Origin of the sequence: Micromonospora zamorensis (genome assembly GCF_900090275.1) — a bacterium.
In the GTDB taxonomy this organism is placed as follows: domain Bacteria; phylum Actinomycetota; class Actinomycetes; order Mycobacteriales; family Micromonosporaceae; genus Micromonospora; species Micromonospora zamorensis.
Genome location: NZ_LT607755.1, coordinates 2,233,194 through 2,688,353, shown reverse-complemented (window position 1 = coordinate 2,688,353; position 455,160 = coordinate 2,233,194). Strand labels below are relative to the sequence as shown.

The 455,160-nt window shown below is 71.3% G+C and carries 403 protein-coding genes, 6 pseudogenes and 3 riboswitches (2 of these 412 running past the window's edge); of the genes and pseudogenes, 186 read left to right on the top strand and 223 right to left on the bottom strand.

The window, feature by feature from the left end:
- The 10 genes from GA0070619_RS11560 to GA0070619_RS11515 form a co-directional block, all read right to left on the bottom strand.
- Positions 1-719, bottom strand: the 5' portion of a protein-coding gene (locus tag GA0070619_RS11560; protein WP_088948063.1) for an urease accessory protein UreD. It extends 199 nt beyond the left edge of the window; 719 of the gene's 918 nt are visible here — the first part of the coding sequence; it begins with the start codon at positions 717-719; the stop codon falls past the left edge of the window.
- Positions 716-1,345: an urease accessory protein UreG gene (ureG, locus tag GA0070619_RS11555; RefSeq protein WP_088948062.1), complete on the bottom strand. Its 630-nt coding sequence runs from the start codon at positions 1,343-1,345 to the stop codon at positions 716-718. Before ureG ends, GA0070619_RS11560 begins: the two co-directional genes overlap by 4 nt.
- A 66-nt stretch (positions 1,346-1,411) precedes the next feature.
- The gene (locus tag GA0070619_RS11550) at positions 1,412-2,089 is read right to left on the bottom strand and encodes an urease accessory protein UreF (protein WP_231927378.1); all 678 of its coding nucleotides are present in this window, start codon (positions 2,087-2,089) and stop codon (positions 1,412-1,414) included.
- Positions 2,090-2,111: 22 nt separating this feature from the next.
- Positions 2,112-2,675 carry an urease accessory protein UreE gene (locus tag GA0070619_RS11545; RefSeq protein ID WP_088948060.1) on the bottom strand — a complete coding sequence of 188 codons (564 nt, stop codon included), beginning with the start codon at positions 2,673-2,675 and terminating at the stop codon, positions 2,112-2,114.
- 61 nt (positions 2,676-2,736) lie between these two features.
- Positions 2,737-4,455: an urease subunit alpha gene (locus GA0070619_RS11540; RefSeq protein ID WP_088948059.1), complete on the bottom strand. Its 1,719-nt coding sequence runs from the start codon at positions 4,453-4,455 to the stop codon at positions 2,737-2,739.
- A 48-nt stretch (positions 4,456-4,503) separates the two neighbouring features.
- Positions 4,504-4,965 carry an urease subunit beta gene (locus tag GA0070619_RS11535; RefSeq protein WP_088948058.1) on the bottom strand — a complete coding sequence of 154 codons (462 nt, stop codon included), beginning with the start codon at positions 4,963-4,965 and terminating at the stop codon, positions 4,504-4,506.
- 44 nt (positions 4,966-5,009) lie between these two features.
- On the bottom strand, positions 5,010-5,312 hold the full coding sequence (locus GA0070619_RS11530) for an urease subunit gamma (protein ID WP_088948057.1): 303 nt from the start codon (positions 5,310-5,312) through the stop codon (positions 5,010-5,012).
- A 173-nt stretch (positions 5,313-5,485) separates the two neighbouring features.
- Positions 5,486-6,943 carry a sugar porter family MFS transporter gene (locus GA0070619_RS11525; protein ID WP_088948056.1) on the bottom strand — a complete coding sequence of 486 codons (1,458 nt, stop codon included), beginning with the start codon at positions 6,941-6,943 and terminating at the stop codon, positions 5,486-5,488.
- A 171-nt stretch (positions 6,944-7,114) separates the two neighbouring features.
- Positions 7,115-7,951 (bottom strand): undecaprenyl-diphosphate phosphatase, encoded by an 837-nt coding sequence (locus tag GA0070619_RS11520; RefSeq protein ID WP_088948055.1) that lies wholly within the window; start codon positions 7,949-7,951, stop codon positions 7,115-7,117.
- The gene (locus GA0070619_RS11515) at positions 7,948-9,000 is read right to left on the bottom strand and encodes an LLM class F420-dependent oxidoreductase (RefSeq protein ID WP_030332780.1); all 1,053 of its coding nucleotides are present in this window, start codon (positions 8,998-9,000) and stop codon (positions 7,948-7,950) included. Before GA0070619_RS11515 ends, GA0070619_RS11520 begins: the two co-directional genes overlap by 4 nt.
- A gap of 186 nt (positions 9,001-9,186) precedes the next feature.
- Here GA0070619_RS11515 and GA0070619_RS11510 point away from each other — a divergent pair, with 186 nt between their 5' ends.
- Entirely contained in the window at positions 9,187-10,158 is a 972-nt protein-coding gene (locus GA0070619_RS11510; protein ID WP_088948054.1) for an aldo/keto reductase, read from the top strand.
- Positions 10,159-10,219: 61 nt separating this feature from the next.
- On the opposite strand, the gene GA0070619_RS33795 is transcribed toward GA0070619_RS11510, so the two are convergent.
- From GA0070619_RS33795 to GA0070619_RS11495, 3 genes are read right to left on the bottom strand one after another with little or no spacing between them, the layout of a single operon-like run.
- Positions 10,220-11,125 carry a hypothetical protein gene (locus tag GA0070619_RS33795; protein ID WP_088948053.1) on the bottom strand — a complete coding sequence of 302 codons (906 nt, stop codon included), beginning with the start codon at positions 11,123-11,125 and terminating at the stop codon, positions 10,220-10,222.
- 14 nt (positions 11,126-11,139) lie between these two features.
- The gene (locus GA0070619_RS11500; protein WP_088948052.1) at positions 11,140-12,201 is read right to left on the bottom strand and encodes a WXG100 family type VII secretion target; all 1,062 of its coding nucleotides are present in this window, start codon (positions 12,199-12,201) and stop codon (positions 11,140-11,142) included.
- Positions 12,198-12,530, bottom strand: coding sequence for a hypothetical protein (locus tag GA0070619_RS11495; RefSeq protein ID WP_088948051.1), 333 nt, complete (start codon positions 12,528-12,530; stop codon positions 12,198-12,200). The genes GA0070619_RS11500 and GA0070619_RS11495 overlap by 4 nt, the downstream gene beginning before the upstream one ends.
- A 93-nt stretch (positions 12,531-12,623) precedes the next feature.
- Here GA0070619_RS11495 and GA0070619_RS11490 point away from each other — a divergent pair, with 93 nt between their 5' ends.
- The 3 genes from GA0070619_RS11490 to GA0070619_RS11480 all read left to right on the top strand — a co-directional run bounded on the left by GA0070619_RS11490 (position 12,624) and on the right by GA0070619_RS11480 (position 14,178).
- Positions 12,624-13,043, top strand: coding sequence for a YbaB/EbfC family nucleoid-associated protein (locus GA0070619_RS11490; protein ID WP_088948050.1), 420 nt, complete (start codon positions 12,624-12,626; stop codon positions 13,041-13,043).
- Positions 13,040-13,786, top strand: a complete 747-nt coding sequence (locus GA0070619_RS11485; RefSeq protein ID WP_088948049.1) for an SseB family protein — start codon at positions 13,040-13,042, stop codon at positions 13,784-13,786. The genes GA0070619_RS11490 and GA0070619_RS11485 overlap by 4 nt, the downstream gene beginning before the upstream one ends.
- A gap of 200 nt (positions 13,787-13,986) precedes the next feature.
- Positions 13,987-14,178, top strand: coding sequence for a DUF5703 family protein (locus GA0070619_RS11480; protein WP_013734349.1), 192 nt, complete (start codon positions 13,987-13,989; stop codon positions 14,176-14,178).
- Between the two features lie 54 nt (positions 14,179-14,232).
- On the opposite strand, the gene GA0070619_RS11475 is transcribed toward GA0070619_RS11480, so the two are convergent.
- A complete protein-coding gene (locus tag GA0070619_RS11475) occupies positions 14,233-14,895 on the bottom strand; it encodes a hypothetical protein (protein ID WP_088948048.1) in 663 nt (220 codons plus the stop codon).
- 58 nt (positions 14,896-14,953) lie between these two features.
- Positions 14,954-16,282 (bottom strand): M20/M25/M40 family metallo-hydrolase, encoded by a 1,329-nt coding sequence (locus GA0070619_RS11470; RefSeq protein ID WP_088948047.1) that lies wholly within the window; start codon positions 16,280-16,282, stop codon positions 14,954-14,956.
- A gap of 204 nt (positions 16,283-16,486) precedes the next feature.
- Here GA0070619_RS11470 and GA0070619_RS11465 point away from each other — a divergent pair, with 204 nt between their 5' ends.
- From GA0070619_RS11465 to GA0070619_RS11455, 3 genes are all read left to right on the top strand, one after another.
- Entirely contained in the window at positions 16,487-17,089 is a 603-nt protein-coding gene (locus tag GA0070619_RS11465) for a hemerythrin domain-containing protein (RefSeq protein WP_088948046.1), read from the top strand.
- Positions 17,090-17,175: 86 nt separating this feature from the next.
- Positions 17,176-18,156 (top strand): LysR family transcriptional regulator, encoded by a 981-nt coding sequence (locus tag GA0070619_RS11460; protein WP_088948045.1) that lies wholly within the window; start codon positions 17,176-17,178, stop codon positions 18,154-18,156.
- Between the two features lie 57 nt (positions 18,157-18,213).
- On the top strand, positions 18,214-18,459 hold the full coding sequence (locus GA0070619_RS11455) for a hypothetical protein (protein WP_088948044.1): 246 nt from the start codon (positions 18,214-18,216) through the stop codon (positions 18,457-18,459).
- Positions 18,460-18,516: 57 nt separating this feature from the next.
- On the opposite strand, the gene GA0070619_RS11450 is transcribed toward GA0070619_RS11455, so the two are convergent.
- From GA0070619_RS11450 to GA0070619_RS11440, 3 genes are read right to left on the bottom strand one after another with little or no spacing between them, the layout of a single operon-like run.
- Complete coding sequence (locus GA0070619_RS11450) at positions 18,517-18,867, bottom strand: DUF3140 domain-containing protein (RefSeq protein WP_088948043.1); 351 nt, start codon at positions 18,865-18,867, stop codon at positions 18,517-18,519.
- Positions 18,867-19,070, bottom strand: coding sequence for a hypothetical protein (locus GA0070619_RS11445; RefSeq protein ID WP_088948042.1), 204 nt, complete (start codon positions 19,068-19,070; stop codon positions 18,867-18,869). Before GA0070619_RS11445 ends, GA0070619_RS11450 begins: the two co-directional genes overlap by 1 nt.
- Positions 19,067-21,622, bottom strand: a complete 2,556-nt coding sequence (locus tag GA0070619_RS11440; protein ID WP_088948041.1) for an ATP-dependent Clp protease ATP-binding subunit — start codon at positions 21,620-21,622, stop codon at positions 19,067-19,069. Before GA0070619_RS11440 ends, GA0070619_RS11445 begins: the two co-directional genes overlap by 4 nt.
- Before the next feature lie 141 nt (positions 21,623-21,763).
- On the opposite strand from GA0070619_RS11440, the gene GA0070619_RS11435 reads away from it, so the two are divergent.
- From GA0070619_RS11435 to GA0070619_RS11415, 5 genes are all read left to right on the top strand, one after another.
- Complete coding sequence (locus GA0070619_RS11435) at positions 21,764-22,156, top strand: PIN domain-containing protein (RefSeq protein WP_088948040.1); 393 nt, start codon at positions 21,764-21,766, stop codon at positions 22,154-22,156.
- A 152-nt stretch (positions 22,157-22,308) separates the two neighbouring features.
- Positions 22,309-22,569, top strand: coding sequence for a hypothetical protein (locus tag GA0070619_RS11430; protein WP_088948039.1), 261 nt, complete (start codon positions 22,309-22,311; stop codon positions 22,567-22,569).
- Positions 22,570-22,575: 6 nt separating this feature from the next.
- A complete protein-coding gene (locus tag GA0070619_RS11425; RefSeq protein ID WP_088948038.1) occupies positions 22,576-23,724 on the top strand; it encodes a hypothetical protein in 1,149 nt (382 codons plus the stop codon).
- Positions 23,717-26,392 (top strand): FtsK/SpoIIIE domain-containing protein, encoded by a 2,676-nt coding sequence (locus tag GA0070619_RS11420; protein ID WP_088948037.1) that lies wholly within the window; start codon positions 23,717-23,719, stop codon positions 26,390-26,392. Before GA0070619_RS11425 ends, GA0070619_RS11420 begins: the two co-directional genes overlap by 8 nt.
- Positions 26,389-27,051, top strand: coding sequence for a hypothetical protein (locus GA0070619_RS11415; protein ID WP_088948036.1), 663 nt, complete (start codon positions 26,389-26,391; stop codon positions 27,049-27,051). Before GA0070619_RS11420 ends, GA0070619_RS11415 begins: the two co-directional genes overlap by 4 nt.
- An 82-nt stretch (positions 27,052-27,133) precedes the next feature.
- On the opposite strand, the gene GA0070619_RS11410 is transcribed toward GA0070619_RS11415, so the two are convergent.
- Complete coding sequence (locus GA0070619_RS11410; protein ID WP_088948035.1) at positions 27,134-28,408, bottom strand: cupin domain-containing protein; 1,275 nt, start codon at positions 28,406-28,408, stop codon at positions 27,134-27,136.
- A gap of 9 nt (positions 28,409-28,417) precedes the next feature.
- On the bottom strand, positions 28,418-28,723 hold the full coding sequence (locus tag GA0070619_RS11405; protein WP_088948034.1) for a hypothetical protein: 306 nt from the start codon (positions 28,721-28,723) through the stop codon (positions 28,418-28,420).
- A gap of 157 nt (positions 28,724-28,880) precedes the next feature.
- On the opposite strand from GA0070619_RS11405, the gene GA0070619_RS11400 reads away from it, so the two are divergent.
- Positions 28,881-29,660, top strand: coding sequence for a DUF72 domain-containing protein (locus tag GA0070619_RS11400; RefSeq protein ID WP_197699637.1), 780 nt, complete (start codon positions 28,881-28,883; stop codon positions 29,658-29,660).
- Between the two features lie 45 nt (positions 29,661-29,705).
- On the opposite strand, the gene GA0070619_RS11395 is transcribed toward GA0070619_RS11400, so the two are convergent.
- The 9 genes from GA0070619_RS11395 to GA0070619_RS11350 all read right to left on the bottom strand — a co-directional run bounded on the left by GA0070619_RS11395 (position 29,706) and on the right by GA0070619_RS11350 (position 35,531).
- Positions 29,706-30,134, bottom strand: coding sequence for a DUF2267 domain-containing protein (locus tag GA0070619_RS11395; protein WP_088948032.1), 429 nt, complete (start codon positions 30,132-30,134; stop codon positions 29,706-29,708).
- 289 nt (positions 30,135-30,423) lie between these two features.
- Entirely contained in the window at positions 30,424-31,296 is an 873-nt protein-coding gene (locus tag GA0070619_RS11385; protein ID WP_088948031.1) for a DUF72 domain-containing protein, read from the bottom strand.
- A 48-nt stretch (positions 31,297-31,344) separates the two neighbouring features.
- On the bottom strand, positions 31,345-31,743 hold the full coding sequence (locus GA0070619_RS11380; protein ID WP_088948030.1) for a TraR/DksA family transcriptional regulator: 399 nt from the start codon (positions 31,741-31,743) through the stop codon (positions 31,345-31,347).
- A 164-nt stretch (positions 31,744-31,907) separates the two neighbouring features.
- Positions 31,908-32,561, bottom strand: a complete 654-nt coding sequence (locus tag GA0070619_RS11375; protein ID WP_088948029.1) for a nucleoside/nucleotide kinase family protein — start codon at positions 32,559-32,561, stop codon at positions 31,908-31,910.
- 41 nt (positions 32,562-32,602) lie between these two features.
- Positions 32,603-33,208 carry a winged helix-turn-helix domain-containing protein gene (locus tag GA0070619_RS11370; RefSeq protein WP_088948028.1) on the bottom strand — a complete coding sequence of 202 codons (606 nt, stop codon included), beginning with the start codon at positions 33,206-33,208 and terminating at the stop codon, positions 32,603-32,605.
- 247 nt (positions 33,209-33,455) lie between these two features.
- Entirely contained in the window at positions 33,456-34,004 is a 549-nt protein-coding gene (locus tag GA0070619_RS11365; protein WP_088951725.1) for a winged helix-turn-helix domain-containing protein, read from the bottom strand.
- 50 nt (positions 34,005-34,054) lie between these two features.
- Entirely contained in the window at positions 34,055-34,540 is a 486-nt protein-coding gene (locus GA0070619_RS11360) for a rhodanese-like domain-containing protein (protein WP_088948027.1), read from the bottom strand.
- Between the two features lie 46 nt (positions 34,541-34,586).
- Positions 34,587-35,042 carry a cysteine dioxygenase gene (locus GA0070619_RS11355; RefSeq protein WP_088948026.1) on the bottom strand — a complete coding sequence of 152 codons (456 nt, stop codon included), beginning with the start codon at positions 35,040-35,042 and terminating at the stop codon, positions 34,587-34,589.
- Positions 35,043-35,153: 111 nt separating this feature from the next.
- Positions 35,154-35,531 carry a signal peptidase I gene (locus GA0070619_RS11350; RefSeq protein WP_088948025.1) on the bottom strand — a complete coding sequence of 126 codons (378 nt, stop codon included), beginning with the start codon at positions 35,529-35,531 and terminating at the stop codon, positions 35,154-35,156.
- Between the two features lie 64 nt (positions 35,532-35,595).
- Here GA0070619_RS11350 and GA0070619_RS11345 point away from each other — a divergent pair, with 64 nt between their 5' ends.
- Entirely contained in the window at positions 35,596-35,988 is a 393-nt protein-coding gene (locus tag GA0070619_RS11345) for an ankyrin repeat domain-containing protein (protein ID WP_088948024.1), read from the top strand.
- 32 nt (positions 35,989-36,020) lie between these two features.
- Positions 36,021-36,968 (top strand): DUF3500 domain-containing protein, encoded by a 948-nt coding sequence (locus GA0070619_RS11340; protein ID WP_172862029.1) that lies wholly within the window; start codon positions 36,021-36,023, stop codon positions 36,966-36,968.
- Positions 36,969-37,086: 118 nt separating this feature from the next.
- Here the strand turns inward: GA0070619_RS11340 and GA0070619_RS11335 are convergent, their stop codons facing one another.
- The 7 genes from GA0070619_RS11335 to GA0070619_RS11305 form a co-directional block, all read right to left on the bottom strand.
- On the bottom strand, positions 37,087-37,845 hold the full coding sequence (locus GA0070619_RS11335; protein ID WP_088951723.1) for a class I SAM-dependent methyltransferase: 759 nt from the start codon (positions 37,843-37,845) through the stop codon (positions 37,087-37,089).
- Between the two features lie 228 nt (positions 37,846-38,073).
- Positions 38,074-38,565, bottom strand: a complete 492-nt coding sequence (locus tag GA0070619_RS11330; RefSeq protein ID WP_088948023.1) for a DUF2231 domain-containing protein — start codon at positions 38,563-38,565, stop codon at positions 38,074-38,076.
- Positions 38,566-38,897: 332 nt separating this feature from the next.
- Positions 38,898-39,638: a GAF and ANTAR domain-containing protein gene (locus GA0070619_RS11325; protein WP_088948022.1), complete on the bottom strand. Its 741-nt coding sequence runs from the start codon at positions 39,636-39,638 to the stop codon at positions 38,898-38,900.
- Between the two features lie 179 nt (positions 39,639-39,817).
- Positions 39,818-42,109, bottom strand: a complete 2,292-nt coding sequence (gene secA2 / locus GA0070619_RS11320; protein ID WP_088948021.1) for an accessory Sec system translocase SecA2 — start codon at positions 42,107-42,109, stop codon at positions 39,818-39,820.
- Positions 42,110-42,232: 123 nt separating this feature from the next.
- Positions 42,233-44,038, bottom strand: coding sequence for an ABC transporter ATP-binding protein (locus GA0070619_RS11315; RefSeq protein ID WP_231927377.1), 1,806 nt, complete (start codon positions 44,036-44,038; stop codon positions 42,233-42,235).
- A gap of 73 nt (positions 44,039-44,111) precedes the next feature.
- The gene (locus GA0070619_RS11310; RefSeq protein ID WP_088948020.1) at positions 44,112-45,200 is read right to left on the bottom strand and encodes a zinc-binding dehydrogenase; all 1,089 of its coding nucleotides are present in this window, start codon (positions 45,198-45,200) and stop codon (positions 44,112-44,114) included.
- Positions 45,193-46,203: a Gfo/Idh/MocA family protein gene (locus GA0070619_RS11305; protein ID WP_088948019.1), complete on the bottom strand. Its 1,011-nt coding sequence runs from the start codon at positions 46,201-46,203 to the stop codon at positions 45,193-45,195. The genes GA0070619_RS11310 and GA0070619_RS11305 overlap by 8 nt, the downstream gene beginning before the upstream one ends.
- A 223-nt stretch (positions 46,204-46,426) precedes the next feature.
- Between GA0070619_RS11305 and GA0070619_RS11300 the strand changes: the two genes are divergently transcribed.
- The 5 genes from GA0070619_RS11300 to ctaD all read left to right on the top strand — a co-directional run bounded on the left by GA0070619_RS11300 (position 46,427) and on the right by ctaD (position 52,076).
- Positions 46,427-47,410, top strand: coding sequence for a glucosyl-3-phosphoglycerate synthase (locus tag GA0070619_RS11300; RefSeq protein ID WP_231927464.1), 984 nt, complete (start codon positions 46,427-46,429; stop codon positions 47,408-47,410).
- 22 nt (positions 47,411-47,432) lie between these two features.
- Positions 47,433-48,590, top strand: a complete 1,158-nt coding sequence (locus tag GA0070619_RS11295; protein ID WP_088948017.1) for a glycosyltransferase — start codon at positions 47,433-47,435, stop codon at positions 48,588-48,590.
- 93 nt (positions 48,591-48,683) lie between these two features.
- Positions 48,684-49,142: a DUF4383 domain-containing protein gene (locus GA0070619_RS11290; RefSeq protein ID WP_088948016.1), complete on the top strand. Its 459-nt coding sequence runs from the start codon at positions 48,684-48,686 to the stop codon at positions 49,140-49,142.
- An 89-nt stretch (positions 49,143-49,231) separates the two neighbouring features.
- Positions 49,232-49,960, top strand: coding sequence for an STAS domain-containing protein (locus tag GA0070619_RS11285; protein WP_088948015.1), 729 nt, complete (start codon positions 49,232-49,234; stop codon positions 49,958-49,960).
- 124 nt (positions 49,961-50,084) lie between these two features.
- Positions 50,085-52,076, top strand: coding sequence for an aa3-type cytochrome oxidase subunit I (gene ctaD, locus GA0070619_RS11280; protein WP_088948014.1), 1,992 nt, complete (start codon positions 50,085-50,087; stop codon positions 52,074-52,076).
- Between the two features lie 66 nt (positions 52,077-52,142).
- Here the strand turns inward: ctaD and GA0070619_RS11275 are convergent, their stop codons facing one another.
- A complete protein-coding gene (locus GA0070619_RS11275; protein WP_088948013.1) occupies positions 52,143-53,285 on the bottom strand; it encodes a SigB/SigF/SigG family RNA polymerase sigma factor in 1,143 nt (380 codons plus the stop codon).
- Positions 53,286-53,508: 223 nt separating this feature from the next.
- Positions 53,509-54,879 (bottom strand): hypothetical protein, encoded by a 1,371-nt coding sequence (locus GA0070619_RS11270; protein WP_088951721.1) that lies wholly within the window; start codon positions 54,877-54,879, stop codon positions 53,509-53,511.
- 275 nt (positions 54,880-55,154) lie between these two features.
- Between GA0070619_RS11270 and GA0070619_RS11265 the strand changes: the two genes are divergently transcribed.
- Positions 55,155-55,385 (top strand): CDGSH iron-sulfur domain-containing protein, encoded by a 231-nt coding sequence (locus tag GA0070619_RS11265; RefSeq protein ID WP_088948012.1) that lies wholly within the window; start codon positions 55,155-55,157, stop codon positions 55,383-55,385.
- Between the two features lie 231 nt (positions 55,386-55,616).
- Here the strand turns inward: GA0070619_RS11265 and GA0070619_RS11260 are convergent, their stop codons facing one another.
- Genes GA0070619_RS11260 through GA0070619_RS11250 form a run of 3 tightly spaced genes read right to left on the bottom strand, consistent with a single transcriptional unit; the run spans position 55,617 to position 59,641 of the window.
- Positions 55,617-56,720: an iron-containing redox enzyme family protein gene (locus GA0070619_RS11260; RefSeq protein ID WP_088948011.1), complete on the bottom strand. Its 1,104-nt coding sequence runs from the start codon at positions 56,718-56,720 to the stop codon at positions 55,617-55,619.
- 49 nt (positions 56,721-56,769) lie between these two features.
- Complete coding sequence (locus tag GA0070619_RS11255) at positions 56,770-58,524, bottom strand: thiamine pyrophosphate-binding protein (protein WP_088948010.1); 1,755 nt, start codon at positions 58,522-58,524, stop codon at positions 56,770-56,772.
- Complete coding sequence (locus GA0070619_RS11250; protein ID WP_088948009.1) at positions 58,517-59,641, bottom strand: baeRF2 domain-containing protein; 1,125 nt, start codon at positions 59,639-59,641, stop codon at positions 58,517-58,519. Before GA0070619_RS11250 ends, GA0070619_RS11255 begins: the two co-directional genes overlap by 8 nt.
- Positions 59,642-59,783: 142 nt before the next feature.
- Here GA0070619_RS11250 and GA0070619_RS11245 point away from each other — a divergent pair, with 142 nt between their 5' ends.
- Complete coding sequence (locus GA0070619_RS11245; protein WP_172862027.1) at positions 59,784-60,332, top strand: hypothetical protein; 549 nt, start codon at positions 59,784-59,786, stop codon at positions 60,330-60,332.
- 50 nt (positions 60,333-60,382) lie between these two features.
- Here the strand turns inward: GA0070619_RS11245 and GA0070619_RS11240 are convergent, their stop codons facing one another.
- Positions 60,383-60,721 (bottom strand): DUF3817 domain-containing protein, encoded by a 339-nt coding sequence (locus tag GA0070619_RS11240; protein ID WP_088948007.1) that lies wholly within the window; start codon positions 60,719-60,721, stop codon positions 60,383-60,385.
- A gap of 155 nt (positions 60,722-60,876) precedes the next feature.
- Between GA0070619_RS11240 and GA0070619_RS11235 the strand changes: the two genes are divergently transcribed.
- Positions 60,877-62,355 (top strand): glutamate--cysteine ligase family protein, encoded by a 1,479-nt coding sequence (locus GA0070619_RS11235; RefSeq protein WP_088948006.1) that lies wholly within the window; start codon positions 60,877-60,879, stop codon positions 62,353-62,355.
- A 30-nt stretch (positions 62,356-62,385) separates the two neighbouring features.
- On the opposite strand, the gene GA0070619_RS11230 is transcribed toward GA0070619_RS11235, so the two are convergent.
- From GA0070619_RS11230 to GA0070619_RS11215, 4 genes are all read right to left on the bottom strand, one after another.
- Entirely contained in the window at positions 62,386-62,772 is a 387-nt protein-coding gene (locus GA0070619_RS11230; protein ID WP_157743977.1) for a DUF2267 domain-containing protein, read from the bottom strand.
- Positions 62,773-63,041: 269 nt separating this feature from the next.
- On the bottom strand, positions 63,042-64,214 hold the full coding sequence (locus GA0070619_RS11225) for a zinc-dependent alcohol dehydrogenase (RefSeq protein WP_088948004.1): 1,173 nt from the start codon (positions 64,212-64,214) through the stop codon (positions 63,042-63,044).
- Between the two features lie 28 nt (positions 64,215-64,242).
- The gene (locus tag GA0070619_RS11220; protein ID WP_088948003.1) at positions 64,243-65,193 is read right to left on the bottom strand and encodes an SRPBCC family protein; all 951 of its coding nucleotides are present in this window, start codon (positions 65,191-65,193) and stop codon (positions 64,243-64,245) included.
- 165 nt (positions 65,194-65,358) lie between these two features.
- A complete protein-coding gene (locus tag GA0070619_RS11215; RefSeq protein WP_088948002.1) occupies positions 65,359-65,865 on the bottom strand; it encodes a DUF6584 family protein in 507 nt (168 codons plus the stop codon).
- 126 nt (positions 65,866-65,991) lie between these two features.
- Here GA0070619_RS11215 and GA0070619_RS11210 point away from each other — a divergent pair, with 126 nt between their 5' ends.
- The 4 genes from GA0070619_RS11210 to GA0070619_RS11195 all read left to right on the top strand — a co-directional run bounded on the left by GA0070619_RS11210 (position 65,992) and on the right by GA0070619_RS11195 (position 70,239).
- Complete coding sequence (locus GA0070619_RS11210) at positions 65,992-66,546, top strand: sigma-70 family RNA polymerase sigma factor (RefSeq protein ID WP_088951720.1); 555 nt, start codon at positions 65,992-65,994, stop codon at positions 66,544-66,546.
- Complete coding sequence (locus GA0070619_RS11205; protein WP_088948001.1) at positions 66,533-67,741, top strand: WD40/YVTN/BNR-like repeat-containing protein; 1,209 nt, start codon at positions 66,533-66,535, stop codon at positions 67,739-67,741. The genes GA0070619_RS11210 and GA0070619_RS11205 overlap by 14 nt, the downstream gene beginning before the upstream one ends.
- 80 nt (positions 67,742-67,821) lie before the next feature.
- Entirely contained in the window at positions 67,822-68,184 is a 363-nt protein-coding gene (locus tag GA0070619_RS11200) for an SCP2 sterol-binding domain-containing protein (RefSeq protein ID WP_088948000.1), read from the top strand.
- Positions 68,185-68,187: 3 nt separating this feature from the next.
- Positions 68,188-70,239 carry an amylo-alpha-1,6-glucosidase gene (locus tag GA0070619_RS11195; RefSeq protein WP_088947999.1) on the top strand — a complete coding sequence of 684 codons (2,052 nt, stop codon included), beginning with the start codon at positions 68,188-68,190 and terminating at the stop codon, positions 70,237-70,239.
- A gap of 36 nt (positions 70,240-70,275) precedes the next feature.
- Here the strand turns inward: GA0070619_RS11195 and GA0070619_RS11190 are convergent, their stop codons facing one another.
- On the bottom strand, positions 70,276-71,214 hold the full coding sequence (locus tag GA0070619_RS11190) for a helix-turn-helix domain-containing protein (protein ID WP_088947998.1): 939 nt from the start codon (positions 71,212-71,214) through the stop codon (positions 70,276-70,278).
- 94 nt (positions 71,215-71,308) lie between these two features.
- Between GA0070619_RS11190 and GA0070619_RS11185 the strand changes: the two genes are divergently transcribed.
- Both GA0070619_RS11185 and GA0070619_RS11180 read left to right on the top strand, forming a co-directional pair.
- Positions 71,309-72,355, top strand: a complete 1,047-nt coding sequence (locus GA0070619_RS11185) for a saccharopine dehydrogenase family protein (RefSeq protein WP_088947997.1) — start codon at positions 71,309-71,311, stop codon at positions 72,353-72,355.
- Between the two features lie 208 nt (positions 72,356-72,563).
- Positions 72,564-74,072, top strand: a complete 1,509-nt coding sequence (locus GA0070619_RS11180; RefSeq protein WP_088947996.1) for a DUF1996 domain-containing protein — start codon at positions 72,564-72,566, stop codon at positions 74,070-74,072.
- A 39-nt stretch (positions 74,073-74,111) separates the two neighbouring features.
- Here the strand turns inward: GA0070619_RS11180 and GA0070619_RS11175 are convergent, their stop codons facing one another.
- From GA0070619_RS11175 to GA0070619_RS11165, 3 genes are all read right to left on the bottom strand, one after another.
- Positions 74,112-75,191 (bottom strand): HEAT repeat domain-containing protein, encoded by a 1,080-nt coding sequence (locus GA0070619_RS11175; protein ID WP_088947995.1) that lies wholly within the window; start codon positions 75,189-75,191, stop codon positions 74,112-74,114.
- 7 nt (positions 75,192-75,198) lie between these two features.
- Positions 75,199-75,867, bottom strand: coding sequence for a HEAT repeat domain-containing protein (locus GA0070619_RS11170; RefSeq protein ID WP_088951719.1), 669 nt, complete (start codon positions 75,865-75,867; stop codon positions 75,199-75,201).
- Positions 75,868-76,038: 171 nt separating this feature from the next.
- Positions 76,039-76,482 (bottom strand): DUF5990 family protein, encoded by a 444-nt coding sequence (locus tag GA0070619_RS11165; protein ID WP_088947994.1) that lies wholly within the window; start codon positions 76,480-76,482, stop codon positions 76,039-76,041.
- Positions 76,483-76,701: 219 nt separating this feature from the next.
- On the opposite strand from GA0070619_RS11165, the gene rph reads away from it, so the two are divergent.
- Together rph and bla are read left to right on the top strand one after the other, a co-directional pair.
- Positions 76,702-79,347, top strand: coding sequence for a rifamycin-inactivating phosphotransferase (gene rph / locus GA0070619_RS11160; protein WP_088947993.1), 2,646 nt, complete (start codon positions 76,702-76,704; stop codon positions 79,345-79,347).
- Entirely contained in the window at positions 79,344-80,276 is a 933-nt protein-coding gene (gene bla / locus GA0070619_RS11155) for a class A beta-lactamase (RefSeq protein ID WP_088947992.1), read from the top strand. Before rph ends, bla begins: the two co-directional genes overlap by 4 nt.
- 19 nt (positions 80,277-80,295) lie before the next feature.
- On the opposite strand, the gene GA0070619_RS11150 is transcribed toward bla, so the two are convergent.
- The gene (locus GA0070619_RS11150) at positions 80,296-80,652 is read right to left on the bottom strand and encodes a DUF4267 domain-containing protein (protein ID WP_231927376.1); all 357 of its coding nucleotides are present in this window, start codon (positions 80,650-80,652) and stop codon (positions 80,296-80,298) included.
- 134 nt (positions 80,653-80,786) lie between these two features.
- On the opposite strand from GA0070619_RS11150, the gene GA0070619_RS11145 reads away from it, so the two are divergent.
- On the top strand, positions 80,787-81,386 hold the full coding sequence (locus GA0070619_RS11145) for a TetR/AcrR family transcriptional regulator (protein WP_088947990.1): 600 nt from the start codon (positions 80,787-80,789) through the stop codon (positions 81,384-81,386).
- Positions 81,387-81,454: 68 nt separating this feature from the next.
- Positions 81,455-81,835, top strand: coding sequence for a hypothetical protein (locus GA0070619_RS11140; protein WP_088947989.1), 381 nt, complete (start codon positions 81,455-81,457; stop codon positions 81,833-81,835).
- Positions 81,836-81,928: 93 nt separating this feature from the next.
- Here GA0070619_RS11140 and GA0070619_RS11135 read toward each other — a convergent pair whose 3' ends face one another.
- Positions 81,929-82,360 carry a winged helix-turn-helix transcriptional regulator gene (locus tag GA0070619_RS11135; RefSeq protein ID WP_088947988.1) on the bottom strand — a complete coding sequence of 144 codons (432 nt, stop codon included), beginning with the start codon at positions 82,358-82,360 and terminating at the stop codon, positions 81,929-81,931.
- Positions 82,361-82,476: 116 nt separating this feature from the next.
- Here GA0070619_RS11135 and GA0070619_RS11130 point away from each other — a divergent pair, with 116 nt between their 5' ends.
- Positions 82,477-83,196, top strand: coding sequence for a DsbA family oxidoreductase (locus GA0070619_RS11130; RefSeq protein WP_088947987.1), 720 nt, complete (start codon positions 82,477-82,479; stop codon positions 83,194-83,196).
- Between the two features lie 298 nt (positions 83,197-83,494).
- Here GA0070619_RS11130 and GA0070619_RS11125 read toward each other — a convergent pair whose 3' ends face one another.
- Positions 83,495-83,827 (bottom strand): hypothetical protein, encoded by a 333-nt coding sequence (locus GA0070619_RS11125; protein ID WP_088947986.1) that lies wholly within the window; start codon positions 83,825-83,827, stop codon positions 83,495-83,497.
- 202 nt (positions 83,828-84,029) lie between these two features.
- On the opposite strand from GA0070619_RS11125, the gene GA0070619_RS11120 reads away from it, so the two are divergent.
- Both GA0070619_RS11120 and GA0070619_RS11115 read left to right on the top strand, forming a co-directional pair.
- Positions 84,030-85,103, top strand: coding sequence for a glycoside hydrolase family 43 protein (locus tag GA0070619_RS11120; protein WP_197699636.1), 1,074 nt, complete (start codon positions 84,030-84,032; stop codon positions 85,101-85,103).
- A 114-nt stretch (positions 85,104-85,217) separates the two neighbouring features.
- Positions 85,218-86,231, top strand: a complete 1,014-nt coding sequence (locus GA0070619_RS11115) for a hypothetical protein (protein WP_157743976.1) — start codon at positions 85,218-85,220, stop codon at positions 86,229-86,231.
- A gap of 94 nt (positions 86,232-86,325) precedes the next feature.
- Here the strand turns inward: GA0070619_RS11115 and GA0070619_RS11110 are convergent, their stop codons facing one another.
- Together GA0070619_RS11110 and GA0070619_RS11105 are read right to left on the bottom strand one after the other, a co-directional pair.
- Positions 86,326-86,949: a DUF6518 family protein gene (locus GA0070619_RS11110; protein ID WP_088947983.1), complete on the bottom strand. Its 624-nt coding sequence runs from the start codon at positions 86,947-86,949 to the stop codon at positions 86,326-86,328.
- Positions 86,950-87,018: 69 nt separating this feature from the next.
- A complete protein-coding gene (locus GA0070619_RS11105; protein WP_231927375.1) occupies positions 87,019-87,498 on the bottom strand; it encodes a hypothetical protein in 480 nt (159 codons plus the stop codon).
- 118 nt (positions 87,499-87,616) lie between these two features.
- Between GA0070619_RS11105 and GA0070619_RS11100 the strand changes: the two genes are divergently transcribed.
- The 3 genes from GA0070619_RS11100 to GA0070619_RS11090 are packed head-to-tail and all read left to right on the top strand — an operon-like array spanning position 87,617 to position 88,685.
- A complete protein-coding gene (locus GA0070619_RS11100) occupies positions 87,617-87,994 on the top strand; it encodes a DUF2089 domain-containing protein (RefSeq protein ID WP_197699635.1) in 378 nt (125 codons plus the stop codon).
- Positions 87,995-88,011: 17 nt separating this feature from the next.
- Positions 88,012-88,251, top strand: a complete 240-nt coding sequence (locus GA0070619_RS11095) for a hypothetical protein (protein WP_231927374.1) — start codon at positions 88,012-88,014, stop codon at positions 88,249-88,251.
- An 11-nt stretch (positions 88,252-88,262) separates the two neighbouring features.
- Positions 88,263-88,685 (top strand): SHOCT-like domain-containing protein, encoded by a 423-nt coding sequence (locus tag GA0070619_RS11090; RefSeq protein WP_088947981.1) that lies wholly within the window; start codon positions 88,263-88,265, stop codon positions 88,683-88,685.
- A gap of 232 nt (positions 88,686-88,917) precedes the next feature.
- Here the strand turns inward: GA0070619_RS11090 and GA0070619_RS11085 are convergent, their stop codons facing one another.
- On the bottom strand, positions 88,918-89,259 hold the full coding sequence (locus GA0070619_RS11085; protein WP_196922788.1) for a GlsB/YeaQ/YmgE family stress response membrane protein: 342 nt from the start codon (positions 89,257-89,259) through the stop codon (positions 88,918-88,920).
- 208 nt (positions 89,260-89,467) lie between these two features.
- On the opposite strand from GA0070619_RS11085, the gene GA0070619_RS11080 reads away from it, so the two are divergent.
- A complete protein-coding gene (locus GA0070619_RS11080; protein WP_088947980.1) occupies positions 89,468-90,121 on the top strand; it encodes a hypothetical protein in 654 nt (217 codons plus the stop codon).
- Between the two features lie 62 nt (positions 90,122-90,183).
- Here the strand turns inward: GA0070619_RS11080 and GA0070619_RS11075 are convergent, their stop codons facing one another.
- Positions 90,184-90,693, bottom strand: coding sequence for a 2-thiouracil desulfurase family protein (locus tag GA0070619_RS11075; protein ID WP_088947979.1), 510 nt, complete (start codon positions 90,691-90,693; stop codon positions 90,184-90,186).
- A 156-nt stretch (positions 90,694-90,849) separates the two neighbouring features.
- Between GA0070619_RS11075 and GA0070619_RS32350 the strand changes: the two are divergent.
- Positions 90,850-90,990, top strand: a pseudogene (locus GA0070619_RS32350) (VOC family protein); the annotation flags it as partial.
- Positions 90,991-91,005: 15 nt separating this feature from the next.
- Here the strand turns inward: GA0070619_RS32350 and GA0070619_RS11070 are convergent.
- Positions 91,006-92,226 (bottom strand): helix-turn-helix domain-containing protein, encoded by a 1,221-nt coding sequence (locus GA0070619_RS11070; protein WP_088947978.1) that lies wholly within the window; start codon positions 92,224-92,226, stop codon positions 91,006-91,008.
- 364 nt (positions 92,227-92,590) lie between these two features.
- Here GA0070619_RS11070 and GA0070619_RS33410 point away from each other — a divergent pair, with 364 nt between their 5' ends.
- From GA0070619_RS33410 to GA0070619_RS32340, 4 genes are all read left to right on the top strand, one after another.
- Complete coding sequence (locus GA0070619_RS33410; protein WP_231927373.1) at positions 92,591-93,949, top strand: hypothetical protein; 1,359 nt, start codon at positions 92,591-92,593, stop codon at positions 93,947-93,949.
- Between the two features lie 40 nt (positions 93,950-93,989).
- A complete protein-coding gene (locus GA0070619_RS11065) occupies positions 93,990-94,526 on the top strand; it encodes an NUDIX domain-containing protein (RefSeq protein WP_231927372.1) in 537 nt (178 codons plus the stop codon).
- A gap of 339 nt (positions 94,527-94,865) precedes the next feature.
- The gene (locus GA0070619_RS32345; protein WP_157743974.1) at positions 94,866-95,882 is read left to right on the top strand and encodes a hypothetical protein; all 1,017 of its coding nucleotides are present in this window, start codon (positions 94,866-94,868) and stop codon (positions 95,880-95,882) included.
- Positions 95,883-96,662: 780 nt separating this feature from the next.
- Positions 96,663-98,594, top strand: coding sequence for a DNA recombination protein RecN (locus tag GA0070619_RS32340; RefSeq protein ID WP_157743973.1), 1,932 nt, complete (start codon positions 96,663-96,665; stop codon positions 98,592-98,594).
- Between the two features lie 163 nt (positions 98,595-98,757).
- On the opposite strand, the gene treZ is transcribed toward GA0070619_RS32340, so the two are convergent.
- The 3 genes from treZ to glgX are packed head-to-tail and all read right to left on the bottom strand — an operon-like array spanning position 98,758 to position 104,904.
- Positions 98,758-100,482, bottom strand: coding sequence for a malto-oligosyltrehalose trehalohydrolase (gene treZ / locus GA0070619_RS11050; protein WP_088947974.1), 1,725 nt, complete (start codon positions 100,480-100,482; stop codon positions 98,758-98,760).
- Positions 100,479-102,785, bottom strand: a complete 2,307-nt coding sequence (gene treY, locus GA0070619_RS11045) for a malto-oligosyltrehalose synthase (RefSeq protein ID WP_088947973.1) — start codon at positions 102,783-102,785, stop codon at positions 100,479-100,481. The genes treZ and treY overlap by 4 nt, the downstream gene beginning before the upstream one ends.
- Before the next feature lies 1 nt (position 102,786).
- Complete coding sequence (gene glgX / locus GA0070619_RS11040) at positions 102,787-104,904, bottom strand: glycogen debranching protein GlgX (RefSeq protein ID WP_088947972.1); 2,118 nt, start codon at positions 104,902-104,904, stop codon at positions 102,787-102,789.
- Positions 104,905-105,220: 316 nt separating this feature from the next.
- On the opposite strand from glgX, the gene GA0070619_RS11035 reads away from it, so the two are divergent.
- A complete protein-coding gene (locus GA0070619_RS11035) occupies positions 105,221-106,666 on the top strand; it encodes a glycosyltransferase family 4 protein (RefSeq protein ID WP_088947971.1) in 1,446 nt (481 codons plus the stop codon).
- Positions 106,667-106,757: 91 nt separating this feature from the next.
- Here GA0070619_RS11035 and GA0070619_RS11030 read toward each other — a convergent pair whose 3' ends face one another.
- The 4 genes from GA0070619_RS11030 to GA0070619_RS32790 form a co-directional block, all read right to left on the bottom strand.
- On the bottom strand, positions 106,758-108,041 hold the full coding sequence (locus GA0070619_RS11030; protein WP_088947970.1) for a citrate synthase: 1,284 nt from the start codon (positions 108,039-108,041) through the stop codon (positions 106,758-106,760).
- A gap of 218 nt (positions 108,042-108,259) precedes the next feature.
- The gene (locus tag GA0070619_RS11025; protein ID WP_088947969.1) at positions 108,260-110,293 is read right to left on the bottom strand and encodes a sulfatase-like hydrolase/transferase; all 2,034 of its coding nucleotides are present in this window, start codon (positions 110,291-110,293) and stop codon (positions 108,260-108,262) included.
- Positions 110,286-111,716: a class I SAM-dependent methyltransferase gene (locus GA0070619_RS11020; protein ID WP_088951717.1), complete on the bottom strand. Its 1,431-nt coding sequence runs from the start codon at positions 111,714-111,716 to the stop codon at positions 110,286-110,288. The genes GA0070619_RS11025 and GA0070619_RS11020 overlap by 8 nt, the downstream gene beginning before the upstream one ends.
- Positions 111,717-111,733: 17 nt before the next feature.
- Complete coding sequence (locus GA0070619_RS32790) at positions 111,734-111,883, bottom strand: hypothetical protein (RefSeq protein WP_172862026.1); 150 nt, start codon at positions 111,881-111,883, stop codon at positions 111,734-111,736.
- A gap of 191 nt (positions 111,884-112,074) precedes the next feature.
- Between GA0070619_RS32790 and GA0070619_RS11015 the strand changes: the two genes are divergently transcribed.
- The 4 genes from GA0070619_RS11015 (at position 112,075) to GA0070619_RS11000 (ending at position 115,856) form a co-directional block, all read left to right on the top strand.
- Positions 112,075-112,941 carry an arginase family protein gene (locus GA0070619_RS11015; RefSeq protein ID WP_157743972.1) on the top strand — a complete coding sequence of 289 codons (867 nt, stop codon included), beginning with the start codon at positions 112,075-112,077 and terminating at the stop codon, positions 112,939-112,941.
- Between the two features lie 143 nt (positions 112,942-113,084).
- Entirely contained in the window at positions 113,085-114,299 is a 1,215-nt protein-coding gene (locus tag GA0070619_RS11010; protein WP_088947967.1) for a D-arabinono-1,4-lactone oxidase, read from the top strand.
- Positions 114,299-114,673 (top strand): sensory rhodopsin transducer, encoded by a 375-nt coding sequence (locus GA0070619_RS11005; protein ID WP_172862025.1) that lies wholly within the window; start codon positions 114,299-114,301, stop codon positions 114,671-114,673. The genes GA0070619_RS11010 and GA0070619_RS11005 overlap by 1 nt, the downstream gene beginning before the upstream one ends.
- Before the next feature lie 46 nt (positions 114,674-114,719).
- Positions 114,720-115,856 (top strand): FUSC family protein, encoded by a 1,137-nt coding sequence (locus tag GA0070619_RS11000; RefSeq protein ID WP_088947965.1) that lies wholly within the window; start codon positions 114,720-114,722, stop codon positions 115,854-115,856.
- 49 nt (positions 115,857-115,905) lie between these two features.
- Here the strand turns inward: GA0070619_RS11000 and GA0070619_RS10995 are convergent, their stop codons facing one another.
- The 5 genes from GA0070619_RS10995 to GA0070619_RS10975 all read right to left on the bottom strand — a co-directional run bounded on the left by GA0070619_RS10995 (position 115,906) and on the right by GA0070619_RS10975 (position 121,918).
- Positions 115,906-117,156, bottom strand: coding sequence for a bifunctional glycosyltransferase family 2/GtrA family protein (locus GA0070619_RS10995; RefSeq protein WP_088947964.1), 1,251 nt, complete (start codon positions 117,154-117,156; stop codon positions 115,906-115,908).
- A complete protein-coding gene (locus GA0070619_RS10990) occupies positions 117,153-119,300 on the bottom strand; it encodes a glycosyltransferase family 39 protein (RefSeq protein ID WP_088947963.1) in 2,148 nt (715 codons plus the stop codon). The genes GA0070619_RS10995 and GA0070619_RS10990 overlap by 4 nt, the downstream gene beginning before the upstream one ends.
- Positions 119,301-119,344: 44 nt before the next feature.
- Positions 119,345-120,850 carry a sensor histidine kinase gene (locus GA0070619_RS10985; protein ID WP_088947962.1) on the bottom strand — a complete coding sequence of 502 codons (1,506 nt, stop codon included), beginning with the start codon at positions 120,848-120,850 and terminating at the stop codon, positions 119,345-119,347.
- Positions 120,828-121,568 carry a response regulator transcription factor gene (locus GA0070619_RS10980; RefSeq protein ID WP_370453086.1) on the bottom strand — a complete coding sequence of 247 codons (741 nt, stop codon included), beginning with the start codon at positions 121,566-121,568 and terminating at the stop codon, positions 120,828-120,830. The genes GA0070619_RS10985 and GA0070619_RS10980 overlap by 23 nt, the downstream gene beginning before the upstream one ends.
- Before the next feature lie 119 nt (positions 121,569-121,687).
- Positions 121,688-121,918: a hypothetical protein gene (locus tag GA0070619_RS10975; protein WP_088947960.1), complete on the bottom strand. Its 231-nt coding sequence runs from the start codon at positions 121,916-121,918 to the stop codon at positions 121,688-121,690.
- A 199-nt stretch (positions 121,919-122,117) separates the two neighbouring features.
- Here GA0070619_RS10975 and GA0070619_RS10970 point away from each other — a divergent pair, with 199 nt between their 5' ends.
- From GA0070619_RS10970 to GA0070619_RS10960, 3 genes are all read left to right on the top strand, one after another.
- Positions 122,118-123,065 (top strand): serine/threonine-protein kinase, encoded by a 948-nt coding sequence (locus tag GA0070619_RS10970; protein ID WP_088947959.1) that lies wholly within the window; start codon positions 122,118-122,120, stop codon positions 123,063-123,065.
- Positions 123,066-123,138: 73 nt separating this feature from the next.
- Complete coding sequence (locus tag GA0070619_RS10965) at positions 123,139-123,564, top strand: OsmC family protein (RefSeq protein ID WP_088947958.1); 426 nt, start codon at positions 123,139-123,141, stop codon at positions 123,562-123,564.
- Between the two features lie 295 nt (positions 123,565-123,859).
- Positions 123,860-124,711: a hypothetical protein gene (locus GA0070619_RS10960; protein ID WP_172862024.1), complete on the top strand. Its 852-nt coding sequence runs from the start codon at positions 123,860-123,862 to the stop codon at positions 124,709-124,711.
- 30 nt (positions 124,712-124,741) lie between these two features.
- On the opposite strand, the gene GA0070619_RS10955 is transcribed toward GA0070619_RS10960, so the two are convergent.
- From GA0070619_RS10955 to GA0070619_RS10935, 5 genes are all read right to left on the bottom strand, one after another.
- Complete coding sequence (locus tag GA0070619_RS10955) at positions 124,742-125,263, bottom strand: ATPase (RefSeq protein WP_088947957.1); 522 nt, start codon at positions 125,261-125,263, stop codon at positions 124,742-124,744.
- A 115-nt stretch (positions 125,264-125,378) separates the two neighbouring features.
- Complete coding sequence (locus tag GA0070619_RS10950) at positions 125,379-125,825, bottom strand: response regulator (RefSeq protein WP_088951715.1); 447 nt, start codon at positions 125,823-125,825, stop codon at positions 125,379-125,381.
- A 67-nt stretch (positions 125,826-125,892) separates the two neighbouring features.
- The gene (locus GA0070619_RS10945) at positions 125,893-126,240 is read right to left on the bottom strand and encodes an STAS domain-containing protein (protein ID WP_088947956.1); all 348 of its coding nucleotides are present in this window, start codon (positions 126,238-126,240) and stop codon (positions 125,893-125,895) included.
- A 105-nt stretch (positions 126,241-126,345) separates the two neighbouring features.
- Positions 126,346-127,383, bottom strand: coding sequence for a cobalamin B12-binding domain-containing protein (locus tag GA0070619_RS10940; RefSeq protein ID WP_088947955.1), 1,038 nt, complete (start codon positions 127,381-127,383; stop codon positions 126,346-126,348).
- Positions 127,380-129,146, bottom strand: coding sequence for a PP2C family protein-serine/threonine phosphatase (locus GA0070619_RS10935; RefSeq protein WP_088947954.1), 1,767 nt, complete (start codon positions 129,144-129,146; stop codon positions 127,380-127,382). The genes GA0070619_RS10940 and GA0070619_RS10935 overlap by 4 nt, the downstream gene beginning before the upstream one ends.
- Positions 129,147-129,367: 221 nt before the next feature.
- On the opposite strand from GA0070619_RS10935, the gene GA0070619_RS10930 reads away from it, so the two are divergent.
- Positions 129,368-129,697, top strand: a complete 330-nt coding sequence (locus GA0070619_RS10930) for an STAS domain-containing protein (RefSeq protein WP_088947953.1) — start codon at positions 129,368-129,370, stop codon at positions 129,695-129,697.
- Positions 129,698-129,764: 67 nt separating this feature from the next.
- Here the strand turns inward: GA0070619_RS10930 and GA0070619_RS10925 are convergent, their stop codons facing one another.
- Positions 129,765-130,079 (bottom strand): hypothetical protein, encoded by a 315-nt coding sequence (locus tag GA0070619_RS10925; protein ID WP_088947952.1) that lies wholly within the window; start codon positions 130,077-130,079, stop codon positions 129,765-129,767.
- A 200-nt stretch (positions 130,080-130,279) separates the two neighbouring features.
- On the opposite strand from GA0070619_RS10925, the gene GA0070619_RS10920 reads away from it, so the two are divergent.
- The 3 genes from GA0070619_RS10920 (at position 130,280) to GA0070619_RS10910 (ending at position 133,351) form a co-directional block, all read left to right on the top strand.
- Entirely contained in the window at positions 130,280-131,257 is a 978-nt protein-coding gene (locus GA0070619_RS10920; RefSeq protein ID WP_088947951.1) for a DUF2267 domain-containing protein, read from the top strand.
- 115 nt (positions 131,258-131,372) lie between these two features.
- Positions 131,373-132,155: a spermidine synthase gene (locus GA0070619_RS10915; protein WP_088947950.1), complete on the top strand. Its 783-nt coding sequence runs from the start codon at positions 131,373-131,375 to the stop codon at positions 132,153-132,155.
- A 95-nt stretch (positions 132,156-132,250) separates the two neighbouring features.
- Complete coding sequence (locus GA0070619_RS10910) at positions 132,251-133,351, top strand: AI-2E family transporter (protein WP_088947949.1); 1,101 nt, start codon at positions 132,251-132,253, stop codon at positions 133,349-133,351.
- A 20-nt stretch (positions 133,352-133,371) separates the two neighbouring features.
- Here the strand turns inward: GA0070619_RS10910 and GA0070619_RS10905 are convergent, their stop codons facing one another.
- The 3 genes from GA0070619_RS10905 to GA0070619_RS10895 form a co-directional block, all read right to left on the bottom strand.
- A complete protein-coding gene (locus tag GA0070619_RS10905; RefSeq protein ID WP_088947948.1) occupies positions 133,372-134,673 on the bottom strand; it encodes an NAD(P)/FAD-dependent oxidoreductase in 1,302 nt (433 codons plus the stop codon).
- A 191-nt stretch (positions 134,674-134,864) separates the two neighbouring features.
- A complete protein-coding gene (locus GA0070619_RS10900) occupies positions 134,865-135,392 on the bottom strand; it encodes a GNAT family N-acetyltransferase (protein WP_231927371.1) in 528 nt (175 codons plus the stop codon).
- A 43-nt stretch (positions 135,393-135,435) separates the two neighbouring features.
- Positions 135,436-135,843 carry a nuclear transport factor 2 family protein gene (locus tag GA0070619_RS10895; protein WP_088947947.1) on the bottom strand — a complete coding sequence of 136 codons (408 nt, stop codon included), beginning with the start codon at positions 135,841-135,843 and terminating at the stop codon, positions 135,436-135,438.
- A gap of 68 nt (positions 135,844-135,911) precedes the next feature.
- Here GA0070619_RS10895 and GA0070619_RS10890 point away from each other — a divergent pair, with 68 nt between their 5' ends.
- The gene (locus tag GA0070619_RS10890; protein WP_197699634.1) at positions 135,912-136,691 is read left to right on the top strand and encodes a helix-turn-helix domain-containing protein; all 780 of its coding nucleotides are present in this window, start codon (positions 135,912-135,914) and stop codon (positions 136,689-136,691) included.
- Here the strand turns inward: GA0070619_RS10890 and GA0070619_RS10885 are convergent.
- Positions 136,681-137,421 (bottom strand): VOC family protein, encoded by a 741-nt coding sequence (locus GA0070619_RS10885; protein ID WP_088947946.1) that lies wholly within the window; start codon positions 137,419-137,421, stop codon positions 136,681-136,683. The two genes, GA0070619_RS10890 and GA0070619_RS10885, sit on opposite strands and share 11 nt — an antisense overlap.
- Before the next feature lie 125 nt (positions 137,422-137,546).
- Between GA0070619_RS10885 and GA0070619_RS10880 the strand changes: the two genes are divergently transcribed.
- Complete coding sequence (locus tag GA0070619_RS10880) at positions 137,547-137,954, top strand: pyridoxamine 5'-phosphate oxidase family protein (protein ID WP_088947945.1); 408 nt, start codon at positions 137,547-137,549, stop codon at positions 137,952-137,954.
- A 251-nt stretch (positions 137,955-138,205) separates the two neighbouring features.
- Here GA0070619_RS10880 and GA0070619_RS10875 read toward each other — a convergent pair whose 3' ends face one another.
- The 5 genes from GA0070619_RS10875 to GA0070619_RS10855 all read right to left on the bottom strand — a co-directional run bounded on the left by GA0070619_RS10875 (position 138,206) and on the right by GA0070619_RS10855 (position 141,642).
- Positions 138,206-138,499 (bottom strand): DUF6510 family protein, encoded by a 294-nt coding sequence (locus tag GA0070619_RS10875; RefSeq protein WP_088947944.1) that lies wholly within the window; start codon positions 138,497-138,499, stop codon positions 138,206-138,208.
- Between the two features lie 30 nt (positions 138,500-138,529).
- Complete coding sequence (locus tag GA0070619_RS10870) at positions 138,530-139,291, bottom strand: ferredoxin reductase (RefSeq protein WP_088951712.1); 762 nt, start codon at positions 139,289-139,291, stop codon at positions 138,530-138,532.
- A 7-nt stretch (positions 139,292-139,298) separates the two neighbouring features.
- The gene (locus GA0070619_RS10865; protein WP_088947943.1) at positions 139,299-139,898 is read right to left on the bottom strand and encodes a sulfite oxidase-like oxidoreductase; all 600 of its coding nucleotides are present in this window, start codon (positions 139,896-139,898) and stop codon (positions 139,299-139,301) included.
- 76 nt (positions 139,899-139,974) lie between these two features.
- Entirely contained in the window at positions 139,975-141,000 is a 1,026-nt protein-coding gene (locus GA0070619_RS10860; protein WP_088947942.1) for a TerC/Alx family metal homeostasis membrane protein, read from the bottom strand.
- Between the two features lie 231 nt (positions 141,001-141,231).
- Positions 141,232-141,642 (bottom strand): DUF2267 domain-containing protein, encoded by a 411-nt coding sequence (locus GA0070619_RS10855; protein ID WP_088947941.1) that lies wholly within the window; start codon positions 141,640-141,642, stop codon positions 141,232-141,234.
- A 154-nt stretch (positions 141,643-141,796) separates the two neighbouring features.
- Between GA0070619_RS10855 and GA0070619_RS10850 the strand changes: the two genes are divergently transcribed.
- A complete protein-coding gene (locus tag GA0070619_RS10850) occupies positions 141,797-142,069 on the top strand; it encodes a DUF2795 domain-containing protein (RefSeq protein ID WP_088947940.1) in 273 nt (90 codons plus the stop codon).
- 42 nt (positions 142,070-142,111) lie between these two features.
- Entirely contained in the window at positions 142,112-142,780 is a 669-nt protein-coding gene (locus tag GA0070619_RS10845; protein WP_088947939.1) for a DUF1345 domain-containing protein, read from the top strand.
- A 291-nt stretch (positions 142,781-143,071) separates the two neighbouring features.
- Here GA0070619_RS10845 and GA0070619_RS10840 read toward each other — a convergent pair whose 3' ends face one another.
- From GA0070619_RS10840 to GA0070619_RS10820, 5 genes are all read right to left on the bottom strand, one after another.
- On the bottom strand, positions 143,072-143,740 hold the full coding sequence (locus tag GA0070619_RS10840; protein WP_088947938.1) for a hypothetical protein: 669 nt from the start codon (positions 143,738-143,740) through the stop codon (positions 143,072-143,074).
- A 104-nt stretch (positions 143,741-143,844) separates the two neighbouring features.
- Positions 143,845-144,819: a pirin family protein gene (locus tag GA0070619_RS10835; RefSeq protein ID WP_088947937.1), complete on the bottom strand. Its 975-nt coding sequence runs from the start codon at positions 144,817-144,819 to the stop codon at positions 143,845-143,847.
- A gap of 152 nt (positions 144,820-144,971) precedes the next feature.
- Positions 144,972-145,868, bottom strand: a complete 897-nt coding sequence (locus tag GA0070619_RS10830) for a hypothetical protein (protein WP_231927370.1) — start codon at positions 145,866-145,868, stop codon at positions 144,972-144,974.
- 354 nt (positions 145,869-146,222) lie between these two features.
- Positions 146,223-146,783, bottom strand: a complete 561-nt coding sequence (locus GA0070619_RS10825; protein ID WP_088947936.1) for a hypothetical protein — start codon at positions 146,781-146,783, stop codon at positions 146,223-146,225.
- 791 nt (positions 146,784-147,574) lie between these two features.
- Positions 147,575-147,886, bottom strand: coding sequence for a MazG-like family protein (locus tag GA0070619_RS10820; protein ID WP_088947935.1), 312 nt, complete (start codon positions 147,884-147,886; stop codon positions 147,575-147,577).
- Between the two features lie 342 nt (positions 147,887-148,228).
- Here GA0070619_RS10820 and GA0070619_RS10815 point away from each other — a divergent pair, with 342 nt between their 5' ends.
- Positions 148,229-149,599 (top strand): alpha/beta hydrolase, encoded by a 1,371-nt coding sequence (locus tag GA0070619_RS10815; protein ID WP_088947934.1) that lies wholly within the window; start codon positions 148,229-148,231, stop codon positions 149,597-149,599.
- Between the two features lie 118 nt (positions 149,600-149,717).
- On the opposite strand, the gene GA0070619_RS10810 is transcribed toward GA0070619_RS10815, so the two are convergent.
- From GA0070619_RS10810 to GA0070619_RS10800, 3 genes are all read right to left on the bottom strand, one after another.
- A complete protein-coding gene (locus GA0070619_RS10810; RefSeq protein ID WP_088947933.1) occupies positions 149,718-150,431 on the bottom strand; it encodes a hypothetical protein in 714 nt (237 codons plus the stop codon).
- A gap of 244 nt (positions 150,432-150,675) precedes the next feature.
- Positions 150,676-151,800 carry a DUF3626 domain-containing protein gene (locus GA0070619_RS10805; protein WP_231927369.1) on the bottom strand — a complete coding sequence of 375 codons (1,125 nt, stop codon included), beginning with the start codon at positions 151,798-151,800 and terminating at the stop codon, positions 150,676-150,678.
- Positions 151,772-152,227 carry a VOC family protein gene (locus tag GA0070619_RS10800; protein ID WP_088947931.1) on the bottom strand — a complete coding sequence of 152 codons (456 nt, stop codon included), beginning with the start codon at positions 152,225-152,227 and terminating at the stop codon, positions 151,772-151,774. Before GA0070619_RS10800 ends, GA0070619_RS10805 begins: the two co-directional genes overlap by 29 nt.
- Positions 152,228-152,285: 58 nt before the next feature.
- On the opposite strand from GA0070619_RS10800, the gene tsaA reads away from it, so the two are divergent.
- Complete coding sequence (gene tsaA, locus GA0070619_RS10795) at positions 152,286-152,714, top strand: tRNA (N6-threonylcarbamoyladenosine(37)-N6)-methyltransferase TrmO (RefSeq protein WP_088947930.1); 429 nt, start codon at positions 152,286-152,288, stop codon at positions 152,712-152,714.
- A 37-nt stretch (positions 152,715-152,751) separates the two neighbouring features.
- On the opposite strand, the gene GA0070619_RS10790 is transcribed toward tsaA, so the two are convergent.
- On the bottom strand, positions 152,752-153,381 hold the full coding sequence (locus GA0070619_RS10790) for an MBL fold metallo-hydrolase (protein WP_088947929.1): 630 nt from the start codon (positions 153,379-153,381) through the stop codon (positions 152,752-152,754).
- A complete protein-coding gene (locus tag GA0070619_RS10785) occupies positions 153,378-154,466 on the bottom strand; it encodes an S-(hydroxymethyl)mycothiol dehydrogenase (protein WP_088947928.1) in 1,089 nt (362 codons plus the stop codon). Before GA0070619_RS10785 ends, GA0070619_RS10790 begins: the two co-directional genes overlap by 4 nt.
- A 183-nt stretch (positions 154,467-154,649) precedes the next feature.
- Here GA0070619_RS10785 and GA0070619_RS10780 point away from each other — a divergent pair, with 183 nt between their 5' ends.
- From GA0070619_RS10780 to GA0070619_RS33790, 3 genes are all read left to right on the top strand, one after another.
- Positions 154,650-155,072 carry a hypothetical protein gene (locus GA0070619_RS10780; RefSeq protein ID WP_088947927.1) on the top strand — a complete coding sequence of 141 codons (423 nt, stop codon included), beginning with the start codon at positions 154,650-154,652 and terminating at the stop codon, positions 155,070-155,072.
- A 20-nt stretch (positions 155,073-155,092) separates the two neighbouring features.
- Positions 155,093-156,274: a low temperature requirement protein A gene (locus GA0070619_RS10775; protein WP_197699633.1), complete on the top strand. Its 1,182-nt coding sequence runs from the start codon at positions 155,093-155,095 to the stop codon at positions 156,272-156,274.
- 81 nt (positions 156,275-156,355) lie between these two features.
- On the top strand, positions 156,356-157,816 hold the full coding sequence (locus GA0070619_RS33790; RefSeq protein WP_088947926.1) for a cryptochrome/photolyase family protein: 1,461 nt from the start codon (positions 156,356-156,358) through the stop codon (positions 157,814-157,816).
- 12 nt (positions 157,817-157,828) lie between these two features.
- Here the strand turns inward: GA0070619_RS33790 and GA0070619_RS10765 are convergent, their stop codons facing one another.
- The 4 genes from GA0070619_RS10765 to GA0070619_RS10750 form a co-directional block, all read right to left on the bottom strand.
- Positions 157,829-158,740 (bottom strand): SDR family NAD(P)-dependent oxidoreductase, encoded by a 912-nt coding sequence (locus GA0070619_RS10765; protein WP_088947925.1) that lies wholly within the window; start codon positions 158,738-158,740, stop codon positions 157,829-157,831.
- A gap of 22 nt (positions 158,741-158,762) precedes the next feature.
- The gene (locus GA0070619_RS10760; RefSeq protein WP_088947924.1) at positions 158,763-160,280 is read right to left on the bottom strand and encodes a flavin-containing monooxygenase; all 1,518 of its coding nucleotides are present in this window, start codon (positions 160,278-160,280) and stop codon (positions 158,763-158,765) included.
- A 68-nt stretch (positions 160,281-160,348) separates the two neighbouring features.
- Positions 160,349-160,807, bottom strand: coding sequence for a hypothetical protein (locus GA0070619_RS10755; protein ID WP_088947923.1), 459 nt, complete (start codon positions 160,805-160,807; stop codon positions 160,349-160,351).
- Complete coding sequence (locus tag GA0070619_RS10750; protein WP_088947922.1) at positions 160,807-161,286, bottom strand: hypothetical protein; 480 nt, start codon at positions 161,284-161,286, stop codon at positions 160,807-160,809. Before GA0070619_RS10750 ends, GA0070619_RS10755 begins: the two co-directional genes overlap by 1 nt.
- Before the next feature lie 44 nt (positions 161,287-161,330).
- On the opposite strand from GA0070619_RS10750, the gene GA0070619_RS10745 reads away from it, so the two are divergent.
- From GA0070619_RS10745 to GA0070619_RS10715, 7 genes are all read left to right on the top strand, one after another.
- Positions 161,331-162,308 carry a helix-turn-helix transcriptional regulator gene (locus tag GA0070619_RS10745; protein WP_088947921.1) on the top strand — a complete coding sequence of 326 codons (978 nt, stop codon included), beginning with the start codon at positions 161,331-161,333 and terminating at the stop codon, positions 162,306-162,308.
- Between the two features lie 93 nt (positions 162,309-162,401).
- Positions 162,402-163,034 carry an ATP-binding cassette domain-containing protein gene (locus tag GA0070619_RS10740; protein ID WP_157743971.1) on the top strand — a complete coding sequence of 211 codons (633 nt, stop codon included), beginning with the start codon at positions 162,402-162,404 and terminating at the stop codon, positions 163,032-163,034.
- Positions 163,031-164,308 (top strand): extracellular solute-binding protein, encoded by a 1,278-nt coding sequence (locus GA0070619_RS10735; RefSeq protein WP_088947919.1) that lies wholly within the window; start codon positions 163,031-163,033, stop codon positions 164,306-164,308. Before GA0070619_RS10740 ends, GA0070619_RS10735 begins: the two co-directional genes overlap by 4 nt.
- Positions 164,305-166,071: an ABC transporter permease gene (locus GA0070619_RS10730; RefSeq protein ID WP_088947918.1), complete on the top strand. Its 1,767-nt coding sequence runs from the start codon at positions 164,305-164,307 to the stop codon at positions 166,069-166,071. Before GA0070619_RS10735 ends, GA0070619_RS10730 begins: the two co-directional genes overlap by 4 nt.
- 59 nt (positions 166,072-166,130) lie before the next feature.
- Positions 166,131-168,452: a tetratricopeptide repeat protein gene (locus GA0070619_RS10725; protein ID WP_088947917.1), complete on the top strand. Its 2,322-nt coding sequence runs from the start codon at positions 166,131-166,133 to the stop codon at positions 168,450-168,452.
- Positions 168,453-168,492: 40 nt separating this feature from the next.
- Entirely contained in the window at positions 168,493-169,116 is a 624-nt protein-coding gene (locus GA0070619_RS10720; protein WP_088947916.1) for an ABC transporter ATP-binding protein, read from the top strand.
- A complete protein-coding gene (locus GA0070619_RS10715; RefSeq protein WP_088947915.1) occupies positions 169,113-170,534 on the top strand; it encodes a DUF6297 family protein in 1,422 nt (473 codons plus the stop codon). The genes GA0070619_RS10720 and GA0070619_RS10715 overlap by 4 nt, the downstream gene beginning before the upstream one ends.
- Positions 170,535-170,594: 60 nt before the next feature.
- Here the strand turns inward: GA0070619_RS10715 and GA0070619_RS10710 are convergent, their stop codons facing one another.
- Positions 170,595-171,197 carry an MBL fold metallo-hydrolase gene (locus GA0070619_RS10710; protein WP_088947914.1) on the bottom strand — a complete coding sequence of 201 codons (603 nt, stop codon included), beginning with the start codon at positions 171,195-171,197 and terminating at the stop codon, positions 170,595-170,597.
- Positions 171,198-171,274: 77 nt separating this feature from the next.
- On the opposite strand from GA0070619_RS10710, the gene GA0070619_RS10705 reads away from it, so the two are divergent.
- A complete protein-coding gene (locus tag GA0070619_RS10705) occupies positions 171,275-172,081 on the top strand; it encodes an SDR family oxidoreductase (RefSeq protein ID WP_088947913.1) in 807 nt (268 codons plus the stop codon).
- Positions 172,082-172,088: 7 nt separating this feature from the next.
- Here GA0070619_RS10705 and GA0070619_RS10700 read toward each other — a convergent pair whose 3' ends face one another.
- Positions 172,089-172,697, bottom strand: coding sequence for a hypothetical protein (locus GA0070619_RS10700; RefSeq protein WP_088947912.1), 609 nt, complete (start codon positions 172,695-172,697; stop codon positions 172,089-172,091).
- Between the two features lie 181 nt (positions 172,698-172,878).
- Between GA0070619_RS10700 and GA0070619_RS10695 the strand changes: the two genes are divergently transcribed.
- The 3 genes from GA0070619_RS10695 to GA0070619_RS10685 all read left to right on the top strand — a co-directional run bounded on the left by GA0070619_RS10695 (position 172,879) and on the right by GA0070619_RS10685 (position 175,456).
- The gene (locus GA0070619_RS10695) at positions 172,879-173,976 is read left to right on the top strand and encodes a DUF5919 domain-containing protein (protein WP_088947911.1); all 1,098 of its coding nucleotides are present in this window, start codon (positions 172,879-172,881) and stop codon (positions 173,974-173,976) included.
- Between the two features lie 73 nt (positions 173,977-174,049).
- Positions 174,050-174,931, top strand: coding sequence for a pentapeptide repeat-containing protein (locus GA0070619_RS10690; RefSeq protein WP_088947910.1), 882 nt, complete (start codon positions 174,050-174,052; stop codon positions 174,929-174,931).
- 288 nt (positions 174,932-175,219) lie between these two features.
- The gene (locus GA0070619_RS10685; protein ID WP_088947909.1) at positions 175,220-175,456 is read left to right on the top strand and encodes a preprotein translocase YidC; all 237 of its coding nucleotides are present in this window, start codon (positions 175,220-175,222) and stop codon (positions 175,454-175,456) included.
- A gap of 6 nt (positions 175,457-175,462) precedes the next feature.
- Here the strand turns inward: GA0070619_RS10685 and rnhA are convergent, their stop codons facing one another.
- The 3 genes from rnhA to GA0070619_RS10670 form a co-directional block, all read right to left on the bottom strand.
- Entirely contained in the window at positions 175,463-175,936 is a 474-nt protein-coding gene (gene rnhA, locus GA0070619_RS10680; protein WP_088947908.1) for a ribonuclease HI, read from the bottom strand.
- Between the two features lie 179 nt (positions 175,937-176,115).
- Entirely contained in the window at positions 176,116-177,402 is a 1,287-nt protein-coding gene (locus tag GA0070619_RS10675; RefSeq protein ID WP_412769106.1) for a lycopene cyclase family protein, read from the bottom strand.
- 38 nt (positions 177,403-177,440) lie between these two features.
- On the bottom strand, positions 177,441-178,715 hold the full coding sequence (locus GA0070619_RS10670) for an MFS transporter (protein WP_231927368.1): 1,275 nt from the start codon (positions 178,713-178,715) through the stop codon (positions 177,441-177,443).
- Positions 178,716-178,852: 137 nt separating this feature from the next.
- Here GA0070619_RS10670 and GA0070619_RS10665 point away from each other — a divergent pair, with 137 nt between their 5' ends.
- The 7 genes from GA0070619_RS10665 (at position 178,853) to GA0070619_RS10635 (ending at position 184,151) form a co-directional block, all read left to right on the top strand.
- Positions 178,853-179,665 carry an ArsR/SmtB family transcription factor gene (locus GA0070619_RS10665; protein WP_088947906.1) on the top strand — a complete coding sequence of 271 codons (813 nt, stop codon included), beginning with the start codon at positions 178,853-178,855 and terminating at the stop codon, positions 179,663-179,665.
- Positions 179,666-179,973: 308 nt separating this feature from the next.
- Positions 179,974-180,459 (top strand): hypothetical protein, encoded by a 486-nt coding sequence (locus GA0070619_RS10660; RefSeq protein WP_088947905.1) that lies wholly within the window; start codon positions 179,974-179,976, stop codon positions 180,457-180,459.
- An 87-nt stretch (positions 180,460-180,546) separates the two neighbouring features.
- Positions 180,547-181,158, top strand: coding sequence for a class F sortase (locus GA0070619_RS10655; RefSeq protein ID WP_088947904.1), 612 nt, complete (start codon positions 180,547-180,549; stop codon positions 181,156-181,158).
- Between the two features lie 111 nt (positions 181,159-181,269).
- Positions 181,270-182,370: a magnesium and cobalt transport protein CorA gene (locus tag GA0070619_RS10650; RefSeq protein WP_088951708.1), complete on the top strand. Its 1,101-nt coding sequence runs from the start codon at positions 181,270-181,272 to the stop codon at positions 182,368-182,370.
- 79 nt (positions 182,371-182,449) lie between these two features.
- Entirely contained in the window at positions 182,450-182,869 is a 420-nt protein-coding gene (locus tag GA0070619_RS10645) for a YchJ family protein (RefSeq protein ID WP_088951707.1), read from the top strand.
- Positions 182,870-183,057: 188 nt separating this feature from the next.
- Positions 183,058-183,768: a hypothetical protein gene (locus tag GA0070619_RS10640; protein ID WP_172862023.1), complete on the top strand. Its 711-nt coding sequence runs from the start codon at positions 183,058-183,060 to the stop codon at positions 183,766-183,768.
- Entirely contained in the window at positions 183,765-184,151 is a 387-nt protein-coding gene (locus tag GA0070619_RS10635; protein ID WP_088947903.1) for a VOC family protein, read from the top strand. The genes GA0070619_RS10640 and GA0070619_RS10635 overlap by 4 nt, the downstream gene beginning before the upstream one ends.
- A 44-nt stretch (positions 184,152-184,195) precedes the next feature.
- On the opposite strand, the gene GA0070619_RS10630 is transcribed toward GA0070619_RS10635, so the two are convergent.
- Entirely contained in the window at positions 184,196-185,452 is a 1,257-nt protein-coding gene (locus tag GA0070619_RS10630; protein ID WP_088947902.1) for an MFS transporter, read from the bottom strand.
- 209 nt (positions 185,453-185,661) lie between these two features.
- Positions 185,662-186,732, bottom strand: coding sequence for a mechanosensitive ion channel family protein (locus GA0070619_RS10625; RefSeq protein ID WP_088947901.1), 1,071 nt, complete (start codon positions 186,730-186,732; stop codon positions 185,662-185,664).
- A 193-nt stretch (positions 186,733-186,925) separates the two neighbouring features.
- Between GA0070619_RS10625 and GA0070619_RS10620 the strand changes: the two genes are divergently transcribed.
- From GA0070619_RS10620 to GA0070619_RS10605, 4 genes are all read left to right on the top strand, one after another.
- Positions 186,926-188,059: a peptidoglycan recognition protein family protein gene (locus GA0070619_RS10620; protein ID WP_088947900.1), complete on the top strand. Its 1,134-nt coding sequence runs from the start codon at positions 186,926-186,928 to the stop codon at positions 188,057-188,059.
- A 129-nt stretch (positions 188,060-188,188) separates the two neighbouring features.
- Entirely contained in the window at positions 188,189-189,763 is a 1,575-nt protein-coding gene (locus GA0070619_RS10615; RefSeq protein ID WP_088947899.1) for an FMN-binding glutamate synthase family protein, read from the top strand.
- Between the two features lie 195 nt (positions 189,764-189,958).
- Complete coding sequence (locus tag GA0070619_RS10610; RefSeq protein WP_088951705.1) at positions 189,959-190,480, top strand: GNAT family N-acetyltransferase; 522 nt, start codon at positions 189,959-189,961, stop codon at positions 190,478-190,480.
- The gene (locus tag GA0070619_RS10605) at positions 190,477-191,073 is read left to right on the top strand and encodes a GNAT family N-acetyltransferase (RefSeq protein WP_088947898.1); all 597 of its coding nucleotides are present in this window, start codon (positions 190,477-190,479) and stop codon (positions 191,071-191,073) included. The genes GA0070619_RS10610 and GA0070619_RS10605 overlap by 4 nt, the downstream gene beginning before the upstream one ends.
- Here GA0070619_RS10605 and GA0070619_RS10600 read toward each other — a convergent pair.
- Positions 190,968-191,942, bottom strand: a complete 975-nt coding sequence (locus GA0070619_RS10600) for a helix-turn-helix transcriptional regulator (protein WP_088947897.1) — start codon at positions 191,940-191,942, stop codon at positions 190,968-190,970. The genes GA0070619_RS10605 and GA0070619_RS10600 overlap by 106 nt on opposite strands.
- Positions 191,943-192,036: 94 nt before the next feature.
- Between GA0070619_RS10600 and GA0070619_RS10595 the strand changes: the two genes are divergently transcribed.
- The 3 genes from GA0070619_RS10595 (at position 192,037) to GA0070619_RS10585 (ending at position 194,214) form a co-directional block, all read left to right on the top strand.
- Positions 192,037-192,474, top strand: coding sequence for a VOC family protein (locus GA0070619_RS10595; RefSeq protein ID WP_088951704.1), 438 nt, complete (start codon positions 192,037-192,039; stop codon positions 192,472-192,474).
- A gap of 57 nt (positions 192,475-192,531) precedes the next feature.
- Complete coding sequence (gene dinB, locus GA0070619_RS10590) at positions 192,532-193,719, top strand: DNA polymerase IV (protein ID WP_088947896.1); 1,188 nt, start codon at positions 192,532-192,534, stop codon at positions 193,717-193,719.
- 123 nt (positions 193,720-193,842) lie between these two features.
- Positions 193,843-194,214, top strand: coding sequence for a hypothetical protein (locus tag GA0070619_RS10585; RefSeq protein ID WP_088947895.1), 372 nt, complete (start codon positions 193,843-193,845; stop codon positions 194,212-194,214).
- Between the two features lie 126 nt (positions 194,215-194,340).
- Here the strand turns inward: GA0070619_RS10585 and GA0070619_RS10580 are convergent, their stop codons facing one another.
- Both GA0070619_RS10580 and GA0070619_RS10575 read right to left on the bottom strand, forming a co-directional pair.
- Positions 194,341-195,036, bottom strand: a complete 696-nt coding sequence (locus GA0070619_RS10580) for a LysM peptidoglycan-binding domain-containing protein (protein WP_088947894.1) — start codon at positions 195,034-195,036, stop codon at positions 194,341-194,343.
- A riboswitch (cyclic di-AMP (ydaO/yuaA leader) is annotated at positions 195,037-195,209 on the bottom strand. It lies immediately after the preceding gene.
- 154 nt (positions 195,210-195,363) lie between these two features.
- A complete protein-coding gene (locus GA0070619_RS10575; RefSeq protein WP_088947893.1) occupies positions 195,364-196,026 on the bottom strand; it encodes a ThuA domain-containing protein in 663 nt (220 codons plus the stop codon).
- Between the two features lie 65 nt (positions 196,027-196,091).
- Here GA0070619_RS10575 and GA0070619_RS10570 point away from each other — a divergent pair, with 65 nt between their 5' ends.
- Positions 196,092-196,427: an ArsR/SmtB family transcription factor gene (locus GA0070619_RS10570; RefSeq protein WP_088951703.1), complete on the top strand. Its 336-nt coding sequence runs from the start codon at positions 196,092-196,094 to the stop codon at positions 196,425-196,427.
- Positions 196,424-197,116 carry a nitroreductase family protein gene (locus GA0070619_RS10565; protein WP_088947892.1) on the top strand — a complete coding sequence of 231 codons (693 nt, stop codon included), beginning with the start codon at positions 196,424-196,426 and terminating at the stop codon, positions 197,114-197,116. Before GA0070619_RS10570 ends, GA0070619_RS10565 begins: the two co-directional genes overlap by 4 nt.
- A 66-nt stretch (positions 197,117-197,182) precedes the next feature.
- On the opposite strand, the gene htpG is transcribed toward GA0070619_RS10565, so the two are convergent.
- Positions 197,183-199,111 (bottom strand): molecular chaperone HtpG, encoded by a 1,929-nt coding sequence (gene htpG / locus GA0070619_RS10560; protein ID WP_088947891.1) that lies wholly within the window; start codon positions 199,109-199,111, stop codon positions 197,183-197,185.
- Between the two features lie 150 nt (positions 199,112-199,261).
- Between htpG and GA0070619_RS10555 the strand changes: the two genes are divergently transcribed.
- Entirely contained in the window at positions 199,262-199,960 is a 699-nt protein-coding gene (locus GA0070619_RS10555; protein ID WP_088947890.1) for an SDR family oxidoreductase, read from the top strand.
- A 63-nt stretch (positions 199,961-200,023) separates the two neighbouring features.
- Here the strand turns inward: GA0070619_RS10555 and GA0070619_RS10550 are convergent, their stop codons facing one another.
- Positions 200,024-201,781 carry a M28 family peptidase gene (locus GA0070619_RS10550; protein ID WP_088947889.1) on the bottom strand — a complete coding sequence of 586 codons (1,758 nt, stop codon included), beginning with the start codon at positions 201,779-201,781 and terminating at the stop codon, positions 200,024-200,026.
- Between the two features lie 204 nt (positions 201,782-201,985).
- Between GA0070619_RS10550 and GA0070619_RS10545 the strand changes: the two genes are divergently transcribed.
- Complete coding sequence (locus GA0070619_RS10545) at positions 201,986-204,757, top strand: ATP-binding protein (RefSeq protein ID WP_088947888.1); 2,772 nt, start codon at positions 201,986-201,988, stop codon at positions 204,755-204,757.
- 188 nt (positions 204,758-204,945) lie between these two features.
- Here the strand turns inward: GA0070619_RS10545 and GA0070619_RS32785 are convergent, their stop codons facing one another.
- The 4 genes and pseudogenes from GA0070619_RS32785 to GA0070619_RS10530 all read right to left on the bottom strand — a co-directional run bounded on the left by GA0070619_RS32785 (position 204,946) and on the right by GA0070619_RS10530 (position 208,033).
- Positions 204,946-205,593, bottom strand: coding sequence for a hypothetical protein (locus tag GA0070619_RS32785; protein ID WP_088947887.1), 648 nt, complete (start codon positions 205,591-205,593; stop codon positions 204,946-204,948).
- Between the two features lie 125 nt (positions 205,594-205,718).
- A complete protein-coding gene (locus GA0070619_RS34080; RefSeq protein ID WP_414855637.1) occupies positions 205,719-206,408 on the bottom strand; it encodes a S1 family peptidase in 690 nt (229 codons plus the stop codon).
- Positions 206,409-206,426: 18 nt separating this feature from the next.
- Positions 206,427-206,900 (bottom strand): annotated as a pseudogene (locus tag GA0070619_RS34075) (snapalysin family zinc-dependent metalloprotease); the annotation flags it as partial.
- 149 nt (positions 206,901-207,049) lie between these two features.
- On the bottom strand, positions 207,050-208,033 hold the full coding sequence (locus GA0070619_RS10530) for an ArsR/SmtB family transcription factor (RefSeq protein ID WP_088947886.1): 984 nt from the start codon (positions 208,031-208,033) through the stop codon (positions 207,050-207,052).
- Positions 208,034-208,105: 72 nt separating this feature from the next.
- Between GA0070619_RS10530 and GA0070619_RS10525 the strand changes: the two genes are divergently transcribed.
- The gene (locus tag GA0070619_RS10525) at positions 208,106-209,368 is read left to right on the top strand and encodes an MFS transporter (RefSeq protein ID WP_088947885.1); all 1,263 of its coding nucleotides are present in this window, start codon (positions 208,106-208,108) and stop codon (positions 209,366-209,368) included.
- A 130-nt stretch (positions 209,369-209,498) separates the two neighbouring features.
- A complete protein-coding gene (locus tag GA0070619_RS10520; RefSeq protein WP_088947884.1) occupies positions 209,499-210,062 on the top strand; it encodes an AMIN-like domain-containing (lipo)protein in 564 nt (187 codons plus the stop codon).
- A 127-nt stretch (positions 210,063-210,189) separates the two neighbouring features.
- Here the strand turns inward: GA0070619_RS10520 and GA0070619_RS10515 are convergent, their stop codons facing one another.
- The 5 genes from GA0070619_RS10515 to GA0070619_RS10495 all read right to left on the bottom strand — a co-directional run bounded on the left by GA0070619_RS10515 (position 210,190) and on the right by GA0070619_RS10495 (position 213,845).
- The gene (locus GA0070619_RS10515; RefSeq protein ID WP_088947883.1) at positions 210,190-211,377 is read right to left on the bottom strand and encodes an RNA polymerase sigma factor; all 1,188 of its coding nucleotides are present in this window, start codon (positions 211,375-211,377) and stop codon (positions 210,190-210,192) included.
- Positions 211,378-211,397: 20 nt separating this feature from the next.
- On the bottom strand, positions 211,398-211,751 hold the full coding sequence (locus GA0070619_RS10510) for a YciI family protein (RefSeq protein ID WP_088947882.1): 354 nt from the start codon (positions 211,749-211,751) through the stop codon (positions 211,398-211,400).
- Between the two features lie 39 nt (positions 211,752-211,790).
- Positions 211,791-212,204: a DUF6069 family protein gene (locus tag GA0070619_RS10505; protein ID WP_088947881.1), complete on the bottom strand. Its 414-nt coding sequence runs from the start codon at positions 212,202-212,204 to the stop codon at positions 211,791-211,793.
- A 217-nt stretch (positions 212,205-212,421) separates the two neighbouring features.
- Positions 212,422-213,249 (bottom strand): peptidoglycan-binding domain-containing protein, encoded by an 828-nt coding sequence (locus tag GA0070619_RS10500; RefSeq protein ID WP_197699632.1) that lies wholly within the window; start codon positions 213,247-213,249, stop codon positions 212,422-212,424.
- Positions 213,250-213,470: 221 nt separating this feature from the next.
- The gene (locus GA0070619_RS10495) at positions 213,471-213,845 is read right to left on the bottom strand and encodes an L-rhamnose mutarotase (RefSeq protein WP_088947880.1); all 375 of its coding nucleotides are present in this window, start codon (positions 213,843-213,845) and stop codon (positions 213,471-213,473) included.
- 284 nt (positions 213,846-214,129) lie between these two features.
- Here GA0070619_RS10495 and GA0070619_RS10490 point away from each other — a divergent pair, with 284 nt between their 5' ends.
- From GA0070619_RS10490 to GA0070619_RS10465, 6 genes are all read left to right on the top strand, one after another.
- Positions 214,130-214,810, top strand: coding sequence for a response regulator transcription factor (locus GA0070619_RS10490; RefSeq protein WP_088951700.1), 681 nt, complete (start codon positions 214,130-214,132; stop codon positions 214,808-214,810).
- 14 nt (positions 214,811-214,824) lie between these two features.
- Complete coding sequence (locus tag GA0070619_RS10485) at positions 214,825-216,261, top strand: sensor histidine kinase (protein WP_088947879.1); 1,437 nt, start codon at positions 214,825-214,827, stop codon at positions 216,259-216,261.
- Positions 216,258-217,166 carry a Gmad2 immunoglobulin-like domain-containing protein gene (locus tag GA0070619_RS10480; protein ID WP_088947878.1) on the top strand — a complete coding sequence of 303 codons (909 nt, stop codon included), beginning with the start codon at positions 216,258-216,260 and terminating at the stop codon, positions 217,164-217,166. Before GA0070619_RS10485 ends, GA0070619_RS10480 begins: the two co-directional genes overlap by 4 nt.
- Positions 217,167-217,304: 138 nt before the next feature.
- Positions 217,305-217,934, top strand: coding sequence for a TetR/AcrR family transcriptional regulator (locus tag GA0070619_RS10475; RefSeq protein ID WP_157743969.1), 630 nt, complete (start codon positions 217,305-217,307; stop codon positions 217,932-217,934).
- Between the two features lie 37 nt (positions 217,935-217,971).
- The gene (locus GA0070619_RS10470) at positions 217,972-219,465 is read left to right on the top strand and encodes an MFS transporter (RefSeq protein WP_088947876.1); all 1,494 of its coding nucleotides are present in this window, start codon (positions 217,972-217,974) and stop codon (positions 219,463-219,465) included.
- A gap of 109 nt (positions 219,466-219,574) precedes the next feature.
- Positions 219,575-220,366 (top strand): maleylpyruvate isomerase family mycothiol-dependent enzyme, encoded by a 792-nt coding sequence (locus tag GA0070619_RS10465; protein WP_088947875.1) that lies wholly within the window; start codon positions 219,575-219,577, stop codon positions 220,364-220,366.
- 41 nt (positions 220,367-220,407) lie between these two features.
- On the opposite strand, the gene GA0070619_RS10460 is transcribed toward GA0070619_RS10465, so the two are convergent.
- Positions 220,408-221,607: an RtcB family protein gene (locus GA0070619_RS10460; RefSeq protein ID WP_088947874.1), complete on the bottom strand. Its 1,200-nt coding sequence runs from the start codon at positions 221,605-221,607 to the stop codon at positions 220,408-220,410.
- A gap of 347 nt (positions 221,608-221,954) precedes the next feature.
- The gene (locus GA0070619_RS10455; protein WP_088947873.1) at positions 221,955-223,952 is read right to left on the bottom strand and encodes an elongation factor G; all 1,998 of its coding nucleotides are present in this window, start codon (positions 223,950-223,952) and stop codon (positions 221,955-221,957) included.
- A gap of 181 nt (positions 223,953-224,133) precedes the next feature.
- Here GA0070619_RS10455 and GA0070619_RS10450 point away from each other — a divergent pair, with 181 nt between their 5' ends.
- Positions 224,134-225,141 (top strand): helix-turn-helix transcriptional regulator, encoded by a 1,008-nt coding sequence (locus GA0070619_RS10450; RefSeq protein WP_088947872.1) that lies wholly within the window; start codon positions 224,134-224,136, stop codon positions 225,139-225,141.
- Here the strand turns inward: GA0070619_RS10450 and GA0070619_RS33400 are convergent.
- Positions 225,136-225,549, bottom strand: a complete 414-nt coding sequence (locus tag GA0070619_RS33400; RefSeq protein ID WP_231927367.1) for an RICIN domain-containing protein — start codon at positions 225,547-225,549, stop codon at positions 225,136-225,138. The two genes, GA0070619_RS10450 and GA0070619_RS33400, sit on opposite strands and share 6 nt — an antisense overlap.
- A gap of 203 nt (positions 225,550-225,752) precedes the next feature.
- Positions 225,753-226,409 (bottom strand): annotated as a pseudogene (locus GA0070619_RS33395) (ThuA domain-containing protein); the annotation flags it as partial.
- A 194-nt stretch (positions 226,410-226,603) separates the two neighbouring features.
- Here GA0070619_RS33395 and GA0070619_RS10435 point away from each other — a divergent pair.
- Entirely contained in the window at positions 226,604-227,791 is a 1,188-nt protein-coding gene (locus GA0070619_RS10435) for a spore photoproduct lyase family protein (RefSeq protein WP_172862022.1), read from the top strand.
- Positions 227,792-227,807: 16 nt separating this feature from the next.
- Here the strand turns inward: GA0070619_RS10435 and GA0070619_RS10430 are convergent, their stop codons facing one another.
- A complete protein-coding gene (locus tag GA0070619_RS10430) occupies positions 227,808-228,314 on the bottom strand; it encodes a DinB family protein (protein ID WP_088947871.1) in 507 nt (168 codons plus the stop codon).
- A gap of 52 nt (positions 228,315-228,366) precedes the next feature.
- The gene (locus GA0070619_RS10425; RefSeq protein ID WP_231927366.1) at positions 228,367-229,221 is read right to left on the bottom strand and encodes a M15 family metallopeptidase; all 855 of its coding nucleotides are present in this window, start codon (positions 229,219-229,221) and stop codon (positions 228,367-228,369) included.
- Between the two features lie 223 nt (positions 229,222-229,444).
- On the opposite strand from GA0070619_RS10425, the gene GA0070619_RS10420 reads away from it, so the two are divergent.
- Entirely contained in the window at positions 229,445-230,482 is a 1,038-nt protein-coding gene (locus GA0070619_RS10420; RefSeq protein WP_088951695.1) for a LacI family DNA-binding transcriptional regulator, read from the top strand.
- A gap of 131 nt (positions 230,483-230,613) precedes the next feature.
- Here GA0070619_RS10420 and GA0070619_RS10415 read toward each other — a convergent pair whose 3' ends face one another.
- The 3 genes from GA0070619_RS10415 to GA0070619_RS10405 all read right to left on the bottom strand — a co-directional run bounded on the left by GA0070619_RS10415 (position 230,614) and on the right by GA0070619_RS10405 (position 233,523).
- The gene (locus GA0070619_RS10415) at positions 230,614-231,462 is read right to left on the bottom strand and encodes a peptidylprolyl isomerase (RefSeq protein ID WP_231927365.1); all 849 of its coding nucleotides are present in this window, start codon (positions 231,460-231,462) and stop codon (positions 230,614-230,616) included.
- 70 nt (positions 231,463-231,532) lie between these two features.
- Positions 231,533-232,741 (bottom strand): D-alanyl-D-alanine carboxypeptidase family protein, encoded by a 1,209-nt coding sequence (locus GA0070619_RS10410; protein WP_088947870.1) that lies wholly within the window; start codon positions 232,739-232,741, stop codon positions 231,533-231,535.
- Between the two features lie 14 nt (positions 232,742-232,755).
- Positions 232,756-233,523: a MerR family transcriptional regulator gene (locus tag GA0070619_RS10405; RefSeq protein WP_197699631.1), complete on the bottom strand. Its 768-nt coding sequence runs from the start codon at positions 233,521-233,523 to the stop codon at positions 232,756-232,758.
- 166 nt (positions 233,524-233,689) lie between these two features.
- Between GA0070619_RS10405 and GA0070619_RS10400 the strand changes: the two genes are divergently transcribed.
- Positions 233,690-235,966: an ATP-binding cassette domain-containing protein gene (locus GA0070619_RS10400; protein WP_088947868.1), complete on the top strand. Its 2,277-nt coding sequence runs from the start codon at positions 233,690-233,692 to the stop codon at positions 235,964-235,966.
- Between the two features lie 114 nt (positions 235,967-236,080).
- On the opposite strand, the gene GA0070619_RS10395 is transcribed toward GA0070619_RS10400, so the two are convergent.
- From GA0070619_RS10395 to GA0070619_RS10385, 3 genes and pseudogenes are all read right to left on the bottom strand, one after another.
- On the bottom strand, positions 236,081-236,500 hold the full coding sequence (locus GA0070619_RS10395) for a protein-tyrosine phosphatase family protein (protein ID WP_088947867.1): 420 nt from the start codon (positions 236,498-236,500) through the stop codon (positions 236,081-236,083).
- Between the two features lie 631 nt (positions 236,501-237,131).
- Positions 237,132-237,692, bottom strand: a complete 561-nt coding sequence (locus GA0070619_RS10390) for a hypothetical protein (protein WP_088947866.1) — start codon at positions 237,690-237,692, stop codon at positions 237,132-237,134.
- 1,075 nt (positions 237,693-238,767) lie between these two features.
- Positions 238,768-239,430: pseudogene (locus GA0070619_RS10385) on the bottom strand (DedA family protein); the annotation flags it as partial.
- Here GA0070619_RS10385 and GA0070619_RS10380 point away from each other — a divergent pair.
- From GA0070619_RS10380 to GA0070619_RS10365, 4 genes are all read left to right on the top strand, one after another.
- Positions 239,429-240,211: a carbon-nitrogen hydrolase family protein gene (locus GA0070619_RS10380; protein WP_088947864.1), complete on the top strand. Its 783-nt coding sequence runs from the start codon at positions 239,429-239,431 to the stop codon at positions 240,209-240,211. The pseudogene GA0070619_RS10385 and the gene GA0070619_RS10380 sit on opposite strands and share 2 nt — an antisense overlap.
- 65 nt (positions 240,212-240,276) lie before the next feature.
- Positions 240,277-241,077, top strand: a complete 801-nt coding sequence (locus GA0070619_RS10375) for an alpha/beta fold hydrolase (RefSeq protein ID WP_172862021.1) — start codon at positions 240,277-240,279, stop codon at positions 241,075-241,077.
- 46 nt (positions 241,078-241,123) lie between these two features.
- Positions 241,124-241,564 (top strand): VOC family protein, encoded by a 441-nt coding sequence (locus tag GA0070619_RS10370; RefSeq protein WP_088951692.1) that lies wholly within the window; start codon positions 241,124-241,126, stop codon positions 241,562-241,564.
- 46 nt (positions 241,565-241,610) lie between these two features.
- On the top strand, positions 241,611-242,108 hold the full coding sequence (locus tag GA0070619_RS10365) for a DinB family protein (RefSeq protein ID WP_088947863.1): 498 nt from the start codon (positions 241,611-241,613) through the stop codon (positions 242,106-242,108).
- A 9-nt stretch (positions 242,109-242,117) separates the two neighbouring features.
- Here GA0070619_RS10365 and GA0070619_RS10360 read toward each other — a convergent pair whose 3' ends face one another.
- Positions 242,118-242,993 carry an alpha/beta fold hydrolase gene (locus GA0070619_RS10360; RefSeq protein ID WP_088947862.1) on the bottom strand — a complete coding sequence of 292 codons (876 nt, stop codon included), beginning with the start codon at positions 242,991-242,993 and terminating at the stop codon, positions 242,118-242,120.
- A 99-nt stretch (positions 242,994-243,092) separates the two neighbouring features.
- On the opposite strand from GA0070619_RS10360, the gene GA0070619_RS10355 reads away from it, so the two are divergent.
- A complete protein-coding gene (locus tag GA0070619_RS10355) occupies positions 243,093-243,617 on the top strand; it encodes a GNAT family N-acetyltransferase (RefSeq protein ID WP_088947861.1) in 525 nt (174 codons plus the stop codon).
- On the opposite strand, the gene GA0070619_RS10350 is transcribed toward GA0070619_RS10355, so the two are convergent.
- The 4 genes from GA0070619_RS10350 to GA0070619_RS10335 form a co-directional block, all read right to left on the bottom strand.
- Entirely contained in the window at positions 243,607-244,248 is a 642-nt protein-coding gene (locus GA0070619_RS10350) for a histidine phosphatase family protein (RefSeq protein ID WP_088947860.1), read from the bottom strand. The genes GA0070619_RS10355 and GA0070619_RS10350 overlap by 11 nt on opposite strands.
- Before the next feature lie 33 nt (positions 244,249-244,281).
- Positions 244,282-245,727 carry a serine/threonine-protein kinase gene (locus tag GA0070619_RS10345; RefSeq protein WP_231927364.1) on the bottom strand — a complete coding sequence of 482 codons (1,446 nt, stop codon included), beginning with the start codon at positions 245,725-245,727 and terminating at the stop codon, positions 244,282-244,284.
- A 110-nt stretch (positions 245,728-245,837) separates the two neighbouring features.
- Complete coding sequence (locus tag GA0070619_RS10340) at positions 245,838-246,041, bottom strand: hypothetical protein (RefSeq protein WP_172862020.1); 204 nt, start codon at positions 246,039-246,041, stop codon at positions 245,838-245,840.
- Between the two features lie 2 nt (positions 246,042-246,043).
- Positions 246,044-247,087, bottom strand: coding sequence for a LacI family DNA-binding transcriptional regulator (locus tag GA0070619_RS10335; RefSeq protein WP_231927363.1), 1,044 nt, complete (start codon positions 247,085-247,087; stop codon positions 246,044-246,046).
- Between the two features lie 329 nt (positions 247,088-247,416).
- Here GA0070619_RS10335 and GA0070619_RS10325 point away from each other — a divergent pair, with 329 nt between their 5' ends.
- Positions 247,417-247,818 carry a winged helix-turn-helix transcriptional regulator gene (locus tag GA0070619_RS10325; RefSeq protein ID WP_088947855.1) on the top strand — a complete coding sequence of 134 codons (402 nt, stop codon included), beginning with the start codon at positions 247,417-247,419 and terminating at the stop codon, positions 247,816-247,818.
- Between the two features lie 40 nt (positions 247,819-247,858).
- On the opposite strand, the gene GA0070619_RS10320 is transcribed toward GA0070619_RS10325, so the two are convergent.
- From GA0070619_RS10320 to GA0070619_RS10310, 3 genes are all read right to left on the bottom strand, one after another.
- Positions 247,859-248,701: an SAM-dependent methyltransferase gene (locus GA0070619_RS10320; protein WP_088951691.1), complete on the bottom strand. Its 843-nt coding sequence runs from the start codon at positions 248,699-248,701 to the stop codon at positions 247,859-247,861.
- 116 nt (positions 248,702-248,817) lie between these two features.
- Positions 248,818-249,699: a helix-turn-helix domain-containing protein gene (locus GA0070619_RS10315; protein ID WP_406085339.1), complete on the bottom strand. Its 882-nt coding sequence runs from the start codon at positions 249,697-249,699 to the stop codon at positions 248,818-248,820.
- 145 nt (positions 249,700-249,844) lie between these two features.
- Positions 249,845-250,084 carry a DUF397 domain-containing protein gene (locus GA0070619_RS10310; RefSeq protein WP_088947853.1) on the bottom strand — a complete coding sequence of 80 codons (240 nt, stop codon included), beginning with the start codon at positions 250,082-250,084 and terminating at the stop codon, positions 249,845-249,847.
- Positions 250,085-250,348: 264 nt separating this feature from the next.
- Here GA0070619_RS10310 and GA0070619_RS10305 point away from each other — a divergent pair, with 264 nt between their 5' ends.
- On the top strand, positions 250,349-250,999 hold the full coding sequence (locus GA0070619_RS10305; protein ID WP_088951690.1) for a GGDEF domain-containing protein: 651 nt from the start codon (positions 250,349-250,351) through the stop codon (positions 250,997-250,999).
- A gap of 4 nt (positions 251,000-251,003) precedes the next feature.
- Here GA0070619_RS10305 and rox read toward each other — a convergent pair whose 3' ends face one another.
- From rox to GA0070619_RS10285, 4 genes are all read right to left on the bottom strand, one after another.
- Positions 251,004-252,431 carry a rifampin monooxygenase gene (rox, locus tag GA0070619_RS10300; RefSeq protein WP_088947852.1) on the bottom strand — a complete coding sequence of 476 codons (1,428 nt, stop codon included), beginning with the start codon at positions 252,429-252,431 and terminating at the stop codon, positions 251,004-251,006.
- Between the two features lie 162 nt (positions 252,432-252,593).
- Positions 252,594-253,616 (bottom strand): phosphotransferase enzyme family protein, encoded by a 1,023-nt coding sequence (locus GA0070619_RS10295; RefSeq protein WP_088951689.1) that lies wholly within the window; start codon positions 253,614-253,616, stop codon positions 252,594-252,596.
- Positions 253,617-253,676: 60 nt separating this feature from the next.
- Entirely contained in the window at positions 253,677-254,150 is a 474-nt protein-coding gene (locus GA0070619_RS10290; RefSeq protein WP_088947851.1) for an SRPBCC family protein, read from the bottom strand.
- Complete coding sequence (locus tag GA0070619_RS10285; RefSeq protein WP_088947850.1) at positions 254,134-254,478, bottom strand: ArsR/SmtB family transcription factor; 345 nt, start codon at positions 254,476-254,478, stop codon at positions 254,134-254,136. Before GA0070619_RS10285 ends, GA0070619_RS10290 begins: the two co-directional genes overlap by 17 nt.
- A 95-nt stretch (positions 254,479-254,573) precedes the next feature.
- Here GA0070619_RS10285 and GA0070619_RS10280 point away from each other — a divergent pair, with 95 nt between their 5' ends.
- Positions 254,574-255,224, top strand: a complete 651-nt coding sequence (locus GA0070619_RS10280; protein ID WP_088951688.1) for a flavodoxin family protein — start codon at positions 254,574-254,576, stop codon at positions 255,222-255,224.
- A 284-nt stretch (positions 255,225-255,508) separates the two neighbouring features.
- Here GA0070619_RS10280 and GA0070619_RS10275 read toward each other — a convergent pair whose 3' ends face one another.
- Entirely contained in the window at positions 255,509-256,000 is a 492-nt protein-coding gene (locus tag GA0070619_RS10275) for a type II toxin-antitoxin system PemK/MazF family toxin (protein ID WP_030336385.1), read from the bottom strand.
- Positions 256,001-256,051: 51 nt separating this feature from the next.
- Between GA0070619_RS10275 and GA0070619_RS10270 the strand changes: the two genes are divergently transcribed.
- Both GA0070619_RS10270 and GA0070619_RS10265 read left to right on the top strand, forming a co-directional pair.
- Positions 256,052-256,567, top strand: a complete 516-nt coding sequence (locus GA0070619_RS10270; RefSeq protein ID WP_088947849.1) for an NUDIX hydrolase — start codon at positions 256,052-256,054, stop codon at positions 256,565-256,567.
- 26 nt (positions 256,568-256,593) lie between these two features.
- Complete coding sequence (locus GA0070619_RS10265; RefSeq protein WP_088951687.1) at positions 256,594-257,925, top strand: serpin family protein; 1,332 nt, start codon at positions 256,594-256,596, stop codon at positions 257,923-257,925.
- A gap of 87 nt (positions 257,926-258,012) precedes the next feature.
- On the opposite strand, the gene GA0070619_RS32330 is transcribed toward GA0070619_RS10265, so the two are convergent.
- The 5 genes from GA0070619_RS32330 to GA0070619_RS10235 form a co-directional block, all read right to left on the bottom strand.
- A complete protein-coding gene (locus tag GA0070619_RS32330; protein ID WP_172862019.1) occupies positions 258,013-258,552 on the bottom strand; it encodes a DUF2267 domain-containing protein in 540 nt (179 codons plus the stop codon).
- A 42-nt stretch (positions 258,553-258,594) separates the two neighbouring features.
- Positions 258,595-258,993: an NUDIX hydrolase gene (locus tag GA0070619_RS10250; protein ID WP_088947848.1), complete on the bottom strand. Its 399-nt coding sequence runs from the start codon at positions 258,991-258,993 to the stop codon at positions 258,595-258,597.
- A gap of 55 nt (positions 258,994-259,048) precedes the next feature.
- Positions 259,049-260,344 (bottom strand): MGH1-like glycoside hydrolase domain-containing protein, encoded by a 1,296-nt coding sequence (locus GA0070619_RS10245; protein ID WP_088951685.1) that lies wholly within the window; start codon positions 260,342-260,344, stop codon positions 259,049-259,051.
- Positions 260,345-260,418: 74 nt separating this feature from the next.
- Complete coding sequence (locus tag GA0070619_RS10240; RefSeq protein ID WP_088947847.1) at positions 260,419-261,240, bottom strand: sugar phosphate isomerase/epimerase family protein; 822 nt, start codon at positions 261,238-261,240, stop codon at positions 260,419-260,421.
- Positions 261,241-262,278, bottom strand: coding sequence for a zinc-dependent alcohol dehydrogenase (locus GA0070619_RS10235; protein ID WP_088947846.1), 1,038 nt, complete (start codon positions 262,276-262,278; stop codon positions 261,241-261,243).
- Between the two features lie 115 nt (positions 262,279-262,393).
- On the opposite strand from GA0070619_RS10235, the gene GA0070619_RS10230 reads away from it, so the two are divergent.
- The 4 genes from GA0070619_RS10230 to GA0070619_RS10215 are packed head-to-tail and all read left to right on the top strand — an operon-like array spanning position 262,394 to position 266,267.
- Positions 262,394-263,788, top strand: coding sequence for an ABC transporter substrate-binding protein (locus tag GA0070619_RS10230; RefSeq protein WP_088947845.1), 1,395 nt, complete (start codon positions 262,394-262,396; stop codon positions 263,786-263,788).
- Complete coding sequence (locus GA0070619_RS10225; RefSeq protein ID WP_088947844.1) at positions 263,785-264,741, top strand: carbohydrate ABC transporter permease; 957 nt, start codon at positions 263,785-263,787, stop codon at positions 264,739-264,741. Before GA0070619_RS10230 ends, GA0070619_RS10225 begins: the two co-directional genes overlap by 4 nt.
- Entirely contained in the window at positions 264,741-265,607 is an 867-nt protein-coding gene (locus tag GA0070619_RS10220) for a carbohydrate ABC transporter permease (RefSeq protein WP_088947843.1), read from the top strand. Before GA0070619_RS10225 ends, GA0070619_RS10220 begins: the two co-directional genes overlap by 1 nt.
- 54 nt (positions 265,608-265,661) lie before the next feature.
- A complete protein-coding gene (locus GA0070619_RS10215) occupies positions 265,662-266,267 on the top strand; it encodes a class I SAM-dependent methyltransferase (RefSeq protein WP_088947842.1) in 606 nt (201 codons plus the stop codon).
- 130 nt (positions 266,268-266,397) lie between these two features.
- On the opposite strand, the gene eccB is transcribed toward GA0070619_RS10215, so the two are convergent.
- Positions 266,398-267,783, bottom strand: a complete 1,386-nt coding sequence (eccB, locus tag GA0070619_RS10210) for a type VII secretion protein EccB (RefSeq protein ID WP_088947841.1) — start codon at positions 267,781-267,783, stop codon at positions 266,398-266,400.
- Positions 267,784-267,910: 127 nt separating this feature from the next.
- Between eccB and GA0070619_RS10205 the strand changes: the two genes are divergently transcribed.
- Positions 267,911-268,630, top strand: a complete 720-nt coding sequence (locus tag GA0070619_RS10205; RefSeq protein WP_088947840.1) for a polyamine aminopropyltransferase — start codon at positions 267,911-267,913, stop codon at positions 268,628-268,630.
- A gap of 165 nt (positions 268,631-268,795) precedes the next feature.
- Entirely contained in the window at positions 268,796-268,972 is a 177-nt protein-coding gene (locus GA0070619_RS32775; protein ID WP_172862018.1) for a hypothetical protein, read from the top strand.
- A 4-nt stretch (positions 268,973-268,976) separates the two neighbouring features.
- Here the strand turns inward: GA0070619_RS32775 and GA0070619_RS10200 are convergent, their stop codons facing one another.
- Complete coding sequence (locus GA0070619_RS10200; protein WP_088947839.1) at positions 268,977-270,779, bottom strand: acyl-CoA dehydrogenase; 1,803 nt, start codon at positions 270,777-270,779, stop codon at positions 268,977-268,979.
- Positions 270,780-270,934: 155 nt separating this feature from the next.
- Here GA0070619_RS10200 and GA0070619_RS10195 point away from each other — a divergent pair, with 155 nt between their 5' ends.
- The 3 genes from GA0070619_RS10195 to GA0070619_RS10185 all read left to right on the top strand — a co-directional run bounded on the left by GA0070619_RS10195 (position 270,935) and on the right by GA0070619_RS10185 (position 272,543).
- Positions 270,935-271,357 carry an MmcQ/YjbR family DNA-binding protein gene (locus GA0070619_RS10195; protein ID WP_088947838.1) on the top strand — a complete coding sequence of 141 codons (423 nt, stop codon included), beginning with the start codon at positions 270,935-270,937 and terminating at the stop codon, positions 271,355-271,357.
- Positions 271,358-271,426: 69 nt separating this feature from the next.
- Positions 271,427-271,807, top strand: coding sequence for a VOC family protein (locus tag GA0070619_RS10190; protein ID WP_088951684.1), 381 nt, complete (start codon positions 271,427-271,429; stop codon positions 271,805-271,807).
- 40 nt (positions 271,808-271,847) lie between these two features.
- Positions 271,848-272,543 carry an alpha/beta fold hydrolase gene (locus GA0070619_RS10185; RefSeq protein WP_088947837.1) on the top strand — a complete coding sequence of 232 codons (696 nt, stop codon included), beginning with the start codon at positions 271,848-271,850 and terminating at the stop codon, positions 272,541-272,543.
- A gap of 129 nt (positions 272,544-272,672) precedes the next feature.
- Here the strand turns inward: GA0070619_RS10185 and GA0070619_RS10180 are convergent, their stop codons facing one another.
- The 3 genes from GA0070619_RS10180 to GA0070619_RS33785 all read right to left on the bottom strand — a co-directional run bounded on the left by GA0070619_RS10180 (position 272,673) and on the right by GA0070619_RS33785 (position 276,242).
- Entirely contained in the window at positions 272,673-273,947 is a 1,275-nt protein-coding gene (locus GA0070619_RS10180; protein WP_210792862.1) for an MFS transporter, read from the bottom strand.
- The gene (locus GA0070619_RS10175; RefSeq protein ID WP_088947836.1) at positions 273,944-274,564 is read right to left on the bottom strand and encodes an ArsR/SmtB family transcription factor; all 621 of its coding nucleotides are present in this window, start codon (positions 274,562-274,564) and stop codon (positions 273,944-273,946) included. The genes GA0070619_RS10180 and GA0070619_RS10175 overlap by 4 nt, the downstream gene beginning before the upstream one ends.
- A 64-nt stretch (positions 274,565-274,628) precedes the next feature.
- Complete coding sequence (locus tag GA0070619_RS33785; protein WP_088947835.1) at positions 274,629-276,242, bottom strand: LLM class flavin-dependent oxidoreductase; 1,614 nt, start codon at positions 276,240-276,242, stop codon at positions 274,629-274,631.
- A 114-nt stretch (positions 276,243-276,356) separates the two neighbouring features.
- On the opposite strand from GA0070619_RS33785, the gene GA0070619_RS10165 reads away from it, so the two are divergent.
- Positions 276,357-276,950 carry a MarR family winged helix-turn-helix transcriptional regulator gene (locus GA0070619_RS10165; protein WP_088947834.1) on the top strand — a complete coding sequence of 198 codons (594 nt, stop codon included), beginning with the start codon at positions 276,357-276,359 and terminating at the stop codon, positions 276,948-276,950.
- A gap of 105 nt (positions 276,951-277,055) precedes the next feature.
- Here the strand turns inward: GA0070619_RS10165 and GA0070619_RS10160 are convergent, their stop codons facing one another.
- From GA0070619_RS10160 to GA0070619_RS33380, 3 genes are all read right to left on the bottom strand, one after another.
- Positions 277,056-278,567: a CehA/McbA family metallohydrolase domain-containing protein gene (locus GA0070619_RS10160; protein WP_088947833.1), complete on the bottom strand. Its 1,512-nt coding sequence runs from the start codon at positions 278,565-278,567 to the stop codon at positions 277,056-277,058.
- Between the two features lie 187 nt (positions 278,568-278,754).
- Positions 278,755-280,752, bottom strand: coding sequence for a Xaa-Pro dipeptidyl-peptidase (locus GA0070619_RS10155; RefSeq protein WP_088947832.1), 1,998 nt, complete (start codon positions 280,750-280,752; stop codon positions 278,755-278,757).
- A 126-nt stretch (positions 280,753-280,878) separates the two neighbouring features.
- Complete coding sequence (locus GA0070619_RS33380) at positions 280,879-281,541, bottom strand: hypothetical protein (protein ID WP_231927362.1); 663 nt, start codon at positions 281,539-281,541, stop codon at positions 280,879-280,881.
- A 431-nt stretch (positions 281,542-281,972) separates the two neighbouring features.
- Here GA0070619_RS33380 and GA0070619_RS10145 point away from each other — a divergent pair, with 431 nt between their 5' ends.
- Positions 281,973-282,935 carry an AraC family transcriptional regulator gene (locus GA0070619_RS10145; RefSeq protein WP_088947831.1) on the top strand — a complete coding sequence of 321 codons (963 nt, stop codon included), beginning with the start codon at positions 281,973-281,975 and terminating at the stop codon, positions 282,933-282,935.
- Between the two features lie 34 nt (positions 282,936-282,969).
- On the opposite strand, the gene GA0070619_RS10140 is transcribed toward GA0070619_RS10145, so the two are convergent.
- Positions 282,970-283,365, bottom strand: coding sequence for a winged helix-turn-helix transcriptional regulator (locus GA0070619_RS10140; protein WP_088951681.1), 396 nt, complete (start codon positions 283,363-283,365; stop codon positions 282,970-282,972).
- 97 nt (positions 283,366-283,462) lie between these two features.
- Here GA0070619_RS10140 and GA0070619_RS10135 point away from each other — a divergent pair, with 97 nt between their 5' ends.
- Positions 283,463-284,320: an NAD(P)H-binding protein gene (locus tag GA0070619_RS10135; protein ID WP_088947830.1), complete on the top strand. Its 858-nt coding sequence runs from the start codon at positions 283,463-283,465 to the stop codon at positions 284,318-284,320.
- 106 nt (positions 284,321-284,426) lie between these two features.
- Here GA0070619_RS10135 and GA0070619_RS10130 read toward each other — a convergent pair whose 3' ends face one another.
- Complete coding sequence (locus GA0070619_RS10130) at positions 284,427-285,125, bottom strand: TetR/AcrR family transcriptional regulator (RefSeq protein ID WP_231927361.1); 699 nt, start codon at positions 285,123-285,125, stop codon at positions 284,427-284,429.
- A 189-nt stretch (positions 285,126-285,314) separates the two neighbouring features.
- On the opposite strand from GA0070619_RS10130, the gene GA0070619_RS10125 reads away from it, so the two are divergent.
- The 5 genes from GA0070619_RS10125 to GA0070619_RS10105 all read left to right on the top strand — a co-directional run bounded on the left by GA0070619_RS10125 (position 285,315) and on the right by GA0070619_RS10105 (position 289,959).
- Positions 285,315-286,262, top strand: a complete 948-nt coding sequence (locus tag GA0070619_RS10125) for an ion transporter (protein ID WP_088947828.1) — start codon at positions 285,315-285,317, stop codon at positions 286,260-286,262.
- Between the two features lie 77 nt (positions 286,263-286,339).
- The gene (locus GA0070619_RS10120) at positions 286,340-287,509 is read left to right on the top strand and encodes an acyl-CoA dehydrogenase family protein (protein WP_088947827.1); all 1,170 of its coding nucleotides are present in this window, start codon (positions 286,340-286,342) and stop codon (positions 287,507-287,509) included.
- Positions 287,509-288,354 carry a phosphate/phosphite/phosphonate ABC transporter substrate-binding protein gene (locus GA0070619_RS10115; RefSeq protein WP_088947826.1) on the top strand — a complete coding sequence of 282 codons (846 nt, stop codon included), beginning with the start codon at positions 287,509-287,511 and terminating at the stop codon, positions 288,352-288,354. Before GA0070619_RS10120 ends, GA0070619_RS10115 begins: the two co-directional genes overlap by 1 nt.
- Positions 288,351-289,568: a sulfurtransferase TusA family protein gene (locus GA0070619_RS10110; RefSeq protein ID WP_088947825.1), complete on the top strand. Its 1,218-nt coding sequence runs from the start codon at positions 288,351-288,353 to the stop codon at positions 289,566-289,568. Before GA0070619_RS10115 ends, GA0070619_RS10110 begins: the two co-directional genes overlap by 4 nt.
- Positions 289,569-289,605: 37 nt before the next feature.
- Positions 289,606-289,959: a TraR/DksA family transcriptional regulator gene (locus GA0070619_RS10105; RefSeq protein ID WP_088947824.1), complete on the top strand. Its 354-nt coding sequence runs from the start codon at positions 289,606-289,608 to the stop codon at positions 289,957-289,959.
- A 50-nt stretch (positions 289,960-290,009) separates the two neighbouring features.
- Here GA0070619_RS10105 and GA0070619_RS10100 read toward each other — a convergent pair whose 3' ends face one another.
- A complete protein-coding gene (locus GA0070619_RS10100) occupies positions 290,010-291,404 on the bottom strand; it encodes an FAD-dependent oxidoreductase (protein WP_088947823.1) in 1,395 nt (464 codons plus the stop codon).
- A gap of 46 nt (positions 291,405-291,450) precedes the next feature.
- Positions 291,451-291,948 (bottom strand): GNAT family N-acetyltransferase, encoded by a 498-nt coding sequence (locus GA0070619_RS10095; RefSeq protein WP_088947822.1) that lies wholly within the window; start codon positions 291,946-291,948, stop codon positions 291,451-291,453.
- Positions 291,949-292,052: 104 nt separating this feature from the next.
- Between GA0070619_RS10095 and GA0070619_RS10090 the strand changes: the two genes are divergently transcribed.
- The 3 genes from GA0070619_RS10090 to GA0070619_RS10080 are packed head-to-tail and all read left to right on the top strand — an operon-like array spanning position 292,053 to position 293,938.
- Positions 292,053-292,424 (top strand): ArsR/SmtB family transcription factor, encoded by a 372-nt coding sequence (locus GA0070619_RS10090; protein ID WP_088947821.1) that lies wholly within the window; start codon positions 292,053-292,055, stop codon positions 292,422-292,424.
- Positions 292,421-293,512, top strand: a complete 1,092-nt coding sequence (arsB, locus tag GA0070619_RS10085; RefSeq protein ID WP_088947820.1) for an ACR3 family arsenite efflux transporter — start codon at positions 292,421-292,423, stop codon at positions 293,510-293,512. Before GA0070619_RS10090 ends, arsB begins: the two co-directional genes overlap by 4 nt.
- 18 nt (positions 293,513-293,530) lie before the next feature.
- The gene (locus GA0070619_RS10080) at positions 293,531-293,938 is read left to right on the top strand and encodes an arsenate reductase ArsC (protein ID WP_088947819.1); all 408 of its coding nucleotides are present in this window, start codon (positions 293,531-293,533) and stop codon (positions 293,936-293,938) included.
- 31 nt (positions 293,939-293,969) lie between these two features.
- Here the strand turns inward: GA0070619_RS10080 and GA0070619_RS10075 are convergent.
- A pseudogene (locus GA0070619_RS10075) lies at positions 293,970-294,440 on the bottom strand (enolase C-terminal domain-like protein); the annotation flags it as partial.
- A 280-nt stretch (positions 294,441-294,720) separates the two neighbouring features.
- Here GA0070619_RS10075 and GA0070619_RS32325 point away from each other — a divergent pair.
- The 3 genes and pseudogenes from GA0070619_RS32325 to GA0070619_RS33375 all read left to right on the top strand — a co-directional run bounded on the left by GA0070619_RS32325 (position 294,721) and on the right by GA0070619_RS33375 (position 300,157).
- Entirely contained in the window at positions 294,721-295,071 is a 351-nt protein-coding gene (locus GA0070619_RS32325; protein WP_157743967.1) for a CU044_2847 family protein, read from the top strand.
- A gap of 67 nt (positions 295,072-295,138) precedes the next feature.
- Positions 295,139-295,720 (top strand): annotated as a pseudogene (locus GA0070619_RS34070) (S1 family peptidase); the annotation flags it as partial.
- A gap of 2,067 nt (positions 295,721-297,787) precedes the next feature.
- On the top strand, positions 297,788-300,157 hold the full coding sequence (locus GA0070619_RS33375) for a RelA/SpoT family protein (RefSeq protein WP_414855636.1): 2,370 nt from the start codon (positions 297,788-297,790) through the stop codon (positions 300,155-300,157).
- Between the two features lie 696 nt (positions 300,158-300,853).
- Here the strand turns inward: GA0070619_RS33375 and GA0070619_RS10065 are convergent.
- Positions 300,854-301,633: a transposase family protein gene (locus GA0070619_RS10065; protein WP_088947817.1), complete on the bottom strand. Its 780-nt coding sequence runs from the start codon at positions 301,631-301,633 to the stop codon at positions 300,854-300,856.
- Between the two features lie 77 nt (positions 301,634-301,710).
- Between GA0070619_RS10065 and GA0070619_RS10060 the strand changes: the two genes are divergently transcribed.
- Together GA0070619_RS10060 and GA0070619_RS10055 are read left to right on the top strand one after the other, a co-directional pair.
- Positions 301,711-302,310: an AAA family ATPase gene (locus GA0070619_RS10060; RefSeq protein WP_197699630.1), complete on the top strand. Its 600-nt coding sequence runs from the start codon at positions 301,711-301,713 to the stop codon at positions 302,308-302,310.
- Between the two features lie 45 nt (positions 302,311-302,355).
- Positions 302,356-303,021: a peroxiredoxin gene (locus tag GA0070619_RS10055; protein WP_231927360.1), complete on the top strand. Its 666-nt coding sequence runs from the start codon at positions 302,356-302,358 to the stop codon at positions 303,019-303,021.
- On the opposite strand, the gene GA0070619_RS10050 is transcribed toward GA0070619_RS10055, so the two are convergent.
- Positions 303,018-304,013: a ribonucleotide-diphosphate reductase subunit beta gene (locus GA0070619_RS10050; RefSeq protein WP_088951680.1), complete on the bottom strand. Its 996-nt coding sequence runs from the start codon at positions 304,011-304,013 to the stop codon at positions 303,018-303,020. The genes GA0070619_RS10055 and GA0070619_RS10050 overlap by 4 nt on opposite strands.
- Before the next feature lie 53 nt (positions 304,014-304,066).
- The gene (locus GA0070619_RS10045; protein WP_231927459.1) at positions 304,067-306,385 is read right to left on the bottom strand and encodes a ribonucleoside-diphosphate reductase subunit alpha; all 2,319 of its coding nucleotides are present in this window, start codon (positions 306,383-306,385) and stop codon (positions 304,067-304,069) included.
- 192 nt (positions 306,386-306,577) lie between these two features.
- A riboswitch (cobalamin riboswitch) is annotated at positions 306,578-306,794 on the bottom strand.
- Between the two features lie 370 nt (positions 306,795-307,164).
- Here GA0070619_RS10045 and GA0070619_RS10040 point away from each other — a divergent pair.
- On the top strand, positions 307,165-308,559 hold the full coding sequence (locus tag GA0070619_RS10040) for an enolase C-terminal domain-like protein (RefSeq protein WP_088947814.1): 1,395 nt from the start codon (positions 307,165-307,167) through the stop codon (positions 308,557-308,559).
- A gap of 8 nt (positions 308,560-308,567) precedes the next feature.
- Positions 308,568-309,290, top strand: a complete 723-nt coding sequence (locus GA0070619_RS10035; RefSeq protein ID WP_088947813.1) for a FadR/GntR family transcriptional regulator — start codon at positions 308,568-308,570, stop codon at positions 309,288-309,290.
- A gap of 25 nt (positions 309,291-309,315) precedes the next feature.
- On the opposite strand, the gene GA0070619_RS10030 is transcribed toward GA0070619_RS10035, so the two are convergent.
- Genes GA0070619_RS10030 through GA0070619_RS10020 form a run of 3 tightly spaced genes read right to left on the bottom strand, consistent with a single transcriptional unit; the run spans position 309,316 to position 312,234 of the window.
- The gene (locus tag GA0070619_RS10030) at positions 309,316-310,134 is read right to left on the bottom strand and encodes an ATP-binding cassette domain-containing protein (RefSeq protein WP_088947812.1); all 819 of its coding nucleotides are present in this window, start codon (positions 310,132-310,134) and stop codon (positions 309,316-309,318) included.
- On the bottom strand, positions 310,134-311,186 hold the full coding sequence (locus GA0070619_RS10025; RefSeq protein WP_088947811.1) for an ABC transporter substrate-binding protein: 1,053 nt from the start codon (positions 311,184-311,186) through the stop codon (positions 310,134-310,136). Before GA0070619_RS10025 ends, GA0070619_RS10030 begins: the two co-directional genes overlap by 1 nt.
- Positions 311,187-311,226: 40 nt before the next feature.
- Entirely contained in the window at positions 311,227-312,234 is a 1,008-nt protein-coding gene (locus tag GA0070619_RS10020; protein ID WP_088947810.1) for an ABC transporter permease, read from the bottom strand.
- Positions 312,235-312,888: 654 nt separating this feature from the next.
- Positions 312,889-313,035, top strand: a riboswitch (cobalamin riboswitch).
- A 35-nt stretch (positions 313,036-313,070) separates the two neighbouring features.
- Here GA0070619_RS10020 and GA0070619_RS10015 point away from each other — a divergent pair.
- Genes GA0070619_RS10015 through GA0070619_RS10005 form a run of 3 tightly spaced genes read left to right on the top strand, consistent with a single transcriptional unit; the run spans position 313,071 to position 314,637 of the window.
- Positions 313,071-313,274, top strand: a complete 204-nt coding sequence (locus GA0070619_RS10015) for a CbtB domain-containing protein (RefSeq protein WP_088947809.1) — start codon at positions 313,071-313,073, stop codon at positions 313,272-313,274.
- A complete protein-coding gene (locus tag GA0070619_RS10010; RefSeq protein WP_088947808.1) occupies positions 313,265-314,035 on the top strand; it encodes a CbtA family protein in 771 nt (256 codons plus the stop codon). Before GA0070619_RS10015 ends, GA0070619_RS10010 begins: the two co-directional genes overlap by 10 nt.
- Complete coding sequence (locus GA0070619_RS10005) at positions 314,032-314,637, top strand: histidine phosphatase family protein (RefSeq protein WP_197699629.1); 606 nt, start codon at positions 314,032-314,034, stop codon at positions 314,635-314,637. The genes GA0070619_RS10010 and GA0070619_RS10005 overlap by 4 nt, the downstream gene beginning before the upstream one ends.
- Positions 314,638-314,782: 145 nt before the next feature.
- Here the strand turns inward: GA0070619_RS10005 and GA0070619_RS10000 are convergent, their stop codons facing one another.
- Positions 314,783-320,398 carry a GH92 family glycosyl hydrolase gene (locus GA0070619_RS10000; protein WP_088947807.1) on the bottom strand — a complete coding sequence of 1,872 codons (5,616 nt, stop codon included), beginning with the start codon at positions 320,396-320,398 and terminating at the stop codon, positions 314,783-314,785.
- A 261-nt stretch (positions 320,399-320,659) separates the two neighbouring features.
- Entirely contained in the window at positions 320,660-321,742 is a 1,083-nt protein-coding gene (locus GA0070619_RS09995) for a glycoside hydrolase family 19 protein (protein ID WP_088947806.1), read from the bottom strand.
- Positions 321,743-322,105: 363 nt separating this feature from the next.
- Between GA0070619_RS09995 and GA0070619_RS09990 the strand changes: the two genes are divergently transcribed.
- The 3 genes from GA0070619_RS09990 (at position 322,106) to GA0070619_RS09980 (ending at position 325,652) form a co-directional block, all read left to right on the top strand.
- Entirely contained in the window at positions 322,106-323,131 is a 1,026-nt protein-coding gene (locus GA0070619_RS09990) for a polysaccharide deacetylase family protein (RefSeq protein ID WP_088947805.1), read from the top strand.
- A gap of 80 nt (positions 323,132-323,211) precedes the next feature.
- Positions 323,212-324,171, top strand: a complete 960-nt coding sequence (locus tag GA0070619_RS09985) for an acetamidase/formamidase family protein (RefSeq protein WP_088947804.1) — start codon at positions 323,212-323,214, stop codon at positions 324,169-324,171.
- Between the two features lie 62 nt (positions 324,172-324,233).
- A complete protein-coding gene (locus tag GA0070619_RS09980; protein WP_088947803.1) occupies positions 324,234-325,652 on the top strand; it encodes a WGR domain-containing protein in 1,419 nt (472 codons plus the stop codon).
- A 126-nt stretch (positions 325,653-325,778) separates the two neighbouring features.
- Here the strand turns inward: GA0070619_RS09980 and GA0070619_RS09975 are convergent, their stop codons facing one another.
- Entirely contained in the window at positions 325,779-326,183 is a 405-nt protein-coding gene (locus GA0070619_RS09975; RefSeq protein ID WP_088947802.1) for a DUF3224 domain-containing protein, read from the bottom strand.
- 155 nt (positions 326,184-326,338) lie between these two features.
- Between GA0070619_RS09975 and GA0070619_RS09970 the strand changes: the two genes are divergently transcribed.
- Positions 326,339-326,671 carry a putative quinol monooxygenase gene (locus GA0070619_RS09970; protein ID WP_088947801.1) on the top strand — a complete coding sequence of 111 codons (333 nt, stop codon included), beginning with the start codon at positions 326,339-326,341 and terminating at the stop codon, positions 326,669-326,671.
- Positions 326,672-326,752: 81 nt separating this feature from the next.
- On the opposite strand, the gene pdxY is transcribed toward GA0070619_RS09970, so the two are convergent.
- The 3 genes from pdxY to GA0070619_RS09955 all read right to left on the bottom strand — a co-directional run bounded on the left by pdxY (position 326,753) and on the right by GA0070619_RS09955 (position 329,700).
- Entirely contained in the window at positions 326,753-327,604 is an 852-nt protein-coding gene (pdxY, locus tag GA0070619_RS09965) for a pyridoxal kinase PdxY (protein WP_088947800.1), read from the bottom strand.
- Positions 327,605-327,742: 138 nt separating this feature from the next.
- On the bottom strand, positions 327,743-328,537 hold the full coding sequence (locus GA0070619_RS09960) for a S1 family peptidase (protein WP_088947799.1): 795 nt from the start codon (positions 328,535-328,537) through the stop codon (positions 327,743-327,745).
- Between the two features lie 146 nt (positions 328,538-328,683).
- Entirely contained in the window at positions 328,684-329,700 is a 1,017-nt protein-coding gene (locus GA0070619_RS09955; protein ID WP_088951678.1) for a LacI family DNA-binding transcriptional regulator, read from the bottom strand.
- Between the two features lie 255 nt (positions 329,701-329,955).
- On the opposite strand from GA0070619_RS09955, the gene GA0070619_RS09950 reads away from it, so the two are divergent.
- The 11 genes from GA0070619_RS09950 (at position 329,956) to GA0070619_RS09900 (ending at position 343,395) form a co-directional block, all read left to right on the top strand.
- On the top strand, positions 329,956-332,310 hold the full coding sequence (locus tag GA0070619_RS09950; RefSeq protein ID WP_172862015.1) for an AbfB domain-containing protein: 2,355 nt from the start codon (positions 329,956-329,958) through the stop codon (positions 332,308-332,310).
- Between the two features lie 495 nt (positions 332,311-332,805).
- Positions 332,806-334,098: a cytochrome P450 gene (locus GA0070619_RS09945; RefSeq protein ID WP_088947798.1), complete on the top strand. Its 1,293-nt coding sequence runs from the start codon at positions 332,806-332,808 to the stop codon at positions 334,096-334,098.
- Between the two features lie 250 nt (positions 334,099-334,348).
- Positions 334,349-334,831: a helix-turn-helix transcriptional regulator gene (locus tag GA0070619_RS09940; RefSeq protein WP_157743966.1), complete on the top strand. Its 483-nt coding sequence runs from the start codon at positions 334,349-334,351 to the stop codon at positions 334,829-334,831.
- A gap of 252 nt (positions 334,832-335,083) precedes the next feature.
- A complete protein-coding gene (locus tag GA0070619_RS33370; RefSeq protein ID WP_172862014.1) occupies positions 335,084-337,474 on the top strand; it encodes a sensor histidine kinase in 2,391 nt (796 codons plus the stop codon).
- A gap of 16 nt (positions 337,475-337,490) precedes the next feature.
- Entirely contained in the window at positions 337,491-337,895 is a 405-nt protein-coding gene (locus GA0070619_RS09930) for a roadblock/LC7 domain-containing protein (RefSeq protein WP_088947795.1), read from the top strand.
- A gap of 52 nt (positions 337,896-337,947) precedes the next feature.
- Positions 337,948-339,141: an ABC transporter substrate-binding protein gene (locus GA0070619_RS09925; RefSeq protein ID WP_088947794.1), complete on the top strand. Its 1,194-nt coding sequence runs from the start codon at positions 337,948-337,950 to the stop codon at positions 339,139-339,141.
- Complete coding sequence (locus tag GA0070619_RS09920) at positions 339,138-340,034, top strand: branched-chain amino acid ABC transporter permease (RefSeq protein WP_088947793.1); 897 nt, start codon at positions 339,138-339,140, stop codon at positions 340,032-340,034. Before GA0070619_RS09925 ends, GA0070619_RS09920 begins: the two co-directional genes overlap by 4 nt.
- Positions 340,031-341,050, top strand: a complete 1,020-nt coding sequence (locus GA0070619_RS09915; RefSeq protein ID WP_157743965.1) for a branched-chain amino acid ABC transporter permease — start codon at positions 340,031-340,033, stop codon at positions 341,048-341,050. The genes GA0070619_RS09920 and GA0070619_RS09915 overlap by 4 nt, the downstream gene beginning before the upstream one ends.
- Positions 341,047-341,790 (top strand): ABC transporter ATP-binding protein, encoded by a 744-nt coding sequence (locus tag GA0070619_RS09910; RefSeq protein ID WP_088951676.1) that lies wholly within the window; start codon positions 341,047-341,049, stop codon positions 341,788-341,790. Before GA0070619_RS09915 ends, GA0070619_RS09910 begins: the two co-directional genes overlap by 4 nt.
- Positions 341,790-342,584 (top strand): ABC transporter ATP-binding protein, encoded by a 795-nt coding sequence (locus GA0070619_RS09905; protein WP_088947791.1) that lies wholly within the window; start codon positions 341,790-341,792, stop codon positions 342,582-342,584. Before GA0070619_RS09910 ends, GA0070619_RS09905 begins: the two co-directional genes overlap by 1 nt.
- A gap of 7 nt (positions 342,585-342,591) precedes the next feature.
- The gene (locus GA0070619_RS09900) at positions 342,592-343,395 is read left to right on the top strand and encodes a class I SAM-dependent methyltransferase (RefSeq protein WP_088947790.1); all 804 of its coding nucleotides are present in this window, start codon (positions 342,592-342,594) and stop codon (positions 343,393-343,395) included.
- A gap of 56 nt (positions 343,396-343,451) precedes the next feature.
- Here GA0070619_RS09900 and GA0070619_RS09895 read toward each other — a convergent pair whose 3' ends face one another.
- The 4 genes from GA0070619_RS09895 to GA0070619_RS09880 all read right to left on the bottom strand — a co-directional run bounded on the left by GA0070619_RS09895 (position 343,452) and on the right by GA0070619_RS09880 (position 348,417).
- Positions 343,452-345,827 (bottom strand): acylase, encoded by a 2,376-nt coding sequence (locus GA0070619_RS09895; protein ID WP_231927359.1) that lies wholly within the window; start codon positions 345,825-345,827, stop codon positions 343,452-343,454.
- A gap of 192 nt (positions 345,828-346,019) precedes the next feature.
- Positions 346,020-346,961: a hypothetical protein gene (locus tag GA0070619_RS09890; protein WP_088947788.1), complete on the bottom strand. Its 942-nt coding sequence runs from the start codon at positions 346,959-346,961 to the stop codon at positions 346,020-346,022.
- A 256-nt stretch (positions 346,962-347,217) separates the two neighbouring features.
- Positions 347,218-347,808, bottom strand: coding sequence for a dihydrofolate reductase family protein (locus tag GA0070619_RS09885; RefSeq protein WP_197699628.1), 591 nt, complete (start codon positions 347,806-347,808; stop codon positions 347,218-347,220).
- Positions 347,809-347,838: 30 nt separating this feature from the next.
- Positions 347,839-348,417, bottom strand: a complete 579-nt coding sequence (locus GA0070619_RS09880) for a DinB family protein (protein WP_088947786.1) — start codon at positions 348,415-348,417, stop codon at positions 347,839-347,841.
- A gap of 168 nt (positions 348,418-348,585) precedes the next feature.
- On the opposite strand from GA0070619_RS09880, the gene GA0070619_RS09875 reads away from it, so the two are divergent.
- The 3 genes from GA0070619_RS09875 (at position 348,586) to GA0070619_RS09865 (ending at position 350,931) form a co-directional block, all read left to right on the top strand.
- Entirely contained in the window at positions 348,586-349,053 is a 468-nt protein-coding gene (locus GA0070619_RS09875) for a MarR family winged helix-turn-helix transcriptional regulator (protein ID WP_088947785.1), read from the top strand.
- A gap of 73 nt (positions 349,054-349,126) precedes the next feature.
- A complete protein-coding gene (locus tag GA0070619_RS09870; RefSeq protein WP_088947784.1) occupies positions 349,127-350,107 on the top strand; it encodes an ATP-binding cassette domain-containing protein in 981 nt (326 codons plus the stop codon).
- Positions 350,104-350,931 carry an ABC transporter permease gene (locus GA0070619_RS09865; protein ID WP_088947783.1) on the top strand — a complete coding sequence of 276 codons (828 nt, stop codon included), beginning with the start codon at positions 350,104-350,106 and terminating at the stop codon, positions 350,929-350,931. The genes GA0070619_RS09870 and GA0070619_RS09865 overlap by 4 nt, the downstream gene beginning before the upstream one ends.
- A 95-nt stretch (positions 350,932-351,026) precedes the next feature.
- On the opposite strand, the gene GA0070619_RS09860 is transcribed toward GA0070619_RS09865, so the two are convergent.
- Both GA0070619_RS09860 and GA0070619_RS09855 read right to left on the bottom strand, forming a co-directional pair.
- Positions 351,027-351,671, bottom strand: a complete 645-nt coding sequence (locus GA0070619_RS09860) for a dihydrofolate reductase family protein (protein WP_088947782.1) — start codon at positions 351,669-351,671, stop codon at positions 351,027-351,029.
- Between the two features lie 92 nt (positions 351,672-351,763).
- Entirely contained in the window at positions 351,764-354,991 is a 3,228-nt protein-coding gene (locus GA0070619_RS09855) for a BTAD domain-containing putative transcriptional regulator (protein ID WP_088947781.1), read from the bottom strand.
- Positions 354,992-355,103: 112 nt separating this feature from the next.
- Between GA0070619_RS09855 and GA0070619_RS09850 the strand changes: the two genes are divergently transcribed.
- From GA0070619_RS09850 to GA0070619_RS09825, 6 genes are all read left to right on the top strand, one after another.
- Positions 355,104-355,937: an ABC transporter ATP-binding protein gene (locus tag GA0070619_RS09850; RefSeq protein ID WP_088947780.1), complete on the top strand. Its 834-nt coding sequence runs from the start codon at positions 355,104-355,106 to the stop codon at positions 355,935-355,937.
- A 32-nt stretch (positions 355,938-355,969) separates the two neighbouring features.
- On the top strand, positions 355,970-356,953 hold the full coding sequence (locus tag GA0070619_RS09845) for an ABC transporter substrate-binding protein (protein WP_088947779.1): 984 nt from the start codon (positions 355,970-355,972) through the stop codon (positions 356,951-356,953).
- 5 nt (positions 356,954-356,958) lie between these two features.
- Entirely contained in the window at positions 356,959-359,058 is a 2,100-nt protein-coding gene (locus GA0070619_RS09840) for an iron ABC transporter permease (protein ID WP_088951675.1), read from the top strand.
- A 28-nt stretch (positions 359,059-359,086) separates the two neighbouring features.
- Positions 359,087-359,992, top strand: coding sequence for a siderophore-interacting protein (locus tag GA0070619_RS09835; protein ID WP_088947778.1), 906 nt, complete (start codon positions 359,087-359,089; stop codon positions 359,990-359,992).
- Between the two features lie 102 nt (positions 359,993-360,094).
- Positions 360,095-361,555, top strand: a complete 1,461-nt coding sequence (locus GA0070619_RS09830; RefSeq protein WP_088947777.1) for an SDR family NAD(P)-dependent oxidoreductase — start codon at positions 360,095-360,097, stop codon at positions 361,553-361,555.
- Positions 361,556-361,582: 27 nt separating this feature from the next.
- On the top strand, positions 361,583-362,059 hold the full coding sequence (locus GA0070619_RS09825) for a heme-degrading domain-containing protein (RefSeq protein WP_088947776.1): 477 nt from the start codon (positions 361,583-361,585) through the stop codon (positions 362,057-362,059).
- A 63-nt stretch (positions 362,060-362,122) separates the two neighbouring features.
- Here GA0070619_RS09825 and GA0070619_RS09820 read toward each other — a convergent pair whose 3' ends face one another.
- The gene (locus GA0070619_RS09820) at positions 362,123-363,499 is read right to left on the bottom strand and encodes an FAD-dependent oxidoreductase (RefSeq protein ID WP_172862013.1); all 1,377 of its coding nucleotides are present in this window, start codon (positions 363,497-363,499) and stop codon (positions 362,123-362,125) included.
- Positions 363,500-363,734: 235 nt separating this feature from the next.
- Here GA0070619_RS09820 and GA0070619_RS09815 point away from each other — a divergent pair, with 235 nt between their 5' ends.
- Positions 363,735-365,120, top strand: a complete 1,386-nt coding sequence (locus tag GA0070619_RS09815; protein WP_088947775.1) for a serine hydrolase domain-containing protein — start codon at positions 363,735-363,737, stop codon at positions 365,118-365,120.
- A gap of 88 nt (positions 365,121-365,208) precedes the next feature.
- Positions 365,209-366,540, top strand: a complete 1,332-nt coding sequence (locus GA0070619_RS09810) for an alpha/beta hydrolase (protein WP_088947774.1) — start codon at positions 365,209-365,211, stop codon at positions 366,538-366,540.
- Positions 366,541-366,566: 26 nt separating this feature from the next.
- Here the strand turns inward: GA0070619_RS09810 and GA0070619_RS09805 are convergent, their stop codons facing one another.
- Positions 366,567-367,793: an MFS transporter gene (locus GA0070619_RS09805; protein ID WP_088947773.1), complete on the bottom strand. Its 1,227-nt coding sequence runs from the start codon at positions 367,791-367,793 to the stop codon at positions 366,567-366,569.
- Between the two features lie 41 nt (positions 367,794-367,834).
- On the opposite strand from GA0070619_RS09805, the gene GA0070619_RS09800 reads away from it, so the two are divergent.
- The gene (locus tag GA0070619_RS09800; RefSeq protein WP_088947772.1) at positions 367,835-368,929 is read left to right on the top strand and encodes an ROK family transcriptional regulator; all 1,095 of its coding nucleotides are present in this window, start codon (positions 367,835-367,837) and stop codon (positions 368,927-368,929) included.
- Positions 368,930-368,959: 30 nt separating this feature from the next.
- Here GA0070619_RS09800 and GA0070619_RS09795 read toward each other — a convergent pair whose 3' ends face one another.
- Both GA0070619_RS09795 and GA0070619_RS09790 read right to left on the bottom strand, forming a co-directional pair.
- A complete protein-coding gene (locus GA0070619_RS09795) occupies positions 368,960-369,412 on the bottom strand; it encodes an Rv0361 family membrane protein (RefSeq protein WP_088947771.1) in 453 nt (150 codons plus the stop codon).
- Between the two features lie 57 nt (positions 369,413-369,469).
- Positions 369,470-370,720: a L,D-transpeptidase gene (locus tag GA0070619_RS09790; RefSeq protein ID WP_172862012.1), complete on the bottom strand. Its 1,251-nt coding sequence runs from the start codon at positions 370,718-370,720 to the stop codon at positions 369,470-369,472.
- Between the two features lie 442 nt (positions 370,721-371,162).
- On the opposite strand from GA0070619_RS09790, the gene GA0070619_RS09785 reads away from it, so the two are divergent.
- Positions 371,163-372,299, top strand: a complete 1,137-nt coding sequence (locus tag GA0070619_RS09785; protein WP_088947769.1) for a DUF1996 domain-containing protein — start codon at positions 371,163-371,165, stop codon at positions 372,297-372,299.
- Positions 372,300-372,363: 64 nt separating this feature from the next.
- On the opposite strand, the gene GA0070619_RS09780 is transcribed toward GA0070619_RS09785, so the two are convergent.
- The 10 genes from GA0070619_RS09780 to GA0070619_RS09735 form a co-directional block, all read right to left on the bottom strand.
- Positions 372,364-373,341, bottom strand: a complete 978-nt coding sequence (locus tag GA0070619_RS09780; RefSeq protein WP_088947768.1) for a hypothetical protein — start codon at positions 373,339-373,341, stop codon at positions 372,364-372,366.
- A 32-nt stretch (positions 373,342-373,373) separates the two neighbouring features.
- Positions 373,374-374,900: an OmpL47-type beta-barrel domain-containing protein gene (locus tag GA0070619_RS09775; RefSeq protein ID WP_088947767.1), complete on the bottom strand. Its 1,527-nt coding sequence runs from the start codon at positions 374,898-374,900 to the stop codon at positions 373,374-373,376.
- Positions 374,901-374,908: 8 nt separating this feature from the next.
- Positions 374,909-378,844, bottom strand: coding sequence for a ThuA domain-containing protein (locus tag GA0070619_RS09770; RefSeq protein WP_088947766.1), 3,936 nt, complete (start codon positions 378,842-378,844; stop codon positions 374,909-374,911).
- An 18-nt stretch (positions 378,845-378,862) separates the two neighbouring features.
- Positions 378,863-379,867, bottom strand: a complete 1,005-nt coding sequence (locus GA0070619_RS09765) for a multicopper oxidase domain-containing protein (RefSeq protein ID WP_088947765.1) — start codon at positions 379,865-379,867, stop codon at positions 378,863-378,865.
- A 297-nt stretch (positions 379,868-380,164) separates the two neighbouring features.
- Positions 380,165-381,004, bottom strand: a complete 840-nt coding sequence (locus GA0070619_RS09760) for an amino acid ABC transporter ATP-binding protein (RefSeq protein WP_088947764.1) — start codon at positions 381,002-381,004, stop codon at positions 380,165-380,167.
- A gap of 4 nt (positions 381,005-381,008) precedes the next feature.
- On the bottom strand, positions 381,009-381,803 hold the full coding sequence (locus tag GA0070619_RS09755) for an amino acid ABC transporter permease (protein WP_088947763.1): 795 nt from the start codon (positions 381,801-381,803) through the stop codon (positions 381,009-381,011).
- A 76-nt stretch (positions 381,804-381,879) separates the two neighbouring features.
- Positions 381,880-382,698: a basic amino acid ABC transporter substrate-binding protein gene (locus GA0070619_RS09750; RefSeq protein ID WP_088947762.1), complete on the bottom strand. Its 819-nt coding sequence runs from the start codon at positions 382,696-382,698 to the stop codon at positions 381,880-381,882.
- Between the two features lie 174 nt (positions 382,699-382,872).
- Positions 382,873-383,550: a hypothetical protein gene (locus tag GA0070619_RS09745; protein ID WP_088947761.1), complete on the bottom strand. Its 678-nt coding sequence runs from the start codon at positions 383,548-383,550 to the stop codon at positions 382,873-382,875.
- Positions 383,551-383,694: 144 nt separating this feature from the next.
- On the bottom strand, positions 383,695-385,971 hold the full coding sequence (gene katG / locus GA0070619_RS09740) for a catalase/peroxidase HPI (RefSeq protein ID WP_088947760.1): 2,277 nt from the start codon (positions 385,969-385,971) through the stop codon (positions 383,695-383,697).
- Positions 385,968-386,423 (bottom strand): Fur family transcriptional regulator, encoded by a 456-nt coding sequence (locus tag GA0070619_RS09735; RefSeq protein ID WP_269458571.1) that lies wholly within the window; start codon positions 386,421-386,423, stop codon positions 385,968-385,970. The genes katG and GA0070619_RS09735 overlap by 4 nt, the downstream gene beginning before the upstream one ends.
- A 199-nt stretch (positions 386,424-386,622) precedes the next feature.
- Here GA0070619_RS09735 and GA0070619_RS09730 point away from each other — a divergent pair, with 199 nt between their 5' ends.
- The 3 genes from GA0070619_RS09730 to GA0070619_RS09720 all read left to right on the top strand — a co-directional run bounded on the left by GA0070619_RS09730 (position 386,623) and on the right by GA0070619_RS09720 (position 389,630).
- Positions 386,623-387,030 carry a YciI family protein gene (locus GA0070619_RS09730; RefSeq protein WP_088947759.1) on the top strand — a complete coding sequence of 136 codons (408 nt, stop codon included), beginning with the start codon at positions 386,623-386,625 and terminating at the stop codon, positions 387,028-387,030.
- Positions 387,027-388,169 carry an RNA polymerase sigma factor gene (locus tag GA0070619_RS09725; protein WP_088947758.1) on the top strand — a complete coding sequence of 381 codons (1,143 nt, stop codon included), beginning with the start codon at positions 387,027-387,029 and terminating at the stop codon, positions 388,167-388,169. The genes GA0070619_RS09730 and GA0070619_RS09725 overlap by 4 nt, the downstream gene beginning before the upstream one ends.
- A 429-nt stretch (positions 388,170-388,598) precedes the next feature.
- Positions 388,599-389,630: a glycoside hydrolase family 11 protein gene (locus GA0070619_RS09720; RefSeq protein WP_088947757.1), complete on the top strand. Its 1,032-nt coding sequence runs from the start codon at positions 388,599-388,601 to the stop codon at positions 389,628-389,630.
- 131 nt (positions 389,631-389,761) lie between these two features.
- Here GA0070619_RS09720 and GA0070619_RS09715 read toward each other — a convergent pair whose 3' ends face one another.
- Entirely contained in the window at positions 389,762-391,207 is a 1,446-nt protein-coding gene (locus tag GA0070619_RS09715) for a serine/threonine-protein kinase (protein ID WP_088947756.1), read from the bottom strand.
- A gap of 127 nt (positions 391,208-391,334) precedes the next feature.
- A complete protein-coding gene (locus GA0070619_RS09710) occupies positions 391,335-392,318 on the bottom strand; it encodes an NAD(P)-dependent alcohol dehydrogenase (protein ID WP_088947755.1) in 984 nt (327 codons plus the stop codon).
- Positions 392,319-392,431: 113 nt separating this feature from the next.
- On the opposite strand from GA0070619_RS09710, the gene GA0070619_RS09705 reads away from it, so the two are divergent.
- Entirely contained in the window at positions 392,432-393,145 is a 714-nt protein-coding gene (locus tag GA0070619_RS09705; protein WP_088947754.1) for a TetR/AcrR family transcriptional regulator, read from the top strand.
- Between the two features lie 64 nt (positions 393,146-393,209).
- Here the strand turns inward: GA0070619_RS09705 and GA0070619_RS09700 are convergent, their stop codons facing one another.
- The 5 genes from GA0070619_RS09700 to GA0070619_RS09680 form a co-directional block, all read right to left on the bottom strand.
- Positions 393,210-394,103, bottom strand: coding sequence for an SGNH/GDSL hydrolase family protein (locus GA0070619_RS09700; RefSeq protein ID WP_088947753.1), 894 nt, complete (start codon positions 394,101-394,103; stop codon positions 393,210-393,212).
- 115 nt (positions 394,104-394,218) lie between these two features.
- Entirely contained in the window at positions 394,219-394,833 is a 615-nt protein-coding gene (locus GA0070619_RS09695) for a dihydrofolate reductase family protein (protein WP_088947752.1), read from the bottom strand.
- A 161-nt stretch (positions 394,834-394,994) separates the two neighbouring features.
- Positions 394,995-396,392, bottom strand: a complete 1,398-nt coding sequence (locus GA0070619_RS09690; protein ID WP_088947751.1) for a non-reducing end alpha-L-arabinofuranosidase family hydrolase — start codon at positions 396,390-396,392, stop codon at positions 394,995-394,997.
- A gap of 182 nt (positions 396,393-396,574) precedes the next feature.
- Positions 396,575-397,018, bottom strand: a complete 444-nt coding sequence (locus GA0070619_RS09685; RefSeq protein WP_088947750.1) for an OsmC family protein — start codon at positions 397,016-397,018, stop codon at positions 396,575-396,577.
- Between the two features lie 48 nt (positions 397,019-397,066).
- Positions 397,067-397,465, bottom strand: a complete 399-nt coding sequence (locus GA0070619_RS09680; RefSeq protein ID WP_088951672.1) for a VOC family protein — start codon at positions 397,463-397,465, stop codon at positions 397,067-397,069.
- Positions 397,466-397,607: 142 nt separating this feature from the next.
- On the opposite strand from GA0070619_RS09680, the gene GA0070619_RS09675 reads away from it, so the two are divergent.
- Positions 397,608-398,321 (top strand): hypothetical protein, encoded by a 714-nt coding sequence (locus GA0070619_RS09675; RefSeq protein WP_088947749.1) that lies wholly within the window; start codon positions 397,608-397,610, stop codon positions 398,319-398,321.
- Positions 398,322-398,334: 13 nt separating this feature from the next.
- Here the strand turns inward: GA0070619_RS09675 and GA0070619_RS09670 are convergent, their stop codons facing one another.
- Positions 398,335-399,102 carry a class I SAM-dependent methyltransferase gene (locus GA0070619_RS09670; RefSeq protein ID WP_088947748.1) on the bottom strand — a complete coding sequence of 256 codons (768 nt, stop codon included), beginning with the start codon at positions 399,100-399,102 and terminating at the stop codon, positions 398,335-398,337.
- A 207-nt stretch (positions 399,103-399,309) separates the two neighbouring features.
- Positions 399,310-402,306, bottom strand: coding sequence for a glycoside hydrolase family 95 protein (locus GA0070619_RS09665; protein ID WP_088947747.1), 2,997 nt, complete (start codon positions 402,304-402,306; stop codon positions 399,310-399,312).
- 437 nt (positions 402,307-402,743) lie between these two features.
- On the opposite strand from GA0070619_RS09665, the gene GA0070619_RS09660 reads away from it, so the two are divergent.
- Both GA0070619_RS09660 and pdxR (GA0070619_RS09655) read left to right on the top strand, forming a co-directional pair.
- Positions 402,744-403,178: a hypothetical protein gene (locus tag GA0070619_RS09660; protein WP_088947746.1), complete on the top strand. Its 435-nt coding sequence runs from the start codon at positions 402,744-402,746 to the stop codon at positions 403,176-403,178.
- A gap of 95 nt (positions 403,179-403,273) precedes the next feature.
- Positions 403,274-404,788 carry a MocR-like pyridoxine biosynthesis transcription factor PdxR gene (gene pdxR / locus GA0070619_RS09655; RefSeq protein WP_088947745.1) on the top strand — a complete coding sequence of 505 codons (1,515 nt, stop codon included), beginning with the start codon at positions 403,274-403,276 and terminating at the stop codon, positions 404,786-404,788.
- On the opposite strand, the gene GA0070619_RS09650 is transcribed toward pdxR (GA0070619_RS09655), so the two are convergent.
- From GA0070619_RS09650 to GA0070619_RS09580, 15 genes are all read right to left on the bottom strand, one after another.
- A complete protein-coding gene (locus tag GA0070619_RS09650) occupies positions 404,733-406,190 on the bottom strand; it encodes a UbiD family decarboxylase (protein ID WP_088947744.1) in 1,458 nt (485 codons plus the stop codon). The genes pdxR (GA0070619_RS09655) and GA0070619_RS09650 overlap by 56 nt on opposite strands.
- The gene (locus GA0070619_RS09645) at positions 406,187-406,555 is read right to left on the bottom strand and encodes a chorismate mutase (protein WP_088947743.1); all 369 of its coding nucleotides are present in this window, start codon (positions 406,553-406,555) and stop codon (positions 406,187-406,189) included. Before GA0070619_RS09645 ends, GA0070619_RS09650 begins: the two co-directional genes overlap by 4 nt.
- Positions 406,552-406,899, bottom strand: a complete 348-nt coding sequence (locus GA0070619_RS09640) for a cupin domain-containing protein (RefSeq protein WP_088947742.1) — start codon at positions 406,897-406,899, stop codon at positions 406,552-406,554. Before GA0070619_RS09640 ends, GA0070619_RS09645 begins: the two co-directional genes overlap by 4 nt.
- Positions 406,889-407,587: a flavodoxin family protein gene (locus GA0070619_RS09635; RefSeq protein WP_088947741.1), complete on the bottom strand. Its 699-nt coding sequence runs from the start codon at positions 407,585-407,587 to the stop codon at positions 406,889-406,891. Before GA0070619_RS09635 ends, GA0070619_RS09640 begins: the two co-directional genes overlap by 11 nt.
- Positions 407,588-407,645: 58 nt before the next feature.
- Positions 407,646-408,950 (bottom strand): TrpB-like pyridoxal phosphate-dependent enzyme, encoded by a 1,305-nt coding sequence (locus GA0070619_RS09630; RefSeq protein ID WP_088947740.1) that lies wholly within the window; start codon positions 408,948-408,950, stop codon positions 407,646-407,648.
- Between the two features lie 21 nt (positions 408,951-408,971).
- Positions 408,972-410,192 (bottom strand): MFS transporter, encoded by a 1,221-nt coding sequence (locus tag GA0070619_RS09625; protein ID WP_088947739.1) that lies wholly within the window; start codon positions 410,190-410,192, stop codon positions 408,972-408,974.
- Positions 410,183-411,418: an ATP-grasp domain-containing protein gene (locus tag GA0070619_RS09620; protein WP_088947738.1), complete on the bottom strand. Its 1,236-nt coding sequence runs from the start codon at positions 411,416-411,418 to the stop codon at positions 410,183-410,185. Before GA0070619_RS09620 ends, GA0070619_RS09625 begins: the two co-directional genes overlap by 10 nt.
- Positions 411,415-412,194, bottom strand: coding sequence for a B3/B4 domain-containing protein (locus tag GA0070619_RS09615; RefSeq protein WP_088947737.1), 780 nt, complete (start codon positions 412,192-412,194; stop codon positions 411,415-411,417). The genes GA0070619_RS09620 and GA0070619_RS09615 overlap by 4 nt, the downstream gene beginning before the upstream one ends.
- Complete coding sequence (locus GA0070619_RS09610; RefSeq protein WP_088947736.1) at positions 412,191-413,480, bottom strand: MFS transporter; 1,290 nt, start codon at positions 413,478-413,480, stop codon at positions 412,191-412,193. Before GA0070619_RS09610 ends, GA0070619_RS09615 begins: the two co-directional genes overlap by 4 nt.
- Entirely contained in the window at positions 413,480-414,769 is a 1,290-nt protein-coding gene (locus GA0070619_RS09605) for an amidohydrolase family protein (protein WP_231927356.1), read from the bottom strand. Before GA0070619_RS09605 ends, GA0070619_RS09610 begins: the two co-directional genes overlap by 1 nt.
- Before the next feature lie 51 nt (positions 414,770-414,820).
- A complete protein-coding gene (locus GA0070619_RS09600) occupies positions 414,821-415,465 on the bottom strand; it encodes a prephenate dehydratase (RefSeq protein ID WP_231927355.1) in 645 nt (214 codons plus the stop codon).
- The gene (locus tag GA0070619_RS09595) at positions 415,449-416,870 is read right to left on the bottom strand and encodes a phenylacetate--CoA ligase family protein (RefSeq protein WP_088947733.1); all 1,422 of its coding nucleotides are present in this window, start codon (positions 416,868-416,870) and stop codon (positions 415,449-415,451) included. Before GA0070619_RS09595 ends, GA0070619_RS09600 begins: the two co-directional genes overlap by 17 nt.
- A 61-nt stretch (positions 416,871-416,931) precedes the next feature.
- Positions 416,932-417,642, bottom strand: a complete 711-nt coding sequence (locus tag GA0070619_RS09590; RefSeq protein WP_088947732.1) for an SDR family NAD(P)-dependent oxidoreductase — start codon at positions 417,640-417,642, stop codon at positions 416,932-416,934.
- Entirely contained in the window at positions 417,639-418,250 is a 612-nt protein-coding gene (locus tag GA0070619_RS09585; protein WP_088947731.1) for an anthranilate synthase component II, read from the bottom strand. The genes GA0070619_RS09590 and GA0070619_RS09585 overlap by 4 nt, the downstream gene beginning before the upstream one ends.
- On the bottom strand, positions 418,247-419,713 hold the full coding sequence (locus tag GA0070619_RS09580; protein WP_231927354.1) for an anthranilate synthase component I family protein: 1,467 nt from the start codon (positions 419,711-419,713) through the stop codon (positions 418,247-418,249). Before GA0070619_RS09580 ends, GA0070619_RS09585 begins: the two co-directional genes overlap by 4 nt.
- A 366-nt stretch (positions 419,714-420,079) precedes the next feature.
- Here GA0070619_RS09580 and pdxR (GA0070619_RS09575) point away from each other — a divergent pair, with 366 nt between their 5' ends.
- The 4 genes from pdxR (GA0070619_RS09575) to GA0070619_RS09560 all read left to right on the top strand — a co-directional run bounded on the left by pdxR (GA0070619_RS09575) (position 420,080) and on the right by GA0070619_RS09560 (position 428,464).
- Positions 420,080-421,546, top strand: coding sequence for a MocR-like pyridoxine biosynthesis transcription factor PdxR (pdxR, locus tag GA0070619_RS09575; protein WP_088947729.1), 1,467 nt, complete (start codon positions 420,080-420,082; stop codon positions 421,544-421,546).
- A 190-nt stretch (positions 421,547-421,736) separates the two neighbouring features.
- Positions 421,737-427,139: an ATP-binding protein gene (locus GA0070619_RS09570; protein WP_088947728.1), complete on the top strand. Its 5,403-nt coding sequence runs from the start codon at positions 421,737-421,739 to the stop codon at positions 427,137-427,139.
- A gap of 108 nt (positions 427,140-427,247) precedes the next feature.
- Positions 427,248-427,484, top strand: a complete 237-nt coding sequence (locus GA0070619_RS09565) for a DUF5988 family protein (RefSeq protein ID WP_088947727.1) — start codon at positions 427,248-427,250, stop codon at positions 427,482-427,484.
- 275 nt (positions 427,485-427,759) lie between these two features.
- Positions 427,760-428,464, top strand: a complete 705-nt coding sequence (locus GA0070619_RS09560) for a 4'-phosphopantetheinyl transferase family protein (protein ID WP_088947726.1) — start codon at positions 427,760-427,762, stop codon at positions 428,462-428,464.
- 87 nt (positions 428,465-428,551) lie between these two features.
- On the opposite strand, the gene scpA is transcribed toward GA0070619_RS09560, so the two are convergent.
- From scpA to GA0070619_RS33365, 4 genes are all read right to left on the bottom strand, one after another.
- On the bottom strand, positions 428,552-430,603 hold the full coding sequence (gene scpA / locus GA0070619_RS09555) for a methylmalonyl-CoA mutase (protein WP_425887011.1): 2,052 nt from the start codon (positions 430,601-430,603) through the stop codon (positions 428,552-428,554).
- A 71-nt stretch (positions 430,604-430,674) separates the two neighbouring features.
- Entirely contained in the window at positions 430,675-432,444 is a 1,770-nt protein-coding gene (locus GA0070619_RS09550) for a methylmalonyl-CoA mutase subunit beta (protein WP_088947724.1), read from the bottom strand.
- A gap of 28 nt (positions 432,445-432,472) precedes the next feature.
- Complete coding sequence (locus GA0070619_RS09545) at positions 432,473-451,408, bottom strand: type I polyketide synthase (protein WP_088947723.1); 18,936 nt, start codon at positions 451,406-451,408, stop codon at positions 432,473-432,475.
- 34 nt (positions 451,409-451,442) lie between these two features.
- Positions 451,443-455,160: the final stretch of a type I polyketide synthase gene (locus GA0070619_RS33365; protein WP_231927351.1), read on the bottom strand. It continues 10,688 nt past the right edge of the window; only the last 3,718 of its 14,406 coding nucleotides appear in the window; its start codon lies beyond the right edge, outside the window — the gene reads right to left on this strand; the stop codon is at positions 451,443-451,445.

Genomic DNA, 455,160 nt, shown 5'->3' with positions numbered 1-455,160 from the left:
TCGTAGACGCGGGCGGCCCGCTCCGGGCTGGCGAGGAGTACGACGTTGCCGAAGATGTGGAAGCGATCCATGACGCCGAGCCGCGCCACCGGGAACTGCCCGGGAGCCACCACGAACTTCTCCACGAACAACTGCCGGCCGTCGGGACGCTCCGCGCGCAACGAGGAGGAGAAGAGGTCGTAGGCGAAGAGTTCCCCGTCGCGGTAGTACTTCCGGCCGGGCTGGAGGACCTCGCCGTAGAGCATGGTGGCGCTCTCCGGGAGCCGCACCCGGGTGTCGGTGACGAACCGGCTGCCCCGGTACGGGATCACGGGCTCCGGGAGGTATTCGAGGTAGGTGTCCTCGGCCAGGGTGAAGCGCTGGATCTGCGAGCCGTAGTTCGCGTCCATCTCCTGGATCTTGGTGGCGGCCTGGGTGACCAGGTGCGCCTGGCTGCCCGGTGCCAGGTCGACGTCCATGTGCAGGCGGTCGCCCTGGAGCACACCGCCGGAGGTGGTGAGGATCATGACGCAGGGAAGCTGCGGCATCTCCTCGTCCCAGTAGAGCGCCCGCTGGACGAGCAGCGGTGACTGCCGGTAGAGGTCGTGCAGGATCGTCTGGTCACCGCGCCGTTCGAACCCGAGGCGCAGCACGCCGACCTTGCCGTTGGACGCGGCGGGCAGCTGTGCCGGTTGGTCCTGGTACGGCGCCAGTTCCCGCGCACCGTCCAGTGTGATCATGCGACCACTTCGGCGTCGAAGAGCGCGTTGCGGCGGATCAACGAGACGAGTTCGTCGATGCCCTCACCCGTCTTGCAGTTGGTGAACATGACCGGCTTGCCGTTGCGCGTCACGTCCGCGTCGCGGGCCATGAGCTCGAGGTCGGCATCCACGTAGGGGGCGAGGTCCGTCTTGTTGATCACGAGGATGTCGGACTTGGAGATCCCCGGGCCGTTCTTGCGCGGGATCTTGTCGCCGGCCGCCACGTCGATGACGTAGATGAAGTAGTCGACCAGGGCGGGGCTGAACGTCAGCGTGAGGTTGTCGCCGCCGCTCTCGATCAGCACCACGTCGCTGTCCGGGAACCGGGACTCCATGTCCTCCACCGCCGCCAGGTTCATGCTCGGGTCCTCGCGCACGGCCGTGTGCGGGCAGGCGCCGGTCTCGACCCCGAGGATCCGTTCCTCGACGAGGACCCCGGTCAGGGCGCGCCGGACGTGTTTCGCGTCCTCGGTGGTGACGACGTCGTTCGTGATCACCAGTACGCGCAGCCCGTTGTCCACGAAACGGGGCACGACAGCCTCGATGATCGCGGTCTTGCCGCTGCCCACCGGGCCGCCTACGCCGATACGACTTGCCGACTTCATGATGTGACCAGTCCTTCTGGGAGACGTGTTGAGGGTCAGAAACGTGTGGATCGCGGAGGTCAGCCCTCAGCTCATGAACATCCGCACGTGGATGTGCTGGTGTGCGCCGGCCAGGACGTCGATGTGCGGCCCGAAGGTCTGCATGTCGTCGAGGTCGGCGGTGCGCACGTCGCGGTAGTCGTCGGTGACCTTCTCGTTGACCGCGAACAGGATCGACTGCGCGTCGAGGTGGTCGACCCGCATCAACCGGATGGCGGCGCTGAGCACCGTCGAGGCGGCGCCGTACTGGTGGGCCGCGAACGCGTCCTCCTCGGGCACCCCGAGGTCGGCGAAGACCACCCCGAGCGCGACCGGGTAGGTGACCGGCGCGCCCGACGCCGACTCGCCGAGCCGCTTCTTGAGCAGGGTCTCCCCGACGATCCGGGTCGCGGCCTCCGCCAGCTTGCGCCCCATGCGTACGGACATCGTCCGCATCTCTTCGTTGATCTTGCGCAGGTGGACGGCCTCGTCGGCGCGCCGGATCCGGTCGAGGTCTCCCGCGACGGCGGCACGGTGCCCGGCGAGCAGGGCGACACCGTCCCCGGTGGCGGCGAGCCGGGTGACGGTCCGGACGTAGTCCTGGAGGGTCTCCCGGTCGTGCACGACGCCGTGCTGGACGGCCATCTCCAGACCGCTGGAGAAGGAGAAGGCGCCGACCGGGAAGACCGAGTCGCCGAACTGCAGCAGCTTCAGGGTTTCCGCCATGGTGCGCACCGTCCGGCCCCGCTCAGTTGAGGTCGGCGGGGAGGTGGGAGTGCGGCGTCGAGTCGGCGCCACCGAACAACCGCCGCGACTCGTGCGGCGCGAGGTACGCGATGACCTCGGTGCCGGGAACGAACTCGTGGGTGATCCCGGTGAAGGCGTGGGTGCGCATCACCGAGTCCATGACCTTGCGGTCCACTGTCAGCGGAACGTACATCTTCGTGCCCTTGACCACGGCCGGCCAGTGCTGGTTGCCGATGGCGTGACCGAGCTCGACGGCGGAGCGGATGAGCAGCTCGGCTGACTCGCCGCGCAGCTTGTCGAGGTGGACGACCATCACCTCGCCCAGCTGTACCCGGGCCACCACCGCGGTGGCGGTCAGGTCGTCCCAGGCGAGGACGTCGCCGTCGCGCAGCCGGACGCCACGCGCCAGCGCCACCGACAGCTCCGACCCGGAACTGGTCACCTTGCGGATGCGGCTCTTCTGGGCGTCCCACTGGTCGAGGACCAGGTCGTCGATGCGCGCTTCCTTCAGGCGGAGCGTCCAGTCGGGCTCGTTCATGTTGCCCAGCACCGTCTCGACGAGCACGGGCCTCTCCTTTCGGTCGGTGTGCCGGGACCAGGCACGTACGAGACGGTCCCGACGGGGGTCAGCTGAAGAAGTAGAGCTGGCTCAGGGGCAGGTTCCGGGCCGGCGGCACCGTCGCGTGGACGCCGTCCATCTTCACGGCGAACGTCTCCGGATCGACCTCGAGCTTGGGAAGCCGGTCGTTGCGGACCATGTCCCGCTTGGTGAGCCCCCGGGTCCGGTAGACCGGCATGACCTGCCGTTGGAGGCCGAGCTCCTCGGCGATGCCGGCTTCGTGCGCGGCCCGGGACACGAAGGTCACGCAGGTCTTTGCGAGCTGGCTGCCGTACGCGGCGAACGAGGGCCGGTAGTAGACCGGCTGCGGTGTCGGCAGTGACGCGTTCGGGTCACCCATGATCGACCAGGCGATCATGCCGCCCTTGAGGACGAGCTTCGGCTTCGCGCCGAAGAAGGCCGGCTCCCAGAGCACGAGGTCGGCCATCTTGCCCGGTGTGACCGAGCCCAGCACGTGCGAGATCCCCTGGGTGATGGCCGGGTTGATGGTCATCTTGGCGACGTACCGCAGCACCCGGAAGTTGTCGTTGGCGCTGGAGTCCTCGGCGAGCTTGCCGCGGGCGGTCTTCATCTGCCCGGCGAGCTGGATGGTCCGCAGCCAGGTCTCGCCGACGCGCCCCATGGCCTGCGAGTCGCTCTGCATCATCGAGATGACGCCCTCGTCGAGCAGGACGTCCTCGGCCGCGATCGTCTCGGTCCGGATCCGGCTCTCCACGAAGGCCACGTCCGAGGGGACCTGCGGGTTGAAGTTGTGACAGACCATGATCATGTCGTACAGCTCGGACTGGCTGTTGATGCCGTAGGGCACCGTCGGCGTGGTCGAGCTGGGCAGCACGTTCATCTGGCTGGCGACCTTGATGACGTCCGGCGCGTGCCCGCCACCGGCGCCCTCGGTGTGGAAGGTGTGGATCGTCCGGCCCTCGAACGCGGCGATGCTGTCCTCGAGGTAGCCGCTCTCGTTGAGGGTGTCGGTGTGGATGCTGACCTGGACGTCGAACTCGTCGGCGACGTCCAGGCAGGCCCGGATCACCGCCGGCGGCGCACCCCAGTCCTCATGGATCTTGAAGCTCGGCGCGCCCGCCATGATCTGTTCGACCAGTGGGGCACGGCCGGTGCTGTTGCCCTTCGCCATCAGACCGATGTTGATCGGGATGGTCTCGAAGGCCCGCATCATCGCGTGGAGGTTCCACGGACCCGGGGTGATGGTGACGCCGTTGGTGCTGTCGGTCGGGCCGGTGCCGCCGCCCCACAGGGTGGTGACGCCGTTGCTCAGGGCGGCGTACGCCTGCAGCGGCGTCACCAGGTGCACGTGCGTGTCGATGCCCCCGGCGGTCAGGATGAGGTGCTCGCCGGAGATGGCCTCGGTGCCCGGACCGGTCACCAGCTCGGGGGTGACGCCGTCCATGATGTTCGGGTTGCCGGCCTTGCCGATGCCGGCGATCTTGCCGTCCTTGACACCGACATCGGCCTTGATCACGCCGAGGGTCGCGTCGACGATGGTCACGTTCGTGATGACCAGGTCCAGGCCACCCTGCGCGTTGGTGTACTGGTTGTTGACCCCCATGCCGTCGCGCAGGGTCTTGCCCCCGCCGTACATCACCTCGTCGCCGAGGACCCGGAGATCCTTCTCGATCTCGATGTACAGGTCGGTGTCCCCGAGCCTGATCTGGTCGCCCGTCGTCGGGCCGTACATTCCGGAATATTCTTGCCGCGAAATCTGGCTCATCGAATCATCTCTCCTGCCCGAGGCTGGCAGCCCTGCGGGATAGCGGATCTACTTCTTCTTGTCCTTGGGGCTGTCCTGCTGCTCCGGGGCGAACTTGAAGCCCCGCGTCCTGGCGTTGTGGATCGCCTCGGTGCGGTCCGGCCGGTAGCTGGGGGTCGACTCGCTGCCGCTCCACCCCTGCACCAGGCCGTTGAATCCGTACACGCGCTGCTGTCCGCCGAAGGGGATGAGCTCGACCGTCTTCTTGTCGCCCGGCTCGAAGCGGATGGAGGTCGTCGCCGGGATGTTCAACCGACGCCCGAAGGCCGCCTCACGATCGAAGGCGAGCATCCGGTTGGCCTCGAAGAAGTGGAAGTGTGAGCCGACCTGGATCGGTCGGTCGCCGGTGTTCTGAACGACGACCTCGGTGACCGGCCGCCCCGCGTTCAGCTCCAACGGCTGGTCGCTCAGCACGTAGCCCCCGATGGGTCGCACGTGCTTCGAGTTGGGGCCGGGATGTTGCTTGGCCATTTCCTGCTCCACCTTCCTGGAGATCGCCTCTGGGCTGGCTGCGCCTATCGGATCGGTGAGTGCACGGTGACCAGTCGAGAACCGTCGGTGAAGACCGCCTCGACCTGGATCATGGGCAGCATGTCCGGCACGCCCGGCATCACGTCATCGGCGCTGAGGGTGCTGCGGGCCTCGTTCATGACCTCTTCGACGGTCTTGCCCTCCCGGGCCCCCTCCAGGGCCGCGGCACAGATCACCGCCACGGCCTCGGGGTGGTTCAGCTTGATCCCCCTGGCCTTGCGGGCGTTGGCGACGATGGCCATCGAGAGGATCGTCAGCTTGTCGAATTCCCTTGGTGTCAGATGCACGTCCTGGTCCTTCGCGACTGTCGGTCGGGAGCCGCCATTGCGCCGAGAGGACTCGCCACAGGGTGAGCGCTTACGCTTGACCCTATTGAGCTACTTTGTCCTACTGATCCGTTTTGGGCGGCTTCGGATCGACCGTACGCCTCGCCCCTGCGTCGCGGGTCAGAAGGCGGGAATCACGCCGTACCGGCTGACCGGTCATCGACACGGTGCGGACGCCGAGCACGAGCGTCGGTCTGCCACATGTGCTGGATCTGTTCGAGAGTCCTGCCCTTGGTCTCCGGCAGGTACCGCCAGACGAACAGAAAGCCGAGCACGCAGGTGCCGGCGAAGAGGGCGAACACTCCCGATCTCCCCAGGGCGTCGAGCATGCTCAAAAAGAACTGCGTGATCAGGTACTCGGTGCCCCAGTGGGTGGCGGAGGCGATCGCCACGCACCGGCCCCGGATGCGGCCCGGGAAGATCTCGTTGATGACCGTCCAGGCGGTCGGCCCGATCGACATCGCGTAGAACGCCACGAACATGACCACACCGATCAGCAGGAAGATGCCCGCGTCGGTGGGATGGTGCCCGGTCGCTCCCGCCGTCCGCGCCGCCGGGGCCATCCTGGCGAAACTGATGCTGACCACCACGAGCGAGACCGCCATGCCCAGCAGCCCGACCAGCAGCAGCGGCCGGCGACCGAGCCGGTCAAGGAAGGCGACCGCGACCAGCGTGAAGAGTGAGTCGACCCCGCCGATCGCCCAGGTGGTCGCAGCCAGTTGCGCTTGCGGGGTGTGGAACCCGGCGGACGAGAAGATCTCGTCGGCGTAGTAGATGATCCCGTTGATCCCGGTCAGTTGCTGGAACAGCGCCATGCCGACACCGAGCGCCAACGGGCGCCGCCACTGCGGCGACAGCACCTCCCGCCAGCCCGCCTTGCCGGCCGAGAGGCTCTCCTCGATGGCGTGCAGTCGCTGGGGCACGTTCCGCGCCGGCACTGTCGCCCGCAGGGACGCCTCCGCCCGGCGCGGGTCCCCCCGTCCGAAGTACCAGACGGCCGAGTCGGGGATCACCGTGGTGACCAGGGCGAGGGCCACACCCAGCAGCGCCGCTGCCACCAGCAGGTAACGCCAGGAGTTGCCGGCCTCGAACAGCTCGTCGGCCAGGTAACCGATGAAGATGGCGAACGTCGTGGAGAACTGGTAGACCGCCAGGAGGCTGCCGCGGATCCGTTCCGGCGCGGCCTCCGCCGCGTACATCGGCCCGGCGACCGAGGCCACCCCGATGCCCAGCCCCAGGATCAACCGCGCGCCGAACATGACCCCGATCACCGGTGCGGTCGCCTGCAGGATCGTGCCCACCGCGAACGTGGCGGCGGCGACCCACAGCGCCCCGCGGCGACCGATCCGGTCCGCGAGGTGGCCGCCGAGCAGCGCGCCCACCAGCGCCCCAGGGGTCACCCAGCTCGCCGCCACCTCGACGGCGAAGGTGTCCGCGTGGAAGGTCTGGCGAATGTCGCGGAGCGCACCGCTGATGACGCCCTGGTCGTAGCCGAAGAACGCACCGGAGAGCACGACGATCGAGACGACCGCGACGAGGTTGCGTCTCGGTGGCCGCCCCCGGCCATGCTTCGGGCCAGCGCTGGCAGTCACGGTCGCCCTCTCCGACGCGAGCCACCGACAGATCCCACCCGGGGAGACAGCCCGATATCAGGAGAATAGAACCGCTGAGTCCTCGTTGTGCGGAACAGCGGAAACGGCCCGCCTTGGCCACGGAAAGGCCCCCACCCCTCTGCGAGGGGCGGGGGCCGAGGTGCGGGCGGATCAGGTGGCGCTGATCGTGCCGGTCATCAGCAGAGCCAGGACCAGGGTGCCCAGCGCGACCCGGTACAGCACGAAGACGTACAGGGTGTGGTGGGCGACGTAGCGCAACAGCCACGCGATGGCCGCGTAGCCGATGGCGAAGGCGATGACGGTGGCCACGATCGTCTGCGCCACGGTGGGCACGGACGTGCCCGGGGCGGACGGCTCGAAGACGTCCCCGAGGCTGAACACACCGGACATCACCACCGCCGGGATGGCCAGCAGGAACGAGTAGCGTGCCGCGGCCTCCCGGGTGAGGTTGAGCAACAGGCCGGCGGTGAGCGTGCCGCCGGAGCGGGACACCCCGGGCACCAGCGCCATGGCCTGGGCGAAGCCCATCACCACGCCGTCCTTCATCCGGAAGTTCTGCAGGGTACGCGTCTGCCGCCCCCAGTATTCGGCGAACGCCAGCACGAAGGCGAACACGATCAGCGTGGTCGCCACCACCCACAGGTTGCGCCCAGCGGTCTTGATCTGGTCCTTGAACAGGAAGCCGAACAGCCCGATGGGGATCGAGCCGACGATCACGTACCAGCCCATCCGATAGTCGAGGCTGGAACGCACCGACTTGTCCCTGATGCCGACCAGCCACGTCCGGGTGATCCGCCAGATGTCCTTGGCGAAGTAGATCAGCACGGCCGCTTCGGTGCCGAGCTGGGTGACCGCTGTGAACGACGCGCCGGCATCACGGTCGAAGAAGATCGCCGAGGTGATCCGCAGATGCCCCGACGAGCTGACCGGGAGGAACTCGGTCAGTCCCTGGACGATGCCCAGGACGATGGCCTCGACCCAGGTCACTCGCCAACTCCGGAGAGGTCGAGCGCCTCGGCGACGGTACGCAGGGTCTGCACCCCGCTGTCCCGGTCCGCCACGAACAGGGTCACCGACAGCGTGGTGACGCCGGCGGCAGCGTACTCCCGCATGCGCTCGGCGATGCGCTCCTTCGGGCCGAGCAGCGAGGTGCGGTCGATGAACTCCATCGGTACGGCGGCGGCGGCGTCGCGCTGCCGCTTGGCCAGGTACAGGTCCTGCACCTCGCGGGCGGCGTCGCCGTAACCCATCCGGGTGGCGAGCTGGTTGTAGAAGTTCTGCTGGCGGCTGCCCATGCCACCCACGTACAGCGCCGCGTACCAGCGCACCAGCTCGGCGCAGGAGGCCACGTCGTCACCGATCACCACAGGCACCGACGGCACCACGTCGAACCCGGCCAGCTCCTTGCCGACCTTGGCCCGCCCGGCGCGGACCGAGGCGAGCTGCTCCTCGGCGAACTCCGGGGCATAGAACACGGCCAGCCAGCCGTCGGCGATCTCGCCGGCCAGCTCCAGGTTCTTCGGGCCGACCGCCGCCAGGTAGATCGGAATGTGCTCGCGTGGCGGGTGGAAGCCCAGCCGCAGGGCCTTACCGGGGCCGTCGGGCAGCGGCAGCGTGTAGTGCTCGCCGTCGTACGCCACCTCCTTGCGGGCGATGGCCAGCTTGACGATGTCGACGAACTCGCGGGTCCGGGCGAGTGGCTTGGCGAACCGCACACCGTGCCAGCCCTCGGAGACCTGCGGGCCGGAGACGCCCAGGCCGAGGCGGAACCGACCACCGGAGAGCGCGTCGATGGTGGCGGCGGTCATGGCGGTGGCCGCCGGCGTACGCGCGGGGATCTGCATCACCGCGGCGCCGACGTCGATCCGTTCGGTCTGGCCGGCCATCCAGGCGAGCATGCTGGGCGAGTCGGAGCCGTAGGCCTCCGCCGCCCACACCACCGAGTAACCCAGCCGGTCGGCCTCCTGGGCCAACGCCAGGTGGTCGGCCGGTGTGCTCCACGCCGTCTGGTATCCGAGACTGAGCCCGAGTCGCACTGGTCCTCCCCCATCCGTGGCACAGGTCGCACCAGGTTACGCAATGCCGATAACAGACTCGATCACCGGCTCGACACCTTTGGTCCCCCCTCCATCGGGGCAGCCCATGGCGGCGGAACCGGCAGAACCGGCAGAGATACGGGAGCGAGGATATCTCTCACGGCAGGTTCGAAATAAGGTTCACCCATGCAACAGCGACCGCTCGGCCGAAGCGGGCTGGCGGTTTCCCGGCTCGCGCTCGGCACCATGACCTGGGGCCGGGACACCGACGCCGACGATGCGGCCGCCCAGCTGAAGAGTTACCTGGACGCGGGCGGCAACTTGATCGACACCGCCGACGTGTACGGCGACGGCGACGCCGAGTCGGTGATCGGTTCACTGCTGGGCTCCCTGGTGCCCCGCGAGGAGCTGCTGATCGCCACCAAGGCCGGGTTGCGCCCGGGCAGCGGCCGGCGCCGGGACGGCTCCCGAGGGCACCTGCTGCGGACGTTGGACGCGTCCCTGCGGCGGCTGGGCACCGACCACGTCGACCTGTTCCAGGTGCACGGGTACGACCCGGACACCCCGCTGGAGGAGACCCTGGCCGCTTTGGACCACGCGGTGGCCAGCGGCAAGGTCCGCTACGTCGGGGTGTCGAACTTCTCCGGGTGGCAGACCGCGCGGGCCGCCGCCTGGCAGACCGCCTGGCCGGGGCGGGCGCCGGTGGTCGCGTCCCAGGTCGAATACTCGCTGCTGGAGCGGGGTGTGGAGCGGGAGGTGCTGCCCGCCTGCGACGCGCTCGGTCTTGGCGTGCTGCCCTGGTCGCCGCTGGGCCGGGGAGTGCTGACCGGTAAGTACCGGCACGGCCGTCCGGCGGATTCGCGGGCCGCGTCGCCGCACTTCGAGCGGTTCGTCGCCACGTACCTGGACCCCCGTTGCTCCAGCATCGTGGAGGCGGTGGCGACCGCGGCCGGCGGGCTGGGTGTGTCGCCGCTGGAAGTGGCGTTGGCCTGGATCCGGGACCGGCCCGGGGTGACCGCGCCGATCCTCGGCGCCCGGACCGTGGGGCAGCTGCTCGGCGCGCTCCAGGTGGAACGGATCACACTGCCCGAGGAGATCACCACAGCTCTGGACGACGTCTCGGCGGTGCCGGTCGGCTACCCCGAGCGCGACGGCTGACCCGACCGCCGGGCCACGGGCAGACCCGTCGGCCAGCGCACCGTGCCCGACGCCGTCCCGGTCACGGCGTCGGACGCTGTCCGGGGAGGTCCTGGATCGCGGTCAGGAAGCGCGACTGGTCGTCACGGAGCGCGGGCTGGGTCAGCCGGATCCACGAGCCGTCGTCGAAGACGATGGTGGAGGCGAGCTGCACGAGCCCGCTCGCGCCACGCTCGGAGTCGACTCGGGCCACCCGGTCGCGGCGCACACTCCACAGCACCCGCGGTTGACGGCGGTCGGGCCGGTCGGCGTCCGGGCGGGGGCCCATCCGCAGTAGGTGGAGGTGGGTGTCCGTCACCGCCAGCGGGGTACCCGTGTAGCGCTCCAGGAAGAGCAGGAGGCTCCCGGCGAGGGTGGCGAGGTCGCCGCTGAAGACGTACCGCCGGCGGTAGGCGATCTCGGCCAGCTGGTCGGCCAGCGGGCGGTACAGGCTGAGCCGGAACAGCGCCCGAAACGCCTCCTGCTCCTCGGTGAGCGGGATCGGCTCCCGTTGGGCGGGTTGCTGGGGCAGGCCCGGCTCCGGCGCCGCCAGCTCCGGCACACCGGCGGCGATGGCACCGGCCTTGCCCGGCAGCAGCAGTACGCCCGCGGCCAGCCGCACCGGCGTCAGCACGGCGTCCACCCAGACCACCGGGTTGACGATGTTGAGCAGCCCGAACAGCACCTTCGGGTCGAGCGCATCGGTCAACTCGGCGCCAACCTCGTCGGCGAGCTGCCGACCGGCCTGGTGGGTCTGCGACATGCGCACCGGTCCGAGCCCTACGTAGCGGAGGTCCTGCCCGGCCAACAGCGGTGCTACCAGGGCGCGCTCCGGCTCGTCGCTGGTGCGAAACTCGTCCCGCAGCTCGCGGGCCTTGTCCCGGGCGACCCGCGCGCCGCCGAGCACCGCGTCGGTGAACCGACCCAGCCGACCCCGCTCCCCTGACATCAACCGTCGCCTCCCTATCGGCCCGCCGGCTGGCCCGCGGGCGGCTGCCCGAAGACATTCTGGTCGATCCAGTCGGCGCCGCCCTGCACCGCCTGGTCGACCTGGTCGCCGATCTGTTCGCTGGCGGGCATGGAGAGGCCGCTGGTCAGCGCGACAGTCCCCCAGGTGACGCCGTGCACGACAGAGTTCGGCACGTTCCACGGCAGGTTGGTCGCCCAGTCCCGGGCGATCACTCGGGCACCGTCGGCGACACCGTGCGTCCGTAGCGCGGCGGCCCGGTCGAGGACACCCATGTCGAACGGGGAACCGGACTTGCCCAGCTTGTAGGTGCCCTTGGTGGGGTCGAGGAACTTGTGGTGCCACTTGTCGAGCTTGCCGGCGGCGCTGCGCTTGTCGGCGTACTTCCTGCCGGTGCGCAGCGCCTTCTGCATGTCGACCAGCTTGTCGAGGTGCATGCGCAGCTTGCGCAGGTACAGCAGCACCCGCTGGAGCAGGCGGATGACTTTCTGCAGGTGCACCGCGAGCGGTCGGATGACCTTCAACATCCTGGTGACCACGATCAGGCCCCTGGTGACGGCCACGCCCACGCCGGCAGCCCAGGACGCGCCCATGGTGACCGGGGCCATCAGCAACGCCGTCACCAGCGTCACCAGGAGGAAGTTCACGAACTCCACGCAGATGTCCACGAGCACGTCGTGCACGGTCTGCAGGCCGTCAGCGACGCCGCGCAGGTACTCCGCGGTCGCGGTGAACTGCTCGGCGACGTCGAGGAGCTGCTGCTCCACCTCGGCCAACCGCTGGCCGTACGCCACACCGGAGGGTGAGCGCCAGCCGGCCTGCGCGGACTCCCGGGTTCCGCGGTGCCCCTGCGCCAGGTCGCGCACCTGCGCGGCCAGCGCGTCCCACTCGGAGGCCTTCGCGCGCAGCACGGCGGGCTCCCCGTCGACCAGGTCGACGAGCTGGATGAGCGGCCAGGCCAAGGTCCGGCAGACGCTGTTGACCGCGTCCTCCACTCCGGAGAGCGCGTTGTCGAGGCCGTTCCACAGCTGGACGGCGCTGCCGGCCGGACCGCTCATCCGGGCAGCCCCGACTGGATGGCCTTGAACCCGGCGTCGAGGTCCCGCTCGTTGTGCTCGTACGCCTCCGCCGTGTCGGCCAGCGCCGTGGCGACCCGGCCGAACGCGGCGTTCGCGGCGGCGAACAGCTCCTTGCCGCCGGTGACCTGCTCGGCGTACTTGTCGCGGAGCATGTCGCTGGCGAACGGCAGATGACCGAAGGCGTCCGACGGCATGTCGCCGGCCGCGACGATCTGCCCCTCCAACGCGGCGAGCGAGCTGGCGACCTGCTTGGCGGCTGTCTCCAGTCGACGGACCGCCTGCACGTCGACATCGATATCCGGCGGCATGCCATTCCTCCCCCATGAGTCGAGCGCACCGACGATACGATCTCCCGGCCGCCGGCCACCACCCGGTCGCACGATCCACGGGGAGGAATCTCAATGACGGACCCGACGTCCGCGTTCGACGCGCTCGCCGGGCGGATCGCCGACATCGAACGCCAATTCGCGGGCCTCCGCGACAACCTGGCCGAGCTGTCCGGCACCGCGACCGACGAGAGCGGGCTGGTCTCGGCGACCGTCGACGCCACCGGAGCGCTGACCGGCCTCACCCTCGCGCCCGCCGCCCTACGCGCCGGCACCGAAGGGGTGGCCGAGCTGGTGCTCGACGCGTACCGGCGGGCCCGCGCGGTCGCCTCCACGCACGTCGACGAGCACACGGAGGGGTTTGACGTCGCGCTCGGCGCGGGGCTCGGGGACCTGTTCGGCACGCCAGGTGACTTCTCGGCGCTGGGCCGACTGGAGGAGACCGTGGCCCGGCTCGGGCGGCTGGACGACCGTCTGCCGGGCGCACCAGCGTGACGCCGCCGTCGCCGACCTGGCCGGAGATCGCCGCTCGGCTGCGGGACACCGTCGTCCGCTGCGACCGGGACACCGACCTGGTGCTCTCCGCCGGTCCGCGCGGGATCCGGCTGCTGGTGCGCCGCCAGGTGGTGCGGGCTGTCTGCCCCGGCCACGACGAGGCACGCCTGGCCGCGCTCGGCTGGCACCGCCCGACCGGCGCCGAGGGCTGGTGGTACGAGGCGGCGCGCACTCCTGAGCAGGTGGAACGGCTCAGTGCGTTAGTGACCCGTACCGCCGCCGAGGTGTTGACCGACGAGCCCGGCGCGCTCTCCTGTCGGGCGGTGACCCACGCCCAGGCGGCTCCGGCCGGGACGACAGCCGCCCAGGCGGAGCCGGCGGTGGTGGCCGTGCTCGTCGCGGCCGTCGACCGGCGTGACCTGCCCGGCTACCTCGGGGCGCTGGCCGGCGCCCCGGTGTGCGTCCCGCTGGCCGGGGAACCGGCGCCAGACGCCGACTTCCCGTGGACGGTGGTCGGCGACGCGACCGGCGCGCCGCTGCTGCCGGTCTTCACCTCGCCCGGGGCGCTCGCTGCGTTCGCCGGGGACGGGGTGCCGTTCGTCGCGCTGGCCTGCGCCGACCTGTTTGAGGACTGGCCGGACCCGTCCTGGGGGCTGGCGGTCGACCCGGGCAACGCCTGGGGAGTCGCCCTGGCCGCGCCGGCCCTCGCCGCACTGCTGACGGCGAACGTCCCCGCCGGCTGACGTCCTCCCCGGGCACACGACGCGGTCCGCCACGGGCGCGTACCTGTCTTGTCGACGAGGCGGTACGGATCGGCGCTTCCAGCTGGCCGTCCCCCGAGACCGGGCGGCGCGCACAGGGCGGCACGAACCGCCCACGGCAGCGTCGTTGGTCACCCCCGAGGGGGTGGCGAATGGCCGCTGGGCTGGGCAGCATGGATGGCATGGACTACGAATACGCGCCGCTGCGGCTGCCGCCGAACGTCGACCGGTTGACCGCCGCGGCGCAGTTGGCGATCCAGGCGGAGTTCTCAGGATGGGAGTTGGCCCGGGTGCGGCTGTACCGCGACGGCACGCGGCAGGTGGTGCTGCGTCGCCGGCGGGTCAACCAGCCGCAGCCGGGCCTGTCGTACTGAAGAGTCGGGCGGGAACGCCCGGGGCCCCGAACCGGGCCCCGGGCGTGATCCGACCTAGTGCTGGTGCCCGGCGTGGTCGTGGTCGTCGTCGAGCTCCAGGAACGGGTGCTCGTCGAGCCGACCGACCAGCCGGTCGTCGGCCGCTGGCTGGAACGGGCCGACCGCGTCGTCGTCGTCGAACGACTCCAGGTCGACCGGGGTGCCCACCTCGCTGACCATGACCACCCCGTCGAGCGGTTCCAGCTCGGGGACGTCCAGCGCGCCGAGCGAGCCGTCGCCGCTCTGCAGCAGCTCCAGCACCGCCTCGCCGACGCCCTCCACCTGCGCCGGCTCGTCGTCCTCGGGAGTGCCCTCGCGCCGGGCTGCCTCGGCCACCCGCAGCAGCGCGGCGACGCTCGGCACCCGGTAGTCGCGACGCTGGCGTACCGAGATCACCCGCGGGTGCGGGTCGCTGGCCTCGGCACCGTCGACGCCGCCGAAACGCTCGTCGGCCTCGTCCGGGTCGATCGAGTCGACATCCCACGGCGTCACCTCACCGAAGGCGTCGAGCAACCGCTCGTCGTAGGCGAAGGAGGCGTTGTTCAACGCCACGTACGCCTGCCAGACGTCGTCGTCGTCGACGCGGCCCTGAGCGGCGCGTACGGCGGCCAGGTGGTGGCGGGCCGCTTCGATCACGCGCTCGAGAGCGGCGTCCAGCTCACCGTGCTGGTCGGTCATGTGGGGCAGTCCCTTCACGATGGGGAGATTGCGTGCCGGCGGCAACTGCCGGACACGGCTAGCAGGTGCGGAGGAACCGGTCGAGCACCCGCACGCCGAACTGTAGTCCGTCCACCGGAACCCGCTCGTCGATGCCGTGGAACAACGCCGAGAAGTTCAGTTCGGCGGGCAGCCGGAGCGGGGCGAACCCGAAGCAGCGGATGCCGAGCTGCGAGAACGCCTTGGCGTCGGTGCCGCCGGAGAGCATGTACGGGACCGGCCGTGCTCCCGGGTCCTCCGCGCGCAGGGCCGCCGACATGGCCTCGACCAGGTCACCGTCGAAGGTGGTCTCCAGGGCGGGCTGCCGCTGGACGTACTCGATCGCGATGTCCGGGCCGACCAGCTCGCGCAGCTGCCGCTCCAGCAGCTCGGACTGGCCGGGCAGGCTGCGGCAGTCGATGGTGGCGGTGGCCCGGCCGGGGATGACGTTGTCCTTGTAGCCGGCGCTCAACCGGGTCGGGTTGGCGGTGTTGCGGATCGTCGCGCCGATGATGTTGGCGATCGGGCCGAGCTTGGCGATGGCCGTCTCCGGGTCGTCCGGGTCCAGCTCGATGCCGAGCAGGTCGGAGACCTCCGTCAGGAACGCCCGTACGGTGTCGGTGACGACCACCGGGAAGCGGTGCCGCCCGATCCGGGCGACCGCCTCGGCGAGCGCGGTGACCGCGTTGTCGTCGTGCATCATCGAGCCGTGCCCGGGGCGGCCCTTGGCGTGCAGCCGCAGCCAGTCGATGCCCTTCTCGGCGGTCTCGATGAGATAGAGCCGCTGGTTGTCGTTGACCGAGTAGGAGAAGCCGCCTACCTCGCCGATCGCCTCGGTGCACCCGTCGAAGAGGCCACGGTGGTTGTCCACCAGGAAGCGCGCGCCGTAGTCGCTGCCCGCCTCCTCGTCGGCGGTGTACGCGAGCACGATGTCGCGCGGGGGTCGTACGCCGGTGCGCTGCCAGTGCCGCACCACGGCGAGCACCATCGCGTCGAAGTCCTTCATGTCGATGGCGCCCCGGCCCCACAGGTAGCCGTCGCGCTGCTCGCCGGAGAAGGGGTGCACCGACCATTCGTCGGCGTCGGCGGGCACCACGTCCAGGTGGCCGTGCACCAGCAGCGCGCCCCGGCTCGGGTCGGTGCCCGGGATGCGGGCCACCACGTTCGCCCGGCCCGGTGCGGACTCGTGCAGGACGGACTCCACGCCCACCTCGGCGAGCTTCTCCGCCACGTACTCGGCCGCGCGGCGCTCGCCCACGCTGGTGTCGTTGTCCCCGGTGTTGGTGGTGTCGATGCGCAGCAGGTCGCGGCACAGGTCCACGACCTCTGCGGTGGGGTCGGGTCGGGCGGAGGCGGCATCGCTCGTCATCGCCTCTTCATACCAGCCCGCGCCGGTCGACAGGCCGGCGCACCGGCACGGACCGGCCGGCGCGGCGGCGCGGCCGGGCCACGCACCCGTCGCGCACGCGCCGACACATCGACGGGTCGGTTTCGCCGTGAGCGGGTTCGGGTACCGCCGCCTGCGACCGTACGTCCCTGCCGGAGCTTCCGCCCGCCAGTCGAGGAGGGCACCATGTCCACCGTTCCCCTGCCGCCGTTGCCGCCCGCACCCGAGGACGGCTTCCGGCCCGGTGGTCGCAGCATCGCCGACATCGTGGACCGGGAGCACCGGCAACTGCTGGCGCTGCTGGACCAGCTGACCGGCCCGGACGCCACGCCGCAGGGAGGGCTGCCGGTGCTCAGCGCCGCGCTGTCGCGGCACCTGTCCGCCGAGGAGCAGTACCTGCTGCCGGCGGTGCGTGCCGCCCTGCCGGCCGCGACCGAGCGCGTGGACGCCGAGATCGCGGCCGACGCCGGTCTGCTGAACGCCCTGAAGGGGCTGACGGATGGTGCGTTGACAGAGGTCGCCGAGCGGGTTCGTCAGCACGTCGACGGGGTGGGCGGGCTCGTCACGGAGCTGCGCGCGGTCGCGACCGATGAGGAGCTGATCCGCCTGGGCAACCGGCTGGAGATCGCCGAGGAGGCGGCGCCGACCCGGCCGCACCCGGGCACTCCGGGCACCCCTCCGTGGAACCGGATCGTGGAGCCGGCGGTCGGCGTGGTGGACAAGGTGCTCGACGTGGTGACCCGGCGGCCGACGTACCTGGCGGACCTGCCGGAGCCACCCCGCGACTGAGGCAAGGCCACGCTCGCCATTGCATTCATTATCACCGATCCGCTCGGGCTATTCCGCCGGCTGACCCGTGGTCCTACCGTCACCCTATGAACCTGGAGCTGCGTCACCTGCGGGTGGTCTGCGCGATCGCTGAGACGGGGAGTGTGACGAAGGCGGCGTCGGCGCTCGGCCTGGCCCAGCCGGCGCTCACCGCCCAGCTCCAGCGCATCGAACGGACCCTGGGCGGCCCGCTGTTCGACAGGGACCGGCGCGGCGCCCGGCCCACCGCGCTCGGCGAGCTGGTGCTGGCCCGGGCCCGGGTCCTGCTGCCGGCGATGAAGGGGCTTCAGGACGAGGCGGCCCGGCTGGCCGGCGCCGGCGGGGCACCGCCGTGCTACCGGTTCGGCGGGGTCAACAGCCCGATCCTGGGCCGGCTGGTGCACCGGTTGGCAGCCGAACACCCGCCCGCCCAGATCACCACGTTCGCGTCCTGGTCGGTGGACGAGTTGGCACAGTTGGTGGCCGGCGGCCGACTCGACTTCGCGCTCACCGGTGTGTGCGGCGACGCCATCCCGTCGGCCGGGTTCGGGTTGAGCTGGCAGGAGGTGGCCATCGACCCGGTGCTGGTGCTGCTGCCGGAGTCGCACCCCCTCGCCGAACGCGACGAGGTGCGCCTGGCCGACCTGCGCCACGAGCAGTGGGTGGCCGCGCCGGGCGACGGCTGCTTCGGCGACTGCTTCGCCGCCGCCTGCGCCCGCGCCGGCTTCACCCCCCGCAAGGTGTACGAGACCGACATCCGCGGCTGCGTCGACCTGGTGGACGCCGGCGTGGCGGTGGCGCTGTGTCAGGCGACCTTCCGCCCGGTGGCCGGGCTGGTGACCCGCCGGATCGCCGGCACACCGCTGCGCTGGCGGCTCCTGCTCGGCTGGCACCCGGACTCCCCCGCCGCTCAGGGCGCCGACCTGGTGTTGGAGACGGCCAAGGCGGCGTACGTCGACTCGCTGGCCCCGCATCCGGAATACCTGTCCTGGCTGCTGAGCAATCCCGGGTTCGGTGTGCGGCGACCCAGCGGGATCCGACCGGTCTGAGCCGGTATTCCCTGCCGGTGGCGGTGCGAACCGCCGTTGGCCGGGTATCTGGCGGACATGACCGACCTCTACCCGCCCGCCGACGACCGCGAACTGCTGCGCCAGGCGGCCGCCGCGCACACCGCCGCCACCCGCCAGGTGGAGGCGTTCCTGCGCCGCCTACCGGCGGTGCCCGACCCGGCCGACGTCACCGAGTACGCCAATCTGCTCACCCGGGAGGACCAGACCCGCGGTGACCGGGACGCCGCCGCCGACGCGGCCGGCCTGACCATCGGCAGCCTGGAACCCGACCAGGGCCAGTAGCAGGACGCCGAACGGTGCCGTCCCCGCCCGGGACGGCACCGTCGTGCGTTCGCTCAGTCAGCGTTCGATGAGCGGGTCGTGACCCAGGTCGAGCAACGAGTGCCGCCAGCTGTCGTCGGCGTTTCCGCGCGACGGCTTGGCGTCCATCAGCTCGCGGATGCGCTCGACCGCCTCCCGCATCACCTCGATGTCCTCCGGGGTGAGGTCCACCTTGCGCTTGTTCAGCACCTTGAGGATCTCCCGGCCCGGCTGGGGCAGGTCGAGGTTCGGGTTCGGGCTGAACGACTCCTCCCCGGAACCCCGGGTCAGCAGCCAGGTGCGCAGCTGCTCCGACGGGACGTTGACCTCGGCGTGGAAGTCCTCCCAGAGCACTTCCACCTCGGGGTCGAGCCTCGCTTCGCGTACCATCAGGTCTCCTCTCCGGGCGGCGGCCCGGACGTCTCCGGGTCGTCCTGGTCGGTCAACGGACGCAGGCCCTCGGCTGCCAGCCGCGTTCGGCGGGGGTTCGCGGTGGGCGGCGCCAGGATCGGGTCGGGATGGTCCTCCTCGTCCCGATGTTTCGCAGGCTCGTGCGGCTCCTCGTGCTCGTCTCGTCGCGCCGGGCCGCTCATCGCGGGTGGGTGGTCGTGGCGGCGGTGTACCCCCGCTCGCCTGCGGTCACGTCGAAGGTGAGCGCGCCGTCGCGGGCGTCCACAATGACCTTCTGCCCCGGTGAGATCGCCGACTCCAGCAACATCCGGGACAGGTGGTTGTCCACCTCCCGCTGGATCACCCGGCGCAGCGGTCGGGCGCCGAACTCCGGCTGGTAGCCGTGCTCGGCGAGCCAGTCGATGCCTGCCGTGGTGAACTCCACCTGGAGGTCCTGGGCGTGCATGCGGCGGCGGGTCTCCTCCAGCAGCAGCGCGGTGATGTCGCGCAGCTGCTCGGCCTCCAGCCGGCGGAAGATGATGACCTCGTCGATGCGGTTGAGGAACTCCGGGCGGAAGTTCTCCTGCAGTCGGCGCATCAGCCGCTCCCGCAGTTCGTTGCTCTCCTGCTCGCTACCCACGTCCCCGCTGCCGAAGCCGACCGAGCGCTGGGCGCCGGTGATCAGCTCCGAGCCGAGGTTGCTCGTCATGATCAGTACGGTGTTCTTGAAGTTCACAGTGCGACCCTGGCTGTCGGTCAGCCGCCCGTCGTCGAGCACCTGGAGCAGGATGTTGAACACGTCCGGGTGGGCCTTCTCGATCTCGTCGAGCAGCACCACCGCGTACGGGCGGCGACGCACCGCCTCGGTGAGCTGGCCGGCCTCCTCGTAGCCGACGTATCCGGGTGGCGCGCCGACCAGCCGGCTGACCGTGTGTCGTTCCTGGAACTCGCTCATGTCCACCCGGACCATCCGGTCCGCCTCGCCGAACAGCGCCTCGGCCAGCGCGCGGGCCAGCTCGGTCTTGCCGACGCCGGTCGGGCCGAGGAACAGGAAGCTGCCCATCGGCCGCTCCGGGTCGGCCAGCCCGGCCCGGGAACGGCGGACGGCCTCGGCGACCGCGGTGACCGCGTCGTCCTGACCGACCACCTTCTGGTGCAGGTACCCCTCCAGGCGCAGCAGCCGGTCCCGTTCCTCCTCGGTGAGCTGGCTGACCGGGATGCCGGTGGCCCGGGAGACCACCTCGGCGATCTCCTTCGGACCCACCTCGGGCACCTGCGAGGACGACCCGTCGTCGCCGTTCGCCCGACGGATCTCCTCCTCCAGCTCGGAGATCCGGTCGCGCAGCGCGGAGGCCCGCTCGTACTGCTCGTCGCTGACGGCCTGCTCCTTGTCCCGGCGTACCTCGTCGAGCTCCTGCTCCAGCTCCCGCACGTCGGAGGCGGGCGTGCGGGTGCGCAGCCGCACCCGCGCGCCGGCCTGGTCGATGAGGTCGATGGCCTTGTCCGGCAGGAACCGGTCGGTGACGTACCGGTCGGACAGCTCGGCGGCCGCGACCAGCGCCTCGTCGGTGAAACGCACCTGGTGGTGCGCCTCGTACCGGTCGCGCAGACCACGCAGGATGGCGATGGTGTCGTCGACGCCGGGCTCGGGCACCAGCACCGGCTGGAAGCGCCGGGCCAGCGCGGCGTCCTTCTCGATGCTCTTGCGGTACTCGTCCAGCGTCGTCGCGCCGATCACCCGCAGCTCGCCACGGGCCAGTGCGGGTTTGAGCATGTTGGACGCGTCCATCCCACCCTCGCTGCCGGCGCCACCCGCCCCGACCAGGGTGTGGATCTCGTCCATGAAGATGATCAGCTCGTCCCGGTGCGCCCGGATCTCGTCGATCACCTTCTTCAGCCGCTCCTCGAAGTCGCCCCGGTAGCGGGTGCCGGCGACCAGACCGGCCAGGTCGAGTTGGACGACCCGCTTGCCGAGCAGGGTCTGCGGGACGTCACCGTCGCAGATCCGCTCGGCCAGCCCCTCGACGATGGCGGTCTTTCCCACACCGGCCTCGCCGATCAGCACCGGGTTGTTCTTGGTACGCCGGGACAGGATCTCCACGGCCTGCTCGATCTCGTCGGCCCGTCCGATCACCGGGTCGATCTGATCGTTGCGGGCCAGGTCGGTGAGGTCCTGCCCGTACTGGTCCAGGGTGGGCGTGCCGCGATCCGGCTTCGGGCCGTTCATCGGCCCGCGCTCGGCGTTGGCCGCCTGCAACGACTCGGGTTGGATCCGGCCGGCGGCCAGCATCCGCCCGGCCGGCGACTCCGGGTTGAGCGGCAACGCCATCAGGATGTGCTCAGGGCCGATGTAGTTGGCGCCCATCGCCCGGGACAGCTGGTGGGCGTCGAGCAGCGCCCGCTTGGCGGCGGGGGTCAACGACAGGTTCGGCGGCACCTCCCCGCGCGGTGCGCCGTCGCCCTTCCCCCCGAGCGCGTTGAGCAGGGTGTCCGGGTCGGCGCCGGCCCGGCGTACGAGGTCCCGCAGGGGTTCGCGTTGCAGCGCCGCCCAGAGCAGGTGGTCGGTGTCCAGGTCGCTGCTCTGGCGCTGGGCGGCCCGCCGGGCGGCGTCGGCCAGCATCTCCCGGGCGTCGGCCGTCATCAGACGGGTGATGTCGACCCGGTGCGGTGGCCGGCGCCCTCCCTCGCCCCGGCCGAAGTATCTGGCCAGGAATTCGTCCCACGGGTCGGAGCCGATGTCACCGGGTCCCATCATGTCTGTCCTCCGCAGTCGGGCGCGGCACGGTCGGCAGGGGCTACCCGGCGCGCGCCCCGACAAACGCCGCAGGTGGTGGAGCACCGGCATTCCGGGAGTGGCGTCCGGCCGGGGCCGGCCGTTTGGTGGCAGGCTGAGGGGATGACTGAGACCCCGCTGCTGATCGTGGACGGCGCCAACGTTGTCGGCTCCCGCCCGAACGGGTGGTGGCGTGACCGCGCCGGCGCCGCGGCCCGGCTACGCGACTCGCTCGCCCCGGTGGCGACCGTCGGACTGCCGGCCCGGCTGCCCGCCCCGGTCGAGGTGGTGCTGGTGGTCGAGGGTGCGGCGCGGGACGTGCCGGGCACCGAGGGCGTGCGGGTGGTCTCCGCCGCCGGCTCCGGCGACGACACAGTGGTCGAGCTGGTGGCCGACGCGCCCGAGCGCCGTCGGCTGGTGGTCACCGCGGACCGGGAGCTGCGCGGGCGGGTGACGGCGCTGGGCGCCGAGGTGTACGGCCCGCGTTGGCTCCGCGAGGCCCCCGCCAGCAACTGAGAAATTCTCGCACTGGGACTCCCACAGAACGGACTCCCGGCACTTCCGGGTGCCTTCCGGACAGGCGGGCAGGAACACCGACAGGGCGGATGTTCTTTCGCGGCCCCCGATAGGCTCTAATGGAGATCTCCCCGCCCCCAGGAGGTTCCGCCGTGGCGAGCGTCGCCGAGTTGAAGGCTGCCATTGATGTTGCCCTCCAACAGATCGGGGACGGGCAGACAGCCGTGCAGGCGGCCGGCGAGAAACTGTCCGAGGCGCAGCAGACCCTCGCCGGCGCGCTCGAGGGCAGCGGGCACGAGACGGTGGAGGCGGCCCAGTCGTCGCTGACGCAGGCCAGCCAGGAGCTGGAGGAGTGTCTCGCCGCGACACTGGTCGCGGTGGAGCAGGCGCAGCTCTACGTCGCCACCCTGTAGGCCACCATGTCCATCATCGAGGACGTCGGTGGGCAGGTCCGTGCCGCCAGCGAGGAGTTCCCGGTGGCCCTGCTCGGGCAGGCGCTGGAGAAGTTCGGCCTGGCCGCGGAGAGACTGCGCTGGGTACGCCAGGAGTCGGCCAACCCGATGGGGGTGCCGGAGCTGTCCGCCGCGACCGAGCACGCCGAGAGCGCCGGCTACGCGTTGCGGGTGGCACAGGAGCAGCTCTCGGCGTACCTGACCGCGATCGGGCTGGGCGCGGACGGCACCCCGGCGCCCCGCCCAGAACAACGCGCTCCCCGACACGACACGCCGCCGGCCACCGGGCCCACAGCGGTCGCGCCGGAGCCGGCGGAGCAGGTGCGAATGAGCCGCTGGTGGTCGGTGCGGGTGGCCGAGCTGACCGGCGGGCGCGAGGGCACCGACGACGAACCCGACGAGCGGGTGGACGACTCCCAGGAGTTGCTGCGCCGAGTGGTGGGTGGTGTCCGCTCCGGCGACCGGGACCGGCTCCGCAAGGAGCTGCGCCGGGCTCCGGCCGACGTGGGGCTGGGCATGGCGGCGCTGGCGCCGCCCCTGCTGCGCGAGCTGGCCGGTGAGCTGCTGGGGCACCCGCCCCGCGCCACCGACCTCGGGCGGCTGCGCGGTGAGCTGGACGGGCGGGTACGCGACCTGCTGCCCGGGCTGCCGCCGCCGGTGCTGGAGACACTGCTGACCCGGGTGTGCCGGATGCCGCCACCGCGCGCCTCCGGGGAGCCGCCGCACGCGGCCGACTCCGCGGTCACCGCCGGGGTGGCGACCGGGCTGCTGCTCGCCCGACTCGGCCGGGACCTCCCCGCAGGCGGCGTGAAAGAGCCGGTGGGCGCGGGACAAGCGAACGGCGCGGAGCAACGAGGCGGTGCGGGGCAGCCGGCGCGGGCCGGGCGGCCGGCCGGCGCGGGGCAGTCGGGCGGGGCCGGACAGTCGGCGGGCGCGGGCGCGCACGTCGGCGGTGCTGTTCAGCGGCCGGGCGCGCAGCGCTCCGGTGGCCTGCCGCCGCACCCCGGTGGCCTGCCGCCGCGCACGGATGGTGGGCCGCCCCGCTCCGGTGGTGTGCCGCCGCGCTCGGGTAGCCCGTGGCGGGACGCGCCGGCTCGACGGAGCTCCGATGGCTGACCGGCGCGGCCAGTTGGCCAGCCGGGTCCGCGACACCCTCGCCGAGGCGTTGGGCGCGACCCGTACCCGCCTGTCCGCAGCCCAGGCCGAGCTGACCGCCGGGCGCGAACGGCTGGCCCGGGTCGAGCGGGCGGCTGCGGCCGTACCGGCACGGGTGGGCGCCCAGCGGGACCGCCGCGTCGCCGAGATCGACGCCCGCTACTCGACCCGGATCGCCGAACTGGCCCGGCGCGCCGCCGACGCGGCCCGGCAGGAGGCGCCGGGCTGCGCGGGGGCCGACTGGGCGGGGTGGGCCCCGACGCCCGCCCGCCGTGCGGAGCCACCCGGCGCGCTACGGGTCGGCACGGTCCGGATCGACGGCGTCGACCCGGTGCCCGCGCTGGTGCCGCTGCTCGACGCCGGGCACGTACACCTGTCCGGGGACGATCGCGCCGGCTGCGACGCCGTGGTGTCCGCGTTGCTGCTGCGGGCCGCCGGCCGCGCCGACCCGGGCGCGGTACGCCTGGTCGGGTACGACCCGGAGCAGCTCGGCGGTGGCCTGGCCGGGTTCGCGCCGCTGGGCACGGCGGGGCTGCTCACCTTCGTCGGCCCCGGCGGTCTGGGCCCACTGCTCGACGACCTGGTGGAGCAGATCCGCCGGATCAACGAGACGGTGCTCGCCGGCGAGTACGCGTCGTTGCGCGAGCTGGCCGCGGCGACCGGCCGACGACCCGAGCCATGGCGGGTGGCGGTGCTGCTCGGCGGTGATGAGCTCAACCGGCACGAGCGCGGGCAACTGGACCGGGTGGTACGCGCCGGCGCGGCCTGCGGGGTGCACCTGGTGGTCCACGGTGTGCCGCTGCCGGAGGACCCGACGGTGACCCGGGTGGTGGCCGGGGTGTCCGGCGCACGCATCGGCGGGTCGGCCGGGCTGCCCGTCCGTCTCGATCCACCGCCACCGGCGACGCTGGTCACCGAGACGTGCCGGGAGATCGCCGCCCGGGTGAACGCCGGCCCACCGCCGACCCCGTTCGCGGACCTGCTGCCCCCGCCGGAGCTGATGTGGCGGGAGGACTCATCCGACGGGCTGACCGCGCCGATCGGCGAGGGGCCGCAGGGCCGGCCGGTGCGGCTGACGCTGGGCGACTATCCACCGCACGCGCTGATCGGCGGACCGTCCGGCACCGGCAAGACCAACCTGATCTTCGCGTGGATCGGCGCCCTTGCCGCCCGCTACTCCCCCGCCGAGCTGGAGTTCTACCTGCTGGACTTCAAGGAGGGCGTGTCCTTCGCGCGGTTCGCGCAGGGCCGGCGCGACCCGAGCTGGCTGCCGCACATGCGCCTGGTCGGGATCAACGTCAACACCGACCGGGAGTTCGGCCTGGCGCTGCTGCGTTTCCTCGCCGAGGAGCTGCGTCGCCGCGCCGACGCGGCCAAGAAGCACGAGGTGACCAAGCTGGCCGAGCTGCGGGCCGTCGACCCGACCGGGCACTGGCCACGGATCGTCGCGGTGGTCGACGAGTTCCAGATGCTGCTGGCCGGTCGGGACGTGGTCGCCCGGGAGTCGGCCGACCTGCTGGAGGACCTGGCCCGACGCGGCCGGTCCCAGGGCATCCACCTGGTGCTCGCCTCACAGGACGTGCGGGGCATCGAGGCCCTGTGGGGCCGCCCCGCGCTGGTCGCCCAGTTCACCCTGCGCATCGCGTTGCCCAAGGCGCTGCGGATCCTCGCCGAACGCAACGACGCGGCACAGTCGCTGCCTCGCTGGCACGCGGTGGTCAACGCCGAGTCGGGCATGGTGGAGGGCAACGAGGTCGCCCGGATCCCGTCGGCCAGTGACTGGGAGACGTGGAGCGGTTTGCAGCACCGGCTGTGGCGGATGCGCCCGGCCGACGCGGCACCGGCCCGGCTCTTCGACGGCGACGCGATTCCCCGACTGGCGGACGCCCCGGACTTCCGTACGCTCGCCGCGCCCGCGGACGGGAGCGTGCCGCGCAGCCCGGTTGCCCTACTCGGGGAGATCATCGACGTGCAGTCCCGCTCGGCGGCGCTGCGACTGCCGCGCGCCCCCGGGCGCAACCTCGCCGTGCTCGGCACCCGGGTGGACGAGGCCTGCGCGGTGCTGGACGCGGCAGCCCGCTCACTGGCCCGCCAGCACCCGCCGGGCACCGCCCGGTTCTCCATCGCCTGCCTCGACGCCGACGCTGACCCGATCGCCCGTGCGCTCTACGACGACCTGGCCGACGACGCCGCCTGGTACGACGAGGAGACAGTCGGTGAGCTGATGGCCGAGACGGCCGACGGGCTGACCGGCCCGGGGAGCCCGCACTACCTGCTGCTGTTCGCCGTCGACGCGGCGGCCGGCGCGCTGGCCGCCCGAGCCGGCCGACGCACCGGGCTGGAGCAGCTGCGGCGGATCCTGCACGACGGGCCGGAACGACGGACGCACGTGCTGGCCTGGTGGCGGGGAGTGGCACGGATGCGTGCCGACCTCGGCGGGCCCGCCGCGCGTACCGACCAGATCGGCGCCTGGGTGGCGCTGGACACCCACGGCGGCGAGCTGGGTTCCTCGCTCTACCCGGGCACCGGCGGCCCGGACTGGTATCCCCGCCCCTGGCGGGGCCTCTTCTTCGACCGGGCGGTGCACCGCACCGGACAGGTGATCATCCCTTATGGTCCGTCGCGATGAACGAACCGGTGGCCAGCGAGACGTACACGGCCCAGCTCCGACGGCTGGCCGACCTGACCGCACGAGTGGGTGAGCAGCGCGCTGAGGCGCACACCTGGTACGAGCGGCAGTGCGCCGCTGCCGAGCAGGCTGTCGCCGACGCCGCCGAGCAGCTCCAGTACGCCGAGGAGGAGCTGGTCGCCGCCCGCGAGCAGCAGGAACGCGTCGATGCGGAGGTAGCTCACCTGTGGCAGCAGGTCCGCTCGCGCCTCGGCGCCCGTCGCCTCGGTGGCCCGCCCGCACCCGCGAACGGCACCACGGCCACCGACCCGGTGCTGCTGCTCGGCAAGGCCCGTGACCTGCTCGACCGCGCCGGGCAGCCGGGTGAGCTGCCGGGTTCGGTCAACCCGCTGCTGGCGCTGTGCGGGGTGGCCGGCGCCGTCCTGGCGTACGCCCTGGGGGTTGGGGCGCGGGCGTTGGGCGTCGGGTACGGCGGCGATCTCGCGGTCGGGATGCCGGTGCTGGCGCTGGTGGTGACCCTGTTCGGGCCGTTGATCGGCCTGGTGCCGGCGCGGGTGCTGGCCGACCGCCGGCACGCGATGCTCGGTCCCCGGCCGATCACCGTGGTCCTCGGCGTCGGGGTGGTCACCACGGTGCTGCTGCTGGTGCTCGGCCGCTGACGCGCCGGGTGGCCGGGTGGACGCCGCCGGCAGGGCCGACAGCGCAAGGCCGGCGGGGCGCGCCGACAGGCGAGGGTGGCGGTCAGGCCGGGACCAGGACGGCCTCGCGCAGCAGTCGACGGGTCAGGGTGACCCGGTCGGCGTCGTCGGGCAACCCGGGCAGGTCACCAACCCGGGTCACTGCGCCGCTGAGCAGGACACGAGCCGCCGCCTCGCAGTCACCGGGCAGGGTGATCGTCCGGTCGAACAGCCGCAACGCCACCGTGTCCGACCCGTGCGGCACCAACTGCCAGCGCAGGCCCGGCCGCAGGGTGACCTGGGAGTCGGCGTCAAGCGCGGCCACCGCGTCGGCCTGGGCGAGCGGCCGGATGGGTGCAGGGCGGGCGGCCGGCCAGGCGCGTTGGCGCAGGCGCGCGGCGACCGCACCGGGGTCGGCGCGCAGGAGCCAGTCCCGCAGTGCCTCGACCGTCTCGGTCAGCTCCGGTTCGATGGCGTCCGGGTCGGCGACGTCGGTGCCGAACGGCAGGCTGGCCCGCAGCCGTTGGTCCTCGGCGGCCAGCGCCAACAGCTCCTCGACCAGGGCGTAGCGGGTGAGCGCACGGATGCCCACGGTCAGGTGCAGCGAGCTGGCGTCCTGCGCCTGCGCGCTGTGCAGCCAACCCCGGGGCAGGTAGAGGGCGTCGCCGGGGGCGAGCACCACGTCCAGCGCGGCCTGACCCTGCGCGGTGGCACCGACCTCGTCGGCGCGGCCACCCCACGGCTGCTTCTCCAGCGGGTCGGGCAGCACGGGCGGGTGGATCCGCCAGTGTTTGCGGCCGTCGACCTGGAGGACGAACACGTCGTGGGTGTCGTAGTGGGTGGCGAAGCCCTGGCTGCCCGCCGGGGTGAGGTAGGCGTTGATCTGTAACGGCTGGTTGAGCGCGAGGCCCAGGTCACGGGCGAAGTCGACGAGCGGTGGCCAGATCCGGTGCAGACCCTGCAACACGAGCGTGGCGCCGGAGGCGTACTGCTCCAGGACCCGCTCGTCGAGCACCTGGTCGCCGATCTCGGCGCCCGCGCCACCACCGCCGGTCCAGCGCGCCGCCGGCACCAACTGGCCGTCCTTGGCGACGCGCAGAAAGGGGGTACGCAGACCGCGCCGGCTGAGCAGCTCGTCGGCGTCGGCGGGGCTGAGCAGGTCGGCGAAGCCGGACGCGTTGGGCAGCTCGGCGGCGCGGGAGAGCAGCGGGGTGTGTCCCCAGTGCGCGGCGGCGAACTTGGCCGGCTCGACCGAGACGCAACGGGCCAGTGCCTCGGCGGCGTTCGCGGACGGAACCGCCGGGCGGCCGTGGCCGCCCGGCGGGTCGAGGTGCGTCATGATGTGCCGCTACCGGGCGCTGCCGTCAGCGCCGCCGTCCTGCTGACCCGGGGTGGCACCGCCATCGGCGGGACCCTCCGCGCCACCGTCGGCGCCGCCGTCCTGCTGACCCGGGGTGGCACCGCCATCGGCGGGACCCTCCGCGCTGCCATCGGCGCCACCGTCGTGCTGACCCGGGGTGGCACCACCGTCGGCGGGACCCTCCGCGCCACCGTCGGCGCCACCGTCGTGCTGACCGGGGGTCGCGCCACCGTCGGCCGGGCCCTCCGCGCCGCCGCCGCCCATGGTCTGCATGTCGTCATCGTTGAGTGCCATCGGTACTCCCTTGGGTGTGCCGCCCCGCCGTGCGCCGGGGTCCGTCGTGCTGCGGGTGGTACCCCACGCGCGATCTTCTCTAACCCTCACCGTAGACGCCGAACCGGGGCGACACGGGCAGTTCGCGAGCGGCGGCGGAGAGTGCCAGGATGGGGTGGTGATCCTGGTGGGCACGTCCGGCTGGCAGTACCGGGACTGGCGGGGCCGCTTCTACCCGCAACAACTGCCGCAGCGGCTCTGGCTGGAGCACTTCGCGGCCGGGTTCGCCACGGTCGAGGTCAACAACGCCTTCTACCGGCTGCCGGAGCGGGAGACCTTCGCCGCCTGGCGGGCGCGCACACCGGCGGATTTCTGCGTGACGGTGAAGATGAGCCGCTACCTCACCCACATCAAGCGGCTGCGCGATCCGGACGAGCCGGTGGCCCGGTTCCTCGGTCGCGCCACCGCGCTCGGTGACCGTCTCGGCCCGGTGCTGCTGCAACTGCCGCCGAACCTCCGGGCGGACGTCGACGCGCTCGACGCGACCCTGCGGCTGTTCCCGGCCGAGGTGCGGGTCGCCGTCGAGCCCCGGCACCCCTCCTGGTGGACCGACGCCACCCGGGCGGTGCTGGAACGGCGTCGGGCCGCGCTGGTCTGGGCCGACCGGCTGGGGCGCCCGGTCGCTCCGCGCTGGCGCACCACGGACTTCGGGTACCTGCGCCTGCACGAGGGGCGGGCACGGCCGTGGCCCCGCTACGGCCGCGCGGCGCTCACCTCATGGGTGCGGCGGCTGACCGACGCCTTCGGCGAGGACGAGCCGGCGTACGTCTATTTCAACAACGACCCGGGCGGCGCCGCCATCGTGGACGCTGTCGCGTTCGCCGCGCTGGCCCGTGCGGCCGGGCACCCGGTGTCGCGGGTGCCGACGCCGGCCGAGGCGGACACCTCCGGCGACTGAGCCCGCCCGAGGCGTTCCTCGGGCGGGCTCACGAGCGTCAGGTCGTCACGGCATCATCTTGGCGAGGTCCTTGGGCATGGTGTCCTTCACGTCCTGCCACTCGCCCTGGGTGACGTGTCGTCGCAGGGTGTCCAGCACCACCTGCGTCACCCGTTCCGGGCCGCCCTCCGCGTCGTACGGGAAGCCCTGACGGACCTCGTAGAGGAAGTCGTCCCGGTTGAGCTTGATCGGTACGTCGGATGGCACCCAGCCGTCGAAGTAGATCCCCCGCACGAGCACCGGCAACTGCTGGGCGAACTCGACGCTCTCGTCCACCGGCAGCCGGTCGCGCAGCAGGTGCAGCACCGTGCGCAGAGCCGCGTACGACTGGTTGCGCCGTTCCTTCGGCCAGCCGTAGGCGTTCTCGATGTCCTTGAGAATGAGGTTCGTCTTGTCCAGCGAGGACTCGAACGCTGAGATCATCGAGTCAGCCATCGGTCGACCCCCGTTCCGTGCTGTCCCACCGTCGGTCATCGGCGCGGCGAGGCGGCCCCGATGGGCCGCGGCGTGCCCGCACCGGGCTGCCCTGCGGCGCGCGGCGGGCGTTGTCCGCCGTACCGACCACGTGCAGGACGGCACCGCGCCGTCGATCCGTCACCACTCGAACCGTCATCCCCGTCACCTCCGTGTCGTCTGCGGCGTCGACCACCCCCGGGCGGTCGTACCCACCGTCCCCAGCCTGCCGGCGCTGCGGGTGACCCGGCCCCACCCGGATCGGGTGAGGTCAGTTGGCGTCGAGGAGGCCAGCGAGGGTCTTCGCGTTGGTCTGGGCGTAGTCGCGGTAGCAGTTGTTCATCAACACGTGCGTCTGACCGGCCTCGTCGGCCAGCTCGCGCAACTTCGGCGCCCAGTCGGCCAGCTCCCGCTTGGAGTAGTGGTAGCCGAACTTCTCGTGGATGTCCTTGCTGGTCCACTTGTCACTGTGGCCGTGGAAGCGCACCACCGCGAGGTCCGCGGTGGCGGCCAGGATCGGGGGCAGCGACGAGCGGTGGCCCTGCGGCATGTCCACGCAGACGTACGGCAGTTTGTGCTCGCGCAGGAAGGCCAGGGTCTCGTCGGCGTTGTCGCCGTCGAACCAGGAGGCGTGCCGGAACTCGTAGACCGGGCGCAGCGGCGCGCAGCGCTTCGCCACCTCCAGCAGGTACTGCTTGTTGGCCCGCTTGATGGTGAACCAGGGTGGGAACTGGAACAGCAGCGCACCCAGCTTGCCCGCCTCGACCAGCGGGTCCAGGGCGGACAGGAAGCGCGTCCAGACCTCCTCGTACGACTGCGCGGGCAGGTCGTCGGGGTAGACGTTCTTCTTGTCGGTCTCCGGACGCAGGTCCTTGTAGAGGGCGTTGACCCGGGTGGGATGCCCGGTCAGCAGACTGAACGCCTTGATGTTGAAGGTGAAACCGGCCGGTGTGCGCTCGGCCCACAGCTTCGCGGTCGCCTCGGCGGGCGGCGAGTAGTAGGTGGCGTCCACCTCGACCAGCGGGAACTGCCGCGCGTAGTAGGCCAGCCGCTTCTCCGGGGTGTCCGCCGTCTGCGGGTACCAACCCGAGTCCAGCAAGGTGCGGTCGGTCCAGGACGCGGTGCCCACGAGGATGTCACCCATGGTTCAAGTCCATCGCGTCACGGACCGACCGGCAACCGCTGACGTCGCTCAGGCCGCCCGCCGTTCGCGGGTCTGCTTGCAGGTCACACAGGTGGTGGCGGCCGGGAAGATCTCCAGTCGCTCCACCGGGATCGCCGCCGAGCAGCCCTCGCACCAGCCGTAGGTGCCCTCGGCGAGCCGGCCGAGCGCGTGCTCGTACTGGGCGCGGCGGTCGAGGATGGTGCGCAACAGGGACTGCGCGGTGTCCCGCTCGGCGGTCTTGGTGCCGCTGTCGGCCTGGTCGTCGCCGGCGGTGTCGCCGACCTCCACCAGCCGCAGCACCTGGCTCTGGAGCACGGCCTGGTCGTACTCGGCGGTCAGCTCGTCGTAGCGCGCCTGCAGAGAGAGCCGGATCTGGTCGATCTCCGTCTGGGAACGGGTCGTACCGACCGTGTCGTGGACGAGCATCGCTGCCTGCCTTTCCTGGGCCTGTGGCTCACTGTGAACCGGGTGCCGGCGGCGTGAAGCCCCGGTCACGGTCGCAAACGGTGCGCGGGCGATCACCTGCGCTCTGTGAGCCGGGCGATTACCCACGGGATCGGCCGGGCAAACCGGCGAATTCCCGGGGCTTGTCAGCCGTCTCCGCCGGGCTCCACGAGCGCGGGGCGGCGGGGGTCGTCGGCTCGTACCACCACGTCGGCGAAGCTCGCCGGGACGACCTCCTCGGCGTAGCGGTCGAAGGCGGGCAGCGCCCACTCCTGGGCCGGTTCGGTGCGTCGACGCAGCGCCGCCGGGGACAGCTCCAGGTGGACGGTGACGTCGAAGGGCAGGCCGCCGCCGAGCAGCAGCGGGCCGCTGACGAGGACGACGCCTCCGGGTGGCAGGTCGACGTAGTGAGCACGGCTGGCCCGGTCGGCGTCGGCGTCCCAGAGCGACGGGAGCACCCGCCCGGTGCCGCCCGGGCCGGCCGGGTCGAGCACCTCCCGGCGCAGGCCGGCCTCGTCGACCCAGTTCTCGTAGAAGGAGTCCGGGTTGGTGCGGCCCAGCTCGTAGCGCAGGGACGCGGGGCGGAGGAAGTCGGTGGCGCGTACGTGCAGCACCGGACGGCCCCGGGCGCGCAGCGGGTCGACGAGCGCGGCGGCCAGCTCGTCCGGGCCGGCGGCGGGAGCACCGTCCACCGCCACCCGCAGCCGGGCGGGCCCGGTGGCGGCGCGGGTCGCGGCGTCGGCCAGCCGGCCGGTCAGCTCGGTGACGAGCAGGTCGGGCGAGATGGGACGGATGCGCACCGGACCATCCTGCCCCGCGTCGGGTGGGCGGGTGACGCCGGTCAGCTGCTGCGGTCGATGGTGACCCGGGCGTCGTCGGCCAGCCGGTAGCCCACGCCGTAGACGGTGGTGACCAGGGGTACGTCCACGCCGACCTTGCCGCGCAGCCGACGCACGTGCACGTCGACGGTGCGTACGCCGGCGTGCTCGTAGCCCCAGACGGCGTTGAGCAGTTGCAGCCGGGTGAACACCCGGCGCGGGTGGGCGACCAGGTGCAGCAGCAGGTCGAACTCCAGCCGGGTCAGCGGCAGCGGCTCGTCGTCGCGCAGCACCGAGCGGGACGAGGCGAGGATGTGCAGGGCCGGGATGGTCGGGCTGAGGGCCCGGGTCGGTGACCGGTTGGCGGGCGCCTGGTCGGGGCGGCGTTCGGTCGGAACGGACCCGATGATCACGCCCTCGCCGCGCTCCAGCATCTCCCGGGCGGCTTCGAGCAGCCGACGTGCCGCTGGGGTCAGCGACTCCTCACAGGCCAGCGGGATGGACAGCGTCACGGTGAGCACGGGCGTCGCGGTGTTCGCCGGGCGACGCTGACCGCCGGGCGGTCGACCGGGCACCGCGGGTTGCGACGTATGCCATCCGGCGCGCGACGAGGCAGGGCTGACCGACATGGTCCTCCTTGGGCTGGTCCGGGTATCTCCCCACGGCCCGGGACGCCGCTTCATCGATGCTTCCCGGCGCCCGGGCGAGAATCAAGAGGCGGCTGCGTTGCATGAATGTGACAATTGACGAACACATCGGAGCCAGACGCTCGCTCTGCGTACGAAGCCTGATGATTACAGCAGAGTCGCCGAGATGCCCCGATACGGGGGTCCCCGCCCGGTTCACCGGGATGCTCGCAGGCCGCCGGACCAGGGCTTATCGGCTGTGGTCCACGCTGATCCGCGCCTCGTCGGCCAACCGGTAACCAACCCCGTAGACGGTGGTCACCACCTCCGAGCCGTCCAGCTTGGCGCGCAGCCGTCGAACGTGCACGTCCACGGTCCGGGCTACCGCGTGCTCGTACCCCCACACACTGGACAACAGCTGGAGGCGGGTGAAGACCCGGCGTGGCCGCTCGGCCAGGAACAGCAGCAGCTCGTACTCGATGCGGGTCAGCGGGACGACCCGGTCGCCCTGGCGGACCATCCGCGAGCCGGCCAGGATGCGGACGTGGGCGGCGTCGGCGGACGGCGCGCCGGCGGCGGGGCTCGCGGCCGGTCGCGGCGCGGGCACCACGTCCTCGACGGTACGCAGCTGGCCCTCCCCCGACTCGGCCAGCTCGCCGAGCAGTTGCACCAACCGGGCCAGCCGGGGGCTCAGCGGCCCGGGGACGAGGTCGAGGGTGATGGTGAGGGTCGGGCCGGTGCGCGGGCGGGCCGGGCGGGTGCCCGGGTGGCGGCGCGTGGGGATGGCGACGACGGACATGGTGCCTCCTGAGTGGCGGTACGCCCGCCACGCCGGGTGCGGCGTGACGGTCAGCGGCGCGCCCACCCGGTCTTGACGGGGGACGCGAGTGGGGAGGTGTGCAGCGGGGTCGGGCCGAGGGCTGGCAGGCCGGCGATCCGCCAGGCCGCGAAGCCGCCGACCACGTCGGTGGCCCGGTGCAGGCCGACGTCCTGCAGGGCGGCGGCGGCCAGCGACGAGGTGTAGCCCTCCTGGCAGAGGATCATCACCGGCACGTCGTAGTCGACCGCCTGCGGCAGTCGGGCCGGGCAGCGGGGGTCGAAGCGCCATTCCAGCACGTTGCGCTCGACAGTGAGCGAGCCCGGCACCACGCCGTGCGCGGCCCGCTGCGCTGCCGGTCGGATGTCGACCAGCAGTGCTCCGGCCCGGTACGCCAGGTGCGCGCGCTCCGGGTCCAACCGGTGCAGCCGGGCACGCGCGGCGGCCAGGATCTCGTCGATGCCCCGGGAGCCCGGCGGCGGCACGGGGGCCGGACAGTGCTCGGCGGTTACCTGCATTATCGGTTCCTTCCGGTGACAGGGAGTGGATCGTGGCTGGCCGCGGTCACCAGGACCGGCCGGCTTCGGCGACCTCGGCGACCCGCAGCCGCCCGTCCACCAGGTGGTAGCGGGTCATCCGCAGCAACGCCGGCCGGTAGACGTGCACGCTGACCGCCGGCGCCGGCCCCTGGTTGGTCACCTGGTGCACGTGTCGGGGGCCGAAGCGGCGACCGGCGCCGGCGGGCAGCAGTCGTGGGCGCAACCGGCCGGCGGCGACCGTCTCCTCGGTGAGCGTGCCGCTGACGACGCGGAACCCTCCGGCCGAACCACCGTGGTCGTGCAGGTCGGTGCCCTGCCCGGGCAGCCAGCTCAGTGCCCACACCTCGTGGTCGTCGCCGACGTCGAGGCGCGCGTACCAGCGCTCGGCCGGGTCGAAGCGCAGCGCGACCGGCCAGCCGGCCGGGTCGGCCCACCGGGCGGCGACGGTGAGCAGGTCAAGCTCCGGGCGGCGGTGCGTCATGGCGGTTCCTCGCGGGTCGTTCGGCGGGGTGCCCTCGTACTCTAGACGGCAAAGCCTATAGGTTTAGTAGGTAATTCCACCTGCTGGGACGCAGGTCAGACCTGGTGTCGATCAGCGCAGCACCGGCGGGTCCACCCGGTAGCCGGGCAGCGAGGGCCACCGCACGGTCAGGACCACCGACGCGCGCTCCGCGAACCAGGAGTGGTCCACTCCCCGACCCCACACCACGTAGTCGCCCGGCGCGGCCAGCCGTACCGTGCGGTCCGGCAACTCCACCCGGAAGCACCCCTCAATGAGTACGAGCAGAGTGGTGCGCCGCTCCCCGGTCGCCCACTGGGACCGGGCCTGCCCGGGCGGGTGCACTCCCCACTTCACCTCGACGTCGGCGCTGTGCCGGATCTCCCCCGGCGGCGCGAAGTGCCCGAGCAGCCAACCGGCATTGGTGGCACCGTCGACACCCGCGTTGCCCACGTACACCGTCTCCGCCATCGGACCCCTCCCCCAGCACACCGGCCGAGCAACGTATCAGGACCGCTGCGACTAACCTGGAGCGGTGACCGACCACCTCGACGCCGAGACGCTGGCGTTCGCGCACCGGATGTTCGACCTGGCCCGGGCCGGCTCCACCGAGGAGCTGGCCGCACAGCTCGACGCCGGCCTGCCCGTCAACCTCACCAACGACAAGGGCGACACGCTGCTGATCCTGGCCGCGTACCACGCCCACCCGGACACGGTGGCCGCCCTGCTCAGTCGCGGCGCCGACCACTCCCGGGCCAACGACCGGGGTCAGACCGCGCTGGCCGCCGCGGTGTTCCGCAGCAGCACCGAAGCGGTCCGCGCGCTCCTCGCCGCCGGCGCCGACCCGGCACACGGCAACCCCTCGGCACTGGAGACCGCGCAGTTCTTCGACCTGCCGGAGATGACGGAGCTACTGCGCGCCGGCTGACACCAGCGCCGACGGGCCGGTATACAGGGTCGGTGGAAGATCCCCTGCCCGAGCAGATGCGGGCCGCCGGCACCACGCTGCTGGCCGCGCTCGACCCCGCCGCCCGCGACAGCGCCGTGCACCCGTTCGACGACGAGTCGTCCCGACGCTGGCTGGAATACCGGCCTCGACCCCGGCCCGGCGTCTGCCTCGCCGAGCTCGACGCCGCCGGCCGCAAGGCCGCGCACCGGTTGCTGGCCACCGCGCTCAGCCCTTCGGCGTACGCCCAGGCGATGGCGATCATCGCGTTGGAGGAGGTGCTGGACCGCGCCGAAGGCTGGCACCGAGGGCGGCACAGCGGTGACTACTGGGTGGCCGTTTTCGGTGACCCGGCGCGCGACGACCGCTGGGCGTGGCGACTCGAAGGGCACCACCTGTCGGTGAACATGACAGTGGTGGACGGTCAGGTCTCCCCCGCACCGATCTTCTTCGGCGCCAACCCGGCAGCGGTCCGCTACGCCGGCCGCCCGGTCTCCCGCCCACTCGGCATCGAGGAGGACCTGGGTCGGGCACTGCTCGACGCGATCGGGCCGGCCGAGCGATCCGCCGCGATCATCGCCGACGAGGCACCCGCGGACATCATCAGCGCCACCCGCGGGCAGGTCGACGCCCCGCTGGAGCCGCTCGGCGTGCCGTCCGACCGGTTGGGGCCGACCGGGCGCGCACTGCTCGACCAGGTGGTCGCGCTCTACCTGGACCGGCTGCCGCCCGAGCTGGCCATCCGCGAGGCGCGCCGACTGGACGCCGGCCGGCTGCACTTCGCCTGGGCCGGGCCGACCCACCCCGGGCAGCGGCACTACTACCGGGTGCAGGGCGATGACCTGCTGATCGAGTACGACAACACGAGCGCCGACGGCAACCACGCCCACACAGTGCTACGCCGCCCCGCCAGCGACTTCGGCGCCGACATCCTGGCAACCCACCACGAGGCCCACCACTAGTCCGCCCTGGCCTGGCCCGCCCCGCCCGCCCGGTCGATCATGGACTTGTGGTGGGCGGCTTGGCCCGGTGCGCCACTTTTGCGGGGCACCACAAGTGCATGGTCGCCGCGGTCAGGGGTCAGGGCCGGGTCGCCTCGATGAGGAAGCGTTGGGCGTGGGCGGTGAAGGGGCCCTCGGTGGTGATGCGCTCGTGCAGGGCCAGGAGTTCTTCGCGGTAGCGGTCCACGGTGAACCCGGGAACCGTCCAGATCACCTTGCGCAGGAACCAGACCACCGCACCGATGTCGGAGAAGGTGGCCCGCAGGGTGGCCCGACGCAGGTCGACCACCCGCAGACCAGCGTCTTCGGCGGCGGCCGCCGCGTGTTCGGGATGCCGGTGGGCCGGCGGCGGCAGCGGGCCGAGGATCGCCTCACTCAACTCCCGCATGGTGCCCGCCCCGATCTGCTGGGACAGGAACGTCCCACCCGGCCGCAGCACCCGAGCGGTCTGCGCCCAGTCGGTCCGCACCGGATGCCGGCTGACCACCAGGTCGAACGAGGCGTCGCAGAAGGGCAGCGGCCCGTCCGGGTCGACCGCCACCACCGTCGCGCCCACCCGGCGCAGGGTGCGCCGGGCAACCTCCACGTTGGGCGGCCAGCCCTCGGTGGCCGTCAGCAGCTTCGGCGGATGCGGCACCTCGGCGAGCACCTCACCGCCGCCGGTGTCCACGTCCAGAGCGGCGGTGGCACGCGCCATCCGATCGGCGACCAGTCGGGCGTACGCCCACTGTGGACGCTCCTCGGTAGCCCGGCCCGCCAGCCAGTCGAAGCCCCACCCGTCGATCGGCGCGGCGGCTGCCTCCGCGATCAACTCCTCGGCGTTCCGCAGATCGGTCATGGCGGTCAGCCTCACCGGCCGGCCACCCGACCGGCAACTCATTTGCGCCCGCCACGGCCCCGCCGGACGGGTCGGGTCAGGGCCGATCCGTCCGAACCGCTCATCGCCCGGCCAACCGGGTCACAGGTCGGACGAACCAGGCGGGTCGGGTCACGGGCCGGCAGGCATTGGGCTGGCAGGTGTGGGGCCTGGGGCCTGGGGCCTGTAACGCTCTCCCGGCAGTGCGCGTCAGGGGCGCGGGCGGACGATCTCGACGGTGCCGTTGGCGAGCGCGTCGAGGCCGCCCGTCTCGGTGCGCCCGCTGTCGAATTGCCGCATCAGCCGGGCGCCCAGGTGCACGCCGATGCCACCGGCGGCGAGCGCGACCAACTCGGTGACCAGGATCGCGGCCGACGCGCCGTGCTCCGGTGACTGCGACCGGACCAGGCAGGTGAGCAGGAACAAGCCGGCCATCACCGCGTTCACCAGGTTGAAGGCGACCGCTGTGCGGCGAGTGCGGTCGACCGGAACGTCCCACAGGTCGATCATGCCGGCCACCGCGGTCAGTGCCGCGGCGACGAGGGCGGCGACGCCGGTCCAGTAGCCGACCTCGCCCAGGAACGCCGGTCCGCCGACGACATCGGTGAAGTCGAAGACGGTGGCGCTGACGAAGAGCCCGAGCGGGAACGTGACCAGCATCGGTTGGATCGGGTGCCCCTGCACCCGCAGCCGGCTCTGCATCGGTCCTCCCCCGGGTCGGCGCAGCTCACCTGACCAGAGTGCTACCCGAGGCCGGTCGGGACGAAACGACGCCGCCCGACTCGCCGCCGAGAGAGAGAACGGGCACCACCGAAAGAACACGCACCGCCGCGGGCACAGGCACCACCGCGCGCACACGGACCGCCGGGAGGTTGATCGACTCGGGATTCAGGAAACCGGTCCATCCACGAGCCGCGAACACCCCGGATTCAAGGAACCCGAGTCGATCAACGCCGTAGCGCCGAACGCCGAACCACGAACGCCGACCCGCCTGGGCGAGCTGCGGCGCGCGGTCCGGTCAGGCGTCGCGCCGGTCAGGCGTCGCGGGGGCGGGAGACCGTCCGGACCAGTCGCTCGGCCACCTCGCGCAGCGGAATGTCCAATGACGACGCCGCGGTGCGCAGCACGTCGAGGGCCTCGGCTGGCGGGCACCCGCGCTGAGTCATGATCACCCCGACGGCCTGGCCCACCACCCCGTCGTGCAGCAGTGAGGCGTCCCGCTCGCCGGCGAGCGTGAGTTGCCGCTTGCGGTCACGGACGGCCGCCAGCAGCAGGCCGGCGTGTTCGGCGAGCAGCATCGCGGTCAACTGGTGCTGCGGGGTCAGCAGCTCCGGCGAGGCGGCGTAGAGGTTGATCGCGCCGATCACCTGGTCGTCGATGTCCACCGGCGCGGAGATGACCCCGCGCACGCCGAGATCCCGGGCGCGCGCCGTCCAGAGCGGCCAGCGGGTCTCGCCGGCCAGATCGGCGGCGAGGATCATCTCGCGGCGTTGGATGGCGCTCATCGCCGGCGAGTCCGGCCCGTGTCGCAGGTCGTCCAGCCCGGCCAGCCGCTCGTCGGAGGCGGCCACACCGGCGGGTTCGCCGGCGCGCAGGGCGGTGAACCCGCACCAGCGCACTCCGGCCACTGCGTCCCGGGTGACCCGGACCAGCGCCAGCAGCGCCTCGTCAAAGTCGGTCAGGGCGATCAGGCCGGCGGTCAGCTCGCGTAACAGGGCTGCGGTTTCCAGGACACCGAGGGTCTGCACCATCGGCTCCCGCGTGTCGAGGTTCACCGGTTCGCAGCCTCCGTGCGCCCTCGCGCCCGGCCCGCGATCATCGTCACCTGTGTCATCGTCTGCTCTCTCCCGACTTGACCGACCAGCGCTACTACCCGAGGAAACCTGGGTCGAAACGACGTAAATCGGGGCCCCTGCCGCACGCGGAGGCACGACAGGGGCCCCGGTGGCCTACGTCAGCGCGAGGTGCCGCTGAGTCGCCGCCCGATCGACGCGATCAGCCGGTCCAGCTCGGACCCGAACGGGTTGTCGTGCACCAGGTACGTCCAGGTGGCGGTGGGCCGGACCAGGGTGCCGTCGTCGGGCTGCCAGTCCTCATCGAATTCGGTCTCGGTGAAGGTGGCGATGGTGCGGGCCTCGATCTCCGGGATCAGGTCGTTGAACGCCGGCACGGCGGCCCGGTGGAACTCGTCCAGCGGGTCGAGCCGGCCCAGCGCGCGCAGGTGCACGCCCTCGCGGACCTCCGACAACTCGGCCAGGTGCTCGGCCCAGAGCCGGTCCAGGTGGAAGAGCGCGATCGAGCGGGCCGCACGGGCGAGCAGGTCCTCGTCCATCTCGCCGGCCTTCTCGGGCTCCTTCTCCAGCAGCATCACGGCGGCCACGTCACTGGTCAGCAACCGCTCGCGGCGCGCGGCGAGAGCCTTGCGCTGCTGCTCGATCACCACGCTGTAGCGCCAGGTGTTGCGGTGGATCTCGTGGTTGACGCCCTCGGCGACCCGCTGGGCGTGCTCCACCGCGTAGTCGACCTGCTCGTCGGTCACCAGGCCGTCGGCGTTCATCCGCGGCGACGCCGGCACCGAGTCGGCGGCGTGCCGGACGACCAGGTCGTCCTCCAGGCTGACGAAGAAGACCGAGCCGCCCGGGTCGCCCTGCCGGCCGGCACGACCACGCAGCTGGTCGTCCACCCGGCGGCTGTCGTGCCGGCCGCTGCCGATCACGTAGAGGCCGCCCAGCTCGGCGACCCGCTCCTGATCGCGTCCGTCGCTGCCGCCCAGTCGGATGTCGACGCCCCGGCCGGCCATCTGGGTGGAAACGGTCACCGCGCCGTACGCGCCGGCCTCGGCGATGATCGACGCTTCCTCGTCGTCGTTCTTGGCGTTCAGCACGACACAGGGCACCCCGGCCGCGTTGAGACCGGCGGCCAGGCCCTCGGACTCCTTGACGTCCAACGTGCCGACCAGCACCGGCCGCCCCTTGGCGTGCCAGCGCTGGATCTCGTCGATCAGCGCCTCGTCCTTCTCGGCCCGGGTGGCGTAGATCCGGTCCGGCTCGTCCTCGCGGATGCAGGGGGTGTTCGGCGGGATCACCGCGACCTCAAGTCCGAAGAACTCCCGCAGCTGGTCGCCGACCAGCACCGCCGTGGCGGTCATGCCGCAGACCTTCGGGTAGAGCGCGATGTACGCCTGCATGGCGATCGTGCCCAGCACCTCGCCCTCGGCGGTGGCGTCCAGGCCCTCCTTGGCCTCGACCGCGGCCTGGAGCCCGTCCGGCCAGCGGCGGCGCTGGGCCACCCGGCCGCGCATCTCGTCGACCAGCTCGACCGAGCCGTCCCGGACGATGTAATCCACGTCACGGTGCAGCAGGGCGTGCGCGTGCAGCGCCACGTTGACCGCGGAGAGCTGCTCGACGTGCTCCTCGTCGTACAGGTCGATGTCTAGCTTGGCCTCGATGGCGGCCAGGCCGGCGGAGGTGAACGCCACGCTGCGGCCGTCGTCCGCGACCGTGTAGTGCTTGCCCTTGCGCAGGCCACGGACCAGCGCGGCGGCGGCGTGCACCGGGTCCTGCTCGCCCGGCACGGCGCCGGCCAGGACCATCGGCACCCGAGCCTCGTCGATCATGATCGAGTCGGCCTCGTCGACGATCGCGGTGGTCAGGGCCGGTTGCACCCGGTCCTCCACGTCGGTGGCCAGCTGATCGCGCAGGTAGTCGAAGCCCGCCTCGCTGACCGAGACGTAGGTGACGTCGCAGGCGTACGCGTCGCGCCGCTCCTGCGGGGTGGAGGCCTCGTTGACCCAGCCGACGGTGAGGCCGAGCAGGGTGTAGACCGGCTCCATCCACTGGGCGTCGCGTCGGGCCAGGTAGTCGTTGATGGTGAGCACGTGCACCGGCCCGTTGCCGAGCCGGACGTGCCCGTACGCGGCGATCGTGGCGGTGAGTGTCTTGCCCTCACCGGTGGCCATCTCGGCGACCTTGCCGGACAGCAGCGACATCGCGCCGAGCAGCTGCACGTCGTACGGCCGCTGGTCGAGGCCGCGGCGGGCGGCCTCGCGGCCGATCGCGCAGATCTCCTCGTAGCCGGTGGCGGCACCCGCGGCCTCGGTCAGCTCGGCGTCGTCCAGCGCGGCGAGCTCGTCCTCGCGCGCCTCGACAGCCGGCAGCAGCTTCTCCAGCGGAGCAAGATCCACGGTCGAGCCGGGGCGCTGAAGGAACCGCCGGAACTTGCTCTTGAACCGTTGCGACACACCCATGAGCGGCAACGGTACGCGATTCCGGCCGGCTTGCGCGGCCCGGCCGCCGGCAAGTCGACACCGAACGGGGAGAGCACCTCGACCCCGGCGGAGGAGTGCAGGTCGGCCCCCGAACGGACGGAGTCAGCCGACCAGCAGTTGGTGGGTGGCGAGCTCCCGGTAGAGCGGGTCGGTGGCGGTCAGTTCGGCGTGGGTGCCGACGGCCACCACACGGCCGCCGTCGAGGACGACGATCTGGTCGGCGTCGACGACGGTGGCGAGCCGGTGCGCCACGATCAACAGCGTCCGGCGGACGGCCACCGCGTCGATGGCGCGGCGCAGTGCGGCCTCGTTGCGCGAGTCGAGGTTGCTGGTCGGTTCGTCCAGCAGCAGCACCGGCGGGCCGGCGAGCAGCGCGCGGGCGATCGCCAGTCGCTGCCGCTCACCCCCGGAGAGCAGCACCCCACCCTCCCCCACCTGGACGTTCAGACCTTCGGGGGTGCGCTCGACCAGGTGCGCGAGGTTGACCTCGTCGAGCACCTGGCGCAACCGGTCGTCGGTGGCGTCCGGGGTGGTGATCAGCAGGTTCTCCCGCAGCGTGCCGGCCAGCACGGGTGCCTCCTGCTCGACGTAGCCGAGCCGGGCCCGCAGCGCGTCGCGGGGCAGGTCCCGTACGTCGTGGCCGTCCAGTCGGACCGTGCCGGCACTGACCTCGTAGAAGCGCTCGACCAGGGCCAGCAGTGTGGACTTGCCGGCGCCGGAGGGGCCGACAAGCGCGGTACGCGTACCGGCGGGCACCGCGAAGCTGACCTCGTGCAGCACCGGCTCTCCGCCCGGGTAGCCGAACCCCACCCGATCGAACTCGAGCATCGGTGCGGGCCGGCGCGGGGTGCTCGTGGCGGCGGCGGGAGCGGCCCGGTCGGCCGCGCCCTCGGCGGGCACGGCCAGGATCTCCTCGATCCGCTGGAGGGCACCCAGACCGGACTGCAACTGGGTGTACGCCCGCAGCACCTGGGCCAGCGGCAGCGCCAGGAGGAACAGGTACATGACGAAGGCGACCAGGTCACCGACGGAGATCGCCCCGGCAGCGACCCGTGCACCGCCGATGCCGAGCACCAGCAGGAACGCGCCCTGCACGGTGATCGAGCCGATCGGGCCGACCAGTGACTGCACCCGCGCCACCCGCAGGCCGGCGTCGTACGCCTCCCGCGCGCTGCCGGTGACGGTCTCCGCCTCCCGGGCCTCGGCGCGACTGGCCCGGATGGTCCGGGCCGCCGAGATGGCCCGCTCCACCGCCGAGGTCATCTCACCGATCCGCTCCTGGGCGGCTCGGGCCAGTGCCCGGACCCGGCGGGCGAAGGTGGCGGCGAAGCCCAGCCCCAGTGCCACACCGAGCAGGGTGACGCCGAACAGCAGCGGATCGAGCAGCACCATGGCGATGCCGGCGCCGACCACCGTCACCGCCCCGGTGACCGTCTCGAAGAGCCCGGAGGTGACGACCGCTCGCAACAGGGTGGTGTCCGAGCCGACCCGGGACAGCAGGTCGCCGGTGCGCCGGCGGTCGTACTCGGCGATGGGCAGCCGCAGCAGGTGACCGGCGAGCCGTCGCCGGGTGCCCAGCACCAGACCTTCGGCGGTGCGTTGCAGCAGGTAGTCGCGCAGCCCGCCGATGGCCGCGCCCAGCACCACGAGCGCCACCAGCACCGCCACCAGGTCGGCGACGGGATGGTCGGCACCGATGCGGTCGAGCACCGTGCGGGTGAGCAGCGGCTGCGCCAGCGACGCGGCCGCGCCGACCAGCGACAGCACGCCCACCACGACCAGGGTGCCGCGGTGCTCCCGCAGGTACGGCAGCAGCGCCCCCAGACCGACCGGTCGACCCGCGGCGCCACCACCGGCCGACCGGTCCGTCGAGGTTCCGCCGGTCGGCCGGTGCGTCGAGGTGCTCATGCCGGGAACGGTAGTCCGCCGCGTCACCCGGCCGGGCGCGCTCCGGCCCGCCGGGTCAGTCCGGCCCGCCGGGTCAGGCGGACAGCACCACCTGAAGCTCCTGGCGACGACGGTCGGCCAGATCGGTGAGCAGGGTGGGCGCCTCGTCGAACGGCACCACCGCCGAGACGAGGTGCTTGCGGATCACGTCCCCGTACGTCCGGAGCAGGTCGATGGTCTCGGCGGAGAGCCGCTCGCGGTCCCAGGTGGGTGCGAGCCCGCGCGGCACCCGGCCGATCTGCGCGCAGCGCAGCGAGAGCCCGTTGTGGTGGAACTCCTCACCGAGCCGCACCGCGTCCGCGCCCTCCTGGTAGAAGGCGAGGTCGATGACCGTGCCCTGGGGGCGCAGCAGCCGCAGGGCGAGCTGCAACGCCCACGCCTGCCCCCGGCACTGGAACACCACGTCGGCGCCCCGGTCACCGGCGGTGTGGGCCCACCGGGTCTTGAGTACGACCGCCGGGTCGTCCGCGTCCGGGTCGAGGGTTTCCAGACCGAGCGCCTCGGCGACCTGGCGACGGTGCGGGGTGGGGTCGAGCACCACCACCGAGGCGGCGCCGTTGCGCCGGGCGAACAGCGCCGTCAGCAGCGCCACCACCCCGGCGCCGACCACGGCGACGCGCCGGCCGCGTACCCCGTCGCCGAGGGAGCGGACGTCGGTGCCGTGCAGGTCGGCCGCGGCGTGCAGCAGACCGTTGGCGCAGATCGGACCCATGTGCGCGACGTAGACGCCGAGCAGCGGATCCAGGTCGTCCGGCAACGGCACGAACCGCTCGGCGACCGGGTCGGCGAGCCAGCCGGTGCGGTGCCCGTACGTCATCGCGCCGACAGTGCCCACGGCGACGGCCGGGGTGTCGCTCTCCACCACCCGGCCGACCTGCATGTAGCCGAGCCGGTTCACCGGGTACGGGGTGCTCGCCTCGCCGGGTTGGAACAGCCCCAGGTCGGCGTTCCAGGTGACGTTCAGGTAGGGGTTCGTGCCCTTGACGTAGCTCAGCTCGGTGCCGGCGGAGACGCCGCTGTAGAGCGTCTCCACCCGGAACGTGCCAGGACGCAGCGGCGCGGCGTCCTGCTCGACCAGCTCGACCCGGCCGGGGCCGGTGACCACCACGACCTTGTCACGCATCGACGGTCACCCCCGTGCTGATTGCCGCCGGGGCGGTCGGGGTGGCGAGCCGCACGGTGGTGCCGGTGCGGGCCGAGTCGGCCACCGCGAGGGCCAGCCGTTGGGTGGCCAGCGCCTCGGCGTACGGCACACGGACGTCGTCGCCGATGCCGCGGACGGCGTCGACGAAGGCGCGGTCCACCGCGATCCGGGCGGCCTCCGGGTCGGCGGGGACGTGTCGTTCACCGTCGGCGTCGCGGATCGTCAGGCCGTCCTCGGTGAGCGAGAGGGCCAGCCCGTCGGCGAGGATCTCCAGGCCGGCGCGGTGCTTCCAGCCCAGCACGCAGGCCGCGCTGAGGGTGCCGACCGCCCCGTCGGCGAAGCGCAGCGCGGCGGTGGTGACCGAGTCGATGTCGGCGCCGTCGACCGGCGGCGGGGTGCCGTTGCCGTACGCGGTGACCTCGGTCACCTCGCCGGCCAGCACACGGATCAGGTCCAGCACGTGGGCGGCCTGCTCGACCACCGGCCCGCCGGAGCGGTCCCGGCGCGACCACCATGCCACCGGGGGGACCTTGTCGAGCCAGGCGCCGCTGACCATCCGCACCGGGCGGTCGGCGAGCAGGTCTCGGGCCTGGTCGAGCACGCTCAGGTAGCGCCAGTGGTGGCCGACGGCGGTGCGCAGCCCAGTGCGTGCGACCAGGTCGGCGATCCGCTCGGCGGTGCCCAGGTCGACCGCGACGGGCTTCTCGACGAACATCGGCACTCCGGCCTCGATCACCGCCTCCTCGGCGGGACCGTGCGCGAAGGGCGGGACGCAGACGTACACCGCGTCCGGGGCCGCGGCCAGCAACTCGGTGACGTCGCGGAAGACCTGGCCGCCGTGCTGCGCCGTCAGCGCTGACGCCGCCTCCGGTGCCACGTCGGTCACCCCGATGAGCTCGACGTCGTCGAACCCGGACAGCACCCGGGCGTGGCGCTGTGCCACCCCGCCAGCGCCCACGAGACCAACCCGGCATTTCCGCATGCGACAACCTCTTTCGAGAACGTTTCCTTTTCGATGGGAGCAGTCCCCTGGGGTGTCCGCAATCAAACGTTCATGCCCTGGGAACGCGACAATGTCACTGTTGTGATCAAGCTGACGCCCTGGAAGCGGTTAGCGCGTGGTGGCGAATGGGAAGTAACTGTGTCGCTATTTCCACGCACGAACGGAGGGGGTGCCCGTGCGGGATACGACCGTGTCACCGGTGGTGGAGGCGTGGGCCACGTACCGGACCACCTCGGCGGCGGACTGGCCGGCACGCCGGCTGCTACGCGCCAAGGGAGGGAGCCGGGTCAGCGTGGTGCTGCCGGCGCGCAACGAGGAGGCCACCGTCGGCGCGATCGTGTCGACCATCCGCGAGCACCTGATGGACCGGGTCGCCCTGGTCGACGAGCTGATCGTGGTGGACTCGCGGTCGACCGACCGCACCGCGCAGGTGGCCCGTGCCGCCGGCGCGGAGGTGGTCAGTCAGGACGAGATGACCCGAGGGCTGCCGCAGCTCACCGGTAAGGGCGATGCGCTCTGGGCCGGGCTCGCCGCCGCCGAAGGGGACGTGGTGGCATTCATTGACGCCGACCTGCGGGAGTTCCGCCCGCACTTTGTGAGCGGGCTGCTCGGCCCACTGCTCACCGACCCGTCGGTGGACTTCGTGAAGGGCTTCTACCACCGCCCGCTGGTGGGCAGCGCCAGCGTGGAGCCGGACGGCGGGGGCCGGGTGACCGAGCTGATGGCCCGCCCGCTGCTCAACCTCTTCTGGCCCGAGCTGGCCGGCTTCGTGCAGCCGCTGGCCGGCGAGTACGCCGGCCGCCGTGACGTGCTGGCCCGGGTGCCGTTCGTCTCCGGTTACGGCGTGGAGACGGCCATGCTGATCGACCTGCTCGAGCTGGTCGGGCTGGACGCGTTGGCCCAGGTCGACCTGGGCGAGCGCAAGCACCGCCACCAGGACACGGCGGCCCTCGGCCGAATGTCCGCCCAGATCATGCTGACCGCCTGGTCCCGGTTGCAGCGGCGCGGCTGGGCGGTCCCCGGCGCGACGCCGGAGGCGTTGCTGACCCAGTTCCGTCGCGGTGGGTCGGACACGCTGCCGCACCTGGACCGGGAGATCGTGGTCAGCGACGTGTCCATCGAGGAACGCCCGCCGCTGGCCGAACTGCGCCACCGCGTGCCCCGTCGCCGGGTGGCCGCCGCGTGAACGCCAGGAAGGGACGAGCGCGATGAGCCTCACCGTGTTGATGAACGCCGGTCCGTGGCTGTCCGTGCCGCCGCCCGGTTACGGCGGCATCGAGAACGTGATCGCCACGCTGGTGCCGGAGCTGCGGCGACTCGGCGTCCGGGTGGTGCTCGCCTCGGTGGGCAGCAGCACCCTGCCGGTGGACGAACAGATGTCGGTCTTCGACGACGGGCAGTTCGCGGCGTTGCAACGGCCGTACAACCAGGTCTGCGGGATCGCCCAGGCGCACCTGGCCGGTGTGGTCCGGGAGCTGCACTCCCGCGACGACATCGACCTGGTGCACGACCACGTGGAGGCGGTCGGCCTGGCCACTCTCGCCGCGATGGGTCCCGCCGGCCCGCCGACCCTGCACACCCTGCACTGGGACCTGGCCAAGCACCCCGCGCTCTACGGCGGGCTGGACGGCGGTGACCGGGTCCGGGTCAACGGCGTCTCCGCGTCGCAGCTGGCCCGCGCCCCGCTCGCGTTGCGGGAACACTCGGTGGGGCACGTGCACCTGTCCACCCCGCTCGCCGTGGACGCCGACCGGCGGCCCCGACCGGAGAAGGGCGAACACCTGCTCATCCTCGGTCGGATCAACCCGGGCAAGGGGCAGGACGTGGGTGCCCGGCTGGCACACCGGGTCGGGTTCCCACTGGTCCTGGCGGGGCCGGTCGGCCCGTACCATCGGCCCGCCGATCTGGCTGCCGCGGGCGACGAGGCCCGGCAGAACCCGGACGTGCGGTTCTTCCTCGACGAGGTGGCGCCGCACGTCGACGGTGACCTGGTCCGCTGGATCGGCACCGTGGCCGGTCAGGAGCGGGACGACCTGCTCGCCAGCGCCCGCGCGTCGCTGTTCCCGTTGCGCTGGGAGGAGCCCGGTGGCACGGCGGTGGTCGAGTCACTCGCCCTGGGCACGCCGGTGGTGGCGACCGCCCGGGGCTGCCTGCCGGAGCTGATCGAGCACGGCCGCACCGGGCTGCTCACCACCGACGAGGAGGAGCTGGGCGACCTCGTGGTCGCCGCCGACCTCCTCGATCCCGACGAGTGCCGGCGGGTGGCCGCGCAGCGTTTCACTCCGGCGGTGATGGCCCAGCGCTACGTCGAGCTGTACGAGCGGGTCCGCAAGCTGTCCAGCGCGCCGAGGCTGCTGCCGGCCTGAAGGTAGGCGCGGCGGTGTCTGGCGGCTGGTTTGTCGGCGTCGACAGCGGGTAGGCGGCAGCGCTCATGCCCGCCGCGCAGCGAGGAGCCGGGAATGGTCGGACCGATGGCCCACTCCCGGGCCCGACCCAACCCGGCCGACGGCAAGCCGCTGGTCCGGCGGGCGGCGGCGACGGTCGGGGTGCTGTTCCTGCTGATCGGTGTGCTCGGCTTCGTGCCGGGGATCACCAGCGGCACCAACGACCTGCGCTTCGCCGGCCACGGCTCGGGCGCCTTCCTGTTCGGCGTCTTCCAGGTGTCGGTGCTGCACAACCTGGTGCACCTGGCGTTCGGGGTGGCGGGGCTGGTGCTGGCGCGGACGGTCACCGGTGCGCGGGCGTTCCTGGTTGGCGGCGGCGCCGTCTACCTGGTGCTCTGGCTGTACGGGCTGGCGGTGGACCACGACACCGGGGCGAACGTGCTGCCGGTGAACGACGCCGACGGCTGGCTGCACCTGGGCCTGGGCATCGGCATGATCGCGTTGGGCCTGCTGACCGGGCGACCCCGTCGGTGACCTGCCTCGCCCTCGGCACCGGGCCCGTTTGATCCGCTTCGACCTCGGGTAGTGGTGAGATCCCGACCCCCAGCGAATCGAGGGCACCAATGTCGAGCCGGATCACCTGCGAGGTGCGCACCACGGCACCGGTGGCGGTCGTCCGACTCACCGGCGCCCTGGACCTGGGCACCATGCGGTCGGTGCACCACGCGCTCCGCGACGCGCTGGTCGACCAGCCGGACGCGCTGGTGGTCGACATGGCCGAGGTCGACGTCAAGGACCGGCTGGCCCTGTCCGTCTTCGCCGCGACGGCCCGTCGGGCCGAGGAGTGGCCGGGCGTGCCGGTGGTGCTCTGCGCCCCGTCGCCGGTCGCCGCCCGTTGGCTGTCCGAGTCGACGACGTGCCGGGTGGTCCCGGTGTCCCCCGACTGCGCGGAGGCGACCCGGGTGGCGGGCACGACGTCCCCGTTGCGGATGCGGGCCCGACTGGAGCCCGTTGCCGGCGCCTGCCGGCGAGCCCGGGAGCTGGTCACCGAGGCGTGCGCGCGCTGGAACCTGCCGGACGCGTCCGGCCCGGCGGCCCTGGTGCTCAGCGAACTGGTCGGCAACGTGGTCCGGCACGCCGGCACGCCGATGCAGGTGACGGTGACCCTGCGCCGGCCGTATCTGCACCTGGCCGTGGTGGACGGCAGCAGCGCCCAGGCCCGGGAGGGCGGGACGAACCTGCACGCCGAGGGCGGGCGGGGGTTGCTGCTGGTCCGGGAGCTCACCCAGCGCTGGGGCAGCGTGCCGGCCGGTCAGGGCAAGGCCGTCTGGGCGATGCTGCCCGCGACCTGAACGATGGCGGTAGGTGCGCCGGTACTGGCGATCTGACCGAAATTACCGCTCTGGGCTGGTTACATGGGGAGAGGGTCGGGTAGGCACGCCCGTCCTTTCTGCCGTCACGACGGGGTGAGCAACCATGCCCAAGCGGGTAACCACGGAACCCGGTCGAGATCGGGGCCCGGCGATCCTGGCTCCGGCCCGCTTCGGGGGCTTCCCCGGACAGGTACGCGCGCCGGTCCCCGGCAACTCGTTACTCAAGTTCCTCGCCACCACCGACCACAAGCAGATCGGCCTGCTGTATCTGCTGACCTCCTTCGCCTTCTTCGTGTTGGCCGGCCTGGAGGCGATGGTGATGCGGGCCGAGTTGGCCCGCCCGGGGATGCAGTTCCTGTCCCCGGAGCAGTACAACCAGCTCTTCACCTCGCACGGCGCGGTGATGCTGCTGCTGTTCGCCACGCCGGCGGCCTTCGGGTTCGCCAACTACATCGTGCCGATCCAGATCGGCGCGCCGGACGTGTCGTTCCCCCGCCTCAACGCGCTGGCCTACTGGTTGTACCTGTTCGGCGGGCTGATGGTGGTCGGCGGCTTCCTCACACCGCAGGGGTCGGCCGACTTCGGCTGGACCGCCTACACCCCACTGAGCAGCGTCGAGAACTCCCCCGGGGTGGGCGCGAACATGTGGGTGCTCGGCCTGGTCGTGTCCGGGCTCGGCACCATCCTCGGCGCGGTCAACCTGATCACCACGATCCTGACCCTGCGCGCCCCCGGCATGACCATGTTCCGGATGCCGATCTTCACCTGGAACATGCTGTTCACCAGCGTGCTGGTGATCCTCGTCTTCCCGCTGCTGGCCGCCGCGCTGCTGGCGCTCTCCGCCGACCGGTTGCTCAACGCTCACGTGTACGACGCGGCGACCGGCGGCCCGATGCTCTGGCAGCACCTGTTCTGGTTCTTCGGCCATCCCGAGGTCTACATCATCGCCTTGCCGTTCTTCGGCATCATCACCGAGGTCATCCCGGTCTTCTCCCGTAAGCCGATCTTCGGCTACACCGGGCTGGTGCTCGCCACCATCGCGATCACCGTGCTGTCCATGACCGTGTGGGCGCACCACATGTTCGCCACCGGGCAGGTGCTGCTGCCGTTCTTCAGCATCCTCAGTTACCTGATCGCGGTGCCCACCGGCGTGAAGTTCTTCAACTGGATCGGCACCATGTGGAAGGGCCAGCTCACCTTCGAGACACCGATGCTGTTCGCCATCGGCTTCCTGGTCACGTTCCTGCTGGGTGGCCTCACCGGCGTGCTGCTGGCCAGCCCGCCGGTCGACTGGCACACCCACGACAGCTACTTCGTGGTGGCGCACTTCCACTACGTGGTGTTCGGCACCGTGGTCTTCGCGCTCTTCGCCGGCTACTACTTCTGGTGGCCCAAGATGACCGGGCGGCTGCTCGACGAGCGGCTCGGCAAGTTGCACTTCTGGACCATGTTCATCGGCTTCCACGGCACCTTCCTCGTGCACCACTGGCTGGGCAACGAGGGCATGCCCCGGAGGTACGCCGACTACCTGCCCAGCGACGGCTTCACCACCCTGAACACCATCTCCACGATCTTCTCGTTCATCCTCGGCGCGTCCACCCTGTTCTTCATCTACAACGCGTGGAAGTCCTGGCGGTACGGGGCGATGGTGACCGTGGACGACCCGTGGGGCTTCGGCAACTCTCTGGAGTGGGCCACCAGCTGCCCGCCGCCGCTGCGCAACTTCGACCGGATGCCCCGGATCCGGTCGGAACGGCCGGCGTTCGACCTGAAGTACGGCCCGCTCGTCGCCGACCTGGGCCGGGATCTGCCGCAACGCACCACCAAGCCGCCGCAGCAGTTCAGCGACGAGCTGCGGATGGAACACCACGCCCCGGAGTCGCCGTCGGCCGAGGGCGCGCACGGCGCCACCGAGGCGGCCGAGTACCAGCCGGCGCCGCGGTCCGGGGCACGGCCGGTGGACGTGCCGGACCCGGACGGCGTCCGCCGGCCCAGCTTCGAGGAGAGCGACCCGCCCGAGGACGCCGACGACGCGCCGAAGCCGCACGAACGCTGGCGCCACCCGCACAGCGACGGCAACCCCGAGGAGCGCTGACCAGGGGTACGCGCACAGAAGGGCCGACACCCGGTGGGTGTCGGCCCTTCGCCCGTACGTGTGCGGTCAGTCCCGGGCCGGCGCCAGGCCGGCGGCGGTGAGCGAGCGGCGCACGGCGGGCTGCACCCGGGTCAGCCGCAGCGGCACCCCGGTCCGCTCCGCCGCGTCCCGTCCGGCCATCAGCGCGGCGATCCCGCCGGCGTCGAAACCACCCGCGCCGACCAGGTCGACGACCACCTCGCTGGGCTGGCCGGTGACCGCCTCCAGCATGGCCCGGCGCAGCTGGTCCGCGCCGTCGCGGTCGATCTCGCCGCCGACCTCGACGACCACCCGGTCGCCGTTCTGCTTGACCGAGATCCGGGTCTTGCCCGGGTCGGGCTCGGCGGCGCCGTTCTGCCACGGGGGCGGCGCGTCGGCGAGCATTGCCTGGCGCAGCCAGGTGAGCGCCCGCGACAGCAGCCGGGACACGTGCATCTGCGAGATGCCGAACCGGGCGGCGATCTCCGCCTGGGTCTGGTTGCCGTAGAACCGCATCGCCAGGATGCGCCGCTCACGCCAGGGAAGCCGGTGCAGCAGGCCGCTCACCGTGACCCGGTCGTCGACGGATTCGAGCGCGTTGTCCGACTCGCCGACGAGGTCCCCGAACTCCGCGGAGCTCTCCCCGCCCACCGGGGCGTTGAGTGAGGCGGGGCTGTAGCCGGCCGCCGACTCCAGCGCGGCGAGGATCTCCGCCTGCGGGGTCTCCAGCCGGGCCGACAGTTCGGCCACCGACGGGGCTCGGGACAGCTCGCTGGTCAACGCGGCGGTGGCCTGCCCCACCTCGAGGATGAGGTCGCGCAGCCGGCGGGGCACGTGTACGCCCCAGGTCCGGTCCCGGAAGTGTCGTTTGATCTCGCCCACGATGGTGATCGCGGCGTACGCGGTGAACGAGCCCCGTTCCGGGTCATACCGGTCGACGGCGTTGACCAGCCCCAGCCGGGCCACCTGCTCCAGGTCCTCCAGCGGCTCTCCACGACCCCGGTACCGGCGGGCCAGTCGCCCGGCGAAGGGCAACGCGAAGCGAACCAGGTCGTCCCGGGCCTCTCCCCGCCGCTCCGGTGGCAGCCCTTCGATCCGGGCCGCGTACGCCAGTGCCGCCGCGTCGAGATCCTCCAGACCTCGCTCGGTGGGTGGTGGTGTGGTCGTGGTCGTACTCGTCTGTCCGAACATCCGCGCCTCCCTCAGGAAGGTCCCCCGCCCGGATCGGGAAACCGGTCGTGCGCGTGGTCGAGCCACGCACCGGGCCGGAAAAGTGGGTCAGTGACTGGGATGCCAGCGGGCGACACCGCCTCTACGCAGCGCAATCAGGCCGTCGCAGCCAGCGATGTTCCCGCTCCGTAGGTACTCAATCACGGGACCCCGGGTTCGCGAGGATGTTTCGGCGTGCTCCGCCTCAGGAGACCAGCAACCCCTGGTGGCCGCCGCTGTCGCGGAGCACTGCCAACGCCTCGGCGGCCCCCAGCGGGGGCGGCACGGGCAGGTCGTACGGCTGGGCACGCATGACCTCGGTGGCCCGGCGGGTGGGCACGGAGGTCACCGGGTAGCCGCGGGCGCTGGTCCGGTCCAACGCCCGACGCCGTCGCCCGAACCCGGCCACGGCCAGCCACTGGGGCAGCCCCGCCAGCGCGGGCGAGCGCATCCCGGGCGGCTCGGGCAACACGTCCACCGAGCTGAACGCCTCGCTGCCGGCCAGCCACCACTCGGCCTCGTCGACGGTGCGCCGGGTGGCGTTCTCACACCAGTACGGCACCAGCCCCGCCCGCACCACCTGCCACGGGTCGAGCAGCCGGCCGCATTCCACCACCAACCGGTCACCGGTCTTGCCGGCGCCGCGCAGCCACCGCCGGTACAGGTCGGCGACGCCCGCGCTCAACGCCGCCGGTCGGGGCACCAGCAGCCGGTGCAGCGGGTGCTCGTGGCGTGCCGACCAGTCCCGCGCGGCCGTCTCGAAGCCCGGGTCGACGCCGTGCTCGGCGTGACCCGACGGCACGGAAACCTCCGGCGGCTCCCACCGGGCCACGCTGCCGCCGACGGAGCGCAGGACCTGCCGCAGCGCGTGGCTGTCCGGGTGGAAGTCCACCGGGTCCAGCCCGCTGGCGGGGCAGCCGACCTGGAAGCTGTGCCCAGCGTTGCGCTCCAGGACCGGCCAGGTGCGCGCGTCGTGGACCAGCAGCACCGGTGCGCCGGGGAGCAGGCGGTCGGCCAGGAACTGCGCGTACGCGGCCGGCAGGGCCCTCCACGCGGCGGTCAGCGCCACTGTCGCGCCGGCCAGAGCGCCTCGGCTGGCCGGGCAGTGCACCTGCCGCAGGTGCAGGTCGGCGTTGCCGGCGAGCAGCCGGGTGGCGAGTGTCGCGCCGTGCTCCAGGGCGGCCGCCGGGCGGTCCACCGCTCCGTCGGACCAGTGCACGATCATGTCGAAGCCGGCCGGCAGCAGCGGCACGCCGAGGGCTACCGCGAGGTGTGCCGCACCGCCGTGCGGAGAGCCGATCAGCACTCCCGGGTAGCGCCGGCGGGGGTACTGGTCGACGAACCAGCGGGCCACCCGGGCGGCGTCCACCTCGTCGGCCTGGGCCACGGTCAGCGCGACCCGACCGGCGGCGCGGGTGACCGCGGCACGGCGTACCGGCTCGGGCGCACCGGGGAACCGCGACGTCGGGCCGGTCTGGCCCAGGTCGGCGCAGTCCACCCCGCGCAGCGCCCGGGCGGTGGCGGCGACCAGAACCCGGGCGGCGCTGCCCGCGGCCACGACCCGGTCGCCGGCCATACCGGCGCCATCGGCCGTCAGCCCCTTGTGCACCTTGTGCACCGGGCCCACCTTGCCTCGTTCGCTCACCACGCGGCCCGGCTTCCCGTCCCGATGGGGTTCAAACGGGGCATCACCCACCCGGCGGCACATTCCGCCGGTCGGCGGGGTGCGCCGGTCATCCTCGGCGTTCGGCGACGATCGGCGGGAGCGGGCCGGCAACGGCCTTCTCCCATGTGCCGGAACACGGCGGCGGGACGTGTTTCGCCCGGGCCAGGGCGGGCACTTCCGGGGCCATGCGCACCGAGGACACCAGCGAGCCACCCGCCGCCACGATCACCCCGTACGAGGACGGGCCGCTGCTGGTCCGCGGCGACTTCGAGCTGGTCACGCCGGACGGCGAGCGCATCGACGCGCGCCGGGGCACTGTTGCGTTGTGCCGGTGCGGCAAGTCGGGGCTCAAGCCGTTCTGCGACGGCACCCACAAGGCGATTAACTTCCGCGCGGGCACCACCCGCGAGGGGTGACCCCGCGTCGCCTCGTCACGTAGCGAGAGCGCGCCCGGACGGCCCAGACCATAGGCACGACGCCACCTTTGCTCTGCACCCATCCACGCACCGGTTACGGAGCGTGTGTGGCGCGTGGGCGGGTGCAGAGCAAAGGGAGCGGCAAGCCCTCACCCAACGGCCGGCGCTCTACGCAGACCCCACACGATTGGATCTGATCCGTCGGCTTCCGGGTGTGACGAGCCCTTCGGATCAGACGAGCGCGGGCGGGGCCGGCGGGGTCAGAGCGGCGGGCGCGGCCACGGCGATCGAGACGGTCGGCGGCACGGTTGGCGGGGCGGGTGGCCGCAGTGAGCTGCGACCGGCGGCCCAACTGTCCAGCAGGTGCCCGGCGAACAACCGGTCCACCGCGAGCCCGGCCGCCGCGCCGAAGAGCACGTCGGGGGCGAGGTCCGGCTCGACACGGACCAGGCCGCCGCACATGTCGTGCGCGGCGATCTGCTCGTGCACCGCGTCGGCCTCGACGTGCTCGTCGTAGAAGCGGGTGGCGACCTCGTCGAAACCGAGGCGGCGTAGCCCGTTGCCGTAGCGGCGGTTCGGCAGCGAGGACGTCATCTCGAACGCGGCCAGGTGCCCGAGCAGCGCTCCGCGCAGCCGTCGGTGCAGGCCGAAGAGCGACATCAGGTTGTTGGTCGCCAGGGTCACCGCCGGCACGGCGTCCAGGTGAGCGGCGTACGCGGTGTCCAGCCCCAGCCGGTCGAGGGTGCGGCGGAACAGCTCGGCGTGCATCCGGTCCAGCCGGCCGTTGCCGTACTCGTCGGTCTGGATCTCCACGAGCGCGGCCTTGGCCGGGCCGCCCAGGCGGGGCAGCGCCCAGCTGTGCGGGTCCGCCTCACGCAGGTGGTAGACGGAACGGTGGACGACGAACTCGCGGAACTGGGTGAGGTCGGCACGTCGTTGCAGCGTGGCGGCCAGCGGCGGGCCGTCGTCGGCCGCGACCAGCTCGGTCAGGCCGGCAGCCACCCCGGCGGCGGGCACCGTCGGCGTCCCGACCAGCCGGCGCAGTGCCGCCTCGAAGATCCGTTCGCAACGGGCGCGCAACGCGAGCAACGTCGGCTGCCACTCCCACGAGTCGTCCACCCCGAGCCAGCCCCGGTAGTGCAGCTCGTAGCAGAGGAACAGGGTCAGTTGCAGGTCCTCGTCGGTGATCGGGTCCGCCGGGTCGGGGTCGACGCCGAGACCGGTCGGCAGGTCGTGCGGCGGGCGCCGCAGAGCCTCGACCACCGCCGCGGAGAGCGGGCCACGCGGCCGCGGCAGGATCGCCGGGCCGTAGCGGCGGTCAGCGGTCTCGGACATGGGACCTCCAGCATCGTCGGGCCGCTTCTGATGCCCTGGCCCAAGCCGACTAAACGAGGTCGTCGGCGTTCGCGGTGAGCGTCACCTGCTCCCGGACCTTCCGGGCGGGAGCGCCTTCGGCATACAGGCCGCGCAGGTCGGCGAACGCCGGTTCCGGCGGCGCCAACGACACCGCCGGGTCGACAACCGCCTCGAGTACGCAGGGGCGGTCCGCCGCGAGGGCCTCGTCCCAGGCCGCGCCGACCAGCTCCGGGCGGTCCACCCGCACCCCGTGCAGCCCGAGCAGCCGGGCCCAACCGGCGTACGGCACGTCGGGTCGACGGCGGGTCGGGTCGGTCGACGGCTCACGCCCGCCACCCATGCCGTTCTGGTCGCGGTTGTTGAGCACCAGCACCACCAGCCGAGGATCGCGCCACTGCTGCCAGTGGTGCGACACGGTGATCAGCTCGGCGAGCCCGTTGAGCTGCATCGCCCCGTCGCCGACCAGCGCGATCACCGGTTGGTCGGGGGCGGCGAGCTTGGCGGCCACCGCGTACGGCAGGGCACAGCCCATCGAGCCGAGTGTGCCGCACAGTTGAGCTTTCACCCCCGGCGGCAGGGTGAGGTGCCGGGCGTACCAGTAGAGGACCGAGCCGACGTCGACCGCGACCGCGCCGCTGCCCGGCATCCGGGCGGACAGCTCCTGGAGGACGAGCTGTGGGTTGACCGGGTCGGCGGGCGCGGCGACCCGCTCGGCGGCGACCTCCCGCCATCGGTCCACCGAGCTCTCCACGGTGGCGCGCCACTGCTGCTCGGGCCGTCCGCGCAGGCGGTTCAGCAGCGCCCGCAGCGTTTCGGCGGCGTCACCGACCAGCGGCACGTCGGCCGGGTAGCGAGTGCCGATCCGGCGACCGTCGATGTCGATCTGCACCGTGCGGGCCTGCTCGGGCATCGGGAAGTAGTCGGTCCACGGGTCGTTGGTGCCGACCATCAGCAGCGTGTCGCAGCCACCCATCAGCTCGGCCGCCGCCGGGGTGCCGACCTCGCCGAGCACCCCGGTGTGAAACGGCAGCCGCTCGTCGAGGACCGGCTTGCCCAGCAGTGAGGTGGCCACCCCGGCGCCGAGCCGGTCGGCGATCTCGATGATCTCGGGGGCCGCGTCCCGACCGCCCTGCCCCACCAGGATCGCGACGCGCTGGCCGCCGCCGAGCAGTTGCGCGGCGGCATCGAGGTCCACCTCGTGCGGCAGCACCCGGGCCAGCGGCTCACCCGGGGTCGCCGTGATCACCCCGGCGGCGTACGTCTGAAGGTCGGGCACCACGGCTTCCTGCAACTGCCGGGGCAGCACGACGCAGGTCGGGCTGCGCGTCGCCGCCGCCGTACGGAACGCCTGGTCCAGCAGCGCCCCCACGTCCTCCGGGCTGCGGCCGTAGCGGACGAACTGGTTGCACACGTCGCCGAAGAGGCGACTCAGCCCGATCTCCTGGTGGGCGCCGCCGAGCGGCCCGGAGATGTCCTCCCCGACGATCGCCACCACCGGCTTGCTGTCCAGCTTGGCGTCGTAGAGGCCGTTGAGCAGTTGGACGGCGCTGGGCCCCTGGGTGGCGAGGCAGACCCCGATACCGCCGGTGAACTTGGCGTGCCCGGTGGCCATGAACGAGGCGGTTTCCTCGTGCCGCGCCGGGATGAACGCCGGCTCACCGCCGGTGCGGTCCAACGCCTCGACCAGCGGGGCGATCGCCTCACCCGGAAATCCGAAGGCGCGGGGCACCCGCCAGGCCAGGAGCCGCTCCACCACCAGATCCGCGACCCGCCGCTCAGCCATTCTCGCGCCCCGGTGTGCTGGGGTCGACGTAGCGCAGCACCGCGCCGACGCCGTCGGTGAGCTCGGGCGCCTCCTCGGGGCCCAGCACGGTCAGCGCCGCGTCGGTGCCGACGAGTGCCCGGACGAGTGCCGCGTCGGCGCGTACCCGCTGCGGGTCGGTCACCGACATCGCGGCCAGCTGCCCCGGGTCGACGGCGATCTCGGTCGGCTCTGCGCCGATCCACAGCTCGCCGTTGGCCGACGGGTCGTCCACGATGATCATGGTGTCCACCTGGTTGCGTTGCAGGGCCGAGACGACCGCGTCGAGCCCGCCGCCCACGTCCTCCTGCACACCGAACCTGTCCAGCGCGGCGCTGATCCGTTGATCGGCGACCTCCGCGATGGTCTGCACGGTGAGGTCGTCCAGCATCGTCTGGTCGGCGCCACCGGCCCGGGACCCGGCGTCCGTGCGGACCACGAGGTCCTGCCACCGCTCCGGCATCTGGGCGGCGATCATTCCGGTCGCCCGGACGTCACCGGCGACGACCACCACGTCCGCGCCGACACGGTCGGCCAGGTCCACGGTCGCCGCTGTCACGTCGCCAGCGTTCTGGTGCCACGCTTCCATGGCCGCCCGCTGATAACGCGACTGGGACCACCCGCCGGGCTTCGCGCGCCGCAGCGGGAACTCGTCCCGGCCGGCGACGTGCGCCCGCCGGGGCACCCCGCCGGCGCTGACCGCCATCGCGTCGGCGCCCAGCCGGTCGGCTAGCACCCGCACCCAGGCCACCTGTTCGCCCCGCTGGGCGAGCAACGGCATCACGTGCGGAAGCGGCGCGAAACTGGCCAGATCGCGCAGTGGTGGCGCGGACAGGTACTCGGAGAGCACCACCCGGCCGTGACTGGCGAAGACCGCCAGACCGTAGTCCCCGACCATCGGGTCGTGGCCACGGATCACCCGGTCCAAAGCGGCGATGCTCGCCTCGTCGGCTCCCTGTTCCATCAGCCGGCGCTCCAGGGCGCGCCAGCGTAGGTCCAGGGCGGGATGGGCGTCCTCCGTGTCCGCGGAGGCGTCCAGATACACCGAGCACCACGGCCCGGGACGGTCGTAGAGCGGGCGCAGGAAGGACAGCTGCATGCTCGACCCCTTTCCAGCTCGGCCCCCCGCTTACCCGGGTCGCCCGGGATGTCACCTCGTGGCCGTGAGCCCGTGACCAGGTTTCATTCACGTCGTTCAACTGAGGACGTCGATACGATCTGTGAACACATGCGGACTCTCGGTGGTGGGAATGGACAGCGGACTTGAAACCCGACGGATCGTGCACCCGACGGAGCGCATCGTCACCGGGCGGTTGATCCGCCTGCTCGACGGCTACACGCGCGAGGTGCGCATCGGGCAGCCGGTGCTGGTGGCGGTGCTCGCGGCGGCGGCGTTCGCGCGGCTGCCCGCCCTGCTGCTGCGCTCGCTCTTCTCCTTCGGCGGTGGCGGCACCCGCCGGCGCTGGAAGCAGTTGAAGCAGGGTCCGGAATATCTGGTCACGCCGGTGCGACTGCGTAACACCGCAGGGCAGCTCTGCGAGGTGGAGCTGCACGGTCACCTGCCGCAGAGCGCCCTGCACCCGGCGGACCAGGTGCAGCTCACGCTGCGCCCGCAGCGAGACCCGGAGCTGCCGCCCCGGATCGAGCGGATCGTCAACCTCACGACCGGGCAGCTGCTGACCCCGCGTACCGCGACTCTCTGGTCGCACCTCGGGCCGCCGCTGCTGTTGCAGGCGTTCCTGGGCGCGCTGCTGCTGGCCGGCGTCGTGGCCTGCTCCGCGCTGACCTGACCGCTCAGGCAGGCGGCCGGCGGGTCAGCCGACCGGGGCGGGTTGGCGGCTCAGCCGACCGGGGCGGGCTCGCGGGCCGGTTGGCGGTCGACGCCGAGCATCCCCCGGCGGCGGGCCCAACGCTCGAAGGCCAGGGTGGCGAACGGCGGCACCGCGCTGGCCAGAGCCACCGCCGTGGCCAGCAGGCTCCACCGGCGCAGCCGGGCCACGGCCAGCACCAGCAGGGCGTACGCGACGAAGAGGCCGCCGTGGATCGGCCCGAAGATCTTGACACCCAGCTCGTTGTCCGGCGGGCCGTACTTGACCAGCATGCCGACCAGCAGGGCCAGCCAGGAGCAGGCCTCGGCGATCGCCGCCGCGACGAACAACCGGGTCACCTTCTCGCGCATCCGCACGCCACCACCTCTCAGGGCCGCAATGCTATCGGGGCGGCCTGACTGGGCTATCAGGGCGGGCAGGTGGGTAGGAAGGGACCATCGGGTCTTTCCCCGCCCGCCCCGGACGTGCGAGGTTAGGGGGGACCAGCGGTGACAAGGTGGTGACCATGGGCGAGGACGTCGGCGTACGAACCTTCAGTCGAGAAGACCGGGCCCGTTATCGCGACAAGGTCCGCCGCTGCCTGGACGTCTTCGCCGAGATGCTGCGCGAGTCCCGTTTCGACGTGGACCGCCCGCTGACCGGCGTGGAGATCGAGCTGAACCTCGTCGACGAGGCGTCGAATCCGGCGATGCGCAACGCCGACGTGCTGGCGGCCATCGCCGATCCGAGCTTCCAGACCGAGTTGGGCCAGTTCAACGTCGAGATCAACGTGCCGCCGCGCCGGTTGACCGGCACCGGCACCGCCGACTTCGAGGAGTACGTTCGGGCCAGCCTCAACGCCGCTGAGGTGAAGGCCCGGGCGATCGGCGCCCACATGGTCATGATCGGCATTCTGCCAACACTGCGCCCGGAGCACCTGACCGCCGAGACGCTCTCGGCCAACCCCCGCTACAAGCTGCTCAACGAGCAGATCTTCGCGGCCCGCGGTGAGGATCTGCCGATCGCCATCAGCGGCGTGGAGCGGCTGGCCGTCACCGCCGACACGATCACCCCCGAGGCGGCCTGCACCAGCACCCAGTTCCATCTGCAGGTCAGCCCGGCCCAGTTCGCCGACTACTGGAACGCCGCCCAGGCGATCGCGGGCATCCAGGTCGCGGTCGGCGCGAACTCGCCGCTGTTCTTCGGCCGGGAGCTGTGGCGAGAGACCCGCATCCCACTGTTCCAGCAGGCCACCGACACTCGGTCGGAAGAGATCAAAGCCCAGGGGGTACGCCCCAGGGTCTGGTTCGGCGAACGTTGGATCACCAACGTGTTCGACCTGTTCGAGGAGAACGTGCGCTACTTCCCGGCGCTGCTGCCGGTCTGCGACCCGGAGGACCCGACGCAGGCCCTTGCGGCCGGTGAGGTGCCCAGTCTCGCCGAGCTGCGCCTGCACAACGGCACCGTCTACCGGTGGAACCGCCCGGTGTACGACGTGTCGCGCGGCCGACCGCACCTGCGGGTGGAAAACCGGGTGCTGCCCGCCGGCCCGACCGTGCTGGACACCATCGCCAACGGCGCCTTCTACTTCGGACTGGTCCGCGCCCTCGCCGAATCGGACCGGCCACTGTGGTCACAGATGTCGTTCAGCGCCGCCGAGGAAAACTTCACCAGCTGCGCCCGGCACGGCATCGACGCGCAGGTGTTCTGGCCGGGCCTCGGCTACCTGCCGGTGACCGAGCTGGTGCTGCGCCGGTTGTTGCCGATGGCGCATCACGGTCTGGACCGGTGGGGGCTCGACCCGGCCGAGCGCGACCGGCTGCTCGGCGTCATCGAGCAGCGCTGCCTGACCAGTCGCAACGGCGCGACCTGGCAGGTGGAGACGCTGCACCGACTGGAGTCCGCCGACCACCTGGACCGGCCGGAGGCGCTGCGCGAGGTGGTCCGCCACTACGTGGACCTGATGCACAGCAACCGACCGGTGCACGAGTGGCCCATCCCGTGAGCGCCCCGGGTGGCCCGATCCGTGCGGGGCTCAGCCTCGCGGGGTGGGAACACCGAAGAGATCGGTGATGCCGCCGGGAAGCTGGGCGAGCAGGTCGTGTCGCTCGTCGTCGTCGAGCGCCTCGGCGACGGTACGCAGCACCGCCTGGGCGTGTTGACGCACATGGTCCGCGTTCGCGACCTGCTCGCGGTCCCCGACCTTCTTCAGGAACTCGCCAACATCCCACCGACGGCCCTCCGGATTGCGAGTGACGGACCCGCTCAACCGCTCCGGTAGCTGTGCCGCCAGGTTGTCGGCCTCCCGTCCGGCGAGCCGTTCACCGAGCACCGACAGGACGGCCTGCACGGACCGCACTGCCTCGTTCTCACCGAGACCAGCGCGCTGTCGTACCGTGGCGATCATCTGCTCGTACTCCATGCTCCGCTCCTTCGGTCTCCTCGACATGCCGTCAGGCCTGCCTGCGGACGAACGGGGCGAGTTCCCCGGCTCCCTGGCCACAAACGGGGTCACGCTCGGATCAGGACTCCCCGCCATCGGCGGGCGGGGCCTCACAAAACATGCCAGTCACGTCGCGCGCGCAGGGCGAGCTGCGGTGGTGGTCGGCTCCTATGGAGCTGAATCGTTTACGACATCAGCTCCACAGGCAGCGCGCGAGGCACTCCCCCGCCGGCAGACCTGACCGTCGGTCAGACCTTGAGCAGCACCTTCGTACAGTCGTCCTGCTTCTTCTGGAAGATCTTGTAGCCCTTCGGGGCGTCGCGCAGCGGCATGCGGTGGCTGACGATGAAGCTCGGGTCGATCTCGCCGCGCTGGATGCGCTCCAGCAGCGGCCGCGTGTAGCGCTGGACGTGGCACTGACCGGTCCGCATGACCAGTGAGCGGTTCATGAACGCGCCCATCGGGAACTTGTCGACGAAGCCGCCGTACGCGCCGACGACCGAGACCACCCCACCCGAGCGGCAGGCGAGGATCGCCTGGCGCAGGGCGAACGGCCGTTCCGTCTCGACCCGGGCGACCTGCTTCGCCCGGTCGTACGCGTACATGGCGGCGTTGCCGTGGTGGCCTTCCAGGCCGACCGCGTCGATGCACGCGTCGGGCCCCCGGCCGGCGGTCATCTCGTTGAGGGTGTCCAGCACGTCGGCCTGCTCGTAGTTGATCGTCTCGGCGCCGGTGTGCTCCTCGGCCAGCCGCAACCGGTACGGGAACCGGTCGATGACGATCACCCGCTCCGCGCCGAGCAGCCGGGCGCTGGCCGCGGCGAGCAGCCCGACGGGCCCGGCGCCCCAGATCGCGATGACCTGACCGGGTTTGATGTCGCACATCTCGGCGCCCATGTAGCCGGTCGGGAACACGTCGGCGAGCATGACCGCCTGGTCGTCGCTGACCTCGTCGGGCACCTTAAGCGGGCCGATGTCGGCGAACGGCACCCGGGCGTACTCGGCCTGGCCGCCGGCGTAGCCGCCGAGCAGGTGGGAGTAGCCGAAGATGCCGGCCGGCGAGTGCCCCATGATCTTCTCGGCGATGCCGGCGTTGGGGTTGGAGTTCTCGCAGACCGAATAGAGGCCGCGCTGGCAGGACGAGCAGTGCCCGCAGGCGATCGGGAACGGCACCACCACGCGGTCGCCCGGTTTCAGGTTACGGACCTCCGGGCCCACCTCGACCACCTCGCCCATGAACTCGTGGCCGAGGATGTCGCCCTTGCGCATCGCCGGGATGTAGCCGTGGTAGAGGTGCAGGTCGGAGCCGCAGATCGCGGTGGTGGTGATCCGGACGACCGCGTCCCGGGCGTTCATGATCTTCGGGTCGGGCACGTCGATCACCTTGACGCTGTCGGTGCCCATCCAGGCGGTGGCCTTCATGGTCGGTCCCTTTCGGATGCGTGGACGGTCAGCGGCGCGACGACGGCAGCGGCTGGGCGGGACGCTGCATGGCCTGCTGGCGTACGGAGATGCCGTTGGGGCTGCCCTCGGAGCGGACCACCTCGCCGGTCTCCAACACCTGCTTGAACCGGCGCAGGTCGTCGCGGACCTGCTGCTCGGGCTCCTCGCCGAAGAGCTTCGCCACCACCCGCCCGAGCGCGCCGGCCGGAGGCGCGTACCGCAGCTCGACCCGGACCTCGGTGCCCCGGTCACCGGGTGCGGGCACGAACCGGACCCGCCCGGCGTTCGGCACCCGGGTGCCCGGCAGCGAACGCCAGGTGATCGACTTGTTCGGCTGGTCGTCGATGATCTCGGCGTCCCACTCGACGCGGTGGCCGGCCGGGCCACGAGCGATCCAGTGCGAGCGGCGCAGGTCGTCGGCGCGTACGGACTCCAGGTGCGCCATGAACCGGGGAAGGTTCTCCATGTCCCGCCAGAACCGGTACGCCTCGGCGGGTGAACGGTTGACGGTCACGGCGATCTCCATCCGGATCATCCGGGCCCGGGCCCGTTGGGCCCGCCCGATCCGCACGGCGGAGAGCACGTCGACGGCGGTGATGCCGGCGATCGCGAGGGTGCTCAGCGCGACCCGGCGGCGTCGTTCACCGCTGCGGTCCGCGAGTGCCCTCCCGAGCAGGGTCAGGTCCATGACGTCGCCGGCCACCCGGCTCCAGGCCCAGCCGGCGGGGCGACGGCCGCTGAGCAGGCCGGCGGCGCTGCCCAACTCCCGGAGGCCCACGGCCGGGAGCACGGCCCGCGCGGACGGGGAGTCGTCCACCCCGGTCAGTCGCGCGACAGGTCCGGGCGCGACCAGGGCGCCCACGCCCAGCGCCAGGCTCAGCAGGCCCAGGGCGCTCGGCAGCGTCGCCGGCACCGGCCCGTCCAGCTCGGGCAGGAGCACACTGTCGATCCGGGTCATGCCTGGTCCCTTCCGGTGGACGTGACCGCCGGTCCGCCGGCGGAACGGCGGTGGTCCCGCCCCCGTGACGCTATGCCGTAGGCGTGACGTGCGCGCCCGGTTCGGGGTAGAACGCCCGATGCGGGCAGCGCGGGCGGACGCTCCTGCCACGACTGCTCCGCTTGCCTACCACGCCCAGCGGAGCACGGTGATCAGGCCGACGACGGTGAGCGCCACCAGGACCAGACCGGTCAGCCCTGCGACCAGGCAGCCCAGCGCGTCCCACCGTGAGCTGTGCTCCTCCGGCCGGGGGCCGGCCTCGGTCCAGGTGACCGGGGCGGGGCCTTCCCGCTCGGCCTGCTCGGCCAGCCGGCCGAGCCGCGCACCCGCCACCGGCCCGAGCCGGTCGGTGGGGTCGGGGGTCACCGTCAGCAGGCGCACACGTTGCCAGGCACTCGGGTAGGACCGCTCGAACGCGGCGATCTCCTGCGCGCTGGCGTCCTCGGTGAGGAACCCCCACCGCCCAGCCTCGGCCACGTTGCCCACCTGCCGGTAGAGGGCGGCACGGCGGGCGCGCAGCTCCAGGTCGTCGGGGTACGCGGCGTTCAGGCTCGCCAGGCGCTGCATCGCGGGGTGGACGTGCCCCCGCCGCAGATCGGCCTCGACCTTCGCCAGAACGTGCGCTCTCGCCATGGCCGACATTCTGAGCGGTACGCGTGCCGCACCGACAGCCGAATATCACCGGGCCACATATTCTGGCCGGCCACCGGAACCTTCTTCCCGGCCCGTTGGTGGGAGTGGTGGAGAAGGGGGGTGACGGTGTCCGACGGTGATCTGATCTCCGAGCTGTACGCCGGCTGTTTCCGACGCCTGGTGGTCCAGCTGTACGCGGTGACCGGCGACCTGACCGAGGCGCAGGAAGCGGTCCAGGAGGCGTTCACCCGGGCGCTGGTGTCCCCACGGCGCTTCGCCGCGCTGGAGAACCCGGAGGCGTGGTTGCGCCGGGTCGCGGTGAACTGGGCCCGCAGCCGGTACCGCCGCCGCCGGGTGCTCGACGGGTTGCTGCGCCGCATCGGCCCGCCGCCGGCTGTCGCCGACCACTCCCCGGAGCACCTCGCCCTGCTCGCCGCCCTGCGTGTGCTGCCGGAGGGGCAGCGGCACGCCCTGGCTCTGCACTACCTCGTCGACCTGCCGGTGGACGAGGTCGCGGCCACGCTGGGCGTCTCGTCAGGCACGGTGAAGTCCCGGCTGTCGCGGGGCCGGGTCGCCCTGGCGGCGCTGCTCGCCGACACCGACACCTCCGACGCCACCAGCACTGGCACCAAGTGCGCCTCCGACGCTACGGAAACCGGGAGGATCGATGTCCGGTCGTGAGTTCTCCGGGTTCGACATGAACACCCTGACCGAGGCCGTGTCGCCACCGCACTTCGACGCGCTGCGGTCCACCGCCCGGTCCCGCCGACACCGGTCGGTCGCGATGGTGGCGGCTGCACTGGTCGCACTGGCCGGGCTGGCGGTCCTGCCGCTGGTGGCGGGGGCGGACGGCGCGGACCCGGTGGTCCCCGCGCAACCGTCGCCCGTGCACGGGGACAACTTCACGCTGACCGGGCCCGAGTCAGGGGTCGACGTCGACGTGTCGGAGGACGGCTGCGTCGTGCGCTTCGCCTACACCGGCGACCGCGGCCGGACCTGGTCGGACTGGGACGCGGCCCGGTTCCAGGGCAGCAGGTGTGTGGCCAGTTCCCGCACCGCGACACCGTCCGGTCCCGTCGAGGTCTCCGTGCTCAGTGACCGGTCCTACCTGGTGAGCGACGTCGGGCTGCCCCGTCTCTCCACCGACTACGGTCGCACCTGGCGGGACGGGAATTCCGCGATCGTTCCCGTACCCCGATTCCCGGCGACGGCCCGGCCGGTCTTCTGCGGGTTCGGTTGTGAGCCACTGTCCGAACCACTCGCTGTGGATCCGGCGAACGGGACCGTGTACCGCCTCACCACGGCACCCTCGTGGCGTCCACTGTTCAGCCTCTACCCCGCTGCCGGAGGCGCCATCTGGGCGGTGTACCGGATGGGGGGCGTCTCGGGGTCGACCGTCGCCCGCAGCGCCGACAGAGGCGCGACCTGGACCACCTGGGACGCGGGCGACGACGCGAACGTGCTAGCGGTGGTCGGGCTCGACGACCGGGAGGGGTACGCGCTGGCGGAGCCACGGACCACGAGCGGCGGGATGCGGCTGCTGCACACCACGGACGGCGCGAAGACCTGGACGGACACCGGTGCCGACCTGCCGCAGCGGACGTGGGACCTCACGGTGGGGTCGGACGGCTCCCTGCTCGCGATCACCACCAACGGGGGCACCGAGCCGAACGAGCTCGCGCGGCTCCTGGTCAGCCGGGACGACGGGCGGCGCTTCACGGTCGCGCGTGATTACGGCACGGTTGTCGGGTCGGTCAGTGTGGTGCCCGGCTACGCCTGGCTCTTCGGGCGCGACGACGGGTCGACGGGCGAGCCGGACCATCTGATCGTCACCACGGACGCGACCACCTGGACCCGCTTCACGCTGAAACCCTGAAAACCGCGCGCCGCCCGGAGTTAACAGTGACCCGTACCGGGTAGCCGGCATCCGCTGCTACCGGCGGTCGGGGAGGTGGGATGACGGCGACGAGCGCCTTCTTCGAGCGGTTGACCGTTGCCGGCCGTGACCCGCGGTTCAGCAAGGTCTGCGGGAGCGTGCGGTTCGACATCCGGGACGGGGGCCACCTGGAGCAGTGGCTCCTGGACATCGATCATGGCCGGATGCGGGTGACGAGGAGCGGTGGTCCCGCCACCACCGTGATCCAGGTGTCCGCGCAGGTCGCGGACGCGATGGCACGCGGTGAGGTGAACGGCCTGGCGGCGATCACCCGCGGCGACATCCTGGTCGACGGTGACCTCGGCCTGGCACTGCGACTCGGGCGACTCTTCCCGCGCGAGGCGGGGCCGCTTCAGCGCGACGACCGCGACAGCGGCAGGTGACCGATGAGGGACATCGCGGGCACTGTGGCGTGCATCGACGGGAACACCTTCATGGTGTCCGACTCCAGTGGCGATGTGGAGTCGTCCCCGGCCACGCCGGTCGGGTTGTTCGCCGCCGACACCCGCTTCCTGTCCCGCTGGATGCTCTTCGTCAACGGCGAGTGCATGACCGCACTGTCGGTGGACGACAGCCAGTACTACGAGGTCACGTTCTTCGTGGTGCCGGGCGCGGCGGTCGACTACGTGCAGGCCGACCTGTCGGCCATCCGGCGCCGGCGCATCGGCCCGGACCTGACCGAATCGCTGACGATCTTCAACTACGGCGACCGGGACACCGACCTCGACGTACGGCTGGAGGTGGCAGCCGACTTCGCCGACATCTTCGAGATCAAGTTCGACGTCGGTGAGAAGGCCGGCACGCACTACACCCACGTGGGCCCGAACGAGTTGCGCCTGGGCTACCGGCGCGGCACCTACCAACGTGAGGTGGTCGTGTCGGCGAGTGAGCCGGCCGAGTTCGACCCGAACGGCATCCGCTTCCGGGTCCGACTGCGCCCCGGCGAGCAGTGGTCGACGCAGCTACAGGCTGACATGAGGGCGCTGCGTCCGGACGGCGTCGACCTGCGCTCGGCTCTGCGGGCTCAGCGGCCGGACGACTCCACACTGCCCACCAGCCTGCGGGCCTGGGTCGAGGGCGCACCGACGCTGGACACCGACAGCGTCGCCCTCCAGCAGGTGTACCACCGCAGCCTGGTGGACCTGGCGGCGCTGCGCTTCGCACCGCTCTCGCTCAGCGGCGCCGCCGTACCCGCAGCCGGGTTGCCCTGGTTCATGACCCTGTTCGGCCGCGACAGCCTGCTGACCTGCCTGCAGACCCTGGCCGTCACCCCCTCGTTGACCCCACCGACGCTGCGGATCCTCGGGTCGCTGCAGGGCGTCCGCACCGACGACGTGTTGGAGGAGGACCCCGGCCGGATCCTGCACGAGCTGCGCTACGGGGAGTCGGCCGCGTTCGAGGAGCAGCCGCACTCCCCCTACTACGGCACTGTGGACGCCTCACCACTGTTCGTCGTGCTGCTCGACGAGTACGAGCGGTGGAGCGGCGACACGGCGCTGGTGACCGAGTTGGAGCAGGAGGCGCGAGCGGCCCTGGCGTGGATCGACCAGTACGCGGACCTGACCTCCACCGGCTACATCTGGTACCAGCGACGCAACCGCGCCACCGGCCTGGACAACCAGTGCTGGAAGGACTCCTGGGACAGCATCTCCTACGCCGACGGGCGGCTGCCGGGCTTCCCGAGGGCCACCTGCGAAACTCAGGGGTACGCCTACGACGCCAAGATCCGGGGAGCGCGGCTGGCCCGTACCGTCTGGAATGACCCGGACTTCGCCGACCAGTTGGAGCGCGAGGCGGCGGCGCTGTACGACCGCTTCAACCGGGACTTCTGGTTGGAGGACCGCGGCTACTACGCCCTCGCGCTCGACCACGACGGCACTCCGGTCGACAGCCTGTCGTCCAACATCGGGCACCTGTTGTGGAGCGGGATCGTGCCGCCGGAGCGGGCACCGCGGGTCGTCGAACACCTGATGGGTCCCAGACTCTTCTCCGGTTGGGGTGTGCGCACCTTCGCCGAGGGGCAGGGCCGTTACAACCCACTCGGCTATCACAACGGCACGGTCTGGCCGTTCGACAACTCGTTCATCGCCTGGGGTCTGCGCCGGTACGGGTTCACCGCCGAGGCGGGCCGCATCGCCGAGAGCATCCTCTCCGCCGCCACCTACTTCGAGGGCCGGCTGCCCGAGGCGTTCGGTGGGTTCGACCGCGACACCACCCGGTACCCCGTCCGGTACCCGACTGCCGGCAGCCCGCAGGCGTGGTCCAGCGGAGCGTGCATGCTGCTCATCCGCACCATGCTCGGCCTCGATCCGCACGAGGACCACCTGGCCGTGGCCCCCGCGCTACCGGCCGCCTTCGGGCGGATCGCGCTCCTGGACATTCCTGGCCGCTGGGGCAAGGCCGACGCCTTCGCGCGTCACCGCCCCGACCAACCCTGACCAGCCCTGGGGTGATGATCAGGGCAGGCGGCGTCCTCAGACGCTGCGGAAGGTGCGCCGGTAGGCGTCCGGCGGCACGCCGAGGGTGCGGTGGAAGTGTCGCCGCAGTGTCGTGGCGGTGCCCAGGCCGGCCGCCTCGGCGATGACGTCGATGCTGTCGTCGGTGTTCTCCAGCAGCTCCTGGGCGCGGCGGATCCGCTGCGTCGACAGCCACAGCAGCGGGGTGGTGCCGGTGACCGCCCGGAAGTGCCGAGCCAGGTTGCGCGAGCTCATGTTCGCCTGCCGGGCCAGGTCCTCGACGGTCAGCGGTCGGTCCAGCCGTTGCAGGACCCAGGGGAACAGGGCGGCGAGCGGGTGGTCGTCGCGGGCGGGCACCGGGGTGGTGACGTACTGGGCCTGGCCGCCGGCGCGGTGCGGCGGCACGACCAGGCGGCGGGCGACGGCGTTGGCGACCGTCGAGCCGTGGTCGCGGCGGATCAGGTGCAGGCACAGGTCGATCGCGGCGGCCTTGCCGGCGGAGGCGAGCACGGTGCCGTTGTCGACGTAGAGCACGTCCGGGTCGACCCGCACCCGGGGGTAGCGGGCGGCCAGCGCCTCGGTGTGGGCCCAGTGCGTGGTGGCGCGCAGCCCGTCGAGCACCCCGGCGGCGGCCAGCACGAACGCGCCGGTGCACAGCGAGACCATCCGGGCGCCCGCCGCGTGGGCGGCGCGCACCGCGTCGAGCAGGTCGGGCGACACGTCCACGTCGACGTCCTCCACCGCAGGAATGATCACGGTGTCGGCGCGAGCGAGTCGGTCCAGCCCGTCGTCGGGCTCCATCTGGAACCGTCCCACCCGGACCGGGCCGGGGCCGCAGACCACCACCTCGTACCACGGGTCCGCCTGGCCGGTGGGGTCGCGGGCGAAGACCTCGCAGGCCATGCCCACCTCGAAGTGCAGCATCCCGTCGGTGGCGGCGATCGCGACAGTGGCCATGTCCGAAACTGTACGGGTCATGGCGTTCCCGACACTGGTCGGTCATCGGCCGCTGCTGGAGGCTGTACCCAGTCGATCTTCTCAGGGGGCAGCAATGGGTCAGAGTGTGGCGGTGTTCGGGGCGTACGGGCACACCGGACGGTTCGTGGTGACGGAGTTGCGCGAGCGCGGGTTCGTGCCGCTGCTGCTCGGCCGCGACGAGAGCAGACTGGCGGCGTCGGGGCTCGCCTACCGGGTGGCGTCGGTCGACGATCCGGCCTCGCTCGACCAGGCACTGATCGGTGCGGACGCGGTCATCAACTGCGCCGGCCCGTTCGCCTCGACCGCCGCGCCGGTGATCGAGGCCGCGCTGCGCGCCGGGATCCCGTACGTGGACGTGGCGGCCGAGATCGAGGCCAACGTCGACACGTTCGCGCACTTCAGCGAGCCCGCCCGTGCGGCTGGCATCGCGGTCGTTCCGGCGATGGCGTTCTTCGGCGGGCTCGGCGACCTGCTGGTCACCACGGCGATGGGCGACTGGACGTCGGCCGACGAGGCGCACGTCGCGTACGGACTGAGCAGCTGGCACCCGACGGCCGGGACGGTCGCCGCCGGCGCCGTCTCCCGCGAGCGCCGCGACGGTCGCCGGGTCCGCTACACCGGCGGCCGGTTGGAGTACCACGTCGACGAGCACGACCTGCCGAGCCTGGCGTGGGACTTTCCCCCGCCGCTGGGCCGGCGGCGGGTGCTCGGTGAATTCACCATGGCCGACGTCGTCACCGTCCCGAGCCACCTGGCCATCCCCGAGGTCCGCACCTACATGGCCGCTGATGCCGCCACCGACCTGGCCGCCGCGCAGGCACCGGTCGCGACCGACGAGTCGGGCCGCTCCGCGCAGACGTTCACCGTCGACGTCGTGGTGCGGCGCGGCGACGCGACACGACGTGTCGTCGCCACCGGCCGGGACATCTACGCGGTCAGCGCACCCCTGGCCGTCGAGGCGGTCCGCCGCATCCTCGCCGGTCAGACGAGGACGAGCGGTGTCGCCTCCGCTGGTGAGATCTTCGACGCGCCCGACTTCCTCCGCGCGCTGTCGCCGTCAGTTTCCGTCGACCGGCACCCCGACGAAAATCGGCCCGAACTCGTTACCCAGAATGCGTAATAATCCAATAGCCCGGCGCGCCGGAGACTTAAAAGAAAATTAAGACCACACGCGTGAAAAATTGTTATCCCGAGCGCCGGAGCCGGCCACCAGCGCCTTCGCGGAGCGGCCTCCTTAATTCTTTCCCCGCCAGTTGATGCAGGCTCCTGACGTGCACATACTTCTTCCGACCGGAGCGTTATCGCCGACTCGAAGGACAACACTGGTAATGCGGACTCCCCCCGCGCACGTCGCACCCCCGGATCGGGCGCTGAAGCGTCGCCGCCTCACTCGCATCACGCTCGCCTCCGCGGTCGTCGCCGCGCTCGGCGCGAGTGGCATCTACATCGCCGGCGCGCAGGCCGAAGAGGTCGACGTGCCCGGCCGGGTCCAGGCGGAGGCCTTCGCGGAGCACTCCGGCGCGCAGACCGAGGGCACCGGCGACACCGGCGGCGGCCGGAACGTCGGCTGGTTGGCCAACGGCGACTGGCTGCGGTACGACAATGTGTCGATCACCGGCGTCGACCTGGCGGCCCGGGTTTCCTCGCACAACGCCACCGGCGGCACCGTCGAGCTGCACCTCGACGCGCAGGACGGCCAGCTGCTGGCCAGCTTCCCGATCGCGCAGACCGGCGGATGGCAGCAGTGGAAGACCGTCACGGCGAAGGCGTCCGGTGTGCCGACCGGCGCGCAGACCGTCTTCGCCGTCATGAAGAGCACGTCGCCGTCGGACTTCGTGAACCTGAACTGGTTCACGTTCGGTCCCCCGGCGGGCACGTCGCCGAGCGCGTCGGCCAGCGCCTCGCTGACGCCCACCGCCTCGTCCGCGCCGAGTGCCACCCCGTCGGCGTCACCCTCCTCGTCGGTGCCGCCGACCGCGCCGGCCGGCGGTTGGGTGCCGGTCGACCAGGCCAAGTGGAACAAGGAGCTGGCCGCGTTCAACGCGCTCAAGCCCAAGGCGGTGCCGCCGGGCACCACCCGGGTGCCGGAGTTTCACACCGACTGCGGTGTCGCGAACTCCGCGGCGGACGACCCGATCGTCCTGCCCGGCCTGTCGGGCGCCTCGCACATGCACACCTTCTTCGGCCCGAAGGTCGACGCCTTCACCACGACGGACAAGCTGTTCGCCGCGGCGAACACCTGCAACGCCCCGGGAGACAAGAGCGCCTACTGGACCCCGGAGCTGCGCAAGGACGGCAAGCCGGTCCCGATCAAGAGCATGCGCATCTACTACGGCTCACGGGTCAAGGACCCCTCGACCGTCAAGCCCTTCCCGCCGGGCCTGGTGGTGGTCGAGGGTGACGCCAAGCGGCAGGTGGACACCCCCAAGAACGCCGGCAGCAACCAGTTCTGGTGCGCGGGCAGCGCCGAGATCGGCCGCAGCGCCGACGGCAACTGGCCGAGGTGCGCCCCCGGCGGCAACCTGATCTTCCAACTCGTGTTCAAGGACTGCTGGGACGGCCAGAACATCGACTCGCCCGACCACAAGTCGCACATGGGCGACCCGGTGAACGGCGTCTGCACCGGCAAGTACCCGGTGGCGGTGCCGGACCTGTCCTTCATGGTCAACTACGAGTCGCTGGGCGGTGACGGTCTCAGCCTCTCCTCCGGCAAGCCGTCCTCCATGCACGGCGACTTCATGAACGCCTGGGAGCCGGAACGCCTCGCCGACCTGGTGAAGTCCTGCCTCAACCAGAACGCCAAGTGCGGCATCGACACGACGTTCGCCGGCGGCTGACCAGCGCGTCCACCCGTTGTCGACGGACGGCCCTCTCGCTCAGGCGAGGGGGCCGTCCGGCATCGTGCCCGGCCCAGCCCCGTGGCGACGCCTTCCGGTCCCGTCGCGGAGCTTCCCGGCCTCCTCGCGGAGCGTCAGGATGGATGTCGCCGTCAGCGCGACGGCACGGTCGTCGTCCTGCGACAGGCCCATCAGCGCGCGTGCGGCGGTGCTGCCCGGGATGTCCGCCAGCGCCTCGGTCAGCCGCCGACGCGCGGACGGGGTCAGGGTGCCCCGGGCGAGGCGGTCGACGAGGCTGGTCGCGATCCGGTCCGCCTCCGCGGGATCGGTCGCCAGCACGCCCAATACGTCGGCCGCTTCGGCGTCCTTCGTCTCCTCGACGACCATGTCGATCAGCGTCGGGACCGCGTCCGCCACCCCCCGTGCACCGAGCGCCAACGCCGCGACCCTGCGGACCACGACGTCGGGGCTCGCGAGGGCGTCGCGCAGCACGTCGGTCGCCGCGTCGTGCGGGATCTCGCCGATGGTCTGGACGGCACGCTCGCGTACGTCGGCCTGCGGTGAGCGGAGGCCGTCCGCGAGCAGCGCCAGGCCCCCGTCCCCCGACTGTGCCAGCGCCCATCGCAGGGCTCCGGCGACGTTCGGGTCGGACTCGTTGAGCGCCGCCTCGACGAGTGCCTCCACGGGCACCTGAGCCCCGTCGACCGAGGACAGGGCCGCGCGCTGACGCCTGCCCGCGCTCGGCGAGCCCAGTGCCTGTAGGAGCGCGACGACCTGGAGGACGTCCTCCCAGTCGGCGGGTTCGGCGGCACCGATCCGACGCAGTCGGGTGAGCAGGTCCAGCTCATCCGCGATGCGCTGTCGCGTCCGCTGGATCAGGTTGTCGACGAGGTCGGAGGGTGCGAAGCCGGGATCGTCGAGTGCCCGCCGGACGTCACGCAACGACAGACCCAGGGACCGCAGGCTCTCGACCTGGAAGATCAGCCGGATGTCCTCGTCGGAGTACTCCCGATAGCCGGCACCACTCCGACCGGTCGGCCGGACCAGGCCGAGCGAGTCGTAGTGCCGGAGCATGCGGGCGCTGACCCCGGACCGGCGCGCCACGTCACCGATCAACACCTGCGCATCATCCCTTCTCACCGATCGCGCCGAGGGCCACCACGCGCTTCGCCTCCTCGATCGCGAACTCGACACCGGCATCCGGGTCCCGCGTCAGCCGTTCCGTCGCGATCGCGTGCGCGCGTACGTGCGGGTCGGGATCCGTCATCGCGACGCGCAGGATCGGCATGGTCACCGCACCGAGCGCGACCAGCGCCCGGCTGAGGCTCAACCGCGTGTCCCGCGTGCCGCGCCCGAGCTGTGTCGCCAACACGCCGGCCAACTCGGTCTCCTCACCCGGCGGCACGAGGACGACCGCCGCTCGCCAGGCGCTTCGCGCCACCTCGTCGTCCGGGTCGGTCAGCAGCGCCCGTGTCAGCGCCGGCCAGGCCCGCCGATCGCCGATCTTGGACAACGTGTGCAACGCCTGGCTCCGGGCCTGCGCACGCTCCGAGCTGAGTTGGTCGGTGAGCTTCGGCACGGTCAGCGCGGTTGGGTGGCGGATCAGTGCCCAGGTGAGCATCTCGCGTACGGAGAACTCGTGCTCGATCGCGCACCGCTCGACGAGGGCGTCGACGAACAGTGGGTCCGGGGCCGTGCCGACCGCCAGCGCCGCGCGCAGCCGCACCGACGGGTCGGCGTTCTCCAGCGCCTGGAGCGCCCCCATCGTGTTCGTGTCCTTTTCCGGCCTGGTCATCGGGACCACCTCCTGGACCCCACTGAAGACCTTGCCACTGTGTCAAGGTCAAGGCGGCCGACGGGCGCCCTGCGGGTCACCCGGAGTGCGGCGCTGGCTGGTCGGCGGACGACACCGACCCGCGCCGTCGGTCTCGCCACGGCAGACGGGTACGGCGGCAGTAGGACAGGGTCACTCCACCGTCCAGGCGACACCGGGAGGTCGGACACGCGCGGACAGTGGTCCGCCCGCGGCATCGGTCAACCCGACCCGGCCGACGAGTGTCCCGTTGCCCTCGTGTGCGGCGCGCAGCAGCTCGGTCGGGATGTCGGTGAACATCAGCTTCGCTCGTCGGAACATCGCGAAGCCGTTCTCGGTCACCGCGCCCCAGCTCAGATACAGGAACCGCGCCCCGGGCCGCCCGTGCACCCAGGGGCCGCCGACGTCGAGCATCCCGTCGACCTCGCGGCTGGACACCTCGAAGCACCAGGTTGCCGTCGGCGCGTCGGCCGGCACCAACTCGACCACCTCGGCCTTGCGCTGGACCCCGACGTGCACGTTGCCCAGCCGCAGCGTGTCGGCCTCCGCACCGACGCGCCGCCCCGGGAGGTCGCTGCCGTCGATCCGGATCCACATGGTGGCGACTCTAGTGAGGCGGGACGGGGGTGTGCGGCGGCCAGGCGGGTCACCGCACCGCCCTGGGCGACAAAAAGCAAAGGCAGGGAGATAACTCTCCCTGCCGCTTCTAACGTATATCGCACCTGGGGGCTTGCGGCAAGACCCCGGTCCTGGCGCAGAATCTGCGGCCGGACCAGCATCAGGACGTAACGGGGGCATGACGTGAGTGTGTTGTCGATGGACGGGGACCGCAGCGACCTCGCACCGTTGTTGGATCTTCGGGAGGTTGACGAGACGCAGGTCGGGGTCGTCGGTGGCAAGGCCGCGCATCTGGGCGGGCTGTCGCGGATCGACGGCGTCCGCGTGCCGGCCGGGTTCTGCGTGACGACGGCCGCCTTCCGGCGGGTCATGGCGGAGGCGCCGTCGATCGACAACCGGCTCGACCAGCTGTCGCGCCTGGGCCCGGACGACCGGGAGGCGATCGGCACGCTCAGCGCGGAGATCCGCCGGAGCATCGAGGAGGCCGCGATTCCGGCCGACCTGGCGGCCACGATCACCCGCGCGCTCGCCCGGTTCGGCGAGGAGGCCGCCTACGCCGTGCGCTCCAGCGCGACGGCAGAGGACACTCCCACGGCTTCCTTCGCGGGTCAGCAGGACACCTACCTGAACGTGGTGGGGCCGGAGGCGGTCCTGCGGCACGTCAGCCGATGCTGGGCGTCGCTGTTCACCGAACGGGCCGTCATCTACCGCCTGCGCAACGGCATCGACCACCGCGCGGTAGACATGGCTGTCGTCGTACAGCAGATGGTTTTTCCGGATGCGGCCGGAATCCTGTTCACGGCCGACCCGGTCTCGGGCAACCGGAAGGTCGCGACAGTGGACGCCAGCTTCGGGCTCGGCGAGGCCCTGGTGTCCGGCCTGGTGAACCCGGACGTCTTCACGGTGCGCGACGGGGAGGTCGTCACCGGGGCGGTCGCCGCCAAACACCGTGCCGTCGCTGCTCTGCCGGGCGGCGGTACGCGGGAAGTGGCGATCGACACGCAGCGGCAGGAGCAGCCGGCGCTGACCGAGGCGCAGGTCGTGCGGCTGGTGCGGCTCGGGCGACGGATCGAGGCGCATTTCGGCCGTCCGCAGGACATCGAATGGTGCCTGGTCGACGACGACTTCCAGATCGTGCAGAGCCGGCCGATCACCACGTTGTTCCCCATTCCCGCAGCCGCTGACCAGGAGAACCACGTCTACCTGTCGGTCGGTCACCAGCAGATGATGACCGACGCGATGAGACCGCTGGGGCTCTCGATGTGGCAGTTGACGGCCATGGCCCCGATGCTGGAGGCCGGCGGGAGGTTGTTCGTCGACGCCACCCGGCTGCTTGCCTCACCCGCGAGCCGCGCCGGCTTCCTGGAGATGGCGGGGAAGTCCGATCCGCTGATGGGGGACGCGTTGGAGACGCTGCTCGATCGCCCGGACTTCATTCCGACGGTCCCGGACGACGGTGGTCCCGGCAGGCCGACGACCGGCGGCGCGTCCGCCCCGATCGAGACCGACCCGGCCATCGTGACCGAGCTGATCGAGCGCAGCGAGGCGTCCATCGCCGCGTTGCGGCGCGACATCGCGACGGTGACCGGTACGGCGCTGTTCGACTTCCTGCTGAAGGCCTTCCAGGAGCACAAGCGGATCCTCGGTGAGCCGCTGAACATGCAGGCGATCATGGCTGGCATGGAGGCCACCTGGTGGCTCAACGACCGGCTGCACGAGTGGCTGGGCGAGAAGAACGCCGCGGACACCCTCACCCTGTCGGCCCCCGGCAACATCACGTCGGAGATGGGCCTGGCGCTGCTCGACGTCGCCGACGTGATCCGTCCGCATCCGGAGGTGGTGGCGTTCCTGCGGGGCGTCGAGGACGACGGTTTCCTCGACGAGCTGCCGAAACTCGCGGGCGGGACCGAGGCGCGCGAGGCCATCGAGGCGTACCTCGACCGGTACGGCATGCGCTGCGTCGGCGAGATCGACATCACCAGGCCACGGTGGAGCGAACGCCCCAGCACGCTCGTGCCCGTGATCCTCGACAACGTCCGGCTCTTCGAGCCGGGCGCCGCCAGGCGGCGCTTCGAGCAGGGGCAGCAGCAGGCGCGGCAGAAGGCGCAGGAGGTGTTGACGCGCCTGCGGGCGCTGCCGGACGGGCAGCAGAAGGCCGACGAGACCGAGCGGATGATCGACCGGGTACGGACCTTCATCGGCTATCGGGAGTACCCGAAGTACGGCATCATCAGCCGCTACTTCGTCTACAAGCAGGCCCTGCTGGGCGAGGCGGAGCGCCTCGTGCGGGCCGGCGTGCTCACCGAGACCGAAGACGTCTTCCACCTCACGTTCCAGGAGTTCCACGAGGTCGTGCGCTCGCACCAGGTGGACGACGAGCTGATCCGGCAGCGCAGGGACGCGTTCCGGTCGTACCAGGCGCTCACGCCTCCCCGGGTGCTGACCTCGGACGGCGAGGTCATCACCGGGGCCTACCGACGCGACGACGTGCCGGCCGGCGCCCTGATCGGTGTGCCGGTGTCCGCCGGGACGGTCGAAGGACGCGCCCGCGTCATCCTCGACATGGCACAGGCTGATCTCGAAGCGGGTGACATCCTCGTCACGACCCATACGGACCCCAGCTGGACGCCGCTGTTCGTCGGCATCGCCGGCCTGGTGACGGAGGTCGGTGGGTTGATGACGCACGGCGCGGTGATCGCACGGGAGTATGGTCTGCCGGCTGTCGTGAGCGTGCTCGACGCCACCCGGTTGATCCGCGACGGGCAGCGGATCCGGGTGCACGGCAGCGACGGGTACGTCGAGATTCTGCCCGGGCCGTCGGCGCAGGAGGAGGAACGACGATGACGATCCCTGTCCGACGTCTGGTGGCCGTCGTGGCGACGGCGTCGACACTGGTGTCGCTGGCGGGGTGCGGCACCGGCGACGCACCCGAGGCGCGCACGACGCCGAGCCCCGAGGTGACGGCCAGCCCCGAGGTGACGGCCTCCCCGTCGCCGGCCGCCGAGCAGGAGTTCCAGCGGCTGGAGAAGACGTTCCAGGCGCGACTGGGGATCTACGCCGTCGACACGGGCACCGGCCGCACCGTGGAACACCGACCCGACGAGCGGTTCGCGTACGCCTCGACGTGGAAGGCGTTGGCCGCCGCCGAGGTGCTGGACGGCACCACCGACGCCGAGCTGGACCGGGTGGTGCGCTATTCGGCGCAGGACCTGGTGTCGCACGCACCGATCACCGAGAAGCACGTCGCCGAGGGCATGAGCCTGCGTGCCCTCGCCGACGCCGCCGTGCGCTACAGCGACAACACGGCCGGGAATCTGCTGCTGCGTCACCTCGGGGGCCCGCAGGGGTTCGAGAAGAAGCTGCGCGGGATCGGCGACACGGTCACCGACCCGGCCCGCTACGAGACCGCCCTCAACGAGGCGACGCCGGGCGACCGACGGGACACCAGCACGGCGCGGGCTCTGGCGGGCGACCTCCGGGCGTACACAGTGGGGGATGCCCTGACGCCCGCGGACCGCGACGTGCTGCGCGGCTGGCTGAAGGGCAACACCACCGGCGCGGGGCTGGTCCGCGCCGGGGTGCCCGCCGGCTGGGTGGTCGGGGACAAGACCGGGACCGGAGGGTACGGCACCCGCAACGACATCGCGGTGATCTGGCCGCCCGATCGCGCCCCGATCGTCGTCGCCGTGCTGTCCAGCCGCGACAAGTTGGACGCCACCCCCGACGACGCGCTCATCGCCCAGGCCACCACTGTGGTCGTCGCCCAGTTGTGACCGCTCGGCCGGCACGCGCTCAGCCGACGAGCAGGAGCACGCTGATCGCCAGCATCACCAGGGCCGTGCTCGCGTGGACGCCGTACGCGATCGCCTTTGGGCCCTTGCTGCGCAGCACGATCAGCGCGTCGCCGATGGGTATGAGGGTGGCGGCCAGCATGAACCAACCCAACAGGTCTGACGTCGCTCCGATGATCAGGATGAAGATGAAGAGCCCCGACGCGATGTCGCGCACGCCCTTGACGGTCAGCCAGGCCTGAAACGCCCGGTCGTCGGTCGGCGTGCCGGGGATGCCGAACCCGACTGCGGCCTGCGGCGCCCAGAAGACGCGCGCGCCGATGACGATGATGCCTACGCCGATCAGTGCGGCGAGCACGGTGGCGACGGTGGTGAGCATGGGTTGTCTCCCCTTTTGACGGCAGCGCCCGCAGCGACTGTTGCCGGCGCTATTTGTGCTAGCAACGCTAGATCTAGCTTCGACAGGAAGTCAAGCGTTGCTAGGATGCAGTCATGTCCGGCATCAACGAGCGCCGCGAACGCGAACGCGCCCACCGTCACCAGCTGATCGTCACGGCCGCGCGCGAACTTGCGGAGACCGAGGGCTGGGAGGCGGTGACGACGCGGCGCCTGGCCGAACGCGTCGAATACAGCCAGCCGGTGCTCTACAGCCACTTCAACGGCAAGGAAGCGATCGTGAGCGCCGTCGCCATCGACGGCTTCGGCGAACTCGCCGCCCACCTGCGCCGCGCGCGACTGGCCGCCCCTGAGCCGGGGCAGGCCCTGCGTGCCGTCTGCCGCGCCTACCTGGATTTCGCCACCGAACGACCCGCCCTCTACCAGGCCATGTTCGTCCTGCCCACCGACCTGAGGTTCGCCACCCCCGAGACACCGCCTCCCCTGCGGGCGGGCTTCGACGAGTTCGTGAGCTGCTTCGACCCGGACGACGAGCGCCGCGAACTCATCGCCGAGGTCACCTGGAGCGCGTTGCACGGCATGGCCGTCCTGTCCGACAGCGGCCGCATCCCGCCGGACGGCCAGGACGCGCGGCTCGACTTCCTCGTCACCCAGTTCACCGCGCCCGCGGCCGGCCGGCGGCGCGACGGGCGGTGAGGTGGAGCGTCGCTCGACGGCCTTTCGGCCTGACCGCGGACGTTGCCCGCCGGTGCCATCATCGTTCGATGAACGTTCGTCGCCTGGCGGCCGTCGACATGCACGGCACCCGAGGCACCGCCCGCCGGCGGCGCATCATCCTGGCCGAGTTCCTGGTCGGCGTGGTTGCCATGATGGCGCTGGGCATCTGGTTGCTGGCGTCGTCGAGCAGCCTCGGCAGCCGGGCGATCGGCCTGTGGTTCACCGGGGCGGGTCTCAACTATGCGCCGCTGTCCCTGCACGCGATCGCACTGACGAGGCCCGGTGCCCTCGACGCCGAACTCACCGGTGTCGACATCGACCGGGAGCTGCGCCGCTACACCGTTCTTCAACTGTGGGTCTTCGTGCCGCTCGCACTGGTCGTCTTCGCCGTACGCGACGCGCTCGCCGGGCGTCGGGCGGCTCGATGACGCCCCGAACCCGGTTGATCATGGAGTTCTGGTGGTCCGCAAAAGCCACAATTCATCCCCGGACGGGCACCATAACTTCATGATCGACCAGCGTCAGTCCGTGTTGCCGTTGTCGTACGTTGTCTGGTGGCGGCGGATCTCGGCATGATGGTCGGCCGACCAGGCCGCCAGCGCCAGGACGGTGGAGAGCAGTGACCCGCCCAGCTCGGTGAGGGCGTACTCGACGCGGGGCGGAACCTCGGGATACGAGGTCCGGGTGACGAGGCCGGTGCGCTGGAGGTGCTTCAAGGTCAGCGTCAGCATGCGCTGCGAGATGCCGGGGATCGCGTCACCCAGGTCCGAATAGCGGACCGGTCCGTCGGCGAGCGTGCCGATGATCAGGACACTCCATTTGTCGCCGACGAGGTCCAGGACCTCGCGGATGAAGTCGGCGTCCTCGTCGTTCCAGTGCGCACAGGGCCCCGGAGCCGCCCGGACGTTAGCCCGGACGTTGGTGCGCCTGCGCCGAAGATCCCCTGCACTCATCCCCTGCCACCTCTCCGTCAGCCCCTTGCCACGAACATGAATGTACCTTTTGTGGCCTTCCAATTCTCATGCATGATGGCGTTACGAACAAGAAGTGAGAATAGAGGAGGAGTGCCATGAAGATCGAGTTCTGGTCGGACATCGTCTGCCCGTACTGCGGGCTGATGGACCACCGGCTCCACCAGGCCCTGGACCGGTTCCCGTACGGCGATCAGGTGCAGGTGGTCCACCGGTCCTTCCAGCTTCACCCCGACCTGCCCCGCGAGGGCGTCAGTCAACGAGAGTTGATCACGATGGCCGGGGCCCCCGCGACGACCGTCGACCGGGTCCTGCGGCCCATCGAACGGGCCGCCGAGGCGGAGGGCCTGACTCCCTACCACGCGGTGGACCGCACGCTCGGGCCGACTGACCTGGCCCACGAGCTGCTCGCCTACGCGACCGACCAGGGCCGCGGCACCGAGATCTGGACGGCGATGTTCCGCGCGCACTTCGGGCAGGCCCGCAAGCTGTGGACCGCCGACGAGGTCCTCGACTTCGCCGCCGAGGTGGGCCTGGACCGCGCCGACGCCGCAGAGGCCCTGCGCAGCCGCCGCTACCGGACCCGGGTGGCGACCGACCAGCGCGAGGCAGAGCGCCTCGGGGCACGAGGCGCGCCCTTCCTCGTGTTCGACGGCCGCTTCGCCGTTCCCGGGGCGATCGGCATCGACGACCTGCTCGCGGTCATCGCCAAGGCGTGGGCCGAGAGCCATCCCACGCCACAACCACTGCCGACCCTTGCCGGCACCGGTGACGTGTGCACCCCGGACGGCTGTGCCGCACCCGACCGCACCAGCTGAGCCGCCCGCGCCCGTCGATCATGGACTTGTGGTGGGTGACAAGAGCCGCGACCCGTCTGCGAACGGGCACCACAACTCCATGATCGACCGGGACATGACCGAGGAGGAGGCGGTCGCCGCAGGGATGCCGGAGCGGGCCGGCCTCTCCCACGAACAGATGAACATGGTCGGGCAGCCGGCCCGCCCGGAGTACGCGCGAGCCCTCGGCATTCCCTCACGACTTTCGCCGAATGGACGAGCGACGCTCTACGCGATTCGTCGCAGCGATGAGTGGCTGACACCCACAGCGGGCCAACGCCTAGCGAGCCGCCTTGTCACTGAGGGACCGCGGGTACCGGAAGGCACCCAGCAGTGCGGTGATGACACCAGCGACCAGCAGGACCCTCACCACGTTGTACACCACCGTGTCGCCGGTGGAGTGCGGCGGGAAGACGTCCTTGACGAGCCAGCCCACGCCCAGCCCCAGCCCGATGCAGGCGTACATGGCGGCCCGCAGGCGTGGAAGGTGCTGCGGGCGGCCGAAGATCAGGGGCACAGTCGTGCCGCCACGGCTTTTGACGAGCAGCACGGCGGCCATGGCCAGGTTGGCGGCGGCGCACACGACGGCCAAGGCCACGTCCACGGAGTCCATGGGCCCAGACGCTAGCGCAGGGATGCCAGCGGCAGGACCCGCAGCTCGGCAGCGCCCAGGTCTGGCAACCAACGCTGTGGCTCGTCGACTCCTGGCTTAATCTATGAGCATCGATCGTTGTCGCCCCCTGGCTGCACGACCGGATCCGACCTGACCGGGGCCAACCCCCGGCCAGCTCAGTTCGAGGAGAGGAATCCCGATCGTGAACGTCGGTAACCGAACCCTTCCGCGACTCCTCTCCATCCTGCTGGCCGCCGTGCTCGCCACCGGCCTGTCCCTGGTCGGTGCTGGGCCGGCGGCGGCCGGGCAGACCAGCCTGCGGGCCGCCGACCCGAGCGTGATCCGCGTCGGTGCCACCTACATCTCCGTCCAGTCGCTCAACGGCGGGATCGCCGTCCGGCAGGCGGCCTCCCCCGACGCGCTGGCCGCCGCACCCGCGCGGCAGGTCTGGACGGACAGCCGCAACCTCGGTGAGGTCTGGGCCCCGGAGATCGTCACCGATGGTGGCCGCTACTACATCTACTTCTCGGCCGGGCGCGGCACCGCCCACCGCATGTACGCGATCCACTCGGCGTCGCCGGCCAGCGGCTACACGGCCGAGCGGCAGCTCGCGCTGCCCGGCGGCAAGTGGGCCATCGACGGCAGCCTGTTCACCTTCAACGGTCAGCGGTGGTTCGTCTGGTCGGGTTGGGCCGGCGACACCAACATCGAGCAGAACATCTACCTCAGCCGGATGAGTGACCCGCTCACGCCGACCGGCAGCCGGTACGTCATCTCCCAGCCACGCGAGAGCTGGGAGCGCGTCGTCGGCAATCCGTTCATCAACGAGTCCCCCGAGGCGATCAGGGACCCTAACGGGCAGCTGCACATCGTCTACTCCGCCAACGGCAGCTGGAGTGACCAGTACTGCCTCGCCGACCTGCGACTGCGCGCCGGCGGTGACCCCACGTACGTATGGGACTGGTACAAGTCGAACGGCTGCCTGTTCGGCTCGAACCGGGCCACCATGATGGCCGGCTGGGATCCCACCCTGTACGTGAACGGGCCCGGCCACCACAGCTTCGTGCTGCTCAACGGCGACATCGCCACGAGCCCGCCGGCCGGGCCGAGGTTCCCGCTGATGTACCACGGCGTACCCAAGGGCACCGCGTATTCCTGGGCGAACCGGCACTGGTACACGGGCACCTTCTGCTGGTGGGGCAACGCCACCTACCGCCGCGCCAATGTGCCCGGCCCGACAGCCGACACCGGGTTCAGCATCAAGTTCTTCGAGTGACCGCGCCGCGGGCACCCGCCGAACAGACAATCCCGCAGCGGGTCATCGACGCTTGTCCGAGTTCCCTAAGATCGACGGCGACACATGTCATCTGTTGAGACACGGGGGATTTCGATGAGGATTCGACCAGGCATCGCCGAGCTGATGGCTGTGGCGTCGGTGGTGGCGGCGGTGACCGCCCTGCCGTCGGCCGCCTCGGCGGCTGAGGTGGCGGAGGTGGCCACGCGGGCCGCCGGGGTGGGCCCGCCCTGCGTCCGTGAGGATCTGCGGCTGCCCGCCGGGTCGTGGCAGCGGATCACGGTCATGCACGCCGACCCCAGCGGCCGGTTCCAGATCGCGCACGGGACGGACACCTCCTGGCGCGAACACCTCATCCGGTGGGACGCGGGTGTGCCGACCAACCTCGGCCCGCCGACCGGCTCACCGACGGACGTCAACGAGCAGGGCGATTTTGTCGGCAACACCTCCTCCGAGGACGGGCTCTACCGCAGCACCGCGTGGCGGTACTCCGCCGGGCAGGTGACCGCGTTGCCAGGCCTGCCGGGCAGTGTGCAGACCATCGCGAGCGCCATCGCCGGGGACGGCACCGTGGTCGGGTGGGTGCGGTTCGCCGACGGGCAGCCGACGGCGGTGACCTGGGCGGCGGACAACAGCGTCCGGGTCCTGCCGGGTTCCGGCGACAGTCGGGCGATCGATGTCGACGTCGACGGCACCGTCATCGGTTACCTGTCCGAGAAGCCGGTGCGTTGGGCGCCCAACGCCCAGCCTGAGCTGCTGCCCGGCTACGCGCCCGGTCCGGACACCACCTGGGCGCTGACCGGGATCAGCGCGGGTGTGGTGGTGGGCCAGGAATACACCGGGTCCCGCCAACTCGTTCTCGCGTGGGCGCCCGGAACAGCCCCGGTCCTGCTCGCTGAGGGGGCCGTGGCGCACGCGGTCAACGCGCGTGGCTCGGTCGCCTACGAGCAGACCTACGAGAACCAGCAGTGGCTTCGGCAGGACGGCATCGACCGCGCGCTGCCATTCGGTCCGTCTCCGTACTCGGTTGCCGACATCACCGGCCTGAGCGACGACGACGTCGCGTACGGCAACCACTACTCGACCCCGGTCCGGTGGATCTGCGGCTGACCCGGTCCGTACTCGCAACGGCGGTGGCCCAGGTCGGACGTTCGGCCCGGGCCATCGTCGCCACGACCCGAGCCCCGATCTCCTACCGGAACGACTACGAGAAGATCCGGCCGGCCACCGCGAAGCTCACCAGGATCGCGCCGGCCAGCGGCACGGCCACCGCGACGGCGAGGGCCCGCCGTCGATGCGACCCGCCGGTCAGCACCACGATCAGCAGACCCAGCGCAACGTCGATGATCACGTTCCACCACACGGCGGCCCCGTGGTCGGGGTCGGTCGCCTTGCCGGCAAATCGGGCCGCCTCCTCGAAGAACACGGCGGCCGGCAGCGCCACCCCGACGACCTGCCGCCACCCCTCACCACGCGCCCACGTCCCGCCGGTGCCGAAGACCACTCCGGCGAGCACGCCGAAAACCATCCAGACCAGCGACGACGGTGCCCAGAGCACCGCGAGGTCGTCGCCCTGCAGGAGCGCCGCCGCCAGGTAGTAGCTGGGCACCGCGACGACGAGCAGCACGGCGGCACCGAGTGCCGAACGCAGCCACCCGGACCGCACCCAGTAGCCGAAGAAGAAGGCAGCGACCGCCCAGGCCGCTGTGGAGTTGCCGAGTTCCGCGAAGGGATACGGCAGCCACTTGATCCAGCAGAAGTCGAGAAAGCCGAGCAGGAATCCGCCCACCACGGCGGCGAGCGCCACCGCACGGTCGCCAGGTCGCATGGCCGCAGAGCATACGCAGTATGCCCTCACTGACCTGGTCGGCCCCTCCCCCTCCGAGGCAGCAGCCAGTCAGCGGGTGAGGCCAACCAGCGCCGCCAGTCGCGCCACGCCAGCCGGCGCCGGGTTCGCGCGGGCGATCTCGGCAATCACCGTACGCGCCAACGGCCGGCACCGAACCTCAGCCGGCGCGACACTGTCCGCGTCCACCAGGGCGCGTGCGGCGCCGCGCAGGTCACCCACCTGGAGGTACGCCCGGGCGACATCAACCAGGTACGCGCCCCGGTACTCGGCCGGCAACCGCCGGAACGCCTCCCGCCGAATCACGGCCGAGTGCCTGTGCAGCGCCTCGTCGGCGTCACCCCGTTGCGCCGCGGACAGCACCCGCGCCAGGTCGACGACGATCGGCCCGAAGCTGGTGCGGTGCGTGTCGTCGTACCCCCGAAGGTTGGCGGCGACCCCCGCGGCCCCCTCGGTCAGCTCGTCGGCGCGACGGGCGTCGCCGCAACCGGCGGCGGCCAGCGAGGCCTGGTCCAGCAGCGTCCCACCCACGGCCCGCTCCCCGCCCGTTGCATCCCGTCGCTCACCTCCACCATCCTGAGCGGCGCCACCTTAAGAAAATTAAGATCAAAGTCTTGTAAGTTAAGGATATCAGCGCTACACATTGTGTATGACAGAGCAGGCGATGGACTGGCAGGAACTCACCAGCCTGACGCGAGGGCAGCCGTTCGTCGTCGAGCGGGTGCGCCTGGCGAGCAACGGCGTCGCGATCGAGGGCGAGTTCGAGCCGCCCCAACTGGCTCAGCTCAACATCGAGGATCAGGTCTTCGTCACGGCGTTCGTGCGCTGCCACGGTTCGATCAAGGAGATGGAACGCATCTTCGGGGTGAGCTACCCGACGATCAAATCACGACTCAACCGGATCACGCAGATGCTCGACTTCGTCGAGACCGACCCGGCGCCGTCGCGGGCCGACATCATCGACAGGCTGCGCCGCGGTGAGATCACCGCACAGCAGGCGTTGGCCGAGCTGGACGGCCGGTCGTGATGCCGCAGTTGGTGACCGTGAAGGTCAAACGCCCGGACCGCCGGCCCATCCGCGTCTGGGTTCCGGTGCTTCCCGTGGTGCTCGTGCTCTTCCCGGTCGTGGCCCTGGTCGTGCTGGCGGCGATCGTGGCCTGCGTCGTGTTCCGCATCGGTGTGGTGCGGGCACTCGGCGCCGGCTGGCGCGTCGTCTCCGCGCTGCCCGGCGCCCGCTTCGACATCGAGCAGGGCCGCACGGCCGTGCTCGTGGCTATCCGATAGGAGAGGTTCGAATGACCGAACAACGCAAGGACATCCTCGACATGCTGGCCGCCGGCAAGATCACCGCCGAGGAGGCGGAGCAGCTCATCTCCGCCCTCGAACGGGACCAGGCACCGGCGACGACGAGTCACGACGTCCGACAGAAGGGCAAGGTGAAGTACCTGCGGGTGGTGGTGGACGCCACCGACAACGGCGAGCCGTCGCGGGTCAACGTGCGGGTGCCACTGCAACTGCTGCGGGCCGGCGTACGGCTGGCGGCGCTGGTCCCGCCGCAGGCCCTGGTCAAGGCCAACGCCTCACTCAGCGACTCGGGTGTGCCGATCGACCTGACGCAGCTCAAGCCCGAGCAGTTGGAGGCGCTCGTGGAGCACCTCGACGAGGTGACCGTGGAGGTGGATTCACCCGATGCCACCGTGCGGGTCTTCTGCGAGTAGGCGCCGTCCGATGGGACGGCCCCTCGAGAGGGTGCTGGAACACCCTCCCGAGGCTGCGCCCGCCGCAGCAGAGCACAGGTGAACTGCCAATCTGAAGTTTAGCCACTCACCAGCAAACCAGCGGAGGGACCACTCGGACGGGTGGTCCCTCCGCTGGCATCCCGGACAGGTCGGCTGGGACAGCCGACGACAGGGCAGCGCACGTCGCGGCCACCCGGGGTGGCTCGCCCGTTCAGCCCTTGGCCTGGCTGCGGCGGACCCGCCGACGGGGCTTCTCGTCGCCGCCGGCAAGCCGGGTGAAGGTGAGCATGTTCGCCAGCGCCACGGCGATGATCGCGACGCCGACCTGGATCGCGAGCACGACCCAGTCCCAGCGCAGCACCCACACCTTCACGCCGGCTCCGTCGTCGATATCGAGCGCCCGGGCAACCACGGTGCCCAGCACCGCCGAGCCGACGCCGATGACGAACGTGGCGAAGAAACCGATCCGCTGCCTCCCCGGCAGGATGAGTCGGCCGAGCAGACCGACGAGCGCACCGATGAGCACCGCGCCGAGATAACCAGTTACCAGCATTGCCGAATCTCCCCTCCAGTGCCCAGGTACATGCCCGAATCTCACGTTCGGGGAAACCCCCGCTCGATCGTGGTCTGGTTCAGGGCTTGCGGGCAGCTGGTCGCTGGCGCAGGGTAAGCGCGCACAGCACGCCTCTGATCAGGGCCGCGGACATGTCCCCTCGATCCACTACGCTGCTGGATCTATCCCACGTGACCGAAGGACGCACATGGCCCGCCCCTACAGTCCCGGACCGAAGCAGTTCGTCTTCGCCGTCGGTGATGGCAACGATCAACACGTCTCCGTGGACGACCCTCAAGAGGCCTACGTGGCGTTCTCCGCGTTCTTCCGGGGTCGAGAGTCTGACACCTACACCATCACTGACGAAGCGGCAAGGCAGAGTCTGGTACTCATGCCCCGTCTGGGTGTGATCTCCCGGATCAAGGATGCGGACCAACCTCGGTCGGAACACCTACGGGTCGACAGGGCCAACCGCTACCTTCCGAGCGCGATGCTGTTCTTCGAGAACGGATATGCCGGCCTCGACCACTTCGGCCAGTGGTTCTCCGACCTCTCCGACCTCGACGCGTCGCCGGAGACCCGCGGTGCCGCCCGCGCCGCCACGTTCACGACGGAAGCAGCGGCAATCGAAGAAGTCGGCCGGATCTGGGCAGATTCCGGCGTCGTCGACCCGAGCGACAAGCATTACGTCTTCTTCGACTCGCATGATGTCGACGATGACCGAGCCGATCGAGCCGAACTTCTCCAGTTGATCGAGTTCCTCGGGCTCGAACGGGTCGACGCCCCGGCCGGGGCCGTCGGGGGCGAAGTCTGGGTGCGTACCGACCCACGCCTCGACGTCGAATGTGCACGGTGGTCGTGAAAGATGAGAGACATCTTCCGGACCTGTGGCCGACTTGCCGACCGCTGACGGCGCTGGGCTCGCTACCCGGTGCAGCGCTCTGACTTCTCCAGGTCAGCGAGCATCGCTGCGGCTTGCGCAAGCTGCCCTTCGTGGAACACCGGTATGCCGTGACGTAGCAGTTCCTCTGCGGCTACTCCCCGTCCGGGCACGGTACGGCCGGTGAATGAGCCGTCATAGATCACGCTACTGCCGCAGGTTGGGCTGCCGTCGACAAGGATCGCGAGCGCGACGCCTGCCTCTACCGCCCGGTCCAGTGCTCGTCGAGCGGCGAGCCTAAACAGGTTGGTGACGTCTGCGCCGGTGGCTTCTTCAACCCGCGCGGAACCCGCGAGAACGTCTCCCGCAGTCCCCCCTACTATCTCGGCGGGCGGGCGAGGAATGGGAAAGCCCACCGCGACCTCCGGACAGAACCGCACGAGGCGTCCTTCGGCCGACCAGCGGTCCCAGATCAGCGAGTTCACCGGCACATATGTCGCGTCGTAACGCAGCGCCCGCCCCTGCAAGCATCCGCTGACAAGCACCTTCAGCACGGCCCGAACCGTAGCACCGGGCCGACGCGATTGACGGAGAAGCTGACCCAGGACCAGCATCCGCCACGGCCTGGCGGAGATGGCTGACGACACCGCAGCGTCCAAACCAAGACCAGACCCGAGAATCTGCCGCAATCCATGCGACCTGTCGCACTCGATCAGGCAGAGGCTCGCATCGCCGCCGCCCTGGCCGCCGGCGGCAACCTGCTCTCCGACGCGCACGCACCTTTGTGGTGGGTCCTGGCCGACGCCGAGGGCAACGAGGCGTGCGTCGCCACCTGGGTCGGCCGCGCATAGCAGGACGGCGAGGTTTCACCTCGTGAGCCCGACCAGCGTGGCGAGTCGCGCCACGCCGGCCGGCGCCGGTTGCGCGCGAGCAACCTCGGCGATCACGGTACGCGCCAACGGCCGGCACCGGACTTCAGCAGGCGCGACACTGTCCGCGTCCACCAGGGCGCGTGCAGCGCCGCGCAGGTCACCCACCTGGAGGTAAGCCCGCGCGACATCAACCAGGTACGCGCCCCGATGCTCGGCCGGCAACCGCCGGAACGCCTCCCGCCGCACCACCGTAACGTGCCGTTGCAGCGCCTCGTCGGCGTCACCCCGTTGCGCCGCGCACAGCACCCGCGCCAGGTCGACGGCGATCGGCCCGAAGCTGGTGCGGTGCGTGTCGTCGTACCTCCGAAGGTGTGCGGCAACGCCCGCGGCCCGGTCGGTCAGCTCCTCGGCGCGGCGGGCGTCGCCGCAGCCGGCGGCGGCCAGAGCGGCCTGCACCAGCAACGTCCCACCCAAAGCCCATTCCCCCGGACCCTGGTGATCATGAGGTTGACGGGCACTTTGATCTCCACCACACCCGCCAACCTCATGATCAACGACGCGAGATGGGAGTGGGAGGATGCGGTTTGCCGCATTGAGGGTCGCCGTCAGGGCGAGACGGTCGCGGTTTGACGCACGGAGCGCTTGGGCTACCGAGATTGTTGCCGTTGCCGCCAGGATCGGGTCGTCGCCGGCGGCGGCCATCGCCCGGTCGGCGGCCAGCCACCCGAGGTCGGCCTCGCCGAGCTTCACCAGCAGCGACGAGGTGATCCGGTACGCCTGCACCAGCACCTCCGCCGACCGCGCGCCCTGGGCGGCGTCGAGCAGACCCGGCAACACCCGCACCAACTGCCCGTAGTGCGCGTGCTGGTAGGTCAACCAGGCGTACCCGATCTGCCTCCTGACGTCCTCCATCGTCTGGGCCGGGGCCTGAGGGATGTCGTAGCGGGCGAGCACGGCCCGGATGTCGTCCACCCCGTCTGGCGGGCCGGCAGGCGTCGGCCGTTGCTGGCCGAGCAGCACCTCCGGGTCGACCCGCAGGACGTCGGCCAGTTCCTGGATCACCGAGTACCGGTCCAGGGCGCGCACGCCCCGCTCCACCTTGTCCACCCAGCTCTTCGACCTGCGCAGGCGGTCGGCAAGCATCTGCTGCGTCATCGACCGCCGCACCCGCCAGCGGGCCACGCGGCGGCCGATCGGGACGTCATCGCTGGTCACGCCGCCACCGCCGGTCCGGGACCGCGCGGGTCGTGTCGTCTACGGGTACGCGATCCGCCTCGGCCTGGGCCAGGAGGCGCTGTTTGGCAGCCTCCCGCTCGGCTGCCTCAGACTGCTCACCCTTGTTCGCCGACTCATCGCCCTGCATTGACACCTCCGCTGGCCGGGGTGTGACGTTTGCCGTCACTCAGGACCCCTGCGATCAGCGAAGCGGGCTGCCGGTCGACGGACCAGATGGCAAGCGATGCGCTCGGTTGCGCTGCTCAGGACGTGGGTTGCGCAGGGTTGCGCGGGTCCCCATAGGACCGCAGCAGCCCATAGGCTCGTCACTGTTGGTAGTTGACTGATGCCTGGAGGCGGAACCATGGCGCGACCGGTGACGAACGCAGCGTTCGAGGGGCTGCTACTTGCCGCCGGCTACGGTAACGCTCACGCCGCCTTTGCTCGGCAGCTCAACCACGCCGGCCGCAACGAGGGCGCCTGGCGTTACGACGCCGCCAGCGTCTACTGGTGGTTACGCGGTCGCCGGCCTGGCGAGCACGTCCAGGCCGCAATGGCTGAGACCCTAGCCCGCAAGCTCGGTCGCTCGGTCGGCGTGACCGAGCTGGGCTTTGGCGCGGCCGAGAGCATCGGCATGTGTGTCTACCCTGCGACCTTCGATGGAGCGATCGATACCGCCGAGCTGATCTGGACGAGATTGGCCAAGCGCCTCAGCCAACAGGACAGCGGGGCTTTCGACAGCGGCAAAGCGCTAGAGGCAGCACTCGGCTGGCGGTATGACCTGCCCGACCAGGCGGTCAGCCGGAGCGGCCGGCAACAGGTCACCTCCACCGACGTTCAATCGCTGTACGCGCTGGCCGACCACTTCACCGACCTCGACCGACGTCACGGCAGCGGCTCTCCGCGCACCCGTGCTGTCGTGGCCGACTTCCTGATGCGTCAGGTCGCGCCGATGCTGCACGGCACCTACACCGAGGCCGTGGGACGCGACCTCATGCGCGCAGCGGCAACGCTCTCCGGCCAACTTGCTTTCATGTCGTACGACGCGGGCGAACATGCGATGGCACAACATCATGTGACGCTCGGCCTGCGGCTCGCCAAGGCCGCTGACGACCGCCTCTACGGCGCTCACCTGCTGGCCAACCTCGCCACCCAGGCGGTGTTCCTGGGCCACGGTCGGGAGGCGTCCCGGCTCGTCGAAGCAGCCATTGACGGGGCCGGACGCGCACCCGCCGCTGTCCTCGCTCGGCTGCATGCCACCGCCGCTACTGCGTACGGACAGTCAGGCGAGCGACGTGCGTGCCAACTCGCCCTCGCTAAGGCTGAGCGTGCTCTCGACCGGACGGGCACAGATTCCGGCCCGCGCTGGGTCGGCTACTTCAGCCCCGCTCACCTGGCCGGGGCCGCGCTGAGGTGCCTGGGCGACCTGCACCTGTACACACAGGCCCTTCGACACGCTCCCGACGCACTGAACCTCGGCAGCAAGAACACCCGGACGCTGGCCCTGCACACCGCGCTCGTCGCCATGACACATGCCCGCGCTGGAGACACCGACGCTGCCTGCAACTGGGCCTCTAAGCTCGGGCGGCACGGTGCGGGCATCGAGTCGGCGCGCGTTCAACAGCGCGTCCGCGAACTCGCTACTGCTCTCAGCCCGCAGCAGGCATCACCCCAGGTCAACGAGGTCCTGCATACCCTCGCAGCGATGCCGGCAGCCACCTAGAGCAAGAGCTCACCTAGATACATTCGGTAGCGTCACCGAGGTGACCTGGACGGATCCCGCCACCTGGTACGCCAACCTGGCTTCTTTTTATGCCGCCGCCGCGGCCTTCATCACCGACCCGGACGGCAACGTGCTGCTCGTCAAACCGACGTACCGCGACCACTGGGCCTTCCCCGGCGGCTACGTGGACGAGGGCGAGTACCCACACGATGCGTGTGCTCGCGAGATCCGAGAGGAGTTGGGGTTCCTTGCAGTCGTGGGCGACCTTCTCGTAGCCGACTGGGCACCGCCCGCCGGGCAGCGGCCACGCGCGATCATCAGCTTCACATTCGACTGCGGGTCCATTGCCACCCTCGATGGCTTGCATCTGCAGGGTCATGAGTTAGAGGACGTCGCCTTCTTTCCGCCACAAGAGGCCGAGCAGCGTCTTCCGGGCAACGTCGCCACACGAGTTCGTGCGGCAATGCACGCTCGTGACCGACACGCTCCCGTGTATCTTGCTGGCGGCTCGGCCGTTTGGCTGCCCCCTGGTGATGCAGAAGGTTGCGAAGCCTGCCCGACACGGCAGACTCCGTGAAGATAATCCGGCGCACAGGGTCGAATCGTCCCGTCGCCCACCAGGTTAACCGCAAACAAATCGTTGCTAACCGGATGTTTCTTCAGGCGCTGCTAGGCGCCTGTAGTCGTCGTTGGCGGCCCTGTTGCGGCTAAAAAGGCCGGCACCGTTTTCGCTTGCAAGACGAGGCTGACATGACCTTCGTGCCCCTCGCCGAAGATGTGCGGGGCACTCAAATCAAGATCACTGCCGCAGGGAACGCCTTCGGACGGCCACGTCACCTTAGACGATCTACCCCCGTTATGAAAGACTGGACCTCAACACAAGGTCCCCATAGTGTTGCTCCATGATGTCGGGTAGGTGGACATGAAAGCTTTGCCACCCCCTGCGGTCATGTTCGCGAGACTTCTGTATGAAGCCGGCAGCTTCGCTGGGGCGCGCGAAGTCTTCCAGACCATGATCACCGACCTCGTCGACGTGCAGCATCTCACGGCCAACGAGGTAAGTGGTCCGGGGGGCTATGACTGGGGCATTGATACCTATGTCGGCCAACTCGACTCAGCCATCGCCGTCTGGCAGTCGAAATTCTTTCTCGACTGGAGCGGCGAGTCACAACGTGGCCAGGTAAGGCAGTCCTTCAATGAATTGATGAAGAAGGCTGCCTCGGAAGGATTTTCCGTAGACGCGTGGACGCTTTGTACACCATGCATTCTTGCGCCAGAAGAGCAGCAGTGGTTTGACACGTGGGCCGCAGGAAAGCGGCGCAACCATAAGCTTTCCATATCCCTGTGGAATGGCACAGCTCTGCGGAAGCGCCTGATGCAGCCCGATGCAGCAATTGTGCGTGAAAGATACTTTTCAGAACAGGGCGGACTCGGCCAGGCTCCCGAGCACGTGCAGTTCATTGACGACCTTACGCTCTTCAACGACACCCTATTTGTTCGCCAATTAGAAGCGGCCGGCGAAGCCGAAACTGACGCCGCGAAGGGTCTTTTCTTCGCAGCGGAAGCACTTGCCCGTGATTTAGCAGAGAAGGGAAACCGGGACGGGGTCGCAGCCCTACAGGAACTGCACCTCGAAATCCAACATCTATGGGAGCAACGATTCAATGTCGGGGTCAGGCAGGTTGATCATGATGGGCGAATCGACAGCCTCCTAGAAGACGTGATGTCAGCCGCGGCCTCCTGTCCAGATCCAGATGGCATTCGCCTCCGGCCTGCGCACCGGAAAGGCATCGCCCATCGCCTTGTGGAGGACGCTCGCGCAGGCTGGGTGAAGCATTGGCGTGAGATAGCAACAACACATGATGGACCACGCGCAACCAAGCCAATTTCCCTTCGAGTCGCCGAGCCTGCCGAACTAGAGGCGACATCATGAACGTTCACATTCATCCAGTCGACAGCAATGGACACTTCTCCCTATCGGCGGCCGTACCTAGACCCCCCGAAGATAGCACGGTCTTCAGGTTAGCCCAGCTACTGTTACTACTTGAAGTTTCAGAAAAAATAAGGGTACGTGTACCGACCTTAGACCGACTTGGCTATTACGATTTCTTCTCAGCGAACCCGTTCGTAGTAGTTTCGGGAAACCAAGATCGAGACCGAACTGATCGGCTAGCTCTGCGGCTTGCTGGATTCAGCGACCAACAACTCTCCTACGCATCAACAGGTCAGCGATTCGCGAGCAGGCGCCGCCGCCTACAGTACGATCTTTCGCTATTGCTGTCGTATGGCCTAGCGCGCATCCATGCAACCGGATATCGACTCTCTCTAAATGGGCGCATGATGGCTCAGGAAATGACCTCGGTATATGCAGAGTCGTATCGAGAAGCCGCTATAATCGTGGTCCGGCGACTCGGCCGCCTCTCAGACGCACGCCTGAACGAGGCAGCGGGAGAGTGGATAGGACGCTCCTGGCTATTGATTGACTTCATGGATGACATCAATGAAACCGTTCCTGAACATCGCGCGCTAGACATTCCCGCAAGAAGGAGGGGTCGTGGCTGATAGCCTTCGCGGAATTCGTCTAGTCGAGTTGCTATTGGCTGGAGCGACCGGAGCGAACAGAACATATGGGGTCTCATTTAGGGAGCCGGATGGCAGTCTCTGGCGTCCAATGTCAGTGATCGCTGGCCCAAGCCAAACGGGTAAGACTAGCGTGGTCGACTTCATCCGATACTGCTTGGGCGATAACGAGCACCCACAGCATCCCGAGATTCTAGGATTTGTTCGCTCTGCCCTTCTTGAGACTTTACTTTCTGGCCAGTTTCATTGCATAGAACGTGCTGCGGTCGGGCCACCATCGAAGTTTGCCTCTATCTGGCAAGCTTCGCTCGGCACCCTCGGAGCGGCTCCAGAAGTTCGCGTCCCCGTCGATCCCCCCTCGGATCCAACTGGGTTATCACAACGACTATTGGCAGCCTGCGGCATGGATAACATTGCCCTGCCCGAAGCGCCAACAAAACAAGAGTCGGCGTCACAGATGCTGAGCATCCGGGATGTCTTCCGCCTGATTTGCCTACCAAACGACAGACTGGACAACAAGAACCTCGTTTTTGAGCATTCGCATCACATGGCCCGCCAAAAGTTCTACCAAACAATTGATGTCCTTTTTGACATCCATGACGTTGCGGGTGCGGACTTGGCGGCACGTGCCCGACGCGCTGGGGAAGCCGCAACCCAAGCCGACAAGCTGGCTAAATCGCTGAGCGCCGTCATTCATCAAGAACACCCCCTTGGCCCCCTTGTCCTGGAAAGCGACCGAGATAGGGCACGCGCACGGGCTACCACATTAGCTCAGCAGTTAGCGAATCTCGACAGCGAGCAAAGCGCACGCGATGAGTCGATCACCGGATTACGAAGGAGTCTGGCCGAAGCGCAAGACGTGGCGGCTTCGGCAGCAATTCGAGTCCGTGATCGCGAGAGCCTGATGGAACGATTAAGCTCCTTGCGGGGTCAATACGCGGACGACAAAAAGAAGCTGACGTTCCTCAAGGAAGCTGAACGCCTGTTCGATCCCTTACATGTGTCGTCCTGTCCCGCCTGCCTGTCGCCTTTGAAGGAGGCGCCCCGAATCGTGGAGGGCGAGTGCAGTCTCTGCGGCCATGAACTTCCGGCGGAAGACGGACGGTTGACGCTGGGTTCCGTCATAGCGAGCAATGAGGCAGCGGAAAGGAGTTCAGAGGATCTCGATCCTACGGCAATCCACGATGCCGTGACCGCCAATCCAGACGACTCGGCGGGCGTCGATGCAATGAAGGTGCTCGACGGTGAACTTAGAGCGACGACGCGCCGACTCAACGAGTTGAACGACTACTGGGCACGCCTGGATCGTGATCTTCAGATACTCAGAGCCGAACGAATCGCGGCTGATCGCGCAGTGGAAATCGCAGCTAGCCACGTGAACCGGGTTACGGAAGTTCCTGCGCCGTACCTTGCTGCTCGTGACGCGATAGCAGCGGAACATGCAAATACCCTATTGAAATTGCAAGAAAGCGAGGCCGGTCTGCGGTTGTGGGAACGTGTGCGTCAAGCCGAAGCGGTGGCTGAACGTCTTGCCGTCCAAGCATCCCGGCTGCGCTCCGAACAGCGCGAAGCATCTGTGCGGCCGGATCGAACAGCAGTCTACAGCAAGCTTTCCCAGCGATTCGGTGAAATTCTTTCAGACTTTGGATATCCCAAGCTTAGGGATCCATACCTCAATGAAAGACTCGTACCCTTCGTTCGCGGGCTGCCTTACACTTCGGCTAGCAGCGGCGGTCTCGTTTTGATTAGCCTTGCCTGGTATCTCGCCCTTTGGGAAGTTTCATTCGAAACGAGCTCTCACGCACCAGGATTACTAGTCATCGACAGTCCGCAGAAGAATCTCGGGCACTCAGCTAATACAGATGATTCTGATTTCGCTGACTCACGGCTGGTAGAAAACTTTTATCGACATGCAAAGAATTGGCTATCTGACGCCGGCCGGGGTGCTCAGCTGGTTGTTGTCGATAACAGTCCGCCTGACACCGTTGCAGAAGATGTTGTCGTTCGGTACACCCGTGATCGCAATGTGCCCCCGTATGGCCTTATTGACGATGCCGTGGATTAGGGTCCGAGGTTCCGGTGTGCGCCACCGTTGGCAAGCCGCCGGCTGACCCTCGCCCAATTTTGAACCGGAAACCCATCTCATTGTTGCTCGGCGACTGTCTGGCCGCATCCCCGGTCGGCTCCCGCCACATTCGTCTGCTCTGCCTTGAGGGGCCAATCGGACCTTAGAGCGCCACGATCGCCGCAGTCTCCGCCGGCAACTCGATCCGGTCCCGCATAACGGTGACCCCCTCCCCCGTAGCCAGCAGCACCCGCCGAGCCACCCCAGGCAGCGACACCCCCTGCCCCCGCCCAGCCAAGTTCGCCACGACCAAGGTGTCCCCCCGCCGCATCAGCAAAAACTGGTCCCCATGCTGCACGGAAACCGCGTTCAACCGAGGATCCGAGAGATCCGGCAAAGACCGCCGCAGCCCAATCAACCGCTGGTAAAAAGCCAACATCTCCCGATGCTCAGGCTTGTCCAGCTCAGCCCAGTCCAACCGCGACCGTACAAACGTCTGCGGGTCCTGCGGATCAGGCACGTCCCCCTCGGGCCACCCGTGCGAAGCGAACTCCCGCCGCCGCCCGGTCCGCACCGCAGACGCCAACTCCGGCTCAGGGTGCGACGTGAAGAACTGCCACGGCGTTGAAGCCGCCCACTCCTCCCCCATGAACAACATGGGGGTGAACGGCGCGGTCAACAGCAACGTGGCCCCAACCCGCAGAAGAGAAGGCGACAACGAAGCCGAGATCCGATCCCCGGTAGCCCGGTTCCCGATCTGGTCATGGTTCTGCAGGTACGCCACGAACCGGTGCCCCGGCACCCGAGGATCGACAGGCCGCCCATGGTGCCGGTTACGGAAGCTGGACCAGGTCCCCGCGTGGAAGAACCCACCGGTCAGCACGTCCGACAGCGTCTCCAGGGACCCGAAGTCGCCGTAATAGCCCTGCCGCTCCCCCGTCAGCAACGTGTGCAGCGCGTGGTGCGCGTCGTCGTTCCACTGCGCGTGCAGCCCGAACCCGCCCGCCTCGCGAGGGGTGATGAGCCGCGGGTCGTTGAGGTCGGATTCGGCGATCAGCGACAACGGCCGCCCCAGGTGCGTCGACAGAGCCTCGACCTCAATCGCCAGCTCTTCGAGCAGCGGCACCGCGCGGGTGTCCGGCAGCGCGTGCACGGCATCCAACCGCAGCCCGTCGACGTGGTAGTCGCGCAGCCACATGAGCACGCTGTCGATGATGTAGCGGCGTACCTCGTCGGAGTGCGGCCCGTCCAGGTTGACCGAGCGGCCCCAACTGTTGCTCTGCTCGGCGAGGTAGGGCCCGAACTGCGGCGCGTAGGCCCCGGAGGGCCCGAAATGGTTGTAGACGACGTCGAGGATCACCCCCAAACCGCGAGCGTGGGCAGCGTCGACGAACCGTTTCAGGCCGTCGGGGCCGCCGTAGGGCTCGTGCGGGGCATACCAGCAGACGCCGTCGTACCCCCAGTTGTGTTCGCCGTTGAAGGCGTTGACCGGGAGCAGCTCGATCAGGTCGACACCCAGCGACACCAGGTGATCGAGGCGGTCGATGGCCGCGTCGAAGGTGCCGTCCGGGGTGAAGGTGCCGATGTGCAGCTCGTAGAGGATGCTGCCGGGCAGTTGCCGGCCGGTCCACGAGCTGTCGGACCACGCGAAGGCCGCGTGGTCGTAGCGTCGGCTCGGCCCGTGCACCCCCGCAGGCTGCCACGGTGACCGGGGGTCGGGCAGCGGCGTTTCGTCGTCGTTCAGCAGAAAGGAGTAGTCGAGGCCGGCGTCGGGGACGTCGACCCGCCACCACCCGTCGGCGGCGGCGCGCATCTCGTGGTCGGAGTCGCCGGCCAGGCGCAGCCTGACGCGGGTGGCGTCCGGTGCCCACACGGAGAATTCGGTCATGAAGCAGCCTCCACGGAAGCGGTGGGAGGAGCCAGCAGTGCGACGGGATAATCGGCCAGGAGGTCGTCCAGGGGCGTCTCACCGCCACTGTAGACCCGGCCGGTGAACAGGTCGGTAACCTCGTTAACGGGAAGCGACAGGGCCGTGTCACACCAGCCGCCGGCGCGGGCCAGGCCCAGCGGCAGGCGGGTCGCCACGGCGATCACGCCACCCCGGTCAAACGCCACCGCGTGCCGGCCCACCGGGCCGTGCGCCGGCACCGGTCGGTAGCCGGTGAACAGCTCCGGGTGCGCCCGCCGCAACCGCAGGGTTCGCGACACGACGAGCAGCTTCGCTGCGCCGTCGGTGTCGATCGGGGGACGCCAGCCGCCGTCGATCCGTGCCAGCAACTCTCGGCGTACGTCGAAGTCGACCGGGCGGCGGTTGTCCGGGTCGACGAGGGAGTTGTCCCACAGCTCGGTGCCCTGGTAGGTGTCCGGCACACCGGGCATGGTGAGTTGCACGAGCTTCTGCCCGAGGGAGTTGCACCAGCCGGCCGGGGTGATCGCCGCGGCGAGTTCGGTCAGCTCGTCGTGCAGGCTCGGGTCGTCGTACATCAGGTCGACCACGGCGTGCACTGCCTGCTCGAAGGCCGGGTCGGGATCCGCCCAACTGGTCGAGGCCCCGGCCTCCCGGGCGGCCTTCTCCACGTACGCGTGCAGTCGCTCCCGCTCGATGGGCCAGGCGCCGACGGCGGTCTGCCACAGCAGGTGGGCGAACGACGGGTCGGGCAGCGGGGCGTACTCCATCCAGGCCTTGACCTGCTCGGCCCAGCGGCCCGGCAGCTCGCTGAGCACGGCGAGGCGGGCGCGGACGTCCTCGCCGCGCTTGGTGTCGTGGGTGGAGAGGGTGGTCATGCTGGCGGGCCAGCGCACCTGGCGGGCGCCGGCGAAACGGTGGAACTCCGCCGGCGACACCCCGAAGTAGGCGGGGCTGTCGCCGACCTCGTTGAGCGCCACGAACCGGCTCCACCGGTAGAACGCGGTGTCCTCCACGCCCTTGGCCATCACCGCGCCGGTGAGCTGCGGGAACCGTTGGCCCAGCTCGTCGTCGGGGTTGCGCAGCCGGCGGGTGATCGCGTCCAGGGCGGCGGCCAGGTCGGGGCGACGGCGGCCGGCCTCGGAGCGGGCGGCGGCGAGGTGCCGGGCGCCGTGCGGCGGGTAACCGCGGTAGACCGGGAACGCGGCGGCCAGCTCGGCGAGCGCCGCGCGGGCCTGCTCGGTGGGCACCTCGGGGGCGAGGGCGGCCAGCCGGGTCAGCTCGGCGGCGAGCAGCCGGGTGGCGGCGGCCAGCTTGGTGGCGTGGGTCAGGTCCTCCCAGGAGGTGTGCTGCCCGGTCAGGCGGGTGTCCAGGGCGGTGAAGTCACCCTCGGCGTCGGTGTCGATGAAGAGCCCGCCGACCGCTGCCAGGGCGTCGTAGCCGGTCGTGCCGTCCACCGGCCAGTCCGGCAGCTCCTCGCCGTACTCCAGGATCTTCTCCACCACGAGCCAGGCCTGCGGCGCGGCGGCCCGCAGCCTGGCCAGGTAGCCGGCCGGGTCGCGTAGGCCGTCCGGGTGGTCGACGCGGATGCCGTCGACCTCCCCGGCGGCGGCCCAGCGCAGGATGAGGTCGTGGGTGGCGGCGAACACCGCCGGGTCCTCCACGCGCAGACCCGCCAGGCCCGCGATGGCGAAGAATCGGCGGTACGTCAGCTCGGCGTCACCCCGACGCCAGGAGACCAGCTCGTAGTGCTGCCGGTCGTGCACCTCCGCCGCGCTGCCGTCGCCGGTGCCGTCGGCGATCGGGAAGCGGTGCTCGTGGTAGCGCAGCTCGTTGTCGACCACCTTGAGGTCGTCCAGGGCGGCCGGGTCGTCGGCCAGCACCGGCAGCAGCAGCCGGCCCCGGTCCCAGTCGATGTCGAACCAGTCGGCGTACGCCGAGTCGCGCCCCCGGCGCAGCACGTCCCACCAGGCGGGGTTGGCCGCGGGGACGGCGACCCCGGCGTGGTTGGGCACGATGTCGACGACGAGCCCGAGTTGCTTGTCGCGCAGCGCCCGCAGCAGCCGCTGCCGACCGGCCTCGCCGCCCACCTCCGGGTTGACCTCCCGGTGGTCGACCACGTCGTAGCCGTGCTGAGAGCCGGGGGTGGCGGCCAGCAGCGGGGCGCTGTAGAGGTGGCTGACGCCGAGGTCATCGAGGTAGTCGACGATCGCGGCGGTGGCGTCCAGGTCGAAGCCGGGGCGGACCTGGACGCGGTAGGTGGCCTTTGGAGGGGTGGCCGGCATGTCAGATCGTCCTCTCCAGCACGACGAGGGACCGGTCCGGCACCCGGATGGTGCCGCCCGCGCTGATCACCGTGGCGTCGCCCGGCTCCGGTTCGGCAGTGCTGATCACCCGTTCCCACTTCTGGCCGTACTCGCTGCCGGGCATGGTGAAGTCCAGCGGCGCGTCGTGGGCGTTGAAGCAGAGCAGGAACGAGGCGTCGTGGTGTTTCTGGCCGTACTGGCCGCGTTCCCGGATGCCCTCACCGTTGACGAACAGCGCCACCGAGCGGCCGAAGTCGTTGCCCCAGTCGTCGCCGGTCATCTCCCGCCCGTCGGGGGTGTGCCAGGCCAGGTCGGGCAGCGGCTCGTCGCTGCCACGCCCACCCACCGGCAGGCCGGTGAAGAACCGGCGGCGGCGGAACACCTGGTGCCGTTTGCGGAACGCGGTCAACGTCTGGACGAACTCCAACAGCTGCTCGTCGACGTTGTCCCAGTCGACCCAGGCCAGCTCGCTGTCCTGGCAGTAGACGTTGTTGTTGCCGTGCTGGGTGCGACCCAGCTCGTCGCCGTGGCCGATCATCGGCACGCCCTGCGACAGCATCAGCGTGGCCAGGAAGTTGCGCCGCTGCTTGGCCCGCAGCGCGAGCACCGCCTCGTCGTCGGTGTCACCCTCGACCCCACAGTTCCAGGAACGGTTGTGGCTCTCGCCGTCCCGGTTCTCCTCGCCGTTGGCCTCATTGTGCTTGTCGTTGTACGACACCAGGTCGTTCAGCGTGAACCCGTCGTGGACGGTGACGAAGTTGATGCTGTGGAACGGGCGGCGCCCGTCGTCCTGGTAGAGGTCGGCCGAACCGGAGATCCGCGACGCGAACTCGGCGAGGGTCGCCGGCTCGCCGCGCCAGAAGTCTCGGACCGTGTCGCGGTATTTTCCGTTCCACTCCGTCCACAACGGCGGGAAGTTGCCCACCTGGTAGCCGCCCGGGCCGACGTCCCACGGTTCGGCGATCAGCTTCACCTGGCTGACCACCGGGTCCTGCTGCACCACCTCGAAGAAGGTGGACAGCCGATCCACCTCGTAGAACTCGCGGGCCAGGGTGGCGGCCAGGTCGAAGCGGAAGCCGTCGACGTGCATCTCGGTCACCCAGTACCGCAGCGAATCCATGATCAGTTGCAGGGAGTGGGGGCTGCGCACGTTGAGGCTGTTGCCGGTGCCCGTGTAGTCGACGAAGTAGCGGCGATCCTCCTCGCTGAGCCGGTAGTAGCTCGGAGCGTCCACACCCTTGAAGCTCAACGTCGGCCCGAGGTGGTTGCCCTCTGCGGTGTGGTTGTAGACCACGTCGAGGATGACCTCGATGCCGGCCGCGTGCAGCGCCTTGACCATCCCCCGGAACTCCTGCACCTGCTGACCGAGGCGGCCCAGTGCCGAGTAGCCGTGGTGCGGGGCGAAGAAGCCGATCGTGTTGTAACCCCAGTAGTTGCGCAGCCCCAGGTCCACGAGACGGTGGTCGTGCACGAACTCGTGCACCGGCATCAACTCGATCGCCGTGATCCCGAGCCGGGTCAGATAGTCGATCATCGGCGGGGAGGCGATGCCGGCGTACGTGCCGCGCAGCTCCTCCGGGATGTCCGGGTGGCGCATGGTCAGCCCGCGTACGTGCGCCTCGTAGATCACCGAGTGGTGGTAAGGGGTGCGCGGCGGCTTGTCGTTGCCCCAGTCGAAGTACGGGTTGACCACCACCGACTTCGGCATGAACGGCGCCGAGTCCGCCTCGTTCATCCGCTCCGGCTCCGACATGTCGTAGTCGTAGACCGCCGGGTCCCACTGGATGTCACCGTCAATGGCCTTGGCGTACGGGTCGAGCAGCAGCTTGTGCGGGTTGCAGCGCAGCCCGTTCGCCGGGTCGTACGGGCCGTGCACCCGGTAGCCGTAGCGCTGGCCCGGCTCGATGCCCGGCAGGTACGCGTGCCACACGTAGGCGTCCACCTCGCGCAGCTCGACACGGCGCTCCGCGCCGGTGTCCCACTCGTCGAAGAGGCACAGCTCGATCCGCTCGGCCACCTCGGAGAAGATGGCGAAGTTGGTGCCCATCCCGTCGTAGGTGGCGCCCAGGGGATACCTCTCGCCCGGCCAGACCTGCATGTCGCTCCTTAGACCATGGTTATGTGCGCACCGGCCGAGATCGCCCGCGCGCACGCAGGTAGTGCCCCCGGCCCGGGCGCGCCAATCCATCCTTTCAGGCGACGGGCGAAAACCGCCCGTCTGATGCGCGCTACACCGATCGGGTGTCGTCCGTCACGATGGCCCTTTTCGAGGTGCGTTCTTGGGCCCGATGCACTTTCCTTGTTCGGGGGCAAGCGTCCGCGCGCGCCCCGCCAGGCCCTCGGCCACCCCTTACACCTCTTACTCCGCCGCCACTGACGCCGGCGCGTACCACCATGCATGGACGGAGATTGATGTGACGACCCTGCGGGTCGACGAGCAGCTCGCTGCCACCAAGGACCGGGCCCACCGGCCCACAGTGACCTCCCGGCCCCAGCTTCCGGCGCAGCCCGGCCTCTCCGCGCAGCCCGGCACGCCCGTGCCGACGCAGTCCGGCCCCGGGGTGCCCCCGCAGACCCGTCGCATCCTCATGCTGTCCTGGGAGTACCCGCCGGTGCTCGTCGGCGGCCTCGGCCGACACGTGCACGCGCTCTCCGTCGCCCTCGCCGCCGCCGGCCACGAGGTCACCGTCGTCACCCGCCACAGCGAAGGCGCACCCCTGGAGGAGTACGCCGACGGCGTGCGCATCCTGCGCGCCCCCGAAGACCCGGTGACGTTCCCCCTCGCCACCGGCTCCCTGCTGGCCTGGACCATGGCCTTCAACCACACCCTCACCCGCACCGCCCTGCGCGCCACCCAGGCTGGCTCGTACGACGTCATCCACGCCCACGACTGGCTCGTCGCGCACACCGCGATGACGTTGCGCGACCACCTGGACATCCCACTGGTCAGCACCATCCACGCCACGGAGGCCGGCCGGCACCAGGGCTGGCTCCCGGAAGAGATGAACCGCACCATCCACGGCGTCGAGCAGTGGCTCACCAGTGAGTCCAACCGGCTGATCGTCTGCTCCGGCTACATGCGCGACGAGGTGAACGCGCTCTTCGGCGTACCGGCCGGACGGGTCGACGTGGTGGCCAACGGCGTCGAGCCGCACCGCTGGCGGGTGCCCGCCCGCGCGGTCGCCGCCGCCCGCGCCCGCTTCGCCGGGGACGGCCCGCTGGTCACCTTCGCCGGCCGCCTCGTGTACGAGAAGGGTGTGCAGCACCTCATCGCCGGGCTGGCCCGGTTGCGCGAGCGGCACCCCGGGCTGCGTGCCGTGATCGCCGGTGACGGCCCGTACCGCGCCGAACTGGAGGCCGAGGTGCACCGCCGCGGCCTCGGCGGCATGGTCAGCATGCCGGGCTTCCTCGGCGGCACCGACCTGCCGGCGCTGATGGCCGCGTCCGACTGCTTCGCCGTGCCGAGCATCTACGAGCCGTTCGGCATGGTCGCCCTGGAAGGCGCCGCAGCCGGCGCGCCCCTCGCGGTCGCCGCCACCGGTGGCCTCGCCGAGATCGTCGAGCCGGGCGTCACCGGCATGACCTTCCGCCCGCACGACCCGGACGGTCTCACCGACGCCGTGGACGCCCTGCTGTCCGACTCCGACCGCGCCCGCGTCATGGCCCGTCGTGCCCGCCGGATGGTCCACGACCAGTACGGCTGGTCGGCCATCGCCCAGCGCACCGCCGCCAGCTACGCCGCCGCCATCACCTCGGACGCCACGTTCACGGCCGAACGCGCCGAGCAGCGCATGTCCCAGGGCCGCGCCCTCCCGGCGCTCCCCGAAGGCAACCTGCTCGCCGCCGCCGGCCTGCGCTAAGCCGCCACGCCGCGCGCGGGAATGCGGCAGGCCGTCGACCTGGATCGGTCGACGGCCTGCCGGTGTTGCGGGAAAGCGGGAAAGACGGACGTCAGCGGTCGGCGAAGGGGACGTAGTCCCGCTCGGCGGAGCCGACGTAGACCTGCCGCGGACGGCCGATCTTCGTCTCCGGGTCGCTGATCATCTCGCGCCACTGGGCGATCCAGCCGGGGAGCCGGCCGAGCGCGAAGAGCACCGTGAACATCTTGGTCGGGAAGCCCATGGCCTTGTAGATCAGGCCGGTGTAGAAGTCCACGTTCGGGTAGAGCCGCCGGGAGACGAAGAAGTCGTCGGCGAGCGCGATCTCCTCCAGCTCCATGGCGATGTCCAGCAGCGGGTCGGGCTTGGCCATCCGGCCCAGCACGTCCTGCGCGGCCTTCTTGACGATCGCCGCACGCGGGTCGTAGTTCTTGTAGACCCGGTGGCCGAAGCCCATCAGCTTGACGCCGTCCTCCTTGTCCTTGACCTTGCGGACGAAGGACCGGACGTCGTCGTCGCCGGCGTGGATCTGCTGGAGCATCTCCAGCACCGCCTGGTTGGCGCCGCCGTGCAGCGGGCCGAACAGCGCGTTCACACCGGCGGAGACCGAGGCGAACAGGTTGGCGTTGCTGGAGCCGACCAGGCGGACGGTCGAGGTGGAGCAGTTCTGCTCGTGGTCGGCGTGCAGGACGAAGAGCATGTCCAGCACCTTCGACATCACCGGGTCGACCTCGTACGGCTCCGCCGGCACGCCGAACGTCATCCGCAGCAGGTTGTCCACGTACCCGAGCGAGTTGTCCGGGTAGAGCAGCGGCTGCCCGATGGACTTCTTGTACGCGTACGAGGCGATGGTGGGCACCTTCGCCATGAGCCGGACCGTCGAGATCTCCACGTGCTCGGAGTCGAACGGGTCCAGGCTGTCCTGGTAGAAGGTGGACAGGGCGCTCACCGCGGAGGACAGCACCGCCATCGGGTGGGCGTCCCGGGGGAAGCCGTCGAAGAAGCGGCGCATCTCCTCGTGCAGCAGCGAGTGCCGCCGAATCCACTCGGTGAACTCGGTCAGCTGCTGCTCGCTCGGCAGCTCACCGTAGATGAGCAGGTACGAGACCTCCAGGAAGGAGGACTTCTCGGCCAGCTGCTCGATCGGGTATCCCCGGTAACGCAGGATCCCCGCGTCGCCGTCGATGTAGGTGATCGCGGATGAGGCAGCGGCGGTGTTGACGAAACCGGGGTCGTACGTGGTCATCCCGGTTTCCTTCAGCAGCTTGCTCACCCCGATACCGGCGGGGCCCTCGACCGCGGGATGTACCGGCATCGACAGCTGCCCACCGGGGTGATCGAGCTTGACTTCCGTCATGTGGTTCCTCGCTTCGCCGGCAGATCTACGTTGAATTGCCTTCGCTTCTACCGTAATTGCGGTTCGGGGGACAACGCCCGCCGTGGTTCGGCGGTGAGGCATGCGTCACCCGATTCCCGACCGGGCCGCCGGGAAACCCGGGATCCCGTTGGGCGGGACACGGGCCGGACGACGGCCGGACGAGGGCGGGACAGGGGTGGACGACACCCGGTGGCAGGTCACGAGAGGGCAAGGCGTCGCAGCGTACCGTCCGTCGCGATCTCGTAGACGTCGAGCTGGTTGGTTCCGGCGCGAAACAGCCTGTCGTCGGTGAGCAGCGCGGCGAACCGGCGTCCGCCGGGGTCGGCCGGCGCGACCGGGACGACGGCCCCGATCCGGCCGTTGACGGCCACCGCGAGCAGGGTGCCGTCCGGGATCCGGTCCGGGACGTCCCCCCAGACGAGCGCCGGAAGGGTGCCGGTGTCCGGGTCCATGGCGGTGAACGCGGCCAGGTCGGCGACCCGGGCGCTGCCGGCGGGCGGGCCGGCGCGCACCTCGGTGCCGATCAGGGGGTGCGGTGTGGGCAGCGGCGGCGGGGTGGGCACCCCGCCGGGGAAGGTGACCGGTTCGCCTGGGCGGTCGTAGAAGTGTTTCGTGCCGTCGGTGCGCGGCGCCTGTCGGGCGGAGCGGCCGTCGACGCGCCAGGGCAGCCGGATGTTGGCCTCGTCGGCCACTGTCGGCAGCAGGTCGACGTGTTCCCAGTTGCGGTCGTCCACCCGGCCGGTCTGCTGCCGGGGTTCCTTGACGAACATCGGCACCCAGGCGACCTCGCCGGCGGCGGCCTTGATCGCGTCCATGCCCCGGCCCTGGGCGCCGGGGCGGAAGCTGACGCCGTGGTCGGCGGTCACCACGACGAGGGCCTGGTCGTAGAGGCCGCTGGCGCGCAGCGTCCGCAGGGTCTCGCCGATGAGCCGGTCGGTGTAGCCGAGTTGGGCGAGGTGCCGTTGCCGGGCCAGGTCGACCCAGCCGGCGCCGTCGTTGGGCAGGTCCTCGGGGGCGTCGTAGCGCGCCCCGGACGGCAGGTACGCCCACGGCGAGTGCGGCATCAGCAGGTGCAGGAAGTGCAGGGTGGGCCGGGGCGTGGGCTTCAGCCCGGCCAGGAAGCTGGTGAAGCGGGCCGGCTGATTGTCGTCGAGGCTGTCCCAGCGGAACTTCGGGTCGGCGGGCACCGGCTCGGCGGCGTCCAGGCCGGCCTCGGCGCGGGTCTGCTCCCGGTAGGAGTCCTCCGGGTCGACGGCGCTCTCCGTCGGCCCGGCGATGCGGCCGAGCAGCTTGCCGGTCTCCCGGACCAGCACGCCGAGCCCTTGCTCGGGGGTGACCGGCTGTTCGCAGCGGCTGGGCGGGCAGAGGCGGGTGATGCTCTCCTCGGCGCGGATGTCGTACAGGCCGCCGAAGGCGGTGAAGATGTTGTCCGGGTACTGCGAGTAGTGCGGGGCGACGGGCTTGGCCGGGTAGCGGCCGGTGAGCATCGCCGGCAGCGCGTTGGGCGTCCACCCGCTGACGCCGGTGGCGTTGCGGTACCAGGTCGAGCCGCCGGCCAGTTCCGCGAAGTGCGGGTACCGGGTCGCGTCGATCCGCCCGTCGGCGCCGAGCAGGCTGACCAACGGCAGCTCGTCGAGGATCAGCATGACCACCGGCGGGTGCACGCCGGTGCCCTGCGCGGTGCCGGCCGCGCCGCCGTCGCCGCGGGGCAGCACCACCGCCGAGGTGGGCGAGGCGAGCAGGAAGAGCGCCAGGAAGGCCACCGGCCCGGCGGCGGCCAGTCGCAGCACCCGGCCCGGCGCCCGCCACCGCCGGTGCGCGGCCGCGCCGGCGGCCCCGGCCAGCACGGCCACCAGCAGCAGGGGTACGCCCCGAAGCGGCGTCACGTGTCGGCCCACCTGCACGGCGAGGGCGGCGAGCAGCAGGCCGACCAGCCCGGTGTGGGTGAGGGCGCGGGCGGTCCGGCCGGCGAGTCGGCTGAGCGCGCCGAGCAGAGCCACCGCGACCGTGGGCAGCACCGACACCAGGGCGACCAGCAGCAGGATCTGGGCCGGGTCGGCGCGGTGGAACAAGAAGAAGTCGGGGCTGCGGCCGAGCACGTCCAGCAGAGGCTGGGTGACCACCAGGCCGACCAGGGCCGTCACCTCCAGCAGCCGGCCCAGCTCGCTGCGCCAGCCCTGGTACCACCGCGTGGAGGCCGCTGGCGGGTCGGCGGCGGGGGGTTCAGCCACCCATCACCGTCCGGTAGAGCGTGCGGGTGCCCGAGGGCAGTTCCAGGCGCTCGGTGATCCGACCCCGGGCGGCCAGCAGCGTCTCGAAGGTGTCGCGCCGGTAGTCCGGGAAGAGGCCGGCGGGCTTGTTGGCCAGCAGCCGGCTTGCCATCGGGTCGTCCGGGTGGACGAACTCCACCACCACTGCGCCACCCGGCGCGGTCAGCCCGGCCAGCCAGTCGATGACCTCCGGCAGCGGCACGTTGCGCCCGATCGCCAGGTGGTGCACCACGGCCAGGGCGAGCACCACGTCGGCGGACGCCCGTTCGGCGAAGCCGGCCCGCTCGACGCCCCGCCAGCCGCCACCCGGTGACGGGTCGGCGAGGTCCAGCACCAGTGGCAGGATCCGGCGCTGCCCCTCGGAGCGCAGCTTGCGGTACAGCTCGTCGACCACGGCCGGGTCCTGCTCGACGGCGACCACGTAGTCGGCGTGCCCGGCCGCCAGCCGGGAGTACCGGCCGTCGTTGGCGCCGAGGTCGAGCACCAGGCGGGGTCGGGCGCCGGCGGCCACCGAGGCGGCGACGAACTGCTCCTTCGCCACCCGATCGCGTGCCGAGTAGCCGCAGGTGCGCTGGTAGTCCGACCAGTGGGTGCCGGCCGGGCGGTGGTCTAGCTTGCGGACCAGTTTCTCGATCCCGCGTACGGTGGCCAGCAGCAACTCCCGGGAGAAGCCGGCGGCCCGCAGTTGGTCGCGGACGTCGCTGGTGCTGGCGGCGGCGTTGCGCTGCTGCATGGCACCGTGCAGGTGCAGATGGGTCAGCACGCCGGGGCGCAGCCGGCGGGCCCCGCCGAAGAGCGGGCGCAGCTCGTCGGCCTCGATGCCGTCGACGCGGGCGCGCAGCCACGGTTGGAAGTCGACGCCCAGGTGGGCGGTGAGCATCAGCGGGTAGAGCATGGTCTGGCAGAACTGCCGGTAACCGGCCCACGCTTCGCCGTCGCGGACCGGCTCGAAGGAGCCGATGTCGATGAAGACTGGCTCGGTGCCGTGCCACTGGAGGTTGTACGCCGAGCCGTCCTTGGTGGTGAAGCCCTCGCCGAGCGCGGCCCGCAGGATCTCCACGTGCAGCAGCGCGGCGTCGCGCAGCATGCTGAACGACCACTCGTACGGGTGGGAGACGAACGGGATGCGCTCGTGACGCAGCACTGCGGCCCACGGCGCCCCGGTCGCGGCGGGCACCAGTGTCGACGGGGCGTCCTCGGTGGCGCAGACCTTGCCCGCGGCGACGAGCGCCGGGAAGAACCTGCTGCCGGTCAGCGCCCGCCAGTGCTCGGCGGCCCGGGTGTCCAGCCCGCGCAGAACCTCGGCGCCGACGTGGAAGACCCGGTTGGCCGGGTCGCGGAAGGAGGCCGGTTCGGGCCGTACCTCGGTGGGTGAGATCGCCATCGTGGGGACCGGCCCGCTCACCGCTGGTCGGAGGGTTGCCGGCGGAACCGGTCGACCAGCCGTCGCCAGTAGAGCTTGGCGGCGACCGCGGCGCCGGCCACCCCGCCGACGACCGCCTGCACGATCAGGCTGCCGGATCCCGCGTCCAGGTAGGCCAGATGTCTCACCGATCGCTCCTTGCCCTCGCCGTCTCGATACCGGCGTCCCGGGCCTACACCGGTGAGGCTTTTGACCCAGAAAGCCGGACTTGTCCCTCACCGTACGCCGGTCGTCATCGCCGTCGCGGGCACATCGGCGTACTCCCAGCCTCGCCACAGAATGTGGCCGGGAGGCCGGACCTCGCCGGTACGCTGCGGACGTGCGCTGGACGGTCGTGGACGCGCCGCTGGACTCGTCCGGCGCTGGGCGCGGTGAGGAACGGGCCCCCGCCGCGCTGCGCGACGCCGGCCTGCTGGACGCCCTGGCCGCCGACGACGGTGGCCGGGTGGACGAGGCGTGCCTGCGCGACGCTGTCCGGGACCCGGCGAGCGGGGTGATCGGCGCCGCCGGCCTGGTCCGGGCCGGCGCGGCCATCACCGCCCGCGTCGTGGCGCTGATCGCCGACGGCCGGCGGCCCCTGGTGCTCGGCGGCGACTGCGCCATCCTGCCCGGCATCTGCCGTGCCCTGCCGCCGACTACCGAGCTGTGGTTCGTGGACGCCCACCCGGACTTCCTCGACGGCGTGACGTCGCCGACCGGCGAAGCCGCCGACATGGACCTCTCGATCGTCACCGGGCACGGCCCGGTCGCCGCCATCGGCTGCGACGGCCCGCTGCTCGACCCCGGTCGGGTCCACCTGCTCGGGCACCGCCCGGCCACCGACGACAGCAGCCGCGCCGAGGCGGCCCGGATCGACCCGGCCATCCACCAGGTGCCCGCCGCCGAACTGCTGCGGCGGGGCGCGGGCACGGTCGGGGCGGGCCTGGCCACCGGCGCGGACGGCCCGGCCTGGCTGCACCTCGACCTGGACGTGGTGGACCCGCGGGACCTGCCGTCGGTGAGCTATCCCGAGCCGGACGGCCCCCGCTGGGCGGATCTGATCGCGCTGGTCACGCCACTGGCCCGCGCCGACCGGCTGCTCGGGATGAGCGTCACCGACCTGAACACCGACGAGGACCCCGACGGGCGTCACACCCGACGCGTCGTCGAGGTCCTCGCCGAGGTGCTGGGCTCCGCCGACCGTTGACGGCCGGTCAGCGGCCGGGCCGGGCGCTCGCCCCAGGCGTGCAGGGCGTCGCGGTCCCCCGCACCAGGCACTCGATCAACGCGAGATGGGTGAAGGCCTGCGGGTAGGGCGACTACCGGCCGCGCCGTCGGGTAACCCGCGCCATGCGGCGGTTCGTCAACTGGTCTGGCAGCCTCTCGTTCACGCCCGGGGAGTTCGCCGAGCCCGCCGACGAGGACACCGTCCGCGACCTGGTCGTGCGGGCACGGCAGGACGGTCGGACGATCCGCCCAGTGGGATCCGGCCACTCGTCGAGCCCCCTGACCCGCACCGACGACATCCTGCTCAGCGTGGACCGGCTCGCCGGTGTCATCACCGAGGACGCCGGTCGGGCGCGGGTGTGGGCGGGCACCAAGCTCAAGGCCCTCGGCGAGGGCCTGCACGACGCCGGTCTGGCCATGGACAACCTCGGCGACGTGGACTACCAGTCGATCGCCGGGGCGACCGCCACCGGTACGCACGGCACCGGACTCGGCTTCGGCAACCTGTCCACGCAGGTGGCCGGCGTCCGCCTGGTCACCGGCACGGGTGACGTCCTGGAGATCTCGGCCGACGAGAACGCAGACCTGCTGCCCGCGGCGCGGCTGTCGCTAGGCGCGCTCGGGGTGGTCACCCAGGTCACCCTGGACGTGCAACCCCGGTACGAGTTGCACCGGCGGTGCTGGTGCGCGCACCTCGACTGGACCCTCGACCACCTCGCCGAGTTGCAGCACACCAACCGCAACATGGACTTCTACTGGTATCCGCGCAACGACCAGACCCAGATCCGCACCCTGAACCGTGCCGATGGGACATCCGACGAGCGCGGGTGGGACATGCCGCGGGTGCCGGACTCCGAACCGTTCGGTGCGCCCCGCGACGTCCGGTCCGGCCCGATCCACCGCACCATCCCCCAGGAACGGGACCTGCGGTTCGAGGAGATCGAGTACATGCTGCCGTCGGAGGCGTTCCCCGCCTGCTTCGCCGAGGTCCGACGGCGCATCATGCAACGGCATCGCACCGTCGCCGGGTGGCGGGTGCTGGTGCGCAGCATCGCCGCCGACGACATCTGGTTGAGCAACGCGTACGGCCGGCCGACCACGACCATCGCCTGCCTACAGAACACGTCCCTGCCGTACGAGGACTACTTCCGGGACATGGAGGCGGTGTTCCGCCAGTACGGCGGTCGACCGCACTGGGGCAAGAAGCACTGGCTGACAGCGCGTGACCTGCGGCCCCTCTATCCCCGCTGGGACGACTTCCAGGCGGCACGCCAGCGGCTCGACCCGGACGGCGTGTTCCGCAGCCCCGACCTCGCCCGACTGCTGGAGGAGACCTGATGCCCGACGTCGGCGCCCGCCTTTGGGTCGTGCCGGGCGGGCACATCCCGTTCCCCAGCAACGGACCCGAACCGGCGTTCACCAGCTTCGACCAGATCTGCGTCCTCAACACCACCGACACCCGCGCCGACATCGACCTGCGCATCTATTACGAGGACGCCGAGCCGGTCGGCCCCTACACCCTGACCGTCGACGCCCGGCGGGTACGCCACGTCCGGCTCAACGACCTGATCGACCCCGAGGCCGTGCGACTGGACCGACCGTACGGCTGCCTGCTGCGCTCGTCGGTGCCGGTGGTGGTGCAGTTCCTGCGCCAGGACACCCGGTTGCCCGGGGTGGTGACGCTGGCCGCGACCATGGCCCACCCGGCCTGACCGCGCGGACAGGTTCGGTCGCCGGTCGCACCGGGTAACCGCGACCATGAACGCGACGGCCGGGGCTCCCGGCGAGCGAGTGGGGCCGGGCAGCCTGCGTTCCCGGGTCTCCGCTGCCCGTCGGGCCGGCTACCGCCGGTTGCAGACGTACCTGATCGTGGGGTTCCAGGCTGGTCTGGCCGCCGCGCTGTCCTGGCTGGTGGCCCGCGAGGTCCTCGGCAACACGGAGCCGACGTTCGCGCCCGCGGCAGCCGTCGGTGTGATCGCGGCGTCCCTCGGCAGTCGTGCCCGTCGCACATTGGAGCTGGTCGCCGGGGTGGTGCTCGGCATCGGGGCGGGTGACCTGCTGATCCGCCTGTTCGGCACCGGGCCGTGGCAGACCGGGGTGATCGTCTTCCTGGCGATCACGCTGGCGTTGCTGGTGCGCGGCACCGGAGCATTGGTGACCCAGGCCGGCGGTACGGCGGTGCTCATCGCCACCCTCACCCCGACCGCGCCGGACCTGGAGCTACCCCGAACGCTCAACGCGCTGGTCGGCGGAGCGGTGGGACTGTTCGTGGTGCTCGTGCTCCTGCCGATCAACCCGCTGCGGACCGTACGCCGCGCCGCGGACCCCGCCCTGGACCTCTTCGCCCGGGAGATGACCGCCTCCGCGGAGGCACTCGCGGATGGGGACATCGGGCGGGCGAAGGAGGTGCTGTCCCGGATGCGCGCCGCCGAACCCGAGCTGGACCGGCTCAGCGAGGTGGTGACCGCCGCCGACGAGGTCGTCCGGCTATCCCCGGTGCGGTGGCGCCGACGGAGGGCACTCCGCGCGTACCGCGGCGGGGTGGAGCACATGGAGCGGGCCTTCCGCAACAGCCGCGGTCTGGTCCGCCGGATCGTCACCACACTGCATGACGAGGAACCGGTGCCGGCCGACCTGCCGGCCGCGGTGGAGCACCTGGGAGAGGCCGTTCGGTTGCTGCATCGGGAGTTCCTCGCCACGCGGGAGCCGGTGCAGGCCCGCGAACGGGCGCTGCACGCGGTCCGCGAGGCGGGCGCGGCGTGCCGACAGGGACTCGGCTTCTCCGGCACGATCGTCGTCTCCCAGCTGCGTACCGCCGTCAACGATCTGCTCCGGGCCACCGGCGTGCCCCGCGACGAGGCACGCCGGTTGGTGCGCCGGGCCGCCGCAGGCTGAGGCCGCCTGACCTGTGCGGCGGGCCCAGCCGGCGGCGGCGCTGACCTCCTCAGCCGCGCCGGTGGTGCATGCCGAGGCGCAGCAGAACGAAACGCAGCACAGTGGCGGCCAGGTTCGCGGCCACCAGCACGGCCAGCTCCACCGGCCGGGCGGGAGCGGCGTGCGCCGCGTGCAGCACGGCCAGCGACCCGCTGGTCAACGCGAGGCCCAGGCCGAAGGCGAGCAGCCCCTGCAGGTGGTGCCGGCCGGCGTGCCGCCGACCGCTGATGCCGAACGTCAACCGCCGGTTCGCGGCCGTGTTGGCCACCGCGGTCACCAGCAACGCCAGCAGGTTCGCCGGCTGCGCGCCGAGCGCGCCCCGGGTGGCCACGAAGAGCACCAGGTACGCGAGGGTGCTGGCCACCCCCACCGCCGCGAACCGGACCAGTTGCCGTGGCAACCCGACCGGCACCTGCCTCAGCGGCGCTCGGTCGAGCTGCTCCGGCCGCGCGGTTAGCGGCGCCCGCCCGAGTTGTGCGCGCAGGTCGGTGAGCGGCAGCGCGCCGGTCAGCAGCGCCCGGCCCAGCCGACCCATCCCGCGCAGGTCGGCCAGGGCCGTGGCGACGATGTCGACCCGGCTGTCCGGGTCGTCGACCCAGTCCACCGGCACCTCGTGGATGCGCAGCCCGGCCCGCTGGGCGAGCACCAGCAGCTCGGTGTCGAAGAACCAGCCGGTGTCGCGCACCAACGGCAGCAGCTCGACGGCCACGTCGGCGCGGATCGCCTTGAACCCGCACTGCGCGTCGGAGAACCGCGCGGCCAACGCGCCGCGCAGCAGCAGATTGTAGGCCCGGGAGATCACCTCCCGCTTCGCCCCGCGCACCACCCGGGAGGTACGCGCCAGCCGGGTGCCGATGGCCAGGTCGGAGTGCCCGGAGATGAGCGGCGCGACCAGCGGCAGCAGCGCCGCCAGGTCGGTGGACAGGTCCACGTCCATGTACGCCAGCACCGGCGCGGACGAGGCGGACCAGGCCGCCGACAGCGCCCTCCCCCGCCCCTTGGCGTCCAGGTGCAGCACCTCGACACCGGGCAGCTCGCCGGCGAGGCCGTGGGCCACCGTCAGGGTGTCGTCGACGCTGGCGTTGTCGGCGATGGTGATCCGGAACGGGTACGGGAAGTGCTCGCTCAGGTGCGAGTGCAGCCGCCGTACGCACGACCCGAGGTCGGTCTCCTCGTTGTAGACCGGGATCACCACGTCCAGCACCGCACCGGCGGCGGGTCGGGCCTGGACGGCGGCCCGGGGGCCGCTGAGCGCGGTCACGACGCGTCCCGGCCGGTGCTCAGGTCGTAGACGGTGACACCGTCGACGGTCTGCGCGGTGAAGTTCTCCGTGACCCAGGCGGCGATCTCCTGGGAGGCGGAGCTGCCGCCGTTGGCCCGGAAGCCGCCACCACCGATGAAGTAGTGGATCTTGCCGTCGGCGACGTGACGCTGGAACTGCGCGAGGGTCGGTGACGGGTCACTGCCGTTGAACCCGCCGATCGGCATCACCGGGTCACCGGTGGCGAGCTGGTAGCCGGAGGCGTTGTTGGAGCCGACGGTGGCCGCGACCCAGGTGTAGTCGGCGCTGTCGCGCTCCAGCAGCTCACGCAGGGCGGCACTGGGCTCGCGGGCGTCGAGCAGCCCGCCCATTCCCCCACCGCCGGGGCGTCCCTGCCCACCGGGTACCTGTCGACCACCACCAGGGGACGTGGGCGTCTGACCGCCGTCACGGCCCCCACCCGGGAACTGGCCGCCGCCGTTCTGCGCGCCACCCGGGAACTGGCCGCCGTTCGGCAGTCCCATGCCGCCGGGTGGTCGCCCTCCGGGGAAGCCGCCGCGCCCGAACCCGCCCGCCACGGACGGGCCGGCGCTGGGAATCGACCCGGTGTGCGGGGTCGCCGCGGTCTGGACCGCGTACGCCACCGGGCCCGCGAGGGCCGCCGCCGCGCCGAGGCCCAGGACGACCGGCACCAACCGGCGGGGAAGCCGGGTGACCAGCAGGATCAGCGCCGCGCCGAGCAGACCGGCGACCAGCACGGTGGTGCGCAGCCACGGGTACCAGTCGGGGCTGCGCCCGAGCAGCACCCACGCCCACCAGACGGTGACCGCGAGGGTGCCGGCGAGGGTCGCCGTGGCCGCGAGGGGACGCCACCGCTGCCAGCGCGAGCCGGCTGGCGCGTCGTCACCCGGTGCGGGCTGTGGGTGGCGCTGCCGCCAGAGCACTGTCACGCCGATGCCGACCAGCGCGCCGATCGCCGGGGCGAGCGCCACCGTGTAGTAGGCGTGGAAGATCCCGGACATGAAGCTGAAGATCAGGCCGGTGACCAGCAGCCAGCCGCCCCACAGCAGCAGCCCGGCCCGGGTGCGGTCGGTGCGGGCCGCGCGACCGGCCACCAGCAGGCCGGCCACCAGCAGGATCAGCGCGGCCGGTAGCAGCCAGGAGATCTGACCGCCGATCTCGCCGCCGAACATCCGCAGCACGCCGGTCTGACCGGAGAACGGGCCACCGCCGCCTCCCGGCCGCCCGCCACCGCCGCCGACGCTGCCCACCTCGTCGCCGGTGATCCGGCCAAGGCCGTTGTAGCCGAGGGTGAGTTCCAGGACGCTGTTGCCCTGCGACCCGCCGATGTACGGGCGGGCGCTGGCCGGGACCAGCTCGACGAGCGCCACCCACCAGCCGGCGGAGACCAGCACCGCCAGGCCCGCCAGCAGCAGTTGCCGGACCCGCCGCCACAGCCCGGTCGGCGCGGCCAGCAGGTACACCCCGGCGAAGACCGGCACCACCAGGAACGCCTGGAGCATCTTGGTGAGGAAGCCGAAGCCGACCAGCACGCCGACCATCACGATCCACCGGGTGCTGGCCGTCTCCAGGGCGCGCACTGTGGCGTACGCCCCGGCGACCAGCAGCAGGACCAGCAGCGCGTCGGGGTTGTTGAACCGGAACATCAGCGTCGCCACGGGGGTGACCGCGAGGACCGCTCCGGCGATCAGAGCGGCGCCCGGCCCGTACCAGCGCTTCACTGTCGCGTACAGCACGCCCACCGAGGCGACCCCGCAGAGCGCCTGTGGGACGAGCATCGCCCAGCTGTTCAGCCCGAAGATCCGCACGGACAGCGCCATCAGCCACAGCGACGCGGGTGTCTTGTCGACGGTGATGGAGTTGGCGGCGTCCGACGAGCCGTAGAGGAACGCCTTCCAGCTCACCGACCCGGCCTGCACGGCCGCCGCGTAGAACGAGTTGGCCCAGCCGGAGGCGCCCAGGCCCCACAGGTAGAGCAGGCCGGTGGCGAGCAGCAGGACCACCAGCGCGGGCGTGGCCCAGGCCGGGGATCGGCGCGTCGGCGGCGGCTGCTCCACGGGGCGCGTGGCCGTCGGCGGCTCGGGTGCGGCGGGTGCCGTCGGCAGGGTCTCGGTTCTGTCCATGCGGCCAGCCTCGACGGCCGGGCTGGCGCGACGCCGTGCGCCGACTATGCGTCAGCTGTGGGATTCGGCAACCGGACGGTGAACACGGTCCGCCCCGGGTGGCTGTCCACGTCGACAGTGCCGTGGTGGGCCTCCACGACGGCCGCCACGATCGCCAGACCGAGGCCGGTGCTGCCGTGCGCCCGGGACCGGGAGCTGTCGCCGCGAGCGAACCGCTCGAACATCTCCGGTTGCAACTCCGCCGGTATCCCGGGCCCGTCGTCGGCGACGGTGAGCACGGCGCTGCCCGCGTCGACGGCCAGTGTGGTGGTGACGGTGCTGCCGGGTGGGGTGTGCACCCGGGCGTTGGCCAGCAGGTTCGCCACCACCTGGTGCAGCCGGGCGGCGTCACCGGGAACCCGGATGGCGACCTCGGGCAGGCCGAGCTGCCAGTGGTGTTCGGGGCCGGCGACGTGCGCGTCGCTGACCGCGTCCACCACCAGGGCGGTCAGGTCGACCGGGTCGACCGCGAGCGGTCGGCCGGTGTCGAGGCGGGCCAGCAGCAGCAGGTCGTCGACGAGGCTGGTCATCCGGGTGCTCTCCGACTCCACCCGGCGCAACGCGTGCGCCACGTCGGGAGGAACCTCGCCGCGGCCACGCCGGGCCACCTCGGCGTAGCCACGGATCGCGGCCAGGGGTGTGCGCAACTCGTGGCTGGCGTCGGCGACGAACTGGCGTACCCGCGTCTCGCTGGCCTGCCGGGCGGAGAGCGCGTCGGCGACGTGGCCCAGCATCCGGTTCAGCGCCGCGCCGACCTGACCGACCTCGGTGCGCGGGTCGGTGTCCGCGGCCGGGACGCGAACGGCGAGGGCCACCTCACCGCGGTCCAGGGGCAGCTCGGTGACCCGGGTGGCGGTGGCGGCGACCCGGTTGAGCGGGCGCAGCGTGGCCCGGACGATCAGCGCGCCGGCCGCCCCGGCGATGACCAGCCCGATGGCCGCCACCGCGGCCTGCGCGGTGACCATCCGCCAGACGATCTCCTGGACGCCGGAGAGGGGGATCGCGACGACGCGGACCCTGCCGTCCCAGTACTGCCGCCCGACCGCCCGGTAGTCGCCGCGGGCGCCGAGGTCGACGGTGCGTGGTTCGGTGCCGACCGGCACGTCGGCCAGGGTGGCGACCTCGTCGACCGGAACGGACTGCTCGTCGGGGAACGGGTCGTCACTGGACGGGCTGTTGGTCAGGGTCCGCGCGCTGGTCACCCGGCCGCCGGTGACCTCGGCGACCACAGTGCCGGACGGCAAGCCGGGCGGGATGGCCGGCCCGGTGCCCGGAAACGCCGGCCGCCCCGGACGGTCACCCCGCATGACCGTCGCGGGGGCCAGTTGGGCGTCGAGCCGCTCGATCAGGAAGTGCCGCAGCGCCACTGTGGTGAGCCCACCGATGGCGACGCTGACCACCGCCAGCAGCGCGAGAAGGGCAAACACCAGTCGGGTACGCAGGGAGCGGCCGGCCAGCCAGCGGCGGGCGGCGCGCAGCGGGCGGCGTCTACTCGGCGGGTTTGAGGACATAGCCCGCGCCGCGCAGGGTGTGGATCATCGGTGCACGGCCGGCGTCGATCTTCTTGCGGAGGTACGAGATGTACAGCTCCACCACGTTGGCCTGGCCGCCGAAGTCGTAGTTCCACACCCGGTCGAGGATCTGCGCCTTGCTGAGCACCCGGCGGGGGTTGCGCATCAGATAGCGCAGCAGCTCGAACTCCGTCGCGGTGAGGGTGATCAGTTGACCGTCCCGGCGCACCTCGTGGCTGTCCTCGTCGAGGCTGAGGTCGCCGACGGTGAGAACGGCGTCCTCGCGGGTGGCGACCGCGAAGCCGGAGCGGCGCAGCAGTGCACGAAGCCGGGCGATCACCTCCTCCAGGCTGAACGGCTTGGTGACGTAGTCGTCGCCGCCGACGGTCAACCCGGCGATGCGTTCCTCCACCGCGTCGCGGGCGGTCAGGAAGAGCACCGGCACTGTGGGGGCGTGCTCGCGCAGCCGGCGCAGCACCTGGAAGCCGTCCAGGTCGGGCAGCATCACGTCGAGCACCACGGCGTCCGGCTGGAACTGCCGGGCGGCGCTCAACGCCGCCATGCCGTTGCCGGCGCTGCGGACCTGCCAGCCCTCGTAGCGCAGCGCCATCGACAGCAGGTCGGTGAGGGTGGGTTCGTCGTCGACCACCAGCACCCGGACGGGTTCACCGTCGGGGCGGCGCAGCTCGATCCGGCTCGGCGCGCCCTGCCCGTTCATGACCATGTCCGCCATCGTGGCCGCGACGCCTGTGCCGCGCCCCTGCGGAGGCTGTGCCCCAGCTGTGCGGCCGGGCCGACGGGACGCCGGCGTCGCCACCGGTCAGCCCCGCCTCGTGGTCACTCGGACACCCCGTACGCGTCGGTGCGCACGAAGCGCATGCTCCAGCCACCCGCGTCGTCGGGCCGGTCGCGTTCGTAGAGGTGGTCGGGACCGGGCTGGACCGGACCGGTGCCGTCCGGGTGCCGCATGATCCAACGTGGTGGTGGGGCGCCGTCCGACCCGGCCGGCAGCAACCGGACCAGACCGTCCGCGGGCCCGCCGACGAAGCGTACGGTGACCTCGCTCATCGCAGCGCCCTCTCGGGTGACCGTGCCGGCACAATCGGTGACACCGGCTCTGGCTCGCAAGCTACCGCACCCACCGCCGTCGGCGCAGCGCGCTGCGCGCGGGGGTCGCCCGGAATGCCGCTGCGGTTTGCCCAGCTCGGAGCCCGGGTACCGCGTCCGGTGCACCCGTCGTCGGCGGGGCGGGGACGAGGAGTGATCGATGCGCACGCTGGACGGGCGGTATCAGCTCGAGGAGCGCATCGGCGTGGGTGGGATGTCCGAGGTGTGGCGGGCACACGACCAGGTGCTCGACCGGTCGGTCGCGGTGAAGCTCATCCTGCCCGGCCCGGGCGACCAGGACGGCCCGGTGGAACGGATCCGCGCGGAGGCCCGGTCGGCCGCCCGCCTGGTGCACCCGAACGTGGCGAGCGTGCACGACTTCGGCACCTCGTCGACCTGGCCCGGCCGGCCGGTGCCCTACATCGTGATGGAGCTGGCCGAGGGTGAGACGCTCGCCGCGCACCTGCGGGCCGGGCCGCTGGACTGGCGGATCTCGGTGCGGGTCTGCGCGGAGGTCGCCGCAGCGCTGGCCGCCGCGCACGCGGAGGGCATCGTGCACCGCGACGTCAAACCGGCCAACGTCATGCTCACCCCGGCGGGGGTGAAGGTGCTCGACTTCGGCATCGCCATCCCGGCCGGCGCACCGGACCCGCTGCCGACCGGAGTCGTGCTGGGCACCCCGGCGTACCTGGCGCCCGAGCAGCTGGACGGGGAGCCGGCCACCCCGGCAGCCGACATGTACGCCCTCGGAGTGCTGCTCTACTACAGCCTCACCGCCCGCCTGCCGTACGACGCGGTCACCGCCAGCGAACTGCTCGGCGTACGCCGACGTCAGCCACCGGAGCCGCTGCCCGAGATCGACGGGCTCCCGCCGGAGGTGGTGGAGTTGTGCCACTCCTGCCTTGCCGACGAGCCCGGGCAGCGTCCCACCAGCCTGGTCGCGGCGCTGCTGCTGGCCGAGGCGGTGGACGCCCGGGTGTACGTGCCGATGATGACCCCGACGGCCCGCCACGCGGCTCCGACCTCACCGTGGACCGAACGGGCCGCAGCGGAGCCCACCGAGGCGGTGGCGGTGTTCGACGAGTCCTACCGCAGCGCCGGGCGCTGATGCCGGTAGGGCCTCCGGCGTTTCGCCGGGAGGTGGCCGGGTAGCCGAGCCGGTGAGCGACGGGAGAAACGCGATGCCGGAAAAGAGTTCCTGGCTGCGTGAGGCCACAGCGACCGCCGAGGGCGGTCACGTACGCACCGACGATGGCGGGCTCTCCACCGCGCTGGCTTCGCCGCTGGCGCCGCACTGCACCGGGTTGACCCCGGAACAGTTGCTGGCCGCGGCCTTCGCCTCCTGCCTGCACCACGCGGCCGTGGAGGTGGCCGGGGAGATCACCGACGAGGCGCACACCGTCCAGGTCCGGGCGGAGGCGAAGCTGGGGCGCGACGACGACGGCCGGTACCGGGCCGACGTGCACGCGGAGATCTCGTCCGCCGGCCTGAGTCGGGATCAACTGGCCGACCTTGTCGAGTACGCCGACCGGCTCTGGCCGTTCTCCAGCGGCGACACCAGCAGGCACCGGCTGACCGTCACGCCGGCGGAGAACGGTCGACACTGAGATCCGGGTGACGACGGCTCCCGATGGGCAGGCGGGCGAGGCGCTGCGGACCGTTCGAGGGAACTGGCACCGACCGTTCGGCTGAGCCTGTCGCGCGGTCTCATGCGGGACGCCAATCGCGGTGGCGTGGTCGCATTAGCCCAGCAAATCGGTAATACCCGTCTGGCCCGATCCACGAGGTTGATCGCTCTTGCTGCACCTTCGCCCCCGGAAATCCCCAAGATCGGGACAAACTGTGGCGCAGGCCACTGTACGGGCAGGCGATATCGAGCAATTGGGTCTTTAGCCTCGTCAGGTGCATCCCGACGACCCCTCCGACCAGAAGCTGACCGACGCGCGCCCGACCACCCAACCGGGCGACGCCGCATCAACCGAACGGACGATCGGCCGTCACCGCGTCCCCGAACCGCCCCGGCGCACCCTGCTGGGCTCGACCCCGGTGCGGGTGGCCCTGGCCACCGGTGTCACCTGCTGTCTCGGCCTCGTCGCGGTGGCCACCGCCCGGGGCAGCGACGACGCGCCCCGCACTGTGGAGCCGCTCGCCGAGGCCGTGGCCGACCGTGCCGCCATCGCCGACGAGCGCGCCTCCCGGTCGCTGGACCGCGACCTCGCCCCCGCGCGGGTCCTGCCCAGCCCGACGGCGGCGTCGCCCACCCCGCGCCCCACCGTCGTCCGCAAGGCGCCCAAGAAGCCGGTCAAGCCCCGCCGACCCCGACCGGTCGCCGGCCTCGACCAGGCACAGATGGACAACGCGAAGATCATCGTGGACGTCGGCCTGGACATGAAGATGCCGCGCCGCGCCCTGGTGGTGGCACTGGCCACCGCGATGCAGGAGAGCAACCTCTACAACCTGGCCAGCGACGTCCTGCCGGAGTCGGCGAACTACCCGAACCAGGGCAGTGGCTCCGACCACGACTCGGTCGGGCTGTTCCAGCAGCGACCCAGCAGCGGCTGGGGCACGGTGGCCGAGCTGATGCGCCCGTCGTACGCCGCACGGGCCTTCTACACCGCGCTCAACGAGATCCCCGGCTGGCAGGACATGAGCATCACCTACGCCGCCCAGTCCGTGCAGATCTCCGCCTACCCCGACGCGTACGCGCAGCACGAGGACCGGGCGACCACCGTCGTGGCGGCGCTCACCGCCTGAGCCGGGCACCCACGCAACGGCCTTCCGGCGTCAGCGACGGCCAGGCGGCTGCTCCGCGCCCGCGTCCTGCCCGCCGACTCCCACCCGACTTCCCGGCACGCCGGCAGCCGCGGTCGGGGTGTCGGCGGGCACCTGGTCCTCCGTCACCTGGCTGAGGATCTCGTCCACCCGAGCCTCACGTCGCCGGCGGACGTACAGCGCCGCCTCGAAGTCCCGTCGGGCCTGCACGGCGTCCGCGTACGCCCGCTCCCGCACCTGCCGTGCCTCCTCGCGGGCCTCGGCCAGCTCGGCACGGGCCTGGGCCCGAAGGTCGGCTGCCTCACGCCGGGTGCCGTCACCGGCGTGCCGGCCGGCGGAGGTGTCACCGAGGTCAAGCCTCTGCAGGAGCCCGCTGAGCCAGGTGGCCTCCTCGCGGATCTCGTCCCACTCCCGGGTCGCTCCGGCGGCACCCTGCGCCCGCGCCGCCAGCCGGGACAACCGGATCCCCAGTTCGTCCAGGCAGGAATCCACCTGCCGCTGGTCGTAGCCGGTCTCAACGACGGAGAACCTCATACTGTCGCCCCCCAGGCAGCTGCTGTTACTTCCCCACCTGGATCCTCGGCCCAGAGGGCGACGGCCGAGGGGGTTCGGGAAAAATGTTCAGCATGCGTGCGCGGCGGGGCCCGCGTCAGACGCGCTTGGGCAGCACCACAACCCGGCCGAAGAACTCGTCGATGCGGCGGACCACGTCGTTGAAGTCGTCCAGGTCGATCGGCTTGGTGACGTACGCGTTGGCCTGCAGCGTGTAGCTGCCGACGATGTCGGTGTCGGCGTTGGAGGTCGTCAGCACGACGATCGGGATGGTCCGCAGATCCTCGTCCTGCTTCACCGCGCCCAGCACCTGCCGACCGTCCATCCGCGGCATGTTCAGGTCGAGCAGGATCACGTCCGGGCGGCGGGCGTGCTCGTGCCGGCCCTCGGCGCGGAGAAACTCCATCGCCTCCTCGCCGTCGCTGACCACGTCGATGACCTTGTCGACGTCGGAATCCGCCAACGCCTCCTCGATCATCAGCACGTCGCCCGGGTCGTCGTCGACCACCAGGATGCGTACCGGCTGCGCGCTGTCTGCGCCCATCACTACCTGCTTCGGGTCGGCGGGACGGGACCGGACGGTCACCGCGCTGGCGGGGAAATGTAGCCCATCAGGAGGCACTGCGCGACGCGGGGTCGACCGCCTCCGGTTCGTACCGCAGCACGTCGGCCAGGCCGGTGACCCGCAGCACCCGCTCGACCCGGCCACTGGCGCCGGTGAGCCGCAGCCAACCGCCTTCGGCCGCCGCCCGGTTGTCGCCGCGGACGAACACGGCCATCCCGGTGGAGTCGCAGAACGTGAGGTCGGTGAGGTCGAGCAGCACCCGGGTCTCGCCAGCGGCGGAGAGCCGGTCGATCGCGGCACTCAGCTCGGGAGCGGTGCTCAGGTCCAGCTCGCCCGTGAGGCGCAGACAGGCAACACCGCCGTCGCGCTCGACGTGGCGGACGCTGAACGTCACCGTTCTCCCCCTCGCTCCACCCTGGGGTGGGACGTTTGCAGTGCGGCAAGTATACGCAGTGTCGGCTCGTCCGCCGACCGGCCCTGGTAGCCGGCGACGGGTCCGTCAGCGGTCGGCGGCGGGCAGCACGGCGCGCCCCAGGGCCAGCACACGCACCGCCCGGGGGAAGTCACGCAACGCGACGCCGTAGTGATCCAGAGGCTGGGCGACGGCGCCGGCGGGCACCCCACGGCTCAGCAGGATCTCCGACAGCCACTCCACGAACTCGGTGAACAACGAGGGGTCGTCGACGTAGACCGCCGCGGCCAGGAAATCCACTATGTGACCCAGGTCGCTCACCGTCGCGTCCAACTGGGTGGGGCTGTAGGCCCGTGTCGCCGGCACCCGCTCCCGCAGGTCGGCCAACGCGCTGTCGATCAGCTCGCCACGACGCCGCACCAGGCTCGCGTACTCGTCGTCGGCCAGGTGGGCCAGCCGCGCCGGCGGCACCCCGCGCAGCGCCCGCTCGTCGGCGATCAGCTCGGCCGCCGCGGGCGCGTTCGGCGCCCAGGCCACACCGAGCCGGCGCGCCCACCGACCGTCCGCACCGAACCCACGCCCACCGACCACCACCGGCACGTCGGAACGACGGCAGGCCTCGATCATCCGGTGGGCGTACGGCAACCGCATCGGCAACGCGCACGCCAACGCGACCGCGTCGGCGTCGTAGCGGTGCAGGTACGACACGAGGTGCGCAGCCGGGACACTGGCGCCCAGGAAGGTCACCTGCCAGCCACGCAACCGCAGCACCTCGGCCACCAGCCGGGGCGGCAGCGCGTGCCACTCGCCGTCCATGCAGGCGACCACCACCCGCCCGCCGGTCGGGCGCGGGTTGGCATGCGCGGCGACCGCCGCCACCACCTGCTCGCTGATGTGCGTGGCGGCGTGCTCCTGGGCGACGCTCCACTCGTTGCGCGCCCAGCGCTCGCCCACCTCGGACTGCGCGGGCGCGACCAGGTCGAGCAGCACCCGCTCCGCCGGCACGCCCGCATCGAGCAGGCCGATCGCCATGTCGATCGCTGCGTACTCGTCGGCGTCGGCCAGGCAGTCCAGATAGCCGGCGTACGCGTCGGTCGGATCGGCGGCCGTCGTGGCAGCGGTCACGCGTCGGTCTCCCTCTGTCGGTCGGCACCGGCCTGCGCGGGCACCGAGTGCAGGTGCCGCGACCCGCGACCACCCGGACCGGTCGCCCGCAGCGCCAGCACCGCGATGTCGTCGTGGTCCCCGTGCGCCAACCAGTCGCAGGTGACCTGCTCGACCCGCTCGGCCAGGGCCGGCGCGGGCATCCGTTGGCAGCCGGTCACGGCGGCGACCAGGCGTTCCGTGCCGAACTGCTCGTCGCCGCGGCGGCCACCCCGGGCCTCGGTCACCCCGTCGCTGTAGAGCAGGCAGGTCTCCCCCGGCGCGAGCCGTACGGTCACCTCACCGACGCGGGGGTCGGGCACCACACCGATCAGCATGCCGCTCAGCGGCACCGACTCCACCTCACCGGAGTTGCGCAGCACCAGCGGCGGCATGTGCCCACCGCCGGCCATGGTGAGGGTCAGGCCGCCGTCGCGCTGTGGGCGGGCCACGCCGAGCACCATCGTGGCGAAGCGGCCCTGGCCGTGCGCCTGGGTGGTTTCCAGCAGCGCGTCGTTGAGCAGCCGCAGCAACCGCCCGGGGTGCGACTCCAACCGGTGCAACGCCTGTAGGCACTGGCGTAACTGGCCGGTGAAGACGGCCGCCTCGACGCCCTTGCCCGACACGTCGCCGAGGAAGAACACCGAGCCCCCGTCGGCGAGCCGGTGCGAGCCGTAGAAGTCGCCGCCGATGCGCAGCCCCGCCTGGGCGGGCCGGTACGCGGTGCCCCACTGCACGCCCGCGGCCTCGGCCGGCTCGACCGGCAGCAGGCTGGCCTGGAGGGTGTCGGCCACCTCCGCCTGGTCGCGGTAGAGCAGGGCGGTGGTCAGGGCCGCGCCGGCACGGGCCGCGAACGCGCGAGCCAGCTCGACGTCGGCCTCGTCGTACCAGCGGGTGGAGCGGCGGGCCACCAGCAGCACGCCGACGGGCGCGTCGCGGCCGGGCAGCGGGACGACCCGGGCGGCGCTCTCGGTGCCGGCGAGCCCGGGCAGCCAGCCGGCGTCGACCGCCTGCTCGACCAGCCAGTCGACCGCGTGCGGCTCGGCCCCCGTCAGCCCGTCGGCGATGGCGGTCGGCAGGTCCCCGCCGGCCAGCACGCCGCTGTCGACCGTCGGGGCCTCGTCGTCGGAGCGCGAGGCCCGCCACCAGCGGGCGCGACCGCCACGGGGGGCGAGCACGAGCACGGCCACCTCGGCCAGGGTCGGCACGGCGAGGCGGACGACCGCGGCAGCGGCCCGGTCGGGGTGCAGTGGGTTGCCGAGCTTGTCACCGACCACGGCCAGGAACGCCGAGCGGGCCCGCTCGGCGAGCAGCGCGTCGGCGCGGCTGACGCTGTCGGTGACGTCCTCGACGTACCAGCAGCAGCGGGCACCGGAGAGGGGCACCTGGCGGGCGGTGAGCCGGCGCCCGTGATGGGTGAAGCCACCGGCGTCGCCGTCGCTCAGCCCGGGCACACCGGCCGCGCTGAGCAGCTCGCCGGGCGTCACCTCGGGCAGCAGTCGTTCGGCCACCGGACTGACGTGTCGTACGACGCCGTCGGCGTCGCAGACGACAAGGCCCTCCCGGAAGTGCTCGACGACCTCGGACCAGTCGGGGGCGGCCGGATCCCGGTCGGGGGCGAGCGGCGGCAGCGCGGCGGTGGATCGGGGCGTGACGTCGGCGGACCACGCCGGGGACCGTGTCGTACTCGGCGTGGGAAGCCGTCCGTCGCCCGGGTCCCAGTCCCTGACGTCGGTAGCAGTCACCAGCTGAGCCTCACTCCTTGTCGTCCACCCGAACCCGTGCCGGAACCGGCGTCCATGGTCAAAAGTCTTCCGACCACCCTACGCCGGTACGCGGAAACCGGCACCTCAGCGCCGTTGCCGAGCGTCGCCACCACGGCCTGAAGGGTGCCGGGCGGTCGATTTGGACGCGCGGATGTCGCCCCCGGCTTTGCGTTCTCCCGCAGGGCTGGGAACATGGTGGGATGTCCGATCAGCTGTTGACCATCGAGACGACCCGGCTCGACGCCGGGCACGTCCTCCTTCAGCTGATCGGAGAGCTCGACTACGACACCGCGCCCGAGTTGACCGCCGTGGCGGCCGACCTCAGTGGCGACGACGAGGTGCTGATCGACCTGACCCGCGTGAGTCTCTGCGACTCCTCCGGGCTCAGCGCGCTGCTGGTGGTGCAGCGGATCGCCCGGGCGATCCGGTTGACCGGGGTCAGCCCGCAGTTGCAGCGGATGCTCGACCGCACCGGCCTGACCGAGTTGCTGGCCGTCGAGCACGTCGGCGACCTGCGCGCCACCGGCTGATCTCCGGTCACCCCGGGACGGGGTGGCCCCCGACCCTGGGACCTGGGGTCGGGGGCCGGAGGAATGTCTAGGGTGCCGTCACCGGCTGGAGCCGGGGGCCGCTCTCGCGCAGTTCGCCGGTCGAGGGCGGTTCGACGTCCTCGGGCTGTCCCGAATCGGGCGTCTGGTACAGGTAGCGGACGAACTGCCCACCCGCCTCGTTGTCGTCCGCGCCGGGCCACTGGCCGATGCAGTCCATGCCGACCACCTCGCGGCCCGTCCCGTCGGCCTCCTCCAGCAGCGCCCACAGGCTCACCGGGTAACACCTGGTGAGTTCGGGCGTGAGTTGCCAGCGCGCGTACCAGCCCGGTCGAGCGGGGACGATCTCGACGATCTGCTTCATGACGACCTTCCTTCCGCGTACCTCGGAAGAACTCCGGTCCTGAGCTGATCGTGCGGGCCGAGCGGGTGAGCACCCCTCACCCCGCCCGGATGAAGCGTGGCGAAGGCCGGTCCGACCCGGCCGGCGGCCTCCGTTTCCTTCTCGGGGACGGCGGGAACGCGACCGGAGCAGCCACTGTCCCCAGCGGAAGGGATGCCAGCATGCGCAAGCAGATGGAAGGCGACAACCAGAGGCGCCGGGCACTGGCCCGGCAGGCCCGGGAACAGAATCGCCAGCCCAGTGAGATCGGCGCCAGCCTGAGCGCCACCAAGCAGCTCAAGAGCCTCGATTCGGGCAAGCGGGCCGGGCCACCGGCCGCCGGGCTGCACAAACCGGACAGCACGCGTGGCGGGCCGGCGCCGCCGCCACTCGGCACCGCCGACAACCCGAGGCCACAGCCGTCCCCGCCCAGCGGCGCGGCCGGCGTGAGCACCATGGGCTACCACGACCTCGTCGACGAGGTCCGACGTCGGGCCGGGGTCGACTTCAAGACGGCCAAGGTGGGCACCGAGGCGACAGTGCTGGTCCTCGCGTTCGCGCTGGAGGCGGCCGAGCGGCAGCGGCTGCTCGCGGCCGTGCCCGCGTCCCTGCACGACGTGCTGCCGGTCGACGGCATCGAGCGGCACCAGGACCTCCCGGGCTTCCTGGCCGAGGTGGGCCGGATCAGCGGCAACACCCCGGAGCAGGCCCGCTACCAGGCCGAGGCGACGATCGCCGCGCTCGCCGAACAGGACGGCGACCTGGTCGAGTCGTTGCACGTACCCGACGGTCTGCGTGACCTGCTGAACCCACCGGAGGCCGGTGGTGGCCTCGTGGGCGCCTCCACCACCACGCCCACCCTGGACGCGGACGAGATCAGTGCGGCACTGGACGACCTGCCGTACTGGGCCGGCGACAGCCAGGGCCTCTACCGGGTGGTCGCGCTGCCACCGGACAACCTGGACCGGGTGCTCGCCCGGCTCGACCGGCTGCGCCAGGACAACGGCCGCGGCCCGAGCATCGGACGCCCCGGCGGCACCGCCGCCGTGTTGACCGTACGGACCAGTCAGGCCGACGGGGTGACCGCGCTCGACGTGGACCTCGCCCACCAGATCGACGACGCGATCGACGAGGTGGGGGCCGGGATGGCCGGCGGCTGACCGGCAGTCCTGACCCGGGCGGGCCGGCGGACGGGGATCATCCCCGCTCCGCCGGCCCGTCGGCCGTGCCGGGCCACCGGCGTCGTGGACCCTGGGCTCGGCTAGCGTGCCGGTCATGAACCGCGCCGCCGACCGGCTGGAGCTGGTCGCCGACCCGGTCCGCCGGACCGGGCGGACACTGCTGTCCGCAGGGGTCGAGCAGTCGTACGTGGATGTCTCCGATCCCCTGCACCTGCACTTCGAGTACGTCCGACGGATCGCCTCGGCGGTGGAGGCGGCGGCCCCGGCCGGCGTCCCGTTGAGCGTTGTGCACCTGGGAGGCGGCGCGTTGACGCTGCCCCGATGGTTGGCCGCCACCCGGCCCGGCTCCCCGCAACGCGTCGTCGAGCGGGACCCCGCCGTGGTGGAGCTGGTCGCCCGGGAGTTGCCGCCGCTGCCGCCGCAGGTGCGGGTGGAGGTCGCCGACGCCCGGGACGCGCTCACCGCCGCCCCGGCCGGTTCCTACGACCTGGTGATCGCCGACATCTACCGGGCGGCCCAGATGCCCCGGCACGTGCGCACGGTCGAGTTCGCCGCCGAGGTGGCCCGCACCCTGCGCCCGGACGGGACGTACCTGGTCAACGTCACGGACCTGCCGCCACTGGTCGGCACCCGGGCGCAGGTGGCCACGTTGCGGGCGGTCTTCGCCGACGTGTGCATCCTCGGTGACCGGCGGATGCTACGCGGCCGGCGGTACGGAAACCTGGTGCTGGCCGCGACGTCGCGGCCCGGCGGCCTGCCGGTCGGGCGGCTGGCGGTGGCGGCCCTGCGTGACCCGGTGCCCGGCGGTCTGCTGCACGCCGCCGCGCTCGACACCTTCGTCGCCGGCGCCCACCCCGTCACCGACGACGACCGCTGAGCACCTACGCCCTGTCGGCTCGCGTCTGGACCAGAACACACCGTCGCGCCCGCAATGCCGGGTTTCCGACGACGAGCGCGGGGAAGGCGCGGCGGATGAGCAACGCCGACGATCGGGTGACCGCCCGCCACACCCTGATCGTGATCGGTCTGGTCCTGGCGACCGCGTTCGCGCTGGCGTTCGTGTACGCGACCCGCCGGGTGCTGGTCTGGGTCGTGGTCGCCGCGTTCTTCGCCGTGGCGCTCAAGCCCCTCGTGGACCGGCTGCAACGGCGTCTCGTCCGGCGTCGGGCCCTGGCCACGCTGTTGGTGTTCCTCGCCGCGTTCGTGCTGGTGGCGCTCCTGGGCGCGCTCATCCTGGTGCCGTTGTTCGGGGAGCTGGGCCGGTTCGCCGACCGGGCGCCCGAGCTGCTGCACGACGCCCGCGCCGGCCGGGGTCCCCTGGGGCAGCTGCTGGAGCGCACCGGCGCGCGCCGGTACGTCAGCGAACACTCCGACCAGCTCCGCGACCTGGGCACCCGACTGCGTCAACCCGCGGTGGGCGTGCTGCGCGGCGTCGTCGAGACGGTCGCCGGGCTGGTCACGGTCGTCGTGTTGGCGTACCTCATGGTGTTGGAGGCGCCGCGGATCACCCGCGGCCTGCTCGCGGCGGCCGGGGACGGTCAGGGCGACCGGCTGCGCCGGGTCGGCCGGGAGATGTCGCGCACCGTCACCGGTTACCTCACCGGCAACCTACTGATCAGCGTGATCTGCGGGCTGTTGACCTACGTGGTGCTGGCCCTCACCGGGGTGCCGTTCGCGGCCGTGATCGCCCTGTTGGTGGCGGTGACCGACCTGATACCGCTGGTTGGTGCGACATTGGGCGCGGTGATCGCGGCCGGGGCCGGTTTCCTGCACTCCCCCACTGCCGGGATCGTCGTGCTCGTCTTCTTCGTGGTCTACCAGCAGGTCGAGAACCACCTGCTCCAACCGCTCATCCTGTCCCGGGCGGTCCGGCTCAACCCGCTGACCGTGCTGGTCAGCGTGCTGCTCGCCGCGGAGCTGGCCGGCCTGCTCGGCGCGCTGCTGGCCATCCCCGCCGCCGGCATCGTGCAGACACTGCTGCGCGAGTACGGGCCACGCCGACTCCGGCCCGCCCCACCGGCCGGTCCGGAAACGCGGTCACGCCGACCGGCCGGCCCCGCCCCGCAGGGCTGACCGGCCGGGTGGTGCGTGCTTCAGCTGGCCCGCGTCGCGACCTCGGGTGAGGTGCTCTCCAACGGCACCGCGTTGGCCGGCACCAACCCCAGCTGGACCGCCGACCGGGTCAGCGCGGCGTCCAGCGCCCAGTCGGCGGTGACCCGCGTACGGTTTCCCGGCATCGCCATCAGGTGGTACGCCCGGGTGACCGCCTTGGCCGGCAGCCCGGCCAGGTTGACCTGCAACGGGTTCGCCGCCGCGTCCTTGCCACCCAGGTCGACGACCCAGCCCAGGTCGTGGTGCTTGTACGGCTTGCGCTTGCCGAAACCGTAGGACGCGGCGATGTTGTACGCCGCGCGCTTGCCTTGCCGCTGCGCGTGCTGGGCGGTCATCCCGCAGACCTTGCCCGGGTTGACGAGGTCGGGCACCGCGGCGGCGTCGCCGCAGGCGTACACCTCCGGATAGCCGGGCACGTTGAGGAACTCGTCGGTGACCAGTCGACCCCGGTCGGTCCGCAGACCCAACTCGTTGACGAACGGGTCGGGGCGCACCCCCACACACCACACCAGCGTGCAGGTCGGCACGTACTCGCCGTCGGTGAGCTTCACCCCGTCGCAGGTCGCCTCGGCCACCGAGGTGCCCATCCGCACGTCCACCCCACGCCGGTTGAGCACCTTGTGCGAGGTGTCCGACATCCGCTTGTCCAGCTCCGGCAGCACCCGCGACGCGACGTCGAGCAGCATCCAGCGGGGGCGGAGGGTCAGCCGGGGCCGCTGGGCGTGCAGCGCGTCGGTGAACAGCTGCCCGTGCGCGGCGACCTCGGTGCCGGTGTAGCCCGCACCGACCACCACGAACGTGGAGCGGGCCCGCTGCTCGGCCGGGTCCTCGGCCTGCTCGGCCAGCTCGATCTGACGAACGATGTGGTCGTGCAGGTAGACGGCCTCCGGCAGACCGCGGAAACCGTGCGCGTACTCGGTGACCCCCGGGATGGGCAGCAGCTTGTTGACACTGCCCACGGCGAGCACCAACCGGTCGTACGCCAGCCGGTTCTTCTCCCCCTCGGCCTGGGTGAAACCGACCCAGCGGTTCTGCAGGTCGACGTGGTCCGCCTCGCCGATCACCACGCGTACGCCCTTGAGTGTCCCGGTCAGCGGCACCGCGATCCGCTTGGGCTCGACCACCCCGGCCGCCACCTCGGGCAGCAACGGCAGGTAGAGGAAGTAGTCGGTGGAGTTCAGCAGCACGATCTCGGCCCGGTCCCGGGCGATCCGGCTCAACGTCTTCGCCGCGTGGTAACCGGCGAACCCGGCCCCCACGATCACCACACGAGGTTTCGTCATTGCGGGCCGTTTCCCGTCGGAGCCCTCGACAAACGTCCGACGCGACGCTGCGCCCCTCCGCCGGTGGCACCCGCCGCCGGGCCGACCCCAAGATCCGGGCAACATCAGGGATCCTGCTGTCTCAGCAGCTCGTGAGGCAGCACTTTCCCCGATCTTGCGCGGATCTTGGGCCGGCCCAGCCGGGCCGACGGTCAGGCGGGGGTTGGCGCGGTGATCGCCCAACGCTCGTGGTCGCGCCAGGCGCCGTCGATGAACAGGTAGTCCGGGGAGAACCCCTCCAGCCGGAAACCGAGCTTGCGGGCCACCCGCCGGGACGGCTCGTTGCCCGGCTGGATGTTCGCCTCCAGCCGGTGCAGCCCGACCGCGGTGAACGCGTGGTCGATCACCAGGGCGACGCCCGCCGACGCGTGCCCGGTCCCGCTGTACGGCCGGAACGCCGCGTACCCCAGGAACCCGCCGCGCAGCGCGCCCAGCACGATCCCGCTGATGTTCACGTAGCCGGCGATCTCGCCACTGGCCCGGTCGCAGATCAGGTAGCCGGCGCTGTCCCGGCGGCGGATCCGGCGCAGGTAGCTGTCGTACTCCTCGGGACTGCCGGGCGCGACCAACCACGGGTGGTGCAGGTCGTTGCTGCGCCGCACGGCGGCGATGAACTCGTCGGAGTCGGTGGGCCGGGGCCGCCGGATCGCGGCGGGACCACCGGTACGCAGGTACCTCACGGCGGACCACTCTGACCGACCGACGCCGCCGTTGTCCAACCGGTTACCGGCCGTCGCCCCGGTCACCGGGGGTTGGTTCCCACCACGTCCCGTTGGCGGCGGCCTGGGCCACGGGTTCGATGATCTCCCACACCTCGGCGATCAGCCCGTCGGCGACTCGCAGGACGTCGACGACCACGATCTCCGGTCCCGCGTCGGGTAGCCAACGTCGCGAGTGCACCACGACGTGATCGGCGTCGGCCAGCAGGTGAAGGATCTCGACCTGCATGCCGGCGGTCGGGCCGAGCGCGGCCTGGACAGCGGCGAGCCATTCCACCTTGGTCGAGCTGGTCGAATCCGACCGGTGGTGGAGGAAGTCGTCGCTGAGGAACGAGGCGAGGGTGTCCACGTCGCCCGTCTCGATCAGCCCCGCCAGCGCCCGTTGGACGATGCCCTTGTTCTCAGTGGTCATGGGCCCCAGTGTTTCCACGGCCGCGGCGGTTGTCGATGAAATCGCACTTCATGGCGTACGGCGCGACGATGAGTACGCTCCTGGTCGTGTACACGGTCGGGGCACTCCTGCGGCAGTGGCGGCAGCGCCGCGGGCTCAGCCAGCTCGACCTGGCGATCGCCGCGGACGTCTCGGCTCGTCACGTCAGCCTGGTCGAGACCGGGAGGTCCACACCGAGCGCGGACATGATCCTGCGGCTCGCCGACCAGCTCCACGTCCCGCTGCGGGATCGCAATCGGCTGCTGCTCGCCGCCGGCTTCGCACCCCGGTACGCCGAGCGTCCGCTCGACGACACCGCTCTGTCGGCTGCCCTCGACGCGGTCCGACGGGTGCTCCAGGCGCACGAGCCGTATCCGGCGCTGGCGTTCGACCGCCGGTGGAACATCGTGCTGACCAACCGCGCGGTGGACCCGTTCTTCGCGCGCGTCGCGCCCGATCTGCTGCGACCACCGGTGAACCTGGTGCGGCTGGGCCTGGACCCGCGCGGGCTCGCTTCCCTGGTCGTCAACCTGTCAGACGTACGGGCGGTGTTCCGCAGCCGGATCTCGCGCCAGCTCGCCATCGCCCCCGACGTGGAACTCACCGCGCTCTACGAAGAACTGCTGCACCAGGTGCCCGAGGACACGGTGGGCCAACGGGTCGACGCCGACGTGGTGATCCCGATGATCCTCCGGATCGACGGACGGGAGCTGCGCCTGTTTTCCACCATCACCACGTTCGGCACCCCGATGGACGTCACGATCGACGAGATCGCCATCGAGTCCTACTACCCGGCAGACGCGCAGAGCGCCGCCTACTTCACGCAGTAGACCCCGACTGTCGGGGCTTGAGCAGGCAGAACGCGGTGCCGTCGGGATCGGCCATCAGCACCCGGCCCGCGTCGCTCCGGCCGTCGGTCAGGAGCGTCGCCCCGAGCGAGAGCAGCCGGTCGACCTCGGCCTGCTGGTCACCGTCGGCAGGTGGTGCCACGTCGAAGTGCAGCCGGTCCCTGCCGCCGTTGGGCGCCATCGGCGGCCCACCCCAGGTGATCTTCGTGCCGCCGAGGGGCGACTGGATCGCGGTCTCCTCGTCCTGGTCCCAGACCAGCGGCCATCCCAGCGCCTCGCTCCAGAAGTATCCGACCGCCTGCGAACCGTCGCAGGCGAGCGCCCCCGTGAACCCGCAGCCGGCGAGGAAGTTGTTACCCGGCTCGATCACGCAGAACTCGTTGCCCTCGGGGTCGGCGAGCACCACGTGCCTCTCCTCCGGGAGCTGACCGACGTCGGTGTGCCGTCCGCCGAGCTCCAGCGCCCTGGCCACCGTCCGCTGCTGCTCCTCCAGGGAACCGCTGGTCAGATCCAGGTGCATCCGGTTCTGCACGGTCTTCGGCTGCTGGTTCGGCACGAAGCGGAGTCGAAGCTCGGTGTCAGCGTGAGGCAGGACCAGGACGCCGTCCCGTGGGTCATCGACCATCTCGCGACCCAGGAGCCCGGCCCAGAACCGCCCGAGACGGACGGGGTCGGCTGCGTCGTAGCTGATCGCGAACAGGTGGGACGTCATCGCTTCGCTCATCTCCGATCCGACCGCATGCCGAGCAGTCCGTGCGGCGGCAAGCCTAGGGACGAGCCGGGTCACCCGCACCCGAGTATTCGGCAGGTCGCGCGGCGCTGTGATCCACTGGCCCGGTGAGCCCATCCCCCTCAATCCTGCCGGCCGACGTCGATGTGCGACTCGGTCGGGAGCGGAACGTCTGGCTGTGCACGGTGCGGCGCGACGGCTCCCCCCACCTGACGCCGGTCTGGTTCGTCCACATCGCCGGGACCTGGTGGATCGGCACCGACGGCCGCAGCGTCAAGGTCCGCAACGCCCTGGCCGATCCACGGGTGTCCCTGGCCCTGGAGGGGGGCGACGCCCCGGTCGTGGCCGAGGGCGCCGCACGCGTACACCGCGACGGGTTCCCGAGCACGGTCGTCGAGGCGTTCGCGAGCAAGTACGACGGTTGGGACGTCAGCCGACAGGTCGGCCCGGGCAGCGAGCGAGTGCTGCTGGAGATCCCCGTCCGGCGGTGGCTGCTCGCCGGAACGGCACGGTAGGAAGTGCCATTCGTCGCCGCCGGCCGAGAATGAGGACGCCCGCCGCTCTGCCACGCCGACCCGCCCTCGGGGACACGGTCGAGATCTGCGCAACTTCAGCGAAATTGCTGCCTCGGGTGCTTTGGAGGCAGCAACATCCCTGAACTTGTGCGAATCGTGCGCCACGGTAGGGCCGCCAGCGGTGTGGAACCCCATCGGCCGGCGCTCATCCGGCCACTCTGCCTCCGCCGGGCAACGCCGACCGGGATCGGTCAGAGGGGCCCGGGGAAGGGCTGCTCCATCGGCATCGGCACCTGGAGGAACGTGGTGCCGCGCATGTCCAGCCAGGCCCGGTCGGGCCCGCGGACCAGCCGCAGCATCACCTGCTCACAGGACGGGCAGCGGGCGACGAGGCCCGGGGCGTGCGAGTAGACGTGCAGGCTGGCCATCGAGCCGGTCATCCCGCAGCTTTCGCAGCGGCCCGTCGCGCTGCTCAGGTCCACGGTGAACAGCTCGCGCATCGGGCCGTCGAGCATGTTGCCGTCCAGGTACGACATCTCGGTCATCGGATCTCCTCGACGTTGCGGGGCGAGCGGTCAGCCGGTGGGACCGAAACGTTCGGTCTTGACCTGCCGTGACGGGTGGCCGAGCCCCACCAGCAGATCGGCCACGGTTTCCACGAACGCGGTCGGCCCGCAGACGTAGGTGAGCGGTTGCAGGTCCGGTGGCCAGCCGTGTGTGTTGACGTCGGCCAGCCCGATGCGGTGCGGTTCGCCGCGCCAACCCTCGGGCGCCTCCCTGGTGTAGACGTACGCGATGTCCAGGCCGAAGTCGTCGCGGACCCGGCGGCGCAGCTCGTCGGCGTAGATCACGTCCCCGGGGGTGCGCACCGAGTAGATCAGCCGGAACGGCGCCTTGTTGCCGGCCGCCCGGCGGGCCCGGATCATCGCCATCAACGGCACGATGCCCGAGCCGCCGGCGACGAGCTGCACCGGCGCGGTCTCCTCCGGCCGCCAGATGAACCATCCACCGAGCGGTCCGCGGACCTCCACCGGGTCGCCGTCGGAAAAGACATCGATGAGGTACGGGGACACCTCGCCGTCGTGCACACGCTGGACGGTCACCTCGATGCGCGGCCCGCCCGGCCCGTCCACGACGGGCCCGGCGATGGAGTACGACCGGGCGGCCTGGTAGCCGTCCGGAGCGGTCAGTCGCAGGTCGACGTGCTGCCCGGGCAGGTGCCCCGGCCAGTCCGGGACCTCCAGCACCAGGGTCTGCGCGGTCGGCGTCTCCACCCGGCGCTCCACCAGCCGGCCCACCTGCCAGCGGTTGGCCGTGCGGGGTTTGCTCGTCGCCACGGCGCGCTCAGTCACCCTGGTACCGCTGTTCGCGCCACGGGTCGCCGTAGTCGTGGTAGCCGGCGGTCTCCCAGAACCCCGGCTCGTCCATCGTCTTGAGCCGGATGCCGCGCACCCACTTGGCGGACTTCCAGAAGTACAGGTGCGGCACCAGCAACCGCGCCGGCCCACCGTGCTCGGCGGGCAGCGGCGCGCCGTCGAAGGTGTGCACCACCCAGGCACGGCCGCCGCGCAGGTCGTCCAGCGGCAGATTGGTGGTGTACCCGCCGTAGGAGTGCGCGAGCGCGAAGTGCGCAGCCGTGTCCACGTCGGCGAGGAGCGTGTCCAGGGAGACGCCCTGCCAGTTGGTGCCGAGCTTGGACCAGCGGGTGACGCAGTGGATGTCCACCATCGGCGTCTCCTGCGGCAGGGCCATCAACTCCTGCCACGACCACCGGTGTTCGCTGCCGTTCTCGGCGGCGATGACGAACTCCCAGGTGTCCAGGGAGACCCGGGGCGTCGGGCCGGCCGAGAGCACCGGGAAGTCCTCGGTCAGGTACTGACCGGGTGGCAGGGCCGGCTCCTGCGTTCGGGGCCGACCCTGAAAGCCCGGTGACACGATTCCCATTGCACAGTCGTACCACCCGCGCCGGCCGGGGCGGGAGCTTTCCCGCGTACCTCCTCGTCGCCCCGGCGGGGCGCGGTCAGTGCCGCTCCGCGACCACCTTGCGGTCCTCGGGCAGGTCTCCGCCGCGGGTGGCGCGCAGGCTGGTCAGGGTGACCACCACCAGCACACCGATGATCACGCCGAGCGAGGCCAGGGTGGGGATCTCCGGCACGCTGTCCCAGATGCCGTGCGCCCAGTGCAGACCCAGCTTGAGGCCGATGAACGCCAGGATGACGGCCAGGCCGTAGCTGAGGTGCACCAGCCGGCTCAGCGCCGCGTGCAGGACGAAGTAGAGCGCCCGCAGGCCGAGCAGGGCGAACGCGTTGGTGGCGAAGACCAGGTACGGGTCCTCGGTGATGCCGTAGACCGCCGGCACCGAGTCGACAGCGAACACGATGTCGGTGGCCAGCACCGCGACCACGACCAGGGCGAACGGGGTGAGTGCCCGCTTCGCGCCCTGCCGGACGGTCATCCTGGTGCCGTGGTATTCGTCGACCACCGGCATGAACCTGCGCAGCAGCTTCACCGAGCGCATCTTGTTGATGTCGACTTCCTGCTGATGCCCGGACATGGCGTCGCGCAGCAGCTTCACCGCGGTGGCGAGGAGGATGATCGCGAAGAGCAGGAAGGCGAAGTCGAGGGTCTGCAACGCCGCCGCGCCGAGGGCGATGAAGACGGCCCGCAGCACCAGCGCGCCGGCGATGCCGTAGAGCAGCACCCGCTGGGCGAGCACCGCCGGCACCGCGAACGCGGCCAGCAGCAGCATGAAGACGAACAGGTTGTCGACCGAGAGCGACTTCTCCACCAGGTAACCGGTGAGGTATTCCACGCCCTGCTGGGAGCCGTAACGCGACCAGATCCAGGCGCCGAACGCCAGCGGCAGCGCGATGTAGAACGCCGACCAGCCGATGGCCTCCCGCATCGACACCTCGTGCGGGCGACGCGTGACCAGGAAGTCAAGCACCAGCAGCAGGAGTACGCCGATGATGGTGACCGCCCACAGCGTGGGCGTGCCCACCGACGACAGGTCACTGGCGGCGGACAGATATGACACTTCGCTCATGTGGGGTCTCCTCGAACACCGTCATGTTCGAGGTCTCCTTCACCCACCACCTGATGGGCAACCACCCGAGGCGCGCCGGGCGCGCCGTACTGACCGGAATGGTTCGTGGGAAGTACTCCCCTCGCCACGACAAGGTTAGGCCAGGCTGAATCGCCATGCCAAGCGGGACATCGATGGTTGCCCTGGTAAACCGCTGTGCGTGCCCGGGACGACCGCTGTGCGTCGTGCCCGTCAGCCACGGCGCAGCGTCGCCCCGGGAGCCATTGCCTGCTCGACCAGACCCCGGTAGTCACGCGGCAGCTGAGTCGCCACGTCGTCGAACTCACCACCGGTGATCGCCTCACGCAGGGTGGTGAAGACCGCCCGGCTGGCGTCCCGGGCGGCCGACTCCTCCACCCCGGCGCGCAACGCGACCCGGGCGACGAACTCGGCAGCACCGAACCGGTCGGCCTGCTCGGTGCTCGGGCTCGGCTTGAGCACCAGTTGCAACGGTTGGGGCAGCTGGGCGGCCAGATCCAGGTTCTCACCGCCGGTCAACCGCTCCGCGAACGTCTCCAGCACGGCCCGGGTCAACTCGACCGCTCGCTCGGACGACGTCGCGGTGCGCTGGGAAACCTGGTCGATGAAGGTGTCGTAGTTCATCGCGTACTCCCTTGGCTCGCGTCGGCGCCTGCGGGTACCCGCGACGGCCCGGCGGAAACGGCACCGGTTTCCTGCGCCGGGTGGGCGTGACCGGCCGGCGGGCGGGTAACCGCCGCCGGTCGTCACCACATCGATGCCCGAGGGAGCCCATGCCATGGCGAGCTACGCCGACGTCCTGCAGTACCTGTCGAGCCTGGACTACCCGGCCGAGAAGAACGACGTGGTCCGCGAGGCCGAACGGGAAGGCGCCCCGCCGGACGTGCTGAAGGCGCTGCGCGCCCTCCCGCCGGTGGACTACGCCAACGGGACCGAGGTGGCCCGGTCGGCCGGGATCGAGGCCGCGCCCGAGGTGAGCCCCGCCCAGCGGGCCGAGCAGGCCCGGGACAAGAAGCACAACCGGGTCTCGCAGCATCTGCGCGGCATCTGACCCGGCGGTGGCGCCCACCACCCCGACCCGGGAGCGTCCCGGATGACCCAGACCGGCCCCGACCGCCCAGCGGACGTACGTTTCCCGGCTGCCGCGAAGCAGCTGGCCGTGGTGGCGGTGGTCGGCGTCATCGCCGGCGGCGTCTTCACGCTGATGCTGCCAGTGCCGCTCGCCGCGCTGGCCGGCTGGGACGTGGGCGCACTGAGCTGGCTCGTGCTGGTCTGGCACAAAATCTGGCCGATGGACGCCGAGCGCACCGCCGAACTGGCCGTACACGAGGACCCGAACCGGGCGATCCGGGACGCGCTGCTTCTGGTCGCCTGCCTGGCCAGCCTGCTGGCCGTGGGGTTGGTCGTGGCCAGCGCGCAGAGCGCGCCACCCGGCATGGCCCGGGAACTGCACAGCGGCCTGGGCGTGCTGAGCGTGGTGCTCTCCTGGTTCGTGGTGCACACCGTCTTCGCCGCCCGTTACGCCAGGATCTACTACACCGGCCCGGACGGCGGGGTGAACTTCAACCAGCACGACCCGCCGCGCTACTCCGACTTCGCGTACGTGGCGTTCACCATCGGGGCGACGTTCCAGGTTTCCGACACCAACCTGACCAGCAACGAGATGCGTCGTACGGTGCTGCGGCACTCGATGGTGTCGTACCTGTTCGGCGCGTTCATCATCGCCGTGACCGTGAACCTGCTGGCGGGCCTGGCACGCTGAGGCTGGGCCGTTGGAATGGCTCTGTCGGCTGGCTGAGCGGCCTGGCGACCCCGGGGGCGTCACGGGGTGGGGGCTCGCCTGAATCGCCGGGACAGGCGGGCGCCCCTGGTCACGAACCGCGACCTAGGGCGCCACGCAAACCTGCCCAGGCGGTGAGCCGCTTCCGAACCGGTCGCGGTCACCAGGCGGTGGATGCCCGCTCGAACCGAGCGGCCAGCACTGCCGGGTCCAACCATACGACAGAACATCCTCCGTTTGGTCAGAATTTGGCGAAGTGTGGGCCAGGGCACGTCACGGCCTGCCCGTGACCTCCGCGTACCGGTGCTCAAGGTCGACCCGGGCCAGCGCCCCCACCAACCAGGCCAGTTGCTCCGACTCACCGCTGGCCAGACCGGCCAGGTCGTTCGCCGACCTGCCCAGCCCGAGGCGACGGGCCGCGGCCAACGCCCGTCGGTCCGCGACCGGGGCAACCTCCCGCCACAGTGCCTGCGCCTCACGCAGAAACAGGTCGACGACCTGATCGTCCACGCCGGGAAGCTCGGCGAGGAGCGCCCGCTCCCGGACCGGATCGTGGTGCGCCACCGCCCGCAACCGGCGCAGATCGCCCCGGTACCGCTCGACCACAGTGCGGCCCAGGTCACCGAGCGCGCTGGCCAACGCGTCCACGTCACCGCGCTGACCGCTGGCGCGCAGCACCCGTACCCGGTCCTCGTGCAACGACCGGGCCAGCCTCGCGGCGCTGTCCCACCCCTCGTCACGCAACGCCCGAGCCCCGTCCAACGCCCGGCGGAAGTCACCCCGACGGGCCAGCAGCACCGCAAGATAGAGCACCTGGAACAGGCTCGCCGGGTTGTTGGTCACCCGAAAGCCGTACTGCTCGGCGAAGCCCCGCCCGCTACCGGCGAGCCGGCGCGCCAGGCGCTTCCGGTCCTCGACCGGGGTGATCAGAGTGGTCGGCATGTCGACGACTACCCGCGCGACAGTGGGTCACACGGCGCGATGTGCTGGCGCCCGTGCAGGCTCGGGCCTGCGTGTGGCCCTGGCGTGGGCGCCCTGGCGTGGTGTCAGCTGTGCAGGCCACCGGTGCGGTCGCGGGCCTTGAGACGGGTCGTGGGCAGGGCGGGCGCCGGCAGCGGAGGCGCCGAGTCGTCGGCCACCACCCCGAATCGTCGGTCCCCCGCCATCCAGTCCTCCCGTGCGGCGGCGATCTCCTCGTGGGAGCGGCCCACGAAGTTCCACCACATCACCAGCGGCTCCTCGAACGGCGTACCGCCCAGCAGCAACAACCGTGCCCCGGCCCCACCGCGCACGGTCAGCTCGCGGCGGCCCGAGCCCAGATAGAGCAACGCCCCCGGCTCGAACCCGACCCCGGCGGCCTCCGCCGACCCGGACATCGCCAGCAACGCGTACTCGAAATCGGGCCGCAGCGACAGCGTCGTCGGCGCCTCGCCACCCAGCTCGACCTGCACACCCACCAGCGGGGTGTGCACCACCGCCGGTGACCGATGCCCGCCGAACTCGCCGACCAGCAGGGTGCAGTCCAGATCGCCGTCCCGCCAGCGCGGCAGGTCCGCGTGGTGCGCGAAGTCCGCCGCCCCGGCCCGCGCGGGGTCCGGCAGAGCCACCCAGAGCTGCACGCCGTGCATCACCGGCGGGTGGACGGCCGGCGACCGCTCCGAGTGGGCGATCCCGTTACCGGAGGTCATCACGTTGAGCTGACCGGGCCGGATCGGCTGCACGTTGCCGAGGCTGTCCCGGTGCAGGATCTCCCCTTCCAGCAACCAGGTCACCGTCTGCAGACCGGTGTGCGGGTGCGGCGGCACCTCCATGCCAGGCCGCTGCTCCACATCGTCCGGGCCGAAATGGTCGACGAAGCACCACGCGCCAACCATCCGGCGGGGACGCTGCGGCAGCAGTCGCCGCACCGTGGTGTACCGACCCAACGGCACGTCGTGGCCGGGCAGCAGCACGCTGCCGGGATCAACGTCGGCCACACCAGGTGGTCGGGTCTGCGCCAGCATCGATTCAGTACGCTCCACCGCCCGACTGTACGCTCACGCCCGCCCTCGACCGCGGCGCTTCCAGCAGGGCGGGTGGGGTCCGCCGGGTTGGCTCAGCGGCTTGTTGCACAGCGGGTTGGGCGCAGGGGGTTGGGTGCAGCGGGTTGGGGTTGGGCTCAGCGGTTGCTGGCTTACCGGTTGGCGGACACGGTCACGGTGTTGGCGCCCGCGACCAGATCCAGGAACAACCGCGCGGCCGAGCGGTCCCAGCCCGGCGTACTCAACACCGCACCCGCCGCCACCCCATCCCAGCGGTTGTCGCGTACCACAACCGAGCCGGCGCCAGCTCCCGCGCGGACCCGCACCGGCGTCTCCCCGGCGGCCCGGATGTCGAGCTGGCTGGTCCCACCGGTGAGTCGTACGGTCATGATGCTCGGGTCGCTCGCGTTGCCGGTGCTGGTGGCGGTGATCGGTGGCAGCAGGATCTCGGTGCGCGACGACCCGCCGGCGAGTTCCACTCCCAGCAGCCGGGCTCGGGTCAGATCCAGCACCTGACTCCTCACCCCGCCGACGAGCTGAAGACGCCAGGCGACCCGCTCGTTGAGCGCCACCCGCAGGCTGCGCGTCTCGGAAGCCCCTGACTTCACGACCTCAAGCCGGACGGTCTCGCCGACCACAGTCGGTCGACCCAGCACACCCGAACCTGCCGGGCTGCTGATCCGGTACAGGTCATCCCCCAGATCAGCCACCCCCAGCTCGAACGAGGACAGCCCGTCCGCGAGCACGAAGGTGCCCTTCTGGCGGCCCGCCAGCGGCGCGGTCAGCAACTCCCCGCCAGCCGCACCCGGTCGGCCGTCAGGCGAGTCCGGGTCCTCACCTCCGGGACGGCCGGCGTCACCGGGCCAGGTGCCGTCCGGTCGGGTGCCGTCCGGTCGCGTGCCGTCCGGTCGCGTGCCGTCCGCTCGGGTGCCATCTGCTCGGGTGCCGTCGGGTGCGCCGGAGTAGGTCATGCCGAGGCGGTCAGGGTCGGCGACGATCACAGCCACGGCGGCCGCGCCAAGGACAAGCACGACGGCTGCGGCAGCCACCAACAGGCGAACCCTCGTGGACCAGCGCCCTGGTGTGGCGTCGTCGGCAGGTTCCGGCGGTGACTCCGGTTCGCGATCCGTGCCGTACCCCACCGCGGCCATTCCCTGTCCCTCCGCCGGTCCCCGTCGGGAGGTACGTACCCGTCCGCCGATCGGATCACTCCGCGCCGATCACGGCACTCCGGCGCGTCGCCAACGCGAGATCTTGGACACTTTCCGTTAGCGGCTAACGGAAAGTGTCCAAGGTCTGCCGGGCCTTGTTGTCGGTGTCCTTGTGGTTGTGCGGGATATGCCGCTGGCCGGCACCCCGGGTGGGGGTACCGGCCAGCGGTCGGGTCTTTCAGTGTTGGTGGGTCAGCTGTTCCAGTGCTGGGCGACGAGGTCGGTGGCCTGCTGCTCCCACTGGGCGTAGGCGTCGGGGTAGGCGGAGACCTGGACGGTCTGCGCGGCGTCGGTCAGCGCCATGTCCTGCCACCCGTCGACCTGGCGGAGGCCCTTGAGGAACGCGGTGGTGGAGTAGGCGGGGTCGGTGATCTGCTCCGGCGTGCCCCAACCACTGGTCGGGCGCTGTTGGAACAGGCCCAGCGAGTCGTGGTCATTCTTGTCGCCGAGGTGGCCCAGGTTTTCCAGCTTCGACTCCTGCAGGCTCGTCGCGATCGAGATCACTGCGGCGCGCTCGGGCAGGCCGGCCTTCTTCGTGGCGGCGATGATCGCCTTGACGTTCGCCGTCTGCTCATCATTCAACGTGATGTGGGACTGGTCGCCCTGGGGCTTCGGGGCGGCCGACTGCACCGCCACCGCCACCGGCTTGGCATCCACGGGGTTGGCGTGGGCGGCGATCGGGCCGGCGAAGACACCACCGGCGAACGCGAGACCAGCAACAGACAGCATGCTCTTACGGAAGATCGTGTTCATGGGGGTAGCTCCTTCGGGGGTAGGAACACCCGCACCGCCAATGGGGGTCGGCGACGCAAGGGTGTGAGCACCTCGTCCGGCGCTGCATCAAACAAAGGGGAAAAGTCTTAGGGAGATCGGCACCGTCAAGCGGGGGGCTTGCGGGGCCGGGTCGGCGGCCTGCGAGCGGAGGGCTCGGGCGCCGGGTCCATGTGTAACGACCGGGGGCCCGGGGTCATTCCGGGGCCGGGGCATTCCGTGGCACCCGATGGAGCGGGGTGCTGGGGAGGCTTCAACGATGCGGGCCGGGTCGGCATTCCAACCCCGCCACCAGCTGTTCCAACCCCGGCGGGCGGGGCGGTGAGGCGGTGGTCCTGCGATCGTCAGAGTGTGTAACGACCCCGCCCCGGCCATCATTCCGACCCACCGGTGCACCCGGTCACAGGCCAAGCGCCCCGAAGGCCCCGAACCTCGCGCCTCGACCATTGGCGCACCTGACACAAATACCTATAGCGGACAGGCACCCCTACGCGTCGAACATGACTGGGCCCCAGGGCCACCCGATTGACCTTGATCCACTCGGCTTTCTGAAAATCGGGGCATCCGGGACGGCATGACACCCCGACTTCGTGAAAGCCGAGTCGATCACCAGCTCACTGGACGGATCAGCGCGTGGCAATCCAGGCAAATACGGCAGAGTCGTGCGAGCCGACCGGCCGGGCCAAGGCTGACCAGGACTACGAAAGCCAGCCGGACAGGATCGGGAAGGCTGGCCGGGTCAGATCGCGACGGCTGGCACGAACGAGTGCCACTCAGCCCGTGAGGCGGGAGCGCACCTTCGCGGCGCAGGCGTCCAGGACCGTCTGCGCGTCCAGCCCCAGGCTCTCGATGGCCACCAACGCCGTGAAGGCGACGTCGGCCAACTCTGCCGCGACATCATCGCGCGTGTGGGTGACACCTTTGCGCGGATTCTGCCCGAGCAGACCGATCCAGGCGGCCGACGCCTCCCCCGCCTCCTCGGTCAGCTTGAGGATGCGGCAGGTCAGTTCGGTTTGCCCGGCCCCGTTCGCCGCGTCCAACCAGCTACGCGACGCGCGGGCCGCCTCCCAGATCGACTCGTCCACGGCGACCAGTCAACCTGACCGACTCACCGACCCGCGCGACCGGGTACGGCGAACGACAGACGCCCGGCAAAGAACGGATCGCCGCCCGGAACACGAGGGAGGACGCCGACGAGAGCGCCGCCCCGGCACGACGAGGCGGAACACGAGGGCAGACGGCCGACGAGAGCGCCGGCATGGGGAGCGCGCCCCGGGCTGATCGGCCGGACAGTCGTGCTTGACCGGCCGATCAGCGTAGCCATTGACACTGTTCGACGGCGGTCCTAGGTTCAGGACGCTACCGGCCGGTAGGCAACCGTCCCGCCTGGTCGCCCCCGGGCGACGTCCGTCCGATGGGGAGCATCGATGCTGTCCACACCCGTTCGTACCCTTCGCCGGCTGCTCGCCGCCACCGCGACGCTGACCCTCGCGGTCGGTCTGGCCGGCGCCGCGCCGGCCAGCGCCACCGGTCGCGACCCGAAAGGCGGCGAGCCGCTGCCCGGGTACACCATCGAGAATCCGCCGCTGGCTCCGCTGGTCGTGAGCGGCAAGCCGACGACGGTACGTCAGGGCGTGCACCGCCACGCCGGTTACATCATCGAGGTCCCCGCCCGGTGGAACGGTGACCTGGTTCTGTGGGCGCACGGCTACCGGGGCCAGGGCACGGTGCTGTCGCCGGAGCAGCCGGGCTTCGGGCTGCGCCAGCGACTGCTGGATCAGGGGTACGCGTGGGCGTCGTCGTCGTACGACCGCAACGGTTTCGACATCCGGTCGGGGGTGCTGGGCACCAAGGATCTCGCCGACCACTTCGGGCGGACGGTCCGCCGGCCGCAGCACACCTACATCGCCGGGGTATCCATGGGCGGGTACGTCATCGGGCGTTCGCTGGAGCAGTATCCCGGCTACTACGACGGGGCGCTGCCGATGTGCGGGGTGCTCGGCGATCAGACGCTGCTGGACTTCTACCTGGACTACAACCTGGTCGCGCAGGCGCTCGCCGAGGTGCCGGCCTATCCCACCCCGGCCGACTACCTGACCAACGCGGTGCCCCGCATCCAGGTGGCGCTCGGTCTGGCCGGGTTGACTCCCACCGGGCCGGACACCACCACCGAGCGGGGCAGGCAACTGCGGGCGATCACGGTGAACCGTTCGGGCGGGCCGCGTCCGGGAGCCGACGCCGCGTTCGCGGTGTGGAAGGACTTCCTCTTCTCGATCAGCGTGCCCACCGGCAGCGGCAACTCCCCCGCCCAGCGGCCCGGTCAGCTGTCCACCAACCTGCTCACCCGGTACGCCCCGAACAGCCCGGTGAACGTCAACGCCACAGTGCAGCGGGTCGCCCCGGAGAACGTCGTGCAGCGGCTCCTGCCGACGCTGACCGAGGTGCCGCGGATCGCTGGTCGGCCCACCGCGCCAGTGCTCAGCCTGCACGGCCTCGGTGACATGTTCGTCCCGTTCAGCATGGAGCAGGCGTACGCCAGTGACGTGGCGCGCAACGGTCGCAGCAGGCTGGTGGTCCAGCGGGCCATCCGAGCCACGCAGCACTGCGAGTTCAGCCCGGCGGAGGCCGGCGCCGCCTGGGACGACCTGACGTCCTGGGTACGCACCGGCAAGCGCCCGGCCGGCGACACCGTGACCGACCCGGCGGTGGTGGCCCGGCCGGACTACGGCTGCCGGTTCAGCGACCGGGACGCGTACGCCGCGGGCGTCGGCACCCGGCGCCTCTACTCCGCCTGCTGAGCAGCCGACCAGCACGAAAACAGCACGACACAAGCCAGCACGACACCGAGCAGCACAACCGAGCAGCACAAAACCGGCCGGCTCCCGTGGGGGAGCCGGCCGGCCTTGTGTGCGGGTGTCACCACATCTGCTGGACGATGTCCGCCGCCTGCTCCTCCCACTGCGCGTACGCGTAGGGGAAGGCCGAGACCTGGACGGTCTGCGCGGCGGTGGTCAGCGGCAGGTCCTGCCAGCCGCCGACGTTCTTGAGCGCGGTGAAGAACGCCGTGGCGGAGTACTCCGGGTCGGTGATCTGGTCGGGCGTGCCCCAACCGGACGACGGGCGCTGCTGGAACAGGCCCTGCGAGTCGTGGTCGTTGTAGGCGCCGAGGTGGCCGAGGTTGTACAGCTTCGACTCCTGCAGCGAGGTGGCGACGCCGATCACCGCGCCCCGGTCACCGACGCCGGTCTTCTTGGCGGCGTCGACGATCGCCCGGGCGTTGGCCAGTTGTGCGTCGTCGAGCGGTACCCGCGACTGGGCGCCCTCGATGCCGTGCGGGATCAGTTGGTCGCGGCTGGGCTTGCCCGCCGGCGGCTTGCCGGTGGCGGAGCCGGTGGTGAGGCCCGACTCGACGGGCTGGTCGTCCTGGCGGGCCTGGGTGGCTGCCTTGCCGGTGGCGCGGTCGATGGCGGCGACGGCGCCCTGGTGCGGTCCGGAGGTGACCGGTGCGGCGACCGCGGTCGGCGCGAGGGCCAGACCACCGAGAGCGGCCACACCCGCCACGCTCAGCGCGGTCTTGCGGTACGAGTCCTTAGCGATGGCGGGGAGCCATCGAGTGAAGTCGACCTTCACGATGGTTGCCCTTTCGATCGTGCGGAGCGCTCCGGGGTGAACACTCCTCGGGAGATGACCGCGGAAAGGGTTTGGGCTCCGGCGGTACGGGGGACACAACCAGGTTCACGTGTCGGTCATTCCGGAAATGCCGGGGCCTGGGTGAGGTGCGGTCCCGGTCACCTGGGGAAACGGGACGGCCCACCACACCGGCGAAAGACCGGCGGGAAACGGACGATCGACGCAGAGGTGACGAGCCGGCAGGTCAGGTGCCGTACGGCGTGCCGAAGCGGACCAGCACGTGCCAGAGCTGCTTGAGGTGCTGAAGGGTGTCCGCGATCGGGCCACGATCCGCCCAGCGGTGCGGTTCGACGACCACCGAGGCAGCTGCCCGACCGATCAGCGCAGCGTCCACCGGGTCGCCCGACCGGGCGAACTCCCGGTGCACCCGGGCTGCCAGCACGGGGATCGCCGGGCCCCGGAACTCCGCGTCGACCTGGTCGACGGCCAGCACGAAACCGGGGTGCCATCGCAACGGGAAACCGAACCGCCCCGCGATCGATTCCAGGGTCGCGCCGGTCGGGGTGCCGGCGAAGGACGGGTCGACCACCAACTCCTCGACGTCGTACGCGAGGTCGAGCGTGCCGTGGACCTGGGCCTCCACGTAGTCGTCCAGCGCGCGACCTACCGCGCCCGGGCTGGTCGGCTGGTCCAGCAACGTCCGCGCCAGCACGGCGACGCCCGTCCCGGCGCGGCCCAGGCATTCGCCTGTGGCGGCGACGCCGGCCAGGAGCCCGGCGAGCACCGCCTCGAACGCGTCGGCCGTGCCCACCACCTCCGGGCTGAGATGGCTGTCGCCGAGGCAGAAGGTCGCCCGGCTCAGCACCGCCGGGCGCAGCCGCAGGTGGCAGGAACCGAAGCGGGGGCAGGCGCCGTCCGCGTGGCCGAGCAGGTTCAGGCCGCCGTACGTGGGCCGCTGCGCCGGCGTCACGCCGGGCCGCTGGTACGCGCCGCCGAACATCCGGTGCTCCCAGCGGTCCCGGTCACCACCGGGATACGCGGTGAGCCCACCGTTGGAGATCCCGGTGACGAACTGGCTGCGGTAGACCCCGTCCTCGGCCAGCGCGTCGGCGACGGTCCGACCGTCGGCACACAACCGGTCGGGGTGGAAGTTGACGGTCAGCCGCCCGGACCCGATGGCCCCGAGCAGATGCTCCGGGCGGTGGCCGAGGTCGGCGGTGGTGAGTTGCCGGGCGATGGTGGCCAGCGCGGCAGGACGTTCGACCACGGCCGACGACCGCACGTACGCGACGGCAGCCGTCTGCGCCGGGGTGAGAGCGGCGGCGCGCGGGCCGCGCCGCTCAGACGTCGCCGTCATGTCCGGGGTCATCGTCGTCCACCCCGGTGCCCAGCTCCTGGAAGATGGTGATGTGCAGGTCGGCCGGGGCGTCGAGGCGGGAGTTGAGCGACTGCCACGGCGTGCGGGTGGGCGGGGCGACCTCGCTGGCCCCGGCGGCGACCAACCGGGTGGTGGTCGCCTCGGCGTCGTCGACCTCGAAGGCCACCCGGATGCGGGGCGCGACCTGCCGCCCCACCTCAACCTCGTCGATCATGCGCTTCTGCGCCGGGTTGGCGATCTCCAGGGTGGCGCGGCCGGCGTCCAGGATCACCACCCTGGCGTCGCCGTCGCCGCTGAACGCCGCCTCCTCCGGCATGCCGAGTGCGTCGCGGAAGAACGCGACGGCGGCGTCGTGGTCGGCGGCCTCCACCACGAGTCGCAGCTGACGGACAACGGGGGCGGGCGAGTCGGCGGCCATGTTCAAGATCCTAGCGCCGCGGCGAGGTTAGGTTGGGACCGTCCAGAGGGGAGCAACAGTGGTCGAGGCGGCGAACGATGACACGTACCTGCTGCGACCGGTCGGGCGGGTCGTCTCGCCGCTGACCGACGCGGCGAGCGCGCCGCGTCAGGGCGACGAGGGCTCGCCAACCGCGTGGCTGATCTTCGACGCGCCTGTCGAACGGGCCCTGGGCGACCTGCACGTCGGCGCGGAGCTGCTGGTGCTGACCTGGTTGGACCGCGCCCGGCGGGACGTGTTGGCGGTGCACCCGCGCGGCGACGAGAGCCGGCCGGAGACCGGCGTGTTCAGCACCCGCTCCCCGCACCGGCCCAACCCGATCGGGCTGCACCGGGTGCGGGTCCTGACGGTGGACGGCCTGCGTGTCCAGGTGGCAGATCTGGAGGCCCTCGACGGGACCCCGGTCCTGGACGTCAAGCCGGTGCTGGGCGCGGTCGACGAACGCTGAGCCGTCGACCGCGCGCCAGCAGGCCGGTGTGCTGGGCTCAGTGGCCGCGGTCCAGCCACTCCTGCAGGTGCGGCGCCTCCGCGCCGATCGTGGTGTCGTCGCCGTGACCGGTGTGCACGACCGTCTCCGACGGAAGGGTGAGCAGGCGGGTGCGGATCGACCGGACGATGGTGTCGAAGTCGCTGTACGAGCGCCCGGTCGCACCCGGCCCTCCGGCGAAGAGCGTGTCGCCGGTGAACACCACGCCCAAGTCGGGGGCGTGGAAGCTGCATGCGCCGGGGCTGTGCCCGGGGGTGTGCAGCACCCGCAGCGTCGTGCCGCCCACCTCGATGTCCTGCCCGTCGTGCAACTCGCCGTGCGGCGGCAGGTGCGGGTGGACCATGTCCCACAGCACCCGGTCGGCGGCGTGCAGCAGCACCGGCGCGCCGGTGGCCTCGGCCAACCCGGGTGCCACCCGGACGTGATCGTCGTGGGCGTGCGTCGCCAGGATCGCCCGGACCTGGCGGTCACCCACCAGGGCGAGGATCGCGGCCACGTCGTGCGGCGCGTCCAGGACGACGCACTCGCGGTCGTCACCGATCACCCAGACGTTGTTGTCGACGTCGAACGTCTGCCCGTCCAGGGAGAAGGTGCCCGAGGTGACCGCGCGGTCGATCCGGGCGGTCACGGGAACACCACCACCGAGCGCAGGACGTCGCCGTGGTGCATCCGCTCGAACGCGTTCTCGACCTGGTCGAGCGCGATCTCCTCGGTGACGAACGCGTCCAGGTCGAGGCGGCCCTGCAGGTACAGATCGGTGAGCATCGGGAAGTCCCGGCTGGGCAGGCAGTCGCCGTACCAGCTGGACTTCAGCGCACCGCCGCGCCCGAAGACGTCCAGCAACGGCAGCTCGATCTGCATCTGCGGGGTCGGTACGCCGACCAGCACCACGGTGCCGGCCAGGTCCCGGGCGTAGAACGCCTGCTTCCACGTCTCCGGCCGACCCACCGCGTCGATCACCACGTCGGCGCCGAAGCCGCCGGTGGCGGCCTGGATCGCCTCGACCGGGTCGGTCTCCGAGGCGTTCACGGTGTGCGTGGCACCGAACTGGCGGGCCCAGTCCAGCTTGCGGCTGTCGGTGTCCACCGCGACGATCGTCGTGGCGCCGGCGAGAACCGCACCGACGACCGCTGCGTCTCCGACGCCGCCGCAGCCGATCACGGCGACCGAGTCGCCGCGGGTGACGTTGCCGGTGTTCATGGCCGCGCCCAGCCCGGCCATCACACCGCAGCCGAGCAGGCCCACGGCGGCCGGCCGGGCGGCCGGGTTGACCTTCGTGCACTGCCCGGCGTGCACCAGGGTCTTCTCGGCGAACGCCCCGATGCCCAGCGCCGGTGCGAGTTCGGTGCCGTCGGTGAGGGTCATCCGCTGGGTGGCGTTGTGGGTGTTGAAGCAGTACCAGGGGCGACCCCGGCGGCAGGCGCGGCAGATCCCGCAGACCGCGCGCCAGTTGAGGACCACGAAGTCACCCGGGGCGACGTCGGTGACCCCCTCGCCCACCTGCTCGACGATGCCCGCCGCCTCGTGGCCGAGCAGGAACGGGTAGTCGTCGTTGATGCCACCCTCGCGGTAGTGCAGGTCGGTGTGGCAGACGCCGCAGGACTGGATCCGGACAATGGCCTCACCGGGGCCGGGATCGGGCACCACGATGGTGGTGACCTCGACCGGTGCTCCCTTGCTGCGGGAGATGACTCCCCGGACTTCCTGGCTCACTTCGCCTCCTGCTGGTGGTCTGCGGCAGGGCCGGACGCCGGGTGGGCGAGTGTGCCACGGGCTCGGCGGTGGGCCCCCGGCGAACCTACCGCGACCACCACGGTCAGCCCAGCCGGCCCGGCGGTTATCGCTGGCGGTCCGGGGTACGCGGGCCGCATTCGACCACGGCCATCGGGAGTGACCATGAAGCTCGCACACCTGCCGTTGCGGGTCAGCATCGGCGCGTACGTCCTCAACTCGGGTCTGGGCAAGCGCAACCTGGAGGGCGCCGCCGCGGAGGGCATGCACGGGATGGCGGTCGCCGCCATGCCCCAGCTCGGCCAGTTCGAGCCGGCGCGCTTCGCCAAGCTGCTGGCGTACTCGGAGATCGCGCTGGGGGCCGCGCTGCTCGCGCCGTTCGTCCCGGCGCCGCTGGTCGGGCTCGGCCTGACCGCGTTCGGCGCGGGCCTGGTGCAGCTGTACCTGAAGACGCCGGGGATGCGGGAGCCCGGCAGCGTACGCCCGACCCAGCAGGGCTCGGGGCTCGCCAAGGACATCTGGCTGGTCGGCGCGGGGCTGACCCTGGTGCTGGAGGGGCTGACCCACGGCCGCCGGCGGCACCGCTGAGCCCGGCCTGAGGAGCGGCGTTGACCGTCTCCCGCTCGGTGCGGCCGTTCTACCGGCCGATGCGTCCTCGTCGCCGCGACGAGCCGCACCGCGCGGCCACGCCGCTGGAACTCTTCTTCGACCTGTGTTTCGTGGTGGCGGTGGCACAGGCCGCCAGCAGCCTGCACCACGACGTCGCCGAGGGGCACCTCCGCCACGCCGTGACCAGCTACCTCATGGTGTTCTTCGCGATCTGGTGGTCGTGGGTGAACTTCACCTGGTTCGCCTCGGCCTACGACACCGACGACGACGTCTACCGGATCACCACCCTGGTGCAGATCTGCGGAGCGCTGATCCTGGCGGCCGGGGTGCCTCCCGCCTTCGCCGACGGCAACTTCACCGTCATCACCTACGGGTACGTGGTGATGCGGCTGGCCGCCGTCGTGCACTGGAGCCGCGCGGCGGCCGGCGACCCTCGGCACCGCGCGGCGGCGCGTCGCTACGCGATCGGCGTGAGCGTGGTGCAGCTCGGGTGGCTGCTGCGGCTGTTGCTGCCCGCCGAGTGGGGCATCGCGTCGTTCGTGCTGCTGGTGCTGGCCGACCTGCTGGTGCCGGCGGTGGCCGAACGCCCCGGGATGACCCCGTGGCACCCCCGGCACATCACCGAGCGGTACGGGTTGTTCACCCTCATCGTGCTCGGTGAGGCGGTCCTGGCCATCTCGATGGCGATCCAGACCGGGCTCGACGCCGGGGAGCACGACCTGTGGTCGCTCGCGGCGGCCGGCGCCGTCATCGTGTTCGCGCTCTGGTGGCTCTACTTCGACCGGCCGATCGAGGCGCCCGACCGGCTGCCGTACTCCTTGATCTGGGGTTATGGCCACTACCTGGTCTTCGGCGCGGTCGCCGCGGTCGGCGCCGGCCTGGGCGCGACGGTGGACGTCGAGCGGCACCTCGCGCACATCTCCGAGACCACCGCCGGGTACGCGGTGGCCATCCCGGTCGCGGTCTTCCTGCTCACGATCTGGGTGCTGCACGTGCGCCGGCAGCAGCACGGCGCGGTGGTCGTCGCCTTCCCGGTGGTGGCGCTGCTCGCGCTGCTGGCGCCGCTCGGCCCGGCCCCGGTGTACGTGCTCGCGGCCCTGCTGGTCGCCCTCGTGACGCTGACCGTGCTGCTGCGCGGCCGCGACCTCGGACCCGCAGCGACGGTGTCCGACCCGGCCTGACCCGACGCCGCGCGGAATCCGGTGCCCGAACTGCCGGACCGGCGTCGGTTGCGACGGCCGGAAAGTGGGCAGAATTGCGGCATGTATCGCCGCCGATGGTTGCTGGCCGACCAGCTCGGGCCACACTTCCTCGACGACCCCGATCAGCCGGTGCTGCTGGTGGAGATCCGAGAGCTGTTCCGCCGACGGCCGATGCACCGGCAGAAGGCTCATCTGATCCTGTCCGCGCTGCGCCACCGGGCGGCCGAGCTGGGCGACCGGGCGCTGCTGCTGCGGACCGGCACGTTCCGTGAGGCGCTGGCGCAGGTCGCCGAGCCGGTGGAGGTGTGTCATCCGCACTCCCGGGCGGCCCTGCGTTTCGCCCGTTCGGTGCCGGAGCTGACAGTGCTGCCACCTCGTGGGTTCATCACCAGCCGGGCCGACTTCGCCGGCTGGGCGGACCGCCCCCGGCGCGGCCCGCTGCGGGTGGCCGACTTCTACCGGTACGCGAAGCGGCGGCACGACATCCTGACCGCGCCGGCCGCAGCGGCCGGGCCGGGGCGTCGACCCCGCGCCGAGGGGCGGGACGCGTCGGCGGTGTCACCGCCGCCCCCACCGATCGTCGAGGACGACATCGACGCCGAGGTCCGCCGCGACCTGGACCGCTGGGCGGCCGACGGGGTGCGGTTCGTCGGCCGGGACGGCCCCCGGCGGCACCCGGCCACCCATGCCGAGGCGCAGGCCCGGCTGGCGCACTTCCTGACCCACCGGCTACCGGTGTACGGCCGCTACGCCGACGTGATGAGCGGCGACGACCCGGTGTTCGCGCACTCGGTGCTGTCGTCCTCGTTCAACCTCGGGTTGCTCCACCCGGAGCCGGCCGTGCGGGCCGCCGAGCAGGCGTGGCGGGACGGGACGGCCCCGCGGACGGCGGTGGACACCTTCGTCCGGGGGTTGCTCGGCTGGCGGGAGTTCCTCTGGCAGCTGTACTGGTACTTCGAGCCGCGCTTCCGGGGGGCGAACTGGCTGGCCGCGACCGAGCCCCTGCCGGAGTGGTTCGCCGAGTTGGACGCCGACGCCGTGGAGGCCCGCTGCCTGGCCGACGTCCTCGGCGGCGTCCGGGACCGGGCGTGGACCCACCACACGCCCCGACTGATGGTGCTGGGCAACTACGCGTTGCAGCGCGGCTGGCGGCCGACCGAGCTGGCGGACTGGTTCCAGCGCTGCTTCGTGGACGGCACCGACTGGGTGATGAACGCGACGGTGATCGGCATGAGCCAGTACGCCGACCTCGCCCGGTTGGACACCCGCCCGTACGCGGTGGACGGCACCGACATCGACGAGATCAGCGACTACTGTGCCGGCTGCCGCTACGCACCGGAGCAGGCGCTCGGCGAGCTGGCGTGCCCGTACACCGGGGGTTTCGAGAGTTTCCTGCACCGCAACCGGGATCGGTTGGTAGGCGACCCGCGGCTCGCCGCCGAACTGGCCCGCCGCGACGAGCCGGAGCACCGCGAGGCGGTGCTGGCCCAGGAGGAGAAGAGGGGCAGCACACCCCCGTGACCGGGACGCCGGTCACGCCACCTCACGGGCCGGGTCGACAGCGGCGTCGCCGGGGCGTTGCGCCGGCACGCCGGGGGTCGGCGGCGCCGGACGGACGACACCCCGGTTCAGACCGGTGACCAGAAGCCGGTTGTACGAGGCCGGCAGGACCCGGGCCAGCAGGTCGGGCAGCTTCGCCGACCAGCCGATCAGCACCCGGCCCCGACGCCGCTCGACGCCGCGCAGGATCACCTCGGCGGCCCGCTCCGGCGAGATGGTGAGCAGCTTCTCGAACTGCGCCCGACCGGCCGCGTACTCCTCGTGTGAGACGCCGCTGCCGATCCGGGCGTTCTCGGTGATGCGGGTGCGGATCCCGCCGGGGTGCACCGACGTCACCCCGATGCCGTCGTCGACCAACTCGTGACGCAGCGCCTCGGTGAAACCGCGCACCGCGAACTTGCTCGCCGAGTATGCGGTCTGCCCGGCCGGCGCGATCAGCCCGAACAGGCTGGAGATGTTGACCAGGTGCGCGCCCGGCTCCGCCTTGAGGGTGGGCAGCAGCGCGTGGGTCAGCTGCACCACGGCCCGGAAGTTGACGTCGATCACCCAGCTGAACTCGTCGAACGTCACCTGGTCGAACCGGCCGCCGAGGCCGACGCCGGCATTGTTCACCAGCAGTCGGACGCGCGGGTGCCGCTGACCGATCTCCGCGGCCACCTGGGCGGTGGCCGTCACGTCGGCGAGATCCACCAGGTACGTGTGCACCTGGCGGCCCGGGTGGTCGAGGCGGATCGCGGCGGTGACCGCCTCCAGCCGCTCGGCGTCACGGTCCAGCAGGACCAGATCACTGCCCCGGCGGGCCAGCGCGTGCGCCAGCGCCGCGCCGATGCCGCTGGCCGCGCCGGTGACCACGGCCGTGGCGCCGGCGAAGTCGAACCTCTGCACGATGGTGCTCCTCTCCGGGCGGTTACCTACGAGCAGACGGACTGGTCGGGACGGGACGCTGGACGCCGACGGGTGTGGCCACCTCGCCGGCCCGGGTGAAGCGCACACCCTCGTCGGTGAGCCGGCCGTGCCGCATCAACAGCACGTCACGGGCGTAGTTCTGGTGCAACCGCCACGGCGCGGCCGCACCCTGCTTGGGCAGGGCGTCGACAGCGCGCAGCACGTAGGAGGAGCGCAGGTCGATCAGCGGCACCCGCCGCGCGTCGGGCGGCGGGAGCGGGGTGACGACCTGCTGGCCGGTGCGGTCCAGGTGCCGCAGCAGCCGGCAGACGTACCCGGCGACCAGGTCGGCCTTGAGCGTCCACGACGCGTTCGTGTAGCCGATGGTCAGGGCGAAGTTCGGCACGCCGGAGAGCATCATGCCCTTGTAGGCGACGCTGTTCGCCAGGTCGACGTCGACGCCGTCCACGCGCACTGTCAGACCACCGAGGGCCAGCAGGTTGAGCCCGGTCGCGGTGACCACGATGTCGGCGGGCAGCTCGTCGCCGGAGGCCAGCCGCACGCCGTGCGCGGTGAAGGTGTCGATGGTGTCGGTGACCACCGACGCCCTGCCCTGCGCGACGGCCGTGAACAGGTCGCCGTCGGGTGCCACGCAGAGCCGCTGGTCCCACGGGTCGTAACGGGGCGAGAAGTGCCGGTCTACGTCGTACCCGACCGGGAGTCGGCCCCTCGCGGCCCGGCGCAGCACCCGCTTCACCAGCCCCGGCGCACGCCGGCTGAGCTGGAAGTTGACGGTGGACAGCAGCACGTTCTTCCACCGCACCACCGGATACGCGGCCTTCGCCGGCAGCCGGCGCCGCAGCGCGTCGGCCAGCCGGTCACGCGAGGGCAGCGCCATGACGTACGTGGGTGAGCGCTGGAGCATCGTCACGTGGGCGGCCCGCTCCGCCATGGCCGGCACCAGGGTCACCGCCGTCGCGCCGCTGCCGATCACCACCACCCGCTTGCCGGCGTGGTCGAGATCGTCGGGCCAGTGCTGTGGGTGCACCACCTGCCCGGCGTACGCGTCGAGACCGGGCAGCGCCGGGGTGTAACCCTCGTCGTAGCGGTAGTAGCCGGTGCAGGCGAACAGGAACGAGCAGGTCAGCACCACGGTTTCGGCGGTGTCGGTGCGCTGGGCGTGCACCGTCCAGCGGGCGGCGGCGCTGTCCCAGTCGGCGCGCAGCACCCGGTGCCGGAAGCGGATGTGCCGCTGCACGTCGTACTCCCGGGCGGTCTCCCGCACGTACTCCCGGATGGTCGTGCCGTCGGCGATGGCCTTCGGGGCGGTCCACGGCTTGAACGAGTAGCCGAGGGTGAACATGTCCGAGTCCGAGCGGATGCCCGGGTAGCGGAACAGGTCCCAGGTGCCGCCGACGGCGTCGCGCGCCTCCAGCACCGCGTACGTCTTGTCGGGGCAGTCACGACGAAGGTGGCAGGCGGCCCCGATGCCGGACAGGCCGGCACCGATGATCAGCACGTCGACGTGGTCGGAGGCCAAGGCGTTCCTCCATCCGGGGCGGTGGACGGACACTAACACCGCGACCACCGCCCCACCATCGTCCTGCGTCAGTCCCTCACCCGGGTGGACGTCATGATCCAGTTGGTCTCCCAGGTCTGCTCGCTGTCGACGGAGAACGCCTGCTCCCAGCGGGCCGTGGTCGCGCTGATGTCCGACCAGATGAACCGGCACCGCACCGGTCGGCCCTCGTGCTGGTCGTCGGCGTAGAAGCGGCCCACCCCGTCGACGAAGCGGCCCACCATCGGCGGCAGCCCCAGCACGCCGTCAACGCTGCTCATCCAGTAGATCGACCACTCCTGCCGGGCCGGGTCGAAGATCCGGACCGTGGCGCCAGCGGAGCCCTTGGTCGGGAAGGTGATCTCGTCGAAGTTGCCGCCGCCACCGAAGAAGCTGTGCGCGACCGACACCCCGGGAAACTCCTCCCACTCGTCGGAGCCCACCAGCCGCTCGCGCAGCCGCCGGTTCACCACGTTCCAGGTGCCCACATAGAAGTCGAAGTCGCCCATCAGCGGCCCACCGGCCCTTCCGCTCGCGTGTCACGCAGATAACCGATCAGATTCGGGCTCTCCGGCGTCAGCATGTGCCGGACCCAGGCGGCCCGCTCGTGCTCCAGCACCGCCAACTCCCAGACGCAGCCCACCGCCGGGCGGCGTAGGTGGACGAAGTGTGCCGGGTCGTCGTCGGGACAGTCCAGCGCCGGCTGCCCGGCCGCGGCGACGCGGACCTCCACCGCGTTGTCCCACACCCAGGTGTACGCCAGCAGGTAGGCGCCGGTGTCCGCGCCCCGGTGCAGCACCACCCACCCGGCGGCCGGGGTGCCGTCGTCGACGACGTCGGCCAGCAACGCCGGCAGCAGGTCGTACGCGGCCTTCTCCACCTCCGGCTCGATCGGCCGCTCCGGCTGGTCGACGTGGTAGCGCTTCAGTTGTCGACCGTCCACCGTGATCGGTCCCGGTGTTGTCAGATCCTTGTCGCGAAAAGCCATGCCGGGACCGTACGAGCGCTCCCCTGACAGCTAGTGTCAGTGAAGTGCGGGCCAGTCGACTCCTTTCCGTCCTGCTGCTGCTCCAGTCACACGGTCGGTTGACCGCCGCGCAGCTCGCCGACCGGTTGGCCGTGTCCCCCCGCACCATCTACCGCGACGTGGAGTCGCTGCACGCCGCCGGCATCCCGCTCTACGGAGAGGCCGGGCACGCCGGCGGCTACCAACTGGTCGACGGCTGGCGGACCCGCCTGACCGGGCTGACCGCCGACGAGGCCGACCGGCTCTTCCTGGCCGGGCTACCCGGCCCCGCCGACGAGCTGGGCTACGGCGACGTGGTCGCCGCGCTGCAACTCAAGCTGCACGCCGCCCTCCCCGCGCCGCTGCGCGACCGGGCCGCCCGACTCCAGCAACGCTTCCACCTGGACACCCCCGGCTGGTACGCCGACGGCGACGCCTCCCCCGAGCTGGCCCGCACGGCCGAGGCGGTCTGGCGGCAGCACCGCGTCGAGGTGCGCTACCGCGGCTGGAACGGTGAGGTGACCCGGGTGCTGGAGCCGTACGGCCTGGTGCTCAAGGGTGGCCGGTGGTATGTGGTGGCCGACCAGCCCGGCCGGGGCTCGCCGGCGACGTACCGGGTCAACCAGATCCTCGCGCTGACCCCCCTGGCGCAGGAGTTCGACCGACCCGCCGACTTCGACCTGCCGGCCTGGTGGCGGGCGCACGTGGTGCGGTTCCGCGCCCAGCTGCACCGCGACGAGGCAACCGTCCGGCTCTCCCCCGCCGGTCGCCAGCGCTTGCGGGAGATCGGCAGCGATCCGGTGGTGACCGCGGTGGACGCCAGCGCCGGGCCGCCGGACGCACGTGGCTGGGTGACCGCGGTGCTGCCGATCGAGTCGCTCACCCATGCCCACGGTGACCTGCTGCGCCTGGGCGCCGACGTCGAGGTGCTGACCCCGGTGGCGCTCCGCGAGCGTCTGGCCGCCACGGCGGCCGGGCTCGCCGCGCTCTACGGGCCCGGCTGAGAAGCTCCGCCATCTCCACAGTGGAAATGGTGAGGACATCGATTGTCGGCACGATGTGCCACCCTGGGGACGTTCGCCCAGCGGTCACCGGAGGTGAGGGCCACGTTACGGCTACGTGCACTGGTCGCCGTCCCCGGCACCGGGCCGGTGACCCTCGACGTCCCAGCCGGCACCCTCGCCGCCCTGGTCGCGCCGCCCCGGTTCGGCACGGCGGTCGCCCGGGTGCTGGCCGGGCTCGCCGCCCCGGTGACCGGTCGCATCATGGTCGGCGACCGGGACGTCACCACCCTGCCGCCGCCGCGCCGGCAGATCGGCTACGTGCCCGCCGGTGGCGCCCTGCTCCCCCAGCTCACCGTGCGTCGCAACATCGAGTACGGCCAGCGCAAACGCGAACGGGTGCACGAGGTTGCCGACGACTGGACGGCCACCGTTGTCGACCGTCTCGAGCTGGCGTTCTCTCTCACCCTGCTGCCGCACCAGATCAACGCCGCCCAGCGGTTCCGGGTGGCGCTCGCCCGGGCGGCTGCCTGCCTGCCCGAGGTGCTCGTCATCGACCTGCCGGCCGGGTCGGCGGGCGACAGCGCCCTCAGTGACCTGATGCCTCGACTCTCCCCACCGGCCTCCCCCGGGGTGGCGGTGCTGGTCTGCACCGCCGACCCGGCCACCCTCGCCGAGATCCCGGTGCGCCATGAGCTGGTCACCGAGCCGAGCGAGGCCACCCCATGACGCCGACCGTCCGACTGGGTCGTCGTACGCTGCTGCGGGCCGCCGCCGCGGGTGCCGCGGCCCTGGCCGCAGGCTGCTCCGGCGGGACCCGGTCGGTGCAGGTCGCGGTCGTCTGGAGCACCAGCGAGCTGGACCGGTTCCGCGAGGTCGTCGCCGACTACCCCGGCGACGTGCAGGTGGTCAGCGCCGGCAACGACATCGACGCGTTCCTGCGGGCCCGGCACCTCGCCGGCACCAGCCCGGACGTGGCGATCCTGCCGCGCCCCGGCCTGGTCACCGAGTACGCCCAGCGCGGCTGGCTGAGCCCGGTGCGCCCGTCCACCGAATACGCGGTGCCCGACGCGCTGGGCGAGCTGCTGACCGCCGAGGGCCGGCGCTACGGCGTCTGGGTGAAGGCGGCGCACAAGTCACTCGTCTGGCACCTGCCGTCCGTGCTGTCCGAGCAGCCGGCCAACTGGGACGAGCTGGTCGCGCTCACCCGCCGGCTCGGCGCGGCCGCACGGCGCGACGGCGGCCCGGCGCCCCTGGCCATCGGCGCGGCGGACGGGTGGGTGCTGACCGACTGGTTCGAGAACGTGCTGGCCGACGTGGCACCCGAGAGCTACAACATCCTCGCCCGCCCGGACGCCGACTGGCAGGCCAGGCCGGTGCGCGACGCCCTGGGTCGGCTCGCCGAGCTGTGGAGCGTCGACGGCGCGTTCCTCGGCGGCGGGCGTCGGGCCCTGCTCACCCAGTACGAGGAGTCGGTGATCCAGATGGTGCACACCCGGCGTGCGGTGATGCTCTTCGGGGCCGACTTCACCGCCGACGTCGTCGGCCCGTTCCAGCGGGGCCCGGAGGCACCGACCACGTTCCCGTTCCCGGGCGCCCGGCCGGGCGGCGGCCCACTGATCGTCGGCGGGGACGCCGCGGTGGCGTTCACCGGCGCCCAGGGCGGGGTCGAGTTGGTCGAGTGGCTCACCAGGGCCGGCTCGTTCGGGCCGTGGCTGCGCGCCGGCGGCTATCTCTCGCCCAACACCAACGTCCCGATCAGCAGCTACACCGACCCGGTCGGCCAGCAGTTGGCCCGGGAGATGCAGGCGCCCGGCACGTTGCGTTTCGACCTCTCCGACCAGCTGCGCGGCGCGTTCACCGGCTCGGACGGGGTCGGCATCTGGCGGATCATGCAGGGCTTCTTCGCCGACGTCACCGACGGCGTCGGCGCCGCCGAGGCGATCCGCCGCGCCACCGGTCAGCTCGCTCTGGCGGCCCGCAGCGCGGGTGGCGGCCGATGAGCCAGGTGCGGGTCCTCGGCGAGCTGGCGGTGCTCGACGACGTCGGGCCGCCCCGGCGCGGCCGGGCCTATCCGGCGGCGGGGGCGACCTCCGCACTGCTGCTGCCGGCCGCGGTGCTGCTCGGTGGGCTCGTGCTCTGGCCGGTGCTGCGGACCATGCACGCCAGCGTCACCACCGATGGCCGCTGGGTCGGCGCGGAACACTTCCGTACCGCGCTCGCCGCCCCGGGCACCGGCGCGGTGGTCGGCCGGACGGTCCTCTGGGCACTGCTGGTGCCGGCGGTGGTGACGGCACTGGGCTATCTGCTCGCCGCCGCCTCCCGCCGCTCCCAGGAGGGCGGGCTGGTCCGGTTGATCCTCCTGGTGCCGGTGGCGTTGCCGCTGGTCGTCACCGGGGTCACCTTCCGGCTGATGTACGACCCGGACCCGCGTCGGGGGCTGGCCACCCTGGTCGCGGCCCGGCTGACCGGCCGCTCGTACGACGACGCGCCGCAGCTGCTCGGGCCGGGGCTGGTCACCGTGGCGTTGATGTCGGCGTTCGTCTGGGCCTGGGTGGGGTTGGCCGTGCTGGTCTTCCGGTCCGCGCTGGACGCGGTGCCGTCGAGTCTCGCCGACGCGGTCCGCGCCTACGGCGGGGGGCGTCGGCATGTCCTGTGGGACGCGCAGTGGCGGCCACTGCTGCTGCGCACGACCGCTGTGGTGTTCGCGTTGGTGGCGGTCGGCACCAGCCGCACGTTCGACCTGATCCTGGTGATGACGCCCGGCTCGGTCCGGGACGAGGCCTCCGTGCTCGCGCTGCGGATCTGGCAGACGTCGGGCGGCACCACGACCGGCGACGGCGCGGCGCTCGGAGTGGTGTGGCTGGTGGCGGTCGTCGGCGGGATCATGGTGGCCGCGCTCTTCGTCCGACAGGCCTGGCCCCCGCCGCGCGCCGAGGCGGCCCCGGAGCCGGGCCCCGTAGCCCCGCCCCGGCGGGTGTTCCGGCTGCTCGCGGCGGGCGCGGCGATCGCCTGGCTGGTGCCGCTGGGGGTGCTGGTCGCCACGTCGGCACACGGCAGGGTGGACGCCGCCGCGCGGGGCTGGTGGTCGGCGCCGCCGAACGGCGAGTCCTACCGCGACCTGGTCACCGGCACCGAGCTGTGGCACACGCTGGGCTTCACGCTGCTCCTGGCCTCCGCGGTGACCGCAACGGTGCTTGTGGTCGCGCTGTTGGCCGCGTACCCGTTGGCCTGGTTGACCGGGCCCGCCGCGCAGGCCACCGGGCTGGTGCTGCTGGCGGCCAGCGTCGTGCCGATCCAGGTCATCGCCGGGCCGGTCAACGAGGTGCTGGGCCTGGTGCTCTCCTCCGGCACGGCCCAGGGCCTGGCCCTGGTGCACATCGCGCTGGGTGTGCCGTTCGCGGTGCTGGTGCTGCGCAACGCGTTCGCCGACCTGCCGGTCGAGCAGGTGCGCGACGCCCGGCTGGGCGGGCGTCGGTGGTGGCACACCCTGCGACGGTTGGCCCGGCACAACCTGTCGGCGGTGGTGGCGGTCTCCGTGCTGGAGTTCGTTCAGGTCTGGAACGACCTGGTGGTGGGTCGGCTGTTCAGCGGGCCGGGGGCGTCGCCGCTCGGCCCGTTCCTGGCCGAGCAGACCCGCAGCTTCGTGAGCAACAGCGGCGCGCTGGCGGCCAGTTCGGTGCTCGCCTCGGTGCTGCCGGTGGTGCTGGTGGTGCTGTCGCGGCGGCACCTGGTCGCCGGGCTCGTCTCTGGAGGTGTCCGCTGACCCGGCCGGGCGGTGGCCGCCGCAGCTCCCGTTGGCCGGCGCTGATCGCGATCGGCGGGGTGGTCAGCGGTGTCCTCGCCAACGTGGTCAGCAACCTCGCCAGCGACCTGCTCTCCGGGCTGGCGGCCAGCGTGCTCGGGCCGACGAGCATCGCCCTCGCCGTCGGGGGCATCGTCGGCTTCGTGGTCTACGAGGTGCGTCGCCGCCGGGCCGACCGGGAGGTCGACCCCGAACCGACGGATGTGCTCACCGCGCCGTCCACCGGCGCGCCCACCCTGCCCTACACGGCCGAGTTCACCGGCCGCGAGGACCATGTCGAGGCGGTGCTCGGGCTGCTCGCCCGCGAGCACGCGGTGGCCGTGCTGGGCCGCCGCGCGGTGGGCACCTCCGCGTGCGCGGTGCAGGCCGCGAACCTGTGCCGGGACGACTTCCCCGACGGGCAGTACTACCTCGACCTGCGGCGGCGCGGTCGAGCTCACTCGGCCCGGCAGGTGCTCACCGCGTTGGCCCGGATCCTGGGCACCGCCCCGCCGGTCTCCGGTCGGCCGGACGCGCTCGTCGCCGCCGCCGACGCCCTGCGCGGCCAGCTCGACGGCCGCCGGATCCTGCTGGTGCTCGACAACGTCGACCGGCCCGAGCAGGTGTGGCCACTGCTGCCACCCACCGCGCGCACCTGCCGGCTGCTGCTCGCCGGCGGTCCGGCGCTGGTGGGGCTCAAGGGTGTGGTCGCACACTGGATCGCCGAGCCGGGCACCTCCGAGGCGGTCGAGCTGTTCGCCGCCGCCGGTGGGGCCGCCCCCGCCGCCCGGGTTCGCCGTGCCGACCCCCGCACCGACCCGGAGGTCCGCGAGATCGTCGACCTGTGCGGCCGTCAGCCGCGCACCGTCCGGGCGCTCGGTTACCGCACCGCGCAGCACGGCTGGCGGCACTCCGACCTGCTGGACGCGCTCCGTCGTGCCGTGCAGACACCGCCACACCAGCGGCTCGCCGTCTCGCCGGCCGCACGTCTGATCACCGAACGGGACACCGCGTACCGGGCGTTGACCCGCGGGGCCCGACGGTTGTACAGGGTGATGTCGCTGACCCCCGCCCCGGTGGACCGGCCGACCATCGCCGCGCTGGCCGGGCGGCACCCCGAGCGGGTGACCGCGCTGCTCGACCAGTTGGCCGCCGCGGCGTTCGTGGTCGGCGCGCCCGGCGACCGGTACGAGATCCGCCCGCTGCTGGCCGCCAGCGCCCGGCTGCACCTGCGCGACGCCGATCCGGCCCGGGCCCGGGTCGCCGCGCAGGCCCGACTGACACGACACCTGGCCCGCAGAGCCGAACGGCACGCGGCCAACCTGGCGGTGCTCGGCACCCCACCGGACCGGGAGTGGTCGTTGCCGCTGGACGACGACCCGTACGGCTGGTTCGACCTGCACCAGGAGCTGCTGCTGGCGGTGGTACGGGTGCCGGCCGGCGCGGCCGAGACGCTGCCCCGCCGGGTGCGCCGGTGGTGGTTCCGGCTGGCCGTGGCGCTCTGCGGCTGGCTGGCGTACGCCGAGCGGCTCGACGAGTGGGAGCAGGTCTGCCGCACCGTGCTGGCCACCCCGACGGCCGACGACCGACCGGAGATCGCCGGGTGGGCGCACAACGAGCTGGGTGTGCTGCGCCGTCGCCGCCACGACCCACACGGGGCGGCGGCCGCGCTCACCCTCGCGGTCAACGAGCGTGGGCGCCGGGGCACCGCCCAGGCCCGGATGAACCTGGGCCTGGCGCTGCTGGACCTGGGGCAGCTCGACGACGCGGTGGAGCACCTGGAGATGTCGCGTCGGCACCGCTCGGGGGCCGACCGCGCCGGGCACGCCCTCACCGACCTGGGTCTGGGCGCGGCGCAGCTGGCCCGCGGTGAGCTGGACATCGCACACCACCACCTGGTCCGGGCGGCCAACACGTTCCGGTCGGTGGGTGACGCGCGCGGATACGCGGCGGCGCTGACCAACCTGGTGCTGGTGCACGCGGCGCTCGGCGAGCACCTGGACGCCGCGCAGGCGTGGCGGGCCGCGCTGCACGAGTACGAGTCGGTCAACGACCCGACCAGCCGGGCGACGGCGCTGCTCAACGCCGGGGCGACGCTGCTGAGCAGCACGCCGGGGCAGGCGCACACGGCGTACGAGCTGCTGGCCGAGAGTCGGCGTCTGCGCGAGGAGGCACGCCCCACGGCGGGGCTGGCGCGCACCCTGCTCTACCTGGGTGACGCTGCCGCCGCGCTGGGCGACCATGCCGACGCGCGGCGGCACTGGGCGGACGCGGCGGCGGTCGCCGAGGAGGTCTCCGACGATCAGGGGCTGGCCGCTGCCGACGCCCGACTTGAGGCCGACGCCACGGACCGCGTGACGTAGGTCGCTCAGGTTGGTCGGTGGCACGGCTCTGGGAGACTCTGTGATCGTGGACGCGCTCTCGGTACGGGGACTCAGTCGCAACTTCGGCAACCTGGTCGTGCTCGACGACGTGAGCTTCACGCTCGCGGCGGGCCGGATCGCGGTGGTGCTGGGCCCCAACGGCAGCGGCAAGACCACCCTGCTGCGCTGTGTCGTCGGCGCGGACCGCCCGGACGCGGGCGAGGTGCGGGTGCAGGGCCGCCGGGCCGACGAGACCGACCCGCAGGTGCGGGCGCTGGTGGCGGCGGCCCTGGACGACATCGACTTCTTCCCCGACCTGTCCGTGGTCGAGCACCTGGAGCTGGTGGCGTACGCCCATGGGGGTGACGCCGAGCCGGTCGAGGAGGTCCTCGCCGAGCTGGGTCTGGAGCCGGCCCGCGACCAGCTGCCGGTGACCCTGTCCAGCGGGCAGCGCCGCCGGCTGGCGTTGGCCTCGTGTTTCGTTCGGCCGCGCCGGGTGCTGATCCTGGACGAGCCCGAGCAGCGGTTGGACGTGCGCGGGCGGCAGTGGCTCGCCGAGCGGCTGCTGCGGGAACGCGCAGCCGGGACGGCCGTGCTGCTGGCCTCGCACGACCCGGAGTTGATCGACGCGGTGGTCGACGAGCGCATCGAGATCGGCCGGTGACCGCCCCGCCGGCCACGATCGCCGACACGCCGGCCGGGGTGCCCACCGCCCGGCAGCTGCGGACACACCTGCGCAAGGCGCGCAGCCGACACCACGACCACTCCCTCGGCGACGTGCTGGGTGACGCGTACGTCATGGTCCTGTTCGGGGCCATGTACGGCTGGTTCGCGATCAGCGCGAGCCGCGACCTGCTGGACTCGCCCACGGTGGGGCGGGCCGAGCCGGGCGTGCGGTGGTGGTTGGCGGTCGCCGCGCTGCTGGCCGGCGCCGGGCTCGCCTGGCGTGGTCTGCGCGCTCTCGGGCCGCTGCTGGTCACCCCGGCCACGCAGAGCTGGGCGACCAGTGCGCCGGTGGATCGGCGGGCCTGGCTGGCGCCGCGCTTCGCCCTGCTGCTGGTGGGTGCCGCGGCCGGCACCGCGGCGCTCGGGGTGGCCGTGGCGGCGCTCGGCGGTGTCACCGACCTGGCGGCGCTGGGTTGGGCGGCCGGGGCCGGTGCGGGGTGGGGTGCGGCCGCGCTGGCGCTCAGCGTCGTCGCCCAGAGCAGCCGGGCGGGTCGGCGGTGGCCGACACTGGTCGGTGCGGTGCCGATGGTGGCCGCTGCGGCCATCACCGCCCTGGTGGTGCTCGTCGGTCGTTTCGGCGACGGGCTGCCCCGGCCGGCGACGATGCCGACGGTCGCGCTGTTCGCCGCGGCGGTGCCCCTCGTGGGCGCGGGCACCATCCTCGCGGTACGCGCGTTGCCCCGGGTCGACCGGGCCACGCTGACCACCGGCGCCCAGTTCGCCAACGCCGCCTCCACGGCCATGATCCTGCTGGACCCGAGCCTGCTCGCCGGCCTGGTGGAGAGCCGGCGTTGGCGTCGGATCGGCCGGGTTCGCAGCAGCCGCTTCCTGCCCGGCCCCGGCTGGTGGGCGCTGCTCCAGGCCGACGTACGCCGGTTGCGCCGCCACCCGAGCGCCGTGCTGATCTGGGCCGCCCTGATCGGGGTGCAGTATGCTGCCGCGCTCGCCCTGCCCGGGCTGGCCGGGGCCGCGCAGGTGGTGTTCGCCTACCTCGCCGTCGACCGGCTGACGGGTGGTCTGCGGTCGGTCAGCCGCTCACCCGGGCTCCGTCGGGCCCTCGGTGGCAGCGACACCCTGCTGCGGGGGATCCACGTGGTGGTGCCGGCGATCGGCGCGGGTCTGTGGTGGTTGCTGACCCTGCCGACGGTCGACCCGGGGCCGGCCTGGCTCGCGCCGACTCTGGCGGTCGGGGTGGTGCTCGCCGCGTTCCGGGCCGGCACCCGCCCGCCGATCAACTACGGCGGCGCGACGGTCAACACCCCGTTCGGGATGATCCCGGTCGACCTGATGCGACAGGGTTCACGCGGGCCGGCGCTGCTCGCCGTGCTGGTCCTCGTCCAACTGTTCCTGGGCTGAGGCCGGGCGGGCCCACGCTGAGACGCTCGGCGTGACCCTTGCCCTCCCGAACGACAGGAGTCAGGCGCTGTCGCCGGGCACGAGGTGGCGGTAGCCGGGGATCGTCTCGGTGAACCAGCCGGCGACGCTCGCCAGGCCGCGCTCGTTGAGCTGGGCGTCGTGGATCGGGTACGCCGCCGCAGCGCCCACGGCGGCGGCGAATCGGATCGCCTCGTCGAGGCGCAGCCACGACCCCTGGGCCGGGACGAGCAGTGTGTGCACCGGCTCGTCCGGCACGTGCAGTGAGTCGCCGGGGTGATAGAGCCCGGCACCGACCAGGTAGCCGAGGTTGGGGCAGTCCGGTTGCCCCTCGTGGATGGCGGCGTGCCGGCCGCCGTGGGCGCTGACCTCGATGCCGGCCGCCGTGAAGCGTTGCCCTGCGCGGACCCGGGTCACCGGCAGCGGCGCGAGATCCGGCAGTCGGGCGCCCTCGGGGGCGTACACCGGGACGCCGAGGCCGGCGAGCCGCAGGACGTCCACGTGGTCGGTGTGCTCGTGGGTGACCAGGACGGCGTCCGCGCCGACCAGGGCGCGCGGCTCGCTCCACGTGCCCGGGTCGATGACCAGCACCCCGCCGCCGTGCTCGACCCGGACACAGGCGTGCGTGAATCGGGTGATCCGCATCCGGCGACGGTACGCCCTCGGCGGCCAGGGACGTGGCGTGGCGATTGGGTCGGCCCGCTCGGGGTAGTGCGAACCACATGCCCCAGCGATACGAGAACTACCCGAGGATCGCCGTGGTCACCGGTGCGGACTCCGGCATCGGCAAGGCCTGCGCGGTCGCGCTGGCCGAGGCCGGCTTCGACATCGGCATCACCTGGTACGGCGACCCCGACGGCGCCGAACGGACCGCGACCGAGGTCCGCGCCACCGGTCGTCGCTGCGAGGTCGCCGAGGTGGACCTGACCCGGCTACCGGAGGCGGCGGCGGTCGTGGACGAGCTGGCCGACCGACTGGACGGCATCGGGGTGCTCGTCAACAACGCCGGCACCGGCGCCTCGACGCCGTTCGTCGACACCGGTTGGGAGCAGTGGCGCGAGGTGCTCGCCGTCGACCTGGACGCGCCGTTTTTGTGCGCACAACGGGCCGCGCGACGGATGCGGGCCGCCGGCACCGGCGGGCGGATCATCAACATCACCAGCGTGCACGAGCACGCGCCCCGGGTGGGCTCCGCCGCGTACTGCGCTGCAAAGGGTGGGCTGGGTCTGCTGACCCGGGTGATGGCACAGGAGCTGGCCGCCGAGGGGATCACCGTCAACGCGGTCGCCCCGGGTGAGATCGCCACGCCGATGACCGGCATGGAGGACGTCGACCCGTACACCCAGGACCGGCCCGGCGTGCCGGTGGGGCGACCGGGCGACGCTCGCGAGGTCGCCGCAGTGGTCGCGTTGCTCGCCTCCCCCGCCGCCAGCTACGTCACCGGGGCGTCCTGGCCGGTCGACGGCGGGATGCTGCTGATGGGCCCGCAGGCCAACTCGTTGACCAGCGACGACTGGCGTTCGGTCTGAGCGGCGGTCAGTTCCGCTCGGCCGCGGCCGTGCGCAGGATGTAGAGGAACTGCGCGGCGAACGCCGCCAGCGCGACCACCACCCCGGCCGGGATCGCGAGCGTGTGCCCGACGCCGGCCAGGCCGGCCAGCAGTGCGACCCCCAGCCCGACCAGCAACGCGTTGACCGCGCCGACCAGCGCGGCAGTGGTCAGCAGGAACTCCCATCGCCCGCGCTCGATGCCCACCAGGGACCAGGCCGATCGCATCGTGCCCTCGTCGGTCACGGCGTCGGCGAAGAAGTCGTGCTGGCCGGCGAACCGGTGGTGGTAGTACGCACGGATGCGCTGGATCCTCCACAGGTCCAACGAGTTCTCGACTGTCGTCTCGACGAGCCGCAGGAAGGTCAGCAGCCCGATGACCACCAGGGTCGGCAGCACCGCGCCCAGGTAGGGCCGGACCAGCTTGTCGTTGCTGGCCACGAAGCCCAGCCCGATCAGGGCGGCCGACAGGACGGACAGGTAGATGGTGGCCCGGCCGGTGGACTCGGCGACGGTGCCCGAGCGGGCGGTCTCCAGCGCGAAGTGCTCGGTGGTCAGGGCGGTCAGCAGCGCCTGTTCGCGTTCACTGTCATTCATCAGAGCCCACCCTGTGTAGTCGCGCGCCACCGTTACCGTCACCCTATGAGCGGTGGTGACGGTCCGGTCAACGAACCCGCTGGCCCCGAACGGGACAGCGAGCAGCAAACCGGGCACGTATCCTCCGCACCCTGGTGATTTGCGGGCGGCGGTGGGCCGACCCACGAGGGAAGGGGACCGGATGCCCGAGTGGGCTGGTCGGGGCGGGCGGCAACGACGCGCCTTCGTCGTCGGTGGGGCACTGCTCGGAGTCGCCGTCGTCATGCTGGTGGGCGCCTGGCGCAGCACCGGCTTCCTCAGCGACCTGCTGCTCAACCTCGGTGCCAGCGTGGTGCTCGCGGCCATCTCGTACGTCATCTTCGACCCGCTGTTCGAGGAGGCCCGCAAGGCGCGGGTGCAGGAGCACCTGAGCTTCGACCAGCAGGCGTTCGTGAGCCGGCTGAACCGCTCCGGACGCCGGGTGCGCATCCTCGACACCTGGACGATCCTGCTGGAGCAGCGGCACCGCGAGGAGACCCTGACCGCGATACGAGCGGCGCTCGGCAACGGCGCCCAGGTGCAGTTGCTCCTGCTCGACCCGGACTGCACCGCCGCCCAGCAGCGCTCCGAGGAGTTGGAACGGCAGCGGGTGGACGTGCCCCGACAGATCCGCACCAACCTGCGCCACCTGGCCGCCTTCAGCGACGCCCTCGACTCCCGGCTACGGCAGCGCCTGCAGGTCCGGCTCTACGACGCGTCCCCGTCGATCCAGCTCTACCAGTGGGACGGGCGGGCGTTGATCTCGTTCTTCCCGATCGGGAAGCTGTCGTTCAACGTGCCTCAGCTGGAGGTGGACATGGACAGCCCGTGGGGCGGGTTCGTGCACGCCCGCTTCGAGGAGTTGTGGGAGCACGAGCAGGCCACCCTGAACCTGGAGCGGTACTGGTCGGTCGTGGTCACGCTGCGCCACGACGACTCGGACGTGGTCGAGGTGCGCGTGCCGTACGTGACGGTGGACGGGCAGCACTACGTCGACTGCCGCGGGTTCCGGGTGACCGGGCCGCTGACCGTGCGGGCCATGCTGCCGCCCCGCGCGCCCGGGGCGTCCACCGCGGTGTTCGCGCTGGCCGAGCCCGCCGACGGCGACCACACGCCGGCCGACGCAGTGAAACGGCACTTCGACCAGAAGTACGGGCACGACGACGGGGACCGGGCGATCTACCGGTTGGTGCCGCCACCGGGCCACTCCCGTACCCCGGCTCCCCGCTCGGCGGCGGCCGGCGACACGCACGGACGGTGACCCCGAGCCGACCGGTCGGCTCGGCGCGCGAAACAATGGTGGCCTCGCCCCGGACACCAGGAGGACTGGCCACGTGTCGCCCAGCCCCGCACCGCCTCCCGGATCGGCGCAGCTGCGCGCCGACTGCGGACGCTGCTTCGGCCTCTGCTGCGTGGTGCCCGCGTTCGCCCGATCGGCGGACTTCGCCATCGACAAGCCGGCCGGGCAGGCATGCCCCAACCTGGGCCCGGACCACCGCTGCGGCATCCACACCGAGCTGCGGCAACGCGGGTTCCCCGGTTGCACGGTGTTCGACTGCTTCGGTGCCGGCCAGCAGGTCTCCCAGGTCACCTTCGGCGGGCGCGACTGGCGGGACGCGCCGGAGACGCTGCCGGCCATGGCGGAGGCGTTCGCCGTGCTGCGGCCCCTGCACGAACTGCTCTGGTACGTCACCGAGGCGCTGACGCTGCACCCGCCGGCCGACCTGCGCGACGAGCTGGCCCGCGCCCGCGCCGAGACGGCGGCACTCACCGAGGGTGACCCGACGCGCCTGCGCACGGTGGACGTCGCCGCGCACCGGGACCGGGTCAACCCCCTGCTGTCCCAGGCCAGCGACACGGCCCGCTCCCCCGGGGGCGTCGACCACCGGGGCGCGCGCCTGCCCGGCGCCGACCTGCGCCGGGTCGACCTGCGCCGGGCCAACCTGCGCGGGGCGCTGTTGATCGGCGCCGACCTGCGCGGCGTCGACCTGAGCCTCGCCGACCTCACCGGCGCGGACCTGCGCGGGGCCGACCTGCGGGGCAGCGACCTGCGGAACACCCTCTTCCTGCACCAGTCCCAGCTGGACGCCGCTCGGGGCGACGTACGCACCGGTCTGCCGGCGACGCGCACCCGGCCACCGCACTGGACGGCGCTGCCGCTCACCCCGGTCCGCCAGCCGTCCCGGGCCACGGCCCGTCGCGGCCAGCGCCGATAGCGGCCTGGTTGCAGACGGCGGGTCAGCTCGGCATCGCCGCCGGCTCCGCGACCAGCGGCGCGGTCAACGACCACCTCGGTAACACTCCCGGCGTTCCTGGTGGTCTGCGGCGCGCTGGCGGTGGCGCTGACCGTCGCGCTCAGCCGTCGCCGGACGCTGCGGCTGCCGTCCGCTCCCCCACCCGCCGAGACTCTCCGACCGGCGGTCACCGCTGGCGGGCGAGGTTTCGGCCGTGACCACGCCGGGTAGCCAGCGCCGACGCGGACCGGCATCGACGGGAGGCACGGCGTGGGCTACCGAAAGCGCGACGGTGAGTTGCCGGGCGACCCGCAGCACAGCGAGGACGAGGCCGGCCAGGTGCCGTTGGTGCAGGTCGAGGCGGACACCGAGGTCCCGGCGCCGGAAGACACCGACGTACGGCCGGACATCGTCACCGAGGACAACAGCGCGGGCATGACCGGCGGCTCGTCCGGCAGCAGCGGCGGCGGGTCGAGCATGCCGGGGCACCCCGACGCGGCCCGCTGACCCGGCTCAGCGGCTGGCCAGTGCGGCTCGCGCCTCCGTCATGCCCTTGTTGGCCAGCCCGTCGGCCCGCTCGTTCTCCGGGTGACCGTTGTGCCCCTTGACCCACAGCCAGGTGACCTGGTGCCGCTCGCAGGCCGCCTCCAGCCGCTGCCACAGGTCGGCGTTCTTCACCGGCTGCTTCGCGGCGGTCAGCCAACCGTTGCGCTTCCAGGACGCCAGCCAACTGGTGATGCCGTTGCGCACGTACGTGCTGTCGGTGTGCAGCTCGACGGTGACCGGCCGGTTCAGGCTCTCCAACGCCTGGATGGCCGCCATCAGCTCCATCCGGTTGTTGGTGGTCGGGGTGGCCTCGCCACCGCACAACTCCCGCTCGTGGTCGCCGTAGCGCAACAGCGCGCCCCAACCGCCCGGCCCGGGGTTGCCACTGCACGCCCCGTCGGTCCAGATCTGCACGCCCCTGCCGGCCGCTGCGTCCACCATGCCCGGCAACCTACCGGGCGGTGACCTCGTCCTCCCCTCTCGGGGGGCCGGCGCGCCGAGGCGGCGCACCGCACACAATGCCGGCGTCGAGACTGCGGCCCCGCACACGGTGCCCCACTCCCGGGGCAGCTCGACAGGCGGCGCAGGAGACGACGCCGGTCAGGTCAGGACGACGCCGGTCAGGTCGGACGGGGTGCTCCACCCGCGCCGGGCTCCGAGCCCAGCGGGTCGCCCACCACGGCGGGCGGGACGGCCGGCGCCGGGCGGGTCGGGCGCAGCCGGTCGCGGACGCGGTGCGCCGCGTCGCCAGCGGTGGCGGCGATCATCGGCAGCAGCCGGGTCGAGTTCATGATCGCGACCTCCTCGGCCGGGGTGGTGACGCCGTCGAGGAAGCGCAGCACCCGCTCGGCCGGGTTGCGGTCGAAGAGCCGGTCGAAGAAGTCCGGACCGCCGACCCCGCCCCGGTCCAGCGCCCGAAGGGCCACCGCGTCCATCCAACGGTGCCGGCGCGGGTAGGCCGCCTGCGGCACCGGTGGTCGTCCCGCCGCGAGGGCACGGGCCACCTGGTCGGCCTGTCGGTACATGGCGGAGAAGGTGAAGCCGGTGGAGGGGCGGGTCGCACCACCGGCCGTACCGAGCCGGACCACCCGGGGTGAGGGCCGGGCCGGGAACGGCGCGTCGGTCATCGGGATCACCCCGTTCTCCACCTCGCGCACGCGCAGCCCGGCAGGGTCCAGGCCGAGCAGGTCCCGGTAGCCGGCCAGCGCCGCGTCGTACCCGGCGTCGGTGAGCAGGTCGGGCGAGAACTCGGTGTACTCGACCAGGGCGTACCTGTCGCTCACCGGCAGCACGTAGCCGAAGGAGACGCCCCGGGGCGGTTGCGGGGTGCGGAAGTCCATCAGCACCGCGCGCGCCGGGTCGAAGACGGGCCGGTCGGCCTCCAACCACCAGCCGCGGAAGTGCTGCAACCAGGTGGTCCGCCCCGCTCGCGCCGGTGGGCGGGGGCGGGAGTCGAGCACCCAGCCGGCCCGTACGGTCTGCCCGTCGCCGGTGCGCACCAGCACCCGTGTGCCGTCGTCGGTCACCGTCTCGGCGGGTGCGACGATCCGGGTGGCGTCCAGCCGGCGCTCGGCTGCGGCAGCCCGGTCGTAGACCGGGCCGGAGCGGAGCATGGCGTACCTCAGTGGGGTCAGGTCCAGGACGCGGCGCCGGGCCGTCGTCGCCACCTCGACCTGCTGCCAGCTCGCGCTGAGCAGCGGGTCCAGATCGGTGCCCGGGTGGCCCCAGAACGCCCAGGTGCGGTCCTGACCGCGCCGGCGGACCGGATCGACGACGGCGATGCGCAGGTCCCGCACATCGTGCCGGTCCAGTGCGGCGAGCAGCAACGACGCCGCGCCGCCACCGCCGAGCAGCGCGAGGTCGACATCGAGCGGCGCGGAATCGGTCACCGCACCACGCTGCCACACCGCCGCGGGCGGCCGCGCGCCGCCACCCGGCACAGCGCTCAGGGCACCGGCGTGGGCCGCTGGTCGACCAGGGGCGGATCGGCGTCGGCGCGTGCCACCGTCGCGCGGTCGAAGACCCGCCAGGTGGCCAAGGAGACGCCGATGGCCACCACCAACCCGACCCAGTACGGCGCGGTGATGCCGAACCGGGCGGCGAGCAGCCCGCCGAGCAGTGCGCCGACGCAGTTGCCCCCCGCCGCCACGAAGAGGGTCGTGCTGGCGACCCGTCCCTGCAGTGTCGGTGGGGTGAGTCGTTGGCGCAGGGAGTTCGCCACGATGTTCCACAGTGCGCTGTGCACGCCGAAGGCGAAGAGCGCGATCCCGACCACGATGGTGCTGCGCGAGGCGGCCAGCGCCAGGTGCAACCCCGCCTCGATCAGCAGACCGACCCGGATCGTCCAGGTGGGGCTGATCCAGGCGATGAGCCGGTCGCCGAGGAGCGCGCCGAGCACCCCGCCGACGGCCATGCAGGTGAACAGCAGCCCGTAACCGACGGACCCGAGTCGCAGCCGCTCGGCGGCGAGCAGCACGAGCACGGCGAGCGCTGCGGTGAGGGTCACGTTGAGCAGGCCGATCAGCACGGCCATCGTGCGCAACAACCGCTGGTGGGCCAGCCAGCGCAGCCCTTCGACGATCTCGGCGCGCATCGATCGGGTCGACCGTACGCGGGAGTCGGTCGCGGCGGCCCGGAAGTCACCGCCGATCAGCGCCACCAGCACCGCGCTGAGGGCGTACGTGACGGCGTTGACGAGGAACGGGCTGCCCGCCGAGAGCGCGAACAGGAACCCGCCGAGCGGGCCGGCGAGCATCCCGTTCATGAGGGTGGTGCCACCGCCGAGCCAACCGTTGGCGCGCTCCAGGCGGTGCCGGGGCACCACTGTCGGCAACATCGCCTGGCTGGCCGAGCGGAACACGATCTCACCGGTGTTGACCACGAACAGCACCACGTACAGCAGCACCACCCCGGCCCGACCGCTCATGATCGCCGTGGCCAGGACGGCGAGCGCGACCACCCGGACCAGGTCGATGATGATCATCAGGCGGCGTCGGTCCATCCGGTCCACCAGCACGCCGCCCGGCAGGGCGAAGAGCAACCACGGCAGCCAGGCCACGGCGGACGCCGCGGCCACCACGAGCGGATCGTCGGTACGCGAGGCGACGAACAGCGGTGCGGCGACGGTGGCCAGCCCGCTGCCCAGGGCCGAGAGGGTGCTGGCCGCCCAGAGGCGGGCGAACACCGTTCCCAGGCCGGCCGTCGTGTTGTCCTGTGTCACGGCGAGCGAACCTATCAGCGCCTCCCCCGCCTCCACCCGGATTTATCCGAGCGGCAGAAGCTCGACCGTGTTGACAGACAACCGCCTGGTTGCCTATTTTGACAGGCAACCGCTTGGTTGCTTTTTACGGAGGGCCGATGGACGACGCGTTCCGGGCGCTGGCCGATCCCAGCCGGCGTCGGCTGCTTGACCGGCTCAACGACCGCAATGGCCAGACCCTGCGGGAGCTCTGTGACGGGTTGGCGACGAGTCGACAGGCGGTCAGCAAGCACCTCGCGGTGCTGGAGGCGGCCCACCTCGTCACAAGCATTCGGCGCGGGCGGGAGAAGGTGCACTACCTCAACGCCGCGCCGATCAACGCCATCGCCGACAGATGGCTCAGCCGATACGACCGCGAGCGAGCCGCCGCGCTCGCCGACCTGAGCACCGCATTGGAGCGACAGTCCATGGAGAGTCCCGCGTTCGTCTACACCACCTACGTCAGGACCACCCCGCAGCGGCTCTGGGCCGCGCTCATCGAACCGGCCTTCACCCGCCGCTACTGGGGCGGGGTCGCTCTGGCGTCCGACTGGCAGGTCGGGTCTCCGGTGCTGTGGCAGGACACGCCGGACGGCGAGCCACGCGATCTCGGTCAGCGGGTGCTCGTCGCCGAGCCGTACCGTCGCCTGTCGTACAGCTGGCACGGCTTCCAGCCGGAGCACGCCGAGCACTTCGGCTGGTCACCCGAGCAACTGGCCGCCCGGCTCGGTGAGCGCCGGTCGAAGGTGACCTTCGAGATCGAGCCACACGGCGACGCGGCCGTCCGGCTGACCGTCGTCCACGACGACTTCTCCCCCGACAGCGAGATGCACCGGGCGATCAGCGGCCAACTCGATGGCAGCGGCGGCTGGCCGGAGCTGCTGGCCAGCCTCAAGACCCTGCTGGAGACCGGCGAGACGATCCCCGCGTAACCCGCCGGCCGACCGGGTTCAGCCCGCCCGGTCCTGGACAGCCGACGCCATACCTCGCCATCGACCCAGCGGCGACAGCCCGGGCGGAGCGGACATCGATCGGAGCACCGGTGCCGGTCGGGCCGTCCGGGCCTTTCCGCAGCTCTCCCCGCCTTCGGGTGGACACGTGACGGCAACGAGGAATTCTCATTTTCACCTGATCGTGGGCCCAACCCACCTAGTGTTGGGCACACCGGTGCTAGTCACGGAGTTGGCCACCCGAACGACGTCCCACGCAGTCAGCGGACGAAAAGTGAGGGAAGACGCGTATGAAGGTCTCAACAGCACTCTGCTCGGCGGCGCTCGGCGTGGGCCTCGGCACGCTCCTGCTGCCAGGCGCCGCACTGGCCGACACCACGGTGTCACCGGCCACCACCCCGGTCGGTGGGACCGTCGTGCTCACCGCGACGACCTGCAACCCGAAGTCGGGTGACGCCCTCTTCCGGGTCACCGGCCCCAACCGCGACCAGAACGTCCGATCCACCACGGCCGCGGCCGGCGGCGGGCTCAGCGCCGAACTCTTCACCGCCGGGTTCACCCTGGGCACGTACACGGTCGCGGCGACCTGTGGCGACGGCAGCTCGGCCGGCACGGCCACGTTCGCCGTCACCCCGATCGGCGGCGCACCCGCCGGTTCCGGCGGCGACAGCCGCGACACCGGCACCCTGGCCGCCGGCGGCACGCTGCTCGGCACCGCCCTGGCCGGCGCGGTGATCCTGATCCGCCGGCGACGTCCGGTGTCCACTGTCGCCTGATCGGCGACTGCTCCATCCCTGAGGACGGGTGCCCGCACCGGTGACACCGGCGCGGGCACCCGGACGATCCAGCGCGGAGGTGACCACGTGTGGTGGCGGCGGACCCTACCGGCCGTGGTGGCCCTGCTCGGCGTGACCGGGCTGGGGCTGATCACCGTCGGCCTCACCGCCGACCCGGCGCGGCCACCACGACCGCCGGCCGACGCGCCGCGACGCACCCATCCCGCACCGGACCTGGCGCCGCTGTCACGCGCCGCGCCGGTCCGGGTGCAGATCACCGCCATCGGTGTACGCGCCGAGGTCGTCGGTGTCGGCGCGGACGCCGCCGGGGTGCTGGAGGTGCCGCCACTGGACAAACCCACCCTCGCCGGCTGGTACCGGCACGGGGTGAGCCCCGGCGAGACCGGCAACGCCGTCCTGGTGGGACACGTCGACTCACCGGCCGGCCCGGCGGTCTTCTTCGACCTCGGTCGGCTGCGCGCCGGTGAGCAGATCCAGGTCACCCGCGCCGACGCGCAGGTCGCCACGTTCACAGTGGACGACGTCCAGGCGTACCCCAAGGACCGCTTTCCCAGCACGCTGGTCTACGGCCCGGCGGACGCGGCCGGGCTGCGCCTCATCACCTGCGGCGGCCGGTTCGACGCCTCGACCGGCAACTACGTCGACAACATCGTCGTCTTCGCCACCCGCACGGCCTGAGCCACCCGCCCCGCTGTCGGGAGCCGGACCCTGCTCGGCAGAATGCGGTGGCACCATCCCCTGCGAGCACACCGCGACCGGGGCGGTGCGCGGGCGACGGGGAGGCACGTGGTGGATCAGCGACCGGTACGGGACCGGGCCGGTCAGGGCGTACGCGCGCTGGCCCGTCGACTGCTCGGCCGGCCCGAGGCCGTCGCCCCCAACCCCCGCCGGTCCAATCCGGACGCCGTGGTCGACTGCGCCGTCTACGTCAACGGTCGGCGCGAGCCCGGTCGACCGCACTACGACGACGCGTACGCCCGCGCGCGGCACGGTCGCGACGCCTTCGTGTGGCTGGGACTGCACGACCCGGGCCCGGCCGTGCTCGCCGCGGTGGGCCGCACCTTCGGCCTGGACGAGCTGACCGTCGAACAGGCGCTCGCCGACGGGCACCGCCCCACAGTGCAACGCCACGGGTCGGTCACGCTGCTGGTGCTGCGCACCGCCGGGTACGTGGAGCACGCCGAGCTGACCGACACCTCCGAGGTGATCGACACCGGGGACGTGATGGTGCTGCTCGGGGACCGGTTCGCCATCACCGTGCGGCACGGCGCCGCCGGGGCTCTGCGCACCGTCCGCGCCGACATCGAGGGCCGCCCCACGCTGCTGGCCGCCGGCCCGTGGGCGGTGGCGTACGCGGTCTGCGCCCGGATGGTCGACTCCTACCTGGAGGTGGCCGGGCACGTGGAACGGGACCTGGAACGGGTCGAGGAGGCGGTGTTCGCCCGCGACCGCAGGGCCGACATTCAGCACATCTACCAGCTCAAACGGGAGGTGGTGGAGTTCAAGCGGGCGGTCCTGCCGTTGCAGGCGCCGATGCGTACGCTGCTCGACCCCGACGGCCCGCCGCGCGCCCTGCACCGCTGGTTCGTGGACGTGGACGGCCGGTTGAGCAGGGCGGTGGACCGGGTGGCCGCGTACGACGACCTGCTCACCTCGATCGTCCAGTCGCGACTGGCGCAGCTCGCCGTGGAACAGAACAACGACATGCGCAAGATCGCGGCATGGGCGGCCATCGCGGCCACCCAGACCGGCATCGCCGGCATCTACGGCATGAACTTCGACCACATGCCGGAGCTGGCCTGGCGCTACGGCTACGCCGGTGCCCTCGCCCTGATGGCGGCAGCGGCCCTGTTCCTGTACCGGCTGTTCCGCCGCTCCGGCTGGCTCTGATCGCCCCGGCCGGCCCCGACCGCACCGACCGGCGGGAGTCGTCGCCGATCGACGCCCGGCGGTGGGGCAGGATGACGACGTGGGTAAGGGTGCGGGACGCCGACGGGCGAACACGACGACGGGACGGGCCTGCCCGTGCGGCTCCGGCCAGGCGTACGCGGACTGCTGCGCCCCGGCGCACAGCGGCGACAGCCCGGCAGGGACGGCCGAGGCGCTGATGCGCTCCCGGTTCAGCGCCTTCGCCCTCGGCGACACCGGCTACCTGCTGCGCAGCTGGCACTCCTCGACCCGGCCCGCCTCCCTGGAGTTGGACCCGGGGCAGCGGTGGACCCGACTGGAGATCGTCGAGACCGAGCGGGGCGGCCTGCTCGACGCCGCCGGCACTGTGACGTTCCACGCCCACTACCGGGACGCGGGACGGCCCGGCACCCTGACCGAACACAGCCGGTTCGTCCGCGAGGACGGCCGGTGGGTCTACCTCGACGGTGACCAGCCCTGACGGGCGGATTGGCGTAGGATCTCCTTGGCGTAGTCCTGCGCCGCACCTCCCTCCCGGCGCTCACGCCGCCGGCAACGCGGAGGCAAAGGGGGCCCTGAGCCCTCGGGACGTGGTGCCACATGCCCCACTGCGGCGGGGTCGGCGGGAGCGTGGGTCCCGGTGACCGTGCCGTTGACCGGGAGCATGTGATGACCAACCAGAGATCGTTCAAGACCCGGGTCCGCACCCGGATGGAGAAGACCGGCGAGAGCTACACCACCGCCCGCCGACACCTGATCAACAAGGCCACCGAGCCGGCAACCGAGCCGCCCCCGGCGCCGTCTCCCGCGCCCGCCGCGGCGCAGACCGAGCGGATCGCCGACGACCTGATCCGCGCCCGGACCGGCCGTGGTTGGGCCGAGTGGTTCGCCCTGCTCGACGCCACGGCCGCCACCGAGCGGACCCACACCCAGATCGCCCGCCACCTGGTCACCGAGCACGACGTGCCGGGCTGGTGGTCACAGACCATCACCGTCGGGTACGAGCAGGCGCGTGGCCTGCGCGCGCCCGGTCAGCAACGCGACGGGGGCTTCTCGGCCGCTGCCAGCCGGACGGTGGCGGTGCCGGCGGCGCGACTGTACGAGGCGTTCGCCGACGAGACGGCACGCGCCAGGTGGCTGCCCGACATCGAGGTACGCGTCCGCACCACCACCGCGCCCCGCACCTTCCGGGCCGACTGGGCCGGTGGTCCCACCCGGATCGTCGTCGGCTTCGACGCTGTCGGCGAGTCGAAGGCCCGGGTCAGCGTGCTGCACGAGAAGCTGACCGGAGCCGAGCAGGCCGCCGAGCTGAAGGCGTACTGGCGGGAGCGGCTCGCCGCGTTGAAGGCACTGCTCGAGTCGAACGGAGACAACCGATGACCATGACGTTCATCAACCTGCCGGTGCGCGACCTGACCACTGCCGCCGAGTTCTACCGGGCGCTCGGGTTCACCGCTGACCAGGCCGACCTGGACGGGGACACCATGGTGTTCACCATCTCCGACAGCACCCGCCTGGTGCTGCACCTCCGCTCCGGCTTCGAGTCGTACACCGGTGTCGCCGCCACCGACACGGAGACCAGCCGGGAGGTCGTCGTCGGGCTGTCGGCGCAGAGCCGCGAGCAGGTCGACGAGCAGGTCGACCGGGCGGCGGTCGCCGGCGGGCAGTCGCTCGGGCCCGGCATGGCCAACGGGCCGATGTACATGCGCGGTTTCCGCGACCTCGACGGCCACCAGTGGTCGTTCCTGCACCTGTCCAGCTGAGCGAGGGCCGGCGGCGGCCACGTCGGCCGCCGCCGGCTCCCCGGTCATCGCGGGCCGTGCGCCGCAGCCGCCGTACTGCTGGCGGGCACGACCGTCGGGCGCCGCCGGGTCAACAGCACCAGGCCCAGCACGAGGTACGGGCCGGCTGTCGCCGCGAACGCCACCGCGTTGCCGACCACTGTGGCCAGGAGGCCATAACCGGCGTACGTCGCGATGATCAGCAGGTCGGTGGCCATCCCGGCCAGCGACGTGACGGTGGCGCGGCTGTTGCCGGTGATCCTGGCCTGGAGCCGCGCGTCGGCCAGCACGGTGGCCAACTGCCCGGCACCGAACCCCAGCGCGAGCAGCACGAAGCCGGCCGGTCGCCCGGTCAACGCGCCACCGGCCAACCCGACACCGACCAGGCCCAGCAGAGCGGCGTAACCCCGGCGGCCCAGCCGCTCCCCCACTCCGGCGAGCAGCCCGCCAACTGTCACCCCGGCCCAGAGCAGCAGGAGCAGCAGCGGTACGACCTCCGCCCGCACACCGGTGTCCAGGGCCAGCAGCGGGGAGTACTCGTCCAGGGCGCCCCAGTCGGCGGCGACCACGGCGACCAGCAGCACGGCTGACCGCACCGGAGGGCGGGTGCGGATCTGCGTCACTCCGGCCCGCAGTGTGTCGCACCAACCCAGGTCGCCCTCGTCGTCCGGTGTCGGGGTGCTCGCGTCGGCTGGTGGGCGATGCTCCGGGAACCGGGCGGCGACGATCGTGGCGAGCAGACAGGCCAGCACGCTGGCCGCGCCGACCGCCGGGTAACCGCCGACGGCGAGCACCGGGCCGGCGAGCACTCCGGAGACCACCACGCCCAGCACACCGGCCGTCCGCGCGCGCCCGAGCACCCGGGCGTACCGGCCGACCGCGCCGAGCCGGTCCAACTCGGTCCAGACCAGCGCCTCCAGGGCACCGGAGACGAGCGCTCCGCCGGCACCCCAGAGGAGGAACCCGACCGCGAACGCGGGGTAGGACGGCAGCAGGACCCAGAGTGCGAACCCGGCGGCGGTCACCAGCGGGGCAAGGCACAACAGCAGCCGACGGGACACCACGTCGGCCCACGCGCCGGATGGCACCTCGAACAGGATGCCGGCGGCCGACCAGATGACGAAGAGCGACGAGATCTGCCCCACCGACAACCCGGTGTCGGCGAAGAACACCACGTACAGCGGGTAGAGCAGGACGAGGTCGCTGAGGAACGCGTACCCGTAGAGAGTGGCCGTCAGGCGACGGACCGCCGGGTCGGGCACGCGCGAGGCGAGGTGAATCATGGGGCCTTCCCGTGGGAGTGGAGACGGACACCGGACGTGCGGTGCCGTTGGTGGCCCACGGGATCGGCCTGCTCTGCTGGATCAATGTCGCCAGGTCATGTCAGCGATGCTAGACGCGCACCGCCGCGCCGGAAAGCACTTTCGGCGTGCCGGACAACGCGAAGCGGGGCGGGATCCGATCGATCCCGCCCCGCTTCAACAACTGCTGGTCAGCGCCGGTCCACCGGCGGGATGACAGTGGTGGTCTCGCTGTCGTCGCTGGTACGCGGACCGGGCACCGCACCACCGGTGCCGGTGCTCACCACCTGGGTCGTGTCCGAGTCGCCATCGCCCCGGCCGACCACCTGGGTCGTGTCCGCGTCGCCGCCCCGGCTGACCACCTGGGTGGCCTCCGAGTCGGCCGGGCGGGTCACCACCTGGGTGGCCTCCGGGTCGGAGGGTGCACGCACCACCTGGGTGGCCTCCGTGTCGGTCGGCCGCGTCAGCATCTGGGTGCGCTCCGGGTCGTCGGCGACGAACGGCGGCCGGGCCGGCTCGGCGGGGGCGGCGGACGCCCGGGCCAGCTCGGCCTCGGCGTCGCGGCGCCCCTCGCGGTAGGCGCGGGCGTGCGCGGCGATCTGCTGCGACTCCTGCTCGGCGCGGGTCAGCCACGCCTCCCAACGATTCTGCATCGGACGGATGAGGCCACCGCCGACCCCGACGACGAGGATGCCGCCGATCGTGGCCAGCACCGCGATCAGAACAGGGGTGGTGACCGCGGTGGCCACCCCGATCTGGTTCAGCGCGGCGATGACGCCGAGGCCGAGGATGAACACCGAGGCGATGGTGGCCAGCACCCGGCCGTACGACAGGCCGCCGAGCGCGCCGCTGATGATGTCCTTGACCGCGTTGGCGATCGCGGCGGCCACCACGACGATGACGATCGCGACGAACGCGCGCGGCAGCCACGCGATCACCGCGCCAAGCAGGTCGGAGATCGGGTTGGGCCCCCAGATGCCGAAGGCGAGTTGCAGGGTGAACAGCAGCAACCCGTAGTAGACGAGCTTCGCGACGATGTCGCTGGCGTCGTACCGGGAGCGACTCAACGCGCGGCGGATGCCGCCGCGTTCGACGGCGCGGTCGAAGCCCACCCGTTCCAGGACCTTTTCCACGATCTTCAGTACGGCCTTGGCGATCAGCCATCCCGCCACCAGGATCGCCAGGAAGGCGACGGCCTTGGGCAGGAAGAGCATCACCGATCGGAGGGCGTCGCCCACCGCGTCGCTGACGTTGTCACTCATATGGTCATTCCTTCATGCGGGCAGCCGGGATGGTCAGCCCCGACCTACCCCCGACCCGAGTCGCGGAAACCCAAGTGATCATGAGGTGACGCGGACCTCTGGCGCGCACCGAGTCTTGGCAATATTCTCCGGAGTGCGTGCGGCCACTGGAGCTACTTTTCATCCCCCGCCGTCGGCCGCAGGAGGAGATGTCATGCACGTCGACCATTCCGAAGTGGATCGCCGGACACTGCTGCGAGCCGGTCTCGGCGCCGCCACGGTCGCCGTCGTCGGGAGCGAACTGGCCTTCCCCACCTCGGCGCAGGCCGCCGCCCCCGGCGCCGACCTGGACTGGATCATCAGCTGCGACGAGTGGGCCGCCCGTCCGCCGAAGGACCCGCTGTCGGTCAGCGCCATCGCCACCAACAAGATCATCGTGCACCACATGGCGTTTCCGAACGTCACCGACTACTCCCGCGAGCAGGCGGTCAAACTGGCCCACGAGTGCCAGGACCTGCACATGGACGGCAACGGCTGGTCGGACACCGGCCAGCACTTCACGGTGAGCCGCGGCGGCTACGTGCTGGAGGGTCGCCGGGGCAGCCTGGAGCGCCTCGAAGCCGGCGACCGCCAGATGATCTCGGCGCACTGCCCGGGCGAGAACGGCCGGGCCATCGGCATCGAGAACGAGGGCACCTACGTCAGCGAGACGCCGCCGAAGGCGCTGACCGACTCGCTGGTCAAGCTCTGCGTCGCGATCTGCCGGCAGTACGGGCTGCACGCCCATGACATCTTCGGCCACTGGGACTTCCGCACCACCGAGTGCCCGGGCGCCGCCTTCTACCGGCAGTTCCCCGAGCTGCGTCGGCGGGTGCACGCCGCCCTCGGCACGACGCTGGGCGACGTGCCGGCGCGCCGCTGGCCGGACCTGTGGCGGTTCGTCAACTCCCCCTCGGTCCGGGTGGTGCAGCACCTGCTCGCGTTCCGGGGCTACGCGGTGACGGTCAGCGGCACGTTCGACGCGGCGACAGTGGCGGCCGTACAGGACTGGCAGGCCCGCAACGGCATCGCGGTGGACGTGGACGCCACCCTCACCACGCCGACCTGGGAGACTTTGGTTCCCGAGCTGGACCAGCACGCCACCGGCGCGCCGGTCACGGCGGTGCAGGAAATCCTCGCCACCAAGGGGTACGCGGTCACCGTCACCGGGGCCTACGACCACGCCACCCGGGCTGCGGTGCAGGACCTCCAGGCGCTGCACGGCCTGCCCCGCAACGGCAAGCTCAGCACGAGCACGTGGTGCACGGTGGTCGGCGGGTCGGTCCGCGAGTCCTTCCGGCGTCGCTGAGCCCCCGGGCGGCGGTGCGGGTACGCCCCGCACCGCCGCCGGGCGCGCCTCCTGGTCCCCGCCCCTGACCAGCGCATTGGATCGGCGGGGCCGGTTTGGCCAGAGGTGCGGGCGGAAAGAGTGCCGGGCATGAAATGGGCCCGTCGAGCCGTACCCGCTGTCGCCGCCGCCGTCGCGGCGCTCGCCGCGCGGGACCTGATCCAGCGCGACCACGCGTTGCTGCGCAACTATCCGGTGCTCGGTCGCGCCCGTTACCTGTTGGAGGCGATCGGCCCGGAGCTGCGGCAGTACATCGTGGCTGGCAACAACGAGGAGCGGCCGTTCACCCGCGACCAACGCCGCTGGGTGTACGCGTCGGCGAAGCAGGAGAACAACTACTTCGGCTTCGGCACGGACAACGACATCGAGTACACCCCCGGCTACCCGATCATCAAGCACCGCACGTTCGGCAGGGCCGTGCCGCCGTCGACACCCGCCGCCGGGCACGACGTGCGGTTGCCGTCCGCGAAGGTGCTCGGCGCGGCCCGGGGGCGGGCCCGCGCGTTCCGCCCGGAGTCGGTGGTCAACATCTCCGGCATGAGCTTCGGCTCGCTCTCCGGCAACGCCATCACCGCGTTGAACAAGGGGGCCGCACTCGCCGGCTGCCTGCAGAACACCGGCGAGGGTGGCCTGTCGCCGTACCACCGCAACGGCGGTGACCTGGTCTTCCAACTCGGAACGGCGTACTTCGGCTGCCGCGACGAACACGGCCGGTTCAGCCTCGACCGGTTGAAGGACCTGGTGGCCGGCGCACCGGTCAAGGCGTTGGAGATCAAGCTGAGCCAGGGCGCCAAGCCGAGCCTCGGTGGGCTGCTGCCGGGGGCGAAGGTGTCCGCCGAGATCGCCGCCACCCGGGGCATCCCGGCCGGTCAGGACTGCGTCAGCCCGTCCCGGCACGCCGAGTTCTCCGACTGCGACAGCCTGCTCGACTGGGTGGAGCTGCTGGCCGCCGAGACGGGCCTGCCGGTCGGCATCAAGTCGGCGGTCGGTGACCTGGGCTTCTGGCAGGAGCTGGCCACCCTGATGCGCGACACCGGCCGAGGCGTCGACTTCGTGACCATCGACGGTGGCGAGGGTGGGACGGGCGCCGCGCCGCTGATCTTCACCGACTCGGTGTCGCTCCCGTTCCAGCAGGGCTTCTCCCGGGTCTACAAGGTGTTCGCCGAGCACGACCTGCACGAGCAGGTGGTCTTCATCGGCGGCGGCAAACTCGGCCTGCCGGACAACGCCATCGTGGCCTTCGCGCTCGGCTGCGACCTGGTCAACGTCGGCCGGGAGGCGATGCTGTCGATCGGCTGCATCCAGGCACAGAAGTGCCACACCGACACCTGCCCCACCGGTGTCGCCACGCAGAACACGTGGCTCACCCGGGGTCTGGACCCGACTTTGAAGTCGGTCCGGGCGGCCAACTACCTGCAGACGCTGCGCCGCGACCTGACCAAGGTCGCCGAGGCCTGCGGCGTCGAACACCCCGGCCTGATCGGCACCGACGCCGTGGAGATACTGAACGGCCGCACCTGCTCAACCCCACTGCATGAGGTGTACGGCTACCGGCCCGAATGGGGTATGCCCTCGCCGGCCGACCGGGCGGAGATCATCCGGCTGATGACTCCGGAGGTGCCCCAGGGCGGCAGCGCCCCACCCTCGGCCACCGCCGTGGGCTGAGGTCCCAGGTCCGAGCCCTTGGGCCCATGAGCTTGATGACTGTGAGGCATATTTATGCCTCACAGTCATCAGTCGTTTTCGCGTCATGCCCGCCGGGCGTGCCCGCCGGCGTGACTCCGAAGCGACGACCGTCGACACATCGGCGCAGGTGATAAAGGCGTGGAGCCGGCGACACGGTGGGCCTATGGTGGCGCGGTGCTGATCAGACGCGAGACGGACGCCGACGCCGACGCCATCCGGGCGGTTCACTCCGCCGCCTTCGCCAGGACCGACGGCGCTGGCGTACCGGTCGAGGCGACCCTGGTCGACGCGCTGCGCGCCGACGAGGGTTGGCTGCCCGCGTACTCGCTGGTGGCGACCGATTCGGACGGCCAGGTGGTGGGGCACGTGGTGGCCACGCGCGGCCGGGTGGCCGGCGAGCCGGTGGCGCTCGGGCTGGGGCCACTCGGTGTGCTGCCCGACTGGCAGCGCCGTGGGGTGGGCCACGCGTTGATGCACGCGGTGCTCGGCGCAGCCGACGCGCGGGACGAGCCGCTGGTGGTGCTGCTCGGGCACCCTGACTACTACCCGCGCTTCGGGTTCCGGCCCGCCGTCGAGCTGGGCGTCACCCCGCCGCAGCCGTGGGGGCCGCAGTATTTCCAGGCCCGGCCGCTGACCGCGTGGCGGGAGTCGATCCGCGGTGAGTTCCGCTACGCCGGCCCGTTCGACGACCTGTGAACCAACCCCGGATCCGCCGGCGGCGCGCCACCGACCTGGACGGCTGCGTCGCGGGGCTCGCCGAGGTTCACCGGGTCGACAGGTACCCGCTGAACTGGCCCGCCGACCCGCACCGCTGGCTGCGCGAGCCGCACCCGGCGCGCGCCTGGGTGGCGGTCGACGCCGACGGGGCCGTCGTGGGGCATGTCGCGGTGCATCGGATCCCCGACCCGGTGGGCGGGCCGCCGGCCCGGCCGACAGCCGAGGTGGCTCGCCTCTTCGTGGTGCCGTCCGCCCGAGGGTTGGCGCTGGGCAGCGCGCTGCTAGACCGTGCCCGCCAGTGGGCGAGCAGACGCGGTACGGACCTGGTGCTGGAGCTGGCCGCCGGTGGTGCCGCGGCCGCCGCGCTCTACGAGCGCACCGGCTGGCGGCGCGTCGGGACGAGCACGGCACCATGGACCGCCCCGGACGGCAGCCCGGTGTCGCTGCGGCACTACGCGCTGCGCCACTACCCGCCCGGTTCCGATGGCCCACCCGCCAGCACGGCGAGGCGACGGGCGAGGCGGCCGACGGCCTCGCGCAACTCGGGAGGCTCCAGCACCTCCATCTCGTGATCGAGGCGTGCCAGATGCGCGGCGAGCCAGTCCAGGCTCTCGCCGCCGACGACCAGCACGCACCATCCGTCGCGGTCGTCCTCGACACGCCCGACCTGCGGTGGCACCAACGCCCGCACCCGGTCCGGCTGGGCGTGCACCCGCACGCGGGCGAGATACCGGTACGGCGCCTCGGTCACCGACCGCTGCACGTACGCGACCGGATCCGGATGCTCGCGCGCTCGGAAGCGCCAGGTCGTCGCGGTCGCCGCGCCCATCCGGTCGAGCCGGAACGTACGCCAGTCGTCGCGGTCGACGTCCCAGGCCATCAGATACCAGCGGCGACCTGTGGTGACCATCCGGATCGGTTCCACAGTCCGTTCGCGGTCCCCACCGTCGCGGCCGGCGTAGGTGAAGCGGACCCGCACCGCGTCGCGACAGGCCCGCGCCAGTGTCACCAGCAGCTCCGCGTCGATCTCGGCCACCGGGCCCAGGAGCGTCTCCGTGGCGCCGTGCACCGCCCGCACCTCGGCACGCAACCGCGACGGCATCACCTGGTCGAGCTTCGCGAGCGCCCGCAGGGCCGCCTCGCCCGCTCCGGCGATCGTGCCGCCCGAGGCGAGGCGCAGGGAGACCGCCGTCGCGATGGCCTCCTCGTCGTCGAGGAGCAACGGCGGCAGCCGGGTGCCCGCGCCAAGCTGGTAGCCACCGCCGACGCCCGACACCGCCTGCACGGGATAGCCGAGTGTGCGCAGTCGCTGCACGTCGCGGCGGACGCAGCGGTCGGTGACGCCCAGCTCGGCGGCGAGGTCGGCGGCGGTCCAGGATGGTCGCCGCTGGAGCAACGCCAGCAACCGCAGCACCCGCTCGGTCGTTGCCTCGACGGTCACACGCCGATCGTCGCACGGATCGCGGAACGACCCTGTCCGCTATTCACGAGAGGCTGGGATCATGACCGACCAGATCACGAGACAGGGAGCTGACATGGCCCGCGACGTCCAGATCACGTTCGACTGCGCCGACCCCGCCGGGTTGGCCGAGTTCTGGGCCGAGGCCCTCGGCTACCAGTTGCAGGGACCGCCCGGAGACTTCGAGTCGTGGGAGCAGGCGCTGGACGCGATGGGGGTCCCGCCGGAGAACCGCAACGACGCCTCAGCGGTGGTCGACCCCGAGGGTGTACGACCGCGCCTGTTCTTCCAGCGGGTGCCCGAGCCCAAGCGGGTGAAGAATCGCGTACACCTCGATGTGCGGGCCGCTCCCGGGCTCACGGGTGACGAGCGGATGGCGGCGCTGGAGGCGGAGGCGGAACGACTCGCCGGATACGGCGCCACCCGACTCAGTCGCCACGAGCCCGCTCCCCCACTGGGTGCCGGTCACCTCGTCATGGCCGACCCGGAGGGCAACGAGTTCTGCCTCGACTGATCGGACGTTCGCCCAGCTCATTGCAGAGATGGCCACCCGCCATGCGAACATGTGTACGTGTCGCCCGGCGCCAGCATCCTGCACGCCGACCTGGACGCCTTCTACGCGTCGGTCGAGCAGCGTGACGACCCGCGCCTGCGGGGGCGGCCGGTGATCGTCGGCGCCGGCGTGGTCCTCGCGGCCAGTTACGAGGCGAAGGCGCGAGGCGTACGCAGCGCGATGGGTGGTCAGCAGGCGCGCCGCCTCTGTCCGGACGCGATCGTGGTGCCGCCCCGGATGTCGGCGTACACGGCGGCGAGCCGGGCGGTCTTCGAGATCTTCCGGCAGACCACGCCACTGGTCGAGGGGCTCTCCATCGACGAGGCGTTCCTGGACGTCGGTGGCCTGTGGCGGCTGGTCGGGTCGCCGGCCGAGATCGCCGAGCGGCTGCGCCGGGAGGTTCGTGAACGGGTCCACCTGCCGATCACGGTGGGTGTGGCCCGCACGAAGTTCCTGGCGAAGGTGGCCAGCGGGGTGGCGAAGCCGGACGGTCTGCTGGTGGTCGCACCGGACGCCGAGTTGGCGTTCCTGCACCCGCTGCCGGTCGAGCGGTTGTGGGGCGTCGGGCCGGTCACCTCAGCGAAGCTGCGGGAACGCCGGATCCGTACGGTCGGTGAGGTGGCCCGCCTCGGTGAGGCCGCCCTGGTGTCGCTGCTCGGGTCGGGCGCCGGCAGGCACCTGCACGCCCTGGCGCACAACCGCGATCCCCGCTCGGTGCAGGTTGGCCGGCGACGCGGCTCGATGGGCGCGCAGCATGCGCTGAGCCGCACCCCGCATGCCCCGGCGGAGCTGGATGCCATCCTCGCCGGCCTGGTCGACCGGGTCAGCCGCCGCATGCGGGCGGCGGGGCGGTCCGGTCGCACCGTGGTGTTGCGGCTGCGCTTCGGCGACTACACCCGGGCCACTCGCTCGCACACCATCGGCAAGGCGACCGCCGACACGACGCCGCTGCTCGCCGCCGCGCGCGCGTTGCTGCGAGCCGCGCTGACCGAGATCGATCGTCGTGGTGTCACCCTGATCGGTGTCTCAGTGGGCAACCTGGACGACAACCCCGTGCAACCGGAGCTGCCATTTCACCGCGATCCTGGCGCTGAGTTGGACGCTGCGGTGGACGCGGTCCGCGACCGGTTCGGCTCAGCGGCGCTGACCCGAGCGGTCCTGCTCGGCCGGGAGCCGGGCGTCGAGATGCCGCTGCTGCCGGATTGACCGATCTGCGTGCGGCGTCCCGGCGACCGCTGCGACCGGAGACACATCACAGCAGGTCGGCGGTTTAACCAGCGGCTCACGGGTGACCCTTGTGGGGTACAGCCTGACAAGGGGGGACCCACAATGTCCGACGACGACACCAGCAACCGGCCGAGTCGCACTGCCGAGCGGCCGCACGACGTAACCGACCCGCTGCTCTGGCAACTGGCGATCGACGTGCTGAGCGCCCACGAGCCGGACGACGAGGGTCAGTGCCGCAACCTTCAGTGCGCCGGGCAGTCCTGGCCGTGCGCGGCCCGCGCCGGCGCGGAGCAGTCGATGCGACTGGCCCGCAGCACACCCGCCCCGGTCGAGATGACCGTCGACGGCGACGACAACGAGGAGGGCGGCACGGGCTGGTCCGGGGAGGGCAGCGCACCGGCGCCCCGCTGGGGCTGGAACGCCGGCCCGGTCGCGTCGCACCGAGGGTCGAAGGCATCCGCCTCCGCGGCGTGACGGCTTCCCCCCGGGGTACGGGCGCTCGGGCTGATCCGCACCACACGTACGAACGCTCGGCCGGTGACCCGGCCGAGCGTTCGTGTGTCATCCGTCAGAGGCTGAGCCGCTGACGCGGGAAGACCGTCAGAGGCTGAGCCGCTGACCCGGGAAGATCAGGCCCGGGTCGGCCCCGATCAGCTGCCGGTTGTGCTCGTAGAGCGCCTGCCAACCGCCGGTCACCCGGTGGCTGTCGGCGATCTCCGACAGGGTGTCGCCCGGCTTGACCAGGTACGTCTGGCCGCCCGTGGTCGGCGCGGTGCGCTCGTGGTTGCGGGTCGCCGGCTGCTCCCGCCGCGAGGGCCGCTCCTGCTGCTCGGTGGGCTTCGCCGTGGACTTCGCGGTGGGCTTCTGCGTGGACTTCGTCGACGGCTTCGCGGTGGACTTCGTCGACGGCTTCGTGGCGGAGCCGCCCGACGAACCGCCCTTCTTGCCGCAGGTCGGCCACGCGCCGATGCCCTGCCCGTCGAGCACCTTCTCGGCGATGGCGATCTGCTCGCCGCGGCTGGCCAGGTCGGCGCGGGCGGCGTACTTCTTGCCGCCGTAGCCGGCCCAGGTGCTCTGGGAGAACTGCAGGCCACCGTAGTAGCCGTTGCCGGTGTTGATCTTCCAGTTACCGCCGGACTCGCACTTGGCGATCGCGTCCCAGTTGACTGCGGCCTGCGCGGGGGCGGCCGGGCCGAAGAGGGCGACAGCACCGGTGACCGCACCGACGGCCAGGGTGCCGACGGCGAGACGGCGGGTGGTGACCCGTCGGTGACGGGGCGTGTAGACAGACGTCATGTGAACTTCCTCCACGCCGGCGAGGTGAGCTGTCGGGTTCGGGCCGAGGAGCCCGGCCGCACGATGGCGGCTTCACCCCGAGGTGACGTGCACCGAGGAACGTTTGGGTCCCCCGCTCCTGCCCGGGTGACTGGGTTCCACCGACCGGGGGCAGGATTTGGCGTTGCCGGCCGTGGTGTCCGCAGTGGCGAACCCGACCGACGTTAGGCACGGTCGGTGACGATCGCCCAACCCCTGTGAAGTTCTTCACCGGGGTACGCGGGGCGTCACCCGCAGCGGTTGCGGGTGGGTGGTCAATGTGCAGTGACCACCGTGGACCGTTGCGGATCAGATGCGGTGACGGAGCCAGAGCACGATGCGCCGCAGCAGCTCGACGTGTCCCGGCGACTCGTACGACCGGGCGTCGTGACCGAGTACGTTGTAGACGATCCGGCTGCTCCCGGCCGTGCGCGCCCAGACGAGCGGGTGGGTGTCGCCACCCTCGTCGTGGACGTAGAGAGTCTCGACGTCGACGCCGTCGAGCAACTCCAGGTCGGTGTAGCGCTCGTCGTGCACCTCGAAGTCCACGAGACCGGTAGTGATCGGGTGCTCGATGTCGGTGCGTCGGATGAGGCTCGTTCCGATCGGCGGGTGGAAGGTCCGACCGTGGTCCCAGGCGGCGCCAACCGTGGATCGCCAGGTCGCGAGCTGGGGAAACGCGATCGTCGCGCTGTGCGTGGCGAGCAGGCTGCCGCTACGGGCCAGGAAGGCGTCGAGGACGCGGCCGAACTCCTCGTCCTGCGGGATCGGAGCCGTGCGGTCGGCGCTGGCGTTCACCACCAGGAGGCGGGCGCCGTCGAGTGCGGCCTCGAGTTGGTCGACGGTGGTCACGATCGCCACCGGGCCCGCGTCGCCGACGAGCTTGGCGATCGCCGCGCTGGTCTCGGACAACGGGTGCCAGGGATCGGCGTGCGGGCCCTCCCCGCTGAAGATCACTGTGTCGACCGGCATGACCGTGCTCCGCTCTTCACTTGGACGATTTTCGAAATCACGAAATCAAAGCTAGCATGGCGTCCATGAGAGCCCTGCATCATCCCGATCTCGCCTCGGTCGACCTCGCCACCGTGCTCGGCGCCCTCGCCGACCCGGTGCGCCTGAGTGTCGTACGACAGTTGGCGCAGGCCGGTGGGGTCGTCTGCGGGAAGTTCGACGCGTTGTCCGAGGTGAGCATGTCCACGCTGTCGCATCACCTGAAGGTGCTGCGGGCAGCCGGCGTCCTCCGCGTCACGCCCAACGGCAGCTTCCGCAGACACGAGCTGCGTGCGGACGACATCAATGACCGGTTTCCCGGGCTCCTTCCCGCGGTCATCGCCAACCTCGACCTGACCGAACGAGTGGGAGTTCCCGCATGAGCGACACCAGACCGGCCGGGCAGAGCGGGCCGCGCACACTGGGCCTGTCCGCCGACGAGGTCCTGAGCACGACCCGCGCCGTCCGCAAGCGCCTCGACCTGGGACGCCCGGTCCCCCGTGACGTGATCGAGGACTGCCTGCGCATCGCACTTCAGGCCCCCAGCGGCCGCAACAGGCAACGCTGGGACTTCATCTTCGTCGAGGATCCGCAGACCCGGGCCGCCGTCGCCCGACTGTGGCGACTCGGGCTGATGGCACCGCCACCCGCGTCGGGCGGCACCGGGCCGGCCTTCAGCCGGATGGACTTCGCCTCCGAGCAGTGGGGCCGGATCGCCGGCAGCCTGCAACACCTGGCGGACCACCTGCACGAGGTGCCGCTGCTGCTCATCCCCTGCCTGCGGGTCGAGTCCCGCGCCGAGCTGGCCAGCGTGCGCGGGCAGGCCGGGGCCTGGGGTTCGGTCATCCCGGCGTTCTGGAGCTTCATGCTGGCCGCCCGGGAACGCGGGCTCGGCACCGCGTGGACCACGAGCCATCTCAGCTACGAAAGGGAGATGGCAGACCTGCTCGGCATCCCCTACGACACCGTCGTGCAGGTGGCGCTCACGCCGGTGGCGTACACCCTGGGCACCGACTTCAAGCCCGGTCCGCGGGCCGACGCGGACGGGTTCGCCCACTGGAACCGTTGGTAGCCGGCCACCGCCGGCGGCGGGCCACCCGGTGACCCGGGAAGCCCGCCGCTTGAGGGGGTACGCCAGCTACAGGGTGCGCGCCAGCCGGTCGGCGAGCGTCCGGGTGAAGCGGGCCGGGTCGGTCAGCTCACCGCCCTCGGCGAGCACCGCCAGGCCGTAGAGCAGCTCGGCGGTCTCGGTCAGGGCCGAGGGGTCGCTGCCCTGCTCGTGGGCCTTGCGCAGCCCGGACACCAGCGGGTGACCGGGGTTGATCTCCAGGATCCGCTTGGTCGGGGGAACCTCGTGCCCCATCGCCCGGTACATCTTCTCGAGGGTCGGCGTGAGGTCGTGGGCGTCGCCGACGACGCAGGCCGGCGAGGTGGTCAGTCGCGACGACAGACGCACCTCCCGGACGCTGTCGGTCAGGGTGGTGCCCAGCCAGTCGAGCAGGGCGGCGAACTCCTGCCGCTGCTGCTCGCGCTCGGCCTCGGCCTGCTGCTTCTCCTCGTCGGTGTCCAGGTCGATCTCGCCCTTGGCGATGGACCGCAGCGGCCGACCGTCGTACGCGCCGACCCGCTCGACCCACACCTCGTCGACCTGGTCGGTGAGCAGCAGCACCTCGTGGCCCTTGGCCCGGAACGCCTCCAGGTGCGGCGAGTTCTCGATGGCGGCCCGGGACTCGCCGGTGGCGTACCAGATGTCGCTCTGGCCGTCCTTCATCCGTGAGACGTAGCCGGCCAGGTCGGTGGGCTCGGCGGGGTCGTGGGTGGAGGCGACCGACAGGAGGTCCAGCAGGGTGTCGCGGTTGTCGGTGTCGTCGATCAGCCCTTCCTTGACCACCGCGCCGAACTCGGTCCAGAAGGTGCGGTACCTCTCGGCGTGGTTGGCCTTGAGGTCCTTGACCGTGGAGAGGATCTTCTTCACCAGGCGACGGCGGACGATCTGGATCTGCCGGTCCTGCTGGAGGATCTCGCGGGAGATGTTCAGCGACAGGTCGTGCGCGTCGACCACGCCCTTGACGAAGCGCAGGTAGGTCGGGACCAGCGCCTCGCAGTCGTCCATGATGAAGACGCGCTTGACGTAGAGCTGGACACCGCGGCGGCCCTGCGGGGAGAACAGGTCGAGCGGGGCGTGGCTGGGCAGGAACAGCAGCGCCTCGTACTCGAAGGTGCCCTCGCCCTTCATGTGCACGACCTCGAGCGGGTCGGCCCAGTCGTGGCTGACGTGCTTGTAGAACTCGTTGTACTCCGCGGCGTCGACCTCGTCGCGGGGTCGAGCCCAGAGTGCCTTCATCGAGTTGAGGGTCTGCACCTCGCTGGTGGCGGCCTCGCCGTCGGCGCCGGGGCGCTCGACGCTCATCCGGATCGGCCAGGCGATGAAGTCGGAGTATCGCTTGACGATCTCCCGGACGGTCCACTCGGCGGTGTAGTCGTGCAGATTGTCCTCGGTGTCGACCGGCTTGAGGTGCAGGGTCACCGTGGTGCCCTGTGGCGCCTCGTCGACCGACTCGATCGAGTAGGTGCCCTCGCCGGTGGACTCCCAGCGGGTGCCGCCGGTCTCGCCGGCCTTGCGGGTCAGCAGGGTGACCCGGTCGGCGACCATGAACGCGGCGTAGAAGCCGACGCCGAACTGGCCGATCAGGTCCTGCGAGGCGTGGGCGTCGGCGGATTCGCGCAGCTTGCGCAGCAGCTCGGCGGTGCCCGACTTGGCGATGGTGCCGATCAGCTGGACGACCTCGTCGCGGGTCATCCCGATGCCGTTGTCCCGCACGGCGAGGGTGCGGGCGTCCCGGTCGATCTCGAGGGCGACGTGCAGGTCGTCGGTGTCGGCGACGAGGTCCTTGTCGACAAGCGTGGCCAGTCGCAGCTTGTCCAGGGCGTCGGACGCGTTCGAGATGAGTTCCCGCAGGAAGACGTCCTTGTTCGAATAGATCGAGTGGACCACCAACTGGAGGAGCTGACGCGCCTCGGCCTGGAATTCCAACGTTTCGGCCTGGTTGCTCACACCGTCTCCCATCTCGGCTCGTGCGGAGGTTCGCGGAAAGGATACGAGCCGTCACCGGCAGGGTTGTGGCCGCCTCGGGGTCGCATTCCCGATTCAGGGGGGTCACCGTCGTGACGTAGCTGACTTTGGTAAACGTAAGTCAGGTCGGATAGCGTGACGGCCATGAAGATCGCTGGAAGCACCGCTCTCGTCACCGGCGCCAACCGTGGCCTCGGCCGACACCTGGCCGCCGAACTCCTCGCCCGGGGCGCCACCGTCTACGCCGGCGCCCGCAACCCCGACAGCGTCGACCTGCCCGGCGTGACACCGGTCCGCCTCGACATCACCGACCCCGCCTCGGTGGCCGCAGCCGCCGAGCTGGCCGGGAACGTGAACCTGCTGATCAACAACGCCGGCATCGACACCCGGACCGATCTGCTCGACGGCGACCTGGACCTCGTCCGGCTGGAGCTGGAGACCCACTACATCGGCACCCTCTCGACGGTCCGGGCGTTCGCGCCGGTCATCGCCGGCAACGGCGGCGGAACGATCCTCAACGTGCTCTCCGTGCTGTCCTGGTTCGGCTTGCCGATCCACGGGGCCTACAGCGCCGCCAAGTCCGCCGAGTGGTCGATGACCAACGTCCTGCGCGTCCAGCTCGCCGAGCGGGGCATCCGGGTCTCCGGCCTGCACGTCGGCTACCTGGACACCGACATGGCCGCGGACGTCACCGGCCCGAAACTGGACCCGGCGACGATCGCCCGGATCGGGGTGGACGGCATCGAGGCCGACGCGTACGAGATCCTCGCCGACGATCTCAGCCGCCAGGTGCAGGCCGGGCTGGCCGGCGGCGTCGCCGCGCTCTACCCGCAGCTCCCCTGACCCGCAACGCGACGAGCCGCCGCCGGGAAGCCCCGGCGGCGGCTCGCTTCTGCGGGTACGCGGTCAGCTCGCCTGCAACGTCACGTCGTCGATCACGAAGCTGGTCTGCAACGACGAGTCCTCGGTGCCGGTGAACGTGAGCGTCACCGTCTGCCCGGCGTACGCGGCAACGTTGAGCGTGCGCTGGACGTAGCTGGTGGAGGCGTTGAGGTTCGAGTACGTCGCCAGCGTGGTCGAGCCCATCCGCACGGTCAGCTTGTCGTACGCCGTGGACGTGGTCGTCTCGGCGGTGTCGATGCGAGTCCAGAACGACAGCGTGTAACTGGCGCAGCCGGCGGGCACTGTCACCGACTGGGACAGGGTTTCGGTGCGGGTGCTGCCGTACCCATTGAGCCACGCCTTGTATGACCCGGTCCGGGCCGGCTTGCTGCTGGAGTTGGTGATAACGCCGGAGGACGCCGTCCACACTGTGGCGCCGCTCTCGAAGCCGCCGTTGCCGATCACCTGGGTGGCGGCGCAGCCGCCGGTGCCGGTCACGGTGAGAGTGAGGGTGGCGCTGCGGGTGACCGAGCCGGTGCCGGTGACCGTCACTGTGAACGTGCCGGTCGCGGCGCTTGACGACGCGGTGAGGGTCATCGTCGACGAGCCGCCGGAGGTCACCGAGGACGGGCTGAACGAGACGCTCACCCCGCTGGGCGCGCCGGAGGCGGAGAGGCTGACCGACTGCGCCGAGCCGGCGGTGGTGGCGGTGGTCACCGTGGCGGTGGTGCTGGCGCCCCGCGCGACGGTGCGCGTCGTGGGGCTGACCGCGACGGAGAAGTCGTTGGTGGGGGTGCCTCCGCCAACGGCGAGCTGCCACAGCGCGTACGCGACACCGTCGGCCGCCCTGTTCAGCACCGTCGCGCTGACGTTGGCGGTGGTGTCACAGGCGCGGTGGTAGCAGGGGTCGTACGCCGAGTTGGCGGTGCCGCCCCACTTGGCCGCCTGGGAGCTGGTCTTGCGGGCGCTGGCCCCGGCGGCGTAGCCCGAGGTGGGGATGCCGGCCTGCTGGAAGTAGTAGTCGTCGGAGCGGCCCTGGCCCTCGACGTTCTCCTCCGGCGCAAGGCCCAACGAGTCCCAGTACGCCTTCAGCGGCGCCGCCGTGGTCGAGGTGACCCGGTTGATGAAGTAGCCGCCGTTGACCGAGCCGACCATGTCGAAGTTGTAGTAGCCCTTGATATAGCCGCGCTGGGTGGTGTTGAGCGAGTTGACGTAGAACCGGGAGCCGTTGAGCCCCTGCTCCTCATCGGTCCACCAGGCGAACCGGACCTTCTTCGTCATGGTCGGGTTCTGCGCGGCCAGGACCAGCGCGTTCTCCAGCAGGGTGGACGAGCCGGTGGCGTTGTCGTTGATGCCGGGGCCGGCCGAGACTCCGTCGAGGTGGGCGCCGAACATGACCACCTGGTCGGTCGGACCGCCGGGCCACTCGGCGATCAGGTTGTTCGAGGGGTACGTGCAGCTGGAGCAGTACTGCTCGCTGACGGTGTAGCCGGCCGACTGGAGCTTGGTCTTGACGTACGTGAGCGAGGCGGTGTAGCCGGCCGAGCCGGCCCTGCGGTTACCGCCGTTGCTGGTGGCGATGCTGTTGAACTGGGTGAGGTGGGCCTGGACGTTGCTGACGGAGATGTCCGGTGCTGCCAACGCGGCGGCGGTCGCGGCGATCGGCCGGGCCTCCGTCATCGTGGTCATGGGCGACGCGGCCACCGGCTGGGCGGCCAGCGTCACCGTCATTCCGGCGAACACGGCAAGCGCGATTCCCGCGCTCAGCGTTCTGCCTCTCATGGGGGCTCCTCGGGGGTTGGAGAGATACCCGAGACACTTACAGATGTCGATCCTTTGGGCATCGGTCGTTCGTCCCGAACCGCCGCCGCTTCGACGGTGGGTACCGGCGGCGGCACAGGTGAGTAGAGGTGCCAGGATGGGTAGGTAACGCCAGCAGGGGTCGTCGGGCCCGGAACGGGGGCTAGCGATGGGGCCGGGTCGAGCGTGACACGACCCAGCATCGACCTGTTCAGCGGCGGCGGTGACACCGGTCGGCTGATGGCGGAGCTGGACTGGGCCCGTACGCCACTGGGTCCGGTCAGCGGATGGCCACAGAGCCTGCGCGCCGCGGTCCGGCTCGTGCTCTCCTCCCGCTACCCCATGCTGCTGCTCTGGGGCGACGACTTCTCCCAGCTCTACAACGACGCGTACTCCACGCTGATCGGCGACAAGCACCCCGCCGCGCTCGGCAACGACGTGCGGGTGACACTGGCCGAGGGCTGGGACGTGCTCGCCCCGCTGATCGAGCAGGCCATGGCGACCGGGGTGGCCAGCTGGGTCCCCGCGCTGCAACTGCTGCTGGAGCGGGCCGGCTACCGCGAGGAGGCGTACTTCAGCGTCTCGCACGCGCCGGCCCGCGACGACGAGGGCCGCACCGTCGGGGTGTTCACCGTGTGCAGCGAGGTCACCGAGCAGGTGGTCGGCGAACGCCGTCTGCGCCTGCTGCGCGACCTGTCCGTTCTCGGCGACGGGCGCACCGTCGACGTGGACGCCACCGGTGCCCGGCTGATCGACACGATCGACAGCCACCCGCTGGACGTGCCGTTCGCCGCCATCTACCTGCGCGACGGCACGGTGCTGCGGCGGCTCGCCTGCACGGGCGGCGACCAGGGACACGAGGGGGCACTCCCGGACACCGTGGAGCTGGCCGACCCCGGCCCGGTCGCGTACGCCTGGGGGCTGCCGGACGCCGCCGAGGGCCGCCCGACCCAGGTGACCGACGTCGCCGAACGGCTGCCACTGCCCGCCGGCCCGTGGGGCGACCTGGTCCGCACCGCGCTGGCGCTGCCACTCCCCTCCGGCGACGAGGACCAGCCGCTCGGTGTCCTGCTGGCGGGGGTCAGCCCCAGCCGAGGGCTCGACGAGGCGTACCGGTCCTTCAACCAGCTGCTGGCGCAGCAGATCTCCGTGGCGCTGCGCAACGCCCAGGAGTACGAGGAGGAGCGGCGTCGGGTCGAGGCGTTGGCCGAACTGGACCGGGTCAAGACCGACTTCTTCGCCAACGTCAGCCACGAGTTCCGTACCCCGTTGACCCTCATGCTCGGCCCACTGGCCGACGCCCTCACCGACGCCACAGCACCCCTGGCCCCCGTCCAGCGGGAGCGGGCGGAGACCGCGTGGCGCAACGCCACCCGACTGTTGACGCTGGTCAACAGCCTCCTCACCTTCAGCAGCCTGGAGGCCGGGCGGGCCCGCAGCGAGGCCCGCGCGGTCGACCTGTCCGCGCTCACCACCGAGCTGGCCGGCGTGTTCCGGGCCGCCGTCGAGCGGGCCGGGCTGACCCTGGAGGTGGCCTGCCCACCGCTGCCACGGCCGGTCACCATCGACCCGGTCAACTGGGAACGCATCGTCACCAACCTGCTCTCCAACGCTCTGAAATACACGTTCATCGGCCGGATCCGGGTCACCCTGGACACCGACGACGAGGAGGTACGCCTCACCGTCGCCGACACCGGAATCGGCATCGGCGACCAGGACCTGCCGAAACTCTTCGAACGCTTCCACCGGGTGCGGGGCGCCCGCTCACGCAGCCACGAGGGCACCGGCATCGGCCTGGCCCTGGTGCACGAGTTGGCCCGGCTGGAGGGCGGCGAGGTCCGGGTGGCCAGCCGGGTGGGCGTCGGCAGCACCTTCACCGTGGCGCTTCCCTGGTCGGCGGCGCGCCGAACGGCGTTGACCGGCCCGCCGGTGAACGGGCGGGGCGACGCCGCCCGCGCCGCTGTCGAGGAGGCGATGGGTTGGCTCGCCGAACCGGACGGCAGTGTGACGGAGCCCGACCGTACGATCGGCCCGGCGGTGGACGAGCTGGCCGGGTCCCGGATCCTGGTCGCCGACGACAACAGCGACATGCGGGCGTACCTCACCCGGCTGCTCACCGGGCAGGGCTGGCGGGTACGGGCCGTCACCGACGGCCGGCAGGCCCTCGACGAGATCCACCGGGAGCGGCCAGACCTGGTCCTGACCGACGTGATGATGCCGGTGATGGACGGCTTCGACCTGTTGCGCAGGCTGCGCGCGGACCCGGCGACCCGGGCACTGCCGGTGCTGGTGCTCTCGGCCCGTGCCGGCGGTGAGGCCAGCGTGGAGGGCCTGAGCCTGGGCGCCGACGACTACCTGGTGAAGCCGTTCGCCGCGACCGAGCTGATCGCGCGGATCCGCGCGGCCATCCGGCGGGCCCGCGACCGCATCGCCGCCAATCCAGCGACGGTCGACGCCGCAACGGCGACGACGCGACCAGCCGAGGTCACCGCCATCGCACCGGCTTCGGCGGTCGAACCCGTCGGCGACACGTCAGTGGTGCCGGCGGCTCCGGCCGACCGGAACGGGCTCGGCGACGTCCTGGACGTCAGGTGGGCGTACCCGTCCGCACCCACCTCGGCCGCGATGATGCGTCGGGACGTCCGGCGGACGCTGGGCGACCTCGACGTCGACCCGGACGTGCTGGAGGATCTGCTGCTCGCCGCGTCCGAGGCGATGAACAACGCCGTCGAGCACGCGCAGCGGCCCAGCCGTCCGGAGGTGCGGGTGCGGGTCCAGGTCGGTGTCGGCCTGGTCCGGATCTCGGTACGGGACTTCGGCACCTGGCGGGACCGGCGACCGGCGATGGACCGGGGACGCGGCGCGCTGCTGATGAACGCGTACGGCGACGTGCGGCTGGTCTCCACCCTCGAGGGGACGACGGTGACCATCGAGCGCCGGTTGGCCGAACCGGCCTGAGCGACCAGCCGGCGGCGTGTCAGAGCCGGCGGCACCGACCGCCACCACGACGACAACGGTGGCCACGCCCGCCACGAGCGTCGCAGCCCCGGCGCCGGCAACCCGCCGACGGATCCGCGATCGCCGCCCCTCGCGCATCACCGCGGCCAGCTCGAGCGATGTCGTGGGGCGTGAGGCCGGCGGGCGCCTCAGGTGGGGCGACCGCGCTCCTGGGCGAGCCGTTCGTCCAGCCGGCCCAGCTCGTAGATCGCGTTGAGGCTGGTCGGCAACCGGCTGACATTGTCCGGCACGGGTCCAGGATCCGGCGCGGGATCCGGCGCGGGTGCGGGTGCGAGATCCGGCGCGGGTGCGGCGGCGGGGGCCGACGGACGGCGGCGCAGGAGCCACACGGCCAACACGACCATGGCAGCCAGGACCAGCACGTAGGACACCGGCGGCCAACTGTCGCGGGCGGGGCTGGCGAGCGTCGGCGGGGTGACCGGAGCGGGAGGGGCACCGTCACGGCGGGGCACGGTTGCCTCCCGGGTGCCGGTGACCTCGCCACCGGCGGGTCGAGCCGGTGCGACCGGAGCGGCCGGGACCTGGACGGCGGCCGACGACCCCGCGGGCGTGGGGGCCGCGGTTGGCCGCACCGGGCTGGGCTGGTCAGTGACCGCCGTCGGGCTCGGCGTGGGGGGCGCGGTTGGCGCCGTGCTCGGCGGGTCGCCACCATCGAGGAGGTCGTCGACGATCCGGCCGACGCCACCGAGGAGGTCAGCGACCGGACCTGAGGTGGCCGACGGGGACGGCGTGGGCGCGAGAGCGAGGGTCAGCGCGAGGGCGACGAGGGCAGGCATGGGTCCACCTCGGATGTGTCGAGATGCCACGCACCGTATCCCATGGGCGACAGCGTGGGGTGACCCCAACACGCCGCGAGCGGGGACGCGTCGTGCGCGCGTCCCCACTGCACTGTCCTTGATGGTCAGACGGGCAGACCGCCGACCTGGGTGGAGATCCAGGACCGGATGGACGGCAGGTCGACGTAGATGGACGGGCCGGTGGCGCAGGTGGAGTTGTTGTTGCCGGCCCGGCTGGTGGCGCCGATCAGGTTCCACACTCCGTTGACGCGGCGCACCTGCGGCCCACCCGAGTCGCCGTAGCAGGCGCCGGAATTGCCGTTGGTGTTGTTGGTGCAGATCTCGTACGGGCCGTTGATGCCGGAGCACCGACTGTCCGCCACGATGGACGTGTCCAGCTCGTTGGCGACCGCCGGTGCCGATCCGCAGCCCCGGGGCGCGCAGGTCTGGCCCCAGCCGATGATCCGGGTGGCGGTGCCGACCGCGCCGGAGGTGCTCGGGATCGGTGCCGGGGCGTACGTGACCGCGCTGGCCAGTTGCAGCAGCTTGACGTCGACGCTCGGGTGGTTGACCGCACGGGTCACCCGCACCACAGTCCCGCCGCTGGAGCGGTTGACGCTGCCCACCCGCACCGAGGACGGCGTCGAGCAGTGCTTGGCGGTGACCGCCCAGTTGCCCTTGATCAGCGTGCCGGTGCAGCCGGAGACGTAGACCATGAACGGGTAGTTCTCCGACGCCGGTCGGCCGCCGACCACCAACGGTTCGATGTTGGAGTCGCCGGTCCAGGTGTACGTCGTACTGGCCGGCGCGGCCAGGCTGCCGGCGAACAGCGAGTTCACCCGGCTCGCCTCGGTCGAGCTGGGGTTGGCGTTGCGGCAGGACACCGGGGCGCTGCTGCCGGACATCAGGTCGGTGCACAGTCCGGTACGCCGGTCCGGCAGGCCCAGGATGTGCCCGATCTCGTGGGCGGCGATGCGGTTACGGTCGTAGCCCTGGTTGACGGCCGTGCGGCCCATCCAGATCCGTCCCGAGCCGAGGCCGGTCGGCTGCGCCCGGGGCCAGCCGTCGTCGACGTAGATGGTGATGCTGGCCGGGGTGCCGGCCAGCAGCCGGACGTTGCTGACCCGGCTGTTCCAGATCTGCGCCGCCTGGTCGAAGTTGGTGCGGAACTCACCGGTCCGGCTCGCGTCGTAGTAGACGGTCCGCACGGCGGCGGCCGGAGCGCCCGTGGCGAGCTGCACCCCGGCTGCCGCCAGCACGGCCACCAGCATGGCCATCGCCGTACGTCTCAGTTGTCGTCGGAACATCACGCACTCCCCTGCGGTCGCCCGGCGGCCACCGGCCACCGTCATCGATGTACGTGAATGCTATAGCCCGGGCGACCGATGTCCGACATAGCGGAAGCGTCATACTGCCGAGGCGCGCCATCCGACCTGACGGGCCGCGCCGACCGGTCTCAGGTGACAGCCGTACCGTTGGCGGCGATCAGCGCCTCGGCTGCGGTTGTGCGGGCGTAGAGGACGAAGCGTCCGACCCGGTGGGTGCCGACGAGGCCGGCGTCACGCAGCGCGCCGAGGTGCTGGGACACGGTGCCCGAGGTGAGCTGGCACCGTTCGGCGAGTTCCAGAGTCGAGGTCGGTACGGCCAACTCGTGCAGCAGCGCCGCGCGGGTCCGACCCAGGACCCGGGCGAGCGCGTGCCCGTGCGGGGTCCGATCCCGTTCCCAGAGGGTGGCCACCGCCCGCGCCGGGAAGCGCAGCACCGGTTGTCCAGGAGAGCCGAAATTCGACCACACCCGGCGGCCGTTGAATACCGACGGTACGAGCAGCAGGCCCCGCCCGTCGAGTCGCACCGTGCCACTTTGGGTGATGTGCTCCACCGACAGCGTGTCGGCCTTCAGCCGGACGAAGGGGTCGAGGTGATTGAGCAGACCATGAACCCCGTCGGTGGCCATGCGCTGTGCACCGAGTAGCACCTCCCGCTCCAGCAGGGTGCGCATCCGGGGCCAGTAGGGTGCGATGACCGCGTCGACGTACGCCCGGATGGCCTCGGCCAGCCGATCGAGGTGACTCGGCGGGTCGGCATAGAGCGCCGCCAGAGGTGACGACCTCGGCCCGGGCAGCGCGTCGAGGCTGGCCCGCACCGCTTCGGCAGGGGTGGCGACGAGGGACGCCAACTCGATGTCGAGGGTGGGCTGCGAAGTGGCCGGCGGCGGGCAGACGAAGGTCGGGATGATCGGCGTCGGCATCTGCACCAGGTCGGCGAAGAGCTGCCACCGCACGCCCGCCAAGCGTGGCTGGACCCGCTCGTACCAGGCCAGATGCTCCGGAAACTGACGCGGCCGCTTGATGATCCGCACGCTCGCCACAGCTTCCCAGAGCGGTGACACCGCGAATCGGATCATCGCCAGGTCCCGCACGTTCAGACCGACCAGCATCATTGGCGCCCCCGACGGATTCGGCGAGAGTCAAATCTATCGGTTCGAGGCGCTGCCGCCGGCACCGTGGGCGGCATGACCACCGCCTCGACGACGACCGGATCGACGGACCAGGCCAACCCCTGGCCGAATTCCTTCCGACTGCTCTACACCGCCGCCCTCATCGATGGCGTCGGCTTCCACATCGGCCAGTTGGCCGTGCCGGTGTTGGCCGTCTCCCTGCTGTCGGCAAGCCCCGGTGAGGTGGGGCTGCTCGGTGCGCTGAGCACCGCCGCGTTCCTGCTGATCGGTCTGCCGGCCGGAGTCTGGGTCGACCGGCTGCCGCACCGTGCCGTCCTGGTCACCGCCGATCTCACCCGGGCGGCGCTGGTCGCATCCGTGCCGGTGGCATGGTGGGCCGGGTGGCTGACCATCCCGCAGCTGTACGTGGTGGTGCTGCTGACCGGAGTCGGCACCGTCTTCGCCGACGTCGCCGCGCAGAGCTATCTACCGGAGTTGGTAGGCAGGAGCCGGTTGGTGGCGGCGAACGCACTGATGATGAGCACCAGTGCGACCATGCAGATTGCGGGTCGAGGGCTGGGCGGGATCGTCGTACAGGCGCTCACGGCACCGGTCGCGATCGTGCTGGACGCGGTGACCTTCGTGGTGTCCGGTGTGATTCTGGCCCGGATCCGTGCCGAAGCACCCCGCCGACGTCCGCCGCGGGCGCCGGGCGGTTTCGTCCAGCAGCTCCGCACGGGCGTCCGGCACGTGACAGGCAACCCCCTGCTCCGCCCGCTCGCCCTCTCGACCGCGAGTATCAACCTGACCATGCAGCTGACCACCACCCTGCTGCCGGTAGTGTTCCTGCGCGAGTTGGGGCTGGGCGCGGCCGCCCTCGGCCTGTTCCTCGGCATGGGTGGGATCGGTGCCCTGCTCGGTGCGGTGACCGCACGCCCGCTCGCCGAGCGGATAGGTCACGGTCGCGCGCTCTGGTTGCCCGGGCTGCTCGTTGCGCCGCTCGGCGGGTTGGTCACGCTGATCGACACCGGGCCGATGCTCTGGGTGGCGGCGGTCGGTTGGCTGGCGTTGGCCTGGCGGACGGGAGTCGGCAACGTGATCGGGGTCAGCCTCCGCCAGGGCGCCACCCCGGACGCGTTGCTCGGGCGGATGAACGCCACCTTCCGGTTTCTACTCACCGGGGCGCTCACCATCGGCGCCGTACTCGCCGGAGTACTCGGACAGTACGGAGGCGTCCGCACCGCGCTGGTGGTCGGTGCGATCGCGAACGCGTTGACCTGGCTTCCGGTGTTCTGCTCCCCGCTGCGCACGCTCCACCGGCCGCCCACAGTCGGCTGAATCTCGGCCGCTGTTACTGAGCGGTTACGCCGTGGCGAAGTGCCCGTGCCGAGAAGGGACGACGGTGGCGGCAGAGGGCCACCGGCAGCGCCGCCGCCACGTGGCCCCGAATCTCGAACGGAGAACCACGATGAGGATCAGAAGCGCACTGACGGCGATGGTGGTCGTCCTCGCCGGGCTGCTCGTCGGCGCGGGCAGCAGCACCGCAGCGGGCACCACGACCGGGTCGGCGTACTGCGGCATCACCTGGGGCAGCGCGGAGAAGTCGGCCGGCGCGCTCAGCGACGCCCCGCTGGTCGACGTCCGCACCGGTCGGCACGACTGCTACGACCGGGTGGTGTTCGAGTTCGCCGGCCCGGTCGATGGTTACGCGGTCGGCTACGGCGAGACGTGGACCGAGGGCGAGGGGCTGGCGTTGTCGACGTACACCGCCGGAGGGGCGCTGCTGCGGGTCTCGCTGCGCGCACCGGCGTACGACGACGCACACCAGGGCACTGTGCCGTACGCGGTCGGTGAGCACGTCGCGAACCTGCTGCGCTACCCGACACTGCGTGACGTCGTCTTCGGCGGCAGCTTCGAGGGCTACAGCACCTTCGCGGTCGGCGTACGGGCGCGGTTGCCGTTCCGCACGTTCGTCCTCGCCGGTCCCGACGGACACAGTCGGATCGTGCTCGACGTGGCCCACCAGTGGTGATCATTACCGGACACCGAGCCGCCCCGGCAGACGCGTCAGTCGCCGGGGCGGTGGGTGTCGGGACGGCTCAGACGTGCAGGGTGGGGCGGTAGACGAGTTCCTGGGAGCTGTTCATGATGTTCTTCGTTCACTGGTGACTCAGTGCGGTACGACGGGTCCGCAGGTAGGCCCGCTCGGTCTCGTTGGTGGCCAGTGCCACGGCCTGGTCGTAGGCGGCTCGCGCCTCGTCGTCGCGTCCGAGCCGGGCGAGCAACTCGGCCCGGGTGGCGGGCAGCCGGTGGTAGCCGGGGAGGTCGACACCCTCCAACGCGGCGAGGGCCACCGCCGGCCCGTGCACCTCGGCGACGGCGACGGCACGGTTGAGCGCGACGACCGGCGTTGGCGTGATCACGAGGAGCTGGTCGTACAGTGCCAGGACCTGTGGCCAGTCGGTGGCGTCGCCGTCGGTGTGCACCGCGCTGATCGCGGCCTGGATCTGGTACGGGCCGGGCCGGTTGCGCCGCAGACAGCGGCGGACCAGGTCGTGGCCCTCAGCGATGAGTGCGCGGTTCCACAGTGACCGGTCCTGGTCGGCCAGCAGCACCAGCTCGCCGGTCGAGTCGAGCCGGGCCGGGCGGCGGGCCTCGGTCAGCAGCAACAGGGCGAGCAGGCCCAGGACCTCGGGCTCGTCGGGCATCAGCGCGGCGAGTTCGCGGGTGAGCCGGATCGCCTCGGTGCACAGGTCCGTTCTGATCAACGGCCCGGCGGTGGACGCGTACCCCTCGTTGAACATCAGGTAGAGCACGGTGAGCACCGGCGGCAGCCGGTCCGGCAGCTCATGTTCGGCGGGCACCCGGTACGGGATGTTGGCGTCCCGGATCTTCTTCTTGGCGCGCACGATCCGCTGGGCGACGGTGGCCTCCTGGACCAGGTACGCCCGGGCGATCTCCGATACGTCGAGGCCACCGAGCAGGCGCAGCGTGAGGGCGGTCCGCGCGTCGGGAGCGAGCGCCGGGTGGCAGCAGGTGAAGATGAGTCGCAGCTGGTCGTCCTTCACCGGTCCCACCTCTCGCGGCTCGTCCTGGTGGTGCAGCAGCAGTGCCTGGGCGTGCCGGGCCTCGCGGGTCGACTCCCGGCGGAGCCGGTCGACGGCCCGGTTGCGGGCGGTGGTCACGATCCAGGCGCCCGGGTTGGGCGGCGGGGTCTGCCACTTCTGCAACGCCGTGGTGAAGGCGTCCTGGACCGCCTCCTCGGCGAGGTTGATGTCACCGAGGACGCGGGCCAGGGTGGCGACGCAGCGGCCGTATTCCGCGCGGTAGATGCTCGCCAGGTCCATGTTGGGTGACCGACCCCTGTTCAGGCCTGGGACAGGTCGTCGAAGGGGCGCACCTCGACCGGGCCGCAGGCCGCCGCGCACTTCTCGGCCCAGGCGAGCGCCTGGTCCAGGTCCTCGCACCTGATGACCCAGAACCCGGCGATGTGCTCCTTCGTCTCGGCGAACGGCCCATCGCTCATGGTGGTGGCGCCGTTCTCGACCCGGACGACGGTGGCGCTGTCGGGCGAGAGGAGCCCTCCGCCGAAGACCCAGGCGCCTGCGGCCAGCATCTCGTCGTTGATCCGGCCGGTTTCCGCGAACATGGTCTGCATCTCCTCGTCGGACGGGGCCGGCGCGCCCTCGACGAAGTGCACGGACAGCAGGTACTGCTTCATGACGTTCCTCCGGTAGGTCGACGGGTGGATGGCGGCAGGTCAGGCGGCCAGGCGGCGCGCGACGGCGGGGATCACGATCGCGGCCGCGACCAGGTGGGTGAGCATCAGCAGCGCCTTGGTGCCCACCCCGGCGTCCGCGATCACGTCCGGCACCAGCGACAGGACGGTGAGCACCACGGTCGTGCGGACGAACGTGCGCCGCGGACGCCGGGCGAAACGGGACAGCAACGCGGCGAGGAGCACCCCGACCAGCGAGAATACGGCGGTCAGCACGCCGAACCCGGTCACCGGGATCGGCGCGTCGGCCACGTCGAGGCTGATGCCCGCCGCGTGGCCGACGGCGGCGACGGCCATGGTGGCGGCGCTCGCGGCGACCGTGGCGATGAGACCGGTACGAATCAGCGCGCCGAAGGTCGACGTGGTGGTGGTAGTGGTGGTCGCTGTGCTGGTCATCGTGCCCTCCAGTGGGTGCGTGGCCCGCTGTTGTGCCGCGCTCTCACCAGGGCTACGAAGAGGATCAACCCCATTCGACAGGAACGCCAGAATCTTTTCGAAGACATGATCGACTCGACGTTGGTGAAGTCGGGGTGTCCGGACACCGCGGATGCCCCGACTGTCACGAACGTGAGTGGATCATGCCCCGGCCACGGTCATGGGAGGACCGTGAGCCTCAGAGCGTGCGCTGGTATTCCTCCCAGGTCCGCTTGGGGCTGACTGCCGGCCCGTCATCGGCGCCCCGGTTGGCCAGGCCGTTACGACCGAGGTAGTAGTCGCCGGCCTGGTTCTGCGCACCTGTCGACTGGTCGGTGTCGGACAGCGCGATGGCGTGGATGTGGTAGCCCCAGTCCCCCTGGGCCGGGGTCCGCAGCCACGCGGCGAAGCCCACCGTCCGCAGTCGACGCAGCACATCCGTTCGCACGGCTGAGGAGAGCCCGCTGACCGAGAGATCGAGCGCACCGCCGCCGTCGTGCGTGCCGGCGGATGCGCCCACACCGCTGCTGTACGAGCCCTGCGTGATGCCGAGCTGACGGCCGAGCAGGCGTTCGGCCTCGAACAGCATCGACCTGGTGCGCGTGTTGACCTGCACACCGCGCAGGGTCACCACACTGCCGGGTGAGATCGCCCTGACCACCGCGTAACGCCCCTCGCCGAGCGACCGCAGCGACGACGGGCCGGGCAGGCCGGTCGCGTCGAGACCGGTGTAGCCGAGGGACCGCTGGTACGCCGCGTACGCGGCGATCGTGCTGGTGCCGAAATGCCCGTCGACGTACGTGGACGACAGCAGCCCTCTCGCCTGGAGGGCACGCTCCACCAGAAGGACGCTGTCCTTGGCCCCGTCGGTGAGAGCGGTGTCCGGCCGACGCGGGTCGATCTGCGCCGCCTTGATCAGCGCTTCCATGTCCAGCTGCGGCAACGCGGCAGTGGCCGAGTTGGCCAGCGGTACGGCGCCGACCACCGCCGCACCGGCAGCGACGAGCAGGTTCCTTCTGGTGAGCACGCTTCCTCCGTAGGATATTGACCGATCCACACCAACGAATGAAGCTAGTCTTCAATGCGGGGGCGGAGTTGTCACCCCGCCGGGGCGTACGAAAGTCCGCGGCACTGCCTCCCGCCGGTCGACAGGAACGGGCGGGGCCGTCGGCCCCGCCCGTCCACTGGGGTCCCATCCGACCGGCGTTCGTCGCGGGTCGGTAGGCCGCCGTCGTAGCTCCGTGTCAGCTAGCTGCCGGAGCCCTGCCCGGCCGGGTCGGGTGCCTGCTCGACGGCCTCGTCGGCCAGGTGCCAGACCTCCCGCATCGGCGCCCACCAGTCCCCCGAGCCGGGCTCGGCGAGCGACTCCTGACACGGGTCGGTCAGCTTCCACCACTCCTGTGTCTGCGGGTCCGCAGCGATGAGCCGCAGGTCGGCGTCGTAGTCGTCGCCGACGTACTCGTAGTAGCCGAAGAGCAGGTCGTCGTGGAGGAAGATGGTGTAGTTGCGGAAGTTCGCCTCGCGCAGCGTCTGCTCGACGCTCGGCCAGACGGTGGCGTGCAGCCGAAGATAGGTTTCCCGCTGCTCCGGTCGGAGTCGGATCACGCAGCCGTGACGTTGCACGTCGTGCCCCTTCGTGTGAGCTGGTCGGATCGAGGCGGCCCGCGGGCCACCGGCAACGGCACGCGCCGTCCGCCGCCGATGGGCGTGGCGGTCGGTACGCGCTGACCGCCGGATCAGGCGGTGTGCTGATCCGAGCGATCGATGATCTCAGTAGCCCACGTCGAGATCAACGCTCGGCCCGGTGCGAGGTGGGGTCGTCGGTGCCGCTCAACGGTCCGGCCGGTCCGTGGAACCCGACCGTTTCGCCAGGCTGCGCACCGTGGCGGCGGGTCTACTCTCGGGTCATGGAGGGCCGCGTGCTGGTGGTCGAGGACGACGCCTCCATCCGGGAGGTCACCGCCCTCGGACTGCGCCGCGCCGGCTTCCGGGTCGACACCGCCGTCGACGGGCGGCAGGCCCTCGCGGCGTGGCGAGCCCACCCGGTCGACCTGATCGTGCTCGACGTCATGCTGCCCGGTCTGGACGGCCTGGACGTCTGCCGGGAGATCCGGCGTACCAGCCAGGTGCCGATCCTGATGCTGACCGCGCGCACCGACACCATCGACGTGGTGGTCGGGTTGGAGTGCGGCGCCGACGACTACCTGCGCAAGCCCTTCGACCTGCCCGAGTTGGTGGCCCGGGTCCGCTCGGTGCTGCGCAGAATGAGCGCTACCGCCCCGTCCACCATCATCGAGGTCGGCAGCCTGGAGATCGACCCGGGCAGCTTCGTGGTCCGTCGGCACGGGCGGGAGGTGGCGCTGACCGCCACCGAGTTCCGCCTGTTGCTGGAGCTGGCCCGCCGACCCGGCCAGGTCTTCACCCGGGAGTTGCTGCTGGACCTGGTCTGGCACCACGACTTCCTCGGCGACTCCCGGCTGGTCGACGTGGCGGTGCAACGGCTGCGCTCCAAGATCGAGGAGGACCCGGCGCAGCCACGGTTGGTCCGTACCGTGCGTGGCGCCGGCTACAAGCTGTCGGTGGGCTGACGGGAGGGTCGGCGATGGCCGGACGCGCGGTGACCCCGGGCCGCCTGCGGCGCCGGCTGACCATCGCGTTCGTGCTGGTCGCCGGGGTCTCGGCCGGCCTGCTCGCCGGTGGGACCGGGCTGCTGCTGCGGCAGTCCTGGTGGGACGCGTCGCTGCAGGAGGCAGCCGCCGACGCCCGCTACCAACTCGTGCTCGCCGGACAGTTCCTCCCGCTGACCGAGCAACGCAGCACCGACCTGCTCACCAGCTTCGAGGCAAGCGGCCGGCACGTGGTGCTCGTCGACGGCCCGAGCCGCCCCTCGCACCCCGCGTACGCCCCGACGCTGGGCACCGGGTTGCGGGCAACCGTCGCGGGTGGACAGCTCGGATACCAGCGCTCCGCACCGGCGCAACGTCCTCGGCTGCTGGTGGTCGGCGGGCGCATTCCCGGCTCGACCGCCGAGTTGTACGTCCTCACCGTGGAGGACGACGTCGCCACCGACCTGGGTCAGCTGCGTAGCGCGCTGGTGGCGGGCTGGGTGCTCGTGGTGCTGCTCGCCGCCGGGGTGGGTCACACGCTGGCCCGGCGCACGTTGGAGCCGGTGGGCCGGGCCAGCCGGGCCGCCCGGGCGCTCACCGAGGGCCTGCTCGACACCCGCCTGCCGGTGCGCGGACGCGACGAGTTCAGCGTCTGGGCGGCGACGTTCAACGAGATGGCCGAGGCGCTGGAGTCGAAGATCGCGGCACTGTCGGCCGCGCAGGCCCGTGAGCGGCGGTTCACCGCCGATGTGGCGCACGAGCTGCGTACCCCGGTGACCGCCCTGGTGGCCGCGGCGTCGCTGCTGGGTGAGCACCTCGACCAGTTGCCCGGCGATGCGCGACCGGCCGCGCGGTTGCTGGTCGGCGACGTGGTCCGGCTGCGCCGGCTGGTCGAGGACCTGATGGAGATCTCCCGGTTGGATTCCGGCCGGGAGCAGCCGGCCGTCGGGTCCGTCGACGCGTCGGCGCTGCTGCACGGGATCGTCGCGGCACGCGGCTGGTCGGAGCGGGTTCTGGTCGCCGGCGACGCGATCACGCTGCGCACCGACCCGCGCCGGCTGGAGCGCGTGCTGGCCAACCTGGTCGCCAACGCGATCGAACACGGCGGCGGGGAGATCCGGGCCACCGTGACCGGGGCGGGCCCGGTGGTCGTCTTCGAGGTCACCGACCAGGGGCCGGGCATCCCGGTGGAGCACCTGCCCCACGTCTTCGACCGGTTCCACAAGGTCGACCCGTCCCGGTCCGCGCCGGGCAGCGGGCTCGGGCTGGCCATCGCCCGGGAACACGCCACAGTGCTCGGCGGTGTGCTGAGCGTCCGCAGCGAATCCGGCGCCGGCACCCGCTTCCGGCTGGAGCTGCCGGCGCACGGTCTCCCCGCGCCAGCGAGCGACGACGGCGAGCGGGCCGGCACGGCGGCGGGTGACACCGCATGAGCCGGCACTGTGTGATCGCGTCGGTGCTCGTCGCCGGCCTGCTGGTGAGCGGGTGCGGCACCCCGCGCTCCGGGGCGCTCGGCCCGGCACCCGCGGCGGCACCGTCCAGCACGACGCCGTCCAGCGCGGCACCGCCGAGCACGGCCCCGCCGCGCGCCGCAGCGACCGACCGTCCGGATCCGACCCCCTCGGCGGGGCCTCCACAATCACCCACGACGACCCCACCCGGGCCGGCCGGCACCCGCGACACCGTGACCATCGAGCTGTGGCTCGTCCGCGCCGGGCAGCTCGTGCCGACCAGGCGGGCCCGGCCGGCCACCCTGTCGACGTCCCGGCTGGCGCTGACCGAGCTGGCCGCCGGACCCACGCCGGCCGAGGCCGCCGCCGGGTTGACCACCCTCGTCCCGGCCGGCATCGAGGTCACCCGAATCACCGACGGTACGGCGACGCTGCGGGTCCCGTCCGTCGGCGACCCGGCGGAGCGGCGACTACGCGAGGCGCAGGTGGTGTGGACGCTCACCCAGTTCCCCACCGTGCGTCAGGTCAGCCTGGGCGGCGCGGGCCCGGTCGGTCGGCCGGACTACGCGGACCTGCTGCCGCCGATCGTGGTGACCAGCCCGACCGCCGGTGAGCGGGTGGCCGCCCCGCTCGTCGTCACGGGCACCGCCACGGTGTTCGAGGCCACGGTGAGCGTGCGGGTGCTGGACGCCGCCGGCCGGGAGGTGGCCACCGGCTTCGGCACCGCCAGTTGCGGCAGCGGCTGCCGGGGCGGCTACCGCGTGGTGGTCGGCTGGCGGGCGGCTCGGGAGCAGCAGGGCACCGTCGAGGTGTACGAGGTGTCCGCCCTCGACGGTTCACGGATCAACACGACGGCGGTGCCGGTGATCCTCACACCCGGTGTCTGACCAGCACGTTCACCCACCGGACTCCGCTCGGAAACGTAATCGTTTCGTTGACGCCCTGCGACGCAACTCACGAAAGCCTGCATGTTTCCACCCTGGAGAACTAGTGTCAGTACGACATCGTTTCATGGGGGTGCGGGGATGCTGGGTGGTCAGCAGGTGGGAGCGGGTGCCGGAGTGCCGGCGGCCCGGGGCCCACGCTGCACCGACGGCGACCTGTTCGCCGTCGTCACCGACCTGCTGCGCGAGGTCGGCTACGACCGGATGACGATCGACGCCGTCGCCGCTCGCGCCCACGTCAGCAAGGCCACCATCTACCGGCGTTGGGACGGCAAGGCCGAGCTGGTCGTCGCCGCCCTGGGCGGCCGGCAGGTGGGGGTGCACAACCCGCCCGACACCGGTTCCCTGCGCGGTGACCTGATCGAGTTGCTGCGCGCCACGGCGGCGATCTGTGTGGCCGACTGCGACCTCATGCAGGCGTTGACGTTCGCCATGCGGACCAACCCCGAGCTGGAACGCCTGGTACGCCGCCAGGTGCTGCCGGCCGGGCGGGTGGCGAGCACCGCCATCCTGGTCCGTGCCGCCGCCCGGGGGGAGATCCCGCCGGAGGCCGGCGAGCGCGAGTTGTTCCACGATCTGGCGCCCGCGCTCACCATGTCCCGCATCGTCGCGCACGGCCTACCCGCCGATGACGCGTTCCTCACCCAGGTCGTCGACCAGGTGCTGATCCCGGTTCTCCGCTACCAGCACGACCGTCCGTCTCAGGCCTGATCTCTTTCTCGACATTCGCAACACGGAAGGCTTCACCATGCCCGGAACCACCTCGACCGCCCCCGGCGCGCCCGGCGCCGGGACGTCGACAGGAGCGCCGCACCCGCGGCGTTGGATCGCGCTGGCGGTCATCGCGGTCTCGCAGCTGATGGTCGTGCTCGACGCCACGATCGTGAACATCGCGCTGCCGCAGGCCCAGGCCGACCTGGGCATCACCGACGCGAACCGGCAGTGGGTGATCACCGCCTACACGCTGGCGTTCGGCGGGTTGCTGCTGCTCGGCGGCCGGATCGCCGACTACTGGGGGCGCAAGCGCACCTTCCTGGTCGGCATGACCGGGTTCGCGCTCGCCTCCGCACTGGGCGGCCTCGCCACCACCGGCGGCATGCTCTTCGCCGCCCGTGCACTTCAGGGCGCCTTCGGCGCGTTGCTCGCCCCGGCGGCGCTGGCGCTGCTCACCGTCCTGTTCACCGAGGCCACCGAGCGGGCCAAGGCCTTCGCGGTGTACGGCGCGATCGCCGGCGGTGGCTCGGCGGTCGGTCTGCTGCTCGGTGGGGTGCTCACCGAGTACGCCGACTGGCGCTGGTGCCTGCTGGTCAACATCCCGGTGGCGGCCATCGCCATCGCCCTGGCCCTCCCGCTGGTGCCGGAGAGCCGGGCGCACGGCAACACCCGCTACGACGTGCCCGGCGCGATCGTGGTGACCGCCGGCCTGGTCTCCCTGGTCTACGGCTTCACCAAGGCCGCCGAGGACGGCTGGGACGCCACCCAGACGCTCGGCTTCATCGCCGCCGGTGTGGCGCTGCTCGCCATCTTCGTGGTGATCGAGCTGCGCTCCAACCACCCGCTGCTGCCGCTGCGGATCATCCTGGACCGCAACCGGGGCGGGGCGTACCTCGCCTCGACGCTGATCGGTGCCGGCCTGTTCGGGGCGTTCCTGTTCCTGACCTTCTACTTCCAGGTGGTGTTGCAGTACAAGCCCCTCGAGGCCGGGCTCGCGTCGCTTCCGGTCACCGTCGGTGTGCTGATCGCCGCTGGTGGCGCCAGCCAGCTGATGCCACGGGTGGGTGCCAAGCCGCTGATGGTCGGCGGCGCCGTGCTCGCCGCCGTGGCCATGCTGGCGCTGACCCAGATCGACGTGGACACCTCGTTCCTCACCCTCCTGCTGCCCGCCCAGGTCATCCTCGGCATGGGCCTGGGTTTCACGTTCGTGCCGCTGTCCAGCCTCGCCCTGGTGGGGGTGCCGGAGCACGACGCCGGCGCGGCCAGCGCGACGCTGAACGCCACCCAGCAGATCGGCGGCTCGCTCGGCACTGCCCTGCTGAACACCATGTACACCAGCGCGGTCGCCGCGTACCTGGTCGGTCGGGTGCCGAACCCGGTCAACCAGATCGAGGCTCTGGTGCACGGCTACCGCGTGGCGTTCGCCTGGGGCGCGGCCCTGATCGTGCTCGCCGGGCTGGCCACTCTGATCCTGGTGAAGGTGCGCAAGGAGGACATCCCGACCGGCAACACCGTGCACATGGGCTGAGCCGACCGACGCGGCTGCCGGCCGGACCGCCCCGACGTGGGGCGAGCCCGGCCAGCGGCCGCTTCCGGTAACGTCCCGACCATCGTCGAAAGTCCGTTTGAGGAGATCCATGTCGACCCCTGCTGACCAGATCATCACGGCTCTGCGCGCGGGCCACGAGGAGCTCGCCGCGCTCGTACGGGACCTGAAGGAAGACGACCTGCTCCGCCCCTCGGGAGCCAGCGAGTGGCAGGTGTCCCAGGTGCTGAGCCACCTGGGCAGCGGCGCCGAGATCAACCTGGCGACGCTGGACGCCGCCCGCACCGGCGCGCCCGGCCCGGACGGGGACTTCAACCGCGGCGTCTGGGCACGGTGGGACGCGATGTCCCCGGCCGAGCACGCCGCCGGGTTCCTCGCCACCAACGAGCGGCTGGTCGAGGCGTACGAGGCGCTGGACGCCGAGACCCGGGCCTCCATGCGGATCGACCTCGGCTTCCTGCCGGAGCCGGTCGACGTGGCCACCGCGGCCCGGTTCCGCCTCAGCGAGTTCGCCCTGCACCAGTGGGACGTCGAGGTGGGGTTCAACTCGTTCGCGGCGGTGACGCCGGCGGCGGTGGGGCTGCTGCTCGACCAGATCGGCGGCATGCTGGCCTGGACCAGCCGCCCGCAGGAGCTGGGCGGTCGGGAGGCCACCCTGCTGGTCCGGCTGCAGGCGCCCGAGCGGACCTTCGGGCTGCGGTTGGGCGAGAAGGTTGACGTCGTCGACGCGCCGGAGCAGCCCGACGGGGAGCTGACCGCCCCCGCCGAGGCGTGGCTGCGGCTGGCCACCGGCCGGCTGGGTCCTCAGCACACCCCGGAGGGGGTCCGGGTGACCGGGCCGGTGACCCTGGACGACCTGCGTCGGGTCTTCGTCGGCTTCTGAGGCGATGCCGTGCGGGCCGGTCACCCGGTCCGCACGGCCTCTCAGCCCTTCACGCAGACCACCTGCTTGAGGTGCGCCACCACCTCGACCAGGTCCTCCTGCTGGGCCATCACCTCGGTGATGTCCTTGTACGCGCCGGGGATCTCGTCGACCACCCCGGCGTCCTTGCGGCACTCCACCCCGGCGGTCTGCGCGGCCAGGTCCTCCGTGCTGAACGTCCGCTTCGCCTGTGCCCGCGACATCCGCCGCCCAGCCCCGTGCGACGCCGAGCAGTACGCGTCCGGGTTGCCCCGACCCCGCACGATGTACGACCCGGTGCCCATCGACCCGGGGATGATGCCCAGGTCCCCCCGGCCGGCCCGGATCGCGCCCTTGCGGGTGACCAGCACGTCCATCCCGTCGTAGCTCTCCTCCGAGACGTAGTTGTGGTGGCACGAGATGGGCTCGTCGTAGGAGACCTGCGGGAACTGCTCGCGCACCACGCCGCAGAGCAGGGCCAGCATGACGGCCCGGTTGCGGCGCGCATACTCCTGTGCCCACCATAGGTCCCGCCGGTACGCGTCCATCTCCGGCGTGCCGGCGAGGAACACCGCCAGGTCCCGGTCCGGCAGGTCGGCGTTGTGCGGCAGGCCCCGGGCCACCCCGATGTGCCGCTCGGCCAGCTCCTTGCCGATGTTGCGGGACCCGGAGTGCAGCATCAGCCAGACCCGTCCCTCGTCGGCGCCGCCCTGCTCCAGGCAGACCTCGATGAAGTGGTTGCCCCCGCCGAGGGTGCCGATCTGCCGACGCGCCCGCGTCTCCAGCTGCGCCACCCGCCGGTCCAGTCCGGCGAACCGGCCCCAGAAGTCGTCCCAGCCCGACTGCTCCAGACCACGGATCCGACGGGTGTCGACCATGTCCTGCCGCTGGGCGAAGCCGACCGGGATGGTGGCCTCGATCGCCGAACGCAGCGCGGCCAGGTCGCCCGGGAGATCAGCGGCGGTCAGCGAGGTGCGGACCGCCGACATCCCACAGCCGATGTCGACGCCGACCGCGGCCGGTGAGACGGCCTGTCGCATCGCGATCACCGAACCGACAGTGGCGCCCTTGCCGAAGTGCACGTCGGGCATGACGGCGACGCCCTGCACCCAGGGCAGCGCTCCGATGTTGCGCAGCTGCCGGGCGGCCTGCGGCTCGATGGCGTACGGGTCGGTCCAGACCCGGACCGGCGCCCGGGTGCCGGCGAGAGGGGTGAATCCCATAGTGGTCTCCTTCTGTCGTGCGGTGACCGTTAATGATCATGCGCTGGTTGGCCGGGGCCCGGCGGCGGTACGCGGATACGAAAGGGCCGCCCGATCCCGGTGGGATGGGCGGCCGACGGACGCGTCAGCGTCGACGTCAGTCGCGCCACCCCGGCTCGTTGCGCCGCAATGGGCGGCAGGCACAGGTTTTGGCGGTGGTGAGCACAGCGGCGCCGACGGGGAGCAGGTGCGAGGCGGCATCGGTGCGGGTGCGTCGCGGCACGGCGTACTCCCCTCGGGGTGTGATCGGTTGACCTTGCATCGACGAGACTAGGAGGGCCACGGTGCGTCCGCAATGGATATCGCCCTTACCGGCCGCCGACCCGGCGCGCGACCGCCAGCAGATACTCCTTGCGATCCAGCGGATTGTTGTCCCAGCGGGTCCGGACGGGGGCGGGTCCACGCACCGGCCGGTAGCAGTCGAACTCGGTCTCCAGCACGCCCTCCCCCCGGGTCAGCGCCGGCAGGCGACGCTCCAGCGCGTGCACCAGACCGGCCGGGATCTCACCCTGCACCAGGTAGGACCCGCCCTGCCCGGTGGTGTCGGTCGGCACCGCGTCCAGCCGGGTGAGCGCGGGCAGCAGCGTGCCGAGGATGTCACCCGGCACCTCCAGCCGGAAGCGGTGTACCGGCTCGTGGACCCGGGTGCCGGCGCGGGCGAGTGCGGCCATCAGCACCAACGGGGTGAGATTGCGGAAGTCCCCCGCCGTGCTGGACATGCTCTTGTCGAAGGTGCCGTGGGAATGGCTCTGCCTCGCCCAGTAACCGGCGTGGGTCATCGTCACCTCACAGTCGGGGACCTCCCACCCGTGAAGGCCCTGGCGCAGGGTTCGACGCACGGTCTCCTCCACGGCGGTGAAGAAGGCCGGTGGCATCGAACCCAGCTCGACGCCGAGCCGAAAAGTCACGCCGGCACCGGTCGGCGCCGGCGCGACCCGCAGCCCGACGGTGGCCAGGAACGGATTGGGCGCCACCGCGATCACCTCGACCGCCTCGCCAACGCCGCACACCCTCTCCACGTGCACCGTGCTGGTCTCCCGGAACGTCACCCCCACGCCGAAGTCGTCGGCAAGGGTGGCCTGGATGACCTCCTTCTGCACCTCGCCGTAGAGCGACACGGTGATCTCGTGCCGCCGGTCGTCCTGCCGCAGGTTGATCAGCGGGTCCTGCTCAGCGAGCTGGACCAGCGCGGCGTGCAGCGCGACCCGGTCTCCGGGGCGCGTCGGCACCACCACGGTCTCCAGGGTGGGCGGCGCGAAGTGGCGGTCCGCGCCGCCACGTTCGGGTGGTACGCCCACCGGGTCGCCGATCCGAGCGTGCTTGAGGCCCCACAACCGGGCGATGTGGCCGGCTTCGACCGCCGACGCCTCCACGTCGGCCCCATGGGCGACGACTCGTACGGCAGTGACCAGTTCAGCGTCGACACCGCCGACGCGGACCCGGTCGCGAATCCGGATGGTGCCGGCGAAGAGCCGGACCAGGGCGATCTTCTCTCCGGCTGGGCCCCGTTCGATGGCGAACACGGTGCCGGAGACCGGGGCGTCGGCGTCGCCCTCGACGGTGGGCAACAGTTCGGTGATCCCGGCGATCAGCGCGTCCACCCCGGCACCGGTGATCGCCGAGCCGGCGTACACGGGCTGCACCAGCGCACGGCCGGTCCGCGTCGCCAACGCGGCGCGCAGCCGCGGGTACGGCAGCGAGGACGTGTCCGCCACCCAGTCGGCGAGCAGCACGTCATCCTGCCCGGTGAGCAGGTCGAGCAGCCGGTCGGTGAAGGCGAGGTCGGTGGGGCCGTACGGCGTGCAGTAGGCGCCGCGGGTCCCCGGCACCGCCACCGAGCCCATCGCCACGACGGCCGGCGTGAGCTTCTCCGCGACCGCCCGGAAAACCCGCTCGGGGTCCGCGCCGGCCCGGTCGACCTTGTTGATGAAGATCAGCGTCGGGATGCGCAGCCTGCGCAGGGTCCGCATCAGCACCCGGGTCTGCGGCTGCACCCCCTCCACCGCGGAGATCACCAGCACCGCGCCGTCGAGCACACCAAGCACCCGCTCGACCTCGGCGATGAAGTCCGGGTGACCGGGCGTGTCGATCAGGTTGACGGTCACGTCGTCCAGGACGAAGGAGACGACAGCCGAGCGGATGGTGATGCCGCGTTGCCGTTCCAGTGCCAGGGTGTCGGTCTGGGTGCTGCCCGCGTCGACCCGGCCGAGCTGGTCGGTCACACCGACGTCGTGCAACAGCCGCTCGGTCAGGCTGGTCTTACCGGCATCGACGTGAGCCAGGATGCCGAGGTTCAGGGTTTTCACGCAGCGTCAGGTCCTTCAGGTAGGCGACAGATCGCTTCTGGTCGGACATCGACGCAGCGCGCATTGGTGCTCCCTGGAGGTTGGTGGCGGTTTCGGGTAGTTCAGCAGGCCGTCGTCGGGTCGGGCAACCGAATAACCGACGCTCCCATGAATGTCCGAGACCGCTGGCAGACTTGCCGCCATGGTGGAGACCTCCGTGCGGCTGCTGCGGCTGCTGACCCTCCTCCAGGTCCGCCGGGAGTGGTCCGGCGCGGAGTTGGCCGAACGACTGGCGGTCACCACCCGCACGGTACGCACTGACGTGGAGCGGCTGCGGGTGCTGGGTTACCGGATCGAGTCGCACCCCGGGGTCGGCGGCGGCTACCAGCTCGGTGCCGGGTCCGCGCTCCCACCGCTGCTGCTTGACGACGACGAGGCGGTGGCGGTGGCCGTAGGGCTGCGGGCCGCGGCGGGCGGGTCGGTGACGGGTATCGAGGAGACGTCGCTGCGGGCGCTGGCGAAGCTGGAACAGTCGCTGCCGTCGCGGCTGCGGCACCGGGTCGACGCCCTGCGCACGGCGACGGTCTCCGCCGCGGGCGGCGGCCCGACCGTGGACGCCGAAACGCTCACCGCTGTCTCCACGGCGGTGCATCACCGGGAGCGGCTGCGGTTCGACTACGCCGGGCACGACGGCACGGTCAGCGTGCGCGATGTCGAGCCGTACCGGCTGGTCTACACCGGGCGGCGGTGGTACCTGCTGGGCTGGGACACCGACCGGGCCGACTGGCGCACCTTCCGCGCCGACCGGATCCGACCCCGGGTGCCGACCGGCCCACGCTTCACGCCCCGGGAGCCGCCAGGTGGCGACGCGGTCGCGCACGTGCTGCGCGGCGTCGGCTCCACCGCCTGGCCACACCCGGCACGGGTACGCCTGCACGCGTCGGCCGAGCAGATGGCGCAACGGATCCCGACCACGGCTGGCCTGCTGGAGGCGATCGACGGGCAGACGTGTCTGCTGCACACCGGCGGCGAGTCGCTGGGCAACCTGGCTGCCTTCCTCGGCACCCTCGCTGTCGACTTCGACGTGCTGGCCCCTCCGGAGCTGCGCGCCGTCATCCGCGACGTCGCCGCCCGATTCGGTCGGGCCGCCGGTCCCGCGCCGGGGCGAATCGCGGTTCACCCCGGCGCGGACGCGGCAGTGGAGCTATGACTGCGGCACCAGCCGGAAGGACTGCGCCGCGGTGCCGTTGCAGGTGTACTGGACGAGCTGGACGCTGTCCGCCGTGGACGCCGCCGGCACGTCGAGGCACTTGCCACTGAGTCGGTTGACCAGGCGGTAGTAGCCGCCGCCCTCGGATTCGGCCCGCCACTGCTGGTTGTTGCCGCCGCTGTAGGACCAGAGCTGGATCGGCGCGGAGTCTGCGGTCGACACGTTGGTCACGTCGAGCACCTGCGCGCTGTTGTTGCGGTTGTTGATCCGCAGGTAGCCGCCGCTGGTCGGCGCGAACTGGTACTGCTGGGCGGCGCTGCCGTTGCAGGCGTACTGCTGGATGGCGGTGCCGTTCGCGCTGGCGGCGGCCCGGGCGTCGACGCACTTGCCGCTGCCCCGGTTGACCACCGTGTGCCAGGCGGTGGGCGAGATCGGGCTGCCGGTCGGCGGGGGCGTCGTCGGGGGACGGTGCCGGCGCCGGCGAGCCAGTGCAGCCCGTCGATCAGCAGCTGGTTCTGCTGGGCGCTGTCGAAGGTGGACGACAGCCCGGTGTTGGTGTTGTAGTTCATCGCGTTGTGCCCGAAGTTGGTGTAGAGCATCTTGTACTGCCGGTTGCTCCAGACCAGCGGGTAGTAGCCGCCGTACCAGGACTGGTTGGGGTCGGTGCCGACCGGGAAGCTGGACGGGTCGACCGAGGCGAGGATGTCGATGTTGGGGTTCTGCCGCAGGTCGTTGCTCCAGGAATACCACTCGCTGATCGACGACGGGAAGGTCGCCGGGAGGTTCCGGGTGGCGGCGTGGGTGCGGTTGTCGGCGCGCATCGTGACCCGGGTGGGTCCCCAGGTGTTCGTCTGGAACGCGCCGGTGCCGAGGAAGGTGTTGTAGTACCAGCTCCAGCTCGACGGGTTGTCGGTCCACGCGCTGACGTGGAAGCCCAGCCACGCGCCGCCGTTCTGCATGTACTGCTGGAACGCGGCACGCTGCGCGGTCGGCGGCGCGTCGTCCAGGAACATGACGACCTTGTACTGGGCCAGGTTCGCAGTGTTCAGCAGGCCCCAGTTGTTGGTGGCCTCCCAGGAGAAGCCGTACTGGGCGGCGGCCTGCGGGAACCAGGCCCGGGCGTCCTTGACGAAGTCGATGTGCGCGGCGTCCCAGGTGCCGTTGTAGAAGGCCAGGACCTTGAACGTCGGCGCGGCCTGCGCGGCACGCGAGGCGTTGACCGCGAGACCGGCGCTCAGCGCGACCAGCAGTGCGACGAACAACGACACGATCCGTCTGGTACGGGAGGAGATTTCTGCGATCACCTGATCGTCCCTTCGGTGGGGACGCGCGCCGCCGCGTCGACCTGCTTCTGTTCACAAGCCTTACAGATAGATGAAAGATTATGTCGCGTCTCTGGTGTCGTCAATCGCGACCCGACCGACCGGGGTGGGATTCCTGCGGCAACGGGTACCCCAGCCGAATGACCAGCCCGGACGCGGTCGACGTCGACCAACCGCTCGCCGTGGACCTGCCCGCCGCTCCGCACGACGCCAGCGGTGAGCGGGTGCCGATACGCGACCTGGCCGGCCTCGCACCGACGGCCCGGCCGGCGCGCCGCTGGACCCCGAGCCGGGTGGTGGCCACCCCGGCCGCCCTCGACCACCCGCACGGCCAACGGATCGTCGAGCGGGTGCAGGCGCAGGGCATCGAGGTGGAACGCCTGCGGGCCAACCGGCTCACCGGGGTACGCGGGCAGACCGACCGGGAGACGTACGCCCGAGCGAAGGCGACCATGGCGATCGTGGTGAGCCCACCGTCGCGGCGCGACCTGCAACCCATCGCGCCCAGCGCCGACTGGCGGGTCGACCTCGCCGAGGGCTGCCCGGCGCACTGCCAGTACTGCTACCTCGCCGGATCACTGTCCGGCCCGCCGGTCACCCGGGTGTACGCGGACCTCGACGACATCCTGGACGGGCTCGCCGCGTACGCCGGCCGGGGGACGGTGACCAGTCGCAACGCGCGACGCGCCGACGAGGGCACCACCTTCGAGGCGTCCTGCTACACCGACCCGCTCGCCCTGGAACACCTGACCGGGAGCTGGCGGCGGGCAGTGCAGCACTTCGCCGACTGGGACGCGCCCGTGCAACTGCGCTGGACCACCAAGTACGCCGACGTGGGCACCTTCGTCGGGCTACCGCACGCCGGCCGCACCCGGGTCCGGTTCAGCGTCAACTGCGCCCCGGTGAGCGTTCGGTTCGAGGGCGGCACCGCCCGGGTGCCGGACCGCCTGGCGGCGCTGCGCCGCCTCGCGCTCGACGGCTACCCGGTCGGGCTGACCATCGCGCCGATCATCGCACTGCCCGACTGGCGGGAACGCTACGGCGAGTTGCTCGACCAGGTCCGCGCGGCGGTCGACGGGGTCCCCGAGCTGGACCTGACCGCCGAGCTGATCACCCACCGGTTCACCCCGGGCAGCAAGGAGGTGCTGCTCGGCTGGTACCCGCGGACCCGACTGGAGATGGATGAGGAGTCCCGCACCCGCAAACACGGCAAGTTCGGCGCGATCAAGTACGTCTACCCCCGGGACACGATGTCCGAGCTGCGCGAGTGGTTCACCGCCGAGTTGGCCGCCCGCGTACCGGCCTGCCGCATCCTCTACTGGACCTGACCAGCCCTCTGCCGGGCTAGACGCCGACGGTGCCGTCGACGCCTTCGCGCAGCAAGTCGGCGTGACCGTTGTGCCGGGCGTACTCGTGAATCAGGTGCAGCATCACCAGCCGCAGCGACACGGTCTCGCCGGAACGGACGTTGTGGCCGGTCACGTCGAGCGACGCGGCCGCCCGCTCGATCCGTTGGGCGTGCTCGACCTCGCGCTCCCAGGCGTTGAATGCTTCGTCGCGGGTGGCGGAGCTGGCGTCGTACGCCTGCTGGAAGTCGCCGGTTTCCGACCAGACCAGCGGGACGTCCTCGCGGTCGATGATCCGCCGGAACCAGGCGCGTTCCACCTCGGCCATGTGCCGCACCAGACCCAGCAGAGAGAGCGTGGAGGGCGGCATCGACTGCCGGCGCAACTCCTCCTCGGAGAGGCCGTCGCACTTGAGGGCCAGCGTCGCGCGGTGGAAGTCGAGGAAGGCGCGCAGCGTCTCCCGCTCGTCGCCGGTGAGCGGGGGGCCGATCCGTTCGGTGGTCATTCCAGTGATCATGCACTCTGGGCACCGGAGGCGATGGAGCCGGGTCTTCCCGTCAGCCGACCGACGAGCGGGCGACGGGCGCCGCGAAGAAGGTGTCCGGGTACGGCTCGTCGCGCAGGCTGTAGTGCCACCACTCGCGGTCGTAGTTGACGAACCCGGCGTCGGTCATCAGCCGCTGCAACAACCGGCGGTTGTCGCGCGCCGTCCCGGTGATCCGAGGGTCGGCGGTGTGCGCGCGGGAGTCGAAGCAGTCGAAGCCCGTACCCATGTCGATGCTGTTGTCGGCGAAGCGCTGCCCCCGGGGCGCGGTGCAGGCGACCAGCGGTTGCCCGACCCGGTACGGGGGTTGGCTGGCTGCCGGTTCGTCGACCAGGGTCAGGTCCAGGGTGCTGCCTCGACTGTGCGCGGTCGGCGCCCCGATGTACCCCTCGGCGAAGAGCCGGTTCTTGGCCACGTCCGGATAGAACTCGGCCTTGGTCTGCTGCTCGTCGGGGCGCTTCGACCAGGCGACGAAGTCGTCCACGGCCGGCTGCGGGCGATAGCAGTCGTACACCTTGAGGCTGTGCCCACCGGCCAGTGCGGCGTCCTGCACGCGGCGCAACGCCTCTGCCGCCTCCCGGGTGAGCAGGCACAGCGGCTCGGGGTAACCGGCGATCGGGCGGCCGACGAAGTTGTGCGGTGTCGCGTAGCGGATGTCGGCGTGGATGCGCGGGTCGAGGTCGGTCAGGACCACGAACCCCGGCAGCCGCTCGCCGGTGGTCGGCGTCGGCGGGCCCACCGATGCCGGGGTCGGCGAGGGGCTCACCGAGGTCGGCTGCGACGCGACCGGCGCGGGGCGGGGATCCGGCCGCGAACAGCCGCCGAGCAGCGCGGCGAGCGCGAGCACGACCCCGATGCGGTTACCCACCGACCCTGTCTATCAGCCGCGCTCGGGCCGCCGTGGCAACAGGACATGATCCACTGGCTTTTCCGGAAGATTTCCGCAACTTCGGTGATCATCAGCACTCACCTGGAATGTCGTGAACCCCCTCCCGTGAGGCAAGATGACGCGTGGAACGGGCACGCCGTTTCGGGACACACGGTGGACGACGTCTTGTGGTCGTTCCTCCGGCTCGGTGAAGGAGACGCGGGTGGGCGCGGACGACGGACGCAGGGTGACCATCACCGCGATCGCACGGGAGGCCGGGGTGTCGGTGCCGACCGTGTCACGGGTGCTCAACGGTCGCTCCGATGTGGCCCCCGGCACCCGGGAGCGGGTCGAGGAGTTGCTGCGCCACCACGGCTACCGGCGGCGCACCAGCCGCAGCGTGCGCCGCGCCGGCCTCGTCGACCTGGTCTTCAACGACCTGGACAGCCCCTGGGCTGTGGAAATCATCCGGGGTGTCGAGGATGTCGGGCACGGCGCGGGCCTCGGCACCGTGGTCTCCGCGATCCACCGGCAGCCCACCGCGGCCCGGCAGTGGCTGCAGAATCTGCGCACCCGGGCCACCGACGGCGTCATCTTCGTGACCTCCCACCTGAGCCCGCCGCTGCACGCGCAACTGCGTCGCCTCAACGTGCCGGTGGTGGTCGTCGACCCGGCCGGCGTGCCGGCCATGGACGTGCCGACCATCGGGGCGACCAACTGGGCCGGTGGCCTCGCCGCGACCGAACACCTGCTGTCGATCGGGCACCGCCGCATCGGCTTCGTGGCCGGGCCGACGCATCTGCTGTGCAGCCGCGCCCGGCTCGACGGTTACCGGGCCGGGTTGGAGGCCGCCGGTGTGCCGGTGGACGACAAGCTGATCTACCCGGGCGATTTCTACCACGCCTCGGGGTTCTCCGGCGGCACCGCGCTGCTCGACCTCGCCGACCCGCCGACCGGCATCTTCGCCTCCAGCGACCAGATGGCCTTCGGCGTCTACGAGGCGATCCGGCGTCGGGGGCTGCGAGTCCCGGACGACGTGAGCGTCGTCGGCTTCGACGATCTGCCGGAGGCCCGCTGGGCGTCCCCACCGCTGACCACCGTGCGCCAACCGTTGGTCGAGATGGGACGGTTGGCGGCACGGACCGTGCTGCGCCTGTCCCAGGGCGAGGGCATCGACTCCCCCCGGGTGGAGCTGGCCACCGAACTGGTCGTCCGCGACAGCACCGCCGCCCCACCGACCGGGTCGCCCGACCCGTCGTGACGGCCGGAACTGCGTCGGAAACCGGTTGGACCACTTCCGGTCCACTTCCGGGAATTCCGGCGCTGCGCGGCTGACGCCAGTCGACCGTACGGCGCGGTGAGCAACCGAGGGTCACCCACCGCGCCGCGCCGTCAGTGGTGGTGGTGCGTGCGGACGGCCTTGCGGATGGTCACCGGCAGCGCGGGTGCGCCGTCGACGGGTGCCGGGTCCTCGGCGGTCGGCGCCACTCCCCCGGCGGCGATCCGGTCCAGCGTGGCCAGGCCGGCCGCGTCGACCTCGCCGAAGATCGTGTAGTTGGGGCGCAGCGCCGAGTTGGCGTAGACCAGGAAGAACTGGCTGCCGTTGGTGTCCGGCCCGGCGTTGGCCATGGCCAGCACGCCCCGGGCGTACACCCGACGCTCCCCGGTCGGGTCGGTGGGCGCCGGCGGCAGGTCGGTCGGCAGCTCGTCGCGGTACCGGTATCCCGGGCCCCCCTCGCCGGTGCCCGACGGGTCACCGCACTGCAGCACGCTCAACGTCGGGTACGCGGTGAGCCGGTGGCACGGGGTGCGGTCGTAGAAGCGCTTGCCCACCAGGTGCAGGAAACTCTGCACGGTGCACGGCGCGGCTGCCCGGTCGAGGGTCAGCCCGATCGGCCCGTGGTTGGTCGCCAGTGTCACCCGGACGGTGCCCCGGGCCGGCGTCCGTCGCGGGTCGGGCGGCAGCGGCACCGGCCGGGCCGCCGGCTCGTCCGGCGTCTCGGTGTACGCGCAGGGGCCGTGGGTGGTGCGCGGCGGTCGGGTGGCGGTGTCGGCAGCGGTGGGCGGCGCGGCGGACGCGGTGACCGCATCGCCCGACGGGCCCGGCGCGGCGACCGCGGCGGCGGACGCGCCGACGACCAGCGCCCCGGCGAGCACTGTCACCCCCGCGAGGCGGGTCAGGGCGCGCACCGGTCGGCGGGGTGCCGCCACGCCGGAGCGCGGTGGGAGTTCACTCGACACAGGGATCCTCCTGGACTCGTGGTGCCAGAACGACCGGAGTCTATGGAGGGCAGCGCCGGATGTCGATCCGTCAGGGCAGCCGACGGCGGCGGCGCCACAGCAGCCCGCCCAGCAGCATCACCACACCCGCGGCGCTCACCGCGGTCACCGACCAGAGCCAACCCGAGCCGGTACGCGTCGGCCCGCTGGCTGCCGCCGGCCGAGGCGCACCCGGCACCGCCAGCGCGGACGGCGCAGCCGACGGCGTCGCGGTCAACTCACCCGGCTCGACCAGCCGGCCGACGGAGGCGTCCCGGGGCAGCGTGAAACCCCAGTCCAGCAGGGCGGCGCCCTGCTCCCAACCGCGCATGGGCGTGGACTCCGCGCCCAGCAACGTCACCACCAGGCGTCGCCCGCCGCGTTCCGCCGCGCCCACGTAGGTGTGCCGCGCGAGGTCGGTGAAGCCGGTCTTGCCGCCGAGCGCTCCCGGGTACCGGTAGATGAGCTGGTTCTCGTTCTGGATCTCGAAACCCTTGGTGCGCTGCGCCGGCTGGACGGGAATCCGCGTGTGCTCGGTCAGCGCGTACCGGCGGAAGGTCGGATCGGCGAAGCAGGCCCGGGCGATCAACGCCAGGTCGTACGCGCTGGTGAACTGCCCCCGGCCATCCAGCCCGGACGGGGTTACCGCGTGCGTCTGGAGCGCGCCGAGATGGTGTGCGTGCTCGTTCATGGCGCGTACGCCGGCGGCGCTGTCGGTCCCGCTGCCGAGTCGGGCCAGCGCGTTGGCGGCCTCGTTGCCGGAGTTGAGCAGCAACCCGAGCCAGATTGTCTCGATGGTGTACCGGCCGCCCGCGACGAGACCCACGGCCGAGGAGCCGGGCTCGATGTTCATGTCGTCCTCGGTGACGGTGACCGTCTGCTTCGGGTCGAGCCGGGGCAGCATCGTGGCCGCGAGCAGGAGCTTCTGCACGCTGGCCGGGGTGCCGTACTCGTGGGGGCCGCACCCGCCGAGGATCTGGCCGCTGTCCAGGTCGGCGATCAGCCACGAGGTGGCGCTGACCCCCGGTGGCGCGCTGACGCCGGCCGGCGCGACCAGGCCGGTCGTGTCCAGCGCCGCGCCGCCGACCACCCGCTGCTCGGGCACGGCGGGCGGGGGCGAGGGCCGGGGCGGGCGGGACACCCCCGGCGCCGGCGCGCGGGGGCACCGCACGACCGATGCGGCGGACGCTCCGGCGGAGGCGACCGGCGCGGGAGCGAGCAGAACGGCGGACGCGGTGGCCGCCAGCAGCGCAGTCCTCATGTGCCCGACCCTAGTCAACAAGATCCTCCGGCGGGACGGGTTGCCGCGGTCGGTCGGCCCGCCTCCTCGCGAGCGCGCAGGTAGTCGTCCAGGCCGGCACTGCCCCGCAGCCGGCGCAGACTGCGCGCGTGCAGCTCCTGCTCGCGGCGGGCAAGCTCCGCGCGGACCCGCTGCGGGCTCCCGGTGGTCCGCAACTCCCCCAGCACCGCCTCGATGATCTCGAACGGGTACGCACCTCGGCGCAGCAACGCGATGACCTGCGCGGCACGCAGCTCGGCCTCGTCGTACACCCGGTAGTTGGTGCCCGGGGTGCGGCGCGGCCGCAGCAGCCCGCGCTGCTCCCACAGCCGTAGCTGCGAGGTCCGGACGCCGACCAGGGCGGCGACCTCGCCGATGCGGGCGGCGCGGCGTGGTGCGGGCCGGGCCGCCGGTGGGCTGGCCAGCACGGTCTCGAACGCGCCGAGCACCCGGCGGATCTCGGCGCGTTCGCGGTCCAGTTCGGCGTGACCGCCGTCGAGCGCCGCGAGGGCGGCCGGCAGGTCACCCCCGTGCACCGCCGACATGATCTCCTGGGTACGACTCCAGCCGTGCCCCTCGGCCAACCGCCGCGCCACGGTGAGCGCCCGGGCGTGCTCGGTCGTGAAGATCCGGTAGCCGCTCGCGGTGCGCCCCGCCGGCGGCAGCACCCCCGACTCGACGTAGTTGCGCACCTGCTGCACCGAGATCCCCACGGTGGCCGCCAGGTCGACGGCGCGCAGCCGACTCTCCCGGGTGCCGTCCACGCGAGTCACCCTACCGCTTACGACGTGATTTGAGACTTTCCGGGACGTGCTGCTGACGCGAGCGCTCGAATTCCGGCAAAAGTCTCTACGTGGTGATGAATGAGACAATAGAACCCGCCAGCATCGCGGGGGAAAGAGTCCCGCCACGACTCTGTGAAGGGTTCGCATGTCGCAGCCAGCATGGTCCGCCGCCGACAGCCACGACATGATCGAGGTACGCGGAGCGCGGGAGAACAATCTCGCCAGCGTCTCGGTCGACATCCCCAAGCGCCGGTTGACCGTCTTCACCGGTGTCTCCGGATCGGGCAAGTCGTCGCTGGTCTTCGGCACCATCGCCGCCGAGTCCCAGCGCATGATCAACGAGACCTACAGCGCGTTCCTCCAGTCGTTCATGCCGAACCTCAACCGGCCGGACGTCGACTCGCTGCGCAACCTCAGCGCGGCCATCGTCGTCGACCAGGAGCGGATGGGCGTCAACTCCCGCTCCACCGTCGGCACCGCCACAGACGCGTACGCGATGCTGCGGATCCTCTTCAGCCGGGTCGGCCAGCCGTCGATCGGCGGCGCCGGGGCGTTCAGCTTCAACCTGCCCGAGGGCATGTGCACCACCTGTGAAGGGCTGGGCCGCGTCTCCGACCTCGACATCAACGAGTTGGTGGACGTCGAGCGCTCCCTCAACGACGGCGCGATCACCGTGCCGAACTTCGCTGTCGACTCCTGGTACTGGCAGACCATCGTCGGCTCCGGCCTGTTCGACCCGGACGTCAAGCTGCAGGACTTCACCCCGCAACAGTGGGAGGACTTCCTCCACAAGCCGGCCACCAAGATCAAGGTGGGGAGCAACAACTGGACGTACGAGGGTCTGGCCGTCAAGGTCAAGCGGCTCCTCCTGACCAAGGACCGCGAGTCGATGCAACCGCACATCCGCGCCTTCGTCGACCGGGCCGTCACCTTCACCACCTGCGGCGACTGCGCCGGCACCCGACTCAACGCGGCGGCTCTGTCATCGCGGATCGCCGGACGCAACATCGCCGACTGCTCGGCCATGCAGATCAGCGACCTGGCGACGTTCGTCCGAGGCATCGACGACCCCGGGGTCGCACCACTGATCGCCAACCTCCGGGACCTGCTGGAGTCCCTGGTCGAGATCGGGTTGGGCTACCTCAGCCTGGACCGGGAGTCGGCCACCCTCTCCGGCGGTGAGGCCCAGCGGGTGAAGATGGTCCGGCACCTCGGCTCCAGTCTGTCCGACGTCACGTACGTCTTCGACGAACCCACAGTCGGCCTGCACCCGCACGACATCGCCCGGATGAACGACCTGCTGCTGCGGTTGCGCGACAAGGGCAACACCGTGCTGGTGGTCGAGCACAAGCCGGAGACCATCACGATCGCCGACCACGTGGTCGACCTCGGGCCGGGAGCCGGCACCGACGGTGGCCGGATCTGCTTCACCGGCGACGTCCCCGGACTGCGCCGCTCCGACACGCTCACCGGCCGACATCTGGACCACCGGGTGACACTGCGCGACGAGACGCGCCGACCCACCGGGCAGCTCACCATCCGCCAAGCCGACCTGCACAACCTGCGCGACGTGGACGTGGACATCCCACTCGGGGTGCTCACCGTGGTCACCGGAGTCGCCGGCTCCGGCAAGAGCTCACTGATCCACGGGTCGCTGCGCGGCCGGGCCGGGGTCGTGATCGTGGACCAGTCCCCGATCCGGGGGTCCCGACGCAGCAACCCGGCCACCTACAGCGGGCTGCTCGACCCGATCCGTACCGCCTTCGCCAAGGCCAACGGCGTCAAGGCCGCCCTGTTCAGCGCCAACTCCGAGGGCGCCTGCCCGGCCTGCAAGGGAATCGGGCTGATCTACACGGACCTGGCGATGATGGCCGGCGTCGCGAGCGTCTGCGAACGGTGCGAGGGGCGACGCTTCACCGACGAGGTGCTCACGTACACGCTGCGCGGCAAGAACATCAGCGAGGTGCTGGCCATGTCGGTCACCGAGGCGCACGCCTTCTTTCCGCACCTCATCCTCGGCCGGCTGGTCGACGTCGGCCTCGGATACCTCAGCCTCGGCCAGCCGCTGACCACCCTGTCCGGCGGGGAACGGCAGCGACTCAAGCTCGCCATCCACCTGGCGGAGAAGACCACCACGTACGTGCTGGACGAACCCACCACCGGCCTGCACCTCGCCGACGTGGACCAGTTGCTGGCCCTGCTCGACCGGATGGTCGACGCCGGCAACACGGTGATCGTCATCGAGCACCACCAGGCGGTCATGGCGCACGCCGACTGGCTCGTCGACCTCGGCCCGGGCGCCGGGCACGACGGCGGCCGAATCGTCTTCACCGGCACACCCGCCGAACTGGTCGCCCACGGCGACACCCTCACCGCCACCCACCTGCGCGAGTACGTCGGCGAGGCGGCAGCAGTCGCCTAGGCGCGCGACCCGACGGTCAGCGGAGCCTGCGCTGGGCGGCGCGGCTGCGGCGGTCGAGGGCCGGGTGGTCGGGCGGGCGGTGGTCGGCCACGCGTCGGCCGATGGCCGCGGCGGTCAGGTCACGCGGCGCAGCCAGCGTCGCTGCCAGGGCGTCTCCACCGCCTTCGGGTGGTAGCCCGCCCGGACCCACGGCACCGCCCGGTCGGCAGGCAGGCCGTCGAGGATCGCCAGCGCGGCCAACGCCGTTCCGGTGCGCCCCACCCCACCCCGACAGGCCACCTCGACGCGCTCACCGTCGTGCGCCCGCCGCAGCGCCACCCGTAGGGCATCGAGGGCGTCCGCCCGATCGAGCGGTACCCAGAAATCGGGCCACCGGATCTTCCGGTGCGGCCAGGTCGGCTCCGGACCAGACGCCAACAGCAGGGCGAAGTCGGCGGGCGAGGTCACCGCACCGATGCGGCGCCCGCGCACCGTCGCCCCGCTGGGGAGTACGAGTACGCCCGGCTGCTCGGACCATGGCTGCGGCTCGGTCATCCGAGCATTGTGCCGCCACTGCCTCATCCATGGGCACAGACAGCGCCGCCCCCGGGCTTGTGGGCTCGGGGGCGGCGCTGGTGTCGGTGTGCAGGTCGCCTCTCGGCGAGTGGCGCGACGCGGCTCCAGCCGAACGGTATTCCGCGAAGGCATATTAGGTGAGGCCCGGGGACACTGAGTCACACCGACACTGACCACAACCGGCTCGGCCCCCACGTTGTTCCCCCACCTGACCGCACCCGCCCGTCCGATGCACCGCCCGGCTGTCCGCCGTCCCCGCTGGCCGGCGACTGCCCACCGCGACGGCTCGCCGCCCCGCCAGCCACGTGGGCTTACCGCACCGCCGGCCGTACCGCCGGCGCCGAATCGCACCGCCGTCGAGTTGCACCGCCGACCGCCGCACGCCAACGACCATCCACCCACCACCGAGCCGCGCGTCGGCCGCGCCCGGGAGATCTTGGACACTTTCCGTTCTGCGCTAACGGAAACTGTCCAAGATCTCCCGGGCGGCACGCCATCCCCGCAGCGACCAGCCCGTGCGCCTGCCGCACGGAAACGGAAATGCCGCTGGCCGGCACCCCGGGTGGGGGTGCCGGCCAGCGGCGGGTCGTTCAGTGTTCGTGTTGGTGGGTCAGCTGTTCCAGTACTGGGCGACGAGGTCGGTGGCCTGCTGTTCCCACTGGGCGTAGGCATCCGGGTAGGCGGAGACCTGCACGGTCTGCGCGGCGTCGGTCAGCGCCATGTCCTGCCACCCGTCAACCTGCTTGAGGCCCTTGAGGAACGCGGTCGTCGAGTAGGCCGGGTCGGTGATCTGCTCCGGCGTACCCCAACCACTGGTCGGGCGCTGCTGGAACAGGCCCAGCGAGTCATGGTCATTGGCGTCGCCGAGGTGGCCCAGGTTCTCCAGCTTCGACTCCTGCAGGCTCGTCGCGATCGAGATGACCGCGGCGCGCTCAGGCAGGCCGGCCTTCTTCGTCGCGGCGATGATCGCCTTGACGTTCGCGGTCTGCTCGTCGTTGAGGGTGATGTGGGACTGCTCGCCCTGGGGCTTCGGGGCGGCCGACTGCACCGCCACCGCGACCGGCTTGCCATCCACGGGGTTGGCATGGGCGGCGATCGGGCCGGCGAAGACACCACCGGCGAACGCGAGACCAGCAACAGACAACATGCTCTTACGGAAGATCGTGTTCATGGGGGTAGCTCCTTCGGGGGTAGGAACACCCGCACACCGCTCGGGGAAGACGGTGGCGCAGGGTGTGAGCACCTCGTCCGGCGCTGCATCAAACAAAGGGGAAAAGTCTTCGGGGAGATCGGCACCAGTTAAGCGGGGGGCTTGTGGGGGCCGGGTCGGCGGCCTGCGAGTCGGAGGGCTCGGGCGCCGGGGTCGGCGGTGACAAGCGCGGGCTTGTGGCGCCGGGTCCATGTCTAACGACCGGGGGTCGGGGGTCATTCCCGGTGGGCCCACCCGCCGACACCGGCTCGTGTAAAGCGGTGGCGGGGTGGTCGCTCGTGGGGACTGCAACGACCGGGGGCCCGGGGTCATTCCGCAGGCCGGGCCATCCGACGGCACCCGGTGGGCGGGGCGGTGAGGCGGTGGTCCTGCGATCGTCAGAGTGTGTAACGACCCCGCCCCGGCCATCATTCCGACCGACGGGTGCAGCCGGTCACAGCCCACGGAGCCTCCGGATCCGGCAAATCACCCAAAGCCCCACCCCGGCGGTCACGAACCACCCCGGCGGTCACGAACCACCCCGGCCGGGCATGATCGACTCGGCTTCAAGGAAGTCGGGGCATCCGAGGCTTCTGGATGCCCCGACTTCACGAAAACCGAGTCGATCAAGTCCAAGGGCGTCAGTGCCAGGGCCGCCCGGATCGGACAATCACCCCAATCGGGCCGTTGAGTCACGGGACCAGTCCGGGCCGGAAGGTCACCGTCGCCGGCAGCGGAACCGTTCGAGGCAGACGTTCTGGAAAGACCAGAATCGCAACCGACGCAAGCGAAACCGGCCCTACCGCTGGTCGGAGCCCCACGAACCGCTGCGGTAGAGCGTGCCGCGACCACCCGGATCCGGCACACCACCGCCAGCCCCAACCCCACGATCCACGCCAAACCCACCATCGGCCCCGTAACCACCAACGGAACCGAAGCCGCCACCGGAACCGGACCCGCCATCAGAACCAAAGCCACCACCGGAACCGACCCCACCGGGCACACCCGATGACCGGCCCGAGTCGAGGTCATCCGATTCGGGGTTACGGGCAGCGCGCCGTGCCCGCAGCACGCGCGACCCGACGAACCAGGCCAGGCCCGCCACGCAGGCCACGATCACGACGTTCTGGAGTATGCCGACGTACCCCTCGACGAGATGCCAGTTGTCGCCGAGCAGGTAGCCGGCGAGCACGAAGGTCGTGTTCCAGATCAGGCTGCCCAGCGTGGTGTAGAGCAGGAACGTGGCGACGGGCATCCGTTCAACGCCGGCCGGGATGGAGATCAGACTCCGGAAGATCGGGATCATGCGGCCGAAGAAGACCGCCTTCACGCCGTGCCGGAGGAACCACGCCTCGGTCCGGTCCACGTCGGTGAGCTTCACCAGCGGCAGTCGGGCCACGATGGCGCGCATCCGGTCCCGGCCCAGCGACGCCCCGATCAGGTAGAGCGCCAGCGCGCCCACCACCGAGCCCAGTGTGGTCCAGAAGATCGCACCGATCAGGCTGATCCGCCCCTGTGCGGCGACGAACCCGGCCAGCGGCAGGATCACCTCGCTGGGGATCGGCGGAAACAGGTTCTCCAGCGCCACCGCCAGGCCGGCACCCGGCCCACCGAGTCGTTCCACCAGGTCACTGACGTAGCCGACCATCCCATCCTGGGGTGGTTCGGCCGCAGCGGTGGGGGTTCCGGTGGCGAGCACGGCGTGGGACGTTCGAATCATGCGCCCACGTTACGAAGTGATCCTGAGAGCCGACCATGAGGCTGACCGCCCGGCCGCGCGAGTGGACCCCACCGGCGGGGGTGCGGAAACCCGCACCCCGCTACGGCTCGCGGTGGCGCAGCCGCTGTGCGTACCCCTGGATGTCGCGGCGAACGCGCGGGCGCACGCCGCCGCGGTCCGTGCGGCGGGTGCCCGGGTGGTGGTCTTTCCGGAGCTGTCGCTGACCGGGTACGAGTTGGACGCCCCGGTCGTGTCGTCCGATGACCCGCGGTTGGCGCCATTGGTCGAGGCGTGCGGCGAGGTGGGCGCGCTGGCCCTGGCCGGTGCACCGGTCGCGGGTGATCACATCGCGGTGCTGGCGGTGACCGGGGCCGGTGTGACGGTGGCGTACCGGAAGATGTGGCTGGGGGACGCGGAGGCCCGCCGGTTCCGGCCGGGCGATGCGCCGGTCGTGTTCGATGTGGACGGTTGGCGGGTGGGGTTGGCGATCTGCAAGGACACCGGGGTCGCCGCCCACGCGGAGCGGACCGCAGCGCTCGGGATCGACGTCTACGCGGCGGGTGTCCTGGAGTCGGCGCGCGACGCCGCCGTGACGGACCAGCGGGCGCACCGGATCGCCACCGCCCACCGGGTCTGGGTGGCGGTGGCGAGTTTCGCCGGTTCGACCGGCGGTGGTTACACCGAGGCGGCCGGACGGTCGGGGGTGTGGACGCCGCAGGGCGAGGTCGTCGCCCGCGCGGGCACCGAGCCGGGCGAGTCGGTCAGCGTCAGTCTCGGTTGAACGGGCTGTCGACGTCGGACCCATCGCCTACGGTGGGGCCACCGTCATCGACACGAGGAGGGGCCGTGGGCGAGGCCGCGACGACCGGCACGGTCCGCTCGGCGGACGGCACCACCATCGCGTACGAGCGCAGCGGCTCCGGCCCCACGGTGATCCTGGTGGACGCGGCGGGCGCGTTCCGCGAGATGGGTCCGATGAGGTCACTGGCGGCACACCTGGGTGAGGAGTTCACCGTGCTGACCTATGACCGGCGGGGCCGGGGGCAGAGCACCGACACAGTGCCGTACGCGCCGCAGCGGGAGGTCGAGGATCTGCAGGCTCTGATCGACGACGCGGCCGGCGGGTCTGCCGCCCTGTACGGTTTCTCCTCCGGCGCGGTGCTGGCGCTGCTCGCCGTGGCCGGGGGCCTGCCGGTCACTCGACTGGCCGTGTTGGAGCCGCCGTTCGAGCAGGACGAGCAGTCGCCCGACGAGCCGGACCTGGCCGGGGACATCACCAGGCTGGTAACCGCCGGCCGGCGGGGCGATGCGGTGCTGCATTTCCAGCGCAGCATCGGAGTGCCGGCGGAGGTGATCGACGGTATGCGCGACGGGCCGGGCTGGTCGGCCATGGAGGCTCTGGCGCACACTCTGGTCTACGACCTCACCCTGCTCGCGGCCCTGCCGGCCCAGGCGCTGACCACACTTACGATCCCGACGTTGGTGCTCGACAGTGAGCAGAGCGACGCACGGTTGCGAGGCTGGGCGCAGGGGGTGGCCGAGACGTTGCCCGCCGGTCGGCACCGCACCCTGCCCGGCGAGTGGCACGGCGTGTCGGACGAGGTGCTGGCGCCAGTGCTTGCCGACCACTTCGCCGGCCGCGACTGAACGACGACGCGTGGCGCGTGGCGTACGCCTCGGGCAGGATCAGCTGATGAGCACTGTCCCCTCCCGACTGTCCGTGGTCACAGTGGGAGCACGCGACATCGCGGCGTTGCGGTCGTTCTACCGGTCACTGGGGTGGCCTGAGCTGCCGGCCAGCGATAACGGTTGGTCGGCCTTCCTGCTCGGTGGTGTCCTGTTCGCGCTCTACCCGCTGTCGGAGCTGGCCGCCGAGGCGGCGCCGGGCGTGCCCGCCCCGGCCGGTGGCTGGTCGGGCGTCACCCTGGCCTGCAACGTCGACAGCCGTGAGGAGGTCGACGCGGCTTTCGCCGCGGCCGTCGAGGCGGGCGCTACGGTGGTGGCGGCGCCGACCGATCGGTCCTGGGGTGGGCGCTCCGGTTACATCGCGGACCCGGAGGGCAACCGCTGGGAGATCGCCTGGGCGGGCACGGCCCGCTTCGACGAGCGCGGCGCGCTCACCTCGTTCGGCTGAGCGGCTGGTGTTTGCGTCTCGACCATGACCTTGGAATGCTTCGCGGGTGACTTCTTTTCCGGGGACGTTCGCTCACGATGTCATCGACCAGCCGGCGCAGGCGCAGATCGAGGCGTTCATCGACGAGCACCGCCGGGCGCTCAACGGCTGCCTGGACGGGATGACCGAGGAGCAGGCGCGCCGGTCGTTGGTGCCGTCCCGGACCACGCTCCTGGGTCTCGTGAAGCACGCCACGTTCGTGGAGAAGGTCTGGTTCGACGAGGCCGTCACCTGCCGGCCCCGCTCCGAGATCGGCATTCCCGCGACGCCGGACGAGTCGTTCATCCTCGATGACGACGACACGATCGCCTCGATCCAGCGAGCACACCGCGAGGCGTGCGAAGCCTCCCACCGCGCGACGGCGTCGTTGGGCCTGGACGACGTGCTCCGCGGCAACCGGCGCGGCCCGCTGCCGCTGCGTTGGGTGTACCTGCACGTGCTGCGCGAGCTGGCCCAGCACTGTGGGCACGCCGAGATCCTGCGTGAGCAGCTCCTGGCCGAATAGGTCGGGCGGTCAGCCTGCGTCCAGCACCTCCCGCAACCGTGTCGCGAACTCCTCGGGCTTGCCCGCGTAGCCGAACTCACCCCCGAGGAAGCCGCCGTGGTGACTCGGGAACACCACGGGCTGCTGGCCGAGGACGGCCGCCATGCCGAGGGCCGTCCGCGCGGTGTACGTCCCCGCCGACTCCTCACCGACCGCGATCACGATCCGGGTCGGCGCGGCGGTGAGCAGGCCCGCGTCGGGCTGGTAGTCGGTGATCGCCCACGAGTTCTGCGACAACAGCGGGTCGTCGCGGGTGCCGTCGTCGTCGGTCGACATGCCGAACATCGCCGGGTCGGGGGTGGGCTGGGCGAAGTAGGCATCGGTGAACTCGCCCTGCCACGACGTCATCGCGATGAACGCGGCCATGCCGGCGCCGGTGCCCTTCGCCTGGTACGCCTCGTAGAAGCCGGCCCGCGCGCGTTCGGCGGCGCTGGCGTCGGGGAGCACCGCGTTGATCGGCGGCTCGTGCGCCACCAACGTGACGACGTCGTGCGGGTACGTCGCGACGAGTTCGAGTGCCGTCACCGCACCGCCGCTGCTGGCGAACACGTCGACCGGGCCGGCGCCGAGCGCCTCGATCAGCAGGTGCAGGTCGGCCGCCTGCTGCTGCGGCGTGTGGTCGATGCGGCCGTCCGTGCGGACGCTGCGACCGAGCCCGCGCGGGTCGTAGGCGACGACGGTACGGTCGGTGAAGTGCGGGGCGAGCGCGGTGAAGCCCTCCGCCGTCATCGGTTGACCGATCATGAGCAGCACGGGGTGCCCGCCGGACGGGGGCAGCGGACCGCGGACGTCGTAGACCAGGTCGACGCCGGGTACGGCGAGGGTGTGTGTCTGCGTTGTCGTCATGTCGGTGAGACTACGGCCGGCTGAAACCGATGGGCGAGTACGCCGTGCCGACGACATCCGTCGCGTGCCTCTTGGGTTCCGGGCCGCTACCGTCGCGGCATGCCCGACTTGATCGCGCCCACCGTCCGCCTGCACGCCGCCTGGCTGGAGGCGCACGACGAGTGGGGCCCCGGTCTCCACGAGGACGGTTTCGGGCTGCAGTCGACCGACGAGGTGCGATCGTCGGAAGGGTTCGCGGCCTGGGTGACCCGACTGGCCGACCAGTCGGATCCGGCGCAGCCGTTGGATGCGGCTCGCGTGCCGTGCACGTACCGGTGGATCGTCGAGGACGACCGGGTGCTCGGCGGCATCGCGCTGCGACACGAGCTCAACGACCACCTGCTGCGGGTCGCCGGCCACATCGGCTATGGCATCCGCCCGTCCGCACGCGGCAGAGGGCTGGCGACCTGGGCGCTGGGCCGGATGCTCGCCCAGGCGCGGGCGCTCGGGTTGGATCGGGTGCTGCTGGTCTGCGAGGCGGACAACGTCGCGTCGTCGAGGACGATCGAGCGCTGCGGCGGTGTCCTTGAGGGCATCCTGGACACCGACCTCGGACCGGCACGGCGGTACTGGATCACGCTTTAGCCCACCCGCCGGTGTCACCGAAGCGGCGCAGCGTCCACCGGGCGGGAGGCCAACCGCCGGGGTCGTGGTCGGTGGTCCATTCGGTGATCGAGGCCGGAGGCACGTCCAGGTCGAACCCCCGAAAGACCGGCTGCGCGGCGAGCGCGTGGAACGCGCCCTCGACAGTTTCGCTGTGACCGACCAGAACCACTGTGGCGCCCCGGTGCCGGTGGGCGATCTCCATGATCGCCCGGCTGACCCGGACGACCAGTTCGGCCCAGCTCTCGTTGCCCTCCTCGAACGGCCGGAACACGCCCCCGCCGGGCACCGCGTGTTCGGTGCGGAAGCGGGCGGTCGGCAGGCCGTCGGCGTACGGGGGTGTGTGCCAGGTGCACAGGCCACAGTCGGCCACGGGCCGAACGCCGAAGGCGGTGGCGATCGGTTGGGCGGTCTCGACCGCCCTGCGCAGCACGGACGAGTAGACCGCCACCGGCCGGTCGGCGGCGACCTCGTTGGTGAGCCGGTTGGCGAGATCGTGTGCCTGTTCGTGGCCGAGGGCGGTGAGGCCCCGACAACCACGTGGCCCGCCCACGATTCCTTCGAGCTGGTGGAGCGACTCGCCATGTCGCACGAAGATCAGACGTGTCCGCATCGGGACATCATGCCAGCGGTATCGACGGGGATATCAGTCGTCCGTACGGCCGGTGGTGAAGCTGCCGGTCTGCGCTAGCAGAGCGTCGAGTTGGGCGCCCGTCTGCGCTGCCAGCCGGTCGCGTTCCACCAGCTCGGCGATGCGTTCCCGCAGGTCGGCGACGCGCTTGGCTCGGTCCCTGCTGTGCCGGCTCAGGTCGGCCAGGTCGTCGCGCAGATCTTCGGCGGTCCTGGGGTCGATGTCACCGCGGGCCACCGCGTTGGCGAGGACGGCGGAGAACCCGCTGGTCACCTCCCGCAGGCTGACCGGCACCTGCTGCCCGGCGGTCGGTGGGGCGGTGCTGGCGCTGGGTCGGGGCGAGGAGGGTGCCGTCGGCGTCGGCGACTGCGTCGTGGGTGTGGGCTTGGGGGCGGAGGTCGACGGTGGGGCGGCCACCTGCGGAGAGCTGGGTGCGCCCGGTGTGCCGAGGGGACCTTCGGCGAGCAGGGCGCCGACGCCGACCAGCACGGCGAGGCCGGCTGCGCCCAGCACGGCGAGGGGTCGGCGCGACCGGCGGCGGGCCGGCGCGGCGGCGACCGGGGCGGGGCGTGCCGCCGAGCGGTCGATCAGGGTGGGAGGGTGAGCCGCCGGGAGGACACGCCGCAGCAGCTCGGTGGGCGGCTCGACCGGCTGGCCGGCGCCGAAGCGGCGGGCCAGGTGCGCGGCGCTCGGCCGGTCGGCCGGGTTGGCGGCCAGACAGGCGAGGGTCAGCTCGGCGATGTCGGCGGGGAGGCCGGGCACCCGCAGCGGCGGCACCGGAGTGCCACGTCGGTGCACCTCCAGCGCGTCCTCCCAGCTCTGCACGGGCAGCGGCGCCTGCCCGGTGAGGGTGCGGTAGAGCAGCGCGCCGAGGGCGTAGATGTCGCTGGCGGGGTCGGGCGGGCCGGCGGTCAGCCGCTCGGGGGCGAAGTAGGCGGGTGTGCCCATCAGCGGCTCGCCGGACTGACTGTCGAGCCCGCCGAGGGCGGCGATGCCGAAGTCGAGCACCTTGGCGCCGGTGTCGGTCAGCATGACGTTGCCGGGCTTGACGTCGCGGTGCACGACGCCGATGCGATGCGCGGCGGCCAGTGCGGCGGCGATCTGCCCGGCCACCCGGACCGCCTCCGGCCACGGCAGTGGCCCGGTCCGCAGCCGGTCGGCCAGGTTGTGGCCGTCGACGAGTTCCATCACCAGGTACGGGACAACGACGCCGCCGGCCAGGGTCGCCTCGGCGTAGTCGTACACCTGGGTCACGTGTGGGTGGGTCAGCCGGGCGGCAGCGCGGGCCTCGCGTTGGATGGTGGCCCGCAGTTGCGGGTCGGCGGCGAGCTGCCCGGCGAGGACCTTGATGGCGACGGGCCGGCCGAGCACGTCGTCGTCGGCCCGCCACACCTCGGACATGCCGCCGAGACCGATCCGCTCGTGCAGTACGTAGCGGTCGTGGAGACGGAGGGTGGGCATGAAGGGCGACATGGCTTCACCAGTCTGCCTGGTCACGCCCAACTCGACCACCCTCCGTGTCCGGGCCCACACTGTTCGTCCCGTGCATGCCGGAATGGGTTTCGTGCGGGTCAGGAGCAGCGGGCGGTGCCGGGCAGCGGTCGCGGCTGGATGCGGTCGGCGAGCCGGCGCAGAGCGAGGGCGGTGGCCTGCCGGGTGGGGGCGAGCAGGGCCCGGCGGGGGCGTTCGACCTGGACCGGGGCGTCCGGTCGGGCCGAGTTGACGTGTCGGTTCATGGCGTCGAGCGCGGTGACGTAGCCGGTGGGAAGTTCCATGGTCAGCTCCTCGGGACAGGTCCGGTGGAGGCCCGGACGACGAGTGCGGTGGGCAGCAACACATGACCGGCCGCGGCGTCCGCGGGCGGGTCGAGCAGGAGTTCGGCGGCGATCCGGCCCTTTTCCTCGGCCGGTTGCCGGACGGTGGTGAGGCCGGCCGCGGCGGCCTCGGGGACGTCGTCGAAGCCGGTCACCGAGACAGTCGGACGATCATGGGCCGGCCGCGCGGCCAGCGCGTCCAGCACACCGAGCGCGAGGACGTCGGAGCCGGCCAGCACGGCGGTCGGCGGTGCGGGTTGGTCGAACAGCCCGGCGATGGCTGCGGCTGCCGCCGGGCGACTGTTGCCGGGGACGTTGACCAGGGTCAGCTCGGCCCAGCCGACGCCGACCTCGGCGAAGGCGTCGGCGAACCCGGTGAGCCGACCTCGGGTGGTCGGGTGCGGCACCTGGTCGACCCCGGCCAGGGTGAGAGGGCCGGCCGGCGCGTCGGGCAGCACGGAGTCGGCGAGCAGCGCCACCCGACGGTGGCCGAGGCCGGCGACGTGCGCGGCGGCACTGCGCGCGGCGGCCCGCTCGTCGATGCCGACGAACCGTTCGTCAGCGCCGGCGTTGTCGCGGGAGGCCGTGCTGACGAACGGCAGCCCGCGTTGGCGGATGACGTCCAACGCCCATTCCTCGTCGGCGACGCAGTAGACGCAGAACCCGTCGACAGCGGCGTTCTCCACCGCCCGTCGGGCGTCGGTCACGGCCGGCGGCAGCGGCACCAGCAGCATGCTCGTGCCGTGCCGCTCGGCCGCCGCGCCGACCCCGGCGAGGAAGCGCACCGCGAACGGGTCGGTGAAGGCGTACGACAGTTGCGAGGTGAACAGCACCCCGATCGACCCGACGAAGCCCCGGCGCAGGGAGCGCGCGGTGGGGTTGGGGCCGGGGTACCCGAGTTGCCGGGCGGCCTCCAGGATCCGCTCACGCAGGGCGGCGGAGAGCTGGTCGGGGCGGCTGTAGGCGTTGGACACGGTGCTGCGGGAGACGCCCACGGCGTCGGCCACGGCTTGCAGTGTTGGCTTCACCGGCACCTCTCTGTATCGATCCAGTCTGTATCGATCCAGAGACTAACCCGACCGGTCGGCATCGGTCAATACGTCGGCTCGACGCGCCGCTGCGGGTGGACCGGTCGGTCCGGTTGACGCCGGCGGCAACGACCCGCACGCGTAGTTGCCCGACTCCCGGCTCCGGGCGGGGCAGGTCGGCGATCTCCAGAACCTCGGGGCCGCCGAACCGGCGGACGATCACAGCTCTCATGCCATCGACGCTAGAAGCGTTAGCATCCGGCGAGAAGGAGGCACCTTCGGGTGCCCTGGGCACCCGGGAGGACGCAATGGCCACCACGACCGCCAGCGAGCGCCGCGAGCGGGACCGTCGCTCCTACAACGCGTTTCTGGCCGAGTGCCCGGGTCACGAGGTGCTGGCGACGCTGAGCGACAAGTGGCTGACGCTGGTCGTGAGCGCATTGGCCGACGGGCCGCAACGGCACAGCGAACTGGCCCGGACGGTGGCCGGGGCGAGCCAGAAGATGCTCACCCAGACGCTGCGCAAGCTCGAGCGCGACGGCCTGGTCAGCCGATCGGTGACCGTCGGCGTGCCGGCCCGGGTCGACTACCAGCTCACCCCGCTGGGCGAGAGCCTCCTGCCGGTGCAGCGCGCGATCAAGGCCTGGGCCGAGGCGCACATCGACGAGGTGCACGCGGCCCGCGCCCGCCACGACGCCTCAGGCGGCTGAACACCCCGCTGATGAATCCCGCCTGCGGGGGTCCGCGCGGTCACGGCAGGCGGGCGACGCCGCCGTACATGCTCACCTCGACCACCGACGGGCGCGGCTGCGGCTCGTTCTCGGCCCGCCACTCGGCGACCGAGGTGATGCCCGGTTCCACCACGTCGAGGTCGACGAAGAAGCGGCTGAACTCGTCCCGGGTGCGCAGGTTGATCAGCCCGTGTGGGCCGCCGCCCCTGGCCGCCGCCCGAGCCTGCGCGGCGACCGCTGGCGGAAGGTACTCGTGGGTGGCGTGCGAGGCGGCCAACCAGCTGCCCGCCGGCAGCGCGTCGAGCAGGTGCCGCACCAGCGCGTACGGGTCGTCGCCGTCGGGCACGAAGTGCAGGACGGCCACCAGCATGAGGGCGACCGGCCGGGACAGGTCGATGGTGCGTCGCAACTCCGGGTGGGCGAGGATCCGCTCCGGGTCGCGCAGGTCGGCGTCGATGTAGGCGGTGGCGCCCTGCGGTGAGCTGCTCAGCAGCGCGCGGGCGTGGGCCAGCACGATCGGATCGTTGTCGACGTAGACCACCCGGGACTCCGGTGCGATGCCCTGGGCGACCTCGTGGGTGTTGTCGGCGGTCGGGATGCCGGTGCCGATGTCGAGGAACTGCCGGATGCCGGCCTCGCGGGTCAGGAAGCCCACGGCCCGCTGGAGGAAACGGCGGTTCTCCAGGGCGGCGGTGCGGATCGTCGGGAAGGCTGCCGCCATCGTGTCGCCGGACTCGCGGTCGGCCTGGAAGTTGTCCTTGCCGCCCAGCCAGTAGTTGTAGCGGCGGGCGGGGTGGGCCACAGTGGTGTCGATCCGGTCGCTCGGCGAGCCGGCCGTTGGGCCCGAGGCCTCGGTGGTCATGGCTGCCTCCGCGATGACGTCCGTCCACTGTCGCCGGTCGCCGACCATGCTAGTGCCACCCGAGCGACCTGCACCGCCCCGAACCGCCTCCACCGAACCGCCGCCCCAGGCAGCGGTCACGCCGGGTAGAGCTCGTCCAGCAACCGGCCGAGAATGTCCGGCGTACGCTCCGGCGGCTCGGCCTCGACGCAGAGCCGTTCCATGGCCACCGCGTAGTAGTCGAGGTCGTCGCGCTTGTCGAGGTAGATGGCGCTGGTGAGCTGTTCGATGTAGACGATGTCGGGCAGCTCCTGGTCACCGAATCGCAGGATGGTGAAGGCTCCCCCGGCGGCGGCGTGACCACCGGCGGCGAACGGGATGACCTGGAGCCGGATGTTGGGTGACTTGGTCGCCTCGATGAGAGCGGTGAGCTGGCCGCGCATGACGGCGGGGCCACCGATCGGGCGCCGTAGGGCTGCCTCGTCCACGACGGCCCAGAGCTGCGGTGGGTTGTCCCGGTGGAGCAACTGCTGACGCTGCATCCGCAGAGCGACGCGGCGCTCGATCTCGTCCGGACCTGCCGCGCCGTGCCCGAGCAGCACGACAGCGCGGGCGTAGTCCCCGGTCTGCAACAGGCCGGGGACGAACTGCACCTCGTAGGTGCGGATCAGCGCGGCTGCGGCCTCCAGGCCCAGGTACGACTGGAACCAGGTCGGCAACACGTCGCCGTAGCGGTGCCACCAGCCGGGGCTGTTGGCGTCGCGGGCGAGCTTGAGCAGCGCGTCACGCTCGTGCTCCTCGGTGACGCCGTAGAGGGTGAGCAGGTCGGAGACGTCGCGTTCCTTGAAGCCGACCCGACCCAGCTCCATCCGACTGATCTTCGACTCAGAGGAACGGATCTCCCAGCCGGCGCCCTCCCGGGTCACCCCGCTGGACTCCCGCAGGCGGCGCAGCTGGGCACCGAGCAGCATGCGCAGCACTGTCGGCCCGGTTGTCGGGCCACCCTCGGCGGGAACCATCGTCACGTGCGGACCTCCGGACACCAACCCCCGTGACCGGGTACCTGGCCCGGCCGACGTGTAAGCATGCCATGGACCGACAGTGAGATGAACTCCTCCGCACCGGTGATTCAGTCCCGTCGCCGGGACGGCTCACGCGGGACGGTCAGTTGATCAGGTGGTCAAAATCCCCGTCGCGCGCTCCGAGCACGAAGGCGGCGATTTCGTCCACTGTGTAGATCAGCGCCGGGCCCTCCGGGTGCCGTGAGTTGCGGACCGCGATGCCCGCTCCCCCGGGCAGCTCGGCGAGTTCGACGCAGTTGCCGCTGGGGTTGCTGCGGCGGCTCTTCTGCCAGCTCAGCGGAGGCAACTGATGGATCGGTACGCCATTGGGTGGCTGATGCATGGAGGCGTCTTTCTGCTCACGAGCCCGCCGGTGGCCGTGGGAGGAGCGGTGACGGCGAGGGGTGCGGTATCGACTTCGGACAGTTCTGCACGTGCATCTGCTATTGCATCTGCACCGGACGGCGAGCATGATAACGCACATGATCGGTGCCCATCCGTTCACGTTGAGTTACCCCCGCAGGGGCAACCATCAGGCAAAAGTGGGCCCGACGCGGTGTGACGTGTCGACCGGAGGCTGGAGGCGGTCGCGGGGATGGGAGGGTTCGTGCCGGATCCGATGAGTGTCGCCTCCGGGATCTGCGCGGCCGGCGCCCTGCTCTCCTCCTGGCAACTACGCCGACGGGCGGTGCGCGCCGAGGCCGAGATCGATCACCTTCAGGCCGAGCTCGCCGCCGAGCGGCACGCCGCGAGTCACGACCCACTCACCGGGCTGCCCAACCGGCGCGCCTTCTACCGCCTGGCGGCCACCCTGCTCACCGACGCGGCCGGTCAGCCGTTGATCGCCGTGGTGCTCGACCTGGACGACTTCAAGCAGATCAACGACCGGTACGGGCACGCCGCCGGCGACCAGGTGCTGATCAGTGTGGCCGACCGGCTCGCCGGTTTCGCCGGGGACAACCTCGTCGCCCGCCTCGGTGGCGACGAGTTCGCCGGGCTGCTCTCCAGCCCCACAGTCGACCGGCGCTGGATCGAGCACTCCACCCGCCGACTCGCCGAGACCGTCGCCGCGCCGATCCGGCTCAACGGGTGCAGCGTCCGTGTCACCGCGTCCGTCGGGCTCGCCCCGGTGTCCGGCCCGGCCCAGCTCACCGACGCGCTCAGCCGCGCCGACGCCGCCATGTACCAGGCGAAGAGCCTCGGCGGTGCCCGGTCACCCCGGCAACTGGTCGACAGCGCCTGGCTGACCGAGCTCTGACCGTTCAGCCGGCGGCTGCACCGAACCATCTGGGCAGCTGGCCGAGCAGCTCCGTCTGGTCGTCGCCCACCCACGCCACGTGGCCGTCTGGCCGCAGGAGCACGGCGGGCACGTCCAGTTCCTCGCTGACGTCGACGACGTGGTCGACCCGGTCCGCCCACCCGGCGACGGAGAGCCGGCCGGTCTGGTCGAGCAGCAGTCCGCGGCCCCCGCGCATCAGCTCGTAGAGGCGTCCCTGCTTGAGCCGTACGTCGCGCAGGTGGCGGCCGAGCATCTCGTGGCCCTCGCCGAAGTCGTAGCGGACCCCGATCGCGGTGACCTTCTCGATCAGGTACCGGTTGACGTCCTCGAAGTCCAACAGCTCCGACAACAGTTGACGCACCGACCGGGGTCCCGGCTCGGGCGACAGCAGCAGCATCTGCGCGCGGGTGTTGTTCAGGACGTCGGCGGCCACCGGGTGCCGTTCGGTGTGGTAACTGTCCAGCAGCCCGTCCGGCGCCCAGCCGTTGACGGCGGCGGCCAGTTTCCACCCGAGGTTGAACGCGTCCTGGATGCCGAGGTTGAGCCCCTGCCCGCCGGTTGGCGGGTGGATGTGCGCCGCGTCGCCGGCCAGCAGCACCCGGCCGGTCCGGTAGCGCTCGGCCAGCCGAGTGGCGTCGCCGAAGCGGGAGAGCCAGCGCGGTGAGTGCACGCCGAAGTCGGTGCCCGCGTACGCCAGCAGTTGTCGCTTGAACTCCTCGATGGTCGGCGGGACCGAGCGATCCTCGACCACCCCCTCGGCGGGAACCAGGACGCGGTACACCCCGTCGCCCAGCGGCCCGAGGCCGAACCGCAGGTGCGTCGTGCGCACCTCGGCCACCACCTCGGCCACCGTCTCCGGTGCTACGCCCACCTCCATCTCGCCCAACAGGGACTCGACCCTGCTGGGCTCACCGGGAAAGCCGACGCCGAGCAGTTTGCGCACGGTGCTGCGGCCACCGTCGCAGCCGACGAGATAGCGCGACCGCAGCTGCCCGCCGTCGGCCAACCGCACTGTCACCCCGTCGTCGTCCTGGCTGAGCCCGACCAGTTCGCAGCCGCGCCGGATCTCCACGCCGACGTCGGCGGCGTGCTCAGCCAGCAGGCGGTCCGTCGTGGTCTGCGGGATGCCGAGGACGTACGGATGGGCGGTGTCCAGCCCGCTCGGCGACGGCTTGGGAATGGCGGCGAAGAAGCCACCGACCGGGTGCTGCTGGCCGAGCGCGAGGAACCGCTCCAACAGGCCACGCTGATCCATCACCTCGATGCTGCGCGCGTGCAGCCCGAGCGCACGGACGTACGGGGTCGGCTCGGTGTCCCTCTCCACCACTAGCACGTGCACCCCGTGCAGTCGCAACTCGCTGGCCAGCATCAGGCCGGTCGGCCCGCCGCCGGCAATGATGACATCGATCATCAAATCCCCCGATTTTCCCAGCTTTGGGCTCAGGGTGGTGATTCTGCGGCACGACCCGGGTCTTGCCACAAGGCCCCGGGTGCGATATATGTTGGAGGTGGCAAGGAGCGCATGAGCTCCTTGCCTTTGTTGTTTCCCGTCGCGGGCGGCCGGGTCTTTCGGTCAACGCCGCCGGTCGAGATCGCGCAGCGCCGCGTCGGCGAGGGTGACCAGACCGACCGGCGACACCAACCCCCGCACGATGCGCGCCGCCCGATCCCTGTCGGCCGTCTCGGCGTCCGGGTCCAGCGCCTGGCGGGTCCAGTCGCTGAGGTCGTCGAGCGCGCGGACCGCGAGGAACCACGCCAGGCGGGCCGGGTCGATGTCGGCCGGGCCGTAGCCGGCGAGAACGGCCTTCTGCTGACGGGTGCTGATCGGCGCGAAGGCGAGCACCCCACCCAGCACGAACATCAGGTCACACTCGGGCGGGGCGAGCACCACGTCGTCCCAGTCGATCAACCAGACCTGCCCGTCCGGGCCGAGCAGCAGATTGCCCAGGTGCGGGTCGCTGTGGCAGACGACGGCCGGGCCGGGCCGGGCGCGCTGGTCGACGGCGAGGCGCTCGACGTCACGGGTCAGTGTGACCACCCGGTCGGCCACCCCGGACCACACGCCCGCCAGCTCCGCGGCCAGCGGCCCGGCGAGGTCGTCCGGATCCGGATCGCGCAGCCGCTCGGCCACCGCGCGGGTCCCGGCCACGATCGAGGGGTACGCCGCGCCGCCCGCCGGCAACAGTCGTCGCACCTCGTCGATCACCGGCACCGCGTGCACGGCGGCCAGCACCTCGCCGTACGCGCGCCAGTGCGCGTCGGTCATCGGGCCGTCGAGCGCCCGCTGATCGGAGACCCAGGGCACGACCGAGAGGCGGTGGCCGTCGTGTTCGACGGACAGCCGCCCGTCCCGGGTGGGCATCGGCGCGGCGATGCCCGGCACCCCCTGGCCGGCCAGGTACGCCGTCACGGCCAGGCCGGCGCGGGTGCCGCCACCGCTCAGTTTGACCGCGTACCGAGAGCCATCGACGCCGCAGGCCAGCCACAGTCGGGCGCGCTGGTCCGCGCCGTGGGTCACCCGTTCCAGTGTGGACAGATGCAGGCCGAAGCCAGTGTGGACCCGCTCGGCCACCTGCCGCGTGATGTCCTCGCTCACCCGGACACCATCCCACCGGGCGGCCCACCAGCGCACCGCTTAACGGTGACGGGGGCGGAGTCAGCGCAGTGTGGCGAGGTACCGGTCCAGCGCTGCGTACGACTCGGCTGCCCCCTGGGCCATCCCGGAGTCGATCATGCCGTCGCGCTGCGCCGTGGTGTCGAAGCGGGTGCTGCTCGTGATGGTGGTGCGCCCGTCCTGCTCGGTGAAGACCAGCGTCTCCACCGCCACCTGGCCGGGCATGCCCTCGAACTCGAAGGTCTGCACGATCCGCTCCGGCACGACGATCTCCCGGTATTCACCGCGGAAGGCGTAGTCGTTGCCGTCCTGGGCGTGCTCGACGCAGCGATAGTGGCCGCCCACCCGGAAATCGATCTCGACGTCCAGCGGGTTACCCCGCCCCCACCAGTGCTTGAGGTGCTCGGCCTGGGTGTGCGCGGCGTAGACCAACTCGCGTGGGGCGTCGAAGGACCGGGTGAGGGTGACCTCCCGATCGGACGGCAGGTCGATCGTGAGGTCAGGGAGATTGTTCATGACGGGTCTCCTTCAGGTCGCGTAGGTAGTCGTCCAAGGTGTCGTAACGGTCGTCCCAGAGTCGGCGGTACTGGTCGACCCACTCGGCGAGCGTCCGCAGCGGCGCCGGGTCGAGCCGGCAACGACGCCACTGCGCCTCCCGGGTCCGCACGATCAGGCCGGCGCGCTCCAGCACCGCGAGGTGCTTGGAGATCGCCTGGAGGCTGATCGGGAACGGCGCTGCCAGCTCGTTGACCGTCGCCTCGCCGGTTGCGAGCCGGGCCAAAATGGCCCGGCGGGTGGGATCAGCGAGTGCGGCGAACACCGCGCTGACGGGATCTGTTGTCATCTGCCGCTTTCAACCTGTTGGCTAATCAACTTGTTGGTTGAATATACGGGCGCCGTCCGGGTATGGGCAAGCAACTCGGCCGAAAGGAACTCGACGTGGCGACCATCCGCGCCCTCGTGCTCAACTGCACCCTCAAGCCGTCACCGGGCCCGTCCAGCTCCGAACAGCTCGGTCGGGAGGTGCTCGACGAGTTGGCCGCCCAGGGCGTGGAGGGCGAACTGGTCCGGGTGGTGGACCACGATGTGCGCTTCGGCGTGTCCACCGACGAGGGCGACGGCGACGGCTGGCCGGCGATCCGCGCCAAGCTGCTGGCGGCGCAGGTGCTCATCATCGCCACGCCGATCTGGCTCGGCCAACCGTCCAGCGTCTGCAAGATGGTCCTCGAACGTCTCGACGCCGAACTCTCCGAGACCGACGACGAGGGCCGGCTGCTCACCTACGGCAAGGTGGCCGGGGTAGCCGTCGTCGGCAACGAGGACGGCGCGCACCACACCATCGGCCAGGTGCAGCAGGCGCTCAACGAGGTCGGGTTCACCCTCGCCGCCGCCGCGGCGACCTACTGGGTGGGTGAGGCACTGCACAAGGTGGACTACCGCGACGCCGGCCCCAAGCCCGACACCACCGGTCGCACCACGAAGGCGCTGGCGCTCAACACCGCACACCTGGCGCGGCTGCTCGCCGACCGGCCGTACCCGCCGCCGGACGCGAAGGGCGCCGCGGTCGGCCCGAGCCGCGAGTCGGCCTGACCACGTCGGTCAGGTCCGCGCCGGTTCCTGACCCCGGACCCCTACCTGCGTCGCTGTAGAGCTGCCCCGGTAATGGGGCAGCTCGCAGCGCAGCGACCATCGGGCCGCACGCGACATCCACCTCGAACGCCCGTCGATTGGGACAGCTCGCGGCGCAGCGACCATCGGGCCGCACGGCACCACCTCGGACGCCCGTCGATGGGGACAGCACGCAGCCCAGCGCACCCCGGGCGCGCGGACCACCCAGACGCCCCACCCGTGGGGCAGCTCTACAGGTGTGCGGGTCAGCGCCAGCCGTAGCCGGCGCGCAGCGCCTGCCCGACCCGGTCGAACCGGGGCCGGTCCAGCACGGCGCCCTCGCGGCGGATGCTGTCCTCACGCATGGTGAGTACCCGGTCCAACCGGACCCAGCTCGGCCGGTTGTCCCGATCCCACTCGCCCGGCCCGAGCGCGAACCAGTGCCGCTGCCCGTCCCGCTCGCTCTGGCTGGACAGCATCAGCCCGAACAGCGTCCGGCTGTGCCGTCCGACAACCAGCACCGGCCGGTCCTTGCCCTGGCGGGGGTCGTCCTCGTACGGCACCCACGTCCAGACGATCTCGCCCGGGTCGGCTTGGCCGTCGCGCTCCGGAGCGTAGGTCAGCTCCCGACGCTGCAACGCGCTCACCTGGCGGCGGCGGGCCACCTGCGCGGGGGCCGGCCCGGTGCGCCGAGGCGACGGAATCACCGCGCCTACCCGGGAGATGCGAGCCGCGACATTCCTCAACAGACCAGCCACGGCGGGCAGCCTACCCGCCGCCCCGAGCGGTCGGTGCGACAGACTGGCCCGATGGACGAGCTGCCCCGCGACCTGCCGATCCTGGAACGACGCGCGGTGCGGGTGGTGGTCACCGACGGCTTGGATCGGGTGTTGCTGTTCCACACCCGCGACCCTGACCACCCCCGGCTGGGCACCTGGTGGGAGCTGCCCGGCGGCGGCATGGATCCCGGAGAGACCTACCTCGACACGGCGGTGCGGGAGCTGCACGAGGAGACCGGCATCCTCATCACCGCCGACCATGTGGGCGCACCGACCTGGCGCCGACGGGCGAGCTTCCTGCACCGCCAGCTGCGGCACGTCCAGGATGAGGTCGTCGTCAGCGTACGGCTCGCCGGTGCCGGTCCCGACGTGGACGAGGCGCACCGGCTCGACTACGAGTTGGAGGACTACTTCGCCTTCCGCTGGTGGCCGCTGCCGGAGGTGATCGCGAGCCCGGAACGGTTCTATCCCGGGCAGCTCCCCCGGCTGATCACCGCCTTCCTCGCCGGCGAGGAGATCGACGAGCCGTTCGAGCTGTGGTCGTGAGCCGGGTCGGCGGGCAGAGTGGGGGCATGACGACCGATCTGCACGGGCCGCTCTCCGCGTACGCCGCACGGCTGCACGCCACGGTCGGCGACCGGCACCACGTCGCCTCCCCGCTCGGGGCCTGGCTGCTGCTCGCGGTCTGCGCCACCGAGCCGGCCGACACCGAGCCGGCCGACATCGAGCCGGCCGACACCGAGCCGGCCGAATCCAACCCGGCCGCCGAGGACGCGGCCGGCGAGGGCCCGAGCGCCGACGGCCCGGCCGCCGAGGACCTGGCTCACGCCTTGGGCACCGACCTGGCCAGCGCGGCCGAGGTCGCCCGCGTGCTGCTGGACGCGCCGCATCCGCTGGTCAGGTCCGCCACCGCGCTCTGGCGCCGAGCGGGGCGGGGTGACGGCGGTTCGGCCGCGTGGCGGGCCGCGCTGCCCAGGACGACCGACGTCGGTGAGCTGCCCGATCAGGCCGGTCTGGACGCCTGGGCGCGCGAGCACACCGACGGCCTGATCGACACGTTTCCCCTGAAGGTCAGCCCGAACGTGGTCTTCGCCCTGGCCAGCGCGCTGGCCACCCGGGTGTCCTGGGCGACCCCGTTCGACGTCGCCGACGCCGGCGCGCTCGGTGGCGGCAGCCCGTGGGCGCGCGGGCTACGACGGGCGTTGCGCAGCCCGAGCCATGGTCACCGCTGCGCCATCGTGTCCACCGAGCGGCTCGGTGACGTGATCGTGCACGCCGCCCCTGCCCAGACGACCGACGGTGCCGGGTTGGTGGTCCTCTCGGTGGCCGCCGACCCGCAGGTGCCGCCGAGCGAGGTGCTGGCCGTCGCGTACGACCTCAGTGTCGGCGCGGCCGACGGCGCGCAACCGGCCGGCGCCCGGTCCCTGTTCGACCTGCCGCTCGGTGATGCTCCGCTGTGGACGGTACGCGAGGAGCGGGTGCGGACCCGGGCGCGCGACGGCCGCGAGGAGCGCCACAACGCCGTCCTCCCCTGCTGGTCTGCCCGCAGTGAGCATGACCTGACCGCGCCGGCGCTCGGCTTCAAGGCGGCGTCGACGATGCTGGCGAAGGCGCTTGCCCAACCAATCGAGAGCTTCGACGCGCGTCAGGTGGCGATGGCCCGGTTCGGCCGGTACGGCTTCGAGGCGGCGGCCGTCACCGGCATGGTCGGGCTGGTCAGCCTGCCGCCCGAGGGCGTCGCCCGCACCGCCGAGCTGCGGTTCGGCCACCCGTACGCCGTGGTGGCCGTCGCCACCGACACCCGGGCGGACGGTGTCACCGGGCCGTGGCACGGGGTGCCGGTCTTCTCCGCCTGGGTCACTGAGCCCGAAGAGCTGCCCGAGGCCGACGCCGCCGACCGGTGAGCAGGACAGCTGCCGTCCCTGATACCCCGACTTCAAGGAACCCGAGTCGATCTTCCCCGGACCCGGCCGGACGGGCACGGGAGGGGGTCAGGGCCCGAGCCGTTCGGGCGCGGCCCCGCCCTCGTCGCCGCGCGGCAGTCTCGCCACCATGTCCCGGAACTCCCGTACGGTCATCGCCTCACGCAGGGTCGCGAAGACCGCCCCGGTTCCGGCCCGGGCGGTCGCCGGATCCACCGCGGCACGCCGTCCCACCCGACGAAGGAACTCCGCCGGACCGGCGTCCGCATGCGGCGGAACGGCGGTGCCGCCGACATCCAGGCCCAGCCCGGCGTCCGGCCCGTCCATGCCCGGGCCGGCGACCCCACCCCGCCCCGGGGCAGGACCAACCGTCCCGACCGCGTCCGGCGCTGGACCGACGGTTCCGGGCTCATCCGGCGCGGGACCGGCCAGGTAGCCGCCGACCTCGTCCGGAAGGTGCCCCACCAGGTCGTCGGGCGCGTCGCCGGTCACCCGCTCGGCCATCGTCTGGAGGACGGCGCGGGCGAGCGCGGCGGCCTGTTCGCTCGGCAGGCCGGAACGCCGGGACACCGCGTCGATGAAGTACGGAAACCCGTCGCCGTCGGTCACGCCCGGGCGGTTACCCCCGGCCGGCGTCGGCAAACTGCGCCGTCAGCGCAGCAGGCCCTCGGCCAGCAGGTAATCGAAAATGATCTGGTCGACCGGCGAGGTGCGGTGCCGGTCGGCGTACCCCAGCCAGTCCATCTCCGCGATCTCGCTGGCCGGGCGCAACCGCCCCTGATATCCGGCCCGGTAACAGGTCATCCGCACTGTGGTGCCGCCCGCGTGGCCGTGTGCCGCAGCGGTGAAGGTGCCCAGGTGCACCGCGTCGCGTACGTCCACGTCGACGCTCAACTCCTCGTCGATCTCCCGGCGCAGGGTCTCCAGGTCGGTCTCACCCGGCTCCCGCTTGCCACCGGGCAGATACCAGACGTCCTTGCCCACGGACCGGGTGCTCAGCACCCGCCCGTCCTCGATGAGGATCCAGGCCACCTTGTCGATCTCGGGCACGCCGCCCCTTCCGGTCGAAGACCGGGCACGCTACCAGCCGGGGCCCGCCAGACACTCACTCGGCCAGCAGGTCGAGCAGCAGCGCGGCGGTCCAACTGAACGCCGGTGAGCCCAACCCGACGCCGGTGTCCGGATGGAAGTACTCGTGGCACCCGGCCCCGGCGACCAGACCGATCATCGAGCGGCGCAGCCCGGCGGCCAGCTCCGGGTGCCCGTGCGCGAGCAGCCCGCGCCGGATCAGCCAGCCGGTGTTCAGCCAGCTCGGGCCGCGCCAGTAACGCAGCGGCTCGAAGTCGGGCGCGGTGCGGTCGTGGGTGGGCAACGGCCGCTCCATGTGCCGGGCCACCCCGAAGCGCGCCGAGCGGGCCTCGACGACCAGCGCGTCGACCTGCCGGGTCGGCAGGTCGGGCAGGATCAGCGGTGTCAGCCCGAGCACGGTACGGGCGCTGACCAGCCGGTCGGTGCGCAGGTCGCGGGGCTGGAACGTGCCGGTGTCCGGGGCGTACAGCCTGCGTACCAGGGCTTCGGTGATCCGGGACGCACGGGCCCGGTGCGGCCCGGGGTCGTGGCCGATGAGCACGGCGATCTCGGCCAGGGCGTGCTCGGCCGCCCCGAACGCCGCGTTGAACAGCGGGCACTCCACGAGGAACGGATGGCCCTCGGCCAGACTCCGGTCGTCGTAGCCGTTGTCGCGGTACGCGGCGACGATCGCCAGGTAACGCGCGTAGTCCAGGTCCGTGGGGCGGTGCGCGGCGTCGGCGTGCGCGGTGTCATGCCGACGGTACGCGCGCATCACCGCGGCCTCGGCTCCGACCGCGGCCATCGGCTCGTCCCAGGCGGGGCTGTTGTCCAGGCCGGACTCCCACGGGTGCACGATGCAGACCAGCCCGTCGCCGACCACGTCCCGCCGGTCGGCCAGGTAACGCTGCTGGGCGACCAGTGCGGGATAGAGCTGACGCAGGGCGGCCATCCCGGCCGGGTCGGGTGCCCGCCGGTACGCGAGCAACGCGGCGAGCGCGTGCACCGGCGGCTGGACCAGGCCGGACGTGTCCACGTCAGGAGTGCCCTGGGCGTCCGCCGAGCGCCACATCTCCGGCCCCGGGAAGTACGCGCCGACCCGCAGCGCCGGGTTGAACACGATGTGCGGCACCCTTCCGTCGGCCCACTGGGCCCGGAACAGGCTCGTCAGCTCCCGCCGGGCCCGGTCGGGACGAATCTGGGCCAGCCCGATCGCGATGAACGCCGAGTCCCAGCTCCACTGGTGCGGGTAGAGCGTGCGGGAGGGCACCGTGTGGTCGTGCTCCCAGTTGGCGTCGAGCGTGTCGACAGCGAGTCGGCGCAGCCCGGCCATGTCGGCCGGCCCACCCGTGCGGACGGTGTCGAGGTGGGCGGTCACGCCGACGCGCGTCGGCCCTGCCCCGGCGGTCACGCGGCGGCCCGCCGGGGCAGGGCGTGACGCAGCACCGTGGCGGCCTGTTGCAGGGCCCGGACCGGGTCGCCGCGCAGCCGGCACTCCAGGGCGAGCCAGCCGGAGTAGTCCAGCTCCAGCAGCGTACGCACCAGCGCCGGCCAGTCCAGGTGCCCCGCGCCCGGCTGGTAGCGGTTGGAGTCGCTGACCTGCACGTGACCGAGGTAGGGCGCGGCGGCGCGCAGCGCGCGGTGCATGTCGTCCTCCTCGATGTTCATGTGGAAGGTGTCCGCGACCACCCGGACCGACGGCAACCCGACAGCGGCGCAGAGCGCCACCGCCTCGTCGAGACGGTTGACCATGTGGTCCTCGTACCGGTTGAGGGGTTCGAGGAAGAGGGTGACCCCCTCGGCCCGGGCGTGCTCGCCCAGCTCGCCCAGGGCGTCGAGGAGGACCTGCCGGTCACCGGCCGGCGGGCGCGGCGGCTCGAACGGTGGCAGCCGCCGGGAGAACATGCCCCAGGCGGCCGGTGTCATCACGCCGATGCCGCCCAGCTCGCCGATGGCCGACAGTTGGGAGCGCAGGTTGCGCACGGCGTCGGCGGACCGGGCGGGGTCGAAGTCGCCAATGAAGTGGTCCATCTCGACGCAGACGGTGGGCATCACCACCCCGGCGGCGCGGGCGCGGCGCAGCTCGGGCAGGCGACGGGCGAACGCGAGGTCACCGCGTCCGCGTAGCTCGATGCCCTGGTAGCCGAGGGCGGCCGCGAGGGCGTACTTCTGGATCAGGTTGGTGCCCGGCAGGAGTTGTTCCTGGCAGGCCAGCGCGATGGTGGTCATCTAGAACCTCAGCACCACTTGGAGGACGTCACCGGCGCCGCGGTCGAGCAGCGCGAGGGCGTCGGCGACCGCGCTGGCGTCGACGATGTGGCTGACCAGCGGCAACGGATCGACGCTGTGTTCGGCCACCAGGTCCATGAAGGTCTGCGCGACCCGGTCACCGGTCCACCGCCCGGCCATGCTCGGCGCGGGGGTGGGCCCGGAGACCTGGGCGGCCACCAACTGGATGCGGTTGTGGTGGAACTCCTCGCCGAGGCCGAGCGCGTCGGCCTGGCCCTGGTAGAAGCCGGCGGCCACGACCCGACCGGCGTGTGCGGTGGATCGGATCGCCTCGTGCAACGCCGGGTACGCCCCGGACAACTCCAGGCAGACGTCCGCGCCCCGGCCGTCGGTGGCCCGACGCAGCACGGCGGCGGCGGACTCGGCGCGGACGTCCACAGTGGTTCGCGCGCCGTACCGGGCGGCGTGCTCCAACCGGCCGGGCACCGGGTCCACGGCCACCACCCGGGCGCCGGAGAGCACGGCGAGTCGGGTGGCGAGCAGCCCGATGACGCCCTGCCCGAAGACGGCGACCCAGTCGCCGAGGTGCAGGTCACCGGCGAGCACGGCGGTCAGCGCGATGGCCCCCGGGCGGGCGAAGACCGCGGCGAGCGGGTCCAACCCGGCGGGGAGCGGATTCACCGCCTCGGCGGCGAGCACGGCCTCGGCCCGGTGCCCCCAGATGCCCCAGACGAGCTGCCCGGGGTGGCGGTCGGTGACATCCGGCGCCACCTCGACGACCTCACCGACCTCCTCGTAGCCGAAGCCGATCAGCGGGTAGGGCACCGGGGTCTGCCGGGGGACGAACATCCGGGCGGCGTCGTCCCAGTCCTTGCTGAGCCGGGGATTGCTGCCCCGGTAGAGGGTCAGCTCGGTGCCGGCGGAGATGCCCGAGTAGGAGGTGCGGACCCGGACCTGGCCGGGGCCGAGCGGATCCGGGGGGCAGGGCTCGAGGCTGATCCGTCGAGGCCCGGCGAGAGAGACCACCCAGTTGCCCATGTGTCACATCCCGGTAGCACTGGGTTCCAGGATAGCAAAAAATAGCCATATGTCTTGCTATTGATCAATCGAAGGTGTTGGATCCTTCATGTACCCTTCGAGAGGAGTGCCACCGATGTCAGCACCTCCGAGGCGGATACTCGCCACCACCCTGATCATGGCACTGACAGCGTCCACCCTGCTGGCCTGCGGAGACGACGAATCGGACAGCAGCAGCAAGAAGATCACCGTCTGGAGCCTGGAGGACGTCGCCGACCGGGTCACCGCCACCAAGGCGATCGTCGCCGACTTCACCGCGAAGACCGGGATCCAGGTCGACCTGGTGACCGTCAACGAGGACCAGTTCCCCTCCCTGATCGCCGCCAACGCCGCCGCCGGTGACCTGCCCGACGTCGTGGGTTCGGTCTCCCTCGCCGGCATCCGTACGCTCGCCGGCAACGAGCTGCTGCACGCCTCGGCGAACGCGGAGGTCGTCGACAAGCTGGGCAGGCAGACGTTCTCACCGCGGGCGCTGGAGCTCACCTCCGACGAGGGCAAGCAGCTCTCCGTGCCCAGCGACGGCTGGGGCCAACTGCTCGTCTACCGCAAGGACCTGTTCACCGCGGCCGGCCTGCCCGCACCCGACACGTACGAGCGGATCACCGCCGCCGCGGCGAGACTGAACACCGGCGGCGTCGCCGGGATCACCGCGGCGACCGCCCCCAGCGACGTGTTCACCCAGCAGACCTTCGAACACCTGGCGCTGGCCAACGACTGCCAGCTCAGCGACGACTCGGGCAAGGTCACCCTGGATTCGCCCCAGTGCGTCGAGGCGTTCCGCTTCTACGGCGACCTGATCCGCAACAGCTCGGTGAAGGGCGCGCAGGACGTGGACACCACCCGGGCCACCTACTTCGCCGGCAAGGCGGCCATGGTGATCTGGTCTCCGTTCATCCTCGACGAGCTGGCCGGGCTGCGTAACGACGCCAAGCCCACCTGCCCGCAGTGCCAGGCCGACCCGGGGTTCCTCGCGAAGAACAGCGGCTTCGTCACCGCGATCAAGGGCCCGAACGGCACCGAGCCGGCCCAGTACGGCGAGATCAGCTCCTGGGCCGTGCTGGACGGCGCGGCGGCCGACCCGGCGAAGTCCTTCGTGGAGTACATGCTCAGTGACGGCTACCCGAGCTGGTTCGGCATGTCCCCCGAGGGCCGCTTCCCGGTCCGCAAGGGCACACCGGCCGAGCCGGAGGCGTACCTGACCCGGTGGAACACCAGCCAGGCCGGCGTGGACGCCAAGAAGCCCCTCGCCGACGTGTACGGCGACGAGGTGCTGGCCACGCTGCGCCGCAGCCCGGACACGTTCGGGCGGTGGGGCCTCAGCCAGGGGCAGGGCAAGCTGGTCGGTGCCATGCTCGGGGAGCTGCCGGTGCCGAAGGTGCTGGCTGACCTCGTCTCCGGCAAGTCCGACGCGACGGCCACCGCCAACCGCGCCAAGAAGGACGTCGACGCGATCAAGGCGGGCGTCAATTGACGACCACCGCGCCCGGCCCCGGCCGCTCCCCCACCCGGGAGCGGCCGGAGCCACCCCGGCGCCGACCACTGACCCTGCGCCGCCGCGAATCCCGGGCCGGGCTCGCGCTGGTCGCACCGACCCTGCTCGTCACGATCGCGGTCATCGGCATCCCGATCGTGTGGACCGTGGTGCTCGCCTTCCAACGGGTCCGGCTCGCCACGCTGCGCAAGACCGGCCTGTTCGGCGACTTCACCATGGACAACATCGACCGGGTGCTGCACACCCCCGGCTTCGCCGAGACGCTGTGGGTGACGCTGATCTACAGCGTCGGCGGCACCGTCGGGTCGATAGTGCTCGGCCTGGTGGCCGCCCTGGTGGTCCGCCGGCCGTTCCGGGGTCGCACCCTGGTCCGGGCGTCCATGCTGCTGCCGTACGTGGCGCCGGTGGTCGCGGTGACCTTCGTCTGGCAGGTGATGCTCGACCCGCAGCTCGGCATCGTCAACGCGTGGGGCCAGCGCCTGCTCGGCTGGGACGCCCCGGTGCCGTTCCTGTCCCAGGAGTCGACGGCCCTGGCCACGGTGATCGCGTTCGAGGCGTGGCGCTACTTCCCGTTCGCCTTCCTGTTCCTGCTGGCCCGGCTCCAGGCGGTGCCCGGTGAGTTGGAGGAGGCCGCCCGGGTCGACGGAGCCACCCCCACCCAACGGTTCCGGCACATCCTGCTGCCCCAACTGCTGCCGGTGATCGCCCTGCTGGGCGTGCTGCGCTTCATCATGACGTTCAACAAGTTCGACGACGTCTACCTGCTCACCGGCGGCGCGGCGGGCACCGAGGTGGTCAGCGTGCGGGTGTACGAGTTCCTCACCGCCCGTACCGACATCGGCGCCGCGGCCGCGCAGGCGGTCGTGCTGGCAGTGGTGCTCATCGTGTTCGTGCTGATCTACCTGCGCTTCTTCGGACGGAGGGTGAGCTGATGGACCGGGACGTGGTCGAGACGGTGAGCCTGCGCTGGCTGCGCCGACTGGTGATCGCCGCGTTCCTGGTGGTCACCGTCTTCCCCTTCTACTACATGCTGGTGCTCTCGGTGCGGCCGATCGAGCGGCTGCTGCTCGACCCGGGCGCGCTGGTGGTCGGCTTCGGTGAGCTGACCGTCGCCACGTACGCCGAGGTGCTCAAGGCCACCGACGACGGCGGCCAGGGCTTCCTCACCTTCATCCGCAACAGCAGCCTCGTCGCCGTCGCGGCGACCGTGCTCACGCTGCTCGTCGCGATTCCCGGCGCGTACGCGGTGGCCCGGCTGCGTTTCTTCGGCCGGCGGCAGGTCGACTTCCTGTTCCTGGCGGTCTACCTGTTCCCGTCGATCGTCATCGCGATCCCGCTGTTCGTGGTGTTCAGCCTCGCCGGGCTGCGCGGCTCGCTGTTCGGCCTGGTGCTCGTCTACATCTCGCAGACACTGCCGGTCTCGGTCTACATGCTGAAGAACTACTTCGAGACCATCCCGGTCAGCCTGGAGGAGTCCGCCGCCATCGACGGCGCCGGCCGGCTGGGCATCATCCGGCGGGTCAGCCTGCCGCTGGCCATGCCGTCGGTCATGGCGGTCGCGCTCTACGACTTCATGATCGCCTGGAACGAGTTCCTCTTCGCCCTGCTGTTCCTGGTCGACAAGCCCGACCGGTGGACGGTGTCGCTGGGGTTGTCCCTGCTCGCCGACGGTGTGGAGGTCCCCAAGACGGTGCTGATGGCCGGGTCGGTCGTGCTCACCCTGCCGATCGTGATCCTCTTCTTCGCCAGCGAACGCCTGCTCACCGAGGGGCTGACCAGCGGCGCGGAGAAGGGATGATCGTCTCCTCCGGGTCCCCCGCCGCTCCCCCACCGGCCCGGTTACGGTGGCCTCATGGCCAACCCGACCCGCTGGGCGACCGACACCGGTCCCGAGCACTCGCAGTGGTATATCGACCGGTTCCGCAAGCTCGCGGCCGAGGGCGCGGACCTGGCCGGAGAGGCCCGCCTGGTGGACACTCTGGTCGCGCCCGGCTCACGGATCCTCGACGCCGGCAGCGGCACCGGCCGGGTCGGCGCCGCGCTGGCCGAGCGTGGGCACACAGTGGTGGGGGTGGACGCAGACCCCGCGCTGGTGGCGGCGGCCAGCGCCGACTATCCCGGCCCGACGTGGCTGGTCGCCGACCTGGCCGAGCTGGACCTACCGGCGCTGGGTGAGGCGGAGCCGTTCGACGCGGCGGTGCTGGCCGGCAACGTCCTCGCCTTCGTCGCCGTCGGCACCGAACCGGAGGTGCTGCGCCGGGTCGCCGCGCACCTGCGCCCCGACGGTGTGCTGACAGTGGGCTTCGGCACCGAACGCGGTTATCCACTGACCGCGTTCGACGCCGACGCCGTGGCCGCCGGGCTGCGCGTGGAGCACCGCTTCGCCACCTGGGACCTGCGCCCGTGGCGCGACGACGCGCCGTTCGCGGTCAGCGTCCTGCGCCGTCCGGCCGACTGACACCGTCTGCCGCGCGTCGCTCTCCGGTGATCAAGAGGTTTGCGTCAGGCTCGCGCCGTTTTTTGACGCAAACCTCTTGATCACCGCCGCCCTGGCGGCCCGGCGGCCCGGGGGGCGGGGTTTGGGGGGATCAGTCGGCGGCGGCGACGGCACGCGCGGCGGCCGGGTCCAGGGTCGCGCCGGCGGGCACCAGGCTGACCAGGCCGGCCGGCAACCGCAACGGTCGGACACTGCGGTAACCGAGCATCGCGAGCACCTCCCGGTCGGCCAACACGTACCGCCGGCCCAGGTCGGTGACCACGGAAACCGCACCGCCGGTCGCACCGGGCGCCGCGGCGGCCTCGACCACCGCGCCACGACCCGGCTCCACCAGCACATGGTCGGCCAGCACCGCGCCGCCGGTCGGCGCGGTGCGGGGAGCGGCCGTCAGGTCCCGCAGCGGTACGCCCCACCGCACCTCACCAACCCCGCCGTCGTCGGCGACCCGGGTGCAGAGGGCCCCGTCGCCGCCCGCGGCGAGCCGGGGCGGGCTCGGTGGCGGGGCGTTCGGGCCGGTCGGAGCGAGGTCGGGCACCGTGGGCAGCGCGGCGAACTGACCCAGCGTCATCGGCACCGGCTCGCCCTGCCCGGTGCGGGCCAGCAACAACCCCGCCTGCAACTCGGTGATGCCGGCCAACCCGGCGTCGAGCGCCACCGCGTACTGCCGGCCGCCGCCGGAGTTGCTCACCAGGTAGACCGTGCCGACGGTGGTGCCCGGCACGCCGGTGGCGGGACGGCCCAGCCCGGGCAGGTCGAGCGGGGCGAGGTCGGTGCCGGCCGGCAGCGAGTTGAGCAGGGCGGGCGCCACCGGCACCGCCTGCGCCCGGGTGGTGGCGAGCGCGGCCAGCACCCGGCTCGGATCACGCACGAGGTATCGCCGTTGGTGCCAGACGAGGTGCAACCCGCCGTCGGGGTGGCGCAGCAGCAGCGCCTCGTCGCCCAGCGGCCGACCGCCGTCGGGCTCGGTGCCGATCAGCAGGGCCGAGCGGGGTGCCTCGCTGCCCGCGCCGGCGGGGACGGTCGAGCAGACCGTCCACCCCCCGTTGGCCAGCCGGCCGGGGGCGGGCAGCGAATCAGGCGCGTCCGCGATGCCCAGCGGCAGCCCGCGCGGCACGCCGTCGATCGTGCGGCGGGAGACCAGTACGGTCTTCGACCGGTCCGCACCGACGATGAGCAGCGCGGAGGCGTAGTTGAGCACCGGGTGCAGCTTCTGCTCGCGATAGACGAACCGGGCGCCGGACTCCTTCTCCACGATCACCGCGCCCGGGTCGCGCCAGCCCTTGCCGCCACCGGCGAACAGCCCGTAGAGCGCCGAGCCACCGAGCCCGATCGCCGCGACCAGGACGCTGGCCAGACCCGCGCCGGCCAGCCGCCGAAACGGCGACTGCGCGGGGTCGGTCTCCCGCATGACCAGGGCGGCGACCGCCCGTTGGACGCTGAACTGGTAGGAGTGCAGCTGGTCCTGCCGCGACGGCATCAGGTCCCTTCCGACGGATCGGCCGGGCACAGGATATGCGTTCCGTCGATGTCCCGTGTTCCCTGCGTGGCCGGCACGGGGCAACCGGTACCATCCGGGGACGAAAACGACGGCGAGAGGGCCACCCGTGGGCGCGCGTTTCGAGGAACTGGCCTGGCGGGAGACGCCGATCGGCGCGATCAGCCTGCGTCGACGCCGGGACCCGGCACTTCAGGTCGAGGTGTACGAGGTCAAGCTCGACGACGAGTACCTGATGTCCAGCCTCTTCCCCGTCGCGGAGATCGAGCTGGCCCGGCTCGGTCTCGCCGAGGTGCCCGGTGACTCGATCGACGTGGTGGTCGGCGGTCTCGGGCTGGGATACACCGCCTGCACGGCACTGGGCGACCCCCGGGTGCGTTCGCTGTTCGTGGTGGAGGCGATCGAGGACGTGATCGACTGGCACCGGCAGGGGCTGCTGCCGTTCGCGGCGGGCCTCGCCGAGGATCCGCGGACCCGGTTCGTGCAGGCCGACTTCTTCGCGGCGGTGGCCGGTGACGTCGGCTTCGACGCCGAGGTGCCCGGGCGGCGGTTCGACGCGGTGCTGCTCGACGTCGACCATTCCCCGCGCAACGTCCTGCACCCCAGCCATGCCGCGTTCTACCCGCCGGCCGGTCTGCGCCGGCTGGCCGCGCTGCTGCGCCCTGAGGGGGTCTTCGCGCTCTGGTCGGACGACCCGCCGGACGCCGAGTTCACCGCGGCGCTCACCGAGGTGTTCGTGGACGTACGGGCGCACGTCGTGCCGTTCGCCAACCCGTTGACCGGTGGTCAGTCGGCCAACACCGTGTACGTGGCGCGCGCCGGCGGCTGAGCTCGTCCTTGATCGACTCTGATTTTCGAGAGTCGGGGTGTCTCCGCGCCCCGGACACCCTGGCCTGAAAGAACCCGAGTCGATCAATCGGCATGGTGTCGGCCGGACGGGGAACCTGAACCCGGGCCCGGCGCACCAGGCGCGGCCGGTTACGGGAGGTTCGAGATGCGCGCACTGCTCTGGGTCGTCGGCGTGGTCGCCGGCGTGCTCATCCTGCTCGGGTTGCTCCTCGAGGCGGTCCGCTGGCTGGCCATCATCGGTGTCATCGCACTGGTGATCGTGATCGTCTGGGGCGTCGTCAAGGGGCGGCAGGCGATGCAGCACCAGAGCCGACGACGCTGACCGGTCAGAACCAGTCCGGCCGCATGTCGAGCGTGGTCCGGTCCCGGCTCTCCAGCAGGTCGAACTGCGGACCGGTACGAGGCAGCTCGACCGCGAAAAAGTAGCGGGCGGCCTGGCGCTTGCCGGCGTGGAACGCGTCGCCGGTCCCCTCCGGCGGCAGCGCCAGCACCTGCTCCAGCCACATCCACGCGATCACCACGTGCCCGACGGCCTCCAGGTACGCGCTGGCGTTGGCCAGCGCGAGCACCGGGTCACCGTCGGCCCACAGCCGACGGGTCACCGCCGTCACCCGGGCCGCCGCGTCGGCCAGCCGGTCCGCCAGACCGGCCGCCCCGCCACCGGTCTGCCGGGCCCGCTCGACGGTGTCCCCGATCGTCGCGGTCAGCAGGGCAAGGCCGGCGCCGCCCTGCATGGTCATCTTGCGGCCCAGCAGATCCAGAGCCTGGATGCCATGGGTGCCCTCGTGGATCGGGTTGAGCCGGTTGTCCCGGTAGTGCTGCTCCACGTCGTGATCGCGGGTGTAGCCGGCACCCCCGAGCACCTGGATCGCCAGGTCGTTCGCGGCGAGGCACCACTGCGACGGCCAGCTCTTGGTGATCGGGGTGAGCACGTCCAGCAGCAGGTGCGCGCGCTCGCGGTCCGCCTCGACCGGCGCGGTCCCCTGCTCGTCGAGCAGCCGTGCGCAGTAGAGCACCAGCGCCAGCGCCCCCTCCACGTAGCTCTTCTGCGCGAGCAGCATCCGTCGTACGTCGGGGTGGTCGATGATCGGCACCTGCGCCGCCGCCGGGTCCTTCGCGCCGACCGGCCGGCCCTGCGGCCGCTCCCTGGCGTACGCCAGGCTCTTGAGATAGCCGGTGTAACCGAGCGCGGTGGCACCCGCCCCGACCCCGATCCGGGCCTCGTTCATCATGTGGAACATGTGCGCCAGCCCGTGGTGTGGCTCGCCGACGAGGTGACCGACGGCACCGGGGCGGCCGCCCGGGGTGTGCCCGCCGTCGCCGAAGTTGAGCAGGGTGTTGGTGGTGCCCCGGAACCCCATCTTGTGGTTGAGCCCGGCCAGGACCACGTCGTTGCGGTCGCCGAGCGACCCGTCCGCGCCGACCAGCACCTTCGGTACGACGAACAGTGAGATGCCCTTCACCCCGGGCGGGCCGCCGGGAATCCGCGCCAGGACCAGGTGCACGATGTTCTCGGCCAGCTCGTGGTCGCCACCGGAGATCCACATCTTGGTGCCGAAGAGCCGGTAGGAGCCGTCCTCCTGGGGCTCGGCACGGGTGGTGATGTCGGCCAGTGAGCTGCCGGCGTGCGGCTCGGACAGGCACATCGTGCCGAAGAAGCGGCCGTCCAGCATGGGCCGGACATAGGTGTCCACCTGCTCGGCACTGCCGTGCGCCAGCAGCAGGTTGGCGTTGCCCAGGGTGAGCATCGGGTACGCCGAGGTGGCCACGTTGGCCGCCTGGAACCAGGTGAAGCAGGCCGCCGCGACGGCGTGCGGCAGTTGCAGGCCGCCGACCGAGGCGTCCAGGCCGGCGGTGAGCAGGCCCGTCTCGGCGAAGCTGTCGAGCGCGGCGCGGACCTGCGGGATCAGCCGCACCCGCTGCCCGTCGAAGGTGGGCTCGGCGAGGTCGGAGGCGCGGTTGTGCGGGGCGAACTGCTCGGTGGCGACCCGCTCGGCGAGGTCCAGGGCGTCGTCGAAGGTCTCCCGGGAATGCTCGGCGTAGCGGGGACGCTCGACGAGTTCAGACACCCGCAGCCAGTCGTGCAGCAGGAAGTCGAGGTCGCGGCGGGAGAGCAGGGTGGACGGCACGGCACTCCTCAGCGGGCACGGGGGTGGGACGGGCCGGGACGACTGCCCACGATCGCCCCGGCCCCATCCTGGCGGATCCACAGGGCCCGCACCACCGGCGCGGGCGGTGCGGGGCGAGCGGAAATTGTCACACCGGGCGGCTAGCGTCGCTGCCCGTGACCGAACCCGGAGACGTCCCGCCCGAGGTCCTCGACCGGCTGCGGCCGATCTGCCTCGGGCTGCCGGAGACCTACGAGGAGCCCGCCTGGGTGGGCACCCGCTGGCGGATCCGCAAGCGGACCTTCGCCCACGTCCTCACCGTCGACCCCGACCGCCAGGTGGCCCACGCCCGGGCCGCCGAGGTCGATGAGCCGGCCTGCCTGCTGACCTTCCGGTCGCCACTCGACGAGATCGCCGGGCTCCTCGGTGGCGGGCACCCCTTCTACAAGCCAGAGTGGGGGCCGACAGTGATGGGCATGGTCCTGGACGGGGGCACCGACTGGGACGAGGTGGCCGAGTTGCTCACCGAGAGCTACTGCATGCTGGCCCCGAAGCGGCTCGCCGCCCTGGTCGGCCCGCCGGCCCCGCCGACCGACTGAGCGCGGCCGGGGCCGGACCGTCCTCATTGGACCATTCGTGAGTGGACAGGCGTCGATATGCTGCCACGCATGCATCGAAGCCGTGTCTACGCCCTGCTGATCGACGCCCCCGCGGCGGAGGCCACCCGGGCGGCGGAGTTCTGGTCGGCCGCGCTCGGCGTCAGCACCCGGTCCCATCCGGCGGAGCCGCAGTTCGTCGGTCTGCACGAGGCGCTGCCGGGGCTGGTCGCCGCGGTCCAGGCGGTCGACGACGAGCCGCGTTTCCACCTCGACATCGAGACCGACGACGTGCCGGCCGAGACCGCGCGGTTGATCGGTCTGGGCGCCACCGAGGTGTCGCAGTGGCTCGAGTGTCGGATCCTGCGGGCACCCGGCGGGCACCTGCTCTGCGTGTTGCCGGTGGAAAGCCCGCCGGAGCTCTTCGCCGCCGAGGCCCGCACCTGGTCCTGACGCGTCGGGGTTGTCGGAGGGTGCCGCTAGGGTCCCGCCCATGGCTGAATTCGTACTGGTGGCGGGGGCGTGGCTGGGATCGTCGGCATGGGACGAGGTGGTGGCGCCCCTTCGGGCGGCCGGCCACGGCGCCCACGCGGTGACCCTCTCCGGTCTCGCCGACAAGCGGGGCGTGCCCGCTGGGCAGCAGACCCACGTGCAGGACATCGTCGACGAGATCGAGCGCCGCGACCTGCGCGACGTGGTGCTGGTCGGGCACAGCTATTCCGGCATTCCGGTGGGCCAGGCCGCCGAGCGCATCGGCGATCGGTTGGCCAGGGTGGTCTTCGTCGACGCGGAGGTGCCGGTCGACGGCGGGTCGTTCGCGTCCGGTTGGTGGCAGGGCCAGGCGGTTTTCGAGGCGCTGATCGCCGACAACGGCGGCTACTGGCCGCCGCTGGGTGCGGCCGACTTCGACGGTCAGGGGCTCACCGACGAGCAGGTCGCCCGGCTGATCGAGGGCTCCACGCCGCACCCGGGGGCCACGCTGACCGAGCCGGCCGTGCTGACCCGGCAGTTGGGTGAGCTTCCGGCGACGTACGTCAAGTGTCTGCTCGACGGGCCTGAGCCCAACGACACAGTGGCCAAGCTGCTGACCAGCGACCACTGGCGACTGGTCACCATGGACACCGGCCACTGGCCGATGTTCTCCCAGCCCACCGAGCTGGCCCGGATCCTGGTGGCGGAGGCCAGCTGAGCTGAGTCGGGCGGTGGCGGCGAGGGCCCGCTGTCGCTTCGATGAGCGTGATGCCTCAACGGCATGTTGATGACTCTGCGGTATCACGCTCATCCGGGTGAGTGCGCGCCACGGCGACCCGCTCCAGCGTCAGGCCGTCTGGTCGTCCAGGGTTCTGATGTGGCGCACCGGCGACGCGACCAGCCAGAGCACGGCGAGCACGCCACCCAGGCCGGCGATGGCCAGGGTGGGTCGCAGGCCGATGGTGGTGCCCAGCACGCCACCGACCAGTGCGCCGACCGGTCGGATGCCGTAGTTGACGGCGCTGTAGGCCCCGGCCCGGCGTGCCAGAGCGTCGTCGGGTGTCACGGCGATGAGCAGGGCGTTCAGGTTGACGTCCATCAGCATCACCCCGACGCTGGAGACCAACTCGATGGCCGCCAGCATGGCCACCTTCGTCCAGGTGGGGCCGGTCACCAGCGCGGTCAGCGCCAGCGGTGCGGGAAAGAGCACCGCGCCGATCATGGCGGTACGCCCCAAACCGATGGCGCGGGAGATCCGTGGGGCGAGCGCCGCGCCCGCGAGCCCGCCGAGTGCCCCGAACCCGAGGGCGACACCGATCGCGCCGGCCGACAGGCCGAGGTCCCGGCTGGCGTAGAGCACCAGCAGTGCGCCGGCGATGAAGGTGAAGAAGTTGACAGTGCTGGTGCAGCCGAGGGCGGCCCGCAGCACCGGGTGCCGCAGCACCAGCACGAGCCCTTCGCGGACCAGGCCGAGAGTGGACGTCTGACGCGGAGGCGGAGGCGTCTCGGTGACCGGGATGCGGCGCAGCAGCAGCGCGGAGCCGAGGAACGACACCGCGTCGACGAGGATCGCGCCCGGCGCGCTGAGCGCCTGGACCAGCCCACCGCCGACGGCGGGGCCGGCGATGGAGGACAGCGACCGGCTCATGCTCAACTTGCTGTTCGCGTCCACGTACGCCGATCGTGGCACCAGGGCGACGAAGAAGGCCTGCCGCGCCATGGCGAACAGCACCGCTCCGAGGCCGGTGAGCAGTGCCACCAGGTAGAGCTGGGTGAGGGTGATCGCGTCGAACAGGTAGGCCACCGGCAGGCTGAGCAGCACCGCGGCGCGGACCAGGTCGGCGATGATCAGGAGCCGCCGCTTGTGGGTGCGCTGGTCCACCCACGCACCGAGGAACAGGCCCAGCAGGTTGGGCAGCCAGATCAGCGCGGTGAGGACACTGACCTGCACGGGTGTCGCGGTGAGCAGGGAGACGGCGATCAGCGGGAGGGCCAGTTCGCTGACCCGGTCGCCGAACGAGGAGATCGTCTCGCCGGCCCAGAAGGTGCGGAACCGTCGGTCGCGGTGCAGGGCCGGCGGGGGCACGGCGCCGGTGGCGCTCACGGTGCCGGCGGCGGTCACGACGTGGCCGGTTCGTCGTCGCCGGGCTCGGCCGGGGCGTCGTCGCCGGGCTCGGGCAGGAGGTAGCGCAGCATCCGGACGATCCGTGCGCCGTCCGGGGCCGACGTCTCCTTGCGCCGCACGTACGGAGCGATCAGCTCTTCGATCGACTCCTCCAGCTGCCGCAGCTCGTCGGCGGTGGCCACGAACCGGGTGTCGGCGATGCCGGCCAGCGCGCGCCACTCGGGGTCCAGTCGGGGCTCCTCGCTCAGCAGCCACTGCTGCGGCGCATCGGCGTTTCGGGCGAACATCTCGCCGCGCAGCTGCTGGCTGGCGGACTGCCCCTCGACACTGTCGGTCGCGGTGAAACGGAAGCCCCGGGCTGCGGCCTGCCACCAGCGTTCCCGCTTGCTGGTGGCGCCCTCCCAGTCGGTGACCAGACCGAACGTCGCGAGGTGCCGCAGGTGCCAGCTGACCACCGAGGGGGTGGCCCCGACGTGCGGCGAGAGCCCGGTCGCCGTGGCCGGGCCGTGCCGCTGAAGGTGTTCGAGGATCGCCAGCCGCACAGGGTGGGCCAGCGCCCGCAGCGCCTGCGGCTCGGTGATCTCGAAATCCCCGTACGGGTTCTTGAGAGACATGTTTCGAAAGTAGTCTCTCAGATTTGTCGAGGCAACCCCTGCCGCCCGGAGGGGGCCGTGCCGATCAGGCGATGCCCAACCGGGCCAACGGCTCGACCAGCTCCCGCTCCTCGTAGCTGAGGTGCGACAGCAGGGCGTCGGTCAGCAGGTCCACCGCCGCCCGCAGCTCGGTCAGACCGTCCGGAGACCCGACGTACGCGACGAGGGCCCGGTCGACGCCCTCCAACACGTCGTGAATGACGTGGTGCTCCTGCTCCAGCCGGTCGACGACCGGGCCGAGCCGCGGGTCACGCGCCCGCAGCCGGGGAAAGAGCGATTGGTCCTCGATCGTGTGGTGGGTGGTGACGATGCGGCAGTACGACTCGCAGTAGACGCCGAGCGTCCACCGGTTCTGCCGCATGGTCATGGTGTTGATGTGCGACCGGGCCGTGCCCGCGTCGATCTCGCCGGCCGCCACCTGCTCGATCAGGTCGTGGATCTGGGCCAGCTCGGCGCGCAGGCCGTCGTGGATCTGCACCAGGTGCGCACCGGTGGCCTGCTCGTGCGGGGTGTAGGTGCGGTCCGGGTCGGGCGTCGGCCCGGTCGGCCGGACCGACTCGTCCCAGACCTTCTGGTCGCTGCGCCGCACGCCGTCGTCGGGGGTTGGCACCACGGCGAACGCGCCGCCGGTCACGCTCGCGCGGCTCGCCCGTACCGGCGCGGCGGCGACCGGCGCCGGCTCCGGCTCTGCCGCCAGCTCCGGCTCCGCAGCCCGATCCGGAGTCGGCGTACGCTCCGGCGCCGCAGCCCGCTCGCGCTCGGCGGCGACCAACTCGCGGACGGCGGGGGCCACCTCGCCGGCGAATCGGCGCAGGTCGTCGGGGTCGTCGCTGGCGAGGATGAAGGTGCTGACGCCCTCCCCCAGCGCCAGCTCGGTCAGCTCCCGCGCCCACTGATCGGCAGGCCCGTTCAGTTGACCGCGCCCGACGGCTGAGAACTCGCCGGAGATGTTGAGCAGCCGGCGGACGTCCTGCGGTGCCCGGCCGGCCTGCTGCGCGGCGTCGTCGATGATCGCGTTGCCCTTGGCCAGGTCACCGGGCTGCAGGTAGCCCAGCGAGGGCAGCCAACCGTCGGCCCGGCGGCCGGTGAGCTGGAGCATCCGGGGCTTGTACGCGCCCAACCAGATCGGCACCACGTGCGCCGGGGCCGGCCCGCGCTTGGCGCCCACCACCCGGTGGAACTCGCCGTCGACCCGCACTCCACCGCGCGTCTCGGCGTCCCAGAGCTGACGGATGACCTCGATGGCCTCCTCCAACGCGCGTACGCCCTGGCCGGGGGTCAACCGCCGGCCGCCCATCGCCTCGATGGCATCCCAGAACGCTCCGGCGCCGAGGCCGAGGCCGACCCGGCCGCCGCTGAGCAGGTCCAGGCTGGCCACGCTGCGGGCGAGCACCGCCGGCGGGCGCAGCGGCAGGTTCGTCACGTTCGCCGCCAGGTGCACGCGGTTGGTCCGGGCCGCCACGAAGCTCAGCAACGTCCAGGTGTCGAGGAACGCCGGCTGGTACGGGTGGTCCTGGAAGGTGACCAGGTCCAGCCCGACCTGCTCGGACAGGACGGCGACGCCGACCGTGCGGTCCGGATCGTCATTGCTGGGGGTGACGAAGGACCCGAAGACCAGGTCGTGGCCGTAGTCGCTCATCTGTGAGCCTCCCGATTCGCACGACGCCTCAGGCGATGCGTCATGACCTCAACCTTATGCCACTCAGAACATCTTCTGCCAACAAGGTCTGTGCCGCTGCGCTACTGTCGGGGGATGACGGGTGCCACTCACCGGCCGGACCGGCCCGATCCGCTCGACGACGACCTGGGCTGGATGCTCGGGATCGTCTTCCGTGGCTACGTCCGGGCGGCCGAGCACACACTCACCGACTTCCCCGGCGGTCCACGCGGCTACCAGCTGCTCACGGCGGCGATCAATGGGCCGTCCCGCAATCAGGGGGCGATCGCCGAGGAGCTCGGCCTCGACCGCACCGTCCTCACGTACCTGATCGACGACCTGGAACGACCCGGCTTCGTCGCCCGTCGCGCGGACCCGGCGGACCGGCGCAACCGGCTGATCGACGTCACCGACGCCGGCCGCGCCGCCTGGGAACAGCGGCGCTCGGCGCTGCGGCAGGTGGAGTCGCACCTGCTGGGGTCGCTCGCGCCAGCCGACGCGGCGACGCTACGGACGCTGCTCCAACAGGTCGCCTGCTCGGCCCAGGCGGTGGACCCGCTGCGCGACCTCTGCGAGGTGGTGGCTCAGGTGCAACCCACCCCGGCACCGACGACGAGCCGCACCGGCGCCGCGCCCGGACGAGGCGTGCGGACCACCGCCCCCCGAGCCCGCCGCCGCGACACCGACTGACGGGCACCGACGGGGGCGGGAACGCGGCGCGGGTCCGCCCGCACCGCCCGACCGTCGTACGTCAAGCGGCGCGGGACGGACCCGCGGTGTTACTGCCGGGCCGGGTCAGCGCACGTGCACGAAGACCGGGTTCGAGTAGAACCACAGGTCGTCCCACGGGCTCTCCAGCCCGTCGGCGAGCGGCTCGGCCTCGTCGGTGCTGGTGCCCCGCACGCGCGCGTAGGTGTCGGCCTCGACGTTGCGCAGCGTGTGCCGGATGACATAGCTGTCACCCTTGCGGCGCCAGTCGCGCGGGCCGAACCGGGCCGCCACAGTGGTGGTGGGGTTGGTGTCGGCGTCCAGGCTGGCGCTCGGTCCGGTGATCTGGCCGACGATCAGGTCGACCCGGCGGACCTCGGGGCGGTCACCGTTCGCGTTCGGGCCGCCCAGTGGACGGAACGTGATCTCGATCTCGACGTCGGTACGGCTACGACGGCTGACCGTGATGGTCTCGCCCACGTCGGCGGTCCGGCCCTGGGACGTGGCGGTGACGTCGAGGCTGCGGATCAGGTCGCCGGTGGTGACCCAGATCCGGCCGTTGCGCAGACCATCCATGATGTCGCCGTAGTCCTGGCGCGCGTGCACGTACGTCTTGCTGTACTCGCCCGGCCAGAAGTCGGAGCCGCCGCGGGTCCAGTGCACGTGCGAGTCCGAGGTCGCGGTGATCCACCAGCGCCGGCCCTCGCCGAGCAGCGAGTCCCACAGGCCGCCGACCCGGGCGGTCATCTGGTCGAAGCCGCCGTAGGTGGGGTGGTTGCCGTAACCGCCGCGCTTGCCACCGTTGAGGGGGCCAGCCTGGTGCCCGGGTGCGCCCTCGAAACCGATGTAGACGTCCGGCGCGGCGTTGTTGCCGTTGCGGAACTCGCGCGGGGTGTCCTGGCCGTAGACGCCGAGGCCGGGCGCCGAACGGGACGCGTGGTGGGCGATCACCAGCGGCTTGTGCGGCATGCCCCGGGCAACCTTGAGGAACTCCACCATCTTCGCCTCGGTGTCCCGGGCCGGGTCGGTGGGGAACGCGTCGTACTTCGCGAACCGGCTCTCCAGCTCGAAGAGCTGCTTCGCCTCGTCGTCGTGGCGCGGGATCATCAGCGTGTGGTGGTCCAGCGAGGGCGCGTCGAACTCCATACCCCAGAACTGGAGCACCTCGGGGACCAGCTTGCGCGAACGCAGCAGGTCCGGGTACGCCTGCTCGATGTTCACCTTCGAGTGCGTCGGTCCACCGTGGTCGGTACACATGGCCCAGGTCAGACCGAAGTTCTTCGCCATGATGGCGTTGGTGACGATCGGGTAGACCGCGTCCGCGCCCTTGTGGAAGACGATCGGGGACTTCGTGGTGTCGAACTCGCCGCTGTACTCGGAGTGGATGTGGTGGTCTCCCGCACGCCACACCCGGTTCTTGGAGCCGCCCCGGTCGCTCTTGTCGTCGTCACCGGGCCGGCGCTCCTCGTCGGCCCAGGCCGCGCCCGCGCCGACCAGTGGGCTGGCCGCGGCCAGCGTCGCCCCGACGCCCGCGTACTTGACCAGCTTGCGCCGTGACAGCTGCGCGTGCTCGGTCTCTTCGGGTTGTCTGTCTCTCACGTGAGAGCCTCTCCTCGATCAAGCGAATGCTCTTTCGATCAAGGAGCTTCGGAGAGCGCGGTGAACACCCGTCGTACGGGACGCGTGCCCACGATGAACACCCTGCCCCGGCCTGTTTGTGGCCGGGCCGGGGCAGCAGGGGGTGACACCGCGACCGCGCGTGGTGCCCGATCGAGGCCCCGTCGGGTCAGGGCACCTGCCGTGTGTCACCGGCCGTCCGGGCGGCCGACGGGTCGGCGGGCGCGGTGACCACCGGCGGCGCGACGTCCACGGCGGGCAACCCGGCGCGGCCGGCGACCGGAAGGATCAGCTCGCTGCGGCCGAGGTCGACCCGTACGGTGGCGTCCTGGTCGTCGGTCTCGGTGAAATCCGGATCGCTCTGGCCGAGGACCAGGCCGAGCACGTGCCCAGCGGGCAGCACCGCGTCGTACGCGTTCAGCGGCACGGTCACCGTGTACCAGCGGTCCGGCCGCAGGGGTGTGCTGAACCGCAGCGAGCGGTGGTGCGCGGCGTCGAGCCATCCCCGGGTCAGCACCGCGTGGTCGGAGACCGCGGTGATCTCCTCGGTGTCCCGGTAGCAGGCGTCGTCGACGTCGGTGGAGGCTCCCCAGCAGGACTCGGTTGCCAATGTCCGCACACCTTCCGAGCTGTCATAACGGATCCGCTCGGCGGTGCCGTAGTCGACCAGTCGGGCGGTCAGCTCGGTGGTGGGCCGGTCCACCCGCACCCGCAGCCGCACCGAGGGGCTGCCGGAGATCCGCAGCGGCGTGGTCAGGGCACCGGAGAGGAAGACCAGTCGCCCGGCGGTCGCGGTGTTCGGCTGGGCGACCAGCTCGGCCTCGGGCAGTGACGCGTCGACGTACGCCTGCTCCCGGCCCGGTCGCGCGCCGCGCCCGCCGAGGGTCCCGGTCACGCCGTCGCCGGCGCCGAGGGCGACCCGGACGTCGCGGGTGCCGGGGGCGGGCCAGTCCCGCTGCGTCGTCCAGGCGCCCGGAGCCGTCTCCAGGTCGACGCGTGGCTCGTTCATCACCCCGTTGCGCAGCCCCTGCAACCAGAAGTCGAACCAGCGGTGCAGGGCTGTCACCCACTCGGCGCGTCGAACGTCGAACGGGTCCTCGTGGCCGGCCTGGTAGAGCCAGAGCTTGCGGGGCACGCCCTGGTCGGCCAACTCCTGCCACCAGCGGGCGAACTGGTTGGTCGTGACGTTCAGGTCGTTGACGCCGTGCGCCACGAAGACACTGGCCCGGACCCGGCCGGCCGAGGGCCGGTAGTCGCGCTGCGCCCAGAACGCGTTGTAGTCACCGGTCTCCTCAGCGCTGTCCGCGCGCAGCCGGGCCAGAGCGTCCGCGCAGGCTTCGTCGGTGCGGCCACTGACGTACGAGTGCAGGTAGCCGGGGTAGTCGGTGGTCCGCAGGTTTCCCTGGTAGCGCATGTAGTCGTACCAGCTGGAGATGGCCGAGATCGGGACGATCGTGGCCAGCCCCTCCACGCCCGTGGCGGCGACCCCGTTGGCGACCGAACCGTCCCACGACTTGCCGATCATGCCCACCTGGCCGGTGCTCCAGGTGGCGCTCACTGGCCGTCCGTCGGCGGTGTACGCGCGGGCCCGCCCGTTGAGCCAGTCCACCACCGCCTTGGCGCTGCCCACCTCGGCCGGGCCGCCGACGTCCTCGCAGCCGGTGGAGCGGGCGGTGCCCGCCAGGTCCACGGCGGCGAAGGCGTACCCGCGTGGGACGAAGTAGTTGTCGTAGAACAGCGGCGCCTTGGCGATCACACCGGCCGCGTCGTACGTCTTGAGTTCACTCTCGTTGCCCCGGCCACAGCAGAGGTAGTAGGGCGAGGCGTCCATGATGACCGGTACGCGGACCCCTGCGGCCGCGGCCTCTCTGGGCCGGACGAGGTCCACGGCCACTCGGTCCCGCACACCGTCACCATCGCTGTCGGCGGAGGTCTGGACCCACACGCTCTCCCGGATCGCGTCGGCGTAGGAGTAGGCGGGGACCGTCTGGTTGCCCCGGACGTGTGCGGGCACCGGGCGATGCCGCGCCGCCGGCTCCGCCGCGATCGGGGAAGCGGTGCCCGGAGAGGCGGTCACCGGGGCCGCCGGTAGTGCCGCGACCAGCAGGCCGACCAGGACGACGGCGACGCGGGCGCGGATGCTGGTGGGCGACGGAGCAGGCGTCATCGGTGTCCTCCCGGGGCGCGATGCGTGGATCACATTCCATCGCATCGATGTCCCCGCTGACTAGTGCCCACGCCGGTTCGGGTGCCGTCGGGAGGTCTCCGACAACCGACGGCCGGGGCGTCCTGGTCAGATCCGGGCGCGGGGCAGCCAGCCCAGGAATCGGAGCCGGACCCGGGGCAGCGGCACCGTGGGCAGGTCCTGGGCGGCGGCGACGAGACAGGAGCCGAGATAGACCGCGAGCGCGGCGCGTGCGCCACCGAACTCGGCGAGCAGTTGGCTCTGCTTCGTGGCGCAGGGCCACTCACGACCACATCCGGTGCAGGTCCAGCTCGGTGGGCTGGGAAGGTGCTCCGGCAGCTTCGTGCGACGGTACCGGCCGACGACGCTGTTGTCCGCGCGCACGTCGCGTCGCCGTGGCGCGGGGCCGCCGTTGCGCTGCCCGACCGGGCGGGCACCGGGCAGGTACCGCCCGACGGTGCCGAAGAGCACCCCGACGCGGATCAGGGCGTCCGGCCCGACGTGGTGGGCCAACAACGCCGTCATCAGGTAATGCCCCAGCAGGTCGAAGGCGTCCCGGTTCAGACCCAGGTCACGGCAGAGGTCGACGAAGTCCGGCGTGGTGAGGGGCACCCGGTCGTCGAGTGCGCGGCGCAGCACCTCGCGCAGAGCGCGGCCGAGCCGCTCGACCGCGTCACCCTCGCCCAGCCCCAGGCTGTCCTCGTCCGCCACCCGGGCCAGCGCCTCGGCCACGGCCAGCCGAACGACGCGGTCAGGATCGATACGGTCCAACGCTCCTCCTTCCGTGGGCCGGTCACCCGGCGGTGGCCCGGTCGTCCTCCGACTCCCGGGGGAATCATGAACAAGATTTCGCTGTCGGCGACGAGGGTGGCTAGATCAGCAGGCGTAGAAACAGTTGGCGCGCTAGCCGGAAAGCGAAGTCGACCTACCGACACATCGCAGCGATTCGCGGGACGACGCGACGTGATTGTCGTAAGGTGACATTCCCATCGACAGATATTGCGTCCTCACGACATCCAACGGTCAGACCAGATCCGACGCCCTCGACCGGTCGCTGCCGTCCCGCTCGCGACCCCACCTCACCGCACCGCACCGCCGGCCAACGACGTGCCGGGTCACCGCCGAGCATTCCGGCACGTCCCGATCTCGCCGCCGACACCGTTTCACCAACCGGCGGCACCCGCACCGGACGGAGACAGCGGATGTCGTCAACACCACTGCAGACCGACCAGTTCGAGAGCCGTGACCCGGTCACCATTCAGCAGTTTCTGTCCACCGTGTACGACACGAAACTGCGCATCCACAGCAGGAACGGATACCGGCTCAGTCATCACCGTGTCGACGCCGGCCCCTTCGTCGTTTCGACCACCCGCCAGACCGGGCATCTCGAGATCGATGCCAGCACCCTCGGCGGGTTGGTCGTCGGCAGCGCCCGGACCGCCCGTGGCGAGCGCTCCTGCGACGGGTCGACCGACCGGTTCGCGCCCGGCGACGTCCTCCTCGTCACCAGGCCCGAGGAGCCGTGCCGCGTACGGTGGCATCCCGGCGAGGTGGAACTCTGTGTGCTGGACCTGTCGGTGCTGACGCAGGTGGCCACCACGGCGCCGACGCGGCGGCCCGGTCGGATCCGGTTCACCGATCTGGGTCCCGTCAGTGGGGCACTCGCCCGGCAGTGGCGCAACACCACCAGCTTCGTCAGCGACGTCCTGCGGAACAGCCTGACCACCGGGGTGCAGCCGCTGGTGATCGGCAATGCCGCGCGGATGCTCGCCGCGGCGGCGCTCACTGTGTTTCCCAACACCGCGTTCACCGAACCGACCACCGCGGATCGGAACGACGCCAGCACCGCCACGTTGCGACGGGCGATCGCGTTCGTCGAGGAGCACGCCGACCGGGACATCAGCGCGGCCGACATCGCCGGTGCGGCCGGCGTCTCCCTGCGGGCGGTGCAGCTCGCCTTCCGCCGTCATCTCGGCACCACCCCGACGGCGTACCTGCGTCGGATCCGGCTCGACCGCGCCCATCACGACCTGGTGCGCGCCGACCCCCGCCGGGAGACCGTGTCGGCGATCGCCAGTCGGTGGGGGTTCGCCAGCCACAGCAGGTTCACGGCCCGCTACCACGCCAGCTATGGCGTACCGCCGCGCGAGACGCTGCACGCCTGAGCCACGGCCCCGTTCGCCCGAGGCGTGGGCCCGTCTAGCCCCGGTCGCGCTCGTGGGTGTCGCGGGCGGTCTGCAACTCGGGCACCGATGCCTCCAGCAGGTCGGCGAGGCCACGCAGTTGCTCGGCGACGCGGGCGCCGAGCGGCGTCAGCGAGTATTCGACGCGCGGTGGGATCGCGGTGAGCACCTCGCGGGTGAGCATCCCGTCCCGTTCGAGGGTCTGCAGGGTCTGGGAGAGCATCCGCTCGCTGACCCCGTCGATGCGGCGGCGCAGGGCGTTGAACCGGTAGCGCCCCTCGCCGAGCGCCAGCAGAGCCAGCGAGGCCCATTTCGAGGTGACGTCCTCGAAGGCCGCACGGGAGGTGCACCCCCGGGCGAAGACATCGCTGACGAATTCCTGGGTAGGCCCCGCCGGGTCCTGGGCGGGCATGTCGCTCACCTCACCAGCCTACCTGACGGTTACGCTTCGACTAGTGCTGTAGATTAGTAAGTGCTTACAGATCTGCTGCTATCCACCGGAGGTTCCCATGCCCACCTACGCCGTCACCGGTGCCACCGGCCGACTGGGTCGCCTGGTGATCGGGCAGTTGCTCGACACCGGCGTTCCCGCCGCCGACATCGCCGCCGTCGTCCGCAGCCCGGAGAAGGCCGCCGACCTGGCCGCGCGCGGGGTCGAGATCCGCAAGGCCACCTACGACGACCCGTCGACGCTGCCCGGCGCCGTGGCCGGCGTACGCCGTCTGCTGCTCATCTCCGGCGACACTCCCGGTCAGCGCGTCGCCCAGCACACCGCGGTCATCGAGGCCGCCACGCTCGCCGGGGTCGAGCGGCTGGTCTACACCAGCATCCTGAAGGCCGACACCACCACGAACCCGCTCGCCCCGGAGCACAAGGCCACCGAGGAGGTCCTCGCCGCCTCCGGTCTCGCCTACACCGTGCTGCGCAACGGTTGGTACACGGAGAACTACACCGACCAGCTGCCGCAGTACCTGGGGTCCGGCACGATCCTCGGCGCCACCGGTGGCAGCAAGGTCTCCGCCGCGACCCGGGCCGACTACGCGGCAGCCGCCGTGGCGGCGCTGACCCGCGAGGAGGACGGCAACGCCGTCTACGAACTGGGCGGCACCGCGTTCACCTTCGACGAGTTGGCCGAAACCGTCACGGAGGTTACCGGCACCACCGTCGTCCACCGGGATCTGTCCGCCGCCGAGCTGGCCTCGGCCCTGGAGAACGTCGGCCTCGACGCGGGCACGGCCAGGTTCGTCGCCGCACTGGACCACTCGATCGCCATCGGCGAGCTGGCGACCGACAGCGACGACCTCAGCCGGTTGATCGGGCGGCCGAGCACCCCGCTGCGCGACGCCGTCCGGGCCGCGCGGGCCTGACCCGGCACCGGCCAGGCCGGTGCCGGCCGGCCCCGCTCACCACCGAAAACTAGACCAGCTGGCACCGGCCGGGCGACGGATCGGCCGACACCACCGGCCGATCCGCTCAGCCAGCCTCGGCGAGCAGCAGACCGGTCAACAGGCTGCGCAGGGTCCGCTCGACGAGGTCCGCCCGGGGCGCCGGCACGGGGGGCTGACCGAAGGCCGCGACCAGGTGCGGGTACGCCGCGAGGTCGACACCGGCGAAGCTGAGGGCCCCGGCCCCGGCGGCGGCCTCGCGGCGGGCGAAGAGGCTCACGACGCCGGTCATCATCGCGATGGCCTCGAACTTGGCGGTGACCGCGCACGGCAGGGGTTCCAGGACCCTGATGCAGTTGTCGAACCAGGCCAGGCTCTCGGGGCCGACGCCGGAGGCCCGGTGGAACACGTCGAGCAGCCACGGGTGGGCGCCGAACAGCGCCAACTGCCGGCGGCCCAACAGCACCATGGTGTCCAACCAGTCGCCCTCCGCCTGCGGGTACGGCCGCAGCTCCCCGATGACCCGGTCGGTCATCAGGTCCAGGAGGTCGTCACGCGACGACAGGTACCGGTAGAGGGACCCGGCGCCGGTGCCGAGCGCGCTGGCGACGGCACGCATCGACACGGCGGCGAGCCCTTCGGTGTCCGCCAGGGCGACGGCGGCAACCACGATGGCGTCCCGGCTGTGGGCGGGAGCGGGGCCACGGCTGCCGCGTTCGGGCCTGCTCCAGATGGGCGGGCGGCCGGGGCCACCGTCACCGGCGCTCACAGGGGGTGCGTCACTCACCGGCCCACTCTAGATAGCGGGCGAGGTTCGCAGTCTTCGTCGTGTGCGGCGGACACGACGGTCGTACCCCCGATCATTGATCTTGGATAGGCTGACGGGCATGCCCGCACGCCACCCGCACCGCCACCACGACGGCCGGAGGTGGGCCCGCACAGCGGCCCCGGCACACGTGTTCGAGCCGGCCGACTGGTGAGTGGCGCACCCGCGCCCGCCCAGCGAGGTGAGCCGACCCCGTCGCCGCAGCACCGATCCGGTTGGGCGGCCCGCTGCGCGCGGCTCGCCCGGTCGCGCCCGTTCGAGATCGCCATCGTCGTGGTCATCCTCGCCAACGGGATCGTCCTCGGCCTGGAGACGTACGACGACCCGAACCGGGCCAACACGGCACTGCACTGGCTGGAGGTGCTCTTCCGCGCCGTCTTCGTCGTCGAGATCGGTGTGCGGTTGGCGGCCTACGGCAAACGTCCGCAGGACTTCTTCCGGCACGGCTGGAACGTCTTCGACTTCGTGGTGATCGCGGCCATCTTCATACCGGGCCTGCACGGCGACCCGGCGCTGCTGCGCGTCGTGCGGGTCGCCCGCATGGTCCGGCTGGTGCGGTTCTCGCCGGGTCTGCGGACCATCGTCTCCGCGCTGTGGCGCAGCCTGCCGGGCGTCACCGGGTTCCTCGCCCTGGCCGTGGTGACCCTCTACGTGTACGGCATGGCCGGCTGGCTGATCTTCGGTAGCAGATACCCGGAGCAGTACGGCGACATCGGCAAGTCGCTGCTGACGCTGTTCGTGCTGCTGTCGTTGGAGACCCTGCCGGACCTCATCGAGCAGGGCATGGCCATCTCGCCGTGGACACTGCTCTACTACGTCAGCTACGTGGTCATCACCGTCAACCTGCTGCTCAACATCCTCATCGCGGTCATCGTCAACTCGATGGAGGAGGCACGCCGGCTGGAGATGACCGAGCGACTGGCCCCCGACTACGACGAGGACGGCGACGGCGTACCGGACGAGGTGGACCGCATCGCGCTGACCCAGCGGCTGGACGACCTGCGGGCGGTGATCGCCGAGCTGGAGCGGGAGTTGCGGATCGACCGGGAGGACGGGCACGGCCGGCCGCACCGGGACGGCACGCGTACCAGAGGGTGATCCGGTGCTCGCGCTGTGTCCTCCAGACCGGATAGTGTCGACGGCGGCCTGACCGCTTCGGTCGAAGGGGCACCAGCATGACGACCACTGTCGACAATGCCCATCCCACCACCGATGTCGCGAGCACCCTCGGCACCGTCATCGACGACGTGATCCGCCCGCAGGCGACGACTGTCGACCGGGAGGGGGTCTTCCCCCGCCAGGGTGTCGACGCCCTCGCCGCGGCCGGCCTGCTCGGTCTGGCCTGCTCGACCGAGGTCGGTGGCGGCGGCCACGGCATGCGGCTGGTCGCCGAGGTCGTCGAGCGGCTGGCCGCCGAGTGCGGCTCCACGGCGATGGTGGTCCTCATGCACTACGCGGCGACCGCCGTCATCGAGGCGCATGGCCCGCGCGAGGTCCGCGCCGACATCGCGGCCGGCGGGCACCTCACCACGTTGGCGTTCTCCGAGTACGGCTCCCGCAGCCACTTCTGGTCGCCCACCGGCACCGCGACAGCCACCGACGACGGCAGTGTCCGCCTCGACGCCCGCAAGAGCTGGGTCACCTCCGCCGGCGAGGTGGACAGCTACGTCTGGTCGAGCCTCCCGGTGACCCCCGACGCCGGTCCGATGACACTGTGGCTCGTGCCGGCCGGCAGCGCCGGTCTGAGCGTGACCGGCGACTTCGACGGGCTCGGCCTGCGCGGCAACGGCTCCCGGCCGATGACCGCCGACGGGCTCCGGGTTCCCTCGACGGCGATGATGGCGGCCGACGGCGCCGGGCTCGACACCGCGCTCGGTGCGGTCCTCCCCTGGTTCCTGGTGCTCAACGCCGCGTTCTGTCTCGGTCTCGCCCAGAGCGCGGTCACCGAGGCGAGCCGCCATGTCACCAGGACCACGCTCGCGCACACCGGTGCCGCCCTGCGCGACGCGCCCGTCACCCGCCGCGACCTCGCCCGACTGATGATCCGCACCGACGCGCTACGCGCCTTCCTGGGCGACACCCTCACCGCTCTGGAGACCGGCCGCGACGACGCGACGCTGCGGGTCCTCCAGGTCAAGGCGCTCGCCGGCGAGACCGTCGCCGACGTGACCGACGGCGCGATGCAGCTCTGCGGCGGCAGCGCGTTCCGCAAGGAGCTGGGCCTTGAGCGCCGTTTCCGGGACTCGCGGGCGGCCCGGGTGATGGCACCGACCACCGACGCTCTGCACGACTTCGTCGGCCGGGTCGCCACCGGCCTGCCACTGCTCGACGAGGCCAACCGCTGATGCCGGCGCCATCGGTCCTGATGGGCGCCGTCGCGTACGACCCCAAGGTGGTGACCATCTGGGAGGGCTTCCGCGCCTGGCTACGTGGGCGGGGTCTGGACTTCGACTTCGTCCTCTACTCGCACTACGAGCGACAGGTCGAGGATCTCGTCGCCGGACGGATCGACGCGGCATGGAACTCACCCCTGGCCTGGCTGCGCGCCGTGCGACTGGCGGTCGCCAACGGCGCGACCGTCCGCGCGCTCACCATGCGCGACACCGACCAGGACCTCACCTCGGTCGTGGTGGTTCGGGCCGACTCGCCGGCGCGGCAGGTCACGGACCTGGCCGGGAAGGTGGTCGCGGTCGGGGCGGTGGACAGTCCACAGGCGACGCTTATTCCGCTGGGTCATCTCGCGGCCGCCGGGGTCGAGGTCGACGTGCGCCGCTTCGATGTCGGCGTCGGCCTGCACGGCGACCACATCGGTGGTGAACGCGACGCGGCCCGCGCCCTGCTGGCCGGGGAGGTCGACGCCGCCTGCATGATCGACGCCAACCACCTCGCGTTCGTCCAGGAGGGCACGCTGCCGCCCGAGGGCACCCGGATCGTCGCGCAGACCGCACCGTACGACCACTGCAACATGACTGTCCGCGAGCCGGAGTCCGCCGGGGTCCAGCTCTTCGGCACGCTACTGCTCGGCATGTCGTACGCCGACGCACAGGTGCGTCCGCTGCTCGACCTGGAGGGGCTCACGGCCTGGAAGGACGGCCGCACCACCGGGTACGACGCCCTGGCCGGGGCGGTCGACGCCACCGGCTTCTACTCCCCTGACGGGCGGGTGACGGCCACGGACTACCGGCCGTGAGCGCGGCGCCGGCCGCCGACGCCGAGGTCCACCTCGGTGACCTGAGCTTCGGCCGGGGCGCACACCTGCTGGTGCACCGAGCCCTGGCCGGTCTGCCGCCCGGAGGCCGGTTGGCGGTCCGCGGACACGACCCGGCGCTGCCGGTGCACCTGCCCGCCTGGTGTCGTGGCCGGGGTCATCGGGTCGAAGCGCCGGAGCCAGGCGACCGGACCGACGTGGTGGCGGTGGTGGTCCGGGGCACGGCGGACGACGACCGCTGGTTCGGCGCGGAGCGCGCCGGGCCCGCCCTCCCGACGGCACTTCGCAGCCGTCCGCCGGCGCGGTGGGGGCTCGGCGCCCGGGGTGCACTGCTCGAAGCCGGTGGCCCCGAGGCCCGGTTCGACCTGGACGACCGCGACCTGGTGTGGGCCGATGTCGCTCCTCACCTCTACGCGCAGGCGGCGGCGCGGCAGTGGGACCCGCAGACCGCGGTGCCGTGGGACGACCCGTTCGCGCTGCCAGCCGACGTCGAGGCCGCGGTGGTGCAGGTGATGACCTACCTGGTCGAGAACGAGCAGGCCGCCCTCGTCGTGCCGGCCCGGTTCGTCGGGCGGATCCATCCACACTTCCGTGAGGTGGTGCAGCTTCTCGCCGTGCAGATGGCCGACGAGGCCCGGCACATGGAGGTGTTCAGCCGACGGGCACTGCTGCGGGGCGCCGAGATGGGCACGTCATCGGCCGGCGGTCGACAGTCGCTCTTCACGCTCGTCGCGGAGTCCGACTTCGCGCTGGCCTCGTTCCTGCTGTCCGTGCTCGGTGAGGGCAGCTTCGTCGATCTGCTCTCGTTTCTCCACCAGAACGCCCCCGACCCGGTGACGCGGCGGATCTGCTGGCTCGCCATGCAGGACGAGCGCCGGCACGTGGTGTTCGGAATGGCGCACCTGGAGCATCAGGCGCGGCTCGACCCGCTGCTGCGGGACCGGCTGCGGGCGGCCATCCACCGCCGCCACGACGCGCTCGTCGACACCGCCGGCCTCAACGCGGACGTCTTCGACGCGCTGGTGGTGCTCGCGGCGGGCGGCTGGCATCCCGACGACGTGTCCGCCGGCTTCGACCGGGTGCAGGCCCTGCAACACGCGATGGATCAGGGCCGCCAGCGCCGACTGGTACGGCTGGGTTTCCGGCCCGACGAGGCGGCCGCGCTGTCCGCCCTGCACACCCGCAACTTCATGTGAGCGACCACGCTCACTGCGGGGGTACGGTGGAGTGGCCATGGACAGGAACTCCAGCGCGGTCCGCGAGGAACTACTGCGGCTGCGTGAGCAGACCGAAGCGCAGGCCGCAGCCCTGGACGGTGACCTTCGGAGCCTCTTCGAGGCCTCCCGGTCGTCCAACGCCGACGACGAGCACGACCCCGAGGGCAGCACCATCGCCTTCGAGCGCGCGCAGCTCACCGCCGTCCTGGACGCGGCCCGCCGACGCCTGGCCGAGCTGGACAACGCGCTGCGGCGGGTCGACGACGGCAGTTACGGCGTGTGCGAACGGTGCTCCCGTCCCATTCCCGCCGAGCGGCTGGTCGCCCGACCGTCGGCGCGTACGTGTGTGGCCTGCGCCAGCCGACGGTGACGGTGCCCGTCGGCCGCGAGGGTCACGGGCACCGTCGTCGTACCCGGTGATCAGCTCGCGCAACAGCCTCCTGCGGGCGCGGCGTCGAGGGCAACGAGGCTGAGCGGCGCGGACAGCAACCCGCCGGAGATGCCGGTGCTCAGTCCACGCCCCGTCGGCTCCGGCCCGCAGCAGTTGTCGCCGCTCGCCGATTCGGCGGGGTTGCTGTTGCAGACGCCGGTTTCGGGCAGGTCGAGCTGGACCTCGCGGGCGGCGGTCCAGTCCCCGGCGAGGGCGGCCACGATCGAGCGGACCTGCTCGTAGCCGGTGGCCATGAGGAACGTCGGCGCCCGGCCGTAGGACTTCATGCCGACGGCGTAGTAGCCGCTCTCCGGGTGGGCGAGTTCGTCCACGCCATGCGGGGGAACGGTGCCGCAGGAGTGCTCGTTGGGGTCGATCAGTGGAGCGATCGCACGGGTCGCGCCCAGGACCGGATCCAGGTCCAACCGCAGCTCGGCGGCGATGGAGTGGTCGGGTCGGAAGCCCGTGGCGGCCACGATGCGGTCGACGGTGATCGACTCGTCGGTGCCGTCGGCGTGCCGCACGACCACGCTCACCCGCCCATCGGTCGGGGCGAGCGCGTGCACCGAGAACCCGGTGAGCAGCCGGATGCGCCCGGCGTCGACGTGCGCCCGCAGGCGCGAGCCGAGCGCGCCTCGCGCCGGGAGGGCGTCGGCCGCCCCGCCACCGTAGGTACGCGTGGGCGAGGCGGTCCGGATCGCCCAGGTCACCTCGGTGCCAGGTTCGGCGGCGGACAGCTCGGCCAGGGACAGCAGGGTGTTCGCGGCCGAGTGGCCGGACCCGATCACGAGGGTGTGCCGGCCGACGAACCAGCCCCGGTCGGCACCGAGCACGTCGGGCAACGCGTGCTCCAGATGGGCGACCGAGTCGGCCTCTCCCCTGGCGGGCAGGCCGGACGCGCCGAGGACGTTCGGCGTACCCCAGGTGCCGGAGGCGTCGATGACGGCGCGGGCGAACAACTCGTCGCCGTCGGCGAGGCGAAGCAGGAAGGGCGCGGTGTCGCGTCCGGCGGTGCGCAGCCGGTCGAGGCCGAGGCGGCTGATCGCCTCCACGCGTGCCCCGTAGCGCACGTGCGGCTTGAGCTGCGGCAACTCCGCGAGTGGCTGGAGGTAGTCGCCGACGAGTTCCGCGCCGGTGGGCAGGGCCTCCGGGTCGGGGGCGACCCAGCCGGCCTCGTCGAGGAGCCGACGGGCGGCCGGATCGACGTTGTACCGCCACGGTGAGAAGACGCGCACGTGCCCCCACTGCCGTACGGCGGCACCGGGGGTGTCGCCGGCTTCGAGGATGGTGAAGGGCAGGCCGCGCTCGTGCAGGTGCGCGGCGGCGGCGAGACCGGTCGGGCCGGCGCCGATGACGACGACGGGAAGGCCGTCCAGAGCGTTCATCCGTTGACTCCTCGATGTGGTGGCCCGCCTGAGGGGCGCGGGCTCGTCAGGTGATGGTGGGGCTGCGACGTTCGAGCAGGACGACGTCGCGCCAGCGGTCGTGGTGGCGCCCGACCCGCTCGCGTACGCCGATCACGCGGAACCCGGCCCGCTGGTGCAGCGCCATGCTGGCGGCGTTCTCCGGGAAGACTCCGGACTGGATCGTCCAGATGCCGGCGGCCTCGGTGGAGGTGATCAGCGCGTCCAGCAGCAGTCGGGCGACGCCACGGCCCTGGGCGGCCGGGTCGACGTAGACGGAGTGTTCGACCACTCCGGCGTAGACCGCGCGGGTCGAGGTGGGCGAGACCGCGATCCAGCCCAGGACGGTGCCGTCGCGGTCGACGGCAACGAAGCGGTGCCCGGTCAACCGGGCGGCGTCGAAGGCCGTCCAGGTCGGGGCGGTGATCTCGAAGCTGGCGTTGCCGGCGTCGAGGCCAGCCTGGTAGATCGCGAGGACCCGCTCGGAGTCGGCCTCGGTCATGGGCCGCACGGTGAGGTCAGCCATCCAGGTGTTCCTTCCCGGTGGGTTCGGTTGCTCGACGACGCTTGTCTCGACGCCTGTCGAATCAGACAGTTGCACACTGATTAGATCAGTGTCAACCTAGAGCAATGTCTAATCAAGCGGTATCGGCGGCCTGCTGCCCCTCGCTGACCGAGCGACGCGTGCCAGCAGAGGCCGCCGCGGTGCTCGCGCCCGCGTTCAAGGCGCTCGGCGACCCGGTGCGGCTGCAACTGCTGTCGATGATCGCCTCCGCCGAGAGTGGGGAGATCTGCGTCTGCGATCTGACCCCCGCGTTCGACCTGACCGGGCCCACCATCTCGCACCACCTCAGGACGCTGCGGGAGGCCGGGCTCGTCGACGCCGAACGCCGGGGCACCTGGGTCTACTATCGCGCCCGGCCGGCCATGCTGCGCCAGCTCTCCGCACTGCTCACCGTCACACCCGCAGCCGCGGCCACCGACCGACCGGACTGCTCGTGACCAGCACCGTCCAGAGCGACCCGGCCGAGAGCGCCGTGGTCGGTCGCCTCTCCCGACTCGACCAGTTCCTGCCGGCCTGGATCGGGCTGGCCATGGTCGCCGGCCTGCTGCTCGGTCGCCTGATCCCCGGCCTGGACAGCGCGCTGGAAGCGGTGACGGTCGGCGGGATCTCGCTGCCGATCGCGATCGGCTTGCTGATCATGATGTACCCGGTGCTCGCGAAGGTCCGCTACGACCGGCTCGACACCGTCACCGGCGACCGCCGCCTGCTGATCTCCTCGCTGGTGCTCAACTGGCTCGTCGGCCCCGCCGTGATGTTCGCCCTGGCCTGGATCTTCCTGGCCGACCAGCCCGCGTACCGCACCGGCCTGATCATCGTCGGTCTGGCCCGCTGCATCGCCATGGTCATCATCTGGAACGACCTCGCCCGCGGTGACCGGGAGGCCGCCGCCGTCCTGGTCGCGCTCAACTCCGTCTTCCAGGTCGCCGCCTTCGGTCTGCTCGGCTGGTTCTACCTCTCGGTGCTGCCCCGGTGGCTGGGGTTGTCCGGCGCCGATTTGACGATCTCGGCCTGGGACATCGCCCGCAACGTGCTCATCTTCCTCGGCATCCCCCTGATCGCCGGCTACCTCACCCGCCGTCTCGGCGAGCGCGCCAAGGGCCGCACCTGGTACGAGGCACGCTTCCTGCCCAGGATCGGCCCGGCCGCCCTCTACGGATTGCTGTTCACGATCGTGATCCTGTTCGCGCTACAGGGCGACGCGATCACCAGCCGCCCCCTGGACGTCGTCCGCATCGCGCTGCCCCTGCTGGTGTACTTCGCCCTCATGTGGGCCGGCTCCTACGCTCTCGGCCGGGCCATCGGTCTCGGCTACGAGCGCACCACCACCCTGGCCTTCACCGCGGCCGGCAACAACTTCGAGCTCGCCATTGCGGTCGCGATCGGCACCTTCGGCGTCGCCTCCGGTCAGGCCCTCGCCGGGGTCGTCGGCCCGCTGATCGAGGTGCCCGTCCTGGTCGGGCTGGTCTACGTGTCCCTGTGGGCGCGCCGCCGCTTCTTCACTCCCGCACCCTCGGCAACCGCGTAACCCGGAAGGCAACCCCTCATGAGCACCAGGCCCAGCGTCCTGTTCGTCTGCGTCCACAACGCCGGCCGGTCCCAGATGGCCGCCGGCTGGCTGCGCCACCTCGCCGGCGACACCGTCGAGGTCCGCTCGGCCGGCTCCGCGCCGGCCGACACGGTCAACCCCGCCGCCGTGCAGGCCATGCGCGAGGTCGGCATCGACATCACCGACCAGACCCCCAGACGTCTGGAGTACGCGACCGCGGAGTCCTCCGACGTCATCGTGACGATGGGCTGCGGCGACACCTGCCCGGTCTTCCCCGGCAAACGCTACGAGGACTGGCAGCTGGAGGACCCCGCCGGCAAGGGAGTCGACGCCGTCCGCCCGATCCGCGACGAGATCCGCGCCCGGGTGGAGAAGCTCCTCGCCGAGCTGAGCCGGACGACCTGACGGACGCACGGCAGCCGCGCGGTCCCGTGCCTCAGCGGCTGCCGGCGTAGACAACGCGGTCGCCGAGTTCCTCCTCGATGCGGATGAGCTGGTTGTACTTGGCCGTACGGTCCGAGCGCGACAGCGAGCCGGTCTTGATCTGGCCGCAGCCGACGCCCACGGCCAGGTCGGCGATGGTGGTGTCCTCCGTCTCCCCGGAGCGGTGTGACATCACCACCCGGTACCCCGCCTTGTGGGCAGCGTCCACCGTCGCCAGGGTCTCGGTGAGCGTGCCGATCTGGTTGACCTTGACCAGGATCGCGTTGGCGTAACCGCCCTCGATCCCGTCGCGCAGCCGGTCGACGTCGGTGCAGAAGACGTCGTCGCCGACCAACTGCACCCGCTCCCCCGCCAGCGCCGTCAGCCGCTTCCAACCGGCGATGTCGTCCTCCGCCATCGGGTCCTCGACGGAGCTGACCGGGTACCGCGAGACCAGGTCGAGCAGGTGGTCGACGTGCTGCTCGACGGCCCACGAACTACATCATTCGAGGTCAGAATCCTTTGAAGACACTGTGAGTCCCGCACCGCTCGACAGCGAGCCAGCCGGTGGCCGGAGCCTGCCGTGGCACTTGCGCGCCCGAGCGGGAACTCGGCTGAGTCGGCTGTTACTACGGGGTCGTTCAGCCGGTTCCTGCCGCCTGCCACGTTCAATGCGCCTCCGGCTAACGGGGGATCCTAGCCTGGACATGTGACGCTACGCTGCTGGGTGATCACCCTCTTAATCTCGACGGAAGGCGGCAAAGTTGATCGAGCCTGGCGAGACCAGCTCTCAGAACCGCGCAGTACTCGTTGAAGTGCAGCTTGATGATCACACGCTATTCATGCTGAGCGAGGATGTCGGTCAACCTTCTCGCATTGGTCATGAAGTGGAGATCGCGGGACAATGCCCTTCACTTGACGGGGCGCTAGACGCGGTGGCTGAGCTGGCGCAGAAGATTTCTAGCAAGCTCCAGGACGAGCAGATGTCGAAAATCACCGTCGAGTTCGGCTGCGAATTCGCCGTCAATTCCGGGTCTTTTGTGGCAGTAATTGGAAAAGCCAGTGCCAAATCGGCATTTAAGGTGACGCTTGAATGGTCGCGACCCGAGGGGTGATTAAAGAGTGAAGGCTTGTTTTGAGGATCTGAAGTTTCGGACGACCATCGGGCGATAGCTGCATGGCATGATGAGTGTACAGGGGTGTGGAACGTCAAGAATGGACAGGGCTCCGAAATTCCCCCCAGATTTGCCAGACGTCCTGGAGCGCTTGACCAAGTCCGCGACTGTCGCGATCGACGTGCCGCAATGGGAGAAAAATAAGCCCCGATCCGGGACGGGCTTCCTGATCGGCGCAGACCTGATCGCCACTTGCGCCCATGTGCTCGGTGACTCAGCTAGTGCAATACCAACCGAAGTTAGAGCAGAGCACGTCGAAACTCAGCGAACGATTCTACTCAAACCTGCGGCCAGCCAATACTTCCGCACATCTGATGGTCTTGACTTGGCTTTCCTGAAACTACCCGCAAAAGACGATCTCTTGAACAGCTACGCCGTCCCACTGCTAAGTAGTGCAGCCGCAGGCGACTCAATGTGGACGTACGGGTATCCGGTTGGGGATTTCCGTAACGGCCAACCGGCTTCCTTCACTTATCAAGGGGAATCCCTTAGACGGGGCGTAAGCAATCTTGATCTCGGCCGGGTTTACGGTATGCCCATCGGTGGTGGGTGCAGTGGAAGCCCCGTCCTCAATAGGCGCACTGGGGCCATATGTGGCATTTTGTGTGTATCAAACAATGCCGGTAGCGCCCATCTAATCTCAGTTGACGAGATATTAGACAGAGTCGACACCGTGAGGCTGTTGCAAGGCACGCAGCAACTGTATTACGACTGGCTGATCAGCCTCACTGATTCGCAAATAGCGGCGGGCGGCTGGCGGTTCCCCGGTCCTCGTCTCCGGGAATACCTGAGAGTGGCAAAAAGGGCAACCGCTGTTCATCCTTATCCGGCGGTATTCCCGGAAACCCCTCAGCCTCCGTTATCCGCAGTATATGTACAACAACTAGTCGAAGCAAATGAGTCTCTTGAAGACGCCGGGCCGCGTCAGGCTGGGCAGGCAATCCGTGCGGAGGAAATATTTGATAACTCTTACAACTCAATCGTGCTGGGTGAAGCGGGGTCCGGCAAATCTAGCCTGCTCCACACTGCGGTCGGCTCTCTGATAAGGAAATTCGAAAGTGGCTTGAATTCGAAGGTACCGGTGCGGGTCCTTGCTGCAGATCTCATCCCCGCGCAGCCCTTGCCGGAAGCAATTGCGAAAAGCGTAAATGAAGACCTAAGCAGTGTTGGACTCCCGGAATCATGGCCTGCCGAATTCTTCCGCAAATCACCTGCAAACGGAGCTTCCTGGCTGCTGCTGGTCGACGGCCTTGATGAAGTCATGAGCACCGATCAGCGGCTCGCCATCACTCGGAGGCTTCACGACTACGTCGAGGAACCGAGTAGCGGGGTGGGCCAATTCATACTTACTAGCCGCCCCGACAATCTCTTGCCCCGGCGAGTTTTCCCGAAACTTGCCGTATTCGAGCTCCTAATCTTCGACAGTGAGCAGCTGTATGGTTTTGCAGAAGGATGGTTAGCTCATCTTGGGACACCGTCGCCGCAACAAGCTGCGCATCGATTTATGAATAAGACGAGCGAGGCGAATCTCGAAGAACTAGCACGGAATCCACTTATGGCTGCAATGCTCTGCCAGTTGCATATAGCCTATCCGGACCAGATCTTCCCTACGGGAAGAAGCCAGCTGTACGACACGTTCGTCAATTCGTTACTTGAGCGACAGTACCGGGGAGCTCGAAATGGAATCCACCATCAAATAAATTCTATAACTGAGCGGTATGGGGTCGATGCCATAACCGCAGGTGGCACGTTGCTTCAGGGTGCGACAGGACTCGTGGAGCGACTGGCCTGGTGGCGTCAGAGCGACCAAACCGGAACAGCAGTCCAGGCGTTGGCTACGTGGACCGATGAGCTCAAGCCGAACAACCTTCCTGATGCTGGGTGGCATTCCCTTCTCCGGGAGCTGCTTAGGCGAAGTGGGGTCTTGACGGAGCGCGGTGGAGATTTCGTTTTCTCCCACAAAACGATAGAAGAGTTCTTGGCCACGCGCTTTATCGTCAAGAATTCAGATGAAAGTGCGCGCCAGTTCCGTAACGTCTGGGCTCGCCGCTCCTGGCTTGAGAATCAAGAGTGGCTGACCACACGACAATCCTTCCTCCGATTCTTGGTCGACGGTTGGTCCAGAGAGCAAGACTTGACGCCTCTATTGAAGCGGCTGACCACCAAAGGCAACATTGAAGGATGCCGGCTAATCTGTTCCCTTCACTCCGACGGTTCTAGTCTTGGTAGCGACGTCGTCGAGGGAGCTACTAAAACCCTAGCTTCGATCACCAGGAAGAGATCTCCCCAGGACCTACAGCCTGCCATCGAATTGCTATGTTACCTCGACCTAGAAAAAGGAAAAGCTGCACTTCGATTGACCTCGCTCAGGCGAAGTCTTGATCACGCCAGGCGTCGATGGGCGATCGCGCTTCTTGCCAGCATTCTTACCTCAGAATCTAGCGGCGAGATCCCTATTGCTGCGATTCCGCAGGTTTACACCAAGGGCGGAATCCACGCTATCGCTCGCTTGCCTCCGACGTCATGGCGAGATTTCCTGGCCACTCTTGCGGATGATTCAACTCTGGATGGAGTTGATAGACGCTGGTGTGCTGAGGCACTGGTAGACGTGGGCGATAGAAGAGGATTAGCACTCTTGAGGGAGATTGCTAATGATGTGACGGTTCCAACTCTCGATCGACGGCTTGCCCTAGAGCAGGTCCAAGGCGAGGGACACGCCGCAGAGCCAGAAACGACTGGTGAAATTTCGGAGCGGGCCGGAAGGCTACTGTCCTACCTAGGTACAAGGCGGAAGATTTGGCGTGCCGTCTCGCGTTTTGGGCAGCGTGGAATTGGAGGCGCCTCAGATCGCAGTGACGTTTTAGGCGAGCTATTGGAAAATAGCCAACGGACTTTGCCAACCCAGGACCTGAGATTACTTGAACGGGCCTACGATTTTTCGCAAAGGTTGCAGACGTCGAAAGGTAGGAGTGGTCAGGATCCTCAACTTGATCACGCGTTATCTGTCCTGAAGATTCTGATTGAGCTGGGCATGGATGCCGCCGTCTTGGCCGCAAGCCTGCTGCATCTGACCCAATTCCCAAAAGTTGACGTCCGCGATACTTTTGGACACGAGGTGGCGGGCCTTGTCGATGGGACATCGCGAGTTGCGGCCCTCACACTGAACGCTGCAGTTGACTTCAAGGTAGGTCAACGGGCCATCATATCCTCTACCTCTGACCCCCGGACTCTGATAATCACGCTGGCTTCCTGCTTGCAGGAGCTTCGCTCGCCCTTCTCCTATCCGGGACCCGAGCAGCGTCGCGTCGCAAAGGAGACTCTTAGTGTTTATAGTCCTCTGGCACGTCGCCTGGGGATATTTAGAATCCATCGGGAGTTGGACGATCTGGCCTTTCGGGTTACGTCCCCCGAGGGCCACGCTGAGGTTAGTCGACTGTTGAGCGAGCACCAGCTACAGCACGACGGCCTGCGGCGGCAGATCACTGACAAAATGCTGACCGACCTTGGCGCCGCAGACATCCGAGTAGAGATCACCGCCTGGCCAGAGCACCTGTATCCGATTTACCAGAAGATGATCGTGCGGGGTCGGGACTTCAACGACATCTACGACCTGGTCGGGGTGCGGATCCTGGTCGACACGGTTCGGGACTGCTACGCGGCGCTGGGTGTCATCCACGCCAACTGGCAGCTGGTCCCGGGCCGCTTCAAGGACTACATCGCGATGCCCAAGTTCAACATGTACCAGTCGTTGCACACGACTGTCATCGGGCCCACCGGCAAGCCGGTGGAGATGCAGATCCGCACGTACGCGATGCACCGCACCGCGGAGTTCGGCATCGCCGCGCACTGGAAGTACAAGGAGCACAAGGGCACCCAGATCGTCGGCCCGCCCGCGCACATCGACGAGATGACCTGGCTGCGGCAGCTGCTCGACTGGCAGCGTGAGGCGGCCGACCCGAGCGAGTTCCTGGACGCGCTGCGCTTCGACCTGTCCAGCCAGGAGGTGTACGTCTTCACCCCGAAGGGTGACGTCATCCCGCTGCCGACCGGGTCGACGCCTGTGGACTTCGCGTACGCGGTGCACACCGAGGTCGGGCACAAGTGCATCGGGGCGCGGGTCAACGGCAAGCTGGTGCCGTTGGAGTCGACGCTGTCCAACGGCGACGTGATCGAGATTTTCACGTCGAAGTCCGAGACGGCCGGCCCCACGCAGGACTGGCTGGGCTTCGTCAAGAGCCCCCGCGCCCGGACGAAGATCCGGCAGTACTTCAACAAGGAACGGCGCGAGGAGGCGATCGAGGCCGGCAAGAACGCGATCGTCAAGGCGATGCGCAAGCAGGGCATGCCGTTGCAGCGGATGCTCACCTCCGACGCGCTGATGTCGATCGCCCGGGACCTGCACCTGGCCGACGTGGCCTCGCTCTACGCGGCGGTCGGCGACAGCCAGGTCTCCGCGCAGTCGGTGGTGCAGAAGCTGATGGCCGCGTACGGCGGCGAGGAGGGCGCGGCGGAGGACATCGCCGAGACCGCCGTCGCCACCCGGCCACCGCGCAGCCGGCAGAGCAGCAGCGACCCCGGTGTCGTGGTCCGGGGCGTCAGCGACGTCTGGATCAAGTTGGCCCGCTGCTGCACCCCGGTCCCACCGGACTCGGTGTTTGGCTTCGTCACCCGCTCCGGCGGGGTGAGCGTGCACCGCGACGACTGCGCCAACGCCGAGGACCTGCGGGCGCAGAGCGAGCGCGTGGTCGAGGTGAGTTGGAAGCTCACCTCCGCCTCGACGTTCCTGGTCGCGATCCAGGTCGAGGCACTGGACCGGCACAAGCTGCTGGCCGACGTCACCCGGGTGCTCTCCGACGAGCGGGTCAACATCCTCTCCGCGACACACTCCACCAGTTGGGATCGAGTGGCGGTGAGCCGATTCAGCTTCGAGATGGCCAACCCGCAGCACCTTGGGCATCTACTCGCCGCGGTCCGCAGCATCGACGGTGTCTTCGACGTGTACAGAACCAAATCAGCCGAGGTGTGACGCTTCCGCTGGGATGCATGCGTGTAGCCCGCGGTTCACTCGAGTTTGGACCAGGTTGTTGCTCTCTTGCAGCGAGTATCACCGGCCCGGGCATGCTGAGCCGCCATCGAAGGCCACTCGCAGTGGGATTCGCCCACCACGAATGGCCGTGCTGGCAGACAGCTGCTTCAGAGCGGTATCGGCTGCGTATTGGTAATACCGCGGGACACGCTCAACCCTGTACGCGGAATCCCTGTCGGCACACTCCCTGGCAGCTACCTCAATTCGGTAACGAGCGCGCGGAAATCTGGTAGCTCGCATCGCGATGTACCGGCTGCTTGCGGCCGATGAAGGCTCCCACGAGAGCATATGGGTTGGCCGAATGAAGGTCGGCTTTTGCTAGGAACAACCCGCGAAGTGCAGTCAAGTAATCCGGTGGCGGCGAGATCCCGGAAGGATGACCATGGGCGGCCAGTTCATACCTCCTCGAATCACGGTTCTGTGACGGCTTGTCGGGCGTAGCGACTGTTTTGGCCTGTTCATGGTGCCGACATCGATTGATGGACCGGGCAATGACGTCTGCGACGCGCCGTGAGGGTTCGATGACCAAGGCGTCGATCAGGCACCGTATTCGTTGACAGTGATGGCGATCGGGCAGTCTGGGCTAAGGGACGTCTCGTAACTGGGTGAAGGCGTTGCTCGGCGCCGGGCCGGTGGTCAGCCGGTCAGGATGATGTTGTGGAGGTTGGCGATGCCGGAAGCGGCGTCGGCCAATGTGTGGGCGGCGCGACGGTAGTCGCGCAGGATCTTGAAGCATTTCATCCTGGCCAGGGCGTGTTCGACCCCTGCCCGGACAGTGCGGTGTTCGACGTTGAGGGCTTCCTTCCAGGCGGGCAGATCGGCACCGTCGGCGGGCTTACGGTAGGGCATGATCACCTCGGGGTTGCCGCGGTAGCCGCCGTCGGCCATCACCGGCCGCCCGTTCAACTTTTGGTCGATGCCCGAGCTGCGGTAAACAATGGTGTCGTTGCGGTTGCCGGGCTGTGGGTCGCCGACGGCGATGATCAGGCGGGTGCTGGCGTCGATGGCGACCTGCAGGTTCGTCGAGTACCGGTAGTTCTTGCTCCGGGTGGCCAGGCGGTGATCACGGGTGGGAATCAGCGTGCCGTCGACGATCGCGATCTGCTCGACCGGCCGCTTACGTACCGGTGTCAGGGCCAGCAGCGGCGCGAGGGTGTCGATGACGCGGTGGGCCGCGGAGTGTGACACCCCGAACAGCGGGCCGATCTGGCGCATCGTCAGGTTCGTGCGCCAGTAGACGGCGACCAACAGCACCCGGTCGGGAAGATCGAGGGCCCACTGTCGGCCCGGCCGGCCGTCAGCGATGCCGTCCCCGCCACGCTCGGCGACGAGACGGACCAGCCTGCGGAACTGGGCGGGGGTCAGCCCCGTGAACGGGAAGATCCACTCCTGGCGGGCTGCGGAGATCACCTGCACCCACGCATCCTCGATGACCGTCTTCAGCGGACAGACGCTGGGGGCACGAGGAGCAGACGCCTATCAGAGAGGACGACGTGAGCAGCCAGTACATCGTCATCACCGGGGGACCCGGTGCCGGCAAGACCACGCTGATCGACAGCTTGCGGCGTTCCGGTCACGCCTGCATCGACGAAGCGGGACGACAGATCATCCAGGACCAGCTGTCGATCGGCGGCCAGGCGCTGCACACCGGCGACTCACGACTGTTCGCCGAGATCATGCTCAGCTGGGAGATCCGCTCCTACCGCCAAGCCAGCCAGCATCCCGGGCCCGTCTTCTTCGACCGGGGGATCCCGGACATGGTCGGCTACTACCTCCTACTCGGCCAGCCCGTTCCCGCCCACGTGACAGCCGCAGCGCAGCTGTTCCGCTACCACCAGCGTGTGTTCATCGCCCCGCCCTGGCCGCAGATCTACAGCACTGACAGCGAACGACACCAAGACTTCGCCGAAGCCGTCCGTACCCACGACGCCATGGTTACTGCCTACACCCACCACGGCTACGAGCTCAGTACCCTGCCGCGCAGCGATGTCGCCTCCCGCGTCGAGTTCGTCCGGCAATACGCAGCAGCCATCGATCACGGACCTCCCGGATCACCTCGTCCAAGCTGCCCCGAGTTACGAGACGTCCCTTAGTGAGATTCGTCGCTGTCGCTACAGCGACGAACGCGTGCGGCGGCGGTGGCCACGTACCGCAGCACCATCACCGGCCTGCAGGAGCGGATCGGCAAACTGACCGCCCAGCGGGACGCGCTGGACGCCCGCCTCGACGCGGCCGCGACCCAGGTCGTGCCCGGCAGCGCGGCGGTCGGCACTGACCCCACCGCGCTGGTCGGCACCCGCCTGCCACCCCTGTCCTTCTACGGCACCGACGGCCGCCCGGTCGATCTCGGTGCGCTCGGTGACGGGCGCACCGTCATCTTCGTGTACCCACTGACCGGGCGGCCGGGCGTCGACCTGCCCAACGGGCTGCTGGAGGTCCATGGCGCCCGGGGCAGCACCGAGCAGGCCGCCTGGTTCCGCGACCACCACGCGGAACTCCGCGCGGCCGGCGCCGCCCGGGTGTACGGCCTGTCCGCGCAGTCAACCGGATACCAGCGGGAACTCGCGCACCGGCTGCGGTTGCCCTACCCGTTGATCCCCGACCCGAGGCTGACGCTGGCCGACGCGCTGCGTCTGCCGACCCGCGCCGCCGGTGACATGACGCTCTACGAGCGGTTGACGCTGATCATCGCCGACGGCGCTGTCGAACAGGTCTTCCACCCGATTCCGGACCCGGCGTCGCACCCCCTGCACGTGATGCGGTGGCTCACCAAGCGACGCCAGGCCCCCGGATCGGCCGCCTAGAAGTCGTCGTCGAAGGCGACGGTGCCGCTCACCCCGACCTGGTACGCCGAGACGCGCCGCTCGAAGAAGTTGGACAGCTCCTGCACGTCCTGCAGCTCCATGAAGGCGAACGGGTTGGTCGACCCGTAGTGCGGGGCGATGCCGAGCTGGGCGAGGCGACGGTCGGCGACGTGCTGGAGATACTCCCGCATGTCGGTCAGCGTCAGACCGGGCACACCGTGGCCCAACAGGTCCTCGGCGAACTGCACCTCGCACTCGACGGCCTCGGTGAGCATCCGCCGAACCTGGTCGGCGAGGTCGTCGTCGAACAGGTCCGGCTCCTCGGCGCGGACGGTGTCGACCACGTCGAACGCGAACGCCATGTGCATCGACTCGTCCCGGAACACCCAGTTGGTGCCGGAGGCCAAGCCGTGCAGCAGGCCACGGGAGCGCAGGAAGTAGACGTACGCGAAGGCGCCGTAGAAGAACAGCCCCTCGATGCAGGCGGCGAAGCAGATCAGGTTGAGCAGGAACGTCCGCCGGTTCTCCCGGGACCGCAGCTCCCGCAGGTCGTTGAGCGAGTCGATCCAGCGGAAGCAGAACTCGGCCTTGCGACGGATCGAGGGGATGTTCTCGATGGCGGCGAAGGCGGCGAAGCGCTCTGTCTCGTCGGGCACGTACGTGTCGAGCAGGTTGAGGTAGAACTGGACGTGCACGGCCTCCTCGAACAGCTGCCGGGACAGGTAGAGGCGACCCTCGGGGCTGTTGACGTGCTGGTACAGGTTGAGCACCAGGTTGTTCGCGACGATCGTGTCGCCGGTGGCGAAGAACGCCACGAGGCGGCTGACCAGATGCCGCTCGGCCGGCGACAGCTTGTCCAGGTCGGCGAGGTCGGCGTGCAGGTCGACCTCCTCGACGGTCCAGGTGTTGCGGATGGCGTCACGGAACCGGTCGAAGAAGTGCGGGTAGCGCATCGGGCGGAGGGTGAGGTCCATCCCGGGGTCGAGCAGCATGTGCGTGGTCCTCGTGTCGGTGGTGCGGGTGTCGGTGGCGGTGTCGGCGGGGATCACTGGCAGGCCTCGCACGACTCGGGGTTCTCCAGCGAGCAGGCCAGCGCCTCCGCGTCGACGGAGACGGGTGCGACAGCGCTGACGGTGGCCTGCTGGATCCGCGTGGCGGGGCGGGAGCGCAGGTAGTAGGTGGTCTTCAGCCCGGCCTTCCAGGCGTACAGGTACATCGAGGACAGCTTGCCGATGGTCGGTGCGGCCAGGAACAGGTTCAGCGACTGGGACTGGTCGATGAACGGGGCACGGGCCGCCGCCAGGTCGATCAAAGCGCGCTGCGGCAGCTCCCACGCGGTGCGGAACAACTCCCGTACGCCGGCCGGCAGCTCGGCGATGTCCTGCACCGACCCCTCGGCCCGCTTGATCGCCGACCGGATCCGCTCGGTCCACAGACCGCGGGCCTTCAGCTCGCGCACCAGAGCGGTGTTGACCTGGAGGAACTCCCCCGACAGGGTCTCGCGCTTGAACAGGTTCGACACCTGCGGCTCGATGCACTCGTAGCACCCGGCGATCGAGGCGATGGTCGCGGTCGGCGCGACCGCCACCAGCAGCGAGTTGCGCAGCCCGTACGCCTCGACCCGCTCGCGCAGCGCGTCCCAGCGCGCGGTCTGCGTACCCTCGACGCCCCACAGGTCGGGCTGCAACTGACCCCGCGCGGCCCGGGTCTGCGCGAAGGTCGGATGCGCGCCGAAGCGACGCGCCAGGTCGGCCGAGGTCTCCAGCGCGGTCAGGTACAGCTCCTCGCTGACCCGGGTGGACAGCTCCCGCGCGGCCGGCGAGTCGAACGGCAGCCGCAGCGCGAAGAACACGTCCTGAAGGCCCATCAGCCCGAGCCCGACCGGCCGCCAGCGGGGGTTGCTCGCCGCCGCCTGCGAGGTCGGGTAGTAGTTGATGTCGATGACCCGGTCCAGGAACGTCACAGCGGTACGGACCGTGGCGCGCAGCCGCTCCCAGTCGATGCCACCGTCGGTGAGGTGGGCGGCGAGGTTCACCGAACCGAGGTTGCACACGGCCGTCTCAGCGTCGCTGGACACCTCGACGATCTCGGTGCAGAGGTTGGACAGGTGCACCACATTGCCCGGCTCGGCGGTCTGGTTGCACAACCGGTTGGCGGCGTCCTTGAAGGTCATCCACCCGTTGCCGGTCTGGGCCAGGGTCCGCATCATCTTCCCGTACAGCTCCCTGGCCGGGACCTGCCGCACGTAGCGGCCCTGCGCCTCGGCCTCGCGGTACGCGGCGTCGAACCGCTCACCCCACAGGTCGGGCAGCTCGGGCACCTCGTGCGGGTCGAACAGCGACCACATCTCGTCGGCCTCGACCCGGCGCATGAACTCGTCGGGGACCCAGTTGGCGAGGTTCAGGTTGTGGGTGCGTCGGGCGTCCTCGCCGGTGTTGTCGCGCAGTTGCAGGAACTCCTCGACGTCCGGGTGCCACGGCTCCAGGTAGACGCAGGCCGCGCCCTTGCGCCGGCCACCCTGGTTGACCGCGGCGACGCTCGCGTCCAGCGTGCGCAGCCACGGCACGATCCCGTTGGACTGCCCGTTGGTGCCGCGGATCAGCGCGCCCCGGGACCGGACCCGGGAGTACGCGATGCCGATGCCCCCGGCGAACTTGGACAGGTTGGCGACCTGGGCGTACCGCTGGTAGATCGAGTCCAACTCGTCGAGCGGGGAGTCGACCAGATAGCAGGAGGACATCTGGGTGTGCCGGGTGCCGGAGTTGAACAGCGTCGGCGAGCTGGGCAGGTAGGCCAGGCTGGACATCAGCCGGTAGAAACCGGTCGCCTCGTCGGGCGTGGTGGACAGACCACAGGCCACCCGCAGCAGCCAGTACTGCGGGGTCTCCAGCACCAGCCTGCTGGTGGGGTGGCGCAGCAGGTACCGGTCGGCCACCGTACGCAGGCCGAAGTACTCGAATCGCCGGTCACCGTCCGGATCGACGGTGGCGTCGAGCATCGTGGCGTGTGCGGCGACGAACGCGGCGGTGTCGTCTCCGATCAGGCCCTCGGCGTGGCCGACCCGGATCGCCGCGCTGAACGAGGTGATGCCCTGCCGACGCACCTCCTTGTCGACGTAACCGGCCAGCAGCCGGGCGGCGAGGCGCGAGTACTGCGGCTCCTCGCCGATCATCTCGGCCGCGGTCTGAATGGACAGCCGGTCCAGCTCGGCCGTCGTCGCGCCGTCGTACAGGCCGCTGATGGTGCGGGTGGCGACGCGCATCGGGTCGACGTCGGTCAGGTCGTCGGCCCACCGCTCGACCGCCCGGACGATCTTGTTCACGTCCACGGGTTCGGTGGCGCCGTTGCGCTTGCGGACCTGCATCGGCGTCCGCCGCACTGTCGCGTCGCCGCTGACGGGGACTACCTCGGTGACTGTCACCACTCGCTCCTCGGAGTTCGAGACCTGGTGGCCCGGACGCGAGGAGACAGACACCGACGGACGCCACGCCGGCACGGCGTGGGTCAGGTGGCGTCAGCCGTCCCACGCGGCCTCGGACCGCCGCCCACCCGGGTGCGGGTACGCGGCGCGCTGGCAGGTCTTCGGACTCGTGGGCACAACCGGGCTGGCCGGTCTCCTACTGGCCGTCGCTTCCCAGGCCGCTTCGTGGCCCAGTGCTGATGACGGCGGTCGTTCCCACTCACCGCTGCGGGACAGTCCCGGATTTCCACCGGGTTCCCTCTTGCCTCGACCGCACCGGATGAGCGGTCGAACCAGCTGCGCTCGACACCATATATAGGGATGCAGGCGTTGTCACACCCCACATGTCGGTCTCGGCGTGTCGCGGCCGAGCCGGTGACGGTGATCACCAGCCGCACCGGCGCGGGTTCGTCCCGGCCGGCCAGGCGCGTCGATGGCAGCAGCAGGCGCAGGCGGTGCGACTGACGGCACGACGCGATCCACGGGCGGCCGACACCGGCAAAGATTTGATGTATCGCGCCAATGGGCACAGTGGATCGGGTTCGAACATTGACCAGGTTCGACGGCCCCGAGACGGTGGATGTCCGCCCTTCAGGGTGGATCAAGGTCGTTGACGCGCCAGAACCGCCCTCCGTATACTCCGGGTGATCATCCGATCTTTTGCCTAGCCGGGCGAGGAGCGCATGCCGCAGATCACCGCCGTCACCGTCGAGGACGTCCGTTTTCCCACCTCACTGACCGCCGACGGGTCCGACGCCATGAACAAGGACGGCGACTACTCGGCGGCGTACGTCATCCTGCACACCGACGGTGTCGACAGCGTGGGCGTGCCGCTCGCGGGTCACGGGCTGACCTTCACCATCGGTCGAGGCAACGACATCGTCGCCGCGGCCGCGGTGCACCAGGCGCAGCTTCTGGTCGGCCTGGACGTGGCGACGATGGCCGCAGACATGGGCGCGGTCTACCGACTCCTCACCTCCGACAGCCAACTGCGGTGGCTCGGGCCGGAGAAGGGCGTCGTCCACCTGTCCCTCGCCGCCGTGTTGAACGCCTCATGGGACCTGGTCGCCCGGCTCGCCGGGAAGCCGCTGTGGCGACTGCTCGTCGACATGTCCCCCGAGCAACTCGTCGACATCGCGGACCTGCGCTACCTGTCCGACGCGCTGACCCGGGACGAGGCACTGGCCATCCTGCGGGCCAAGGAGAGCACCAGGGCCGACCGCCTCGCCGAGCTCGACCGCACCGGCTACCCCGCCTACACCACCTCGGCCGGCTGGCTCGGCTACGGAGACGACAAGCTGCGCCGGCTCTGCCAGGAGGCGGTGGACGCCGGCTACGGGTACGTCAAACTCAAGGTGGGCGCCAACCTCGACGACGACATCCGCCGCTGTGGGATCGCCCGGGAGATCCTCGGCCCGCACCGCAACCTGATGATCGACGCCAACCAGGTCTGGGACGTCGGTCAGGCCATCGAGTGGGTCAAGGCCCTCGCCCAGTTCACACCCCTGTGGATCGAGGAGCCGACCAGTCCCGACGACATCCTGGGCCACGCGGCCATCCGCCGCGCTGTCGCTCCCATCGGCGTGGCCACCGGCGAGCACTGTCACAACCGGGTGATGTTCAAGCAGCTGTTCCAGGCCGGGGCCATCGACTTCTGCCAGCTGGACACCGGTCGGCTGGCCAGCATCAACGAGATCGTCGCCGTGCTGCTCCTCGCCGCGAAGTTCGACGTGCCGGTGTGCCCCCACGCCGGTGGAGTCGGGCTCTGCGAGATGGTCCAACACGTGTCGGTGCTCGACTACGTCGCGATCTCCGGGGATCTCACCGACCGGGTCACCGAGTTCGTCGACCACCTGCACGAGCACTTCACCGACCCGTGCGTCGTCCGGGACACCGGCTCGGGCAGCGGTTACGTCCTGCCCAGCCAGCCCGGCTACTCCACCCGGATGCGCCCCGAGTCGGTCGCGCTCTACCGGTTTCCCGACGGCCACTACTGGGCGGCGTCGGACCCGACTACCGTGTCATCCTCGGAGCCGTACGTGATCGCGGGTGGGACGGCCACCCCCGCCGGCCGCTAGGGGGTGTCATGTCGCGCACCGACGAAGTGGTGAACGGCATCAAGCGGATGATCCTCGAAGGGCAGTTCAAGCCCGGGGACCGACTGCCCATCGAGAAGGACCTCGCCGAGTCGCTCGGCGTTTCGCGCGGCTCGCTGCGCGAGGGCATGTCGGCTCTGTCGATCCTCGGCATCGTCAACATCCGTCAGGGTGACGGCACCTACGTCACCAACCTCGACGCGCCGCAACTGCTGGCGCCGATGGGCTTCGTGGTGGACTTCCAGGGCCAGGGCGACCCCCGGCACATCCACACCGTCCGGCGACTGCTGGAGTGCGAGGCCGCCCAACTGGCGGCGACCAGGATGACCGACGAGGCCCTCGCCCAGGCCGGGGACCTGCTCGCCGAGGCGGCCCGGATGGTCGGCCAGTCACCGCAGGACCACGAGCGCATCCTCGAGATCGACATCGCCTTCCACCGGATCATCGCGGTGCACGCCGAGAATCCGGTGCTCATCGGGTTGATCGAGGCGTTCGCCGGGCGCACCGTGCGGGGCCGGCTGTGGCGGAGCCTGCACGAGGAAGGCGCGGACCGGCGCACCCACGACGAGCACGTGGCGATCCTCAAGGCCCTTGCCGCACGTGACCCGGAGCGGGCCCGTATCCGGATGGCCAACCACCTGATCGGGGTGGAGGAGTCGTTGTACGGGTTGCCCGACGACACCGAGGCCAACTCGGACACCGCGCGGTCGTGAACGCCCACGCGGTCGACGGCCACGGTCACCGCTCGTCGCGTTCCACACTGGTGCTCCCGGTCATGGCCGCCACCAGGTCGTCGGTGGTGACCTCGTCGGCGCGCAGTCGGGCCGCCCGCCGACCGAGGCGCAGCACCTCGACCCGGTCGGCGATCTCGAGCACCTGCGGCATGTTGTGGCTCACCAGCACCACCGACATGCCGGCGTCGCGGGCGCGCCGGACCACGTCGAGCACCCGCCCGGTCTGGACGACACCGAGTGCGGCGGTGGGCTCGTCGAGGATGACCACATTGGTCGCCCAGATGATGGCGCGGGCCACCGCGACGCACTGCCGTTGCCCACCGGACAACATCGCGATCGGGGTGGTGACCCGCGGGATCCGTACGCCCAGTTCGTCAAGGGCGGCGGCCGCGCCCAGCCGCATCGCGCGCTTGTCGAGCAGCCCGAGCCGACCCAGCGGCCCGGAGCGCAGGATCTCCCGCCCGAGGTACAGGTTGGCGGCCACGCTGAGGTCGTCGGCGACGGCGAGGTCCTGGTAGACGGTCTCCACCCCGGCGCGCCGGGCGTCGACCGGGGTGGAGAACCGGACGGGACGACCACCGACCCGGATCTCGCCCTCGTCGGGCGGGTGCACACCGGACAGCGTCTTGATGAGGGTGCTCTTTCCGGCGCCGTTGTCGCCGATCAGCGCGACGACCTCACCCCGGTGGACAGTGAAGTCGGCGCCGCGCAGCGCCTCGACGTGCCCGAACCGCTTGACGATGCCACGGGCTTCGAGGACCGGCGGCTCGTCGGCGGTGGGCTGCCGGTCGCTGTCGGGGGTGGCCGTCGGGGTCGTACCCATCACTGCACCGGGGGGTTGGCGCAGCTGGGCTCGAGCACCGCCTTGATCTCCGCGGAGTCGATGTTCTCCTTGGTGACGAACGTGACGCCGGTGTCGGCCGACGCCAGCGGCGCCTTGTCCCGCAGGTGCTTGACCATCTTGTCGACACCGAAGTAGCCCATCTTGAAGGGGTTCTGCACGACCAGCGCGGAGATCTGGCCGCTGCGTACCCCGGCGATCTCGTCCGGGGCGGCGTCCCACCCGATGATGACCACCTTGCCGGACTTGCCGGCCGCCTGGATGGCCTGCGCGGCGCCAAGCACACTCGGCTCGTTGGCAGCGAAGACGCCCGCGAGGTTGGGGTTGGCGGTGAGGATGTTCTCGGTGACGCGTCGTGCCTCGTTGACGTCACTGCGGCTGGGCTGCTGACCGACCAGCTTCAGGTTCGGATACTGGGCGAGACCGGCCTTGAAGCCGTCGACCCGCTCGGTGTTGGTCTGCGACCCGGGCTGGAACTCGACCAGCGCCACCTCGTGGTTGCCGGGGCCGAGTTCGGTGGCGAGCAGCTTCGCCGCCTCGGTGGCCGACGCGCGGTTGTCGGTGGCGAACAGCGGCACGTTCGACGGCTGCGGGCTGGTGCCGGAGTCGATCATCGCGACCGGGATGTTCGCGGCGAGCGCCTTGTCGGTGGCGGGCGCCAGCGCACTGGAGTCGGTGGCCGCGTAGACGATGCCGTCGACCTTCTTGGTGACGTAGTTCTGGATCAGGTTGACCTGACCCTCAACATCGGTCTCGGTGGTCACCCCGTCCCACTGGACGGTGACGTCACCCGCGCGCTGCGCGGCGCACTCGGCACCCGCCTTCACCGTGTTCCAGTAGTCGGCCCCGACCGCCTTCGGGACCACGGCGAGCTTCAACGGCCCGCTCGCGTCCTTGGTCGCGCCGTCGCCTCCGTCCCGGACCTCGACCCCGCCGCAGGCACTGAGCAGAGCGGTCGCCGCGGCCACGGCCAGAATCGCCTGCGCGCGCAGGAGTGGCCCTCGTGCCCGCCGGCTGGTGGTGGTGTGTGCCATGGTGTGTGTCCTTCCTCGTTCGGACGCTCGAAGTGGCATGTCAACCCCGTGATTCCAGCCGCCGGCGGCGGTACTGGTCGAAGTAGACGGCGGCCCAGATGATCAGGCCGACGATCACCTGCTGGTAGTGGATGCTGATGTCGAGCAGGACGGCGCCGTTGCGGACCAGGGCGATGAGGAACGCGCCGATGATGGTCCCGACGATCCGGCCCTGACCTCCGAAGAGGCTGGCCCCGCCGATGACCGCGGCGGCGATGACGTCGAGCTCCAGCGAGATCCCGTAGTTCGGCTGACCGGAGTTGACCCGGGAGGCGGCGATCATGCCTCCCAGACCGACCAGCACACCCGCCAGCACGTACACGCCGGTCAGGTGCCGACCGACCCGGATGCCCGACCGGCGTGCGGCCTCCAGATTGGAGCCCATCGCGTACGTGTACTGGCCGAAGCGGGTCTGGGAGAGCACGAAGGCGACACCGACTGCGACCAGAACGGTGATCACCACGGCGAACGGAATGCCGACGATCTCCCCGTTGCCGAGCAGTTGGAAGGATCGGGGCAGGCCGTAGACGCCGACCGCCCCGGTGATGATGAAGACGAGCCCTCGTCCGACGGACATCGTTCCCAGCGTCGCGATGAACGGTGGGATCCGAGCCACGGTCACCAGCAGCCCGTTGAGCAGCCCGGCCAGTGCGCCGACGCCGATCGCGACCGCCGTCGCCGCCCAGAGTGGAAAGCCGAGGTCGCGTACGACCATCGCCCCCGCCACGCCGGCGAGCGCGGCGACCGACCCCACGGAGAGGTCGATGCCCTTCGTGATGATGACCATCGTCTGCGCCGTGGCGATGATGGCGATCACCGCGGTCTGCGCCCCGATGTTGAAGAGGTTGTCCGCGGTCAGGAAGTAGGGACTGGCGACGCTCAACACGATGAACAGCACGACGAGCGCGGTGGCGGCGGTCAGCTCGGAGACGGCGTGGGAGATCCGTTCCCGGAACCAGTCGCTGGGCGTGCCGTGCTGCGTGCCGGTGGTTGCCTCGACGGTGCTCATCGTCGGCCCTGACCTCCCCAAGCGTGGCGCCGCACGCGACGGGAGAGCCGTCGGCGAGCGGAGCACCGGTGACCGGCCGAGCCTCCTCGGCAGGGAGAGACGGACTCGAAGCCCGCACCACCCATGGAGATAGGTCGGATGTTTCCCTTGATCAGGCGTTACCATGCCATGCACGTACGTGTGTTGCCAAGGTCTTGCGACCATGTTTTGCCGTCGTTACGCGAGCCTTCGGAGCCCTACGTCCGACCAGAACGGCATGATCTGTTGTCGATGGCCGCCCCGCGAGCCAACGAACCACAATCCGATTGTTATCGATAACATGCTATGCCTTCGACGCCCGCCGCGCTCGCCTCGTTCCGCCTCAGCCGGTGCACGAGGCGGCGAGCAGACACACCTGCCGGTCCGAGCCGACAATCAGCCGGCCCGGGCCGATCGCTGTCGAGCGCGTGCTCGACAGCGGGCCGCGGTTCCACCGTCGTCCAGGCCGCGCCGTCCACCCGGCCATCGGCTCGGAGAGCTTCGCCGTCGCGTCGGGTTCGGCGGCGGCGGACGATGCCCGCCGCCAGCGATCGAGTTTTGATCTGACGAATCGGGCGGCGCTGAGTCCTCGAGCACAGGTGCTTCACCCAACGCGGGGCCGGGTTGACCGCCTGCGGCGGCACCGATACCGTCGACCCACTATCTGCGGCGACGCGAGGGAAGCCGGTGTGATTCCGGCGCGGTCGCGCCACTGTGAGCGGTTCCCCCACCTCAAAATGGGGCCCGCGAGCCAGGACGCTCGGTCGTCCGCAGCCTTGCGATGGGGACGCGTCATCCCCGGGGAGGTTCGTGATCATATGTCCAGCTCCACGTCCAGCCAGCCGTTGGTGAATCCCGCTGGCACCACGCGTCTTTTGTGGACGGTCCTGGCGACCGTCGTCGCGCTCACCCTGCTGGCCTACCTCGTCGCGTTCGACCAGGGTGCGGTGTCGCGCAGCGGGACGTACCTGCACGAGCTCATGCACGACGGCCGGCACCTGCTCGGTGTTCCGTGCCACTGAACGCCACCACCGCTCCCCCGTTCCTCGCCGTCCTCGTCCGCGGCCTGCTCGCCGGCCTGATCGCTGGCCTGCTCGCCGGGACGTTCGCCTACGTCGCCGGCGAACCGCACGTCGAGGCCGCCATCGCTATCGAGGAGGCGGCCTCGCACGCCGAACCCGCCGCTGGCGGGCACCAGCACGACGAGGCAGTGGTCACCCGGAGCGGCCAGCGCGGTGGGCTGTTCCTGGCCACCGGCCTGTTCGGCGCCGCGATGGGCGGTCTGCTGGCTACGGCGTACGTCCTGCTGGCCCGTCGGCGACGGACCGACGACGACGGGCGCTCCGGCCTGCTGCTGGCCGGTGCGGCGCTGCTCGGCGCGGTGATCGTGCCGTTCCTCAAGTACCCGGCGAACCCGCCGGCGGTCGGCGACCCGGCCACCATCAACCAACGCACCGCCACCTACCTGCTGATGGTGGTGCTCGGTCTGGTGGCCGTGTGGGCGGGCTCGCTGGGCTACCGGTCAGTCGGCGCGCAGGCGCCACTGTGGCAACGCGTCGCCGCGGCCGTCGGCGGTTTCCTGCTGGTCACCGTCGCGTCCTACGTGGTGCTTCCGTCGTTCCAGGAGGTCCCCACCGACTTCCCCGCGACGCTGCTGTGGAACTTCCGACTGGCCTCCCTCGGCACCCAGGTGGTGCTCTGGACCGGGATCGGCCTGCTGTTCGCGGCCCTGATGCACCACGATCGACTCCGTCGGGCCGCCGCCGCGCTGCCCAGCACGTGACCGCCACCAGCCTCCGGCTGGTCGCCCACGGTCACACCGCCGCCCTGCGTCGGGCCCGCTTCGGCGGACCCGACGACGGCCTGGACGAGGGCGGTCTGCGCGCCGCCCTCGCCCAGGCCGACGCGGATCCGGACCGGCGTGGGCACCTCGGCATGCACGACACCTGCCTGTGCAGCCCAGCGGCGGCGGCCCGGCAGACCGCCGACGCCTTCGGTCTGCTGCCGACGATCGAGACGGCGTTGGCCGACTGCGACTACGGCAACTGGTCCGGACGGTCGCTTGAGGAGATCGCTGAATCGCAGCCGCAGGCGCTGCACGACTGGCTGTCCGCACCGGAGTCCGCGCCGCACGGCGGTGAGTCCGTCGCGGCCGTACGGGATCGGGTCGGCAGTTGGCTGGACGAGCAGCACCGAGCCGGCGGGCGCGTCATCGCGGTCACCCACCCGCTGGTGATCCGTGTCGCGGTCGTGCACGCCCTCGGGCTGCCGATGGCGACGTACCGACAGCTGGACGTGGAGCCGTTGGCGATCGTCCGGCTCACCAGCCAGGGCACGCGCTGGCAACTCCGACTGGGCGCGCCGCAGGCCCACTCCCCTGCATGATCCACTCGCGTTCGCGGAAGTCGGGGCATCCACGGCGCCTCGATGCCCCGACTTCCGTAAAACCGAGTCGATCAACGTCCGAACGCCGACGGCTCAGACGTTGGGCGGGCCGTGAGTACGACCCGCCCAACCCGTCGACTTCGTTCTAGCCGGTGACGGTGAACGGCCGGGACACCTTCGTCGCCGACTTCTCGCCGCTCAGCGTGACGTTGGTCGCGCCCGCCTTCGCCGCACCCGGAACGCTGACCGTCGCGCCGGAGATGACACCGTCACCGTTCGCGCGAACCGTGCTGACCGCGAGGCCGTTCCCGACGGTGATCGTGACCGCCTCGTTCGGAACGAACCCGGAACCGTCGATGGTGATCGACGTGCCACGCGGACCCGAGGTGGTCAGCAGTGCCACCCGCGGCTGGTAGGTCGGCGCCTGGGCCTGCCCGGTCACCTGGACGGTGGCCGTGGCCGGCGTCCGCGTCGACGCGCCCGTCGCGGTGACCGCGTACCGGCCGGGTTGTGCGTCGCCGGAGGTCGGGACCGAGACGCGGACCGTGCCCGTCGCGGAGGCCGCGACCTTCGTGGCCCGGGCGGGGTCGGTGCCGACGCTGACGGTCACCTGTTCACCGGCGGCGAACCCGCTGCCGTCGACGGTGACAGTGCCGCCGGTGGTGACTGCGCCGGCAGCCGACAGCGCGATCGTCGGCTGGGAGCCGCCCCGCGCGACGGTCACGGTGAAGGCCTCGGTGCTGCTCGACAGCGTGTCCCACGTGGTGACGTGCACCGTGTAGGTGCCCTCCCGCGTGTAGGTGTGCTGCCCGCTCATCGCACCGGACGCACCGATGGTGACGTCGTCCGGAGCCGTGCCGTCACCCCACTGGACGCGGGCACGGTAGCCGGTCGTGCCGGGAACGCCGCCGGTCACCGAACCGAGGTTCGCCGCGAGGGCCTGCCCGGCGTTCGCCGTCTGGTCCTTCGGGGCGACAGTGGCCAGCGCGGGGGCCGGCGTGCCGTCGTTGGCGACGGCGAACACGTGGATCCGGCCCGCCGTGCGGGGGTCACCGGTCTGCGTCGGCAGGGTCACCGACACCAGCGTCTTGCCCGCCGGGATCGGGTACGGCGCGGTCGCGAACAGGAACGGCTGGGCGCCGTCCCGGCTCGTGCCGTTCAATCGGTACGCCGTCCGGGCAACGACGATGTTGCCGTAGGACGGGGTGCCGTTGGCGTTGCCGCCCAGCGTCCAGTCGCTCATCTGGATCGGGATGCTGGCCGTGCTGCCGTCACTGAAGTTCGCCGTGCCGGTGGTGCTCTGGTTGCCCTGCGTTCCGGCGCCGATGAAGGAGATGCTCTTCGCGTCCTCCGGCAGGTCGAGCAGGACCGTGGCACCGTTGCCGGTGGCGTTGTCCGGCTGCCCGGCCGGGATCACCGGCAGCGTGAACTGCAACGCAGTCCCCGGGACCTGCTGCCGCTGGCCCTGCGTCGCACCGCCCGCCGCGAGGGCGGCCCGTGAGTACGCCCACGTCTTGGCGTCGCAGTCCGCCGCGAGGACGCCTTCGTCACCGACGCAGACGGTGTCGAACGCGGCGGTGAGGCCGGAGGTCGGGGCGTACGCCACCTCGACGCCGACCGTCGCGGAGCTCTGGCTCTCGCCGTCGGTCACCGTGACGTTCGCCTGGTGGTAGCCCGGCGTGGCGTAGGTGTGCGACCCACCGATGTTGTAGACGGCCCGCGAGCTCAGCGTCACGGTGCCCTCGGTGACCGGTGTGCCGTCACCCCAGTCGATCGTGGCCCGGTAACCGGTCGCGGTGCCACCGGTGACGGACGCCAGCGGCACCGAGACCGGTACGCCGGACGTCGCGTGCACGCCGGACGCGGCGGTCACCGCGATGTCGCCGCCTCCGATGGCCACGTCGCCACCGGCGAGCAACTCGATCTCGGCGAGACTGGTCTGCGCGGCGCCGACGGTCTTCGTGACCGCGAGACGGAACTGCGCGAACCGACCCGGCTTGTCGATCGTGTACGGGCGGGTCTGACTGCGCCACCGGAACACCTGGTCCCTGCGGGAGTCCACTGTGGTCCACGTGATGCCGTCGTTGGAGCCCTGCAGTCGCCAGTCCGCCGGATCGCCAGCACTCGCCCCGGACGTGACGGTGTAGTACGTCGGCTTCTGCTTTCCGCCACGGAACGCCCAGGAGATCTGCGGGGTCGCCGAGGTGAAGGTCAGCTGCGTGGTGGACGAGTCGTCGAACAGCTTCGAGGCGTCCTGACCGCCGGTTGCGGTCGCGGTGCCGAGGCCGGGGCCGGTGGTGTCCTGCAACGGCTTCGGCGCCTGGTCACCCTTGGTCAGCGACGGCGGCGCGTCGTTCCTGCCGCTGCCCCAGGAGGACGGGTTGGGGCCCATCTGGAAGTCGATGGTGCCGCCCTTGGCGAGTGCGGCCACGTCCAGGGACAGACCGCGCTGCTTCTTGCCGTTGACCTTGACGTCCTGCACGTAGACGTTGCGGGTGCTGTTGCTCGGCGCGTTGACGACGATGTCGCCAGTGGTGCGACGCACTGTCATCTTCGTGAACTGCGGCGAACCGATGGTCCACTCGGACGACCCGGCCTGCAGCGGGTAGATGCCCAGCGAGCTGAGGATGTACCACGACGACATCTCGCCGTTGTCCTCGTCGCCCAGGTAGCCCTGGCCGATCTCGCTGCCGACGTAGAGGCGCCGCAGGATCTCCCGTACCGTCGCCTGGGTCTTCGCCGGCGCGCCGGCGAAGTTGTACATGTACGGGATGTGGTGCGACGGCTGGTTGCTCATGCCGAGCTGACCCATCCGCACCGCGCGCGCCTCGATCATCTCGTGGATGACGCCGCCGTACCCGCCGGGTCGGTCGGCGTTCTCCGGGGTGGAGAAGAACGTGTCGAGCTTGTCCCGCAGCGCCTTCTGCCCGCCGAGCAGGTTGGCCAGACCCTGACCGTCCTGCTGGGCGGTGAAGGCGAAGTTCCATCCGTTGGTCTCGGTGTAGACGCCACCCCAGTCCAGCGGGTCGCCGGCGAGGAAGTTACCGGCGGCGTCGCGACCCTGGAAGAGCTTCGACTTCGGGTCGAAGAGGTGGACGTAGTTGCGGGCACGCTCCAGGAAGTAGCGCGACTCCTCCTTGAGCCGGGCGCGCTCCGACTTCGGCGTGGCCGGGTCCTTGGCGAGGGCCGCACCCATGTTGCCGATGCCGTAGTCGTTGATGAAGCCCTCCAGCGCCCACGACACCGACTCCCCGGTGGAGGTCGGCGTGTAGCCGAGGAACAGCGACGTCTCGATGCCCTTGCGTCCGACCGCGCTGCGGCCGGACGCGACGGTCGCGTCCTTGACGGCCGCGTCGTACGCCGCGAGGGGGTCGGGCAGCTTGACCCCGGTGAGGTACGCCTGGGCCAGAGCCACGTTGGCGCTGGTGCCGGTCATCAGGTCGGCGTAGCCGGGAGACGACCAGCGGGCGATCCAACCGCCGTCGCGGTAGTGCTGGACGAACCCGTCGGAGATCCGGGCGGCGACGTCCGGGTACAGCAGCGCGTAGGCGGGCCACACGGTGCGGTACGTGTCCCAGAAGCCGTTGTTGACGTAGATCTGCCCGTCGACGATCTTCGCACCGGTCTGGGTGGGGGTCGACGCGCCGGTCGGCGCCGAGACCGGGCTCGCGTACTGCCAGCGCGGCGCGGCGGCGGTGCCGGTGTTCTCCGACTGCGAGTTCGGGTAGAGGTTCAGCCGGTACAGGTTCGAGTACATCGAGACCAGCTGCGGTTCGGTGGCGCCACGCACCTCGACCCGGCCGAGCCGGTCCTTCCACATCGCCGTCGCGGCGGCGTGGACCTGGTCGAAGCTCTTGCCGGTGACCTCCAGATCGAGGTTGCGGCGCGCCTGGTCGACGGAGAGGAACGACGTCGCGAGGCGCATCGTCACCTCCCGGGTGGTGGAGACGTCGAAGGTGGCCGAGGTCGCGGCGGTTGCCGTCGGTGCCCGGTCGAAGGCACCGGACACGAACATGCGACTACGACCGGCCGACAGGCCACTTCCGTTGTCGACCCAGCCGGTGAGGGTGCCGTCCGTGCCGATGGTGAAGGTGCCGTTGTGGAAGACGAGACTTCCGGTCGCCTGCCCGGTGGGGAAGGTGAACCGCATGATCCCGGCGTGGTCGGTGGGCGACATCTCCGCGACCAGGCCGTTCTGGAGCGTGACCCGGTAGAGGTCCGGCTGCGCGATCTCGTCGTCATGGCTGAAGGCGAGCGCGCGGCTGGCGGGCTGGCCGGTGAGGGAACCGCCGCCGACGACCGGCATGACCGACATCTGGTTGCGGTCACCCATCCACGGGCTGGGCTCGTGGGAGATCGCGAGCCCCTGCAACATCGGCAGGTTGGCCGCGTTGTTGATCCGGTGGTACTCGTACTCCCAGGAGTTGGAGGTCGCGTCGGTCACCGGGGTGAAGAAGTTGAAGCCGTTCGGCACCGCGGTGATCGGCAGGTTGTTGCCGCGCGAGAAACCGCCAGTCGAGTTGGTGCCCCGACGGGTGTCCACGTAGTTGGTCAGCTTCGTGCCGTCGATCGACGCCGGCGCGGCCGTCAGCTCGATGTCGTCGAGCCACCCCTGGAACTGGGTGTCCCCGGTGGCCTGCGGGTTGTCGTACGCCAGCAGGATGCGGTCGATCGTCTTGCCGCGGGCGATGGTGCCGAGGTCGGCCTGCACCAGGTTCCACTGGTCGGCGAAGAGCACCTTCGACGCGCCCTGGCCGGCACCGGTGAGCAGGTAGCCGTGCTGGTCGACGGGCGAGCGCCCACTCAGGTAGCTGCCGTCGGTGAAGTGCAGGTCGACGGCGGCGTAGGTGGACGGGTACCTGGCGTTGCCCGTGGTGAACTCCGGGAAGATCTTGTATGACAGACGGGTCTTCGGCCCGACCGGCACGTTGACGTCGAACAGCTTGTTGGTGGCGTACGAGCGGCCGTCGCCCTCGGCGCCACCGGAGTAGCGCAGCGCGGCCAGCCCGGTGAACCCGGCGTCCGGCTTGGTGGTGTAGCCGCCGTTCGGACCGGCGGTGGCTTCGCTGACCATCGGCGTGGCCGGCGGACGGACGTCCGAGCCGTCGCTGATGTTCCAGTCGGCGAGCTGCACGAGCGAGTCACCGGAGTTCGCGGTGACGTTCAGCCGGTAGAAGGCGTAGGCGCTGGTGTTGGTGAAGCTGTACCTGTTGGTGGCGTACCGGCCGTTGAACGTCTGGCCGACACGCTTGTCCAGGTCGGTCCAGGTGCTGCCGTCGTTGGAGCCCTGGACGACGAAGTCCCTGGGGTCGCGCGACGGTGCGTCGTTGGCCGAGGTCAGCGAGTAGCGCAGCACCGTGGCCGGCTTGGCGAGCTGGTAGGTCACCCAGCCGCTCGACTGGAAGATCAGCCACTTGGTCGACGAGTCGTCGTCCTTGAGGTTCGCGGCGATCTCTCGGGGCTGGTTCTCGTCGCTCGCGGTCACGGCGCTGACCTGGCCGAGCAGGCTGCCGGGCAGGGTCGTGACCTTGCCACTCAGGTTGCCCTGGACCGGTTTTCCGTTCGCGCCGACCTCCACGGTGCTGGTGGCGGGTTGCGGGTCGGCGGTCTCGAACGAGGAGCTGAAGTTGCCGGGCGTCGCCGAGGTGGGGGCGGCGTTGGCCAGGGGTGCGGCGACGAGCAGGCCCAGCGGTAGCAGGACGGCTGTCGTCGCGGCGATCAGGCGGGGAGACAGGGAACGCGCAAGGGGGGTATGCGACATGAGGGACGGGGCCTTTCGACTCGAACGGGTCGAGTACGTCGAAGGTCTGGACTGAGTGGAGCGTGGTGGGCGGTGCCCTGACATCGTTGTCATTGGAGTTGGCGAACAACGAGAGTCGGGGCGGGTGGACTGTCGCTGATAGTTCCGGGCACGGCACGGCCGTGTCAACGGGTTGATGGCGATGAAACCGGCCGGGCCACCCACGACCGCCTGCCGGGCCCCGACTCCGTAAGAAGACGTGCGCCGAGGCCCGGCCGCGGATCAGCAGTAGAGGTTGGCTCCGGCGGACACACCGAGGATGCCGACGAACTGCTGGTACTTCGTGACGCGGCTCTGCACCTGGGCGGGGTTTCCGCCGTTGCACTCGATCGAGCCGTTGATGCTGCGGATCGTCTCACCGAACCCGGCACCGCCGACCATCGCATTGTGGGCGGTCATGGTGCCCGGCCCGTTCTGGGTCATCCAGTACCAGATTCCGGTCTTCCAGGCCACCGCGGCATCGGTCTGCACCAGCCACGGGTTGGTCAGCAGGGGCAGGTTGAGGGCGTTTCCGGCGGCGTTGTAGTTGAAGTTCCAGCTGAGCTGGATGGGCCCACGCCCGTAGTAGGCGGCCTGCCCGGCCGGACACCCGTAGGGCTGGCCGGGGTCGCAGTAGTGCGGGTAGTTCGCGGTGTTCTGCTCGACCACGTGCACGAGGCCGCCGGTCTCGTGGTGCACGTTGGCCAGGAAGGCGGCCGCCTCCTGACGCTGGACGGTAGAGCTGCCGCTCTTGGCGAACGCCGGGTAGGCGCTGAGTGCGGCGACGAGCCCGGAGTACGTGTAGAAGGAGTTGCGGCCCGGGAACATCTGGTTGAACTGGGCCTCGGTGACCACGAAGCCGCCCGGGTCGGTGGGCGGCGGGGTGGTGGGTGGCTGGCCGCCGCAGGTGTAGGGCTCCCAGTACCAGGTGCTGACGATGGGGTCGTAGCCGGGATTGTCGTGCTCGGCCACGTAGTAGAGACCGTTGGTGTACCGCACGATCGCCCCTGCCGCGTACCAGGTTCCGGCAGCCCAGTTCGGGTGGTTGCAGGTGCCTCCGGTGGGCGGCGGCGTGGTGCCGCCCCCGCATGCGCCGAGGTCCTCCCAGACACCGGTCGTACCCGGTGGCGCCTCGGCCTGGGTCCACCACTTCGCCCGGTAGTTGCGGCCGTTGTGGGAGACCTGTGCGTCTCCCCAGTAGACGGCCGAGGCCTGCCACGATGCTGAGCAGGCGGCTGCCGACGCAGCGGTCGACGGGATGACCGCAGCCAACCCGCCGACGACGGTCAGTGCCACCAGCGCGACCAGCGCGCGCAGTCTCGTCATGTGATCACTCCTTCCTGGGATCCCACTGGCCGCAGACTCGGCCAGGTATAGACATAGGTGACTGTAACATTTTCTGTTTACTTTCTTTACTGTTGCGATGGAGCCACCTCCTCGACGGAGCGATGGCGAGACGTCGGAAGTTTCGGCCACTTTCCGGATCATCCGAGCGATGCCGCGAGGATCGAATCATCGGACGTCGATTGACCGACTGCCAGGACCAGCGGGCGCCGACCTACCTCGTTTCGAACGGCTTCCGGAACTTGTTGACGTGCCGGAAATCCCGCTGCAATACTCCGATCCATCACGGTCGATGCAACGGCTTCGTGATGTCCCGGTTATGCCTCCCGCGAGAAGGGGCACCAGATGAGCAAGCTCTTCCCCCGTACGGCGTTGTGGTCGAGGCGATTGCGCGCCGCGCTCGCCGTCCTCGCCACCGCCGTCGCGATGTGCGGCGTGGTCCTCGCGGCCACCTCGACCCCGTCGAGCGCCGCCACCTGCAACGGCTACGTCGGTCTCACCTTCGACGACGGTCCGACCGGCAGCACCAGCGCGCTGCTGAACGTGCTGCGCAGCAACGGCGCACGGGCCACCATGTTCAACGTCGGGCAGAACGTCCAGAACAACCGCTCGGCCGCACAGGCACAGGTGGCCGCCGGAATGTGGGTCGGCAACCACAGCTGGAACCACGCCCACATGACCTCGATGAGCCAGGCTCAGATGCAGTCCGACCTGTCCCAGACCAGTTCGGCGATCCAGTCCGCCACCGGCATCCGGCCACAACTGTTCCGGCCGCCGTACGGGGAGACCAACTCCACCCTCCAGTCCGTCGCGTCATCGCTCGGCATGCGACAGGTGATCTGGGACGTGGACTCGCAGGACTGGAACGGCGCGAGCGTCAGCCAGATCGTGGCCAACGCGAGCCGCCTCCAGGCCGGTCAGGTCATCCTCATGCACGACGGGATCCAGAACACCCGCGACGCCATACCGCAGATCATGGCCAACCTGACCAGCCGCAACCTGTGCCCCGGCATGATCTCGCCGTCCACCGGCCGGGCGGTCGCGCCCGACGGCACGACCCCGCCGCCCGACGGTGGCACCCCGCCACCCACCGGCGGCACCTGCACGGCGACGGCGTCGACCACCAACGTCTGGGGCGACCGCTACAACACGTCGGTGACGGTCAGCGGCGCCAGCACCTGGACCGTGGTGGTAGCCATCACCGCGCCGCAGCGGGTCTCCACCATCTGGAACGGCACCGCCACCTGGGACAGCAGCGGCACCGTGATGACCATGCGGTCCAACGGCAGCGGCAACACCTTCGGCTTCACCACGATGACCAACGGCAACAGCGGCGCTCGTCCGCAGATCCGCTCCTGCACGGCGGGCTGACACCGAGCCGGTGTGCGGCGGGCGCCCGGATGCCCGCCGCACACCCTGTCGCGCGGATCGGGGGCCACTAACCTGCACTGATGCGACACACCCTCGCGCCCTCCGACGACAGCCTGCACGGCCACTTCTCCCCCGATTTTCCGCCCGTGCTCACCATCGACCCCGGTGACACCGTCACGTACCGCACCCTGGACTGCTGGTGGTCGGCCGGTCCGTATCCCGGCGGAGCGAACCGGGACCGGCCCCGGGTCGCGCAGCATCAACCCGACCACGGTCACGCGTTGGTCGGGCCGGTCGCGGTCCGCGGTGCGCGCGCCAGCCAGACCCTCGCGGTACGCATCGATGCGGTCGTCCCCGCCACCTGGGGCACCACCGTGGCCGGCGGCTGGCCGAGCGGGTTCAACCAGCGCTACGGCGTGCAGGAACAACCGGTGGTGCATGCCTGGACCCTGGACCCGGCGACGATGACCGGCCGCAACCAGCATGGCCACACGATCGCGCTGCGGCCCTTCATGGGGGTGCTCGGCATGCCACCCGCCGAGCCGGGGCGTCATTCGACGATCCCGCCGCGCCCGTGGGGCGGCAACCTGGACTGCCGGGACCTCACCGCGGGAAGCACCCTCCTGCTGCCGATCCCGGTGGACGACGCGCTGTTCTCGGTCGGGGACGGCCACGCCGCGCAGGGCGACGGCGAGGTCGGCGGCACCGCGATCGAGTGCCCGATGGACGAGGTGACGTTGACCTTCGACGTCCGTGACGACTTCCCGGTCACCGGCCCGGTGGCCCGCACCGCGGACGCGTGGCTGACCCTGGGCGTCGGCGCGTCCCTCGACGAGGCCTCGTTCATGGCCCTGGACTCGATGCTGACCCTGATGCAGCGGTTGCACGGCCTCAGCCGCGCGGACGCGGTGGCGCTGGCCAGCATCGCGGTCGACGTGCGGGTGACGCAGATCGTCAATCAGACCGTCGGCGCGCACGCGGTCCTCCGCGACGACGCGCTGGGCTGGCCGGGCGCCGATTCTGTCGGGGGCCGCCGTTAGCGTGTGCGCACTGTCGCCGCGCCGGCCACGTTTGGCCGGTCGCTGACCCCTCGGAGGCCCCCATGTCCCAGGAGACGACCTACCTCGAACTGTCCGAAGTGGACGGTGCGCACAAGTTCTACGAGGTCATCGTCGACAACGCCACGCTGACCGTGCGCTACGGCCGGATCGGCGACCAGGGGCAGATCAAGGCCAGCGCCTACCCGGACAACGCGCGGGCCCGCGCCGCCGCCGCGAAGAAGATCGGGGAGAAGGTCCGGAAGGGTTACGCGCCGGCGGTTCCCGGCGTCCGACAGAAGCGCACCGTCTCCCGGCGGCAGATCGTCAGCACCCGCTCCACCGCCCACACCGCTCCGGTGCTCTGGCGCTACGACTCGGGCGCTCCCGCCTTCGGCATCTTCGTCGACGGACAGCACTGCATGGTCGGCAACGAGCACGGCGTGATCACCACGCTCGACCACGACGCCCAGGTGCGCAGTCAGGTCCGCCTCCCCGACGGGGTCAAGTGCATCGTCGCCGACGACGCCTGGATCTACGCCGGCTGCGATGACGGCAACGTCTACGACCTCTCGGGCAAGATGCCCCGGGTGGCGTACGCGATCGCCCCGGAGATCGACATCTACTGGCTGGACATCCACGACGGGGTGCTGGGCGTGTCGGATGCCGACGGCGGGATCACGGCGGTCGACCACGAGGACGAGTTCCTGTGGCGTCGGCCCGGGCGGGGCCGCTCGGCGTGGATGGTGCGGTGCGACAGCGACGCCATCTACCACGGCCATTCGCAGGGGGTGACCGGCTACGAGTGGCGGACCGGCGGCGAGCTGTGGCACACCAGGACCGGTTCGGTGCTCTTCGGCTGGCAGGAGCACGGCAGCGTGTTCGCCGGCACCGGCACCCGCGAGGTGGTGCGACTGTCCAAGGCAGGGCGACTGGAACGCACCTACCGGTGCGACGCCCCGGTGTTCTCGTGCGCCACGGCGGAGGGCGGCCAGTACGTCTTCGCCGGTGACAGCCAGTCCTCGATCTACTGCTTCGACGCGGCCGGCACGCGGCTGTGGAAGCTCGGCACCGGCTGCGGCTCGGCCTACTCCATGCAATACCACGACGACCGGCTCTACGTCGTCACCACCGGCGGCCACCTGGCCTGCATCGACGCGAGCGAGCCGGCGATCCGTGCGGCGCAGGCCGGGGACGTGCCCGAGGTGCGCGACGTCAAGGCCCCCCGTGAGGCACCACGGCCCGTGCAACCGACGGTCGTCGAGGTGACCAGCGACGCGGGCGCGGGCGTGGTGGTGCAGTGCCTGGACGATCGGGGGCGGTTGCGGGTCCAGGTGCTCTCCGACGGTTACCGACGCGACTGGTCGGTGCAGTTCCCCAAGGGGATCCGCGAGCCAGGCGCCCGCTACCTGGTGGCCGAGGTCCGCGAGGCCGGCCGGGGCGGGTTCTACCGGGCGTTCGGCGACATCCGCCGCCTGCGCTGAGCGGCGGTGCACGGCAGCCGGGGGCAGACGGCAACGGCGCTGCTGCCGCGATGGGTGTGCCGGGGGTGACGGCTGCTGCGCTGCCCCCGGTCACTGCCGATCCGTCGACCATCCGCAAGGCGGGCGTCAGGACAGGTCGTAGTCGAACCAGATGCTGTGGGTGCCGTCTTCGTCGACTGTCAGGCCTCCCGTTCCGCGGATGCCGGTCAGGCCGCCGGTGCCGCTCGTGGGGACGATCGTCAGGAACTCGGCCTGCCGGTCCTGACCCGTGGTGGTGGCGGAGTGCACGAAGTTGAAGGTGCCCGCGTTGCCGGCGACACTGCCCTCGAACGACTCCATGGCGACGTACGTGCCGGTGCCGGTCGTGGGATCGAAGGCGGCCGTGAAGAGTGTTTCGGATCGGCCGTCGATCTCGCCGGTGAATGTCTTGCGCATGGTGGCGAAGCCGACCGGCAGGCCAGTCTTGACCTCGGGGCTCGGCACGGGGACCGCGGTGAACTCAGCCACGTCGAACGTTCCGATTGCTCGCATGTCCCGCACGGTAGTCCGCTCGGCTGACATTTCCGTCGGGATTTCGAGCGCTTCCAAAGCTGATCATGACTGTGCCTCGGGCAGAGGTGCGCGGGTCCGGCCGGCTGTCCGGCTGACTTCGACGGGTGACCCGTCCGGCTGGGTAACCTGACGCCATGATCTTCATTACCGCCAAGTTCCGGGTCCTGGCCGAGCACGCCGACCGGTGGCCGCAGATCGCCGCCGACTTCACCGAGGCGACCCGGGCCGAGCCCGGCTGCCTGTGGTTCGACTGGTCCCGCAGCGTGGACGACCCGACCGAGTACGTGCTGGTCGAGGCGTTCCGCGACGACCAGGCCGGAGCGGCCCACGTGCAGTCCGCCCACTTCCGCGCGGCGCAGGAGACCCTGCCTCCGCACCTGGCCGAGACGCCGCGCATCGTGAACGCCACAGTGCCGCAGGAGACCTGGTCGCTGCTCGGCGAGATGGCCGTCCCCGAGAGCCGCTGACCGCCGCAGGCACGCGGCACCGCCCGCGCCGACCGCGCCGAGGCGTTCCTCGACGCGTCGGCGGTCGGTGTCGACCCGTCGTCAGCGCAGCCGGCGGGCGGTGAAGCGGGCCGGCGGGTCGGCGATCACATCCTGTGCGGCGATCAGCTGGATCTCCCGGGTGCCCGCCGCGAGTGTCGCTTCGAGCACCGCGTAGACGGAGGCGATGGTGCGCTCCAGCGCGATCGCGGGTGAGCCGGTGGTCCACAGGTGCGCGAGATACAGCGCCGCCGTGACGTCGCCCCCACCGTTCGGGTTGATCGGCAGCAGCGGCGTGGTCACCGCCCAGGCGCCCTCGTCCGAGACAGCCACCACCTCCAGCGAGTCCGGGGGCAGGTCGCCGTGGAGCACGCTGGTCACCAGGACGTGCCGGGGCCCGGTCGCGCGTACGACGTCGACCGCGTCGAGCACCTCCGCGAGCGAAGTCGTCGTACGGCCGGCAAGGAAGTCGAGCTCGAAGTGGTTGGGCGTGATGATGTCCGCACGCGGCACGACGGTGTCCCGCAGGTACTCGGGAATGCCAGGGCGGACGAACATGCCGCGACCGGCGTCGCCCATCACCGGGTCACAGCAGTACAACGCGGCCGGGTTGGCCGCCTTGACCTTCGCCACCGCGTCCAGGATCACCGCGCCCATGGCCGGGTCGCCCTGGTAGCCGGACAGCACCGCGTCGGCGCCGCCGAGGGCTCCGCGGTCCGCGATGCCCTCGATCACCTCGGCCACGTCGGCGGCCGCCAGCATCGGCCCCCGCCACGCGCCGTACCCGGTGTGGTTGGAGAAGTGCACCGTCAGGACCGGCCACACCTCGTGGCCGAGCCGCTGCAGGGGAAACACCGCTGCCGAGTTGCCGACGTGACCGTAGGCGACCGACGACTGGATGGACAGGATCTTCACCGGCTCATCATGGCCGCCCGGGCGGGCGCCGCACGCGCGGCCCGCCGAATCTGTCGGGTGGCCCACTCGCCGCGTACCCCTCGGTGACGAGCGGGCGGCCCGGACATCGTCGTCCGGGCCGCCCGATGGTTCTCCCGGTCAGCCGCCGAGGCTCGCCGCGGCCGAGGCGATCGACGAGGCGAAGTAGCTCACCTGGGTGTAGACACCCGGGTAGTTGGGCCGGGCGCAGCCGTTGCCCCAGCTCACGATGCCGACCTGGATCCAGGCGTTCGAGGCGTCGCGGCGGAACATCGGGCCACCCGAGTCACCCTGGCAGGTGTCCGTGCCGCCGCTGGCGTAGCCGGCGCAGATCTCCTGTGCGGGGATGAGGTCACCACCGTAGTTGGCGTTGCAGGTGGAGTCGCTCACGAACGGCACGTTCGCCTTGAGCAGGTACCGCTGCTGGCCGCCGCCCTCACGCGCGGCGCCCCAACCGGCCACGGTGAAGGTGCCGCTGTCGTAGGCGGTCGTGTTGGCGATCTTCAGGGTGCTCAGCCCGGTGACGGGGCTGGCCAACCGGATCAGCGCCCAGTCCCGGCCGGAGCCGTTGTAGCCGGGAGCCCGGTAGACGTAGTTGGACCGGACGGTGATGCGGCTGGACGACTGGAGGTCGACCGTCCCGAGCGTCGCGGTGATGCTGGTGTTGGTGCCGGTCGAGCCCACGCAGTGCGCAGCGGTGAGCACCAGTCGGGCGCTGTACAACGCCCCGCCGCACCCCATCGAGAGTCGCACCATGAACGGGAACTCGCCCTGAGCGGCGCGGGTGCCGCCGACGACGTTCGGCGTCATGGGGTTGTCGGCCGCTGCGGCCGGCGCGGTGAGAGTGAGGCTGGCCGCGGTCACCGCGGCCAACGTGGTGGCCAGCAGGCCAGTGAGGGTACGCCAGCGAACCATGCATTCCTCCGCATCAGGATGGCACGCCTCGTGAGCGCACCCCGTTCGAGATAGCGGTCATCATATTGAGCTACATGGATTTCTTGCGCCATCCTCTCTGGGTCGTACCACCGGGGCTATGGGTCTCGTCCGGTGCGCACCGGCCGTCAGCCGCCGGGCGTACCCGTGCTCTCCCGGCGGATGAGCCGAAACGGCGTCTGCACGGTCAGCGGTGCCGCGACCTGCGCTCCCTCGATCCGGGCGACGAGGCGGCGCACCGCGAGACGGCCGATCTCCCGCTTGTCCGGCGCGATCGTGGTGAGGGTCGGGGTGCTGAACCGACCTTCCTCGATGTCGTCGATCCCGATCACCGCGACGTCCTCCGGCACCCGCAGACCGGCCTCGGCCAGCGCCCGCAGCGCGCCGACGGCGATCAGGTCGTTGTAGCCGAACACCGCGTCCGGTGGGTCGCCGAGCGCGAGCAGGTCACGCATCGCCCGCTTGCCGTCGAGCCGGCCGAACGCGTCGGTGCGGGCGACCAGCCGCGAGCGGTACGGCAGGCCGGCGGCGGCCAGGGCCTCGCGATAGCCGCGTACCCGCAGGTGGGCGGACTGCCGGTCGCCACCGTGCGTGGCGCCGATGAACGCTATCCGGCGGCGGCCGATCGCCACGAGGTGCTGGATCGCGGCGTGGCCGGCGGCGACGTTGTCGATGGCGATGTGATCGTGCGGCACGTCGTAGACGCCCTCACCGATCAGCACGAGCGGAGTGCCCGCGGTCCGGGCCAGCACCTCCTCCCGGCCGATCCGCACCGGACTGAGGATCAGGCCGTCGATGATGTGCCGCCGGGATCCGTCGAGGAGCGCGAGTTCCGCTCCCCGGTCCGCGGCGGTGTTCTCCATGACCAGGGTGTAGCCGAGCCCGGCGGCCTCGGCGATGGCGATCTCGGCGAGCTCGGCGAAGTAGGGGTTGTTCAGTTCCGGGATGGCCAGGGCGATCAGCCCGGTACGCCCCCGACGCAGATGTCGCGCGCCCAGGTTGGGGCTGTAACCGAGTTCGTCGATCGCCTGCTGCACACGCAGCCGGGTCCGCTCCCCCACCGGCCGGTATCCGTTGACCACGTTCGAGACCGTGGCCAGCGACACGCCCGCGCGTTGGGCGATGTCCTTGAGGTTGACGCCCATCCACCGACCCTTCGCCAGGGGGACCGCCGAGCCGGGCACGCATCGACGGACAAGGATTGACGGGAGGCCCGGCGCGGCTCTATAACGTTATACAGGCGATGATGGATGTCAATATGCCAGTCCCGCCGACGCGTGGAGATCCCACCGGCATCCGTCGATGACGCCCGTCCCCCGTCAGTGACCACCCGATGCCCACCACCCACGCGCTTCGGGCCTGGCTGCACCGCCCGCGGCGACTCGCCCCTCGGAGACGGCATGACACGTCAGGTCCCCATCCGCCCCGCCCTGCCGCTGCTGCTCATCCTCGCCCTGATCGCCGGCGTTCTCGCCGCGCCAACCCCACCGGCGTACGCCGCACCGGCCAAGACGCCGCCACTGACCACCCCATGGACCAGCCAGGCGCTGGCCGGCACACCCCTGCCCGAGTACCCGCGCCCCCAGATGACGCGACCGGACTGGCTCAACCTCAACGGCGAGTGGCAGCTACGCCAGTCGGCCACCGACGACGCCCCGCAGTTCGGCACCGCCCTGCCCGAGCGGGTCAACGTGCCGTTCCCGGTGGAAAGTGCGCTCTCCGGCATCCAGCGGGCCGCCAACGACAACCGCAACTACCTGTTCTACCGGCGCACCGTCACCGTCCCGGCCAACTGGTCGGGACGGCGGACCCTGCTGCACTTCGGCGCCGTCGACTGGCAGAGCACCGTCTGGGTCAACGGCGTACGGGTCGGCGCGCACACCGGCGGCTACGACGCCTTCACCTTCGACGTGACCCCCCAGCTCACCACCGGGGCGAACGAGATCGTCGTCAAGGTCTGGGACCCAACCGACACCCGACAGAACGGCAGCCTGCCCGCCATCGGCAAGCAGACCAAGACACCCGGCGGGATCTTCTACACCCCCAGCTCCGGCATCTGGCAGACGGTGTGGATGGAGCCGGTGCCCACCGCCTCCATCAGCAGCGTGGACGTCTACCCGAACCTGAGCACCAACACGTTGCGGGTGCGGGTCTTCACCCGGGGGGACGTGAGCGGCCACAGCGTGCTCGCCGAGGCGCTGAACGGGAGCACCGTGGTCGGTTCGGCCACCGGCGGCTTCACCGAGTTCAGCGTGCCGGTGCCGAACGCACGCCGATGGTCGCCCGACGACCCGTTCCTCTACAATCTCCGCGTCACCCTCCGCAACGGCTCAGCCTCCACTGTGGACCGGACAGCGCACTACTTCGGCATGCGGGAGATCACCACGGGTCTGGTGAACGGGGTGCTGCGCCCCAAGCTCAACGGCCAGTTCGTGTTCCAGGTCGGCACCCTCGACCAGGGCTTCTGGCCGGACGGCCTCTACACGGCGCCGACCGACGCCGCGCTCGCCTTCGACCTGCAGAAGCACAAGGACCTGGGCTTCAACATGGTGCGCAAGCACATCAAGGTCGAGCCACAGCGCTGGTTCTACCACGCGGACCGGCTCGGCCTGCTGGTCTGGCAGGACATCCCGTCGCTGACCGCGCAGGACATCAACCCGACCGACGCCCAGCAGGCGCAGTTCGAGGCCGAGGCACGCGAGATCGTCGACGAGCACCGCAGCTCGCCCGCAGTGGTCGCGTACACGCCCTACAACGAGGGGTGGGGTGAGCGGTCCCTCGCCGACACCCGGCGGGTCGCGCAGAACATCAAGAACCAGGACCCGACACGTCTGGTCAACCCGCACAGCGGCCACAACTGCTGCCAGTCCCTCGGCAATCCCGGCAACGGCGACATCGACGACTGGCACGTCTACCTCGGGCCCGACTCGCCCACACCGTCGAGCAGCCGGATCGCCGTACTCGGTGAGTTCGGTGGGCTGGGCCTGCACACGCCGGGCCACGAGTACAGCCCGAGCGGCGGCTTCTTCGCCTACGAGTGGCAGACCAGTTCGAGCGCCCTCACCGATCGGTACGTGGGTCTGGTGCAGGGCAGCCAGAACCTGATGGTCGGCAAGGGACTCAGCGCCTCGGTCTACACCGAGATCACCGATCTGGAGGGCGAGCTGAACGGCTTCCTGACCTATGACCGGCAGGTGATCAAGATGGATCAGGCGCGGGTCCGCGCCGCCAACACCGCCCTGATCAACGCCTCGAAGACCATCGGCAGCTCGGCGCCGGTGGCCCTGCCGGTCAACACCCGGCGGTCGTTGCAGGTGACGACGCCCGGCTTCACCAACCGCTACCTGCGCCACCAGGACAGCCTGGCCTACACCGAGGTGGTCGCCGCCGCGAGCCCCAGCCTGCTCAAGGCCGACGCCACGTACACCATCAGGGCCGGCCTGGCCGATGCCGGCTGCTACTCGTTCGAGTCGGTCAACTTTCCCGGGCAGTACCTGCGCCACCAGAACTCCCGGGTCCGCAACTCGCCGGACGACGGCTCGACGCTCCTGCGTGCCGACGCCACCTGGTGCGCACGGGTCGGGCTGACCGGCTCGGGTGTGTCGCTGGAGTCGTACAACTTCCGGGGCAGGTACCTGCGGCACTACAACTCGGAGGTCTGGCTCAGCAACGGCACCGGCGGCGACGCGTACAACACGCCGACGTTGTGGACCGCCGACAGCACCTGGAACATCGCCAGCCCCTGGGCGCCCTGACCGCTGACCCGGCGGGTCGTCACGCCAGAACATCGCGGGGGTTCCGGCCTGGGCCGGAGCCCCCGCGACGCGTGCGGGCGTCGCCGGTCCCTCGGCCAGGCAGGTGGCCCGAGCCCTGCGTCACCTGCCGGTCCGGAGATCGTTTTCCGGTCATGAGGGAGAGCGGCACCGTGATTCCGCCGTCCATCATGGGCGGTCGTCCGCCTCATCTGTTCCCGATGGTCTCGTTGTCGCGCGCAACGGGCATCTCGTCGTGAAATGGGGTCGACCGACGGCAAGGACCCAGGCGCAAGTTGCATCCAGCCGGTTTCAGCCGTCCGTTGCAGCACGCATTATGTCGCGGCATAAATAGACGGTGACCAATCTTGACTTGTGCGGCTACTCAGCGCACCGTAAAGAGCCAGAGGCAGATGCGCGCCATTATCGGCCCAAACTGACCGACCTCAAAAATGGAGGCGCTGCCGGTTTCGCGCCGCGCGCATCAGGAGGCTTTCCATGCGTTTGAATCCGTTCGCCGGGGTCTATCTCACCGATCCGGCAAGCATGTGGCGGCGCATTCTCGACGATCCCGACGGTGTGCACTACGCCGAGGATCTGGGGTTGTGGTTGATCAGCAGACACGCGGACGTCCGGCGCGCACTCGCCGACGTCGCGACGTTCGGCAACGCCCTCACGCTCGCCCCGGTCTACGAGGTGTGCCCGGAGGCGATGAGCGTGATCATGCAGATCGACGCGCCCCCCACGACGGCCGCTGCCGACCCGCCGGTGCACCCCCGCACCCGTCGGGCCCTACGGGCGGCCTTCGCCAGCACCCCCGAGCGGGTCGAGGTCGAGTACGGCCCGATCATCCGGCGCCGGGTCGACCAGTTGGTGTCCCGGCTCGCCGCCCGCCGGGGCGATCAGGTCGACCTGATCCCGGAATTCGCCACCGAGCTCCCCCTGCTGGTGGTCCTGGACATCCTCGGGGTGCCCGACGGCGACATCGGGCGGATCCGGAGCTGGGCGGACGGCCAGATCGCGCTCATCTGGGGGCAACCGGAGCCTGCGGAGCAGGTGCGCCTGGCGCAGGATCTGCTGGAGTTCTGGCACTACTGCGAGGAGCTTGTCCGCCAACGGGTGGACAGTGGACACCAGGGCGACGACTTCATCAGCCGCGCCCTGGCATACCGGGACGACGACGACGCGGTGCTGACCGTGCCCGAGGTCGCGAGCCTGGCCTTCAACCTCCTCGTCGCCGGCCACGAGACCACCGCCGGGTTGCTCGCCCACGCCCTCGACCAGGCGCTGTCCAGTCCGCGGCACTGGTCGGAGCTCACCACCGACCCGGGGGCCGTCTCCGCGTTCGTGGGCGAGACCCTGCGCTTCGCGCCCGCCATCGACGGCTGGCTGCGGGTGACCAACCGGGACGTCACACTGGGAACGGTGACCATCCCCGCCGGGGCACGCTGCCTGCTGCTGATCGGGGCGGCGAACCGCGACCCCGCGGTCTTCGCCCACCCGGACCAGTTTCATCCACCTCGGGCGGACGTGGGCAATCACCTGTCGTTCGGCCATGGCCCGCATTTCTGCATAGGCGCGGGATTGGCGCGGCTGGAGGCTGAAATCGCCATCACCCGACTCACCGAAGCCATTCCCGGCCTCCGCCTGGCGACTGGGCAACAGCGCTCGTACAAGGCCAATGTCGCGTTTCGAGCCCACCACACGCTGCTCGCGGTAATCGATACCATGGCACCGGCCGACGTTCCGGCGGCGCGAGGTGAGGCGGCCGTCGAAGCGCAGGCCGCCTGACAGTGCCGGTGCGCCAACGCGCCTGCCCGCGCGCGGACGAGTGCGGGAAGGGTGGCCTTCCCGCCCCTGCCCGGCACCGGCAAGGGGCCTGACACGCACCCTTTTCTGCTTTGCCCGACGATCCAGGTCGGTGAACGTCTTCACACCCATCGCGTCCTGGGTTAAGAATTGTCCTCTGTGAATGTTCAGCTCATCAGCCAATCTCGATCCGGCTTCCGCTGCTGATTCTCGAAGCCACGAAGGTGAGCGCATGGAGCACACGTCCCCGTCGAGCCCTGCTCCCCCTGCGGCCAGCGAACGGTTCCGATGGGAACTGCGCAACTGCCGCGTCCGGCGGGGTCTGACCCAGCGGGCGCTGGCGGATCTGGTGCGGTTCAGCCGGGAGACGGTCGCGGCGGTCGAGTCCGGTCGCCGGTTCGGCAGTCACGAGTTCGCGCTGCGCTGCGACGACGTGCTCGGCACCGACGGCCGACTCGCGGCGCTGTGGCCGCAGGTGGCGGCCGAACAGGCGGCGGCCGATGGCCGCCGGGGCCCCCGCGCCTCACCACCGGTCCGGCCGGGCCGGCCGGCGCCACGTCAGCGTGATCGACGCGACGCGCGCGACCCCGGCGCCGTGGTGGACGCGATCGACGAGCTGCGTGAGCTGATCGGGCAGGTGCTCAACGGCCCGTCCGGTCCGGACGACGCACAGCGGCCGCAGCCGCCGGCCGACCCCCGCGACGACCAGCGCTGACCCCACGATCCCGGCTCGGTCTCGGGCGTCACCGGCCGCTGACGTTGGGTACAGATGCTGGTACGGCCAGTTTGTACCACGGCCAGGTCTGGCCTACGAGCCCGGCTTCCGGCCGAATGGGACTTGCATTCGGCAACGTGCGGATAGACCGTCATCGACGAGTCGTGGGAGTCAATCTTGGCGTCGAGCACCCGGTCCCACGCGGCCAGACCCTACCCGACCCGGCGACGCGGTTGGAAGATCGCCGGCCGGATGCGCCTCATCGTCGCGGCACCGCTCGTCGCCGTGATCGGCTTCGCCGGTCTCGCGCTGACCGAGAGCGCACGCCAGACAGCCCGGGCCAGCGACCTGCGGGTCCTGGCCCAGGTCGGCGCCGAGGCCGGTGACCTCGCCTACCGCCTGCAACGCGAACGCATCGCCGCCGCCGACCTGCTCACCTACGGCGGGCCGGAGCAGCAGGACGCCTTCGGTGCGGAGATGGCCACCACCGACGACGCTGTCACGCGCTACCGGAGGCAGCGAGACCGGCTGTCCGCCGACGCCGAGGCCAACCGGGCTCTCCTGCGCCGCATCGACGCGGCTCTGGGCAGCCTCGCCCCGCTGCGCACCCAGGTACGCACGGCGACGCACGCCTCGGTGTCGGCGATGACCTTCAGCTACCGCATCGCCATCGCCGATTTGATCAACTTTCGGGAGACCGTCTCGCACGGCGTGGTGGACGCCCGGCTCGCCGACGGGATCCGGGCGTCGGCGGCACTGTCGAAGACGGCCGAGGCGATCGGTCAGCAGCAGGTCGCCGTGCTGCGGGCGGTCGCGGGCGGCGAGCTGACCCCGGCCATGCAACAGGACATCACCGCCGCCCGCACCAGCTACACCGAGTCGAGCCTGTCGTTCCTGGCCCTGGCCCCGGCCGAGTGGAGCCTCTGGTGGGAGCAGGCCGGCACCGGCAAGGAGGCGCTCGCCCTGCAACGGATGCAGGACGAGGTGTCCCGGGCCCAACCGGGGTCGCGGTTGCAACTGGAGACCGGCGGCTGGGTGTCCACCACCCAGACGCGTGCCGCCCGTCTGGCCGAGCTGCGGGGGCGGGTCGACGCCGCGGTCCGCGACGACGTCCGGGCCGCGCACACCGACCAGCGCCGCCGGGCCGTCGCCGAGGCGGTCGGCGTCCTCCTGGCACTCGTCCTCACCGCGCTGGTGACCTGGGCAGTCGCCCGGCAGATCACCCGGCGACTGCGTCGCCTGCGGGACGCCGCGAACGCGGTGGCGTTCGAACAGCTCCCCGCCGTGGTGGCCCAGCTCCAGCAGCCGGGCAGCGCCGCCGTCGACCCGGACAAACTGGCCCGCCAGCAGTCCAGCGCCGCACTCGAACCGTCCACCGGCGACGAGATCGGCGAGCTGGGCCAGGCGTTCAGCGCCGTCCACCAGGCCGCCGTGCGGACCGCCGCCGAGCAGGCCGTCATGCGCGCCAACACCGCCGACATCTTCATCCACCTGAGCCGCCGCGAACAGCGGCTCGTCGACGCCGTCCTGGCCCAGGTGGACCTCGTCGAACGGGACGAGACCGACCCCGACCGGCTCCACCAGCTGTACACGCTGGACAACCTGGCGACCCGGATGGGCCGCATCAACGCCAGCCTGCTGGTGCTCGGCGGCGTCGGCGTCGGTCGCGTACGACAGCGCGACGTCCCCCTGCAACAGGTGCTCCAGGCGGCGCTGTCCCAGATCGAGCACTACGCGCGGATCCGGCTCGGCATGATCGACGGCGACGTCGCCGTGGCGGCCAAGACCGTCGACGAGGTCGTGCACCTGATCGCCGAACTCATGGACAACGCGACGACGTACTCGCCGCCGGCCAGCGAGACGTGGGTGAGCGGCCGGAGCCTCGGTGACCGCGTCATCATCCAGATCAGTGACGAGGGTGTGGGGTTGTCCCCGCAACGGATGCAGCAGCTCAACGAGCTGTTGGCCCGCCCACCGGCGATCGACGTGGCCGCCGTACGGGCGATGGGGTTGGTCGTCGTGGGTCAGCTCGCGGCCCGGCTGGGCGCCACCGTCCAACTGCGACGCGGCCCCCGACGCGGCATCCTCGCCGAGGCGACGCTGCCCGCGACGATCATCCGGTCTCTGCCACCGGAGGAATACCTGCTCGCACCCGGACGGCTCTCGCGGAGGGCGGCGCGCACGGCCAATCCCCCGCCGCCCTACCAGCCGCGGCCCGAGCCCACCGCCGGGCGACCCCCGGCCGAGCGGACCCTCCCGGCGGCGCCGGTGTTCCGACCGGCTCCCCCACCCCCGGACCGGGGTGACGCGCCCACCGAGGAGCTCCTCATCTTCGAACAGGTCAACCACTGGTTCCAGAGCGACGTCGCCGAGGGCCACGACGGCCAGGAATGGTCCGGTCCAGCCGACGACGCCTGGCGCACGGCTGCCCAGGCGCACACCCCCGAGGTCGCCACCACCACCAACTCCGGCCTGCCCAAACGGCAACCGCAACGGCAACTCGTCCCCGGCGGCGTGACCGTCCCCCAGCAGCAACAACGGTCCGAGTACCGCGATCCGGCCCAGGTGGCGACGGCGATGGCCGCGTACGCGCGGGGTGTGGCGAACCGCCGGCGCACCCCGATCAACCTCGGCAACAAATGACGCGACAGGAGAGCACGTGACCGACCAACAGGATCTCGGCTGGCTGCTGGACACCTTCGCCGCGCGGGCGACCGAGGTCAGCCACGCGATCGCCATCTCCAGCGACGGTCTGATGGTGGCCGCCACCCGCGACCTGCCGCCGGACCGGGCAGACCAGTTGGCCGCGACGGGTAGCGGGCTCGTCAGCCTGCTGCGGGGCGCGGCGGCCTTCTTCGACGCCGGCGCGGTGATCTCCAACGTCACGCAGCTCGAGGGCGGCTTCATGTTCTCGATGGCCTTCAACGACGGTGCCTCGCTGCTGGTGCTCGCCGCACCCGAGTGCGACGTGGGCAAGGTCTCCTACGAGATGACCGAGCTGGCCAACCGTATCGGGGACGCCCTGACCCCCGCGGCCCGAGCGGCACTCGCCCGCAGCCGCTGACCACCCCGGCGCCCCCACGCCGGAGACCCTTCCCCTTCCTCTGGAGTCAGACATGCCTCTCACCACGCCTTGGCGCAGCCGTGCCCTCACCGCCGCGCTGCTCGCGGCCGTGCTGACCACCAGCACGGCCTGCGGCAACGACGCGCCGGGCACCAGCGCCAGCGGCTCGATAAAGATCGGCCTGCTCGCCTCGTTGTCCGGGACGTACCAGGCGGTCGGCACGGAGATCCGCGACGGCTTCCAGCTCTACCTGGACACCCACGACGGCAAACTCGGCGGTCGACAGGTCGACCTCGTCATCGCCGACGAGGGCAACGGCGCCCAGACCGCGGTCCCGGCAGCGACCAAACTGCTCAAGCAGGACCGGGTGTCCGCGCTCACCGGCATCGTCGGTGGTGGCTCCGTCGCCGGGGTCACCCCCCTGCTCGACGAGACGAAGGTGCCGCTCGTCGGTTCCAACGGGCGACCGGAACTCAAGGACGTCTCCCGGGTCTGGCACACCTCGTACCTCTCCGACGAGCCCGGGGCTGCAATCGCCCAACACGTCCGCGACAACGTGAAGGGCTCCGTCTACGCGATCGGCCCGGACTACCAGGGCGGCTGGGACGAGCTGCGGGGGTTCACCGACGCGTTCGGGAAGATCGGTGGGAAGCTCGCGAACTCCGACGGCAAGACGACCTTCACCCCGTTCCCGGCCACCACCAACTTCACCCCGTACTTCGCCCGGATCAAGGCCTCCGGCGCGGCAGCCGTCTACACGTTCTACGCCGGCAGCGCCGCTGTCGACTTCGTCAAGCAGTACGCGCAGTCCGAGATCAAGGACGTCCCGCTGTACGCGGCCGGGTTCCTCACCGAGGGCGGCGTGCTCAACGCGCAGGGCGAGGCAGCCCGGGACATCTTCTCCGTGCTGAACTACTCGCCGGACCTCGACAACGCGGAGAACCGCGCCTTCGTGGCGGCGTGGAAGGCCAAGCACGACGGCTCACCGACGACCTACGCGCTCGCCTCGTACGACGCGGCGGCGGTGCTGGACCGGGCGATCGGCGCCGCCGGAAGCGACCCGACTCCGGAGGCCATCAACACGGCCATCGGCCAGCTCGGCCAGATCGCCAGCCCGCGCGGCACCTGGCAGTTCTCCACCACCACGCACTCCCCCGTGCAGAAGTGGTATCTGCGGCAGGTCCGCCAGGACGGGCGGGCGCTGTCCAACACCGTCGTGGGTGACCTCGCGACCGTCGGCCGATGATGGTGGTGGCGGCCGGCACCAACCGGATCGATCCGTACCTGATACCGGCGCTGGACGGGGTCGCCTACGGGCTGCTCGTGTTCGTCGCCGCGTCGGGCCTGGTCTTCTGTTTCGGCGTCGCCAACATCCTCAACCTGGCGCACGGCATGCTCTACGCGATCGGCGGCTACACCGCCGCGGCGCTGCTCGACGGCGGCTGGGCGAGTCTGGCGTTGGCGCTGACGGTCGGTGTGCTGGCCGCCGCCGCGGCGGGTGTGCTCCTGGCCGGCCTGCTCGCACCGGTCGCCGCCGGTAACCATCTGAGCCAGGCGCTGCTGACGTTCGGTGTGGCGCTGGCCGGCGGCAGCCTGCTCGTCGCCGGCTTCGGTCCCGACGATCCGCAGGTCCTGGTGCCCGCGGCCCTGGAGGGGTCGGTGGTGGTCGCCGGTCACCGCTACGCCGCGTACCGGTTGGTCTTCATCGTCGTCGCCGCGGTGATCGCCGCCGCGCTCTACCTCGTCATGCGACGCACCAGGGCCGGCATGCTGGTCCGGGCGGCCGTCGACGACCCCGAGATGGTCGCCTGTCTGGGCGTGAGTCCCGCGCGGATCCGTGCCGGCGTGCTCGCCGCCGCCGGCGCGCTGGCCGGTGCGGCCGGCGTGCTGGGCGCGCCGATCATCGGCCCCGGCACGGACACCGCCGACACCGTGCTGCTGCTGTCCCTGGTGGTCGTCGTCCTCGGCGGGCTCGGGTCGATGGGCGGCACCCTGCTGGCCGCTCTCGCTATCGGCGAGATCCAGACGCTGGGAGTGGCGCTGCTGCCGTCCGCCGCACCGTTCCTGCTGTTCGCCGCCATGGCGGCGGTGCTGGCTGTGCGGGCGCGTGGCCTGGCCAGCAGGTGGAGGGCGGCATGAGGGACGAGGTGATCCGGCGCGCGCGGGGCGCTGTGGCGGCCCTGGCCCTGGCCGGCCTGGTCGTGGCGCCCTGGGTGGTGGACGACTACACCACGGCGATCCTCGCCCGGACGCTGGCGCTGGCCCTGGTCGGGGTGAGCGTCGCCCTGCTCACCGGCGTCGCCGGCATGCCCACCCTCGGCCAGACCGCACCGTACGCGGCGGGCGCCTACGCGTGCGCGGTGGTCGGCAGCCGGATCTCCGATGTCGGCGTCGTGCAACTCGTCGTCGCGGCGGCCGCCGGGGCGGTGCTGGCCGCGCTCACCGTGCCGCTCGTCGTCCACGCCCGAGGGGTGATCGTCCTGATGATCACGTTGGCGATCGGTGAACTCGCCGTCACCGTCCTCGGCCGCTGGCGGTCGGTGACGGGTGGCACTGACGGGTTGGCCGGCATCGCCGCGGTCCGCCCGTTCTGGGGGCTCCCGGTCCTGGCCAACGACCAGGCCCGTTACCTGTACGCCCTGGTCGTCGTGACCGTGCTGGTCGGCGCGGTGCTGTTGCTGCTGCGTACCCGGGCGGGGCTGCTGCTGCGGGCCGGCCGGGACGACGAGACGCGGCTGCGGGCCAGCGGTCACCGGGTGCCGCTCTACCTGTCCGGAGCGCACATGGCCGCCGGGGCGATAGCCGGCGCGGCCGGCTCGCTCCTGGTCGTCGCCCAGCAGTACATCTCCCCCGCCGATTTCGGCTTCGACACCTCCGCGCTGCTGCTGCTCGGTGTCGTCATCGGTGGCACCGCCTCGGTCGGCGGCGCCCTGGTGGGCGCGGCGCTGGTCATCGCCGTACGGGACTGGTTGTTCGGGGTGCTGCCCGGCCACGCGCCGCTGGTGCTGGGCGCGCTGTTCGTCGCGACGGTCTACCTGCTGCCCACCGGCACGCACCGGGCACGGGGCCGGTGGCGTCTGCCGAGCGCGCCGGCGACTCAGCCGGACGCGCCACCCGCCCGTGACCAGGCCACAGTCCCGGAGCTGCACCGATGACCGGTCTGCTGAACGTCGAGGAGGTCAGCGTGCGGTACGGCTCGCTGGCCGCGCTGGCCGGCGTGGACCTGTGCATCCACGACGGTCAGCGGCACGCGCTGATCGGCCCCAACGGAGCCGGCAAGACGACACTGCTCAACGTGATCGGCGGGTCCACGAAACCCCAGCGCGGCAGGGTGATCTTCAACGGACGCGACCTCGGTCGGCTCGGCCCGGCGGCCCGGGCCCGACGAGGTATCAACCGCATCCACCAGCGACCCGCCGTCTTTCCGACACTCACCGCGATGGAGAACGTGGTGGTCGCCGCGCTGCCCCGGCTCACGCCCCACCGCAGGTGGTGGCCGGGTGGACGTCGGCGCATCGCGCAACACCGGGCGGGCCCGCTGCTGGATCAGATGGGCCTCGCCGACGTCGCGACGGTGCCGGCCGGGCACCTCGCACACGGCCAACGACGCCAGTTGGAGATCGCCATGGCCCTTGCCGGTCGCCCTCGCCTGCTGCTCCTCGACGAACCGGCGGCCGGGCTGTCCGCCGTCGAGGTCGGCCGGCTCGTCGAGTTGCTCCAGGCGCTGCCCAGAGCGGTCGCCGTATTGCTTGTCGAACATCGACTGGACCTGGTGTACGCGCTCTCCGACACCGTCACCGTCCTACGCGACGGTCGGACGTTGGCCGCCGGCACGCCGGACGAGATCCGTACCTCGCCGCTGGTGCGGCAGGCCTACGCCGACGGGGTGGCGTGATGCTGTCGGTGGATCGCCTGTGCGCCGGCTACGCCGGAGGGATCGTGTTGCACGAGGTCAGCCTGCGGGTCCGCCCGGGCAGCATCCAGGCCGTGGTGGGTCGCAACGGCGCGGGCAAGAGCACGCTCGTGCACACGATCGCCGGGTTGGTGCGAGCCTCCAGTGGTCGCATCGAGATCGGCGGTGTGCACGTGGCCGGTCGGCAACCGCATCGCATCGCCCAGTCCGGCGTCGGTCTCGTCCCGCAGGGCCGGCGGGTCTTCTCCCGGTTGACCGTGGCCGAGCACCTGCACCTGGCGGCCGCGCCGTGGCGGGCACCCGTCTCCGGTGGCGAGGGCTGGACGGTGGCTCGGACCCTCGAACTGCTGCCGAGGTTGGCGGCACGGCTGCGACACCGCGGCTGCGAACTCTCCGGCGGCGAGCAGCAGATGCTGGCGATAGCGCGGGCGCTCCTCGGCCAACCACGGGTGCTGCTGCTCGACGAGCCGTGTGAGGGCCTCTCACCTGATCTGGCGGCGCGGGTGCGTGAGCTGGTCAACGGTCTCGCCGCCGACGGCCTGACCGTGCTGCTCGTGGAACAGCAGCTCCAGCACGCGATCGACGTCGCGGACCGGGTGGCGGTGCTGGAGTACGGCCGGGTGGTCTACGACCGTCCGACGGCCGAGGCGCGCGTCGACCCGGCCCCACTGGCGGCGATGTTGAGCGTCGCCGCCGCCCCACCGCCGCCGCCCAACCGACCGGCCCCTCGGCTCTGGGCCGACACCCCCACGTCACCCGACCCCTCGGAGAGGTAGACACCCGATGGCAACCGCTTCCAGCGATGGCACTTACACGTTCGACAACGGCCAACCGGACGCCGTTCCCCAGATGCAGGCGCTGGAGTCCTTCCTGGACCCGATCACGACGCGTCGACTGGCCCAACCGGTGCTGCGACCGGGAGCGACCTGCTGGGAAGTCGGGGCGGGCGGCGGCTCGATGGCCCGGCGGATCGCCCGCGCGGTCGGCGACGACGGCCACGTGCTGGCCACCGACATCGACCCCACGCACCTCGCGGCGGAGGGCAACCTGCACGTACGCCGGCACGACGTGCGCACCGAACCGCCACCCGGGGACGCGTTCGACCTGATCCACGCCCGGCTGGTGCTGCTGCACCTCCCCGACCGGCGACGGGTCCTGCGTACGCTCACCGGCGCGCTGGCTCCCGGCGGGTGGCTGGTGGTCGAGGAGTTCGACTGCACCGCGCCGCTGCGGGTGCTGACCGCACCGACCGACGACGCCGCGAAGCTCTTCGCGCAGGTCATGGACGCCATGATGGGTGTCCTGGCGGACCACGGCGCCGACCTCGGGTGGGCGCAGGACGTGCACACCGAGATGGCCCTCGCCGGTCTGACCGACCTGGACACCATCACCCACTCGCAGAGCTGGGCTGGCGGCTCGACCGGAGCGTCGCTCTACGAGACGAACTCCCGCCAGCTGGAACCGGACCTGCTCGCCGCGGGGCTGTCACCCAACCAGCTGAACGCCTTCCGGCGGCTGGTCCGCGATCCCGGGTTCGCCGTCATGTCGTACCACTTCGTCTCCACGCGGGGTCGCCTGCCGAAATGAGCAACCGCACCGGCCGGGCTCCCCGCCAGGGAGCCCGGCCGCCGCGTGCTCGCGGGTCAGTGGTGGTGGCCCTCCACCACCCGGTAGGTGCGCAGGTTCGGGTCCGCCTTGATCTGCGCCTCGGTGTACTTGATCGTGTCCCAGCCCTTGCCCGAGTAGAGCGCGGTCTGGTCGCCGTACCAGGGTGAGTTCGGGTTGGTCGACTGGGAGTAGGTGAGGATCTGGCGCCCGGACGGCCCGTGCGGGCCCAGCTCCACGGCCATCACGAACGACGAGCCGTGCACCACCTTCGGGTAGCCGACGCCGGGCACCCGGTTGTTGACGATCATGTTGAAGATGCCGGCCTCGGCGCGCCCGCCGTGAATCGGAATACGCCGGTCGCCGCGCTGCTCGGTCTGGACGTCGCCGAGACGCGCGTCGAGCGGGATGCCAGCGAGCCGCTGTACGGCGTCGGCGAGCGCGGTACGTACGCCCGGGTTGGCGGTGTCGAGCCGGCGTGGCGTGTGCACCGGGTCGCTGACGGCGAAGGGCTCCGCGAAGCGCAGCCCGTTGGCCAGGGCGAACTCGGTGAACAGGTGTGCTCCGCGGCTGTCCAGGTCGGCGTGCAGATCCCAGCGGGCCAGTGTCGTGCAGGCGGCGCGCAGGTCGACCGTCGCGCCGTTCGAGGCGGTCCCGGTCGGCTGGGCGGTGCAGAGCGCCACCAGGTCGTCGCGGACCAGTTCGCCGCCGTACACCCGGTTGCCGAAGACGGTCCGCCACAGACGGTCGGTGGTGAACCCGCGGCCGGGTAGCCCGTCGGTGCCGTCGAGGCGCTGCTGCACCTGGTCGAGGCCGAGACGGGTACGCAGGCTGCGGGGGGTGCGTTCGTCACCGATGATCCGCGCGTAGCCCTCCAACGGGGCCTCGGGGTTGGCGAGCCAGAAGCTGTCGTTGGAGTTGGTGACGTAGTCGGTGCGGAAGCGGACGGGCAGGTTCGCGGGGCCGAGGATGCCGGGCACGGCGGCGTCCGGGTCGGCGCCGAGCGCGCAGGCCGACCGGGAGCCGTCCAGGACAGCCTGGCCGCTGCTGGCGTAGAGCGGCTGGAACGGTGCCGGAATGCAGGCGGCGGCGAGGGCGTCGGTCACCCGGGGCACGACCGAGTGGTCGGCGTAGAGCGCCTCGCCCCTGGCGTCGGCGGCGATCACGTTGACCCAGGGCAGGAACTGGTAACGGTCGAGTACGCGCTTGAGGTCCCGGACCGTCTCGGCGCGGCCCATCTGCAGCCAGCCGTCGAAGGCCCGGTTGTTGGTCGCGTTGATGTCGGTGATGGCGTACGCGGTGCTGGCGGTCCAGTCGAAGCTGCCGGGCACCACCACGACCGGCCCGAAGTGGGTGTCGTGGAAGGTCCGGCTGACCGGCACCGTGCCGCCGTTCGGGCCGGGCACCCGCACCGTGACGGTGCGGGTGGTCATCTTCCGTGGTTGACCGTCCACGTAGTAGGAGGTGGGGTCGCCGGGGACCAGCGCGAGGCGGTGCCAGACGAACCGGCGAGCGGTGGAGACGGTGTGGCTCCAGGCGAGGGTGCGGTTGTGCCCGATCTCGATGATCGGGTCGCCGATCAGCGCGGCGCCCTCGACGTCGTAGCGGCCGGGCACCTTGAGGTGCATGCGGTAGAAGCGTTCCGCGCCCTCCCATGGGAAGTGCGGGTTGGCCAGCACCATGCCGCCCCGGTTGGCGGTCGCCGCCTCGCCCAGCCCGTACGCGTTGCTGCCCACCCCGGCGGGTGCGCCGTCGACCGACGCGAGCACGGCGGCCGCACCGGTCGCGTCCTGGACGGCCGCCGGGCCGGTGGCGGTGGGCGGGGCGGCGGCGACGATCCCGTCGAGCAGCGCCCCTGAGCCAGCCCGGATCATGCTGTCCCAGGTGGTACGCCAGATGTCCAGCTCGGTCAGCGGGCGAACCCACGGCTTGGCCCGGCATGCCGGGTCGGTGAGCCTCGCCGCGCCGGTGCGGCGCAGGTAGGAGTTGTAGCCGGCGACGAAGCCGCGAATCTGGTCACGGACGTCGTTGGACGGGGAGTGCACGCCGTCGCGGCGACCGTCGAGCAGCCGCTCCACCGTCCGATCCTCGATGGCCTTGCGGAAGAACAGGTCGCTGCGCACGTTCGCGTCGGTCGGGCCGGTCGCGCCGAAGTAGCGGGAGCGCTCGCCGCTGACCGTCACCGCCTTCTCCGCGATGACGCACAGGTTGTCCTCCGCCTGAACGTACCCGATCCCGAAGCCGAGGTTGGCGTAGCTCGTGGCGGTGATGTGCGGGACGCCGTACGACGCGCGTCGGATCTCGGCCGAGTAGCCCCGGTCGCGCTGGTGCGCGCCGGCCGGGGGCCCGCTCAGGCCCACCAGGACCAGGCCCAGGACCACCCCCGCCGCGCCGAGGCGTGTTGATGCTGTCACCGGTTCTCCCCCCGTCGCCCCCGAGCGCCGCTGCCCGAGGGACATTCACGTTGGTCGCCATTCTCGTCACTGCCGTGCCACCTCGTACACCCCCGGCGCGCCGACCGCGCGCCGAGCTGCGGCCAGCGGCCGTCCGCCGCGAGGTCGCACGGGCTCGGCCGCCTCAGCTAGCCGACTCAGCCGGGCCCTCGCTCACCGAGGAATCGACTCCTGGTCGGCCAGGACGATCAGGTCGTCGGCGCGGGCCGACTGCGGCGCCGTCGCCGCGTCGGGCCACACGAGATAGCCCACCGGCGGACCCGACGACCCCCACGTGGCCTCGATGATCGTGGCCAACCCCACGTCGTCCGGATGTCTGCGCAGGCGTACCCGGGTGCCCGGCGCGTGTCCGTCGTCGGCGACGATGAGCAGCGCGTCGAGGATCTGCCGGACGCCGGCGACGGGCAGCCCCGGCACGTACGGCTCGCCCGCGTACCCGATCCGCGGCGTCATCATCGTGCGGAGGAGCGCGGCCTGCCGGATCGCTTCCTGGCGGATCTGCCAGTCCGCGGTGTGCTCGGCGACGGCCAGCGCCGCCTCGATGACCGACCAGAGCGCCAGGGGCTCCCGATCGAGCACCCGGCGGGCCTCGCGGTCGACCTCGGCGCAGGCCGTGTCGAGCGCGGTGTCCTCGCCCAGCTCCGCGATCCAGACGAGATCCCCCACCTCGGGCAGCAGCCCCGGGGACTCGGCCGCGATCACCACGTACACCATCGCGAGCAGTTCCACCCGGCCCTCGCCGTGATAGAGCGCGCCCACCCCGCTGCCGGTACGACCACGGCTGGGCGGGAACCGCTCGGCGAGGTGCTGCGCGCGGCCATGAGGCAGGACCGCGGCCCGCCTGGTGTCCGAAACCCGTTCGTCGAACGACCGCCGCTCACGGCGTTCGACGAGCAGTTGGCGATGCGGATCGAACCCGATCGGATAGATCGTCCGCCCGTACGTGGCGAGGGTTTCGCCGGGTCGCAGCCCCACCGACTCAAGGTGGCGTGCAGCCACCGAGTAGGCGACACCGGCCTGGGCGGCGTGCTCCCGGATGGCGCGCTTGCGGGCACGTCCCGGGGTGGGGGTCCGCCGTGGTTGGTGATCAGACATGACGCCTCCGGTGCAGCCCCACGCACTCCACCGAGCAGGCGGCGTGGCTGGCACGCCGGGAGTCGACACAGCGGCGCGGAGTCGGAGACTCTTGGCCCCAGCATGCGGTCGGGCGTGGGCCACCACATCGGGCGCGGGCAGGCGCTCTGCCGCCGCCAGCATATCGCGACTTCGACCGCCGGTGTGGCAGCGCAAGCACTGGCCGGCCCGCACGCGGAAGTCGAGTCCGCACCGCGAGCCGGCCGACGCCAAGCGGTCACCTCGGGACGTGGAAGCGCAGGTGCGTGACGTGCGGTGATTCGATCACCGCGGTGCGTTCGAGTTCGATGTGGTCGGTGCCGAGGTGGTCGAACAGGCGGGTGCCGGTGCCGAGGAACACCGGTACGAGTTGCACGTGGATCTCGTCCACCAGCCCGGCCCGGACGAACTGTTGTGCTGTGGTGGGCCCGCCCATGATGAGGACGTTCCGGTCGCCTGCTGCCTGGCGCGCCTGGCTCAGCGTGCTGTGGAGGCCGTCGTTCACGAACGTGAAGACGTCGCTCCTCATCCGCAACGGGTCGCGCGACTCGTGCGTGACCACGAAGCACGGCACCGGAAACGGAGTGTCCTGCCACAGGTCCACACCGACATCGAACGTCCGTTTGCCGATCACCACGGCCCCGGTCGTGGCATGACGCTCTCGTACCTGCGCGGCGTCGACCCCGACCGGGGTGACGCCGTCAGCCGCAACAGCGCGATCCCCGTCGGCCTGGAACAGCCACTCGTGCAGCCGCTCGCCGCCTCTGCCCATCGGTTGTCCGGCGGTGACGTCAGGGCCGGCGGCGAAGCCGTCCAACGACACGCTCATGCTCAACACCGTGCTGCCCATCGGTGCCCCTCAACGTTGAAGCTGCGCCATCTTGGAACCGACCACGCCGCCCTGCCAGCGGAAGAGGTCACGCAGCAGGGAAATCTCGGCGCCGTGATGGATCAGCTCCCTGTTGACGTGCAGGACGATGCCCTCCATGGGAAACCGTTCGGGACCCACAGTCGGCGGATTCTCCAGGTCGGCGTCCGAGAGCTCGCGGACCCCCGCGTTCCATCTCCCGTACATCTCATCGAGCTGTTTCAGCGCCTCGTCAGCGGTCCCCGCGTAGGCGAATGTCCGGGAGTCGACATCCTGGCCGCCGAAGTGCCATCCGACCCGATAACCCAGGCAGGAGACGATGATGTGCGCCAGCCGCCAGGCAATCGTGGTCACCGGCGCCGGGACCGGGTCAGGGGACGCGGAGTCCATCGCCCATTCCCCCGAACCTGCCGACATCGGTGTGGCCGACGTGCCACGTGGACGGATGCTCCAGCAGCCACGCACCGGCTCCCAGAAATACTCCTCATCGGCAAGACCGTGCAGCCGCGGCCGCAGGTTCTTCTGCCAGTGCCGGTCCAGCTGGTCCGCGATTCGCTCGCTTCTTGTCACTTCCGCAACCTACACACAACGGAGACCTGGCTACGACCCTCGCGAACGCCGTCGCCGGCCGGTCTGCGCCGTAGCGGCTCGTGCACGGGGACAGCCGGGTGACCTCATTGACCTCAACATGACTTGAGGTTTTAGGGTCGCTCAGTCGAACACTCCCAGGAGGCACCCGTGGCAACCCAGCGCCTGTCCGACGCCGAACTCGCGACGCAGCCCGCCGCGTACTGGACCGGCGTGGCCTACGAGTCCCTCATCGCCTTCACGCGGGCTCGCCACGCCGAGTTCGGCTTCACCCAGCCCCAGTTCTGGCTGCTCCGCAACCTGTCGGGCAACGACATCTCACCCGACGGGTACGGCATGACCATCGCCGAGCTTGAATCGGCGATGAGCACCTACCTGAGGTCCGAGGACGATCTGGAGGCCGAGGCCGGCGTTCTGCTGGATCGGGGTTGGCTCACCCGGGACGACCACGAGCGACTGTGGATCACCGAGGCGGGTGAGGCGGCCCGCGTCGACCTCAAGCAGCATGCTCCGGCGATCCGCGCCCGCATCCATCAGGGAATCGACGACGCCGACTACGTGACGGCACTGAGGGTGCTCCGGCAGATGATCCGGAACACGGACGGCCCGGCGGTCTGACTCGCGGCACCCGTGTCAGCCGGTGTCGGTGGCTTGTCAGGGCGGTGTCAGCCAACCCGCGCAGGCTGCACGCATGACAGCTGACCTGGTGATCGAGGCCGAGGGCCTCGTGAAGAACTTCGGGAAGACGAGGGCCCTGCAGGGCGTGGACCTCACCGTTCCCCGCGGGACGGTGCTCGGGGTGCTCGGCCCCAACGGCGCCGGCAAGACCACCGCCGTGCGCATCCTCTCCACCCTGCTGACCCCGGACGGCGGGACCGCCCGAATCGGCGGTTTCGACGTGGTACGGGACGCCGAGCGCGTCCGGCAGAGCATCGGCCTCACCGGCCAGTACGCCTCGGTCGACGAGGACCTGACCGGGCGGCAGAACCTGGAACTGTTCGGCACCCTGCTGGAGCTGGGGCGCACCGGCGCCCGGCGGCGGGCCGCCGAACTGCTCGACTGGTTCGACCTGACCGACGCCGCGAACCGGCAGGCCAAGACCTACTCAGGTGGCATGCGGCGGCGGCTGGACCTGGCCGCCAACCTGGTCGGCTCTCCCGACGTGATCTTCCTGGACGAGCCGACGACCGGGCTCGACCCGGCCAAGCGCGAGGACATGTGGGACGTGGTCCGCTCCCTGGTCGGCAACGGCTCGACGGTCCTGCTCACGACCCAGTACCTGGAGGAGGCCGACGCGCTCGCCGATGCGATCACGGTGATCGACCACGGCCGGGTCATCGCGCACGACACCCCCGAAGGGCTCAAGCGGGTGGTCGGCGGGCAGACCCTGGAGGTCCGGCCGGCCGATTCGGCGCACCTGGCCCGCACCGCGGGAATCCTGACCCAGGTCGGCTCCGGCGCGCAGGCCGACGAGATCCGCAAGGGCGTGCTCGCGGTGTCGGTCACCGACGACGCGGCCCTGACCGAGAGCGTCGCGCGCTTCGCCGCCGCCGGCATCGCGGTCACCGAACTCTCCCTGCACCTGCCGAGCCTCGACGAGGTGTTCTTCACCCTCACCGGGCGTACGGCGTCCGTTGACGACACCACCCGCCCCACGGAGGTCGCGGCATGAGCACTCTGATCGACACGGCACCCACGAGAAGCCGCGCGCTCTCGACAACGACCCCGAACCCCCGCCCGTTCCGGCTGGTCCGGCACTCGTTGGCGCTGGCCAAGCGCAGCCTCATCAAGACCTGGCGCACGCCCGAGGCGCTCATCGACGTCACGCTGCAACCGGTGCTGTTCCTCATCATCTTCGTGTACATCTTCGGCGGCGCGGTCGCCGGATCGACCCACGACTACCTTCAGTTCCTGCTGCCCGGCATCCTGGCGCAGACCATCGCCACCGGTGCCATCGCGATCGGCGTCAACCTCAACACCGACATCGCCAAGGGCATCTTCGACCGGTTCCGGTCCCTGCCGATCCCCCGCTCCGCACCACTGGTCGGCGCGGTCCTCGGCGACGTCGTCCGGTACGTGATCGTCACGGTCTCGACCCTCGCGATCGGCTACCTGATGGGTTTCCGGATCGACACCGACCTGTTCCGGGCGATCGCCGGGTGTCTGCTCGCGGTGCTGTTCGCGCTCTGCCTGAGCTGGCTGCCGGTCTTCGTGTCGATGAAGGTGCGCACCCCGGGTGCCGTACAGGGTCTGATGTTCGCGCTGATCATGCCGTTGAGCTTCGCGTCGAACGTGTTCGTCGGCGCCGACACGCTGCCGGGCTGGATGCAGGCGTTCGTGGACGTCAACCCGATGACCCACCTGGTGGCGTCGGTACGCGGACTGTTCCTCGGCACGCCGGTCGGCAACCACGTGTGGTGGACGCTCGCCTGGTGCGCCGGCTTCGTCGCGGTGTTCATGCCGCTGGCGCTGCGCGCGTACCGCAAGAAGATCTGACCTGGTCACGGCGTCGGCACCTCGACCTGCCGACGCCGTGGCCGAATGCTGGCCCGGCTGGATTCACCGCCGACGGCAGCAACACCCGGACGGCGTCAGTCGTCGCGCCCGACACCACGATCGGGCGCGGACATGTCGCCCGTCCGGGGTGTGCCGTCGGCGATCCCGTAGCGCAGGTGAACGGTGCCCTTCGGACTGGCGACCGGCGGTTCGAGGAGCGTCACGTTGGTGGGCACCGCGCCGCCGTCGAACACCTTCTTTCCGACACCGAGCACGATCGGGTGCACCCAGAGGTCGAGTCGGTCGAAGAGTTGCTCGCGCAGCAGGGTCTGCACCAGGTTCAGGCTGCCGACGACCTTGATGTGCTGGTGCCGGTCACGGATCTCGCGCACCGCGCCGGCCAGATCCGGGCCGAGCTGTGTGGAGCCGGCCCAGGAGAGGTCGGGTGCGCCCCGGGAGGCCACGTACTTGGGGATGCGGTTGAAGAGGTTGGCGATGGCGTTGTCCTCGCCGCCCTCCTGGTGCGGCCAGTAGGCGGCGAAGATGTCGTAGGTCCGCCGACCGAGCAGCAGGGCGTCCGTGCCCTCGTACGCGGCGGCGACCTGCGCCCCGGCGACCTCGTCGAGCAGGGGCGCCTGCCAACCGCCGAACGCGAACCCCTCCGGGTCCTCCTCGGGGCCGCCAGGCGACTGCCCGACCAGGTCGAGGGTGGCGAACAGCTCGATGTGGATGAGGCCCATGCCCTGCTCCCGATGAGTTCGTCGGCCGGCCGGAAGGTGGACCAGCGGCTCACCAGCACACCGGTCCGGGACGCCGCACCGGCACTTCCCGCTCACGATAGACCAGGGTCCGCGCCCAGCTGCGACTTTGACACAGGCCCTTGGGCGAGCAGGTCGTCCATCAGCTCGCGGACCCGGGCGACGGTCGCGGAGACCGACCGACCGCGCCACACGGCCACCAACGACTCGCGTTGCTCCTCGGCCCCGAGGGCGGCGTTGAGTCGTTCGGCGTCGCCGGGTGGGAAGAACGTCCCGGCATGGGTGCCGATGCGCGTCGCGAGCGCGAACAACTCGCGAGCCGCCGCCACGTCGCCCCGGTGCGCGGCGAGTTCGGCGCCGCCCTGCGCCCATGCCCCGATGACCGGCAGGTCCCGTGAGGAGAGCGCCTCGTCGCTGGCGAGGGTCAGTGCGGCGGCCGCACGCGCGTCGGCGTTCTCTCCCGGCACCGGTCGCACCTGTGCCACCCGCAGGTGCAGGACCGCCACCGCGACCCGGAGCATGGCGCGGGGCTGCGGCGGCGGGCCGGTCCAGCCGGCCAGGATGCGGATCACCCCGTCGCCGTACGCCCGGGCCTCGTCGTACCGCTCGCGCTGCCACGCCACGTGGGCCAGCCCGAGGCACGCCACCGCGGCGTCCACGGCCTCGGCTTCGCCCGGCGCCGCCGTCTCGACCAGTCGCCGCTCGGCGTCCGGGTCGCCGCCCAGGGCGAGCTGCACGTCCAGCCGCACCCGGATGGACCGGGCATCCTGCGTGGCACCGATCAGCTCCATGTGGCGGACGCTGCGCGCCAGCCACTCGGCGGACCGGGCACCCTCGCCCGGCACCAGGAACTGCCCGACGGCACCGGCCGCCATCGCCATGCCCCACTGGTCACCGGCCATCTCGAAACGACGGTAGGCCTGCTCGGCGTCGACGACCGACGCCTCGTACATGCCACCGTTCTCCCGGACCGCGGCGCGGGCGAACAGGCCGAGCCCCTGCACGTACGGGTCGGGGTGCTCGACCATGCCGACGGTGCCCTTCATGCTCTCCTCCGGGTCGACGGCGTCGAACAGGGGTAGCGCAGTCGCGATAACGGTCAACCGGGACGACACCTCGTCCGGCCGTTCGGCGAGGACTGTCCGAAGTGCCCGACGGGCGAGCACGGCGAGCCGGAGGTCGCCGCTGATGCCGGCGTTGACCCCGATCAACAGGCACATCCAGGCCAGCCGGTCGGCGTTGGGCAGCGGTCTGCCGCTGCGACGGCCCTTGGTGATCGCGGAGTGGAGCCGTCGCTTCGGGTCCTCGACGTGCAGCAGACCCGCCGCCCACCCGGACACCTCCAGGTGCAGTCCGCGAACCGCCCAGAGGTGGAACAGCGCGGTGGCGATCTCGACGGCGGCCGGCTCGTCGTCCTGCCCGAGTGCCCAGCGCAGACCCGCGAGCAGGTTGTCCTGCTCGTCGGCGCAGCGGGTGAGCGCGTCGATCTGGCCGGGGCCGATGAACTGGTCCGCGAGCGCGACCGCCTGCTCCCGCGCCCACTCGACCAGGCCGTCCATGGCCAGACCCCGTGCACCCACCGCGTCGAGGCGGGCTTCGCCGTACTCACGGACCGTTTCGAGCATGCGGTAGCGCGGTGGACCGTCCCCCTCGACCAGGGTCAACAGGGACTGTTCCACGAGTGTCGCCAAGCCACGACGGACGTCCGGGGCCTGGGCGACCGCAGCGGCGAGGTCCGCGGTGAACGGCGCGGGGATGACCGCGACCCGCTGGAGCAGGTCACGGTCGTCCTCGGCGAGCAACTCCCTGCTCCAGTCGACCATCGCCCACAGGCTCGCGTGCCGCTCCGGCAGGCCGCGCAGGGCGTCGTCGAGCAGCGCGAAGCGGTCGCTCAGACCGGCGAGGACGTCGTCGATCGGCATGCTCCGCAGTCGCGCGGCGGCGAGTTCGAGTGCCAGCGGCAGGTTGTCGAGCCGGTGGCACAGTGCGAGTGCCCGCGTCGTGTCCCAGGTGGGCACCGCGCCACCGGCCCTCGCCCGGGTCTCGATCAGGGCGAGCGCGTCGCTGTCCGGCAGGGCGGTCAGCCGGTGGACCAGTTCGCCGGCGAGGCCCAGCGGTGCCCGGCTCGTCGCGAGCACGGTGACCTCGGGCGAGGTCACCGCGACCAGGTCCGCGACGACGGTGGCCACCGCGTCGAGGACGTGTTCGCAGTTGTCCAGCACCACCAACCCGTCGAGGTCGGGTGCCACGGCACGAAGCCGTTCCTCGGGGCTGAGCACCCGCCGCTCCAGGCCCAGGTTGCCGCCGGTCGCCGAGGTGTCCGCGCCCCCGAGGGCCGCGAGCACCGTGGGCAGCACCTCGTCGGACGAGCGCAGGCCGGCCAGTTCGATCACGCGTACCGACCGTCCGGCCGCCGCCGTGCGACGCGTCACCTCGGCAGCAAGACGGGTCTTGCCCGCGCCGCCGGCTGCCACGATCGTCACCAGAGGCGCGTCGGCGAGTCCCTCCACCACGGCCGCGACGTCGCGTTCCCTGCCGACGAGGGCGGTCATCGGCCGGCGCCACGCGGCGGGCAGGGCGATCCGCATCGGCTGCCGGGGCGAGGGCTCGACGGCCGGGGTGGTCAGCTCGCCGCGCAGCAGCGCCAGGTGGACCTGTGTGATCACGGGTGACGGGTCGGTGCCGTACCGGTCGGCGAGTTCGGCCCGGAGTCTCTCCACCACCTCCAGCGCCTCCGCCTCCCGTCCCTGAGCGGCGAGGACCCGGACGAGCAGGGCGGCGGACGGCTCGTCCGGCGGTGTACGCGCGACGAGCCGACCCAGGTCGACCTCGTCGAACGGGCCCGCGCCGGCGAGTGCCGCCTGTGCGCGCAGCGCGGCGACGTCCGCGAACAGGCGGGTGTCCTCTGTGGTGTCGAGTTCGGGGACCTCGGGGAACAGGGCTCGCGCCTGATCGGCAGCGCTGCGGGCCGCACCGGCGTCGCCGGCCTGGAGCGCGGCCCGCGCCCGGTCGACGAGCGCGCGCGCCTCGACCGCGTCGAGGGTGATCTCGTCGGCGGGCAGCCGGTATCCGCCCGGCACCGCGACCACGGGCAGACCGAGACGACGTACCCGGGACACGAGCGCCTGGACGGCACCGGTCGCATCGTCGGGTGGCGCGCCGTCCCACACGGCGTCCGTGAGCAGACTCGTCGACACCGCCCGTCCACGCGCGTCGACGAGCGCGCGGATCACCGCGGCGAGCCGTTCACCCCGGACCGGTCGGCCGTCGACGGCGAGTGGGCCGAGGGTCGTGATCTGCACGGAACCAGCATCCCCCACGCGTGCACGGACCCGACCACCGACGCTCTCCCCGCGGACCACGACTCCGGGACCGGCTTGACACGCGGGCATTTCCTTAGGTTAGCCTCACCTAATGCAGAGCGAGTTGGCGTCGGCCAACGGGGAGCGCAGCCTGTCCGGCGTCGACCTCCGTCTGGGCTACCACGGTGTGCCGGTGGTGCACGGTGCCATGATCAGCCTTCGTGCGGGTGCCGTGACCGCGCTGGTGGGGCCCAACGGCAGCGGCAAGTCCACCCTGCTGCGGGCGCTGGCCCGCCTGCACCCGATCCAGTCCGGCGTGGTCCACCTCGCCGATGGCGTCACCGCCGCCAGCCTCCCGTCCCGGGAGTTCGCCCGTCGGGTCACGCTGCTCGCCCAGAGCCGGCCGGTGCCCAGCGGGGTCACCGTCCACGACGTCGTGGGATACGGCCGCCACCCCTACCGAGGGCGCTGGCGCGCGGAGGATCCGAACGGTCCGGCGGCCATCGCCCGCGCCATGGACGTCACCGGCGTGACCGCGATGGCCGATCGACCCGTCGACGAGCTGTCCGGCGGCGAGTTGCAGCGGGTGTGGCTGGCCACCTGCCTGGCCCAGGACACCCCGGTGCTGCTGCTCGACGAGCCCACCACGTTCCTCGACCTGCGCTACCAGGTGGAGATCCTCGACCTGGTCCGTGACCTCGCGGACGACCACGACGTCGCCGTCGGCGTCGTGCTGCACGACCTCAACCAGGCAGCCGCCGTGGCCGACGAGGTGGTCCTGCTGCAACAGGGCCGGGTGCGCGCCACCGGCACCCCCGCGGCGGTCTTCACCGAGGACGCCCTCACCGAGACCTACGGGATCCGCATCGAGGTGACCACCGATCCGATCAGCGGACTGGTCACCACCCGCCCGGTCGGGCGGCACGCGATCCGCGCCCTGGTCTGAACACCCCTCATCCCCAGCAGAGAAAGACCGTCATGACCCGTACCCGTTTCACCGCCCTCCTCGCCGTCGTCGCCGCGTTGACGCTCGGCGCCTGCGGCACCACCGAGAACGCCGCGGCCCCCGAGACCTCATCCTCGGCGGCCGGCGGCCCGGTCACCCTCACCGACAGCCGCGGCAAGGAGATCACCCTCAAGGCCCCGGCGACCAAGGTCGTCGGGCTCGAGTGGGGCGAGGTCGAGATGCTGGTCAGCCTGGGCGTCATGCCCGTCGGTGTCGCCGACCCCAAGGGCTACGGCACCTGGGTCACCTCCGCGAAGCTCGACCCGGGTGTCAAGGACGTCGGTACGCGCGGCGAGCCCAGCGTCGACTCGATCGTCGCCCTCCAGCCCGACCTCATCGTGATGGAGGACGACCGGGGCGCCAACATGGTCAGCCAGCTGGAGAAGTACGCCCCCGTCGTGGTCGCCAAGGGCAGTGACGCCACCGACAACCTCGGCCGGATGCGCGCGGACCTCAACATGATCGCGAAGGCCGTCGGCAAGACCACCGAGGCGGAGAAGCTGCTCGCCGACTTCGACGCGGCCATCGCCGACGGCAAGAAGAAGATCGCCGACGCGGGCGCCGCCGGCCGTCCGTTCGCCATGGCCGACGGCTGGAAGGAGGGCAGCACCGTCAGCATCCGCATGTTCGGCAAGGGCTCTCTCGTCTCCGAGATCGGCACCCAGCTCGGCCTCACCAACGCCTGGACCGGCAAGGTCGACGAGGCGTGGGGTCTCGGCCAGACCGACGTCGAGGGCATGACGGTCCTCAAGGACCCGAACCTGCGCTTCTTCTACAACGCCTCCGACGGCGACGACGTGTTCGCCGACGGTCTCGCCGGCAACGCCATCTGGAAGTCGCTGCCCTTCGTCCAGAAGGGCAACGTGCGCAAGATGCCCAACGGCATGTGGACCTTCGGCGGCCCGCTCTCCGGCAAGCAGTACATCGACGAACTCGTCAAGACGTACGCGGTGTGAGCGTGCTGAGCGCACCCCCACGTCCGGAGCCGGCCACCCGGCCGGCTCCGGGCGGACGCCTGGCCGTCCCCCGCGTCGCCGCTGTCTTCGTCGCCGCGATCCTGCTGCTGCTCGTGGTGGGCGCGGTGCACCTGACCCAGGGCACCTCGACGGTCGGCGCCCTCGACCTGCTGCGGCTGGCGACGGGCGCCGACGACGAGGCGGCCCGCGTCCTGCTCGCCTCCCGGTTGCCCCGGCTGCTCGCCGGGTTGGCCATCGGCGTCGCGCTCGGGTTCGCCGGCGCCGCGTTGCAGTCGATCGCCCGCAACCCACTCGCGTCCCCCGACACCCTCGCTGTCAACGCGGGCGCCCACCTGGCGATCGTCGCCGTGGCCGCGTTCGGCGTCTCGCTGCCCGCGCTGCCCGCCGGTGGCCTCGCCTTCTGCGGAGGGCTCGCCGCCGCCGGCCTGGTGATGGCGATGTCCTCCGGTGGCCAGGCCGGCACCACCCGACTCATCCTCGCCGGCTCGGCGACCGCGCTGGCCCTCGGGTCGGTGACGACCCTGCTGCTGCTCCTGTTCGAGCAGGCCACCATCGGTCTGTTCGCCTGGGGAAACGGCTCGCTGGTGCAGAGCGACCTGACGGCGCTGACCCAACTGGCCCCGGTGCTCGTCGGCGCCGTCGTGGTGCTGATGCTGCTCGGGCACCGCCTCGACATCCTCGCCCTCGGCGACGACACCGCCACCGTGCTCGGTCTCAACGTGCGGCGCACCCGCCTCACCGTCATGGTGCTGGCCGTGCTGCTGTCCGCCGCGGCCGTCACCCTCACCGGCCCGGTCGGTTTCGTCGGCCTGTGCGCCCCGGTGATCGTCCGGCTGCTCGCCCCCGTGGTGCCGGGGGTGCACCGGCACCGGATCCTGCTGCCGTTGTCCGGCATCGCCGGGGTCATCATCGTCCTCGGCTCCGACGTGCTGCTGCGCGCCGTGATGGGCGGGCAGGCCGGTGTCGACATTCCCACCGGCGTGGTCACCACCCTGTTCGGCGCGGCGATCCTCATCTGGCTGGCCCGCCGGCACCGCGACGCGGGCCCCACCCGCCGCCCGCCCGGCGGGCACGCGGCCGTCCGCTCCGCCCCCTTCCACCGCAGCGTCCTCACCGTCACCGCCGTCCTGACCGTTGGCGCCGTGGCGGTCGGCATGCTCGCCGGTGACACCTGGGTGCTGCTCGGTGACGTGCTGAACTGGCTCAACGGCAGCACCGGGCCCGCGTACACCTTTGTGCTGGACCAGCGGTGGCCGCGCGTCGCTGCGGCGGTCCTGGCCGGCGCGGCGCTGGCGGTTGCCGGCACCACAGTTCAGGCGGTCTGCCGCAACCCGCTGGCCGAACCCGGCATCCTCGGCATCACCGCCGGCGCCGGGCTGGGGGCCGTCTCACTGCTCACCTTCGTGCCGCTGGCCGGGGTGTGGGCCGTCTCCGGTGTCGCCGGGCTCGGCGCGATGCTGGCCTTCGCCCTGGTGTACGGCCTGGCCTGGCGCGGCGGACTGAGCTCCGACCGGCTGGTGCTGATCGGCTTCGGCGCCTGGCAGGGCGGCATGGCGGTCATCACCTACCTGGTCGTCGCCTTCGACCCGTGGAACACCGGCAAGGCGCTGACCTGGCTGTCCGGCTCCACCTACGGTCGGATGCCCACCCAGGTGCTGCCGGTGCTGATCGCCCTGCTGGTGCTCACCCCGGCCGTCGTCGCCGCCCGTCGCGAACTCGACCTGATGGCGCTGGACGACGACACTCCCCGGGTGCTGGGCGTCCCCCTGGAACGCACCCGTCTGATCGCGCTCGGCGCGGCGGCGCTGCTCACCTCCACCGCTGTCTCGGCCGTCGGGGTCATCGGCTTCGTCGGGCTGGTCGCCCCGCACGCCGCCCGGGCGCTCGTCGGTGGCCGGCATTCCCGGGTGCTCCCGGTGGCCGCGCTGCTCGGCGCGGCGCTGGTCAGCATCGCCGACACCGTCGGCCGGACGCTCATCGCTCCGGCCCAGATTCCCGCCGGCCTGGTCACCGCCATGATCGGCGCCCCGTACTTCGTCTGGCTGCTGTGGCGGTCACGCGCAAAGACGACCAACACCCGGTAGACGCCGGACCGAACCCGGAGAGGCACCCATGACCAACACCCTGCCCATCGCCCCGTGGCGCGTGTTCACCGTCACCGTCCGTGCGGTACGCCGGCTCAGCCCGTCCTTTCTCCGGGTGACCTTCACCGGAGTGGACCTCGACCGCTTCGCCGACAACGGTTACGACCAGCGCATCAAGTTGGCACTGCCGCTGCCCGACCAGCGCGGGGTGGATTTCCCGGAGGGGGCGGACTGGTACGCGCAGTGGCGGGCGCTGCCCGAGCACAGGCGTAACCCGATCCGCACCTACACCGTACGGGCCGTCCGACCGCACCTGGCCGAGGTCGACGTCGACCTGGTGCTGCACGGTGACGGCGGGCCGGCGACACGCTGGGCGCGGCGGGTGGGCGCCGGCGACCAGATCGCCATCGTCGGGCCGGACTCCGGCTACGACGGCAACCACGGCGGGGTCGAGTTCCGACCGTCGGACGGGAGCTGCCTGCTGCTGGCCGGGGACGAGACCGCCGTGCCGGCGATCGGCAGCATCTGCGAGCGACTGCCCCTCGACACCCGGGGGGTGGTTCTGCTGGAGGTGCCCCACGCCGACGACGTGCTGCCGCTGGTGGCGCCCCCCGGCGTCGAGGTCCGCTGGATGACCCGGGGTGTCGACGGGTACGGCAGCCGGCTGGTGCCCGCCGTCGCCGCCGCGGCCGACCAACTGCTGGTGCCCCGCGCGTCGGCGACCAGGCAGCCCGTCCCGGACGTGGACGTGGACACCGAGATCCTCTGGGAGGTGCCCGAGGAGGTGGCCACGGCGCCGCTGTACGCGTGGCTGGCCGGAGAGGCCGGCGTCATCCGCACACTGCGCCGGCACCTGGTCGCCGAGCGAGGTCTGGACCGGCGGGCGGTGGCCTTCATGGGCTACTGGCGCCTCGGCCACGCCGACGCCAACTGACGCACGACGTGCGTCGCGGGCCGCACGGTGCGTACAGTTTCGGGTCGGACTTGGGGCGAGCCGGCTGGATCCGGCACGGGATACGGGACGAGACAAAGACGCATGACGGTGGACAACATTACCGAAAACGGTCAGGACGGCATTGACCGAAGCCGGCTGGAGGCCTGCCTCAGCGTCTTCGAGGCGTTGGAGGCGCTGCCCTCCGACCATCCCGACGTGGTGCGGGTGCAGCGGGCCACCGCGCGGCTCTACAAGGTGATCAAGCAGAGGCGACGCGAGGAACGGCGGGACGCCATCCTCGCCGCCGACCGGGCGGTGACGGAGGCCACCGCCACCGGCGCTCCGGGACGCATCGACGACGAGACCCAGGGCATCCCGCTCGCCACCTCCGTCGCGGGCGAGACGGCGGGCTTCCTGCACAACCCACGCGGCTGCTATGTCTGCAAGCAGCGCTACCGCGAGGTGGACGCCTTCTACCACCAGCTCTGCCCGTCCTGCGCCGCGCTCAACCGGGAGCGCCGCGACGCCCGTACCGACCTGACCGGGCGGCGCGCCCTGCTCACCGGCGGCCGGGCCAAGATCGGCATGTACATCGCTCTGCGGTTGCTGCGCGACGGCGCCCACACGACGGTGACCACGCGGTTCCCGCACGACGCGGTCCGCCGGTTCGCCGCGATGCCCGACAGCGGGGACTGGCTGCACCGCCTGCGCATCGTCGGGATCGACCTGCGCGACCCCGCCCAGGTGATCGCCCTCGCCGACTCGGTCAGCAGCCAGGGCCCCCTCGACATCCTGATCAACAACGCGGCGCAGACCGTCCGCCGCTCCCCCGGGGCGTACGCGCAGCTCATCGCCGCGGAGGCCGCGGCCCTGCCGGACGGCCCGCTGCCGGAGCTGATCACCTTCGCCAAGCCGGACGGCCAGGGCGGCCCGGTGGGGAGCCTGACCGCCGCGCCACAGTCGACGGCGCTCACTCCGCACGCGCTCACCGCGCTGGCGCTCACCAGCGGTTCCGCCTCGCCGGAACGCATCGCGGCGTCCACGGCCATCGACGCCGGTGGCCTCGTACCGGACCTCGACTCGGTCAACAGCTGGGTCCAGCGGGTGCAGGAGGTGGACCCGGTCGAGTTGCTCGAGGTCCAACTGTGCAACGTCACCGCGCCGTTCGTGCTGGTCAGCCGGCTGCGCCCGGCGATGGCCGCAGCGGCGGCCCGCCGCAAGTACGTGGTGAACGTGTCGGCGATGGAGGGCCAGTTCGGCCGGGGCTACAAGGGGCCGGGGCACCCGCACACCAACATGGCCAAGGCGGCGCTGAACATGCTGACCCGCACCAGCGCCGAGGAGATGCTGACCGACGGCATCCTGATGACCAGCGTCGACACCGGCTGGATCACCGACGAACGCCCCCACCCGACGAAGATGCGACTGGCCGACGAGGGCTTCCACGCCCCACTGGACCTGGTCGACGGCGCGGCCCGGGTGTACGACCCGATCGTCCGCGGCGAGCTGGGCGAGGACCTGTACGGCTGTTTCCTGAAGGACTACGCGCCCTGCGCCTGGTGATCGCCCCGTTCGACGAGGAGAAGAAACATGTCAACTGACCGTGACGCGTGGCCGACCCTGGACGAGCTGCTGCGCGAGGAGGGCGAGCTGGAGCTCGCGGGCCTGTCCGAGACGGACGCGTACGAGCTGGGGATGCTCGCCGTCACCGCCGCGACCGAGCAGCGGTTGCCGGTCTCGGTCGGGGTGTGGCGGGCCGGGCGCCAACTGTTCCACTGTGGCCTGCCGGGGTCCACGGCCGACAACGACGCGTGGCTGCGCCGCAAGGGTCGGGTCGTGATGCGGTTCGAGCACTCGTCGCTGTACATGGCCCGGTTGTGCCAGGACAAGCAGGTGACGCTGGCCGAGAGGTACGGCCTGCCGGCCTCACGGTACGCGGCGGCCGGTGGCGCGGTGCCGCTGCGCGTCCGCGGCACCGGCGTGGTGGGTTGGGTCGGTGTCTCCGGGCTGCCGCAGCTCGACGACCACCGTTTCGTCGTCGACGTCCTGCGTAAGCTCCCCCGCTAGACGATCGGACCCGGCGGCCTCGTAACGAGGTCGCCGGGCCGTCAGTGCTCAGGTGCGGGGTCGTCAGCGCGCGCGTCGGTTGGCGCGCAGCGCGCCGAGGAGCACGCCGGGCCGGGCCAGCGCCCGTGGGTGCTCGCGCATGGAGACCACGTCGTTGAACCGGCGGGCGGTCGCCACGTCCGTGACGGTGGCGGCGATGATCTGCCGGCTCGCCCAGCTGGAGATCCGGTAGCCGCGCGGGTAGGGCCCGTCGACGTGGGGCAATGCCAGGTCGGCGGAGGTCGAGATCGACCACGCCGCGTCGACCACGACCTGTTGCAACGCGAGGAAGTGGTGCGCGGGCGCCCGCAGATCGGGGCCGGACCGCAGATACATCGACAGGCAGGCCGCGTGCAGGGCTGCCGACGTCATCCCCTGCCCGTACACCGGGTTGAACGACGCGACGGCGTCGCCGACGCTGACCAGGCCGGCCGGAAACCGCTTCAGCGCGTGGAAGTCCCGTCGCCGGCTGTCGGCGTGGTGGTAGGTCTGGACGTCGCCGAGCATCTCCTGGTCGGCGAGCTCGCCGAACTCCGGTGGGAACTGCTCCCGCAGACGGCGGACGAAGTCCTCCGCGGTGCGCCCCGGGCGGTCGTCGCCGTAACCGGCCATCATGGCCATCCACCGGCCGTCCTCAATGGCGAAGAACGCGGCCCCGGCCACGTCCAGCCCCACCTTCGGGGTGTGCAGCGCCAGCACGACCGTCGAGGGCGGGGTGACCGCCGGGCGTCGGAACAGGGCGGTCGCGTAGTTGAGGTGCGTGGTCATCCGCCGGGTGACCGGCCGGTCCCAGCCGGCCTGCTCCAGCCAGTCCGAGAGTCGGCTCGACCGCCCCATGGCGTCCACCACGAGGTCGCCCCTCTCGACGCCGACGACCCCGCCGACCTCGCAGCGGACACCGGTGACCGCGGCGCCCTCGAACACGAGGCCGGTGGCTCGGGCGGTGACCGTCTTGACGTTGGGCAGCCGCAGCACCTGCTGACGGATCAGCCCCTCCAGCAGCGGCCGGCTGCCCGCCAGGCTGTCGGCGTCGTCGGGGACGACGACCTTCGCGCGGCCGTCGAGGTAGTTGCGCCGGGCTTCGGGTGGCGCCTCGATCGCCCCGTGCGCCAGCGCCTCTTCGCGGAATCCCGGGAAAAGGCGCTCCAGCTGGAGGAGGCCGCCGGGCAGCAGCGCGTGCAGTTGCGTCCCCTGGGGGACGCCGGGTCGCGCGCCGGCCACCTGGGGGTCGTCCCGGTCGATGATGACGACGCTGTCGGCGTGATCGGACAGCACCCGGGCGGCCAGCAGGCCGGCGATGCTGCCACCGACCACGACGGCCGTTCCCATCATCGGGGCGGCCTGGTCAGGGGGTCGAGCCGCGTTCAGCTCTGCGAAGACCCGGGAAGGGGAGAGGGACATCGTGCTCTCCAAGGGATGCGAGGTGTGTGCCCTCCGCCGTGCCCGCCAGCGTTCGGTGCGCGGTCGGACCGGTGGACGGTCGTTCGGCGTGACGCTCGCCGATCGTCGCACAACCCCACGGTTGTCGACCGACCGTGTCCGGCAGGTGACCACTTGTCGGCCGATGGGATGGACGACATCGACGTTCGGCCGGTCCGGTTGGCGTGCGTCAGTGTCAACTGTCACGATCTCCGGCATGCTCGTTGCGCGTCGTACTCTGCTGGGGGCCGGCCTGGCCGCTGCCACCTCCGCCATTGCCGGGTGCGGCGACAGTGGCTCGCCGGACCCGGGTGTGGCCGGTCCCGGTGACGCGGTGACCGCGACCGACGCCGCTGGCAACAGGGTGGGTTTCGGCGCGGCGGGGAACGCCACGTCGCCGTCGGGCTCTCCGAGCGCCACCGCGTCCCCGAGCGGCGCCGCCGCGCCGGCCGGGCAGGCCCGCTACGCGCAGGACGTGACCGCGCTGCTGCGGCGGCACCTGCCCGCCACACCGCAGACCGTCCAGCACAAGGGCTTTCCCGGTGCTGTCGCTGTCGTCCTGGTCGACGGGAAGACAACGGTGCACACTGCGGTCGGGGACGCTCTGCGCTACGGAGCGGGCCCCAAGCTGCTCGCGGCGGACCAGCGCGTCGAGATGCGTCCCGACTCCGTCTTCGACCTCGCATCGGTCACGAAGGTGTACACGGCCATCCTGCTGTTGCAGCAGGTCGACAAGGGACGCGTCGACCTGGGTGCGCAGGTCCGCGACTACCTGCCCGCCTTCACCGGCGCGGGCACCGAGCGGGTCACCGTCGAGATGCTGCTCACCCACACCAGCGGTCTGCCCGTCGGCGCCAAGGTCACCGGGCTTTCCGACAACGCGGCTCGCTGGAACGCCGTGCTCACCACCGGGCTGGTCTCCGGTGCCGTGCCCGGCAACACGTTCCGCTATTCCAGCGTCGGGCTCATGGTCGCCGGCAAGATCGTCGAGAAGGTCACCGGTCAGCGTCTCGACCAGGCGCTCAAGAGCGGCCTCACCGGCCCGCTCGGCCTGCGCGACACCGGCTTCAACCCGAACACCTGGTTGTCCGGCAGCGCGAAGGCCGGTCGTCTCGTCGCCACCGACGCCCGCTCGTCGCGGGGTCTGCTCCGGGGCACCGTCCACGACGATGTCGCCAACCACCTCGGCGGTGTGGCCGGCCACGCCGGCATCTTCGCCACCGCCACCGACCTGGCGGCGATCGGTCAGATGCTCCTCGACGGGGGCACTTACCAGGGCAAGCGGGTCCTCTCGGCGGCGACCGTACGCCGGATGCTCACCAACCAGAACTCCGGGAAACCCGCCGTCGACCCGGAGCGGCCCAATCGGACCGCCGCCCACGGTCTGGGAGTGGTGCTCAACCAGAGCTGGTTCATGGGTCGGCTCGCCTCGGCCCGGACGTTCGGCCACACCGGTTTCGCCGGCCCCTCACTCCTGGTCGACCCGGGCCGCAGACTCGTCCTGGCCCTGCTCACCAACCGCGCGCATCCCAACTGGAGCTGGGCGAACCCCGACCCGGTCCGCGCCGCCGTCGGCGACCTGCTCGCCAAAGAGGTCAACTGACCGAGGAAGGTGTGGACCGCCGCGCCTCACCCTGACACGATACTTGCGCTAACAGTGCACATACTTTGTCGCTCAGGGTGGAGGACCGATGCACACGTTCCGCCGGAGACTGCTCTGCGTGCTGGCCGGAGGCGCCCTTGCGGTCGGCTTGTCCGTCGCCCCCGTTCCGCTCGCCGCCGCAGACGCCGCAGCCACGCCGACGTACCGCCCAGTGATCTTCGTGCACGGCAGCGCCGGGTCGGCCTCGCAGTTCCAGACCCAGGCCAAACGACTCGCCAGCAACGGCTACCCGATCGACATCATCGAGGCCCACGAGTACGACTCGCCGAACATCGCCACGATCCTCCCCCAGGTGTACGCGGGGCTCGACGCGCGGATCTCCCGCCTGCTGGCGACGACCGGCGTGGACCGGGTCGACCTGCTCGCGCACTCCCTGGGCACCTTCGTCCTGCAGGCTTACCTCACCAGCTCACCGGCGCGTGCCGCCCGGGTCGCGCACTACGTCAACCTGGACGGGCGCACCGCGACGTCCCCGCCGGGCGGTGTGCCCACGCTCGCGATCTGGGGTGAGGGCGATCCGGCCCGCGCCATCGTCGGCGCGACGAACGTGCACCTCCCGGACCAGTCCCACACGCAGACCGTGTCGTCGGCGGAGTCGTTCGGCGAGATCTTCCGCTTCCTTCAGGGTCGCGCGCCACACACGACGCGGATCGTGCCGCAACTCTTCGGCACGGCCCAGGTCTCCGGTCGCGCGGTGCTCTTCCCGAGCAACGTCGGCGTCACCGACGCCACCCTGGAGGTCTACCCGGTCAACTCGCTGACCGGCGGTCGCTTGTCGGACCGGCCCACTCATCGGCTGCCCCTGAGTGGCGACGGCGCGTTCGGTCCCGTCCCGGTGCTCGCCACGGCCCGCTACGAGTTCGCGATCGTGCGCGCCGGCGCGCCGACGCACCACTTCTACGCCCAGCCGTTCCTCCGCTCGGACTCGTTCGTCCGCCTGGCGACCAGCGTTCCCGGCGAAGGGCTCGGCGCGCTGGTGGACACCAGCGACCGGCACACCGCGCTGACGATCCAACGCCAGAAGGAGTGGTGGGGCGACCAGGGCGACGCCGGTGACAACCTCTGGATCAACGGCCGGGATGTCCTGAACGCGGCGAACACGCCGCGGGTCAAGCGGACGATCGCCATCTTCGCGTTCGACGACGACAGCGACGGCGTGACCGATCTGACCGCTCCCCTGCCGGAGTTCTTCAGCCAGACCTTCATCACCGGCGTCGACCTGTTCATCCCGTCGACGCCGGCGCACCTCGGCCTGGTGCGGATCACAGTGGGTCAACGCGGCGGCGGGTACGACGTGATCAACCTGCCGAACTGGAGATCGAGTGCCCATCGCGTGACGGTCAGCGTCGACGACTTCTGACCCCGGCCGCGGGCGGCCCGGCCACGTCAGCTCCCGACGGTGGCCGGGACCCGCTCACGCGTACGGCGTCCGACGGCGAAACTGACCATCCCCAGGGCCAGCCCGACGATCGCCAGGACGACGCCCACCCGGGCCGGCGCGAGGTAACCGAGCCCGGCGGCGATGGCGACGCTGCCCAGGGCCGCGCCCAGACTGTTCGCGATGTTCATGGCGGACTGGTTGAGCGCCGCGCCCATCATCTGCGCTCGGGGGGCGACCGTGATCAGGCGCGCCTGGAGGACCGGCCCGAGATAGAGGCTTGTCGCGCCAACCAGGAACGCGCCGACGAACAGGCCGACGCGAGTCGACGCGACGAGGCTGAACGCGGCGATGCTCACGGTCATCGCGACGAAGCCGATGACCATGCTCCGTTGCAGGTCACGGTCGGCGAACCAGCCACCCAGGGCATTGCCCACGGTCATGCCGAGCCCCACCGCGACCAGAGCCCACGGCACCGTCGCGGCCGAGAGGCCGGCCACGTCGGTGGTGACCGGCGCGATGTAGGTGTTGACCGCGAAGAACCCGGCAAACCCGACCGCCCCCGTCGCCGCGACCAGCCAGACCTGCGAGGACCGTAGCGACCTCAGCTCGGCCGCCGGCGAGCCGTCGACCGTCGCGGCGACCTCCGGCACGACCGCCAGCACCGCCAGCAGCGTGAGCACGAAGACACCGGCGATGACCAGGTACGCGACGCGCCAGTCGGCCGCCTGCCCGAGCCGGGTGATGAGGGGTACGCCGACCACGTTGCTCACGGTCAGGCCGCTGAGCACTGTGGCGAAGCCACGGGCCTCGTTGCCGGGGCCCATCAGGGTCGCCGCGAGCAGACCGGCCGCCCCGAAGTACGCCCCGTGCGGCAACGCCGCCGCGAACCGGGCCACCAGCACCAGGTCGAAGGTGGGTGCGATCGCGGAGGCGACAGTGCCGACGGCGAAGAGCGCGAGCAAACCGAGCACGAGCTTCTTGCGGGGCAGGCGGGCGCTCAGCGCGGCGATCAGGGGCGCGCCCACGACCACGCCGAGGGCGTACGCGGTGATCGTCCATCCCGCTCGGGCGACCGCGTCCGAGGACGACCGGGCGTACTCCTGCGGGAGCAGGCCGCGCGCGATGTCGGGCAGCAGGCCCATCGCCGCGAACTCGGTCAGGCCGATCGCGACGCCACCCAGTGCCAGCGCGACCAACGCCGCCACCCGTCGACCTCTGCTCAACTCGATCACCGAAAAAATTTAGCAACAGCGTTGCGTAATAGGCTGGTGAGATGACCCGCATCACTGCCGACGTGAGGTTCCTGCGCGGCTACAACCAGGCACGGGTCATGGCACTGGGGCGCACCGTGCGAACGTTCGAGCGGTCGACCGTTGTCGAGGCCACCGGGCTGACACCGCAGGCGGTCTCCAAGGTCATCGCCCGCCTGAGCGCCGACGGCCTGATCCGTCCCGCCGGTGTGCGCCGCACGGGCATCGGCAAGCCCGCGGTCGTCTACGAACTCGTCCCCGACAGCCGGTACGCGATCGGCGCGCACGTGGCCCGGCGCACCCTGCGGCTGGTCCTGGTCGACCTGGCCGGCACCGTGCACCACTCGACGGTCAGCCCACTGCCCGGCGACTTCACCCCGGAACAGCTTCTCGACGCCCTGACGACCGGCATCGACGCGATGACCGGCAGCAGCGACGTCCGGGGCCGGCTCACCGGAGTGGGCATCGGCATGATCGGCCCGCTGGACCACGCCAACGGCCTGGTCCGTGACGCCCACGGCCTGCGGCACTGGCACGACGTACCGCTGCGCGAGATCGCCGAGAAACACCTCGGCCTGCCCGTCCACCTCGACAAGGACGTCACGGCCGGGATCACGGCCGAGGCCTGGCGCCACGGTGCCACGTTCGGCGACGCGGCACTCATCATGATCGAGTCCGGCATCGGGGGCGGATTCTGGCTGGGCGGCACGGCCCACCGGGGCGCGCACACCAACGCGGGCGAATTCGGCCACACGGTCGTCGACCTGAACGGACCTCGCTGCGTCTGCGGTCGCCACGGGTGCCTGGAGATCGTGCACAACCAGGCGGCCCATGCCGGAGACATCGACCGGGCCGCCCGCGTCGTGGCGGTGGGCGTGGTCAACCTGCTCCAGACACTCGACCTCGCCCACGTGGTGTTGGCGGGCGCGGATCTCCTACGGCATTCGCGGACCTATCTCGCGGCGGTCACCGAGGCCGTCCAGGCCGACGCGCGACGCGCGGACTGGCTCACCACGAAGGTGACCCTGTCCAGCCTCGGCGCCGACGTCATCGCCGCGGGCGCAGCCATGCAGGTCCTCGACCAGCACTACGGCGTGCCGGAACTCGCCCCGGCCTGAGCCCCGACCACCGACTCGCCGGGTCGTCGCTCACTGGCAGACGCGCCACTCACCGTCCTCCTTGACCAGCACCATGGTCTGCGTCATCTGTGCACCCGTGGCCTCCTGGACCATTTCGACTGTCGAGGTCCCGGTGACCCGCCCGTTGGAGTTGTTGACGTACACACCGACGATCTTGTAACTGCCGATCTTCAACTGGGCGGCCTGGATCCGGGCGAAATCGGCCTGCGTCATGGTCTCGCGTATCTCCCCGCACAACCGCCCGTACGCGGCCGGGTAGTTGCCGGCCCGCACGTCGTCGATGTACGCAGCCGTGGCCACCCGGACCGGTTTGACGGCGTCCTTGATGGAGCGGTAGAACCAGAACCCGCCGCAGAGGCCGACAACGCAGCACACCGTCAACACCACGCCGACGACGATCAGGACGGTACGAGTCGTCCGGTTGGGCTTCCGGCTGGGAACCATCATCGGCTCGTACGTCATGACCCGGAGGGTAGAGACGTCCGGCAAGTGCGTTGAGCCTTTCGGACACCTGCCGGTTCAGCCGCCGGCGGCGGAGGGACCGGACGTCGGCGAGCCGCCGCCCGCCGCGTCCGCGTGCGGCACCGAGGTCGGAGCCGGGCGAAGAGCGGCGGGTACCGGCAGTGCGCTGCCCTTGACGAACTGCTCCCAACTGGTGTTCCAGGCCGTCCACCCGTTGCCCGGTTGCAGCCGGACCTCGGTGCCGGTGAAGGTGACCAGATCACCGACCTGCGTGACGCCCATCAGCCAGTCGGCGGCGGCAGCCGAGACGTTGGTGCAGCCGTGCGACACGTTGCGGTGTCCCTGATCCGACACCGACCAGGGCGCTCCGTGGATGAACTCGCCGCCCCAGGTGAGCCGTTGGGCGTCCTGGACGTCCACCACGTAACCGCCGTTCGGCTCGCCGCGCGTGTCGAACGTGGTGCGCTGGTGCTTCTCCATGATCACCATCTTGCCGCTGGAGGTCGGCGTGCTCGGCTTGCCGAGGCTGACCGGGATCCTGCGGATCAGCTTGCCGTCGCGCAGCACGCGCATCTGCTTGGTGGCGTTGTCGACCTCGATCGCCACCTGCCGCCCGATCATGGACGTCGCGGTGCGGTCGGCGTCACCGACCCGGTTCCGGCCGATCGGCAGACCCTCCAGGCCGGCCCGGACGCTGATGGTCGTGCCCGGCCGCCAGAAGTCCGGAGCGCGGTAGTAGACCTGACTGCCGTCGTCCACCCAGGACCAGACACCCGGCTGCGGTGGGTTCGTGGTGACGAACAACCGACGCTGTACATCGGCACGAGCCGCCTCGGCGATGGGCGGATCGAAAGCGAGGGTCACCGGCATCGCCGTGCCGTACGTCCGTCTGTCGGCGAAATACAGCGTGCTGGTCACCTGCGGCTTCGTCGACGTCGCCATGGTGGTGAAGGTCGTCGTGCGGGTGGTGGTCCCCCCGGAGTCACCGGTGGCGATCACCTCGGCCGTGTAGGTGCGCTGGGGCTGCAGCGGCACGGTCGGCACCCACGCCGAGCCGTCCTCCCGCGGCTGCGCCCTGACCAACATCCCGTTGTCATCGGCGATACGCACGGCGGTGATCTTCCCGCCCTTGACGAGCACCGCGACCTCGGCGCTGAGCGGCACGTTCCGGGACCGGTCGGCGGGCGTGAGGGCCAGCTCCGGCGACGGCACCTTCAGTTCGGCGGGCCGGGCGGCGGGCTTCCGCTCGACGGTGCATCCGCCGAGGACCAGGGGTGTCGCCGCGACGGTCACCACCACGAGCGCCATTCGCCTTCGTAAACCCATCGAACGTCTCCCGGCTCTACGTGCTTTCCGGCCGCAATTCTCTCCGCGTCCACGGCGCCGCGCGCTGTTTTCGGAAATCACGAAGCGAAGGTGGGAAGGCGCAGCCGCACATCACCCGGCCGGGGTTCGTCGCCGCTGTCCGCCTTTCGTGACAAGACGCGGTGCCGGTCGACGCGGGGTGCCCGCGATCAACTCGTCGCGGCCCTGCACTCAGGACGCCCAGGAAGCGGAGTGCCGCCGGAGTCGCCGATTACAGTTTTTGGAGAAGAATCACGGAAATGAGATTGAATCGACAGCGCGGCGGCTCCGCAGAACTGACCAAGCAATTGCTGAGCGATATTTAAGGCAGATTTAATCGTTGCGGTTGTGAACGAACAGGTGGGCGACTCGTACTCTTCCTTCTCGGAAGAAAGGTGCGCCCCCCTTGATAAATCTGCGATCCACCCCTCGACACCGTCGTTCCGTCACCGCCCTGCTGCTGGTGAGCCTGGCGCTCGCCGGCGGATGCAAGGAGGTCCCGGGCACTCCCGGTGCGTCCGGCCCATCCGGCGACACCGGCATCGGCTCGTCCGGCCCTGAGGCGCCGACGGACACGGCCCCGGCCGACCCGTCGGTCACGCCGAGCGCCCCGGGCACGTCCGCGACGCCGTCCACCCCGGGCAAGCCGACCACCCCGTCGGCCGGCACCGTCCCACCCACCGCGTCCGGCGGCTGGATCACCATCGACGCCGCCGCGCAGGCAGCCGCGACGAAGGCGTTCTTCGCGCGCAAACCCAAGCCGGTGACCGGCAACCCGGTCAAGGTCCCCGAGTTCAATGTCGGCTGCAAGACCAGCCACCACAACAGCGACGACCCGATCGTGCTGCCCAAGCTCGTCGGCGGCTCACACAACCACACCTTCTGGGGCAACCGTTCGACCGACGCCAACTCGACCGCCGAGTCGCTGCGGGCGTCGAAGGCGACCACCTGCAACTCGCCGGACGACCAGTCCGCCTACTGGGTGCCGACGATGTACCAGAACGGCAAGGTCGTCGACCCGACGGAGGTGACCGTCTACTACGGTTCCCGGCTGAAGGACCCGAGCCGGACCCAGCCCTTCCCGTTCGGCCTGCGCATGATCACCGGGAACGCCAAGAACCAGGTCGACACCCCGGACAAGCAGGGCAACCACTTCTGGTGCGCCGGCATCGGAGGCGAGGTCGGCCGCAGCGCCGACAAGACCTTCCCGGTCTGCGCCAGGACCGCGAACGTCGTCCGGCAGATCACCTTTCCGGACTGCTGGGACGGCAGGCACCTGGACAGCCCGGACCACAAGGCGCACATGGCCAACGGTGACCACACCGGGGCCTGCCCGAAGAGCCACCCGGTGCCGGTCCCCTCGGTGTCGTTCGTGATCTCGTACCCGTTGAGCGCGAACACGGACGGCATCACCCTCGCGTCCGGCACGTCGTTCTCCATGCACGCGGACTTCTTCAACGCGTGGAAGGACGAGGCGCTTGCCGCACGGGTGCGCAACTGCCTCGACCAGGGCGTGAAGTGCAACTCGGCCGGTAACTTCTAGCCGATCCGGCACGGCGGCCGGTCACCCCCGGTTCGGGGTGACCGGCCGCTGTCGTGTCGATCGGTCAGAGCCGAGCGGCGCCGGCCGCGGTGGCCTCCTGCACGGCCGAGGTGCGGCGGACCTCGGCCCGCTGGTCACCGGCGTCCTCCCGGTCCGCACCGGCCACCCGGCCAGCCCGGTTGGTGGTCGTGGCCGCCTGGTCGCCGGTCACGCCACCACGGATCCGGTTGTTGGCGGCCACCTGGGCGACCGGGTCGTTGCCGGTCACCGTCAACTGACCGTTGATGATGTTGTCGTCGACGGTGACGCCGCCGGTGGTGCTGGTGATGCTGACGTCCCCACCCCAGTAGCCACCGGAGGCGCAGCTGTCGAGGGCGCCGTTCGGGCCGACCTGCACGCCGCCCACGTTGCCGGCGAACGTGGCCCTGCCGCGTACCGCGCTGCCGCACACGACACTGCCGGTGGCGCTGTTGAGCACCGACAGCGTGCCGTCGACGAACGAGTCGTGCAGGTCGGTGTAGTAGGTGCCGGTGCTGCTGAGGTTGCGCTGCACCTGGGTGCCCCGGTCGAGCCGGACCTCACCCGCGCCGACTGTGACGTTCCCGGCGACCGTCGACTCCTCGGCGAACAGGAAGCTGTCGATGGTCGCGCTGCCCTTCGGCCGCACGGTCACGGTGCCGGTCTGTGCGTCCTTGAGGAAGATGCCGTATCCGCCGGCGGCCAGCACCACCTGGCCGTCGACTGTGGTGTCGGTGGCGTCGAGGTAGCCGTCCGCGGCGACGCGGACCTCGCCGCTGACCCGCCCACCGGTCACCACCAGGTTGCCGCCGGCCGCGACGGTGACGTTGCCGGTGATCGTGGTGCCGGTGAGCGCGCAGGACTCCCCCGCCGGCACGTACAGGTCGTTGGGCACGGTCACCGCCCCACCGGTGCCGATGCAGTGGGTGACCAGGTCGGCGTGGGCGGTGGGTGCCACGGCCAGCACCGAGGCGGCGACGACGGCGCTCACGGTGGCCAGCTTGGCGACGGTACGTCCGGGCATCGTTGTACTCCCTGTCGATGAGATTCGAGGACTCATGCGCCGACGTCCGATCGGGCCGCGGCCCGGACGATGGCGCCCTGCTGCCGCCGGTCGAGCGTTCCGTCGGCCACCAGCGCGGTGGTGACCGCCTCGACGTGCCGGACGAAGTGGGCGTGGCCGGGGTAGTCGGCGTGTTCGTCGATCAGATCGTTGATGGTGCAGCCGTCGCCGGTGTCGACGTTGCCGACCCCGGTGTCGTCACCGTCGATGACCACTGTGGCCCGGGTGTCGGACCCGGGGCAGGCGTCGGTGCCGTCGGCCACCACGGTGAACGTCGTCGACTGCTCGGTGGAGGCGTTGCCCGCGGCGTCGGTCGCCCGGTACCGCAGGGTGTGCGCGCCGGTGGCGCGGACCGTGACCGGGGTGGCGTATGCCGTCCAGCCCCCGGTGTCGAGCGCGTACTCGACCGACGCCACACCGGAGCCGGCGTCGGTCGCGGTGACGGTGACGGTGACGGCGCCGACGTACGCGCCGTCGCCGTCGCGCTCGCCGGTCACCGTGACGGCCACGGCCGGCGGTGTGTCGTCCTCCTCCGGCGGGGCGACGACGGTGAAGTGGGACATCTGCTCCGCCGACGTGTTGCCGGCGACGTCGGTGGCCCGGTAGTGCAGCATGTGCATCCCGGCCGCGTTCACGACGACCGGATTCGTGTACGCGGTGAAGGCTGCCCCGTCCAACGCGTACTCGATGGTGGCGACACCGGATCCGGCATCGGTGGCGGTCAGCGTGGCGGTGGCCGTACCGATGTAGTTGCCGTCGCCGTCCTGCTCGCCGGCCAGTGCGGCCGTGACCACCGGCGCGGTGGTGTCGTCCTCCCCCGGCTCGACGATCCGGAACGACACCGAGCCGACCGCGCTGACGTTGCCGTCCTGGTCGGTGGCCCGGAACTGCACCGAGTGGTCACCGATCGCGGTCACCCGCACCGGCTCGGTGTACGGCAGGAAGCTGGTGTCGTCGACCTGGTACTCGACGGTCTCCACACCGGAGCCGGTGTCGGTGGCCGTCACGGTCACCGTGGCCGCGCCCAGGTAGTTGCCGTCGCCGTCGCGGTCACCGGCCACGGCGGCGGTCACCGTCGGCGGCGTGGTGTCGTCGCCTCCGCCGCCGTCGGTGACCACCAGCTCACCGACCATCTGGCTGTGCCCCGGGATCGAGCAGAAGTAGCGGTACCGGCCCGGGGTTAGCGTCACTGTCGCCTGGTGGCGGCCGTTGTTGGCGTCGAACGGGCTGGCCAGGATGTTCAGCGTGACGTCGTGGTTGTAGCCCTCGGTGCTGGTGTCGAAGGTCAGCGTGTGCGGCATCCCGATGGTGTTGCCGGTGGCCTCGCTGTTCTCCCAGATGATCGTGGTCTCGCCGGCCACCGCCTGGGCGGGTGCGGACTTGTAGCGGGTGATGTCGCCGTCGGCGGTCCAGGTCAACACCTGTTCCGCGACGCGCGGGGCGGCGGAGGCGGGCGTCGCGGCCCACGGGATCACCGTGAGCAGGAACGCCGCCAGCGCAGCCGTCAGTCGTCGGGTCATCGTCTCTCCTAGAGCTCGCGCACGCGGACGTTGCGGAACTCGGTCAGGTCGTTGTCACCGTGGTTCTGCAGGCCGATGAAGCCGCGCAGGAACTGCCGCAGGTCCGTCGGCGGGTCGCCGGCGCGGGACGACTGCTTGCCCGGCGTGTTGTCGAACTCGTTGATCACCACACCGTTGCGGACCATCGTGTAGTGCTGCCCGACGACGCGGATCTCGTAGTCGTTCCACTGCTCCTTCGGGGTGACGCCGGCCTGGGCGAGCGGCACCGGGTCGAAGTTGTAGACCGAGCCGGTCTTCTGCGGCTCGCCGGTCTCACCGTCGTAGATCTGGATCTCGTGTCCGCAGTAGATCGCCACCCAGGCCTGCGAGGTGCGGGCCGATCCGACAGTGCCGCAGCTGCCCGGCGGGCGTTGCTCCAGCGGGATCCGCGGGTCCGGGAAGCGGGTGAAGACGCCGGTGTTGGCCCGGCCGGTGCCTGGTGCGATGTCGCGGAACTGCACCTTCAGCGAGAAGTCGCCCAGTTCCTTCGTGTGCCAGAGCATGCCCAGGCCGCCGCTGGAGCGCAGCGAACCGTCCGGCTGGATGGCGAACGAGCCCGTCGGCGCCTGCTCCCAGCCGCGCAGCGACTCGGCGGTGCCGTCGAAGAGCGGCTCGTAGCCGGTGCGCCCGTTCCGACCGACCTCCGACGCCGCGGCCAGGCGGGTGAGGGTGCCGGACTCCCGGGCCGTGAGCAGGTCGTCGTCCTGCAACGCGCGGGTCACCGCGCCCACGTGTCGGACGAAGGCGTCGTGGTCGGTCCAGGTGCTCTCGTCGTCGATCAGGTCGTTGATCGTGCAGCCCTGCCCGACCGGGCGACTGGGCACCCCGGTGTCCGTGTCGTCGAGCCACACGTTCTGCCGGCTGTCGGGCACCGCGCAGCCCACCGTGACAGTGCTCTGCACCGTCGCGGTCTCACCGTCGGCGTACGTGACGGTCAGCTTCGCGGTGTAGGTGCCGACAGTGGCGTACGTGTGCCGGGGGTTCGCCTCGGTGGACGTGGTGCCGTCGCCGAACTCCCACCGGTGGCTGACGCCTCCGGAGCGGGCGCCGTCGAAGGCGATGGTGAGCGGCTTGTTCTGCACGGCGACTGAGTTCGCCGCCGGCACCGGGGTGGGCGCGCCACCGGTGTAGGTGATCCGGATCAGCTTCTGGTTGGGGTGCAGGCTGAAGAAGCCGCCGCCGTAGTCCAGCAGGTAGAGCGCGCCGTCCGGGCCGAACTTGGCGTCCATCCAGCTCTGCAGCCGGGCGTCGCCGTTGCCGCCCGGAATGATGGCGCGCAGGGACTCGGCGTACACCGGTGGGGTGGCCTGCGGCACGCCGGCCGGGTCGACGGTGACCGCTACCCGGTTGGCGGCGTTGGACTGGTCGCCGATGAACCACTTACCGTCCCAGTGCTCCGGCCACGCCACACCGCTGGTGGTGTCGACGAGTTCCCGGTGGTACGTCGGGCCGGACATGATGGCCTGCCCGCCGCCGCGCAGGTACGGCTGGGTGTAGGTGGCATCGGCCGCGACGTAGGTCGGCAGGCCGCTGCCGTCGGTCCGCTTCGGGAAGACCGGGCCGCCGCCGTCGGGCGAATACCAGATCATGTTGTCCCGGGCGGCGGGGATGTCCACCAGACCGGTGTTGCGGGGCGAGGTGTTCTTCAGGTTGTCGCAGTCGTACCAGCCGGTCAGCACCGTCGCGTCGGTGCTGCTGCGGTCCCGGTACGGCTGCCGGTTGCCCATGCAGTACGGCCAGCCCTGGTTACCGGCGGAGGTGATGATGGTGGCCGTCTCGTACTTGGCCGGGCCCAGGGTGGGGCTGGGCGACGAGGCGTCCGGGCCGACCCAGCCCGCGGTCAGCCACTGGTGCACCGGGTCGATCTGGAGGCGGGCGATGTTGCGTACGCCCATCACGTAGATCTCCGGGCGGGTCTTCTCGGTGCCCGGTGGGAACAGGTTGCCCTCCGGGATGGTGTACGTCCCGTCGGCCTCCGGGTGGATCCGGATGATCTTGCCGGCGAGGTCGTTGGTGTTGCCCGAGGTGCGGCGGGCGTCCTGGAACGAGATCCCCTGGTACTCCTGGGTCCAGTTGTTGCCGGAGTAGCCCTGCGACCCCTCGGAGGAGTTGTTGTCGCCGGAGCCGACGTAGAGGTTGCCCTTGGCGTCGAACGCCATGCCGCCGCCCGCGTGGCAGCAGCTGTGCACCTGCACCGGGAACTGCAACAGGTCCTTGCGGGTGCTCTGGTCGATGGTCTGCGCCTGGCGGTCGTAGGTGAACCGCGAGATGGTGCGCTGCCCGACCCGCTGCACCCGGTCGACCGACTCGTGCGGCATCCAGTAGACGTAGAGCCAGCCGTTGTCGGCGAACTTCGGGTCGGGCACGATGCCGAGCAGGCCCTCCTCGTTCTTCACCAGCTCCGAGCCGCTGCCCCGGTTGCCCATCACCTCCAGGGTCGTGAGCAGTTTTGCCTGTTTGGTCCGTGGGTCCCAGGAGTGGATGGTGCCGCAGCCCAGGCCGACCTTCGGGTTGTTCCAGTCCGCGATCGGGCCGCTCGGGCAGGCCGCCTTGCCGACGTAGAAGACCGTGCCGTCGGGCGCGATGGTGAGCCCGTGCGGCTCGCCGATCTGGTCCAGTTGCCCGGTCTGGTTGGCCGCGGTGAGTCGCTCCACCTTGTAGTTCGCGGCGATCGTGGCCTGGCAGTCACCGCGTACGCGGCCGGTGGTCCAGTTGAGAGCCCCGGTGAGGTGCGTGCGGAACGCCTCCTCGCCGTAGCTGCCCTCGGTGTGACCCATGCCGGTGTAGAACGACCGGCCGCCGTCGTAGTCCCGGCACCAGGACACCGGGTGGAAGGCGCCGTTGGCGGCCGCTCCCGGGTTGTAGTGCCGCTCCTCGACCTGGGCGAGGGTGTGCACCGTGCCGATCGGGTTCGGGTCCCAGTTCTCCCAGCGGTCGGATCGGGTGATGGTCAGCGGCAGCGACGCCGTGGCCGGGTGTTTCCGGTCCAGGATGTCGACCACCGCGCGGTTCACCGCGGGCGGCTCCGGAGCGGTGGTGCTGCCGGTGAACAGGCGCAGGTCGGCGAGCTGGACCAGCGGTTCGCCGCTGTTCGCGGTGACGTTGAGCCGGTAGCGCGTGAACTCCTGCGGGGTGGCGATGTCAAACCGGCGGGTCTGGTACCGGTCCGGGAAGCTCTGGCCGGTGCGCCGGTCCAGATCGGTCCAGGTCTGGCCGTCCGTGGAGCCCTGGAGGGTCCAGTCCTTCGGGTCCCGGCCGGAGGAGTCGTTGGCCGACGTCAACGCGTACCCGGTGATCCGCTTGGGTGCGCTCAACTCGTACGCCACCCAGGCGGTCGGGGTGCGGACGAGCCACTTCGTGTTGGCGTCGCCGTCGGTCAGCTTCTCCTTGGTCTCGTTGGGTGGGTTCTCACCACTGGCGGTCACCCGGGCCACCGGCTCGGCCACCGGGATGGCGCCCGCCGGGCGGGTGCCGATCAGGCCGGTGAACCAGGTGGAGTCGACCTGGGCGCGGGCGGCGTCGGCGATGCCGACGAAACCGCCGCCGGCCTTCATGTAACTCTGCAGCGCCGACTCCTGGTCGCGGTTGAGCGCGGCGCCCGTCGCGGAGAGAAACACCACGCTGCGGTACGCGGACAACTTGGCCGTGGTGAAGACAGCGGGGTCCGTGGTGGCCGTGACATCGATGTCATGACCGGCAGCAAGCTGTTTGATGGTGTCCACCGCACGGGCCACCGGGTCCTGCTGCTCGGCCACCGGCCCGTGGAACACGAGGACGGCGGTCCGCTGCGCCTGCGCTGCCTGCGGGGCGGCTGCCGGTGGCGGCGCGGCTGCCGCCGTCGTCGCGGGAATCAGTGTCGCGAAGGCCGCTACCGCGGCAAGAACTCGTCGTATTTTTCTGGTCATCCCCGTCCCCACTTTCGGTTAACTTCCGTGCGTGTGGGTGTGGCCCTGGAACCGGTGGATCGCCTCCTCGGCGCCCGGTGGCATGCTGCCGTCGGCGTTGCGCACCAGGAAGATCCCGGCCATGCCGCCGTCGGAGTGGGTCTGCACGTGGCAGTGGTACATCCACGCCCCGGGTCCGACGCCCTCCCCGGCCAGCACCTGGAAACCGAACGAGCTGCCCGGGTTGAGGTCCTTGTTGTCGACGACCAGGCTCGGGTCGCTCGGGCCCTCCAGCATTCCGGTGCGGTTGTCCGCCCAGCGGTGGGCGTGCAGGTGGAAGGTGTGGAAGAGGTTGCCGTGGCCGATGGCGATCCACTCCACCCGCTGGCCCAGGTTGGCCTCGAACATGGGCGTGGCCGGCGCCATCCGGTTGTTGATCATCATGTCGTGGAACACGACAGTGAACTGCTTCTCCGGCAGGATGTCGCCACGGCGCCGGACGATCAGCGCCCCGTACAGTCCCTTCGCGACACCGGCGGTGCCGTGGTCGGTGCCCATCGCGTGATCGTGGTAGTGCCAGTAGCCGGCGCTGCCCGGCATGTACCGCCGACCCGCCGCGGCCACCATCTCGTGGGAGCGCCAGACGTACGTCCGTGTCTCACCGGGATTGTTGAACGAGGCGTTGAACGGGCTGCCGTCGGACTCGGTGCTGTAGTCCACCCCGTGCGGATGGATGGACAACCGCTGGTCGGTCGTGTTGACCAGGGTGATCTCCAGGGTGTCGCCCTCGTACATCTCCAGCAGTGGCCCGGGCACGGTGGCCTGACCGGGCGCGAGGCCGTAGCCGAACAGGTTGCCGGGCAACTGCTCGGCGTAGATGGTGATCTTCTTGGTGACGCCGGCGGCCGCCCGGGCGGGGCTGCCTCCGAACGCGGTGCCGATCGTCGGGGCGGACGCACCCAACGCCCCGGCGGCGAGCGCGCCGGTGGCGATCAGCGATCGGCGGGACAGGTGGCGGTGGGAGCCAACGGCGTGATCGTCCATGGGTCTCCGTTCCCAACCGGGCGAAGACGCGACGAGGACAGGGTGCATCGACCCGAGCACGGGGGCGGTAGCACGACTGAGGGTGAGGCTCGTCGCGAACTTTGCTCGGAAGACTCAAGACTTTCGGTGGATGACAGCAACTTATGTAATCCATCGACGAAAGTACAGGGTCTGATTGCAAGAAGATTACCTTGACATCACGACGGCCGTCGATTGACATGAAGCTGACACACAGGCCGCCAGAACGACGTCGGGCCGCCTCATCGCTGAGGCGGCCCGACGTACAGGATCAGTTGGTCAGAGGTTGTGGCGGTCGTCAGCCGGCAGGCCGGGGGTCTCCGGCGGCTCGGGCGACTGGTCGGTCTGACCGAGCTGGGCGACCCGGGTCGGGTCGAGGACCCGGGAGAGGAACGCACGGGTCCGCTCGTGCTTCGGGGCGCCCAGCACCTCCTGCGGTGGCCCCTGCTCGACCACCACCCCACCGTCCATGAACACGACCCGGTCGGCGACGTCGCGGGCGAAGGCCATCTCGTGGGTGACCACCATCATCGTCATGCCGTCCTCGGCCAGTTTGCGCATGACGGTGAGCACGTCCCCGACCAACTCCGGGTCCAGCGCGGAGGTGGGCTCGTCGAAGAGCATCACCTTCGGCTCCATCGACAGCGACCGGGCGATGGCCGCCCGCTGCTGCTGCCCACCGGAGAGCTGCGCCGGGAATACGTCGGCCTTGTCGGTCAGCCCGACGCGTTCCAGGTTGGCCCGGGCGACGCGCTCGGCCTCGGCCCGGCCGCGCTTGAGCACCCGACGCTGCGCGATGGTGAGGTTGCTCAGCACGGTCAGGTGCGGAAACAGGTTGAACGACTGGAAGACCATGCCGATGCCGCGGCGTACCGCGTCGACCTCGACATCCGGGTCGGTCATCTCGACCCCGTTCACCCAGATCCTGCCGGCCGTCGGCTCCTCCAACAGGTCGACGCAGCGCAGCAACGTCGACTTGCCGGACCCGGACGGCCCGATCACGCAGACCACCTCACCCTGGCCGACCTCGAAGTCGATGCCCTTGAGCACCTCGAGCGGCCCGAAGGACTTGTGCAGGTCGCGGATCTCGATGGCAGGGCGGGATGGGGTCGTCGTCATGCGGTCACCGGGCCTTGGCGTAGCGGAGTTCGAGGCGACGTACCACCTGGGACAGGGGCAGAGTGATGATCAGGTAGGCGAGGCCGGCCACCAGCAGCGGGGTGGCGTTCACCCGGTCGTTCAGCATGTCCCGACCGAACTTGGTGATCTCGATGGTCTGCGCCGTCACGCCCAGCACGTACGCCAGCGACGAGTCCTTGGTGAGCAGGATGAGCTCGTTCGTCAGCGGCGGGATCACGATCCGGAACGCCTGCGGGATGACGATCGTGCGCATGGCCGTGAAGTGCGACATGCCGAGGGTGCGCGCCGCCTCCATCTGCCCCTTGGGGACGGCCTGGATGCCGGCACGGATGGTCTCGGCCATGTAGGCCGCCGCGGTCAACCCGAGGCCGATCGCGATCGAACCGAACACCCCGCCCGGGATCTCCCGCTCCGGGAAGGCGATCGGGATGCCGTACCCGACGAGGAACAGCACCAGCAGGGCGGGTAGACCCCGGAACAGCTCGATGTACGCCGTCGCCACCCAGCGGTACGGCGCGACCCGGGACAGCCGCATCAGCGCCAGGATGGTCCCGAACACGAGACCGAAGGCGAACGCGCCCAGCGTGTAGAGGATGGTGTTGCGCAGCGCCACGGTGATGATCGTCGGGAACATCGACTTGATGATGTCGACGCGGAAGAACGCGTCGGCCAGCCTGTCCCAGTCGGCGGCGAAGAGAACCGCGGCGATGACGGCGATGAAGACCAGGTACTGGAGCCCGAGGGACAACCGCTCCCGCTGGCGGCGTCGCAGCTTCACGTTCGCTCGTTGCCTTCCCGGAGATTACCGACACGGAGGGCGCGCGGGGCGCACGCCCTCCGGTACCACGCGATGATCAGGCGCTCGGCCGCTTGCCGATCCACTTCTCGTAGATCGTGTCGTACGTGCCGTCCTGCTTGGCCTTGGCCAGCACCTCGTTGATCTTCTTGAGCAGCTCCGGGTTGGCGTCCTTCTTCACGGGGAAGCCGTACTGCTCGCCGGTGTCGAACTCAGCGGAGACCTCGAACCCGCCCGGGTTCTTCTTGAGGTACTCGCTCCAGACCGGCAGGTCGTTGATGGCGGCCTCGACCTGGCCGTTGGCGACGGCCTGCTGCAGGGCGGCGAGGTCCTCGAACTCGACGAGCTGAAGGCCCTTCTCCGCCTCGAACTTCTTGGCGTAGTCACGACCCGTGGTGGCCGCCTGGACACCGAACTTCTTGCCCTTGAGGTCGTCGAGCGACTTGTACGGCTTACCGGTCTTCACCAGCAGCGCCTGCGTGGCGTCGAAGTACGGGTCGGAGAAGTTCATCACCTTCTGCCGTTCCTCGGTGATCGTCATGCCGGCGGCGGCCGCATCGCACTTGCCGGTGTTCAGGTCCTGGCCGGACTTGATCCCCTCGAACGGGGTGTCGATGATCGTCTGCTCGACACCCAGCTCCTTGGCCACCAGGTCCATGATCTCGACGTCGAAGCCGGTGACCTTGCCGCTGGCGTCCTTCGACTGGAACGGCGGGTACGGCAGGTGGGTGCAGACGGTCAGCTTGCCCGCCTCGACCAGCTTGACCCCGCTCGCCTGGACCTCGCTGTCGTCCTTCTTGGCACAACCCGCGCTCAGCGCGAGGGCGGCGATGGCCGCGACGAGACCGGCCCGACGGACGGCAGTTGGGAACCTCACGGCTGTGTCCCTCCGATGCGGCTTCCCTTGCACAGAAAGCCAATCTGGTTCATAGACTTTGCGATAAGCGACCGTACCCGATCCGGCCGACCACTCCCAGATCTTGAGCGGCCGTCCGGCCGCCACGGCAGCAGCGCCCGCAGTCGAACCAGACATCAAGCAGCAAAGCGCCGCTCAGCCGCCGGTCCCCTCGGGCGCCCCGTCCGGCGTGAGCGCCCCCTCGTGGGAGTCTGTGTCGAGGAACACGTGCTGATGGCCGTGCCCGGCGTCGACGCTGACCTGGTCGAGCTGGGTCGCCGCGACAGACCACATCGTCACCGCCTGGGCCGCCTGTCGCGCCGTGACGGCCAGCAGGGCCGCACGCTGCGCCGCAGGGACGTCGGCGGCCAGCGCGTACGCGTCGACGGCCAGCGACGCCTGCTGGATCGCCGCCCGCAACCCTCCACGCGCCACGTTGGTGGCGGTGGTGCCCGACGGTGGGTCAGCGAACGGCTCGGCTGCCTGGCGCATGGTCTCCCGCCATTGGCGCGCCTGGCCCGGATCCGGCGCACGCCCGGCTGACGTCTCCGTCTTGATGGCGGCCAGGACGGGGGCGACCTGGTCGCGGACGCGTCGGGCCGTTTCGGTCAGCTCCAGGATCTGCTGAGCGTCCCGCTTTGCATCGGCCTCCTGGATGGTCGCGATGGCCGCCTCGGTGGCGTCCGGGCGACCCACCTGGTAGCCGACCAGCCCACCCAACAGGGCGGTGACCAGCGCGACCGCCCCCGCGACCGCCACGAAGCGTGTCGCGCGGCGATGGCGCACGTCGGCTTTGTCCGACAGGTAGGAAGGCCGGCCGGTGCGACGCGCCATCGCATCTCCTCACATCGATGGAGTGTGGGGCAACAGATTAGTCGCCTTTCCGGACGCCCGTCGATGGTGGCGCGGGTGGCGTGAACGCCGACGAGCCCCGGCCGATCCACTAGCGATCGGTCGGGGCTCGTCGGTGTCAGGCGGTCAGGCGATGTCGAAGCGGTCGAGCTCCATGACCTTGGTCCAGGCTGCCACGAAGTCGGCCACGAACTTGTCGCGGGCGTCCTGGCTGGCGTAGACCTCGGCGAGGGCCCGCAGCTGCGAGTTGGAACCGAAGATGAGGTCGACCGCGGTGGCGGTCCACTTCACCTCGTCGGTGGCCAGATCGCGGATCTCGTACACGTGCTCCTCGGACTTCGACGCGCTCCACCGGGTGCCCGGGGACAGCAGGTTGGCGAAGAAGTCGTTGGTGAGCACGCCCGGCCGGTCGGTGAGGACACCGTGCTGGGCACCAGCGGTGTTGGCGCCGAGGGAACGCAGGCCGCCGACCAGGACGGTCATCTCGGGCGCGGTCAGGTTGAGCATGTAGGCGCGGTCGATGAGCAGCACCTCCGGCTGGGTCTTCTCGCCGGGACGCAGGTAGTTGCGGAAACCGTCGGCGCGCGGCTCGAGGACCCGGAACGACTCGACGTCGGTCTGCTCCTGCGTGGCGTCGGTGCGGCCCGGCCGGAACAGCACTGTCACCTCGACGCCGGCGTCACGCGCCGCCTTCTCGACGGCTGCCGAACCGGCCAGCACGATCAGGTCGGCGAGCGAGATCTTCGCGCCGCCGGCCTCGTTGAACTCCCGCTGGATGCCCTCCAGGGTGGTCAGGACCGTCGCGAGCTGCTCCGGCTGGTTGACCTCCCAGTTGCGCTGCGGCTCAAGACGGATCCGTGCGCCGTTGGCGCCACCACGCTTGTCGGTGTAGCGGAAGCTCGCGGCGGACGCCCAGGCGGTGGAGACCAACTGGGCGGTCGTCAGACCGGACTCCAGGACCTTCGCCTTGAGCGCGGCGATGTCGGCGTCACCCACGAGCTCGTGGTCGACGGCCGGCACCGGGTCCTGCCACAGCTGCGGCTCGGCCACCCACGGCCCGAGGAAACGCTCGATCGGACCCATGTCGCGGTGCAGCAGCTTGTACCAGGCCTTGGCGAAGGCCAGCGCGAACTGGTCGGGGTTCTCCAGGAAGCGGCGCGAGATCTTCTCGTACGCCGGGTCGACACGCAGCGACAGGTCGGTCGTGAGCATCGTCGGCTTGTGCTTCTTCGACGGGTCGTGGGCGTCCGGGATGATCGCCTCGGCGTCCTTGGCGACCCACTGCTTCGCGCCGCCCGGGCTCGTGGTGAGCTCCCACTCGTAGCCGAACAGGATCTCGAAGAAGCGGTTGCTCCACTGCGTCGGCACGTCGGTCCACGTCACCTCGAGCCCGCTGGTGATCGTGTCACCGCCCTTGCCGCTGCCGTGGGTGCTCAGCCAGCCCAGGCCCTGCGCCTCCAGCGGGGCGCCCTCGGGCTCCGGACCCACGTGGTTGTCGGCGACGCCGGCACCGTGGGTCTTGCCGAAGGTGTGGCCACCGGCGATGAGGGCGACGGTCTCCTCGTCGTTCATCGCCATCCGGGCGAAGGTCTCGCGGATGAAGTGCGCCGCCGCGAGCGGGTCGGCGTTGCCGCGAGGCCCCTCCGGGTTGACGTAGATGAGACCCATCTCGGTCGCCCCGACGCCAGCCGCCATCTCCTTCTCGGTGGCGTAGCGCTCGTCGCCGAGCCAGGTGTCCTCCGGGCCCCAGAAGATCTCCTCGGGCTCCCACACGTCCTCGCGACCGAAGCCGAAGCCGAAGGTCTTGAAGCCCATCGACTCCAGGGAGACGTTACCGGCGAGCACGATCAGGTCGGCCCAGGAGATCTTCTGGCCGTACTTCTGCTTGACCGGCCAGAGCAGCCGACGGGCCTTGTCGAGGTTGGCGTTGTCCGGCCAGCTGTTCAGCGGAGCGAAACGCTGACCACCGTCGCCGGCTCCACCGCGACCGTCCTCGATGCGGTACGTGCCGGCGGAGTGCCAGCTCATCCGGATCATCAGGCCGCCGTAGTGGCCGAAGTCGGCCGGCCACCAGTCCTGCGAGGTGGTGAGGGCCTCGGTGATGTCCCGCTTGAGGGCCTCGACGTCGAGCTTGGCGAACTCCTTGGCGTAGCTGAAGTTCTCGCCCAACGGGTTGCCCTTGGACGAGTGGGCGTGCAACACCGAGAGGTCGAGCTGGTTGGGCCACCAGTCCCGGTTGGTGCGCGGACGACCGCCGGTCTTCGGGGTCGGCGAGTCGATCGCCGGGTTCTCGCTCTCGCTGCCGTGCGCGGTCACCGAGTCGTGCGCGACCGGGCAGCCGGCCGCTGCCTTCTGGTCCACGCCCTGCGCACTGGTGGGGCCGTTGTCCTGGGTGTCGCTCATGTAATTCCTTCCGAGCTTGCGGATCTCTGGGGCGTGCGTTCGGTCGCGCAGTCGGGACAGGTGCCCCAGTAGACGACCTCCGCCTCGTCGACCACGAAACCATGGTCGTCGGAGGCGGTGAGACAGGGAGCGTGGCCGACGGCGCAGTCGACGTCGGCGATCGCGCCGCAGGAGCGGCACACGATGTGGTGGTGGTTGTCCGCGACCCGGGACTCGTAGCGGGCGGTCGCCCCGGCCGGCTGGATGCGCCGCACCAGACCAGCGTCGGTGAGCACCCGCAGCACGTCGTACACCGCCTGGTGGGACACCGTGGGATGATCCGCCCGGACCAGCGCGATCACGGCGTCGGTGCCGACGTGCGGGTGGTCGCGCAGCGCCGCGAGCACCGCCAGTCGAGGCCGGGTCACCCGCAACGAAGCGGCCCGCAGTTGCGCCTCGAAGTCGGACATCACCCGACGAACACTAGCTCACTATTTTGGAACGAATCAAGTTTCACGCCGATCCCGCGCCACCGTGTCCGACCGGTTCCACCCACGCTCCTGAGCCAGAGTAAAAATAATCCGGACGGCCATGTCGAGAACCGGCGACCAGCTCCGTCCCCGGGGTGAAGGCGGCCACGAAGGGCCCGACACCCGCACCGAGGAGAAGACGATGGCGAAGTACCTGCTGCTCAAGCACTACCGCGGCGCCCCGAGCGGGGTCAACGACGTACCCATGGACCAGTGGACGCCGCAGGAGATCACGGCGCACATCGCGTACATGAACGACTTCGCGGCACGGCTCGAGCAGACCGGCGAGTTCGTCGACGGTCAGGCCCTGGCCCCCGACGGGGTGTTCGTCCGGTACGACGGTGAGGGCCGCCCGCCGGTCACCGACGGCCCGTTCGCCGAGACCAAGGACCTCATCGCCGGCTGGATGGTGATCGACGTCGACAGCTACGAACGCGCCGTCGAGCTGGCCGGGGAGCTGTCCGCCGCTCCCGGAAAGGACGGGAAGCCGATCCACGAGTGGCTCGAACTGCGCCCGTTCCTGACCGAGCCGCCCACCATCACGGAGTGAACGAGGCACTGATCCGGAGCCTCACGCCGAGTGTGCTCGGGGTCCTCGTCCGCCGCGGAGCTGACTTCGCGGCGGCCGAGGACGCCGTACAGGATGCGCTGGTCGAGGCGATCCGCGTCTGGTCGGCCGACCCGCCACGGGACCCGAAGGGCTGGCTCGTCACCGTGGCCTGGCGCCGGTTCCTCGACGCGACCCGGGCGGACGCGGCCCGCCGTCGGCGTGAGGACCTCGTCGACGAGGAACCTCCGCCCGGCCCCACCCCGGCGGTGGACGACACGCTCCAGCTCTACTTCCTGTGCGCCCACCCGTCGCTGACGCCGTCGTCAGCGGTCGCGCTCACGCTGCGCGCCGTCGGCGGGTTGACCACCCGCCAGATCGCCCAGGCCTACCTGGTGCCCGAGGCGACCATGGCGCAGCGCATCAGCCGGGCCAAGCGCACCGTCTCCGGAGTGCGGTTCGACCAGCCCGGTGACGTCGCCACCGTGCTGCGCGTCCTCTATCTGGTCTTCAACGAGGGCTACTTCGGCGACGTCGACCTCGCCGCCGAAGCCATCCGGCTCACCCGGCAGCTCGCGGCCGCGATCGACCACCCCGAGGTGGCGGGGCTGCTCGCCCTCATGCTGCTGCACCACGCCCGGCGCGCCGCCCGGAGGGCGGCCGACGGCAGCCTGGTGCCGCTGGCCGAGCAGGACCGCGGCCGATGGGACACCGCGTTGATCGCCGAGGGCGTCGGAATCCTCCAGGCGGCCCTCGCCCGGGACCGACTGGGCGAGTTCCAGGCCCAGGCCGCCATCGCGGCGCTGCACGCCGACGCTCCGACCGCCGGGGAGACCGACTGGGTGCAGATCGTCGAGTGGTACGACGAACTCGCGCTGCTGACCGACAGCCCGATCGTCCGGCTCAACCGCGCGGTCGCCGTCGGCGAGGCCGACGGCCCGCGCGCCGGCCTCGCGGCGCTCGCGACACTGGACGACGCACTGCCCCGCTACACGGCGGTCGCGGCCTACCTGCACGAGCGCGACGGCGGCGCGGCGACGGCGGCGCGGCTGTACGCCGAGGCGGCCCGGAGGGCCGCCAACCTGGCCGAGCGCGACCACCTGACCCGCCAGGCCGCGCGGCTCAACGCCCTCCGGAGCTGACCGGGCTCCTGCCTGCCTCGCACCCTTTGACCGCCGGGTGATTGCGGTCCGGAAAGTCTCCGGAAGTTCTCGGCAGGCTCTTCTCGCGTGCTCATCGACCGACACAGCTCCCAGGGAGAGCGTCTCGGCTTCTGATCGACTACTGACCTGGATAGATACCGCTCCCACGGCAGACGGCCGGTCGCCGCGACGTTGCCAGCGTGTTTCCGGAAATTGTTGACAAGTCGACGGCCGGGTTAATACGGTCGCCATCGACGGCGCTCAATTGCCGTCAGCACCAGTCACCGCGACCCACTCCTCCGGTCGTCGCGCAGGACGACCGGCCACCACCACGCGGTACGACGCCGATGGCCGTCCCGGGCCACCGACAGCCTGCGGGCCGTATCGCACCGCTGGCCCCCGCCAGCCGCCACAAGGAGGAACACGTTAATGATCGACACCGGCGAGATCCCCACCAGACCCCGGAGGCGTGGCCGCATGCGGCTGCTCCTCGGCGCCGCCTGCGCCGCCGTCCTGGCCGTCACCGGCACGATGACCGCCACCAACGCGTACGCGGAGGCCGACCGGACCCTCACCTCGAACCTCACCGGCACGCACAACGGCTACTTCTTCTCGTTCTGGAAGGACAGCGGCAACGCCAGCATGACGCTGCGCGCCGACGGCCGTTACACCAGCAGTTGGGACAGGAGCACCAACAACTGGGTCGGCGGCAAGGGTTGGGCCACCGGCAACCGACGGACGGTCACCTACTCGGGCAGCTACAACCCGGGCAACAACAACACCTACCTCGCCCTGTACGGATGGACGCGCAACCCGCTCATCGAGTACTACGTGGTGGAGAACTTCGGCAGCTACAACCCGAGCAGCGGCGCCACCCGGATGGGCACGGTCACCACTGACGGCGGCACCTACGACATCCTGCGCAGCCAGCGGGTCAACGCCCCGTCGATCGACGGCAACCAGACGTTCTACCAGTTCTGGAGCGTCCGCCAGCAGAAGCGCTCGAGTGGCACCATCACCACCGCCAACCACTTCGACGCCTGGGCCCGTGCCGGCTTGAACCTCGGCACCAACCACAGCTACCAGATCATGGCCACCGAGGGCTACCAGAGCAGCGGCAGCTCCGACATCACCGTTCGGGAAGGCGGCGGCAGCAACCCGGACCCGACCACCACCACCAGTCCCCCGCCCGGCAACGGCAACTGCAACGCGACGCTCTCCGCCGGCCAGCAGTGGGGCGACCGGTTCAACCTCAACGTCGCGGTCAGCGGCACCAACAACTGGGTCGTCAGCCTCGGCCTCGGCGGCGGCCAGAGCGTGCAGAACAGTTGGAACGCCTCCGTCAGCGGCACGAGCGGCACGGTAACCGCGAGACCGAACGGCAACGGCAACAACTTCGGGATCACGATCATGGCCAACGGCAACTGGAACTGGCCGACCGTCACCTGCCGCACGGGCTGACCTGGTCAGCTCCTGACAATCACACTCTGGCGTGGCGGCCCCGGCCGCCACGCCAGAGCCGTGCCACGGGTACGTCCCCACCTCGCCTCGGCGTTCCCGGCGCAGGCCGGCCAGCGCTTCCGAAACACGCCCTACACCTGCGGTCGTGCGGTCTGCCCCGCCGCCGACTCATCCCCCGCCGCCGACTCCTCGGTCGACGGCTCGTCGGTCTCATCCGAACCTGGTTCGTCCGTCGGTTCCTCCGTCGTCTCACCCGTCGGGGCTCCCGTCGGTTCAGCCGGGGCACTCTCGGACGTGGTGGGCTCGGGCGTATCCACAGTGCCCCCACCGGGCGACGCCGACGGGCTCGCCGCGGCCCCGCCCGCTGAGCCGGTGGCCGTCGGGGTCGGAGATCCGGGTGCCCGCACCGGCAGACCCGCGGAGTCACGGGTGGCCGGTTCGCCACCGCCGACACCGGGGCCGGGCTCCCCCTGCGGCGGCACCGTTGGCGACACCGCGGGTGGCACCGCGGGAGGGGTCGACGGCCGCCCGGTCGGGCCCGTCATCATCCCGGTGGGATCGGCGAACACCAGGACGGCAGCCGCGGCGGCCAGCGATCCGAGGAGCACCGCGAGCCCGGTGGTCCCAGGGCTGCCCGCCCGACGCGCCCGCCGCTCCGCGCCGCCGAGGGCTGAGCGCCGGGCAACCCGCTGCTCGGCGGGCACCGCGATCGAGGTCGCCGCGGTGGCGGTCCGCAGCAACTCATCTGACGGGTCGGTGACCGCCTGCGCCGCCGTGGCCATGGCCGCCGCCGTCGGAAAGCGGTGGGCGGGCTCCTTGGCCATCGCGGTGGCGACCAGCCGCCGGACCGCGTCCGGAACGTCCTCGGGCAGCGGAGGCGGTTCCTCTCCGAGGTGCCGCAGCGCCACCGCGAGGGCGGTCTCGCCCTGGTGCGGCGGCCGGCCGGCGAGGCAGTGGTAGACGACGGCGCCCAGCGCGTAGATGTCGATCGCCGAAGAGGTCTCGTTCTTCGCGATCTGCTCCGGAGCCATGTACAGGGCGGTGCCGACGACCTGGTTCGTAGCGGTCAGGCTCACCGCCTCCTGCGTCACCGCGACGCCGAAATCGACGAGGACGACGTGGCCGTCCGGCTCGATGATCAGGTTGCTGGGCTTGACGTCCCGGTGGACGACCCCGGCGTCGTGGGCCGCCTGGAGGGCACGGGCGGTCTGCGCGGCGATCGACATCGCCTCGGCCACATCCAGCCGGCCGACCTCGGCGATCCGCTGCGATAGGGGCTGCCCCTGCACGCATTCCATCACGATGTAGGCGAGGACCGGCGCTCCGGCATGCGACACCTCGCCGTAGTCGTAGACCTGGGCGACGCCCGGGTGACGCAGGGCCGCCATCGCCCGGGCCTCGCGGCGGAACCGCTCGCCGAAGCCGGCGTCGGTGACCAGCCGAGGTTGCAGCATCTTGATCGCCACACAGCGGTCCAGGGTTTCGTCGACGGCTCGCCACACGTCGCCCATACCGCCACTGGCGATGCTTTCGACCAGACGGTAACGGTCTCCGACGACTTGCCCCACACTCGGCATGAAGCTTTCGGTACCCCGGACTTCCCGATCTCAAGCACCACCCGGTCGGTCGACCGTCCTCGTGGGTGCGCGCGACCGGCCGCGTCCGGACCGCCCCCACCGTCGACACCGATGGCGAAACAGCACGTCAGACGGTGATGACGACCTTGGCCCGCGCGTGTTCGGTCTCCAGGTATCGCATGGCCTGGGGCACCTCGCGCAGCGGATAGGTCCGGTCGATGACCGGGGTGAGGCGGCCGGTTTCGACGTGGGCGCGGAGCGCGTCGAGGTGCTGCCGACCGGGCACCGCCGCGAGGACGACGATGCGCTGTCGGACGAAGGGTGCCAGCAGCCGCCCACGCGCGATGAGCCCGACCGGGCCGATGAGGCTGCCGCCCCGGTACACACCGCCGCCGGAGAGCACCAGCGTCCCGGTCGGGGTCAGGACCCGTCGGAGCGCCGCGAGGGAACGGTTGCCGACCAGGTCGAACACGACGTCGTAGCGACGGGTGTCGCGGGCGAAGTCGTCACGCGTGTAGTCGACGACGTTCTCGGCACCGAGCGACCGGACCAGATCGACGTTGCGGGTGCTGCACACGGCGGTCACGCTCGCGCCGAGCACCGTGGCCAGTTGGACCGCCAGCGTGCCGACGCCACCGGAGGCACCGTTGATGAGAACGCGGTGGCCTGGCTCGACCCGCCCGGCGCTGGTAAGACCCATGAGCGCGGTGATGCCGGCCAGCGGCAGGGCCGCCGCCTGCTGCGGCGTCAGGTTCGCCGGCGCCGTCGCGACCAGGGTCTCGGACACGCACACGTACTCGGCGAACGCGCCGTTGGCGTCACCGAGGTCGCCGAAGACGGCATCACCCGGGCGGACCTGCCGAACGCTGGCGCCGACGGCCTCGACCCGCCCGGCGAAGTCCCGGCCACGGATGCGCGCGCGGGGCCTCGACCGGCCCATCGCCAACCGGGCCATTCGTGGGTCGCCTCGCATGGCATGCCAGTCGTACGCGTTGAGCGCGGCGGCCTCCACCCGCACCAACACCTCGTCGGCGGCAGGCACCGGCGTCTCCACGTCCGTGAGTGTGAGCGTTTCCGGCGGACCGTATCGGTCCTGAACGATGGCCTTCATCCCTCTCCCCTCCCCTGGTGTACGCCGTACACCTTGGAGAGAACGGTAGGTATACGGCGTACACCTGTCAAGGGGATTAGGGTTCGAATGCCCGCCCGACGACGAGGAGCGAGATGGCTGAGCAGGCTGAGACGCTGCGCCGTACGCCGCTGAGCAGGGACCGGATCCTGCGCGCCGCCGTCGCGCTCGCCGACGAGGCCGGGATCGAGTCCCTCAGCATGCGCAACCTCGCCCAGGACCTGGGCGTCGTGCCGATGGCCCTCTACAAGCACGTGGCCAACAAGGACGAGTTGCTCGACGGCATGATCGACGTGGTCGTCGGTGAGATCGACCCGCCCGTGCCCGGGGCCGACTGGAAGCACGCGGTCCGCCAGCGCATCCTCTCGGCGCGGCAGGTGCTGCTGCGCCATCCCTGGGCGCCGCTGGCGATCGAGACGCGGAACATGGCGACGCCGGCCGTCCTGGCCTACCTCGACTCCATGATCGGGGCGTTCCGGGCCGGCGGATTCTCCGTCGATCTCGCGCACCACGTGATGCACGCGATGGGCAGCCGAATTCTGGGTTTCAGCCAGGAACTCTTCGACGACTCCCGGCGCGCCGGTCGATCCGGCAGGACCGACCCGGCCCCACCGCCGGCGGCCCTACCACCGGAGATCGCGGCCAGGTTCCCGCATGTCGCGGAGATCGCCATGGCGGCGTCGCACGACGACGAGTCCGTCCTGGGGCAGGGCTGTGACGACCAGTTCGAGTTCGAGTTCGCGCTGGACCTGCTGCTGGACGGCATCGAACGCCTGCACCAGCGCGGCTGGGCATCGCCACGTCGCTGAGACGGCAGCCGCGAACCTGCCCCGCCGTTGCCGACGGGGCAGGTTCAACCGATCGCGGGCCGGGTCAGCTGTTCAGCTTGGCGAGCACGGCCGTGGCCATGCCCTGCTCACCCCGGGCGTTCGGGTGGAACGGGGCGGCCGCGTTCTGGGGCACCAGCCCCTCGACCCACCGGGTGCCACTGCTCTTGCACGTGTCGCGGCCGATCGACGGGGTGTAGACGTCGGCGTAGGTGGCGCCGTTGGCGCCTGCGGCGCTGGCCAGCATGGCGTTGAGCGACTTTTCGACGCCCCGCAGGTACGGCACGTCCTGGTAGGCGATCGGAACGACGGGCCAGCACCCGTACCCGGAGTCCGGCAGGATCGCCGGGTATCCCAGCACCACGACCCGCGCGCCCGGCGCGGCCCGGCGGACGGCCTGAAGCACCGCTGTCACCTTCGGCGTCGCGGCGACGATCCTCGCCTGCAACTGGTCGACACCTCCGGCGGTGAAACGGTTCTTGCACGGCGAGCCGAGCGGGCTGCTGAGGCTCGCCTCCGCGCAGTCGGTGATGATGCCGGAGAAGCCGATGTCGTTGCCGCCGATCTGCACCGTCACCAGCGACGTGTTCGACGTGACCGCGTTCAGTTGTGGCGGCAGTGCGATGCCCAGCGCGCCGCTGCCGCCGGAGAGGATGTCCTCCGTGGTGGCCCCGGAACAGCTCACGTCGGCAAACGACGACGAGCTGGCGGCCGTGGCCACCAGCGACGGGTAGTTGCGGTTGGACCGCAGGCAGTTCAGGTCGACCTGGGTGGGGATCAGCGGACCAGCGGCGTACGAGTCGCCCAGCGCGACGTAGCGGCCGGCGGGCACGGCCGCGCTGGCGGGTGTGGCGACGGTGAGCAGCACGCCGGCGGTGGCCAGTGCGAGTGCGGCCAGCCGGGTGGCTGACCGCAGGAGGGGCAGGCGAGGACGGTTCATGGCGTCTCCCAGACGGGATCACAGTGGGGGTGGTGCCAAGATCCTGTCGTTGCCAAGGCCGAACGTCAATATAGATGGGGCTAATTAAATGGTGGGTCAGGGTGTGGGACGCGTACTAGCTTCCGGCCGGCACCTGGTCCTTGACGTCGTCGTAGCCGGCCGCGTTCGGGGCCACGCCCGGCGCGTAGATGACGCGCAGCACTCCCGTCGGAAAGGCTTCGGACGCCACCAGACGCAGGTGGTACGCGGCATCGCCCTCGTCGAACAGCTTGCGGCCCTTGCGGGCCGCGACCGGATGCACCAGCAGACGCAGCTCGTCGACCAACCCCGCGGCGAGCAGTTGCTGCACCACCGAGATCGACCCGGGGATGAGGATGCCTCGGACACCCGCGTCGGCCTTGAGCGAGGCGACGGCATCGAGGAGATCGCCCTGGATCAGCTCCGAGTTGCGCCAGGGCAGGTCGAGCGACTGACGCGAGACGACGACCTTGCGGACGTCGCCGAGTTGTTTGGCGAACGAGGCGTCGTCACCACCGGCGGCCTCACGGTCGGGCCACGCCCCGGCGAAACTGTCGTAGGTCTCGCGGCCGATGAGCAGCACGTCGGCGGTGTCGTAGTCCTCGCTGACGGCGCGACCCATGTTCTCGTCGAAGTACGGGAAGTGCCAGTCGGGGTCGATCTCGGCCACACCGTCGGCCGAGATGAACAACGTGGAGATGACCTTTGCCATCGCGGAGGTCCCTTCGAGTCAGGTGATGTCGGCTGGATCGACCGGCGCATCATCCCAAACTCGTCGGCCACAGACCCGTACCGATGACGGATGTCGTGGCATGGGTCGGGCGGGCTCGGCGCGAACGCCGAGCCCGCCCGTCCGGTCCTGCTCGGCCCGCGTCAGCGCTGGAGGGTCAGCAGCCCTGGCCGGTAGGGCAGCAGGCCGTAGTCGCCGCCGGAGCTCGGGGATCGGCCCTGGTAGAGCAGTTGCAGGTTGCACGGGTCGACAGTCATCGTCTGGTCGGCGTTGGTGCGCAGCAGCTCGCCGTGGCTGATGTCGTTGGTCCAGGTGGCACCGCTGTTGGCCTTGCCGGCGAAGGGGTTGCTCTCGCTGGCGGCCTGCGGCGTCCACGAGCCGCCGAGGCTGGTGGCCGTGAACGAGCGGAAGTAGCGGCCCTGCGAGCCGATCGCCTCGACGATCATGAGATACCGGTCCTGACCCTGGAGCTTGTAGACCTGCGGGGCCTCGAACAGGTTGTTCGTGGTGTCGCTCATGATGGTCGTGTAGCTGCTGCCGAAGCTGCCCGGGAAGTTCCCGATCGGCATGCTGGCCCGGTAGATCTTGCCGTTGTCCCCGGCGAAGAACAGGTACATGTTCGTACCGTCGCCGATGAGAGTCTGATCGATCGGGCCGGTGCCGGAACCGGTGATGCTTCCGGTGAACAGCGTCTGCGCCACGGACCACCCGTTCGGGTTGGTCGGGTCACTGGAGGTCCGGTACGAGAACGCCGTACCACCCCACTGATAGGCCAACACCCAGATGTTCTTCGGCGCGAAGTAGAACAACGACGGCGCGACGGTCGCCGAGTTCATCGCGTTCTGACTGGCCGAGGCCATCTGCGAGTAGTTCGTGAACAGGCTGAAGTTCATCGAACCCCACCTGGTCCCGAAGTCGTGCGTGGTGGCGTAGACCAACTGCTTGCCGTTGTACGGGGCGACGGTGAAGTCCTTGAGCGACACCCAACCCGACCTCGGGGTCGCCAGCACGCCCGTCGACGACCAGCGGTACGTCGAGGGAAGGTTGCACGTGCCGGGCGGCGGGGTCGTGGGAGGTGGAGTCGTCGGCGGCGGGGTCGTCGGAGGTGGCGTGGTCGGCGTCGTGTCGCCGGTGCACGTCACGCCGTTCAGAGCGAAGCTCGTCGGCGCCGGGTTGCTGCCCGTCCACGAACCGTTGAAGCCGAACGACACCGTGCCGTTGGTCGCGACCGCTCCGTTGTAGCTGACATTCGTGGCCGTCACCGCCGAACCGCTCTGCGTCAACGACGTGTTCCAGGCCTGCGTCACCGTCTGCCCGGCGCTGTACGACCAGGTCAACGCCCAACTGGTCAGCGGGTCACCCAGGTTCGTGACCGACACGTTGGCGCCGAAGCCGCCCTGCCACTGCGACGACACGGCGTAGGTCACCGAACAGCCCGCAGCCGCGGCGCCGGCTGGTAACGCAGCCACGACCGTTGACGACACCAGTAATGCGACGCCGGCCGACACCAGACCGATATTGCTGGCTCTGGATCTGGTCATATAGCACCCTCCTGACGGGATGGCGGCCCATGCATTGGTGGTCGTCGCTGCAAGTGGGGGTTTGTGAGCGTTAACAGGCCGCGTCAGGTATGTTACGGGAGCGCTCCCACGGCATCAACCTCTAGTAGATGCACGTCAATTGATCGTCAGGGTGGTGGCACCGACCTGATCGCCAGAGCGGGTCAGTCTCCGCTGGACCCGCCGGTCTCGACGATCGAGACCGGAGAGCCAAGCTCGACGGTACGGGAGACCGTGCAGAGTCGATCGTGCGACTGTTGCAGCGAACGGGGCAGCGCCTCGCGTGCCCGGTCGCCGTCCGCGCCCTCCGGGAACGTCACGGTGAACTCGACTCGGATGTTCTGCATCCGGTTGCCTCCGGTCTCGTCCCGGATCTTGTCGCCGGTGACCTCGACGGAGAACTGGGTCGGCTCGGCACGGCGGCTGGTGATGTAGTCCACGTCGACCGCGGTGCAGCCGGCGATGGCCGCCAGCAGCAACTCCACCGGCGTGAAGCTGGTGTCCTCCCCCGTGCCCAACGACATCGACCCGCCGCGGACGTTGCGCGCGACGTAGTTTCCCACGCTGGTGCGCTCGATCTGCACCGAGCGGAAGCTGTCCTCACTCATGACAGGAAAACTACCCACGCCGTCCCGGGGGCGTACACCGGATCCGGATCAGGTGTCGGCTTCGAGGGCGAAGGTGTTGCCGTCCGGATCCTGGAACCAGGCGATGCGGCCACCACCGGCCCGAGGCGTGATCCCCTTGGCGTCGTGTTCCAGTTGCTCGTACCGGATGAGCTCGACACCGGAGGCGACGAGTTCGTCGACGGTCTGGTCGAGATCGTCGACGTACCAGGTCGCCAGCGTCGCCGGGGTCTTCCCGGCGGTGGCCGACTGGTAGACGTTGAGTGCCGGCCCGCCGCCGGAACCATAGACGCGGCTGCCGCCGGCGACATGGGCGCTGGGGCCGGACCGCAGCACCGGCAGGCCGAGTGTGCCTTCGTAGAACCCGACGGCCCGCTCGATGTCCGAGACGGCGATCGAAGCTCTGAGGTGATACCTGCTCAGCGGCATGAACCACTGTGGCACGCCGCAGCGTCGCCGGTCGTCGCCGACACGACACGCGGGCTCGGTCAGCCACCCCGTCCGCACCCGGTGAAGTCCCGACGCACTAGCATTGCCGCCGTCCACGACGGCTCTGCTGAAACGAGGCGACATGCGTTGGCTCCGGCGGTTGCTGGGCGGTAGGCGGGTCCAGCTCGACCCTGGACGACAGCAGGCGCTGCTCCGCGACGTCCAGTCCCGGTACGGCACCCACGCACAGGTCCGGTTCCCCGAGCAGGTCGAGGCGCTGACCTCGGCGCTCAACAGCGACGACGGCCTGGTGGTGGCGTCCCGGATCGTGAGTCAGGTCGCCGACGAGGCCCATGCGGACCTCCAGGCCCAGGCCCAGGAGATCCACCGGCGGACGGGCCGGCGACTGCTGGTGCACCGCCGCAACTACCGGCCGCTGTGGATGGAGGCCGGCCACGCCCTGCGCTGGCCACTGTTCGCGTTGCCGTGCGGCTTCCACCCGTACGCCCAGGTGGCCGCCGCTGTCGCGGTGGTCGGCAGCCAGGCGCCCCGGCTGGACCGGGTGACCGACCCGAACCCGCTGCTGACCCGCGTGTTCGAGGTGCTCGACCTCACCACCGCGGCCTGGGAGTATGGACGGGTGCGGGTGGACACCGACGCGGCGGCCCTGGCCGATCGACTGATCCTGAGCGCCGGGCAGGTCATCGCGGCGATGGACGACCCGCCCCGGCTGCCGCCCGCGGTCCGTGAGCTGATGCGGCGCAACAACACCGTCAGCGTGCACGACCCGGCCGGGCTCCGCGCTGTCGGTGGCATCAATCTGGGCGCGAGGATGCGAGAGAGCTTCCTGGTCTGAACGCCCATTGGCGTTACTGCTCGGTGCGCCGACGCGCGAGATGCACGACGATGTCGGCGGAAAGCTCGACCGTCTCGGGCAGGATCCGCATGATCTGGCCGAAGACCTGCTCCTGTTCCGAGGTCGGCAGCTCGAGATACGCCGAGATCGTCGACAGGTGCCCGACGTAGTCGCGCGCACTCATCGTCAGGCGACGCTCGACCACGATCTGCTGGACGTCGGCGAACCAATCGGAGCGTTGGAGTTCGCTGCCCGGCCACTGCATGGCATGCCCCGGGGGCGTGCCATCGGGAGATGGGACCTCGTCGCTCTCCAGGAAGGGCGCCCGGGCGGCGCGGACCGCGTCCGCCACCGCCGGATCAGCCAGCTGGGTTGGCCCGCCGAACGAGGCGAACACGCCGCCGGGTTCCAGCAACGCGGCCATGGTCGACCATCGGCCCTCCGGTTTCGTCCAGTGCAGTGCCGCCGCCGCGTAGACCAGGTCGTACCGCTCGCCGGGCCGCAGGTCCTCGAAGGCGGCCTGCATGGTCCGGACGCCTGCTGGCACGTGCTTGCGCAGCTCGGCGAGCATGGCGCCGTCCGGCTCGGTCGCGGTGACCGTCACCTCCCGTCCGGTGAACAGACGGGTCGCCTTGCCCGTCCCGGCGCCAATCTCCAGGGCCGTTCGAATCGGCCGACCCGCGTACGTCAGCACCAGGTCGAGAAGCTCGGCAGGGTAACCGGGCCGGTACCGCTCGTATTGTTCCGCCACCATCCCGAAGCTCAGTGCGCGAGCAGACATGCCGACAATCCTGTCACGACTCACGTCGGCGATGCTCGATCTTCCCCCCGCAAACCGGTCGTATTCCACCACTTCCGGGGTCGGGGGCAGGGGTGGGCGGGGTTCGTCGGCGCCCAACGGGCCGGGCCCGTCCCGGTTGGGACGGGCCCGCTCCCCCGATGCGGGATCCGGCGCCGTCAGAGCCCCCGGATCCGGGATCCGGTGCCCTCAGCCGCCGATCGCGATGGCGAAGATGTGCATGGTCGGCACGTTGGCCGCGGGCCGCGCGCTGATGTTGGGCAACACGACCGAGGCCACCGCCTTGCTCTGCAGCGCGACACCCACGTAGTAGATGCAGGCGGCGGTGTTCTGCCGCTGGTTGTTGGGCCGGTTCTGGTATGCGGACACGATGGCGGCGGTCCCCCCGGAGTGCGGTCCGCCGTACCAGTCGGGCGTGCTCAGCGTGAACGTCTGGCGGGTGCCGTCGGCGTACACCACAGTGCCGGTCCCCGACACCGCGCCGTAGGTGCCGGTCAGCAGGAACCCGAGCGTGCTGCCGGTGCCGGTCACGCCGATGGACTGGCCCGAGGCGATGGCGTTGTCGGCGACACCGGAGCCGACGTTGGGCCAGCGGAAGGTGACCCCGTTGCGGCTGACCGTGCCGCCCGGGCTGGCGCCGGCCTGCGCCAGGGCCTGCGCGGAGAGCGAGGCCCCGCCACCGTCGAAGTTCCCGACGTTGGTGTTGCTGTCACTCGTGATGCCGACGTTGCTGAAGCTCTGCTCCAGCGTGGGCGTGGCCACGCCGGAGCTGGTGACCCGGTAGGTGCGCCCCGCCTGCACCGTGATCTCGATCAGGTCGGACTCGATCCGGGTGACCCGCGCCGCCGTACCGTCGCCGGTGTCGACAACGGTGACGGTGCCGGTGAGGATCCGGGCGCGCAGGCGGACGGTGCCGGCGCGGTCCGGTCGGACGAGGATCTCGGTGGCCTGACCGTTGCTCCACGTGATGCCGACCGTGTGCCCGCCCCGGCCCCGCAGACCGGAAACTCGCCCGCTCGGCCAGGCCGGTGGCAACGCGGGCAGGATGTGCAGTTCCCCGACGTGGCTCTGCAGCAGCATCTCGGCGATGCCGGCGGTGGCACCGAAATTGCCGTCGATCTGGAACGGCGGGTGCAGGTCGAACATGTTGGGGGCGAGCCGGGCGGTGGTGGCGAGGTAGCGAATCAGGTCGTGGGCCCGCTTGCCCTCCTCCATCCGCGCCCAGAAGTTGATTTTCCAGGCCAGCGACCAGCCCGTTCCGTCGTCGCCGCGCAGCGCCAGGGTCCGACGGGCCGCCTCGAACAGCTGTGGGGTGCCCCGCTTGGTGATCTGGTTGCTGGGTGCCAGTCCGTACAGGTGCGAGATGTGTCGGTGGTTGGGCTCGGTCTCCACCCAGTCGTAGAGCCACTCCATGATGTTGCCGCGCGAGCCGATCTTCATTGGTGGGAGCCGGTCCCGGGTGGCCCGGACCTGGGCCCGGAAGGTGCTGTCCACGTTGAGGATCTCGCTGGCCCGCGCGCAGCCGTCGAAGAGGTCCCGCAGGATCTGGTTGTCCATGGTGGGGCCGGCGCACACGCTGGCGTTCGCGTGGTGGCTGAGCTCCGGTGAGTTCGACGGGTTGGTCACCAGGTAGCCGAGGGTCGGCTCGGTCACCAGGGTGTTGAGGAAGAACTGCGCCGCGCCCTTCATGGCCGGATAGTTCGCCCGCAGGAACTCGATGTCACCGTTGAACAGGTAGTGGTCCCAGATCATCGTGGCCAACCACGCGCCGCCGGTCTGCCACATGCCCCAGAACGCGCCGTCCACCACGGCGGTGGCCCGCCACGCGTCGGTGTTGTGATGGGTGACCCAGCCACCGGCGCCGTACTGCACCTGGGCGGTGCGCGCGCCGGCCACGGACAGATCGTTGATCATGTCGAACACCGGGTTGTGGCACTCGGCGAGGTTGGTCGTGTTGGCCGGCCAGTAGTTCATCGGCAGGTTGGCGTTGATCGTGTACTTCGAGTCCCACGACGGGGCTAGCGAGTCGTTCCAGATGCCCTGGAGGTTGGCCGGCTGGGTGCCGGGCCGCGACGACGAGATCAGCAGGTACCGGCCGTACTGGAACAGCAGCGCCGAGAACTGCGGGTCGTTGACGCTGTTGTGCTGGGCGATCCGGACATCCGTCGTCTGGTCGGCGGCGGCCGTGCGGCCCAGATCCAGGCTGACCCGGTTGAACAGCGCCTGGTAGTCGGCCACGTGCCGGATGCGCAGCTGGTCGTAGCTGCTCCCCCGCGCGGCGCTGAGGCGCTGCCGTGCGATGCCCCCGTAGTCGCCGCCGACGTTGCGGTAGTTGACGTAGCTGGAGCCGATGGAGAGCAGCAAGACCACGCTGGTGGCGTTCGTGACCCGCAGGGTGCCGCCGGAGCTGGACACCGAACCGCCGGTGACGGTGGCGTTGGCCAGGGCGAGGAAGCGGACCGCGCCGGTGATGCCCTCCATGTTGCCGGAGACACCGTCGAGGCCGATCGTGCTGCCGTCCGGACTGGACACCGTCGTGCGCTGCGGGCTGTCGAAGGTGGCGGTGAAGCTGATCGAGCCGCTGCGGTCGGCGGTCAGTCGCATCGCGATGACCTGGTCGGGCGCGCTGGCAAAGACCTCACGCTGGTATCGGACGCCGTTGAGCACGTACGTCGTGGTGACGGTGGCGGTGGTGAGATCGAGCGTCCGGTCGTACTGGGACGCCCCGCTGGCGGATCCGAAGGCGAGCCGGAGGTTGCCGACGGTCTGGTAGGCCAACTGGCCGCCGGGGTTGCCCATCATGGTCTGGTTGATCAGATCCTGGGCCTGGGTCCACTGGTTCGCGTTGACCAGCCGCCGGATCTCCGCCAGCGATCCCGCGCCCCTGGGGTTGCTGGGGTCATGCGGCCCACCGGCCCAGACGGTGTCCTCGTTGAGCTGGAGTCGTTCCGTGTCGACGTTGCCGAAGACCATGGCGCCGAGCCGCCCGTTGCCGATCGGCAGCGCCCGTAGCCAGTCGGTGCCGGCACCCTCGTCGTACCAGAGTGCGAGGTCCCCGGCGGCCAGCACCTGCGGAGGCGCGGCCGAGTCTGCTCGGGCCGCGGCGGTCCAGGGCAACGGCAGCAAAGCGCCACCCGCGCCGGCCGCGCCGACTTTGAGGGCCTGCCGTCGGGTCAGGTCGGACATCGATCCTCCAAAACGCCTTAGACAGTCAGACATCCGATGTGTTTCGCGAAGGTTACTCCGAGGCGACGGAATAGGCAATGGTCGATCGATGGGTGGAATCGGCAGCGTCTGCACCCATCGGCGGGGCTCCGAGCAGCGCGTCGAGAACGGGTCCGTCAGTGGTTGGCGGCGCGGACCAGCCCGGAAAGGCCACTTCAGACCCACATACATCAGATGTACGCCGAGTGTCGGCGCAGTGGTGTTCGTGCGTCGCGCAGGGCTCTGCCGTCGCCGCAACGGCCGAGAAACTGGACCGGGTGCCGGGCACGCGGGTACGCCTGCTCGGCAGCCGACAGGGCCGAGAAAAAAACCGACACTCGGACCGGCAGTCGGCCGCAACCATGACCGACCGCAGGGCGTCTAGCGGGAGACCCATCCCTGCTGGACTGGAGGACCTGATGACACCGACAGCGCTGCGTGCCCTGGTGCCGATCACCGTACTGGCGGGCCTGGCGGCCTGCACCACCTCGCCCGCTCCGCTGGCCAGCGGAAACACCACACCGCCCGGCTCCTCCGCCGCGTCGCCGACCGGCAGCGCGTCGCCCGCGACACCCACCTCCCGGGCTGCCTGTCCGGTGAGCGCGGCCACCCTGCACCGGGCGTCAGGGCTGGGCGACACCCACCGGATCGACCCGGATCACATCAACTGCGCAGGTCGGTGGGCGACCGCCGGGGTGATCGCTGTCGACCCGAGAATGCAGGGCGACGGTGTGCTGGTGTTCGAGTACACGGGCGGTGGGTGGAAGAAGCTGGGCGAGGGCAGCGCGCTCGAATGCAGCCCGTTCGGCATCCCGAACGAGCTCGGCGACCAGCTCGGCTGTCGTGACCAGTGAGCGCACGGGCTGCCCGGCGCGCCGCGGGAACCGGGGGTGGACGCGGGTGGCGCGACTAGACTCGGCACCGGCGTCGATCGGGGGAGCGTGCGCAGGTGAGTTCGTCCCAGCTTCTCGTCGCACTGGACCGCGCCAGTTCGGTGCCGTTGCAGCAGCAGCTCTGCGACCAGATCAGCGGGTCCGTCCGGACGGGTCGGCTGCGCCCCGGCGACCCGGTGCCGCCGAGCCGTGAGCTGGCGCACCAGCTCAGGGTCTCCCGGACCGTGGTGACCCGGGCGTACGAACTGCTGCGGGCCAACGGGGTGCTCACCTCGCGGCGCGGATCCGGCACGCGGGTCAGTGACGCGCTGACCGACACGCCGCCACCCGCCCAACGCGCCGCCACCCGCGCGCACCTGTGGCCGGAGCCCCCGCTGCCCACCGACGCGGGCAGCCCACTGTGGAAGCCCTGGGAGCCAGCGCCGATGCACCGGCCGGACGGGACGTACGACTTCCGGCACGGCACCCCGGCGCTGGCCAGCTTCCCGGTGGCCCGGTGGCGACAGTCGCTCACCGAGGCGGTGAGTCGGGCCGACGCGGTGGCGCTGGGCTACGGCCCGGCCGAGGGCTCCCCGTCGCTGCGTGCCCAGATCAGCGCGCTGCTGCGGCGCAGCCGGGCACTCGACGCCCCGCGCGAGCACACGGTCGTGACCAGCGGCGCCACCCAGGCCATGGACATCCTGGTCCGGTTGCTCGTCGGCCCCGACGACGTGGTGATCATCGAGGACCCGAGCCACACGGTGCTGCGGCAGATCTTCGGCTACTCACGGGCCGCGGTGGTGCCGGTCGGTGTCGACGAGGAGGGCCTACGGGTCGACGAGATCGACTTCCAGGTCCGCGCGCACGGCCTCGACCCGGCCCGGGTACGCCTGATCTACGTCACCCCGTCGCACCAGTTTCCGACCGGGTTCATCATGTCCGAGCGGCGGCGACGAGCGCTGCTGCGCTGGGCCCGCGAACACGCGGCCACGGTGCTGGAGGACGACTACCACAACGAGTTCACCTTCGCCGAGGAGCGGCTTCCGTCGCTGGCCGCCGACCCGCAGGACGCGGACGTCGTCTACGTCGGCAGCTTCAGCAAGACCCTCTTCCCCTCGCTGCGCATCGGCTACGCGGTGCTGCCGCCGCACCTCGTCCGACCCTTCCTCGGCGTCAAGTGGATCACCGACCGGCTGACCGCGACGCTGACCCAGGAGGCACTGGCCGAGTTCATCTCCTCCGGCGCGTACGCCCGGCACATCGGCCGGATGGACCGCCTCTACCGGCAGCGACGCGCCCGGCTGCTGGAGGCGCTCTACGAACACTTCGGCGCGGGGGTGCGGATCTCCGGCACGGCCGCCGGACTGCACGTGCTGGTGACCCTGGGCGGCGCGCCCGACGCCGACGAGGCGGCGATCGTGCGCGCCGCCGCCGCGCGGGGCGTCCGGATCTATCCGGCCTCGGGCTACTTCGTCACCCGGTCGCCGGCCGAGCCGACCTTCCTGATCGGGTACGCGGCGCTGCCCACCGCCCGGATCACCGAAGGTGTGGCGCTGCTGGCCGCCGCGGTGCGGGAAGTGACGGCTCGGTGAAGCGGGGCCGCTGGAACCGGGCGCGCTGGGCGTACGGCACTGTGCAGTCGAAGACCGCCTTCGCCGTCCGACCGTCGGCCGAGAGCGACGGGGAGTAGCCGGTGTGCTGGCTCGGGTCGAGGGGGAAACCCTCCCGGTCCGGCAGCACGTGCAGGTCCTGGTCGGCCTGGAAGCGGGTGACCATCGCCCACCACAGGTCCTGATCGGCTTCGATGTCGACGTCGTCGTCCACGCACAGCACCAGCTTGGCCATCCGGAACTGCTCCAGCACGGCCTCGGCGGCGACGCGTACCGCCACGTCGTCCTCCGGGCCGCGCTTCGCCGGCCACTGGAGCACCACCATGAGCTGACCGCCACCTGCGGTGTGACAGTGCGCGGCCAGCGCCGGCGTGCCCCGACGGCGCAACAGGTCCAGCACCGCGGCCTCCATCCCGAAGCCGAGCAGCACCGACTGCTCGTGCCCGGGGCCGGACACCGCCTGCAGGATCGGGCTCTCCCGGGCGGTGATCCCGGTGACCCGGATCAACGGCAACGAGGGGTGCGCCCGGCCCTGGTAGCCGAGGAACTCCGGTGTGGCGACAGTGCCGTGCCGGCTCTCCGGTGCCCGGTCGGCCAGCAGCTCCCCCTCGATGACGTACTCGGCGTGCGCGATGAACTCGGTGTCCACAGTGCGGCAGGGCAGCAGCTCCACCGGCTGCCCGGCGAGAGCACCGGCCACCGCCAGCTCGTCGAGGTCCGGTGGCACCAGTGAGGTCGGGCAGCAGGAGGAGAGCAGCACCGCCGGGCACAGGCCGAGGTGGATGGCCACCGGCAACGGGCTCCCCCGGCGCAGCGCGGCCTGGTGCGCGAGCTCCAGGTCCCGTCCGGGCACCATCCAGATGGTCAGCGTGTCCGGACCCTGCACACACATCCGGTGCACGGACAGGTTGCGGACCCCGGTGTCCGGGTCGGTGGCGAGCACCGCGCCGAGGGTCAGGTAGGGCCCGGCGTCCTCGTCGGTGAGCACCGGCACCGGCAGCGCGGTCAGGTCCACCGGCAGCGTCTCGCGAGGCCAGCGGGCCGGGTCGGGTGCGGGCACCGGCGGGCGGGGCGCGGCGACCGCGTCGAGCAGCCGGTGCGGCAACTCGGCCGGTGTGCAGCCGAGCAGGCCGGCGGCGCGCCGACGGGTGCCGTACAGGCCCATCAGCACCGCCCGGGTCGGGCCGTGGTCGGGGCGTACCCGGTCGAAGAGCACTGCCGGGCCCGCGCCGGTGGGCGGGGCGGCGGGCGCGCCGGCCCAGCGCGCGTAGTGGGCGGAGACGCCGTAGCGGGCCGGCAGCTCCGTGGCGACCCGGACCAGCTCGCCGGGGAGCGGGTCGAGGGTGGCCAGGGCGTGCCGCAGGTCGACGGGCGGGCGGCTCATCGCTCGTCCATTAGCGGCGCCGCGGCACGGCGGGCGGCCAGCATGTCGAGCTGCATCCGGGTCAGCTCGTCGATGAGGGCGCGGTAGGTGCCGACCGCCACCTCGGGCGGCATGCCGTGCCGGCTGGCCAGGTCGTGCACCCGGTCGAGCACCTGCCGCACCCGGTCGGGTGACCGGACGGTCGCCTCGTCCGTCTTGTGCGCGGTCAGCTCCTGCACCACCCGGGTGCGCTCGGCCAGCAGGGCGATGATCCGTTGGTCGAGCCCGTCGATGGCACCGCGCAGCTCGGCGATCCGGGCCGGGCCGTCGGCGGCGCCGGCCGGCGGGGAGCCGGCCGGCGCGGTGATCCGGTGCTGGTCGCTCACGGTTGGGGAACCTGGTCGACCACGAAGACGACGGTGGGCTCGGCGTCGCTGCCCTGGGACCGGTGCTCCTCGTCGTCGGGGATGACGAAGCCCATCCCGGGGCGGCACGGCACCGACCGGTCCCGGAAGTGGATGGTGAACTCGCCCTGCAGGACGTAACCGGTGTGCCCCCGCAGGCACCAGTGCTGCTCGTCGAAGCCGGGCGGCAGCTCCAGCAGGCGCAGACGCTGCCCACCGACATACGAGATCTTGACGCGCCCCTCGGCCCCCGGCTTGTCCCACCTCTCCCACTCGGTGGCCGGGAAGTCGATGCCGACCGGCGCGGCAACCTGCTCAGTGGACATTCTCGATATCTCCTCTGGTCTGGGCGGATTCGTTGCGGCGGGGCCGCGGAACGCGTTCGTTGCGGTCCCGGCGCGGAAGCACCGGGTCGCCGTCGACCCGCTGGTGTCGCTTGAGCAGCTGCACCATGTCGAGCATCCGGTGCACCATCCGCTCCAACGCGTCGATGCCCTCGGGGTCGGTCAGGCCGGGCGTGCCGGTGGTGTTGCGCAGCAGGACGGGGAACCCGCTGCCCACCAGGATCATCCGGTTGAGCAGCAGGTTGTTGACGATCTGGTTGTGTACGGAGGAGTCGCTGTAGCGCCGTCCGGTGACGATGATGCCGCCCACCTTGTCCGCCAGCGGACGGGTGAACCGCAGGTAGCCGACGCCCGCACGCTCGATGAAGACCTGCATGAGGTGAGCCAGGCCGAAGCCGTGCACCGGGGCCGCGTAGATCAGCCCGTCGGCGTTGGTCATCTGCTCCACCAGGGCGGGGACGTCGTCGTCCAGCTGGCAGGGCACTGTACGGCTGTTGCAGTCGCCGCACGGGCTGCACGGCGAGATCCGGTGCTCACGTAGCTGGATGGTGCGCAGGATCGCACCGCGCTCGGCGATCAGCCGACCCGCGTACGCGATGGCGTGGTCGGTGTTGCCGCCGACCCGTTCCGATCCGTTGATGGCGAGGATGGTCCCTGCTTCGCTGTGCACATTAACCCCCGGTGCGAGGCAGGGGGTGAGCGCCGCACGGCGCCCACCCCCTGCGAGGTCAGTCCGTCAGCTTTCCGGCGAAGTAGTCGATGTAGGCCTGCATGTCGAAGTGGCCGTGCCCGGACAGGGAGAAGACGATCGCCTTCGACTCTCCCGTCTCCCGGCAGTGGATCGCCTCGTCCACCGCCACCCGGACCGCGTGGGTGGACTCCGGCGCCGGCACGATCCCCTCGCTGCGGGCGAACAGCACGCCCGCCTCGAAGCACGCGGTCTGCGGCACCGCCCGCGCCTCGATCAGGTCGATCTCCCGTAGCGCGCTCACGATCGGCGCCATGCCGTGGTAGCGCAGCCCGCCGGCGTGGATCGCCGGCGGGTGGAAGTCGTGGCCCAGGGTGTGCATCTTGGTCAGCGGGGTGAGCCCGGCGGTGTCGCCGAAGTCGTAGTCGTAACTGCCCTGGGTCAAAGACGGGCAGGAGGCCGGCTCCGCCGCGATGAACCGCACCGTCGGGCCGCCACCCCACTGCCGGCGCAGGATCGGCAGGGCCAACCCGGCGAAATTGGAGCCACCGCCGGCCGCGCCGATCACGATGTCCGGGTAGTCGTCGGCCATAGCCAACTGGAGCAGCGCCTCCTGGCCGATGATCGTCTGGTGCATCAACACCAGGTTGAGCACCGAACCCAGGGCGTACTTGGCGGCGCCGCCGCTGTGCATCGCCGCCTCCACCGCCTCGGAGATGGCCAGGCCGAGGCTGCCACTGGACTCCGGGTCGGCGGCGAGGGCCGCCCGACCCGCCCCGGTACGGTCGCTCGGGCTCGCGGTGACCGACGCGCCGAACGTCTCCATCAGGCCCCGCCGGTACGGCTTCTGGTCGTAGCTGACCCGCACCATGAAGACCTCGCAGTCGAGGCCGAAGTATGCGCAGGCCATCGACAGCGAGCTGCCCCACTGGCCGGCACCGGTCTCCGTGGTCAGCCGCTGCACGCCGTCCTGCTTGCTGTAGTACGCCTGCGGGACCGCGGTGTTCGGTTTGTGGCTGCCGGCGGGGCTGACCCCCTCGTACTTGAAGTAGATCCGGGCCGGCGTGCCGAGCGCCTGCTCCAGGCGACGGGCCCGCACGAGCGGGCTGGGCCGCCACTGCCGGTAGATGTCGAGCACCGGCCCGGGGATGTCCACCTCCCGCTCGGTGGAGAACTCCTGCTCGATCATGCCGCTGGCGAAGAGCGGTTCGAGGTCCGCCGGCGTGATCGGCTCCCGGGTGCCGGGGTGGAGCATCGGGGGCAGACCCTTGGGCAGATCGGGGACCACGTTGTACCAGGTCGTCGGGATGTCACTGTCGGGCAGCACGAACTTCGTAGCGGTCATGGCCTCTTCCAGGGGTGGGTGTCAGGAACTGGCGGTGGCCGGCTCGGCGGGCGCCGGCACGGGCCGGGCAGCCGGTCGGATCCGCAGCACTGCGAACGCGACCACGCCGACCACAGGGGTCAGCAGGAGCAGGAGGAGGACGGGGCGGTGCCCACCGGCCTGCCAGACGAAGCCGAGGCCCATCGGCACGACCAGCCGGGCGGAGCTGAGCACGAAACCGTTCAGCGCCATGAAGCTGCCGACCCGGTGCTCCTGGACGTGGTCGGCGATGTAGGTCGGAATCACCACCGAGGCGATGATCTCCCCGAGGGTCCAGACCACTGTCGACAGCAGCACGGCGGGCAGCGAGAACGCGAAGACCAGGATGGCCATCCCGGTCGACCAGAGCAGGCCCGCCGTGATCAGCAGGGCCCGGGTCGAGTACGCCTTCATCCGCTTCTCGATCAGCAGACTGGCACTGACCACGACCACGCTGTTGATGGTGTAGACGGCACCGACCACCGCCACCGACGAGTGCAGCACTGTGGTGACCGCGAGGGGCAGCGTGTATTCCAGGCCGATCAGCGGCGCGACGAAACAGATCGAGACCACCACCAGCACCGCCACGTCGATGTCCCGCAGCAGGCCGGCCCGACGGGTGGTGCCGGCCGGCGAGGCCGTCGGCACCCGCCGGGTGTCCGCCGGTACGAAGAGCCAGATGGTGGCCGCCGCGAGCAGGCCGAGCAGGATGTTCCCGGCGAACATCAGCTGGTAGGAGTAGGCCGCCGCGAACCCGCCGAGCAGCGGGCCGACGCCCATGCCGAGATTGTTGGCCAGGTAGCTGACCGTGTACGCGAAGGGGCGCTGTTCGGGTTGGGTCAGGTCGGCGATCAGCGTGTTCGCCGCCGGGGCGAACATCCCCATCCCGACCAGCGCGACGAAGAGCAGTGCCGCGTACGTCCAGGTCGGACCGTCGAGCACTGCGAGGCCCAGGTAGCCGACCGCGTTGAGCAGCAGGCTCGACACCAGCGCGGCACGTCGACCGGCCCGGGCGCAGACCGGGCCGCTGAGCAGGCTGCCGGCGAGCAGGCCGGTGCTGCCCACGGAGATCAGCACACCCGCCTCGCCGGTGCTGAGGTGCCGGCTCTGCACCAGGTAGACCGCGAGCAGCGGGAAGACGAACATCCCGGCCCGGTTGATGAACGAGGCGTAGACCAGCATCCGCAGAGGGCGCGGCAGGGCCCGGAACCTGCTCAGCCACATGACGGATCACCGGCCGGCTCGGTGAGCACCTCGAAGGCGTCCCGGATGACCTTGAACCGGGCGCGTACGTCGTCGAAGTCGCGGCCCTCGCAGACGTACCAGCCGAGCACGTCGTTGGAGGCGGTCGGCACGGCGAGCACGTCCCCGACGGTCTTCCACACGTCCGCGTCGAGCACCGAGTCGAGCGCCCGCAGCTCCTCGGCGGTGGTGATCGCGGTGATCCGGCCGTACCGGTCGGAGCAGAGGTATTCGGTGCCGATCTCCGGGCCGAGGGTGGTCGCCGGCACGTGCCCCGGGTCCAGCTCCAGCCGGCACCACTCCCCCGCCAGGTTGATGCCCCGCCCGGCCTGGATGGCGGGGACGATCGAGCCACCGCCGGCCCGGGCGGCCGCCTCGCCGAACACCAGCTCGCCGTCGTCGCGCAGGAAGAACTCCACGTGCGCCACCCCGGTACGCATCCCGAAGCCGCGCAGCACCGTGGCGCTGGCGGTCAGGATGCGCCGCTCCGCCGGGGTCAGGTCGTGCTTGCGGGAGACAGTGCCGCCGGGCTCGTCGCGGAACTCCAGCACCGAGTACGTGTAGCGGGACAGCTGCTCGAAGACCACCTCGCCGTCGCGCAGCAGCGAGTCGACGTGGTATTCGGCGCCCCGGACGTACTCCTCCACCCGGTAGTCGTGCCGGTCGTCGGCGACCAGCGGCCAGACCCGGGCCAGGTCCTCGGTGGAGTCCACCCGGTGGGTGTCCCCGCAGGCCCAGCCCGCGTACGGCTTGATGACCACCGGCCAGCCCACCTCGGCGGCGAACTCGGCGACCGCGCCCACCGTCTCGGGGCGGCACGAGCGGGCCACCGGCACGCCCAGCTCGACGGCCCGGCGGTGCATCACGTTCTTGTCCCGGAAGGCCAGCGCCTGCTCCGGGTCGAGCCCTCCGATGCCGTGGTCACGGCGGCAGCGCGCGGCGGTGAGCACGTCGCCCTCGAAGAGCGGGAAGATGCGCTCCACCGGGTGCGCGGCGAGGATCGTCGTGACCGCCGAGCGGACAGCCTCGGAGTCGTCGAGGTCGGCGTGATAGCAGGGCAGACCAGCGGCTTCGGCGGCCGGCTGCCCGGTCGGCAGCAGCGCGACGGTCGCCACGCCCAGATCGGTGGCGGCGGCGACCACGCTGCGGAACTGGGCCGCGTACCGGCCTGCCGCCGGTCGGTAGATCACCAGGATCGCGCGGTTCACGATCGGCTCCCACTGTCGCTGGCCACCGGGCCCGCGGTGCGCAGGACGGCGCTGGTCGTCGCGCCGTCGAGCACCGCCTCCTGCCGCGTGCCGTCGGACAGCTCGTCGAGGGCGGCGGCGAGCCGGGCCAGCGCGTCCGTCACCTCGGCCCGGCCTCCGGGGTGGGCCGACTCGACGGTGAGCAGCAGCCGGTGCCGGCCCAGATCGGTGCGGACCAGGTGGCCCTGCCGCCAGTTCCAGCGGCGCGAGTGGGCCCGCCCGTCGGCGTCGGCGTAGACGACCTCGCCCGGCTCGGGCTGCTCCGGCGCCTCGGGCGTGCCGAGCGGGAGGTAGGTCTCGGTGCCGTCGGCCGGCCGGACGACGAGGTCGGCGAGACCGTCGACAGCGCACGAGGCCACCGGCAGCGCCGCACCGAGCGACACCGCGTTGCAGAGGTCGACCAGGGCGTTGATCCGGGGCAGCCGGTCACCCTTGGCGACCCGCCGGGCGATCGACTCGGCGGCGCACGGGAACCGGTTGGGGTTCACCCCCACCGCCCGGTACGCCTCCCGCCACGCGGCGATGCCCGGCAGCTCCGCCACCCCCGCCTTGTCCAGGCCTGCCGCGTGCAGCGCGTCCTCGGCGGCGGTCAGCAGTGCCGACACGGCGGGAGGCGCCGGGGCGACCTCGATCGCCGGTATGGCGATCACGCCGAGCACGTAGTCCGGCACTGCGGTCAACACCCGGTCGTCGATGCGCACGGTGAGGGTGTCCACACCGTCGCTGAGCTGGGTCATCGTGATCCTCGCGTGGTTCGGGTCCGATTGTCGGTCCGACCGTACGCAGCGCGACGACCACCGGGTGTGGCCAATCCGGGGTGATCCGGTGAGGCCAATCCGGCGGTCGGAGGCTGCTCGTCGCGACGGCCGGCACGGGCCCGGGCACCGAGCAGCGTGGTGCCCAGCGCCAGCACGCAGAGTGCCGCGCCGACCGGCCCGAGCAGGTCGAGGGCGTCCGTGCCGCCGTGTCGCAGCAGCCGGTTGCCGAGGAAGCCGCCGAGGGCGATGCCCACGAACGTGGCCGACGAGTTGAGGGAGAGCAGCAGCGGCCCGGAGCTGGGCGCGACAGTGAAGAGCCGGTGTTGCTGGGCCGGTTGGGTGGCCATCGCCGTGATGCCCCACGCCGCCATGGCCAGCGCGGCCGGCAGCAGCGCCTGCCGGGTCAGTGGCAGCGTGACCAGGACCAGGGCGAGCCCGGTGATCGAGACGAGCAGCACCGGCACGCCACCCCACCGGTCGGTGGCCCGTCCGCCGAGCACGGTGCCGGCGACCGCCGGCACACCGAAGACCAGCAGCAGCACCGCGAGCAGGGTTCCGTCGCCGTCGGTGGCCGGCGCGAGCAGCGCCCCGACGTACGTCAGCGCGAGGTAGCCGCCGGTCATGAAGAGCGCGGTGGTGAGCACCGCCAACCCGACCCGACGGTCGCGTGCCGGGGCGAGCCGGGCGGCCAGCGACGGGCCGGGTGGCAGGGTCAGCGCCGGCAGGCCGACGGTCACCGCGACCGCGCAGGCGGCACCGATGGCGGCGAGCAGCCAGAAGGTGGCGCGCCACTGAAGGTCGGCGGCGAGCCAGGTGCCGAACGGCACCCCGGCCACGGTGGCCGCGGAGAGGCCGCCGAGCACGACGGCCATGGCCCGGCCGCGCCGCTCGGGCGGGGCCAGCGCGGCCGCCGACGCGGTGGCGGCGGGGATGTAGAGCGCGGCGCTGACCGCAGTGAGGACCCGGGCCAGCAGCAGCAGCGGCAGGTCGGGCGCCAGCGCGGAGGCGACGTTGCCCACTGTGAACCCGACCAGCGAGACCACCAGCACGGTACGCCGCTCCAGCCGACCGGTCAGGGCGCCGAGCACCGGAGCGGCGACCGCGTACGCCAGGGCGAAGACGGTGCTCACCCAGCCGGCGGAGGCGACGCTGACCCGCAGCGTACGGGCCACCTCGGGGAGCACACCGGCGACGACGAAGGTGTCGGTGCCGATGGCGAAGGCGCCCACGGCGAGCAGCGGGACGACCGGCACGCTCCGGCGCATCACGCCACTCCCGCCGGCTGCCCGGCGCGGTAACGGATGGCGTCCCCGGCGACCACCCGGCCGCCCAGCAGCACCAGCTCGATCGCCTCCGGCCGGCCCAGCACCGTGATGTCCTCGGCCGGGTCCCCGTCGGTGACCACCAGGTCGGCCAGCCGCCCCGGCTGCACCGTGCCCGCGTCGTCGCCGCGACCCGCGAGCCGTGCGCCGTTGGCGGTGGCCCAGGTCAGCACCACCGGGGCGGGAATGCCGGCCATGGTCACGTACGTCTCCAGCTCCTCGGCGTAGCGGCCGTGCGGGGTCCACGCGAAGCCGAAGTCGTCGCCGGCCACGATCGGGATGCCCATCTGCACCATCAGCGGCAGGATGCGCAGGGTGTTCTCCACCTCGGCCTGGAATTCGAGGGTCTCCAGGTATTCCGGGGTCTTGCCGTACCGGGTGCCGGTGGTGAGCAGCCGGTGCGGCTGATGCAGGCTCGGCACCACGAAGATGCCCCGCTCGGCGATCGCCTCCAGGGCCGCGTCGTCGGCGTACGTGGCGTGGTCGATCACGTCGACCCCGGCGGCGATGGCGTTGCGGATGCCGGCCAGCCCCCGCGAGTGCGCCCGGATCCGGACTCCCCGCCGGTGCGCCGCCCGGGCCGCGATCACCAGCTCCTCGGCGGTGAAGAGCAGCTCGTGCGATCGACCGTTGGGGAAGGTGTCGTCCCCGGTGGAGAAGACCTTGATGATCTCCGCGCCCTGGGCGACCTCGGTGTCGACGTACTCGATCAGCTCTTCCGGGGTGTCGGCCAGCCGCATCAGGTCGCTCGGGATGCGTTGCTTGACCCCCGGGTTGCGGCGCTCGGGCGGGCCGGACACCATCAGGTCCCGGCTGCACGGGGTGATCCGTGGGCCGGGCAGCCGGCCGGCGTCGATCGCCCGGCGCAGGGCCATGTCGATGCCGGCCACCGAGCCGGCACCGACGAAGGCGGTGTAGCCCAGCCGGAGCATGTCGGCGGCGTTGGCGGCGGCGCCGAGGGTGACCTCCGGGATCGTGTACTTGAAGAGCATCTCCCGACCGTCGAGCACGTTCAGGTACGCGATGTGGGTGTGGCCCAGCGTCATGCCCGGCATGACCGTCCGGCCGTCGAGGTCGAGGACGTCCACGTCCGGGTCATGCAGCGGGGCCTGCGCCTCGGGCAGCACCGCGACGATCCGCTCGCCGTCGAGCAGCACGCTGTGGTGCGGGCGGGACGCCACCCCCAGTCCTTCCTGGACCGTGGCGCGGTGCAGCAACGTACGTCGGGACACGACGATCACTCCGGTTCTCTCGGTGTCGGGGCAGGAGAGCCGACGGTGGCTCTAGCAGTGGCCGAACAGGGTCCACACGATCTCGGCGCCCGGACGGCGGGCCACCCACCGCAACGCGTGGCGGTGGACCCCGGGCGCGTTGGTCACCGCCAGGTCGGCGCCTCCCGCGGCGAGGATCTCCGCGGCGTGCTGGGTGGAGTCGGCGTCGACCCACCGCATCGGGCGGTCCCGCAGGGCGGGTGGCGCGAGGTCGGTGAAGAGCCGCCGGACCTCCCAGAGGGCGGCCACCGCGAGCTCACCGGCGGGCGGCTCGCGGTCCGGGTCGGCCGCGATGCCGTACTCCGGGGTGGCCTGCGCGAAGTACGCGTCCAGCCGCAGGTCGCGGTGCCAGTGGAAGCGGGTGAGCCCCTGGTACGCGCTCGGCACGAGGGCCTGGTCGACCCGGCGGTCCACAAGCGCCGCGAGCACCGCGTCGAAGGTGTCGGACAGCTCGACGCGCAGCCCGTGCCGCTCGGCGAGGAAGGCCGCCGTCAGGTGGCTGGACGTCCCGGGCGGGCCCAGGGTGGCCAGCGTCGTGCCGGGCCGGCTCGCCCACCGGTCCACCACGGCGCGCCAGCGCCGCCCGTACGCCTCGGCGAGCGGGCCGGGCAGCGCCGGCACCCACTCGTCCGCGGCCGTCTCAGGTGGTGTAGCCACGGTTGCCCGCCATTCGCTGCGCCACCCGGGTCTCGTGGTCGACCTCGACACGCCGGTCGACGATCCGGGCGGCCTTCCAACTCACGAAGGCGCCGGTGCTCGTGATCGGGTCGAGCCCGTCGGTCAGCTCCACCTCGACCGGTACGCCGAGCGCGGCGGCGGCCCGCTGCCGGACGCCGTCGGCGATCCCGCCGGGGTCGTCGACGAGGTCCTTGAGCAGTTCCAGGCGGACCGTCAGCCGGTCGCCGCCGCTCGGGTCGTGGTCGATCACCACCTGGTATCCGCCCGAGCCGACGACCCCGGTCAGGACGGCCATCTCGATCTGCCCGGCGGTGAAACGTCGACCGCCCAGCTCGATCCGGTCCAGGGTGCGGCCCACGATCTGCACCAGGTCGCCGGCCATCTCGCAGTCGCAGTCCGACGACTCGATGATCACCGCGTCGCCCGTGCGGTAACGGACCAGCGGCTTCACCCCGTCGATCAGCATGGTGACGGTGAGTTCCCCGGTGCCGCGCGAGCCGTGCGACACGCCGGTCTCCGGGTCCACCACCTCGATGAGGTAGTTGGTCTGGGAGAGGTGCATCCGCTTGTTGCGGCAGGCGGTGGCGATGACGAACGCCTCCTGCGAGCCGTACAGGATGTTGTAGACGTCCGCGCCCCAGACGGACTCCAGGTTGCGGGCCAGCGCCGGGGTGCACATCTCGCCGGTGACGAAGAGCAGCTTGACGGCGAAGTCCTCGCGCAGCCGGTAGCCGTAGTGTTCGGCCGCCTTGGCGAGCATCATGGCCACGCCCGGCGTGCAGCAGATGACCTCCAGCTCAAGATCCTTCATGAGCTGCAACGCCTTGGCGAACCCGATCACCGGCGAGTACGGCCAGATCTTCGCGTTCAGCGAGCCGACGTTGCGCGCGACGTCACCGAGGGTGTCGCCGAAGGAGTGCACCTCGGTCGGCCCCATCAACCCGATCCGGGGCGCGCGGTCGCCGAAGTGGTGCCGGAAGATCGACGCCCAGGACTCGGTGACGTGCGCGTTACTGGCCACCACCTCCCGGCCGTCGCGGGGACACGGGGTCGCCCGGCCGGTCGTGCCGGTCGTCTCGTAGAAGAAGACGCCCTCGGACAGCGGCCGGCTGAGCACGTCGAGCATCTCCTGGCGCAGGTGCGTCTTCGTGGTGAAGGGCAGCCGGTCGAGGGTCGCCGGGGTGATCGTGGCGAGGTCGACGTCGGCCAGGTGACGGGCGTAGAACGGCGAGCCGGTGGACACCTGGTCGAGCACCGTGCGCAGCTGTCGTGCCCGCCAGGCCTCCAGGTCGGCGGCGTCGAGGGTGCGGTCGTAGAAGGCCTGGTGCAGGGCCAGGTAGTCGGCGGCGAAGTCCGCCGCCGGGCCGGTGGTCGGAAGCCACATGGTCGGATCCTCTCCAGGGGTGAGCCGGCTGCGGTGCTGTCGCCGCCGGCCGTGGCGCAGGTCAGTGCAGGCCACCGTTGACGTCCAGAACCGAGGCGGTGACGTAGCTGCTCTCCGGGCCGGCCAGCCAGGCGACGGCCGCGGCGATCTCAGCCGGCGAGCCGAAGCGGCCGACCGGAATCCTGGCCCGGTAGTCGTCCCGGCGCTCGACCGGGATCCGGGCGGCCATCGGGGTGTCGACCAGGCCGGGAGCGACCGCGTTGACCCGGATGCGGTGCTCGGCGAGCGCCCGGCCGAGGCTGCGGGTCAACGCGATGCACGCACCCTTCGACGCCCCGTACGCCGCGTCCGGGCTGCCGGACTGCCCGCTGATCGAGGCCACGTTGACCACAGTGCCGGGCCGGCCGGCGTCGACCAGGCCACGGGCGAACGCCTGGGTGCAGAAGAACGCGGCGCCCAGGTTGACGTCGAGCACCTGCGCGTACGTCTTCGGGTCGTAGTCGAGGAAGTCCCGGGCGTGGTAGACGCCGGCGTTGTTCACCAGCACCGTGGGCTGGCCGTACCGCTCGTGGATCCGTGCGAAGAGCTGCTCCACCTGCTCCGGCACTGCCACGTCGGCGACCAGCGAGGCGTACGCCGCCGGGTCACCGGCCGGGTCGACGTCGACGCCGAGCACCCGGTGTCCGGACCCGGTCAGCGCGACGGTCACGGCCCGGCCGATGCCACCCGCCGCGCCGGTGACCACGGCGAGCGGGGCTGACTGGTCGGTCATGGCGACCCCACCGCCCCGGTGCCGGCTGCCGGCAGTGCCGCCGACGCGCGGCCCAGGAAGTTGTCGAACAGGCGCAGCCCGTCCTCGGTGAGCACGCTCTCCGGGTGGAACTGCACCCCCTCCACCGGCAGGGTCAGGTGTCGTACCCCCATCACGTAGCCGTCGTCGGACGAGCGCGCGGTGATCTCCAGGGCCGGCGGGGCCGGGTCCGCGACGATCAGCGAGTGGTAGCGGGTGACGGTGAGCGGGGCGGGCGCGCCGGCGAAGACACCTCGGCCGTCGTGGGCGACCACGCTCGTCTTGCCGTGCATCAGGTGCCGGGCGACGGTGACCGTTCCCCCGTACGCGAGGCCGATCGCCTGATGCCCGAGGCAGACGCCGAGCAGCGGCACCTGGCCGGCGAAGGCGTGCACCAGCTCCACGTGCCCGGACTCGGCGGGGTGCCCCGGCCCGGGGCCGAGCACCACCGCGTCCGGCCGCAGGGCGGCGAGCTGCTCGGTGGACCGCGACCGGGAACGGACCACCACGGTCCGCGCGCCGAGGGTCCGCAGGTACTGGTCGATGATGTGGGTGAAACTGTCGTACGCGTCGACGAGCAGGACCTTCACGGCAGCAGCTCCGTACCGGTCAGGGCCCAGAACGTGGCGCTCATCTTGGCCAGCGTCTCCCGCCACTCGGCCCCGGGCGTGGAGTCGGCCACGACCCCGGCGGAGGCCTGGGTGCGGTAGCGGCGACCGTCGTGCACGGCGGTGCGGATGCAGAGCGCCAGCACCGCGTACCCGCGTACGTCGACGAGGCCGATCGAGCCGGCGTAGACGCCCCGGGGTTCGTCCTCCAACCCGTCGATGATCTCCATGGAGCGCAGCTTCGGCGCGCCGGTCATGGTGCCGGCCGGGAAGGCGGCGCAGATCGCCGCCCAGACGTCGGCGTCGTCCGCGAGCTGCCCGGAGACGGTGGACACCAGGTGGTGCACGTACGCGAATGGCTCGACGTCGAACATCGCGTCCACGCTGAGCGTCCCCGGCACGCAGACCCGACCGATGTCGTTGCGGCAGAGGTCGACCAGCATGACGTGCTCGGCCCGCTCCTTCTCGCTGGCCGTCAGCTCGGCCACCAGCCGGCGGTCGGTCTCCGGGTCGGCGCTGCGGGCGGCGGTGCCCGCGATCGGGCGCATGGACAGCCGGCCCTCATCGACGCGGAGGAACAGCTCGGGGCTCGCCCCGATGATGGTCCCGCCGGCCCAGGGCGTCAGGTACATGTACGGCGACGGGTTGCGGTGCCGCAGCCGCCGGTAGACCTCCAGCGGGGTGAGAGCCGTCTCCACGTCGATCCGGTGGCCGATCTGGATCTGGTAGCTGTCCCCCACCTCGATGTGCCGCAGGCACTGCTTGACCCGGGCGGCGAACGTCTCCTCGTCGACGGTGTCCCGCACCAGGGTGGGCGGTGGGGCGACCGGCACCGCCGCGTGATCGTCGGGAAGCCCGGCGAGCAGTTCCGACAGCCGGGGAGCGCCGCTGTCGGGTGGCAGGTGCGGGCCGCTGGCGGTGAGCTGCCGCACGGTGCCGGCGCGCAGGTCCCACCAGACGGTGTGCCGGAACAGCACGAGGGTGCAGCGTGGGATGTCGTCGACCACCCGGTCGACGGAGAGCTCGTCCATGTCCCGCGCGGCCTCGTACGCCAGGGTGGTGAGGAAGCCGAAGGCGAAGCTGTCGGCGGGGGCGGTGGTCCGCACCGCGAAGGCCCGTTGCACGGCCCGGACCGCCGCCCAGACCTCGGGTGGCCCGGAAACCGACCAGACCCGCTCCGGCGCGTGGTGCCGGGCCGGCTCGCCCAGGACCGCCGTGAGGACGGCGGACAGGGCGTCGCCGAGCGGACCGTCGCAGATCACCTCAAGCCGGTCGGCGATGAACCGCAACTCGGCGAGAGTGTCCCAGCCGACTGCCGCCGCATAGCGGTCCTGAGCCGGGCCGTCTAGGCTTTCGAAGAGATACAGATCGTCGTGCGGACGACATTCGGAGAGTGCCGTGTAGAGCGACAATGGATTGATTGCCGACAGTGTGACGGATGTCACCTCTATTGGAATTGAGTTGGCCAGTGGCGTAGGCCGCATCGCCACAGAATGCGACCGAATGGGCCACGTGGCGGTCTTGGTTGACAATGAGGACACTGCGAAACCCCCTCTGAGCAGCCCGATTTCCGCGCCACCGTTGGCGCTGACCCCGCCGCGTGACACGGCAGATCGGACTTTCCCCCCGCACAAAAGGACTCGCACGACCGGCCCACGCCGGCACCAGGGACGTTAGTGAGGTCCATATTGGACAACTCGGAACGTACGCCCTGATTCGCCGGTCGCTGGACGGTTGCGCGTCCGGACAACACTTTCCTCAAGTACAGATCGCGCTGTCCATACCACTTCGACTACGCCGGAGCGGACCACTTGTTGTTGAATCTAAACCTGTCAATAGATGGTCAGTCGCGCGAAACGCTGGCAGTGCAGCTCCGTAACGCATTTCGTACGCAGATCGAGGAGGGCGTGCTGCGTCCCGGCACCCGCCTGCCGTCGAGCCGGCAGCTCGCCGCCGACCTCGGGGTGTCCCGCAGTGTGGTCGTCGAGGCGTACGAGCAGCTCTGCGCCGAGGGCTACTTCGTCTCCCAACACGGCTCGGGCACCTCGGTGGCGGCGGCGGCACGCGACGAGATCGGCTCGGCGCTCACTCCGGGCGACCGCGCACCGACGGCGGCACTCCGGGACCTGCGCACCGGCGGCCTGCACGCCTCCACCTTCCCCGGGCAGGACTGGATCCGGGCGGTCAGCGCGGTGGTCACCTCGGCCGGCCTCCGCGAGCTGGGATACGCCCCGCCGTCCGGCCTGCCGGTCGTCCGGCACACCCTCGCCGGCTACCTCGGCCGGGTGCGCGGCGTGCGTACCAGACCCGACCACCTCATGATCACGTCCGGCTTCGCCCAGGGGCTCGCGCTGCTGTGCCGGGAGCTGCGCGACCGGGGCCACGACACGGTCGGCGTGGAGGACCCGGGCCACCCGGGCGAGTGGGAGTTCATCGCCGACGCCGGCCTGCGTCCGGTGGGCCTCCCGGTGGACGCCGACGGCATCCGGGTCGACGCGCTGGCCGCGAGCGGGGTCCGCGCCGTGCTCGTCACCCCGGCCAGCCAGTTCCCGACCGGGGCCACGCTCAGCGCGCAGCGCCGGGAGCAGCTCGTCGCCTGGGCCGAGGCGGTCGACGGCTACATCGTCGAGGACGACTTCGACGCCGCCTTCGTCACCCCGGCGCAGCGGATGCCGGCGTTGCAGAGCCTCGCCCCCGACCGGGTGATCTACGCCGGCAGCGCCAGCAAGGTGCTCGCCCCGGCGCTCCGCCTCGGTTGGCTGGCCACCCCGCCCACGCTGACCGCGCCGATCGAGCGCCTGCGCGCCGGCTGGGACCTCGGCTGCTCCAGCCTGGAGCAGCTCGCCTTCGCCCGGCTCATCGACACCGGGGCCTTCGACCGGCACCTGCGGCGACTCACCGCCGACATCCAGAAACGCCGTCAGGTGGTCCACCAGTTCGTCGCCCGCGAGCTGCCCGGCACCACCCTGCGCAACGGGCACGGCGGGTTGCAGGCGTACCTGGAACTGCCCACCTGGTGCGCCGAGGAGGCGCTGGTGCAGGCCGCCCGACGCCGCTCGGTCCTGGTCCGCGGCGGTCGCTTCTACGCCCTGCGCGCCGACGACCGACCGCCGGCACTGGTCGTCGGCTACGCCGGGTTGCGCGGCACCGAGCTGGGCCGCGGCCTGGCCGGGATCGCCGGGGCGTACCGGGAGACGATGGGCCGCACCGGGTCCAGAGCCCCCCGGGTGACTCCGACGGCCGAACCGAGTGGCACCGGGGTCCGCGGTGGACGGTGAGCGCGACCGGTGACCCCTGTCGTCCCGGCGCCGCCACCCTGGGCGGGCTCGCGTCCCAGGCCAAGCTAGGGGTGTCGTCTGCTCCCACGGGCGCGTTACGGTCCGGCCGTGCCCGTACCGCGATGCGCGCGCGGGTCACTTAAGAATCGTCGTCTGTCGAAGCGTCAGGCGTCGGGGGAGGGGTCGACCGGTGTTCAGGCGTATCGCGATCATCAATCGGGGAGAAGCCGCGATGCGGCTGATCCATGCCGTACGGGACCTGTCGGCGGAGTCGGGTGACCACGTCGAGACGGTCGCACTGTTCACCGACGAGGACCGCACCGCGACGTTCGTCCGGGCGGCCGACCTGACGTATCCACTGGGTGCCGCGGCCACCCGCCCGTACCTCAACCACGAGCTGCTGGAACGCGCCCTGGTCGAGACCGGCGCCGACGCGGCCTGGGTCGGCTGGGGATTCGTCGCGGAGGACCCGGCGTTCGCCGAGCTGTGCGAGCGGATCGGGGTCACGTTCGTGGGGCCGAGCGCGGAGGCGATGCGCAAGCTCGGCGACAAGATCGGCTCGAAGCTGATCGCCGAGGAGGTCGGCGTCCCGGTCGCCCCGTGGAGCCGGGGCGAGGTGGCAACCCTCCAGGACGCTCTTCGCGCGGGCGACCAGATCGGCTACCCGTTGATGCTCAAGGCGACCGCCGGCGGTGGTGGGCGTGGCATCCGGCGGGTCGACTCGCCGGTGGACCTCACCGACGCCTACGAGCGCACCAGCCAGGAGGCGTTGCGGGCCTTCGGCTCCGGCGTCGTCTTCCTGGAACGCCTGGTGACCGGCGCCCGGCACGTCGAGGTGCAGATGATCGCCGACGGGCAGGGTGGCGCCTGGGCGCTCGGGGTGCGGGACTGCTCGGTGCAGCGCCGCAACCAGAAGATCATCGAGGAGTCCGCGTCGCCGGTGCTGGCGGCGGAACAGGTCGCCGAGGTGAAGGCCGCCGCAGTGCGGCTCGCACTGGCGGTTGGTTACCGGGGCGCCGGCACTGTCGAGTTCCTGTACCACCCGGCCCAGAAGCTGTTCGCCTTCCTGGAGGTCAACACGCGGCTCCAGGTCGAGCACCCGATCACCGAGATCACCACCGGCACCGACCTGGTCAAACTCCAACTGCACGTGGCCGGCGGTGGCCGGCTCGACGGTCCGGCACCGGTGGAGGCGGGTCACGCGGTCGAGGCCCGACTCAACGCCGAGGACCCGGACCGCGACTTCGCACCCTCCCCCGGCCGGATCGTCCGGCTCGCGCTGCCGGCCGGCCCGGGCATCCGGGTCGACACCGGTGTCAGTGAGGGCGACAGCATCCCGGCGGCCTTCGACTCGATGATCGCCAAGATCATCGCGTACGGCCGGGACCGCGACGAGGCGCTCGGCCGCCTGCGTCGCGCCATGGCCGAGACCACCGTCATCATCGAGGGTGGCGCCACCAACAAGAGCTTCGTGCTGGACCTGCTCGACCAGTCCGAGGTGATCGACGGCTCCGCCGACACCGGCTGGATCGACCGCGTCCGCTCCGAGGGCCGCCTCGTCACCCACCGCCACTCCGCGATCGCCCTCGCCGCGGCCGCCATCGAGGCCTACCAGGACGAGGAGGAGGTCAGCCGGCAGCGCCTGTTCACCACCGCGCACGGCGGCCGCCCGCAGGTGCGCCACGAGACCGGCCGGCCGCTCGACCTGAAACTGCGCGGCGTCGCCTACCGGGTGGCGGTGTCCCGCGTGAGCCGCAGGTGTTTCCGCATCGGCCTGTCGGCCGGCGGGGACGTCCACCGCGTCGACGTGCAGATGGAACGGTTCGACGAGCACCGCGGGCAGATGCTGGTCAACGGCAACCGCTTCCGGTTGGTGACCGCGACCCACGGGCCGATCCACACGATCGAGGTCGACGGCGTCACCCACCGGGTCAGCAGGGACGAGGGCGGCGTGGTCCGCTCCCCCGCGCCGGCCCTCGTCGTCGCGACTCCCCTGACCGTCGGTGACGAGGTCGAGGCCGGCGCGCCGATCCTGGTGCTGGAGAGCATGAAGATGGAGAACGTGCTCCGGGCCCCGTTCAAGGCCCGCGTGCGCGAGTGCCCCGTCGCGGTCGGCAGCCAGGTCGAGACGGGCACCCCCCTGATGCGCCTCGAACCACTGGCCGACACCACCACCGAGGAGACGACCACTTCGGCCGAGGTCGTCGAGATCGACCTGCCGGCGGCACCGGGCGGGCCGTCGGCGGAGGAGGTCCTGGACGATCTGCGCGCGCTGCTGCTCGGCTACGACGTCGCCCCGGGCGAGATCGGGCGCTGCCCAGCCGTGCGTACCGGGGCACCGGCCGGCCACCTCGACCTTCTGACGATCTTCGCGAACCTGGCGGAGCTGGCCCGCAACAAGCCGCGTCGGACCGCCGACGCCCAGCCGGGCAGCGCCGTGCACACCCCGCGCGAGTTCTTCCACAGCTACCTGCAGAGCCTCGACGCCGAACGGGCCGGCGTCTCCCCCGGGTTCGTGGCACGCCTGGAACGGGTCCTCGCCCATTACGGCGTGACCGGGCTGGACCGCACACCGGAACTGGAGGACGCCGTCTTCCGGATCTTCCTGGCCCAGCAACGGATGGCCGCCGCGACGCCGGTCGTCTCCGAGGTGCTGCGCCAACTGCTCGCCGGGCCCGCACCCGTCGGCGACCTGCGTGAACCCGCCGGTGTCGTCCTCGAGCGCCTGATCGAGGCGACCCAGGTCCGCTTCCCGGTGATCGCCGACCTGGCGCGTGGTCTGGTCTTCCGCTGGTACGCCCAGCCCCTGCTGCGCCGCACCCGCGCCGAGGTCTATGCCGAGGTCCGCGCCGACCTGCGCCACCTCGATGAGCACCCGGACGCCCCGGACCGGGCCGACCGCATCCAACGCATGGTCTCCTGTCGACAACCCCTCGTGCGGATCATCGGTCAGCGCATCCGACGCCCCGGCCACACCGAGCACGGCCCGCTGCTGGAGGTGCTCACCCGCCGCTACTACGGCAACCGGGGCCTGACCGCGGTGACCGCGCGGGGCGGGTTCCTCACCGCCGAGCACGGCACGACCCACATCGTGGCGGGCGCCACCGACATCGCCCGTCTTCCCGGCACCCTCACCGCGCTCGCCGAGCTGGCCGCCGACGCCCCGGCCCCACTGGTCGCCGACCTGTACGTCGCGGTGCAGGACCAACCCGACGACGACGCCGTCGCGGTACGCCTCGGTGAGCTGTTCGCGGCACACCCGCTGCCGTCGATCGTCCAGCGGGTCACCGCGACCGTCGCCAGCTCCAACGGCGCGGTCATGCACCACTACTTCACCTTCCGGCCCGGCGAGGCCGGCTTCACCGAGGACCGGCTGATCCGTGGGCTGCACCCGCAGATCGCCCAGCGCCTGCAACTGGAGCGGCTGCGCGAGTTCGACCTGACCCGGCTGCCCTCGGCCGACGAGGAGATCTACCTCTTCAAGGCCGTGGCGCGCAGCAACCCCGCCGACGAACGCCTCATCGCCATGGGCCAGGTCCGCGACCTGACCCCGCTGCGGGAGACCGACGGACGCCTGGTCGCGCTGCCCGCCCTGGAGGAGGCCACCACCCTGGCCCTGGACGCGATCCGCGACATCCAGGCGCGGCGGCCGCAGGACAAGCGGTTCGACACCAACAGGATCCTGATGTACGTCTGGCCGCCCACCAACCTGTCGCTCGACGAGCTGAACGCGCTGGTCCAGCGCATCCTGCCCACCTCGACCGGGGCCGGGCTGGAAGAGGTGCAGTTCATCGCCCGGCAGCCGCACTCGGCCGGGGACGTGGCGGTGACGATCACCCTGGACCCGGGCAACGGCGCCCACCTCAACGTGGGCGCGCCGTCCACCGAGCCGGTGCGGCCGCTCGACGACTACCGGCAGAAGGTGCTGCGTGCCGCACGTCGGGGCACCACCTACCCGTACGAGCTGACCGGGCTGCTGGGCCGCTTCACCGAGTACGACCTCGACCCGTCCGGGACGCTCGTACCCGTCGAACGGCCGAAGGGGAAGAACTCGGCGGCCATCGTGGCCGGCGTGGTGACGACCCCGACCGAGCGCTACCCGGAGGGCGTCACCCGCGTCGTGCTGCTCGGCGACCCGACCAAGGCGCTAGGCGCCCTGTCCGAGCCGGAGTGCGCCCGCGTCATCGCCGCCCTCGACCTGGCCGAGACCATGCGGGTGCCCCTGGAGTGGTTCGCCCTGTCGGCGGGCGCCCGCATCTCGATGAGTTCCGGAACCGAGAACATGGACTGGGTCGCCGCGGCGCTCAAGCGCGTCGTGACGTTCACCCAGGCCGGCGGTGAGATCAACATCGTGGTGGCCGGCATCAACGTCGGCGCGCAGCCATACTGGAACGCCGAGGCGACCATGCTCATGCACACCAAGGGCATCCTGGTGATGACCCCGGACTCGGCGATGGTGCTCACCGGCAAGCACTCGCTGGACTTCTCCGGTGGCGTGTCGGCCGAGGACAACTTCGGCATCGGCGGCTACGACCGGGTCATGGGTCCGAACGGGCAGGCACAGTACTGGGCACCCAGCCTGCCGGCGGCACGGGACGTGCTCATGGCCCACTACGACCACACCTACGTCGTACCCGGGGAGACCGGGCCTCGGCGGGCCGACACCGACGACCCGGTCGACCGGGACGTCTCCGACTACCCGCACCTCGTCGACGGCAGCGACTTCACCACCGTCGGGCAGATCTTCTCGGCGAGCCACAACCCGGACCGCAAGAAGGCCTTCGACATCCGTACCGTCATGCGCGCCCTGTCCGACCAGGATCACCCCGTCCTCGAACGCTGGGCCGGGATGGCCGACGCCGACACGTCGGTGGTCCAGGACGCCCACGTCGGTGGCTATCCCGTCTGCCTGATCGGCATCGAGTCGCGCCCGGTCCCCCGGCGCGGGTTCCCGCCCACCGACGGGCCGGACACCTACACGGCGGGCACCCTGTTCCCCCGCTCGTCGAAGAAGACGGCACGGGCGATCAACGCGGCCTCCGGCAACCGTCCGCTCGTCGTGCTGGCGAACCTGTCCGGCTTCGACGGCTCCCCGGAGTCGATGCGCAACCTCCAGTTGGAGTACGGCGCCGAGATCGGCCGGGCGATCGTCAACTTCGAGGGCCCGATCGTCTTCACGGTGATCTCCCGCTACCACGGCGGCGCGTTCGTGGTCTTCTCCAAGGCCCTCAACCCGAACATGTCCGTGCTCGCTTTGGAGGGCTCGTTCGCCTCGGTGCTCGGCGGCGCCCCGGCCGCGGCCGTCGTCTTCTCCGGTGAGGTCACCAACCGCACCGCGAAGGACCCCCGCGTCGCCGAGCTGCACGCGCAGGTCGCGGGCGCGACCGGCGCGGAACGGGCGGCCCTCAACGTCCTGCTCGCCGAGGTGCGCTCGTCGGTCCGCGCGGAGAAGCTGGGCGAGGTGGCCGCGGAGTTCGACCGGGTGCACAGCATCCAGCGAGCCGTCCAGGTCGGCTCGGTCGACGCCATCGTCAGCACGGCCGAGCTGCGGCCCCGCATCATCGAGGCGATCGAGCACGGCCTGAAGAGGTGACGCCCTCCCCGCCCTGGCATCGGGGTGCTAGGGGTCTGTGTCGGCGCCGGAGACGCCCCCATGCTGAATTCGGAGCGACGAGGCTCCGTGGCAGAGAGGACCGATCCGATGCCTCAGTACCTGACACTCGACCCGCCGGCCCTGGCACCGTCCGAGCCCGTGCTGGTGTTCCTCCAGGGTGGACCTGCCGACATCCCCCGCACTGTGGTGGCCAGCGTCGAGCAGCTGGTCTACGGAAAAATCAAAGTGCCCTACCTGGCCGGTTACGAGCACTTCGAGCGCCGCTTCGGCGACGGCTCCCCGCTGTTGTTCACCTGGACCGCGCGGACCAAGATCGCGGAATGACGCGGGACGGATCGCGGGTCGCACCCTTGGCGTCGGCGCCGGGGCGGCGGCCCGCGATCGGACGCCCACTGACTGCCCGGGCCCCTAGCCGGGACGGGCACTCCCTTAGCTGCGCGAGCGCGGCCCGTGAAAGCCGCAGCGTTCGTTCCCTACGGCTACCAGCGTCGATACTGTTGAAGCGTGACCAATGCCAGCCGTGCCCGTGCACTGCCGCCCGAGGGCGTCAGGTCGGCCACCGCTGACTCCGGAACCGTTTCTCCGGCGCGGAGGAAGCCATGATCGAGTCCATCCTTCCCGGCGCCGTGACGGCCGTCGACACCTTCGTGGACCCGCCCGGCGCCGACCTCTTCCCCGAGGAGGAGGCCGTCGTCCGCAAGGCCGTGGACAAGCGCCGCCGCGAGTTCACCACCGCCCGCTGGTGCGCACGCCAGGCGATGCGGCAGATCGGGATCGCTCCCGCGCCGGTCCTGCCCGGCACCCGCGGCGAGCCCCAGTGGCCCTTCGGGATGGTCGGCAGCATCACCCACTGCGCCGGCTACCGCGCCGCAGTCCTCGCCGAGCAGGAGAAGGTCACCACTGTCGGCATCGACGCCGAACCCAACGAGGCCCTCGCCAACGGCGTGCTCGAAGCCGTCTCCCTGGCCGAGGAACGGGACCGCATCGCCGTCCTGCTGCGCGACCATCCCGGCGTCGCCTGGGACCGGATGCTGTTCAGCGCGAAGGAATCGGTCTACAAGGCCTGGTTCCCGCTGACCGCACGGTGGCTCGACTTCGAGGACGCGAACATCGTCATCGACCCGCTGAACGGCACCTTCAACGCCACGCTGCTGGTCACCGGGCCGTGGGTGCACGGGCGGCGGCTCAGCGGGTTCAGCGGCCGGTGGCTCGTCGAGCAGGGCCTCGTCGTCACCGCCATCACCGTCCTCGCGCCGGTGGTCCCGAAGACCCGGCCCGCCGGCCGCCTCGCCGCGCACCGCTGAGCCCGCACTTCCCCGCGCACAGCACGGTGGCCGCCCCCCGAATGGGAGGCGGCCACCGTGCCGTCCGGGGTCAGCCCGCGACCGTACTCATCGCTGGAGCCGTTCCAACAGGTCCACCGCGGCCTCGGCGAGGACAGTGCCGGGCGGGAAGACCGCCGAGGCGCCAGCCCGGCGCAGCGCGGCGATGTCACCGGGCGGCACCACCCCACCGACCACGATCATGATGTCCGCGCGGCCCAGGGCGGTCAGCGCCGCGCGCAGCGCGGGCACCAGGGTGAGGTGGCCAGCGGCGAGCGAGTTGACGCCGACGATGTGCACGTCCGCGTCGGCCGCCTGTCGGGCGACCTCGTCCGGGGTCTGGAACAGCGGACCCACCTCGACGTCGAACCCCAGGTCGGCGAAGGCCGTGGCGACCACCTTCTGACCACGGTCGTGACCGTCCTGGCCCATCTTGGCGACCAGGATCCGGGGACGGACCCCGCGCCGGTCGGCGAACGCGTCGGCGGCGTCGCGGGCCCGGGCGACGCCGGGATCGGTGCCCGCCTCGTCGCGGTACACGCCCTCGGTCGTACGGATGTGGGCGACGTGCCGGCCGAACGCCGTCTCCAGGGCCGTGGAGATCTCCCCGACGGTGGCGTGCGCCCGGGCGGCGGTGACGGCCAGGTCGAGCAGGTTGGCCGCCGGGTCGGCGGCGCCCCGGGTGAGGGCGGCCAGGGCGGCGTCGCAGGCCGGCTGATCGCGTTCGGCCCGCAGCCGGCGCAGCTTGGCGACCTGCTCGGCACGCACCGCCGTGTTGTCCACCTTGCGCACCTCGATCGGGTCCTCCACGACCGGTCGGTGCCGGTTCACACCGATCACCGGCTGCCGACCGGAGTCGATCCGCGCCTGCGTACGCGCGGCGGCCTCCTCGATCCGCAGCTTGGGCAGCCCCTGCTCGATGGCCCGGGCCATGCCGCCGGCCTGCTCGACCTCCCGGATGTGACCCCACGCCCGCTGGGCCAGGTCGTGGGTGAGCCGCTCCAGGTAGGCGCTGCCGCCCCACGGGTCGATCACCTGGGTGGTGCCCGACTCCTGCTGGAGCAACAGTTGGGTGTTGCGGGCGATCCGGGCAGAGAAGTCGGTCGGCAGCGCCAACGCCTCGTCCAGCGCGTTCGTGTGCAGCGACTGCGTGTGGCCCTGGGTCGCCGCCATCGCCTCGACGCAGGTGCGAACCACGTTGTTGTACGGGTCCTGCGCGGTCAACGACCAGCCGGACGTCTGGCAGTGGGTACGCAGCGACAGCGACTTCGGGTCGGTCGCGCCGGCGTCGCGCAGCAACCGTGCCCACAGCAGGCGGCCGGCCCGCAGCTTCGCCACCTCCATGAAGAAGTGCATGCCGACCGCCCAGAAGAACGACAGCCGGGGGGCGAACGCGTCGACGTCGAGCCCGGCGGTCTTGCCGGCGCGCACGTACTCGGCGCCGTCGGCGAGCGTGTACGCCAACTCCAGGTCGGCGGTCGCCCCCGCCTCGTGCATGTGGTAGCCGGAGATCGAGATCGAGTTGAACCGCGGCATCCGCTGCGAGATGTAGGCGAAGATGTCCGCCACGATCCGCATCGACGGCTCCGGCGGATAGATGTACGTGTTGCGGACCATGAACTCCTTGAGGATGTCGTTCTGGATGGTCCCCGCCAGCTGCTCGGGCGTGACCCCCTGCTCCTCGGCGGCGACGATGTAGAGGGCGAGGATCGGCAGCACCGCACCGTTCATGGTCATCGACACGCTGATCCGGTCCAGCGGGATGCCGGCGAACAGCTCCCGCATGTCGAGGATCGAGTCGATCGCCACGCCGGCCATGCCCACGTCACCGGCCACCCGGGGGTGGTCGGAGTCGTAACCACGGTGGGTGGCCAGGTCGAACGCGACAGACAGTCCCTTCTGCCCGCCGACCAGGTTGCGCCGGTAGAAGGCGTTGGACTCCTGCGCGGTGGAGAAGCCCGCGTACTGGCGGACCGTCCACGGGCGGGTGGCGTACATGGTCGGGTAGGGACCACGCACGAACGGCGCGATGCCCGGCAGCGAGTCGAGGAAGTCCACACCGGCCAGGTCGTCGGCGGTGTAGAACCGCTTGACGCCGATCCCCTCCGGGGTCTGCCACACATCTGTCGACTCCGGAGCGGGGCCGCTCGGTGCGGGTGGGGTGCCGAGCTCGACGTCGGCGTACGAGGGGATCATCGCGGGACTCCGAGGTCGTCGAGGGTGGTCTCCAGCACGCGGACGGCGTCGCACCCGGCGTACAGGTGGTCGTCGACGCCCGCCTGGCCGCCCGGCCGCCCGGCCAGCCAGATCTTCGCGGCGCCGGCCTGCCGGAGCGCGGCCGTCACCGACGCGGCCTGCTCGGCGTAGAGACGGTCGGACGAGCAGACGCACGCCACGGCACCGGGCGGGACCGGCTCGTCGGCAGCGGTCGTCACGGTGCGGATGCCGCCGGCCGCGAACAGATTCGCGGCGAAGGCGACCCGGGCGCCGTGGTCGGACGCCCGGCCGATCGTGACCAGGTGCACCACCGGCGCCGTGGTCGCGCCGTCGGCCCGTCGGCGCAGCTCCTCGAACCGTTCCGCGTAACGGTGGCGGGGCAGACCGCCCACCGGAGCCGGTGGCACGGCGTGGCGGGCCGGGACCTGCTCGTCGAGATCGGGGAACTCGCTGACCCCGGTGATCGCGTCCTGGCGGCGGGCCACACGCGTCGCCCGACGCTCCCAGGTCGCGGCCAGCCGGTCCGCGACCAGACCGCTGCGCAGCGCCGTCCCGATGCCGCCCGCCCTCTCGATCGTGGTGAACCACTCCCACGCCGCCCGGGCCAGCTCGTCGGTGCGCGACTCGACGTACCAGGACCCGCCGGCCGGATCGGTGACCCGGTGCAGGTGCGCCTCGTCCAGCAGGATGAGCTGGGTGTTGCGGGCGATCCGCTGGGCCGACTCGTCGGGCCGGCCCAGGGCCACGTCGAACGGCTGCACGGTGATCGCCCCGGCGCCGCCGACGCCCGCGCCGAAACAGGCGAGCGTGGTGCGCAGCAGGTTGCTCCACGGGTCCCGGGCGGTCATCATCGCGCCCGACGTCACGGCGTGCTGCCGCTGCGCCGACTGTCGGTTCGCGCCGGCGACCTCGGTGACCCGGTGCCAGAGCCGGCGGGCCGCCCGGAGCTTGGCGATCGTGGCGAACTGGTCGGCGGTCGCGGCGTAGCGGAACTCGAGTTGGTCGAGCGACCTGGTGAGCGGGATCCCCCGGTCGCTCATCGCCCGCAGGTAGGCGACACCGGTGGCCAGCGCGCAGCCCAGTTCCTCGGCGTCGCTGCCGCCCGCGTCGTGATACGTGGTCACGTCCACGGTCAGCGCCCGCAGCTCGGGGTGTGCCGTCACCGACTGGGCCGCCAGGTCCGCGGCGACGCCGAGTTCCGGTTCGATGCCGGTTGCCGCGAACGCGCCGTACGGGTCGGCGCCGAGGTTCCCCCGCAACACGCGGGGCTCGATGGTCTGCCGAGCGGCCACGTCCAGCAGGGCGGCGGTGGCCTTGTCGGTCTCGGTGCCGGCGTCGAGCACGATGCCGGTGCGGTCCAGCGGGATACCGGTGAGCAACTCGCCCAACTGCTCGGGGGCGGCAGCCCGTAGCCACAGCGAGGTCGCCCCGCCGTGCAGGTCGGCCCGGGCCGCCGCGGCGGTGCGTACCGGGTCCGGGTCGGTGTGCACGGTACGCACGTCCCACCGGCCGCCGAGGCCGCCGCCCCGGGTGAACGGCGCCTGCCCGGGAAGCCCATCGGGCACTGTGGTGTCCCGCGAGGTGTAGAGCGGTGCCAGCGGGAACCCGTCGTACGTGGTGGTGGCCAGCAGGTCGGCGGCGTCGCCCGCGGCGGTGTTCTCGTCCGCTCTTCCGGACCTGCGCAGCACGCTGAGGGTGAGCCGCTGCCAGTCCTCGATGGCGGGCACCGGGAAGTCGCGTGTCATGAGTGTGTTCCTCCTTGTCCCGGCGCGTTCAGGCGCGGCCGAGCTCACTGCGGATGAAGGCGAACAGTTCCTCGTCGCTGGCTTCTTCGAGCGGTGGTGCCTCCTCGGTGACCGGCTCGACGACGTCGTTGAGGCGGTTGATGAAGGCCTGGAGTCGCAGGACCGTCCGGCTGCGGGTGGTGCTGTCCGGTGTGGACACGGCGAGGCCCGCTTCGAGACGGTCCAGTTCGGCGAAAAGCCCGCCGGTGAGGTCCAGACCGTCGCCGATGACCGTGTGCCGGATATGACCGGCGAGGGCCAGCGCGGTCGGGTGGTCGAACGCGGCCGTGGGCGGCAGGTTGAGACCGGTGACCCGGCCGAGCCGGTTGCGCAGCTCGACCGCGGTGAGCGAGTCGAAGCCGAGTTCGGTGAAGGCCCGGGTGGGTGGGACGGCTTCCAGGGTGCCGTGCCCCAGGACGGCGGCGACGGTGCCGCGTACCAGGTCGAGGGCCGCCCGATCCTGTTCCGGTTCGGTCAGGGCGCGCCACGCGTCGCGCAGCGCGGCGGTGGCTCCGGCGTCCTCGGCCGGGGCCTGCTCCGCCGCCGAGACGGGCACCTCGGGCAGGTCGGTGAGCAGCCGGCTGGGCCGGGTGCCGGTGAAGGCGAGCGCGAACCGGGGCCAGTCGACGTCGGCGAGGACGACCCGGCCGGCCGTGGCGGCGGCACCCGCCATGGCGTCGAGGGCGACGTGCGGCGCAAGGGCGGCCAGGCCGTGGCGGCGCAGGCGTTCGTCGCTCCCGGTCCACGGTCCCCAGGCGATCGCGGTGCCGCCAGCCCGCTGGGTGAGCGCTTCCACTGTGGTGGCGGCCACCGCCGCGGCGGCCTGTAGACCGCCGCCCCAGGTGCCGGCGACCGAGGTGAAGACGACAAACGCGTCCAGGTCATCGTGGATCAGGTCGGTCAGGTGCCGGGCCCGGCGTACCGCCCGGGTGTCCCAGGCGTCGGGGTCGGTGTCGGTCAGGGGCGCGGGGGCGGGCTCGGAGCGGTCGGCGAGGACGACAGCCGTCAGCGCGACGCCGTCGGCCCGGACGCGGGTCAGCAGGTCGGCCAGGTCGGCGCGGTCGTTGCCGGTGCAGGTTTCCAGGGTGACCACGCCGTGGTCCACCTCGGTGATGCTCTCGGTAACGATCACCCGGTCGGCGCCCTCGGCCGCCGCCCAGCGGGCGATGTCGCCGCTGGTGTCGCCGACGACCAGGACCGTGCCGCGCGGGCGCCACCGACCGACGGGCGCGGGAGCGTGCCGCAGGCGCCGGGCGAGCACCCGGTCGCCGCGAATGGCGAGCTGGTCCTCACCGCCGCCGAGCGCGGCGGCGAGGTGCTCGCCGGCCCAGTCGGCGGGTACGTCCAGGAGGCCACCCCAGCGGTGCGGCAGTTCCAGGGCGGCGACCCGGCCCAGCCCCCACACCGCCGCGGCGGACGGGTCGAGCCGGTCACCGGGGTCGGTGGCGACGGCCTCGGTGGTCACCATCCAGAGCGGCGCGTCGACAGCGGCGTCGGCGTATGCCTGGACGAGGGCGAGCGCGGCCTCGGGGGTGCCAGCGGACGCGACGGCCCCGGCGATCGGGCCGCCGGCGTCGGCCAGGCGGAGCTGGTCGGCCAGGGCGGCGCGGTCCAGGCCGAGGACCGGGACGCCACGCACCTCGGCGCCGGACGCGGCGAGGGCTTCGGCGGCGACAGTCGGGTACGCGTCGTCGCCGAGCACCAGCCACGCCCCGCTGACCGTCGTGGCGGTCGGGGTGGTCGGGGTCCACGCCTCCTCGTAGCGCCACGAGTCGCGGGCTCGGGTGGCCCGCCGTTCCTGACGCCACGCGGTCAGGGCGGGCAGCAGGTCGCTGCCGTCTCCGGTGATACCCAGCGGGCTGAGGTCACCCTCCTCGACGGCCTGCCAGAACTCGCTGTCCACCGGGTCGACGGAGACCCGCTCGACCGGGGACGGCCAGAAGCGGACGCGCTGGAAGGGGTAGGTGGGCAGGTCGACGCGCCGGCCGCCGGGGCTGCACGTGTCCCAGTCGACGGCGACCCCGCGGACGAAGGCGCCGGCCAGAGCCGTCAGGAAGGTGGTGGGCTGGTCCCGGTCGGCGCGCTGCACCGGCACGAACACGGCATCGGTCACGCAGTCCGCGCCCATCGCCGACAGGACCCCGTCCGGGCCGATCTCCACAAACGTGGCGACACCCAGGCCCTCCAGGGTCGAAATGCCGTCGGCGAAGCGAACCGCCTCCCGCACGTGCCGCACCCAGTACGCGGCGTCCTGCGTCTCACCGACCTGCCCGGTCACGTTCGAGACGACCGGAATCCGCGGAGACGCGTAGGTCAACGTCTCCGCAACCTGTGCGAACTCCACCAGCATCGGCTCCATCAACACCGAGTGGAACGCGTGAGAAACCTTGAGCCGCTTCGACTTCTCAAAGTGCGCGGCCACGGCCGCCACCTCGTCGGCGGCACCGGACAGCACCACCGAGCGCGGACCGTTGACCGCCGCCACGGACACCCCGTCGACCAACAGCGGCAGCACCTCGGCCTCGGTGGCCCGCACCGCGACCATGACCCCACCGGCCGGCAACGCCTGCATCAACCGGCCCCGGGCCGCGACCAGCTTCGCCGCGTCGGCCAGCGACAGCACCCCCGCCACATGGGCGGCGGCGATCTCCCCGATCGAGTGCCCCACCAGGAAGTCCGGCGTCACACCGAACGACTCGACCAGCCGGAACAGCGCCACCTCGACCGCGAACAGGGCGGTCTGCGTGTAGACGGTCTGGTCCAGCTCACCGCCATCGGCGATCACCGCCCGCAGCGGCCGGTCCAGATGCAGATCCAGCTCCGCGCAGGCCGCATCGAACGCCTCGGCGAACACGGGGTACGTGGCGGCCAACTCCAGGCCCATGCCCGGGCGCTGCGACCCCTGCCCGGAGAACACGAACGCCGTCCGTCCACGCACCGCCGATCCGGTGACCAGCGCGGCGTGGTCGCCGCCGGCGACCAGGGTGTCGAGCGCCGCGACCAGGGCGTCGGTGTCGGCGCCGACCACCACCGCCCGCTCCTCCAGGACACTCCGGGTGGTGGCGATCGAGTGGATCACGTCCTTCGGATCGGCCCCCGCCGAGAGCCGCTGCCGCAGCCGCGCACCCTGCTCACGCAGCGCGGGCTCGGTACGCGCCGACAGCGGCAGCGCCATCACCGGCGCCTGCTGCGGCTCGGGCTCGGCGGCAACCGACGGCTGCGGGCTTGGCGGTTCCTCCAGCACGGCGTGCGCGTTCGTGCCGCTGAACCCGAACGACGAGATCGCCGCCCGACGCGGCCGGTCGCCGGTCCGGGCCCACGGCTGCTCCTCGGTGAGCAGCGCCACCGCTCCCGCGCTCCAGTCCACGTGCGGGCTGGGCTGGTCGGCGTGCAGCGTACGCGGCAGGGTCTCGTGCCGCATCGCCTCGACCATCTTGATGATGCCGGCGACACCGGCCGCAGCCTGGGTGTGACCGATGTTCGACTTCACCGACCCCAGCCACAGTGGCTGGTCGGCGGACCGACCCTGCCCGTACGTCGCCATCAGCGCCTGCGCCTCGATCGGGTCACCCAGTTTCGTGCCGGTGCCGTGCGCCTCCACCACGTCGACGTCGGCGGCCGACACACCCGCGTTGGCCAGGGCCGCCCGGATCACCCGCTGCTGCGACGGTCCGTTCGGGGCGGTCAGCCCGTTCGACGCGCCGTCCTGGTTGACAGCGCTTCCCCGGACCACCGCGAGCACCGGGTGCCCGTTGGCGACGGCGTCGGTGAGCCGTTCCAGCAGGAGCATGCCGACGCCCTCGCCCCAGATCGTCCCGTCCGCGCCAGCGGAGAAGGCCCGGCACCGGGCCGTGGCGGACAGGCCACGCTGGCGGCTGAACTCGATGAACGCGCCCGGGGTCGACATCACTGTGACACCGCCGGCCAGGGCAAGGTCGCACTCGCCCTGCCGCAGGGCCTGACTCGCCCAGTGCAGGGCGACCAGCGACGACGAGCAGGCGGTGTCCACAGTGACCGCAGGGCCCTCCAGCCCGAAGGTGTAGGAGATCCGCCCGGAGACGACGCTCGCCGCGTTGCCGGTGCTGACGTACCCCTCGGCGGCTTCCTGCTCACCGGTGAGCAGCGGACCGTAGTCGAGGTTGTTGGTGCCGACGAACACCCCGGTCTGGCTTCCGCGCAGCGCGTCGGTCGGCACACCGCCGCGCTCGAACGCCTCCCACGCCGTCTCCAGCAGCAGCCGCTGCTGCGGGTCCATGGCCAGCGCCTCACGGGGCGAGATGCCGAAGAACCCGGCGTCGAACTCGGTGGCCCCGGCCAGGAAGCCACCCTCGCGGACGTAGGTGGTGCCGACGGCGTCCGGGTCCGGGTCGTAGAGGGCATCCAGGTCCCAGCCCCGGTCGGTGGGGAAGGCGCCGATGGCGTCACCACCGTCGGCGAGCAACCGCCACAGCTCCTCCGGCGAGCCGATGCCGCCGGGGAAGCGGCAGGACATCGCCACGATCGCGATCGGCTCGTCGGTGCGGCCCGCGACGGCGACGGCCGGCGTCGTGTCGGTCACCCCGGCAACCTCGTTCTCGAGGTACGCGGCGAGCGCCTCCGGCGTCGGGCGATCGAAGATCAGCGTGGTGGGCAGCCGCAGCCCCGTGGCGGCGCCGAGCCGGTTGCGCAGCTCGACGCCGGTCAGCGAGTCGAAGCCGATCTCGGTGAACGAACGACCGGGGTCCACCGCGTGCGCCGACCCCAGCCGGAGCACCTCCGCGACGTGTGTCCGCACGGTCTCCAGCACCGCGTGCGTACGCTCGGCCCCGGTGAGGGCCAGCAGCTCGGTCCGCCAGCCGTCGTCGGTCTCGGAATCCGGCTGGGCGGTGAGGGCGTGGACCTCCGGAACACCGTCGAGCAGCGGGCTCGGCCGGACGGCGGTGAACGCCGGGGCGAACGTCGCCCAGTCGACGTCGGCGACGACGACACTCGTACGGTCGTCGGTGACCGCCGAGCGCAGCCCGCGCAGGGCCCGTTCGGGGGCCATCGGGCGCAGGCCGCGTCGGCGCAGTTGCTCGTCCACGGCGTTGTCGGCGGCCATGCCGCCATCCGCCCACGGGCCCCAGCCGATCGAGGTAGCGGTGAGCCCCCGGGAGCGGCGCTGTTCGGCGACCGCGTCCAGGGCGGCGTTGGCGGCCGCATAGGCGGCGTGGTCTCCGCTGCCCCAGACACCGGCGATGGACGAGAACAGCACGAAGGCGTCCAGCGGCGTGTCGCGGAACAGCTCGTCCAGCTGCGTCGCGCCGAGCACCTTGGCGGCCATGACGTCGGCGATGGCGTCGGCGGTCAGCTCCGCGAGCGGGGCCTGGGTGGCGACGCCTGCGGTGTGCAGCACCGCGGTGACGGTGTCACCCGCCGCGTTCAGATCCGCGACGACCGCACCGAGAGCGTCCCGGTCGGCCAGGTCGACGGCGCTGATCGTGACGCGCGCCCCGGCGGCGGCGAGTTCATCGCGCAGGTCGAGGGCCCCGGGTGCCGCCTCCCCCCGGCGGCTGAGCAGGACCAGGTGGTCGGCGCCGTGGCCGGCGGCCCACCGGGCGGCGTGCGCGCCCAGTGCGCCGGTGCCGCCGGTGATCAGGACGGTGCCGCGCGGCTGCCAGGGTCGACCCGTACCGGCCGACGGGACGAGGCGCCGGCCGAGCAGCCCGTCGCGGACGGCGATCTGGTCTTCGCCCCCGGAGCCGGTCAGCGCGGCGGCGAGCAACCGTCCGTCGACCGGGCCGGCGGGCAGGTCGACGACGCCGCCCCACCCACGACGGAGTTCCAGGGCGGCGACTCGGCCGAGACCCCAGACGGCCGCGGCGGGCGTGATGGGCGCCGGGTCGTGCGGGCCGGCGGCCACGGCGCCGCTGGTGATCAGCCAGAGCGGGCTGTCGGTGCGCAGGGACTGGTGGGTCTGCACGGCGTGCAGGGCCTGCGCGGGGTCGTCCACCACGGCGGCCACGCCGGTGACGTCCCGCATCGTGGCCTCGTCCGGGGTGCCGCGCCGCAGGTCCAGGCCGGCTGCGGCGAGAGCATCCGAGACACGGGTGTCACCGGCCGGTTCGGCGATCAGCCAGGTCCCGGTGGGTGCGGCGGTCGACGGCAGCGGGGCCCAGTCGATGCCGTAGCGGCCGAGCGGCCCGGCGGTGTTGTCGCGTCGCCAGGAGGCCAGGGCCGGGAGCAGTGGGGTGAGGGCGGCGCTGTCGTCGAGTTTCAGGGTCGCGGTGAGGGCGTCGAGGTCCGCCCGTTCGACGGCGTCCCAGAAGGCGGCGTCGGTGGGGTTCGTCGCACGGGTGCCGGGCGTCGGCCAATAGCGCTGGTGTTGGAAGGCGTAGGTGGGCAGGTCGATGAGGCGTCCGCCGGTCAGGCAGGGCGTCCAGTCGACCGCGACGCCGCGCACGAAGACCTGGGCCAGGGCGGTGAGCAGCGTGGTCGGTTGGTCCCGGTCAGAGCGTTGCACGGGTACGAACACCGCATCCGTCACACAGTCCGCGCCCATCGCCGAGAGCACGCCGTCGGGGCCGATCTCCACGAACGTGGTGACGCCTGCGGCTTCCAGGGTGGCGATGCCGTCGGCGAAGCGGACCGCTTCCCGCACGTGTCGCACCCAGTAGTCGGCGTCCTGCGTCTCCGCGATCTCCCCGGTCAGATTGGACACCACCGGGATCCGGGGCGACTCGTAGGTCAACGTTGCCGCGACCTGTGCGAACTCGGCCAGCATGGGCTCCATCAACACCGAGTGGAACGCGTGACTGACCCGCAGCCGCTTGGACTTCTTGAAGTTCGCCGCGACCGCGGCGACCTCGCCTTCCGTGCCGGACAACACCACCGAGCGCGGACCGTTCACCGCCGCGACGGACACCCCGTCGGTCAACAGCGACAGCACGTCGGCCTCGGTGGCGCGAACCGCGACCATGACCCCGCCCGTCGGCAGGGCCTGCATCAGGCGGCCTCGGGCGGCGACCAGCTTCGCGGCGTCGGCGAGGGACAGCACCCCGGCCACGTGCGCGGCGGCGACCTCCCCGATCGAATGCCCCACCAGGTAGTCCGGGGTGACACCGAACGACTCAACGAGGCGGAACAGAGCGACCTCGACGGCGAACAGGGCGGTCTGCGTGTAGACGGTCTGGTCCAGGTCGTCGCCCTCGGCGATCACCTCGCGCAACGGGCGGTCGAGATGACGGTCCAGCTCCGCGCAGGCCGCGTCGAACGCCTCCGCGAACACCGGGAACGACGCCGCCAACCCCAGACCCATACCCGGCCGCTGCGACCCCTGACCGGAGAACACGAACGCCGTCTTCCCACGCACCACCGACCCGACGACCGGACCCAACTCACCAGCGGCAACCGCCGCCAACTCCTCCGACCCGAACACCACCGCCCGATGCGCGTGCAACGACCGCGACGACACCAACGAGAACCCGACATCCACACGGTCCGCCTCCACCGGCACGAGCCGGGAGGCCTGCCCCCGCAACGCCTCCGGCGACCGGGCCGACAGCACCCACGGCACCATCTCGTTGGTCGGGGGCCTCTCCTGGGCCGGGGCCGCTGTCGAGGGGGGTTCCTCCAGGATGATGTGTGCGTTGGTGCCGGAGATCCCGAACGACGACACCCCGGCCCGACGCGGACGCCCGTCAGCCGACCACGGCTGGGCTTCGGTCAACAACCGGACCGCACCAGCCGACCAGTCCACCTGCGACGTCGGCGCATCCACATGCAACGTCCGCGGCAACACCCCATGCCGCATCGCCTCAACCATCTTGATGATCCCCGCAACACCCGCCGCGGCCTGCGTATGACCCAGATTCGACTTCACCGACCCCAACCACAACGGCCGATCACCAGGCCGACCCTGACCATAGGTCGCCAACAACGCCTGTGCCTCGATCGGATCACCCAACCTCGTCGCCGTCCCATGCGCCTCCACCGCGTCGACATCGACGCTGCCCAGGCCCGCGTTTGCAAGAGCCGCCCGAATCACCCGCTGCTGAGACGGACCATTCGGCGCCGTCAAACCATTCGACGCACCATCCTGATTAACCGCACTCCCCCGCACCACCGCCAAAACCCGATGCCCACCCCGCACCGCATCCGACAACCGCTCCACCAACAACACACCCACACCCTCAGACCAACCCGTCCCCCCCGCACCCTCCGCAAACGACCGACACCGACCATCCACCGACAACCCACGCTGCCGCGAAAACTCCACAAAAGCCGACGGCGTCGCCATCACCGTCACCCCACCAGCCAACGCCAACGAACACTCACCACCACGCAACGCCTGCACCGCCAAATGCAACGCCACCAACGACGACGAACACGCCGTATCCACCGTCACCGCCGGACCCTCAAACCCAAACGAATACGAAACCCGACCCGACACCACACTCCCCGAATTACCCGTCCCCAAGAAACCTTCGAGACCATCGGGGCTCTGTTGTGCGAATGGCCCGTAGTCGTGATACATCAAGCCGGCGAACACTCCGGTGTCGGATCCGCGCAGGGAATGCGGGTCGATTCCGGCCCGTTCCACGGCTTCCCAACTCGCCTCCAGCAACAGGCGCTGCTGCGGGTCCATGGCCAACGCCTCACGCGGTGAGATCCCGAAGAACTCCGCGTCGAACTCGGCGGCGGTGGAGAGGAAGCCACCCCGGCGCGTGTACGAGGTGTCCGTCCGAGACTCGTCCGGGTCGAACAGCGTCTCCAGGTCCCAGCCGCGATCGGTCGGGAAGTCGCCTGTCCCCTCACCGTCGGACTCGACCAACCGCCAGAGGCTCTCGGGAGAGTCCACGCCACCCGGGAAACGGCAGGCCATCCCGACGATCGCGATCGGCTCATCCACAACCACCGCCGCCGCAACCGGAACAACCGCAGCCGCCCCGACCAACTCACCTATCAAGTGGTCCACCAACGCATCCGGAGTCGGATAGTCGAACACCGTCGTCGCCGACAACCGCAACCCGGTCACCGCCGCCAACCCATTCCGAAACTCCACCGCCGTCAACGAATCAAAACCCAACTCACCAAACGCCTGACCACCATCCACCGACCACCCCGGCGAATGACCCAAAACCACCGCCACCCGCGACGACACCACATCCAAAAGAACAGCCCGACGAGCCTCATGATCAAGGTTGGCGAGGCGGTCACGCAGCGACGACGTGTCGGTCGCGGCGGCAGCCACCCGGCGCGCGGGCCGGACCAGGCGCCGCAGGAGGGCGGGCACGCTGCCGGACGCGGCGACCGCCGCGAGGTCCAGGAGGATCGGCACGCTGACCGGCGGTGACGACACACAGCCGGCGTCGAGCAGGGCGAGTCCCTGCTCGGCGGTCAGCGGGAGCACCCCGCCACGGCCGAGGCGCCGCTGGTCGGCGTTCGCGCTCAGGTCGCTGGCGTCGGCCCAGAGCCCCCAGGCGAGAGAGATCGCTGGGAGTCCCAGCCCGTGGCGGTGCTGTGCGAGGGCATCGAGGAACGCGTTGCCGGCCGCGTACGCGCCCTGGCCCGCATTGCCGAACACCCCGGCAGCCGACGAGAACAACACAAACGCCGACAACTCCCGATCGCGCGTCAACTCGTGCAGATACCAACCCGCATCCACCTTCGCCCGCAACACCGCCGACAACCGCTCCGCGGACAGCCCGGTGACGACGCCGTCGTCGAGCACACCGGCGAGGTGTACGACGCCGGTCAGCTCCGGTGCCTCGGCGATGGCCTGGGACAGTGCGGTCCGATCGGTCGCGTCCGCGGCCACCAGCCGGGCGGACGCACCGAGCCCGGCGAGGTCCGCCAGGAACTCGGTCGCTCCGGGGGATTCCCCGCCGCGACGGCTGACCAGCAACAGGTCGCGAACACCGTGGGTGGTGATCAGGTGTCGCACCACGAGTCGGCCGAGCGTGCCCAACGCGCCGGTGACCAGCACCGTTCCGGTGCCGAAGGAGAATGGGCGCGGTTCCTCGGCCGGCGGTCGGACGAGTCGCGGCACGCTGACCACTCCGCCGCGGATCGCCAGCTGCGGCTCACCGCAGTGCGCGGCGGCGGGGAGCAGCGCAACGGACCCGGGCTCGTCGTCGATGTCGACCAGCACGAACCGGTCCGGGTGTTCGGCCTGGGCGCTGCGCACCAACCCGTGCACGGCCGCCCCGGCGAGATCGGTCAACGGCTCGTCGCCGGTCTGCGCGGCGTGCCGGGTCGCGACGACCAGCCGCACACCGGCGAGCCGCTCGTCGGCCACCCAGGACTGCAGCACCTCCAGGGCGCGGGTGGTGGCGGCGTGCGCGGCGATCACGGGGTCGGCGGCGGGGCCGGGCTCGGCGTACCAGAGGACAGGACCGGCCGGCACGCGGCCGGCGGCCAGCGTCGCGGCCAGATCCGCGTGGTCGTTGAGCAGTGTCGCGGGGACGTCGAGCTGGGGGATCGGCGTCCATTCCATCCGGTACGGGCGCAGCGTCGCGCCCGTCGTCGGCGTGTAGGGGCGGAGGACGAGCCGGTCCACTGTGGCGACGGGCCGGTTCTCGGCGTCGCGCAGATCGAGGGTGACCGCGTCGGTGCCGGACCGGCTGATGCGTACCCGGGCCGCGCGCGCCCCGGTGGCGTGCACGGTGACGCCGGTCCAGGAGAACGGGAGGCCGGTCGTGTCGCCGTCGAGGACACCGAGGGCGAGGCCGTGCAGGGCGGCGTCGAGGAGCGCGGGGTGCAGCAGGAAACCGTCCGGGGTGAGGTCGTCGGCGAGGGCCACGTCGGCGAGCAGCTCCCCGTCGCGGCGCCACGCACCGTGCAGGCCCCGCAGGTGCGGCCCGTAGTCGAACCCGACCTCCGCGAAGCCGGGGTAGACGCCGTCGACCGGCACCTCGTCGGTTGCTCCCGGAGTCCAGTGACCCGGGGTGTCGACCGCCTCGACGGTGGTGAGGGTGCCGGAGGCGTGTCGCTGCCATTCGCCGGTGTCGTCCGGGCGGGCGTAGAGCGTGATGTCGCGCCGTTCGCCGTTCGCGGCCGGGTTGTCCCCGGTGGGCGGGCCGACCAGCGCGCGGATGGTGAGGGTGCCGCCGCTGGTGGGCAGCACCATCGGGGTTTCGATGGTGAGTTCGTCCAGGTGGTTCAGGCCGGCGTGGTCGCCGGCGGCCAGGGCGAGGTCGACCAGCGCGGCACCGGGCACCAGCAGTGCGCCGCCGATCACGTGGTCGGCCAGCCAGGGCTGGGCGCGGGCGGAAAGGCGGCCGGTGAGGAGCACGCTGTCCTGCTCGGGCAGGTCGGCGGCGGCGGCCCAGAACGGGTGGTCGACGGTCGCGAGGCCGATGCCGGCCGCGTCGGTGGCGGTGTCGGGTGCGGTCGGCCAGTAGCGCTGGTGTTGGAAGGCGTAGGTGGGCAGGTCGATCAGTTGTCCGCCGGTCAGGCACGGCGTCCAGTCGACCGCGACACCGCGCACGAAGACGTGGGCGAGGGCGGTGAGCAGGGTGGTCGGTTGGTCGCGGTCAGAGCGTTGCACGGGTACGAACACCGCGTCGCTGACGCAGTCCGCGCCCATCGCCGACAGGACCCCGTCCGGGCCGATCTCCACGAACGTGGTGACACCTGCGGCTTCCAGGGTGGCGATGCCGTCGGCGAAGCGGACCGCTTCCCGCACGTGCCGCACCCAGTAGTCGGCGTCCTGCGTCTCCGCGACCTGCCCGGTCACGTTCGACACCACCGGAATGCGCGGCGGCGCGTAGGTCAGCGAACCCGCGACCTGCGCGAACTCGGCCAGCATCGGCTCCATCAGCACCGAGTGGAACGCGTGGCTCACGCGCAGCCGCTTCGACTTCTTGAAGTTCGCCGCGACGGCAGCGACCTCGTCGCCGGCACCGGACAGCACCACCGAGCGCGGACCGTTGATGGCGGCGATGGACACCCCGTCGGTCAGCAGCGGCAGCACCTCCGCTTCGGTGGCCCGCACCGCCACCATCACCCCACCCGACGGCAATGCCTGCATCAGCCGACCTCGGGCGGCAACCAGCTTCGCCGCGTCGGACAGCGACAGCACCCCGGCCACGTGCGCCGCCGCGATCTCACCGATCGAGTGCCCCACCAGGTAATCCGGGGTGACGCCGAACGACTCGACGAGGCGGAACAGGGCGACCTCGACCGCGAACAGGGCGGTCTGGGTGTAGACGGTCTGATCCAGTTCGGTTCCCTCGGCGATCACGTCGCGGATCGGCCGGTTGAGGTGGAGGTCCAGTTCGGCGCAGGCCGCATTGAACGCCTCCGCGAACACCGGGAACGACGACGCCAACTCCAGACCCATGCCCGGCCGCTGCGACCCCTGACCGGAGAACACGAACGCCGTCTTCCCGCGCACCACCGGCCCGACGACCGGCCCCGGCTCACCGTTGGCCAGCGCCGTTAGCTCCTCCGGCCCGAAAACGACTGCCCGATGCGCGTGCGTCGTGCGGTGTGCGGCCAGGGTGAACCCGACATCCACCCGGTCCGCCTCCACCGACACGAGCCGGGAGGCCTGACCCCGCAACGCCTCCGGCGACCGGGCGGACAGCACCCACGGCACCACCTCGGGTGCTTCCGGCTTCTCCTCGGAGGAGACGTCCACGGCGGGCGGCTCTTCGAGGATGATGTGGGCGTTGGTGCCGGAGATCCCAAAGGACGACACCCCCGCCCGACGCGGACGCCCGTCAGCCGACCACGGCTGGGACTCGGTCAACAACCGGACCGCACCAGCCGACCAATCCACCTGCGACGTCGGCGCATCCACATGCAACGTCCGCGGCAACACCCCATGCCGCATCGCCTCAACCATCTTGATGATCCCCGCAACACCCGCCGCGGCCTGGGTGTGCCCGATGTTCGACTTGATCGACCCCAGCCACAGCGGCTCGTCGGCGGAGCGGTCCTGGCCGTAGGTGGCCAACAACGCCTGCGCCTCGATCGGATCACCCAACCTCGTCGCCGTCCCATGCGCCTCCACCACATCCACATCACCGGCAGACAACCCCGCAGCACCCAACGCCGCCCGAATCACCCGCTGCTGAGACGGACCATTCGGCGCCGTCAAACCATTCGACGCACCATCCTGATTAACCGCACTCCCCCGCACCACCGCCAAAACCCGATGCCCACCCCGCACCGCATCCGACAACCGCTCCACCAACAACACACCCACACCCTCAGACCAACCCGTCCCCCCCGCACCCTCCGCAAACGACCGACACCGACCATCCACCGACAACCCACGCTGCCGCGAAAACTCCACAAAAGCCGACGGCGTCGCCATCACCGTCACCCCACCAGCCAACGCCAACGAACACTCACCACCACGCAACGCCTGCACCGCCAAATGCAACGCCACCAACGACGACGAACACGCCGTATCCACCGTCACCGCCGGACCCTCAAACCCAAACGAATACGAAACCCGACCCGACACCACACTCCCCGAATTACCCGTCCCCAAGAAACCTTCGAGACCATCGGGGCTCTGCTGTGCCAGGCCGGCGTAGTCGTGGTACATCAGACCGGCGAACACTCCCGTGTCGGATCCGCGCAAGGAGGACGGCTCAATTCCGGCCCGTTCCACGGCTTCCCAACTCGCCTCCAGCAACAACCGCTGCTGCGGGTCCATGGCCAACGCCTCACGTGGCGAAATGCCAAAGAACTCGGCGTCGAACTCGGCCGCGTTCGGCAGGAAACCGCCCCGGCCCGTCAAGGACGTCTCCGCCAACGTCTCCAGGTCCCAGCCGCGATCGGTCGGGAAGTCGCCTGTCCCCTCACCGTCGGACTCGACCAACCGCCAAAGACTCTCGGGGGAATCCACCCCACCCGGGAAACGACAGGCCATCCCGACGATCGCGATCGGCTCATCCACAGCCACCGCAGCCGCCACCGCCGGAGCAACCGCAGCCGCAGCCGCCCCCACCAACTCCGCCAACAGATGATCAACCAGCGCATCCGGAGTCGGATAGTCGAACACCGTCGTCGCCGACAACCGCAACCCGGTCACCGCCGCCAACCCATTCCGAAACTCCACCGCCGTCAACGAATCAAAACCCAACTCACCAAACGCCTGACCACCATCCACCGACCACCCCTGCGGATGACCCAAAACCACCGCCACCCGCGACGACACCACATCCAAAAGCACAGCCCGACGAGCCTCATGATCAAGGTTGGCGAGGCGGTCACGCAGCGGCGCGGAGGCCGCAGCGGTACGACGGACGCGTACCAGGTGCTGGAGGACGGCCGGGACGGCCCCGGCGGCCCGGATCGCCCGCAGGTCGAGCCGCACCGGCACGGTGACGGCCGTGTCCTCGGCAGCCGCCCGGTCGAAGAGCGCGAGGCCCTGCTCCGCGGTGAGTTCCCGGGCGCCGCCCCGGAGGAGGCGTTCCCGGTCGGCGGCGTCGATGCCGGCCGCCATGCCGACGTCCCAGGGCCCCCAGGCCAGCGAGGTGCCCGGCAGTCCGAGCCCGTGGCGGTGCTGTGCGAGGGCGTCGAGGAACGCGTTGCCGGCCGCGTACGCGCCCTGGCCCGCATTGCCGAACACACCGGCGGCCGACGAGAACAACACAAACGCCGACAACTCCCGATCCCGCGTCAACTCGTGCAGATACCACCCCGCATCCACCTTCGCCCGCAACACCGCCGACAACCGCTCGGGTGAGAGCCCGGTGACGACGCCGTCATCGAGCACACCGGCCGCGTGCACCACGCCGGACAGCTCCGGGGCGTCGGCGACCACCTCGACCAGTGCCGCCCGGTCGGCCACGTCCACCGCGACCAGCCGCGCGGACGCCCCCAGCTCGGACAATTCCGCCAGGAGTTCCGCCGCACCCGGTGCGTCAGCGCCACGGCGGCTCAGCAGCAGCAGGTCGCGTACGCCATGCGCGGTGACCAGGTGCCGCGCCACGTACCGGCCGAGCTGCCCGGTGGCGCCGGTGACCAGCACCGTGCCGTCGGTCAGATCGAGAGCCCGCGGCTCGCTGCCGGACGGTGGTCGGGTGAGCCGCGGCGTGGTCGCGTCACCGTCGCGCAACGCGGCCTGCGGTTCCCCGGTGGCGAGCAGCCCCGGCAGTGCCGCCTCGGACTCGTCCGTGCCGTCGACATCGACCAGGACGAAGCGACCGGGGTGCTCGGACTGAGCCGCCCGGACGAGTCCCCAGACGGCTGCGGCCCCGGGGTCGGTGACCGGCTCGCCGGCAGTCGCGACCGCGCCGGTCGTGACGACGACCAGCCGTTCGCCTTCCTGCGGCCCGGCGCCCAGCCAGGACTGGAGGGTTTCCAGGACGGCGGCGGCGCGGTCGTGGGTGCCGGTGACGACGTCGTCGCCGGCGGGGTCGACCCGGTGGATCACCACCGGGCCGGTGACGCTCGCGGCGGACGGCGCCAGCGGAAGCCAGCCGAGGTGCAGCAGCGCGTCGGCGGTGGCGGTGGCGGCGGTCGGGGTGGTGAGCGGGCGCAGGACGAGACGGTCGACGGTGAGGACCGGCTGGCCGGTGGCGTCGGCGAGGTCCAGTCGGACGGCGTCGGCGCCGAGGGAGCGGATCCGGGCGCGGACGGCGGCGCCGCCGATCGCGTGCAGTGTGACGCCGGACCAGCTGAAGGGCACGCTGGCGCCGTCGGCGTGGGCGGGCAGCAGGTCACCGGCGCCGATGGCGTGCAGGGCGGCGTCGAGGGCAGCCGGGTGCAGCTGGAAGCCTTCGGTCTGCACGGTGTCGTCGAGGGCGATGTCCGCGTACACCTGCTCGTGGTCACGCCACACGGCGCGCAGCGCGCGGAAGGTCGGGCCGTAGACCAGGCCGCGGTCGGCGAAGGCCTCGTAGAGGCCGTCCAGGGCGACGGCGGCCGCGCCGGACGGCGGCCAGGTGGTCGGCGGCGGGTTCACCGCGCCACGGTCAGGCATGAGGACGCCGGCGGCGTGCTCGACCCACGACTCGCCGTCGGGGCTCGCGTGGATGCCGACGGCACGACGCCCGTCGGTGTCGGCGGGTCCGACCCGGACCTGGACGTGCACGGCGTCGCTGCCGAGGGTGAGCGGTGTTCCGGTGGTGAGTTCCTCGACCCGGTCGCAGCCGACACGGTCGCCGGCGGCGAGGGCCAGGTCGACGAGGGCCGCTCCGGGGACGACGACCGTCCCGGAGAGGGCGTGGTCGGCGAGCCAGGGCTGGGTGGCGAGAGTCCACCGGCCGGTGACGACGAGTTCGTCCGCGCCGGCGAGGGTGATGGCGGTGTCCAGCATCGGGTGGCCGGTGCCGCCGCTGCCGGTGGGCGTGCCGGTGCCGACCGGCCAGAAACGCTGGTGGTGGAAGGCGTAGGTGGGCAGGTCGACGCGCCGCCCGCCGGGGTAGCACTGGGCCCAGTCGACCGCGACGCCGCGCACGAAGGCCTGGGCCAGCGCGGTGAGCAGCGAGGTCGGTTGGTCGCGGTCAGAGCGTTGCACGGGTACGAACACCGCGTCCGTCACACAGTCGGCGCCCATCGCCGAGAGCACCCCGTCCGGGCCGATCTCGACGAACGTGCTGACGCCTGCGGCCTCCAGGGTGGCGATGCCGTCGGCGAACCGGACCGCCTCCCGCACGTGCCGCACCCAGTAGTCGGCGTCCTGCGTGTCCGCGACCTGCCCGGTCACGTTGGACACGACCGGGATCCGGGGCTGCGCGTAGGTCAACGTTTCGGCAACCTGGGCGAACTCGGCCAGCATCGGCTCCATCAGCACCGAGTGGAACGCATGGCTCACGCGCAGCCGCTTGGACTTCTTGAAGTTCGCCGCCACCGCGGCGACCTCGTCGGCGGCGCCGGACAGCACCACCGAGCGGGGACCGTTGATCGCCGCGACGGACACCCCGTCGGTCAGCAGTGGCAGCACGTCGGCCTCGGTGGCCCGCACCGCCACCATCACGCCACCGGCCGGCAGGGCCTGCATCAGCCGACCTCGGGCGGCGACCAGCCTCGCGGCGTCGGCCAGGGACAGCACCCCGGACACGTGCGCGGCGGCGATCTCACCGATCGAATGCCCCACCAGGAAGTCCGGAGTCACGCCGAACGACTCGACCAGGCGGAACAGGGCGACCTCGACGGCGAACAGGGCCGTCTGCGTGTAGACGGTCTGGTCCAGGTCGTCGCCGTCGGCGATCACCTCGCGCAACGGGCGGTCGAGGTGGACGTCCAGCTCCGCGCAGGCCGCGTCGAACGCCTCCGCGAACACCGGGAACGACGCCGCCAACCCCAGACCCATGCCGGGCCGCTGTGACCCCTGACCGGAGAACACGAACGCCGTCTTGCCACGCACCACCGACCCGAAGACCGGCCCCGGCTCGCCAGCGGCCAGCGCCGCCAGTTCCTCCGGCCCGAACACCACCGCGCGATGCGGGTGTGCCGTGCGGTGCGCGGCCAGGGTGAACCCGACATCCACCGGGTCCGCCTCCACCGGCACGAGCCGGGCGGCCTGCCCGCGCAACGCCTCCGGGGAGCGCGCCGAGATCACCCATGGCACCACCCCGCCGGCCGGGGGCCGCTCCCCCGCCGGGACGGCGGCCGGCGCGGGCTCTTCGAGGATGATGTGGGCGTTGGTGCCGGACACGCCGAACGAGGAGACACCCGCGCGGCGGGGTCCGGGGCGTTGCGGCCACGGCTGGGGCTCGGCGGCGACGCGGACCGCTCCGGCGGTCCAGTCGACGTGCGTGGACGGCTGGTCGGCGTGCAGGCTGCGGGGAATCCGGCCGTGGCGCATCGCCATGACCATCTTGATGATGCCGGCGACACCGGCGGCGGCCTGGGTGTGGCCGATGTTCGACTTGACCGAGCCGAGCCACAGCGGCTGGTCGGCGGGTCGGTCCTGACCGTAGGTCGCCAGCAGTGCCTGCGCCTCGATCGGGTCGCCCAGCGTCGTGCCGGTGCCGTGGGCCTCGACCGCGTCGACGTCGGCGGTGCCCAGGCCGGCGTTGGTCAGCGCCGCCCGGATGACGCGTTGCTGCGACGGCCCGTTCGGGGCGGTCAGGCCGTTCGAGGCGCCGTCCTGGTTGACCGCGCTCCCGCGCACCACGGCGAGCACCGGGTGCCCGTTGCGGACCGCGTCGGAGAGCCGCTCCACCAGCAGCATGCCGACGCCTTCACCCCAACCGGTTCCGTCGGCGTCGTCGGAGAACGGCTTGCAGCGGCCGTCCGGGGCGAGGCCCCGCTGGCGGGAGAAGGCCAGGAACGCACCGGGGGTAGCCATCACCGTGACGCCGCCGGCCAGCGCGAGGTCACACTCACCCTGGCGCAGCGCCTGGGCGGCCAGGTGCAGGGCGACCAGGGACGACGAGCAGGCGGTGTCCACGGTGACGGCGGTGCCCTCAAGGCCGAACGTGTAGGCGATCCGGCCGGACGCGATGCTGCCGGTGCTGCCGGTGCCCAGTGAACCCTCAGCGGAGTCGCCCAGCTCGCCGACCAGCGCGGCATAGTCGTGGTACATCACGCCGGTGAAGACCCCGGTCCGGCTGCCCTTGAGGGCGACCGGGTCGACGCCGGCGCGCTCGAAGGCCTCCCAGGACGTCTCCAGCAGCAGGCGCTGCTGCGCGTCGGTGGCCAGCGCCTCCCGAGGTGAGATGCCGAAGAACGCGGGGTCGAAGTCACCGGCGTCGTGCAGGAAGCCACCGTGCCTGGTGTACGACGTACCGGGGTGGTCCGGGTCGGGGTGGTAGAGCTTCTCCACCTCCCAGCCGCGTTCGGCGGGGAACTCCCCGATGGCGTCGACACCCGAGTCGACGAGCTGCCACAGCGACTCCGGGGAGTCCACGCCACCGGGGAACCGGCAGCTCATGGCGATGATGGCGATCGGCTCGCGGTGCCGGGCCTCCACTTCCTGCAACCGCTCGCTGGTCTCGTGCAGTTCGGCGGTGACGCGCTTGAGGTATTCGCGGAGCCGATCTTCGTTCGCCATGGGAATCACCTGTCCGAGAGAGTGTGCGAGCCGGTCAGGACGCGCCGAGGCGGCGGTCGATGAACGCGAAGAGCTCGTCGTCGCTGGCTTCGTCGAGCGTTTCGGTAACCGGTGCGGCCGCTCCGGTCACCTCGGCCCACTGGCCGGTGAGTGCTTTCAGCCGGGCCGCGACGCCGTCGCGTACGGCCAGTTCGGCGATCTCGTCCGGCAGGAGGGCGGTGAACGCCTGCTCCAGCCGGGCCAGTTCGTCGAACAGACGCGGCGTACGGGCCGGGGCGAGCGTGCTCAGCAGGTGGTCGGCGAGAGCGCGCGGCGTCGGGTAGTCGAAGGTGAGCGTCGCCGGCAGACTGAGCCCGGTGGCGGCGTTGAGGCCGTTGCGCAGTTCAACGGCCGCGAGCGAGGTGAACCCGAGGCCGGTGAACTCCAGGTCCGGGTCGACGGTGTGCGCCGCCCCGTCGCCGATCGTGGCGGCCACCTGGGTGAGGACCACGTTCAGCACCGCCTCGCTGCGACCGACGGGGTCGGTCGAGGCGAGCTGCTCGGCGAGCGTACGGTCCGGTCCGCGCCGGCTGGCCCGGCGCTTCGGTGCCTCCCGCAGCAGGCCGCGCAGCACCGCCGGCACACTGGCCGGGGTGGCCGTCGGGTCGAGCCGCAGCGGCACCAGGGCCGGCTCCGCGGCGCCGAGGCTCAGGTCGAACGCGGTCAGGGCCTGGGTCTCGGTCATCGGCAGGATGCCCGTGCGGGCCATCCGGGCCAGGTCGGCCCCGGCGAGGGTGGCGGCCATGCCGGCCGCCCACGGCCCCCAGGCCAGGGACGTGCCGGGCAGGCCGGCACGCCGGCGGTGGGCGGCGAGGGCGTCGAGGAACGCGTTGGCGGCGGCGTAGTTGCCCTGCCCCGGGCCACCCACGACGCCGGCGGCCGAGGAGAACAGCACGAACGCGGTCAGGTGCCGGTCCCGGGTCAGCTCGTGCAGGTGCCAGGCGGCCTCGGCCTTGGGGCGCAGGACCGTGGCGACGCGCTCGTCGGTCAGCGCGGTGACCACCCCGTCGTCGAGCATCCCGGCGAGGTGCACGACACCGGTCAGGTCGGGGAGGCCGTCGAGCACCTTGGCGAGCGCGGCGCGATCGGCGGCGTCACAGGCCACCACTGTGGCGGTGGCTCCGGCGGCGGCGAGGTCGCGGACGAGAGCGTCGGCGCCCGGCGCGTCGGGGCCCTGCCGGCTGAGCAGCACCAGGTCGGTGACGCCGTGCCGGGTGACCAGGTGGTGGGCGACGACAGGGCCGAGTCCACCGAGGGCACCGGTGATCAGCACGGTGCCGGTGCCCGGGCCGGCGGCCTCGTCGCCGCTCGCCACGTACGGCGTGAGGACGGGGGTGAAGACGCCGTCCACACCGATGGCGATCTGGGACTGCTCGGCTGCCGCCGCGGCACGGATCTCCTCCTCGCCGGTGCCGGGTTCGGCGTCGACCAGGGTGAACCGGCCGGGGTGCTCCGACTGGGCGGCGCGGACGAGCCCCCAGACGGCGGCTCCGGAGAGGTGGGTGACGTCGCGGCCGGTGGCGCCGGCGGTGACCACGGTGAGGCGGGTGTCGTTCGCGATGGCCGACTGGAGGGCGCTGAGCGTCCGGGCGGTCGCGGTGCGGGTGGCGGCCAGGGGGTCGCCGCCGTCCGCCGCGATCCGCAGGATCACGGTCTCGGTGTCGCCGGTGTCGGGCAGGTCGATCGGCGTCCAGTCGAGGCGGTGCAGCACCGACGGCGGCGCGTACGCCCGCAGTCGCAGGGCGGCCACGGAGACGACCGGGTCGCCGACGGCGTCGGCCAGCGTGACCTGGACCGCGTCGCCGACGCTCAGGCGGACCTGGGCGGCGGTGGCGCCGGGCTGGTGGACGGTGACCCCGGACCACGCGAACGGCACCTTGGCGGCACCGTCGCCGGTGTGCTCGTCGAGGCCGAGGGTGTGCAGGGCCGCGTCGAGCAGGGCCGGGTGGATGCCGTAACCGCCGGTGTCCACCTCGTCCGGCAGGACGACGTCAGCGTGCAGGGTGCCGTCGGTGTCGCGCCAGGCGGTCCGGACCCCCTGGAACGCCGGGCCGTAGTCGAGGCCGCGTCGGAACAGCTCGTCGTAGAGTCCGTCCACGTTCAGCGGTGCCGCGGCGGCCGAGCGACCCACCGGGAGAGCCGGTGCGTCGTCGGTGGGAGCGAGGGTGCCGGTGGCGTGGGCGGTCCAGGTCGCGCCGTCGGTGCTGGCGTGGATGGTGACCGGGCGGCGGCCCTCGTCGGTGGCCGCGCCGACCCGTACCTGGATCTGGGCGCCACCCTCGTCCAGGATGAGCGGGGCGGAGAGGACCAGGTCGTCGAGGCGGTCGCCGGTGCCGGCGGCGAGGGCGGCTTCCACCAACGCGGTTCCGGGCACCAGGAGGGCGCCGTCGACCCGGTGGTCGGCGAGCCACGGCAAGGTGGCGACCGACCAGTGGCCGGTGAGGACGCGTTCCCCGCCCGCCTCGGCGAGGGTGACGGCGGTGTCGAAGAGCGGGTGGCCGGTGCGGTCGCGGCGCGCGGCGGCGGCCGGGCCGGCGGGCCAGTAGCGGCGGTGCTGGAAGGCGTAGGTGGGCAGCTCGATGAGGCGTCCGCCGGGGTGGCACTGTGCCCAGTTCACCGCGACGCCGCGCACGAAGACCTGGGCCAGGGCGGTCAGCAGCGTGGTCGGCTGGTCCCGGTCAGAGCGTTGCACGGGTACGAACACCGCGTCGGAAACGCAGTCCGCGCCCATCGCGGACAGGACCCCGTCGGGGCCGATTTCGACGAACGTGCTGACGCCCGCGGCCTCCAGGGTGGCGATGCCGTCGGCGAACCGGACCGCTTCCCGTACGTGCCGCACCCAGTAGCCGGCGTCCTGCGTCTCCGCGACCTGACCGGTCACGTTGGACACCACCGGAATGCGCGGCGGCGCGTAGGTCAACGTTGCCGCGACCTGAGCGAACTCGGCCAGCATCGGCTCCATCAGCACCGAGTGGAACGCGTGACTGACCCGCAGCCGCTTCGACTTCTTGAAGTTCGCCGCCACCGCGGCGACCTCGTCAGCGGCACCGGACAACACCACCGAACGCGGACCGTTGATCGCCGCGACGGACACCCCGCCGGTCAGCAGCGGCAGCACCTCAGCCTCGGTGGCCCGCACCGCGACCATGACGCCACCGGCGGGCAGGGCCTGCATCAGGCGGCCTCGAGCCGTGACCAGCTTCGCGGCGTCGGCCAGGGACAGCACCCCGGCGACATGCGCGGCGGCGATCTCCCCGATCGAGTGCCCGACCAGGAAGTCCGGAGTCACACCGAACGACTCGACCAGCCGGAACAGGGCGACCTCGACCGCGAACAACGCCGCCTGCGTGTAGACCGTCTGGTCCAGGGCCTCCGCGTCGTTCAAGATCACCTCGCCGATCGGCCGGTCGAGATGACGATCCAGCTCCGCGCAGGCCGCGTCGAACGCCTCCCCGAAAACCGGGAACGACGACGCCAACTCCAGGCCCATGCCGGGCCGCTGCGACCCCTGGCCGGAGAAGACGAACGCGAGCTTGCCGTCGACCACGTCACCGGTCACCAGGCCGGGATCAGTCCTTCCCTCGGCGGCTGCGTCGAGGGCGTCCCGCCCGAGCACCACCGCCCGACGGGGGAAGGTGCCGCGCGTGCTGAGGGTGTGCCCGATGTCGGCGGGGTCCAGCCCGGGATGGCTCTTCAGGTGGGCCAGCAGCCGG

What these genes read in the sequence shown, in the direction of transcription:
- ureG (WP_088948062.1), bottom strand. Translation starts at nt 1,345, where the DNA reads ATGAAGTCGGCAAGTCGTATCGGCGTAGGCGGCCCGGTGGGCAGCGGC.
- GA0070619_RS11550 (WP_231927378.1), bottom strand. Translation starts at nt 2,089, where the DNA reads ATGGCGGAAACCCTGAAGCTGCTGCAGTTCGGCGACTCGGTCTTCCCG.
- GA0070619_RS11540 (WP_088948059.1), bottom strand. Translation starts at nt 4,455, where the DNA reads ATGAGCCAGATTTCGCGGCAAGAATATTCCGGAATGTACGGCCCGACG.
- GA0070619_RS11535 (WP_088948058.1), bottom strand. Translation starts at nt 4,965, where the DNA reads ATGGCCAAGCAACATCCCGGCCCCAACTCGAAGCACGTGCGACCCATC.
- GA0070619_RS11510 (WP_088948054.1), top strand. Translation starts at nt 9,187, where the DNA reads ATGCAACAGCGACCGCTCGGCCGAAGCGGGCTGGCGGTTTCCCGGCTC.
- GA0070619_RS33795 (WP_088948053.1), bottom strand. Translation starts at nt 11,125, where the DNA reads ATGTCAGGGGAGCGGGGTCGGCTGGGTCGGTTCACCGACGCGGTGCTC.
- GA0070619_RS11500 (WP_088948052.1), bottom strand. Translation starts at nt 12,201, where the DNA reads ATGAGCGGTCCGGCCGGCAGCGCCGTCCAGCTGTGGAACGGCCTCGAC.
- GA0070619_RS11495 (WP_088948051.1), bottom strand. Translation starts at nt 12,530, where the DNA reads ATGCCGCCGGATATCGATGTCGACGTGCAGGCGGTCCGTCGACTGGAG.
- GA0070619_RS11490 (WP_088948050.1), top strand. Translation starts at nt 12,624, where the DNA reads ATGACGGACCCGACGTCCGCGTTCGACGCGCTCGCCGGGCGGATCGCC.
- GA0070619_RS11480 (WP_013734349.1), top strand. Translation starts at nt 13,987, where the DNA reads ATGGACTACGAATACGCGCCGCTGCGGCTGCCGCCGAACGTCGACCGG.
- GA0070619_RS11475 (WP_088948048.1), bottom strand. Translation starts at nt 14,895, where the DNA reads ATGACCGACCAGCACGGTGAGCTGGACGCCGCTCTCGAGCGCGTGATC.
- GA0070619_RS11470 (WP_088948047.1), bottom strand. Translation starts at nt 16,282, where the DNA reads ATGACGAGCGATGCCGCCTCCGCCCGACCCGACCCCACCGCAGAGGTC.
- GA0070619_RS11465 (WP_088948046.1), top strand. Translation starts at nt 16,487, where the DNA reads ATGTCCACCGTTCCCCTGCCGCCGTTGCCGCCCGCACCCGAGGACGGC.
- GA0070619_RS11460 (WP_088948045.1), top strand. Translation starts at nt 17,176, where the DNA reads ATGAACCTGGAGCTGCGTCACCTGCGGGTGGTCTGCGCGATCGCTGAG.
- GA0070619_RS11455 (WP_088948044.1), top strand. Translation starts at nt 18,214, where the DNA reads ATGACCGACCTCTACCCGCCCGCCGACGACCGCGAACTGCTGCGCCAG.
- GA0070619_RS11450 (WP_088948043.1), bottom strand. Translation starts at nt 18,867, where the DNA reads ATGGTACGCGAAGCGAGGCTCGACCCCGAGGTGGAAGTGCTCTGGGAG.
- GA0070619_RS11445 (WP_088948042.1), bottom strand. Translation starts at nt 19,070, where the DNA reads ATGAGCGGCCCGGCGCGACGAGACGAGCACGAGGAGCCGCACGAGCCT.
- GA0070619_RS11440 (WP_088948041.1), bottom strand. Translation starts at nt 21,622, where the DNA reads ATGATGGGACCCGGTGACATCGGCTCCGACCCGTGGGACGAATTCCTG.
- GA0070619_RS11435 (WP_088948040.1), top strand. Translation starts at nt 21,764, where the DNA reads ATGACTGAGACCCCGCTGCTGATCGTGGACGGCGCCAACGTTGTCGGC.
- GA0070619_RS11425 (WP_088948038.1), top strand. Translation starts at nt 22,576, where the DNA reads ATGTCCATCATCGAGGACGTCGGTGGGCAGGTCCGTGCCGCCAGCGAG.
- GA0070619_RS11420 (WP_088948037.1), top strand. Translation starts at nt 23,717, where the DNA reads ATGGCTGACCGGCGCGGCCAGTTGGCCAGCCGGGTCCGCGACACCCTC.
- GA0070619_RS11415 (WP_088948036.1), top strand. Translation starts at nt 26,389, where the DNA reads ATGAACGAACCGGTGGCCAGCGAGACGTACACGGCCCAGCTCCGACGG.
- GA0070619_RS11410 (WP_088948035.1), bottom strand. Translation starts at nt 28,408, where the DNA reads ATGACGCACCTCGACCCGCCGGGCGGCCACGGCCGCCCGGCGGTTCCG.
- GA0070619_RS11405 (WP_088948034.1), bottom strand. Translation starts at nt 28,723, where the DNA reads ATGGCACTCAACGATGACGACATGCAGACCATGGGCGGCGGCGGCGCG.
- GA0070619_RS11395 (WP_088948032.1), bottom strand. Translation starts at nt 30,134, where the DNA reads ATGGCTGACTCGATGATCTCAGCGTTCGAGTCCTCGCTGGACAAGACG.
- GA0070619_RS11385 (WP_088948031.1), bottom strand. Translation starts at nt 31,296, where the DNA reads ATGGGTGACATCCTCGTGGGCACCGCGTCCTGGACCGACCGCACCTTG.
- GA0070619_RS11380 (WP_088948030.1), bottom strand. Translation starts at nt 31,743, where the DNA reads ATGCTCGTCCACGACACGGTCGGTACGACCCGTTCCCAGACGGAGATC.
- GA0070619_RS11370 (WP_088948028.1), bottom strand. Translation starts at nt 33,208, where the DNA reads ATGTCGGTCAGCCCTGCCTCGTCGCGCGCCGGATGGCATACGTCGCAA.
- GA0070619_RS11365 (WP_088951725.1), bottom strand. Translation starts at nt 34,004, where the DNA reads ATGTCCGTCGTCGCCATCCCCACGCGCCGCCACCCGGGCACCCGCCCG.
- GA0070619_RS11360 (WP_088948027.1), bottom strand. Translation starts at nt 34,540, where the DNA reads ATGCAGGTAACCGCCGAGCACTGTCCGGCCCCCGTGCCGCCGCCGGGC.
- GA0070619_RS11355 (WP_088948026.1), bottom strand. Translation starts at nt 35,042, where the DNA reads ATGACGCACCGCCGCCCGGAGCTTGACCTGCTCACCGTCGCCGCCCGG.
- GA0070619_RS11350 (WP_088948025.1), bottom strand. Translation starts at nt 35,531, where the DNA reads ATGGCGGAGACGGTGTACGTGGGCAACGCGGGTGTCGACGGTGCCACC.
- GA0070619_RS11335 (WP_088951723.1), bottom strand. Translation starts at nt 37,845, where the DNA reads ATGACCGATCTGCGGAACGCCGAGGAGTTGATCGCGGAGGCAGCCGCC.
- GA0070619_RS11330 (WP_088948023.1), bottom strand. Translation starts at nt 38,565, where the DNA reads ATGCAGAGCCGGCTGCGGGTGCAGGGGCACCCGATCCAACCGATGCTG.
- secA2 (WP_088948021.1), bottom strand. Translation starts at nt 42,109, where the DNA reads ATGGGTGTGTCGCAACGGTTCAAGAGCAAGTTCCGGCGGTTCCTTCAG.
- GA0070619_RS11315 (WP_231927377.1), bottom strand. Translation starts at nt 44,038, where the DNA reads ATGAGCACCTCGACGCACCGGCCGACCGGCGGAACCTCGACGGACCGG.
- GA0070619_RS11310 (WP_088948020.1), bottom strand. Translation starts at nt 45,200, where the DNA reads ATGCGTGACAAGGTCGTGGTGGTCACCGGCCCCGGCCGGGTCGAGCTG.
- GA0070619_RS11305 (WP_088948019.1), bottom strand. Translation starts at nt 46,203, where the DNA reads ATGCGGAAATGCCGGGTTGGTCTCGTGGGCGCTGGCGGGGTGGCACAG.
- GA0070619_RS11295 (WP_088948017.1), top strand. Translation starts at nt 47,433, where the DNA reads ATGAGCCTCACCGTGTTGATGAACGCCGGTCCGTGGCTGTCCGTGCCG.
- GA0070619_RS11290 (WP_088948016.1), top strand. Translation starts at nt 48,684, where the DNA reads ATGGTCGGACCGATGGCCCACTCCCGGGCCCGACCCAACCCGGCCGAC.
- GA0070619_RS11285 (WP_088948015.1), top strand. Translation starts at nt 49,232, where the DNA reads ATGTCGAGCCGGATCACCTGCGAGGTGCGCACCACGGCACCGGTGGCG.
- ctaD (WP_088948014.1), top strand. Translation starts at nt 50,085, where the DNA reads ATGCCCAAGCGGGTAACCACGGAACCCGGTCGAGATCGGGGCCCGGCG.
- GA0070619_RS11275 (WP_088948013.1), bottom strand. Translation starts at nt 53,285, where the DNA reads ATGTTCGGACAGACGAGTACGACCACGACCACACCACCACCCACCGAG.
- GA0070619_RS11270 (WP_088951721.1), bottom strand. Translation starts at nt 54,879, where the DNA reads ATGGCCGGCGACCGGGTCGTGGCCGCGGGCAGCGCCGCCCGGGTTCTG.
- GA0070619_RS11265 (WP_088948012.1), top strand. Translation starts at nt 55,155, where the DNA reads ATGCGCACCGAGGACACCAGCGAGCCACCCGCCGCCACGATCACCCCG.
- GA0070619_RS11260 (WP_088948011.1), bottom strand. Translation starts at nt 56,720, where the DNA reads ATGTCCGAGACCGCTGACCGCCGCTACGGCCCGGCGATCCTGCCGCGG.
- GA0070619_RS11255 (WP_088948010.1), bottom strand. Translation starts at nt 58,524, where the DNA reads ATGGCTGAGCGGCGGGTCGCGGATCTGGTGGTGGAGCGGCTCCTGGCC.
- GA0070619_RS11250 (WP_088948009.1), bottom strand. Translation starts at nt 59,641, where the DNA reads ATGCAGCTGTCCTTCCTGCGCCCGCTCTACGACCGTCCCGGGCCGTGG.
- GA0070619_RS11240 (WP_088948007.1), bottom strand. Translation starts at nt 60,721, where the DNA reads ATGCGCGAGAAGGTGACCCGGTTGTTCGTCGCGGCGGCGATCGCCGAG.
- GA0070619_RS11235 (WP_088948006.1), top strand. Translation starts at nt 60,877, where the DNA reads ATGGGCGAGGACGTCGGCGTACGAACCTTCAGTCGAGAAGACCGGGCC.
- GA0070619_RS11230 (WP_157743977.1), bottom strand. Translation starts at nt 62,772, where the DNA reads ATGGAGTACGAGCAGATGATCGCCACGGTACGACAGCGCGCTGGTCTC.
- GA0070619_RS11225 (WP_088948004.1), bottom strand. Translation starts at nt 64,214, where the DNA reads ATGAAGGCCACCGCCTGGATGGGCACCGACAGCGTCAAGGTGATCGAC.
- GA0070619_RS11220 (WP_088948003.1), bottom strand. Translation starts at nt 65,193, where the DNA reads ATGACCCGGATCGACAGTGTGCTCCTGCCCGAGCTGGACGGGCCGGTG.
- GA0070619_RS11215 (WP_088948002.1), bottom strand. Translation starts at nt 65,865, where the DNA reads ATGGCGAGAGCGCACGTTCTGGCGAAGGTCGAGGCCGATCTGCGGCGG.
- GA0070619_RS11205 (WP_088948001.1), top strand. Translation starts at nt 66,533, where the DNA reads ATGTCCGGTCGTGAGTTCTCCGGGTTCGACATGAACACCCTGACCGAG.
- GA0070619_RS11200 (WP_088948000.1), top strand. Translation starts at nt 67,822, where the DNA reads ATGACGGCGACGAGCGCCTTCTTCGAGCGGTTGACCGTTGCCGGCCGT.
- GA0070619_RS11195 (WP_088947999.1), top strand. Translation starts at nt 68,188, where the DNA reads ATGAGGGACATCGCGGGCACTGTGGCGTGCATCGACGGGAACACCTTC.
- GA0070619_RS11190 (WP_088947998.1), bottom strand. Translation starts at nt 71,214, where the DNA reads ATGGCCACTGTCGCGATCGCCGCCACCGACGGGATGCTGCACTTCGAG.
- GA0070619_RS11185 (WP_088947997.1), top strand. Translation starts at nt 71,309, where the DNA reads ATGGGTCAGAGTGTGGCGGTGTTCGGGGCGTACGGGCACACCGGACGG.
- GA0070619_RS11180 (WP_088947996.1), top strand. Translation starts at nt 72,564, where the DNA reads ATGCGGACTCCCCCCGCGCACGTCGCACCCCCGGATCGGGCGCTGAAG.
- GA0070619_RS11170 (WP_088951719.1), bottom strand. Translation starts at nt 75,867, where the DNA reads ATGACCAGGCCGGAAAAGGACACGAACACGATGGGGGCGCTCCAGGCG.
- GA0070619_RS11165 (WP_088947994.1), bottom strand. Translation starts at nt 76,482, where the DNA reads ATGTGGATCCGGATCGACGGCAGCGACCTCCCGGGGCGGCGCGTCGGT.
- rph (WP_088947993.1), top strand. Translation starts at nt 76,702, where the DNA reads ATGGACGGGGACCGCAGCGACCTCGCACCGTTGTTGGATCTTCGGGAG.
- bla (WP_088947992.1), top strand. Translation starts at nt 79,344, where the DNA reads ATGACGATCCCTGTCCGACGTCTGGTGGCCGTCGTGGCGACGGCGTCG.
- GA0070619_RS11145 (WP_088947990.1), top strand. Translation starts at nt 80,787, where the DNA reads ATGTCCGGCATCAACGAGCGCCGCGAACGCGAACGCGCCCACCGTCAC.
- GA0070619_RS11140 (WP_088947989.1), top strand. Translation starts at nt 81,455, where the DNA reads ATGAACGTTCGTCGCCTGGCGGCCGTCGACATGCACGGCACCCGAGGC.
- GA0070619_RS11135 (WP_088947988.1), bottom strand. Translation starts at nt 82,360, where the DNA reads ATGAGTGCAGGGGATCTTCGGCGCAGGCGCACCAACGTCCGGGCTAAC.
- GA0070619_RS11130 (WP_088947987.1), top strand. Translation starts at nt 82,477, where the DNA reads ATGAAGATCGAGTTCTGGTCGGACATCGTCTGCCCGTACTGCGGGCTG.
- GA0070619_RS11125 (WP_088947986.1), bottom strand. Translation starts at nt 83,827, where the DNA reads ATGGACTCCGTGGACGTGGCCTTGGCCGTCGTGTGCGCCGCCGCCAAC.
- GA0070619_RS11115 (WP_157743976.1), top strand. Translation starts at nt 85,218, where the DNA reads ATGAGGATTCGACCAGGCATCGCCGAGCTGATGGCTGTGGCGTCGGTG.
- GA0070619_RS11110 (WP_088947983.1), bottom strand. Translation starts at nt 86,949, where the DNA reads ATGCGACCTGGCGACCGTGCGGTGGCGCTCGCCGCCGTGGTGGGCGGA.
- GA0070619_RS11100 (WP_197699635.1), top strand. Translation starts at nt 87,617, where the DNA reads ATGACAGAGCAGGCGATGGACTGGCAGGAACTCACCAGCCTGACGCGA.
- GA0070619_RS11090 (WP_088947981.1), top strand. Translation starts at nt 88,263, where the DNA reads ATGACCGAACAACGCAAGGACATCCTCGACATGCTGGCCGCCGGCAAG.
- GA0070619_RS11085 (WP_196922788.1), bottom strand. Translation starts at nt 89,259, where the DNA reads ATGCTGGTAACTGGTTATCTCGGCGCGGTGCTCATCGGTGCGCTCGTC.
- GA0070619_RS11080 (WP_088947980.1), top strand. Translation starts at nt 89,468, where the DNA reads ATGGCCCGCCCCTACAGTCCCGGACCGAAGCAGTTCGTCTTCGCCGTC.
- GA0070619_RS33410 (WP_231927373.1), top strand. Translation starts at nt 92,591, where the DNA reads ATGGCGCGACCGGTGACGAACGCAGCGTTCGAGGGGCTGCTACTTGCC.
- treZ (WP_088947974.1), bottom strand. Translation starts at nt 100,482, where the DNA reads ATGACCGAATTCTCCGTGTGGGCACCGGACGCCACCCGCGTCAGGCTG.
- treY (WP_088947973.1), bottom strand. Translation starts at nt 102,785, where the DNA reads ATGCCGGCCACCCCTCCAAAGGCCACCTACCGCGTCCAGGTCCGCCCC.
- glgX (WP_088947972.1), bottom strand. Translation starts at nt 104,904, where the DNA reads ATGCAGGTCTGGCCGGGCGAGAGGTATCCCCTGGGCGCCACCTACGAC.
- GA0070619_RS11030 (WP_088947970.1), bottom strand. Translation starts at nt 108,041, where the DNA reads ATGACGGAAGTCAAGCTCGATCACCCCGGTGGGCAGCTGTCGATGCCG.
- GA0070619_RS11020 (WP_088951717.1), bottom strand. Translation starts at nt 111,716, where the DNA reads ATGGCGATCTCACCCACCGAGGTACGGCCCGAACCGGCCTCCTTCCGC.
- GA0070619_RS11010 (WP_088947967.1), top strand. Translation starts at nt 113,085, where the DNA reads ATGCGGCGGTTCGTCAACTGGTCTGGCAGCCTCTCGTTCACGCCCGGG.
- GA0070619_RS11005 (WP_172862025.1), top strand. Translation starts at nt 114,299, where the DNA reads ATGCCCGACGTCGGCGCCCGCCTTTGGGTCGTGCCGGGCGGGCACATC.
- GA0070619_RS11000 (WP_088947965.1), top strand. Translation starts at nt 114,720, where the DNA reads ATGAACGCGACGGCCGGGGCTCCCGGCGAGCGAGTGGGGCCGGGCAGC.
- GA0070619_RS10990 (WP_088947963.1), bottom strand. Translation starts at nt 119,300, where the DNA reads ATGGACAGAACCGAGACCCTGCCGACGGCACCCGCCGCACCCGAGCCG.
- GA0070619_RS10985 (WP_088947962.1), bottom strand. Translation starts at nt 120,850, where the DNA reads ATGTCCTCAAACCCGCCGAGTAGACGCCGCCCGCTGCGCGCCGCCCGC.
- GA0070619_RS10980 (WP_370453086.1), bottom strand. Translation starts at nt 121,568, where the DNA reads ATGAACGGGCAGGGCGCGCCGAGCCGGATCGAGCTGCGCCGCCCCGAC.
- GA0070619_RS10975 (WP_088947960.1), bottom strand. Translation starts at nt 121,918, where the DNA reads ATGAGCGAGGTCACCGTACGCTTCGTCGGCGGGCCCGCGGACGGTCTG.
- GA0070619_RS10970 (WP_088947959.1), top strand. Translation starts at nt 122,118, where the DNA reads ATGCGCACGCTGGACGGGCGGTATCAGCTCGAGGAGCGCATCGGCGTG.
- GA0070619_RS10965 (WP_088947958.1), top strand. Translation starts at nt 123,139, where the DNA reads ATGCCGGAAAAGAGTTCCTGGCTGCGTGAGGCCACAGCGACCGCCGAG.
- GA0070619_RS10955 (WP_088947957.1), bottom strand. Translation starts at nt 125,263, where the DNA reads ATGAGGTTCTCCGTCGTTGAGACCGGCTACGACCAGCGGCAGGTGGAT.
- GA0070619_RS10950 (WP_088951715.1), bottom strand. Translation starts at nt 125,825, where the DNA reads ATGGGCGCAGACAGCGCGCAGCCGGTACGCATCCTGGTGGTCGACGAC.
- GA0070619_RS10930 (WP_088947953.1), top strand. Translation starts at nt 129,368, where the DNA reads ATGTCCGATCAGCTGTTGACCATCGAGACGACCCGGCTCGACGCCGGG.
- GA0070619_RS10925 (WP_088947952.1), bottom strand. Translation starts at nt 130,079, where the DNA reads ATGAAGCAGATCGTCGAGATCGTCCCCGCTCGACCGGGCTGGTACGCG.
- GA0070619_RS10920 (WP_088947951.1), top strand. Translation starts at nt 130,280, where the DNA reads ATGCGCAAGCAGATGGAAGGCGACAACCAGAGGCGCCGGGCACTGGCC.
- GA0070619_RS10915 (WP_088947950.1), top strand. Translation starts at nt 131,373, where the DNA reads ATGAACCGCGCCGCCGACCGGCTGGAGCTGGTCGCCGACCCGGTCCGC.
- GA0070619_RS10910 (WP_088947949.1), top strand. Translation starts at nt 132,251, where the DNA reads ATGAGCAACGCCGACGATCGGGTGACCGCCCGCCACACCCTGATCGTG.
- GA0070619_RS10905 (WP_088947948.1), bottom strand. Translation starts at nt 134,673, where the DNA reads ATGACGAAACCTCGTGTGGTGATCGTGGGGGCCGGGTTCGCCGGTTAC.
- GA0070619_RS10895 (WP_088947947.1), bottom strand. Translation starts at nt 135,843, where the DNA reads ATGACCACTGAGAACAAGGGCATCGTCCAACGGGCGCTGGCGGGGCTG.
- GA0070619_RS10890 (WP_197699634.1), top strand. Translation starts at nt 135,912, where the DNA reads ATGAGTACGCTCCTGGTCGTGTACACGGTCGGGGCACTCCTGCGGCAG.
- GA0070619_RS10885 (WP_088947946.1), bottom strand. Translation starts at nt 137,421, where the DNA reads ATGACGTCCCACCTGTTCGCGATCAGCTACGACGCAGCCGACCCCGTC.
- GA0070619_RS10875 (WP_088947944.1), bottom strand. Translation starts at nt 138,499, where the DNA reads ATGACCGAGATGTCGTACCTGGACGGCAACATGCTCGACGGCCCGATG.
- GA0070619_RS10865 (WP_088947943.1), bottom strand. Translation starts at nt 139,898, where the DNA reads ATGGGAATCGTGTCACCGGGCTTTCAGGGTCGGCCCCGAACGCAGGAG.
- GA0070619_RS10860 (WP_088947942.1), bottom strand. Translation starts at nt 141,000, where the DNA reads ATGAGCGAAGTGTCATATCTGTCCGCCGCCAGTGACCTGTCGTCGGTG.
- GA0070619_RS10855 (WP_088947941.1), bottom strand. Translation starts at nt 141,642, where the DNA reads ATGAACTACGACACCTTCATCGACCAGGTTTCCCAGCGCACCGCGACG.
- GA0070619_RS10850 (WP_088947940.1), top strand. Translation starts at nt 141,797, where the DNA reads ATGGCGAGCTACGCCGACGTCCTGCAGTACCTGTCGAGCCTGGACTAC.
- GA0070619_RS10845 (WP_088947939.1), top strand. Translation starts at nt 142,112, where the DNA reads ATGACCCAGACCGGCCCCGACCGCCCAGCGGACGTACGTTTCCCGGCT.
- GA0070619_RS10840 (WP_088947938.1), bottom strand. Translation starts at nt 143,740, where the DNA reads ATGCCGACCACTCTGATCACCCCGGTCGAGGACCGGAAGCGCCTGGCG.
- GA0070619_RS10825 (WP_088947936.1), bottom strand. Translation starts at nt 146,783, where the DNA reads ATGAACACGATCTTCCGTAAGAGCATGCTGTCTGTTGCTGGTCTCGCG.
- GA0070619_RS10815 (WP_088947934.1), top strand. Translation starts at nt 148,229, where the DNA reads ATGCTGTCCACACCCGTTCGTACCCTTCGCCGGCTGCTCGCCGCCACC.
- GA0070619_RS10805 (WP_231927369.1), bottom strand. Translation starts at nt 151,800, where the DNA reads ATGACCCCGGACATGACGGCGACGTCTGAGCGGCGCGGCCCGCGCGCC.
- GA0070619_RS10800 (WP_088947931.1), bottom strand. Translation starts at nt 152,227, where the DNA reads ATGGCCGCCGACTCGCCCGCCCCCGTTGTCCGTCAGCTGCGACTCGTG.
- GA0070619_RS10780 (WP_088947927.1), top strand. Translation starts at nt 154,650, where the DNA reads ATGAAGCTCGCACACCTGCCGTTGCGGGTCAGCATCGGCGCGTACGTC.
- GA0070619_RS33790 (WP_088947926.1), top strand. Translation starts at nt 156,356, where the DNA reads ATGTATCGCCGCCGATGGTTGCTGGCCGACCAGCTCGGGCCACACTTC.
- GA0070619_RS10755 (WP_088947923.1), bottom strand. Translation starts at nt 160,807, where the DNA reads ATGGGCGACTTCGACTTCTATGTGGGCACCTGGAACGTGGTGAACCGG.
- GA0070619_RS10750 (WP_088947922.1), bottom strand. Translation starts at nt 161,286, where the DNA reads ATGGCTTTTCGCGACAAGGATCTGACAACACCGGGACCGATCACGGTG.
- GA0070619_RS10735 (WP_088947919.1), top strand. Translation starts at nt 163,031, where the DNA reads ATGACGCCGACCGTCCGACTGGGTCGTCGTACGCTGCTGCGGGCCGCC.
- GA0070619_RS10730 (WP_088947918.1), top strand. Translation starts at nt 164,305, where the DNA reads ATGAGCCAGGTGCGGGTCCTCGGCGAGCTGGCGGTGCTCGACGACGTC.
- GA0070619_RS10710 (WP_088947914.1), bottom strand. Translation starts at nt 171,197, where the DNA reads ATGCGGATCACCCGATTCACGCACGCCTGTGTCCGGGTCGAGCACGGC.
- GA0070619_RS10705 (WP_088947913.1), top strand. Translation starts at nt 171,275, where the DNA reads ATGCCCCAGCGATACGAGAACTACCCGAGGATCGCCGTGGTCACCGGT.
- GA0070619_RS10700 (WP_088947912.1), bottom strand. Translation starts at nt 172,697, where the DNA reads ATGAATGACAGTGAACGCGAACAGGCGCTGCTGACCGCCCTGACCACC.
- GA0070619_RS10695 (WP_088947911.1), top strand. Translation starts at nt 172,879, where the DNA reads ATGCCCGAGTGGGCTGGTCGGGGCGGGCGGCAACGACGCGCCTTCGTC.
- rnhA (WP_088947908.1), bottom strand. Translation starts at nt 175,936, where the DNA reads ATGGTGGACGCAGCGGCCGGCAGGGGCGTGCAGATCTGGACCGACGGG.
- GA0070619_RS10665 (WP_088947906.1), top strand. Translation starts at nt 178,853, where the DNA reads ATGGACGACGCGTTCCGGGCGCTGGCCGATCCCAGCCGGCGTCGGCTG.
- GA0070619_RS10660 (WP_088947905.1), top strand. Translation starts at nt 179,974, where the DNA reads ATGAAGGTCTCAACAGCACTCTGCTCGGCGGCGCTCGGCGTGGGCCTC.
- GA0070619_RS10640 (WP_172862023.1), top strand. Translation starts at nt 183,058, where the DNA reads ATGACCAACCAGAGATCGTTCAAGACCCGGGTCCGCACCCGGATGGAG.
- GA0070619_RS10635 (WP_088947903.1), top strand. Translation starts at nt 183,765, where the DNA reads ATGACCATGACGTTCATCAACCTGCCGGTGCGCGACCTGACCACTGCC.
- GA0070619_RS10630 (WP_088947902.1), bottom strand. Translation starts at nt 185,452, where the DNA reads ATGATTCACCTCGCCTCGCGCGTGCCCGACCCGGCGGTCCGTCGCCTG.
- GA0070619_RS10625 (WP_088947901.1), bottom strand. Translation starts at nt 186,732, where the DNA reads ATGAGTGACAACGTCAGCGACGCGGTGGGCGACGCCCTCCGATCGGTG.
- GA0070619_RS10620 (WP_088947900.1), top strand. Translation starts at nt 186,926, where the DNA reads ATGCACGTCGACCATTCCGAAGTGGATCGCCGGACACTGCTGCGAGCC.
- GA0070619_RS10615 (WP_088947899.1), top strand. Translation starts at nt 188,189, where the DNA reads ATGAAATGGGCCCGTCGAGCCGTACCCGCTGTCGCCGCCGCCGTCGCG.
- GA0070619_RS10595 (WP_088951704.1), top strand. Translation starts at nt 192,037, where the DNA reads ATGGCCCGCGACGTCCAGATCACGTTCGACTGCGCCGACCCCGCCGGG.
- GA0070619_RS10585 (WP_088947895.1), top strand. Translation starts at nt 193,843, where the DNA reads ATGTCCGACGACGACACCAGCAACCGGCCGAGTCGCACTGCCGAGCGG.
- GA0070619_RS10580 (WP_088947894.1), bottom strand. Translation starts at nt 195,036, where the DNA reads ATGACGTCTGTCTACACGCCCCGTCACCGACGGGTCACCACCCGCCGT.
- GA0070619_RS10575 (WP_088947893.1), bottom strand. Translation starts at nt 196,026, where the DNA reads ATGCCGGTCGACACAGTGATCTTCAGCGGGGAGGGCCCGCACGCCGAT.
- GA0070619_RS10570 (WP_088951703.1), top strand. Translation starts at nt 196,092, where the DNA reads ATGAGAGCCCTGCATCATCCCGATCTCGCCTCGGTCGACCTCGCCACC.
- GA0070619_RS10565 (WP_088947892.1), top strand. Translation starts at nt 196,424, where the DNA reads ATGAGCGACACCAGACCGGCCGGGCAGAGCGGGCCGCGCACACTGGGC.
- htpG (WP_088947891.1), bottom strand. Translation starts at nt 199,111, where the DNA reads ATGGGAGACGGTGTGAGCAACCAGGCCGAAACGTTGGAATTCCAGGCC.
- GA0070619_RS10555 (WP_088947890.1), top strand. Translation starts at nt 199,262, where the DNA reads ATGAAGATCGCTGGAAGCACCGCTCTCGTCACCGGCGCCAACCGTGGC.
- GA0070619_RS10550 (WP_088947889.1), bottom strand. Translation starts at nt 201,781, where the DNA reads ATGAGAGGCAGAACGCTGAGCGCGGGAATCGCGCTTGCCGTGTTCGCC.
- GA0070619_RS32785 (WP_088947887.1), bottom strand. Translation starts at nt 205,593, where the DNA reads ATGCCTGCCCTCGTCGCCCTCGCGCTGACCCTCGCTCTCGCGCCCACG.
- GA0070619_RS10530 (WP_088947886.1), bottom strand. Translation starts at nt 208,033, where the DNA reads ATGATGCTGGTCGGTCTGAACGTGCGGGACCTGGCGATGATCCGATTC.
- GA0070619_RS10525 (WP_088947885.1), top strand. Translation starts at nt 208,106, where the DNA reads ATGACCACCGCCTCGACGACGACCGGATCGACGGACCAGGCCAACCCC.
- GA0070619_RS10520 (WP_088947884.1), top strand. Translation starts at nt 209,499, where the DNA reads ATGAGGATCAGAAGCGCACTGACGGCGATGGTGGTCGTCCTCGCCGGG.
- GA0070619_RS10515 (WP_088947883.1), bottom strand. Translation starts at nt 211,377, where the DNA reads ATGGACCTGGCGAGCATCTACCGCGCGGAATACGGCCGCTGCGTCGCC.
- GA0070619_RS10510 (WP_088947882.1), bottom strand. Translation starts at nt 211,751, where the DNA reads ATGAAGCAGTACCTGCTGTCCGTGCACTTCGTCGAGGGCGCGCCGGCC.
- GA0070619_RS10505 (WP_088947881.1), bottom strand. Translation starts at nt 212,204, where the DNA reads ATGACCAGCACAGCGACCACCACTACCACCACCACGTCGACCTTCGGC.
- GA0070619_RS10490 (WP_088951700.1), top strand. Translation starts at nt 214,130, where the DNA reads ATGGAGGGCCGCGTGCTGGTGGTCGAGGACGACGCCTCCATCCGGGAG.
- GA0070619_RS10485 (WP_088947879.1), top strand. Translation starts at nt 214,825, where the DNA reads ATGGCCGGACGCGCGGTGACCCCGGGCCGCCTGCGGCGCCGGCTGACC.
- GA0070619_RS10480 (WP_088947878.1), top strand. Translation starts at nt 216,258, where the DNA reads ATGAGCCGGCACTGTGTGATCGCGTCGGTGCTCGTCGCCGGCCTGCTG.
- GA0070619_RS10475 (WP_157743969.1), top strand. Translation starts at nt 217,305, where the DNA reads ATGCTGGGTGGTCAGCAGGTGGGAGCGGGTGCCGGAGTGCCGGCGGCC.
- GA0070619_RS10470 (WP_088947876.1), top strand. Translation starts at nt 217,972, where the DNA reads ATGCCCGGAACCACCTCGACCGCCCCCGGCGCGCCCGGCGCCGGGACG.
- GA0070619_RS10465 (WP_088947875.1), top strand. Translation starts at nt 219,575, where the DNA reads ATGTCGACCCCTGCTGACCAGATCATCACGGCTCTGCGCGCGGGCCAC.
- GA0070619_RS10460 (WP_088947874.1), bottom strand. Translation starts at nt 221,607, where the DNA reads ATGGGATTCACCCCTCTCGCCGGCACCCGGGCGCCGGTCCGGGTCTGG.
- GA0070619_RS10450 (WP_088947872.1), top strand. Translation starts at nt 224,134, where the DNA reads ATGGTGGAGACCTCCGTGCGGCTGCTGCGGCTGCTGACCCTCCTCCAG.
- GA0070619_RS10435 (WP_172862022.1), top strand. Translation starts at nt 226,604, where the DNA reads ATGACCAGCCCGGACGCGGTCGACGTCGACCAACCGCTCGCCGTGGAC.
- GA0070619_RS10430 (WP_088947871.1), bottom strand. Translation starts at nt 228,314, where the DNA reads ATGACCACCGAACGGATCGGCCCCCCGCTCACCGGCGACGAGCGGGAG.
- GA0070619_RS10410 (WP_088947870.1), bottom strand. Translation starts at nt 232,741, where the DNA reads ATGAGGACTGCGCTGCTGGCGGCCACCGCGTCCGCCGTTCTGCTCGCT.
- GA0070619_RS10400 (WP_088947868.1), top strand. Translation starts at nt 233,690, where the DNA reads ATGTCGCAGCCAGCATGGTCCGCCGCCGACAGCCACGACATGATCGAG.
- GA0070619_RS10395 (WP_088947867.1), bottom strand. Translation starts at nt 236,500, where the DNA reads ATGACCGAGCCGCAGCCATGGTCCGAGCAGCCGGGCGTACTCGTACTC.
- GA0070619_RS10390 (WP_088947866.1), bottom strand. Translation starts at nt 237,692, where the DNA reads ATGAACACGATCTTCCGTAAGAGCATGTTGTCTGTTGCTGGTCTCGCG.
- GA0070619_RS10380 (WP_088947864.1), top strand. Translation starts at nt 239,429, where the DNA reads ATGCGCCCACGTTACGAAGTGATCCTGAGAGCCGACCATGAGGCTGAC.
- GA0070619_RS10370 (WP_088951692.1), top strand. Translation starts at nt 241,124, where the DNA reads ATGAGCACTGTCCCCTCCCGACTGTCCGTGGTCACAGTGGGAGCACGC.
- GA0070619_RS10360 (WP_088947862.1), bottom strand. Translation starts at nt 242,993, where the DNA reads ATGACGACAACGCAGACACACACCCTCGCCGTACCCGGCGTCGACCTG.
- GA0070619_RS10355 (WP_088947861.1), top strand. Translation starts at nt 243,093, where the DNA reads ATGCCCGACTTGATCGCGCCCACCGTCCGCCTGCACGCCGCCTGGCTG.
- GA0070619_RS10350 (WP_088947860.1), bottom strand. Translation starts at nt 244,248, where the DNA reads ATGCGGACACGTCTGATCTTCGTGCGACATGGCGAGTCGCTCCACCAG.
- GA0070619_RS10345 (WP_231927364.1), bottom strand. Translation starts at nt 245,727, where the DNA reads ATGCCCACCCTCCGTCTCCACGACCGCTACGTACTGCACGAGCGGATC.
- GA0070619_RS10340 (WP_172862020.1), bottom strand. Translation starts at nt 246,041, where the DNA reads ATGGAACTTCCCACCGGCTACGTCACCGCGCTCGACGCCATGAACCGA.
- GA0070619_RS10325 (WP_088947855.1), top strand. Translation starts at nt 247,417, where the DNA reads ATGGCCACCACGACCGCCAGCGAGCGCCGCGAGCGGGACCGTCGCTCC.
- GA0070619_RS10320 (WP_088951691.1), bottom strand. Translation starts at nt 248,701, where the DNA reads ATGACCACCGAGGCCTCGGGCCCAACGGCCGGCTCGCCGAGCGACCGG.
- GA0070619_RS10315 (WP_406085339.1), bottom strand. Translation starts at nt 249,699, where the DNA reads ATGGTTCCCGCCGAGGGTGGCCCGACAACCGGGCCGACAGTGCTGCGC.
- GA0070619_RS10310 (WP_088947853.1), bottom strand. Translation starts at nt 250,084, where the DNA reads ATGCATCAGCCACCCAATGGCGTACCGATCCATCAGTTGCCTCCGCTG.
- rox (WP_088947852.1), bottom strand. Translation starts at nt 252,431, where the DNA reads ATGATCGATGTCATCATTGCCGGCGGCGGGCCGACCGGCCTGATGCTG.
- GA0070619_RS10290 (WP_088947851.1), bottom strand. Translation starts at nt 254,150, where the DNA reads ATGAACAATCTCCCTGACCTCACGATCGACCTGCCGTCCGATCGGGAG.
- GA0070619_RS10285 (WP_088947850.1), bottom strand. Translation starts at nt 254,478, where the DNA reads ATGACAACAGATCCCGTCAGCGCGGTGTTCGCCGCACTCGCTGATCCC.
- GA0070619_RS10270 (WP_088947849.1), top strand. Translation starts at nt 256,052, where the DNA reads ATGGACGAGCTGCCCCGCGACCTGCCGATCCTGGAACGACGCGCGGTG.
- GA0070619_RS10265 (WP_088951687.1), top strand. Translation starts at nt 256,594, where the DNA reads ATGACGACCGATCTGCACGGGCCGCTCTCCGCGTACGCCGCACGGCTG.
- GA0070619_RS10245 (WP_088951685.1), bottom strand. Translation starts at nt 260,344, where the DNA reads ATGGCCGGGCTGCGCCGACTCGCTGTCGACACGCTCGACGCCAACTGG.
- GA0070619_RS10240 (WP_088947847.1), bottom strand. Translation starts at nt 261,240, where the DNA reads ATGACCACCATCGCGCTGGCCTGCCAGGAACAACTCCTGCCGGGCACC.
- GA0070619_RS10235 (WP_088947846.1), bottom strand. Translation starts at nt 262,278, where the DNA reads ATGGGCAACTGGGTGGTCTCTCTCGCCGGGCCTCGACGGATCAGCCTC.
- GA0070619_RS10230 (WP_088947845.1), top strand. Translation starts at nt 262,394, where the DNA reads ATGTCAGCACCTCCGAGGCGGATACTCGCCACCACCCTGATCATGGCA.
- GA0070619_RS10220 (WP_088947843.1), top strand. Translation starts at nt 264,741, where the DNA reads ATGGACCGGGACGTGGTCGAGACGGTGAGCCTGCGCTGGCTGCGCCGA.
- GA0070619_RS10215 (WP_088947842.1), top strand. Translation starts at nt 265,662, where the DNA reads ATGGCCAACCCGACCCGCTGGGCGACCGACACCGGTCCCGAGCACTCG.
- eccB (WP_088947841.1), bottom strand. Translation starts at nt 267,783, where the DNA reads ATGCCGTCGCGGCAGGACCAGCTGCACTCCTACCAGTTCAGCGTCCAA.
- GA0070619_RS32775 (WP_172862018.1), top strand. Translation starts at nt 268,796, where the DNA reads ATGCGCGCACTGCTCTGGGTCGTCGGCGTGGTCGCCGGCGTGCTCATC.
- GA0070619_RS10190 (WP_088951684.1), top strand. Translation starts at nt 271,427, where the DNA reads ATGCATCGAAGCCGTGTCTACGCCCTGCTGATCGACGCCCCCGCGGCG.
- GA0070619_RS10185 (WP_088947837.1), top strand. Translation starts at nt 271,848, where the DNA reads ATGGCTGAATTCGTACTGGTGGCGGGGGCGTGGCTGGGATCGTCGGCA.
- GA0070619_RS10175 (WP_088947836.1), bottom strand. Translation starts at nt 274,564, where the DNA reads ATGTCTCTCAAGAACCCGTACGGGGATTTCGAGATCACCGAGCCGCAG.
- GA0070619_RS33785 (WP_088947835.1), bottom strand. Translation starts at nt 276,242, where the DNA reads ATGAGCGACTACGGCCACGACCTGGTCTTCGGGTCCTTCGTCACCCCC.
- GA0070619_RS10165 (WP_088947834.1), top strand. Translation starts at nt 276,357, where the DNA reads ATGACGGGTGCCACTCACCGGCCGGACCGGCCCGATCCGCTCGACGAC.
- GA0070619_RS10155 (WP_088947832.1), bottom strand. Translation starts at nt 280,752, where the DNA reads ATGACGCCTGCTCCGTCGCCCACCAGCATCCGCGCCCGCGTCGCCGTC.
- GA0070619_RS10145 (WP_088947831.1), top strand. Translation starts at nt 281,973, where the DNA reads ATGTCGTCAACACCACTGCAGACCGACCAGTTCGAGAGCCGTGACCCG.
- GA0070619_RS10140 (WP_088951681.1), bottom strand. Translation starts at nt 283,365, where the DNA reads ATGCCCGCCCAGGACCCGGCGGGGCCTACCCAGGAATTCGTCAGCGAT.
- GA0070619_RS10135 (WP_088947830.1), top strand. Translation starts at nt 283,463, where the DNA reads ATGCCCACCTACGCCGTCACCGGTGCCACCGGCCGACTGGGTCGCCTG.
- GA0070619_RS10120 (WP_088947827.1), top strand. Translation starts at nt 286,340, where the DNA reads ATGACGACCACTGTCGACAATGCCCATCCCACCACCGATGTCGCGAGC.
- GA0070619_RS10115 (WP_088947826.1), top strand. Translation starts at nt 287,509, where the DNA reads ATGCCGGCGCCATCGGTCCTGATGGGCGCCGTCGCGTACGACCCCAAG.
- GA0070619_RS10105 (WP_088947824.1), top strand. Translation starts at nt 289,606, where the DNA reads ATGGACAGGAACTCCAGCGCGGTCCGCGAGGAACTACTGCGGCTGCGT.
- GA0070619_RS10100 (WP_088947823.1), bottom strand. Translation starts at nt 291,404, where the DNA reads ATGAACGCTCTGGACGGCCTTCCCGTCGTCGTCATCGGCGCCGGCCCG.
- GA0070619_RS10095 (WP_088947822.1), bottom strand. Translation starts at nt 291,948, where the DNA reads ATGGCTGACCTCACCGTGCGGCCCATGACCGAGGCCGACTCCGAGCGG.
- GA0070619_RS10090 (WP_088947821.1), top strand. Translation starts at nt 292,053, where the DNA reads ATGTCTAATCAAGCGGTATCGGCGGCCTGCTGCCCCTCGCTGACCGAG.
- GA0070619_RS10080 (WP_088947819.1), top strand. Translation starts at nt 293,531, where the DNA reads ATGAGCACCAGGCCCAGCGTCCTGTTCGTCTGCGTCCACAACGCCGGC.
- GA0070619_RS10050 (WP_088951680.1), bottom strand. Translation starts at nt 304,013, where the DNA reads ATGCTGCTCGACCCCGGGATGGACCTCACCCTCCGCCCGATGCGCTAC.
- GA0070619_RS10045 (WP_231927459.1), bottom strand. Translation starts at nt 306,385, where the DNA reads ATGCAGGTCCGCAAGCGCAACGGCGCCACCGAACCCGTGGACGTGAAC.
- GA0070619_RS10040 (WP_088947814.1), top strand. Translation starts at nt 307,165, where the DNA reads ATGCCGCAGATCACCGCCGTCACCGTCGAGGACGTCCGTTTTCCCACC.
- GA0070619_RS10035 (WP_088947813.1), top strand. Translation starts at nt 308,568, where the DNA reads ATGTCGCGCACCGACGAAGTGGTGAACGGCATCAAGCGGATGATCCTC.
- GA0070619_RS10030 (WP_088947812.1), bottom strand. Translation starts at nt 310,134, where the DNA reads ATGGGTACGACCCCGACGGCCACCCCCGACAGCGACCGGCAGCCCACC.
- GA0070619_RS10025 (WP_088947811.1), bottom strand. Translation starts at nt 311,186, where the DNA reads ATGGCACACACCACCACCAGCCGGCGGGCACGAGGGCCACTCCTGCGC.
- GA0070619_RS10020 (WP_088947810.1), bottom strand. Translation starts at nt 312,234, where the DNA reads ATGAGCACCGTCGAGGCAACCACCGGCACGCAGCACGGCACGCCCAGC.
- GA0070619_RS10015 (WP_088947809.1), top strand. Translation starts at nt 313,071, where the DNA reads ATGTCCAGCTCCACGTCCAGCCAGCCGTTGGTGAATCCCGCTGGCACC.
- GA0070619_RS10000 (WP_088947807.1), bottom strand. Translation starts at nt 320,398, where the DNA reads ATGTCGCATACCCCCCTTGCGCGTTCCCTGTCTCCCCGCCTGATCGCC.
- GA0070619_RS09995 (WP_088947806.1), bottom strand. Translation starts at nt 321,742, where the DNA reads ATGACGAGACTGCGCGCGCTGGTCGCGCTGGTGGCACTGACCGTCGTC.
- GA0070619_RS09990 (WP_088947805.1), top strand. Translation starts at nt 322,106, where the DNA reads ATGAGCAAGCTCTTCCCCCGTACGGCGTTGTGGTCGAGGCGATTGCGC.
- GA0070619_RS09985 (WP_088947804.1), top strand. Translation starts at nt 323,212, where the DNA reads ATGCGACACACCCTCGCGCCCTCCGACGACAGCCTGCACGGCCACTTC.
- GA0070619_RS09980 (WP_088947803.1), top strand. Translation starts at nt 324,234, where the DNA reads ATGTCCCAGGAGACGACCTACCTCGAACTGTCCGAAGTGGACGGTGCG.
- GA0070619_RS09975 (WP_088947802.1), bottom strand. Translation starts at nt 326,183, where the DNA reads ATGCGAGCAATCGGAACGTTCGACGTGGCTGAGTTCACCGCGGTCCCC.
- GA0070619_RS09970 (WP_088947801.1), top strand. Translation starts at nt 326,339, where the DNA reads ATGATCTTCATTACCGCCAAGTTCCGGGTCCTGGCCGAGCACGCCGAC.
- GA0070619_RS09960 (WP_088947799.1), bottom strand. Translation starts at nt 328,537, where the DNA reads ATGGTTCGCTGGCGTACCCTCACTGGCCTGCTGGCCACCACGTTGGCC.
- GA0070619_RS09955 (WP_088951678.1), bottom strand. Translation starts at nt 329,700, where the DNA reads ATGGGCGTCAACCTCAAGGACATCGCCCAACGCGCGGGCGTGTCGCTG.
- GA0070619_RS09950 (WP_172862015.1), top strand. Translation starts at nt 329,956, where the DNA reads ATGACACGTCAGGTCCCCATCCGCCCCGCCCTGCCGCTGCTGCTCATC.
- GA0070619_RS09945 (WP_088947798.1), top strand. Translation starts at nt 332,806, where the DNA reads ATGCGTTTGAATCCGTTCGCCGGGGTCTATCTCACCGATCCGGCAAGC.
- GA0070619_RS09940 (WP_157743966.1), top strand. Translation starts at nt 334,349, where the DNA reads ATGGAGCACACGTCCCCGTCGAGCCCTGCTCCCCCTGCGGCCAGCGAA.
- GA0070619_RS33370 (WP_172862014.1), top strand. Translation starts at nt 335,084, where the DNA reads ATGCGCCTCATCGTCGCGGCACCGCTCGTCGCCGTGATCGGCTTCGCC.
- GA0070619_RS09925 (WP_088947794.1), top strand. Translation starts at nt 337,948, where the DNA reads ATGCCTCTCACCACGCCTTGGCGCAGCCGTGCCCTCACCGCCGCGCTG.
- GA0070619_RS09920 (WP_088947793.1), top strand. Translation starts at nt 339,138, where the DNA reads ATGATGGTGGTGGCGGCCGGCACCAACCGGATCGATCCGTACCTGATA.
- GA0070619_RS09915 (WP_157743965.1), top strand. Translation starts at nt 340,031, where the DNA reads ATGAGGGACGAGGTGATCCGGCGCGCGCGGGGCGCTGTGGCGGCCCTG.
- GA0070619_RS09910 (WP_088951676.1), top strand. Translation starts at nt 341,047, where the DNA reads ATGACCGGTCTGCTGAACGTCGAGGAGGTCAGCGTGCGGTACGGCTCG.
- GA0070619_RS09905 (WP_088947791.1), top strand. Translation starts at nt 341,790, where the DNA reads ATGCTGTCGGTGGATCGCCTGTGCGCCGGCTACGCCGGAGGGATCGTG.
- GA0070619_RS09900 (WP_088947790.1), top strand. Translation starts at nt 342,592, where the DNA reads ATGGCAACCGCTTCCAGCGATGGCACTTACACGTTCGACAACGGCCAA.
- GA0070619_RS09890 (WP_088947788.1), bottom strand. Translation starts at nt 346,961, where the DNA reads ATGTCTGATCACCAACCACGGCGGACCCCCACCCCGGGACGTGCCCGC.
- GA0070619_RS09885 (WP_197699628.1), bottom strand. Translation starts at nt 347,808, where the DNA reads ATGAGCGTGTCGTTGGACGGCTTCGCCGCCGGCCCTGACGTCACCGCC.
- GA0070619_RS09870 (WP_088947784.1), top strand. Translation starts at nt 349,127, where the DNA reads ATGACAGCTGACCTGGTGATCGAGGCCGAGGGCCTCGTGAAGAACTTC.
- GA0070619_RS09865 (WP_088947783.1), top strand. Translation starts at nt 350,104, where the DNA reads ATGAGCACTCTGATCGACACGGCACCCACGAGAAGCCGCGCGCTCTCG.
- GA0070619_RS09860 (WP_088947782.1), bottom strand. Translation starts at nt 351,671, where the DNA reads ATGGGCCTCATCCACATCGAGCTGTTCGCCACCCTCGACCTGGTCGGG.
- GA0070619_RS09850 (WP_088947780.1), top strand. Translation starts at nt 355,104, where the DNA reads ATGCAGAGCGAGTTGGCGTCGGCCAACGGGGAGCGCAGCCTGTCCGGC.
- GA0070619_RS09845 (WP_088947779.1), top strand. Translation starts at nt 355,970, where the DNA reads ATGACCCGTACCCGTTTCACCGCCCTCCTCGCCGTCGTCGCCGCGTTG.
- GA0070619_RS09835 (WP_088947778.1), top strand. Translation starts at nt 359,087, where the DNA reads ATGACCAACACCCTGCCCATCGCCCCGTGGCGCGTGTTCACCGTCACC.
- GA0070619_RS09830 (WP_088947777.1), top strand. Translation starts at nt 360,095, where the DNA reads ATGACGGTGGACAACATTACCGAAAACGGTCAGGACGGCATTGACCGA.
- GA0070619_RS09825 (WP_088947776.1), top strand. Translation starts at nt 361,583, where the DNA reads ATGTCAACTGACCGTGACGCGTGGCCGACCCTGGACGAGCTGCTGCGC.
- GA0070619_RS09820 (WP_172862013.1), bottom strand. Translation starts at nt 363,499, where the DNA reads ATGTCCCTCTCCCCTTCCCGGGTCTTCGCAGAGCTGAACGCGGCTCGA.
- GA0070619_RS09815 (WP_088947775.1), top strand. Translation starts at nt 363,735, where the DNA reads ATGCTCGTTGCGCGTCGTACTCTGCTGGGGGCCGGCCTGGCCGCTGCC.
- GA0070619_RS09810 (WP_088947774.1), top strand. Translation starts at nt 365,209, where the DNA reads ATGCACACGTTCCGCCGGAGACTGCTCTGCGTGCTGGCCGGAGGCGCC.
- GA0070619_RS09800 (WP_088947772.1), top strand. Translation starts at nt 367,835, where the DNA reads ATGACCCGCATCACTGCCGACGTGAGGTTCCTGCGCGGCTACAACCAG.
- GA0070619_RS09795 (WP_088947771.1), bottom strand. Translation starts at nt 369,412, where the DNA reads ATGACGTACGAGCCGATGATGGTTCCCAGCCGGAAGCCCAACCGGACG.
- GA0070619_RS09790 (WP_172862012.1), bottom strand. Translation starts at nt 370,720, where the DNA reads ATGGCGCTCGTGGTGGTGACCGTCGCGGCGACACCCCTGGTCCTCGGC.
- GA0070619_RS09780 (WP_088947768.1), bottom strand. Translation starts at nt 373,341, where the DNA reads ATGCCCGGACGTACCGTCGCCAAGCTGGCCACCGTGAGCGCCGTCGTC.
- GA0070619_RS09775 (WP_088947767.1), bottom strand. Translation starts at nt 374,900, where the DNA reads ATGACCCGACGACTGACGGCTGCGCTGGCGGCGTTCCTGCTCACGGTG.
- GA0070619_RS09770 (WP_088947766.1), bottom strand. Translation starts at nt 378,844, where the DNA reads ATGACCAGAAAAATACGACGAGTTCTTGCCGCGGTAGCGGCCTTCGCG.
- GA0070619_RS09765 (WP_088947765.1), bottom strand. Translation starts at nt 379,867, where the DNA reads ATGGACGATCACGCCGTTGGCTCCCACCGCCACCTGTCCCGCCGATCG.
- GA0070619_RS09760 (WP_088947764.1), bottom strand. Translation starts at nt 381,004, where the DNA reads ATGACGACGACCCCATCCCGCCCTGCCATCGAGATCCGCGACCTGCAC.
- GA0070619_RS09745 (WP_088947761.1), bottom strand. Translation starts at nt 383,550, where the DNA reads ATGGCGCGTCGCACCGGCCGGCCTTCCTACCTGTCGGACAAAGCCGAC.
- katG (WP_088947760.1), bottom strand. Translation starts at nt 385,971, where the DNA reads ATGAGCGACACCCAGGACAACGGCCCCACCAGTGCGCAGGGCGTGGAC.
- GA0070619_RS09730 (WP_088947759.1), top strand. Translation starts at nt 386,623, where the DNA reads ATGGCGAAGTACCTGCTGCTCAAGCACTACCGCGGCGCCCCGAGCGGG.
- GA0070619_RS09720 (WP_088947757.1), top strand. Translation starts at nt 388,599, where the DNA reads ATGATCGACACCGGCGAGATCCCCACCAGACCCCGGAGGCGTGGCCGC.
- GA0070619_RS09715 (WP_088947756.1), bottom strand. Translation starts at nt 391,207, where the DNA reads ATGCCGAGTGTGGGGCAAGTCGTCGGAGACCGTTACCGTCTGGTCGAA.
- GA0070619_RS09710 (WP_088947755.1), bottom strand. Translation starts at nt 392,318, where the DNA reads ATGAAGGCCATCGTTCAGGACCGATACGGTCCGCCGGAAACGCTCACA.
- GA0070619_RS09705 (WP_088947754.1), top strand. Translation starts at nt 392,432, where the DNA reads ATGGCTGAGCAGGCTGAGACGCTGCGCCGTACGCCGCTGAGCAGGGAC.
- GA0070619_RS09700 (WP_088947753.1), bottom strand. Translation starts at nt 394,103, where the DNA reads ATGAACCGTCCTCGCCTGCCCCTCCTGCGGTCAGCCACCCGGCTGGCC.
- GA0070619_RS09695 (WP_088947752.1), bottom strand. Translation starts at nt 394,833, where the DNA reads ATGGCAAAGGTCATCTCCACGTTGTTCATCTCGGCCGACGGTGTGGCC.
- GA0070619_RS09690 (WP_088947751.1), bottom strand. Translation starts at nt 396,392, where the DNA reads ATGACCAGATCCAGAGCCAGCAATATCGGTCTGGTGTCGGCCGGCGTC.
- GA0070619_RS09685 (WP_088947750.1), bottom strand. Translation starts at nt 397,018, where the DNA reads ATGAGTGAGGACAGCTTCCGCTCGGTGCAGATCGAGCGCACCAGCGTG.
- GA0070619_RS09680 (WP_088951672.1), bottom strand. Translation starts at nt 397,465, where the DNA reads ATGCCGCTGAGCAGGTATCACCTCAGAGCTTCGATCGCCGTCTCGGAC.
- GA0070619_RS09675 (WP_088947749.1), top strand. Translation starts at nt 397,608, where the DNA reads ATGCGTTGGCTCCGGCGGTTGCTGGGCGGTAGGCGGGTCCAGCTCGAC.
- GA0070619_RS09670 (WP_088947748.1), bottom strand. Translation starts at nt 399,102, where the DNA reads ATGTCTGCTCGCGCACTGAGCTTCGGGATGGTGGCGGAACAATACGAG.
- GA0070619_RS09665 (WP_088947747.1), bottom strand. Translation starts at nt 402,306, where the DNA reads ATGTCCGACCTGACCCGACGGCAGGCCCTCAAAGTCGGCGCGGCCGGC.
- GA0070619_RS09660 (WP_088947746.1), top strand. Translation starts at nt 402,744, where the DNA reads ATGACACCGACAGCGCTGCGTGCCCTGGTGCCGATCACCGTACTGGCG.
- GA0070619_RS09650 (WP_088947744.1), bottom strand. Translation starts at nt 406,190, where the DNA reads ATGAGCCGCCCGCCCGTCGACCTGCGGCACGCCCTGGCCACCCTCGAC.
- GA0070619_RS09640 (WP_088947742.1), bottom strand. Translation starts at nt 406,899, where the DNA reads ATGTCCACTGAGCAGGTTGCCGCGCCGGTCGGCATCGACTTCCCGGCC.
- GA0070619_RS09630 (WP_088947740.1), bottom strand. Translation starts at nt 408,950, where the DNA reads ATGACCGCTACGAAGTTCGTGCTGCCCGACAGTGACATCCCGACGACC.
- GA0070619_RS09625 (WP_088947739.1), bottom strand. Translation starts at nt 410,192, where the DNA reads ATGTGGCTGAGCAGGTTCCGGGCCCTGCCGCGCCCTCTGCGGATGCTG.
- GA0070619_RS09615 (WP_088947737.1), bottom strand. Translation starts at nt 412,194, where the DNA reads ATGACCCAGCTCAGCGACGGTGTGGACACCCTCACCGTGCGCATCGAC.
- GA0070619_RS09610 (WP_088947736.1), bottom strand. Translation starts at nt 413,480, where the DNA reads ATGCGCCGGAGCGTGCCGGTCGTCCCGCTGCTCGCCGTGGGCGCCTTC.
- GA0070619_RS09595 (WP_088947733.1), bottom strand. Translation starts at nt 416,870, where the DNA reads ATGTGGCTTCCGACCACCGGCCCGGCGGCGGACTTCGCCGCCGACTAC.
- GA0070619_RS09590 (WP_088947732.1), bottom strand. Translation starts at nt 417,642, where the DNA reads ATGACCGACCAGTCAGCCCCGCTCGCCGTGGTCACCGGCGCGGCGGGT.
- GA0070619_RS09565 (WP_088947727.1), top strand. Translation starts at nt 427,248, where the DNA reads ATGCCTCAGTACCTGACACTCGACCCGCCGGCCCTGGCACCGTCCGAG.
- GA0070619_RS09560 (WP_088947726.1), top strand. Translation starts at nt 427,760, where the DNA reads ATGATCGAGTCCATCCTTCCCGGCGCCGTGACGGCCGTCGACACCTTC.
- GA0070619_RS09550 (WP_088947724.1), bottom strand. Translation starts at nt 432,444, where the DNA reads ATGACACGCGACTTCCCGGTGCCCGCCATCGAGGACTGGCAGCGGCTC.
- GA0070619_RS09545 (WP_088947723.1), bottom strand. Translation starts at nt 451,408, where the DNA reads ATGGCGAACGAAGATCGGCTCCGCGAATACCTCAAGCGCGTCACCGCC.